Below are 461,373 nucleotides of genomic sequence, written 5' to 3' on the forward strand. Positions count from 1 at the left end.
ATTCGACATTTTTTTCAACAACGACTTCCAAGCCATCCCCTCACTCGCAAAAGCGGCGAGTTCTAATTTAGCATAATTCAAATTAAGAAGTCAACACCCTTTTATCAGCTTACAGGAGCAGTTGCCATTCAACTACGCCAGTTCGAATGTATGGATTCATCTATATATGATGTCGTGACTCACCACTTTGCCGTTTTCATCAAAGGTAAGCTCCAATAACGTAACCTTTACTCCTAGCCCAGCACTCCCCATGTCGTACAAGAATTGCCTTGAAGGTTCTGTCCTCTCTTCTGCTGGATCTCCAAGCAAGCTTATGACTTCATTATCCGTCAAACCTTTAAACGGGTACTGCCTTGTTAAGCTGTCCATCATAACATGTCTCTTCTCTGGTTCCTTCAGCCATGTATCTTGGTCAAATTGATTGCAGGAACAAAGTACAATTATTATTGAAATCGAAACGATTAATTTCTTCATTGCAGCATCCTCGGTTCATCAGAAATGATCGTTACTGCCTTCTCATATTCGTTGCCGTTTTTGAGAAAACCAATTGACGCCGTCCCGGCTATTGTGCGAAAAAATGCCGGAGCATAAAAGCTTCCGGCATTCCTCCTTATGAAGTTTTATTTGGCAAGCAAGTATCGCAACTCAATCTCGCTGTCCCCTTGAGGATCATCCATAACCGCTACTTCGCGAATATATGCTCGCTGCACCAGCTTCTGAACGACAAGCGACACATCTACATGCAGCTCCCTGATGTCGGGATGGACTTGCAGTTCAGAAATGCTCCACGGCTCTTCCCGATCCACCATGAGGTTCAACAGCAGGGCGCAGCATTCCTTCATTTTGCTCATGACGGAGAATTCACATGCGAGAAGCACAAGCTGTACACGCTGCTCCAGCGTCTCCGGGCTCGCGCTCAGCTCCTCGTACAGCTTGTAGATGCCGGGATGAACTCTGCGCAGCTGCTGCCATACGGTAAGCTCCGGATGAAGTCCTTCTTCAATGAGTACAATATGTGCCCAGTGATGAAGCGCGGTCAGAATATGACTGTATGCATCGAGCAGATTGCCATCAGCCAAATTTTGTTTGGCTTGCAAGTACGTCCTAAGAAACCCCGTAAACTCGATGAATCGCTTCTGCTCACGCATGGATTCAGGAAACAGCAGCAACCGTTCTCGAACGTTTGCCAAATACCCTTCGCGATCCAACACAATCTCCCCCCGAACTATCCATTCAATTATGTTCCGATTTGCACCGCTGGTCACGCACTGCTCCAGCATTTCCTTGTCAACCATGCGAATGGCAATACGTTCCTCACCCAGCTTGATATGCCTTGCAGCGGACGAAGTGCTGTTGTTTGTGATCACGAGCAGAACTAACCGATCCAATCCATCAATTAGCGGATTATAGGGGTACGGATTTTGGATGACAGATATAGATAATAAACCGGGCAGCTCCCGATAGGCGCCGATTAGGCGTTGATTGATATGCTCCACAGGACTCCTCCGTATAGCTAATTGCGGTAGACTAAGCTATAATAATAATCTGTAGTTTCATAGTTTTTCGACAGGCTGGTTGCTCATTCCTGCTTATCGGAATAGAATTTATGTCTCAATTTCGTATGACTATAGTCACGGGAAGGGTTTGAAGCATGAAAAAGATATTTTTTAAATCGGCAAAAATCAATGAATTCCGCCTTTGGGGGCTCGTATTTACACTCGTTGGCATGGGGATTATGATCCTTGGCACGGCAGGCATACTGTTATGGGGACAGGTAGGCAAAATATTTGCGGGGATCTTCATGGTGTTCGGCATGATCTCGCTCCTCATAAGCGTAGCCGTCTATTTCTGGGCAGGCATGATGTCTACAAGCGCAACCATGCTGCAATGTCCGGAGTGCGGACGTCAGACGAAGATGCTGGGCAAGACCGATCGCTGCATGTTCTGCCGCACCATGCTCACGCTTGATCCTGAGCAGGCGACGGAGTATCCTAAAGACAGCGAAGAGGTTAAAGCGTAACGAGCAAACGCAAAGCGAGCGCTGGCGTATAATGAGGAAGACCTGCGAAGCGGCGCTTCGCAGGTCTTTATTTTTAGGAATAAAGATTATGGCAGCTTCGTCAAGCCTTCATGAATAGTGCTCCATATGGAGCTTGTCTGGAACGAACGCGCCCATGTCGCCACGCCCGCCAAATCATATTTGCGAACAAGCTGAACTCTGGCTCGCATCGATACGTCGTCCTCCATCCAAATCCGCTTTAAAGCGCCGTCCTCTTGATACTCTACATAATGTTGTCCCGCTGCCTCATCGAATACAGGCGTCAGCTTCTTCTCGGCTATAATGGACTTGACGGCATCCATGCCAACCGCCTTCGAAGACACTTTAACAGCTCCGGAATCGTCCTTGCTTTCCGTCCATATTCTTGTATAAAGCGGCATGCTGAGCACCAGCTTATCTGACGGAACGTTGTCCTCATTCATAATTTTGGTAATAGCGTTCTCAACCCATGGCAGCGATGCGACAGAGCCCGCTTTGGGGCTGGAGGCCCAATGCTCGTCATACGCCATCACCATCATGTAATCCACCACCTTGCCAAGCGCTGCGCGATCCAGAAACGCGGACCACATCTCGCTAGTTGACTTCGGCGTCACGTCAATAGATACAACCAGGCCCTGCTCATGAAGCAGAGGTGTCATTTCCTTCACGAATTGCACCAAATTTTCTTTATCCTTGGTATACACATTCTCAAAGTCGATATTAATGCCCTGAAGCTTATAAATCTCGGCAAAAGCAATCAGCTGCTTAATCATCGCGAACCTGGATTCCACCGTTGACAGCGCTTCGGTCGTTCGATCCGGCTCGAAATCGTTGCTGAACAGCGCCCATACCTGATACCCTCTGTCATGCGCCCACTTCACATAAGCGGAATCCGCTTTCCCTCTAATCGTGCCTTTGCCATCCGCAAGCTCGAACCAAGTTGGACTGACTACGTTGACGCCCGGCATATCTCCAATTTTGGCAAAATCGGCCTTACGTTCGTAGACCGCCTCCCACGTCATGTTGATCTTGCTTCCCATGACCTTCCAGGGGATAAACGCATCCTCCTTCGCAAGCTGAGGAATTTGCTCGATAGAAGTCAGCTTCACGTCCCCTTTGTTCATATATCCGATATGACCGCTCTTCGTCTGGACCAGCAGCCAGCCATCAATTTCCTGCCAGATTCGAATCGACTCGTCAGCGGGCACCTTAAGGAGATAAGGCTCACGAATCGAAGGAGCCACCCTTACAGCCGCACCTTCCTCCTTGAGCGCTTGTCCAAGCTGTATGGCTTCGCCTTCAGTCAACAATGTGACAATTCCCGTCGATTCATTGTATTCGATCTGAAGCCCGAACAGCTCTTCAAGCGGAGCGGCCGGTATAAACACCGTATCCTCCACCACCTCGGCGGCGATGCTCAGCGTATAATCCGTCTCATTCATCAGTCCCGTCAAAGCGTCGGTCTTCAATCGAAGCACCCTGTCGCTGGTTGTCATCACTAGAGTGCCTGTCGACGCCTCATAATGGATCGGCTTGTCCTCACCCAGAAGCTCCTCCAGGAGCGGCAGCGGCAGCTTCACCTCGCCGTTGTCCAGCTGCGCCCCGTATGATACTTCCTCCCCCTGAACCATTATAGGATGCTGGAAGGAATAGCTGGGCTCCAGCCGTTCATTGCTGGGAATATAGGTCAAATATCCAAACCACCCAAAAGATGCTATAGTCGCTAACATAAAAATCATAATAAATATGGCCAGGCCGCCTCTTCGCCTTCTCTTGCGAGGCTGGCGCACAAGCTCGGTATTCATGGAATCACACTCCTGAGGGTCTGGAATATTTACTGGAATAATGAATAAAGGAGGAATTGCAGCGACAACTTACAACGGCAAATGGCAAACAAAAACGTGCTGTCTAGCGTATGATCGCTTTCGGCACGTTATGTGAATGGCTTATCCTATTAATAGACGAATTAATGGTTCAATGAGTTGCAGCTCGTACATAATCCGTATACTTCCATTCGGTGTCCCTGTACGGTAAAGCCCGTTTGTTCGGTTGCTGCCCGCTCCACCTCAAGCAGAGGCGGATAGCCAAAATCAACGATTCGTCCACAGCTCTTGCAGATCGCATGGTAATGATCCGATAAATCCGCATCAAAGCGGCTGGAATCATCGCCATAGGTGAGTTCACGCACTAAGCCCGCTTCAACGAACAATCGAAGATTGTTGTATATGGTCGCGACGCTCATGCTCGGATAATCTGGAGAGAGCGCCTTGTAAATCTCATCCGCGGTAGGGTGAGACTTCGATTCCATCAAGCAGCTTAGAATGGCGTGACGTTGCGGGGTCATCCGGACGCCATTCATCTTAAGCTGTTCAATTGCCGAATGTACGCTGACTGCCATTCCCCTCACGCCTTTCTTTATAGTTATTATAATCATTGTACGTGGTTGCTTGTAAATTTGTCAATGAAAGCGCCTATCAATTACAACTCCTGACCATGTATCGATATGCTGTTCGTCGCATTGATATGTATGCGATAGATGCCTTCTCCTATTGTGCCTCTTATCGTTTTGCGGTATTGCTCCAGCGGGAGATCCGTCGTAATCCCTCCAAAAGTTACCGATCCATACACGCTGTAATCGCCGATATAGGGAACCGTCAGCTTGATCTCGCCAACAGAGCTGTCCAGATCCCAGTTGCCTCCAACTTCGAGACTGGATACCTCGATGCTTCCGTTCAGCGTATCCGCTTTGACATCATTTGCTGCTCCCGAGATCACGATGCCTCCGTTTTTGGTTTCCGCATCCACAGCACCTTGTACTGCCTTCAGCTGGATATCGCCATTCAGGGTGCTGACGTATACATCGCCTTCCGATAGATACTCAGCGGCGATCGTCCCATTCTGGGTTACAAGGCTGCTGTCGCCCGCTATGGCTTCTGCTTCAATACTGCTGTTGACTCCGATGACGCTGACGGGACCATGAATGGAGGAGACATGGACCATTCCACTGGCGCTTCGGATTTCAATGCCATCGACAGCAACAACATCCTCAGCCGATATGGCGCCGTTTCCGCTCTCCAGCTCCACCTTCAAGGTTTGCAAAGCGGGCACGGCTTGCTCTTCTAATAGCTCTTCCGTCCCTGAATTGGAGTCTGCTTCATCTCCCTCAATCACACCGATCCCGTTCTCTTCCTCCGCCTGGCTCACGACTTCGTCAACCTCCGCTTCAGCTGAAGGCTCCTCAGAAGGAAGCTCTTCCTCGGAAGCCGGGGCAGGGGGCACCTCCAGCTGAGGCAATACGATCTCAAGATTCATTCGCGGTAGGCGATTGCCATTGGGGCCAAACGGCTGGCCGCTGGCTTCCAGCACAATGTTTTCCCCTGGCGTTATTCGAACAACAGACTGCTCCGCAATGGAGCTTGCGGCCTGCTCGTCCTCTGTATCGACCCAAACGGTCGTATGAAGCTCAATTTCGTCAACGAAGCCCGATCGAACGAGGATATCCCCATTGGGGTTCAATACCTTGATCGATTCCACTTCGCTTCCGAACGGAATTTTAGTAATATTTTGATGGAATTGAAATCCGGATTCCTCTCCAAGGTCCATCCTGCCGCTCAAATCGACGTTAAATTGATCCAGCCAGCGAACCGGAAAGTCTGCGTATTGCGTAACGGCATAAGCTGTTACCGTAATAGCCAGAGCTGCTGCGACCCCCGCTCCGTCCAGCCGAAGCTTGTCTCGTCTGCGGTTCAGCCAGCCTGCATAAGCAATAATTTCGACACCAAGCAGGATAAAGATGACTGGCCACCATTCCGAGAGAAGGACCAGATCATTTCGCCCCTTCGCCAAATCCCACACCAGCAACGCTCCTACCGTGAATATAACGACCGCTGCCGTCCATCTCCCCAGCTTGAACACCCACACCCCTCCTCTCCGAAGCGACATCGCAATACAAACGGCTGCAACCATGAGCAGCGGGCCTACACACCATTCTGCCAGCTCATTCATCCAGGGCAGCAGGAAAGCGGGAGGCTTGATCAGGAGCAGCATAGTCGCTCCGGCTGCGGCAAGCCCGACGCCCTCAGCCAGCTTTACAGCCTCCAAGGCCGCCGGGACTCTCTCGCTCTCCGCCTGCAGCACCTCATATACACTGATAAAATAAAACACAGGCAGCAGCAGCATCAGATATACAATGAGCAGCAGATGCCGACCGCCGTCCGAATCCGCGAGACGGAATATCGCCGTGCAATCCAGCAGCAGTCCGGCCAGCAGCAATAATCCTCTGCCATATTGGCCCATCCATACATGCCCCATCCCCGGCGCGAGGAAAGCGAAAACGACTGCAAGCAGTCGGCCCGCGCGTCCTGTTATTCGGAGCTTACCCACCGTATACCCTCCAGTTTCTTCAGTTCATCCATTACCGTCATCAAAGTTACACTTCTGTGCTGCGGCATCGTCACATACAGTACGAGCCTAGTCAAGGGAAGCCCTTCTCCGTCTGCGGGAGATAATGCCGAGCTCTCCACATCCTCCAGCATCATCTTCTTGATCGTAACCTTCCGCTCATTCAGGATTCCATTCAGCCGATTCATAACGAGGGATAAATCCATCGCGTGAATCTTGATCACTTGCTCCTTCTTCGCCTTAATATACCGCTTCTCCAGCTTGCTGAAGAGCCATAAGGTAAGCAGGGCCATCAATGTGACGCAGGTGGAGGCAAAATAAAATCCGGCCCCGACGGCCAGGCCAATCGCTGCGACAACCCATAACGAAGCGGCAGTCGTAAGCCCCGTAATGGACTTGCCAGTGAACAGAATCGTCCCCGCCCCCAGAAATCCGACGCCCGTTATAACGGCTGCAGCCAGACGTGCGGGGTCTACTCGAACATTAGGCTCCTCTACAAAATCGGCGAAGCCGTAGATCGACAGGAGCATCAACAAGCAGGCGCCCAGACATACCAGAATGTTCGTCCGAAAGCCCGCCGCATGATTAGATTGCTCCCGCTCGAAACCAATTAAGCCTCCCAGCACGAGCGCAAGCATAAGCCGGAACAGAATGTCCATCTCGCCAATCAGCCAAGGGTTTGCTGCCGAGCTTAACATCATATGCGATACGTCCTTTCTCAGGGAGTTGAGTTCAATATTTGTTCCACATCTTTATTCTATGCGGCAAGAGGCGCGATTCAGCTCTACGAGGTGAATCGCGCCTCACAAATGGCGGCTAATTATGATTGAAGTCGATCCACAAGCAGCTTATTAACAAGAGCCGGGTTCGCTTTGCCCTTCGTTTCCTTCATAATCTGACCCACAAGGAAGCCGATGGCCTTCTCATTGCCCGATTTGAAGTCCTCCACAGGCTGCGGGTTTCTGGCGATAACCGCATCCACGATGCCCAGAATCGCGCCTTCGTCGCTAATCTGGACCAGACCCTGCTCTTCCACGATTTGTTGCGGAAGCTTGCCGCTCTCCAGCATCGCTTTGAACACCGTTTTGGCAATCTTGCCGCTGATCGTCCCCTTCTCGAGCAGACCGATCATCTCGCCAAGCCCCTGACCTGTCATCTTGACGTCAGCCAAATCCAGCCCGTTCGTATTCAAATAGCCAAGCAGGTCCCCCATAATCCAGTTCGACACCGCTTTGGCGTCCTTCGTATAGTTCAGGCTGTCCTCGAAGAAATCGGCCAGCTTCTTGGACGAGGTAATAACCTCGGCGTCATAGGCCGGCAGTCCGAACTGCTCGGTATAACGCGCTTTGCGGGCGTCAGGCAGCTCCGGAATGGATTGGCGGACGCTCTCCTTCCATTCCTCGCTAATATGCAGACGAACAAGATCCGGGTCCGGGAAGTAGCGGTAATCATGCGCTTCCTCCTTGCCCCGCATGGAGAACGACTTGCCTACAGCGTCATCGTAACGGCGTGTCTCCTGCACAACCTCGCCGCCGCTGTCCAAAATTTCCGCTTGGCGGAACTGCTCGTACTCCAGGCCGCGTTGAACGCCGCGGAAGGAGTTCATGTTCTTCAGCTCGGCGCGAGTGCCGAATTTCTCTTGGCCCCAAGGGCGCAGACTGATGTTGGCGTCGCAGCGCAAGCTGCCCTCCTCCATCTTCACGTCAGACACTTCGCAGTAGAGCATGATCGCCTTCAGCTTTTCCAGATAGGCCTTCGCCTCCTCCGGCGTACGAATATCCGGCTCCGATACGATCTCGACAAGCGGTGTGCCGACGCGATTGAAGTCGACAAGGGAGGCGTAGCCGCCGTCCACGTGCGTCAGCTTGCCCGCGTCCTCCTCGAGATGAAGGCGGGTAATGCCAATTCGCTTCGTTACACCGTTCACCTCAATGTCGATCCAGCCATTCTCGCCGATAGGCTGATCATATTGCGAGATCTGATAGGCCTTCGGGGAATCGGGGTAAAAATAATTTTTTCGGTCAAACTTGCTAATATCAGCAATGGTGCAATTGAGCGCCATGGCCGCCTTCATGGCGTATTCCACAGCCTGGCGGTTCAGTACCGGAAGAACGCCGGGATGACCCAAGCAGACCGGGCATGTATGGGTATTGGGCGGCGCGCCAAAAGCTGTGGAGCAGCCGCAAAAAATCTTGCTGTTTGTATGAAGCTCCACATGCACTTCGAGGCCTACGACCGTCTCGTATTTGTTCGCAACAGACATCACTTATCGTTCCTTTCCTAAACGTGCTTCTAGAGCGCGATAGTTAAAGCTGCGGGCGCAGCTTATGATGCTCGGTATGGGCTTCGTATGCATGCGCGGCGCGCAGCACCGTCCGCTCATCGAACGCCTTGCCGATAATTTGCAGGCCGATCGGCAGACCGTCCGCCGTACCGCATGGCACGCTGATAGCCGGCACACCCGCCAAGCTTACAGGGATGGTGCATATATCATTCAGATACATAGTCAGCGGATCGCCGATCTGCTCCCCAATCTTGAAGGCAGGAGTCGGAGCGGTGGGACCGATAATCAGGTCATATTGGCCAAAGACGTTGTCGAAGTCCCCCTTAATCAGCGTGCGAACCTTCTGCGCCTTCAAATAATAAGCGTCGTAGTAGCCGGAGCTAAGCGCGTAAGTACCCAGCATGATGCGGCGCTTCACTTCGGGGCCAAAGCCTTGGCTCCGCGACTTGCGATACAGGTCAATCAGATTGTCCGGATTGTCCGCGCGCACGCCATAGCGAACGCCGTCGAAGCGCGCCAGGTTGGAGGATGCCTCCGACGATGCCAGCAGGTAATAGGTCGCGATTGCATAATCGGTATGCGGCAGGGATACCTCTTCCCATGTAGCGCCAAGAGCTTCGTACACCTGGAGCGCATTCATCACCGCTTCCTTCACGCGCGGATCGATTCCTTGACCAAGGTATTCCTTCGGCACGCCAATCCGCAGACCCTTCACATCGCCTGTAAGGGCGGATGTATAATCCGGAATGTCCACGTTGGCGGAGGTGGAGTCGCTTGCGTCATAGCCCGCGATGGCTTGCAGCACATATGCCGCGTCCTCCACGTTTTTGGTCAGCGGTCCGATCTGGTCCAGCGAAGAAGCGAACGCCACAAGACCGAATCGGGATACGAGACCGTAGGTCGGCTTCAATCCCACTATGCCGCAATACGCAGCCGGCTGGCGAATGGAGCCCCCCGTGTCAGAGCCCAGGGAGAAGTAGACCTGTCCAGCAGCAACGGATGCAGCAGAGCCGCCGCTTGAGCCGCCCGGCACGTAATCCGTGTTCCAAGGGTTCCGCGTCGGGTAGTAGCTGGAATTCTCATTGGAGCCGCCCATCGCGAACTCATCCATATTAAGCTTGCCAATCGTTACCGCATCCGCATGCTTCAGCTTGCGTGCAGCAGTAGCGCTGTAGATGGGATTATAGTTGCTCAGGAATTGGCTGGCGCACGTAGTCAGCAGGCCTTCCGTCACGATATTATCCTTGATCCCGGCAGGAAGGCCGAAGAGCAGGCCGCGTTCGCCTCCCTCTCCAAGACGCTTGTCCAGCGCATGGGCTTCCGTGCGGGCATTGTCTTCATTTAATGTAAGAAAAGCCTTGATAGCAGGCTCTGTTTCCTTAATTCTCGCGTAAGACGCGTCTACGAGCTCCGTTACGGACAGCTCTTTGTTGTTCAGCTTGTTATGTACTTCCTGCAGGCGTAAGTCGAACAGTGCCAACAGCAGCTCCTCCCTTCAAAATAAACCATTTGCGATTATTCAAGCACCGCAGGCACTTTAATTTGTCCGTCTTCCTCGTCCGGCGCGTTCAGCAGCACCTTCTCGATCGGCAGCGATTCCTTGCGCACATCGTCACGCATGACATTCGTAATCGGCAGCACATGGGAGGTTGGCTCCACCTGCTCAGTGTCCAGCTCGTTCAGCTTCTCCGCGTATTTCAATATGGCGTTAAGCTGCTCCGTGAACTGGGCTTTCTCCGCCTCGGACAACTCCAGCCGCGCGAGGTTCGCTACGTGCTCGACATCTTTCACCGTTATGCTCATCGGGATACTCTCCTTACGTAAAAAGTCATTCCTTGTATTATAGCGTACATGGGCTGCAATCAGCAACGAGTCGCCAAAGAGGGCGAGTGGCATAGAAAAAGACGGAGGGGATTATTGCATCCTCACTCCGTCCTGCCTTAAATCCACGCCTTCAGATTCACCTGGCGAATGAAGTCCTCGCGGCCAACCGGTTCCTTGGCGGTATGATCTGTGTCTTCTTCCTCGCTGTCGCCCTTCATAATTCGATGGAAGAGCTCTTCATTATGCGTAGCCAGCGCATAGTCGATTAACGCTTCGCGCTGGGCACACTCGGCTTCCAGTCTGATCAGCGTTTCCTCCAGCTCCACGTCCTCCTTGGGCACAAGGAAATTACGGTTCGACGACGGAACTCTTACAATATAATCGAACACATTGTCTGCGTTTTTGTCATACGCAATAATATAGCCATATTCGCCTATAGGAAGCTTCTGCTCATATAAGTCGGTCACGATAACGACCTTGGAACCAAGCTTAAGCATGATCTCAACCCCTATCTTATCCTCGCTGATTGCTCTGCTATTCTACTTATCCTACTAAAAATCGCTAGTCATGTCCAATAGGAGGCTTCATAGAGTCAAGCGGGATGAAGGGTTAAGGTTGAGAGCGCTCCCCTTATTGCGATTCGTTGCCGAGCTCCAGCAAGGCTTGCGGCAGCTTAAACTGTTTGTTATTGAGCAGAATCTGCGTGATATCCTCAAGCTGATCCTCCGACTGATTCTCCTTGATTACGGATATTTCCCTATTCAGCCTCTCCATCTGCAGATCCAGCCGATTGGCGGAATCGGAAGCTTCCTTGAGCTCAAGCAGCAGCGCAGAGGGTACGGACTGATTATATTTGTAAAAGATTTTATGCTCCAGACTGGCCCAGAAATCCATCGCAATCGTGCGGATCTGAATCTCGACGCATACATTCTCTCTGCCGCTCGACATCACAACAGGAACCTCTACAACGAGATGGAGGCTTCGATAACCATTCGGCTTCGGCTTCTCGATATAATCCTTCTCTTCTAGCACCTTCAGCGCGAACTGATTCTTCAGCATATCCCGAATCTGATAGATATCCGCGATAAAGGAGCATGTGATACGAAGTCCGGCAATGTCCTTAATATGATGCTTCATATCCTCCAGCGAGAATGGGATGCCCTTGCGGCTGATCTTGTTCATAATGCTCTCCAGCGTCTTCACTCTGGACTTTGTATGCTCAATGGGATTGTAGTCATGGAGAAATTGAAATTCTTCCTTCAAGATCTCGATTTTGGTCTCCAGCTCGTTTAATGCGAACTGGTACATCATCATAAATCGGGTAACTTCTGTCTTCAGCTTCTTGAATTGTTCGATTTGATTCATTGCGATTCTCCTTCTCCGGCATAAACCCCATGCCGACCTCTCTTCATCTTAGTATGAAAGAAGCGCAGAAAGCAAATCGGCCCAGCCGAAGGAGAAGCACGCCAACCTGAAGAGGCGTCCTTCAGCAAGGACGCCTCTTCACAATCCCATTTAACGATCAATCGGCTCCAGCACACCACGATTATCAGCTGAACGGATCTCTGCCTCCACGATGAGAAGAGACTCCGCTGCGCTCTCCGGCGTGCAGACAGAGACAGGCTTGCCGGCTGACAGAGCGTCAATGAAATAACAGATTTCGCGGTAGTAGCCCATATCCGGGGAAAGCTCTGCGGTGAAGCCAGGTCCATCATTCGGATTCACCTTTAGCTCGTTATTTTCGAATACCAGATTAGCGCCTTCAAAGTTCACGCGATACGACATAGCAAAGCCGAAGTCGCCCTGAAGCGTCCAGTCTGCTTGCGCGTTCAGCACCTTGCCGTCCGGGTACAGGTAGTTCGTGGACACGACATCGTAGGCACTGCCCGGAATGACATTGCGCGCCAGAGAGGATACGGCTTCCGGCTTGCCGAACAGCCAATTGATGACATCCGTATCATGAATATGCATATCCAGCATACAGCCTCCGCTGTGCTCCCCATTCAGGAACCAGCTTTGCGGGGAGGAGCTTCCACGGAAGAAGGAGCCCGATAGCACATTGCCGTAACGGCCATCGCTTACACACGCCTTCAAATATTCGTATGCTGGCCAGAAGCGCAGGCATTGCCCGATCATAAGCGTCTTGCCCGTTCTTTGAGCCGCGCTCGCCATACGCCACGCCTCATCCGATGTTCTGGCTATCGGCTTCTCGCAGAACACATGATAGCCTCGCTCCAGCAGCGACACTGTCAGATCCGCATGCAGAGTCGTTGGCAGCGTAATATCGATAATATCCAGCTCTTCATTGGCCAGCATTTCTTCAATATCAGCATACAGGCTGTACGGTGACAGATCGTACACTTGACGCTCCGTCGCAATGTTCCCCCACGCAGAGCCATGCTTCAGCTCCTCGATTCTGAGATCGCAGATGGCCGCAAGCTGAACGTCCGCTCCTTCTTCCATTAATCGCGCGTAATTATCGAAGTGCATCCGCCCCATGAAGCCAAATCCAATCAAACCTACCTTAAGCATAGATGTTCTCTCCCTTATGGTGTGATGAAGTGCAGACCTTAAGTGCCTGCTCTGCTTATTGGCCGCGGCCTAGAATAGCGTCCATAGCAGCCGAGGTATTATAAATAATCTGTTCGGTGTGATGCGTATAAGCCGGAATCATCTCCGCCGTCACATAACCGTTGTAACCGATCTCCCGCAAAGCCGTCATAACGGCTGGATAATCCACATCACCGGCTAGCAGGTCCACGAAGCCATGCAAGCCTCCCGCTTGGCGCCGGTAATCCTTGAAGTGAACCTTCTTGATGCGATGGCCGAGAATACGAATCCACTGCTCCGGATACCCGCTGTGCACCACGTTGCCTACGTCGAAATAAGAGCCCACATATTCCGAATTGTGCGCATCTACAAAGCCGCGCAGCTCCAGAGGGGACAACAGGAATTTATTCCATACGTTTTCGATGGCGATGGACACTTCAGCCTCCGCCGCAAATGGAACCAGCTTGGCAATCGCTTCTGATGCGCGCTCATATGCGGCATCGTAGGGGACAACCTCCGACCCTGGAATAAAATCGACGCCCACCGCGCCTGGTATGACGAGAATGGCATCCACGCCGAAGGCGGATGCAAGCTCCAACTGCTTCTTGCAGACGTCCATAGCCTTCTGGCGTATGGATGCGTCCGCGCTGGTCATCGAGTAGGACCAATACAGACCTGTCGCAAGACCGGCAATGTCCAAGCCGGCGTCGTCCAATTGCCGCTTAATGGCAAGCACCTCTCGGTCCGTTGCGTCCAGGCCCAGCTCGCCGCTCTCGTTCAGAGACAGCTCAATTCCGTCGAAGCCCGCCTTGCTGGCCAGCTCTATACATGCTTGAATACTGGAACCTTCCTTGAATGACCAAATGTTAATACCCTTCTTCATCATAAATCGCCCTCTCTCCTCAACTATATATGGAATACAAGTGTTCCGAATTTGGCGGGAATATGAAAGTTATTAGCCAGCGTCGGACTCCACGCCTGATATTCCCTCGCTCCAAGCCTGTCCTCGTCGATCCGGTAGAAGTTCATTCTCCACTTGGTCCCCTGCGCAGGAGCACTTTGAAATGTAGTGAACGGAATCACTAGGAGATACTGAAGCAGCCCTTCTTCGGTTCGATCAACGGACGTCTGCAAACAGGGAATATCCCACTGAAGATCGCTGCCTGTGATGGTATCAATCCCGTCGTTGCTGATTACGGCATCAAAGATGATGTTATACGGACTCACCTCCAGCTCAATATAGCTGCGTCCCTCTCCCGTCTCATCAATGAACACCTCAATGACATCTTGCTCGTAGAGCGGGTCATCTCTCTTCCTGTAATCCGACCGAATCCAAGTATCTTCGCACAGGTAGCGGATGAATAAGCCCTCTTCGCTCCAGCACGCCCGTACCTCCGTCTGCTCCTTTGGGCTTAAGCCCGTCATGTTGTTGCTCAGCCATACAGCGTCGCAGCTTTCCCAATCGATCTCATGCAGATGTGACGTCTGGATCCTCCTGCATACATATGCCGGCGTTTCATGCAGAGCCTCGTCGTTCAACAACATAATCCACTCCTCATTTATACAATTCCGTCTTTATCGTGCGGCAAGCTGATTATGTGTTAATATAAATGATAATAAATAGTTACGTATAATTCTTTAGCTGTAAAAGAGAATGTTTGCACAAATCCGTGATTTGGTTCAGACCAATCGCAGCGTCGGAGGTTCACAATTGATGGAAGCTTCCAGCAGTCCTTATCCCAAGCAGCGGCATGCGCCATTCAAGGAATGGTCGCCGAGCATTCATTACGCCCAGCAGCAGCGCATGCCGACAGGCGTGCTCCCGCAAAGGCAAATCTATGACTTCGAGCTGCTGTACGTCATTCATGGCGAAGCAGCCACTACGATGCTGGGGCAGCGCTATGAATTGTCAGCCGGTCAGCTCATCTTTCTACCCGCTGGCGTCCCCCATCAGAATGAAGCGGTTTCCACTCCGGACACACGCTTCCTTGGCATTCACTTCGACTTTTTTGATGAGCTGGATATTCAGACTGAGGCTGATATGATTGTGGATGATGCGCGGATAAACGAACAAAGCTTTGCATATGAGGCTTTGGCTGACGGGTTTGAGCCGCTGTCGGCGAATCCCGTGTACGCCCCTCCCCTTGCATGTGTACAGCTCATGGAGCAGCTCGTCCATGAGTTTACGATGCGTCCGCCTGGCTACGAGCTGGCGTGCAAGACGCTGATGCTCAGCATTCTGCTCCATTTATTGCGTCTCCAGCAGTCAAGATCGCGCTCCCTCGCTTCTCAGCATGACAGCAGATTGCTCAGGCTGGTCGAGGAAATGGAGCATTCCCCCGCTGAGGAATGGAGCAACAGGCTGGTTGCCGACCGTCTCGGGCTCAGCATGGATCATGCAGCCAAGCTGTTCAAGCAGCTCATCGGCCTGCCCCCCGGCGAGTTCGTTCATTCGCTTCGCCATCGCGAGGCCAGAAGGCTGCTCCGAGAGACCGAGCTTTCGATCGAGCAGATTGGGGATGCGGTCGGTTATGCCGGCATTCATTACTTCAGCCGGATGTTCCGCAAGCATGAAGGCATATCCGCAACCGAATATCGCAAGCTCTCAAGGGTGCTGTAACACGAGTCGAGTTGTTCACATGAATGGACCAACTAGCTCCTCACTCAGCGCAATAACCACACGTGCTGTGGCTACGCGCCATCTAACCTCTTCTTCGGCGCAACAACGATCTCTCGCTCGTGTGGCGTTCAAATAAGTAGTGCCGGACCTGGGAGTGAGGCAGATTAAACGAAATATCGTTCAAATGCTGGATCAAGTAACTGGATGTGTGTGGTTTTGAACGAAATGTCGTCTATAATGGTCGATCGAATATATATGCCAGAAACGTCTATTTATGCTGGGACGGTGCCGCTCCTTCAATCGATTCACATCGACATGGGCGAATACATACACTGCTTCTGACTTTAATTTTTATGGGCGGAAGGCAGGTCATGGACATGACAGGTTATGAAAGTGGTCACTCGGCTCCTACGATGGAATTCACGTACACAGCGGCCGACAATGTATTTTTCCGAAAGAATGCTCAGAACTACATCACCGAAGTATCCGTTAACCAATTGAATACGCTCCAGAGCATGTCGCTCCTGGACATATTCTTGAGCGCAGGCAACGTCATCGAGCCTCACTATCATCAGAATGCATCCGAGATGGTATATATGGTCTCTGGCGAAGTTGTCTTGTCTCTTCTGAATCCGTCTACGCAGGAGCTGCAGCATTTTACACTCAAGCCCGGACAAGTGGCGAATATCCCGCAGGGCTGGTGGCACTATGAGGTGGCCACAGCGGACAACACACATATGCTCGCCATCTTCGACGCTCCGGTCCCAGAAGTGATCTTCGGTTCGGATATTCTGAGGATGACGCCTCCAAGCGTGCTTGCGCATACGTATTGCCTGGACGAAGCTAAGGTGAAGGAGACACTTGCTCCGATTACAGAGACGGTTGTGATTGGGCCGCCCAACAGCTGCAGCAGCACAGGCGGTATGACAGTGCCATACAGCACTGGGGGCATGACCGTGCCGCACAGCACAGGCGGCTTATCAGTGCCGCATAGCACGGGCTACCATTCACATGGGTATATGAATCAGCCAAGAAGCTTCAACTGGCATGGTGAAGACGGTATGGCTGGCAGCGTTAATCCAAGCCACCCTCCGCTTCGGCCAATCGCATGCGAGCCTTATGCCGCACAGCTGGATCAGCCCTTCCATCCCATCCCGTTCCTGTACAGGAGATGGGTTTAGCAGAACCTGAAGAAAACGCTTGCCAATGGCTGTCGAACTGTGTAGAATCGACAAGGGCTATTTTTGGTCTACATCTCATTCGCACAAGGAGCAACCTACATGCAAAAGTCTATTGGCATCCATGAAAAACCTCCCCTGCTGGCGAGCCTGCTGCTCAGTCTGCAGCATCTGTTCGCCATGTTCGGCTCAACGGTGCTTGTCCCGAATATCTTCGGAATCGATCCCTCTATCTGCTTATTAATGAACGGAATCGGTACCTTGCTCTATATTCTGGTGACCAAAGGCCAAATCCCGGCCTATCTCGGCTCCAGCTTCGCCTTCCTCGGTCCCGGCGGCGCTGTTATTGCCAGCGAAGCGTCCGGCGGCGGCTATGCAGCGGCGCTCGGCGGCTTTATCGCGGCGGGCGTCATCTTCACGGTGCTTGCTTTTATTATTCAGAAAACAGGCACGAAGTGGCTCGATGTTGTGTTCCCTCCAGCCGCCATGGGCGCAATTGTAGCCATCATCGGGCTGGAGCTCGTACCGGTGGCCGCTCGTATGTCGGGCTTCATCCACGACCCCAATAGCGGAATTGACCCCGCTGTATGGACGATGGATAAGGATGTGGTGCTGCTCTCCACGTCAACCCTGGCGGTGACTGTGCTCGGCTCCGTTCTGTTCCGCGGCTTCCTGCGAATTATTCCTATCCTGTTCGGCATTCTGTTCGGTTATGTGCTGGCGGCTGCCATGGGTCTGACCGACTTCAGCAAGGTAGAGGCCGCGAAGCTGGCCCAACTGCCAACCTTCACCCTTCCGGAATTCCACTGGACGGCCATTATCGCCATCGCTCCAGCAGCGCTGGTGGTCATCGCCGAGCATATCGGCCATCTGATCGTAACGGGCAATATTGTTGGCAAGGATCTGTCCAAGGACCCTGGACTGCACCGCTCCATGCTGGGCAACGGCTTATCCACCATTCTGTCCGGGTTTGTCGGCTCTACGCCGAATACTACCTACGGTGAGAACATCGGCGTTCTTGCCATCACGAAGGTTTATTCCACTTTCGTTATAGGCGGCGCTGCGGTCATTGCCATTCTGCTCTCCTTCTCGGGCAAATTCTCAGCGCTGATCTCCGGCATTCCAGTACCCGTTATGGGAGGCGTATCCTTGCTGCTGTTCGGAGTTATCGCAGCATCCGGCCTGCGTATGCTGGTAGAATCGAAGGTCGATTATGGCCGGCCGACGAACTTGTTCCTGACAACGGTTGTGCTTGTGATTGGTCTCAGCGGCGTTAAGCTGACGATCGGCGATGTGTCCTTCAGCGGTATGGCGCTGGCGACCATTGTCGCGATTCTGCTCAGCCTGCTGTTCAAGCTGTTCGAGGTGCTGCGCATCTCCAATGATAACGAAGCAGCCGGTCATTAAGCTTAAATCCCCTATCGCCTCAGCTTCTTTTGGAGCTGAGGCGTTTTATTTTCCACAAATTAGAATCGATTCTAGATGCTATACGTATTACCTCCAAGTAGACGTAAATCAAGGAGGAATGATCCATGTCAGGTGGAGTTGGGATGTCCGGCTTCGGCATTATGGGAATATTCATGCTGTTGGTACTTTTTGCACTCTTTATTCTTAACATCATAACGAGCGTATGGGCGTATCAGGATGCCAAGCGAATGGGGAGAAGCAACGAATACGCGCTGTTGCTGCTTATTGGAACCTTGTTCTTCCCTGTGGCGGGCATTATCGTCTATTTGATCATTCGCCGCTTGTAAGGCGTTTCGGAATGAAAGGGACCGTGTAATGGAAAGCTAAGAGGAAGATTCCACCAACGAGAGGAGCTTACCCTTACATGGACAATCATTCGAAGCTGCTCGCCGACGGGCGAGTGAAGGACAAGGTAGCTGTTATTACCGGCGCAGGCTCCGGCATCGGCCGGGCCGCAGCGTTGAAGCTGGCTAAGCATGGCGCCAAGATCGTACTTCTGGATCTGATCGACGGACGAAGCGAGAAGGTAGAGGAAGCGATACGCGAGATGGGAGCTGAGGCTCTCTTCATCGATACGGATGTTGCTGATCCCGCCCGTGTCGAGAAAGCGATGCAGGAGGCTGCGGATCGATTCGGACGAATCGATATTTTATTCGCCAACGCAGGCGTAAATGGTACACTCGCGCCTATTGAGGAAATGAATCCTGAGGATTGGGATCAGACGCTCGGCATCAACCTGAAGGGCACCTTCCTCTCTGTCAAATACGTACTCCCGCATATGACCGCCTGGGGAGGAAGCATTATTATTACAAGCTCAATCAACGGGAACCGCAAGTTCAAAGGCTTCGGCATGTCGGCGTACAGCTCATCCAAGGCCGGTCAGGTCGCCTTCGCCAAGATGGCTGCGCTGGAGCTTGCGAGGCATCGGATACGGGTGAATGCCATCTGTCCCGGCGCCATAGAGACCAATATCGGACAGAATACGAATCGGACGCCGGAAGTCAGCGAGATTGTCATTCCTGTGGAATACCCGCAGGGCAATCAGCCGCTGGAGCGTGGACCTGGGCAGCCGGAGCAGGTCGCGGACCTGGTGCTGTTCTTGGCGTCGGAGGAATCCAGCCACATCTCGGGCACGGAGGTCTACATCGACGGCGTGGAATCCTTGCTGTAAAAAGCGAGCATATGATCCCCTTATCAGTTATAATGAACACAGAAGATAAGGTTAGACGGAATAACAAGGAGGGGATTGTATGAGCTCGCATCCAAAACGGAACGTTTTATCCGTCTCATGGTCCATGCTGAGACACGCGGAATGGGAGCTGCTGATCGGCGTAACGGAGTCAGGGCTTTATTGGATTGGCGCAAATGGAGAAAGCCTGGAGGACTGTCGCAACAGGCAGCCCTCCATGTTCGTGAACACGGAGTGGAAGCGGAACGACGAGATGGTGGCTCCTTATGCGGCTGAAATCGCGCAGTATTTGTCCGGCGAGCGCCGCGCGTTTACACTCCGGCATGACCTGCGCGGGACCTTGTTCCAGCAGGCCGTATGGAAAGCACTGCTGGATATCCCTTACGGGACCAGCGTCTCCTACTCTGATATTGCTCAAATGATCAGCAAGCCGTCAGCAGCGCGGGCAGTAGGTGCGGCGATTGGTGCCAACCCTGTCCTTATTACAGTGCCATGCCACCGTGTCGTCGGCAAGAACGGGACGCTTACAGGATACCGCGGCGGACTTGAGATGAAGACAAGATTGCTGGAGCTGGAGCATGAAGCTGTCGCTGCTCGATAAATATCCCAAGTCGCTGCTGAATCGCGTTTCCTGATGGCGCCGTTCGCCTCAGCGAGGAGGGCTTTCTTCCATAGAGCGCTGAATCCTATTGACTTGGGAAATCCCCCCTGTTATATTATGATTTATATTTTGAAATCAAGCTCAACAGCTTTGACCAAGGCTATAAGCTTCATGATCGGCGACCCAGAGAGGAAACTCCCGGCTGCAAGGTTTCCCGCACGAGTGAACGCTTCCCACCTTGCGAGCTGCAGCGGTGAACAGAAGTATCTGCTGCCGGCGCCGGCCGTTAATCCGTCTGAGGATCGCCTTCCTGAAGGCGGTCGAATTAGGGTGGTATCACGACGCATTCGTCCCTGACGAATGTGTCTTTTTGTATTTCTCCACTTGTATTCCCCACAGATCCTATACGTTGGATGGAGGTCATATTCAATGAAGCAATCTACTTTATTCGCCTCAACGTTGCGCGACGTGCCTGCGGATGCCGAGGCAGCAAGCCATCAGCTTATGCTGCGCGCAGGTTATATCCGGCAGTTGGCTGCCGGTATCTATACCTATCTCCCCCTTGGGTGGCGGGTGCTACGCAAGATCGAGACGATTGTGCGAGAAGAGATGGATCGGTCTGGCGGGCAGGAGCTTCTCATGCCCGCGATGCAGCCTGCCGAGCTATGGCAGGAGTCCGGAAGGTACCATGTATACGGCCCAGAGCTGATTCGGCTCAAGGATCGCCATAACCGCGAATTTGCTTTGGGTCCTACACATGAAGAGGTTGTCACGACTCTTGTCCGTAACGAGATCGGCTCATACCGCCGTCTGCCGGTTACTCTCTACCAGATTCAGACGAAATTTCGGGATGAGCGCCGTCCCCGCTTCGGTCTGCTGCGAGGGCGGGAATTCCTGATGAAGGATGCGTATTCATTTGATACAACCTGGGAAGGACTGGATCATTCCTACCGGAGCATGTATGATGCTTACAGCCGTATCTTCAAGAGGGTCGGTATGACGTTCCGGGCTGTTGAAGCTGATGCTGGAGCTATCGGTGGAGAAGGCGGCACGCATGAATTTATGGCTCTGGCTGACATTGGTGAGGATACCATTGTCTCCTGCTCATGCTGTAGTTATGCGGCTAATCTGGAGAAGGCCGCTGCTCGGTCTGCAGACGGCGTCATGAAGACCCCTGAGGCATTTCATCATGAAAGCGACTGTCAAAAAATCTATACACCGAACATAAGAAGCATAGACGAGCTATCCTCCTTTCTGGAGATGGATGCCAGCGCCATCATCAAGACGCTTGTCTATATCGTGGATGGCAAGCCAGTTGCCGTTCTGGTGAGAGGCGACCATGAAGTAAACGAAATCAAGCTGGCGAATACGCTTGGCGCACAACACGTGGAGCTGGCAGACAGCGATACGACGGAACGTGTGACAGGCGCTCCGGTCGGCTTTGCAGGTCCAATCGGACTTGCGATTCCCGTGTATGCAGATCAGGCGGTAGCCGATATGGCTGAAGGTGCAGCGGGAGCGAACGAAGCGGATTTCCACTACATACATGTCATGCCGGGAAGGCACTTCCAGCCGGCAATGATCGCCGATTTCCGAAATGCCGTGGAAGGCGATGCATGCGCACGGTGCGAGGAAGGCATGCTTCGGTTCCACCGCGGCATCGAGGTCGGCCATGTCTTCAAGCTGGGGACCAAATACAGCGAGGCGCTTGGCGCAAAATTTGTGGACCAGAACGGAAGAGAGCAGGCCATGATTATGGGCTGCTATGGTATCGGCGTCTCCCGGATTTTATCCGCTGTCGCGGAGCAAAGCCATGATAGCCGAGGCATCATCTGGCCAGCGGCGATTGCCCCTTATCAGGTCCACATCATCCCAGTCTCCGTTAAGGATGAGTCGCAGATGAAGCTGGCGGAGGAGCTGTATGGCCGGCTTACGGAGCACGGCATCGAGGTATTGCTCGATGATCGGGACGAGAGGCCTGGCGTCAAGTTCAACGACTCCGATCTGTTCGGCATCCCGTATAGGCTTGTGGTTGGCAAGCTCGCCGCAAACGCCGAGGTCGAATTCGTGGAGCGCCGGACGCTGGAGAAGCAGGTGCTCGGTGCCGATGCTGCCCTTGCACGAATCATTGCGTCACTGCGAGGACAGTAGTTTGTGCAAACAGCATTCTCTGAACAAACGATCCCCCAGGGCGCCGGCCCTGGGGGATCGTTTGCGTGTTATGCGCGAGCCTTCAAGCCCTAAGCGTCCAAGCTATTCGCTGCCGCACAGAACTGGGCCATCGCCTTCTCCAGCACGAAGCGAGGGCATGCCAGATTGACGCGAAGCCAGCCTTCGCCTTCCGTTCCGAAGGTGGAGCCCTCGTTGAAGGCGACCTTTGCCCCCTCGTACATCAGCTTCTTCAAGCCATTCTTGTCCAGCCCCAGCGCCCGGCAATCCAGCCAGAGCAGATAGGTTCCCTCCGGCTTCATCGGCTTCACTTGCGGCAGATGCTCCGCCAGATAATCAAGTGCGTAGTTCAGGTTGCCTTCTATATAGACCATCAGCTCATCCAGCCAGTCCTCGCATTCGTTGTAGGCGGTCACTACCGCTTCCTGTGCGAGGTGATGGGACATATGAATGCTGAGCGCCTTGATACGGCGGTCTAGCTTCGCCTTCATCTCACGGTTCGATACCACCATAAACGACGTGTGCAAGCCCGGCAGGTTAAATGTTTTGGTTGCGGCGAGGCAGGTAATGGTTCGATCTGCAAGCTCTGGCGACAGTGAAGCAAACGGCACATATTCATAGTCCGGATAGACAAGGTCGCAATGAATTTCATCCGATACGACCGTCATGCCGTACCGAAGGCACAGCGCCCCAAGCGCTTCCAGCTCCTCGCGGCTCCAGACGCGCCCGCCCGGATTGTGCGGGTTGCAGAACAGCAGCAGCTTCGCGCCCGCCTGGAACAGGCTCTCCAGATGCTCCATATCCATCTCGTAATGTCCATTCCGGATCAGGAGCGGATTCAGCGCCAGCTCCCTATCATTCATCCGCACAACATCGTAGAACGGATAATAGACTGGCGTCTGAATAACGACCTGGTCGCCAGGCGCCGTAAACTGCTCAACGGCCAGGCTAAGCGTCGTGACAACGCTGGGACTGTCCGAGATCCATTCCCGCTGCAGGCTCCAGCCATGCTTCCTGCCGAACCAGCTCATAATCGCGTCCGCATATTCGTCGGTCCGAATGGCGTAGCCATAAGCGCCCAGCTCTACGCGCTTGCGCAGCGCCTCCTGTACGGCCGGCGGGCAAGGAAAATCCATATCGGCGACCCATAGCGGCAGTATGTCCTCATTGCCGAACATCGGTCCCACCTGATCCCACTTGTAAGAGCGGGTATTCTTCCGGTTAATCAGCTCATCGAATTGGTAAGCCACAGTCAATCTCTCCCGTCATTGATGTGCGCTCTTGCATGAAAAGCGTTCGTTCCCCTTATCTTACCTATAACAGCCGGTGAAATCAAAGGAATCGTTGCCTATTGCTGCTATACATCATACTCCAGCTGCTTGGATGCCTTCTCAATCCAATCAAAGGAAGACACTACCGTCTCGGAATCATACGTATATTGACCGATGCGCAGCTGCAGCTCCGCAATATATGGGCTCGATTCCTCCCGTCTGTTGAACGCGGCCACATTCGATTTGATCCGCTCCGCCACTACAGCCGCTCCCTCTGCATTCGTGAACAGCAGAAGCCCCCATGTGGCTTGGTCGTTGTCCAGCATATAAAGCGCGTCATTGTCCCGGATGCTGGTCTGGCTAAGCTCGGACAGATCGGACAGCACCTCCGTCAGCTGCTCGCTGCTCATCAGCCGCCGCACCTCATTCCAATACCGCACCTGCATGACCAGCAGCGTGAGCGGAATTTGATACCGTGTGGACAGCGCCATGAAGACAGCCGCGTCCTTCTGGAAGATCATCGCGGTGCGCAGATGGGTCTCCTGGTCCATCGTGGCGAGCCGGCTGTTCGCCTGCTGGAGCGCCTCATTGTCCCTCTGCAGCCGTCTCGTCCCAAGCGAGAACAGCCATATCGCGGCCGTATAGAGCGGCGGCATGATCAACCAGAAATAAGCTTCAGACTCCACCGTGTCGCCGATGGCGATGATCCGATACAGCATATAGGTGCCATACCCGAACAGAAACAGCATGTTCAGAATGAGCCCTGTCGTAATATTGATGAAATAAGCGAGAATCGCAATCATAAACGCGGCGTTCAGGAGCACTATATTTTGCAAAAAATACGCTTGATCGCTCGACACAAACAGGATTCCCGCAAAACAAAGGACAACAAACAAGAGAAAGCCGCTGTCGGACAGGAGGCCACCCGCATGTCTACGCTTCACCGCTCCCACCCCGCTTCCTCCGATATTTGCGCGCCATAAGCAGAAGCGACAGCAGCACCAGCGCAATCACCAGTCCAGCCGAGACGAGGAACGGAACGGCGTCCGAGCGTGACAGCACGCTAGCCAGCGCTCGCTCCGGCGCAGCTTCAGCGGGGAGCTGGAAGCGGTAAGGACTCACAAGGCCGTCCCTGTCGGCAAGCACCGCATCGCCCCATACTTTCCCCCGCTCCTTCTCGGTCGCCAGCAGCAGAGACACTTGCCTGATCCGCTCATCGTCCGGACCTGTTACAGCAAGCAGCGCATGCCCAGCCTCATAGGGAGAAGGGAGGAGCTGAAGCGAGCCCAGCGCGGAGCCGTATTGGGCATCCAGGCTTCGCTTTTCGTTAGAATGGAAGTAGCGTCCCTCCCCGTCGTAGCGAAAGTGCAGCTTGTCATTATTTTGACGAATCAGCGCATTGTCCCGAAAGCTTCCGATGGCGATAATGTTCCGATCCTTCCAGCTGTCGGATGGCGAGTCGTCGTCCAGAAACTTGATCTCCCCCGAATTGCCCTCCGCATATTGGCCGAGAAGACTGAATATGTGACCGATGGAGGCATACAGCTCGGCCGTTCGCTCCCTCGGCAGCGCTACCGCGATTCGGTGGAACAAGCCATCACGCAGGAAGGGATACGGATAATGATTGAACAGGAGCTCCGTATTGTCCTTCGTATTCAGCTGCAGCATCGAGGTGCTGTCAATATAAACCCATGGCATTTCCTCCACCGGCGGCAAGCAATAATCGCCCTCAAGCTCCAGGTCGAAGGCGGCGGTCACCGCAAAATTGCCCCTTACATTCAGATTGGACGGTATAGGCAGCGTTAACGAATCGCCGTCTGCAAGCTCCTCGCTCAGCCGCTTGCTGCCGATCGGCTTGTTGCCTACCCGAATCGTCACCATGGAACGATCAAAGTCCAGATTGCGCGCATAGCGGAAATCCAGCCTTATTTTGCTTGCCTCCGCAAGGGTCCGATTGGCGGGCAGCGGGATATAATAGCTCCGCTCCTGATGACGCGCTCCTGTTATAAGCTCGCCATTCTCCGTCAGCGCCATGGCACGGTTCATGACAACCTGAGGCGTATCTACGGCTGTCTCTGCCGATACGACCGCCGTCCGCCGATCCAGCTGCTCCACAAGCTCCGGGTTGCCAAGCAGCCTGCCCGCCTTCACAAGCAGCTCGGGCTCCTCTCCCGTCACAACCAATACAAGCCTGCCGCTTTGCTCCATCAGCTGAAGCACCGCTTCCTTGCTCCAGTCCCGACTCTCCAGCTGTGAGCTTAGCTCCCCCGGCAGTTGCCCGCGCAAGGCGATAACCACACTCAGCGGCTTCGCGAGCCACTGGCCCTCCGACAGCTGCAGCAGCTCGACAGGCTTGTCCTTCAGCATAGCAGCCTTGGCCAAGCCCGCAATGGCGTAGGCTGCCGCCTCCAGCTCGGCAGGCTTGGCGGCATCCGGAACCACTACGGCGCTCTCCATCCCCGCCAGCGCTTCAAGACCGCCAAATCGCTTCGCGAAGCCTCGAATCGTGCCGTCAACCGGCTGCCTATCATAATCGATTCCGATCGAGGCTGTATGGTAAAACCGCAGCCAGTTGTCGCGATTTCCCTCATCCTCACATATCGCTTCTACTGGACGGGTGCGGATGTCTCCTTGCACCGTGAACAGGTTAGAGCCGGGCCGAAGCAGCTCGCGAGGGACCATCACCTCCAGCCGCTGCCGCGATTGTCCGTCCACAGCCGGCCGGAAGGAATGAAAGGGCGCTCCGTTCATCATCAACGTAACGCTGGAGCGGTCCCGCCTCGCCAGCTCTGTCACCGTATATTCCAGGCTGAGCGTTGCCTGTCTCACCCGCCAATAATCCGGAATGAGGAAGCTGCTCTGACTGGACGCATAAGGTCCGGCAAGCGACCAGTCCTCTTCCGACAGCATAATTGGAAGCTTATCGGCGCTCACTCGCTCCCCTGTCAGCGCAAGCAGCAGAACAGCTGCCGCCAGCCACAGGGCATATCTCCGCGCGCCCCGCATCATTGGACGATCCATGGCCAATCTCCTCTCTAATAACGTTCCGTTTTGTACCACTTGGCTTCCCGCTTGAACAGCGTGTCCTTCACGTATTGGTACAGCCCGCAGGCGGCGACCCCCATCCACAGCTGGCTGTAGGTCACATACATCAGCATAATGAGCCACAGGTTGGAGAGATTGAGCTCTCCCTTCTCCGTCGTCAGCGTAATAAACGTCCCGAGAATAAACAGCACGACAGCCAGCGTCCACAGCAGGCCGCTAAAGCCTGCGATTGTCGTGTGGACGTAGCCAAGCGCGTGCAGCACCAGCAAGCTGTCGGAAATGATCAGCGAGGTGAGCAGCAGAAAGTAGACCGCCAGCAAATAAACAATATCGAATCGCACAACGTTGGCACCGCGCTGGAAGATCATTGGAATGTTTTTGACAATGACATAAATGTTCCCCTTCGCCCATCTCGTCCGCTGCTTGAACCAGACCTTAACCGTCTGGGGCTCCTGCTCCCATGTGACGGATTTCGGCTGAAACTTGATGCGATAGCCCATCTGATAGATGCGGAAGCTGATCTCCGTATCCTCCGCCAGCGCCTTGACGTCCCAGCCTCCGATCCGGGTAACGATGCTTCGCCTCATGACGAAGTTGGTGCCCGGTATCGTGCACAGCTTGAACAGCTTCCATCTGCCAGCCTGCGCCATCCATTGGAAGGATAACGTCTCAATATTTATAAATCGGGTAAGCAGGCTGGCGTTCCGGTTGCGCGTGCGAAACTTGCCGATCACGGCGCCGAGTTTCTCGTCACGCATCAGGTCCGCGACCAGATATCGCAGCGCGGTGCGCTCAGGCGTATTGTCCGCGTCGTAGATCGCTATTAGCTCCCCCCGGCTTCTCTCGAAGCCGATATTAAGCGCGTTGGACTTGCCTTTGCCGCCGGTAACAGCGTCCGTATTCATAATGATCAAATTTCTGTAAGGATGCTTCGCTTGAAGGCTCCCCAGCAGCGCTGCGCTGTCATCCGAGGAATTGTCGTTAATGACGATAATTTCGTATCGATCCCGAGGATAATCCAGCGCCAGCAGCGATTCTACAGTCGGAATAATAACCTTGCCTTCATTATGAGCCGGCACCATGATGCTGACGAAGGGAGCATCGCCTTCCTTGCACGGCAGAGAGGGCTCCGGCATGACCTCTCCCTCCATGTAATAGACATACCCTGCGATGATGAGGGCAATGTTGACCAGCAGCAGGCTCCATATGCAGAAGACAGCCAGAACCATCAATATATCGGCAGTCGTCATCTCCCCATGCCCTCCTTGTCATTTCATGAATTTGCGCCGATACAGCTGTATGCCCAGTGTAAGAAATACCCCGAACAGAATCAGACTGAAGCCGATAATGGCCAAATAGATCGTATTCTGAGCGGAGAACCAGCGCTGAAGGCTCTTGCGCTCCGTTTCCTTATAAGCATAGTTCTCGCTCACCGGCTTGATTGTGTCATTCAGCCCTATGGGCTGGCCATTGATGGCCAGCACCCCATTCAGCGAATGCATGGCATGTCTCTCCGTTCGCGTCCAATGGGAGCCATTCTTGAAATCGTCGAATAGAAGCCAGCTGCGCTTCCATTGGTCGAGCGAAGCCTTCAGCTCCCTCTCGTTCTGCCAGATGCCCTGCACAATCGCGACATTCACCGGCAGCCGCCGGAATCCAGCATCGTCCCAATAGGGCGCCAGCTCGCTCCACTCCACACACAGCACGGAGCCGGGAAACGCTTCGTTGCTGCCCGGATGCTCCAGCGCATAAGCATCATGGTCACCCCTATAGAGAGCCGCCGATTCGAAAAAAAACATCCCATCCGCCAACTCATCCTCGTTCCTCAGATAGCGGCCAGCATCCACTCCAATGCCAAGCGGTACGATCCGGCTCTCCGCCAGCAGGTCGATGAAGCCCTCCATCCTCGTCTGAAGCGGGCTTGTCTCCATGCCCGCCGCCTCTGAGACGACGGGAGCCTCGGTGAAAATAGTGCCATTGCGGGCCTGCACGTACTTCAGCGTCTCCAGGTACCGTCGCATGGCGGGGTATTCGGTATTGGCGAATACGGGCCGCACGCTGAATATGAAGGGAATACCGGCCTCGTACAAGCCGTCCGCTCCCGCCAGCAGCAAGGCTTGTTCACTGAAGGGATAAATATCGTGGAACAGCAGATACAGCTTGCCTTGTCCGGCCCCTTCGGAGATGCCCAGCCAGCTCTGCAGCGTATAAGCCATAGCAAGCTCGGCTGCAGCGCCCTCGAAGAACGACGGCGTATAGGCGACCCCGCTGCGGCTGTCCAGCACGGCGAACGGCGCCGATACGCCGGAGCCCCGCCATTCCAGCTCACCGATGGCTTCTCCCTCTGCTGCCCCAATATAAGGTATGGGCTCTGCGCTGTCAGTCAGCGGAGCCTCCTTAAGCGGGCCAATGGTCAACCGCGCCTGCTCCGCCCCAGACATCGCCGTCTGCAGCTTGAGCTGCTGCGCAAAGCGCTCCGGCATGTGGTAGCCGGTATGGAGGTACAGCCCTTGATAGCCCATTAATTCACGCGCAACATTAGGCGGCACCCTCCCTTCCTCTCCAGCCCTGTTCGACATCACAATAACGCCATCGTAATCCGACAGCTCTCCTTCCCTTACGACAGCAGCCCGCTGCAGCTTGGAGCGCACGCCCAGAGACGCTAAGACGCGAAGCATCGCTTCGACATTCCCCTCCCACGGCGTGCCGGCTGCCATGCTGTCGAACAGCACCAGCACATATGGCGGTGGCAGCTCCGCTGCCTGGGCTGAAGCAGCCTGCGGCGCGAGCGGAAGCATGCTGGGCAGGACGATGGCTGCTGTCAAGGTCAGTAGGAATATTTTCGCCCATAGTGCCCCCCTCATCCTGCGCTCCTCCTGCTGAAGGCCCGTATCGCAAGGCTTCGGGTTCGGATCAGATCCGCAAGCCCAACAAACAGCACCAGATCGAACGACACCGTGAACAGGAACTCATGCTTCGCCAGATCGGCATCGCCAGCCCCGATCACTGAGACGGCCATGCTGGATAAGCCGATAAGCATCAGCATAAGGAGAATCGGGAGCTTCAGGGCGCTGCGGTAATCCTTGGCTCTGACAGCGGTCAGGAAGGAAGGCGTGTACAAGCCCAGCACAACGATCGCCCATATGACGATAAAGCCGAAGGTGTTAGGCAAGGCCCTGCTTTTGAACCAGCTGTACAGGGTGAAGAAGTGCGTATGCTCGCGAAACGCCCTTCCTTCCGACAGCTCGAAATTGCCCATCGCTTCCGGCCTGATAGTGAACGCGTGTCTGGCCGCCAGCCGCAGCATGTCCAGCGCTTCGGGCGGATGCGCGAGGTAATAGCGCAGGATGGAGAAGAAGCCGTATTGGCTGTAGAAGCCTTGTTCCAGCAGGGGTGAATTCACGTCGATTGTGGGATACCGCTCGTAGTAGAGCCCTCCTGCCAATATCGCGTATTGCTCGTCGATCCCGAAGAACGCCAGCGCCTCCTCCGGATTGCCGGAGGTCATCAGCGGCCCTCTTGTCATGGCATGATATTGGTTAATGTTCACGAATTCCTGAGGAATAAGGGCGTACACGCCGATTCCCGCTGCCAGCAGCAGCAACAGGGACGTAAGCGCGGTTATTCGGAACACCTTCGTCCGGCTTAGCAGCAGCAGGGCGATGCCCACAACGGCTGCGATCACCCCGACCGGAGCGTTCTGCTGCTTGGCCGTCGTTAACAGAAGCGCGCTTGCAACGAATAAAGCCAGCAGCGCGTAATCGTTGTACCTTCTCCGGTGAAGGAGCAGCCCCGATGCCGCCATGAAGACCGACATTATGAGAACGACGCTCTCCCCGTAGAACGAATGAAAGTATGCCGTATATCCGGTGTCGCCGAACTGCAGCACAGCCAGCAAAGCTATCATGTTGCCCCTCGCGCGAGGCATTTGCCAGGTGACGCTTTCGACCAGCAGATAGACGGCACCCATATACAGCGCCAAATAGAGCGCGCCCTGGAATCGAATATCGAACGTAGACGGAGAATAGAGCAGCGTGTTCAGCCAGACCGCCAAGCGAATAAACAGCGACTGCGAGGACAGAATGGCCGCCGCGTGTTCGTTGTAATGCTGCAGAATGCCGAATCCCTTCACGAAATAGCCAAAATATTGCCCGGCGTAATCCGGCGCGCTGAAATATAAGCCGTTCCCATACAGGATCCGGTAGAAATCCCCGTTGTCCGCCATCCCGATAAATGGCTTCACGAATAGCGCAGCCGAAGCGATTGCGGCCAATGCCATTGCGGCCAGCATTGCCGGTGTGACGCGGCGCGAGAGGCTGGCAGCAGCTTGCCTCGCAAGGCTCCAGGTGCCGGGACGGATGATCATGGTATCTCTCCTTCCTTCTGTCTTATCGATTCGCGGCATAAGCGAGCAGAGCCATCAGATTGTCGAATGAATAGGCCTGTCCCGTTGCGGGATCGCCGAATCCCCCATACAGGCGGCTTCCAGGGTCCTGGATTTGGAATGCCTCCATTCTCCGGATTGACGCTGTGTAGAGCTCCCCATCGCCAACCTCGTGCCCGATCAAGGCGGCAAGCGCATACAGCGCCGTTGAACGAACATCCGTTAAGGGCTCGCCTCTCCGGGTGTAGCGGCCGAACAGCGTATCCTCCTCCACCCGCGCCTTCACATACGCCACGCTCGCGGGCTTCTGCTGACCGATTTCGGCCAGCGACAGCACGGTCAGCAGCGACTCCACCGTCTGGATGCCTCCATCCGATTCATATTGTCCCGTGCCGTATCGGTATCGGGATTCGTACAGCGGGAACTCGTCGGATAGATACCCACGCTGTACGAGGTCCAGCATCCCGTCTCGAAGCTCCTTGTTCGCTTCCTTCACCTGGCGGAGCGTAAAGTGGTCGACGTAGCATAACGTAATAAAGTCGTTGGTCATCCCATAGTGCTCATCGTAAAAGTCATACAGGCGATGATCCTTGACATTGTGCATCAGGAGACGCCCTCCGAATTTATCGGCCTCGGCTCGATACGCCTTCTCCCCGAACACATCAGCAGCCTCGTATAAAGCGCGAATCAATCGAAGGTCGTCAACCGCGGCATTGACGCTGTATCTTTTATTTAGCTTTGGACTGTACCGGTAGCTGAATCCGCTCTTCTGGTTGAATACACGCCTGGCCAGATGCCACGCATGCTCGAACGCTTCCCGATCGCCGCTTTTGGCGTAATATCTCATCAGCAAGCCTGCGGATTCGCTCAGCACCTCATGTCCGGAAGCCAGCTCCGCCGTCTGGTCCGTATCCAGCCGATTTGTATAGACGCCATCCTCGCCTAGCTGCTGGGACAGCACATACTGCAGAAGCTTGGCTTCGGCATCCGAGGGTGGTGCCGCCTTATTCGACTGGCCGCTGCTCTCCGGCGGCGCGCAGCCTAATATCGCACATAGCAGCACCATGAGGACGGCTGCCTTCCATTTGGTTAACATACGCCACCTCCCGCCAAATGTTCTTAGTATAGCTAGTTGTCGCCAAAGTTACTTATGAATGCCCTTCCTATGCAAAAAATCCCTGGCGTTCAGCCATGCAGGCCAAACGCAAGGGATTTCTATGTCGTTAAAATCTTCCTCTATTCCGCCTGCGCCTTGGTCTCCTGGTCTTCCTTGTTAATGCCGAGCCTCTGAATAAGCGGCTTCAGCGTAAGTCCCTGCGCAATTAGCGAGAACAGGACGACGCTGAACGTCAGCACGAGCACATCGTCGCGTCCCTCGAAATTGAGCGGCAGGCTGAGCGCAAGCGCAATGGACAAGCTGCCTTTCAGCCCGCCCCAGTTCAGCAGAGCTTTCCACGAGCTCGGGAAGCCCTTGACCGGCTGAAGGCTCGCGAACGTCGCTATCGTACGGGCGATCAGCACAATGGCGATGGCCAGCGCGATCAGACCGAACTTGTCCGAGAAGTCGATATTGCGAATTTCCAGACCGATCATGAGGAAGATGAGAGAGTTGGCGATCAGCGTCACGACGTCCCAGAATGTAATGATGTTCAGCGAGGTTGTCTCCGACATGCCAATACGTTTGCCATAGCTGCCGAAGATGAGGCCGCTGACCACAACGGCGATTACGCCGGACACGTGGAAATGCTCCGCAATGAAATAGCTGCCGAAGAAGAGCAGCGCCGAAAATGCGATTTCCAGCGGATAATCGTCATAGATGCGAATAAGCTGCGAGAAAAGGTAGCCCATTATCGCGCCGACTGCAATGCCGCCCAGGCAAAACTTCAGGAACAGCAGGAAGCCCGCTCCAACACCGGCCCAGCCCATCTCGACGTACGTCAGCAGGTAGATGGAAGAGATCTGGAACAGCACCACCGCGATACCGTCATTGAATAAGGATTCCCCTTCAATAATGGTGACCATCTTCTTGGGCACGCCGAGCGATTTGAAGATGGAGATGACGCTGATGGGATCGGTTGCGCTCATAAGCGCCGCGAACGTAAAGGCGACCGCGAGCGGCAAACCGAGGAAATAGTAGGAGCCCGCGGCAATAAGCAGGAAGGATACAAGCGTGCCGATAAACGCCAGTCCCAGCACAGGCTTGCTCTGCTCCCGCAGATGGGAGAAGGGCAGCTTCAGCGTCGCGTCCCCCAGCAGGATCGGCAGAAACAACGAAATAATAATAGACTGGAATACATGGGATTGGGTAATATACGCCTCCGCTTGCTCCATGAACGGAATATGGAAGATGCCCAGCAATAGTCCCACCAGCACAAGCGCGACGGAGTAAGGCCAGTTAATTTTTTTGGAAATGGCAATAACCCCGACCGATACGGCCAGCAGAATAAGAATTTGAATAAATACTTCGTTAAAGTGATGCATGATTGCTCCTCCTAACGTAATAGTTGCCATCCATGATTATACAACAAAACCTTCTTCCTATACGCTTAAATTGTCAAATCGTTCCTGCACGCCAAAAACGGCTGCAGCCCAAACTTCTGGCTGCAGCCGTCCTATGCCGCGTCTAGCTTCGATTCATAACCACAAGCTTCAGCTCGGTCATATCCTCGATTGCATATTTGATCCCTTCCCGTCCAAGTCCGCTTTCCTTCACGCCGCCGTAAGGCATCTGATCGACACGGAAGGTCGGAATGTCATTAATCATCACTCCGCCGACATGCAGCTTCTCTGCCGCGTCCATGGCCGTCTTCAAGTCGCTTGTGTAGATGCCAGCCTGCAGGCCGAAAGAGGAATCGTTCACCTGCTCGATTGCCTCGTCGATGGAGGCAACCTTGTTCACAACAACAACCGGCGCGAAGGCTTCCTTACAGGAGACCTGCGCTTGGGAGGGCACATGCAGCAGCACGGTGGGCAGAACAACGCCGCCCTCCCGGGTCCCTCCGCAAGCGACCTCGGCGCCCAGCGCCTTCGCTTCCGCGATCCAATCCAATACACGCGTCGCTTCGCGCTCCGCAACCAGCGCGGAGACGTCCGTATCGGGATCAAGAGGATCGCCGACCTTCAGCTTGCCGACAGCAGCAACGAGCCGCTCGACGAAGACATCATACACCTTCTCCATCACATAGATGCGCTGCAAGGAAATGCAAACCTGGCCTTGATTGGAGAATGCCCCAACCGCGCATCGCGCCGACACGGCATCCAAATCCGCATTTGCGTCGATAATAACCGCTGCGTTCGAGCCCAGCTCCAGCGTCACGCGCTTAAGCCCCGCCATCGCGCGGATGCTCGCGCCGACACCGGCGCTCCCCGTAAAGGTAATGGCCCCGACACGCGGATCCCTTACGATGCTTTCGCCCAGCAGCTTGCCATCGCCGGTCAACACATTCAGCGCGCCATCCGGCAGTCCCGCTTCCGCGAACAAGTCCGCGATGAAGAAGGCGGAGAGCGGCGTCTGCGGCGCCGGCTTCAACACAACCGCATTGCCGGCAGCGAAGGCCGGACCAAGCTTGTGCGCAACGAGGTTCATGGGGAAATTAAATGGCGTAATCGCGCCGATCACGCCAATCGGCTCGCGCACCGTATAGCCGAAGCGCCCTTCGCCGCCGGGCGCGGCATCCAGCGCAAGCGTCTCCCCATGAATCCGCTTGGCTTCCTCTGCGGCGAACTGATAGGTCTGGATGGTCCGGTCTACCTCCGCATATGCGGCCTTCAATGGCTTGGCCGCCTCCAGCGCGATTAGCCGCGCCGCTTCCTCCCTGCGCTCGGAGAGCAGCTGAGCTGCCTTCCCCAGGATGGCTGAACGTCTATGGGAGGGCAGCTCCCGCATAACGGGCCGCGCCAGCCCAGCAGCCTCGATCGCCAGACTGACCTCCGCAGCCCCGCCATCAGCAATCTGGGCGATCGCTTCCTTGGAATAAGGCGCATACAGCGTCGTATAGCTTGCTGTCTCTACATGCCGGCCGCCAATCCATAGCGGTTTCTTCATGATCATTCCGTTTCCTCCTCCCTGTCAGATGGACGCCAATAGTTGCATGGCGTTGTTATAAGCAGCTAGACGCTTCGCTCCAGGGCTGCCAGCCCCAACGCCAGCGCGCCGCACAAGCCAGCATTGTCGCCTAGGGCCGGCGCCACGATATACTGATCCAGGCCGGTAATCAGCGGCGCCGCGCTGACATATTGGTTCAGGCTGCGGCTGACCTCGGCGCGGACCATCGGCAGCAGCTGCTTCTGATGCATGACGCCGCCGCCCATAATGACGCGCTTAGGAGACAGCAGCAGCACGGCTGTCGCTACAGCCTGGCCAAGATAATAGGCTTCCAGCTCCCAAGCGGGATGCTCCGCCGGCAGCTCGCTGCCCTTCACGCCCCAGCGCCGTTCAATCGCCGGTCCGGCCGCCAGGCCTTCCAGGCAGTCGCCGTGATAAGGGCAGCTCCCGGCATAGCCGTCATCGGGATGCCGTCTGGGCAGCATATGCCCTCCCTCCGGATGGACCAGCCCATGTACGAGCCTTCCTTCGGCATAGACGCCAATACCAATGCCCGTTCCCACGGTAAAATAAACACAGCTGTCCTGCCCCTTCGCCGCCCCCCAGGTCGCTTCCCCATAAGCGGCTGCATTCACGTCGGTATCCCAGCCCATCGGGACGGGAAACGCCCGTTTCAGCGTATCAAGGAATGGAAAGCCTGACCAGCCGGGCTTCGGCGTCGTTGTGACGCAGCCGTAGGAATCGCTCTCCGGATTCAGATCGATGGGCCCAAACGTACCGATGCCAATCGCTTGCACATCCTTGCCGGTGAAATAAGCCATCACCTGCTCCATCACCCGCTCCGGCTGCTCCGTCGGAAAGCTGACCCTGTCTTCTATAACGCCATTCTCATTGCCAACGCCGCACACAAACTTCGTGCCGCCGGCTTCAATTGCTCCAATTCTCATGCTTGGTGTCTCCTTGTTATTCATAGATCGATTTCATGGTCCACACATCGAGCGAGGATATCATCAGGCTGTGCCTGCCTTCCAGACGCAAGCCCAGTGCATCAAGACGGCTTGGATACACCCGAGTTGTCAAGCTCTTAAGCCCGTTCGCATAGGCTTCCACCATTGAACGGTCCACATATACGCGAAGCCTCAGCGGCTCGTCCTTAAGCTTTAGCTCGCCTTTCTGCACGCCGCGAGAACGTTCCTCCGCAGACAGCGTCGTCTTCTCCCGGTTCACGCCAAGCTCCTGGCGCGCGCGATCGTAGAAGATGAGCGTTTCCTCCTCACGCCCCGGCGATTGTCTGATCCACAGCCCTAGCGGCTCTTCATCCGCGACCTCGAATTCCACCAGAATTTCGAGCATATCTCCCGCGATCGAAGTCAACGCCTGATTAGCTTTCTCTAGGGTTACACTGCGGAGTGAACACAGCCGTTCTCCGCGCAGCGACTCCAGCTCCGCAATCGGCTCTATGCCTAGCCGGCCGTCTTGACGCAGGTAAATGCAGACGGGCAGGCCGGCGTTATGGGCCCAGCCGGAATCGTAATCCAGCTGAGGCGTCCTCTCGCCTTGCGCAATCGTGAAGATGATATTGCGGCCTGTCTTGGGGTCGACCATACCGCTCGGTCCGGTGAAATGGAAGTCGCCAACATCCATGTATTGCGGCTCCGCTTCATCCGGCACAAACCGAATACGCTTTCTGTCAAATCCACCGATCCAATAGAACACCTCGACATCGGCACCTGGACCAAGCGGACTAATTAAGAACACGTGCTTTTCCCGTCCGTCAGCACCGTATCCAAGCGGCAGCAGTACGGGCAGCTCCCACATGTTCCCCAGGTAGGGAAAAGCCTCCGGATCGCTGACATAGAACGGGCCGTGATAGGTCCAGTCCAGCATATTCTTTGATGTATACGCAAGTGCTGTTCCGCCCTGTCCCTCTGTTCCCGAGCCAATGAGAAGATACCACATCTCGCCTTCCTTCCAGACAAAGGGGTCACGGAAATCGCCGAACATCCCTTGCCCCTTCTCCTGTACGATTAGCGGTACGGGATGCTTCTCCCATATCGTCAGATCGCTGTCCCCGTCCTTCAGATAACGGCTTCGGGCCAGGCCGACACGCTGATTCGGCGTCGCGCTGTCATCCCCTGCCGTGAAGAAGAGGGCTGGAATGCCGTTCTCATCATAACAGGCGCTCCCCGACCATACGCCATCGGGATCGACGGCTTCCTTCTCAGGCGCAAGAGCGATGGGCATATCCCGCCAGTGCACCAGGTCATCGCTTACCCAGTGCCCCCAGTGGATCTGCGCCCAATAAGGGCCTTGCGGATTATGCTGATAGAAGAGATGATATTTGCCTTGGAAATAAATCGGCGCATGAGGCTCGTTCATCCAATGGACCGGAGGGCTCGCATGGTATTGCGGCCGGTGCCGGTCGCGTAGCAGCGGCGTTCGATCAAGCCCAATAACCTCAAGAGCGATAGCTGGAGCCGCGCCGCCATGAGGAGCTAAAGCTGCCTTACAAAGAGCAGCAATTTCAGCCACGCCAAGAGCGCGGCTGTATATGCGCACATCGTCCATCAAGCCATCGAACATATTATGGCGGAACGCCTCAGCCAGCACGGCCGCTTGATTATTTTTCCCAATCCATAGAGCCTCACGGCTTGTTGTCATGCCCTCCCCTTCAGGGAGTGCCAGCTCAGCCACCTGCGCTCCGTTCAGATAAAGCTTCATCGTCGCTTGCTCCGTGCTGAAGGTGGCCGCAACATGCGACCATTCTCCCTTCGCAAGCGGACGGTGCAGGCACCACAGCTCATGCCACTTGCCGCCCGCTCCTACTTGAAGCGACCAAGAGCCATGCCTGTACATGCCAAGCACATAGCCCTCAGCAGCTTCGCGATTGTGCTGGTTCACAATGGCAGACAACCGTTTCTCCGCGCCCCACTCATAAGATCGAGGCGCGACCCATGCCGCGATCGTAAAGGCTTCCTTCAGCTTAGGAGCCGTATCCGCTTCTCTCGTTATCCACGTGGAATACCCGTCGAACAATAGCGCGCCGCCTTGAATGCCCGGACGCCACTGCGGGTCGGCTTTCTCTGTAAATCTGCCCTGTAGCAGAGCATAGGCAATGGGATCGCTTATGCCGCTTACCGTATCCAAAGCCACTGCGCCTTGGCCTTCATTCAGCTGCCAATGTGCGGCGAGCCCACTATCTGTTATTGGCATCTTATTGTCATGCTCCATATTGAATATATCCCTCCCGTCGGATAACCGCCTAACCAGCCGCTCCCGTGGTCTGGGAGGTGTAGATGGATTGCAGTGGGTAGATCCGCAGCGATCGCAGCACCACATCACCGCCATCCGCGTAAAGGCTAATCCCCTTCTTCCCTTCTATCGGGAATATCTGATCCGTCATAACAAGTCCGCCATCTCCTGCGAATACTTCCAATGAAGAGCGGTCCAGCCACAGCTGCAGCTTTATTCGATGATCCTTCGCCGCCAGAGGAGCGGCATGCTTGCAGCCGAACTCAACGTGAAAATCCAATAGGCCGGAATGTGTGCGGTCAATGAACAATTCCTCTTCCGCCGCGTCATAGCCGACGCTCGTCCAGCTGCTACCCGAGCTCAGGCGAATGCCGAATTCAGAGGCTGTGCCCAGCTCGAATTCCACCTCAAGCTGAATCAGCCCATCTTCAGCTTCGTCCAGCTGGAGGTGCTGCGAATCAACCCTTTTGTCTATCCAGACACTTCCTGGCAGCCTGAGCCCCTCATAAGCCTCAACAACTTGCTGTACTAGGCGCGGGCCCTGCTCCTCCTGCCGCAGCGTCAGCTTTCGCGTCAGCGTCATGGCACCTCTCCAGCCTTCCGTCGGAATCTGATTCGCGTATTTCCAATTGTTCATCCAGCCGATGAACAATCGTTCCGACTCTACGCCTGGAGCGTCAGACCAGGTGACGCCTGCGTAATTGTCCCGTCCGTGATCCAGCCACAGCACCCTGTCCGCCGGATTGTCATTCGAGAACGCCCAGCCGTCGAATTCTCCGATAAAATATTGCGTGCGCGAGCCTTCCGGACAATTGGGATTGTCGCCTATACTAACGATCATAACCCACTTTGACGCGCTTGCGCCATCTTCAAGCGGCAGCTCGAACAGATCCGGGCATTCCCAGACGCCGTCATGGGACCCCTCGGCACTGCCAAATTCGCTTGCGAACGTCCATGCCTTCAGGTCGGGCGAGCGATAGAGGAACAGCCGGTCTCCCGCAGCCAGTACCATGATCCAGCTTTGCGACGGCTTATGCCACAATACCTTGGGGTCCCGGAAGTCGGGATATCTCTCGTCTGCTAGTACCGGGTTCCCATCGTAAGGAATCCACGTGCGGCCTTTATCTTTGCTGTAGGCGATGCTCTGGCGCTGCTTGGACAGATCGGAATTCGGAATCATCTCCGTCTGGGTATAGATGGCGACCAGTCCGGCTCCGCCGTCGAAGAAGCCTGACGTGTCATGCCAGTCCACAACTGCGCTGCCGGAGAAGATCATCCCGTTGTGATCGGGATATAAGGCGATAGGATAATGCTCCCAGTGAACAAGATCCCTGCTGATGGCATGGCCCCAGTGCATGGGTCCCCACACACTGCTGTCGGGATGATACTGGTAGAACAAATGATATTCCCCGTCGTAATAGACCATGCCGTTAGGATCGTTCAGCCAATTGGCGGGCGGGGTGAAATGAAGCTGCGGTCGCAGCGGATGATCAAGATTATGCTTCATCGGTTTCTCTCTCCTCTACTCCACTATCGATAGAATGGGCCGGGAGCATGAAGCCTTCCGGGAAGGCTTCATGCATCCGGCCGCAAGTTATGTTATTTCTGAGCTTCCTTGTAACGGTCAAGCGCTGTTTGATAAATGTCCATCAGCTTATCTAAGCCCATATCCTTCACCGTTTTTACATAGTCGTCCCACACCTTGTCAGTCATGCCATCTACGATAAATTTCGCGCGCTGCGTGTTGACATATTTAATCAGCTCAGGCTCGATTTGATTGATCTCATCCAGCTCCTCCGGCTCAAAGAAGATTGTCGGATAGTTCTCAGCCTCCATATAAGGCTCATAATACTTCTCGAGATCGGCTTTCCGCTGCTTCGCGCGCGGCTCCATATCGACAATCGTCTTGAAATGCTCAGCCGTAATGACGCCCGCGCCGTTCGGAGCGACCTTCTGGCGGAATTCGCCCATCGACACGCCTTCCTCAAGCGGCAGGTTCACAAGCTTGCCGCTTGCATCCTTTTCATAAATGATGCCGATTGGACCCCAATGAATCTGGGCCGCCATATAAGGCTCGTATTGCTGATCGATCCAGCGCATCGTAATTTCCGGATTATCGTTAGCGCTAGTGATGACAAACGCGTTCCGTCCGGGACCGCCGCCATTGCCTCTGCCAATTGTTTTCTGTCCCTCAGGACCCGTAAGAGGGGGAACAAGCGCATAATCCGCAGCGCGGTCCGTTCCGACAACCTCTTCAACCTCCCACCACACGTAGGAGCCGAGCGTCACCTCCGGCGTCTTGCCCTTGGCAAGATATTGAGGCGCATCCTGTGTGAACGATTCCGGATCAATCAGGCCTTGCTCATACCATTTCTCGTTAAAATAAGTCAGCGCCTCTTTGTACTCCGGCTGTGTCGCCGTAAATATGACCTTGCCGTCGCGGACGATCCGGTGCTCCAGATTGTCCGGCATGCCGAACGCTCCGAACAAGCCGGCGATGTCCATGCACCACTGCATATGCATGAAGCTGAGTGGAATTTCGTCAGCCTTTCCGTTGCCGTTCGGGTCCTTCGTCTTAAATGCGACAAGCGCTTCCGTATATTCGTCCAGCGTCTCCGGAAACTTCAGCCCCAGCTTATCCAGCCATGCCTTGTTAATCACATGGAAGAATGGATTCGTGCCGAGCTCATTCTCCTCCCAAGTCGGCAAGCCGTAGATATGGCCGTCCGGCGCCGTAATCGCCGCTCTAATGTCAGGACGCTCCTCCAGCAGCTGCTTCAGGTTCGGCGCATATTGCTCTATCAGATTCTCAAGCGGAATGATCGTGCCGTCTTCGCCATACGTGATTAACTCAAAATCGGAAAATTGCGAAGCATAGAAGGCATCAGGCAGATCGCCGCTTGCGAGCAGCAGGTTTTTTTTCTCGGCATAATCGGTATCCGGGATGTTGTTCCATTCAATGTGTACATTCGTATCAGCTTCGAGTCTTTTGAAGATTTCCATCTCATTGTATTCGGGAGCAAGCGCCGCCTTCGGCGAAACGATGGATAACGTCACTTTTTCGTTTACAATCGGAAGCCCTTCCTTGTTGAAGCTCGTGACGGCGTCTGCTTTGCCTTCCTTCGATTCCTGATTGCCGCCATTTCCGGTGCAAGCCGTTACCATCAGACTTGCGGCCAGAACAATACTGACTACCATTGACCCTGTCTTTTTCATTTCAGGTGATCCTCCCTTTTAGGTGCTATATCTTTGTTACATCTATCATCAACCGAGCCGTTCCGCGGTTTAACGAAACTCGGCGATAACCAAGCGAATGCCTCTAGCCTTTGATGGAGCCGATCATGACCCCTTTGACGAAATAACGTTGAAGGAATGGGTACAGCACCAATAACGGCAAGCTTGCGATAATAATGACGCCGTATTTGATCAGCTCCGTCACTCTGAGCTTCGCCGCATACGATTCCACGTCGATCATCATGCTGGAGTTCACCTGGTTCTGCACCAGAATATTGCGCAGCACAAGCTGCAGCGGGTACTTGGCTTCCTCATTCAAATAAATCATGGCGTCAAAAAATCCATTCCAGAAGCCTACCACATGGTAAAGCACCATAACGGCGATAATTGGCTTCGACAGAGGCAGCACCATGCCAAGGAAAAATCTTGTATTGGAGCAGCCGTCGATGAACGCGGCTTCTCGCATTTCGTCAGGGATTGTGCTCTGAAAGAACGTACGCACGATAATAATATTGAACACGCCCGCCGCGCCGGGCACGACCAGCGCCCAGATTGTATTAATCATGTTCAAGTCTTTAATCAGCAAGTAGGTAGGAATCAGTCCCCCGCCGAAAAACATCGTGAACATAAAAAACCACATAAACGCGTTGCGTCCAACAAGATCCTTCCTTGCCAGCGGGTACGCCGCCATAAGTGTTATGGTCACACTGATTGCCGTACCTACGATCGCATACAGCATGGAGTTGCCATAGCCGATCCATATGGACGAATCTGCGAATATCCGCGCGTATCCATCCAGGGTCAGCCCTTTTGGAACCAGCCATATTTCGCCGGAATAGATCATATTAGGGTCGCTGAATGACGCGATGAGAACAAAATAAAGTGGATATAAAATCAGCAGCATACCGATTGTCAGAAGCGTATAGTTGATGGCGTCGAACACAACATCGCCTTTTGATTTGCGTGCAAACCACGTATTCACAGCTATTCCTCCTACCACAAGCTCGTTTCCGTCAGCCGTTTGGCTATCCGGTTCACTGTTACTAGAAGCACAACATTGATGATCGCGTTGAACAGGCCGATCGCAGCGGAGAAGCTGTACTGGGCTTTCTGAATGCCGAGCTCATACACGTACGTCGGGATGATATTCGAGGCCGCGTAGTTCAAATCGCTTTGCATGAGATACGCTTTCTCGAAGCCAACGCTCATGATGCTGCCGACTGCCAGCACCATTAGAATAATAATTGTTGGCATAATGCTCGGTATATCGACGTGCTTGACCCGCTTCCACTTGCTCGCTCCATCCATAATCGCCGCCTCGTGAAGCTCTGGGTTGACGCCAGCCAGAGCAGCCAGATAGATAATGGTCGCGAACCCTGTCTCCTGCCAAATACCGGACAGCACATACAACGGACGAAACCAGCCTTCGTCAGCCATGAACAGAATCGGTTCCCCGCCAAAAAAAACGATGATATGGTTCACAATGCCGCTGTTCGGAGACAGGAATACGCCCAACATGCCCACAAGCACAACCGTAGAGATGAAATGCGGCGCGTAGATAACCGTCTGTACGAATTTTTTGTAACGCTTCGCCAGCATCTGGTTCAGCATAAGCGCTACAATAATCGGAATTGGAAAGCTGAAGATGAGCGAATAGACGCTTAATAGAATCGTATTTTGCATAATCGGCCAGAAATTGTACGCTTCGAAGAACCGGACAAAATGCTCGAAGCCCACCCACTCACTGCCCCAGATCCCTTTGCTTGCTCGGAAATCCTTAAACGCAATTTGAACGCCATACATGGGGTAATACTTAAACACTAGATAAATCAGCACCGCAGGCATTAGAAACAAATACAGCTCATAATTTTGTTTGATCTTAACCCAGGTGCGATTGCCGCGTCTGGATGCCGAGCTTTCTGCAGGCTCTGCTGTTCTCATTCTTTCATTCCACCTTCCACCCTCTTGCCCTTCTAATACGAAAACGTTTACGTCAATCGCAAAAATAAATCTGGACCTGCTTTTATGATTCCGTAAAATCAGATTTATTATGCAGAAAAACGTTTACGTAAACGTTTGTCTTGATTATAAGCGCTTTCACTTGTGGTCGTCAACCCTATTTTACAAATGAAATAGTTGTTGTTCAGCTTTCACATATTGTGAAGAAAAAATCCGCTCCCTATGCGGCAACGGACGGTTGCCCTGGGAGCGGATTTCAAGAAGACAATCAGCTGGATTGTCTGACTATAAGATGAGCTGTCAGTCTATGCTCCTGAAGCGGCGCGTCCTCATTGTCGATACGCTCCAGCATCACCTTGGCCGCCTTCACGCCAAGCTCGAAGGAAGGCTGCTCAATAACAGAGAGCGGCGGTGACGTAATACGCGTCCATTGAAATTCATCGTAAGCGACGACCGCGATTTGATCAGGCACGGCAATTTTTTTCTCTTGCAAATAAGACATCACACCCATAGCCATTACATTGTCCGCAACGAATATAGCCGTAGGCCCTTGTTTCATTAAGGTCTCCGCCATCTTGTAGCCGCTGTTCAACGACACTTCACCCATACAGACAAGCGCCTGATCCTTCTCTATGCCGGCTTCGGACAATGCTTCGAGATAACCTTCATAGCGCTCCTTGGTCGTCGTAAGCGTGTTCGGCCCGGATATATAAGCAATTCTTGTATGCCCCTTGCCAATCAGCGTCTTGACCGCTTCCAACGATACCATCTTATTGTCGACGACAACACTGTCTCTCTTGCAGTTGTTCGGTACCCGATCCAAATAAATAACGGGATAATCGCCAAACAATCGCTCATAATCGACTTCCATGCTCGAAGGCGCCATAATAAGCCCGTCGATCATCTGGGAGCCGAGCATTCGAATCTCATCCGCCTCGAAGCTCTCTTCCTCATGAGAATCGCTTAGGACAAGATGATACTGGTTGGCCTTCAAGACGCTTTGAATGCCTGCCGCGACCGACATGAAGAAGTAATTCGAGGTCTCCGAAGCCAGGATCGGTGCTAAAAATGCAATAACATGCGACTTCCGGCTTCTTAACGAACGCGCCACGGCATTGATTCGGAAGTTCAGATCATCCATTGCCTGATGCACCTTCCTCTTCGTCTCCTCGGACACGAAACGGGTGCCGTTGATGACATGTGACACAGTCGCCGTCGATACGTTAGCTTTTTTCGCAACATCTTTGATGCTTATATTTTTATTCCCGCTCATAGACTCACACCCATGCTTCGCATTCTTTTGTGCAAATCGTTCAGCTAAAGCGCGAATAAGCACGCGTAAACGTTTACACAGGTCTACTTTATGTGAATTGCGCAGGTTTGTCAATGACGATCGTCTAATTTCAGCAAATACGGCCTGGCTTTTCCTACGACTTCTTCCGATAAAACAATGGATGGTTGCCCGTCAGCTCCTTGAACACTCTTCCGAAATGCGTCACGCTGCCAAAGCCGACCCTTCTGGCAATCACATTCACCTTCAGCGATGTGCCCTCCAGCAGCTTCTTCGCCTCCTTAATCCGCACGCTGCTCACATATTCCGTGAAAGCAAAGCCCGTGGCCGCTTTGAAGGACCTGCTCAGATAATAGGGGCTGATATAGAACTTGTCGGCCAGAAGCGGGAGCGACAGCTCCTCCATATAATGGCCGTTAATATAACGGACAATCTCCGACATCTGGTCATGCATCCGGCTGGGAGAAGACGGCTGCTTCTCGGTCTCCTGCCGAGCCTGACGGCAGCAGGCGATCAGGAGCTGAACGGCTAGCGCTTGGGCGAACAGCTCGAAGCCCGGCTGTCGCTCCCGCATCTCCAGAAGCATCTGACGAGTGATGGTATCCATTGACAACCGGTCGCGCAAGGAGCCGTTCACGATTAAGTAATCACGTTCGAATAAGGGCTGGAGCGTTTCTCTATGGGTGCCGTCAGCCGAAAAATACCGTTCATGCAGGTTCACGATAAACCGCTCATGCTGCGGCTTCTCCGTATTGGTCGTCCGGTGCAGCACGTTCGGCGCGATGATGACGATGTCCCCTTCGCTGATCGTCAGCGTCCGGTCTTGAAGGAAAAACTCCCGCATGCCGGACATCAAATAATAAATCTCGAACGTATCGTGGAAATGGCTGACTGGCATATGGTGGCTAAGCGCCTTCCGATGGGATACAACGAAGGTTTCCGTATCATTGCGATAATTCAATTCTTCGATTTCGCTCCCCTCCCCTTCCCCATGTATACACTCCATTATAGCGCAAAATATAAGAAGAAATCATCAAAACAAGCAAAACAAGTACATTTTCCAATGATAGAATGTAGTTAAGATACAAGTTCAAAAAGAAGGGAAGATTGTTATGACAGCATCCACATCCGTAATGACGCCCATCGAATGGGCAACCAAAGCTTGCGAGGCGCTTATGGCTAAGTTCGAGCCGGAGCAGCTTCCTCCCGACCGATTCCATTATCACCAAGGCGTATTTCTGTCGGGCATGGAGAAAACGTGGCGGCAGACCGGCGAGCAGCGGCTGTATGACTACATGAAGCGTTGGGTGGACAGCCAGATTCTCCCCGACGGAAGCATCAAAAAGTTCAATCCAGACGAGCTTGACGACATTCAACCGGGCGTGCTGCTGTTCACGCTGTATGAGCAGACCGGCGACGAGCGTTACAAAAAAGCGCTGCATACCCTCGTACCCCTGCTGAAGTCGTGGCCAACCAACCCATCTCGGGGCTTCTGGCATAAGGGTCGTTACCCCAATCAAATGTGGCTGGACGGCCTGTACATGGCCGGTCCAATCGCTGTGCAGTTTGGCCAAACCTTCGGCGATAGCGAATACTTCGACATGATGACCTTCCAAGCCCTTCTCATGGAGAAGCATACCAAGGACCCTGTCACCGGCCTGCTGTACCACGGCTGGGACGAAACGAAGGAAGCGGCTTGGGCGGATCCCGAGACGGGACTGGCGCCAGAATTCTGGGGCCGCGCCATCGGCTGGTACCCTGTTGCCCTGCTGGAGATGTTCGAATACATGCCGGAGGATCATCCCGACAAGCCTAAGCTTATCGCCATCCTGCAGGATCTGCTCGTCGCGCTGATCAAATACCAGGATCCCGCCACTGGCCTCTGGTATCAGGTCATCGACAAGGGAGACCGTCCGGACAACTGGCTGGAGAACTCCTGCACAGCGCTGTTCGCGCATGCGATCGCCAAGGCCATCCGTTTCGGCTATCTGGACGAGAAATACCTTCAGTACGCCTGGAAAGGCTACCAAGGCGTCATCGACACGCTAACGTTCGACGACAACGGCAACGTTGTTATCGGCAAGATCTGCATCGGCACGGGCATCGGCGACTACGCCCATTATATTGCCCGCCCGACAAGCGAAAACGATCTGCACGGCGCCGGCGCGTTTATCCTGATGTGCGCGGAGATGAATCTGGCTGCGGCCGCGAAATGAGAAATCCTCTATCGAGGCCTTTCAAAGATGAGCGACCGCGTTTAGATGTAGGATTTATCGCCAAATAGAATTTCCGTTTTCGAATGCTCGAAAACTTATAGATTCTATTGTAGTAACATAAAAAAGCTGGGACCCTGCATGATGTGCGGGTCCCAGCTTTATTGTTAGGGCCTGATGAAGCCCCTCCGAGCCAACCAGCGCTCGCACAGCTCCGTCCAGCGAGCCGAGTCCGGCACTGTCTCGCCGAGGCCAATGCCATGCACGCCTTCCTCAAACACGTGCAGCTCGTGCGGAATACGATGGCGGGCCAGCGCCATGGCGAACAGCATGCTGTTCTCCGGCGGCACCGGAACGTCCTCGGCGGTATGCCAGAGGAAGGCAGGCGGAGTCGCCTCCGTAACCTGAAGCTCGTTCGACAGCAGCCGGATCATGTGCTCCTCCGGCTCTTGGCCTAGCTGCACCTCTCTGGAGCCAGCATGACCGTAAGGCTCCTGGAAGGAGATAACCGGGTAGCATAGAATCAGCGTGTCCGGGCGGCAGCTGTGACGCTCGATGGGATCTTCTGCGGAAGGCTCGCCGCTGTCGAATTGCGTGCCGACCGTCGACGCCAGATGTCCTCCGGCTGAGAAGCCGAGGATGCCGATGTGGTCGGGATCGATATTCCATTCATTCGCGTGATGTCTGGCGTAACGAATCGCCCGCTTCGCGTCCAGCCATGCGGCGGGATAAGCATACGGGTGGACGCGGTAACTCAGGACCGCGGCGGACACGCCGATTGAATTGAGCCACTCCGCGATAGGAGTCCCTTCATAGGAGGCGTGTCTGTGATACGCACCACCAGGGCACACAATAACAAGCCCCTTACGCTCGGAGCCGGGCAGCAGGAACAGCTCCAGCGTTGGGATGTCCCCTTCATTCGAGCCTAACGCCAGCGGCGCATCGCCTGGCCATAATCGTTTGATTGTTTCTGTCATTCTACCTGTACCTCCACGCCATCAGGCGCCTCATATGTAGTGCGAACGCTGCCATCCTGCATGCGTTCGTGACGGACGGAAATCGCCCCGTGCGGGGTCGGGTACGTCCCTTCGACCCACTCCAGATCATGCAGATTTGGCTTGATGCGGGCCTTGCGGAAGCCCGGTTCTGCTGGCGTAACGCCGAGCACGTATTCCGACAGCCAGGCCGTCGGACCAGACGCCCAGCCATGGCACAGGCTGTGGCGATATCCCTTATAGCAGTATCCGCCATAAGTGCCATGCACGTCAACCTTGCCAGGAGGCGTCAGCTCGTCTATGCGGGCCGCATTGTTCATCCACGAGATGTCGAAATCCTCCCAGAACGTCGTTGCTCCGAGCTCCAGCATACCGCCCCAATAGGAGCGAATGCTGTCCAGGCAGCCTCCGATATCGCCGGCCTCTGCTCTGGCGCGCAGCATATAATAGCCATAGAAGGTAGAATACCCCTTAGGCGCGTCTGGCGCGATAACTTCGCGATTCGCTTCGGCGGGGTCCAGAAGTCCTGCCAGCGCCTGCAGTGCAGCAGCTTGCTTGCTGTTCGCATGGTGGGGCACTTGGCCTCGCAGCCGCCGTTCGAGCGACTCGCACAGGCTTACACATTCTTCTTCGCCGAACAAGCGGGATAGCCTGGCGCCCGCCTGCATCGCAAGCACGAACAGCGCATGGACGCCAGCCGTCACGCCAGCTGGATTGGAGGACGCCGGCCAGTCGAGGAACGGCCGGAACACGTCAATCTGACCCTGGTCGTCCACCTTTTCCGCCAGCTCCCGCAGCAGCCCGGTTATATACTCCCGCTGCTCCAGCAGGTAGGCCTCGTTGCCATGCTGCATATACCAATCATGCTGAACGAGCAGCCACCAGATGGAATAGGTCGGCATGTCCATGAACATAGGCAGCGGCGAACGATCCTTTTTGAAATCCATACTCTCCGTCACAACTTCGCTCTCACCAAACACCGCGCTGATTGTCGCAACCTCGGGATGCATGTCGCCCGTCCACACCATCCGATCCCGCTTGATGCCGTCCCAGAGATAGTCCTGCATGTTCAGATGGACCGTATAAGCCCCCGTATCCCAGATACGGTTCAGGAGCGGATCACTGGAACGGAAGCTTCCTATATATTCGATATCCCGGTAGACGAACACAGCCTGCACGCTTTGAAGCTGAAGCGAGCCCTCATCCAGCAGATCGATTCGGGCGAACCGGAAGCCTGATGTGCCGAACTCGGTATAGCCCAGAAGCGCGACATCCACAACGCTGTCTCTCGCCGCATGATGATTCGTCGCGTTGCGCTCTCCGCCTAGCTCGCTCATCGCTTCCATGGCGGATTCGCCTAGCCGGATGCGCACGCGCGCCGTTCGGTTCGCAGGAAATTCCCCTTCAACAACCGCAATCCGAATGCCGCCATGCAGCTCCACTCCGAAATCCAGCAGAATGCCCGGCGCCTCACCATTATTTGTTAACACGCAGGCGTTCGGCGCTTCCTTGGTCACTTGTCCTCCATTCGAGCCGAGCAGCCCCTCCGGATTGCTGATTGTGGACGCGTTCCCGGATGCCGTCGTCCATACGATGCGGGTCGGTTCGATATAAGCTCTCACGCGCGGATCTACGGTGAATCCTCGTTCCTTAAGCGCTTTTATACTCATGCGACTCATCTCCTCTCTCAAGAAAAGCGGCAGCAATCAGTCGATGGCCACTGCCTTAAACTTACGATAAAGCAATCAACCCCGAACTCCTTCCGTTGCGGAAGGAAGAACGGGGTTCTGCTTATTTCAACACCAAGCGGGGATCACTCCATTTTGAACGATATTTCGTTCAAACCGCTGCTGCACATCTAGCTGTTGGGGTCAGTTGTTCGGTGCCTTCTCCATCATCTAAGATACATCGTTAACGGCATTAGATTCAGCTCACGAATACCCTGTACAACGAGCTCCGCAATACGAAGGCTGCCGTACTCCTGGAAATGCGTGTTATCCTGAACGCCGCTGGAATAGTTGAGCCACTCGCCCGGCTCTCCCCATAGGAGCAGCTTCTTCGTCTCCTCCGGCCCCAGCTCTTCGTACAGCCGCTTGCTCTTCTCGGCCAAATCGATCAGAGCGACGCCTTCCTCCTGTGCAAGCTCTCTTACCGCATCCAAATACGCGCCGTGCGTATCCTTCAGCTTACCGGCTTCATCGAAAAAGCGTCTCTGCACGGATGTGATCAATACAGGAGTCGCGTTGGCAGATCGGGCCGCATCGACATAACGCTTCAAATATTCCTTGTACGTCGTCTCCGGGTCCGTGAACCGTGCCTCGTCCGGCTTCTGGTCGTTATGCCCGAACTGGATGAACAGGAAGTCGCCTTCCTTGATCTCCTCCTTGATCGCGTCCAGCCGCCCCTCTCCAATAAAGCTCTTGGAGCTGCGGCCGCCGACCGCATGATTGGCAACTGCTACATCATGCTTGAAATAATACGGCAGCATCTGTCCCCAGCCGGACTGCGGGAAGATGCCGTCGCGCGGATCCGTCACCGTCGAATCACCGGCAAGAAACAGCGTAATCAGCTCAGGAGAATGGGCGATCCGCAGCGCGTTCAGGCGAGGCGCTAGACCGCCGAAGCTGAGCTTCAGCTTCCCGCCGCGCACGTTGACGGCGAATTTCTCCCACACGATCTGCCCCTGAATCGTTCGGCGATCCTTCAGTATAAGCCGTTCACCGTTCGTCTTCAGGGACGTGTGGGTTGGGGCGAGCTCATCGCTCAAGCTTAGGTCTACGATATAATTGCCGTCTGGCACATCCACGACGAACGTTGCGTCGAACGGGATGCAGAAATCCCCGACAAGCGGCTCGCCGCTTCGTCTAACCGCCGATACCTGCGAGCCTTTCACAAAGCCGTAGCCGCGTTCGGAATCATAGCTGTCAGCAGGCGTTACTTTGCGATAGCCTTCTCCTGCTACGCCTTCCGGGCCAAAGTCGAATTGGAATGTCATAGCGTGCGTTGTCCCCTCTCTAGCTAGAACTTCACCAGACCGTCTACGTTCACCGGAAGGCCTGTACGCATAGAGATGTTGCCCGCAATGCCAGTCAGAATCGACATAGCGCCGTCTACGTGGGAAGCTGCGCGCTTATAAGGGTCGTCAGCCGGCACGCCAAAAATATCGTTCAGCAGAATCGGGTCGCCGCCGCCATGGCCGCCAACGCCCTCTTCAATCTCCGCGTCATACGCCTCGCCGAACATCGGAATAACCTTGATGCTCTTGGACTGCAGCGCGCCCTCGTCTTCCTTCTTACCGCCGGAGTTCACGTACGATTGCTCGACGATTTTCATCTCAATACGGCCTTTGGAGCCGTTGATGTTCACCTGGAAGCCCTCCCACGGCATATAGCAGTTCAGGGAGTAGGTCATGATAGCTTTGTTTTTGTAACGAACGAGAACACCCATCGTATCCTCGATGGAGATGCCGTCGCCGAATACGCTTTGGTCGCGATAGTAGCCGTCCTCATGCTCCGCGTCCGCGTACATGCCCTTCAGATCAGCGCTTTTCTCCAGATCCAGCGCGAACGGATCGTTTTTGGCCGCTTCGCTGCCTCTCGTACGACTGTAAAACTCTGTTACGCTGCGCTTCTCCGCGTTCTCCTTGCCGTAGAACAGCAGTGAGCCTTGCGCGTATACCGACTGCGGCTGTGTACCCAGCCAGAAGTTGACGAGGTCAAAGTGATGCGTCGACTTGTGCACGAGCATACCGCCGCCGTTGCGCTTGTCCCGATGCCAGCGGCGGAAGTAGTCCGCGCCATGCTGGGTGTTCAGCAGCCATTCGAAATGAACAGAATGCACGTCGCCAATCGCGCCGCTCATGATCAGCTCGCGAACCTTCGTGTTGTGCGGGGCATAACGGTAGTTGAACGTGACGCGAACATTTTTGCCCGTGCGCTTGACCGCATCCAGAATTTCCTGGCATTTCTCCTCGTCGACCGTCATCGGCTTCTCGGTAATGACGTCGCAGCCCAGCTCCAGCGCCTTCACGATATACGTATGGTGCGTGCGGTCCACCGTCGTTACAATGATGGTGTCCGGCTTCTCGGCGCGGATCATCTCTTCGAACGCATGGGCTTTGTAGGTCGGAACAGCATGGTGGCTGTAGCGCTCCTCCAGCACCTTGTTCGCGTAGTCCATTCTTGTCTGGTTCGTATCGCAGAACGCGACCAGCTCGGAAGTATCGCGGTAGTCTCTTGCAAGGGAACCGTAGAAAAACTGAGCGCGGCCGCCGGTGCCGATTAATGCATACTTTTTCTTCATGGTGGGAGGTCTCCTTTTTTGAACATCATATATTTGATAACGTTTTCTTTTACTCTAACGTAATATTCGCTTATAATCGACTATAATACTTGCTCTTTTTTATGGAAAAGTCGCAAATCTTGCACACAGGGAGGCTGCATCCTTGGATAGAGTAGGCGTGTATTATAATGAAGCGGGCACCATTATGCTGGATCATACCATCCGGACGGGCAACTTCACGATGACGATCCAGCATGCTCACGACGAATACGAGCTGTATTACTTAATGTCGGGCCAAAGGGATTATTTCATACGGGATCGGACGTACAGAGTGGAGAAGGGGAGCTTTGTATTCGTAGAACGCGAGGAGTTGCACCGGACCATAGATACGGGGGTGGCGAATCATGAGAGGGTTGTCTTCAACTTCTCTCCTTCGCTTCTTGCGGGCTTTCCGCTGATCGGAAGCAATGGGGTTATTACTCTGCCGCTGCAGGAGCAGTATAAGGGCGAGGCGTTAATCGCTGAGCTGATCGAGGAGGCCAGGGGGCACGCCACCGGCAGAGACGTGATGATGGAATCGCTGCTTCGGCAGCTTCTGCTGCTGTTATTCCGAACCCAGGCCGAGCATGTTACGACGGAGGAGCAGCCATCGTCCGCTCACCGGGTCATCTCGGAGGTCGCTTCTTATATTGGCGACAATTATCACGAGTCTCTAAGGCTGAACGACGTGGCGAAGCGCTTCTACATCAGCCCCTACTACCTGAGCCGCAAGTTCAAACAGTGCACGGGCTTCGGCTATTCGGAATACGTCCAGCTGGTGCGGGTAAGGGAAGCCCAGCGGCTGCTAAGGGAAACGGATTTGAAAATGATCGAGGTAGCGGCGCGAATCGGCATCCAGCCGGTCGCGAACTTCTACAAGCTGTTCAAGTCGGCCAATGGCTGCTCCCCGCTGCAGTATAGGAAACGGCAGCGAGGGCAGCAGTGGGTTGAGGATTGAGCTGTAATTCGTAAAGCTTGGCTGAAAGATTCATCCATGCTTCCTATAGATGACTAGCTCTCTCTCGTAAACATATGCTGATCCTTTAATCGAATCAGAACCTTGCCGTAGCGCCCGCCTTCTCGAATGACAACCTTCCCGGAAGGATAGGCCTGCTCCAAGTAATCGGCAACTATCCCTCGATTCCGCTCATCTTCCGGAATGCGATGATGGCTGAGCCAAGTCATGGCTTCCTGCAAGGCTGCGGCGCTAGAGATTTCTTTGGTCTTCTCTTCCTTCGTAATGAGCGATTCATAGGAATATCCTTTGAGATAGAGCAGGTGAAGCAAATATCCCATTTCGGATAGGATGGTTTGGTAGGCTCGGCCTGTTACAAGAGGCCAGATTTCTTCAACTAAGCTGTGCTGTGAGGGAACGACAGGCATGCTGATATAACAATAATTCCGGGAGCATTGCAGCAGCTTCTCTACACTTGGCCAGTTGTATACGACCGGGCTCATGGACACAAATACGAGGTCGAAGGCCTTCTCCCATCCATGCTCAGCCACATCAATCTCTTCAAATGGCATTGGCACAATGTTGACCTGCTCCGCGAATGGCGAGGTGTTCTTCCGAAGAAGCTCTACCAGCGGCGGCGACGATTCCACAGCCGTTATTCGAGCTCCCCGCTCAGCGAATGGTACTGTGAACACGCCTGATGCGGCGCCTATATCGAGTATAGAAATATTTTGAAATTGAACCCCTTGTCCTTCCATCCAATTCATTATACGCTTGCTTCTCTGTCTTCCCTCTTCACTAAAGGATTGTTCATTGAATGCCTCGGCCTTAGGGTCAAAGGAACGCGCTAGATTAACGCCGAGCCTCTTCATACGCTCTAGCTTCAGATCCGTATCCTTTTTCCAAGCCGCTTCCCATAACTCAGCAGAGAAAAAATCGTTCATAAGCTCTCCTTTCATGATACCCCCTGCTCCTGCTCGGCAGCCTTTCCTTTTCCCAGGAAAAGTCCCAGAAGCAGCGCTGCAATGGCAGCAGCAACACCGAACCAGAAGGCTTGATGGATGCCAACGGCCAGGCCGTTAGTCATTTCGATGGGGGACGATGGATCGTTTACGTTGCTCAAATAACGCTTCTGCCCATTCGACATGATACTAATGTAAAGGGCAATCCCTACTGCGCCGGACACTTGCTGCAGTGTATTCAGAATCGCGGTCCCGTGAGGATGCAGATGGCGGGGCAGCTGATTAAGCCCGGCTGTCTGTACAGGCATCATCACTAAAGCAATGCCAATCATAAGGATGATATGTGACGCCATAAGAAATCCGGTCGACGTTGCGGCATCGAATCGGGTAAACAGCCACAACGAAATGACGGTTAGGGTCAACCCGGGAATAACCAAAACCCGTGGTCCAAATTGATCAAACAGCTTGCCAGAGATGGGCGCCATAAGTCCGTTCAGAATGCCGCCTGGCAGCAGCACCAACCCCGACTTGAAAGCCGTCATCAGCAGCACGCCCTGCATAAACAACGGAAGCATGATGGCGGACGAAAAAAAAGTCATCAGGAGCACAAACATCAGTACTGCTACAAGCGCAAATACGGGATAACGGAATACGCGTAAATCCATAACGGGGTTCTTCAGCAGCAATTGCCGCCAACTAAACAGAACCAGCGAAACGCCGCCCGCGGCGATCATCCAAATCACCAATGGCTCCGACCAGCCCCTTTCGCCAGCGCTGCTGAACCCATACACGATACCGCCGAAGCCGATGGTAGAGAGGAGAATAGACAAAATGTCCACTTTCGGCCTGGTTACTTCCGATACGTTCTTCAATACAGCGGCTCCAACGATAATGGAGAGCAGCGCAAAGGGCAATACCAGATAGAACAACCAGCGCCAGGAAAGTCCGTCAACAATCAAGCCCGATAAGGTAGGTCCGATTGCTGGCGCAAACATCACGACAAGCCCCAGCATCCCCATCGCACCCCCGCGTTTTTCTGGCGGATAGATGGTCATAATAATATTCATAATTAGAGGCAGCAGCACCCCTGTTCCAATCGCCTGAAAAATACGTCCTGCCAGCAGCACGCCAAATGCTGGCGAGATCGCTGAGATAAGCGTGCCTGCAAAAAACAGGCTCATGGCAGACAAAAACATTTGACGAGTGGTGAACCACTGCTGCAATACCGCCGTCACCGGCACTAACACCCCAACGACTAGCAAATAGGCCGTGGTTAGCCATTGAATCGTAGTCGCAGATGCATCAAAGGATGCCATTAATGCAGGGAAGGCATTGCCCATCAGCGTCTCATTCAAGGCGGCAACAAACATGCCTACGATCATTGCAACCATGATTGGACCACGCTTTAAGTTGGTTACATCCATTATAAATTCCCCCTCCAGGCCTCACTATTCAGCTCATTGTTTATAACCGCGGCAACTAACGCCCCATTGGAAGCTGCTGCTATGGCCTGGTGCAATCGCGATGCGACATCTCCGGCGCTATAGACGCCTGGAATGTTTGTTTTGCCAAATTCATCAACCTCAACCGATCCCATGTCCGTCATCTTGCAACCCAGCCCCTCCGCCAAGTTCGAGCCCGCAACAAGCTCTGGTCTGAAAAAGATGCCTCTGCACGCGACAGCCGTGCCGTCCTCCAGAACGACCTGGCGGACAATGCCGTCGTCGCTGGAGTCAATCTGCCTAATAGGAGACTCAAGCAACGGCACTCCATTGCTTCTGAGCTCCTCTCGCTGGCTCTCCGTTAGTTCATCGGGGCCATTGGTGCAGACCGTCAGACGCTTCGACCAGCCGGAGATGACCGGGGCAAAATGCATGAGCTCAGCGCCTCTATTAATAATAACAAGCGGCTGATCCCTTAGCTCCCAGCCATCGCAATACGGGCAGACAAAAGCGCTTTTCCCGTATACGTCCGCAAGTCCGGGGATATCGAGGGGGCGATCCTTCATGCCCACCGCCAATAATATTTTTTTGGCTAGAAGCTTCAGGCCATTCGTGGTTTCTATGGTGAACCTGCTATCGGCGCCTGTAATGGCCCCTGCTGCTTCTGCCAGGATGGATACAGAGGGATAAGCAGCAATCTCCTCCTTCGCTATTCGCCGAAACTCGCCAGGCGCTATTCCGTCCCGTGTAAGAAACCCGTGCATCTCTCCAGTCACAGCATTGCGGGGACGGCCCTCATCAAGCAAAACCACGTCTTTCCTTGCCCTTCCCAGCACCAAAGCCGCGTTCAGTCCAGCCGGTCCGCCGCCGATAATGACCACATCATACAATTGATTCTCCATGTTAAATTACCTCCATTACCGATCTTTAATATCCATAATTAAAGCGCAAGAAGTGTGTTACTTCTTGTTACCCCCATGGCTGCAACGCTTGAGCGCCTCATCCAGTACCGTCTGGATCGTATGCTCCCGTAAGTATTGGTGCAGCTGCTGCTCCGCGCCGTACATGATTTTCTCAACCAGGCAATCCTTCTTCTCCCCTGAACACCTCTGTTCCTCCGGTGCAGCTCCCTGCTCCGCTAACAGTTGATGCTGCTGCGAATTCGAATTGGAGCATTCGAATAACTGCTGCCTTCCTTCAATCACTTGAATCACATCTAGAAATGAAATCTCTCCCGCCGGCCTGGCTAGCTCATACCCGCCGTTCACGCCAGGTACGGCGCGTACAATGCCATCCTGTCTCAGCTTCGACATGATCTTGGACAAGTAGCTTTCGGACACACCAAGCGTCCCTGATAATTCCTTGATGCCAATATGATGGGAGCGCTCTGACAGTCCGAGATGAATTAAGGCGTGTAGAGCATAATCGGTGCTTTTGGAGAACTGCAACACCCCTCCCTCCCTTCATAAAACTTATTATGGATACAATATATCCATAATAGCAGATCCATTTTTACATTGCAACCATTCTTATTGAATTTATGGATGTCTCGTTGCAAACAAGCGTAAACGGCTGCGCCGTCCTTTGGCGGTGCAGCATACGTTTCGCGTTGAAATATAAGCTCAGTATAGAGAAAACTTATACTTTCTTATATTTTGAAAAAGGAGCCGCACCGCCATTCCATATCGGTATCAGCTCCTTGATCCCCTTAACGGGTTTCCCTATGAATCGTAACCTTCTTCAGACGCGGAGAATACTTCTTCATCTCCAGCCGGTGAGGCGTGGTGCGTTTGTTCTTGGTGGTCGTATAATTGCGGTCTCCACTTTCCGTGCAGGCCAATGTAATAATGACACGCATTCTGGACTCCTCCTTTCCTGTTCTTCCCCCGGTCGGGGAGCTGCATGTTTAGTGGAGCTGCTCCTCCAGTTGTACATCCGACTGATTCGGGAACTCGTCCTGGAACTCGCTCCAGTCCATAGCCATCTCCTCGTCCGTCAGCAAGCATTGGTCAAGCTCGCCGGTAATGGCCGGTCTGTCCATGTCAAGACCAATAAACACGAGCTTGTTGATTCGGTCGCCATATTGATCATCCCAATTGTCCGCAAGCGACGGCTCTTCCATAAGCAGCTGCTGACGCTCCTCCTCCGGAAGCGCTGCCGCCCACTTGCCAGCGGGTCCGAATTGAATGGATGGTCCTGCCTGGCTGAAGCTTTGGGCCATATCGCCGCGGGTTGCGAGCCATACGATGCCTTTGGCGCGGACAACCTCTTCCGGCCACTCGCTCATCCAATTCATCAGACGTTCCGGATGGAATGGCTTCACGCGCTCGTATACGAACGATGTAATGCCATATTCCTCCGTTTCCGGCGTATGGTGCTCCTTCTCCATCTCCTGCATCCATCCTGCCGAACGGCTTGCTTCATCGAAATTGAACAAGCCCGTATTCAGAATAGCGGAGGGACTGACTTGCCCCCGTTCGGCGCGAATCAGTCTGGCGCGCGGCTGCAGCGTTCGAAGCACCTTCTCCAGATCCTCCAGCTCACGCTCGCCGACCAGGTCGCATTTGTTCAGTATAAGCACATCGCAGAATTCGATCTGATCAATGAGCAGGTCCACCACATCGCGGGTGTCATCCTCCCCTACAGCCTGCTTGCGGTCCATAAGCGACTCGCCTGAGGCGAAATCTGCCCAGAAGCGATAGGCATCCACGACGGTGACCATACAATCAAGCCTGCAAAACTCGGTCAGATCAATGCCTTGCTCCTCATCGATATACGAGAAGGTCTGCGCAACCGGCACAGGCTCGCCTACGCCGGTGGATTCGATCAGAATATAATCGAAGCGTCCCTCCTTGGCCAGCCTCTCCACCTCGCGAAGCAAGTCCTCACGCAGCGTGCAGCAGATGCAGCCATTGGACATCTCGACCAGCTTCTCCTCCGTCCGCGACAGTCCTCCGCCGTTCTGGATCAGGTCTGCGTCGATGTTCACCTCGCTCAGGTCGTTGACGATCACCGCAACCTTGAGCCCCTCGCGGTTGTTAAGCACATGATTCAATATCGTGGTTTTGCCCGCGCCTAGATAACCGCTCAAGACTGTAACGGGCAGCTTTTTGTTTTCGTTCATTTCCCCACACCTCAACAGGCCAATCAGATTTCGCCTCTAACCGCCCCAAAATTGTAATCGTTACGATTACTAATTGTAATGATTACGATAGACAAAGTCAACTCATATCGACAGAGTCTCTTTGGTTCTCTTGCTCCTGCAACGCTCTGGCACAGCTCTCCATCAACAAGCAGAAGGAGCGATTGTGTCCGATGTAGAAGGAGGACAAGTCATACCGGTTGCGCCCCGGCTCATAGGAGACCTGCAGCCGATGTCTCATTCTCTCCATCGCAAGCTTAACAAAAGCATCCGCTTGGGGGGATGCGGGAAATGTTATGTAAGCATACAATGAATGATCAACGGGCTCATCCCGCAGACTCACTCCCGCGCAAGAATATTCCGTTGCGATCCCCAATTGGTTGAGTATTGTAAGCGCCGGCAGCAGCTCCGCATCCACATGGGTCCCGCTGAAGCATATGGTCCGCTTGGCTCGAATGACAGGCTTAGGAGTTGCGATCCACCTGCTCAGCTCTTTCTCCCTGTCTCGCCAACGCTGCTCTTCATGCTTGCTAATCACGATTTCCGATTCCTCGATCCCTTGTACGTAAGCCAATCCATCACGCTCCATTGCCATTAGAATGCCGGCAGAGGGTCCGCGAGTGAACGCCAATTGCCGCTCATCTCTTCGGGGGTCAGCAACGCTCCGTCCAACGATTGGCTGATGGCTTCCTTATCCAAGTCAATGCCAATCAATACAAGCTTGGTCACGCGGTCGCCCCATTCGTCGTCCCAATCAGGCGATTTGGGATAATTCTCTCCGAAATAAGCCTTTCTCTCATCCTCCGACAGAGACGCGACCCACAAGCCTGCCGGGGCAAGCTGCCGGGATACGCCCGCCTGACTGAAGGAGATCGCCGTGTTGTTGCGAGTTGCCAGCCACAATATCCCCTTGGAGCGGACCACCGCCTTCGGCCACTTCGCCATCCACTTCAGCAGTCGTTCCGGATGAAAAGGAATTTTGCGCGTGTAGACAAAAGAAGAGATGCCGTACTCCTCGGTTTCCGGTGTATGGTGCTCCTTCTGCAACTCCTGAATCCATCCGGCCGACTGGCTTGCCGCATCGAAGTCGAACAGGCCTGTATTCAGGATCTCCTTGGGATTAATGTTCCCCTGACTGGCCCTGATGAATTTCGCGCGCGGCTGAAGCCCCCTCAAGGCGGTTTCCAGCTTCACGAGCTCTTCCTCGCTGATCAGGTCGCACTTATTAATAATCAGCACATCGCAAAACTCTACCTGATCGGTAAGCAAATGCACAACATGTCTTGTATCCCCTTCGCCAGCCTCTTGATTCCGCTGGCTTAAAGATTCCGAAGAGTTGAAATCCTGCCAGAAGTTGAAAGCATCAACGACCGTCACCATACAGTCCAGCCGGGTCAGCTTGGACAAGTCGATATTTTGCTCCTCATCTACGTAAGTGAAGGTTTGGGCGACCGGAAGCGGCTCGCCAATCCCTGTCGATTCAATGAGGATGTAATCGAACCGCCCCTCCATCGCCAGACGCTCCACCTCCTGCAAGAGATCGTCTCTGAGCGTGCAGCAGATGCAGCCGTTGGACATCTCCACCAGCTTCTCTTCGTTCCGGCTTAAGCCGCCCCCCTCACGCACTAATTCCGCATCGATGTTCACTTCGCTCAGATCGTTGACGATAACGGCAACCTTAAGACCCTCGCGGTTGTTCAGAACATGATTCAGAATGGTCGTCTTCCCCGCGCCGAGATAGCCGCTCAGCACCGTCACCGGGATCCTGCGTTCTGCCTGCAGAGTGCTCATTCCATATTCCCCCTTCAAAATGCGTAATAATTACGATTAATACCGAAAGAAAAAGTGCCGAGCTTAAAAGCTCAACACATCTTGGGCTGATATTCGGCCAGCGCTTCGTCGATATGAGCCGTCCGGAGCACGCAATCCTCAATAATTGCCTTCCTCTTAGCCTTGAGGACGATCTGTTCCATATCCGCATAGCTGCAGCCCGCCAATCGCTCTGAAGCGATTTCCCTAACGCCATCTTCATGTTCGAATTCGCCAAGCAGCAACGAAATATATTGCTCTCTGCCCGCTTCATCGGGCAAGCTGTAAGACATCTTCGTATCGAAGCGACGCCAGATCGCATTGTCCAGCTCTGTCTCCAGATTGGTAGCCGCCATGAAGATGCTGTCGCCCTCGAATTCGTCGAGACATTGCAGCAGCGTATTGACAACCCGAGCCATTTCCTTGACTTCATCGTTGTTTTCCCGCGTTCTTGCAATAGCGTCGAATTCGTCCAGAAACAATACGCATGGCGATGCTTTTGCATACTCGAATATCTTGCGCACATTGCTCGCCGTTTCGCCAAGGTGACTGTGGATGATAGCATCCAGCCGAACAAGAATGAGCGGCAGCTCCAATCTGGAGGCCATATAGAATGCCGTTAGCGTCTTGCCCGTCCCTGGAGGGCCGAACATCACCACTTTATTCGGTATCGGCACGTCGTGCTGCTGGAATTTGTCCTTCATGGCCAGGATCGTAATAAACTCCTCAACGATCTGCCGGTTCTGAGGCGGCAATACGATCCGCTTTACTTTCTTCGTGCATTCCTTTGCCGCATAATAAGCGGCCATGTCTATGCCTTTGGCCCGCGGAAGCCGCGAGTTTGTTGCCGATTTAGCCATCTAACTTTCTCCCTTGATGTGAAAATTGCCCCATAGACTGGCTGACTAGTCATACCTAGCGCTTCCGATACTCAAGAAATCCAGAACAGTCCTTCCGCGTCGAGCTCCACCTGTTCCAGCTGCCGTTCGAAGTCAGGGTCCGGAACGATGGAAGAGACGGGCTGGAAGCTCCCGTCCTCCTGCTTCGCGTAGACGCGCCAGCTCCCAGACTCCAGTCGAAATTGCGCGATGTTGGCGCGGCTCCATTCCCGCTCAGGATAGGCTGGCCTTCTCTCGCATAAGGTTAACAAATCGCCGTCCCACTCGTACACCAGTCTGACGGAAGAACGCACGTTATGCGGAACCTTCAGTTCTATGTAGCCGTCCAAAATTTTCTCAAGCCTTCTGACTGTGAATAGGTCCATCATCCTTCACCTCGAACAATTACCAGCTAGACTTCTTGATACCAGGAATTTGGCCCTTATAGGCCAGCTCCCGGAACACGATACGAGACACCTTGAATTTGCTCAGGTAGCCATGCGGTCTGCCGGTTACTTGGCAGCGGTTATGCAGGCGAGTCGGCGATGCGTCCCTCGGCAGCTTCTTCAGACCCTCGTAATCCTTGTTTTCCTTCAATTGCTTTCTAATCTCGGCGTAACGGGCAACGGTAGCCTGACGCTTCATTTCTTTGACAACCTTCGATTTCTTAGCCATTAGGATATAGCTCCTCACATAATAGTAATTATTACGATTAATTATAAGCGCAAATTATCCACATTGCAAGTACTGAGCAAGCCGAACTTAGCCCGAATGTCAGTGTCCGGCTACAGCAACAAGATCGCATCAAGAAAGGAGGTATAGGTAAGGGCCCCGATACCGGACAGCACGATCAGACTTGGCGCTTAACAGGATAACTGGAATATTGGGGGGGGGCTTCCCGTCACCGTCACTATGTGGTAGCCCTCATTGCACCTTCAGCATGAAATGATATGCGACAATAAAAACCCACCATCGGCCCGGCAGCCTAGGGGTGGGTTTTTAGTTGCATTTGCTCACTCTTCAATTATCAATCCAGCGCGGTACGCCGTCGGGGACTCTCCCATTGTCTTGCGAAACATCTTGGAGAAGACGAGGGGATCGTCGTAGCCAACAGACCGGGCAATATCGCCAACCGCGAGCTTCGTCGAGACCAGCAAGTCGCAGGCCCGCCTCATCCGGTAAGCAATGAGATGCGCCTGAATACTGCTGCCCATCTCGTCGTGGAATAAGGCGTTCAGATAGCTCCTCTGCAAGCCAATGCTCCGCGCGATGTCTTCTACTGTAAGATGGCTTGCATAATTCGCTTCAATGAGATGAACGACTTGCGCAATGTAGCGCTCCCGCGATTGCGGCACGAGAATGGCGGGCACAGTCGATCCCGTCTCGATGATACCGGACAGCCACTCGTACAGCAGCCCTGTCAGCCTCATAACACGACCGGCCTTCATATAGCTTGTACTCTCCATTCGCTGGATTAAGCCTTCATAGAAGGCTGCATCTTCTGCGCGGAATACAGGCCGCTCGTTGGACAGCCCTGCCTGGCCAAGCAAAGTCGCCGCTTTGATGCCATCGAAGCCGATCCAGCAATAACGCCAGGGGCGCACCTCATCCGCCGCGTAGCGGGAAACGGTGCCGGGACTGATCAGGAAGCCTTGTCCCGGACCCAGATGATAGGCATTGCCCGCAATTTCGAAGTCGCCCTCCCCCTCCAGCACGCAATGAATTTTGTAATAATCCCTTACGCCGGGCCCAACGGTATGATTCGGCGGGCATTGCTCCATGCCGAATTGAACAAGATGAAGGTCAAGCTGATGCAGGTTAGGGGGCAGAAATTCGATCATCCTTCTCCTCTGGAAATCTCATCGATCAGCCGCAGCTCCTCGTCCGAGAACGCGAGATTGTCCAGCGTCCTGACGTTCTCCTCAATCTGGCTCACTTTGCTGGCGCCGATCAGAGCGGAGGATACGCCGCCTTCACGAAGCACCCAAGCAAGCGCCATCTGCGCCAAGCTTTGGCCCCGCTGCCGGGCAAGCTCGTTCAGCTTCTGCACAATTGCCAGCTTTGACTCTGTGATGCTGTCCTTGCTGAGGAAGCGGCTATGGCCGGCAGCCCGAGAATCAGCCGGAATGCCGTTCAAATATTTGTTCGTCAGGACACCCTGGGCAAGCGGCACAAATCCGATAATGCCGACGCCTTCCTCATTCATGGCGTTATGAAGGCCATCCTCAATCCATCGGTCCAGTATGGAGTAGCTGGCTTGATGAATGAGACACGGCGTGCCTAGTCGCTTCAGGATGGCAGCGGCCTCGCGGGCCTCCTTTTCCCTGTAGTTGGAGAGTCCCACATAGAGCGCTTTGCCTTGGCGAACGATAAGATCCAGAGCAGCCATCGTCTCTTCCAGCGGTGTGTTGGGATCTGGACGATGATGATAGAAGATATCCACATAATCGAGCTCCATCCGACGAAGACTCTGGTCGAGGCTGGCCACAAGATACTTCTTGGAGCCCCAATCGCCGTAAGGCCCCGGCCACATATCATATCCCGCTTTGGTAGAGATCAGCAGCTCATCCCGGTAAGGCGCCAGGTCCTTCTTCAATATTCGACCGAACGACTCCTCCGCCGAACCGTAAGGCGGTCCGTAGTTATTGGCCAGATCGAAGTGTGTAATACCCGCGTCAAAGGCCGCCCGTGCGATAGCCCGCCCGTTCTCGAACACATCCTGTCCGCCATAATTGTGCCACAGACCAAGCGATATGGCCGGAAGCTTGATGCCGCTTCTTCCGCAGCGATTATAGACCATTTGGTTATATCGGCTTTCGTCAGCTGTATATGGCATAATCTCAATCCCTCCGCAACGTTTAGTATCGTATTCCTACGATTTATTATGACAACACTCCGGCCAAATTCATATAGCAAGAAGCTCGAACGATATGGCGAAATGCTTGTTACCAAGCTCAGACCCTTCAAGCAATCAATCGATTCGTCTGAGAAACACTTGCAGCAGCCCTGCCAGCAGAATCGCATGGAGGATAAGCCCGCCGGCGAACCATCCGAAAGAAGCTGCAGGAAATCCGGACATCGATGCCAAGTAGCTCTGCGCCGGCCAATAGGAAGGGATCCATAGGCCAACATAAGTCCACGGCTCCGGGACAAAATAAGCGGCGACAGGTCCCAGGAACAAGATCCCGCTTGCCTTGGAGAGCGCCAATCCCTCGACTTTATTGGAGGCAAAAGCGGTAAGGAATAAAGCAAGCAAAGGCGCCTCCAGCATAAGCAGCACGATGCCGTAGCTGCTGTCCGCCCCTGCATCGGCAATTCCGGAAAACAGAATAAACAATCCGCACATGAGCAGCGTCAGCAAACTGGGCAAAAACAATCGATAACGAAAGTAGCCATTGCGCGCTAGCGGGGTCACTCCGAAATAAGCGATCATGTTCTCGTCCCGATCGTCCAGCATCAACAGACCGGCCATCGACCCCAGAAGCAGCGGGATCACCGTTAACAGAAAAGAAGCAATGAACGCGGCATACGCCGATAACTGAAACCCGTAACGTTGGTCCAGCCAATCGTCAAGCGGCGGAAATCCATATTTCACGATGAACAAGAGAACAAGCGGGCCGATCAGACTAGCCATCAGCATCGGGTCGGTAACCATGTTCCGAACATCGTTCATAAGAAGCATGCGGTACTTCTTCATCCAAACACGCCCCCATCCCCTAATATTTTACGACTGAAAGACCGCTTTGCCCATACGTAGACGCCGATGTTGCCGAGCAGCAAGATGCTGATTGCATATACGACCTCTCCCGCGGTTACGACCGAATAAGAGGAACGCAATAGAATCAGCGACCCCGATGTGGGGATAACGGCGTACGGGCTGGCTGGACCGATTCCGAAAAAGCCGATTAGAGGCACTATAAAGGGTATGGCGTACAATTGCGACAGCAGAATAAAGCCGTTAATGGATTCCGTCCGGACAACCACGCCGATCGATAACCATGTAATCATGCTTGAGGTCAGCACCACGCCAAGGGAGAACAACAGCGGATGATCCGGCATGCCTAGCGAGGACACATGAATCGCCCAGGCCGCCGACAAGGATAGAATCGATAAGGAAACCGCCTTTGCCGTCATATATTCCCGAAGCCTTAGCGGCGTAACGAACAAGCTCGCATGTATGCCCTGATCCTTCTCCAGCAGCACAATCCCTCCCGCCAATATCAAACCTACAGCACTGGGATCAGAAAAAGTCAGCAGAAGCGTGATCTTCTCCTTGTACCCGGCAGGTACGAAATGCAGCAGTAATCCGTATACCGCGCAGATGATGGCATAAACCCAGTAGAAGCCGTGACGAAGCTGGAACCGAATGTCGTATACAATGGTGAGGAATGTTCTTCTCATACCAAGGCTCTCCCCGTGACATCAATAAAAATCTGCTCAAGCGTCGATTCCCGGGAATGCATCGTCTCGATCGGATACTGACGAAGCAGCTGTAAGAATCGTTCGTTCTCTCCAATCCCGTCCATTGGGAATTCTTCGGCCAGCAGCCCGCCGCCTCCATCTCGATACTCTACGCAAATTCGTCTTGCGCCCAATCGAAGCTTCAGCTCTCTGGGAGAATCGATCAGCTTGATCTGACCATCCACGATGAACGCGACACGGTCGCAGAGTTCCTCTGCCGCCTGCATGTTATGCGTCGTAATAATGATGGTGGTGCCGGACGCCTTCTTCTCCAGAATCAGCTCCTTCATGATCTTGGCATTAACAGGGTCCAGACCCGACGTGGGTTCATCCAAGAATAATAGATCGGGACGGTGCATAATGGAACGGCAAAAATTCAGTCTCATCTTCATCCCCTTGGACAGCTCCGACACCTTCTGATGCGCCGCTCCTTCCAGACCTACTTTCGCCAGCAGCGACCTCGGTTCTTCTGTTGGTCCTGAGTAGAGCGATTGGAAAAGCTTCAAGTTTTCAAGCACCGTCAATTTGTGATAAAAGTTAGGAAACTCGAAGGCGACTCCGATTTTTTCATAATAATCTGAATTCACATCCCGGATTTCCTTACCCATTACCTTTGCTTCGCCTTCGTACTGCTTCAGGGAACCTATTAACAGCTTTTGCATGGTGCTCTTGCCAGCACCAGATGGGCCAAGGAAGCCGAACACTTCCCCTGCCTGGATAGAAAAGTCGAGTCCCCTCAGCGTTGGAGCAGCGGCTTGGGGATAGGCGAACCGAAGCTGTTTCACTTGAATCATCATGAATCTTCACTCCTTTGGCGTTAACGGCAATGGGCAGCCCGAAAAAAGACAAAAAGGAGCCTGCATTTGAGCAGGCTCCACCGGTCTTGCACGTTATTTTATTGAGATAAATCGAGTATAGCATATGACCTGCAAAGCAGGGAAGTGCCCCTATTGCTTCGCCAAGAATGCGTCAATCTGGCTTTGCAGCTCAGCTTGAATTTTATCCAAGCCTGCTGCTTTCAGCTGCTTGTTGAGATCGGCGATACCTTTATCCAGATCACTGATCAAGCCGTACTCCAGCGGAATCGCGTAGCGCAGCATGACGTTGCCGACATTGGCCACTTCAGACTTCACATTGCTGTTGTCGAAGACGAAGGTTTCGAGCGGATAGTGGTACACATTCGCTTCCCAGCTCTTCACGAGGTCAGACGCTTCCTGAGGGAACGCTTCGTTCGTCAGATTGAGCGGCGAGTTGAAGTTCCAGTTCGAGAAGCCCGTGAAGTTCTGCTGCTTGTCGGTCGCCGCGAATTTGTCTTCGCCAACTGGCGTATAGTGTACGCCGTTAATGCCATACATCATCAGGTCATGAAGCTCTTTGTCGTTCTGGATCAGATCGATGAACATAAGCGAACGCTCGATGTTTTTGGAGGTCGCATGAATGGACGTTCCGTTCTGAGTCGAGATCGCAACGGATTTTTTCTTGCCTTGGTTAATATCCGCAAGCTTAACCTCGTACGGAGAGTTTTCCATACGCATCAGAGCCATCAAAGCGCCAAGCGTGCCGCTGTTATGCGTAATGGAAGCCGTTTTGCCCGCTTTGAAGTCCGTTTGATGATCGTTTTTGCTGTTCAAGACGTTTTTCGACCAGGCGTTGTTGTCTGCCAGATCCTTGTAATAGACGAGCAGGTCCTTGAACTCCGGCGTTTCGTATACGTTGAATATTTTGCCCGCCGCATCCGTCAATTGAAAGGCAAACGGCATATCCAGGTCGAACATATTCCATTCGCTCTGCTGCTTGAGCAGGACGCGGTCGAGGTTATGGAACTTCCAGTCGCCCGTCTCCGGCGTAAATGGCACGACGCCTTTTTCGTTCGCGGCGATAGTCTTCAGATAAGTGGCATAAGACTCAGGGCTATTGATTTCAGGCAAATTATATTTCGTGCGCAGATCCTCGCGGTACAGGATCAGCTTCTCCACGGACTCCCCGCTATTCTGCGGAACCATGTACAGCTTGCCGTTCACCTTCGCTTGATCCCAGCTCACCTGCTGCATCTTCTCCCAGGTTAATGGCGCATAAGTGGACAGCAGCTCATCGGTCAGCTCCAGGAAGCCGCCCTTCAGCGCTTGGTCGTTGTAGCCAGCCCAGTTCGCGGAGTAGATCAGGTCGAAATCTTCATTCGCCGCCAGCTTCAGCGGATACTTCTGAGCCCAGTCGGACCAGTCGAGGAATTCGCCTTCCACAGTAGCGTTAATTTTTTCTTTGAGCTTTTTGTTTATTTCCGCGAATACCAGATCGTAATCAACCGGCTTCGGACCAAGGAAGATCATCTTCAATACCACTTCCTTCGAGGTGTCGATGCCGCCAGTCGATTCGGATGTCTCAGAAGCTCCTGCGGTCGGAGACTCGCTAGTCGAGGACTCCGTACCTTTGTTGCCGCCGCTGCAAGCCGCCAATACGAAAACCATCATCATCGCAAGAGCTAGCATACTTAATTTCCATTTGTTGAGCATGCCTTATTTCCCCCTATAATAATTAATGTATGATAATCCGAGGCGAGCCGGCTGCGTCTCCCTGCGGAGGAGCAGCGCGCTTATGCCTTGGGGTCATCCTTTTACAGCACCAATCGTGAGGCCTTTGACAAAATAACGTTGAACCAGCGGATAAGCGAGCAGAATGGGACCGGTCGCGACGACCGTCATCGCCATCTTCAAGCTTTCGGTCGGAACGGCTGTCGTCACAACGGCCCCCGCGCCCATCATTGCCTTGCGCATGCCGTCCATATTGCCCAGCATCTTGTACAGGTAATACTGGAGCGGCATCAGCTTCTCGTCCGAGACGAACAGCAGCGCATTATACCAGTCGTTCCAATACGCCAGCGCCAGGAACAAGCCAATCGTTGCAAGCGCCGGCTTGGAGAGCGGCAGAATAAGCTGGGCATAGATTCGGAAGTCGCCGGCGCCATCAATCTTGGCCGATTCGACGATCGCTTCCGGGATGCTGCTCAGGAACGACTTCATCACGATAATGTAGAAGACGTTCAAGAGCATCGGAATGATCAGCGCCAGCACGGTGTCCTTCATCTGCAGGTAATTCACGATAAGCAGATACCAAGGAACTAGCCCGCCGTTGAACAGCGTCGTGAAGAAAAAGAAAAACGAAAATTTGTTGCGCCACTTGAAGTCCTTGCGGGACAAGGCGTAAGCCGTCATCGAGGTCAGGAACAGCCCGAAGAACGTGCCCGCCGCCGTAACGCCTATCGTTACCAGATAAGCATTGACCATCTGGTCGGGATATTTGAACAATATCTTGAACGCTTCCACTGAGAAATCCAGCGGGATAAACTGATAGCCGTCCATAATGATCTTATCCTCGCTCGTCATGGAAGACGATACGATCAGCACGAAGGGCAGCAGGCAGAGCAGCGCCAGCATCGTAAGCGCGATATAGCCGATGACCGAAAAGATGGCGCGATCCGTCTGCTTCACTCCCGTAGCTTTCGAGAACGCTGTATCTACATTCATATCCTGTGTACTCATAATTCTACCTCCTGCTTAGAATAACGCTCGATCCCTGTCATACCGGCGAACGGCATAGTTGACGGCCATAATGGTAATGAAGCCAAGAACGGATTGGAATACCCCGGCAGCGGCCGACATTCCCATATCATTGGACATAATCAAGGAACGGAATACGAAGGTGTCGATAACATCCGTCGAAGAGAATAACATGCCGTTGTTGCCGACCATGTTGTAGAACATTCCGAAATCTCCACGGAAGATGTTGCCTACCGCCAGCAGCACCAGAATGATCACCGTCGGGAACAGATTCGGGATCGTCACCTTCATGATACGCTGGAAGATGTTCGCTCCGTCGATCTCCGCCGCCTCATACATCTCCGTATCGATGCTCGTGATAGCCGCCAGATACATGACCGTGCCATAGCCGAGGCTCTTCCAGGCGGATACCAGCACCAGCAGATAAGGCCAATAAGCCGGCGTATTGTAGATATCGACAGGCTCCATGCCCAGACCTCGCAGCAGCACGTTTACGGTGCCGATATCGTAGTTCAGCAAATTGTAGGCAATCGCCCCTACAACAACCCATGAGATAAAGTAAGGCAGGAACAACGCGGATTGAATGATCTTGCGGAACCATTTGCCGCCAACCTCAAACAGCAGAATCGCAGCAACAATCTGCAGGGCGTTATTAATAACAATGAACGCTATGTTGTAGAGCGCCGTATTCCGCGTCACCCGGTATGCGTCCCCGGAGTCGAAGAAGAAGCGGAAATTGTCGAATCCGTTCCACGGACTCCCGAATACGCCCCCGGCATAATCGTAATGCTTGAAAGCCAGCACGATGCCCCCCATGGGAATGTAGGCAAACAGGACGTAGAACAATACCGCCGGCAGCAGCATGATCAATAGAACCTTGTATTGCTTCAGATCTTTCCAGAATGCTTGTAATTTCATCTCTGTCCCCTCCATGAATCCTATTATACAAGCGGTTTCATTTCGGCATAATTCAGCGGTTCAACTAAACCTTATACTAAATCAACGATTCGACAAAAATACAAAAAAACCGCTCCTTGCCGTGGGAGGATGTGGACCCCATTGGCGTTAGGAACGGTTGTTGACTGCCGAGCCGTCAAGCTCTCAGATCTTGCGCTTCTTGCGATATTCGCTAGGCGACATGTTCATATAGTCCTTGAATTGCCGGTTGAAATAAATGATGTTTTTATAGCCGACCTGCGCCGCGATCTCGTACACCTTCTTGGTGGGATCCTCCAGCAGCTGGCAGGCCCGCTGCATCCTGAGCTCGTTCAGAAAGTCGCTGAACAGCCTGTTCGTCTCCAGCTTGAACAGCTGGCCCAAGTAATTCGGCGTAAAGCCGAAATGCGCGGCCACCTCGCCCAGCGTGATCTTGTGCTCCAGACGCTCCTTCACGTAATCGCTGATCTCGGCGATCAGCTTGCGCTTCTGTCTCTGCCGCTTCAGGTACAGCAGCTCGGACAGCTCGAAGAATCGCCGCCGCAGCCACGAGATAATATCCTGCACCGTCTCGAACTGAAACAGGACAAACGGCTGATGAGCGTCCCAGTTCAATATTTCGTACAGATGCTCGTTCATCTGGCGCAGATCCGCATGGAGCTTCGACGTGATCCGAATAATGAGATCGTAAATCTCGTTCTTCTGGATATCCCCCGTGAACAGCTGCATCAGACAATCGTCGATGACCGTCAGATTATACTCCAGCATTGCTTGCAGCATCCTATCGACGATTTCTTCGTGATTGGAGGCGATCTTCTCCTTAGGCTGCCACTCCGAAGCATCCTGAATGAGCCTGTTTTTGCCCACCAGCCACTTGATGCTAAGCGCCGCCTGCGCTTGCCGGTACGAATCATGCAGCTTGTCGAACGCATGGGTATACGTCCCCATTCCGATCGTTATCGAGAACGAGAAGGTGCGGTTGAACGCCTCAATCAGCTCCGAGAGCAGCGCGGAGAATGAGGCCTCCTGAACGGCCGCAAGCACGACGAAATGATGATCATGCGTCGACATGATCGTACCGGCATGCCGCTCCTGCAGATACTCGCGAATGAAGCGAGCCGCATTGTCCAGCCACAGGCGTCGGTCCTCCTCAGTCGAATGGCGATTCCTCCAGGCGAGATCGTCAATCTCGATAATCGCCACCGCCGTTCCAAGCTGCAGCATCGGTTCAATAAAGCCGTGAATATGCGGCTCTATGCCCACTGGCGCCGATTCGTTGAACCAGCGAAGCAGAAGCTCCTGGTTCACGAGCGACATCGTCTCCGTGATGGAGTGCGCCTGCCTTCTCTCCTGCTCGATCTTTCCGCACAAGCCTTGCAAAGTCTCCTCCAGCTCCCGATCCTCCACGGGCTTCAGCAGATAACCGTAAGCATTCAGCTCAATGGCCTTCTTGGCGTAGCCGAACTCTTCGTGACCGCTAATAAAGACGATGTGGACGCCGGGATTCAGCTCCTTGGCCCGCTGGGCGAACTCCATGCCGGACATGATGGGCATATTAATATCGGATAATAAAATATCGATTCGCTGCTGCTCCATCACCTTGAGCGCCGCAAAGCCGCTGGATGCCGTCTGAACGCTCGTGAAGCCTCGGAAGCCTGCCACCCGCCGTCTCAGCCATTCGAGATCGACCGCTTCATCATCCACCAGCAGCACGTTTACTTCATTAAGCATGATTTGGCCTGTCTCCTTCATCTTGGTGAATGGGCATGGGATCGACCGGCAGAACAAGCTGCACGGTCGTTCCTGCGCCGTAGTGGCTGCCGATTTGAATGCCGAAATCGCTGCCGTAGCTCAGCTTGACTCGCTCCTCTACGTTTCGCAGGCCATAACCGCCGCTCGGCGCCGCGCTGGCCCGCATCAGACGGAGCGTATCGGGCCGCATGCCGATGCCGTTATCGATGATGCTCAGCTCGATTCGATCGCCCGCGCGCCTGCCGACAACCCGGATCGCAATCGTCTCTCCGAACCAGGCATGCTTGAATATATTTTCGACAAAGGGCTGCAGAATGAGCTTGATGACCGTCACCTGCAGAATCGAAGGATCAATGTCGTAATAGACCTGGAACGTATTGGCATACTTGACCCGCTGAATGTCCAGATAGGTCCTGACCTGCTCCAGCTCCTTCTCAATGGTGATGTAGACCCGGCCGTCATTGAGCGTAAGCCTGTAAAACCTGGAAAGCCCGTGCACCATGCGGGTCACCTTCTCGACCTCCCCCATATTGGCCAGGCTGCCGATCGTGGACAGCGTATTGTACAGGAAGTGGGGGTTGATCTGAGCCTGCAGCACGTCCAGCTCCGCCTGCTTCTTCTGGATGCCCTGCTCATACACATCCCGGATCAGCGTCTGGATGCTTTCGGCCATCTGGTTGAAGGCATTGGCAATGTACACAAATTCATCATTGCCCTGGAACCCGATCCGCTTGTGGAAGTTGCCCTCCTGGAACGATTGAATGAGCGTCACGATCCGTTTCATCTTTTTGCCGGACAAGCGGGCGACGAGAAGCCCGATCACCGCCATCACCAGAAAGCTGATCAGACAGACGGCGCCAATCGCTTGCTGCAGACGGCTGGCGTCCTTGTTCAGATACCGATGGGGCACCCAGGTCTCGATGGCATAGTTGGAGCCTGCGATCGCTTCGCTAATAATCAGATATTCCCCTTCGCGCGTTTCCTCGCTCACGGTGCCCCGCTCGTACAGCTTGGCCCCGGTTGCTTGGTCCATCAGGCGAAGGGCAATGCCTTGGTCGATCGGGAAGGAATCGAAGCTTCCCAGCAGCTCGTCAAGCCTGGCGGTTACGCGAATGTAGCCGATGAGCGATTGATCGCCGTTCGAGGCGAACAGCTTGCGGACATACGAGATATGCTCGAGCTCGCGGTCTGTCTCGATTTGACGCCACATTTTATCCTGATTAAGGGTCTGCATGGCCCTGAGCCAATCCGTATGCGACACGCTGCGGTAAGACAATACATAATAATCGCTGCGGCCGATCGGCTCCGACATGTCGTCGCCCGGGATCTCCAGCATCTCCTCGTTCATCGCATATAACGTCAATCGCAGCTTGTTCCCGTACAGTTGTAGAGGAGCTTTCATATAAGGCACGATATCGTCCTTCATCTTCAGCATGATCTCCCGCATATCTCCGCTGAACTGGAGCGCGTTCTGGAAGGTCGTATTGAGGAACAGCATATCGGTCATGCGCGTAATTTCTTCCGTCTGGTACTCCATGTTGCTGCGCGTCTGCTGCAGGGCAGTCCGTATGTTCGTCTCCGCCATCTCCGTGCGGGACTGCACCAGCATCGTATACGCGATATAGCCGATCAGCAGATCAGTCAGCAGCACCAGGACAAGATACGGAATCATCGTCTTGTACGTGAAGGGCATGTATTTCCTGCTCGCCAGCCATTTCACCATCGTTGTCTCCTCTTACGATCGCAGTTTGGGTACATGCCCCATTGTATCAATTTTTATAAAATTCTACATCATCCGCGTTCATCCAATTGCCCGCGTTGGCGTCGGTCCAGAAGCCGAACTCAGCCTGGCCGTTTGTGACATTAATGTTCGGGATCGTAATTTGCGTCCATGTGCTCGTCGTCGGGATCGAGACATATTGCTCGGCACCGCCAAAGTTCTTGACGAACATTCGGGCTGTAATGAAGCCGCCGCCGCTTTTGACCCATGCCTTCATCGTATAGGTGCCGTTCGCCAGCCCCGTCTTGATCTGATACGTGCTCACCTGGTAAGCCGTGCTTCTCCAATGCGACAAGCGGAAGCTCCCCGTATAGCCGCCTGCCTCCGAATAGTTGGCCGTTGGATTATTGTTGGACCACGTAGACCAGCCGGATGGGTCCTGCGAAGCGGCTCCTCCCGTCTCGAAGCCAGGGTTCGTAACGAGATTGCTGCCTTGCTGGGAACCGGCTGCGAAGGCATCGAGCGCGGTCGTAAACTTTAACACTTTCGTAGAAACAACGCTAGTCGCACCCAGTGGATACTCATCCGGCAGAACGCTGGAATGAGCCGCCGGCTCCCAGTAGAACACACCCGTGCCTTTGCCGTTCGGAACGGCCTTCACCGCTTGAATCGTATCGTAGATGGTCCAGTACGAGTCGGTCGGATTGGTCTCAAGGCCGCCTACCTCGACCACCATCACTTCCTTGCTGTAGCGCGCGGCCATGTCGTTAAGATTCGTCGACAATGCGCCAGTCAGCTGCCAATACGCCTGTCCCTCCCAGTAGGGATAAAACGACATGCCGATCACATCGGTTTTGCCGCTGTTCGCGAAGAAATTATCGAACCACCATCTGAAGAGCGAATTATCAGTCCCGTGCGCGAGGTGGGAGATGACCTTCGAGGAGGGGCTTACGGCTTTGACCGCGTCGTAGCCCTTGTTCAGCAAGGCCGTCAGCTTGGCGAAGTTGTTGGTGCTTCCGCTAGGCAGCAATATGCCGGAATTCATCTCGTTGCCGACCTGCACCCAGTCCGGATATATATTGTTATTGGCCAGCGTAGTCATCACGTTGTACGTATGGGTGTAAACCGCATTCTGCAGCTGGGTATCGTTGTAGCTGTTCCATGCGGCCGGCTTGATCTGATGCCCTGGATCGGCAAATACGTCGCTGTAATGGAAGTCCACCATAATGCTCATGCCAAGCGCCTTGGCTCTTTGCGCTGCCGCAAGCACGCCGGCCGTATCGCTGTATCCCAGCATGGTCATCGTAACGCCGTCCTTCAGCCAATAATAATTGCTGGGCGGATTCACGAATACGCGGAGACGAACGGAATTAATGCCTTTATCCTTCATCAGCTGAAGCGGATCTGCCGCCTGATTGGCGCTGTTGACAAAGCTGACCCCTTCGTACTCCAGCTACTTGAGCCAGCCGATATCGGCGCCGTAAGCAAATGCCGGCGCTGCCGAAGCTGTGGGCGCAGGCCCAGCCAGATTGGACAGCACCGTAAATGTAAGCGCCATCATTAGCATGTAAAGCGTCATCTTTCGGATTGATTGTTGAATCATTATAATACCTCCCGCATGTTTGTTGTGGGTTTGGCCCCTTTCTATTGTAAAATTAGACGCGCGCCGCCAATATTGAGCTAAGCAACTAAAACTTATACGAATTCAACGAATCCGCCTCGCTGCCGCAACAATTAGCAATAGAAGCGGCAGCATCGTCTGAACCAACGTGCCGTAGAGGGGAAACACCTCTCTCAAAAAAAGGGACACGCTATGGAAGCCAGGCAGTCCCCAGACGCTCAATATAGCGATAAGCAAGCCGATAGGCAAGACGATTGGCTTATAATCGGACAGCTTGAGCCACTGTGCCGTGCCCAGTACGATGGCATAGTAGAACACCGATATTTTGACCAGATTGCTCATCACCCAGGTCGCCATAATAACGGATTCGAAATTCTCGATAAAGCCTGCGATGCTGATATAACGAAAGGCGTTCAAGACCGGGTACACCATCGAAGCCTCGTCTCCGCCATATAAACAGATGAGCACGAGATTGGTATAAGTGAGTATAGCCATAGTGACAAACACGGACAGGAAGCCCCATCGCCGGCCTTCGCCGGGCTTGATCAAGAACGGAAGCACAAAAGAAATAACAAAAAACTCGCTGAACCACGCCTGGGGAACATACGCCCCTTGGATAACAGGCGTAATCCCATGCTCCATAACGGGAAGCAGCTCCTTGGGATCCAAATCCGGATATAGCAGAACGCTGATCGCTACTGGAATGACAAAGGAGATCGCTGTAAAAATAAGCGCGCTCCTGGCAATGCTCTCTATCCCTCCCCGCACGTTGTAGGCCGCTACAAGAAGCATGGTCGAGATGACCACGATGAGAGGCGTGCGGGGCAGGAACGATTCCACAATAAATTCCGCGTATTCACGCACTACAATTCCGTCTACGAGCAAATAAAAGCTCAAAAACACGAGTCCGATGGTTTTTCCGCCAAACCGTCCTGCGATTTGCTGGCTGTACTGAATAACGGTCTGTCCAGGGTACAGCTTATGCAGCGCGCTGGCTATATACACCGTGGCGAAGCCAACAAGTGAAGCGATGAACGGAGACAGCCATGCGTCGATTCCCGCATATTGCGACGTTATCCCTGGAACGATAAGAACCGCCGTGGCAATAATCGTCACATATAGCATAACGGCCATCTGGAATGCTGATATTTTGCCATGTTCGATCACGATTATCGCCTGCCTTATTGGAGTTTGAGCCTGTTGGTCAGCGGCTTGAATATCTGTTCGATAAGTGCTGTGGGGCCCTGTATATTGGGCAAATCGAGCATGGCAAGCAGCCATCCCATCGTCAGTATGGCCATGAAGGCCGCCTTATCTCTGACGGGCTTGTCCTTCAGCCTTGGCCACTCGATAGCGATTATACATAGCACAATCAACGTTACGCCTGCAGCCTTTCCCCATCTCATCTGGCCATCACCTTCTCTTCCTGAACGCCGGCAGGTCCTGTAATCATGCCGGAGCGTCGAATAAAGACGGTAATATCCAGCGGCACCTCAACCTGGGGAAACTCGGCATCCCAGCGCTCCTTCATTTCCTTCCATTCCTTCGGGTACTTGCGGTGGAACGCCTCGCCAAAGCCGAATATATCCGCCTTCATCTCTTGCTGCACCTTCTGAAGCGCCAGCTCAATCCTGTCTCGAATAGCGGCCTTAACGGCTGCCTCCATGCTTGCAATCGCGCCTGGCTCCCCCGGATTCATATCGGTCCCATTCAATACCAGATCACCCTCCGAATCAATACGCATACGGATGCTATAGCGCCCCTCCTCTATAACAGGGATCAAGGTTGTCGACTGCCTGACGGGAAATATAGATACGAATCCCTCTGCTTGATCCGGCTCAACCGTAATGGTGGCTCTCTCCACTTCATCCCTGATCCACATCACGCCTCTGGTCGCCAGATCCGATAAGGTTCCAATCAGCTTGTCTCCCTTGAATACCGCCGAGCCCACAATATACGGGATGGATTGTAGCTTCTGCTCCCCTTCTCGCGGCGGCAAGATATCAATGAATGGCATAATGGCTGCCCCGGCGTCGGCTTTGACCATCATATTGAAATCCTTCACCGTCACTCTCATGCCCATCCCCAGATTGGAGATTTCATGAATGACCTCGCCTGAATTTCTTTCTAGCGGAGGAAGCAATTCCAGCACATCCGAAGCTCTTCCCTTGCTGACATACATGTAAGCCCGTTCTCTCGGCTGGGGATAACGAAGCAGGAAGTCCATCTCATCCCGAACCCCTTCCTCCGCAATACGTTTACTGTATATAAAAACCGAGCAATGTCCCCAAAATATTTTCCGCGGCAGCTTGATTTGGAGCTTGGAGGCGGCTTCAGCGATATTCCGGCCGACTCCGGATCTGACAAGGGTCATCGTGCCGGAGCCGGTGGAGCCGCCTCCGCTAGAGCTCCCGCCACCGCTTACCGCGCGCGGAATAAAAACTTGCACCGACAGCTCGATCTGCTCCCCTTCCTTCTGATCCACGCCAGCCGCGGTAACGATTGCGATATCATTAATTTCCGTACGATCCCAGCATCCGCTCAGCAGAGGAATCGTCACAACAAGCATGATGGCCATCTTGAGGAGTTTCACGCTTCCGCCGCTCCTTCTTCATTCTTTTTTTCGGGGCATAATCCGCATGGCTTGGCTCTACCTCCGCGCCTTCATCCTCCACCATGGCGCTCGAATCGCGATATCCTTCATATCGGCTTTCTTGAAGGGAGCGACCGGGGAGAGGTACGGAACGCCGAACGATCGCAGGTTGCACAAGTGAATAATGATTGTGGTTAGGCCGAGCATCACGCCCAGCAGACCTAACATGCCTGCAAGAATAATAATGGGAAAGCGAAGCAGGCGGAAGGAGACGCCCACTGCATAACGCGGGACCATAAAGGAAGCTATCCCCGTAATGGCGACAACGATGACCATCGGCGGAGATACGATTCCGGCCTGCACAGCAGCCTGTCCAATAACTAGCGCGCCAACGATGCTGACCGCCGGTCCAATCTGCTTGGGCAGCCTGACTCCCGCCTCGCGCAGCACCTCAAACGTAACCTCCATAATGAGCGCCTCCACCAGCGCCGGGAAGGGCACGGTTTCTCTAGTGGATGCCATTGTAACGAGCAGAGCGGTCGGCACCATTTCCTGATGATAGGTGAGGAGCGACACATATAAGGACGGCAGCAATAATGACAGCGTCGTGAATAGATACCTGAGCCAACGGATCGCGGTGCTGGCCCAGAAGCGCTGATAATAATCCTCTTGCGATTGAAGCAGGGAGAATAAGGTGGCAGGAACGATCAATACAAACGGGGTTCCTTCTGTAAGAATCGCTATGCGACCCTCCAGCAGGGCGGCGCAGGCAATATCCGGCCGTTCCGTCGATTGCACCTGCGGGAACGGCGAATACGGATTGTCCTCGATGAATTCCTCAATGTATTCGCTCTCTAGAATGGCGTCTATCGAAATACCTGACAAGCGGGTTCGGACATCCTCAACAAGCTTTTTGTCCGCGATCGACTCCATATAAGCAATAAGCACCTGTGTATCGGTATAATCGCCAATCGTCATCGCTTCCAGCTTCAATGCCGGACTCTTAATAATTCGCCGCAGCTGGGAGGTATTCACTTGCAAGGTTTCGGAGAAGGCTTCACGCGGACCCCGGACACCCGCTTCCGCCGACGGCTCATCGATGGAGCGCTTCTCCCATTTACACAGACCGAGGGCAATGCCTTGCGGCGCTCCTTCATACAGGAGCACTGGATTACCCGTAGAGACGGCTCCCGTACAGCCAGCCAGCGTTGTCACTATATCGACCTTGGATAGGGATAATCCATGGGCGAGCTGCTCGACGGAGCATTCCTCCTCATGCGATAACTGCATGAGAGGACCAAGCACATACTCATTCATTTCTCCCGTATTGCTCAGCCCTTGGATATAGACGATTACCGCCTTCGTTCTCCCGCCGATCAAGAAGGAACGAAAGATCACGTCATAGCTGTTGGCGTAGATCGACTGAAGCCGCGCGACATTCCGATCCAAGTCCGATGTAAGCGCCTCGTCCAACCCGGCATGGCCAGCATCCGTTTCGCTGCTCCGCCATTTCTGCTGCTTATGGCTCATCCGCTCGCGTCGAAACAATGGCATCGCCCTCCCGGAATAAACTTTACCTTATTATGTAATTCATTCTGGGAGGATATTCATGGCCAAGCTCTACTTGCGAAATTGAGAAGGCGTTACGCCCTTATAGTTTTTGAACAGCCTTGTAAAATAATTGGGGTTGTCGCAGCCGACTCGGCCCGCTACCTCGGTAATAGTCAAGGTACCGTCCAGCAGCAGTCGCTCCGCCTCGTTCATCCGGCACAGGTTGACATATTCGATAAATGTCCGTCCCGTCAGCTTCTTGAACATTTTGCAGAAGTGATGCGGGTTCAGATTGAGGCGCTTGGCTGCGTCCTCTATCGTGATTCGCTCCGCGAAGCGAGCTTCAACATATTGGATCAGCGACTTGAAGCGCTCCCGGTTCTCTATATAGCGGCTGCTAGCCCGCTCCGGCAATTGCTTCGGGAGGAACGTTCGGGCGAGCAGCGTAACCAGCATGTGCAGCTGCGATTTGATGACAAGCTGATAGGCCGGCTGCCCCGCCTTAAATTCAGCAATCGCCTGATCCAGAAGCCTGAAATGCTCTAAACAAGAAGGCTCGTGCACCAACGGCTTCACCGGAAACTGCACTCGTCCTTCCAGATAGGGGCTTACATACTTGGCATGAATGGCGTCATGCACCCAATCGTTGAACAGCGCCCCATTAAATACGATCGAGATAAAAGCGACAACCCCATCGCAGGTGCTGTAGCCAACATGCAGACCGCCCGCCGGCACAAGGAGCACGTCGCCTGGCTCGGCCTCATAAGGCTGGCTGTCGATATGAAAGATCGCGCTTCCCTGCCGCATGACGATGATTTCAAAATGCTCATGCCAGTGGAGGAACAAGATGGATTGTCCAATCTTGACTCCCTTGTGTCGGTTGAAAAAAAACATATAGGGATAACTTTTCTCCGACAGCCGAGTCGCTTCCCGCAGCTCCTTCGGGTACGTCATTCGTATTCAACTCCCACAATATCGTACTGGTATTGCACAAGATAAGGCGAGAAAGGCGTATGGGATCCCGCTATACTGAAGGGGATTAAGGATACTGTATACCAATATAGGAGTGATTCTCAAGATGACAGATCAATTGCGCATTGGAACCCTTATCGGCGGCGGCGATGCCGTTCGCGTCATTCCGCAAATCGCGCAGCACGGCTTTGAATCCTACAGCTTAACCTTCTGGCAGACGACAAGCCATATAGATCTTGTTGAAACGGCCAAGCGGGTACGCGAGCTGTCGGAGGAATATGGTTTTATCATCTCGACATTGGGCATCTTCGGCAATCCACTGACTGGAGCCGGCAATAATGCCGACACTATTGCAAGCTGGGAGCGTCTAATCGACCATGCACATCTGTTCGGCACGGATATCGTATCCGGATTCACGGGCAGATTGACAGGCGAATCCATTGACGCCTCCATTCCGCGGTATACGCAAGTATTCGGTGAGCTTGGGAGACGAGCCGCGGACAAAGGGGTCCGGATCGCCTTCGAGAACTGCGATATGGGCGGTACGTGGACTTCAGGGGATTGGAACATTGCCCACAATCCGACGGCATGGGAGATGATGTTCAATGCCATTCCTTCCGATAACATCGGCCTGCAATGGGAGCCCTGCCATCAGATGGTATCCTTGATGGATCCCATTCCGCAGCTGCGCAAGTGGTGCAACAAAGTATTCCACGTTCACGGCAAGGACGCAACAATCGCCTGGGATATCGTCAAGGAATATGGCATTCACGGTCCCAAGCCGTTCGTCTGGCATCGGACGCCGGGCTTCGGAGACACGAACTGGACTGACATCATTACGATATTGCGGCAAGCCAATTATCAAGGCACCATTGATATTGAAGGATGGCATGATCCTGTGTACTGCGGAGAGCTGGAAATGACAGGCCAGGTGCATGCCTTGCAATATTTGAAGCGCTGCCGTGGCGGCGATTTTATTCCCAATCCTGTATAAGCCAAGCGCAAATGAGAGGGGAGTTTATTAGTGACAGCCATATATAAAGTCGTGGTCGCCGGCTGCGGTGTCATGTCAAATCAATGGATTGATTATGCTATGGAGCGATCGGACACCGAGATTGTTGCACTCGTCGATATTAAAACGGAATTCGCCGAAGCTATGCGTGAGAAAAAAGGGTTGTCCTGCCCGGTCTTCACCGATGTTGAGCAAGCGATTACAAGCACCGGGGCCAACATCGTCTTCGATGTGACGATTCCATCCAGTCATTATCAGATCAGCCACACAGCGATGGCGAATGGCTGTCATGTGTTTGGTGAGAAGCCGCTTGCGGAATCCATGACGGAATGCAACAACATTATCCGAAACTCGGAGCTCACGGGCAAATCCCATGCCGTTATGCAAAATCGCCGCTTCGACCCGCGTATTCGCGCCCTTCGGGGGCTTATTGTCGACGGAACGATTGGCAAACCTGGCTTCGCAGGAGCAGACTTCTTCCTCGCTCCTCATTTCGGAGGGTTCCGCGATGCGATGGAAAGTCCGCTGTTAATCGATATGGCGATCCATACGTTCGATCAAGCTAGGCTGATTCTGGGCTCGAATCCGGTCTCCGTCTATTGCCAGGAATTTAATCCGCCGGGCTCCTGGTACAAAGGGAACGCCGCGGCCATCTGCATCTACGAGATGTCCGACGGCTCGATATTCAATTACCGCGGTTCTTGGTGTGCGGAAGGCGCGCCTACCACCTGGGAAGCGCAATGGAGAATTACAGGCGAGCATGGCACGGCCATTTGGGACGGCAAGAACGCCCCTTATGCAGAAATCGTGGCGCCTGGCGACCAGTCTGGCAAGTTCATGCGGGAATTCGTTCGCGTCGAGACAGACCTCAGCCTTTATGAAGGCGCGAGATCAGGCCATGTGGGATGCCTGGACGAGATGTTCCGCTCTCTCGAAGAGCAGCGCCCTGCGGAAACGGACTGCCGCGACAACCGCTTCAGCATGGCCATGGTGCTGGCCGCACTGGAGAGCGCGAGATTGAAGCAGAAGGTGGATATCGCTTCGTTTTTGAAATAGGGTGTAAGGGGAAGACCCTTGATGGATCAGAAGTACTGATTCATCAATATCGCCCAGGATACTCCCGTCTTCTATAAGCGGGGGAGGAATGGGCGTTCGGCGTTAGCCGGAATGATATTTGGTGTGTTCTTGTTCTCCCTACTATGCTAAAATTAGTATAGCGAGGAGGCGAACGTATGATCGTTACCGTGACGGCGAAAATCAAAATCAAACCGTCAGACAGTCAAATGATGGCCCTGCAACAAACGATGATCGCTTATCGTCAAGGCTGTAATTTTGTCTCTGCCCTTGTGTTTGAGACGAGCGAGCGCCGGCAGTCTGTCCTGCACCGAATGACGTATCGAACCCTGCGCAGCGCGATGGGCCTGCGTTCTCAAATGGCTCAGTCGGTATTGAAAACGGTACGGGCTAAATACAAGACCATCTTGAGCAGTGGGCATGCTTGGACTCTCGTACAATTTAAGAAGCCGGAATACGATCTCGTCTGGAGACGGGATTACTCGCTAAGCGCAAAGCTATTCTCCGTCAATACGCTGCAAGGCCGCATTAAGATCCCCTTCGAAGCCAAAGGAATGGAGACCTATTTCGACGGCACATGGACATTCGGTACAGCCAAGCTGGTATGCAAAAAACAGAAGTGGTTTTTGCATATTCCAGTGTCTAAGGAAATGGCCTCTCCTGAGCTTAAGGAGATTGAACACGTTGCAGGGATTGATCTGGGCATCAACTTTGTAGCTACGGTGTATGACACCGAGGGGAGAACGCTGTTTTTTCGGGGAAGGGGACTGAAACACAAACGAGCCAACTACCAACGATTGCGTTCCGAGCTGCAACGCAAACAAACGGCTTCGTCCCGCGGCAGGCTGAAGCAAATCGGAGAACGAGAAAACCGCTGGATGACCGATGTGAACCATCAGGTAAGTAAGGCACTCGTTACCCGATATGGGGCGAATACGCTGTTTGTGCTGGAGGATCTGACAGGGATCCGCCGCAGGGCGGAAAAGTCAAAGCTGAAGTATCGGTATGTGACGGTATCGTGGGCGTTCTATCAGCTGCGTCAGATGGTGACGTATAAGGCGAAGCTTGCAGGATCGATGGTGATAGCCGTGGATCCGAAGCACACTTCGCAAGCGTGTCCCCTATGCCGCCACACGGCCAAAGAAAACCGGGATAAACGCAGGCATCGCTTTCGTTGCCAGGCATGCGGATATGCAAGCAATGATGACCGGATCGGCGCCATGAATCTCTGTTTGAAGGGAAAAGAGTACCTTCTTGAAGGTGCAGGCTTAGCATGACTAGGCTTGCAGGGCAGCTGTCAATCTGCCCATTGGTAGGCGAAGGCTTACTCGAGGATGTAACACCACGTTCTTCGGAACGCCAAAAGATCGGAGTCGCAAGACGTTCGTACGATCGGGTCGTTACAAGCTCCCACTTCAAACGTTAGTTAAGTGGGGGTCATTGACCAAGGGTCTCAACATCTTCTAACTGATATAACCTGATTGCCTAAGCAGCTTTACATACTCATGTAACCTATCCTCATAGGCTTGACGATTCGGGAATGAGAAACCCCAATTATAGATGCCATTAAGTGAAAGAATGTTCTCTTCTAGCTCACCATCTTTAATAAAACAGCCTAAACCGATAGAGAAGTCATTATGTTTAAATATAATTTGTAATCGCTTCTCCTTATTCAAATACGACATACATCCACCTTTAAGCGAAAAGTCACTGGAAGTGCGGGAGAAGCCATCTTTGGCTAGAGTAGAATCGAGCTCAGCATATATTGGCTCTCGGGTAAACTCCTCATATTGTTCAGATTCAATATAATCAATTCCTGCCGAAAGAAAAGCATTTCGAATATATTCAAGCTGTTTAATAAATGTCTCTCTGTCATGGTAAAATAATATTTGGTGTTCTCCCTCTTTCAGATAAACGACTCGTTGAGGCTGGTATACGGATCGAACCGATGCTTCAATTCTATCATGATCTATGTCTACAAGTAGACCAACATGGAAACCATGTCGTTCAGTAAGAAAGGCGAAATCATTTGTGAAATAATGTCCGCTCGTTATACTGAAGCCCGCATTTGCTAGAGGTTTTCCGATAATTTGTGCGACTATAGCTTTATCACTTGACTTTGTATTTTTATTCCCAACAAATTGTATATCATACTGAGTTTTTTCTGCTTCAGACATATCTGTTAAATCAGCATAGGTAATCCAGGCCAGCAGCGTCAGCCCAAAAGCATTAAGAAATAGCTCAAATGGTTCGGAAGGATCCGTACAATCTGTCATATTCAATGCATCATCAATCATTTGGGCTTCCTCTGAATAAGCCTTTAATCGTTCTAGCTGTAATGTACGGTCGCTTTCGTCAATGATTTCGCCATCATTGGTCAGATATTTGACAACCTCGTGACCGTCTAAGTAGAGTGAATAAGCCCAACCATCGTCTTCACTAGCTCTTACAAATAACACGGGTACACCCAGAATTCGACTCAGTTCAGATGCGGCAAAAGGATATGCATTCTCATCCCTTAATGTAACTGCATTCCAACGAGTGTTTGCTTTAAATACGTATGCTTCTAGCATTAACTTCTTTATTTCCTTCGCTACCTTTTTTCCACTTTTTTCATTGATAGCCAGTGACGACGACAGACGACTCACTTATATGCCTCCTATATAATAAATAGCCTCTCGGTATTCGCCGAGGCAGATGGGACAAGGGTTTCCTCGTACCACCAAACTTACTCTCCTCCTACTTCGTAGGGGGATTTTTTCATATAATTCCTTTTTTCATTATGGGAAATATTCTAGGAATATTTGGTCATTTTCTTCGAAAAAGACTTGACAAATTCTCCATTTTTCCAAAATCGCGTTGTAAGGGTTTGTTTTTTAACCCATTAATCGCGATTGGAGGACTTCTCATGAAACCTATTTTTGTTCCGCATGCGGACTACCAAGGCTTTGTTCTTAAGCAACTTCGTACTCATGTTGGACCCGGTATCGTCATCATCAATAAGGACTGGCCGCTTCTTGCAAAACTATGGATGACTGATCTTTCCCCCATCACGACGTTTCTTCGAGACGCTTATTCTGATCGAGGCCCCGAACCTCGAGATCCAGCATCTATGTTTCGATCCTTTCTCTTGTTCCTCATGACCAACCCTGAAAAGGGATTAACCGAATGTGTGAATGTCTTGAAGCGGACACCTATCTATGCCATACTTTGCGGCTTCGACTTTGACGATCTTCCTGGCGTCGGGACCTTCTATGATTTCTTCAGGCGCCTCTGGCCTGCGGTAGACAAAAATCTGAAACCGATGAAGCAACCCAAACGCAAGAGTAAACCGAAGAAAGGGAAGAAAGGAGAGAAAGCACCTACGGCTACACCGGGTAGAGTGAAACGTCTCGTCACATGGATGATGCGTCATGCAGATAAGAGAACAGCCTTGCCTGCCGATCCCTTATTCGAATTCTTCCAGTCACAGATACTCAGCGTATCGGCGAATCTGGGATTGCTTGGTGATCTTTCAGCGCTCAGTGCTGCCGGTGATGGAACACCCATCGTCACCTCTGCCTATCCAAGAAGCAAATCCACTTGCGATTGTTATGCCAAAGGTATGATAGGTTGTAACCATCCTCGTATTTACTCCCAGCCCGATTGCGACTCGGGCTGGGACAGCGCCAGAGAGAAGTATTATAACGGATACCATCTCTACATGATGTCAGCAGCTGATAGTAAATACGACTTGCCTTTGTACCCTAGACTGCAGCCTGCTTCCCGGCATGACGCTGTCAGTCTAGTTATGAGTATGATGGAATGCAAGCAACGTTTCAACCTTGGCGTCATCGATAAGTTATTGCTTGATGCCGCTCATGATGCTGAGGCGATTTACATGCTTCTGGATCACCAAAACATCGAGCCATTCATCGATCTCAACAACCGTAGCAAGAAGAATACGGCGACGGAAAGCGACATTCAGATTGCTCCAACAGGTATTCCGATCTGTCCGAAAGGCAACGAAATGAAGCCAAACGGCTTTGACAAATCCCAGAATCGTCGCAAGTGGAGATGCTCTGTAGCCTGCGGGTGCTCCGATGCCAAATACGGGCGGACGTACCATACATACAGCAGCGATAATCTTCGCCTGTTCCCCAGAACCGCTCGTGGGTCGGAAAAGTGGAAGTTGATTTACAAACGCCGCACATCCATTGAGCGTTCCAACAAGCGGGAGAAGATCGATTACAAGCTCGAATCCGGTCGGCACCGCTCGACGATGATGTGGTACATACGCATCTACGCCATTATGATCTGTCAGCACATGGATGCCTGGTATGTGAGCCAGAAAGATGAATGGGACAAGCTGAAAGCTACCATTTGCCCTACAGTCGTTTAATTTTTTTAAAAATGCGATCCGCCTAAATTGGTGAGGTCTGTCTTTTTTTGAAAACTGGTTTTCATTATCCATATTTTCCAGAAACAAAACTCTTGTACTCCCGCTTTCTCCTTTTCAGCCAGGCTCTAATTCCGAGAGGCTATATAAAGAAACATAGTGTATATGAATACACTATGCTTCTTCGCTGCTGCGTAATCTATCCTTCTGCTAGTTATAAATTCTCCATCACAAGCAATAGTTCCTTGTTCTTCCATAAAAAATTATAGCAATTGCCGTGCGGTTAACCCCGGCACATTAATGCAGCCCGCGTACGTTTTGATCGTTAATCAATCGAGCTTTCTCCACGTCACTTAATTGCCGGGCTGCTCCCGCTGCTTTCAACTTGCCCTCTTCCACTGCCGGGTCCTGATCTCTGCCGGCCAGTGCCTGTGTCAGACGATTGCGCCAGCGGAGGGCAAGCTCCGTGTCAGTCTTCGCTCTGTTGCTCAGCTCGTCTGGATCCTCCGCTATATGAAACAACAGCTCCTCGCCATCCTCCTCGAACCAGATATACTTCCATAGCCCATCTGATATCATGAATGAACGTTGGCCTGCTATGCCGAATTCACCCAGAACATGTTCCCGGACACGGCCGGACGGATTCTTAACCAGCTGGTTCAGGCTGCGGCCATCCAGGCCTTCCGGGATCGGTACGCCGGCGATGCTCAGACAGGTAGGAAGAATGTCCTGCAAGCCCACCGGCGAATGATTCAGTCCAGGCAGCCAGTCTTCGCCCATCACCTTCCCAACATCTCCGCGGATCGGCGGGGTAATGATGAATGGAATCGTACAGGCGCCTTTTGTAAAGTTGGACTTGAACCACAGCCGATGATCCCCCATGTTGTCCCCGTGGTCGGAGGTGAAGATGAACCAGGTGTTGTCCAGCATCCCCTCTTCCCGCAACGTTCCGATGATCCGGTTCATCGCCCTATCGACATGTGTGATCATGGCATAGAAGGCGAGGCGGGCCAGCTCCGTCTGTCTCGGGGTCATGATATCGCCGCCGTATTGCGCCACATTCCTCTGGTGGTACAAGGAATGATCCTCCGCCCAATCCCCCATGACCGGTTTGGGGATCTCATCCCGTTCGTACAGGTACAGATCCTGCATCAACGGCGTGAGCGGAGGATGCGGCGCCGTAAAGGACGTCCAAAGAAACAGCGGCCGTGTCCAATCACGACGCTTGATCGCTTTGCACGATTCATGTGCCACCCACTCTGTGGGGTGCAGATGATCCGGCAGATGCCATGGTGCGATCGAACCATATTCATTGCTGGCGACGCCATGCGCAAACGCTTGTCCGGGATAGCCTTGCTCTGCCAGCCATTGCTCATAGTCGTCATAGCCGCGTATACGGCCCGAGCCTGCGCCGAACGGCCTTCCCTCCTCACACAGGAGCATGCTGTCAAAGCCATAATGACAACGTTCAGGGTAGAGGTGCATTTTACCGACCGCCCGTGTCTCGTACCCCGTATCCCGGAGCAACTGCGGCAGCGTCTGTGTCGTCGGCAATTCAAAGCCTTCACGGTAACTCGTGATTCCCAATGAATGCCCTTCCAGGCCGGTCATGATAGTGGCGCGTGCAGGAATGCACACCGGTGTTGTGGAATACGCCTGCGTAAATCGCACCCCGCGCCGCGCCAGAAAATCCATATGCGGGGTGCGAATGACAGGGTGTCCCGCGCACCCCAGCAGATCTCCACGCATCTGATCCGTTGTAATCAGTACAATATGAGGTTGATTCATGCTGCTTCACTCCCAGTTAAGGCGCTATAATTTCCCATTTCAAACTTTCCCAACTGCTATTCCAAGGTCTGACGATGACATTCGGATCACTGGCCGTGCTCCGCAATACGTATTCATTCGCATCATTGGGCTTGGGGATGATCTTATAATACGTCTTCCCGCCAGACGTCTCCACCGGGAGGATCTCAAACTTCTGGCTCTCCCAGGCGTTCCATGTCTTCTGGATGACATTCTCCATATCTCCTGTCCCCGCGACCCGAAGAGCCTGATTGGAAGCGCTCTGTGGAGTCAGCCTGTAATAGGTTTTGCCGCCGCTTTGTTCCGCTACGCTGATCTCCCACTTCTGTGAGCTGGCTCCTGTATACGCGCTGGTATTTACATTCGCGTCATCTGCAGTCCCGGTCGAATTCAACGCATATCCGCTGTTTTTATTGATGATTTGTTTGATCCCGGCAATGGTAGAGCTGATCGGGATCTGAATGCTGACCACGCTCGCTCGCGGGATCGTCACATCAAATGAGCTGGAAGCCGCTACTGTACTTGTACTGATGGAGACCGCATTCGGATTTTGAGGTGTGTTGGCGGTCAGATATCCTCCACTTCCACTCAGTACTCTGACCGTCGCATTGCCGGTAGGCGTTGCATTCTGCATTTGAATCGTGACCGGTACATCCGTTGTCCTGTCACTGTTGGTAAGCATGACGTAGGCATAATGATCGTCTTTGCTTGCCGCTGCCTGGATATACGTCAAGTTGGACCCGTTATAGATCGTTCTTGTCGGATTGCCGCTTACCGTGGAAGCGATCCTGTTCGGCCCGAAATAATTCGTGAACATCTGATACACTTTGGCCGATGCCGATTCGACAAAATCGGGATACTCGCCTATGATCGGATTGCCGCCAGGACCAACCAGATTATGCTTGGTGGCGGTTTCAAGTCCAATCTCACCCCAGTACATCAGACTTCTTGCGACGAAGACAGCACCGCCCATATTCTGCTGCGTATACGTAACTCCACCCAATGTGCGCAGATTAAAGATCCCATATTCCGAGACAAAAACATTCATTCGAGCCTGTCTTGCCGGATCGCCGGTAAACTTGCCACGCACATTGTTAATTTTGTTGTTCACTTCATTTCTGTTCGCATACGGCTGAGTCATATAAAAATCGTGAAGCTCTTCTACGGTTGCAGCTCCGCTGGCATTGCCATGCGTATAGGGATGCATGACCACACCATCATAATTGGTCGAAGTGCCGATGAGATTGATCGCCGTATTGGAGTACAAACAACTGTAGATTTGGATCGAAGGATCAACAGCCTTCATGGCAGCCACATACTGTTTGAAGCCATCTCGGGTAGAGGTATAGGTGACGGTGATCATTTGTCCGCTCGGAGGGATTTTCCCTTTTACCCCATCGCCGAAGGTGATCTTGCCTGTCTGGTAATCTATAGTATAATGCGCACTATTGGTACCGCTTCCATTAAAGTTGGCCACTTTGGTCCATGTTCCGCCGTTCACCTTTACCGTTTCAGTGCCGGCGTTTACAGGGGCGTATTTCGCGTATTTTTCCTGATTGGCCGAGCCATTACTTTCCGCAGCCGAATCTCTCCAATCGTCATAGAGGGCGGCCGTTTGGTCCGTGAATTTCACGGTGTCGCCGTTGACATACTTGTCTTCATAGCTCGTTTTACCTGTTTGCGATTGACCGTCAAGCCAATATTTTTGGTTGCTCAAATACATCTCGTTGCCGATTTCAAATACTTTAATGTTATATGGCAACGGGTGTCCGTTCGCAGCGCGTACTGCCGCCCAATCCGTACCGCCATTGGGATTGCTGCCGTTATTGGGTGCATTCAAATATTCGACCAGGTCGGCAGCATCGGCGGCGTTTCCGATGCCCATGCCGTACATGAAGGTCATCTTGCCGTCGTTATGCGTTTCTGCGAATCGGGCTGCCTCGTCTACACCAAAGTTCGTCGGAACGGGTGCTTGGTCTGCGCCGCCGCTTACGTTATTCGCACGGTTGCTGCCGATTGCCCTTTTCCACCAAAAGAGGTTGGCTACTGTACCGCCGGGATATCGAAACGCCGTCAAACCAGCGTTATTGTAAGCCGATTCAAATGCCGGATACGCCGTATGGTTGGCCACATCCCACATGCCTTGGCCATGGTCGTCGAATCTCTGATTGGAGCCGTAAATATCTCTGCTGATGCCGCCGGTGACCTGGGATGGATCAACAGTAATTACGGTGCTTTGCTCTGCGTTCACTTCGGAAGCGTCGTCTACCATGGTAAAAGCTGCGGTCATGCACAGCGTAAGCAGCAAGGCGATCATTTTTTTGGGTGTAACCCTCATAATGGACATTGAACATTCCTCCCTTTCGCGAATGTAATACCAAGCGGCCCCCTTATGCATGTATTTCAAATGTGTCTACACGGCGCTGGCCCGACTGGATCGCAGGGGCATCCCGGACGACAGGTACGGCCTCACCCGCTTCCTCCATCCTTCGCAGCAATCGCGCCTTCAGATGGTCTGCCGTCTTGCGATGGCTTACCATGCCGATGAGGTTGGTCAGCTCATAGGGATCGGAGAGAAGATCGTACAGGCAATACTCCTCGTACTCGTCCGAGCCCATATCTGCCCAGCCGTCCTTATGCGGGGCATGAACACTGTACTTCCATCGCTTGGTTCGGACGGCTCTCTCCACCTGGACTTCACTGATCTGGATGAATACTTCCTCCTGCCAGCCGGACGCCTGTCCTCGAATACAAGGCATCAACGATTGCCCTTGCATCGCATCCGGGACCTCGATCCCGCACGCATCCAATAAGGTGGGCGGCAAGTCGATCAGACTGACCAGATTCTCCATATGCCCGCCCCGCCAAAACCCGGGGCCTTGCACGGCAGTCGGTACACGGATGGAGCTGTCATGGCAAGAGCGTTTGTATTCGCCATTGCGCGTCTTGAAGTGATTGCCGTGATCGGATGTGAACAAGACGATCGTGTCTTGCTCCAGATCCATACTGATCAGAGCGTCCAGTATCCGGCCAAGCGCTTCATCCAGACGCTTCACCATGCCGTAATAACCTGCGAGGTGTTGGTATACACTGCCCCCCAAGGCTTGCAGATCCGGCGGCGTCCACCCTCCCCGATAGCGTTCTTCGTATCCTATAGGAGCCGGATAGTCGTCACGATGGTTCTGATGATGGGGCTCCAGATAGGAGACGAACAGGAAGAACGGTTGATCCTTATGGTCATGAATATAACGGATGGATGCATCGGTCATGGCGTCTACCCGATAACCTGGCAAGAACACCTCCTGATCGTCGTTGTCATACAGGATGGTGTTGTAGGCGTCAGATACGCTCTCCAGACAATTTGCACCCAGCCACGCCTCATAGCTGCCTCTGCGCTGCGCCGATACCGGTTCTTGGCCTGCCAAATGCCATTTGCCAATATATCCGGTATGGTACCCCGCTTTCTTGTAGTAGTGAGCTAAGGTAGGCGTGTCCTCCGGCAGCGCAATCCCGTTGCGATAACAGCCGGTCGTGGTGGCATACATGCCGGATTGCAGGCAGGAACGAGCCGGACCGCAGACGGGCTGGCAGCTAAAGGATTGTGCTAGAAATGTCCCGCGCGCCGCCATTCGGTCGAATACCGGGGTCAACCCCATCGGGTTGCCGTGGGCGCCAGTCGTGTCCCAGCGTTGTTGATCCGTGAAGAAGACGATAACATTGGGCTGCTTCATGGTTAACCTCCAAAATTTCCGACGAGAGCACCGGTTATTGCTGCGTGGCGCTCTCGTCGAAGTAGTTTAAACTATTGATTTTTATAAATGGTCGTCAGCTCTTCCAATATTTGTTCGATGCCCTCTTTCTTCACGTTCTTCACCAGCTCATCGTACGAATCGATCGGCGATTGACCCAAGATGATTTTGGTGATGGCTTCTCTCGACATTTTGTCGATATCGGCCATTTTCTTCGCTGCCAGCTCGCTGTTCGCGATCAGCTTTTCTGTATCCACATACATGCCATAGCCTTCGACTGCTTCGAGTGCGCCTTCCAGCACAGGTACCGGTACCGGCAGCTCATGCTCAAATACGCTGGTCAAGAGCAATCCGGGATTGTAGAGCTTCGACAGTTGATCATCCAGGAATACCAGTTCTCCGTTCTCTACCTTGTAGGTTACGCCTTCTTGGCCAAGGCTGGTCAGTCTTTGACCTTCTTCGCTGGCAAAGAAGCCTAGTACTTGTGCGGCGCGTTCTTTATCTTTGGTAGTGTTGCTTACATAATAGTCCAGTTTATATCCCATTTTGGCTCTGTAGTTGTTGTACTTCTCCCCCTGCACCGAAGGCAATACGGCAATATTGGCTTCCGGGAATTGCGCCGTAATCTTCGTATGGCGCGGCAGGATGAATTGCGGCTGGAATGAGAACACACCTGTTTTCCCTGTAATGAACTTATCCTCTACCGAAGCAGGCTTATCGAGCACCCATTCCGGATCCAGCACTTTCTCCGCATTTGCTTTGCTGAACCAGGCCAGCGCTTTCTTCATGCCCTCTATATCAAGCAGAGAGGATTTCACGGTGCCTTGCTCTTCATCTACATACAGCCCCAGCTTGGCTGGTTTGTTCTGCACGAACATCATCCAGAACGGGTCAGAGTTGTTGAAATCTTGATTCATCGTAAATCCGAATGTATTGTTCTTGTCGTCGCCGTCCGGGTCGTTCTGGGCAAATGCTTTCAACATCTCAAAGAGCTCATCCGGTGTGCTAGGTGTGCTCAAACCAAGCTTCTCCACCCAATCGGTACGATAATACAGCGTCAGCGGGGTGATGCCCGCTTTAGGCAAGGTGTAGATCTTGCCGTTCATCGTCGAATCGATGAACATCCCCGGGTCCAGTTGGCTGAACTCCGGATCATTCTGGACGTAATCATCCAGAGGCACGACGGCTCCATTCTGGATCGCCTGCGTCAGAAACTTCAGATCATTTGTAAAAAATATATCTGGCGCGTTACCGCCCGCAATCGCTACATTCAGCTTTTCCTGATACGTATTGCGGTCTGCGAATTCGAAGTTCAGGTTGACGTTAAACTCTTCCTTGACCCTTTGCGCGATCAAGTCAAAATTTTGTTTTACATATTGATCGGTTGTACCAAACACCATAAATCTCATATCAATCAATTCTTTGGTCTGCGCACCTGCTTCCGTTGTTGTATTCGTTGCCGATGGTGCGTTGGTTTCCTTTGTTCCTGTGTTTCCGCCAGTTCCACCGCTGCAAGCAACCGTGATCATCAGCATAGCGACGATGAGAAGTGATACAAATCCATTGCGTTTCATTTTTGACCTCTCCCTTTCATTTTGAACTTTTCTATTATATTCGCACGGCTCTTATTCTCAGGGTGCGATTATAACCTGTACTAACCTTTAACAGCGCCCAACAGTATGCCTTTTGTGAAGTGTTTCTGCAGGAAAGGATATACCAATAAGATTGGTACAATCGCATACACCGCTGTAGCCATCCTCATGTTTTTGCCCAGTTGAACCATATCCATCCCGCCGCCGTCCGCTCCTTGAATCAATAGCTCTCGCAGCAGGACTTGGAGCGTTTTCTTATTCTCGCTGGACAAGTACATAACCGAGTTAAAATAGTCATTCCAGTACTCGACGGCATAGAACAATACGATCGTCGCCACAATCGGAGCCGAGACGGGAAGGATGATTCGGAAGAAGATGCCAACATCGGAACAACCGTCGATCTTCGCGGACTCGGTCATTTCCTTTGGCAAATTCTCGAAGTATACCTTCATCAGGATTAGATTAAATGCGGCGACGACATGCGGGAATATGACGGACCACAGGCTGTCCAGCAGATTCAGGTTTTTCATTAATAGATACTGCGGCATGATCCCGGTCTTCAACACCATCGTCATCAGCACCAGAAAGGTCATCATTCTCATGAGCGGAACCTCGCGTTGGGCCAGGCCGTATGCCATAGCTGCAGTGACTACCACCGCCAGCGCGGAACCGATAATCGTAATAAACGATGAGTTCAGGAACGCTTGCTGGATGCTCCCGTGGTTCCATACTGCTGCATAGGCATCTAGTGTGAACTCCCGGGGAAACAAATGAATCACGCCGGTTTCAGAAGCGATATGCTCCGGTTCCAGAGAGAGGGTAACAACGTTCATGAACGGAAGGATCGTGATGGCAGATAATAAGATAAAGAATGAGATAATTAACGCATCCACGTACCGACTATCATACTTGTGCATGTTCCGGCCTCCTATAATACTGATGTACCGCGGACGTATTTCACAAGCCGATTGACCGCAAGCACAAGAATTAACGAGACGATACCATTAAATAATCCTGCCGCAGTCGCGAAGGAAAGCTCGCCCCGGTTAATCCCGATTTGATAGACATACGTTCCCAGCGTCTCCGATACATTCGATACGGAGGGATTGTACATAACAAACACTTGTTCAAAGATACGAAGAATCTTGCTGACCTTGAGCAGCAATACGACTAATATGGTAGGAATCAGAGAAGGCAGTGTAATATAGATCATACGTTGCAGCCGGTTCGCTCCATCCACTCTCGCCGCTTCATATTGGTCTGTGCTAATCCCGACAATAGCAGCAAGATAGATGATACTTTCCCACCCGGCGTTTTTCCAGATCTCGGAGACGACCAATACCCATCGGAACCACCTGGAGTCTGCCATAAAATAGATCGGATCCATACCAAATACCTGCAACAGCAAATTGACTACGCCGCCGTTTGGCGACAGCATCGTTACGAACAACCCGCCGATAATGACCCACGACAAGAAATGCGGAAGATAGATCAGTGTCTGTACCGTTCTTGCGAATAACCGATGTCTTAATTCATTTAACAAGATCGCGATGGCTATGGGAACCCAGAAGCCAAAGCCAATCTGCATCAGGCTGATAATAAAGGTGTTCTTAAGCGCCTGCAGGAAGTAGGCCGTTTGAAACAGTTCAATGAAATTTTGAAACCCGACCCAAGGGCTATTGTCCAACCCCCCAAACACGTTGAATTCCCGAAACGCGACTTGAATGTAATAGAACGGAATGTAGTCGAAAAGCAAAACTTGCAAGGTGCCGGGAAGGATCAGGAGATAAAGAAATTTGTTCATTTTAATTAAGGCCAACCACTTGCTCAACCTTTGTCGGAACCCTGGAGCCGAGTTTGCCTTCCTTTCCAAATTTGCCGGGTCTGTTGTCGAATGCATGGTTACGCTCCTTTGTGCTGTGTTGTGTTACGCGTTCTATATGCCTGACTATACCCACACATTTAAGCGCTTTCAACGCTCCTTTTTTAACAATGTATCGCATTTATTGCTGATCACACGGTGTTTATCGGGAGATTCGATACAGAAAAGACGCCTTCCGATAAAGGAAAGCGTCTCCTGGTCTTCTGCGATGGAACTATTCCATGGTCATCATCTGTCGGTAATCCATGGGGGTGACCATTTCATATTTCTTGAACATTCTGGAGAATTGCTTGTAGTTGTTGTACCCGACCTGCAACGCCACTTGCTCGATCGGCAGCGTTGTACTCGACAGCAGTTGCTTCGCCTGCTCCAGCTTGTACTCTGTCAGGTATTCCTTGAAGTTCTTGCCCAGCTCTTCCTTGAAGAGCTTGCTCAAGTAAGGGTACGACACGGACAACCGATCGGCGATCTCCGTCAAGCTCAGATCCTTCTGGTATTCGTTGCGGATCATATCGAGCGTCTGCTCAATGTAACTATTCATCACTGCAGGACTCTCATTTTCGTGCGCGATTTCCTCCAGCATGTGCGCGATCGAATCCGTCGCTTCGTCAATATCTCGGTATTCACTCTCCAAATGGAGAAATGCCCGGTTGAGCGGGTCGACCCACTTCGTTTTGGCTTGATTGGATTCATTTAAGTATTGGACAACAATCTGAATAATCTGCCGATAGAAGAAGGTGAACTCGATCTTGGAATGCAGATTATTTTTTAACATGGATTGTAACTCGCGCAGTATTTTTGCCGCCTGATCATACTTCTTCGCGTACAGACTCGCCTTGATGACCTGCGGATAATCGTGGCTCAGCTGTGCCTCCTGCTTGGCCCGGATCAGATCGCGTCCCATAATGACCGAGTTGGCGCCAAGGATGAACTTGTACTTCATAGCCCACTCCGCATCGTTATAGGACTGGTGTAGCCGATCAAGACCCGCGCAGGGCAGACCTGCTGAGATACAGATCTCCGTGCCGATCAGTTCTCTGACCGATACCAGAAACTCTGAGCAGCTATTTTTCAATTGCGCGAGCCATTCATCGGTGTCCTGCTCCTGGGGCATGATGCCGATCCCGATCAGCTTATCCGATTGTTCATAGAAGGCATCGAACGTCATCATCAGCTTCATCCGATCCATAAATAACGTGCGCAAGCTGCTCCTCATGGAATCGCCGGCATGCGTCTCGTCCTCCCAATCCATCACGGAACGGGCGCCAACTTGAAGGAGAATGACGATATATTGCCCTTGCAGGGGCAATTCGTAGGTTGCCGCCTGAGCACGGAGTTCCCCCGGTTCAAAGTGCTCGCCGGCAGCCAACCGGAATAAGAAATAGTGCTTCAACTTCGGTATACTGCGTTCCAATTGATGGGACATCTCGGTAATCTTGCGATTGATAATGCCAATCTCATCCGTACGTAGGAATAAATGCCTCTGCTGGCGCTCATTCAAGGCTTCACCCGACAGCATGCTCTTCAGACTGCGAATCGGATTATACAATCCTCTTGCCATCGACAGAGCCAGCACGACGGATACCGTAGTTAAGATGATGATCGCTATCATCATATTGCGGTAGATTGCCCCGGATTTGTGCTCCAGTTCGTCCGTCGGAACGGCCGCTACATATTTCCACCCATTGAGTCGTGAGCCGGTGAATGATACGATCCAGCTCTCGCCAGGCCAATCCTCTTTGACGATCGTTACGCCCTCCTGCTCGGATGAGAACAGCTCTCCCATCAGGGCTTCATTGCGAATCAGGATAGAGGGCGTTTGGCGATTCATAATCACTTCACCTGCCGAATTAACCATGAAGACAGAGCCCGAACGACGAATATACAGATCCTGTATTAAGGTTGTGAACTCATCGCTGGATAATTGAACGACAAAATATCCGGCCAGGCTTTGGGAGGAATTGAAAATGGCTTTAATAAATTGTAAAGGCGGGTGCGGCTCTTCAAATACGCCTTGCTTGCCCGGCTCAAGCCACAGCCCCTCCGGGTGCTGCTCCAGCTCTTGATAGAACTGCTCATGCCCTTCGAGCAGCGTCTCCTGATTAAACCCGTTCGAGGAGACGAGCATCTGATTCTCCAGACTATACATGTGAATACCAGAGATGTAAGGCGAGCCCTCCATGATCGACTCGAGCATGTTCATCAGGGTGTCGATCTTCTGTACTTCATCATAATCGTCAAGGTCATAGGAATTGGCGACAAAGTGTTGAAGCTGCTGGTTGCGATACAGTTGGTATGTAATGTTCTCCGTATGCCCCATGATCGTGTCTACTGCTTCTCTTGTCTGCCGCAGCACATCGAGGTTAGACTGCCCCACCTCATCCTCCAGGTTTTGTTTGGATATATTATAATTCAGCACTGTTGCGACGACCGTCGGAATAACCATAACGAGAAGAAGAGAAAGAAACAGCTTGACGAAGAGCCCCCACTTCTTGCGAAAGAAATATCCGTATTTCAAAAATGCGCCCCCTCATACCTTTGTCTCTATAAGAGTTTTTATTTGATCTAACAATCGTACTATAAAAAAAAACCTTTTGTGAAGCGCTTTCATCACCTCTTTTTTAATTTTATATCGCGTTATTTGCTATTATCTAGTCCCGTGAGTTCCAAGTAAATAAGGGGGCGTTGTATTAAAAAGGGGGGATTGAAAACGCTTACCGCGAAGATTATAGTTTGAAGGGATAACGATGCCTGTTGTTGCCAATTGACCAAAAAAGGAGCTTTCACCTAATGAATCGAACGTTTCATGAGCACTTGATCCGCAAGACAAGCTTTCTTGATGGGCTATGGGATTTCGTCACCGATCCGGAGTGTGTCGGTATGAACGAGAAATGGTATGCGGACTTTCCTGCACCCGAGCGGAAGCTGTATGTGCCTTCCTGCTGGAATAATGAAATGGGACTCTATGATTATCACGGCACAGCCTGGTACCGCACCCGGTTCGAGACGATGCATGACACGCACCTGCGGCTCATCTGCCATGCGATCATGCACCATGGCGATGTCTATTTGGACGGACAGCACCTGGGCAGCCACTTCGGCGGCTTCACGCCGTTCTCTATTCTCGTGCCGAGCGTCGCCAAAGGGGTCCACGAGCTGATCATCCGTGTCGACAGCACGGTCGATTGGCAGTCGCTGCCGACCGATATTGCCGATTGGTACTCCTATGGCGGCATCTTCCGTTCGGTGGAAGTACAGGAGCTTCCAGATGTTTTTATCGAGCACATGACAATTAACTACGAGCTGGACGGAGACGAAGCTGCACTGAATATCGACGTAAAGCTGTCCTCTCTCGCTGTCGAAAGAAAAGAAATTTCCTTGGCTGTGAAGTGGGAAGATACGGTGTTCGGGGAGGCACAGGTCACAATCGAGGCCGGAACTTCGGTATCCCTCCCGTTAGAGGGCAAGCTGCAAGAGATAAAACGATGGCATCTGGGCAAGCCGGAGCTGTACCATTTCTCTGCTTCGACCGGAGAAGACGATCTCATTGACCGCATCGGATTCCGTACAATCCAGACGAAGGACGGCAAGATTCTATTGAATGGCGAATCCATCTATCTGCAAGGGGTCAACCGCCACGAAGAGCATCCCGAATGGGGCTTTGCCGTTCCGCCGAAGCTGATGCTGAAGGATCTGCAAATTCTGAAAGACATGGGCTGCAATTGCGTCCGCGGCTCTCATTACCCGCAGAGTAAATATTGGCTTGACCTGCTCGACGAGAATGGCTTGGCCTTCTGGGAAGAGATTCCTATGTGGGGCTATTTCATGTCCCTCGACACGCTGGCCAGTCCCCTGTTCCGCGAACGCGGCGTGATCATGCTTCAAGAGATGATCGAGCGGGATTACCACCATCCCAGCATCCTGTTCTGGGGTGCCCATAACGAGATTGACACACGATCACAGGAGGCTTACGAAGTAACGGAACTGTTCACCTCCAAGATACGCGAGCTGGACGCTTCGCGTCTCGTCATCTATGCAACCACCTTCCCAACCGAGGATATCGTGTTGCCCTTCTTTGATGTGATCGGCATTAACAAATATTATGGATGGTACCAGGGAAGCGTAACGGGCTTCCGTGACATGCTGGATGAGTACTATAAGCACGCGGAATCGCTCGGAGCCGGAGACCGCCCTGTCATCATGAGCGAATTCGGAGCTGCCGGCATCTACGGCGACACGGGCTGGGAGCCTCGTCTGTTCAGCGAAGACTATCAGGCGGAAGTATTGACAGAGGCACTGAACATCTTCCGTAACGATCCTAAGATTGTAGGCACGTTAATCTGGCAGTTCGCCGATATCCGCGTCGATCTCCGCAGCGACCGCAACTATTTCCGCGACCGTGCCAGAAGCTTCAACAATAAAGGGCTCGTGAATGAATACCGCAAGCCCAAGCTGGCTTACCGCATCGTGCGTGACTTCTATCGAAGCTTCAGTTAGCATAGCAAAAGAATCAAGCATCCACGATAAAAGGAGGGGAATCTTTTGTTCCCCTCCTCCTTCGGCCCTTGGCTATGTTACTCAATTAATTTCCATATACATATACGGACCATATGCCTCGAGTATAGTTGTTAGGATCAACTGATCCGCACTCGCCAAATACAATCTGCACCTTACTCCCGACTGGAGCCCCTTCGATAAAGTCAGTGTAGTTCGCGCGATTTGCACTATTATCAAGCGGCATGGTAAAAGAATCTTCTATGCTAAAGCTCGAAGCATTTGTCGTTTTATAAATATGCTTGATTGCAGGATTGCCTGAATCACCTATGATGACTCGAAAATCATCCCATAAGGTTCCCATTCTTTCTAAATCTGATAAAGCGGCATTCGTTGTAGAAATCGTGGAGATGGTCCATCCCGTTCCATTCCAACTATAAAAATATGACTTTTTACTTCCATCACCCTTAATATTGTAATAACCAAATGCAATGACAGGGTTACCATTACCAATCCAATCGAATGTCCCTCCATAGACATTATGGGTATCCGCATAGGAACCGCCATTGTCACCAGGCGTTGATGAAAACACTCGCGTCTGAGTAAATTCCGAATAGTTGACAACACCGCCGAGTGATGAACCGCCAATGGAGCGCATGGTATTCGTGGCTATATCTAGGTAAGCAAAATGCAAATCCTTAGACTGCTTGTCATGCCCATGAGGTCCGCCTGACATTTTCCATGACATCAGAATACGATTCCGGTCCTTATCATATTTCACTTCATTCGCGTACACCTCATCAAATCGATTCGGGTCCTGCTTACCGGAATCAATAACCGTCACAGGCGAACTCCAGGTGCCTCCGTTATTTGTTGATTTAATATAGCGGAACGTTCTGTACGGGTAGGACACCTCATCATTTTTGGAATAAAATACATAAATATCATTTCCAGCTACAACAGGCATGGGATAGCCATTCTGATCTGTGCTTATGGTTTGCGTTGTCCATGTGCCCGCAATAGAGTTCGGATTTGGTGCTGTAACGACAAAGGCCTTGGTTGTATGCTGTGCATAATAGATTTGCAGCTTCCCGTTAGGCGCAATAATTAACACAGGGTAATTATGATAGTCCCACTTTCCGGTATAACTATTGTCTTTCACCTTCAGGGCAGCTTCCCAGCCTTGAGTAGCATGATTGTAGGCTCTGATATAAATATCCATGTCTGGTCCATTCCATGCTACATAAGTTTTATTTGACACAGGATCATACAAACCATTTCCCATTGCCCTTGGAGAACCAAAGCTGTGATTGGTTGCGATTTTTGTCAATCCAGCTGCCTGTGCCACCGTGCCTGTTAGCAGCAATACAGTGATGAGAATGCCTGCGATGCTGAAGATTCTAGCTTTGTTCATAATCGATACCTCCCAAAATGATTTTTGTAAGCGGTTACGTGATTAGTCTATTACAGTCGTTATATTTCAAACAGGGGCATATTTTATTACCCCTCACTGACCCAACCTAGATATGTTATAGTTTGATATTATGGGATGGGGGTAAATGATGATCTATGTAACCTTCGCTTTTGTAGCTTTTTCGATCTTGTTTATGTACCGCAATTGGCGGCATGTATCCACTCGTTTTTTCAGCGGCCTGATCCTGGGCTGGATTATCTCCATCACTTCTCTCTTAATATATCTAAGCAAATTCAATTACTATTATAATATTATTGCTTATACCTTTAACTTCCCACATTCCTTATGGAAATTTTTGTTGTACTGGGAAATTAATCATGATCTAATCATTCGTTTTTTGCACTTTGGCATTCTATTGTTCATCTATTCTCTTGTCTGCTTTTCCTTGCTCATATCTCGCGGCCAACATGCAAGGCGTTATAGGCTGCAGGTAACAGCGCTTGCCATTATTCCTGTGATGCAGCTTATTTATTACGATCCTTCCTTTCAAAAATGGCTGCAAACCTTGATCTTTATTCACTTCCATCAAAACTCATTTATTAAAAATGTGACTACAGGCATTGAATTTTTTTTCAAGACAGCTAATATTGTTTACGGGTTAATAGCCATTATTTTATTAGCAATAAATTATATAAAATTGCCTAAAATAAAAATCCTTAAAAATTATATGCTTTTTACGATTTCCTTCTTAATACCGATCACCATGATTCATTACATAACGTTTTCTTGGGCACCACAAACGCTAGTGAGAAGCACCATTCTCCATGGTTATTTCAATTACATCATGCCTGATGTAGAATCGTTAATTAAATTTTACCCTTACTTTCCCTATATCGTTTTGCTGTCATTCAGCATTATTATTTTATTGATATTCAAGTACAACGCATTAGAAAGCTATTATAAAAATCAAAACCAAACGATCCGCAAAACTATGGATACTGCATCCATGGGTATAAGAGCCTTCACACACTCTACTAAAAATCATTTACTCGCCATTCGTTCAGAAGCCGAGTACTTATTGGATAAACACAGAGATGATGAAGATAGTGCCTACAGTCTCAAGCTTATTCTAGACTCATGTAGTGTCAACCTGGAGAATATCGATAAAGCGGCAGACAAGCTAAGAAATATTCATCTAAATATGAAATCAACCTTGCTTTCCACACCCATTCGCAAGGCTTTATCCAGGGTCCCTTCCAATACGAACGTAGAGATCGATGTGCAGTTTTGCAAGGAAGTGCCGTTTATCTATGCCGATAATGAAATATTAAGCGAAGCGCTCTACAATATCATCGACAACAGTCTCCAGGCGGTCCGAGAGCAAGAGTTGGGATTCATTCGGGTCATTGTGGACCGACGGAATCAATGGGGCATCATCTCCATTCAAGATAGTGGCCCTGGCATTGATCAGGAAGACATCAATCAAGTGTTTTCTCCTTTCTTTACAACCAAATCCTCTATTCATAACTGGGGGATCGGCCTTTCCTTTACCCAAAAGGTCATTCATGCTCATGATGGAAAAATAGTGATGAACAGCGATAAAGGCGCAGGAACAAAAACTGAAATCTTGCTTCCTATTTTTTAACTGGCCAAAAACAACAAATGACTCCTGATTAGGGAGTCACTGTGGGGGATTAACCTTTCACGCCTGAAGAGGCGATGCCTTCAACAAAATGATCTTGTGCTGCAAAATAAACAATGATCGTCGGGATAATGGCACATACTGAGGCAGCCATTAATTTTCCATATTCTGTATTGTATAGAGAATGAAAGTTTTGCATGCCCAATTGAATGGTATAATTCATTTCTGAATTCAACATGATAAGTGGTCCTAGAAAATCATTCCAGGCAGAGATAAAGCTAAAGATGACTAAGCTTGCAATGGCTGGCCTTGCTAATGGGATAATAATGCGAGAATAGATGCCAAACTCACTAAGCCCATCGATCCTCGCTGCTTCGGACAACTCCTCCGGAATGGCTAGGAAAAACTGTCGGAATAGAAACACGCCAAATGGACTAAAGGCGCCTGTCAAAATTAAAGCCCAGTGCGAATCGATTAATCCTAATTCCTTCATTAACAAATATTGAGGAATCATCATGACCTGATAAGGAATCATCATCGTAGCGATATAGAGTAAAAACAGCTTATCTCTTTCAGGAAACCGCACTCTAGCTAACGCATAGGCAGCTAATGAGCTTGTCAGGACTTGAAGCACGACGACTGAAATCGTGATTTTCACTGTGTTCAGATAGTAGGTTAGAAATGGAACTTCCGTCCAAACCGCAACATAGTTTTTCCATTGGAACGTTTCAGGAATCCATTGGATAGGGAAACCGAAGATTTCACTATCCGGCTTAAAGGATGCGGACAACATCCACAGGAAAGGTACAACCATAGTTAATGAAACAAGGGATATCATCACGTACAGTATCGGTTTCTTAATATAATTTTTGAATGGCACGCTATAAGATGTTTGCATCGCTGCTTCACCGTCCTTTCTTTAGTTGTCGGCCCATTTTTTTTGCAATCTGAATTGCAGCAATGTAAAGATGAATATGATGGCAAACAAGACATAGGAAATAGCTGCGGCATATCCTAATTCAAACCGCTTGAATGCAACATCATAAATGGTATAGACCAACACATTGGTTGAGCGGCCTGGACCGCCAAGAGTCATAATGTAGATGAGATCAAAGGTCTTGAACGTATTAATCATAGAGATCACCACTGTAAAAAAGATGACTGGCGATAACGATGGAATCGTAATTTTGAAAAACTTCGTAACAGCTCCAGCACCATCGATATCAGCTGCTTCATAGAGGTGCTTTGGAATCCCTTGTAAACCGGCTAAATAAATAATCATATAATATCCTATGGTTTGCCAAATGCCCACGAGGGCAACGGCTGGCAAAGCCCATGTAGTCGAGGTCAGCCATCCGGGAGGATTCTCTATCCCAATGGAGTATAAGAAGCTATTGATCGGACCCTTGCTTGGATTGAACAGCAGCTGCCATACCACCGCTACAGCGATTGTCGCTGATATATACGGTAAAAAAACGGCCGTCCGAAACCATTTCACAGCTCTTATTCCTTTATTCAAGGCTACTGCAATAAGCAAAGACAAAAACAATTTAATCGGCACCGACAGCAGCGTAAACCAAATAGTATTCCAGAAAGAGATGTTAAAAGCATCATCAGAAAAGAGCCTTATATAATTATCAAATCCAATAAATTTAGGTGGATTAAATCCATTCCAGTCAACAAATCCAAGAAAAAAAGAAAAGATAACTGGAATCAAAATAAAAATCAGGTACCCCACTATATTCGGCAATAAAAAGGAATAGGCTATAAGCCGATTTCGTCTTACTGAACGTTTCTCACTTGACATGACTCCCACTCCTCCTGCTTGAGAAATAAAGATGCCTCTCGATTGATGGAGAGGCATCTTCTCTTTTTATTATTGACGATCTGCCCATTCCTTCTTAATGCGTTCAGTAATCTTCTTGATCGTTTCCTCAGAGGATTGTTCACTGACAAGATATAACTCGCCTTCTTGATCAAATATCGGGAATATCACCGAACGAATGCCTTTAATAATGGGATATTCCGGGTAGACCTTTGCTTCAAGGAAATAATTGAGATGCTCAGGTTTTTTGTCCGTGCTCGTCGCCAAGTAGATTTCCTTCACTTCATCATTAACATAGCCCGTCATATAACCCTTCGATGCAAAGACTTTAGCACCTGGCTCTGTTACCATGAATTGAATAAATGCGAAGGCTTCATCTTGGTGCTTGCTGCGCTGATTAATCATTAAGGATGTCGGAGTGCCAAAGCTTGTATTTGGTGTCACGCCTTCTGGATGCGGCAACGGCGCAACATCCCAATCAAAGCTGAGCGAGCCCTCTTCCTCTGCTTTTCTCAACTGCGCCACATGCCAGTCTCCAATAATATTCATTGCGATATTTCCTTTTTGGAATGCCGCATTGTAATGAGCGGAAGTGGATTTGGACTCAGCCCAGGACATGATGGAGCCATCTTCCTCTAATGCTTTTCTAAACTCAAGGGCCTTCTGGAATGGTGTCAGATCGGTATCAATTACAGTGTGTCCCTGCTGCACGGCCATCATTTGAATGGATTGAACCCAATGCTGAATGAAGGCGCCATATTGCTTGTTCTCACCTTCTCCGGAGGTCATGCTTTTAGCTAAGGCTCTAAATTCATCCCATGTCATATCAGCCGATGGATATGGAACATTGTTTTGATCGAATAGATTTTTATTATAGTAGAGCATCCAGACGGACTTTCTATACGGCAGTCCATAGCTTTTGCCATTAATCTTCATGCCTTCAAACAGCGGCCCATAACCCGCAATATCCACATTGTTAGATTTAATCTGTGCATCTAAATCCTGAAGAATGCCTGTATCAATATAATCCTCCAAGTTTCCGGCAAATACATCAATGTCCTCGCCGCTGATCAATTGAAGCTTGAGCTTTTCAATATATTGCTTAATAGGTATCGTTGCAAAATTCACCTTGATATGCGGATAAACCTTCTGGAATTCCTCATAGGCTAATTTGAAGGCTTCCTCGTCATCCGGCAGCACAGTAAAATTCAAAGTTACCTCTTCCTTAGGTTGTTCCGGAGTTGCCGTGGCATTATTTTTTTCTGCATTTCCTTTTGTGTTTCCGTTTGCATTTCCGCTTGTGTTTCCACAGCCTGTGACGACGATTGCAATAGCCAGCAGTAACACGAGTAATACTGTCGACATTTTTTTCATTGTTCAGATCCCCCTGTACATATATGGTTTGTTTCACAAACTAAATATAAACGATATACTCACACTGCCATAGGCGTAAATTTCTTTCCCCCTATATCCTCGCGACATACTTCGACACTCGTTGAGTAATCGCTTAAATCTTGTTATGCTTATCTTCATACGAGATAGCATCATGCATCGATGGGGGGGATAATTTATTCCCTATTCATGAATAATGGGGGAGATTAGCATTGAAAAAAATAAGCATCCTGGTTGTTGATGATATGGAGGCTCACCGCAGACGATTAGAACGTATCCTCAAGCAGGAACCTGATATGGAGTGTATTGGGGCTGCATCCAATGGTTATGAGGCTGTATCGTTAGCTACTCAAATAAATCCGGACATTATATTAATGGATATTGAAATGGAGCATCAGTCCGCCGGTATCCAAGCGGCCAAGCAAATTCATGAATCATTGCCGCATATCAAAATGATCATGCTCACTGTCCACAAGGATGACAATATCGTATTTGCTTCCTTTCAAAGCGGGATTGTTGATTACCTTACAAAAGATGCTTCGCCGTTCGAAATTACTGAAGCCGTTCGGGAGGCCTACAACGATGTATCCCCGATCCGACCAATCGTAGCAGATAAGATACGTAATGAATTCCAACGACTGAAAAAAACAGAACAAAGCTTGATGTATGTCCTTCAAATTATTTCAGATTTGACCAAAAGTGAGCTTCAAATCTTAAGCTTACTTTGCGAAGGAAAGACACGTCGAGAGATCGCAGAAATACGTTCCGTTGAACATGATACCATCAAAAAACAAATCAGCTCTCTGCTGAAAAAATTTAATGCAGAGAGTACCCGACAAATGGTGAATGGTATTAATGATTTGAAAATATTTGAGATTATAAAAAAGATAAAGTAATGCCCTTCATTTAACAGTAAAAAACCCTTGGTGCATCAGAACGCTGATGCACCGAGGGTTTTGTAATGTTTCACATTCCCAATCAAATCTTATAAGCCTTCATAGCCTTCCGAATTTCCTTCCAGCTAGGCCGCTTGCCGTACATGAGGACGCCTGTGCGGTAGATCTTGGCAGAGATATATACGGCTATATAGATCGCGACGAGCAGCAGACCGATGGAGATGGCAACCTCCCAGAACGGCACGTCGGTGAGGCCCAGGCGAAGCAGCATAACGAACGGCGAGAACAGCGGAATAAACGATGTGATCTTGACCAGCATGCTGTCCGGCGAGCTCAGGCTGAAGATGGAGATGTAGAAGCCTGCAAGCGAGATCAGCGTCATAGGCATGGTCGCCTGTCCCAGATCCTCCGTCCGGCTGACGATAGAGCCAACTGCCGCATACAGCGTCGCGAACAGGAAGAAGCCAGTGAAGAAGAACAGCAAGGCGTAGATCATAAGGCTCGGTTCTATCTTGCTGAGATCGATATCGAAGTTCATTAACGTTTCCTTGTTATGCGGCAGCGTAACGTTGACGTACAGCACGATAACATAGACCGCCACCTGGCTCAGCACAACGATGAACATACCGAATATTTTGCCGAACATCTGCTTGAGCGGGGATACGCTTGTAATAAGAATTTCCATAACACGCGAGCTCTTCTCAGCGGTTACTTCAGCCGCGATCAACTGTCCCGAGGTCATGATCGCCATGAACAGGAATATAATCATGACGTAGATGAAGCCCATATTGACGCCTTGCTCTGCAGGCGTTCTGCCCGTTGTGCCGTCCTCCGTCGCCGAGATTTGAACGGATTGAATGTTGATGGGCGTATTGAGCTGCATCATCTGCTCGGCCGTCAGACCGGCATCCTGCAGCACCGTTGTCATACGAATCGTTTGCAGCGCATTCTGCAGGGTGCTCGTCTGCGAGAACTCCATGAGCTTCTCCGACTTGTAGGTCATCTCAGGGAAACCATTGTCCGTCATAGCCCCGAAATCGAGGTAGCCCTTAATCTCTTTGTCGGTGAGCGCTTGCTTCAGCTGCGCTTCATTCGCAGCAGCATCGCCTTTGTCCTGGAATGGCACCAGTTGAACGCTGGCATCCTCCATTTGCTCGAAATAAGCCTTCAAGCTGTCTCCGGTTCCGGACCCTGCGGCCAGCTCCTCCCGCGACGACTGAATGTAGCCAACACTCGCCGCTTTGTCTCCGTCCTTGTCGAACTGCTTGATGATATACGGGATGTTGACCCCGATACACATAATGAGGGCGATAACCAAGGTTGTAATAAGAAACGCTTTGCCTTTGACCTTATTGCGAACCGTAAAGCCTACTACCGTCCAGAAACTATTCATGGCGCTCACCTACCGTTTTAATAAAGATTTCGTTCAGCGTTGGTTCCTTAATCTCGAATCTCGTAATCGTCGTCTGGGCCATGGCATGACGCAGAATGTCTCCGCCAACGGCTTCATTCTGAATGCCGATCTCGTACCCGTACTCCTGTGCCTTCACATTCGTTACACCCGTGATTTGCTGGAGTCCGGTCACCTCGCCCTCCGTTGCAAGGATAACCCGTTCTCTCGGGTATTGCTTCTTAAGCTCCTTAATATTGCCCTTCAGCACCGTATTCGATTTGTGCAGAATTGTAATGTTCCGGCACAGCTCCTCTACGTGCTCCATCCGGTGCGTCGAGAACAGAATGCTTGTGCCGGAATCGCGCAGCTCCTTGACCGTCGACTTCAACAGCTCAACATTAACGGGATCCAGCCCGCTGAACGCTTCGTCCAGTATGACGATGCTCGGTCTATGATTGACAGCCGCGATGAATTGGATCTTCTGCTGGTTGCCCTTCGACAGCTCCTCGACCTTCTTGTTGTAATACTCCGGCACCTCGAACCGCTCCAGCCAACGCTTCAGATTCTGATCGGCATCCTTCTTCGACATCCCGCGCAGCTGTGACAGATACAGAATCTGATCGCTTACGCGTACCTTCGGGTACAGCCCTCTCTCTTCTGGCAAATAACCCAGCTTGCTCAGCTGCTCATTGCTGTATGGCTTCCCGTTATACCGAATGGTGCCGCCATCCGGGAAGATCAGACCAAGCACCATACGCATCGTTGTTGTTTTGCCCGCGCCGTTTGCGCCAAGCAAGCCGTAGATTTCTCCTTCATTCACCTCGAAGCTGATTCCGTTCACCGCCGTTTTATCGGCGTATTGCTTGACTACATTTTCGACTATCAATGGTTTCATGTCGCGTTTCCCCTCACTATCGGAATTATCGTCTTCCTATGGATTCCTGCTGCAGCAGCGCGCTCATAATTTCATCGAGCTCCAGCGCCTGCCGGCTTACGATCTGGAGGCCGTTCGCCGCGCACCACGCTTCCGCCTCCAAAGCCTGGCCCGTTGTGATGCGGTATGTCGCGTTTCCCGCTGTCTCGACTCCACAGCTTCCGGGCATGCCGGCCGCCTGCTGTGCGGTTAATCCCTCTCCCGTGACATACATCGTGAACCAGCTGCTGAACAATTCATCCTTCTCATACGTGCCAAGTATTCTCCCCTGCGCCATAAATACGATATAGTCGGCTAATCGTTTCACTTCTTCCACGATATGGGAGGTCATCACAATCGTCCGGGTGCCCGGCTCCATATAACGATGAAGGATCTCAATCATGGACTTCCATGCAAGAGGATCAAGACCCGACGACGGTTCATCCAGCAAAAGCAGCTCAGGCGCATGAGACAACGCAATGGCCAGATCAAACTTCCGGCGCATCCCCTTCGACATTTTGCCAAGCACCATATTATCGTTCACCTGCAGCTTCATGAGAAGGTCCTGATAGCGATTAACGTCCCAGCCTGTGTACCAGAAGCTGTTGAATCTCGCTTTCTCATGCGCGCTCAGCTTATTGTCTTCATACAGCGCTTCCTCTGGCAGATAGCCGAGCTTTTGCTTGACCACATCATCATCGCCTTGCCCAACGGGATGGTCCAGCAAGGTCACCATACCTTCCGCCGGCTTCTCTAGATCCAGCGCCATGCGGAACAATGTGCTCTTCCCGCTGCCGTTCGGTCCTACAATCGCCGTGATATACCCTTTGGGAATATCAAGCGTAATCGGCCCCAGCTTGAAATTCGGCTTGCGCTGCACGATTCCGGAGAACCGGATTGCCGTCTCCTCTTCCCACGCTCCCATTACGAATCTCCTCCCGGCTTATAGTGATGGCGAATCGCCTCTTGGAACAGCTCCTGCAATTCCGCCTCCGTGCATTGCATCCGCTTGCCCGTTGATACCGCCTGCTCTAATGCATCAATAACCGCAGCATATTTGTGCCGGTCTCGCTCCTGCTCGCCAACCTTCGCTACGTAAGTGCCCGTTCCTTGCCTGGTCCGGAGCAAGCCCTCGTTCTCCAGGTCGCTGTATACCCGCTTGACGGTAATGACGCTGCATTTGACGGCTTGCGCCAGCTCTCGAATGGACGGCAGAAGCGCGCCTTCCTCCAGCTGGCCGCTGACAATCAGCGCCCGCAGCTGCACCTCAATCTGATGATAGAGCGGCTCTGCGCTTTGCTCGTTAATCTGTATAGGCAGCCGCATCGCTTCACCTGCTTTCGTCGTCAATTTAACTGGTATAGCTTCTCATCCGCAATCTCTTCTCCAGCACAGACCGACCAATACCTATAGCGGCTATCGCGGATATCATACCGATGATCGCTAGCCACCATCCACCATCTGCCGCCAGCCGGTAGCTTTGGACGAATAAACTGCTTTCCAGCAATAGTACGGTCACAATCATTCCGAACAAGAAGAGGAACGTGATGAGCATACAAAACCAGAAATAAAATTTACCGGAGTAGCCGATTTCCACGTAAACATATACGATACTTGCCATAATGGAATAGCCAATCCAGAAAATAGCGAACGGAATGAATGCGGCAATTTCGATCTCCGACGTCAACGATTGTCCCGCCAGGAAAAATATAATAAAGAACAGAATAAGGGCGGGAATTAAAATCATGAGCATTGTCAATATTCTTCCTAACACGATTTGATCCACCCGAATCGGCATCGTTCGCCAAGCCGCCAGCTTCTTTGTGTAGGTGTCCGTCTTCCAGTAATTTCCGAAGGTTTGTGTCGACATTAATCCCAGACAAGGAAGCAGCGACAAAGTGATGAAATCTATCGCCCAATAGACCATTCCAAGGTCTTCTCCTTCCATACCGTCGGCAAACATCGGCACAAGAAAGATACAGAGATAGCCGATAAAAATAAGGGTCAAGATATGCTTCCATCGCGTTCTTCTGAGTTCTTCCTTGGCGAGATACCAAGCGCCTTGCCATGTGGTCATTCCAGACCGCCTCCCTCTGCTAATCCTTCACCTATTGGTGACAGTCAAATCAGTGTGCATACTGTAATTGTTTGTATACTGTATATATCTATATACACAGTATATGCACAGCTGGCACCCCTGTCAACAGTCTAACCGATATTTTTCCAAAAAAATAAACCGCCCTCTTCCGAGAACGGTTACTCTCTATTCCAGTTATCCAAATATCGCTTCGAACAATGGCTTAGCGTCGGCTGGCGGATATAGCACATACAGAATCAGATATACCGCAACGCCGGTAATCGCCGTGAAAAACCAGATAATAGACGTGATCCGCCCCAGCTTGCGATGCTTCGCGAATCTCTTGCGATAGCCAAGCACGATTGTCGTGATGCCGAATACGGCGGCGACAGTAGCCATCACGATGTGGAACAGCAGAAAAGCAAGATAATAAGGCTTCAAGCCATCCGGCCCATTATACGGTGTACTGCCTATAAATATTGTTCTGGACGCATAGATGATAAAGAACAGCACAGCCGCAATCGCAGCGTACAGCATGACCTTCTGATGCTGCTCCAGCTTGCGCTGTATGGCAAGTCGCCAGCCGATCGCGACCAGAACGGCGCTAAGCACGATAAAGAAGGTGCTGACCGTTGGCATAATGATATTGATATCCATGTTAATCCTCTCCGATTAAGCAATTTCAGGATTCGGCAATTCGTCTTCGTGCTCTCGCTTGAACCATTGCTTGAAGATATAAGCGAGGATAATACCGTACATCAGCTCCTGGACCAGCTTCATCACAATGCCGCCAAGCTGCTGATCATCCACAATGCCAAGCTTGTTGAAGAACTCCGGTCCACCGAACTGCCCAATCAAGTAGTTGGTATCGCCGGGTATGCAATACCCCATGGCCGTCGCCCATACCTGCGGATCGTTATAAGTCGCGTACATGCCCGCATCCGAGAAGATGATCAGCGCGCAAGCAGGCGTCAGCAGCACGCCGTTAGCGAAGACGTAAGCCATACGCTTCACATCGGACAGCCTGTTCCATTCCGGTACAGGACAAGCAATTTGCCACCACATCATGAATGCTGTCAGGAACAATACCGCATAATATACCCGATGCACTGCAAAATTCGTCATCACGTAATCATGTACGATCGGTACATGATAGAGCGAGAACAGCATGTTAAACAACAGCAAGGTAATAACGGGATGCATAAGGAATCGGAGCTTCCGCCAGAAGGGTGCAGAGAACGCCGCGCGCCACAGAAATGCTGGAATGCCAAGCAGCACCATAGGCGGAACAATCAAATAAGAGATGGACATATTCACCATATGGAAGGTGAACATCAGATGGCCCAGCAGATTGAAGGGGCCGCCATGACAGAGATAGATGAAAGCGATCGCGCTGACAAACAGCGTTTTCTGCTTGACGGTCGCCGCGTTCTCTCCAGGAGCATGCTTCTCTCTCCAAGGACCAATCATATAATAATAGAGAATAACGACACCTATCATCGCGAATAGAAACATAGGGTTCCACAGCTCGGCGAAGGAGAAGTATTTGGTCAGTTCTAGCATCCGGGGAAGCTCCTTTCTTCAAGGGCAAAGCAGGTTTTACAAAAGAAGAGGGACCCAAGATCAGGGACCCTCCTCTCTTTAGTTATCAGTCTTACCACCAAACCCAATATTCAGCCATAATAACGGCGGTGAATACAACGAACACACCAGACAAAATGCCGATCAGCGCATAACGATGACCACGATCCTTCATATGCATCCAGAACGCCATCTGAACGAATACCTGCAGAACAGCCGTTCCAAGAAGAATGATGTAGATGAAGTCTTTGTTGATCTCGCCGCTAATGACCGTCGCGAAGGCGATGAACGTCAGCAGAATGGAGAAGATAAAAGCAATAATGTGTTTCTTTGGTCCTTCGACCTTATGACGCTTGGTGTTTTGCTCCGTGGCGTGATGATTGCCAGCCATGTCGTTAAACCACCTTTCCCATCAGGTAGACAACGGTGAAGATGAATACCCAAACAACGTCGATGAAATGCCAGTACATACCGGCTACATATACCTTTGGTGCCGTCACAACCGTCAGGCCTTTCTTGGCCAATTGGATGATCAGCAGCGTAATCCACAGAATACCGAACAATACGTGCGCGCCGTGGAAGCCGACCAACGTATAGAAGGAAGAGCTGAATGCGCTTGTTGTGAAGCCATGGCCTAAGTGCAAGTAATGAACGAACTCGTAAATCTCAAGAGCAAGGAAGCCTGCTCCTAGCACAACCGTAATGATAAGCCAATTAATGAGGCTTTTCACCTTGTGCTGGTGCATCGCCTGGATGGCGAACACACTCGTTAAGCTGGATGTCAACAGGATGGCTGTCGCATATGCGACCAGCTTCAGATCGAACAGCTCATTCGGAGCTGGACCATCCAGCACTTGATGGCGAAGGGCCAGGAACGCCGCGAACAGCGTTCCGAACAATACGGTCTCACCGCCAAGGAATAACCAGAAGCCTAATATCTTATTACGTCCCTCAAGGGTGGCCTTCTCCGGCTCATGAGGCAAATGTCCTTCTACATGCGTGTGCGCGCTCATGCTTTACCCCCCAGATCCCTCTTAATTTCATCTTCTTCGATATGGAAGCCATGATCGTCGATTACGGAACGAAGAAGCATACAGATCAATACCATTAGCAAGCCGACGATACCGATTGCATGGCCGACCGTCAGATCCGTTCCCAGGAAATGACCCCAGTCCGGCGCATACATAAAGCCGAAGCCTGCAATGAAGAAGCCAAGCCCCATGAAGAAAGGCAGAATCGATGGCGATGGCATATGAATCGGACCAAGCGGCTCAGCAGGCGTCATGCCGCTGTGGCCGTCCTGCTTTTCTTTCCAATAAGCGTCATAACCGCGAACAAGCGGCGTTTGCGCGAAGTTGTACTCTGGCGGAGGGGAAGGAATTGTCCACTCCAGCGTACGACCGTCTTCCCAAGGGTCAGCAGGCGCATTCTTCGGCTTCACCGAAGTGACTACTACGTTGATCAGGAAGATGATTGTTCCCAGACCCATCAACAAGGCGCCAATTGTACTGATCAGGTTCATTTCGTTAAAGCCAAGTCCGTCCAGGTACTGCCAGATCCTGCGCGGCATACCCATCAAGCCCAGGAAATGCTGTACGAAGAACGTCAGATGGAAGCCGATGAAGAAGGTCCAGAAGGTCAATTGAGCAAGGCCTTCGTTCAGAATGCGTCCGAACATCTTAGGCCACCAGTAGTGAACCCCCGAGAACAGGCCAAGCACCAAGCCGCCGACAATTACATAATGGAAGTGAGCGACGACAAAATAAGAATCATGATATTGGAAGTCCGCAGGCGCAGCTGCCAGCATAACGCCCGTCACGCCGCCCATTACGAACGTAGGAATAAAGCCTACGGCGAACAGGTTAGGGGATTTGAACGAAATGGAACCGCCCCACATCGTGAACAGCCAGTTGAAAATTTTGATACCGGTTGGTACAGCGATCAGCATCGTCGCAATGGAGAACAATGCGTTCGCAACCGGGCCAAGCCCCGTTGTGAACATGTGATGCGCCCAAACCATGAAGCCCAGGAAGCCAATCAGAATTGTCGCGAATACCATCGAGCTGTAGCCGAATAGGCGTTTGCGCGAGAATGTGCTGATAACCTCAGAGATAATGCCGAATGCCGGCAGGATAAGAATATAAACCTCAGGATGCCCGAAGATCCAGAAAATATGCTCCCACAGTACAGCGTTGCCGCCTGCGGATGGATCGAAGAAGTTCGCTTCGAACAAACGGTCGAACATAAGCGCCGCCAGACCAACCGTCAAGGCTGGGAAAGCGAACAGAATCAGAGCGGAAGTGATAAATGCGGACCATGTGAACATCGGCATACGCATGAACGTCATGCCCGGGGCCCTCATATTGATAATCGTGACAAGGAAGTTGATGCCGCCGATCAGTGTACCGATACCTGCGATCTGCAAGCCCAATACATAATAGTCCATGCCGTGATCATTGCTGTACGTCGAGCCGGCAAGCGGCGCGTATGCTGTCCAGCCTGCGTCAGGCACATCGCCTACAATCCAGCTAACGTTCAGCAGAATGCCGCCGAACAGAAAGGTCCAGAAGCCAAGCGAGTTGACGAATGGAAACGCAACGTCGCGCGCGCCGATCTGGAGCGGTATGACCGCATTCATCAAGGCGAAGATAACTGGCATCGCCGCCAAGAAGATCATCGTTGTTCCGTGCATCGTCAGGAGCTCGTTATATGTATCTGCTCCAACGAAGTCATTTTGCGGCTTCCACAGCTGAATCCGAATTAGAATAGCTTCCAATCCGCCAACCAGGAAGAAGAATCCACCCGCAATTAAATACAAAATGCCAATTTTCTTATGGTCAACCGTTGTCAGCCAGTCCATAATGCCGCTGTAACGTTTGACCGCATGCGCATGTGCATGAGCCAAGGTAGGTACCTCCTTCAATCACTGATGATCTTATTATTGTTCGAAGTCAAGCGTTAGCTCGGACAGATACTGCGCGATACCTTCAATCTCTTCATCGGTGAGATCGTACTGGTTGGACATCAGGTTGCCTGGCTTAACAGCTTCCGGGTCCTTGATCCACTTGTAGAGGTTGTTATATACGGTATCTTCATGCTCATATTGTTTATCATCAGCTTCCACATTAACGAGAATGCCGGCGACGCTCTCGCGGCTGCCGATACCCGTCAGGTTCGGGAATGCAGGACCACCGAAGGCTCCTACCGCATGGCAAGTCAGACATTTGCTTTCGAATACTTCTGCGATGGCAGGATCGCTAGGAAGCGCGACTGGCTCCTTGATTGCAGTTGCCCAGCGATCGAACGAAGCTGGATCAACGGATTTAACCTTGAAGTCCATCAGGCCGTGCGATGGTCCGCAAAGCTCGGCGCACTTACCCAAGTAAACGCCTTCTTTGGGCGCTGAGAAGTACATATAGTTCGTATTGCCGCCCGGGTTCGTATCAATCTTGCCCGCGAGCGATGGAATCCAGAAGGAATGAAGCACGTCAGCCGTCTTCGCTTCGATCCAGATCGTCTTGCCTGTTGGAATGACAAGCTCTTGAGCCGTCTTAATGCCCAGCTCCGGGTATTCGAACTCCCACCAGTACTGATGAGAAGTAACGATGACTTTAACAGCGTCGGGATCGTTGCTGTAGTCCTTGGCCAGGTTGAATACCGATTGTACCGTTGGCACACCAAGAATGATAAGCAGGATTATCGGGATAACGGTCCAAACAATCTCCAGCTTATGGCTGCCTTCCACTTGCTTCGGAATGGACTTGTCTCCTTTACGCCTGCGGAAACGGATAATTACATACAAACAAATTGCAAATACGACAACAATTACGAGTGACATGATAACAATCGCCGTCACCATGAGATCGAATTGCTCTTCCGCTACTGGTCCCTGGGGATTCAGCGTAGACAAGTCTTCCCGTCCGCAAGCGGCCAACACTAATGCCATTATGGCCATTAGGGGCGCAAGCCGTTTAAAATATTGCCACCGATTCATCATTAATCAACCCCACTTTTGACGTTTTCGCAGCTGCCTAAAGTCACGTGGCAAGCGGCTTCGCTGCGTTTCTACAGATGTTGTGACAACTCCTGCAACTTTAAAGCACTTTATTAAATATAAAGTTGGGAACCTTATTTGTCAATGTTCCACAGAGAGTTCACAAATTGTTCTCAAACCTGTCAAAATCGCATGTTTTAGCCGTTTTTCAGCCCTTTTTCTACTGTCAAAATACTCCGCGCACACCCCATGAAGGTTATCTCTCCCTTACATTGTGCACCAATCCCATGGTCGATTATGTATGGGTTCGGAAACGTATATTTCCCCCTCCGTAATGAACACTAAGGACATCATTTAATCATGAAATGGGGGTCTTGCGGCTATGATGAAACGAATGGCCTTTGTTGCTCTCTCCGCTGCTATGCTCAGCGTCCTCGCGGGCTGCAATTATGAACAGCTTGTCCAGCAAAGCGACTACGACTATGGAAGCCGGAAGCCCGGCGATCCCAAGACGGTTGGTCCTGTCGCTTACGGCAACGTCACGGGCAACGAGCACCATCACCAAAATGCCTTTTTTGAATATAGCTCCGCTCTTTCCAACAAGGTCACCTCGCTTAACGGCGTCGCCTCGGCTATCGTCATGCTTACGGACAAGAACGCTTATGCCGCCATTCTTCTTGACTGGACGGCAGTAGGCACGACTAGCTCAGGAGGCACCGAGGAGCAGAACAATACTGGCTCTAACGCCGGCGTATTCAACGCCGATACAGGCAGTCCTTATTCCGACGGCCGTCTCCTGGCGACGCCTTACAATTCCTTCTTCACGGTCAACGATCATCACAATCTGTCTCATGAGCTCAAGCAGACCATTGCAACCTTGATTCGCGAAAGCCTGCCTGCCGTTCAAGAGGTGCATATCTCGGCGAATATGGAGCTCAACAATTATTTTACGGAATTCGCCAAGGAAGCATGGGGCGGACGCTCTCTCACTCCATGGATCGGGAAGTTCAACGAAGTGGTGCAATATCACTTTGACGGCGGCAAGGTGATGCCCCTGCAGATTACGATGCCTGGACAGAATGTGCCCAACGAATATCAGATGCGCCGCTGACAAAAATTATCTCTTCCTATATATATACAGTTCAGAACGGCAGACTCCGGCTTTGCAGCACGCTGGAGTCTGCTATTGCCGCTGCAGGGCTAGTGCTCGCGTACCGAGGGTGAACGCTTCTCCGTCTGGATCGCCTCCGTCCCTTGGCGCAAATGAAATTGCGCGCTCCGATACAGCTTGCGGTCGCTTTCGTTCTGCGCCAGCCTCTCCAAGCGCCTCAGCTCCTCCTGCATCTGGTTGGTCAGCGTCATGACCTTGTCCTTGGCGTTCGACTTCTTCTCCATAGAGACATTGCGCCCGTCTATCGTTTGGAAGGAGACACTGCCGTCGCTGCCCAGCTGGGACAGGAATATCTCCTCCAGCCTAAGCTTATGCCGCTGAAGCTCATGCTCCAGCCACTTCTCGTCCTTGCCCGCCAGCTGAAGCTCATCATGAATCACCTGGCCGTCCATAACAATCGTATGAGGCGGTCCCTCATGCCCCATTCTCCAACCTAGCATGTCCGGGGTGATGGGCTGAAATTGCTTTTTGAGCTGTATATTCAGCTCTCCGCTGGATTCCATGACAGCAAACTCTACATCAGCTACCCGGTAGACATCCTTTTTGCGAAGCTGCTCCAGAAGCTCGTCCAGCGTTAATCTCTCCTTGTGCAGCTTATCCTTGAACAGCCTGCCATCGCGGATGAGGACTGTTCCCTTGCCATCGATGAAATTCCGCACCTTCTTGCTTTTCATCGTCCAATACTCGATGCCGACGGATACCACTACCCATACGGCCAGAGACACAATACCCAAATACCACATATTCTCCAAATCGAGCGAGACATACGCGGCAATGTTGCCGATCGATATACCTGTAATATATTCGAACATCGACAGCTCCGATATTTGCCGCTTGCCCAGCGCCTTGGTCAGCAGGAACAATATAACAACAGCGGCAAGCGTCCTCCATATAATCTGAAACATCTCCGGCATGCTCTCACCCTTTCCCTTACTAGCATGTCCCAAGAAAAGGGCAGACATGCAGGGCTTGCATTCGGACCACTAATATGATATGGTTATAAGAATGTTATATTTAACCCCCTAATATCCCCCAGTTAGATTCAAAGATTCCCTCTGATTTTGATTTCTTGACTGACCATTCCGAACTCATGTTTCACAAACGTATTCTGATTCACACTGGCGCGGTCATCGGAGCCGCAAGGATGGAAGAGAGGTAGGGCTTCCGTTGTTTTAGGATGTTTTGGGCACAAATCGCAGCTTAGCTTACATGTTGTTTGCAATTCATGCGGGGATTACACACTGGTCCATAGAGGACACAGTCCGGTTAAATATATAATAAGGGCTGCTCGTCCGCCAACGTCTCAGACGTTGACGGCTGGGCAGCCCTGTCCAATTTTATGATGAAATACGAACGGTGAACGGCACTACAAATGTCTCGCCGTTTCGCTTGAATTGCCCCCAGATTCGATACAGTCCAGGCTCTGGGAAGGCGGTCGCGAATCGGGCTACGGGTCCACGAGCCTGCTCATGAACGGGATGCACATGCAAATAATGCTCCAGATCCTCGTCGATCACAACCACATGGCCGATCGCTCCCAAATACGGCTCCAGATCGTTCAGCTCCGCTTTGGTGACGGCATCCCTCAGGGTGAAGGCAAGCTCGGTGTCCTCACCAGCCTTCATGCTCGACAGCTCCAGCTCCACCTCTACACCTTGCTCCTCCCGAAGAAGCTTCTCATCCGGCGACAACGGCTGCGATTGCTCATTCCCCTCAAGCTTGACAGTGGCCGCTGCTGTCATCTGAGCGTGTCCAGCGGGGATGAAATCCGCGAACAGCTTGTAGATCCCGCTGCTTGGCAGCGTCATCTGCTGTGTAAAGGTGTCGCCTGAGCCGCTTGCGCGAAGGGGATGAACGTGATAGAACTCGCTCAAATCGTCGCGAACGACAATAAGATGCATCTCCTTCTCATGTCCCAGCTCGAAGCTCTCGACCCGCTTGCCGCTTGCGTCGGTCACGCTCATATGAATGGCAACCTCTTCTCCTGGGGCGGGATTTGCCGGCTCGAAGCGCCAATCCATAACGATGCCGCTGTCCGCTTCATCGCCATGCTGGCTGTGAGCCCCGCCTGTCTCGTGCCCCGCATGCTCGTTCGGGGTGACGGACGGCTGCGCTTCCGTGACCGGCCCTTTGGTTGCAGCGGTTCCCCCGCCATGACCTTCATGTCCTTCATGCCCGCCGCTGCCGCCGCCGCACCCGCTTAATCCCATAGTGAGCAAGGAGGCGAGAAGCGCTGACATCAGCAAGCGTCTCTTGCTTCTATCCGACAACATCATAGCCCTGATCCTCAATCGCCGCTTTAATCGCGTCAAGCGTCAAGCTGGACTCGTCGTATTCGACCGCCACCTTCTTGCCCGCCAGATCAACCTTGCCACTCGCCCCGATCTGCTCCAGTGCCTTCTCAACTGCGCCCACGCAGTGACCGCAGCTCATGCCTTCTACCTTCAGAATTGTTCCTGCCATTCGTAATTGCCCCTCTCATTCCCTTGGATGTATTACTTCATTAGCTTGTTAATCGTATACAGCAGCTCGTCTACAACCTCGTCTTCGCCAGCTTGAATTCTCTCCATGACGCAGGTTTTCAGATGGCCCTCCAGCAGCAGCTTCGCCACCCCGTTAAGCGCCGATTGCGCGGCAGCGATCTGCGTCAGCACATCGTCGCAATAGGTGTCCTTCTCGATCATGCCTTTAATGCCGCGAATCTGACCTTCAATACGGTTAAGGCGTGAGGTCAAGCTGGATTTCATTCCATCGGAATGATGGCTCCTTCTGACGGTATCTTCTGTATGGCAGCAAGCCTCCGCACCCGACTCGCTCTCCGCTGTCTGTTGATTGTTCTGATCGTTTATTATCATTCTTATATACCTCCAAGGGGTATTAGCTATTGCAATACCGTCATCTTATCATACCCCTATTGGGTATGTAAAGCGCCATGAATAAGCAGCTTATCTCTATTCAAATGGGACTAGGACAATGGAATATTTTGTGATACGATCATTCCAGATCAGATCATGAGTAATACGATTCTCTTTCTCCACCCTAAGCCGCAAGCCCCGTTGACACTCCCGTAACACAAGGAAGCTATATTGGTTGTTGCATGTACAATTGGAGAGGAAGTGCTACTATTGGCGCAATTCATCAACTTTGCCCATCGGGGCGCAAGCGCTTATTGCCCGGAAAATACGATGGCCGCCTTCCGCAAGGCGCTTGAGCTTGGAGCAACTGGAATCGAAACCGATGTGCAGCGAACGGCGGACGGAAGGCTTGTTCTTATTCATGATGAATCGCTGGCCAGAACGACCGGCGACGAGCGTCTCGTTCAGCAAGTGAACGCGGAGGACCTGGCACAGCTTGATGCGGGAAGCTGGTTCGATCCTTCATTTGCCAATGAACGTGTACCTGCGCTGGAGGAGCTTCTAGAGCTAGGCCGACAACATCAGCTCGTTCTGAACTTGGAACTGAAGAACGGAATTGTACCCTACCCCGGCATGGAGGCGGAGGTCATCCGCGCGGTTCGCAGCTTCGACATGAGCCAGCAAGTGATTATATCAAGCTTCAATCATTATTCACTTGCGCTTTGCAAGGTGCTGGCGCCCGACATACGAACCGGCGTCCTCTATATGGAGGGTTTATATCAGCCTTGGAATTATGCGAATACCGTGGGCGCGGACTCGCTTCACGCGTTCAAATACGCGATATTGCCGGAATGGGTAGAGGAAGCGGCGGCACAAGGCATCGCTTATCATCCCTTTACGGTCAACGATGAGGCCGAGATGGAGAGACTGCTCTCCTATGGCGTTTCGGGGATCATTACGGATTATCCCGATCGCTTGCGTGAAGTCTTGAGCCGGAAGGGAGCAAGCGCGACGTGAACAGAACCTGGCTGCTTGGTCTGGGCTTCTTCAGTATTAGCATTACGTGGGCGTTGTACAACGCATTTGTCCCATTTTTCCTGGAGGATTATATCGCTAGTGTTGGTATGATTGCGTTCCTGATGACTCTCGACAATTATTTTGCTATATTCCTGCAGCCCCTCATCGGCAGAATCAGCGACCGCACGAACACCCGGTTCGGGAGGCGAATGCCCTTCCTGCTCATCGGCATGCCGCTGGCCGCCCTGTTCGGAGCGCTTATTCCTTGGCATAACGGACTGCTGCTGCTCATCTTGTTTATGGTGCTGATGAACCTGTCCATGAGCATCTATCGTTCACCAACGGTTGCGCTGATGCCTGACATTACGCAGCCCCACCAACGGACGCGAGCCAACGGCATTATCAACTTTATGGGCGGCGTTGGCTCCATTATTGCATTCGGCGCGGGTTCTATCCTGTACGACCAGCATAAGTCACTGCCATTCCTGACCTCATCCATTTTGACCATCGCCTGCTTAGCTATACTTCTTGTGGTCATTCGGGAGAAGCGGCATGCTATCTCGTACGCTCCGGCAGATGGCTACAAGCTGCGCTCCTTCCGCCGTGAGTGGACGAAGCCAACCCTCTTCTTATTGGCGGCCATCTTCTTCTGGTTTTTCTCCTATCAGGGCATCGAGGCTCTCTTCACCCTATACGGCAAAAACCATCTCGGCCTGAAGGAATCCGAAGCCTCCTTTTCGCTTGCTTTTTTCTCTCTCGCCTTTGTTGCAATGGCCATCCCAAGCGGACTGCTAGGGAATCGGTACGGCAAAAAGCCCGTCATTATGACCGGCATCATTGGTCTTATTCTAATCTTCTCAAGCATCACATTTATCGATACCCTGCTTGGCTTGCGCATTCTGCTGATCATCGGCGGCATCTTCTGGGCGCTTATCAACATTAACTCTTACCCGTTTATCGTGGCGCTGGGTCCAGAAAGCAGCATAGGAACAAGGACAGGCATCTATTACATCGCCTCGTCGCTTGCCGCCGTCGCCTCGCCGCCGTTAATGGGCATGCTGATTGACGGCTTTGATTATGCGATTCTATTCCCGGTTGCGGCGGGAGGCATGGTGCTGGCGCTGCTGTTCCTTCTTGGCGTGAAGGACAGAGGGGTATCGGTTCAGTCCAACGATCCTATGGCTGCCTCGCTGGATCCATAAAGGCAAGAAGGGCTGCGGCCCATCACCAGCAGGTGGGGGACCGCAGCCCATTCTGTTTTTAATGGATGCTACTTTTGCTGAAGTTGCCGCCCATGACGTCGGATACATGCTCAACAGCGATAAATGCCCTTTCGTCGATGGCATGCACTATGCTCTTCAGCTTGGCCAGCTCCAGACGGGATACGACGCAATAAATAACCTGCGTTTCATCTCCGGAATAGCCGCCCTTCGCCTGAAGCAGCGTTGTGCCTCGTCCCAGACGGTCCATAATCGCCTGCGATATTTCATCATACTCCTTGGAGATAATCGTCACCGACTTGGATTCCTCGAGACCTTCCACCACAATGTCGATCACCTTGATCGCGATATAATAGGTCACCATGGAATACATGGCGGATGACCACTCGAACACAAATCCCGCGATGAGGAAGATGATAACGTTGAACAGCATAATAATTTGGCCTACGGCCATACGAAGCTTTTTGGATATCAGAATGGATATGATCTCGATCCCGTCCAGCGCTCCGCCATAACGAATCACAAGCCCCACGCCCGCTCCCAGAATCATGCCGCCGAACAATACCGCCAGCAGCTTGTCGTCGGGAAACGCCTCTACATGGTGCAGCAGCGCCGTCGTAATCGACATAATCGTAATGCCGTACAAGGTGGATATAGCGAACGTCTTGCCAAGTTGCTTGTAGCCCAGCACAAGAAACGGCACGTTAAGAATAAATAAGTACACGCTGAGCGGCAGGGGCGTGAGCTCAGACAGCATGATAGAGATACCGGCGATGCCGCCGTCGATGATGCTGAACGGAACAAGAAACAGCTCCAGCGCAACACCCATCAGAATCGATCCGATCGTAATAAATATGGTCCGGATTGCGATTTCGGTAAAGGTTAGTTTTTTATGTTCTTTCAACTGAGCCAAGGATCGTGCTCCTCCCGCTTCCTAATCATTTTAGTCGATATAGCCAGCCAAGCCCTTCTCTGTCAAATAGTCCATCTCCAGCTCCAGAATGTGCTCCACCTCTGGCTCATGCAGACGGATATCCTTTTTGCTTAATATGTAATCCACCAAATCGTCGATGTCGATATCGACTTCCCCATTCTCGTCGGCCTTGGCTTTGCCGATGAACTCCTGCTCGTAGCGCAGCACCAGGCCAATTACGACTGGCTCCTGCTTGGATTCCTCCGCGATATAAGCTAGAAGCTCCTGCTCGTTAATCCCTTCACTCATTCCTCAACGGCCCCTTTCGTCTTGTCCATCCTTTTATTATACACGGAAGTGGCACGCGACAAAAACGTCACTTTTACGTGCTGCTGCCACCTGCAGCCTTATAGCATTAAAACAAGCTTAACCAAACTCATGAATCAGCGCTCCAGCCCTGTCTATGCATCTTTATCTCTGATAGCCACACATGGGGCTGCTCAGCCCTCTCTATGCTCGATAGCCACAAATCTAACTCCCTCTATCCAATAGCCACACGTCAGATCGTTGTTGAAGTAACTTCCTCTGTTTGGGCTGCGATAGCGATTCCTCATGTCGTTATGGTGCCGCAACAGCCCTCACTATGCCCAATAGCCACACGTCAGATCGTTGTTGAAGTAATTTCCTCTGTTTGGGCTGCGATAGCGATTCCTCATGTCGTTATAATGCCGCAACAGCCCTCTCTAGCCCCGATAGCCACACGTCAGATCGTTGTTGAAGTAATTTGCTGATTCTGGAGATAATCATCCATTCGCATATTCCATACTGCACGAATAGCACACAGTCGTCCATAGAATAACGCAGCTCCTCCAGATCATGTTGCAAATTTTTCAGAACCGCAACTGGTTTGGAATTACATAATAGGGGTCATGATTAAAATAACGCTGACAATAAAGTAGGGAAACCACTCTCATGGCTTCCCCCTTATCGAACCGTACGTGCCCTACTAAGGCATACGGCTCACCAACGTGTTTCAACATGTGATCAATAAGTTGCTAGTCGCTGGGCATATTGCATTTTACGAACGCGCTCGGGAGTGTAATACTCCTCGCCGCGTTCTTTTGCTTTTTGCACTTTACGTTGTTGTTTTGCTGCCTGACGCGTCTTCATGTAATCTAGGTAATCGTCAAGGGAGTAGCCATATTGCTCATGGAGGTACAGCCAGTGCGCAGGAATGAGTCCAATACGAGCAAAGAACTCGTTGTTCCACTTCGTTTTCATCGCATGTCCCTTCCTTTGACTTGGATGTTTGTGTATCATGGCGACTCGTAGCCTCTTCCTTATATACCCATCCACGTCTAGTAGGTTATTACGACATGCATTTACGAAGCAGCGGCTTTCTTGCCCGTACCTTCTGTTTTCCTCCATCGCTTTGAACAAGTTCAGAAAGTAATTCACCTTCCCACGTATGACGGGATTTACTCTCTCCAACCACTCCTTTTTGTTGAGGGTCAGCGTCTTCTTCGTTTTGGCTTTGATCTTCTGTTTGAAGTCCTTCCACGTGCTGTCCTTCGGCTTGGCTATGAAGTAGCGCTTTCCATCTTTCTTGCGTTCCCGCCAATGCTGGAATGTAAAGCCCAGAAAATCAAAATCGTCGTCATTGAAATTTACCGTTTTCGTTTTCTCTATGGCTACTTCGAGCCCTAGCTCTTGTAGCTTCGTTTGGGTAATTTCCGCGGCTCTCTTGATCTCCTCTTCTGTTTTGGCAAAAAGCAAGAAGTCATCTGCATAGCGCACGAATCGGATGCCATGCTCCTCTAGCTCCCAATCGAGCTCGTTTAGATACAGGTTGGCAAGTAGCGGCGATATCACGCCCCCCTGGGGGGTGCCAGAGTCTACCTCGTGGTATTTTCCTTCTTCCATGTACCCTGCCTTCAGCCATTTCCAGATCATGTCTAACACTGTTCCATCCGCTATATATTTCGTAAGCACTCGCATAAGACTCTTGTGCGAAATGTTATCGAAAAAGCCCTTGATATCGCAGTCGTAAATGTAATTGTGATCTGTCTCGACGTTCCATAGGATGATCTGTGCTACCTGTTTCGCCCCATAGTTGGGTCGGTATCCGCATGACCAACGATGGAAGATGAGTTCTTCACACTTTGGTTGAAGAACGTTGACAATGGCTTGTTGTACGATCCGATCTTCGATATTGGGTATACCTAGCGGTCGCAATTTCCCGTTCTTCTTGGGTATATACCGTCTGCGCACGGGAGATGGGACATACTCCTTCGCCCTCAGCTTGTTCAGGAGACTGGCAAGATTGTCCTCCAGTTTCCTCCCGTACGTTTCCAGTGTTACTCCGTCGATGCCTCCGGCTCCTTTATTTGCCTTGACTTGTTCCCACGCTTCATAAAGTCGCCTCTCGAACAAAATCTGCCCGTAGATGCTGTGCCACTTTAGCTTCAACTCTTGATTCATGTCTATCTCCCACCTTTCATTGCGCCCATTCCGTTCGTTCTTACCGCAGTATCGTTACGGTTGTTCGACGCTACATTCAAGTGTTCGTTCACGAGGTCGTTCCCCTTCCGTTCAGCAGACGTTTGGTCGCCTGCCTACTTCCGTACTATGAGAACGTCTGAATTCTCTGACATGAGTATCACTTCGGCGAAGCCTTATAGATACCCATCCTTTGCAGGGAGGACAGAGAACCTCACGGGGTCATCGTATCTTCCTTCTGAACATACCCAGCACCTTCACATGATAAGTCACTGTTGCTCGTCTGGCTCTTGGGGCAACAGTTTGCCGTGTAGCAGGCTTCCCGTTATTTACGCACAGTCGCCGACTTACCCCGCCGCTGCGTGCTTCACGCTTTCGCATTTGGGTCTGCTCATCCGCCTACGGGTCTCTCGACTATCCGCATCTCCTTCAGACAAGTACCTCGCGATTCCTGCCCTAGATTAGGCTTCTCAAGCTGTACCAGAACTCTTGAGGAAGGACTTACACCTTCGAGAAAAGTTTTCGTTCCAGGCTCTCGGCTCGTTTTTACTTTAGGTATCGTTACCGCCGCCTGTAATTGATCACTCATAGCGCATAAGCGCTAGTGATACGACTGCCCGTCGCACACAAGAAAGAGGCCCCTTCGGAAGCCTCTCTCAACAAGCTATAAACATCTTATGATTCCAGTAGCTTGCGAATATCGCCCTCAATCTTTGCTGGCTCATCCGTCGAGCCGTACCGCTTCACGACGTTACCGTTGCGGTCGACCAGAAACTTCGTAAAGTTCCACTTAATCGACTTGGAGCCCAGAACGCCGCGCGCCTCGTTCGTCAAGTGCTTGAACAGCGGATGAGCGTCGCTTCCGTTCACGTCGATCTTGGCGTGCAGCGGGAAGTTTACACCGAAATTCAACTCACAGGCCTGCGCAATTTCTTCATTGCTTTCCTTCTCCTGGTTGGCGAACTGCGAGCATGGGAAGCCTAGCACAGCGAAGCCTTGCTCCTCATATTGATCATGCAGCTTCTGCAGACCCTTGAACTGCGGCGCAAACCCGCAGCCGGTTGCTGTATTCACAATCAGCATAACTTTTCCTTTGTAAGGCTCCAGCGTCTGCTTCTCGCCTTTGATCGTTTTCACTTCATAATCGTATATGGACATCGTAAAAACCTCCTGTTCAATTTTCGATGATTTAATTAAATTGTATACAATTTAATTTGCAATGTCAATCCGTTAAATGTTCCAAGACGAATTAAGACGAATCAATGAATCAAGCTGACCTAACCACTCTTATCATCTCCGGGCAAAAAAGAAAGCCGGCTTCGCGAAATGCGTAGCCGACCATGCCTTCTCCACTATTTGGACCTTGCCGTGAGCGCACCCAGCAAGCCGATGGCCGCTCCCAGCAGCGCTCCTGCAGCTACTTCCGCAGGCTGATGGCCCAGCGATTCCTTCAGCTTTTCCTTGCGACGCTTATGGTAGATGCCGGGATGATGCCCGGCAAGCCGTTCCACGTCAGCATCCAGGTCATTCACCTGTATGGCGATCTCTCCCGCATGCCTGCGAATGTTCATCGCATCATACATCACAATAATTCCTAGCATAGAAGCAATAGCGAATGCCGGCGTGCGGATTCCATATTTGGTCGCTGTATAAGCGGCAAGCGCTGTAACGCCGCTGGAGTGTGAGCTGGGCATACCGCCAGAGCCGACGACCTTGCGCCAATCCCACTTCCCCGTTCTGGCATAATGCCATGGCAGCTTGAGCAGCTGCGCCGCCCCTACAGCCAGCAGTGCTGTTCCTAAACCCCGATTAGACATGAAGGTTCCCTCCCGCGTCGCATTGCGCGTTATCCTCCCCTTCAGCTTTCCCTGTACAGTGTCACGGCATGCGGGCAAGATTACGGAATTGAACGCCCCATTTAATAAATGGTGCGTCCATGTGTATCGGGTATGCCCGACTTTCGATAGAAATACGTATTAATGACATCACGCCACAGCTTCGCGTTATCCAACTGCTCAGCCGCCCGATCGGCTACATGACGGAAGCGTGCCTCATCAATCTGCCCCTCCAGAGCAAGCCAAGACGCAAGCTGCTCCTCGACCCGCCGGACACCTTCGAAATGTGTATCGTAAATATGCTGTATGACAGTTTTGCCGGAATGAAGCTTATGGGTATAAGGGACATGATGGAAGAACAGCAGCAGCTCATCCGGACATGTATCCAGGCTTTCGTAACGCGCGGCAACTTCTGGCGCATATTGGGCGGTATATCCCGTACCTGTCGCTTGCGTCCGATCAACACCGATTCCCAGGCAGTCGGCAAAATGATACGTTCCCCACTTCGAATATTCGTAGCCGTCTACGTCCGGTCCATAATGATAATGCGGCCGCACCATCCAGCCTACGCCGAGCGGCGAAGTATAATCCTCATATGTCCTCCAGGAAGCCATCAGCCATTCAACAATGACCTTTTCGGCTCGCGAGCCTTCCAGGCTGCCCGTTGGACGTACGCTGCCCGCGGCTCCGAAGGTCTGCCTCGTCCACTCCACCGCAATCTCCTCTGCGGACAGCTCAGGATTCCATATCAAGCGTCCATAGCCGTACAGATTGGACTGCGCCAGATGATGCCCTGTCCAATTGTCGTCGTCCCCGATATTCGATACCGCTGTTATGCCGCAATGGGAATAGGGATGTGTCCGGCCAGCCGCGATATCCTTCACAAACGTGCCTTCGCCCTTCAGCCGCGTATCGAAGTTCAGCACCTCCTTCCACTGCGGAACGAGGTAGCATACATGCCGTTGCTGGCCCGTATATTCCTGCGTCACCTGGAACTCCATCATTCCATTCGTTCTTGGCATGGCGCCGAATAACGGCGAAACAGGCTCCCGCACCTGGAAATCCATGGGACCATTCTTGATCTGCAGCACGACGTTATCTCTGAACCTCCCGTCCAGCGGCTTGAAATGGTCGTAGGCCGCCTTGGCCCGATCCGTCGATCGATCCCGCCAATCCTGATGGCAGTTGTATACGAAGCAGCGCCATAGCACAATACCGCCATACGGCAGTAGAGCGTCCGCCAGCACATTGGCGCCATCCGCATGATCGCGTCCATAGGTGAATGGACCGGGCCGATTCTCCGAATCCGCTTTCACAAGAAAACCACCGAAATCCGGAATATGTCGGTACACACATTCCGCGCGCTCCCTCCACCACGCCTGCACGCTTGCGTCAAGCGGGTCCGCCGTGTCCAATTGGCCGAGCTCCACAGGACCGGCAAAGTTTACGCTCAAATACAGCTTGATGCCGTAAGCTCGGAATATAGCTGCGATTCGGGCCACATCCGGGAGATAACGCTCTGTAATCAGCTTTGTCTCCTCCTGGTGCACGTTAACATTGTTAATCGCGATTCCATTGATTCCGACTGAAGCAAGCAGACGAGCATAATCTCTTATTCTAGGCGAATCCTTCAGCACGGCATTGTCCCTGTAAAAAATGGATTCTCCCGCATACCCTCGCTCAATTGAACCGTCCATATTGTCCCACTGATTGATCATTCTCAATCCGAAGCAAGGCCGCTCCACCACATTCAGGCCGCCTTCGCCGATTCCTTCCGTCTGCAGAAGGCGGAGGAAATGGAATACGCCATAGAGCAATCCCCGTTCAGACTTGCCCGCGATTGCGATATACGCTCGCTTTCCATCCTTCACCGTGCGGATGACGAACCCTTCAGCCGGCAGATCGTCGGTCTCTGCTTGCCCAGCGGCCCCCTCTATCACCGGGGAGCTGCCCATAACGCCAGCTGCTACAAACCTGCTGCGGCCGGCATCGCTTGTATGCTCCGGCTCCCGCTTCGTTAAGGCGGACAGCCCCGCCGCCAGCTCAAGCAAAGCGGTACGCTGCACGACACCGCCTTCGCCAGGATGGTAAACAATCGTATTCAGGCACTCCGCCCACTGCGCGGTGCCTTGCCCCGTCACCTTGCCGTCATATCCGAGCCAGGCCTTGTATCCTCTTGTACTCATGCCGCACCTCCGTGATCTTACATGCAAGCCAGTGGCTTAAATCTATATTTTAGACATCAGCCCTCAGCAGTTGAACCCCAGAAATTAAAGAAAATATACAACAAAGTTTAGTTTTATTCTTGTATACTTGTATGGTAGTATGTAAGTATAGACTTCAAGTAAGAAACAAAAATCGCCAAACAAAACGATATTCAGCAGACAAGGAGGAATCCCATTGTATTTCATGCGCCGCCAAGGGAACGTGTCAACCCGAGATACCGTGTACGCGGCACTGAGAGAGCAAATTTTGAGCATGGAGCTGCCTCCCGGCACACCGCTCTCGGAGAATGAGACCTCCCAGCAATTCCAGGTCAGCCGCACTCCAGTTAGGGAAAGCTTTATGAGGCTTGCGCAGGAGGGGCTTGTCCAGGTGCTGCCACAGCGCGGCACCTTTGTATCGCTCATCGACACGGCACTGGTAGAGGAAGCCCGTTTCATGCGGGAGCATCTGGAGACTGCCGTTATCGAGCTGGCTTGCAAGGGCTTTAGCGCGCAAGCGATGACTCAGCTGGAGACCAATCTGGCCAACCAGCAGGATACGATTCGGCAATTGGACGAAAGCGGCATGTTCGAGCTGGATGAGGAATTCCATCGTATTCTATTTGAAGGCTGCGGCAAAAGCCATACCTGGGGCGCTCTCTCTCAGCTGACCATTCATCTGAACCGAAGCCGCAGACTCCGACTTGCGGACGATCACAACTGGCGCAATCTATACGAGCAGCATCGTGACATGGCTGACGCCATTCGTGCGGGGAACGCGGAGGGAGCGCGGTCTATCATGAAGAAGCATCTGAGCTTGAACATTACGGATCAAGCCACGCTGAAGGAGAAGTACCCGCATTACTACATGGACTAAGGAGGAGCAATAACCATTATGAAGATGACATTCCGATGGTTTGGGGAAAACAATGATACCGTGCCGCTCCGCTACATAAAGCAAATTCCGGGCACAGAAGGCATCGTATGGTCGCTGCACGATGTGCCAGCGGGAGAAGAGTGGCCCATGGACAAAATTTTGGAGCTCAAAGCTCAAGCCGACGCCGCAGGACTTCACATTGACGTCGTGGAAAGCGTTAACGTGCATGAGGACATCAAGCTGGGCTTGCCGTCACGGGAGACGTATATCAACAACTATAAGCGCACAATCGAGAAGCTTGGCAAGGTGGGCGTCAAGGTTATCTGCTACAATTTTATGCCGATCTTCGATTGGCTCCGCACGGATCTGCACAAGGAGCTGGAGGACGGCTCCACCGCCCTCTTCTACGAGAGCAGCCGGATCGCAGACACGGATCCGTTCGAGCTCGTGAAAGGGATCAACGCCAACTCCGCCTTGACTATGCCCGGCTGGGAGCCTGAGCGCCTGCAGCACCTGACGAAGCTGTTCGAGGCTTATCAGGGCGTCACGGAAGAGCATCTATGGAGCAACCTGGAATATTTTCTACAGGAGATCATACCTGTCGCTGCGGAGAACGGCATCACTATGGCCATTCACCCGGATGATCCGCCGTGGTCCATCTTCGGACTCCCGCGCATCATGACATGCCAGGAGAACTTCCGACGCTTGTTGAGGCTGGTCGACCATCCCGCTAACGGCATCACGCTCTGCAGCGGCTCGCTTGGCGCCAATCCGGCCAATGATATCATCTCCATGATCCATGAGTTCGGGGACCGAATTCCATTCGCTCATATCCGCAACGTCCGCCGCTATGACAATGGCGACTTTATCGAGAGCTCCCATCGCACGCAGGACGGCTCCGTGGATATCGCTGGCATCGTGAAGGCTTACCATGATATCGGCTTCACAGGCTACGCGCGGCCGGATCACGGACGCCATATTTGGGACGAGCAATGCCGCCCTGGCTACGGCCTCTATGACCGCGCACTCGGGATCATGCATCTGTGGGGACTGTGGGACGGCTACGAATATGCCGCCAAGGGCAAAGGAGAGAGAGCATAATGAACAAGCAGCAGCCTATTCATGAAGCCATCAAGGGGAGGGTAGCGGTCGTGACGGGAGGTGCTGGCGTGCTCTGCCGCGCCATGGCGATCGAGCTTGCCCGCCAGGGTGCCAAGGTAGCCGTGCTGGGGCGAACCGCGGCCAAAAACCAGGCGGTAGCCGATGAGATCGCTGCTGCCGGAGGCATCGCGATCGGCGTCGCTTGCGACGTCACCGACGTGGACAGCACGCGTGACGCCGCGCGAATCGTGCTGGAGCAGCTTGGGCCATGTGACATCCTTATTAATGGCGCCGGCGGCAATCATCCAAGCGCCAATACGACGAACGAAACGTTTAAGCCGGAGGATCGCGCGCTGGAAGGCGTCACTAGCTTCTTTGATCTCAGCATTGCTGGCTTCCGCAACGTGCTGGATCTCAATTTTGTCGGCACGCTGATTCCGTCGCAAGTGTTTGCGGAGCAGATGCTGGACCAGACGAACCCCGTTATTATTAATATTTCGTCCATGAGCGCCCCGTCCCCGATGACGAAGGTGCCTGCTTATAGCGCGGCTAAAGCCGCCATTAACAATTTTACGCAGTGGCTTGCCGTCCATATGGCGGATGCCGGAATTCGCGTCAACGCAATCGCGCCAGGCTTCTTCCTGACAGAGCAGAACCACAAGCTGCTCATTCAAGAAGACGGCTCGCTGACGCCGCGCTCCAACAAAATCATCTCCCACACTCCGATGCGCCGCTTCGGCAAGCCGGAGGATCTGCTTGGCGTCCTTCTATGGCTGGTGGACGATACCACCTCCGGCTTTGTCACGGGAACCACAGTTCCGGTGGACGGCGGGTTTATGGCGTATGCCGGCGTCTAACCCGAAAGCCTCAATTTGATAGGCCCAGCTTAATGTGCGTGTTCAAAAGTCCAGTTTTCAGCACGATTGGGCAGTTGCCTGAATGGGGCGATATCGGCGATAACCGAGTTAACTAAGATGCCGCTGCGGGAGCCAGACTGGAGGAGCCTCTCTTTTTCTTTGCTGCTTCCTCCAGTCTCGCATTCTCCTGCAAGTCTTGCGGCAACGGTGCCCGCGAGACGTCTCATATAAGCCAATGCCAACTAACCGCTTCCCAGACGCCATAACGACTCCTCGTGTCGCTGTCGCACCAAAAAGCCGCTTCTCATCCACTATAGAGACACCTCGTGTCGCTGTCGCAACAAATTGCCGCTTCTCAGCCACTATAACCACACCTCGTGTCGTTGTTGCACCAATAAGCTGCTTCTCAGCCGCTATAACCACACCTCGTGTCGTTGTTGCACCAAAAAGCTGCTTCCCAGACGCTATAACCACACCTCGTGTCGTTGTTGCACCAAAAAGCTGCTTCTCAGCCACTATAACGACAGATGTAGGATTTATCGTCAAATACAATTTCCCTTTTTCGAATACTCGAAAACTTATAAATGATGCCAAGAAAGCCCTTCGCCTTATGCGCATGAACACGCATGAGATGAAGGGCTTTTCGCCATTCTAACGTAAGAAGGGAGGTGCATGACCATGTCTTCGTCCAAACGCCGCAGAGAGAACGCCTGGCACCAAAGGAAGCATACCCAGCGCCCTCACGGTAAGGTCAAGTCGCTGGAAGAGCTGAGCGCGGAAGCCGATCACTCCAAGTCTTAAGTCTCCCTTGCTGCAAGGCTGTCGCGGCTCGCTTGCGCGAGCGGGATCGCCTTGCGGTGGAAGCCGTCTCTGGCCGGAACTCCATATTCCGGCAGAGACGCTCCCTTTGAGTATGAATGGCTGTCGGCGCCGAATCCGTCATACGACGTCCATCTGGATCTCCTCATAAGCGGCGTCGAACGAGATGCGCAGCTCCTTGTTATCTACATACCATACATTGTCTTCCTCCATGAAGAAGGTGACGCCTTCTACTTGCTGACTTAACGCGGGCTTCCTCGGCACGTCCTTCGTAATACCGAGCGATAAGCCGGGATGGACGCTGCCGCAGCCGCCGAGTCGAACGAAGATGCGCAAGCTGTCGCCGTCGCTAAGCCCCATCTGCTCCTTGTACCACCGTGCCGCCGCCTGCTCTACCACTAGGTTCATCGCCGTCAGCTCCTTCTTGGGTTGTTGCTCCCATTATACCCCGAAGAACGCCCCCTTGGCGAAACAAAAAATTAATCTATAGCAGGCGCGCGGCGCAGCAGCGCAGCGGATCCCATCAGACAAGCGGCGACAAGCGCGGCTGTCAGTCCAATGGAGCACCATAACGGGGCGTCAGCCTTCATACTGCCGCTTGCGCTTTGTACCGCTTCATAAGCATACCCTGTCAGCGCGCCCGGACTGCAAGCCATATACTTCGGCAGCAGTCCTCCCAGCAGAGACAGCAGGATCGCTAGGCCCAGCGCCGAGCAGGCGGCCCCAGCCGCGCTGCGCAGCAGCGTGCTGAAGAGCAGCGTCGCGCTCAAGATGAAGCTGAACCAGAGTCCATATAACAAGTAGCTGATCAGGAAGGGGCCAAGCTCTACCTTATCGAACAACAGCCAGGTGTAATACCAGGCCGCTCCATAGCCGATCAGCAGCACCCCCCAGGTGAATAGCAGCATGCTCAGCCATTTGGAGACCATATACGCTGTGAACGATATCGGCTTCACAAGCACCAGCGAAGCTGCTCCGCTGGCACGTTCGGCAGACACGATGCCCATGTACGAAAGCGCGAGAATGAGCAGTCCCATCAGCCCGAATTGCGACAGCGTCTCGGCAAGCACCTGCTCCTCGCTTGGCATCGGGATTTCAATAATCGTGCCTTCCGGCATATTGCCCGCTTTCTCGATAATAAGGGGCATATAATAGCTCGACACCGGCTGCATGATGCCAAGCACCAGGAATACAAGCGGCACCCAGATCAGCTTGTAGCTCCGCAGAAGCTCCAGCCATTCCTTTCGGAGCAGCGTCATCAGCACACGGGTCTTCATACTCATACGCCCACCACCTTCATGAACAAATCCTCAAGCGAGGAATATCCGGCTTCGATGCGTACAAAATCAATCCCCTCCTGAGCCAGCTCCTGCAGAACAGCTTGCCTTGCCGCTGGCAAATCCTCAACGGTCAACTTTATTGTTACACCGTGTTGCTCAGCCTTACGGAAGAGCGGACGCCATGCCGAGTCGTTCGAGCCGAGCTTCTTCATGAAGCCCTCCGCCCATATACGCGGCTTATCCGCATCCTCCAGCTTCAGCTCAATGACGGGCTTCCGATGCGTGTGACGAATCTGCTCAAGCGAGCCTTGCAGAGCAACCTCTCCCTGTCGAATGATCACGATGTCCTCGCACAGCTCCTCTGCGTCAGGCAGAACATGCGTCGAGAACAGGATCGATGTTTCGCCCTTCAGCTCTTGCAGCAGGCCCATCACCTCGCGCCTCCCGACAGGGTCAAGCGCCGATACCGGCTCGTCCATTATTAGCAGCTTGGGCCGATGTACGAGTGCCTGAGCAAGACCAAGGCGCTGCTTCATGCCGCCGGAATAACCGCCGATCCGCCGTTTGGCCGCCTCCTTGAGCCCCACTCGCTCCAGCAGAGCGACCGCGCGCTGCTTCGCCTCTACCCTGCTCATGCCATATAGCTGGCCCGCATACTCCATGTACTCCATGCCTGTCATCCAATGATGGAAAGCTGGCGACTGAGGCAAATAGCCAAGCAGGCCTCTGGCATCCTCGCCAGGGCGAAGACCCTTGAATCGGATGGCCCCTTCGGTGGGCTTCAGCAGGCCCGCGATGATGCGGATCGTTGTTGTTTTCCCAGCCCCATTCGGCCCCAGCAGGGCGGTGCACCGCCCCTCCAGCACCTCGAAGCTGATACCTCGGACTGCAGCAGTAGCCCCGAAATGATGGATCAGCCCCTCCACCTGCAGCAGCTGAGTCATCCTCTCTGCCTCCTGCCGAACAAGAAGAAGGCGATTGGTCCTAATAGGTTGATGAAAATAATAATGAGAATCCATACAAGCTTCGGACCCCTCGTCTCCTCCGCCTTGATGCACTGAATGAGCGCTATGACCATCAGGATAAGCTGGATGATCAGCAGCGGCGCGATAATCGCCGCCAGCCTGCCAAGCTCTAATGTTTCATTCATTTGCGCGACCCCCTGTCGAATATTCGAAGTCTTACGATTAACCAATACAATACAAGCGGCAGCGGGAACTGCACTAATCCCCATATGCCCCAGAACCAAGGCATGCTTCCTCGTTTGCGAGCATCCAGGAACAGCCAGGTCGATTGTGTCAGCAGGATGGCCGCAAGCGCCAGCCAGAACCAGACCGATCCCATCAGCTGCTCTTCCATAGCGACTTCCTCCTCCTCCAGACCGTCATGCCGATAATCAGAAGCGCGCTTAATGCCGTTATGCCTTGAAGCACAACGAATAACGCCAAGCTTCTCTCCAGCAAGCCGAACACTGCAGCAAGCAGAATCGCCGCAACGAGCCAGAACAGGGCAAGCTCGCGCCACAGCCTTCTGTTCAGCTCCTTCTGGTAACGCCCAACAAGCAACGCTAACCCCGCAACATCATGCGGCGGGCTGTCGAATGCCTCATCGAAGCTTTGCAGGTCCGCCTTCAGCCGTGCGTCGAACCATTGCTGATCGTCGTCATGAGCGTCATTCCTCTTCATATGAGGCCAGCTCCTTCCTTAATAATTGGATCCCCGCATGAATTCTAGACTTCACCGTGCCAAGCGGTATATCCAGCATCTCCGCGATTTCTTCTTGGGAATAGCCGTAATAATATTTGAGCAGCACGGTCATTCGTTGTTGCTGATCCAGCTGCCCCAGCGCCTCAAGCGCAGCCGGCCATTCGTTCATCCGAACCAGCGATTCGTAACGCAGCTGGCGGAGCGCGCCTTCCTCCTGCACATATTTGCGCTCTCTCTGGCTGCGTCTGGCGCGGTCGATAACCAGCCTGGAGGCGATAGCGATCAGCCATGTCGAAAACTTCGACTTCGCCCTGTAGGTGCCGATTTTCTCAATAGCCTTCAACATCGTCTCCTGCGTTATATCCTCTGCCTTGCTCTTATCCATCGTCAGCTTCAGGACATACTGGTAGAGGAAGGCGTAATGCTGTCCAAGCAGCTCGGACAACGACTGGATGTCGCCTCTTATCGCTTGCCTGACTATTGTTGACTCATCGCGCACGGCGCAGCTCCTTTCACTCCCTGTTTCTGTCCTATGATGATTAGACGGCGAGGGGGCGGATTTCGTTCGATGCGAAAAAAAATAATGACCGCAATATCGCTGCAGTCATTATTTTCAGAGCTAGCCCTCTATTATTCATGCTTGCTTCGGCTGAACCAAGTCCAGATCGGTTGGAGATCGGACTGGGCCATGCCGGACACGCTGTAGCCGTAAGGGCTGCCCAGCACATTCACGGACAATGCGCCAATGCCTTTGCGGCGCTGGGCGTCGGACCGCTTCACCTGCATGGCGATAATACGCGGCCGGCGGACGTAATACGTGACGCGATGCAGCATGCGGCGGCGAATAGTAAGCTGGCTATCCTGCAGCAGCACCCCTGCCGCCCGATGGCAGCTGATGCGCCACCATATCGTAAGCGGCACGAGGACAAGCGACCAGGCGCCTATGGCGCCGAACAGCCAGATACATGCAGCACACAAGACAGCCGCGATCAGCAGCGGTACGCGAACGTAGTAGATCATCGCTCTGCGGGGCGATAAAGCCAGCTGCTCGGGGGCATGCGTTATCATACCGGGCACGAAGCTGTGCAGCAGCTCCTGAATATCGGAAATCTTGATAAAGGGATGCAGCATCAGCTGCTCGTTTTTGTCGGACGATTCTACCTGAAGATGGACTTCAGCATAGCCAAACGGCTGTCTGAGCCAGCTTTCGCCAACAATAACAGCTTGAACATTCCTGGGATCGAACAAGATGCTTTTCTTCTCAAGCAGGCCATAGGAGAGCATCATCTGATTACCTTCACGCCGCAGGGTAAATCCGCTGTACTTCAATATGTAGAGCAGAATAGACAACGCCCAAGCCATAACAATAACAAAGATCCCAGCTCCGGTAATCAGCAGAACGCTCGGCATGGCTCCAACGGACTCCTCTACCACATCCTTGAAGAAATGCTCCGGCAGCAGCAAATCCATGAAATCATCGGCGAAGGAGTACAAGCCTCCGATGAACGCTATAGCCAGTCCAAAGTTTAGCGACGTCGCAGCCGCCTGGAACAGCTTGCCCGGTCCAAGCTTCACCTCTTCGTCAGGCATCGTGATGCCTTGCTCCGCAGAGCTTACATTGACATGGCCATGCCGTCTCGACAGAGAGGAGGCAGGCGCTGACGCACCGGATCCAGCATTCATCACCTTGGCAGCCAGCTCTGCAGCCGGAGCTGCAGCTGCCTGCGACGCTTCAGCCGAAGCAGCCGCATTAGCGTTCAATGCATCTGTTTCCGCCGCAGTTTCCCCAATCTCACCCTTCTCCAGGCCGCTGCGGCGAAGCAAATGCTTGATCTCATTCGCTTCCTCCATTTTGAGCGTATGCAAAGTGCCGTCTGACTTCTTCCCGCCTCCCGGCGTCTCGATCTGCAGCTGCACGACGCGGAGCAAGCGCTGAATAAGAGGCTGCTCAATATTAACGGAATGGATGCGGGAGTAATAGATCGTCTTCTCCTCGCGGAACAATATGCCTGACCGTATCACAATACGGTCCTCCTCCAGCCAGAACCCGAATCTTCGCCAGGACAGGTAGCTCAGCAGCACAAAGAGCAGCAAGCCGCCGCCGGCCGCAGCGTAAGCATACCAAGCCATCTCGGACCAGTCCGGCCGTCTTAACAGGAAGATAACGATAATGGGAAGAAAACCCTTAATAATAGACAAAACATTAAACAATATGTAGGACGGATGGAGCGAGCGTCGTTCATTCTGCATCGTCTTCCACCTTGGCCAGCTGCCCGATGCGCCGCTTGAGCGCTTCCGCCTCATCTCGCTTCAGACCGGCAATCTTGTGTGTAGTCGCCGCAGTAACGACTGATACGGTCGCGAGGCTGAATTTCCTCATCAGCGGACCGCTTCCCAGCTCCACATGCTGCACACGCACCATAGGCACCAGCACGTTGGTGATGAAGATGACGCCGGACTCCATTTCCAGCTCCTCGTCGAACAATTCATATCGGAATCTTCGATATTTCACCGCGGGCACAAGCCAGGTGAAGAGGACCAGAGACAGCAGGAGCAAGCCCAGGCAGATCCACACCGGAATCCAAGTCCAATCCCTCCATGCCGCCATTATCGCATACGCCGCAATCAGCAGCAGGAATATGCCATTCATCATCAGTTCCGTGATCCGGTACACCTTCAAATAATCGCGATGCAGCCTTCTAGTCAGTTCCCTATCCACACTGATTTCCCCCTATCCCCTCCTATTACACCAATTTTAGATAAACACGTCAACTTACACCCTCCAATTAACCTACCACCAGCTCAGCGGTCCCTTTAATCTCCCATCTGATCGGCTCCATAACCGAGAATCTGCCCGGGTTGCTCAGGCTGATGATCATGACGACGCCCGGCCGCTTCAGCACGACCTCATAGTCATAAGCTTCATTCCGATAATAGAAGGGAAAGGACTGGTCGGAGTTAATAACATCAAATACTAAAATATCTACCCGATCGCGAAGAAAGGACTGGCCGTTCGGATGGCCGTCCTCGTCCAGCTGCAGGTTGCTGCGCAAATAAAGCGCGGCCGCGTCGGAGGCGGACGCCGCGTCGATTCTGACGACTCCGTCCGCCAATGCGGCCTTGTCCAGCTGCTGCGCGGCCGCATGAGCGGCACGATTCACGGCGCGCTTGCCCTGGAACAACGCTTTCATCGCCATTTCCTCCTCGATCTGCAGCGTATGCGCGAACAGCCACACCGTCATCATCGCTGCGATCAGCACCAGCTTATACAATCATCATGCCTCCTCGCTCCCCCGGCTATGGCACATATTCGCTCATCTTCATGCCATAAGCTCGCATGCGAGCTTCGGGATCAATTGGCGTCACCCCAATGAGGGAGTCGATCATAAACAAATTTTCATATGGGTAGCTGACCGTCAGCTCTATGCCAACTCCCCTTGCAACAGGCGCCGCAGGATTGGTGGCATTCACTCCTGTCGTTGTGGCATATCGGTATTGGATCGCTTCTCCCCGGAGGCCGAATGCTGCGAGACGGCGTCTGGACTGCTCTTCCATCGCGGCGCTAATATAGCCATAGGTGCCGCTAGCCCCAACCTCCAGCAAATAATCCACCTCCTGCTGAAGCACCGCTTGCCTTACAATGACCACATGCTTATAGATGGGGGAGAACATGACCCAGCAAAGCGTTGCGGCGAACAGCACGAACAATAGTATCTGCTTCAAGGGCTCATCCCCTTCACGTAATCGCTGATGGCGCTGCCCGTTCGGCCGATGCCGCTTTTCATGCCCCCTTCTCCATCGGCTGCCGCCGTATACACCAGAACAGCGGTAATAATGAGCAGCAGCGACGTCAATATCGCACGCATGTCTTCACCTCCGATTGAACGGCCTTAAGAGGCCAGCCCCCTGATTGCTCCAAGCACTCCGCAGCCTATGGAAGCAGCGCGTTGATCCGCGTGTTCGCGGCGTTGCCCTGCGATTCGATCTGGCTTCTGGTGCCTGTCCCGTTCTGCGCGATGATCGAATTGAACATCACAACCACAACGACAAGCAGCATAACTGTCATCAAAATATTGCGCATTCCCGTCACCTCCTTCGTTATAGTCTCCGTCTCGCCAAGCCGCTCAGCCCAGCGATTGAAACAGCTTCTGCCCCTCTTGCACCCAAGGGTATATAAAGACCTGGAACGTATACAGAATCGGAATGCCCGCAATGACAAACAGCATGTACGAGGTCGACTCCTTCCGGCTTTCCTTGGCAAGCTCCAGCTTGTCCTTGTAATCGGATATCCGCACTCGCAGCAATTCGTAATATTGACTGCTCTCATGCTGCCGGATCGCATCAATGGTCTCCACAAAGCTCATGCCATCCTCCGTTCCAATTCTCAGCTTGAACTCTCTGAGCGCGACAGCGGAATCGTGATACCATTCCGCCAGGAGCCTCTCCATGTCGCCCCTCATCACCTTCGTATACGGGATGCAGCGCATCAGCTTCGTATGAATGTTCAGAGTGGAGTCGGACAAATACAGGAGCTGGTTGCTAATGACATAGATTTCTTTGGTCAGCTGCAGCGACCTCAGCTTGCGCAAGGAGCGCAGCCACACCCGATCCAGCTTCAGCAGCACGGCCGCCAGCAGCGGGACTCCGCCCAGCAGCTGCATGGCGATCGACAGCAGCCGATCCTGCAGCAAATACGCGGACAAGCCGGCGACGGCCAAGCAGACCGCGATAGCCGCTCTTCGAGCGAGCGAATACCATGCCGCGTCCCCCGTGAAGCCGCAGCCCGCGAGCAGCAGCTCCCGCTCCTGATAAGCCGCTCCTTCTCTGTGTACGCCGAATAGGCGCAGCAGCCTGGCGGGCGCCTCCGTCTTGCGCCAGGCCAAGAAGGCCAGCCTCCTCCATCTCGCTTGGCGCTGCGGCAGCAGCCGGAGAAGGGCGTACAGCCCGATCGCGGCAAATACAAACTGCCCTAGAGCAGCTCCAACAGTTGTCGATACGGTGACCCATTGCAGCGTCGCCTTCGCCTCCCTTACATTTTTTTGCGGGATAGATACAATCCCATCAGGAACGAGCCGAAGATGAGCAGCAGCGCGTTCAGCAGCATGTCCCGGCCTTGGCTGTCCTGCAAGTAATAGTAATAAGCATGGGTTGGGTTGTAGCGGATATTAATGCCGATGAACAACGCAAGGAATAGAATCGGCGTAAAATTCGCGATACGAATCTCAAGCAGCCTATGTCTCTCCTGCTCATTCGCCCTCCGCGCCTTGCGCATATCCCCAAGCAGCTCCCGCAGGCTATCCGATACGGACACGCCCTCCGACAAGGAGATTCGCAGAATTTGGGCAAAATAATCAGCCCACACATGCCCCAGCGATCCCGCCATTATCCGCAGACTGGCCTCGTCATCGCCTCGCACGGATAAATTGCGGTACAGCTGCTCGAACACCGCCTGCATGGGACCCAGCAGCCGCTTCTCCTCTACGGTACGCTGCAGGGCGACCCGCACCTGTCTCTCGCCTGTCACGAGGTAGCATTGATAGAACAGCTCCACGGCGGGCAGGAAATCGATTTGGGCGCCCATACGGCGATGAACGAGCAGCCCCCTCAGCCAGACATAAGGACTCAAGCCGACGAGACACCCGAACAGCAGCGTTCCCTTCGCCGTCTGGAAGAACAAGCCCCCGGCCAATGTGCCGGCAAGCAGCAGCAGACCGGAGCCGCTCAAGAACATCTCCGCCTTCATTCGAAGCCGCAGCGTCTCCAGCAGCTCCCCGATATGAGCAGACAGGAGTCGATACGCCTTGCTCCTGTCTACGATCAGCTTACGCAGGCTGTAGGGGGATTGATAGGTAAGCCTTCCCCGCAGCCTTCGCCTCTCGGCGATTCCATGCACAAGGCCGTACATAACAATGTTCAGCAAAATAAACAAAAGCGCCAGTCCCGCCATCATGGAGACTTGATTCATTCCCCGTCCGCCTCCTTCCCGAGCCAGCTCATCGCACGTTCAGACGGGGGATGGGGATACGTCCATTCGTCCTTCTCGCCGTCGAACACCGCCCATTCCCGAACGCGAGCTTCGCCATCCTCCCATATGATTTCACCGATTCGGCTCACCACTCTGCGTCCCTGCCATACCTTCAGCTCTATGCCGAGCTCGGTTACGTACTGGGCGATCCTCTTCACCAGCCGCTCCGGGTTCATGCCCCTGCCATCCAGCATGCACATGTCGGCTATCGCCTCCGGCACATCCTCAAGCCGATTGGCGTGAACCGTCGTCATGCTGCCCGCATGCCCTCTTGTGCAGGCGCGCACATAGATGTTGGCGTCGTCATCCCTAATTTCTGCGTGTATGATGCGCTGGGGAGATTGCCTGAGCGCCAGCTTGAACGCCTGCGCGGCGCCGTGAGCCGCTTCCTCGTCAGAGGTTTCGTATTCCACGATGTTTTTGCCCGGAAAATCTCTGCCCAGCATCATCTCGAACCGTCCCTCGATCGTTACGACCCTCTCTTCATCCGGCAGCTCGGCAATAAGCGCCTTCATCAGATTGGTTTTGCCGGAATTAGTGGGACCAATAAACACGAGGTTGTACCGGCCGTGGAGAGCGGCGAGCAGCATGCGCCGCATCTTCTCGCTCAGGCTCCGGTATGGCGGATCGCACAGCGCCGCAAGCCCAAAGTGACGCACCGTATAGAAACGAATCGTAAGCGTGGGTCTGGCGGTGAAGCCGAAGCCGGTCATGGTCACGCGGGAGCCGTCCCGGAGCATCACCTCCGCCCAGCGCTTGCGCGGATTGATGCGGTCATTGTTGTAGAGCACCAGGTTTTGCTGGATGCGCTCCACATCGCGCACACTCCCGAATCGGTAAGGAGATAAGACTGCGCTTCCTGCTCGCACCTCGTAAATTCGGTCGCCCAGCACCTGAATTTCCTCCAGCCCCTCACGGCTCGCCAGCACAAGCTCCAGCACATTAAGCCCCACAACCTCAGCGAACAGCGCCTCGGCGAGACTGCCATAAGGATGCCTATAATCCGGCAGGCTCTGGATGCGAAGCCGGAACAGCCGATCCTCGATCACGGCCAGCACCTGCTCCCGCTCCTGCGGGAAGCCAAGCACGGCTCGATTCAAGGTCTCGCTGTACTGACGCCGCTCGTCTTCCGTCATGCCTCTCGGCGCGCTCAGGTGCGCGCGGATCTCGGCGGACAGCCTCTCGAAATCCTCGCTGCTATCGCGCGGCTCCTCGCCGCCAGCAGCCTTCAATCCCTTCTCGCCCTCCGTCCGGATACGGGACGCAAATTCCGCCAGCGAAAACCGGCTTTGACCTTGATTCACGTGGAGCTCACTCCATTCCGATAAGCTAACAGCTTACGATACCAAGGCTGTCCCCCCATGGGTGGAAACGCGATGCGGAGCCCATGGCGCTTCATCAGAACGGCAGCCGTCTTCTTCATCGCCGCTTTGCCGGCGGCATCCTCCGCCAGCCAAGCGCCGAAATCTCCTCGGTCGAACCCGCCCAGCATCGACTCCGTAAGACGGAATTCGCCAAGCGGCGAGCAGCCCAGCTCCTTGCAGATTTCATTCATGCCGTAGCCGCTCTTGGCCCATGGCGTCCGCATGACGATGCAGTCATATTGATGGGGCTGTATACCGAACAGCGCGGATACGCCGCCGATCCATTTCCCGCCATCCTCCTGGAAATGGGACAGCGCAGGCGTCGTTACAACAATTCGTGAATCTGAGCGCCGCATGCAGCATACAGTCGCGGCATTGTCCCAATACGCCCCCACATCCAGCACCACAAAATCGAAGGCCTTCTGCGCCGTATCCAGCAGATGCTGAATCTCCTCCGCGCCGACATACTCCGCGCCCTCCCGGTCCAGGTTGCCGAACAGCACCTTCAGATTGCTGAGCCCTGGAACGCCATAGCCTGCGCCGCGCAGGCGCTCCGCTGTAAGCGAGGCGGACCGCAGCTCCGGCTGCAGCTTATCCAGCGTCACCTCCGGCTCCTCCACCCCAAGGAACCTGTGCAGCTTGGCGCTCTTCAGATTCAGGCAAAGATAGCCGACAGCCATGCCGCTCAGCTCCGCAATCCGGAACGCGGCGGCAAACGCCGCCGAGGTTGTGCCGATATTCGGCGTCGTGCCAATAAATGCGGCCATTGGCGCGCTGCCTCTGTTCATGGCCTCTCAGCCTCCTCTCCCCCATATTGGGACTCGCTGCCGAACCGCCCGGCCGCATGCGAGCTGTAGGCGACAACCAGCTTAACGGCGCCGCCCTTGCACAGCCGGTCGATGGCAAGCCACTGCTCCTCTGATAGATTGAGGTTGATATACTCAATCATGGCGTTGGCGTCCCGTCTTGCGGTATACATGCCGTCCTTGTTGTTCTCCGCCATGGAGAGCAGATGAGATTGCTCCAGTCCGTCCACCTCTACGTTAGCGGAGCTCTTCACGGAGGCGACAACAACAGGCTGCGTGAACAGCCGCCGCGATTCATCGCCTTCACCGGACGCGTACAGCAATACTCGGTCCCCGGCGCGGATGCCGTTGGAGACGGATCTCACATAATCCTTCGGAATCTGGAACGTCGACTGTCCGCTGAGCGGCTGCAGCTGATGCTCGTTCAGCTTCCAGTCCCGGATCGCCTCGCCCCGGCCCAGCGGAATAGCCGTCTCCTTCCCGGCGGCGGCCTCCAGATCCGTCATCATATCGCGGCTGAACGCATCCGCAGGCATGCGAACCCATGCCAGATCGCTTGCAGACAGCTGCTCGCCCGCATCCACAAAGCGGTTCGGAGCCAGGACAGCCACCGTCTCCTGCTCGACAAGCTGCTGCCTCTGCAGCATATACAAACCATACACAAGCGACGCAGACAGAAGCGCCGCCGTCACACTCAGCCATTTGTTCCGGCCTCTTGCCATCCTCTTCCCCCTCCCAAAGCAACAAAAAAAAGAACGCCTGCCATCGCCGTCACCGGCAATTGCTTGCGTTCTTCGCATATCGTGCTTCTGTATTCTATTGTGTTAAGCTATGAATTTGAGCCTATAATAACAAATACTTCCTGTGTTTGTCTACACCCAATTTTGCAGGCGGGTATAGGGGGCTTATTAAAAGTCAATTAAGCCTACGCTAATAAGCAAGGCGTCGTCCACTTTGCGCATCGTTTCGTCGTCGAGATGCGTAATTTTGTCAGTCAAGCGCTGCTTGTCGATGGTGCGGATCTGCTCCAGAAGCACGACGGAGTCGCGATCGAATCCATGCGTCGCGGCATCCATCTCTACATGGGTGGGCAGCTTCGCCTTCTGAATCTGCGCGGTAATGGCGGCTACGATTACCGTTGGACTGAAGCGATTACCGATGTCGTTCTGTATAACGAGCACGGGGCGGACTCCACCCTGCTCCGAGCCGACGACTGGGGACAAATCGGCAAAAAACACATCTCCGCGTTTTACGATCAAGCTCTACACCCCGCTTACGAGTCGGCCTAACGTATGATCGGCTTCTTCCTCCGCTTGAAACGCTTCCGAGGCCATGTTCAGGTTGATTTTTGCCATCTCCATATATCCCCGCTGCATGGATTCACGGATTTGGCGCTTCTTGCGTTCCACCAGATACAGCTTCATGGCTTGCCGAATAAATTCGCTGCGATTGGAATTTTCCTTGGCGACGATGCCGTCGACCTCTTCCAGCAGCTGATCGGGCAAGCTGATCATGATCCTTTTCGTATTATGCAAATTAGCCACCAAACTGCACCCCCAAAACTTTTCCAAAACCCACATTAAACAGTATGACAAAATATAGCTCCGGCTATACTTCATCATATCTATGCCAGCCGTATATCAGTTATGCTATATGCAGAACATGCACCGAATGCAAAGTCACTTGCTTACTCTATTCGCCCTCCAAGCCTCATTTCCCTGCTCCGGCGGACAGATTCGTGCTTAGCAATTATTGCCAGCCAGTCTGCACGAGCGGATTGACGACCTTGATGATTCTCCCCGCTTCCATATAGACGCGAGGCACGCGAGCCGCAAGCATGCACGTCACCTCATAGTTGATCGTGCCCAGCTGATCCGCCACCTCTTCGGCCGTAATCTCCGCATCGCCTTGGCGGCCGATCAGCACGACCTCCTCGCCCGCCTCTACCGGCGAGCCGTCCGTCGCTTCCGTGACGCCATCCAGCGCAATCATGCATTGGTCCATACAGATGGTTCCACGGATTGGCGTCTTCACGCCGCGAATCAGGCCGTTCGCCTTGCCCGTCAGCATGCGGCTGTAGCCGTCCGCATACCCGATGGGCAGCGTGCCGATCGATTCATCCGCCGGAGTCACATAACGAGCGCCGTAGCTGATGCCCCAGCCGGCAGGCACCGTCTTCGTCCAGACGACCTGCGTCTTCAGCGACAGAATCGGTCGAAGCTCAATATTCGCCTTGATCACTTCCTGAGAAGGATACAAGCCGTACATGCCGATGCCGAGACGGACCATCCTGCCCGCCCATTCCGGCGTATCGATGCCGGCAGCGCTGTTGGCCGCGTGAATGATAGGAATCGACCATCCCCGCGCCTTCACCTCGTTCTCCAGCCGCTGGAAGCGCTCATATTGAAGCTTCGTGTAGCTCTTATCCCGCTCATCCGCCCTCGCGTAATGCGTGAACAGCCCCTCCACCTCAAGGCTGCTTGTCTGCAGACAGCGTGCAATGAAGGCGATCGTCTCGTCATGTCCCAGCACACCGAGACGTCCCATACCGGTATCCGCCTTCACATGCACCTTCAGCTTCAGCCCGTCTGAATGAGGCTGCAGCTTGGCAGCCGCCTCCAATATATCCTCGCGGAACAGGCTGATTGTAATCCTCTGCTCCCGCGCCAGCTCCAGCGCATGTCCAGGCACATAGCCCAGCACAAGAATAGGCGACTGAATGCCAGCTCTGCGCAGCTGGAGCGCCTCGTCGAGAAACGCGACCCCCAGGTAATCCACGCCGAAGCTCTCAGCCGCCTCCGCTATTTCTACCGCGCCGTGTCCGTACGCATTCGCCTTGACCGATGCCATCAGCAGGCAGCCCTCCGGCAGCAAGCCGCGCATCGCATGAAGATTATGGCGCAGCGCGTCCACGTTAATTTCGGCCCATGTAGGGCGATCAAATGCCTTCAAGCCCTCCACCTTCTCTCCACTCCCACAACCCTGACAGTCCGAGCAGCAAAACTCATAAACTCAATGTTAACCCCTGCCGCTGGGACTGTCAATGAATTGCGGACCGGATTCCGCTAGCAGCTATTGGAAGCCGGAGCTTGCTTCGGCGAACCTGGATTATTTGGCCATCTCGCCTTGTACCGACTGCGCGACCTTGATCATCTCGCTCTCCGGCAGATCGTTCGAAGTCAAGCGGAACAGATGGCCCTCATACGTCCATGTTAACGTCTTCAAGGTGTCGTCATCGCTCGACGTCAGCTCGCCCATGGTATGGCCCAGGCTCACCATCGTGCCCGGCACGAAGGAGGAGGCCATGTCCTTCGGCATCGTCTGAATCAGCGTATAGCTGTATGTGCCTGCATAGCGGGTAATCAAGCCCGGATTGCCGCCATACGTAATTTCTTGACTATCCTTCTCCGACACGCCGCCAGGATAATACGACGGTCCCATAGCGACAAATTCTGCCGACTCTTCGCCCTCGGCGTCCGTCGAGGCGTCCTCATCGGGATTAGCCACCTCTTCTTCCTCGGCGTTGTCCAGCTCCTCGCCTTCCTCTTGTGCCGCATCGTCGCCGGGAGCGGCCGCTTCATCGGACTGCTCCGGCGTGCCCATCGTCGGCTGATCCGCAGCGTCATCGGAAGGCTCAGCCCCATCCTCCGAAGCCGGCGGGGAAGACGCCATATTGGCCTGTGTCTCGAATACGCTCTTGTCGAACTTCTGGTCAAATGCAAATGTGTCGAATTTCACGTCCACCATGACAGAAGCGTTCGTATCGCTGACCTCGACCTGCACCGGCCTCAGCTCCTCCTTGTCGAGCCAGATCTTCTGGCGCGCCAGCGAGCCGTTATTGTAATTCGCCATGACGTCGAACACGTACGCGTCCTCTTCCACCGCAAATTGTCTGGAGCCGTCCACTAATATGCTTTGAATCAAGGTTTGATACAAATAGACCTGACCCTGATTCTGCGGCCAGTTGCTTTGGAAGCGGAACACCTTGTTCAGCTTGGGCGTAAGCACGAATACCCCTTCATCGTTGCGAAGCACAATTTGTGTAATATCCTTCTCTTCGTTCGTCAGCTTGATGCGGTAATAGCTTGGCTTCTGATAAGAAACCTCCACCCTGTACTCCAGCGGCTGCTGGCCGGTATGCAGCGTCATCGTGCCGCTGCCCTGATAGCTCTCCATGCTGTTGACTACCTTCTCCAAATCCTTCACCACGGACTCGGCGTCCTTTGTTGTACCGCAAGCGGATAATACGAGTGTGAAACACAGAATAACTGCCGCGGCCCATGTCATGCGACGCATGTTACCATCCCCTCTGCACCCTTAATTTTAACTGGCTGATAACATGTCTATGAGGGGACTTGGACATTTATGCGGACTGGCTGAGGCTTGGGCATGTTTAAAATAATAAGCCGGCGGCCAGCCTCTGCTCCCCCCTCCTCCGCCAAACGTCCGACCCCTTCCCCGCCTTAGGGCTAGCAGCAACAATAGACCGCGGACCGTTACCGCAGACGGTGGAGTGCTCTAGAATGTAGACATAAGCTTCAGTCGCATGAAAGGATGAGGGAAAATGAAAAAGCTGTTCAGGTCTCATAGTGATAACAAAGTCGCCGGCGTCTGCGGAGGAATAGCGGAATGGCTCGGCATCAGCTCCACAATCGTCAGGCTTTTGTTCGTCATCTCCGCGTTTTTCAGCTTCGGGGCGGTATTGCTGGTCTACTTCGCGGCGGCGGTGTTTGTGCCCAAGTCGCCCTACAACGAAGTGACCTTTACGAATATTCACTATTAAACGTCGAGAAGGCTTCCTGTTTAGCCTCGTGATGGAAATGAAATTGAGCGGTCTGAATGACTACTAAAAAGGAGACATGTGATATGGGAATTTTGCAGCGTGTAATGAATATGACAAGGGCCGCGGCCAATGAGATGCTGGACAAGATGGAGAATCCGGTGATGATGCTTAACCATTACTTACGAGACCTGGATGAGGAGATCGAGCGGACGGAGCGAACCCTGTTCCAGCAGCAAGCCCAGGAGCGCCTCCACTCTGCCAAGCTTGAGGAGCAGCATGCCCAGGCCTTGTATTATGAGCGCAAGGCGGAGGGGGCCGCGGCGGAGGGACGCGAAGCGGAAGCCCGCACTGCATTGGAGGCGAAGCTGCTGTATGAGGAGCAAGCGGAAGAAACGAGAAGGCATCGCGAGCACGCGAAGCAAGCTGCAACAGAGCTTCAGCTGAAGGCTGACTCGTTGAAGGAAGAGAAGACCCGCCTGCAGGGCAAGCGGACGGAGCTTATCGCGCGCGTGCAGAAGTCGGCAGCGCTGAACGGGAGCGCCGGTGCCGGCTATGGGTCCCCTCCTCAGCTGCATGGCAGCGCGGCGGTCAAAGGCTTCGAGCGTATCGAGCAGAAGGTGCTGGAATGGGAAGCGGCTCGCGAGCTGTCCAGAGCCTCCGCGCCGGGCGGCGGCACAGGTGGGCTTGACGCCAAGCAGGAGCAGCGCAGCGCGCTCGTGGAAGCCCAGCTTCAGCGCCTGCTGAACAAATCCGGGAGCTAGTCCCCTATATAGGCTGTTGAGTAAAGACCGCGCTGGCAGGAGTCAGCGCGGTCTTCCCTTATAGCGGGATGTAAATAAGGGCATCCTCTGGCGAGAAGCCCAATTATACGGTATGATGGCTCGGCAGTATATGCAGACTCATACGCTACTTATGGAAAGGAAAGACAGCTCAGCGCGTTATTGATAGCCAAGCAGGCGTGGACGATTATAGCCGGCTAGCTTGGCCTCAACATGGCGCGTCCCCCGCTCAAGCACGGTTGTGAAATTTGTCACAAATCAGACATTGTCTTTTTTAACCGGATGGCATATGATAAGAGTATCAAATGATTGTGAATGAAATCACAAAGTATCCGTGGTTGTGAAATTATTCACGATACAAGAACCGTTGGCTCCCCCATCGAAGCATTCGGTTCACTACCAAGGAGGAATTGCTTATGACAACTCGAATCGCGGTTATTGGCTGTACACATGCCGGCACTGCTGCTATTACAGAGATGGCGAGGCTATACCCGGACGCTCGAATTACCGTCTACGAACGGAATGATAATATTTCGTTCCTCTCGTGCGGCATCGCTCTCCATGTGAGCGGCGTTGTGCAGGACGCGCAAGGATTGTTCTACTCGTCGCCCGCGAAGCTGGAGGAGCTTGGGGTTACGACGCTCATGAAGCATGACGTGCTTGCTATTGATACGGATGCGAAGACGCTGACCGCCCGCAACCTCGTGACCGGCGAAGAGCTGACGCACGGCTATGACAAACTGATCGCAACAACAGGCTCGTGGCCGATTATTCCGAAGATGGACGGCATCGAACTGGACGGCATCGAGCTGTGCAAAAACTTTCATCACGCAAGGACGATTATCGAGCAAGCGAAGCAGGCAAAGCGCATTGCCGTCATCGGGGCCGGCTATATTGGGATCGAGCTGGTGGAGGCATTCGATATGCTGGGCAAGGACGTGACGCTTATCGATAATATGGACCGGATTCTGTACAAATATTTGGACGAGGAAATGACGCACGCGGCCGAGCAGGCCTTCAAGGACAGAGGCGTGAAGCTGGCGCTTGGACAGACCGTCACCTCGTTCCAGGGCAATGCTGAAGGCCGCGTCTCGAAGGTTGTAACGAATCACGGCGAATACGAAGCGGATCTGGTTATTCTATGCATCGGCTTCCGGCCCAACACGGAGCTTCTGAAGGGGCAGGTCGAAATGCTGCCGAACGGCGCCATTAAGGTGGACGAATATATGCGCACCAGCAAGCCTGACGTATTCGCCGCCGGAGACAGCTGTGCCGTGCATTATAATCCAACCGGTGAGCACGCCTATATCCCGCTTGCCACAAACGCTGTACGTATGGGCACGCTCGCCGCACGCAACCTCATGCTGCCGACGGTCAAATACAGAGGCACTCAAGGCACCTCGGGCATCAAAATCTATGACAGCAACATCGCTTCGACAGGGCTGACAGAGACGTCGGCGCTTGCTGCAGGCATGAATGTGAAAAAAGTCACAATATCGGACAGCTATCGCCCCGAATTTATGCCAACGCATGAGCCAGTGACGCTCAAGGTTGTGTACGACGCCGACACCGGCCGCATCCTAGGCGCGCAGGTCATGTCGAAGGTGGACTTGACGCAGTCGATTAACACGATGTCGGTCTGCATTCAGAATGGCATGACCATGGAGGAGCTTGGCTTCGTCGACTTCTTCTTCCAGCCGCATTACAACAAGCCGTGGAATGTGCTGAATCAGGCGGGGCTGAAGGCGGTGTAACGTTCTACTCTAATATGGTGAGAAAGGCTGCTCCAGCCGCAGATGCATCATGCGGATGGAGCAGCCCTCTATGCTTCACTAAACGGCGGCGCGGGAAGCGCTGCCCGCATTTGTTCTTGCTTGCCTGCCTGGATGACTACCAAGCGTTGACGCCCACCTTCTCCAGCGTTTCACTGATGAAGGCCGGCTCATCCTCTGGCGTGCGGGATGTAATCAGGTTCTGGTCGACAACGACCTTCTTGTCGATAAATCGTCCTCCCGCCTTCTCCATCTCGCTCGCAATGCCAGGATAGGAGGTAAGGGTGCGGCCTTCCAATATGCCGGCAGCCGCCAAAATTTGCGGACCATGGCAGATGGCCGCGATGGTGATAGAGGAAGCGTCGGCCTCCTGCACGAACTGCTGGACGCTTGGATGGTCCATCAGCTTGCTTGGAGAGCTGCCTCCCGGAATAATAATAGCGGCGTAGTCCTTGGGGTTAGCTTCGTCGATCCCCAGATGCGACGTATACGAAATGGTGCCTTGTTTGCCCGTCAGCTTCTCATCCGCCCGAAGACCGATGATGACTGTATCATGACCGTTTTTCACCATTTCATCAAACGGATTTTTCATCTCGGAATCCTCGAAGCCGTCAGCAAGCAGAAACGCAATTTTTTTCGCCTTTGTCATCATAATCACTCCTCTCATAATGGACGATGCATCATTACCTTACCCTGAACAAGAGAGGATGAAACGAATATAAGACTGTTGACAAGCGCTCCGGAGGGAACCCGATCTGTTGGAATAACGCAACCTTTGCCCGTCAGCAAGCGTTTAAGCTAGTAACTGTCCAACCATTAAAGGCATGGACCAAAGGAGCGCATCATGATACAAAAAACCAATCATCTCCAGAAGCTTGGGGCATTCCTGCTGGCTGGTGCCCTCACCGTTGCCGCTACGGCCTGCAGCCGCGGCCAAGAAGATAGGGTTGAAACGGCTGTTGCCACGGCGTCTGCAGAGCCGAGCATAACGCCAGAGCCTGTGCCAGCGGCAACACCGTTTGTTCAGCCTTCCGCTGAAGCTGAACCCTCCCCCTTGGCGAATGAGCCCACGGAGGGGCCGACAGCTTCGCCTGAGCCTGCGGCCACGCCAAGCGCCAAGCCCTCTTCTTCCCCGCCGACGGCCAGTGTGCCCTCAAGCTCAACGCCTTCGGTCCAGCCCACGAGCACGCCTGCTGAGAGCGTGATGCCAGCGACTGCCAAGCCAACGCCGACAGCTGTGGCGACGCCTGTCCTTACCCCGACGCCGCAGCCTGCGCCATCGGCTGCAGCTCCGCCTTCTGCTGCAGCCTCGCCGAGGCCAACGGCAACGGGGAAGCCAGGAACGTCAGCGACGCCTTCCCCGGTGCCTTCGCCTAGTCCAACCAGCGATCCCGTTGTCGGCGATATCGCCGCCAAGCTGGCGGACGAGCTGGAATTGCCTCCTATGAAGGCCGTCGAGAAGGATCAGATCCCTTCGTTCTACGAAGGCATCGAGACCGACAAGATGCTGGAGGAATACCTGTTCAAGCAATCCAAGATGATGCTGTCCGCCAGTGAATATTCCGTCATCAAGCTGCGGTCAGAAGATGATTACGCCGCTGCTGAAGCCGCCTTCCGGTTCCGCGCAGAGACCATTATGAAGAGCTTCGAGCATTATGTGGAGGATCAGTACGAGCTTGCGAGCCAATATCAGATCATCCGCAGCGGTCCCTATGTGCTGTTCTCCATCTCTGATCAGCAGGAACAAATGGCGAGCCTGTTTTATTCCTTTTTCATAGAAGACGGCAAGGCTTTGAAGTGATAACATCTGCTGGCGTAATCGCCATGGAACTGCGGGGTTGGCATGCCGGCGTACATGAGGTCATCGCCTCCATACGGCGTGCCGTCAGAGCCCTCCAGGCGGTATTGCTTGTCCGGCGCCAAGCCTTGCAGCTTAATCCGGCTTAGCCGCGCATGCGCCTCCTGCAGGACGGAGACGAATACGACGAACGCCTCGTCCTTCGCCTTCGACACGAACATCCACGCGGTCTCATTCCCCTCGAATGGGCTGAGCAGTCGATAGAAATCGCCGAACTGCACGAGGTGACGAATATTTTTGTACAGCTGGACCTGCTCCTTGACTATCTCGTTCTCCTCCGCTGTGAACTTGGTGAGGTCGAGCTCGTAGCCGAAGTTGCCGGACAACGCCACATTGCCTCTCGTTTCAAGCGAGGTGACCCGTCCCACCTGATGGTTAGGCACCGCAGACACATGGGCGCCCATGGAGCTGACGGGGTACACAATGCTTGTGCCGTATTGAATCTTCAGCCTGGAGACCGCGTCAGAATTGTCGCTCGTCCACGTCTGCGGCATGTAATACAGCATACCGGGATCGAAGCGGCCGCCTCCGCCCGAGCAGCTCTCGAACAGGACATGCGGGAACGCCGTCGTAATGCGCTCCAGCACGGAGTATAGCCCCAGCATATAGCGATGGGCCGTCTCACGCTGGCGCTCAGGGGGCAGCTTCGCGGAGCCGATCTCGGTCATGTTGCGGTTCATATCCCATTTCACATACGTGATTGGCGCGCTGGACAATATAGCGGAGATTGTGCTCACTATATGCTGCTGCACATCCTCACGCGACACATCCAGAATGAGCTGCTGGCGCGCCTGTGTCCGGCGCCGGCCTTCAACATGCAGGCACCAGTCGGGATGCGCCCGGTACAGCTCGCTGTCCGGAGAGATCATCTCCGGCTCGAACCAGAGGCCGAACGACAAGCCGAGCCTGTTGACGCGGGCGACCAAATCCTCGAGTCCGTTCGGCAGCTTGCGGCGGTCAACGAACCAATCTCCCAGCGACGTGCGGTCGTCGTCGCGCTTGCCGAACCAGCCGTCGTCCAGCACGAACAGCTCAATGCCAAGCTCGCTTCCGGCTTGTGCGATTGACTCGATTTTGTCCGCGTCAAAGTTAAAGTAGGTGGCCTCCCAGTTGTTGACCAGGATTGGCCGAGCCTGATCGCGGAACGTGCCGCGGCACAGCCGTGAGCGGTACAAATCATGATAGGTGCGGGACATGCCGCCGATGCCCTGGTCGGAGAATACGATAATCGCCTCCGGCGTCTGGAACGAATCGCCGGGCTCCAGCAGCCAGCTGAAATCAAACGGATTGATGCCGGCGAACAGGCGGGCGCTGTGGAACTGATCCACCTCGGTCCCGGCGGCAAAGCTGCCGCTGTATACCAGGCTGACGCCATACGCGCTGCCATGCTCCTCTGTCGCGCCTTCCGACAGCAGCGCGACAAACGGATTCTGCATATGGCTGCTGGAGCCTCTCCGGCTCTCCACTGATTGCATGCCCGGCACCAGACGGCGGCGGTGAATATAGCGCTCGCGCGCCCATGTGCCCGACAGCTGAAGCTGCTCGTACCGATCATCCGCCATATCCAGACTCATGCTGAGAGCGCGAAGCACCTTAAGCGGACCGCCGCCCGTATTGAGCAGGCGAGCGGATCTCGCGATTGCGTCGGAATCCCGGAATACCGTGTAGGAAAGCATCACCTGCAGCCCCGCATGCTCGTCCTTCAGCGTAATCTCCAGCGTCTCAGCCTCGTCGTCCTGCTCTGTGTAGACAGCAGGCAAGCCCTCCAGCGCCGGCTTGCCCGGCACGATGCGATGGGAAGCATAGAGCAGCTCCGTAACGGTGGAGCCGTCGGCCAGCTGCACCTGAAGCGCTGGCGTGCGGAAGTCCGAGCCGCCATAGGACGGGTATTCCTGCGGCAGCGTGTCCAGCGACAAGGCCAGCTCCTCCAGGTCCGGATTCGGCGAGAAGGAGGCTCTGCCCTGAAGCTCCAGCAGCCGCTCCAGCCCGTGTCCGCTTACCTTCCTCCCCCAATACAAATGTGCCAAGTAGCCTTGCTTGGTCACCTTCATCGCATAGCTCGTGTTCTTCGATTGCAGATGGAAGACGGAGCTCTCTTGCAAATATTGAATACCCATCATGATAAACCTCCCGATTTTGATTGCATTTGTATTAGGTTGATACCTTTCTCACACTGCTTTCCCTGACGATCAGCCTCGTGTTCACCTTGACGTGCATAGCCGCTTCTCGCCCCTCGATTCGCTCCAGCAGCAGCTGCGCCGCCGTTCTCCCCATCAGCTCCGTATGCGCGCGCACCGTCGTCAGCGGAGGGTGCAGATAAGCCGATATTTCGATATCGTCGAACCCGATGATCGCCATGTCCTCCGGGACGGCCAAGCCCTGCTCCTGCAGCGCCTTCAAAGCGCCAACCGCCATGGGGTCGCTGCCCATGAGAACAGCCGTAGGTCGCTCCTCCGCATGTATCAGCCGACGCATGCCGTCATAGCCGCCCGCAGGGGACCATGGGGCCTCGACGTCATATTCCGTTCGATACAACCCTCGATCAGCCATCAGCGCGCGGAACATGGACCGCCTCGGGTCTATGCCCTCCAGCGGGAGAAGTCCCGGTCGAAGCCGATGGATCATACCATCGCCACCTACAAAAGCGATGCGCTCATGCCCCTGCTCCAGCAGATGGGACAAAGCGTCTCTAACCGCTCCCTCGAAGTGAAGCGAGACGCAGTCGCATGCATCCGGCTCGTCCATGTTGTTGACGAACACCACACGTTCACTGCGGGAGTAGAGCCCCGCGACGTCCTCCGAAGCGATGGAGCCCACAACAATTAGACCATCCAGCTCGTGCAGCGGCGCCAGCTCGGCGCCGCCGCTTCCCCTCAGCACCTTCGTAATCGCAAGGCCCAGCTCATCGCAACGAAGCTCGATGCCTCTGCGAATAGCCGCGAAATAAGGATCGTCTCTTTCGTCCTCAAGAGATGACCACATGAAGAGGCCTACCTGCTTCCTGGACAGCTGCTCCTCCCGCTTCAGCTTCTTGAGTCTGGCCGGCTTGTAGCCAAGCTGCTCCGCAATTGCAAATATGCGAGTCCTTGTCTCTTCGCTGACGGACAGCGTTGCATCGTTATTAAGCACGCGCGATACGGTCGCGGGGGATACTCCCGCCTGCTGTGCGATGTCTTTGATCGTTGCCATAGACTGTCCTCGATTTCCTTCGATTTGTTTAGTTAATAATTTTACTGAACATAACCATCATAACAAATGGCTCTTTTGTTCACAATACATAAAATCGGGTAATAAGCAGGAGAGAAAACTTCCGCAAGCTGCAACCTTTCCACCCCGAGCCATCGTCTTAGTATAAGAACAAAGAACGAACAGGAGTGATCCCTATGAAGAAGCTGCTGACGCTGCTCTTCCTGTCCGCGGCCCTCGTATTATCGAGCTGCTCCGGCTCTACAGCCAATAATGAATCACCGTCAGAAGGGGAGTCGCCGTCGCCGTCTCCTGCTGCTACCCCTTCAGCGGACGGAGGCGCCGCCCAGCCAACGGCCTCTCCTCCAGCAGAGACCCCGACATCGGACGCCGAGGGCGATAAGGCCAGCCCAGACAAAGGGGCTGCCGAACCGGAGGATGGCGCGGCCGCCGTTATCGAGGCACTGAAGAGCAAGAACATAGAGGCGCTGAAGAAGCTTGTGCATCCCGAGCATGGCGTACGCTTCTCCCCCTATGCCCATATCGACAGCGAGAATGCTGTCCATTTCGAGGCGGGCAAGCTTCCTGACCTGGATGACCCCTCCGTCTTCACTTGGGGCGTATTCGATGGCTCCGGCGAGCCCATCAAGCTGACCTTCGGGAAATATTACGAGCGCTTCGTCTATGATCACGACTATGCGAACGCGGCAGAGATCGGGTGGGATACCCTAATCGGCAGCGGCAACACCACGCCGAACCTGAAGGAGCTGTATCCGGACAGCTACCTCGTTGACTACCATTTCCCAGGCTTTGACGAAAAATACGAAGGCATGGACTGGGCCAGCCTTATTCTTGTGCTGGAGCAGCATGAGGGCAGCTGGTACGTAAGCGCGATCGTCCACTCCGCATGGACGATCTAACATCAACGCAAAGAAGGCATGAAAGCATCGAATTAACCGATGCCTTCATGCCTTTTGGGCGTGCCTAAGTTGTGCTCAGGACTTAACAACGGGGTTCAGACACGCCATAGCTTACGTATGCTTCTCTCGCGAAGGGACAGGAGCCGCGTTCGCGTCAGGCTTTGCTTGCGGCGACTGCTGAGGCTTGGCATTGTTTGAAGAGCCGTTGTGCTGGTTATGCTCATGTCGAGCCTTCCACCTGCGATGCTCTTTGCCGCCATGCACCTTCATCAGCTCCTCGCGGAGCTGCTCCTCCGTCTTGCCGTCCGTCTGAATGCCATGCTTCCCGGCTATCTTCTGCAGATGCTCCAGCCGCTTGGCTTGATGCTCCGCCTTGAACGCTTCCCACTTCTCCTTGTTGGCCTCCTTGGCTACGGCAAGCTCGTCCTTGAGCTGCTGCGCCGACTTGCCTTCGGTCTCAATGCCGAAGTACTCCGCCATCGCCTGAAGCTTCTTCAGCCGGTACGCCTCGAAATCCTCCTTGGACATGTGGATACGGTGGCGTTCAGCTTCAGCCACTTCACCCTCGCCCTTAACGTTCAGCTCCTCAGTCGGCGCCGCAGCAGTTGGCGCTTGCCCGGCATAAGCCGGCGCCGCCTGCCAGATCGAAGCTCCCGCGATAACTGCAGCTACAGCGCACAGGATGGCTTTCCCGTATGTCTTCATTGGCTGACTCACCCCTCTATCGCAAAAGTATGCAGAGGGTCCTCGCGAAGAGAACCCCTCCTCTGGCATATTGTTCCCATGCATACATGGCCATAGACATCAATCAACAAATTACGACTTCGACATCAGCTCCCGCAGCCGATTGTCCAGCCATTCCTTGGAGAAGTGCTCGCCGATAAAAACAGCCACATCGCGAACCTCGCCCTGAGGCTCTATGCGTATAAAATCGGTTTCCCGATACGCGTATTGGAACAGATAGCGGCTGCCTGCAGAGGTATCGGAGAACGACACAATGCCTTTGGCTCTGTATATATTGTCCGGGAGTCCCCGGAGCAGCTCCTCGAACGCGACACTGTCCACCGGCTTGTCCAGATAGCGGGTTGCCGCCATGACATGCCGATGAGAGGCGTCATGGGAATCCTCAACGTATTCCACGTCCTCCTGGCGATCATCTGTCGCCCCTATGGGATGGGGGACGGGATGTGCTTCAGCATCCAGCCAGCTCCAATCCTCAAGCTCGCAACGAACCGTGGACACGATTCGCGCATGGGCGTTCCACTCCCTCAGCAGCTGCTGAACCTCTACAAGCTGCTCCGGCTCCAGCTTGTCTGATTTGTTGAGCAGCAGCAGCGTCCCGCAGCGAATCTGCTCCTTCATCAGCTTGAAGGTTCGCCCTTTGCCGTTCCTGCTGCGCTCCAGCAGCTCGGGGCCGTCCACAACCGTAATAATCTCCCGAAGCTCAATCGTCTTGTACATAGACGCGTCCGTTACGCCGTCCAGCGTCTCCAACGGATTGGCTGCTCCCGTCGACTCAATGCATATCGCATCCGGACGATGCTCCTTAATAAGCGCTCCAATCTCCACGCCAAGATCGCTGCGGATGGAGCAGCAGATACAGCCGCCCAGCATTTCCGCCATGGGCACCTCGCGGTCGACTAACTGGCCGTCCAGGTTCACCTCGCCAAGCTCATTCATAATAACGGCGGCCTTCAGGCCCCGGCTTCTCCACTCATTCAGCATGTTAGAGAGCAGCGTCGTCTTGCCGCTGCCCAGAAAGCCGGACAGCAAATAAATAGGCGTTACCGCTTCCCGTTCCATCGTATTCGTCACCCTCTCTTCCTGCACTTCCGTATCCATCATAATCACTTTTCCCCTATGCCAATCGCGCCCGCTTGGGCTTCCTGCACCCTCATCGCGACCTCCTCCGGCTCCGCCGCGCCTGCCAGCAGCTCCCGGAGACCGCGATTCAGCGCATTTGCTCCTTCAGTCGAGAGCAGCGCGTCGTATACGGGAGTCAGCCGCACGCTGTTCACCAGATCGTACACCTGCGCGAATATGGGGGATACCGTGCTCTTATCCAGCGGAATCTTGTAGCTGACCAGCTGATGGCTGGCCAGCGTTCGACGCTGGGCATCGGGACCCGACATCGCATAGATCAGCTTCATCGCCGCGTCCTGCTTCGCGCCGGTTTCCCTTACGCCAAGCGCCATACCGGTGCCAACCACGCCTGCGAGCGTATTAGGATCGCCTCTGCCTCCCGGCATCGTCGGAAGCACGGTCGCCCCCAGCTCACTTAGCACCTCTGCAGGCGCGTTAGCGGCCAGATTGGTCAGCGCCCAGCCGCCGTCGATCATCATGGCAGCTTCTCCATTCGCGAACCGCAGCTCCATCTCCACATTGTCTATCTCGTCGTAATCCTCCTGGAAAGCCTCCGCTTCGGCGAGCTCTCGCATATAAGACAACGCTTCTATAAACACAGGATCCGTGAAGCTTGCGCCCTCCTGCTTCACCGCCCGCAGGAACCAGTCCGTTCCCGTCACCCGGTCGGCTACCGAGCTGAAGATGCTGGACTGCGCCAGCCACTCCGCTTTGTTGCCTAGCATGATCGGCGTAATACCCAGCGCTTTGAAATGCTCAATTACATGCATAAGCTCATGCCATGTCGTTGGCACTTGCTGTCCATGCTCCTGGAACAGCCGTTGGTTGTAATAAAGAATAGAGGTCGGCGTCAGCCCCATCGGCGCTCCGTAGACGCCATCCTGCTCCGTGAACGCTTCCAGCGAGTTCGGCAAGAAGCCGTCTCGCCACTCCGGGTACTGATCCAGCAAGGGGTTAATGGGCTCGATGAGCTTCGCTTCGGCCAGGCTGGTCGTCATGGACCCGCTCCACAGCACAAAAACGTCGGGCACTTCTCCCTTCATCGCCACGGCCGTCAATCGGGAGCGATACTTGTCCGGCGTGAAGGCTCGCACAGTCAGCTCCACGTTGTCATTCTCGGTTCGAAACTGCTGCACGATGCTCTGCATCGTCTGCGACCGCAGATCAGTACCGCTAAAGTTATGCCATAACGTGAGCTCGATAACGTCCGCTTCCTGGTCCTCGCTTTGGTGATTCAAGCACGAACCTGTTACGGCAACAATAATCGACAGCAGCGCGATAAGCGACATGCCCCGTCTCATTCTGGCGCCCTCCCTCAACTCATTCTTACCAATCAGTATAGTGAAAAATGTCGAAATTGCACAGCGTTTGTCCCTTATTTATGGATGAAGCGTGCCATTAGCGTCTGACCCTGTAAACGTAAGAATCCCCTGGCGAGCATCGCCAGGGGATTTCTTCATGCCTATGGTTAACGGAAGGACATGCCTATCGGCTTCATTTGCTGCATCGTATACGGTTGGAGGATGTTAGTGGTATTAGTAGCAAATCGTGCGGATGATGATAACCAGAAGGATGAAGAGGACCAGGATGGCTCCAACGCTGTTGTAGCCGCCGCAAGCAGCTGCGCCAGCTACAGGGTAGTGGTGGTTTGCACCGCCAGAAACGTTTGCTGCGTAGTTCAATTGTTTCAGCTCCTTTTTGTTAAGGTACAGTATCCTATGTATATTTCACCAAAAGGTATAGGCAGATGGGAAAATTGTGCGTTTGCTCATTTTCGCCTCCAGCCCGCACCATACGAGCCCCGTCGCGGCTCATGGCCATGCCCTTGCAGGCCTTCATCCCCAAAACTAGGCGATAGCCGAAGTTTAATGTCCATAGGGGCATTTACCCAGTCACATTGAACCAGAGGCACATAACATACAGAGTACTCAAGACGTAAGGAGGTGCATGCAAATGTCCGGTTGCGTTGGTGGTGCTTACGGCTACAATAACGTTGGAGCGATTCTGGTTCTCTTTATCCTGTTGGTGATTATCGCTTGCAGCTTGTGCGGTTTCGGCGGCTTTGGCAAATGGTAGTGAACGTCTGATATGTATCCTCCATGCATGCAGACCTGTTCATCACTCTTCATCTAACTAGCGGAAGGCCCGCACTGGATTGCGGGCCTTCCCTTCCGTATGCCCGCAGACAAGCTCCGCTCCTACGCGTCGCCGCCAGACTCGCTTCTCCCTCCAGCCCCTTCCGTAATGACTCCTCAACCGCTGCTCTTGTTCAGCGAACATTCAGCACCCGCTCATGTCAGAATCAGCTTCGTCTAAGGATGCATTCAGATCGGGGGCCTACTATTATATCTATCCCACTAGAGAAGGTGAACAGGCCATGAAACGACACCAAACTACAATAACGATCGCCGCAGCCGTTATATTTCTCTTTACACTCAGCATCATCCTGTACAAGCTGGCCGACCGCTACCTTATCGAGCATGTCGAGGTTATCGTGACCGAGAAGGAAGCCTTGACCGGCGCAGCGCTTGAGGATGCCGTCCCTTCCGATTTGGACAAGCCTGAAGATTGGGACAGCGACAGCTTGACGACAGCCTCGACAGCCGTATGGGATGACTGGAGCTATCAAGACGAGCGTGTATCGATTGCCATCGAGCAGGTGCAGACGGGTTCTGGGGCTGACGCCATTACATATTTCGTCGCTGACGTCCTGCTGAAGGACAACGCCAGCCTGCGGACCGCCTTTGCCAAGGACTCGTTCGGGCGGAATATCATTGAGAACACATCCGCGATCGCCTCCCACAAGGATGCCATCTTCGCGATCAACGGCGACTACTACGGCTTCCGGGACAATGGCGTTATTATTCGGAACGGCACGCTGTATCGAGATGAGCCTGCGCGCGACGCGCTTGCTTTATTCACGGACGGCACTCTCGCCACCTACGACGAAGAAGAGGTTTCGTCCGAGGAGCTGCTGCGCAGCGGCGTTGCTCATACCTTTTCATTCGGACCGATTCTCGTCGCGGAGGGAGAGATCGCGGAGGATCTCGATCATGTCGTCATTGATACCAATTTCGGCAATCGTTCCATCGAAGACGCCAATCCACGTACCGGCATCGGCATGATCGAGCCGAATCATTATGTTTTTGTTGTGGTCGACGGTCGCAGCAAAGGCTACAGCCGCGGTATGACGCTAAGCGAATTTGCAGCCCTCTTCCAGGAGCTTGGCGCAACCGAAGCATACAATCTCGATGGCGGCGGCTCATCCACCATGTATTTCAACGGCAGGGTCGTGAACAACCCCGAAGGAAAAGGTGAAGAGCGCGGCGTCAGTGACATTATCTACATCAGCGCATAACACACAGCAGCAGAGGAGGACTGACTGACGCCATGATTTGTTTAATTCCATCCTACGAGCCGGATATCCGACTGATTACACTCATCCGACAGTTGAAGGAGGAGCTAGTCGCTCAGATCGTCATCGTCGACGACGGCAGCGGCCCGCTCTACCAGCAATTATTCCAGCAGGCGCGGCAAGAAGGCTGCATCGTTCTTACTCACGAAGCGAACCTGGGCAAAGGCCGTGCCCTTAAGACAGGCTTCGCCCATATTCGCGAGCTTGCAGACCCGCACGGCGTCGTCGTCTGCGCCGACAGCGACGGTCAGCACTTACCCGCGGACATCAGGCGTATTGCCGAGGCGGCAATCGCCCATCAAGGCCATATCGTCTTGGGCGGCAGGCGCTTCACCGGCGAAGTGCCGCTGCGCAGCAAGCTCGGCAATACGCTGACGCGCAAGGTGTACGCCTTGGCAACTGGGCTGCACCTCTACGATACGCAGACCGGTCTGCGCGGCTTCTCCTTCTCCATGCTGGAGCGTCTCTGCCGCATCACCGGCGAACGGTTCGAATACGAAATGAATATGCTCCTCGCCGCCTCGGAGGAAGGCTGGCCGCTGATGGAGCTCCCGATCGACACCGTCTATCTGGAGAACAATCAATCCTCCCATTTCCGACCGCTGACCGACTCGATTAAAATCTATCTGCCGTTCCTGAGATACAGCGCTTCGTCCGTGCTGGCCGCAGCCATCGACTTCGGCATGCTGTTTCTGCTTGCCTGGCTGACCGATCATTTGCTCATCGCTGTTGCCGGAGCGCGGCTGTGCAGCTCGATCTTCAATTACGCGGTGAACCGGCGGTTCGTGTTCCGCAAGAAGCATGGCGCGGCGATCGCAAGGTCGATGCCCAAATATTTTGCGCTGGTGCTGGTCATTCTACTGTTGAATTACGGGTTGATGGCCCTTGCGCACGAGGGACTCGACATGCCGCTGCTCGCATCAAAGCTGGTGACTGAAGCCGCCTTGTTCCTGTTCAGCTACTGGGCGCAGAGGAAGCTCGTCTATTAAGCAAAAAGGTCCTCCAAGCGCTCCGATCCCATCGGATACGCCGGAAGACCTTTGATGGCTGAACGCCCTTTGCTAAGTTAACCGCACGAGGCTGTAGTTCTTTTTGCCTTTGCGGATAATAATGAACCGGCCGTCGAACGCGTGCTCCGGCGTCACCTCGAAAGCAACATCGCTGACACGGTCGCCATTCATGGAGATCGCGCCGTTCGTAATGTCCTCGCGCGCCTGGCGCTTGGACGGCTCAATGCCTATATCGACCAGCCAGTCCACGATATTTTTGGTTTCTCTGGCCGCCTCGAACGTCGGCATCTCCTTGAAGCCCTGCTCGATTTCATCCGCCGTAAGCGACTTGATGTCACCGCTGAACAGCGCCGCCGTTATCTTTTTGGCTTGCTCCAGCATCGCCTCGCCATGGACGAAACGGGTCATTTCCTCCGCCAGTGCCTTCTGCGCCTCACGCTTATGCGGCTCCGTCTTCACCTTCTCCTCCAGCGCTTCGATCTGCTCCTTGCTCAGGAAGGTGAAGAACTTGAGGTATTTGACAACATCACGGTCATCTGTGTTCGCCCAGAACTGGTAGAACTCATATGGCGTCGTCTTGTTGGGATCAAGCCATACCGCGCCGCCCGCCGTCTTGCCGAATTTAGTGCCGTCCGCCTTCAGCATAAGCGGAATCGTCAAGCCGAACGCCTTGGCCTCCGAGCCTTCCTTCTTGCGGATCAGATCCAGCCCCGCCGTAATGTTGCCCCATTGATCGGAGCCGCCGATCTGCAACTGCACATCCTCTTCCTTGTACAGATGCAGGAAGTCCAGCGACTGCAGAATCTGGTACGAGAACTCTGTGAACGAGATGCCGCTCTCGAGACGGCTCGACACAACGTCCTTCGCCAGCATCGTGTTGATGCTGAAGTTTTTGCCGTAGTCGCGCAGGAATTCGATGACGTTAATCTTATGCGTCCAATCGTAATTGTTCACCATACGCAGATCGCCGCCGCCCTCCTCCTTGCGGTCGAACAGCTTCTTGAGCTGCGCCGTGAGCGCTTCAACATTGGCCTGAATCTGCTCCAGCGTCTGCAGGGAACGTTCCGAGGTGCGGCCGCTTGGGTCGCCGATCGTGCCTGTTGCCCCGCCAATCAGAATGACGGGACGATGTCCCGCAAGCTGGAATCGCTTCAGCATCATGAACGGAATCAGATGTCCGATATGCATGCTGTCGCCCGTAGGATCGACGCCGCAGTACAGCGAAACCTTCTTCTCCTTAACAAGCTCGCGCAGACCTTCCGCGTCGGTCTGCTGATTAATGGCGTCGCGCCATTCCAGTTCGTCGATAATGTTCATAGACATAAACTCCAGCCCCCTATTATTGTGGAAAAAAACAAAAAATCGCCCCTTGTCTATTGTAGACATAGGGACGATTGGATAACCGTGGTACCACCCAGATTGCACCCAAGGCTGATCACACCTCAGATACCGCTTCACAGCGCTTTATCGGTCGCTAACCGCTTGGCATTACCCAAGCACTCCGGAGTGTAATTCGCGGCATTGTGTGTGCTGGGTTGCATCAACCCCCAGCTTTCTACGTCAACAGTGACAACCCGCTACTGAATTCCTTCAACGCATTAGAATATACGATTACACAACAGTATAGGGAACGGCAGGGTGGATGTCAATGGAGGATTTCATATTGCCGATGCTTAGCTTTGAAAGTCATCTGAACGTCAGCTGAAGCTCCAAGTCCTCTCTTGGCGCAAGCACCTGAAGGCGGCCTTCCTTGATTGCGATACGGCGCTTCTCCACCAGCTCCGCCAACGCAGCGATGATCTGCTTCTCGCTCAAGCCAATAACACGGCCCAATCGGCCATAATGCAGAGTAACCGCCTCGCCATGATACAAATGCCACAGCATCTTTAATAGTTTCCGCGAACGCTCTGACAGCACGTCGGAACACCTCCACGATGATTATATTTTCCAAGCAACCTACGCCTATGAATGTGAAGTATCACCCAGCTGCTCAACTCAATAAACGAATGTATGTTCCTATTATACACCAAACACCTATTCGTATTTCAAGCAGGAAAATAAATAAGCTTCGTAGAAGCTCTCACTGTTCTTTAACCCATTTCCCCCACTTTCAAACATACTTTATGCAGCATTGTGAATGATTGGATACGTGATCACGACATCCGTGCTCTAAGCTTCAACAATTCGTGGATCAGGTAATCAAGCTGCCGATGCGCTTCCTCCAGCTGCTGGGTTTGCTGGCTTTGCCGATGCTCTCTGTTGTATTCGCTCTCCAGCAGCTCCAGCGCCAGCCCTGCCGAAACGGCGATGATGCCATCACCCAACGCGGCAAGCGAAGCTCCAATCAGTTCAAGCCTTGCGATTTCTATCTCTCGGAGCAACTTAAGGTTGTTCTCCATAGCCCTCCCCATCCTCGTCATCCATAATGCTACAAGGTATGCCAATGCTACCTAGGCAGTGAGCGAATGTTGGAGCAACGAAACAAGTCTGCCTGCATTAGAGCCAACGCGCACGCAACAAAGAGGCCTTGCAGCGTTCCATGAACGAATACAAAGCCTCTAGCTTATGACGACTAAAAAGTCACTTCCAACGCTTACCTCCCTTGCGCCTAACTCTTTTCCTACTTTTTCCTAATGCTTTGTTAACCATATCTCGCACACGTGTATCCTTTGTATGTTTGCTAACATCAGCTTTCGGCTTCTCCTGTAGCTCGATGGCAAGATACACGGTTATGACTGAACGGAACGTCGAACCGTCCTTAAACACAACAAATATATTCGTATTATCAAGGTGCTGCCGGTATTGATAGGGAGAAGGGTTGAAGGGAATTCTCAACAACCTGGCCACCAACCACTTTTCGGAAATGTTGCGCTGAACACACCGTATTCGGGCGTGATCGGTGAACCGGATTATCATCTAATCCCTCCAACTATAGTCTCGGAGTTTTCAGGACTATTTTACCACATGAATGAAAATAAAAGATCCACAACTTACAGAAATCATAATATTCATTGAGCTTATGCTGTTGACCGCAACCGTATCCATTCATTGCAGTATCGGGTATAATTATTAATTAGTACAGAGTCTATTTTGATAAAGGAGTGACTTTCCATGTCAATGGTACACAAACTCCATCCACATTTAGTAAAGAACATAAGGGAATTCTTATCTGAAAACAATATTTCCACAAAGAAGCTTGTCATAGATCTTGAAGCAGAAACCATCGAGGACTTTGATGATTACTCAGTAGATGACATTTTAAGTGTGGCTGGAATTCTAAAGCCCGGGGAAGCTCAAGAATTATTAGACCACATTCAGAAGTCACGGGAGGACTGGGGGAAGTGACCCACAACTACTCCGGTTATTTATTCGATTCGAACATCGTGATCGCTATACTAGACAACGATTATGCCGCCGTCAACTTAGTACGACAAGCCCAAGAAGAAAGACGGGAAATATACTTTTCGAAGACTTGTCTTGGCTCTTCCACTTTCGTATCTGGGATTCCCCAAGGCTGAGCACGACGGCGATGTCCTTGAGCAGCATCTTACCGCCGCTGTCCACCCTCATCTGCTTGGCAATTTTCCGATTTGGGCTCCGCTCTTTTGCCACTAAATACCATAAACACCGACTGTTGTATAATTACACTAAATCTACGAGGAAGGTAATTCATGAGTAAATATGATCGGCTTAATGATTATCTTAAAAATCAAATTGAAATCAAACTATCTTATTCCGAACTTCAACAAGTTATTGGTTACCCCCTTCCACCTTCGGCGCATACTGACCGAACATGGTGGGGGAATACCATGAATCCGACAAGAACTCAGGCGCACGCATGGCTCACCGCTGGATGGAAAGTAAAGGGTGTCGACCTCGGCAAGAGTGTAATATTTATTAGAAACGACGTAGATTCACGTTAATTCATCCCTCTGCAGTTCAATATCCAGCTCGATCAGCTTCCGTAAATCATCAACGCTCTGGACCTCAATAAGACCTTCTTGAAAATCCTTTACCCATCTAGCGATGGCCGCCTTGATAATACGTGGGTACTGTTCCTTGCTCTCCATGATGCCCTGTTTGATCCAGCTCATGCTTAAGTATCAACTCTTCATTCGAACGATTGTTCGAATTTTTCATTGCGAAACACCTCGCCATCCAGCATTATGGATATGAGATCGTGCGTTCGTATTTAAACCGTGGCCACGGCTGTACACGATCTCGGCCGAGGTGTTTCCGGTCGGGCTGGAGAGGCGTTAGCGCGCCTCTCCTTTTTATGTTGCTTCGGAGCACCGGATCAGAACCGGATCGATGCCCGTCGCGCTGACTTGAAGCGCTCTTTGATGATATCGCAGAAGATCGGATCGAGCTCCAGCAGCCGGCATTCCCTATCCGTCTGCTCGCAGGTCATGAGCGTAGAGCCCGCGCCGCCGAAAAAATCAACCACAACATCGCCACGCTTACTGCTGTTCCCAATCGGGATGGCCAGCAGTGGCAGTGGCTTCTGCGTAGGATGCACGTAAGCATTCACGTTGCCGCGTGATACTTCCCAGACAGTAGATGGCTCCAGTTCTTCCAATGGAAGCCCGTTGCACTACACTATTGATTGTTTACGATCGCCGTACCACACCGGCGCCTTCCCCTTCAAGTGTGCATAGATAACTGGCTCATACTGCCAGCGATACTGGCTCCAGCCGAAGGGAGCCGCATTCTTTACCCACACACACTGGCTACGCCCGTCGATGCCGGCTGCCACCATAGCGTCCTCAAACTCCCTCTGGCACTACGAAGGATGAAATACATAAATCGCCGCGGCGTGTTTCCGGCTCCTTAATTAATCTGCTCGAGCGCCCGACCGACGTCGAATTCATCCTCGACAACCGGATCGTCGACTTCAATATTGTGCGGCAGCGTGGCGATCAGTTCGCCGATCTCCTTAGTCTCGAATCCGCTCAGCTCCAGATCGGCGCTGCCGGCTTGCAGCTCCTCTAACAGTCTGGCCAACGCTTCCTCGTCCCAGCGACCGAAAACCTTGTTCAACGCAAGATTGAGCAAGCGCTCCTACTGTTCGTCAAGGTCAACTACGGAGACGGCTGCCTCGATGTCGCCGCCTGCCAGCAGGACCTTGTGCCGCTGATGCCCGCCGACCTCGTCTGACTCTCCCCGTCCCACGTCACCTTCGCCAAGAGAGCCTCCGCTACCACGAAAACAGGTAGTGTCGTTACGCCGTTCAACTTCATCCGTTCTGTTCAAACATCAATTAATTCAGTCATTATATAAATCTTTCACCACAATACCAACCGCTCCACCTACACACACATAAGTATTTGAAAATTTATTTGGTTCTTGTGCAACTAATATTGGTCTAGTCACATTATAATATTGCGGAAGTATTTGGAATAGGAGGGTAGTGTTTGAATAAATTCCGCAATATATTTAAAAATTCAAAATACGGAGGTTCTATATGAAAAAAAGTATTGCCGTTAAATTATTACTATCATTTTCTATTTTTGCCACAATCTATACAGCTTCTCAAGCTACAACTCCACAAGCAGAAGCTTACACAACTATTGGTGGTAAGTATGGTAGCAGTAATATTACATGGAACTTTCAAGGGTCAGGCTCCAATTATGCCGGTGCCTCGACTTTCGGCGTAAACGCGTGGAATAATGCTAACACCGATGTTACTCTTACACATACGAATGATGTGACAAAAGCAAATATAATCTTCAGACACAAGGATTATGGGAATATCGGTTGGAATGCACGATGTGCAAATAAACCAGTCCACACTTCTGGCACTTACACTAGATCCGATATTGATTTCAATGAACATACCATGGAAGCTATGACCATATCTCAACGCACTGGTGTTTCTGCACATGAACTTGGACATGCTTTTGGGTTAGATCATGTTACTGACAAAACTCAAGTAATGTGTACTTGGGGTAACGGAAGAACGGCTACTGCTCCTGGTTCTGACGACATAAAAGGCGTAAATGCTCTTTATTAAAATCTAGGGAGGGTAAAATATGTCAACTAAAAAAGTAAACACGAGAGCGCTTTATATTGGAATGGTGTTACTAATATTAATTGCTATGTCGTTCGTTTTTTTTGTAAATACCAACAAAGGCACAAGTCAATCATTACCTACCGTTGATATGCATTTCGATCTTGTTGAAAAGTTTGATTCAGTAGAAGAACTCTATGAGAAATCCAACATTATTGCTCAAGTGAAAGTAGGGAATACAAACACCATTGAATACGGTAACGTTGCTTTCACCTTATCTAACGTTGAGATTATCAAGGTCTTTAAAGGTGATTTAGACAAAAAAAGCACAATAAGTATTTTAGAGACCGGGGGCACACATGATGGATTGATATACAGAGCTGAAGGCAATGCTGTATTCACCAAATCAGACCAAGCAATAGTATACCTGGAGAAATACGAAGGGCCCATCGCGGATAATTCGTATGTCATCAAAGGAGTATATCAAGGTAAGTTTAAAGTTAATGGTGAGAAAATAACTCCCCCGAATGAAGTAGATGGCAATATTGAATCAGTAAAGTCGATTAAAGATCTCAAGCTACACCCATAAAATGGACTTGAGGATTGGTTAAATTACCAATCCTCATCTCAACAAAATTCTAACCAATTGCAACTTAATCAGGTTCACATGCGTCAAAAGAAAAAAGGAGGGATTTTACTTATGAGAAAAATATTTGTTGTTTTCTGTTTTTTTCTTTGTTTATTAATCGGGGCTTGCTCAACAAATAATACTAAACATAGTAGTAGCGGAGATTGGGCAAGTAATTTTGTCGTTTGGAATGGTTATATGTACAATACAACCGTTGAAAGTAGTGACGCCATTGAATTTGAATTAGGAATGGTTGAGGTATATTCCGATGATGAAGGAGTAAATTCTTCGAGAATATTCTCAAATAAGTATCCAGTTGGTACTAAACTTTACAAAATTCAAAATGTGTCAACTAATGATTCAATAGCAATCGAAGATGAAGGCAAATTTATCATAGCTAAGAATGCCGGAAAATATGAAGGCTAGATAAATGATTAAATAGCCCGATAGCATTTAGCCTAGCGGGCTATAACCTTAATTCTCCACGTTGACTGTACTTTTCTCTTCGTTCCATGTCACTTTTACTCCTAGTGCTTCAGCAATTTCGAGGATGGGTATGGTCGCAACTCCGTTTTTGAGAGTTCCTTTCTGATTCAGTAATTTGCCATTCACGCGGATATCGACCTGGTCGCTAACTGATACCGACTTAGTCTTAGCCTCTATACGTTTCTTAAACTCACGTCACCAATTCCATTTTCTTACATATCACATGAGCCGGGGGCAGATTTTACGGTACACGTCCGACGGAGACGTCGCCAATCGTAATGCCAGTGTAGCCGATCCACGCCCCAGCCACGCTCCTTCAGCATCTCAGCAACCAACGAGACAGCTCGGTTTAGAATGTTGGTATAATCGCCACTCTCGCAAAGTTCAATGCGAATCGACGTCCGGTTGCCGGACCCATTGATTCCGTCTCCGGTCGCCCATGAGGACTCGTTGAGCGTCAGGCATTGGATACTCTCGTGCTCGTCAACAACGATATGATAACTGGCTGTCGTCTTATTGCTCGGGTTCGTGAGCCATGACCTCTCGTTAGCTGCCGAGCTCGTCGGATTTCCAGTATTATGAATCGTGAACGTTGTCGCAACTAGTTTGTGCCCTGGACGTCGATTATTCGACGTGGTGGATGGGATATGATCCACAATTAATCTGGCAGTAGCTTGTCCGGATCGAACTGGATAGCGATCGCATGATGGGACGACACGCTCCTTATAAACCGTCCGCGACGTGGTACGTCCGTTTACGATTTGTTTTATCGATCTCCAGCGCATCGAGTGGAACGGGCAACGTTTTATCTCTTGGGCAGAGCAAGTTGGTCCCTACACATGCTGCGCCGCACAGGCCATTCTTAGCTTTCATAAAGTTGAACAGCAAGGCTACAGAAGCTGCATGGCCCTCCTGAAGCTTGCCGACAACCACGGAGTTAGCCGCTTGCGTCAGGGCGCTGTCTTACACGCCAAGACCAAACTTCCAAGGCATTAAAACCCTCCTGACGACAGGACAGGATCGGCTTCAAGATCCATCACAGACGGGACTTCACCAACTTCTTCTTCCGAAAGCCACGGCTTTGTCCGCAGCGCGGATTACTACGGGAGGGGCTGAACATGGTAAATCAACCGACTGTACGCAAACAGCATGAGATGCGCCTTTCCGCGATGGCAGAGTCGTTCCAAGCCCAATTGCTGGACCCCGGCTTTCAGGAACTGTCGTTTGAAGAGTGTTTCAGCATGCTAGTGGATCTGGAGTGGTCGAGACGTAAGAATAATCGGCTGACCACGTTAATTCGCAAGGCAGACTTCCAACAAACAAATGCCTGTATAGAAGACGTAGAATATCACGCCGATCACAAGCTGGATCGCACTCAAATCCTTCGTCTGGGAACGGGCGCCTACATTCATGACAAACTCAATATCATTATCATGGGCGCTTCGGGTGCAGGGAAAACCTATTTGGCTTGTGCTTTTGGAATCGCCGCCTGCCGCAACTTCCTCCCCGTGAAATATATCCGCCTGCCTGAGTTGCTAAATGAACTGGCGGTTGCAAGTTGCGAAGGGATCTTTCAACGCGTGATGAAGATGTACAAGAAAGTACCGTTACTGATCCTTGACGAATGGTTGCTCGTGTCCCTTAAGGAAGATGAGGCTCGGGACTTGCTTGAGATCGTTGAGGCGCGCCATCAAACCGGCTCCACAATCTTCTGCTCCCAGTTCGCTCCCGGCGGCTGGCATAGCAAAATCGGTGAAAGCACTCTTGCCGATGCCATTCTTGACCGCATTGTGCATTCCTCTTACACGATAACGATTGAAGGCACGGATTCCATGCGAAAACGCAAAGGACTAATAAATTAATTGCTCGGGAGCTACTTCCGCACAGGTGGCTCCCCCCCACCGGAGGGGTGGCTCATTTTCGCCGGTGGCCTGGCTCACTCATGACCAGAATAGCGGCTCTATTTCATCGAAATATTCAGATGGCCGAGGCTGGCGTGGATCTGGCGACTATCATGGCTAGAGTCGGTCTCGGTCACGATGATCCTAAGACCACACTGCAGATGTACACTCATGTAACCAAGAAGATGAAAAAAAAATGCGGTTCAAAAAGTAAAAAGCGCCTTCATAGATTTGCTGAAGGCTACTGCTTTGCAAGAAATGTGACTTTTTTGTGATTTTATATGAGAAACGGGACCCTTAGAGGTCCCGTTTCCCTTGGTATTACAGGGTTTTTAAGCCCTTTATTACATCATGCCGCCCATCTATTAGAAGCAATCGTTTTAATCCTTGCTCAACCGGATACCCCGTTCTTACCTGCTAATCCCCTTAATGCTTCCAAATCAATTTCGCCCATTTTCAAGTTCGAACGGATATTTCGTGATTTTTTTTGTGATTTTTTTATCCAGTGTGATTTTTTCAGTTCAGCATTTGTGCTAGCTCTATTTTGTCGATATCATCCTCAGGCACGTGATAGACTTCTCCTCCGCCATGTACCTCGAAAAACACCCTTCTTGTTTCTGGCTCTGTTCCAGATAACTTCAAAACACCTTGATGTTTACTACCATCGTAAAGAGTGACCAAGACGAGCTGATTTAAGTATTCTCTAGCGTTCATCTTTTCAACACACCTCCAAATATAATTTCGACGTACTTAAATATTTCCCTTTTTATAACGAAAGTTCCTTACACACTTTCAGCGAATTCATCAATAGTTCGAGTATGCCGGCATTTCGGAAAGTTAGAGCAGCCATAAAATTCACCGCGCTTTCCATTTCGTTTGACCAATAAATACCCACACTTCGGGCATTCGAGATCATCCGGTTCTTCATCAGCAGCAGCTACCGGCACTGCAGAGGTTGATACCTGATCATCCTTTGCAGTAGTCTTGCTTCCAGATGACTGACCCGGGTTAACCGCTAAGATCATCTCTATGAGCTGCTCTCTCTTGATTAGCCGCACACCATTAGACTTTGCTAGTGTGTAGGCTTGTTCGGTGTAATCTCTATTCGTCACAACCCATGCTTCAGAAGCTCCATAATGATTCATCGCTGTATGCGCTTCCTGCACAGCTTTCAATCCGACGTTCTTACTATAGCGTTTTGCCTGGACTACGATCTTTTGCCCACCTTTTTTAATAACCAGATCTGCGCCATAATCACCAGCCGCTTGAGTCACTTCCGTTTCATAACCGTGAGAGCGAAATAGATGCCCTAAGTACAGCTCAAATGTGCGTCCATCCATCTTGTCTATATCTGCTATTCCGGACCGTTTAAGACGTTCGGTATGCTTTTGGTTAACGATCATCACGATTGAAATATACGCTCCAAGTACACAGCCAGCCGCTATCGAGCCGCCTACGAAGGAGTTTGTTAGCTTGTACATTCCAAAAAACGCTCCCAGCATTAACATACCAGTCAAAGCTTGAGCAGGATCTACTTGTTCTTTCCGTCGTCTTCTCGCCATTTCCACAAATCCCCTCAGTTAATAATTACCACCTATTATAACTGATGATAGTCTATTGGGACTAGTCCTGCATAAAAATCCATAATTCTTTCGGATTACCCACTACCACATATCGCCAAAAAGCGAGAATTGTTGTAAGCTTATTGTATATTAAATGGAAGGAAGATTATATGCGTAAAGCCTTTTCACTTCTGCTATGTCTCACACTAATTCTAGTCGGGTGCGGAGTTGTAGTAGAAGATCTGCCAGCTAGTCAAACGGTAAGCCCCTCACCAACCGTAAGTACCGTTGCAACAACAACCGCAACTCCACCAACAAGTACTCCTACAGCAGCGACTGCAACTGATAAAGCTTCGAGCAATCCTGAAGTACAGACGGAGCATAACGAGTACGATTATGAACTCATCTTTCCGAGTGATAAATATCCGGAAACGGCTCTACATATCCTTGGTGCTATCGAGCAGGGGTATACCGATGTATGTACGATAGATCGAGACGGCGCTGAGCAAAACAGGAAGGAGTCACTCACCGGAATCGACACGAAAGATGGCTACGATCGAGACGAATGGCCGATGGCCATGTGTGAAGAAGGCGGGAAAGGAGCGAGTGTCGCATACATCGATTCGAGCGACAATCGTGGCGCAGGCAGTTGGGTAGGTAATCAACTGGAAGACTATCCGGACGGTGCAAAGATTCTATTCATCGTGGAAAAGCCTAAAAACCTATTTCCTGTTCATAATGTCACTGCGGAAACGACAGAGGCTCCTATAATTTCAAATGAGCCAGCAAAAGCCCCAACCGCTAAGCCAACTGCGAAACCTACAGTAAAACCTACAGCCGAGCCCACTACTATTCCCACTAGAGAACCAGTTGCAGATGTGTATTACAAGAATTGCACAGCTGTTCGCGCAGCCGGAGCTGACCCAATTTATGTAGGAGATCCCGGCTACGCCAAACACCTTGATCGGGATGGCGATGGTGTGGGCTGCGAAAAATAATTTAGGAGCTGATCATTTGAAAAAAACGATATTAATACTTTCTCTAATTACTGTAATTACATTACTTATATCTGCATGCTCAAATATTCCTGCTTTCGAAAATAATTCAAAACAAGTTAATATACCTGCTCGTTTTACTCTCGGCCTAGACGTTGAACAACTCTTTTCTCTTGCGAAGGATGACGGAATAAAGGTGGCGAAAAACGATGACGGTTCACTTACCTACAAAATGTCTGAAGAAAAGCATGAAGAACTTATGCAGACGATGGCTGAAATTCTACAAATTCAGATAGGTGATTATAAAGGTGGTTTGCACCCTCCAATAAAAGATGTTTTATATGATGATACTTACTTCGAATTTACATTTATCGTGAATAGAAACAATGTAATGGGAATAACTGATGAGCTAGAAACGGCGGAAATTGCCTATATGATTGCACTATATCATGCTTATAATGGCGTTGATCCCGAAGAGTTGAGTATCACTTTTAATTACCAAGATGAATCAACTGGAGAAATTTATAAATCCAACACATTCTCAGAGATTTAAATACAAAGCCCGCCGTCCTAATGGATAGCGGGCTTTGTTCTATTTATCATCATCTTTAGGGGGATTCTTTAGGCTCTCTTCAACTGTGTTTTTAAACACCTTCTCCAATATCCGATCAGATAAAGATTTTTCGATTTCCTTCTTTTTCAAAAACTTGTTCTTTGCCATATTCTCTGGAGGCAAGTTGAAAAAACCGTGATTTTTTTCTGAAGTTGTAAAAACTCTTGCTGCATTCATACCATCAACTCCTTCAGCTATTTAATTCAGTTTGGTAATATTGTTTCCTCTTTACCCAAATAAAACCGTCACTTTTTGAAATTACCGCAACATCAATTGGGCCGCCAACAGTTTCCGCTTGATTTGTCACTTTTCTTTTAATTGATGTAAGATTAACAAGAGCCTCTGCCATTGACGATAATTCCTCTTTAGGGAATGATGCTACTGTTTGGATGACAGGATTAATAAACTGCTTTCGTTTAAACTTTTTCAACTCATTTTCAAATTCATTGGACAATTCCCGCCCTTTGTCCTCAATTTTAGCCTTAGATTCTATATCGACATTTATGTCTAAAGTTTCAATAAAATCTGGGTAGACACTTACTGTCGCTTGTAAAAATCTTTGAATTTCATCTTCAATTTTAGGATCGATTCCAGATAAAAAAGAATGAACCATCTCTTGTTGAGCAAAGGGAACGATTTGAGCACTGTTGCGATCGTCGATTTTCGAATTTTCCAACAGCAATTGCTTTAACTTGCCATTAAATATACCGCCAATTCGATAACCCGATAACGTTGGGTAAATATCATCTTCACCGAATCCGGCGATTACAACTCCTGATTCGTTATCATCTAACGTATTCCTACAAACAAGCGATGCTGCAATTATAACGAGTGTATTAATTATATCTTCGTTCAATTCGAAGTTAACATTTTCCTCAAAAATTTCTTGAATAAATTCCCCATATTCCTCTTCGAACCAAGGGTAAAAAGTTTCATCGAATTCACCAGAATAATGAATTTCATTCAACTGATTCCAAGTGTCAACTAGACTCGCGTTCATAATTTTTCTGATTTCATCTTCATCAGGTTCATGTTGATAATTATTATGGATAAATTGATTGAGTTTCTTCAGAAACTTTTCTAGCCATTGGGAAAATATAAACCCAATTTGACCTTTCTCAGCTTCCTTTGATGTAAAGCGTTGCTCTTCAGTTAAATATCCAATGAAGCTATCGCAATAATCGGTGAATCGAGAAAAAGGGACATCGGGAAGTTTCTTTCTGAACATACTTATTACAGTTTCCCAAGGTACATTCATTAAATTTGCATTTCCGTAAATCATGATGCCAATCGAGTGCTTGTTGAGAGCAAAAAGTTTATCTGCAGAATTAAAGATTTTATTAGATCCCACTGTAACAGCAGAATCTGCAGCAAGCGCAACTCCAGATCGATTTAGAACAGCAATCTCAGCAGTCATGTAAAATACACCCTTTTGTCTTTTTATGCATAGATTCGACAAAAGGAAAGATTATCCTTCTTTGAGGGTGATAATAATTTCTAGATATTATATTCATAAACTAATTTAGGGTACTTAAAACACCAGGAAACTAGAAAAAGCCCGCTAACCAGTTACGGTCGGCGGGCTTTGTCGAGGTCAGGATAATTAGCCTTAGCGTTTTCCCCTTGACAGTATCACAGCATACTGCGCCCGCGTCAGGGGCTCGTCCGGGCGGATAGTGCCATCAGGGTACCCAGCAAGCACACCGTCCTTAATCGCTTCACGGAGCGCATCTTGTGCCCAATGTCCGGTTACATCATCGACGGGCTTGGTGGGTTGCTCCGGATCCGGCGTTACGATCGGTGGATTGAGTGCTGCGGAAATTCGTGCCTTAAAATCAATCCAGCCTGCCCAAGTGCCACCGTCGTACATCAGGCGCGGGCATATCTTACGATAGCCATCAGATGGTCGTGGCCAGTCCCAATGTCGGCGAAGTCGGTCCACGCCCCAATTCCGTTCTTTGAGCATCTTGACCGCTAAATCGACGGCTCGCTCAAGCGTCCTGGCGTAATTGCCACTCTCGCATATCTCGACGTGAATCGATGTTCGGTTGCCGGGCCCATTGGCGCCATCTCCAGCAGCCCAAGCGGACTCGTTCAGCGGGATGCACTCAATCGTCATCTTATCATCCAAGACGATGTTATAGCTCGCCGTCACGTCATTATTTGGATTGGTGAGCCAGTTGCGCTCGTTTCGGGCCGTACTGGTCGGGTTGCCCACATTATGAAATGTAATCGTCGTCGCCTCAAGCTTGTGACCTGGACGCCTGTTGTGCAGCGTGCTGGTCGGGATATGGTCGATGATGTAATCCGGCAGAAGCTTGTCCGGATCGAACTGAATACAGACCGCATGATGCGTCTCCCGATCGTCGTAATTGGCGCTCATATCCGCCACATGATACGTCCGTTTGCCGTTCGCCTTGTCGATCTCCAGCGCATCGAGCAGCAAGCGATTATTTGTAGCCAGCGTCGCAGATCCTCCGCCGTCCAGATTGACGGACTCCGGATACCCGAAATGCACCGCCATGATGCTCGCCTCTTTGGTCGTCAGTCCCTTGTCGTACGGGCCGCGGCCGTCAACGACGATTAGGCCGAGCGTGCCGTCAGGCTTGATCCCCGCGATCATGCGCGGGTTGTCACCAAGCACGTCCGACGGTGTTTTCTCAGCAGTTGGCGGCGGGTCGATTGCTTTGCCAGCCTTGGAGAGCGTCGGAACGCCGCACACAGCCATCTTTACGCTCACTGGACTTGAGAGTCGTCCGATGCCAAATTGTCCATTCTTGTAATACAGGTGTGGGCGGTCCTCCGTCTTGCCCGATACGTCCGGATATATTGCTTTGCCGTCCTGGTACGTCAGGCCGAGGAGTGCGCCGTTTGCGTCGTTGAAGTAACTGGCGTTGAAGCAGATCCAGTTGCCGCCATGCTGCTTGACCATGTCGGCCAGAATCTTAGAAACTGTCTTACCTTTACCCGTTACAAGTTCCACTCGTAGAACAGCTGCTGCCGGTACATCGACGGCACGAATATCTGTCCAACCCTCTGACTTGCTGTACTGGCCGCTGCGAGGATACGTCAGCGGCCCCTCTTCGACTTTTCCGGATCGGATCCGTATTCGCTTATGGGCGATCATCTGCATCAACCTCCGGCAGACCGGCCAATGACGTCAAAAAGCTCGAGACGGTAGCCAGTAGCACCGTGCCCCCAACAATGCGCCAGTCCACCTGATTAAATACCGTTGTTGCTCCAATTGATGCAATTGCCGTTTGTGCTGCGGTTTTAACCGCTCTTATGGTTGCAGCTTTAATCCAGGGCTTTGTCATTAAAATCATTCTCCCTTCGTCTCGACGCGATCAATGCGTCGGTGCGCTGATTTTGTGCTTTCCTCGACCCTCGTTACACGCTCAGACAATTGATCAAAGCGCTGTCCTTGAACCTTTTGCTCGACACGCACATCATCGATACCACGCTTGATGTATTCCATATTAGTCCGCAGTTCGGCGTCCTTTGTCGCGTCGGAAGCTGCATCATGCCTGCTGGATCTTGACTTACCGGCCCATCCAAGCCCAATCCCGCTTAACGTGCCTGCGACAGCGATCAAGGTAAAGATAGTCTCCATATCCACCGCAACACCTCCCCAATAAAATAACTCCGCTTGAGCGGAGCCTAAAGTGCATGCCAATTTAGTTTTAAATTGAATGATTCAGTTGTGCTGTTGTGATAATTGTAAAACGTCAGCTTAAGAGCAATAGCGCTGCCGTCCGTCGGGTCGGGCATGAGATCGGCATCATACAGCATCGTGTAAGACCGGCCCCAAACGCGCGGCGAAAGCACATGCACGCCGTATGGAGATGTGTTCCTTTGCCCACTCACGTGCCCCCTGACATTGTCTGCGTCGGTGTACGTCGCCCAGAGCGACCGCCCCTTGCCGTCCGCATTGTTTGCCGCCTTTCGACCTACCGTGAGCTGAGCCCCGTAATTGTAATTGTCGTAGCCACTGCCGTCATCCAACGTAAGTGATAGGTTTAAACTCCGCCGCCCCTTCCCCACCGGTACATAGTATGTTTGGTACGTTTTCGGTCCGCACGATACGGCCAATGATTGTGCTCCATAAGGCGTTCCGCCGAATGCAACATCGCTGCCGTCAGCTCGGACGGATCTTTCATCGCGGTATCTAATGTCATGGTAGATCCTCTCCTTAAACACTGGGTAGCCGTTTGCATCAACTTCTTTCAAGACTCGTATTGTACCGTCCGGATCCTCCCTGCCATAGCCCACGACCATAAAGCCTAATCGGACACCCCCAGCGGGTGGGTTTGGAGGATACGTTATCTCGCCGCCGGCTGTTCCCGCGCTGGCATACTGAACGACTCCAGATGAGTTAATATAGAGATAACGAAATTCCAACCCGTCAATGTCACCGGCGCCAGCACCGAGCGTTTGCGTGTTAAACCGCGTCTCGGGGATTAATTTGTATGAGCCATCAGGCATAACAACCTCGACAGCAGAAACTACTACATCTGCAACGGGTCTTGTCCAAAGAAATACCGATCCAGAGCTGAGGTAGTTGAACGATACTCCCGTCACACCTGTAAACGAGGTAGCCGTTTTCCCCGTGTAATTAAATTCCCAAATTAACCCTAAGGTTCCTGGAGAGAGCGAATCGTTGATGTAAGCCTTCCCTGACGCCGGGAAGTCAGCCGTTGAAGCAACATTTATTGTGGAGGATCCGCCTGTATATGCGGTTGTCAATAAAGTCTTAATGACATTGTGCGTTCGATTCTCAAGTCGAATAATTCCACCCGAATGGATCCCCTTACCGGCAATGGCGTCCAATCCCGTCTGCGTGATCGAACCCCAAGAATCCTCGAAGGCCTGTCGTAGTATGGCAAGTTTAGTCGAGAGATCCGCAAACTTGGCATTAACGTCTGCCCGTTCTGCAGGCGTGATACCTGAGTCAGAAATAGCCGCATCGATGGACGCAATCAGTGCTGTATACGACGCATCATAGTTGGTCTTTGCCGTCTGCAGCGCCGCCTTAAGCGTCGTATTGACCAAGTACAGGCTGTTGTAAATCTTGGCATACTCCGCGTCGACATCAGCTTTTTCTTTAGCGAGAGAAAGTTTGTGCTCGGCAATCGCCTTTTGCTCAGCCTCGCTAATTAAGCCGTCTGCAAATGATGTGTCGACGTACTCCTCAAAATCTTCTTGTGCCTGCGCCAGCTCCCCTTGCTGCTGCTCGAGCTCCGCCGTGCGGCGATCAACAATAGCCTGGTACTCCCGCTGTTTCCTCCGGTACTGCAGCAAATAATCCGAAATGTAGCGATCCCTGAAGTTACCCAGTACAAAATGTGGTCTCTGCCGGTTATCAAATGGGTAGCGCTCGTGTTCGTATACGCGGGCTGACAGGTTGTAGCCAAGCTTTTCATTAATGACAGTGACGTTATCCCCGACTCCGACGCCTTGTATCTTAAGTGTCTCGACTTCGTAACTTTCGCGCGGCAGCTCAGTTGCCGCCAAGTATTGTTGCATCGCCGTCAAGAGTTGAGCTTTATTGTCAATCTCCGGCCATGTCATCTTGCCCTCAAACGGTCGAGCTGGCTCGTAGTATGAGGAATCAATATACTTTTCCGTTCGCCCGGCAAGCCCTTCGATTGTGAGGCCATCCTTACCATAGCCAAACAAGCGAGTAATCCTATCATTGTCATGTACCGTGCGCCGAATGCTCTTTTCGTTCTTCCGATACCGGATAAGCTGTCCGGACTCGCCGCCCTTCCGATTCGTGAAGGTGACTGTGTAGTTATTAAAAGAGAGCTCCGCACTGAAAACCTCACGAAGCTCATGTAGCAGCGCCAGCTTATTGTTTTCACCCCATTCAAATATATCTTGAGGCAGGAAGCTCCCCGAGACTATGAATGAGAATGGTGTGCCTGTGAAGAGTTGCGTCAAGAGAGCCGCTGGTGTTTGTGCCGCAGCGAAGTCTATGAAATCATCATGATGCAACCGACCGAGATTAAAGAAAACATGGTGTGCCTCTACCTGCATGTATACCTTCGGCGAGTTCTGCTCCTCTGCTTTTCGGATCGTAAAGCGTTGTCCTTCTTCGATGCCAGATGGGAACCGAATTTCGTTCCCGAGCTCAAGCAGATTGTAGCGTTCTTCGTCGCCTCGCATCCTTGTGTAGCGGAATGATAGGAAGTATTCGCCGTTCAGGACTTCTCTCACACGCACGGAAGAAGCGGCCGGCAAATATGCCAACCGCCCCGATTCATCCCACAGTTCTAAGCAATTCGTCATTCAACCTCGCCGCCTTCAGGCTCGCTCACCGGCTCTTCCGGAGGAGTCATTTCCGTAAACAGAGCCGAACGGTAAGGTTCCGGTACAAACACGATCGGCAACCGCCCGGATTGTACCGCCGTTCGATACATGCCAAGAAACACCTCGTTAAGCATTCCCACCGCCTCCTTCCAGCGCCTCGACACGCGCCCGCAAATAATCAACCTCGGCCATCATAAACGTGAGCAGCATGACGGCCATCTCCGTATTATTTTGAAACACGCTCTTTTGAGGCTCCACCTTTATGCCTTTGCTCTCCAAATACTCGATAGCACTTTGCAGTTTCGGGTCCATACTAAGCCTCCTCCAGTGCAAGCAGCCGCGCCGTATGTTGTGCGAGTATCCAGTCCTGCACGCCGTCATGCGTTTTGATCGCTGCGATGTCTTGCACGTTTTGCGCAATAACACTTCCTTGTGTCGAGTCGTACGTTATGGTTGCGTCAACTGCGTTTGAAGTATAGGCGTACTTGTCCAGGACGATGTAGTCGACGTAATATTCGGCGTCTGGGTCAATACGTGCCGTAGCAGTTGTGTATCTCTCATTGCCGTAAGCATCCGACGTACCGAATAGCCATCCCGTGTTAATGTCCGACGTAATCGGCTCTCTATCCGATCCCTTATATATTGCAAGTATTTTATCAGCTCGGCGGAGCAGTGTACTGCCTGTTGCGGATATGCGGTTAATATAATACTGACCGCTGAATAGCGTCGGTGTAATGCGTTCTCGCACAACAACACCTTCCACCAGTTCGACCGCGTTACCGCCAGCATCCAACGAAAGACCGCCGAGATCGCCCTCTAATTGCTCGACAACAGGCGTTGCGAATACGTAATCGAGTGCAGCCCACGCGTCCCAGCCCGGCGCTTTATTCGCAGCGACGAATGCTTCCGTATTGGTCGTAGGAGCATTCCCTTCGATAATCGATACCCACGAGTTGTATACGGTGCCGTTGTTACCATTCGCCTTCCAACCGTTCATGAGCGCTTTTACAGCGTTGGTGTTCGGGTTCAGAGCGTCAGTCCATCCGCTATCCGCGTCCGATACCGTGACGTACAGTGTAGATCCGTTATACGTCTGCTGATCGCCTTTTGTCGGAGTCCCTCCGCTAATTACCAGCTCGTAAATTGCCCCGTTATACTTAGCGATTGACGCAGAATTTGCGATACCGCCCGCTAAGCTTAAGGCAAGCCGCTTGAATCCGGTGAAGTCCGCAGAATGTGTCCATCCGAGCGCGCCGTCTAACTTCACATCAGTCTTCCACCGCCTAAGCACCTGCCCCGTCGCGCTATCGTAACTGTCCGCAATCGTCCGGTCGACGTTGCTGGCGAGCTTGATTGGAACGTTAGTGTATTGGTCGACGCGAGGTTCGAACGGTGTTGCTACGGAGCCTAGTTCGAGTTGTGGGTTCGTGAATGTGAATGTCCCGACGCTAAGTGAACTCAACTCTACTTGCAATACGTAATATGTCGCATCGGTTGTAATAGTGTCTCCCGAGGTTGCCTGTTTGCTGTTTGAGAAAGCGGTCCTGTTAGAGTTATATAGCCGAGTCCACACCCTGCCATTTGCGTTAAATGTAATTTTGTAAGTAGTAGAAGGAAGCAATGGTATTTCAATTGTCGACTTTTGGTCTGCCGCTGTAGCCGTCAGCTTCAACTCATATGGCGCAAGAATTTCTGCGTTCGCATGTAGCGTCCATTGTGTAAACGGCGGCAACAGGTTCTTCCCCTTCTTCCGAACGCTCACGCCCTGAAGATGTTGCACTCCGTCCAGGTACGGCAGATAAGCGTCAATCGCATCGCCTGTTATCGTAGTACCGATGGCGGCGTAGTCTGCTGCGGAGACTTCGTAAAGGCGAACACCATCAAAATCGAGCATGCCACCGGCGCCACTACCGCATAGTCGGATACTATCTTCGGTACCGTCCGCAACGAACTTTACGTACAACGTAGCCCACGCCGAGCCGACGCCCACCGAGGACGTATAAGCTACAGTCGCCCCTTTATAGATACGAAGGTGCGTTCCATTAGGCGATGCGATGTTAGACTTAGTGCGGCAAATTGCAATATAGTTTTTACCGACTTCTGTTTTAATTACACGAGTTAGCCCATTACCACTATTTGCGGAAGTCCACCGTTGGAATCTCGTTCCGATCTCGGCACCTGTAGTCTCGAGCGTTGGCATAGTTACATCGGCTCCCGTCGCCGACCATCCGTTAGCGATACCGTCCGAATTCGAATCTGACTCGAAATTACCGTCCTTGCCAAGTATATTGACCAGCGTTCGTCCCTTAACCTGCACCGTCGCCCCACTCGCTTGGGACGTGTTAATGACGTTAGCCCCACGCTTGATCGTTACCTTCTGCTCCTGGGCAGCGAGCTGCTTAGCGTGGATCTCCTTGATCAGGATGTCGAGAGAAGCGCGGGCGACGTTATCCGCGCCAACACGGGCAGCCTGGATCTCGGCAGCGGATGGAGCAGGCCCGGCAATTATCGTGGTGAGGATGGTACGGAGCTCTGCGATTGCCGCTTGCACCGTAGATGCGGACATACCAGCTACGGCCGACAAAGTGATTGCGCTTGCTGCATGTGCAGCTATCGCCTGAATATGCTCATTAACCGCGGCTATACGCGCTTTCTGTTCAGCGCTAATTTGAGTCTGTAGTGATGCTAGATCAGAATCAGCACGGTCGAGGTTGCGGTTATGTTTGGCCAGGTTAGCCGTATCAAGTTCTGGACCAATGACTTCAAATCTGCTCATATGCGCGCTCCTTTCTTAGTAGAGGTATGTGTGACGGAAAATAAAAGAGACCGTCATGTTGAGCCCGGCCCCGGATATAGATATGTTGTTGTCACCTTCGACAAGGCGAGGGAAGGTACCGTTCACACCACTCAACGCGCTGGAGCCATTCTTTTGGATTGTCTGCTCGAGAGGCGCGCAATTAATCTCCAGCACGTCACCAGCAACCATATTCAAATTAAGCGTCAGCGTCTCGCCGGTCGTCGTGTTGGATACCGTGATGTTTGATCCTGCGCCGACAAGGCGAATGACTGGATATGTCTCGTGCGTACCGGCGTGGTAGAGCGTCCGCAGCGTAGGAGACGTGGTAACAGAGAAAGCCGGCGGCGTTTCGTACCTCAGTCCCATTCCATAGGAGTATCCCAGGCCGTACTCCAACTGCGTCATACTATCGGTTACGCTCTCACTGAACGGAAAGAACGCCTTAAACGGTAGCGTGAATTCACCTAGAGACGCGATCTTATCAATCGGGATCCGACCGTTATATTTGCACATCCAACGCTTGCCCGTCATCCGATCGAGGATGAGTGGTCTCACACCAGCTCGGGCATTGAACACCTTAGCCATCTGCTGCAGTGCGATCTGATAAGAAGCCTCGTCTTCAGTGATCAGCGATACCTCAAGCTCGATTAGCCGCGGGCCGTAGCGTGTCTCCACGTCTACAGTGCCGTCAAGCCCCTCCAGTTCTTCCTCCGTTTGGATCGTCTCCGGAAGCAAGGGAATATTCGCCCTGGTTAGCAACAAGCCGAGAGATGCAAAAGAGACACCGCCAAAAGTAGCCCCGCCGTTATCCATCCGCTCTCTCTCCCCTCGCTATCATCTGTCTCACAAGATGCTCCTGCTCACGGTAATAGCTCTCAATATCTGTGTCGTCCTCCAGATGCACATCGCCGCTATTTTCGATGAACGGTCCGTAATAATTATGCATTACGGTGCGTCCAGTGGACTGTCCAGATGCTGCAGCAACGAGACTATCTACCTGCTCCGGCGTCATCACCGTCTCTCCTCGCCGAAGAATCGCATTTATCTCATCAGGCATCAGCATCTCCGGAGATCGGAAATTCATTTCTCCCGCGACCCCGCCTACATGATAGATTGGCACTCCGTTTTTATACCAGCGTCCCTCTGCGCTGTTGTAATTCGCTCCCATGCTCGAACCAATTGCTTTATTTGCTTCTGAAAGCTGCTTCTTGCCGGCAGCGTCTGCTGAATGCCAGGCGGCACTATTGGCTTGCATCTGAGCGATTTTAGAAGCATCAATACCAGAAGAGCCTCCGCCGCCACTTGAAGGCGGAACGGCAATAGATGATTGATACGAGGAGAGCATCTGCTGCAGCGCGGCCATCTCTTGTTTGATCAATTCGTTTGTTTGTCTAAATGACTTCAATCGCTCATCATCGGCCAACTTGTACAAGGAAGTAAGGTCACCGGTCAGATCCTCTGTAGCCGTACGCAACTCATCATAGAACGTCTCGATGTCTTGCTTTTGGCGATCGAGCGCAGCAAGCTCTTGCTCTCGCGACTTGTCCAGATTGCGCTTCTGCTGCTCGACATCCATTTGCCGAAGCTTTTCTTGCAGCTCCAGAAAAGTCTTCTGCCCACGCTCGGATGTCGCGAATCGGTATTTCTCCATTTCGGCGACGAGCTCGTTTCGCTCTTTCAATCGTTCCGAATCGTCAATAGCTTCCGCTTGATCATCGTAAAAAGCTTCAATCGCCTTCCTTCGATCATCAAGAGCAGCCAGCTCTGCCCGCTTGGCCTTGTCGATCGCATCAAGTGCGGACTTGACCGCCTCCTTCGTCAGTGTCTCTTGCTCTCGCGCAGCCTCCTGCTGAGCCTTCTCCGTCTTCCGAATCAGCTCAACGCGGAGATTATACAGTTGGGTGTCCGCCTGCTTATAGTAATCGTTGTCCTTAGCGTACCGACTACGGACGCGAGTCCAGGCCTCCAACTTCATTTTGGAGATTACCTCCTCCGACTCGCCAGCTAGCACCATCCGGCGCTCCTCCTGCAGGATCCAATTCGACGAGTGTTCAAAACGTTCCCGCGCAGCCTGTTCCGTTTTCTTAGTTTCCTCTTCCCGGCGTTTCTCCTCGTCAGCGCCCATCTGTTTCTTAAGCTGGTGGATCCTGACTTCGAGTTCCATTCGGATGTCAGCGTTGTGCTGATACTTCTTCCGGAGCCGCTCGAGTGAATCGACTTCCTGCTGTTCGGTTAGGAAATCCATGTTCCGCTTGTACTCCAGTAGTTTCAAAGATTCCTGTAGAGCCTCGCGCTCGAGCTCGGCTTTTGTTTTAAGCTTAGTTCCGCTCTTCTTTTCCTCTTCTACTATTGGCAAACCATTCGAACCTTTGCCTCGATTATTGATATCAGAACCAGCGATTGCGCCTTCAATCTGTGCAATTGCCAGTGCATAAGCATCTGATGATTCCCGCGCCAACTCCGCTTCTTCATCAGCAAGCCGAGCCGACGTCCGGGCGGCCATACGAGCAGCTGGAGGCAAATTGTCAGGCGCTTTCTGCGCTTTCTTAGTAAACTCGTCCAGACTAGCGATGCGAGCGTCAATGATTGCTTTTTCAGCCTTCGCATTCTCAAGCATCACTTTTAAGTCGGCGGCAAGCAACTCAGCTTTCCTGCCATAGTATCGTTCTTCGGCGCCAATAGCATTGTCCAGGACCAGTATTCCATCCTCGTGGATTCTGTGAGAATCATCAATGTACTTATTGAGCTGAGGATATTCCTTCGCAAGTTTATTGACGACATCCTTCAACTCAGCAGACCTTTCAGCGCTTAATTTTTCAGCCGATGAGAGTTCATCATATTTCTCTCGAAGCTCCTTAGTGGCCTTGATTTTGGCGACTTTCGTCTGTAGTTCAGTACGCTCGGAACGGTTAAGCTCGAGCAATGCCGGAATGGATTGGCTGACAGCACTCGTCATGTCCTTAACCGCTTGCTCGGCTTCTTCCGCCGAGTAACCCATGCCTTTCAACTCTTTGTCTAACGACTTTATTGCGTCAGCTAAATCAAAAATGGCATGTGTGTTCTCAATGCTACCGCGTCCTTGTTCGGCGTCTTTCATGCGCTGTTCATACTCACGCATGATCGCATTACGCTTATTAAGGATTTCGTTCAGAGACTCAATCTTTGATTGCATCTCCTTTACTTCGGAGGCGTTACGGCTCAAAGGTGATTTTTCCAGAAGCTCATTGAAATTCTCTTGGGAAGTAGCCGCGGCGTCTGCAGCGGCGGCGTATGCTGTCACTCCAACTGTAAGAGCGCTAATCCCTAAAATAACCCACCCTATTGGGCCCATAACCGCATTAAGTGCCACGAAAGCTGCTATCAACGCACCAACAACTGCAGTGAGAGCAAGCACAGCCGCAACGGCAGCGATGAGTCCTGCGACCATTTCATTATTTTCTGATGTCCAAGTCGTGAATCCCTTAATCATTGGAGTCAGTAACTCCAAGATTCGCTCCAGAGCCGGAATGAACGCCTCGCCCAGTTCCACCCGTGCCTCCTGCAGCGTCGATTGGAAAGAAGCTTGCGTACCAGTAAAGCCGGTCATGGTATCGTCCGCATTGCCAGCGAAGATTGCCCCTTCCTCGAGCATGCCGTTAAATGCTGCCTGCACCTTTTGTGCTTCGGTCAGTTTAGCCGCCGTAGTCCCAATCGACTTGGCGTATCGGTCTTGCATCACGGAAAGGTTGGTCGTAATGCCTGCAGCATCAGTCAAGTTAGAGTTTCCAGACTTAACTCCCTCAGCTACTTGCTTGATCGCTTCTCCCCAAGATAGATGAGACTGCCGGTTGTATGCAGCAGCATCCGTTGTGGCTGTAATGATGCGTTCTGTCTCCTCGAGCGAAAGGTTCATCGTCAAGTACGTCTTAACGGTGTCTGCTAACAGAGCCTTGTTCAGCCCCCAGCGATCCGCAAGCTTGTCCGCCAATTCAACTGAAGCCTCCGTATCCACATTGAACTTGTTGGCCACAACCGACAGCCCCCGGTAGGAGCTCGCTAATTGATTTGCCTCGTTGGACAACGTCTGTACAGTGCTGACCAACTTAGCCAGCGCCGCGCCCGCACCCAGGCCCGCGATGCCTGCGGCAAGCGCCTGAACGCCTTGACCGGCTTTTCCGGCGGCATTGTCTGTGTCCTTTAAGCCCTCGTTCACTTTGTCAATGTCAGGGCGCCTGGCGCCCAATTGCTTCAATTCCTCTTCTAACTGCCCGACGCGGGTGTCAGCAGTTTGCGCCTGTTGAGACATTTCGGCCAAGGCTTGTTCCAAGGCCTCGATCTGCTTCTGCTCCGCTCCCATCTTCTGCAGTTCTGCAACGACGGCGGCGAAGCCCTGCTCCATCTTAGCAGGATCAATCTTCTTCAATTGCTGCTCGATCGCTTTCAAGTGGTTCGTATTGGCAGCAATCTTTGCCACAGCAGCATTCATTCCGTCAAACGACTTTGAGGTTCGTTTCCCTTCTTCTCCAAGATCCACGATACCCTTCTTCACGGCTTGGACTTCCTGCTTCATTTGTGCCGATTCAGCGGTAAGTCGGGCGCGGAGCTCACCAATTTGTACGGCCATATTCTCACCTGCCCATCATACGCGCACGGAGCGCTTCATATTGTTCCTGTGCCGATTTCGGCTGTGCCTGCGGCGGCTTCGGTAGCCGATCACGATGGCGCTGAAGGATCGCCTCCCGCGCTTGTGAGTCAGTCATGTGCGGGAATACGGAAACCTCAATGTTCTCGAGCACTTCCTTCGCACGCAGCTCCCCGCTCAACTCCAGCAACTGCGGTAAATCGATCCAGGAATATTCGTGCTCGATCTCGTACTGCGTTTTGCCGAGAGCGCTGCTGCAGCGCAGGACGAACTCATCCCAAGTTATCCTTTGGCATGTTCCATCCGCGCCAGAATGCTCTGTACGAACTGCTGCGCCATCGGCGGAATCAGGCCGCTTACGTTTCCCAGCGCTGTGTTGATGTCATTCTTCTCCCAAGTGAGCCGCAGGAATTCAGTACACTCAACCAAACTTGCTTGCTCGTCCAGGTACTCTATAGGCAAGTCACTCAGCAGGGAGGTTAACTCATAAATTTCATCTATGGTAACGTCAGCGGCCGCCACGATGAAGACCGCCCGATCACTTTCAGGGGTCAGGAAAAGCTTCACAAGATACTCACCTATGGTTCCAATGTGTTCGGTCAGCTTCTTCAGGCGCGCGCGGGTCAACTTTGGGATTTCGATTTGCTTACGGCCGAGCTGAACACGGTCTTTCTTCAAAAACGGAAACATGAATATTCCCCCTTATAAATTAAATAAAAAGGGAGCCGAAGCCCCCTACTATCAATCATTATGCTGTTGCCGTAATATCTCCCCAGGTGTAGAGCAGTCCCTTCGGTGTGGCTGCAAGACTTGGGTAAGCGATAGCCGAGATCGTCAGCCTGCGATTGTTGTCGAGTACATAAGCAGCATTCATGTCAAACTTGACACCAACCGATTCGATGTAAATGTATCGATCTGGATCTGTTACACCTTGTGGCATGATGACTGCGCGTTTGCGCGGAAGCTCTTTACCCGCTAGACCCGTCACTTGATACTTCACCTTCGTGGGTGTCGTCCCATCTACAATCTTTAAAGCATTCGGATTGTACCTAAGGACTTTTTCGAAATCCATATCCGGTGTTTCAAAGTTTATGGCACCAGTCGTTCCAGTTGCGATCGATTTCACTGGTGCAGTACCGGTCTGGTCCGTTGTTGGCTCGAAGTAAGTCGTTGTTGTTGTAAACGTAATGCCGCCTTGGGTCAAATCGATGGTTACCGCATCCACCTCCTCTTCACCATCCTCATCGATACCCCAAATAAAGATACCCGGTCCGGCATAAATTTTTTCTACATCACTCATTCATCCTGCTCCTCTCACTTGAAATACAAAATTGGTCGAATACATGGGCCTATCGTTATCGTCGAGTCCTAGCGGGATCGGATTGGATTGCACCGCCTGGCTCGACCAGATGTAGGCTGTACCAGCTGTGTAATTATTCTTCCTGTGCAAGAAATCGATCAGTCGCTTAGCCTGGGCTTCAGCTACCGCTTTGTGAGCCGGGTAAGTCTTATAAGACTTGCCTTTGACAATGACCTGAAACGTCGGGCTTTCCCGCGGGATGTAATCATGCGGCGAAAAGCCACCCGTGCTGAACACAAAAAACGCGGGTAGCTTTTCATCCGGAATATCAGCAGGTATGAAGCCCTCGTCTGGGAAAGTGTTAAAGCCCGAAAAGGCCAGAAAGCTAATCAAGTCCTCCGACAGCATGCTTCATCCCTCCAGTGCCTTCAATAATTCTTCAATTATCAGCTTCTCGTTCATCTTCAAAGCACGCTCAAGAAACTTCTTGCCAGGTCGTTCACCATTGTACGAACCCTTACTAGTCGTTTTTTCGCCTGGTTCAAAAACAACAAGCGTCCCTTTAGAGGTAACTCGGAAACCCTCGTGTTGCACAACGGCATAATGATCGACCTCAGGACTGGTTCCGACGTCTACATACATACGACCAATCATTTGCACTACTTCTCCAACAACCAGAGCAGCCTCGAGGTCTCCTTCATCAAGTGGAGCCAGTCTCTTTGCATCATGGATAACTTTATGAGCAAGCTTCACAATTGCTACCTCAAGACTCCGATCCAACTTATCAGCAAAACGATCAAACTCACTGACCATGACCTCAATGCCTTCGAGATCGAAGCTAAAGCCTCTTCCCCTTGCCATATACGATCACCTTCTTCACTTCATCGGTTCCGAGAAACTTCCGAATCTCATAATGTGCGACATCGATACGAAGCTCGGAACCGAGTTGATCGGTGTACAGAAAGTAATCATTGAAACCGAGCGAAACTACTCCTTCGATATGAACAGCATAAGCAATCTGCACTTCCTCGCCGCGGGCATTCCGAATTAAGCGTTGCTCCTCAACGACCTTAGCAGACCTGGTCGATTCGGTCGGTTGCAATGGCCGGCCCCAGTCATCGATGGCGGAATGAAAGTGGCGAACTATCGCAGGGTAGCCAAACAAACTCATATAAGCGCACCACCATACTGCAGTGATGCTGCGCTTACACTATTCTGTTCAGCCAATTCGTCTGCAGTCAGGCCGAGCAGCTCTCGTACTTCTGGCGCGACATCAGGTCGAGCACCATCCTTGTAAGTAACTGACTCGCCGCTGTCACTTACCGTCTTAACGTTGTGCTTCTGATACTTGAGCGCTGGATCCAAGGCCTGCAGCTCCCAAACCGATTGATAAGCGACAACTGCGACTACAAGCTCGGTCTCCGGGTACCAGTGGGCCAGCTTGCGTTCCGCCTGCTTAACAGCGACAGATTGCTTCTGTTCCCCGGCACGAAGCCACGCCTCCGAGTCAAGCATGTTGTCGATAATCCAATCATTTACCGTCTGCCTGTCCATCTGTATCATCCTTCACGACGGCTTTACTTTTACCTTTTACGGCAGCAGCCTCAGCAGCTTTGCGATCCGCTTCTTCCTTCTCGGCCAGAGCTTTAGTATTGGCTTCCGCTGTGAGCTGCTGCTGTTCAAACTCCTGCAGGCGGATGAGCTCGGCACGCATAGCTTCTACCTCGGCGTTTATAGGCGGTACGTCTGGCGGCTCAGATTCGGAAGCTACTGCAGCATGAATACTAATCAGCCGCTGCGCCTCAACATCCGGTAGCTCTACAGCTTGACCTGGCTTCTGCCACTGGCCAGCTACTTTGACGACTGCTGTCAATTTCACAAACAATGCAATCATCTCCTTTCAACAGAATAGAGCGCCCGAGGGGCGCTCATTAAATGACTGTAGCCGACATTACGCTGTCGGCGTATGGAAATACAGGGAACGCCAAGTTGACGCCAACCGTACGCAAGCGCAGAGGATGCTTACTGACCAGATCGCGGAACACATAAATGCCCATGTCGCCAGTCAATTCGGCTTCGATTCCGTCTACCATGGATTCCGTCGTCTCTGCCCACAGATAGTTACCGAGCGGACCGTCAGGCAGCATTACAAACCGATCTTGCGGCGCCATTCGGACTGTCGTAAATGCGAGTTTCCCACCCGTCAGCGCATCGTTTTCAGTGCGCGCCTGCGTGTCGTAAGCTACAATACGAGGTAAGCTGAGCGAGTCCGTAACGGAGTCCAATTGAGCTTTAGTGAGTTGCGGCGGGTTTGCGCTGCCAGACGGGTCTCCATGATAGGCAAGCCGAACCGACTTGTTTTGAAGCAACAGCGAGATGATTTTTTGAGTCGTGAAGGCGCGAGTCAGGCGCACGCCGCGGTCCGCTTGGTATTGGAACCATGTTTGAATATCAGTAAGCGGCGTCGAATTTACAAGATCATCCCACTTGTCCGTTCCCGTGAGAATCGGCTTCTGATCGTTGACGTAACCATAGTCGACGCTGATCTTCACGTTGCCTTCGGCATAAGTAATAGCTCCGATTGCAACAGCCTGCATTGCAATCCATTCGCGGCGGGCACGGATGGCATCCACAGCATACTTGCCGTCATTGAGCTGCTCACGAACAATCGATGCAATTTCTTGACGCCGCAGTCCACCGCTCTGATTAGCCATCAGCAGCAGACGGATCAGCTTCTCGTCCATCCAGCGGCCACGCTGAATTTTCGGGATCTCAACTTGCGTGCCGGATACACCTTCTCGCGAACCGTATGCCGTCTCAGTGCCGAGCTCAGCGATTTGTGCCATGACAGGCAGACGGGATGATGCTTTGATAACATCCACCGTCAGTTCGTCCGTCTGCTCTGGTGGGAAAAGCACGCTTTGCCAGTAATCATTCGGCACAGTGACGTTGCTCGTATACGTCAACAATTCCTCGCCAGACAGCGCTTCTTCGAGCATTAACAATTCTTCATCCATTGGTAGTCATTCCTTTCTCGGTTGGGAATTAGGCAAATACAATGTGTGGCATTTTCCCGCGTAACGTGGCGTCAACAGTCACTGGAATTCGAGCCGAAATAACCTTCGCCACTTCATAGGCTCCGACAACATGATCGCCATCCTTGACGTTGATGGTACGTTTGAGGATGACTGTCGGGTTTTCACTGCCGTCCTCACCTGCAGCATCATAAGGCACGTATTTGCCAGAGGCGGTAAGCTTAGCCATCGGCATGCCTTTCTTAATGATTTTATTGCCTTCACTATCAGCATCCACGGCAGCCGCATCAATCGTGATGCCATTCGTTACTTCCCGAACAACATCAAGCGATGCGAGAATTTCATAGTCCGAGTCGACCTCGAACCGGTTTCTCGGTTGCAATCGCATGTAATTTCACTCTCCTTATCGTTTCCATGGGTCATTGCCTGCCGACACCGTCGTTCCAGCGCCTTGTGCCAACTTCTTCATTCGTTCTAGGCGGTCTTTTTTGTCGCTACCTCCACCGCCACCAGGCAAGTTTGCGCCAAAGGCGCCTGCACCCGGTTTTTGCTTTCCCAGGTGTGGCTTCTTCTTCAGAAGCTCTTCAAGCGCTTCTTTCACGCCGGTCAAATTGCCTTTGTCATCTTCCTTGACCTTAGACAGATTGGCCAAGGCATGCGCGTCTTCCCAATCGGCGAATCCGAGTTCACTCGCGAAAACCTTAACCTCGGCCGCAAGAAGGCGTTTGAACGTCTTATCGTTTTGCTCCTTCTCGCGTTCTTTCAGGCGTTCGTCCAGCAGCTTCTCAACGTCTGCGGGGTCGATTCCCTTGCTGTCGTCACCCTTGCCCTTGGAGCCACCTTCCGGCTTCTTCAACGCTGCCTGCATAGCTTCGACCGAGTCATAGCCCAGTTCTTTAGCCAGTGCCTTTTGCGCAGCCTTCTCGGCACGAGGCAAGCGTTGACCCATCATTGCATCTACTTCGGCCTGGGTAAATGTCTTCTCCCCGCCACCGGCGCCACCGCCGTTACCACCATCTCCGCCGTCTCCACCGGAGCCGCCAGAGCCTCCGCCATCCCCTGCGAAAAGCTGAAGATTCAAGCGGAGTCGATATTGCCTTGCTATTGTCTCGTACATATTGACCTCCTGTTTTAAGTCCGGGTGGACTATCCTCGAGTAGCCTTTTAACGTCATGCCACGGTTTGGACAAAAGAAAAAGCCGCTCGCTCGAGCGACCTACTCCTTTATTACTTGCATTACATCATCCTTGCCACACTCCAGTAGACCAAGGGCCTCAAGGCTCGGTACATCACTCCATACCGTTTGAATCGTGTCATCAGTCAGTTTCACAACAACTACAAGGGATTTGATTCGACCATCCTCAGCAGCCTGAACCAAACTCATGGTGCACGTTAGTGGAGTTACCTTGCCTTGTCGCAAAGCGCGTCGTTCTCGAACTTCGTCCACGGGAACCTCCTTTTCTCAAAACAAAAACGCCCCCGCATATCGTGCGAAGACGCTTCAATAAGTGTATGTCTTGCCTTCAAAATTCACCGTTCTTTCTTTCAAATTCACCTGCATACGGCCGGTTGCAATTCGTGGGAGATGCCACCACCACCGCTGCGGCGGATGCTCGGAGAAGATAACATCCGGACTGCCGTAGGAGGAAAGGAACGTCCTGACCTCGGCGGAACGGCGGAGCAATTGCTCATCCAATTTCTCTACTTTCTGGCGAACTGCCGGCTCTAACGATGCCGTGTAGAGTGCATCCCTGCTCAGTAGCGATAATTGTAGCTCCGGCAGGCTCAACAATTCGCCCGTAGCAACATCCTCGTAATCTTCAATTTCAATTTGCACCCTCTTCCACCTCCTTCACAGTTCCGAGATACGTATATCCTTTGTCTACAGTCAGGTAGTTCCGATAATTAACCGGGGCATCGTGCGGAAATGACGTTTCCAGCTTACCGTCCTGGCCAACAATAGCAACCCATTTCTGACCGTCGCCGTAAACGAAATAATCTTGTTCAAATCCCTCAAGATGATATCGATAGACCTGGCTCTGGGGGCTGCGTACAAGCTCGCTAATCTTACCCTCATAGCGTTCAAGTGTCCAGCCCGTGGGGATCTGCTTGCGTTTGATTCGTTTAGCAAGGTGTGATTCCGCCAAAACAGGATTTTTCCATTCCGGTCCATTTTGTAACATGCTATCTCTCACAATTATAGCATTTTTCCCATAGGAACGGATCGCTTCAGCGTTCTTTGGTAAAATTCTTCTCTTGTTAATTACGTTCGTCTTACGGTAAAGTTCCTGCAAATCGGCGTAAGCCTGTCCGCTCTTTGTCTTAATGCTGGCAAACTGCCGGAGATCAGGCGTATCGTTCGGCAGTACTGCCTTATATCGCATCCATTGCTTCCGAGTCTCGTTCTTCCTGGACTTGTCACGCTGCATCTCGTTGTATCGCCGAATATTCGCTTCTGTCCTGTTGTCGGTAAATGGTCGATTCGACGTCGTAATCATGCGCTCGACCTCGTCCACCGGCGCGTACTCCTCAATCCAAGCTGATATGGAATGAACACAGTGCGAATGGTACGGCGGTCGCAACTCGAGCTTCGGGAAGCGCGGATCGTTGCCGCTTATCGAATAAACACGCCCCTGGTACTTCGCACAAAACTCGCAGGTAATGCCGACAAAATTGACGTAGACCAGGTCGAGCCCGTTCTGAACAACCATCTTCTCGATTCCAGTGACGTGCGCCTTCCGCTGATGGTAATGCACAACTCCGGCCATGTACTTGTCCGCAGGAATCTGCGCTCCGTTCTTCGCTACAATGCCGGTGATGCCTCGGTTGTTGATGTCGGCGACAGCTTGTTTCGTCGCCTCACGGCGGCTCATCCCCTCAGTCAGCGATCGCTCGTTTGCAGTGCGAACTGCATTCTCGATGCGGCGTTTGGCGTCCCTGCTCATGTTGTCAGATGCCTCGAGGATGGAATAGAACGCATCGTCCATAATTGACTGCGCAGCTGGCTGATGGATAAGCGGTCTCAACGTATCGTCTATGGCTTCTCTGGCTACTCCTACAGCGGTGATCTGTTGTACTGCAGCAGCTGCTCCCGCTCGGTATTCGTCACCAATCAGAGCCGCTGTCTGCTGTCCGGCTTGCGCCGTCAGCTCCGCAATGATCTCCTCGATCTGCCGCAGGAGCATTTCTTTACGCAGCCGGCCGATACTGCTATCCTCGAGCGACTGCACCAACTCGCGAAGCCGTTCATCTGCACGGACGTATAACGCGACAATCTGTTCCAGCGTCACCATGCTACACCGTCACGCGGGGCGGCTGTGCAAATGTCGGGTTAAGAGTTCCCGCGGCTGCCTGCTCGTCTTGAATTTTCTTGATTTCGTCTTCAATCGCCTTTTCGGACCAGTCCGGATGGATGCGCCGAACGGTCGTCTCAAGTGATTGCACACCAGCGGCATACTTCTCCATCTCCTCACGATCACGCTCCGACTCGGCCCGCGGAAGCATATCTCCCCATTCAACGACCGGATCCTTCACTTCCAGGTTCTGTCCCCCGAGAACATTCTCAAGGATGATGCACTTCCGGATTGCCGCTTTCAGTGCTGCGTCGAATTTGCTTTGAACAGCTTCTGCCTTGATAACCGACTGGATCCAGAGGTACAACAGCGCAACGCCGGAATCCCCTTTTGCTTCCTCCAGCCCGGCAGCCTGCAGCGACGTCTTGCTGACGGCAAGCATGTATCGAATTAACCTGGTCACATGATCGAAGGAGTGCTGTGTCTTAGCGTCCCAAGTGATGTACATTGGCACGGCACCGTTTTTCTCATCGTAGCTGACTACTTCTAAATCGGCGTTCCGGACGAAGCGCTGGCCGTAATGCTTCTGATTCTGCCCGGCTACTGTGTCCCAGAGCGCCCGCGGTATAGCCAATTTCGGTTTGCCATGCTTCTCGAAGACGATTGAGTCCCGCGTGATCGTCCAATTGATCTCCTCCTGCAGCACATCTACGTTACGGAGTGCGGATCGGCCGCGCGGACTACCGAGCGTTTCCTCGTTTGGAACGCTGCCGCAGAGCAATTCGTTCACACCAACCAATTCGACATCCTCGGGGACATCCACGCCGTGCTCCTCGCCATAGGCTTGGGCATCGACCTTCTCATTGACCGTATCGCTCTCCATTTTAAAGGCGAGCTGCTGCACATGCAGTCCAGTATCTGTTAACATCTGGCGTTCGACTCGCAAAAATCGTTTCTTGCTGCCTTCTTCGCCCCATTCCTCAATCCAAGCTATATCCGCGCCTTGCTCATCATCATGGGGAAGAAAGCGGTCGGCAAACAGCCATTCAAACCATACACGGCCACGCTCATTCCGGCGCACTCGATAGGCGATGGCACCGTCTACCTGCTGCTGGCTTACAGCCATCCATATCTTCTCGTTAACCTTCGACGCCGAGACAACAGCAGATACGAATTCAAGCTCTGAGCCCTGCTCAATATCCGCTGACACGTTGCCCAACGCACGGTTAATAAGATCCGCCGGCACCTCTGCGACCAAGCAAGAGAAGTTGGCCACGATGTAAGGATGGTTAGTCTGAATTGTCTCGTGTTTCTGCTCCCATTCCCGCAGGCTCTTCCGGTGCCACTTCATACGCTTATCAGCCCCGACCGACTTGGCGCGGGGAAAGATATCGGCATGATCGCCATCGTAGAGTGCGCGATAATACAGCATTGATGCAGTCTCTTTGTCGAAGGGTGGCGGCGGGAACTTCTTCTTCAGATAATTGATCGTCATGCGCATCTCCTTTCTACCAGCCGTTCGGACGCTGGTTGCTGTATTGTAACTCCGGCCGACGCAGCGGCTCTGCTGCATACCGCAATGCAGCCATAGCATCATCCATAAAGTTGACTGGTTCATCCAGATACAAGCCCGTCTTCTTGTCCTTACGCCATGACCACTGTTGGATTTCTTTAATCGTATTGAAGCAGTCCGGATGGATGTGAATCTTTCGCTGTTTCAGATAATCGATCTGCGCTTGAACGCTGCCAGGCTCCTTGACGACAGCGTTCGCGTTATAGCCTGCGTTTTGCCACATCTGGATCCGGTCCGGCTCCGCCGAGTCACAATACATGGACAGGTACTTGCTTAAGTTTTTACGATCGGCTAGCTCAATGATCTGGCCTGTGTCCATCTCGTGCACGTAGATTTCGTTGCAAATAAAAAACTCACCATCTTTAACACCGATGGTGAGAATCGCATTCGCATGGTTGAAGCCGAAGTCTTGCCCGATATGCATTGTGTCGAACATCTCGAAAGATGTATCGAAATCGTGAATGATGAAGTTCTTGAAGATCAGGCCACCGAGTTCTCCCCATTCGCCGAGACCATACACGGCGTATCCATCCGGATCCTCAAGTCGGCGCCGCTCCATCCGGCGATAATAAGCCGGGTCGATGAATCTATTCGTTCGGTACGTCGAATGATGGGCCAAAACATCCGGGCTCTCGTAATCAAAGTACTTTCGTTTAATCCAGTGCTGGGCCGAGACCGGATTGAATGTGAACGTAATCTGATAATACAGATTCGGATTCAGCAGGATGCCGCGAAGCCGATCATCGAGAATGTCGACGTCAGATTCCTGCAGCTCAGTCGCTTCCTCCACCCATATCCAGACAAGCTTACCGTGATTAAAAGTAATTGACTTCAACTTTTCTCGATCGTCTGCATGATTGACGCCGCGGAAGATGACTTCATTGCCGGTTACTCGGCTCCGGATTGACAGCGGCGAGCGAAGCACTTCCCAGTACTCATCGGCGCGCGTTCCATATATTCGGTTGATGGCGCCGACTAACTCCGCGTAGGTACTGTTTCTGTTCGTCTCGTTGACCTTCCGGACACACAACAGGTTGGCCCCGGCGTACTTCGGATCACCGAGCTTCAGGATGTAATCCTGAGCGATATTAACCGACTTCCCGGAGCCGGCGCTGCCACGGAGTACGCGGTAACGACGTTTCGTCCGGTTGACACGACGGAAGTGGCTATTGAACTGTACTTTAACAGCCGTGCTCATGACTCTTCGCCCTCGTTACCGTCATCACCATAGTCGACAACGATGTGCAGCGGCTCTTTGACATTATTGACCCCGAGCTTCCGGGCTTCACCGCGAAGCTTATCAACTCGAGCTTGCTGCTCAGGGCTTGAGATCTCATACAGTAGCTTGATCGCCTTAAGCTTCTGAGCCTGAACGCGAGTCAATCCTTCTTCGGTCTGGAGAATGCGCTCGACGGCGGATATGGTCTTCTCCTCAATCTCCGCCACCACCAATTCGTCGCGCGTACTGACTACCGTCTTCGTCTTTCCAGTACGTTCATCGTGAACCGGAATTGCTTCCTTGATCGTCCGAAGCTGCTGCAGTTCCCTCCGTTGTGTTTCTGTCAGGCCTTCCGTCAGGTTCTTGATGCGATGTAGCATTCGGCGCTCTCGAATAGATAGTAAGGCAATCGATTCGGCAGCAAGCGCAGCCGGATCCTTGTCGATCTCCCCCAGCAACTCCTGCTCATCTTCATCCAGTGTGTCGAACCAAATAGACTCATGCTCGCCGGTCGTGACCGCCTTCTTATTGCCGTGCGGCCCGCCGGGTCCGCCACGGTTGCCCTTGGCGTTCTGGTTGCCTCGAGGAGCGCCGCCCTTGTTGCCAACTGCGTTCTTGTTACCCTTCGGCGCTCCCTTTCGTTTGGTAACGTTACTATTGGATTCATTGGTAACGTTACTATTGAGATCGGCGGCCCATTTGTCCTGGCTCTTCCACTTTCGTATCTGGGTTTCCCCAAGGCTGAGTACGGCGGCGATGTCCTTAAGCAGCATCTTGCCACCGCTGCCCAGCCACATTTGCTTGGCAATGTCTCTATTCGGGCTGCGCTCCTTTGCCATTTACATACCACCACCCCCAAATATTTAATTTTGCACTTTAACTGACCGATATATATAGATAAATCTAAGGAGGCAAAACATGATTTATTCCAAAATAGAATCTATTGAAAATTATCTAGACTCGATAAAAAGAAAAAAACCTGACCATATACATTTCGTGAGATCAAACCTAACATATATCATACAATGTGCAATTAGAAACGGAGAAGATGTTGAGCAAGAATTGAGGGATATTAGAATTCACTATCAAGGCCAACTACCACTATATAATGCCATAGCAAATTATACAGCTATATTAGCAATTTTAATTTCTCTGATAATAGCGTTATTTAGTGTCATTCCGTCATCAGATGAAAATCCCTCATTATTCATTTTTGCTATTTCACTAATCATACTCATATTAATATTTATACTTCTCAAAACTATCGGACGAGCAAATAAAAAATTATCATCATTTACTATAATCATACAAGTTATTGACGAGTTATTAGAAACTCAAACTTACAAATGAGTTCACAGTTCATCCTTCTGCAGCTCAATATCCAGCTCAATCAGCTTCCGCAGATCATCAACTGTCTGAACCTCTATCCGACCTTCCTGAAAGTCCTTGACCCAACGGGCGATGGCCGCCTTGATGATCTTGCGGTACTGCTCCTTGCTCTCCAATATGCCTTGCGCGACATCAAGCTCATGTTGCAGAAGTAAATCATCATTCGAACACTCGTTCGAGTTTTTCATTGCGAAACACCTCGGCATCCAGTATGATGGATATGAGATCGTGCTTCGTATTTCAACCGTGGCCACGGCTGTGCACGATCTCGGCCGGGGTGTTCCTGGTCGGGCTGGAGAGGCGTTAGCGCGCCTCTCCTTTTATTTTGCTTCAGCGCGCCGGATGAGTATTGGCTCGATGCCGGTCGCCGTCCTGAATCGTTCCTTCATCACGTCGCAGAAGACTGGATCCAGCTCCAGAAGCCGGCATTCCCGGTCCATTTGCTCGCTGGTCATTAGCGTGGATCCGGAACCGCCGAAGAAGTCGACGACGACATCGCCACGCTGACTGCTATTGCCGATGGGAATGGCCAGCAAAGGCAACGGCTTTTGTGTAGGATGAACGTATGCATTCACGTTGCCGCGTGAAACTTCCCACACCGTGGACGGCTCCGGCTCCTCGGCAGGCAATCCAGAACGCCATACCGTTGATTGCTTTCGATCGCCATACCACGCAGGCGACTTGCCTCTCATGTGAGCATAGAAGACGGGCTCATGCTGCCATCGGTACTGCGACCAGCCAAAGGAGGCTGCATTCTTCACCCATACGCATTGCGAACGAACTTCAATGCCGGCTGCCTCCATAGCATCCTCGAACTCTCGCTGGTATGAAGACGGATGGAAGACATAGATCGCCGCCGTCGGAACCATGATTCCAGCATACCGCTGAAAAACGGCATTAAGAAAGCCCGCGAAATCCTCCGCGGGCATGTTGTCGTTCAATATGGAGCTGCGGCCGTCGGCGGCCAGGCGCTCAGAATCGCTCTCGACGGCCACGTTGTACGGTGGATCCGTTACAACCAACGCCGCCATGGCGGCATCCATCAGCAGCGCAACATCTGCTTCATTCGTAGCATCGCCGCACACCAACCTGTGCCGGCCGAGCTGCCAAACATCGCCGCGGCGCGTCTCGGGCTCCTTGATCTGCTCGAGCGCCCTGCCGACATCGAAGTCATCCTCTACAACCGGATCGTCGATTTCAATGTTATGCGGCAACGTGGCGATCAGCTCGCCAATCTCCTCCGCTTCGAATCCGCTCAGTTCCAAATCGACGCCGCCGGCTTGCAACTCTTCGAGCAGCCTGGCCAACGCTTCCTCGTCCCAGCGACCAGAAACTTTGTTCAACGCTAGGTTGAGAAGCCGCTCCTGCTGTTCGTCCAGGTCGACGACGGAGACGGCCGCTTCCACATCACCGCGAGCGCGCAGTATCTTGTAGCGCTGATGGCCGCCGACCATGTTCCCGGTCCGCTCGTTCCAGATGATGGGCTCCACGTACCCAAAGGTTTCGATGCTGCGCCGAAGCTTTTCGTACTCCGGATCGCCGGGTTGCAGATCGACGCGGGGATTATAGGCGGCCGGTCTAATTCGAGATAACGGAATCGTAATGATGTGCATAACAATCATCCTTTTCTACTAAATTATAAATTAGCATCGGTTCACCACAATAATCCTATAATATTTTTTTGAAAAAATTGATCAATAAGAACGTTAAATAAACCAAAACCAGATTTGACAAGGAAACAGCTATGAGACAACCATATTTAATAGAATCGTCCTCATGAAAATTTAGCATTTGAATGATATTGCACAGTAAGATGAAGAGCATCAACGATACTACAATTCTATATAACTCTTTTTTTATTAGCCCATTTAGTGTTCCAATAGCAGCTGCCGCAATAATTATCGCACCAAAACATACTCCAATGCTGAGGTTTGTTGTAGTTAAATCTCGGAAAAACTCCTGATATATTTCATTTTCCGCGTTTTTTTGATTCATTAATACAAATACACTCACCGGCAATGCGCAATAAACAATGGCTACCACTCCAAAAAGAAATTCAGTTTTCTTCCTCAAAAAAACCTCTCCTTATATTTCGATGTATTTCCAGTATCCGACATGTCCTGACACTGGTCAAGTGAGTGAACGAAATAGAAAGGGCAAAATAAAAAGCACCTAAAGGTGCTCTCATAGATAGCCAGCTAGTGGCCCAGATCCTTTCAACTTTAAATCCCATGTTCCGTCTGAATTGTATATTTGAGAAGATACTAGTACATCCCCTGAATACCTAGTTCCATCTAAACCTCGTCCAACAAACTTAGTAGCATCCATAGCCACCTGCGATGATTTAGCGGAGCTAACAAGTACTTCCCATACTTTAAGGTATCCAGACTGGTAAACGTGAACAACCGCGGAAGATACATCAAGATCGTTCCCGTCAAGTAGAACTGTATTCATTTGAATATTCATTTCATCGACTTCCCTTATCCATACAATAAAGATATTCACTTTATGGGGTAATTAGGTCTCTCATACGGTGTCGCCTGTGGCTGTCCTCAACACTGTAGCCGGGAATCGGCTCCGCGAAATGGTGCCGCGAGTATTGCCGATAGGCGAGCTTCCTTTTTGGGTTGAGTTGGTTTTTTAAGAAAGTATTTATATTTTGATATTATCACATACGTCGATTTCTAACAGGAATATTGAAATTCTTAACTATGATATCTGTTATTAACTTAACTGAATAAAAGGATCCCAAAGTCATAAGCCAAAAGAAAGTAAAGTAAAAAGAAGCCCCTATAGAAGATAGTATAATGGATGGTGAATTAGGCAACATAGAAATTAATATCGAAAGCATCACGACAATTAGTCCGTACTGTATCTGCGTTCTTAAACTTGTAAATATCTTTTTTTGAAAAGTGGGAAAAACTTCTTTCAGTCTGGCGAACGCGGGACTCTCTTGCAATGTTATTAATAAGGTTAAAAAAACGCCGTTTACACCTATAACAATCGAAGAGAAAGTGATTAAATTACTCATAGCAAATCTGATATTCTTTAATATCCCAAAGTAATACAAAACTCCGGTTATAATACCTAAACAAAGACATAAAAGAATTTTGCGTGTCTCCCAGAGCTTCTCCATCTTTTCAATAGTGCCATCTCTTTTCTCAACATAACGACTTTTGAGTTTCTTCCACATCTCATCACTCCCCTAGAATTGGAATCATCACCCTTCTAACGTCTCCTCTTCTATCGTTATACATTTCTAGAAACGATTGAAACAAATATTCATGTCCAACAGTACTACGAGGCTCAACATCAACTGGTACTCGATCTGTCATCCTAGGTTCGATAAGGTTAATAGTCTCAACCTCTGACTCTTCATTATATAATGCAGTCACCTCAACTTGAGGAACTCGATCTCCGGGATTTAATCCAACAAACGGTGCCAAAGCTCCTCTAATTGCGTCATTATTCAAAGATGCTGTTCTTTCAGATCTCCCAAGAGAGATTGTGATATCGATATTAACACCAGAGGCTTCAAGCAACATATCCCTTGCCTCACATAATAAATTATCTTCACCCAAAGCTGCATCCAGCATAAAATCGGAACCTTTGATGCGAATCTTTTTATAATAATCTGCATCCAACACTCGTTGAATCTTAGCGCGATCAATTAAGGGGGCAAGTTTGACTATTAAAGGATTCTCTTCATTTCTTCCTATTTGATTTAGATACCTAAAACGTAATTCAGTTAGAACAAGCTCTACCTGTTTGACAGTCAGCCCATAAAAGTTTGATTGCATAATTAATGCGCCAAGACTGATATCATATACAATGCTATTGAATTCACCAATATACTCATCTTGATCTAGCAATATGCTCTCTTTAATCTCTCCCATCTTCTTTTTTGATGGGATGTTTGTTTCTCTTAATTTTGATAATTGAAAGTGATACAACCTTCTTGTTTGATCAAATATATATGCATCTTTTTCTATTTCAGAATACTCATCGCCGATACTTACATTTGTGTTAAAATGCTCTTTATGTGCATCCAAATAATTAATAAACTGTTCCATATCCCAGTTTTCAGCTGCATAAACCTCATAGTCTTCATCAATTTCAGCGCGTACATGTTGAGCAGCATCAACCAATTGTACTTCAAAATAATTGAATCTTATATACTTCCTTGCCATTAACCTCTCTCCTTTTCATGGAATGAGTCTATTGTCCCACATCATAAAATGGAAATCCATAGGAATATCCGTCGGATTATGTCGAAAGACCTAATACCGCCCCTTTCGGAGCGGCAACGGAGGAGTGAGGCGGTCAACCTCGTATGGCACGCTATTAATATAACACGGAAAAACCGTCAGAAGACTGTCAACATGCAGTCATCTTACGGTCAGTTTCCGGTCAAAATTTCGCCTCGTCCTGCTCGAAGAACCCGAACAGCTTCAACGAATTTGCGATGCTCTTCTCCCCGTCCTTTATGTGCCGCCGGATTGTGCTCTCACTGGCGCCCTTCCGGAAGAAGAGGACTGTCTCCTTGAACGAGTAACCCTCCAGATATCTGAACCGGACCGCCTTCCCCACTTCCTCGTCTTGTATCAGTGCTGCGGCCCGTTGGAGCTGCCGCGTGTAGAATCGGTATTGCTCATATACCCAGCGCTGCTTCTCTGCCAAAATTGCAGCGTTCGCCGTCTTGTCGGCATGTAGGTCTTCCTGATCGATGCGGCGGGCAACCTCCCCGTCAACGGCCGTTTGCCGCATCTCATCCCCGTATTTTTCGAAGTCCGCCATCAACAACTTCATACTCTTATATTTACCGAGCAGGAATTTCGTGCGCTGGACCTCCGCGTCCGTCGTAGTCGGAAATAATTCTGTTTGCCATACCATCGCCATCCCTCCTCACCATCCCCCGATATGATATAATGATGGTGAGTTTAAAACCGTGAAGTCCCCCACGCCGCTGCCAGGCATACGTGGGGGATTGTTTTATTCGTCGAGGTACATATCTACTGCCATCTGTGCACAGTGCCGGAGCATAACCCCGACCCACTCTTCGATTTCAGCTTGCTGTTCTTCATTCAGGTTGTTTACGCATTCCGGCGGATTGTGCTCTTCAGTGTCGTAATGGTTCAAATCACCGCAATGCTCCACGATCTGCTCAACACCTGCCCGGTTAATGTGCAGGACCCGAATCGTCCTCGGCCCGGAAGCCTCCTTGCTGATGTATCCCTTAGCTGCCAGCTTGTCTAGTAGCGAATGCACTGTCGAACTGCTTTGGTAGCCCAGTGCTTCCGCCAGTTCCCGCGTCGTCGGTGAATATCCTTTTTGCTGAATGAATGCCTTAACGCATTCCAGAACCGCCGCCTGCTTCTTAGTTAATTCCTTCATGGGAGATCTCCATTCCAATTCCAGAGTCCCTGCTGCCCCTTGGCTGGAATCGGTCTCTCTAGTCGCTGCACGTCTTTCATTTGATACGCGTGGCGACCAAACGAATAATCTCCGAACGACCTCTCATTAGGCGACACGTCTCTCGTTGCTCCATCTGCTCCGTTGATCAGTACCGCAACTCCGCTGTTGTAGTCCTCTCCAACCGCCCAGCACTCAGCCAGGTCAGCTATGCCTACGATCGCGCCTGTCGGCAAGTTGTCCGCGGTGTATCCGTGCTTGGCCAACGTCGACTTAATCGGCTCACGCTCACAGGCTGCACGGTCGATCTTAAGCCCGGCATGAATCGCGATCTTCCCTCGATGATTTGTCCGTCGGCTCCTTGTCTCGTTCTCCTTTTCGCCGAGTGCAAGCAGCGTCGCCCACGGCTGCCAAACGGTTATCGCCTTCATTCCTTCTCCCCCAATCTCTTCTGGTTCATTTGCTTGAATGCTTGCTTGTAATAGTCCCGCGCGTTCTCCTCGGTTATTGACTGACGCAGAAACTCGCTGGAACATTGCGCTGTCATGATGAGCTGTTCCGTTTTCTCGCTCGGCGGGATATGGAAGAGAATGACTGCGCTGCGTCGTGCACCTCGTCCGGACGTCCATCATCATATTGAATCGTTATTTTTGCCATGGGTACCTCCCGATTCGCTTTATCGTCGTACTGCGTAAAAGCTACTCCAATTCTTCTCCGTTCCATTGCTCCGCTTTTACCGTTTTGCCATCCCCCAACCCTTCGGATTCTTGGCAGTCAGGGCATACGATTAAGTCGCTTGGATACCCTTTTGTGTAAAACTCAAACCCACAATCACAAGTCCATTGCTCAAGCAAAAATTGTCGCTTCATTCCTGCGTCCTCCTTCACAATATGAATCGATTCTTCAGAACAACCTTTGCTGCCCCCACTCCGCGGCTACCGGATTGATCCAAAGGACCTCTTCCCGCGATGCACCGCCTTCTGCTTTCGCAAGACGTGTTTCTCGCCGCCAATGCTTGAGTCGCTCGTCATATAGCGGATGCGCGTAACCAGACAGCAAGACCGGTCCGGGATGATCGTCAAGCAACTCCATGAGATCAACATGATCTTGGTTGCTCATTTCGTGCCGGTAGCTGGTCGTCGTACGCGTGTCATGCATATAAGGCGGATCCGCGTAGACCAACACATCCGGTCGTTTATATCGCTGTAGCAACTCTATTGCGGGCTGACATTCAATCTGTACACCTTTAAGCCTCTCCGCTACAGTGTGAATCTTGCTCGGAAACGACAGCCACTCTTTCCCGAGCAGTGGGCCATTACACTCGATCATGCTGCGCCATCCTGTACGATGAGCCGTCTTCCCCCCGCGGCCTTGCCAGAGACGGACGACTAGTCGTCGAGCTCTCTCCAAGTCGTCTACTACCGTCTCATAACTTTCGTAATACTCCTGCCTGGAGTGCGGCGTCCATCGAATCGCATTCGCGAGCTCTTCTGGACGCTCCCGAATGACCCGAAATAAGTTTACGATGTCTCCGTCGATATCGTTCACGGTCTCCAGCCGGCTGCGCTCCTTACTGAAGAGAACCGCACCGGAGCCAAAAAATGGCTCCAGATACGTCTGATGTGGTGGCATATGTGATATAATCCAGTCCGCTAAGCTCCACTTGCTACCGGGATAATGCAGGATGCGCGGGATGGTCATGACTCCTTCACCAACCGCTCCAACTGATCCGTTTTGATGTTCGTATATGTCACGATGTCGTTAACGGTCAATTCGCCGTTTCGGTATCCGTCCAGGAGCGCTTCAAGATGTCGACGCACCATCCCAGCACGGGATATCTCAAGTAATTTCATACGTGATCTCTCGTGATCCAAGTCATTCCCCCCTCAATGAACCAGCGCAGGCAACTCGTCCGCATGCGGCGCCACCCAAACCGGGTCCCAGCTCAGTGCGAATCCTATACCTGCCTCTGCTTCGGCAGCTGCCAACAGGATCACGTTACCCATCTGCTCCGCCGAATCGCGAGGCACGGCGTTACCGATGTACTCTCGTGCCTTCGCATCCGAGCACCCCTCGAGCTGAAATGGCCGTCCGTCCGGAAGGAACTGCGGGAAGCTCTGTAGCATGGCGAGCTCGAACGTTGTCAGTGGACGGTGCCAAGTGCCATCGAGAGCCCGGATGATCCAGACGCCTCGCTCGTCGTCCGCCGGTACCGGTCGCGGATCCGCCACGGCCGCAGTCCCGGCATGGACATCCGCGCTGCCGATTATGGTTTTACTCGGCTGCTCCCATTCTTGGACACCCATCGTTCCCGCCCGCGGCGCGCCGTTAACTCGCATATCCGCTATGAGTTGGGCACCGCTCTGAACGTCAGAGCATCCGGTTACGGTGGCGGCGGGCTCAGCGGCATCCTGAACCCGATATTTGCATGAATGCCGTCCAGCTTTGTCCGAAAGGCGCGGATCGCTGACGCTACCAGCTGCCTGCATGATGCGATTAGCACCACGGATAGTCTTAGACTTCTCGTGCCAATCCTGCACGCCGTAGCTATCAGGCATAAGCTTTGTATTAACTGATGGATCAGCGATGGCGATCGCGCCGCTCCCCAGCCGGGTACCGATAACGCACGGCGCAGGCTCGTCGGCCCGGACGATACGGTACTGCGCCGGATGGCGTCCCGAGCGCTCGGGCATTGTCGGATCGCTGATACACGGAGCGCCTTGGTGTGGACCGGCGGCTCCCGTCACGCAATCGGCCGCTTCATTGATTGACTGCACACGCAGAAGGTTTGTCTTACCGTCTCCGTTGATTTGCAGACGCGGATCTGCGACCGCCGTTACACCGTTGCTTCGTCCTGGGCCAGCCGTACCGGTTACCGCTCCGCATGGCGTCTCCCACCCGGCTACGCCATAAGCGCCTGCGCGGGGCTCATGCACAACTCGGAGATTCTGATAGTTCACTTTCTGTAGGTCACGCCAGTCCCCGCCGGCAGGGATCAGCGCGAGTCGCATCCATGTCTTCCACTGGAGCCGCGGCAACTTATGCAACGGACCGCCGGCCGCAATGTCTCCTGGAATAGGTAACGGTCCAATCACGTCGCCAATCGAACGCATGGGCTTCGGCACTGGATAATAGATCACGTTCGGGATCTGTTTCGGGTCTCTGGCCATCAGCAGAAAGCGAACGCGCCGCTGGCCGAGCCCTCCGATCTCCCCGAGATTGTGATCTGCTCGGATGCTCACCTCGTAACCGTACTTCTCCAGCAATTTCTCAATTCGCTTGAGCAGCGGCTTACCGCGGGAAGTGATCCGTGGCACATTTTCGAGTTGGATCACGGCCGGTATTGCCCCGCCGTACTCTTCGCATGCCTCCAAAGACAACTCCAAGCCACTCACGGTTAGGTAATTGAGAGCCTGGTACTTGTCGCTGGCTGACCGTTCCTGCGGCAAAAGTCCACTCAGCCCCTTGCATGGCGGGCTTAGAAAAAGAAAGAACGGTACCTGCTCCTTGAATGCCAGCCACACATCCCGTGGCGTTACCTCCTGCCAGTCCGCCGGGGGCTCGTGCCCATGCCAAGCCTCATACTGCCATCGCCGGAACAAATCCATCGTGACCGCCGTCTGCTCGCCGGTGATTAAATCATGGTTGAGATTGGCGACCGGGTCATTGTCAATCGAGCAAAGGAGTTTGAAACGATATAGATTACCGCCGAATTCCACCTGCGACTGGAGGAGACCCGCGGACTCGCCGCCGATCCCCCCAAACAGTACTGCTGCCGTTTTGAACTGAACGTTATCATTCACTAACATCAGGAAGCCTGCCTATTATCGTTCGGCATCATCAGCCCCACATGCCGCTCATTGTAATAAGCAAAGAACTCACGAACAAAGCTGGACACGTCTCTGCCTGGATGTAGCTCGGCCAAATCCGCCGTGATGAAGTTTACGGTCCGTTGCAGTAAGTCGAACAGTTCCGTCATCACTCGCTCACGGTCGATCTCGGCAGCTTCAACGTCATAGCTCAAAGCTTCAACCGCCTCATAGATGCGCGCACGCTCGACATTGGCAATGGCCACCGACAGAATCGGAATGCGAAGTGCGATGAAGCAGCCATCCTCCCTGACCGCCTGTTCGATGGTCTTTAGGAGCAGTAGTCGTTCCGAATCAGTCCGCTCGAGCTCCTCCTCCGTGCTTTCTAGCTTTTCAGCAAGCCTCTTGTACCGTGCCAAGTCCTCACCGCGCTTGTCAATTAAGGCGCTCACTTCTTCAGCACGCTTTTCCGCCTCAGCCTGCCAGCTTGCGCATGCCACCTGAAGCTCCGCCAATTCCTGCTCGCGCTCTGCCGCACGCTTTTCCATGTGCTCCAGTACGTCGGAGCCTGACGGTTTCCCCTGGCCCTGTTCGTTGAAGGCAATAATCCCCCGCACCTCAGCCTTCTGTTCGATCTGTTCCGCAACACGTTTGTCCACCTCCGACACCGGCTTATTCGGAGAAAGGAGTTCCAACTCCCGTTCCTCGGCATCAATTTCCCGAATGCCCCACTCCTTCAGCATCTCGTATCCCTTTGGACCCGACAAGCCCAGTGAACGAAGAGCTGAGCTCCTTTTCTCTCCGTTCAGCCTGCGCTGCAGGTACTGTTCCTTCGTTACGGTAATATCCGCTTTCGTTTCTAGCGCCATCCCAACCGCCTCCTCCTCGGTGATCTGCCAGTCCTTGAGTTGCTTAGCAAGCTCCCGCCGATCATTGTTAAAATGCTTTAAGACAATATCAGCACGGCTGCGCCCCTCCTGCACTGCCAGCAAATATTCATCTTTGGTCATCGTCCGCTCCCACTTCTTGATCAGCGGACCTTCCTTTTTCTCGCGGACACGACGGTCGTGCTCAGCTTGTTGGGCCGGTGTCATAATCCACGACTTGACTGGACTAAAACCATTCTCCCTTCTTCCCATCCCCAACACCTCCATCAGTCCCAGCAAACATAGCCAGCTCTCGCCGTATCCAGATGTTCCTCTTTAAACGGCTTGACCGTTAGTGCAACGCCCTCAAGTACAATTGTTTGCTGTTCCTTAATCGTCTTCAATTGCTCCACCATCTGCGTGGGCACGACCGTAAGGCCGTGCTCATGCAGCTTTCGTACATTTCGGCGGCCGATCGCTTGCTCAGCCCATTTAATCAATTGGCTCAAGCAGCTCCACCTCTTGACTCTTCAATTCGCTTCTTGTATTTGGTCCATGCCGAAGAGAGCTTTGTCGATGGGATACCGAGTGTTTTGGCGATATCCATCCAGGTCTCTCCTGATTTCTTCCGCTCGAGCAGCGTCGGGAAGTCGAATGGGATGTCTTCGAAGGATGGTTTCTCCGTGAGAATGATGGCTTCAACATCAAGTGGATCAGGAGATTCGGTCGATTCATTTTGCACTACGTTAATCTCCCGTCCTTCCATGATTGACTGTTCCCAATCCGAGAGATCGCCTTCGTCGGAGTGTTCTACTGGCTGCTCTTCGCTATCCTCCAGTTCGATATCTTCCTCGACCCGTTGCTCTAACTCATCATCATTCAAGTCTTCTTCGCCCACTCTATATGGCACATCTGGTTCATCATTATCGACCTTCGGCTGCTCTGCCTTTTCCTTACGCAACTCGTCCCACTTGGCTGCCAACGGTGCAACCCGGGAACGATATTCGTCAATCAATTCGACGATCTTTCCACTACTTAATCCGTATTCATTAGCGAGTCGCAAATACGTGTCGCCCTGATCAAGCCTCGCTACCCATGCATAGAACGGCCAGGGAAGGTCATCAAAAGACGGCGCCAGTAGAGCTAAGATGAATTCGTCCACTACCTCGCGGCTGATTTCTTCTGGGACATCAGCGATCGGATCCGACTTTCTAGCAACACCGAGATCCATCTCCAATTGCTCACCCTCCGACTGCACTTCCGAAACGACACCCTGTTCGTCAACCTGGTAACTCCGGATCGGCTTCTCTGTTCTGGTGTTAATCTGAACGTTGTACCGAACGATCTCAGAATCGATAGCGATAGCCACACGGCCATCCAGCATCTCCGATAACATGTCGATCTTGCCATGTAGAGCACCGTCCGAAACCTCCAGAACGATTTCTTTCACGCCTTTCGGCTTCAGGTTAATTTTTTTCAACAATGCCTTAAACTCTGTGTGCGACATATCCACTCACGCTCCCAATTGTCGAATGATAACCTCGATCCGAGGTTTAAAACTGTAACGCTTGCGGGCGTACGCATCGACGACCTGGCTGTCATCCACCCACATGACACCCTTCAGCGCGTCCTTTACGCCTTTCAGATAGTTATCAGCGTCGGGCTTGGACACGGGGTAAATCTCGCCGGCTTCCGCAGCTGCCGCCTTCTTCTTGCTGAAACTCTTAGGAATAGAGCGATAAGCAATAACCATAACAGCCAGTGGTCCGGCTAATAACGTTGGTGGTGTGTGTTCTGCAGCAGCGATCCGCACGTAGTCCTTGTAGTCCCTACTCTTTTTCGGATCATACATCCGTACAAATCCACCCTGCGTGGATGCACGCGGCCGTCCCTGCGAAACCGGTTCACCATAAACAGTGAACTTGATCATGAGTTTCTCCTCCTACGACGCCGACAAGGATGCAGCGTGTACACCTCTCCGATCACTTGGCCTTTATGCCATATCCGCTTCAGTCTGTATCTCATGCGCCTTTCTTCCCTCCTCCGTACATATCCGGTATTCGCTTGCCCGTATGCTCCTCCGGAAGCTCCGACGTAGTGCTGTAGGTCTGCTCCAGATTGACAAATTTGTTGAAATTCTTCATGAACACCAGCTCCACTGTGCCGACCGGGCCGTTTCGCTGTTTTGAGATTATGATCTCAATGATGTTCTTCTTGTCGGATTCCTTATCGTAATAGTCGTCCCGATAAAGGAAAGCCACGATGTCGGCATCCTGCTCAATGGCGCCCGACTCCCGCAGATCCGACATCATCGGCCGCTTGTCCTGTCGCTGTTCTACGCCGCGACTTAGCTGCGACAGTGCGATGACCGGTACCTCGAGCTCCCGGGCAATCTGCTTAAGCGTCCTGCTGATCTGCGAAACCTCTTCCTGCCGGTTCGTACCGCGACGGCCGCTGCCCTGAATAAGCTGCAGGTAATCAATCAGTATCATGCCGAGTCCAGTTTCCTTCTTCAGCCGGCGGCACTTGGCTCGAATCTCGTTCACTGTAATTCCTGGTGTATCATCGATGTGGATATCAGCGTCGGCCAGAGTGCTTATGGCCATCGCCATTCGTTCCCAGTCGTCATTCTCAAACCGACCAGTTCGCATGCGACTCGCATCGATCTTGCCTTCAGAGCAGATCATACGCTGCACGAGCTGCGCCGCGGACATCTCCAGAGAGAAGATTGCCACCGTCTCCTTCGCCTGTACGCCGACGTTTTGGGCAACATTTAACGCGAAAGCCGTCTTTCCGACGGAAGGACGCGCTGCAATGATGATCAAATCGTTCTTCTGAAATCCAGCCGTCATGCGGTCCAGATCGACAAAGCCTGACGAGATGCCGGTCACGCCCCGGTTGATGTCCTTGGTGTTATAGCGCTCCTCTGCTTCCTCCCAAACCTGCATGAGTACCTGTTTCATTGCGGCGAACTCTCGAGTCGGAACGGTCTGGTCGGAGAGCTTGGATACAGCCGTCTCAGCCATGGCGATAAAGCCTTTTACATCTTGCTCCTCACCAGCATTGCGCAGCAGGTTAATCGCAACATCCACCGCCTGTCGGCGAAGGAACATCTCATTCACCCGAGCAGCATAATGGGCGACGTTCGCTGCTGTTGGGACCGACTCAGCAAGCCGCGCCAAATAGCTTACACCACCGATTTTTCCGAGCTCCTCACTGTCCTGCAAACGGGCCGTCACTGTGATCAAATCAAGCGGCTGCTCCTCATCCCGTAGTTGCCGCATCGCTCGGAAAATACGCGCATGTCCCTGCTCGTGGAACTCACCACCTTGCAAAATATCGTCAACAACATCAAAAGTGGCTTGGTCGATTAAGATAGACCCGAGAACCGCATGCTCAGCCTGAATATCAACAGCCTTCTCGATTCCCATGGCTTGCAACAACGCGTCACGGTCAAACATTCCCTTCCCCCCTCAGGAGCCGACGCCCGCGCTCCCAGTAGTCCAGCGGTGGCGGTGTATCAGCGGCTCCCCAAACATCGAGATTGGCCAGATGTGTAGCAGCAGCTTCCTTGCTCCGTTGCGCGTCCATCTGGTCGCCGAGCCGGCCCCGAATATCGGCAATTGTCGGCGGAAACCGCTCGGTCAGGATATGTCTCTCAACATGGTCCCGTGCAGTCTCAAACGGGAAGTCTTGGAGATACTTCGCATGATGCTCCAGGCTCTGCGGACTTGAATCGAAACTCGGATAAGTGCGTTTGATAATGCCAAAAAGGTCAATGACCTGAAGCTTGTTCACGTCTCAACTCCTCCTCTCGTAGTCGTTCGAGCTCGTCCAGCTCGCGTTGCTGTTTGCTTTTGTAACCAGCAGATTGGTTGCCGGAGCCAAGGGCGACTGCTACGTGCGGCACCGCGGCAGTTATGGCTTTCGACTTCTCCCACTCGTCATAAATCCGTGGAACTATAAAATTAAAACTCCGGATCTCGTCTCTAGGATGGCGTGGCCTGTATTCATCGAAGGCGCGATCGATACAGGTCTTGATCAAAGGGGACGGCACCCCCGTTGCCACCAGTTGCTGAATTTCTTGAAAGTCGGAAGGACTTACAGCAAAGCCCTTTCCCCTTCGTCGAACAAAATGACTTTCGATCTCGTTGATGAGTCGACTTTGTTCATGCTCATCTACTACAACTACTACAAGATCTTTTGTAATATCTTTTAGATCGGACACTTTTGTCTGATCACTCGGCATCTGATCGGACATATTTGTCTGATCACTACACGAAAATTCACTGTGATCGGACATTTTTGTCTGATCACTTTTATCTGATCGGACATTTTTGTCCGGGGCATGATTCGGATATTTCTTCGAATTTTTGACAGATAAGATGAGCCCGCGGGGCGCCCTGGTCACCCGTATGTAATGGTGCTCTTCCAAGGAGCTGAGCCACCGGCTCACCGTTTTTTCACTCACGCCAAACTTCTCTGCCAACTCTGGCAGTTGTAACGGCTTGTTCCCGAGTACGATGCCCCAGACCGTCCCCTCCTTCTCCTTCTCTGCTGTTGTGGAGCTGATACACCATAGGAAAAGCCATATCGCGCTGCCTATTCGTTTGTAATGTTCTGGCTCCAGCAGACCGGAGTACATCGGAAAAGGATAGCTGTCTTGAGGCATCCGCTCATCCCCTAAATTGCAATAATCTTTTCAGTACCGACTTCTCGGTGGACTAAGTGCAGTTGCGTCGGCAGACTCTTGGCAACAAGCCAATTATCAGCGTTTAGGCCTGCCGCCTTGATTTGCGCTAACTGGCGCCGCGTTGGACGCTTGCCGTTCTTCATGAGTGACCTACGCTAAACATCCGAACATCCAGCATGCCGGCACGGCCATGTTGCATCAGCATCCCAGCCGTCACACCTTTGCCCATTTCTTCAATCGTTCTTGTCAGCACCTTAGGCATGTCCTCTGGTTGCGTGAGTTGTGCAACTTGGCCGCCGATAATACGAGCCACCGCCTCCAAATGCTCTTGCGCTGCATCTCCACCTTTAGCAATAGCTTCATCCATCCATCTGTTCATAACAGCTATCTTTTCTTTCAAATAGATCGCTCCCTCATGATTTTCTCTTTCCATTCTCGTGGCCAGTCAGACCCTTTGCACTTACTTGCCTCAATCTTGAAATGCCGACGACCCTGAACGAAGGAAACGAATTGCCTGCTCCGCTCCTCGTAATAGAAACCGTTTAGAACCGGTTCCCCCATGGCGATTATTCCAGAAGAATTCGGAGCAGGATCGTCCAGCATGAATAGGTCAATTTGCTCAGCTTGCATAACGGTTTGCCGTCCCGAATAACTTAGCATGCTTAGGCGACCACTTAGGGGGACCATATTTGGATAAGTAACCAAGGCGGTTTACCCAATCATCAACAGGCTGTTCGGCGTGCAGGGCCTTGAGAAGTTCCCATGTGCCAATGACATCGTTAAGCGCTCGATGAGCGCCTGGTAACTGGATGCCATATCGTTCCGTCATGTTAATCAATTTGTACGGATAGGGATGTCGTTCTCGAGAAATGGTCATGGTATCAATAAAATGATTGCTGAAGGTACGGCCACCAGCCCGCTGCATCCAGAAGTGCAGGAACCCCATGTCGAATACAGCATTGTGTGCGACTAGTAGACTGTCCTGGGCGAGATTTCGAAGTATCTTGAAAGCCAGATCCTCGCTGATTCCTCCCGCCAGTTCTTCCTGACTGATTCCAGTGATCTCGGTTATCTTTGGCGGCAGTTCGCCTTCGAACTGCACTAAAGATTGAAACTGGCTCACGATCTCGCCGTTAATACAGCGGATCGCGGCCACTTCAATAATCCGATCCTTCTCCGGATCGGTATCGGATGTTTCGAAATCAAAGACCGTTACGTTTTCGATCAGAGCGTTCTCCTCCTATCATCTTGCAACCATATAATTCGTTCTTTATAGCTTGCCGACTTCACTAACCATCCTGGATATCCAAGTGCAAAGTATTCTCTCGCTTCGCGTTTGAATGCTTTCGGATCAGAATGAAAGAGCGACCATATGCGCTCAGAAACGCCTGACCGGCATAAAGGAACTCCGAATTCATCGTAACGAGGCTCAAGCAACAAGAACCTCGACGCCGCCGTCCGCATTATCGAACCGAATAATCTGATCGAAAGCAGTTTGCGCATCCTCAATGTGCGTAATGACAAGCACTCTCTTAAACCGGCTTGCAACGGATTTAATAGATTCGAGGACAAGCGCGCGGTGCTCCGCGTCCTGGGAGCCCAGCCCCTCGTCAATCGTGAGCCACTCTACCTTGCTGCCGGCGCGCTGGGCTAGAAGCTCCGCAAGTGCGAATCGAATTGCGTAGTCGATGCGGAGTTGCTCACCGCCGCTGAATGTCTCGTAGGGGCGCTCCGCTGTCCAATCACCTATCATGATGTCGAGTGTCTCGGACACGCCGGCGCGGGACTTGAGTTCCCGCTGCGTCTCAAAGCGAACGTAATGCTTGCCCTTAGACATTTGTCCGAGGATCTCGTTGGCAATCCGTTCGAGCTGCGGCACAGCGTTTTCGATGATCAATGCCGGGATGCCATCGCGGCCAAATGCTTTGATCAACGTTTGGTACCTAGTCCAGCTCAGCGCCTTCGGTTCCATCTCGTCGGAGATTTGGTCACGCTCCTGCTGATCGGTCTCTAGTGCGGCCAGTACCGCCTTCATGCCCCCGATCTGCTCGGCCAAAGTTGCGAGCTCCTGCCGAAGGTGCTGCATTTGGGTGTTGGCTTGAGCAAGCTCCTGGTGTAGGCGGTCATAGTCCAATGTATCGAGTTCTAGCCCAGACCGCTCGACGGACATTTCGTCCCGCCTAGCCTGTTTAACAGCGATATCACGACCTATAGCAGCGATACGTTCCCCAGCGTAAACCGACATCTCCCGCGCCGCCGAAATCTGATCCTTGAGCCGGGCCCACCGCTCGAGGTCGGCCACCTTCGCTGACAGCTCCGATAGCGGCTCTAATGCAGACTCGAGCTCAATCATTTGTTGCTGGAGGGAGTCCCAACGTAGTCTCATAGCCTCCATCTGCTCCGTCTTCTCGACCTTCTGCTGCTCCAACTGCTGTAAGAGTTCATCTTTTCCGGCCAATTGAGAGTATGCGTTCGAGGCTTCACGCAACTCGTCCACACGCACCTTGCAGACGCGATGAACTGCGTAATCATATTCCAATGCCTGCTGCTCACCTTGCTTCGCGGTAATAGAAGTAATAAAGCTATCCACTCCCGTTCGATCCAACACAGCTAAGCGTTGTCGGAGGTCCGGCAGTTCCGCAACCGCTGCTGCTGCAGCCTGTTGGAACTTGCACGTCGGCAGACAACCGTTGTCCTGGATGTGCAACTCCTGCTGCTCTAACGTGGTAATTTTATCGGATAGACGCAGTTCTTCAAGCGCGAGGCGTGATTCTTCCTTGTCCTTTTTCCCGGACAGATCAGCAATTTCGGCAGCCAGCAGATTCCACTTGTCCGCTTTTTCCTCGTAATCACGAAGTTTTTGCATCTCTGTCTCATACTCAACAGCCTGCTGACGGAGTGTTCCCCTCCCTGCGAGCTGCTGCTGTAAAACTGTGATTCTCCCGATGATTCGGCGCAGATCGTCCTCCAGTTGATAAAAATCGGTTTGAGTGGTCGTTAGGTCGAATTGAAGCCGATCAAGCTCCGGCTTCCGGGCCTCCAGTGCTGCAAGCTTCTGCTTGAGCTGATCTAGTTCGGCGGACTTCGCCAGAATAGCAGCTTCGTTGGCCAGAATCTTATCGGCGCGCTCGAGGCGATCGGATTGAATGGTACGCTCGCCTTCCAAAGCGGCGATCTCCTCACGGATTGCAGTGATCTCTCGATCAATCTGTTGAATACGCGCCCGTTTACCGTCCAGCGTGGCAATCTGCGACTCGGCCAATTTCAAACACGCTTCTTCCTTCGCAATCAGTTCGAGCGTATCGGTGTGTCGGCCCTCGGCGTACCTCAATGTTTCAGCCTTCGCCGGGCGATCCGCAAGGCGCTCGTCCAATGTCAACAATTTGTCTTTTGCCTTCTCAATTTCGATGTTCATCGCTGCAGCCTTCTGGCGAGCACGCTCCTGCAACTCCGGATATACGTTCAGCCCGAGGATCTGCGAGAGGATCTCCTTACGCTTACCCGCCGTGGCTCCGGTGAAGGCGTTAGCTTGTCCCTGCAGGATCATAGAGCTGGCCGTAAACGTTTCGTCGTCCAGATTGAGCAGTGATTCGATAACAGCTTCGGTGTCGACGATCTTCTCCGCCGATCGGCTCTCCCATTGGTCGTTGATTCGTTGCTGCAGTTCCAGCGTCGACTTCCCTTTACCCTTTGTGCTGCGCGTCCGGATGGCACGATATGCGTCACCTTGATGCTCGAACCAAAACTCCACGGACATTTCTTGCGCGCCGCGGCGGACAAGATCGTCCAGGCTGACGCCGCTGATCACATCTCCGAAAAGCGCAAAGCGCGGTGCCAGTGTGAATGCAGACGACTTGCCGGCCCCGTTCCGTCCGGCGATCGCCGCCAAGGAGACAGCCGACAAATCAATGTCGGCATGTTCGATAGCTCGGAAATTGTGAATAATAAGGCGTAATGGGATCATACTTGAACCTCCAACAGTTCCGTCGTCATGGCTTGCAATTCGGAGATATCCACCGGCTCATACCCTTGATTCGAAGCCCATGCGGCCAGCGCCGACAGAGGACCAAGTTCCTCGGTAACCTCGGCGTCCCGGATCCGCTCTGATCGTTCGACCTCCGCGCGGATTTCAGCGACGAAGTAAGCACCGGCATCGTATAACGCCCGCTCAAGCGATCGCCGATCGAATCGCTTCTGTAATTCCTCCGAGCAGGCATATCGCACCCGAACGATTGCATCTTTAATTGAAGCAAAGTCGTCTACTTCACCGTCCAGCCAAGCAGTAATATCCATGTCGCACCAGTCGATCGTCTTAAAGCGGCGTGCTGGCGCCGCGATGAACGTTGATTTAAATCCAACGCCTGGGCCGTCTCCTAGCCACTCATGAATGTAGAAGCCCGGCGTCGTCCGCTCATCTCCGAAATTGTGCCGCTCAGGAGCACCGCTGTAAAAAACGTTGCTGCCCGCTTTCTGCGGGCGGTGGATGTGGCCGAGACAAACCAAGTCGAACATGCTTGCCGCCTCATCCGTTAGAATCGGCTCGTTTTGGAGCAGTGCGTCTTCGAATCCAGTGTCCGCAAGATCATAGGTCAGATGAGACATTAAGATGCGTGGCCCGTCCCAGCAGTGGCTTGTAAAGGATTTACATTCATCAGTAATGTGTTCAGTCATCTTCGCGTGAAACTCATGCGGTGGGAGCCCCGTGAACTCCGGAATCGTGGCAAAGTTGGATCGATTCATTCCTGGGAGGCAGCAGATTTTAATATCACCGAATGCTACCGAATCTGGTTCGGTAAACACCCTGACACCAGAAATCTGCATCTCGCGAATTAGATGGTAAGCACTGATTGCGTCATGGCTCGGTGTACCGCTAATCACGACGATTTCAATGCCGGAATTTGAGAGACGACGGAGCCAAGCCACGAACGCCTGAATCTCCGCCGTCGCCCGGTCGATGAAGACGCGGGCGTCCTTAAAGGCATCGCCGGCGAACAATACCAGCTCGCAACCTTCATCTACGATGCGATCGGCGACCCAACTCATCGACCGCGTGATGTCTTCGAAGCGCGCTGCCGGTGTAGGACCTGGATATCCAAATCCCCAATGACTATCTGCAATGTGTGCTATTTTCATCGCAGGTCCTCCGGTACATCGTCAAAATTGATGGTGTCGTCCTGACCTCCGCCGGCTTCAAGATAATCGCCGACCGTCTTCCAGTCAGTTTCCGTTGTAATATCGGAGATTACCTTCTTGATTGGTCTGCCGAGAACTTGGCTAGCTGCGTCAGCTAAACCATTCCAATCCAAGCCTTGTTGTTTCATGATGCCGAGCACTCGATTCTTTTGTGTAGAGCTTCCGCTTGCAGCTCGATTGCCTCCTTGCTGCTGGCTGCTTCCTTGATAGCGACCGCTGTTCGCGCTAGCTGCTCGGCCGCGCGATTGCTTGCGGTCTTCCGCTGGCACGTCCGCATATTCGTCCATTTCCGCTTCTTCTTGTGTGAAGATTCCACTGGAACGCGTACACTGAAGCGTCAATCCGACATAGGCTCTCTTGTAAGCCATCTTCAGCACCGTGTTCCACTGCGAAAACAGGTCCTCATTCGGGATACGGTAGGAGCGATAGGGGCCGTACGAACCCTCCTTTTCTTCAAACAGCAGATCCTCTTTATCTAAATATGACGGAACTTTATTTTCGCTAACCCAGCGGTACCGATACTTAGACTCAAACGTGCTACATTCCCCCACACCCTCGCCAATTACAACGCCGCTGGCGCGATGAACGAGCTGCAGCGTAAACTCGACCCGGTACCAGCCTGTTTCAAAATCCCGGTCTTCAATCTTGCTCTTAACAAGGGCAGCGAAACCATACAACTCACAAAGCTTTTCGGCTCCTGGCTTGTACAACGTTGCTTTTTGCGTGCCTGGAACAGTGCCGAAATCTTCATCCTTAACCATGATCTCCTTAAAAAAGACTTGCAGAAAATCATATTTTTGTTTCATATCCGTCAACCTTTTACGAAAATCAGCAACACTGCCAAACTCGAGATCGACTAGCGCCCCTCCCCCGGTGTTTCCACCGGAGGGTTGAGGCATTAACTGAAGCGGTGCCTCGGACAATTACGCCGCCCCCTTCAGCAGGTCGACGACCGCCCGCAGCGCTTTAAATTCGTCGCGGAGCCGGCCAAGACGAGTGACTGCATTCTTTAAGTTGAGTTCTGCTTCGTCCAGGTCACCGCGCTCGTTGACTGTCTTTTCTCTCGTCTGAGCTGCACGGATCTCGGCATTCTTGCCATCAATTGCGTTGGACAGCAGCAGCATATCTTCCTTAGCCTGCAGTGCAACCTTGGCTCCTAAAACATGCAAATTGGCTTCGAGGACCGCGTCTTCGGCAGATCCGATTTCCGCCGGCAGCGCCAGCAATCTGTCCACGATCTGTTGTTTATTCATAAGCTCCTCCTTGTCGCCCTCATTCCCGTATGCTAAAATGGGGGCATTCGATTGTTTGTGAGCCCGCCTGCCAGCGGGCTCTTACTCGTTCTCGCAGTCGTCACAAGTTCGAGGATGTCCGGGTTCTTCCATGTCATCCATGTACGAGCCACACACTTGACAGCACAATCCGTTCAAAATCATATCAGCAGCTTCTCCCATGGAATGCCTCCTTTCTTATGCATTGATGCGTAAACCGCATCTCCGAACACCGAACCGGGGGTGGGTTCGATGCCCGGAGATGGCCCCGAATCACGTTCGGGACTCTCTCTTCTTACGAATTTTGATAAACGTGCTCGGCTTCGCCTTCCGTCACCCTGTCCATCTCCTGATACATCGCCGATTCCAGCCGTTGAATCGCTTCGTCATCCAAACCCGCCTTACGCGCTGCGATAATCATGTATCCGATCGCTGCCCCGTTCGTCATTCTTAACACCTCCTTGCTCCACTGGAGGGTAATGCTCGTCCAGCACCATATTTAGCGTTTCATACGCCTCCCACATCGCAGCAGGATAGCGGCTCTTCCATTTTGCGAATTTCTCTAAATCCACGCCGCCACCCTCGGTGCAGCATTCATAGAAAGCGGAAATCCCTTCAGCAATTGTCGTCAATTCTCCAGGCTTGTCCGGATTAGGAATATAGGGCATTCAAGGTCCCCCTCAACTAATTTTTTGGTTACCGCTCGCAACCACTTGTCTGACAGCTTTATGTAGGCGCCGCAGTAGCTTGTCCGAAATTGCTTCAGGATTCCGACAATGCCGGCCAGTTTGGAGCGTGACCACGACGGCCTCCTCGGCGGTAAGCCCTTTACAACGTATACGCGCCACTGCCATGCATATGGCAGCTTGCTCCGCTGCCGAGTTGTTCCATCGAAATCGCATTGCCACTCACCTCTGCAATCGGCAGCCCATAGCGCGCCGCCATGATTTGATAGGTAGACGAATGAAATGATAATTTCCCCTCCGTGACGCGCTTTGCCAGTAGTCGGTACATGCCAGCAACCTGCGACGTCCGCATCCGATCTGCCTTCTCTTGCAAGGCGTTTATAATCATCTGGGCTTCCTGTCCGTCGAACGAAATTGAGAATTTACCATCCATATCGCAACTCTCCTTGCACTAATGTCGATCAGCCGTTAAAATGGACGACAAGAGACTCATTAGACGTGATCTCAACTTGGACGTCCGGCCTGCACGCCGGGCGTTTTTCATTTCAATTCGAGCGAACCTTCGCATATCACGGAGATACGCTTGCATTTCCACTTTTCTCGACGTATCGTAACGGTCAGGATGCTTGTTCATCCATTTCAGATTATGATCCGCGTTCCGTGCTGCCTTTCGTGCCTCTTTTACCAACTGTTCTCTCGACAAAACTCTCAACCTCCCATTCCAGTAACCTGCAGAACCGACTGAATCATTGATAGTCCATCTAATCCGTAAAGATAAGCGACTACAACTTCCCTGGCGTTTGTGACGTCTGCCCAACGAAAAAGCGTTTCAGCATGTACCGGTTTGTGATTTTTTTCATACTTCGAAATACAACTCCGTGATAAGTTAAGCAATTCTGCTAGTTTCTCTTGGCTATAACCCGCTCGTTCGCGGCAAGCATGTAAGACTGCTCCTAGCCCCATTTTCATCTACTGCCCTCCTTTCGTTCCACTTTGGAACAGACAGGGCGCGAAACGCAGCTGTATAATAATGGTGTCGGTTAATTCCTCGTTTGACCGCCTCGCACTTCCTCAATGCAATTCCTTCGCACCGGAGCCCCCCCCGGGCTCCCCTCAAATCCGCGCCAGTAAGAACATGTACTTTAGGTTACCGCGTGTGACATCATACAAAATCCAACCTTCACGCAGCAGCTCATTCGCCTTGTCTTCATCTGCTGTTTGAAACAGTTCTTTCACATCCCACGGATTGATTTCCAGTGCCCTCACCTCCCCTCATTAACCAGATAATTACGCGCCTAGGCGGGAAAACTTGTGGTCTGGTGCATTATCGTTCACCCAATCCGAATGTCGTTCCATCCATTGAATAAGTTGATGAGTAAGAATCCGCGGATGTCCAAGTTCTCGAACAACAGGAAAATCAGCTCTGTTCAGAAGTTCAGCTGCCTTCGTACTGCCGATATCGAGAAACTCCATTAGTTGACTCCGAGTCAGAACCGGTGGCAAACTCCGTGCGAACGAATGCTTTTCGATGGCTTTCGCTACAGATTCGTTAATCAAACGCTGGATCTGTTCGGTGTCAATCTCTACCTTGAACATATTGACCGCCTCCTTTCTTTCCAGTCGTCTTCTTTCTCTGTAAAATGGAAGTTATCGAAGCTTACCAAATTACATGAGGAAGGAGGTGTTGCATTTGGAATTAAAAGCTGCAGTTATTGAAGTGTGAGGCTTTGAATTCGCTGTCATCATCGTTCCGGAACATGTACTTGATAGCCCTAATCGAGAAGAACTCCGCCAGAGATTTAAACATTACTTTGATGAAGAATTAGAAATCAACTTCATGGTTGATCGAGTAGACAAACCGGCTTTTGATGGGAATACAGAAATCATTGCTTTGCTTGAAGCAAAGAATAGGGTCCAAATTAATGATCTTCCTTGGCTTCCTCTCCACACATAACGGCTTTGACAAAAGCGGCGTCTTCCTTAGTCATGTTTAAGGATCTACCTTTGGGCGCAGAAGCAAGAGTTTCATGAAATTTCTTGCGCCCTTCTTCCGTCCAAGGCTGGCCGTAACCAAGCCTCATATTCCCAGGACGATACAACAACCAGACATTGAAAGGACTCTCGAATGCAAACGGTACATAAATCGGAACCCAGCCTGCTTGTTGAAGCGTCTCTGCTTCCTTGGCCTCATCAGTCATAATCAACTCGCATGTTTCCTCAGAAAGTGCTATTCGTACATTACTCAACGCCTTACCTCCCTCATCCTGTGTTTAACTGCGAAGCTTGGAGATCCTTTACTTCTTTATCCACACTAACATTCCACATTTCGTGGAAGTTTTGGGCATAAAAAATCTCTGGGAGTTCTTCTAAAGCTTTCGCAATCTCTTCAAATTCACCAGACCGAATAGGTCGATTGCCCATTTCCTTCATGTTGTATGTCGAAACTGACATTTTCGCCCTTTTGGCGACCTCTGTCTGGCTTATCCGCTTTGTTTTGCGAACAACTCGAATTTTTTCGTGAAGTTCCATTCACCTTTTCACCTCCACGTTTTGTGGAACTTGTTTATAATATACATCCACGTATCGTGAAAGTCAACACTTAATTTTTCGTTTCGTGTAATATATTTTACATAGTGTGAAATTAAGCTATGATGTTAGTAATATTCTATTTTTAAGGGTAAGGGGATATTATGACTCTTGGCGCGCGGTTAAAAAAGGCACGAGAATTAAAGGGTTGGTCTCAACTCTACGTTTCCGAACGATCAAACATCTCTAACACAGCACTATCAAATTACGAAAGAAACTACAGAGAACCTGATGCAGAGACTTTGAATAAATTAGCCGATCTGTACGAAGTAAAGGTAGATTACCTATTAGGTCGCACCAATGATTCATCTCCTACTTCGCAAAAAAAAATGGAGCCAGATCATGATGGACCGATCTACATTGCTTATTTGGGCGGTCCACCTAAAGAATTGGATGAGGAAGAGGCTGCTCACTTGGAGCAAGAACTTGAGATGTTTCGAGCGTTCCGAGAGAAGCGGTTACGTGAAAGAAGAAAACAGAAGGAAGATTAACAAGTACCTCAGCCGATGGGGAAAATGAAGGGCGTAATGAATAATGCTTGTTTTCTTGCTCATTTGCATAATTATCGGAGTAGTGTTAGCGCTTGTTATCACATTTATTCGTTCTGTGATTGCTGTAGCATCACCGTCAATTGAATGTCCTGCTTGCGCCAGAAAAATAAAATTCATCGGAAACTCTGGGCATTGTTATAAATGTCGGTCCAAAATTTATAAACATTCAAATGGTACCTACATGACTAGACAATAATATTCTAACAGTAGGTTCAGCAACTTTCCCATCAGATGGGGATCGATAAGATTAAGATAGCCCCCAAAGCCAGCAATGGCTTTTATTTTTCACATATAATACGAACATATATTCTATAAAAGAGGTGATTTCATGAAATATCGTATCCAGGTCGAGCGTGGTCCCATGACCAAAATTATTATCTTCCGTCCAGACGAGGCTGATTTACTTGATGAACAGAAAACCTATTTTACTGAAATCTCGATGGGTTATCTCGGACAAGCTGACCCCTCATTCCTGCTAACAACTGCGGATCTGACTTATGATGGCCATCGTATAGCGGTTGACCTGACTAAGTACCAGGCGCGCACCGGCCTTACTTCACCGCCGTCATATCAAATCCCTGCAGACGAGTTTCGAGCCTTCTTGGAGCAGCAGAAACGAGAAAATGAAGTGGACTAATTGCTTCACATATATTTTTTGTCATTTTGTCGAACATATATTCTTATTTGGAGGGAAATAGATTGATTTTTGACATGACATTGTACAAGCCTACCGAGCTGGAGAAGTGGATTTGCCAAAAATATCATGACAACGGCATCAAGACGCCGGCTGACATGGACCTCGATTATATTGGTGAAATATTCAATACGTACATCACCTATAAGAGCGAAGGTGATGCAAGAGTGATATATGACGATTTCGTCGGCGGTCTCATTTTCCTGAATATCCATGACAGTGACGCTCAGCAGCGATTAAAGTTCTTCCATGAGCTTGGACACCCAGCTTTGCATGCTGGCAGTCAAGATAAATTGCCGAGCTTATTCGTCGAGTTACAAGAGGCTCAGGCAGGCGCATTCCAACAATACGCTGCCCTACCATACTTCATGTTGGCAGAAATTTCGCCTTGTCATACGTTTGACGAATACTTTACCCATCTGTCTGAGGCTTTCCGACTCCCCCGTAGCTTCGTTCAGCGACGGATCGACCAGGTAAAGCGACGGATTCTGCAAGGCCACCAGGACCGCAATGCGTACGCCAGGCGTGTTGGTGTGGCAGCACGGTACGGCTATACTGATGAGACGCTGCGCATACTCGGTCAGCTCCATCAGCAACTTAGTAAGCAAAGGGAGGCATTCAGCTAATGAACATGTCCTTATATTACGATCGAGAGTTTGAGAGTGGTCAATTGGTACCTGTATGGTTATTGCTTGATCATCTGTCATTCGACTGGAGCAAGCCTCTTTTCGTGCCCATTCAGGCGCCTTTTGAACGATTCGAAGTCGATCAATTCGACCCAGACACACTCGCATTAAGCGTTCCCGACCAAGTTTATATTCGGAACCCCTACGCTCCAAATGAAGTTGGGCTCAATATGCCTGCGCTAAGGACGCATGCCGAGACGTTTATGGGAATTCATTGCGACACTTCCGAGATCCGGATACTGCTGTTACGAATCGGTGATATCGAGGACGTGCTGCAATACAATATTTCAGAATATCTACAATGGTGAGTGAGGTGTAAAGCGATGGCATCTTTTACCCAGGTACCCGCCAAAAACAAACAAGGTTATAAGTGGGTATGCACGAAGGAGGGACCTCCTGATCCCGTTTCAGGCAAGCGTAATCAGATAGCTCGGAGAGCAGACACGAAGAAAGAAGCAGAGGCACGTGTCGATAAAGTGCTAAAGGCATTAAAAGAAGATGGTATAAACGAAAAGAAGAACAAAAACCTTCCTTTTATCCATGTTGCGGAGGAATGGCTGGAGACGTATAAGCGTACCAAAGTTAAAAAAAATACCATACGGTTACGTGGGAATTCAATTGCTACTCTGAATAAATACATTAAAAATTTGAATATCGATAAAATCACACCCAAGAAACATCAGAGCATTTTAAATGATCTGTTTGACAAAGGATATGCAAAGTCAACGATTGAAGGCGTCCATGTAACCGCGAATCTAATTTATAAGCATGCTATTAAGGAAAAGTATCGAAAGGACAATCCCGCCACAGGAGCTACAATTCCTGTTAAGCGAAGGACTGTTGAAGAGATCGAAGCGAATCCTATCGAAGAGAAATACTTAGAAAGTCATGAGTTGACAGAATTTCTGAACGCCGTACGGAAGTATGGACTTGATCAGGATAAGGAAATGTTTTACCTCTTGGCCTTCACAGGCATGCGGATCGGAGAAGCTCTCGCCTTGAAATGGACGGATATAAATTTCGAGACGCATCGTATTCGGGTGACGAAAACTATGTATAACGAGAATAATAATATGCGGGAGTTCGAACTTCAGCCTCCAAAAACAGATGCCTCCATCCGAGATTTTGATGTAGATGAAGACATTACTAATATGCTACAAAATCATTATAAAACGCAAACGAAGTTAAAGATGGCTACCCGGCACTTGCTGCCGGAATATTATGATAGCAATTTTGTATTTACCCACGATAATGGGTATCCGTTGGTCTATAAGCATATTGCCAACCGAATGGAACGAGTCATGCGAAAGACCAACATACACAAACACGCAACGTCTCATATTTTCCGCCATACACATGTCAGCATGATGGCCGAGGCTGGTGTGGATCTGGCGACTATCATGGCTAGAGTCGGTCACGATGATCCTAAGACCACACTGCAGATTTACACTCATGTAACCAAGAAGATGGAAAAAAATGCGACTCAAAAAGTAAAAATCGTCTTCGCAGATTTGCTGAAGGCTGCTGCTTTGCAAGAAATGTGATTTTTTTGTGATTTTATATGAGAAACGGGACCCTTAGAGGTCCCGTTTCCCTTGGTATTACAGGGTTTTTAAGCCCTTTATTACATCATGCCGCCCATACCGCCCATGCCGCCCATGTCAGGCATGCCGCCGCCAGCTGCGCCCTTCGGCTCAGGCTTGTCGGCAACAACCGCTTCGGTTGTCAGGAACATAGCCGCTACGGAAGCAGCGTTTTGCAGGGCGGAACGTGTTACTTTGGCAGGGTCAACGATACCCGCTTCGAACATGTTCACCCACTCGCCAGTAGCCGCGTTGTAGCCTACGCCTACTTGCTCGTTTTTCAGACGCTCAACGATAACGGAGCCTTCTTGGCCTGCGTTAGCCGCGATTGTGCGAATTGGCTCTTCCAGAGCACGAAGCACGATGTTGACGCCAGTGGCTTCGTCGCCTGCAGCGTTAACGGCTGCAACCGCTTTGTATACGTTAACCAGAGCTGTACCGCCGCCGGATACGATACCTTCTTCCACTGCTGCGCGAGTGGAGTTCAGCGCGTCCTCGATGCGAAGCTTGCGCTCTTTCAGCTCAGTCTCAGTAGCTGCGCCGACCTTGATAACCGCAACGCCGCCGGACAGCTTAGCCAGGCGCTCTTGTAGCTTCTCGCGATCGAAGTCGGAAGTTGTTTCTTCCAGCTGAGCGCGGATTTGGTTCACACGTGCAACGATGTCAGCGGAGTTGCCAGCGCCGTCAACGATAATCGTGTTTTCTTTGGTAATGCGGATTTGACGAGCGGAGCCCAGTTGGTCCACAGTTGCCGACTTCAGCTCAAGGCCGAGCTCTTCTGTGATCACTTGGCCGCCAGTCAGGGCAGCGATATCTTGCAGCATGGCTTTGCGGCGGTCGCCGAAGCCAGGAGCTTTAACCGCAACGCAAGTGAAGGTGCCGCGCAGCTTGTTCACGACCAGAGTCGCTTGCGCTTCGCCTTCTACGTCTTCTGCAATGATCAGAAGCTGCTTGCCGGATTGAACAACCTTCTCCAGAACAGGCAGAATTTCTTGGATGTTGGAGATCTTTTTATCCGTGATCAGGATGTAAGGGTTGTCGAGTACCGCTTCCATCTTGTCGGTGTCAGTAATCATGTAAGGGGAGATGTAGCCGCGGTCGAACTGCATGCCTTCAACCACTTCCAGCTCCGTGTTGAAGCCCTTGGACTCTTCCACTGTAATAACGCCGTCGTTGCCAACCTTCTCCATTGCTTCCGCGATCAGCTCGCCTACTTCCTCGTCTGCGGAGGAGATAGCCGCTACCTGTGCGATAGACTGTTTGCCTTCGATTGGCTTGGAGATTACCTTCAGCTCTTCAACAGCAGCTTTAACAGCTTTCTCGATGCCTTTGCGGATCACCATAGGGTTTGCGCCCGCTGTTACGTTTTTCAAGCCTTCGCGGATCATCGCTTGAGCAAGAACGGTTGCCGTAGTTGTACCGTCGCCCGCTACGTCGTTTGTTTTGGTCGCTACTTCTTTAACCAGCTGAGCGCCCATGTTCTCGAACGCGTCTTCCAGCTCGATTTCCTTCGCGATGGATACGCCGTCGTTTGTGATGAGCGGGCTGCCGAATTTTTTCTCCAGAACGACGTTGCGTCCTTTTGGTCCAAGAGTCACTTTTACCGCGTTCGCCAGAGCGTCAACGCCGCGAAGCATGGAACGGCGCGCTTCTTCGCTAAATTTAATTTCTTTCGCCATGTGTAATTACCTCCTAATAATTATATATTAAGTATGTGGTCGCTATTCTTAGCCAAAAATAGCGTGGATGTCGCTTTCCTTCATGATCAAATACTCTTTGCCTTCGTATTTGACTTCCGTACCCGCATATTTGGAGAACAGAACGCGGTCGCCTTCTTTTACTTCCAATGCTACGCGAACGCCGTCCTTCAGCGATCCGCTGCCAACAGCCACTACTTTGCCTTCTTGCGGCTTTTCCTTCGCCGTATCCGGCAGCACGATGCCGCTCGCAGTTGTTTCTTCCTTCGCGATTGGTTCGATCAATACGCGTTCACCCAAAGGTTTAATCATTGAAAATAGCCTCCTTCTAAATTTGTCGCTTCTTGTGATATTTCGTTAGCACTCGTAAGCGAGTAGTGCTAACAACCATTTTTATAATACTCAATCTCCGAATGGATTTCAAGTGCTTGAACTTATTTTTGCAGAGATTTTACACGAAACAAAGAAAACTGCCTCAAGGCGTCCTTGACCAACATTTTCGCCCTTGCTATCTTCTCGACGACGCCAAGCGTACCACTGAGGCTTCTAACGGACAAAAAATAACTTTACACCCTTCTAATCGGCCGTCCAAAGTTGTAATGGACATTTTCGAACGTTAGAACGACACTTGATAGAAAGTCGGTGCCTTTAGAACGGCTAAGCGTCCAATTTGACCGTTACATACTGGAAAACGCCAGATTGGAGCTCTAAGTACGTTTTATGTCCGTTACGTCTTGCGTATCTGTTTCTGAACTGAACCGGAACCCTCCTCACCCCGAAACTTTATAAATATAATGTGAGAAATCCTCTATCGAGGCCTGTCAGAGATGAGCGACCGCGTTTAGATGTAGGATTTATCGCCAAATAGAATTTCCGTTTTCGAATGCTCGAAAACGTATACGCTATTGCTGGTAAAAAAAGACGGCCTTACGGCCGTCTTCAGGCGCATCCTGTCCCCAGGCATTTCACCTGCGAAACAAAAGCAAAAGCGAAGCGCCCCTATTTCAGGGCGCCATCTGCTTCAATAGGAGCTCCGCTCCAAGCCAGGACGGAGGTCCACGGCGCAGCCGGACCGCTCCAGAAGCGGTGCGAGGCCGGGAGCCCCAGCGGCAGGAAGGCAGCCGCGCATAGATACAGGCTTCCGGTCGAAATATAGATTTCGCCTGCGCCGGGCTGATGCCCGGCAAGGCCGATCGTCAGCCAGCCGCCCTCTTGGAATGTTCCCGGCGCGTCGAGCGTTCGGCGGATGACGGCGGTTAAGGCGCAGCGCGCCTGCTCCGGCGTGACGCGGTCCGGCAGGTCGCCGCGAAGCGCGCTTTGGGCCAGGCTATGGAACGCCCCGCAGCGATAAGCCAGCGACCGGCCGATGGGCGGGAAGCTGCCGTCCGGCGCGACGAAGCGCTCCTGCACCTCGGCGTAGCGCCGGGCGCGCTTCAGAACATTCTGGCGAAGAGCGCTCCATTCGTCGTCCTCCCCATGCAGCGCCTCCAGCACGTCGACAAGCATGGGCTGAATGACGAAGCTGTTGTAATAATCCCAGTGGAACTCAGGACCGTCGCCATAGGCGCCGTCCCCCTTGTACCACTGCTCATGCTGCCGGATCGCGTAATCGACGCGCATCCGGTCCCAGTCAGCCTCACCCGCCTGATGCAGCGCCGCTTCGATCATCGCCGAGAACAGCAGCCAATTCGACACATGGGGCCGTCGGCTTCTGGTTGCCTTGAGGCTCGCCACAACCTGGCGCTTCACCCGCTCCTCCAGCTTCTCCCACAGCTCCACCGGCGCTCGGAGTATGGCCTGCGCGAGAAACGCGGCGTCCACAATGGGCTGTCCGCCATCCGAGAAATTCATATAGTCCGGCGAAGACGGATTCGTGCCCGCGTCTATAGCTTTACGAGACAGCTCTGCGTATCGGGCACGGAGCGCCTCTTCCTCGGCGTTCGCTGCGCCTTCGCCCAGCTCCAGCCATGGAGCCATTCCGCTGAGCAGCCTGCCAAGCGCCTCCAAATGCGCGTATTGAGCCCGATCGGCCTCCATGCCTGGCTTGGTCTCGATGGGCATGGCCATTCTCAGCCTCCCATCCGCCAGCGCCGACAGCACCGGCTCCGCCACCTGCTCCAGCTTACTCAGCCAATACGCCCTTCCTAACGCTTCTATCTCCTGTACTGCCGTATTAGCGAACGTTCCCCTCATTACAGCAGCCTCCCCTCTTCAAACCTACTTGTAATGCATCCATTTTTACTTTTTCTGAAAAGAAAACTGAAATGCCGCTTCCTCCCGACCGCCCACAGCTCCCTCCGCCAGAGGGACAAAGTCTAGCGTATACCAATGCCTTTCCTCACCGGCATGGTTCAGGTCGCTGCGCGTCGTGATGACAGGACGCCAAGCCTCCGGATGATAGGAAATATAGAGTCGGTGGCCGCCTTCAAGCATGAGGACGCCCTCCTCCACCCGCTTGGGCTCCAGCAAGGTGATGAATCGCTCCACGATTGGCTCGTCTTGCCGCAGGGCATCCAGGGGCGCTTCCGCCATTGTGAACCGGTCAACCAGCACCAGGCTGGGACCATCCGTCTTCCTCCACTGGAAGCTCCGCTCCAGCCCCAGCAAGCCCGCTCCCTTAGGGTAGGCTCCGCTCAGCTCCAGGCCAAGCTCATCCTCAACGTCCGAGAGCAGCACCTTCGTCACGACGGCTCGATGCTCCGCTCCTTCCTGCTGCAGCTGCCCTCTCACAATGGGAAGCGAATGGCCTTGCGAGCCATTGCACCAGAATGTATACCGCTCCGGGCCAAAATATTGCTTCGTATACATGCCGCTGCCGAGGTCCGCCAGGTACACTTCACCGTCCGCATGCAGCAGGAAGTGTCCGCAGTCGTTATGATTATGGGATTCGCCATTGTGCCCGCCCTTGGCAGCGAAGCTGTATACGCTGCCGTCTTCCGCTACATAGCGGGACATGAGCCACGCCGCATCAGTCATAAAATGAGCCTCCGTCGGCCATCCGACATGGGCCGACGTCTCTGTGTCGCCAGCCGCCTTCCGCAGCTCGCTCGCCTTGGCCAACAAAGCGCCGCGCGCTTCAGCCGCCCAGATGAGGTTCCTGACAGCTGGCGCCCACCGGCCGCAATGATCCGCGGCGAAGGGCGCTCTCAGCGCTGCCTCCGGCAAAGCGACCTCTGGAAACTCATCGCGGAGCCGCAGCGTGAGCCCCATAAATATGCCGCTGCGCTGAGGGGAATCCGAGAAGTTCACCACCATATCCCCGCATGAGAAGCATCGCTGCTGGAACAGGGCAATGCCCTTAACCTTCGGGATGGCGAAGCCGTCTATAGCCCCTCCCGTGGCTCGCTTCAACAAATCGGAGTAATACGCGTAATAGCCGAAGCCGTATTGCCAGTAGCCATACCCCTCCACACAGGCGCCGTCTTCGCCGTATCCCGCAAGGAAGCAAGCCATGGATACATGCACACGCTCCAATACGCGCACCAGTCTATCCGTATCCCTGATCCCGTACAGCGCCGCCGCCCCAATGGAGCCTGCGCACACAGAGGACCAATTGTTCTCCAGCCTCTCCCAAGGATAAGGCCCCTGCTCCAGAAACGGCTCGAACAATCGGCGCTCCATCTCCATCCCTATCTGCGCCCGCAGCTCAGCATCCAGCCTGTCGCCAAGCAAGGCGCTCAATTCAGCCAGCGCAAAGCCTGTCTCCGCCGCGAATAAGTCAATATTGCCGAAGCGTCCCCGCTTCTCGCCATAATGAGCGGGCAGGCACCATGTAAATTCATTGCAGATGGACCAAGCCGTGCGATGCAGCGAGTCCCGATACGCCTCTTCCTCCGGCCTCAGCCAGCTCATCACGCCAAAGGCGCAGAGCCGTTTTCTTCTGGCAAAATACACCTTCTCGTACGCCAGCCGGTCGCCGGTCTCCGCAAACATGCGGAACAGCTCATCGGTCAGCTCTGGCTCCGGTTCCCCAAGCATACGCGCGGCTTCCGCCTCGATCTCGCTGACCAATCCCGCCAACGAACGGTCCTCCAGCAGCCGGCTTGCCCATTCGTCAGGCCCTGACTCCCCTCCCAGCAGGCCGAAGCCGAGGCTGCGCGCCGCCAGAGCCGAAGACCATTCCCGAAGCTCCCAATCTCCCCATTCCATCATGCGTCCTCCCTTATCCTTTGCGCAGCTGGCCGCGGAATTCAACCGGCGTGACGCCGGCGAACGCCTTGAACAGCTTGATGAAGTAGCTCTGGTTGTCGTATCCCAGCAGCTCGCATATTTTGCCCACTGGCGTCGCGCTGCTCTCCAGCAGCTCCTTCGCGCGGTGCATCTTCATTCTGGTGACGTATTCGATAAACGTCTCGCCGGTTTCTTTTTTGAACAGTCTGCTGAAATAGCTCGGGTTCATAAACAGCTGCTCCGCCACCTCCTCCAGCGTTATTTTCCGATCCAGATGCTGTGTGACAAAATGGCATGCTTCCGCAATCTCCGAGCGCTTGCTGGACGTGCCTCCATACAAATCCGTTGCGATGATGGAGAGGCAATGGCCGATCATCCACTCCTTCAGCTCCGCCATCGTATCGAGCTCAAGCGCTTCGTTCGGAAGGACATCCGTATTGCCGCTGGTCCGGTAATCAAGGGCGGATTGAAGCTTCAGCCGCGTATCCAGCAGCATGCGGAGCACCCAGTCCTTGACCATGGCAGGGTCCGGTCGGTGCTGCTCGATATCATCCAGCCAGCTGTTAACCGTGACGCCGATCTCCGCCACCTTCTTCCCGATAATCAAGTCTCTCAGCCGCTCGCTTGATTTCTGGAAATCCCGGAACAAATCATAGGCGCCCGGCGACCTGCCCTCGGCGCGCGCTATCGAGCCGCTCGTCCGGTAAAACCGGGCGACCCGGTCCTGCTGAATATGCAGCAGAGCTGCCTTGATGCAGTTCGGCTCCGAGCAGCGCTCCCCAATCAGGAACGACATTCTCAGCTTCAGCGAATGGACCGCCGTCTGCAGGCTTCGCAGCAGCGCTCGCGTCTCATCGTACCCATTCACCTTCAGGCCGCCCTGGAATGCCGCGAGTATGACCGTCTCTTGGGCGCTGTATTGGAAGTGGACCGCCGACAGGCCGGACCCCTGTATCGCCTCCTCGACAACATTGTCCACTGCGAAGCGCAGCACCTCGTCGGATTGGAATCGAAGCTTGGCCGCGCGCAACTCGTCAATCATGCCGATAACGGGAATAATTGTCTCCCCTCCGCGAAGCGGCAGCCCGAAGCCCTCCAGCTCCGCCTTCCATTTCTCTATATCAAGTAGCGGCTGCTGTAACGTCGTCCGGATAAATTTCTCCTTCATAAGAGAACGGTTCCGATCGACCAGCCGCTCCATCCGCAGCTGCTTGGATTGCTGCTCCCGCTCCTGCTCCAGGCTGGCGATAAACTGCGTCAGCAGCGTCCGGATCTGAGCCGGCTCAAGCGTATCCTTCAGCAAATAATCCTGCACCTGCAGCTTCATCGCCTGCCTCGCATATTCGAACTCGGTGTGGCAGGACAGAATTGCCGCCCGAAGATTCGGCTTATGCTCCTTCATTCTCGAGACGAGCTCCAGTCCATCCATCTGCGGCATTCCGATGTCTGTAATCAGAATGTCGGGCATATCCAGCGCCGCCGCTTCCAGCGCTCTGGCACCGTTCTCATGCATACCAATCACCTGCAAGCCAAGCTTCTCCCAATCTATTGCGTAATGGATTAATTCCAGAACAGGATAATCGTCGTCCACAAGCATGACTTTATACATGCGGTTCACCAGCCTTAAGCTTTGGAATATGGATCGTTATGTTCGTCCCTTCATTCACGTTGCTAATAACCTCAATTCGGAAGGCTTCGCCGTACGTCATTCTCATGCGGTCGCAGACATTCACCAGTCCGATGCCGGACAGCCGACTGCTATGGTCGGACACCGGAGCCGGCTGTTCGCCGGGAGCCGCCAGCTTGGCGCGAAGGGCCGCGAGGCTGTCCGCCTCCATGCCCATGCCATCATCCTCGATGCGAATCCAGAACTCCTGAGCGGTAGCCCATGTCGCAATACGAATCGTACCCGCCCTCTGACTGAGCCCATGAATAAGCGCGTTCTCGATAATTGGCTGCAGGAAGAAGCGCGGCACAAGCACCATCAGCGTATCGGGCGATGGATCCAGCACCAGCTCCACCTTTTCCTTCTGCCGCATGTTCATCAGCTTCACATAGTCAGTTACAATCGACAGCTCCTCATGCAGCGGAATCGTATCGTTGCTCTGCGTAATCGTCATACGCAGCAGCTTGGATAGCGAAGCAATCATCTCCGAGCTGTCCAGATCGCCGCCCCGCATGACCTTCATCCGAATGGAATTGAGCACATTGAACAAAAAATGCGGATTGATCTGCGCCTGCAGCATGGCCAGCTCCGCCTTGCGCTTCCTCGACTGTGTCGTCGTCACCTCGGCGATCATCATTTTGACCCGGTCCAGCATCTGATCGAAGGACTGCCCCAAGTAACCGATTTCATCGCTGCCCCGAATGTTGGAGCGGATCTCAAGGTTGCCCCGCTGCACGGTTTCCGCCACCTTGCCGAGACGGACAAGCGGCTTCGTGAAGCTGTTCAGCAAGTAGAGGAGCAGCAAGAAGAACACAACAAATGATATAAGCTGTAGCATCGCCACACGGTTAAAAATCGAATTCAGCTTATACACCGCTTCCTTGTAAGGCGTAAGCGACACCAGCTCCCAGCCGGTCAGCGTCTGTCTGTACGACGTGAGGATGTAGCTTTCGTCGCCTACGCTCACGAGCTCCGAGCGAGCCTGGCTGCCGGCAGTATTCCGGTTGGAGAAGCTTTCGCCGATCCTCGTCTTGTCCGTGTGGGAGAGGATAAAGCCGCCGCGGTCGACCAGGAGCGTCTCTTGTCCTCCAGACAGCCGATTGAAGATGCCGCTGATCTGCTTCTCCATAATGGTGACAAACACATATCCATACGGCTTGACGCCTGCGCGCAAGGTGCGCCCCATTGTAATCTGATAGGGACTGGAGGAAGCCTCCGCCGGAAATACGGTCGGACTGGCGCCAATCCATAACGATTGCATATTTTTCAAAGCATCCATCTCTGGGAACCAGGGCTCCTCCTTCAGCTGGAGCGGATCGAATTCCGACAGGTTGTAATTCGTAAATCGAGTGCCGTCGGTAAGCAGAATGGTCACATAAGCAATATCGCCGTGAATCGTCATGTTGCCGATTTTGTTCATAATTTTACTCTGATCCAGGAAGCTTTCGTAGGCTGCGTCAGGTCCCTCATACGTTTTCCCTGCCGCAATCTCCTTCAATACAACCGTTATGGAGGAATCCATCTGCACACTGTTCGCGATATACAGCATATAATCGAACACGTTCATCACATAGCCGTCCACAAGCTGGAGCTTCTGGCGCGATTGCTCCATCGCTTCCTCCTTGACCGCCTCCTTGGTCAGCATATTGTACAGCGCAAGCGTAATAAACGCCGGCACCAGAATACAGACAACCGCCGTCACAATGAGACGGAAGCGGAACGATCTGGACCATAGCCATGGCCTCGTCGGGATGGGCATACGATTATCCTCCGTGTTCAACAATTGTAAAAAAGAGGCGCAGACGTTACGCTGCACCCCTTCTATCTTTTATTTCCTAGTATAGCCCATTATTTATTGGCATCAATAATTTTTTGAACGCGATCATTCAGGGCCGCAATTGTCTGGTCGATATCTTGCTGATCATAGATGAGCTTCTCGTATTCTTCGTTGATTACTTTGTATACTTCCGATTGGTAGGTCACCGGAGGAATGATTTTGGACGATTTGGCGTTCGACAGCGTATGAATCAGAGATGCCTTGTCGACCTTTTCCGGATTTTTGGTGCCGCCGAGAATAATGTCGATGATGCTTTCCATTTGCGACTGATCGACGCCGTTCCAGGCCGGAATGTTTTTACCCTGAGCGATTTGGCCTTCCGTCGTATACCAGCGGACGAATTGGTAGGCCGCTTCTTTATTTTTGGAGCTTTCGGCAACGGCTACATAATCCGTCGTCACCATCGTGTAGCCGCCCTCGTCGGAGGCATTATTTTTTGGAATCGGCGCGACAGCTACTTCAAAGTTTAGCGGGAATTGCTCCGTACCACCCAACTCCGTGTTCATCCAGCTGCCAATCATAATCATGCCGACCGCCTGGTTAAAGAATTGGTTCCGATAGTGCAGCTTCTGGGAGAGCATATCGGTGTAAGGCGTCGCGGACTGATCCGTTTTCTCCATTTGGAGGCGCAGCTCAAGCGTCTTGCGGAAGAGCGGGTTGTCGAAGTTCATGGAGCCGTCTTCCTTCAGGAATTCCGTATTGTCAGGCTGATTCGCCAGACCCAGCTTCATAAATTCCATCCAGCCGCCGTTTTGCGGACCGTGGAAATAAGTGCCGTATGTTTTGGAGGCGCCTTCGCCTTTAGTCAGCTGCTTCGCGTATGCGGTGAAGTCATCCCATGTCCAGTCTGTTGGAACCTCAAGACCGGCTTCCGTCAGCTTTGTTTTGTTCAAGAGCACGTACCAAGGGTTGAACTTGCCTGGAAGCGCGTATACCTTGCCGTTCAGCGTCGTGTTGACCTTGTAGTCCTCGGATACCTTGAAGCCTTCAGCCGAGATGAATTCATCCAGAGGCGCTACCATGCCAAGACCTACACGCTGCGCGTAGGAAGCCGGGTCGGAGAACATCAGCACGTCCATTGTTTCATTCGAGGATGCAGCCAGGTCGAGCTTCTGCAGCGCTTCCTGGGAATCGCCCTTCTCACTGAGCACATTGACGTTTACTTTAATATTGGGATTAGCCGCTTCGAATGCAGCGATTGTCTTGGACCAGTTGTACGTGGCCTCATTGCCGAACGTGTGAAGCTGAATCGTCACTTGCTCCTCTACCGCCTTGGGAGATTCCGTTGGCGCCGAGGATGCTCCTCCGCCGTTGCCTCCGCTGGAGCTGTTGTTGCCGCCATTATTGCCCGCGCAGCCTGTCAGCGCCATTACCGTTGATAATGCAAGCACGAAAACCGCTTTTTTCCCTTTAAACATGTGTAACCCTCCCTGAATGTATTTCTTATAGGCTATAGAAGAAGTCGAATTCATCGTCGCTTTTTGTTGAATCCGCTTTCTTGTACTCATTGTAGCAACCGCTCACATACACTCTATACCACAAATTTGACCACAAATGCGATTATTTTTACCACATGAAAATCCTTGAATATCTGAAAACTTCAGATATAAAGGATTTTCATTGGCGATAGAACCTACCCCTGAAGCGCGGTCGCCCATCCTCGAATGGCTTCGATCAGGTTCTATCACCACATGAACTTTCATTGGCGATAGAACCTACCCCTGAAGCGCGGTCGCTCATCCTCGAATGGCTTCGATCAGGTTCTATCACAACGTCCCCTACCCCTTCACTCCGCCAAGGGCGATGCCTTCGATGACGCTTTTCTGTCCAATAATGAACACGATGAGCAGCGGCAGAATCGCGGATACGGCTGCAGCCATCATAAGCGAATAAAATTCTCCGTTGATCGTCGTGAACTTCTGCATCGCCAGCTGGATGGTGTACAGCGCGTCAGTCCTAAGGAAAATCAGCGGATTCTGATAGTCGTTCCATGTCCAGATGAAGCGAAGAATCGCATAGGTGGCGATTGCAGGCCTGACGAGCGGGAATGCGATCCGCCAGAAAATGCGCCAGTGGCCGGCACCATCGATTTTGGCCGATTCAATAAATTCATTATGAATGCCCATAAAAAATTGTCTCAGCATGAACGTGCCCAGCACGCTGAAACTTCCCAACATAATAAGTCCTAGATGACTGTCGAATAATTGGATTTGGCGGTACAGCAGGAACTGCGGCACCAGAATAGCCTGCTGCGGAATCATGTAGGTCGCCAGCACGATTAGGAACAAATATTTGCCCGCCGCAAACTGGATTTTGGAGAAGCCGTAAGCCGCTAACGCAGATACCGTACAGGAAATGACCGTGGTCAGCACCGTCACCTTCACGGTGTTCCAATAATATTTGTAGAACGGGAACTTCCCTACCCATACTTCCTTGTAATTCTCAATCATATGCCATTGTGAGGGAATCCACTTGATGGGATAAGTGAACACCTCCGCCTCAATCTTGAACGATGCCGACAGCATCCAGAGAAACGGCATAAGGAACAGGACGCTTATGGCGAACATAATGGCCGTCAGAATGCCCTTGCGCACTTTCGCGGTTCTTGTCGTTGTGGTCATGCTCGTCTCCCCTTTCTAGTAATTCACCCATTTTTTCTGCCCGACCCACTGCAGCAGCGTAATCGCCAGCACGCAGAAGAACAAGACGACCGACATCGCGGAGGCTGGTCCGATCTTCAAATTGACGAATGCGGATTCGTACAGATTCCACACAATCATGTTCGTGGAATTCAGCGGTCCTCCTTTGGTCATAACGGCGATCAGGTCGAACACCTTGAAGGTCGATATAATGCCCGTAATGAGCAGGAAAAACGTCGTTGACGACAGCTGCGGGAACGTGATGCTTTTGAACTTTACCCATGTGCCTGCGCCATCGATCTCCGCCGCTTCGTACAGGTCCTTCGGAATCGACTGCAGGCCTGCAATATAGACGATCATATTGAAGCCGATGGCTGTCCAGATCGCAATCATCATAAGCGAAGGCAGCGCATACTTCGGATCGGCAATCCATTTCGGCGGATTCTCGATACCGAGCGACATCAGCGCCTGATTGACCGGACCGGCCGATGGGTGGAACAGCACCTGCCATACAATCGCTACGGCAACGATGCTGGAGATATACGGCATAAAGTATGCAACCTTGAAGAAGCTTTTCATATACACATATTTGTCGATCATAATCGCAAGGAACATCGAAATGGCGAGGTAGATCGGCACAGCCAGCAGGAAGGTTGCATTATTGCGCATAGACTTCAGAAACTTGTCGTCCTGGAACAATCTCTCGAAGTTATCAAAGCCAATAAATTTAATGTGCTGGATGCCCGTCACAAAATTCCAGTCGGCGAGCGATAAGAAGAAGATCGCGATAATCGGAATAAGCGTCAGCACCGTAACCCCGATCAGCATCGGTCCGATGAACAGGAAGCCCGCGATGGTTTCTTTTGTCTGCAATCGGCTCCCTCTGCGTTTGGGAGCTGCCGCCGGCTTGGCCCCCGTTGCCGTCTTTATGGTTTGCATCTGTTCCTCACCTCTTGTCGTTGTCTTATTTGTATTATAGGAAACAACCTTGTCGTTTCTTTAACGTAATTTTGATTGGCTATGCCGTTATTTTGACTTTCTTGGAGGCTCACAGTAATAATCCAGCGGTTCTCGGTCCAGCACAAAAAACCGCATCCCATCCTGACCTGGATCAACCATCTCCATCAGGATAAAATGCGGTAGAAGCATTCTCGTCTTCAACGTTGCGGGCGGCGCGGGCAGAGCTCCTTCATATCAGGTGCTCTTCGTGCGCAGTGGATGATCACGCAGCTCTACTCTTATAATAGCGCAGCCCTCCACTTACCAGAACAGCTCGCCGTGCTTCAGCAGGCGCGAGATGCCCTCCGCAAAAAAGTAATCGCCGTAAATGAGCGGCACATCGATATTTTTCCCTTCCGGATAATGGCTCGTGCCCTGCAGGATGAGACCTTCTTCCCCCACTTGATCCCATGACCCATACTTCATGTAGAGCGCATGCAGCATTCGCTCCCCCTCTTGCTGATACAGACCGCTTTCCGTCTCGTCCACAAACTCCGCGATCAGGAGCAGACCACAGGCTGCGCAAGCTCCCGCAGAAGAATCGCGATATTTCGTTATATCTTCAGGCAATCGGAAATCCCAATGAGGCACGCGGTCCTCGGGCAGATTCGCGATGAAGAAATGCGCCGCCCGCTTCGCCGCCTCCAGATAACGGGCTTCACGGGTATGCTTGTAGCTGAGCGCCATCCCATAGATCGCCCACGCGGTGCCGCGCGACCACGCGGAGTTGGGAGCATAGCCCTGCCCGCCGTTCACGCCAAGCCTTTCACCGGTGTCTGGATCGAAGATGACGATATGATTCACGGAGCCGTCCGGACGGATGAAATGCTCAACTACAGTGTCAGCATGCTCCATCGCCACATGTCTGAAGCGTGGATCTCCTGACGTCTGAGACGCCCAATACAGCAAGGAGAGGTTCATTGCACAGTCGATTATGGCCCAGCCTGCATTGTCCTCGTCAGGACGCCATGGATTCCATGCGCGAATATAGCGACCCTTCACGTTGTAGCGCCCCACCAGCAGATTGGCGGCCAGCATAGCGCGTCTTCTGGAGCCTTCGCCAGCTTCTCCGTCAAGCAGCTTGTGCCGCGCCACGCTCGTCAGCTGCCACATGAACCCCATATCATGATCCAGCTTGTCGTATGCGGCCATCACCTCATCCAGCTGCTGCTCGCAGCTCTCCGCATATGCTCTAAGTCTCTCGTCCCTCGTATCGCGATAGATCAACCACAGCAGACCCGGCCAGAAGCCTGCGGTCCACCAATAAGCGGGCTCCAGCACATATTCGCCATTAACGCTTGCATGAGGGAACCGCGCGCCGATCCGCTCGCTCGTCCGCGACACCTTGGTCACGATTTGGTTCCAAGCCTCTTGCGGCCAGTTGTCCATCATATCCAATCACCCCTATATCATTGTCGCTGCAACCATTAACATGATTCTGCTTCTCCTCTACTCAGTGTAACTCGTCTGCTCTCTGCGGAATAACAAATTTTTGACTTCCGATAACGCAATCTTTACTTCTGATCGCATAAAAAAACCGAATGCAACACCCCGCATCCGGTTTGACCTGTTATTCGTCTTTAAAACGTAAACCGTGCAGGATGAAATCGGTCATATCCTCAATCATCGTCTGCAAATCCGGCCTTTCCTCCTCCTGCAACACCTTCCAATATTCCTGGTCGCGGTGGAAGAGGAGGGTACCTGCTACGGACATGAAGGCAGCGTCCAACGAACGGTATCGGAACAATCCCTGCTTCCGCCCCTCCTCGATCCACTTGCGCAGGAGTCTCCACATGGGCATGACATGCTCTTGAATTTTGTGAATCCGCGGAGAATTCATAATAATCTCCTGCTGTATGATACTAATTAATTGCGGGTCCGCTTGACGAAAAGCAGTGACCTCGCTTATGACCAGCTTCACACCGACTAGCGGAGGCATACTCGCGTCTACGGTCGATAATCGATCATTGGGGAAAAAGACCTCGAACAACGCGCTGAACAAATTTTCTTTGCCGCCGAAATGGTAAGAGACAAGCGCTATATTTACACCCGCTTCCTCGCATATTTGGCGGATCGTAGTGCCGTCGAAGCCTTGCACGGCGAACAGCTTCTTTGCCGCCAGCAATATTTTCATCTTAATGTCCGTATCGCTCGTTACCTTCATGATTACCCTCCGCTTTCCTTCTGTCTGCCGCTTACTTCGATTGATGGCTGACTATGGCGACCTGAGGCTACCTAACCGCACCTCTCTTGAACATAACCGACACAGCGCTCAGAGCGATCGCGGCAAATCCGATGATCGCCAGCATACCGGCGTCGCCGCCGACGCCTGGTCCGCCGAACAAGATGTTCATATTGCCATCTACCGCGTAGGTCGCGGGTAGCGCGGCTCCGAGTCCTGTATAGAAATCGCTTAGCAGCTCCCGCGGCACGATCGCCCCGGAGGACACGAGCTGGACGGACAGCAGCATAATGTTGAACAGCATGCCCGCCATCCCGAACAGGTACAAGAACATTTGCGACACGAACATGAATACGAGCAGGAACAGCAGCTGGAAGCCCCATAAGTGCAGGAATCCTTGCTCCACTTGACCGCCAAGACTAACCAGCAGAGTCGATCCGACCAGCGACACGAGCGTTGCGGATACGACATTGATAAGACTGCGCGCCGCGAACCGGCTCCATTTGCCCGTGCTGGCCGCAATCACCATCGACGATTGCTCCAGGTTCATCCCCATAATCATTGCGCCTACGTAAGACGCGAGCACCATCATCATTGGCACCATCTGATTATTCATGCCTTCGACGACGTTTGTCGACTGTACGTTAGATACGACGCGCTCCGACAAGCTGGCCGATGCGGCCGCCGCCTGCTCCTCCGGCATATTCGCTGCTGCTAGCGTCTGCTGGACGCCCATTTTCACAGCCTGCCTGTTAACCTCAGCCGTTATTTGCGCGGCCGCCCCGCTCATAATGCTCTTGATCAGCGCTGGGTTCGACTCGTTAATATAATAGTCGATGCTCCCCGATCCCGCCGCATCTGCCACTTTCAGCGAGAAGTCCGCCGGGATATGGACAACCATTTGCAGCTTTCTTTCGTCTAGCTCGGTCCTCGCCGCTTCCAACAATTCGAATTCTATCATATCGAACGACAGATTATTCAACAAGTTACCCGCAATTGCACCACCCATAACCGTATCCTCATTGACAATCGCAATACGCAGCTGATCCGTCCGGTCCGTCACCCCGTCGTACCCCGTCATCCAGATAACGGAAAAAATAACTTGGAACATAAACGCGGTAATAATGCCGACCCACGTCGTCGGTCTCTTCATAAATGCTTGCAGCGTGCTTCTCATGCCTACATCTCTCCCTAAGCTATTTAAACAATCGTTTAAAACAACTGTTTAAATTATGCGTCAGCTCTCCCCTATTGTCAAGGCATCCTCTAATCTCAATGACAATTGTATATTTCAATCAGCTAATTGCTCTAACGTTATGTAGACTTGTTAACAATAATGCCTCAACTATTTGTCAGCAGAAATATATAAACAAAAAAATCTGCCTCTCGACAGATTTTTCAATTCCAGCTAGGCCAGCGTTCCCGCCGCTCTATTCATACGCCGTTGCCAGCTTGGCATCCTGCGCCAATTGCTTCTTGTATACAATATCCGACAGAAACAAGCTCAGCTCGTACAGTGCGACAAGCGGAATAATAACAAGCACGTCGGATATGAAATCCGGCGGCGTCACCATAACGCCAATCGCTGCGAGAATGAAATAAGACAGCTTGCGCATCTTGCGCAGCCGCTGCGGATTAATAATCCGTATAGCCGTCAGGAACATAATCGCCAGCGGAAGCTCGAACAGCAGCGATATGGGGATCAGGATGCTGAACAGAAACGTAAAGTATTGGACAATGCCGTACGTTTCCTCCAGGTTCAGCTGCTGCGCGATCGTGCGCGTAAAGCCGAACGCCAGCGGAAACACAACAAAATAGGAAAACGCCAAGCCCACTAAAAACATAATAAGCGCAAACGGCACGTATTTCAGCGTAGAGCGTTGCTCATTCGGCCGAAGAGCCGGCTTGACGAACGCCCATAGCTGATAAGCCGTAAACGGCAAAGTAATAACAAGCGCAATGACCAGCGCAATCTTCATGTACATGCCAATACCGTCCCAGAGCGAGAACGTATGCAGCGCCAGCGTATCCGCGGGCGGCTGGCTCATCAAGAAGTTGTACGCCGGCTTCGCCACGGATAATCCCAGCACCAGTCCAGCCGTCAGTACAATCAACACATAGATCAGACGTTTGCGCAGCTCGCCCAGATGCTCCAGAAGCGGCATCAAGCCCTCCTCCCCAAGCATCCCCTTGCCCCTCGCCGAGGACTGGTCCATCATTCCATTCGCCATTCCCGATTCATGCTCCTTCCACCAAGAGGTCATTCAGCAAGCTCGCCAAGCAAGAAAAAAGCGGGTCCGATTAATCCGGCAGCCGCTTATTTTCCTTCTCGCTATGTTCCGAGCGGGTCACTTCAATCCGACTTTTCTCGGAATCCTTCCGGTCCTCTTCGTCCATCATCTCGCGAGCTCCGGATTTGAATTCCCGCAATGTGCGGCCGAACGCGCGGCCAAGCTCTGGCAGCTTGTTCGGTCCGAACAGCAGCAGCGCCAGCAGCACAAGCAGGATAATGCCCGTTGCACCAATTCCACTCATAAGTAAGCCTCCATATCTTCTCAGTCGGGCCTAGCAGCCGAGGAAGCCGCCGTACCCTAATTCAATAATATCCTCTCGCGTTATTCGATCGCCCGCCAGAATTCTTGGCAGCAGGACGTCGAATGAAGTATAAGGATCATGCATCACGCAGCCAGGCAAGCCCATAATGGGCACCTCGCCCAGATAGCCCATAAGCAGCATGGAACCCGGCAGCATCGGCGTTCCGTAGCTGACGATCTCTGCGCCCGCCGCTCCAATCGCGCCAGGCGTACGATCATCCGGATCTACCGACATTCCGCCTGTTACCAATATCATATCATAGCCTTGGTCCAGCAAGTAGAGGATTTCCTTGACAATTGTTTGTCTATCGTCAGGCGCGAAGCGCTGCTCAGCGACCTCTGAGCCAAGCGCGGACAGCTTAGCTGCCACGGCCGGTCCAAATTTATCTTGAATCCTTCCCTTGAACACCTCGCTGCCAGTCGTCAGCAAGCCTGCCCGCATGCTCCGTAATGGGCGGACAGTAATCGGTGCCTTACCGTGCCGCTCGGTATATTGGGCGGCAATCGCCTCCGCCTGCTCTACCTTGGCGCGGGGCACAACAAGCGGAATCGCTCTCGTCGCAGCCAGAGCTGATCCAGCTTGAACAACCGTATGCGTCTTCACCGTCGCTAGAGCGATTTCGCCCAGACGGTTGATCGCTTCGACAACGCCCCGGTCGATCTGGGCAAGACCAAGTATCGGAGATTTAAGACTGACCTTCCCTTCATGGGGCTCCGACAGCATAAGCGAGGAATCTGCCAGCGATTGCGCCATCCGCTGAGCCGCGTCATCCTCGTGCAAATCCCCATCGCCAAGCTCCATAATGTAGATATGCTCCTTGCCGATATCCAGCAAATCCGGAATGTCGGCTTCTGTAATGAGATGCCCGCGCTTGAACAGTCTTCCCTTGAACTGTCCCGGTAGGATACGGGTCAGGTCATGCGCCAGCCTGAGTCCAATGGCCTCGTGCACCGGAACCTCCTTCAGGCTGGTGGACCCGCCTCCTCCTTGATTTCCATCTATTTCCGCATTCATCATCCGTTATGCTCCCCCAGTTGACCGGACAATATGCCAAGCGCATGAGGCAGCTGATCCATAATCGCCATCAAGCTTTCATGGACGCCCTTCGGGCTGCCTGGAAGGTTGACGATCAGTGAGCTGCCGCGAATGCCGCAGACGCCTCGGGACAGCATAGCTCGCCTGGTCTTCTGCAAGGCGCCCATTCTCATGGCTTCAGCCAAGCCCGGCACCTCACGGTCAATCACCTTCAGCGTCGCTTCAGGCGTAATATCCCTTGGAGCGAGCCCCGTACCGCCCGTCGTAAGCACAAGATCCGCTTGATAATATTCCGTCATCTCGATGATGGCCGCCATGATCTCGTCCTGCTCGTCAGGCACAATACGATAATCCACGATAACGCCGCCCAGCTCCTCCTCGACCAGCTCTCTGATAACCTGAGCGCTCGTATCCTCCCGTTCTCCTCGCGAGCCCTTGTCACTTGCCGTCAACATAGCAACCTTCCACTGCATATCCCATTCCTCCCGTCTCTATTTATGATTGTGGGTTGTCCAGCCGCTGATAATCCCCGCTCTTGCCGCCCGTCTTGGCCATAAGCTGGGTCGGACCGATGACCATGTCCTTCTGCAGAGCCTTGCACATATCGTATACGGTAAGCGCCGCCGCGGATACCGCCGTGAGCGCCTCCATTTCTACCCCTGTTTTGCCTTTTGTCCGAACAGTACCTTCTATGTAAAGCTCGTCCAGCCCGTTATCGCTGAACGCAATATTAATGCCTGTAAGCGCCAGCGGATGGCACATCGGAATCCAGTCTGACGTTTTTTTTGCTGCCATAACTCCTGCAACCTGAGCAACCGCAAGCACATCACCCTTGCCAATTGTGCCTGCCTTGATTCTCTCCAACGTTTCCCGATACATGCGTACCGTCGTTTGGGCGGTCGCCTCGCGGACGGTAATCTCCTTATCGGAGATATCCACCATTCTGGCCCGGCCCTGTTCATTGAAATGGGTTAGTTCCATTCCTGCCGCCCCCTTCTGATATGCTGCGCGAATCCATGAATGAATCCCGAAGATAGATCGCCTTCTCAGTCACAACGCCGTCCAAGCGAAGATCATGCCCTTCCATCGGTACACGTTCTACAAGCTGCGCCTCAAATCCTGCACCTATCCACCAAATCCTCACACCTTGCTCGGCAGCGCTGCGATTCGCAGCTTCGGCGTAACGGTCATAATAGCCCGCTCCGTATCCCATCCGGCCGCCCATACGATCAAAAGCGAGGCCAGGGACAACGACCAGCTCCGGCCATCTCGAGCCAGGAAGCTCCGTCATCCTGCTGGGGTCGGGCTCCATAATGCCGTACGCGCCGGACTTAAGCTGCTCCCATTCTGTGAAGGCATACAGCCCCATCGAATAATCAGCAGGCTTGCAGCGAGGCAGGATAACCTCCACTGACATCTGCCAGCACCTTTCTATGAAAGCTCGCAGGTCAAGCTCACTGCGGAAGGAAGAGTAGACCATGACAGTCCCAATGCCTTGCGCCTCCACCCATGCCGCTAGCCTTGCGCTGGCCTCGACGGAGGCTTGCTCTCGCCATTCGGCGCCTAGCGCGTCTCTCGTGCTCGCCCACTGCTTTCTAAGCGTTTTTTTGTCCGGCTGCTCCGATTCCCGTATCATCCCATGACATCCCTGTTCGTATCGTTATGTTTCTTGTAGTGTACCATTGTTATGCAAGTTTCGCCAATGCGGGCGCTAGTTTGTGGTAAACTAGAGGGGTGTATGCAATTAGTCCTGTTGTCATGATGAAGCGGAGGTTCCCAAAAAATGTTATTGCAAGTATCCCATATATCCAAGAGCTATGGCGTAAGCCCTATTCTGTCCCAAATCTCCATGCAGGTGCTGGAGAAGGAGAGGATTGGCCTTGTTGGCGTCAACGGCGCAGGCAAGTCCACTCTGCTCAAAATTATAGCCGGCGAGATTACCCCCGACTCCGGCGACATTCATAAGCCGAAGGACCTGAAGCTTGGGTATCTCGCGCAGAACAGCGGACTGCAATCCGATCGTTCTATTATAGAGGAGATGCGCGCGGTGTTCGCCCATCTTCTGCAGGCCGAGCAGGAGCTTCGCGAGCTGGAGATCCAGATTGCCGATCCTAACCTGCACGCCGACGAAAAAAAATATGCCGATATACTGGATCGTTACGCCAAACGCTCCGATTGGTTCAAGGAAAACGGCGGCTTCGAGATCAACACGCGTATTAACAGCGTGCTTCATGGCATGGGCTTCGGCAGCTTTGATCCCGCCACCCCGATATCCACATTAAGCGGAGGACAGAAGACGCGGCTTGCGCTGGCGCGCATCCTTCTACAGGCTCCGGACCTGCTAATGCTCGATGAGCCTACCAACTACCTGGACATCGAGACGTTAACCTGGCTGGAGAGCTACCTTCGCGGCTATCCCGGCGCGATTGTCGTCGTCTCTCATGATCGTTATTTCCTCGACGCGCTTGCCGACACCATTATTGAAATCGAGCGTCATCAGGCCAAACGGTATACGGGCAACTACAGCCGTTACCTGGAGCTCAAGGCGGCGGATTACGAAACGAATCTGAAGCATTACGAGAAGCAGCAGGAAGAGATTGAGAGAATGGAGCAGTTCATTCAGCGCAATATTGTCCGAGCTTCAACAACGAAGCGCGCTCAGAGCCGCCGCAAAGCGCTGGAGAAGATGGAGCGTGTGGACAAGCCTCTCGGCGACTTGAAGAAGGCTCATTTCTCATTCGAGATTGAACGAATGTCAGGCAAGGATGTGTTAACTGTCGAAGGGCTGTCCGTCGACTTCCCGGGACGGGAGAAGCCTCTATTCCGCAATGTGAGCATGAAGCTGACGAGAGGCGAGACGGTTGCTCTGATCGGACCTAATGGCATAGGCAAATCGACGCTGCTGAAGACGCTGGTGGGACAGCAGGAGGCAACAACTGGCATTATCCAATTCGGCGCGCATGTGAAGCTTGGCTATTACGATCAGGAGCATACGCGGCTCAATCCGCAGAACACCATTCTGGAGGAGCTGTGGAGCGAATATCCCCATCTGGAAGAAACGCGTATTCGTACCGTATTGGGGAACTTCCTGTTCAGCGGCGAAGACGTGCTGAAGCGGATCTCTTCCTTAAGCGGCGGCGAGAAGGCTCGCGTATCCTTGTCGAAGCTTATGCTTGCCGAAGCCAATCTGCTCATTCTGGATGAGCCGACCAACCATCTCGACTTATTCAGCAAGGAAGTGCTGGAGTCCGCCCTGCTGGATTATGAAGGCACCCTGTTATTCATTTCCCATGACCGATATTTCCTTAATAAGATGGCCGAGCGTATTGTCGAGCTGAGTCCAGATGGCATCACGCATTTCCTGGGAAATTATGACGAAATGTTGGACAAGAAACGCGAGCTGGAAGAGGAGGAGCAGGAAGCGAACGCCTCTCGCAACGCCGCCAAAAGACCGCCCGGAGCAGCAGCCGCCCCGGCGCCTACCTCCTATGAAGCCGAGAAGCAGGCTAAGCGAGAGGAACGGAATCGTCAGCGCAAGGCTGAGCAGCTGGAGGCTGAGATCGCAGCGCTGGAGGCGCAAATCTCCGAGCTAGAGGAAAGTCTTGCTGATCCCGAAGTGTTCGGCGATTATAAGAAGGTGCAGGAGCTTCAGGTTGAGATCGAAACCAAACGTTCAGCGCTGGCCCAGGCCTATGAGCAATGGGAGCAATATATGTAGACTCACAAAACGGCAGCCTCCTGGACTAGGTTCAGGAGGCTGCCGTTTTGCACTTTCTTTCTCTAATATTTCTCAAGGCTGATCAGCCCGAGCCGCTTCGCTTCCCGTATCGCTTCGGAACGGGAGCGTACGTTCAGCTTCTCAAAAATCTTGGTAAGCTGATACTCGACATTCCGTTGGCTAACATGCAGCAGGGTAGCAAGCTCCTTGTTGCTGATGCCTGTAGCTACCTCATTCAGAATGGCTATCTCCCTATCATTAATCGACACGTCCTCAATCGACAATTCCGCCCGGGAGATGGCTACTTCATTCCGTCGAAGCTGCTTCAGCAGAGAGATTGGAATGACCGCCTCGCCTCTAAGCGCGGAGCGTATGGCATTATGCAGCTGCTCGCGTGAAGCAGTCTTGGATATGAAGCCGGACACGCCCGATTCCACCAGCAGGTTAAAGTGTGTTCCAATCTCATAGCCGGAATAGATGATAACCTTGCATTCCGGATCATTCTGAATCAGCCGCTTGGTCAGCTCCAGTCCGCTAATGGCCGGCATATTCAAATCGCATAATATAATGTCGAATGTCTCGTTCTTGACATTGTCCATGGCTTCCAGCGCCGACAACGCAACCGTGACCTTCATTTCGTCATCCTGCTCAATCATCGTTCTTGTTCCTTCAACAACCGATGGATGATCATCAACTAATAAGATACGAATCACGCGATATTCCCCTCTCAGATAATCCGTTGGACATAATAAGCGGCATCAGGATAATCACCTCAAGGCCTTGATCCCGTTCGGAATAGAAGGAGATATCGCCTTCCAGACTCGCTACTCTCTCCTTGATTCCCGACAGCCCCATATGCTCGAACGACTCTGTCATTTGATTCAGCTCCATCCCTACACCATCATCCTTGTAGCGGAAATAGATGGTGCCTTCCCGAAGCTCCAGCTCTAACTGCACCACCTTGGCATTCGCATGCTTGTCGGCATTGCGGAGCAGCTCCTGGACAATCCGATAAATGGCGGTAATCTGCTCTTCATCCATGGTCTCCAGGAATGATGTCGAACGGAAACGAACGTCGAAGTTTACCCGCATCTGCATATGCTCGATAATGGATTCGACTGCCTCCACAACGCCCATCTCCTTCAACAACGGCGGCCGGAGCTCATTGCAGGTTTCCCGAATCTGATGAATGACATCCAGCAAGCCTTCCTTAATCTGCTCAAGCTCATCCCCCAGCTTGTCCGAAATGGGATGATCCATCATAACAGCCTCCAGCTTCCGGTACCAAATCAACTGATCCTGAAGAGCGGAATCATGCAAATCGGCAGCCAGCTTGCGCCTCTCGTTCTCCGATAAGCAGAAGAGCATCCGCAGCACCCAAGGCGAGGTCGTCTGCTCCTTGCGCACCTCTGATTCCAAATCTTCTATTAAACCCTCTATTAAATAGAGATTCTCAAAGACGACGCTTGAATAATTAGCCATCGTCTTCAGCCATCTCATCTCATCCGAATTGAAGCGTGTGTGGTTCGTCTTCATACCGATCCACAATATATGATAGCGGGAGCGCTGCTTCCCGATGACCATGCCCAGACCATATGGCAGATCAATCAATTCGCCCAGCTTCAGCGAGTTCACAATGCCAAGAAGGAAATCCGCGGTGATGCTCTCTTCATCGTTGGTCGAGCTGGGATAGACGGCTTGCTCCGATGGATCCACCACCAGGAAGGTAATACGATTGACCGGCAGAAGGGAGCTGATCTCTCCCTTGAGCACCGCTTCCAGATCAGACTGCTTCATAACTTTGGCGATGCTGCGGGAGAAGCGATCCAAGCTGTCCTGATAGCTGTACATGGCTTTGAATATTTTCGGTCGGAACCGATGGTCGATCTGCTCCTTGGCGTATAGAAACAAGGTCATGCCAATGAACAAAGCCAAGCCAAGCGGAAACCAGTTGGACCACAAGTCTTCATCCTTATTCATATCCAGCATGAACAACGCCGCTCCCGATACCAGAAAAGCCGGCAGTAAGGACAAGGCGGTATAATATTTGAATCTGGTTAATATAAAATCAATGTCGAACAGCTGGTTCGACGTGGATAGATAGAAATAGACAATGGGCAGAACAAACAAAAACAGCGCGGTGAAGGCCGCGGGCATGATCTGCTTCTGCCCAAGCAGGAGCGGCAGCAGATTCATGGTCGTGAACGGCGTAAACGCCACAAGATGCGAAACCAGCGTAATCGTGAACAACGACTTCAGCTTGCTGCGTCTGTGCTTGATGAACTTGTAGGCCAGCCAGTACATGCACAGGGCATTCCCGAGCAGGATAACCCCGCTATAAGCCATCTTAATGGATGAAAGCACTTCGAACTGGAATAGATCCGTCCAAATATACACAAGACTAATGAAGCTTACTGAGCCCGCAATAACAAATAACGCGCGCAGAAACGCCTTGCTTATAAATCGCTCATCAAATCGCTTCAAATATATATTCATGAAATGCATAAAGATAAGGGGAATGGCGGGCAGAACGGTATAAATAATGGACAGGCCCACCGGATCGCTGCGGTATGACGCCGCAGAGCTATAATAACCAAAACCGATTGACATAAAAAAAAGAATTAAAGTCCTGGCCGCTGGGTCATTCTTCCGTTTCGCGTATAGAAAGCCTGAGAACGCAAAAAAGATCAATAACGAAATGCCAGGTATATATAATTGAAGCAGCAGCTCGGTCGCTGTATGCTCATTCGTCCAGCCTTTGGGGAAACGGATCAGAGCGCTTGTGCCGTCCGCATGAACCACCAGCACATTGTCCGCATACTCTACCGAATGATATTTGTATACGTTGCCGTACAAATGCGCGGGCTCGCCATTCACTTCCACAATCCGGTCGCCCGGCCGAATACCCATTACCTTCCCTTGGCTCGCAGGCTCCACGGATTGCACAACGTAGCTTTCATCCGCTGCCTTCATGACCACAACGCCGATTGAAGGGATTCGTACGATAACTAACGTTAAATAAAACAAAAGAAAAGCAAAGGCTAAAACGAAGAGGATTGCATATATTTGGTTTGATCTGGCCGGTCTCATGCAATCCTCATCCTTTCAGGCTCTAGTCCCACATGTAGGAATACCCGTTTTCTTTGTTGTTCTTGTCCTTCTCTGCGAGCTCATCAAGAAGCGCATGCTGTTCCGCTGCCGTCATGCCGGCGAATTGAAGTTGTCCCGACATTGCAAGCGAAAACCTCTCTCTGCTGCCCGCTAACTGACGAATTGCTTCTTTCAACATTGTAACTCCTCCGCCTCTCTAAAATCCATAATAATATAGTACCTTTTTACTATATCAAGGAGGAAAAGAGTGGGGAACGCTAACGTATTTAGTATTTTCCGAAATGACTTTTGCGTGGTTTGCGGGATTTATAGCTCCATTTCACTTGCCACATAGCCTGCCGTTAACGCCAGCAGCCTGCTCTTCCAGCCTTCGTCCGCGTCCATCTCTTCGACAAGCTTCGCGAACCGATTATAGTGCATTCGACTCACAACCGCACCATAGAGGCTGGCGCCTGATTGCTGGCAAGCTTGAAGAAACAGCTCTCTCTTGTCCCTAAGATCAGCTTCCGTCAGCCGGCCCCCATAATAATCTCGAATCCAGACAGCCTGCTCATCGTCCCATTCCAGGAGATAGATCGAGACCAGCGTCCATTTGCGTTGGAGGAAGTCGCTTTTGTCGTCCCATCTCAGCATATCTCTGGCATCGTTGCTTAGCTGGGCCGCCATGCCGAGCTCCTTCGCATAATTCGCCACGCTCTCGTCCCAGCCGCGCCCCGCCAGCATGACGCCGGCCATGCAAGCCCAGACCATGAGTGAAGCCGATTTCCCTTCAATCATCTCGAGATAAGCCTCTTCCGTCCGAATATCGTTCTCGAGATCCAGCATCTGGCCATTCGCGGAACGAAGCAGCTGCCGGTTCGTCATAGCCGCCAGCCTTCCCCGCAGCTCGTCATTCGGGGCCGCATCAAGCAACACCTGCTGGGCAAGCGTAACAAGTGCTGTCGCGATATGTATCGAGCTCGCAAGCGGCACGTTCATCCAAGGCTTGTCTTTGGCGTCGCCATCCTCTAGATCGTCGAGAATGTCCGATGCCAGAATGAACAGCTCTACTCCCGCTGATGCCGCATCCATATCCGCTCCTTTGCCGCTGAACATGCCGTAATGAATGGCGGTCAATTGCCCGAACAGCATGTTGTCCTCCAGCTTGGACGCAAGAAAGAACAGCGCCGTGCGGCGCATCGGCTCGGCTGTAAACCAAGTCTCGATGCATTCGCTCATGCGCTGTCCTATTCTCGCCTTCCATTCCTTCCGATCCGACATAGGACTGCCTCCGATTCCAGCTATCTAGCTCCTATTATACTATGAGTGCCTGTCGGAAGCATCCTTCCTCTTGCGCTTCACCCACTCCCCCTCGCTTCGTTTGCTTAAGATTAGAGCAATCAGCTCCATTCTCTGCTGCACTAGACGCTTCTGTTTCTCAGAAGATGAATTGTCGAGCTGGCCAGGGTCTGGTGACTTAAATGCCAACACCTCCCGCTTCGCCGACGGCGAAATGCATATATACGGCCTCCAGCGTAAGTCCGCCTCCCGGAAGGCTGTCGATTAAACGGGCGGGGCTGTCGCATGCGGCCATTGCGCCTTGCCGGAGTACCAGGATCCGATCGCAGCAGTGCTGCATCAAGGACATATCATGCGACGCGATAATAATAGTCTTCCCCTCTGCGCGAAGCGCCTCCAGCATGGACCAGTACTCCCGCTTCGCCTGTGCGTCCAGTCCTGTTGTCGGCTCATCCAGGAAGATAAGCTTCGGATCATGCACGATGGCGATCGCCAGCAGAGCCAGCTGCTTCACGCCTCCCGGCAAGCTGCGAATCCACTTGTCCTCATACGGAAGCAGATCGAACCGCTCCATATGTGAATCGATGTCGAAGCTTCCGGAATAAGCGCTCTGAATGGTCTCCATCGCTTCCCTTACAGTCATTCGCTCGACAAAAGAGGAGCCATGTGCCAAAACGTTCATCTGCCGCCTCAGCTTGTCCGCCTCCAGCAGCGCATCCAGTCCAAGAATGCGCACATTCCCGACATCGGGCTGCAAATGGCACGACAGAAGCTCCAGCAGAGTGGATTTGCCTGCCCCGTTCTTCCCGATCATTCCGAACAACTCGCCTTGCCGCACCTGAAAGGATAGCTGCTTCACCGCATTATTCCCGTCGTATGCCTTGCCGATGCTGTCCACCTGAATAATTGCCGCTTTATCCATTCGGTCTTCCTCCGTTAGGGATGATTACTTTTAACGATAGCCGATCCCCACGTCTTTTTCACCGAAAACATCATTTGTAATTCACGCAAACAAGCTTGCGCTCCGAAAGCCAAATCTGTTATACACAGGCTTATCCACATCGGTGAATAAATTGTTTGTGAATTCTGTCGATATTTATAACGAATAGGAACGATTTATGTGGAGAAAAGCAAGCTATATCGCATCACCTCCTTATTCGCAATAAAGAACGTGGACAATTATTCACGTTATACACATTATCCACAATGTGCCTGTGAAAAAACTGTCCACGTTTCCATTTACGTTCTCTTTACTTTAAAGCTAATGTTAACGGGGGTTAGCGCGTTTTATCCACAGAACGCTGTTGATATGTGCGCAACCTTGTTCACAACCCCTATCGGAGTATGCGTCGGCTTTCCTTCGCCCCGCCTGCATGATCCTCCTCGCGGGCGCGGCCCGCTGTCATAATGGCTTGATTGCAGGCTGAAATATACGCTTGCGCGGATGCTAATATAACATCCTTATGAATGGAGGTGCCCCGGTAACGTTTTCCACTGTGGATAATACTGACAACCGCTTCGCCATATGCCCCTTCGCCTGTGGACAACGAATGCAGCTCCAGATCCTCGAATGCGATCTCCGCCGGAATCGCTTGGCTAATGGCCCCAATGACCGCCTCCACGGGTCCCTCGCCTATAGCCGTATAAGAATGGTCCGTCCCACGCTCGTTGTTCCGGATTGTCGTTGTCGCGCTTCTCGCACGCTGAGTGCCCGCATGCACTTGAAGATCAATTAGAGCGTAAGGATCGGGACGCGTTTGGGTCAGATCGCCCGCCATTTGGATCAGCTGATCATCCGTCACTATTTTTTGGCCGTCCGCCACCTCCTTGAAACGTCCATAAATCGATTTCAGCTGCTCCTCGGTCGTCTCAATGCCATATTCCTCTAGACGATGCTTGATCGCGTGGCTGCCGGAATGCTTGCCCAGAATAATCATGCTTCTGGATATGCCCATTGCGGCGGGATCCATAATTTCATAAGTGCTCCGGTTTTTCAGCAGACCATCCTGATGGATGCCGGATTCATGCTGGAAGGCGTTCCGACCTACGATCGGCTTGTTGTAGGCAATTGGAAAATTCATCGTTCGGCTTACGATGCGGGAGGTCTCGTATATTTCGCCGATTCGAATGCCCGTCTCCGCACCCAGCGCGTCCTTGCGGGTCTCAATCGCCATAACCAGCTCCTCCAGCGAGCAGTTGCCCGCCCTCTCTCCGATTCCGTTCACCGTCACCTCGATCTGCGTCGCTCCCGCCTCGATGGCCGCCAGGCTGTTGGCTACAGCCAAGCCCAAATCGTTGTGGCAGTGCGCGCTGTAACGCACCGTATCCCCGCCCCTTGCTTCCTTTCGGACCGAGCGGAATAAGCTCGCCATTTCATTCGGCATAGCGTAGCCCAGCGTATCGGGCAAATTAATAATGGTGGCTCCCTCGCTAATAACCGCCTCCACCAGCTCGATAACGAACTCCCGTCCCGAGCGCGAAGCATCCATTGCAGAAAATTCGATCTCATTCACGAATTGCTTGCCATAGGCGACCATCTCCCGGGCAATTTGAACGACCTCGTCCCGCGATTTGCGAAGCTGATGATTCAGATGAATATCCGAAGAGGAGATGAACAGATGCAGTCGTCGACGTGCGGCATCCTGCGTAGCCTGTACCGCAGCATCAATATCCGCTTTGACTGCTCTTGCGAACCCGGCAATCTCAACCTGCTGCAGCTCTCTTGCAATTTGCTGAACGGCCGCGAATTCGCCGGGGCTCGATACGGCGAAGCCCGGCTCAATGACGTCAATACCCAGCCTCGCAAGCTGGCGGGCGATGATGATTTTTTTCTCCGGCGCGATGGATGCACCTGGCGACTGCTCGCCGTCTCTCAAGGTCGTATCGAAAATTTGAATTTTTTGGGGTTGGCTCATGGTATGCTCCTCCTTCAACGTCTAAAACAAATAAAGCCTGCCGTCTCCGTAAAAGAGACGACAGGCTTGCCGTGGTACCACTCTCATTGGCTGCTGATCGACAGTTGCGCCAAAGGACGCCTAACGTCCCTCGGCCGCGATCTTGCAGCCCGCTTCCAGCTGGATATCGGCAGCCAACCGTATCGAAGTAGCGTCGGGCCGCCGGCGTCCCGGCCTGCCTTTCGTTCCTTCCATCCGCTCCCAGGCGAGATTCAAGCATTCGCTTCGACTGCGTCGCACCAACCCGCAGCTCTCTGTTCGGCGGCCTCTATGGAGGCTCGCCGAGTCCGGCTATCGCTTTACTGCTCCTGTTCCTCGCGTTTCCCTATTTACTTCAAACCAGACAACAAGAAAAGCCCGTCGTCTCCTTATGCAAGAGACGACAGGCTATAATGACCCGCGCGGTACCACCCTTGTTGACTCGCCTTCATCCGCAATCGAAGATGCCAGCGTGCCCACCTTAAGCACGGGACTGCCCAAGCGGCCTCATCCCATGCACCTCTTCACGGAGGTTAACCGTAGCCATGTACACAAGCCTGGCCTATTGCGCCACTCGGCTTCTCCACAGCTCCGCTCCCAGGCGAGCTTCAAACCAATCTTCGTCCGCGTTCCACCAGCCCGCGACTCTCTGAAAGACCCAATTGGCTTTACTATTCCTGTTCCCAGCGTTTCGTCGATATACGTTTCGAAGTATTGCTGCTTATTATAGGCCATCCATTATTGTCTGTCAATTCTGAATTCTATTCTAATTAGCCTAATTATCCAATCGCCAATCAGCATGGCACGGTGCCGCATGCGGTTACCGACCAGCTCTCAAGCGGCAGCGCGGGATCTGCCTTCATATCGAGCTCCGTCCATTGCGACCGCTTCAGCTTCAGATGGGCAGCTGCTCCGATCATGGCGGCATTATCCGTACATAGATTGCCCGGAGGAATGAGTAGCTCAATTCCCTCTTCGTCACACCGAGCCGCAAGCGCTGCTCGCAGGCCGCGATTAGCGGCGACACCGCCACAGAGAAGCAGCTGACGGGCATCGTATTCGCGAACCGCGCGGAGCGCTTTCACGACCAGCACGTCAATAACGGACTCCTGGAAGCCTCTTGCCAGCGCCGCCTCATCCAGCGGCAGACCTTTCATGCGCGTCTGATTAATGGCTGCCAGCACAGCCGATTTCAAGCCGCTGAAGCTGAAATCGTAGCTGCCTTGCTCCAGCCATGCTCTTGGAAGCTCCATTGCATGGCCCGCCTGAGAGGCAAGCTTGTCGATATGTGGTCCACCGGGATAAGGCAGCTTCAACGCCCGCGCTACCTTGTCATAAGCCTCGCCCACCGCGTCGTCGCGCGTACGGCCGACGACCTGGAATCGCCCTTCGCTCTCCAGCAGCACCAGCTCCGTATGGCCGCCGGAGACAACAAGCGCCATGCAAGGATAACGCAGCTCATGCACCAATGCATTCGCGTAGATATGACCCGCAATATGATGTGTGCCGATGAGCGGGATATCAAGAGCCATCGCCAGGCTTTTTGCCGCCACAATGCCAACCAGCAGCGCGCCAACAAGACCCGGTCCCTGTGTGACGGCGATGGCCGACAGCTCTCGCATGGAACAGCCCGCTTCACGAACGGCCTGCTCCATAATAAGCGTAATGGTCTCCACATGCTTGCGGGACGCAATCTCCGGTACGACGCCGCCGAAGCGGACATGAACGTCGATCTGGCTCGATACGACATTCGACAGAATCCTCTTGCCGCCTTGGATGACGGCTGCGGACGTCTCGTCGCAGCTTGTTTCGATGGCCAGAATTAAGGCATCGTCGAAGCTCCTCTCGTCTGCTGCCGTCGTGTGCGCCTGCGCCGTCTCTTTGTCGATCGTCATTCCTCTTCTCCCCCCTTCAAACCGGTTTGATCCAGCTCTGCCCACATGATCAGCGCGTCCTCCTGATTGTCGGAATAATATTGGGGACGTATGCCCGCCGGCTCGAAGCCATATTTCTGATATAGACGCTGAGCCGTCATGTTGGAGACTCGAACCTCCAGCGTCATACGAGCCGCGCCAAAAAAAACAGCCGTCCGCTGCAGCTGGTCCAGCAGCCTGTTCCCAAGCCCTTTCCCACGCATATCCGCGCGAATGGCAATATTCGTAATATGGGCTTCATCCATAATGACCCACATCCCTCCGTAGCCAAGGACACTTCCACTGTCCTCCATAACCAGGTAGCGCGCGAACATATTGTTCGTAAGCTCGTTCAGGAACGCGTCCTCCGTCCACGGGCTGGTGAAGGCTTCCTGCTCAATGGCCAATATAGCCGGAATGTCCTCCTTGGTCATCGTCCGATAAATGAGCTTATCCGTATCCATGCTCATTGCTGCTCACCGCCGGCTTGTCTGGCTTCAAGCTTCACTTCCGCTTCCGTCAGCTGCGTATAATTCGGAGCGAACGTATGAACGTTCTCCGTCAAACCGGCAGACAGCTGGCGCATGCCCAGCTGAGCCAGGAACCGCCCCTTGAGCACATGGGGCAGCACATGCACCGCGATGCCTGCCGCCTCTCCGGCAGTCTGCAGCTTCCCTGCCGCTTCGCCGTGCAGAGAGGGGTCCCCCGTCAGCCATATGACAGGGCGTTCCTCGCCCTGAAGCTCCTTCGCCTCACGGACAATATCGTCCACCCAATCCAGCATGATGCGTACGCCGTCTTCCCTGAATCGACACCAGCCTGCTCCTATGCTCCCCTTGAACGCAGCGCCGTAGACTTGACCTCTTCGCGCATCCATGACGGGAATGACCCAATGCGCGCCAGTCAGCTTATTGAACAGCTCGCCTTCCTTCGCGCCGATTCCTTCATGCAGCGCGCCGTAAGCGATCGCTTCCAGACTGGAGATGCCCACCAGCGGCTTCTCCCATACCCAGGCCAGCGTCTTGGCCGCCGTTACAGCTATGCGCATGCCCGTATACGAGCCGGGGCCGCTCCCTACAACAATCGCGTCCAGCTCATCTCTGCCGACACTCGCTTGCTTCAGCATCGCTTGCACATGTGTAATCACATGCACGGAATGATTGCGTTCCGCGATGGATTCGATCTCCGCCAGCACCTCGCCCCCTCGCAGCACCGCCGCAGACATCGCAGCCGTCGACGTATCGAGCGCAAGCACCGTTCCGTTATACCTCATTCTGTTCCGTCGCTCCCATCTTGTTCCATTCTCTGCACCAAGCAGCGTAAGGCTCGCCTACCCCCGTCAACCTAATGGCCCGCGCCTCGCCGCCCAGATGCTCGATATATAGCTCCAGCCGATTGGGAGGCAGCAATTCCTCGATGAGACTCGCCCATTCGACGAGGGTCACGCCTTCTCCGTAGAAGTAATCATCCAGCCCTAGATCATCGGCCTCCTCCGGCGACAGTCGATACACATCCATATGATAGAGAGGCAGCTTCTCGCCGCTATACTCCTTAATAATCGTGAAGGTCGGACTGTTCACAATGCCTTTGACGCCAATTGCGGCGGCGAACGCTTGCGAGAACGTCGTTTTCCCTGCGCCCAGATCGCCGTCCAGCGCGATGACGGCACCGGGGAAGGCTTTGGCCGCTACTCGGGCAGCCAGCCCTATCGTCTCTTGAAGCTCCTTCACTTCCCATACCGCCTGCGAGCTTGCTCCATGCTCCATCTTCTTCACCCGTTCATTTGTCAAAATGATTATAGCCCCGCTTCTCGACCGCCCTTCTCAGGGGCAAGCCAGCATTCGCACCGCGAGAGCCGCTCCGCTGCACCCTGATCAGCTGCACGTCCGGAGCGCCTTCCTCTACAAACCCGATTAGATAGAACGGCAGGCCTCGTTCATGGAACGCAGCCTGAATGGCTTCCGCTCGCGCACTGTCAACCGTTCCGACAAGAACATAGTCCTCGCCTCCGTACAACATCCAATCCAGCGGCTGAATACCGCTTCTGGCAGCATAAGCGGCAAGAGTACCGCTCACCGGCAGCAAGCGTTCCTCCAATACAATCCGCACGCCTGACGCCTCCGCCAGCTCCCACGCCTCGCTCGCCAGGCCGTCGCTGACATCGTTCAGGCTGCTGCATGCGCCTGAGTCCAGCAGCAGACGGCCGGCCAGCACCGAAGGCTTAGGCCGTCGATGAGCGGCCGCCAGCGCCTCCCAATCGGCAGCTCTGCCGTCCTCGCGCAGCAGCAGATGCAAGCCGGCTGCAGACATGCCGAGCGGGCCCGTTACGAATACCGCGTCGCCAGCTCGCGCGCCTGAGCGCCGAAGCTCCTTGCCCGTCTCCACCATCCCCGTAAGCGTCACGCTGATGACCATGTGGGTGGGCGCCGAGGTCGTATCGCCGCCTATGACTGCAACGCCATACCGCTCGGCACAGGCGTACAAGCCGTCGTACACACGCAGCATTCGCTCCGGATTATAGGATGCCGGCACACTGACCGATACAACGGCATGAAGCGGCACGCCGCCCATAGCCGCAATGTCGCTGACATTGGCGGCGAGCGCCTTGTACCCGACGTCCTCGTCGTTCATCGTTCCGGAAGCGAAGTGGACCGTTTCCACCATCGTGTCAACGGCAAGGAGCAGACTGCCTTCGCCATTCAATCCATAATCGGCGGGGGCAAGCCGCACAACTGCCGCGTCGTCTCCGATGCCGAGCGCCACTCCGCGCGACTGCTGCCATTCCCTAGATTGCCGATCGGCCGTCCAATGACGGATGCTTGCGAATTCGTCCAACGTTCCCTTCTCCTATCCTTGAAGCTATTTCTCCCATTTTACCTTAAACCTATCGACATTCAAAGCTTCCCGGACACAACAGACAAGCCTCCGCCGTCCCGTCAGCCGAGCGGGACGCAAGAGGCTTGGTTGCTGCGCGGCAGAAGCCGCTGCTATAGCTCTTTAATAATCGTGATGTGCATTTCATTTTTTAATTCAATCTCATAAGGCGTTTTTGGCGGCTTGCCGTCCGCCTCTGCGATGACGCGCACGCGTGGACGATGCACGGCGAGATCATTATTGTGCGAAACGACAACCTCCTGGCCCGTGCTCAGCAGCAGCGTAGTCGCGATTGGATACACCGATATATGCTTGCAGAACAGTCTAATCAAGTCCAGATCGAAATAGGTGCCGCCCGCCGCGAACAGAAACTCGACCGCCTCGCTGGTTGTATACCGCTTGCGATACGGCCTTGGCGATACCAACGCGTCATACGTGTCGGCGAGGCCGACAATCTGTCCATACATATGAATATCGTCCTTGCTAAGGCCGCGAGGATATCCCGAGCCATCGAAGCGCTCATGATGCTGCAGCGCGCAATGGGCGGATACAATGGATATGTCGTGATGCTTGCGCAATATATCGAAGCCCTCATTGGGATGCGTCAGCAGAAGCCGCCTCTCCTCCTCCGACAGAGGTCCCGTCTTGCTTAACAATGCCGGAGGCAGCTTGGTCATGCCAATATCGAAGAGCAGCGCGCCAATGCCAAGCTCTTCGAGCTGATTGCGGTTAAAGCCCTTCGCGATGCCCATAATGCCGGCCAGCACCGCAACGTTGAACGCGTGCTGGAATGAATACGCATCCATAGAATGGATGCTCGACAGGTTCACAAGCATATTCGGCCTCGTCGCCAGATCCTGCATAATGCTGCCGAATACCGCCCTGAAGTTCCGTCCCATATCCGGAGCGATCGTCTTGCCTTTAGCGATCTTCTCGTCCTTGAACGAGTTCATCGTCTTATAAATCATATTGACAGCCTGCGACCGCGTCTCGTCCCGAATCGTCTCCTCGGGAACGATGTCGGACGTGATGCCGTCCTCAATGTACAGCATATCGATGCCGAGACTGCGCAGGCGATTAATGTACCGGTCGTTTAATTCAATGCCTTCGCCAAGAAGCACGTTGCCATTCTCTTGGAAGACGGGTCTTGCAACCTTGTCTCCAGGCTTGACCATGTCCAGTTGAACTCTTCTCATCCGATTGCCCCCGCCTTTGAACCTTCCTGATCATCCCTGCGGTCGGTCAGGTATTTCTTATCTTAACAGACATCTGTCATTCTGACCATGTCGCTTTGCAAGAACATACAATAACCCCGATTCCTGTCTTCGAGCGCGAAGGGAATTCGGGGTCTGCAGTATGACATACGGCTTCGAACAAGCTAAGCGTGCTTTCGCTTGACGATACGGTTGCGCCCGCTGAACTTAGCCTCGTACAGGGCCGCGTCCGCTTGGGTCATCAGCTCGCGCAGGAAGGCCTTCGGGTTATCAAGCGCGCTGGCATTGAATTGCTCGATCGAGATGACCCCCATGCTGATGGTCACACTGACCGGTATGCCGTTCACGCCTGTCGAGACATGGTTCTTCTCAACCGCTTCCTTGACCCGTTCGGCGATGGCGTCCGCCTGCTCGCGATTCGTATGGGGGAGATATACGGTGAATTCCTCCCCGCCGAACCTGGCCAGCACATCGGTCAGCCTCAGGGCGCCCTTCACGGCCTCAACCGTGCTGCAGAGCACCTCATCGCCGACGATATGGCCATATCGGTCATTAATTTGCTTGAAGTAGTCCAGATCAAACAAGAAGATAGAGAACGGAATACCGTATTTAATATTATTGATAACCTCAGCTTCCATCTGCCCCAGCAGATAACGCCGGTTATAGCAGCCGGTGAGGCCATCCGTAATGGCCATATGCTCCAGCTTCTTGTTCGCCTGGTACAGCTCGTCCTGCATCATAAGCAGCTCGCGATTGCGCTCCTGCAGCAGCTCATTCTGCCTATTCGTCTCCTCGACAAGCATTCGGAGCTCCGTTACATCCTGAATCGTAAGAACACGGCCTACCACGCGCTTCTTCTGATTCAGAATAGGAGCCGACTGCACAATGACATGGCGAACTTGATTCATGTCCATCGACAGCTCCACCTCATGCCTCTCCAGAGGCTGAAAACGCTGCGCGTCAAAAAAATGCTGAAGCTGTCTCTTCGTCTCCCCCTTGAACTGGTTAATCATCGCATCCGCGCTGAAGGCATCCCCAATACGGGAGCGGATGAACGGCTTAATCACCTTGTTAAGCTCGATAATCATGCCATTCTCATCCATGACGATAATGCCCATCGACATGGTATTCATAATATCCTTCTGCACGATCTGAATAATGTCGAATACCTTGTTCCGGCTGATAGCGTGTACAATATAAATCGCGGTTACGGTCATGCCTACGGAAATAATAGGGATATACCGGGAAAGCCATTCAACAAATGCGACGTTGATGACAAAGTCCACAATGGCAAAAAACGAAAGCACAAAAACGCCGTTAAGCGCCGTACGAACCATCTTCCGCTGGCGGGCTGAATCATCCTTCCTGCCCAGCTTGTAGAGCAGGATGATAAGCGATACCGACAAATATAAAACAAGCTGACCGATCATCACCCAATAAAGCGAGCCATGCTGCAGCTGCTTTAGCGGCTCCAAAGCAGTATTAATGGACAGAAAACGCCCATCAGGATTCCATACGACGACTGCAACCGATACGAGCGCAGGCAGCGAGAAGAGGATAAGCCGACTCTTGCGAATGACGTAATATTGCCCCGTCAGGAACAGAATAAAAGCAAACCACCCGATGCCAAGCAACGACAGACCAATATACGATGCTGATAGGTAGAATAACCTATACTTGATTTCAAAAGCAGTCTGCGAGGCGAATTGGAACAGTGGCCATAGCATAAATACGACATGCAAAAAAATGTAAATGCGATGCAAGACCGTAACCGTGCTGGAGGCAAATACATACAAAAACAGGCCCAGCAGCACTAAAAACATACTAAAGTCGAGCCAAATCATCCATTCCAATTCGGTTCACCCATCCATTTGACAGCCATCTTCTTCCATTGTATCAAATGTTATTCCGATCGACAATTAGCTATTTTTGCAGATTATGAGATTGGCTCAGAGGCTTTGGGCAGACGCTCGGCAATCATCGACTCCAGTGCTGGTGACAGGCTTAGGAAATCTCTGAAACTTTCGTACTGCTTCCACTTGGAAGCCGGTAGTGCTTTTTGCCCGGACGCGACAGCTCGAATCAGCAGGTTTTTGGGCGTATGCTCCGGGTCCACAAACTCCAGCATCTGCACCTTGTACCCCAGAACCTCCAGCAGATTGCCCCTGATTGCGTCTGTCGCCAAAGCGGCGAAGCGCTCCTTCAGCAGCCCCTGCGTCAGCAGCGGAGCCATCACATCGTTCTCAATCTGCCGGAACGCCTCGTGCTGGCAGCACGGCACCGACATAATGACCGACGCCCCCCAGCCCACAGCCTTGGCAAGCGCGGCGTCCGTGGCTGTATCGCAGGCGTGGAGCGTTACCACCATGTCGGCCGACTGCTGTCCCTCGTATTGCCCGATATCGCCAACAAGGAAGCGGAGCTTATCATAGCCGAGCTTCCCCGCGAGCGCCGAGCAGAAAGCGATGACATCCTCCTTCAGATCCAATCCGACCACCGAGATGTCCCTGCCCTGCTCAACCGCCAGGAAGTGATATAGAGCAAACGTCAGATAGGATTTCCCGCAGCCGAAGTCGACAATCTTCAGCTCGCGATCCCTTGGGAGTGCGTCCAGCACATCGGATACCATCTCCAGGAATCGGTTGATCTGCCGATACTTGTCCTGCTTCTTCGCATGCACACGTCCCTCAGGCGTCATAATGCCCAGCTCGACGAGGAAGGGAGCGGGCTTTCCCTCCTCCAGGATACGATTTTTGGGACGATTATGCTCCAGAAGCGGCTCGCGAGCCTTGCCCGTGGCAGGCTGCTTGCGCATAGTCGCCTTACCCTTGCTGTTCAATAGTATTTGCACATCCCAATCCACAAGCTTCACCAGCGCCTGTCGGTAGGTAGACGCCAGCAGATCCAGCAGCCGCTCGGCAGCCTCGGCCTCCTCCAGATTAAGATGCGTCACCTTCTTTGCAAAATGTGATTCGAACTGGTATCGCAGCCCTTCCTTCAGCTTCACCGGGCGCACCACTGTCTTCGAGGGCTGCTCGCCCGACTTCGAGCGGAGTGAGCTCAGCGTCGCCTGAAGCAGCTTCCCGCTGCCCATCCACTCTACTAATTCCTTTTGCCATTGTTCCGTCATGCCTGCTATGGTCACTCCTTCGTTACGCTTCCCCACATCTTCTTCATCATTCATTTCAGCCGTACGGTCAGATCGAGCGTATGAAGGAAGCGAGCTCCTCCGCCAGCTGAGCGGAGCATTCCTGCATGCTCATGTGGCCGGCTTGTTCAAGCTCCACCTTCCTCGTATCCGCACCAGTTGCGGCGAACGTGCTGGATGCCGGGATGAGTCCATCCTGCGCGCCGGATACAAGCAGCACGGGCAGCTTCGACGCTTCAATGACGCTCCCCCGATGCGGCCTGGACTTCATTCCCCTCGCGGTCGCGATCGCTCCGTGCTTTGACGTCGCGTAGCCGATTTCCTTGCAGCGGGCAAGCTCCGGCCCCATATCGTCCAGCCGGTCCTGCGCGAACAGCTTCGGTATAAGACCGTCTACAAAGGCCCTCACGCCCTCGCTTTCGATTGCCTCAATCGCCTTGTCCCGGTTCGCCTTCGCCGCCTCTCCGTCAGGCAATGAAGTGGAATGAATGAGACCGAAGGCGGCGAGCTTCTCGGAATGCCGTTCAGCGAATGCAAGCGTGATATAGCCGCCAAGGGAGTGACCGAGCAGCACCGCGCGCCGAACCCCAATCGCGTTAAACAGGCCCGCCAGGTCCTCCGCGAACAGCTCCATCGTATACGTCTCTTCGTCCGGCGAGCTGCTGTCGCCATGCCCTCTGGCATCGGGCGCGATAATGCGGATAGACGCCGCAAGCTCGTCTACCACCTTCTCCCAATAAGCAGAGCTGCCGCAGTAGCCATGCAGCAGGACAAGAGCCGTATCCAAGCCATGCGACTCCTTGGAATCATAATAGGCTAGCCGAACGCCATTATCCAGCGTTACTTCCTCCTGGGCGAGCGTCGTGAAGATGTTAGAATCGTGATTTGCCATATGCTGTATCCCTCCGTTTCCATATATGTATCAACTTACCCCATTTGGGGCTTGTCCAACCAAGCTTCGTCTATAGCGGCCGCTGTCTGCTTCGCCATCTCCATCACCAGATGCAGCGAGGTGGTCTGAAGCATGCCGTATGCCTTGGGACCAAATAAATTAACGACGCCTCTGATGCTCACGTCGCCAACGGGAGGGAGCCGCCTGCCAATCGCCGAGCCCGGCAGCAGCGGCCCATGCGCCGCCACAAAGCCCCCTACAGAGGCAGCTTTGCCGAGGCACGCGTCAATCGCGACAATCGACCAGGCCTGCTCGCGCATCGCAGCGGCCTTCAGCACGGCCGCCTCCACTGCGTGGGCGTCGCATGGCTGCTCCAGCGTGCCGACGACATGCGGCCAGCCGCGCTCCTTCAGCAGCGATCCCACCAGTGGTCCATATGCGTCTCCCGTTGAGCGGTCGCTGCCGATGCATACAAAGAGCAGGCGTCCGGAATTCGGTACCGCCGCTCCAGAACGCATAAGGAACTGCGCGAGCTCCCCTTGGCCGTTAAGGGTGTGAAGCTCCTGGCTCTCCGTGACCCCTGTTTGTTTTTTTGAAGCTCGCTGTGCCATCCCCGTCATCCCTCTTCCTCACGCCGCCGATTATCTGTCTGTTTATTGTACCGGATTCCGATCCTCCCTTCAATTTGTGGCAACCCTCGCAGCCCGCATGGTACAATGGCAGGAACACAGCAACTGGCGAGAAAGGAGCAGAAAACCGAATGAATCTGGAGCACGCTAACCAAGAGAATGTGGAATTTATGATTGAAACGATTAAAACCAAGCTGCGGATGGCTTCCGGGGCGGCCATGCAGGCCTCCCATTTCAGCGTAGAGCAATACGAGGATATTAAGGATTTGTATGATGTGGTGGAGTCCAAGAACAAATTCAGCATCAGCGAAGTAGAAGCGCTCGTCTCCGAGCTTGGCAAGCTTAGAAAAAAATAAGTTTGAACAGAAGAACCGGGATCGACTTAACGATCCCGGTTCTTCTTGTCTATGGCCCGCTATAATGCTTTACAAGCGTGGCCTACTCTTCTGTTTCCTCTTCGCTTGCTGCAACTGGCTCAACCGCTTCGATGGACAGCTTGATAGAAATGTCCTTGCGCTCCCCCTTGAGGAAATGCGCCAGACGCTCCAGCTTATCCGCGAGCTCGGGACCGCTCAGCGTCGTATTCAGCTGATAGTCGAAGGAATCCGACGGTAGCTTGGAGCCGTAGGAGCTTCCGCCGCGCCATCCGCGATCCTCCATCATGCCGGGACGCTGCGCCAGCTGCTCCTGGGCCGGATAAAATTTATCCGACTTGTTCACGACGCGCTCATAAATCCGAAGCTTCTTCAGCAGCATGTAATATTGGGCGGAATGCTTGAAGTTCCAAGCCTCCCGAATATCCTTCAGCGTATAGTCCATCTTCCAGCGCTTCAGCTTCTCAACCTGCTCCTCCGTGCTAAGCTGCAAAAATTCATCAAGCGGCAGCATTTTCTCCGGCATTTCAACCCCTCCAATAGTGAAAATCAGTCGTTACTAATTAAATTATTATGCAAAATACACTATTTATTAAATAAAAAATACCATAATTTTTTCACGAATACAACAAAGAACCTCTCCGATTATCGGAAAGGCTCATCATTGGTGTTAAACCTGCGTCAATCCCGCGGATTGAAGGAAGGCTCGGAACGCTTGCGCGCCTTGCTCCGTTCGCTTGAACACGCCGGCATCCTTCAGGACATCCAGGAATTTGTCTCCCGTCTCAGCCCTCAATATGTCCAGCGCTTGCTCCGAGCTATGGGCGCTGCCATGCCGGCCTACAAGCTCTATTGCCCATTCCGCGTGCTTATGAAGCGGATGAGCGGCATCCTGAAGCGCATGGACGCTTTCTCCCGCTTCGCCGGTCAAGTAAGCCGACAGCTTCTCGAGCTCCTCTTTGAGACGGCCAGGGAGCACCGCGAGGCCCATCACCTCAATCAGGCCGATGTTCTCTTTCTTGATGTGGTGCAGATGCGCGTGCGGATGGAAGATGCCGTCGGGATGCTCCTCGCTGGTCCGGTTATTGCGCAGCACCAGATCCAGCTCATAGAGCCCGTTATCCCGCAATCGAGCAATCGGCGTAATCGTATTGTGAGGCACCCGCTGTCCGTCCGCCCCCACCGTATACGCCCGAACGTTTGCCGTCTCGTCGCTGTATTCCCGCCACAGATCGAGAATGCGGCATGCCGCCGCGTGCACATCCGACTTGGAGGAGCCGTTCAATCTCAGGACGGTCATAGGCCAGTCTACCATGCCGAACTGTACGCCCGGCAGCTTCTCGTCGCGGAACAGCGCGTCGATCGGCGCCTTCTCCATCGCGAAGACATGCCGCCCCGCCTGGAAGTGGTCGTGGCTGAGAATGGATCCGCCCACAATGGGCAGGTCGGCGTTAGAGCCAATAAAGTAATGCGGGAACTGCTCTACGAAATCCAGCAATCTCGCGAAGGAATCATGGGACACAACCATTGGCTCATGGGCCGCTTTAAACACAATGCTATGCTCATTGTAGTACACATATGGTGAATATTGGAAGAACCAGTCCTCACCACGCAGCTTCAGAGGAATAATGCGCAGGTTCTGACGGCCGGGATGATCCGCGCGGCCCGCGTAGCCGACATTATCCGCGCAGAGCAGGCACTTGGGATAATGGGCCTGCGGCAGCGTCTTGAGCAGCGCGATTTCCTTGGGATCCTTCTCCGGCTTGGACAAATTGATGGTCATCTCCAAGCTGCCATACGGCGTAGGATGAAGCCAGATTTGATTTTTGGCGATACGGTCCATACGAATGTAGTTGCAGTCTATGCTTAAGCGATACAGGGCATCTGTTGCGGCTGACACGCCCTCCCCTTGGGACTTGCGGCGGAAATCCGCAGCCGTCTCCGACGGTCTTGGCATCAGCAGGCCCATAATGCGCGCGTCCAGCAAATCCCGATATGTCAATGTATTATCGGGGATGAGTCCGATGGCGAAGCCGTAATCGAGGAGCGGCTCCAGCAGCGTAACGGCGCTGTCCAGCTCCTCCTCAGGGGCAGCCTGAGCGCCCGGCTCTGTGAAGCGGAACAAGTCAAGCAAAGCGTTCCGCCCCGCGGCGGCATCAAGCTCGTGCAGCAGACCGCGCTGCTTCCCGAACTGCACCAGTCTTTCGATATTCAGCAGCGCTTCTTCAGCGGAAGGCGCCGTCTGCTTATTCGTTGTAGTCATCTCTTGTTGCTCCTCTCACGGGATATCTGGCTGGGACTCCTTAGTCCTCGTAGCCGCTGGGATGCTCGACATGCCACGCCCATGCGCTTCTTATGATATCCTCCAGCTTGCTGCGGCTCGGCTTCCAGCCAAGCTCCTGGCGGGCGCGGTCCGAGGAGGCCACCAGCACCGCCGGGTCGCCTGAGCGGCGCGGCTCAATGACGGCAGGAATCTCCTTGCCCGTCACCGCGCGGGCGATCTCGATAACTTCCTTCACGGAAAAGCCTTGGCCATTGCCCAGGTTGTAGATGGAGCTGTCTGCCCCGCCGCGCAGACGGTCGACGGCCAGGACGTGAGCGTCTGCCAGATCGCTGACATGAATGTAGTCACGGATGCACGTGCCATCCGGCGTATTGTAGTCATCCCCGAAGATGGAGATATGCGGACGCTTGCCCAGTGCGGCTTCCAGCACGATAGGCACGAGATGCGTCTCCGGGCGATGATCCTCGCCGATGCGTCCGCTGGCGTGGGCGCCTGCGGCGTTGAAGTAGCGAAGCGAAATATATTTGATGCCGTGCGCGACGTCGAACCACTTCATCATTTGCTCCATGGCCAGCTTTGTCTCGCCATAAGCGTTCGTCGGCAGTGTTCGATCATATTCGTCAATCGGCACGTTCTCCGGCTCGCCGTAGGTTGCGGCAGTGGATGAGAACACGATCCGGTTCACGCCATGCTCGTTCATCTTCTCCAGCAGGCACAGCGTGCCGTATACATTGTTATGATAATATTTGCCAGGCAGCTTCATGCTTTCGCCGACCAGCGAATTGGCCGCGAAGTGAATGACCGCGTCGATGTTATTTTCGCGGAAGACCGTATCCATAAACTCGCCATCCCGCAGATCGCCGACATACAGCTTACCGCCCAGAAGAGCGTCCCGATGTCCCTGCTGCAAATTGTCGACTACTACGATCTCCTCGCCGCGCTCCAGCAGCGCGGCCGCCGTGTGTGAGCCGATATACCCTGCCCCTCCTGTTACCAATACCGCCATGTTGATTCTCCTCCCTATACTCCGAGATAAAATGTTATCAGCTTAACCGTTCTACGCCGTTGCCGATGCTGCATACATAGAAGTCCGCTTGCAGTCCTGTCGCTTCCGTATAATGGCGTCCCACTTCCTCCTTGAAGCGTTCAACGCTATCCTCATGGACCAGAGACACCGTGCAGCCGCCGAAGCCGGCGCCCGTCATGCGGGAGCCCAGCACACCCGGCACCCGGCGCGCCGCGTCGACCATAGCGTCGAGCTCGTCGCCTGTGACTTCGTACAAATCGCGCAAGGAATCATGGGACGCGTTCATCAGCGCTCCGAAGCTCTCCAGATCGTTGCTCTTCAGGGCCGTGATGGATTGCAGAACCCGATCGATTTCTTCCACGACATGCTCCGCGCGCTTGCGCACTGTCTCATCCTTAATCAGATGCTTGGACGCGTTGAATTGCTCCAGGCTCAGCTGGCCCAGCAGCTCCAGCTCCGGATGCTCCGCACGAAGCTCCTGCACTGCCCCCTCGCATTGCGCGCGGCGCTCATTGTACTTGGAGTCGACCAGCCCTCTGCGCTTGTTCGTGTTGCCGATGACCAGCTTGTAGCTGCCGGACTGGAAGGGCACGAGCTCATATTCCAGGGTGTCGCACATGAGCAGAATCGCGTGATCCTTCTTGCCGTTCGCTACCGCGAATTGGTCCATAATGCCGCATTTGACGCCGTTGAATTCATTCTCTGACTTCTGCGAGAGCAGTGCGATCTTCACCGTATCCGTCGGCAGCCCTTCCATATTCAGCAATGCGTACGCTGTTACAACCTCGATGGAGGCCGAGGAGGACAGGCCTGAGCCATTGGGAATTTCGCCATGGTACAGCAGATCATAGCCGCTGCCGAACACTACGCCTTGGCCCAGCAGCTCGTTCACGATGCCCTTGGGATAGTTCATCCAGTCATCCGCTTCATCGTAGACGATGGAATCGATAGACAGCAGCTTGGATGCCGGGAAGTTCGTGGTAGCCAAGCCCAGCCCCCTGTCCTCGCGCTTGCGGATAAGCAGCGTGGTGCCGAACGTCAGCGCTGCCGGGAATACATAACCTCCGTTGTAATCCGTATGCTCGCCAATCAGATTGACGCGGCCAGGCGCATGGAATACCGCAATGTCCGCCGCTCCTTCGCCATATTGCTGTACAAATCGTTCCTTTAATGCGGCAATGTTCGCCATATGCTATCACATTCCTTTGCTTGTTAGGATGTTATTCGTTATCTCTAGCATTAGTATAGTGGATTCCAACTATGAGCGAAATGGCGGTAAGTGTCGTCTATATGTACTTATGTGACTTCTGGCAGCGTTTCAAACATGCTATCATGTGGGTATGATGAATCAAATCGGTTTATTCACCGGTCTTGAAAGGGGAACAAATAAGCAGCATGCCGAATCCCATGGAATCCTACAGCGTTGTATCCAGCCAAGTAACCGCAGGACGGGCCAATCCCCGGCTGCACATCTTATTCTGCGGCGAAAGCCAGACGAAGCCGGGGCATCGGCTTGGTCCCAAGGTGTATGAGTTCCACCTCATGCATCTGGTACTGTCAGGCAAGGGCGCCTTCACGCTGGAGGGACAACGGCACGAGCTGGGGGCAGGCGACACCTTTCTCATCAAACCGGGGCAGCTGATTTCTTACGAATCGGATCCCGAGGACCCCTGGCAATATCGCTGGATCGCCTTCAGGGGCAGTGACGCTCCTCAGCTCGCTGAGCTGGGAGGGTTCTACGCCTCCGAGGGCCAGGTTGTTTCGCTTCAAGACCCCCGGAGAGCGGCCGTTCTCTATCGGCGCGTATTTGCCACCTTGAGGGGAGGCAGGGAAGCCGCCGCTCTGGAGGCAGCCGCTTACCTGCAGCTCCTGATGGCGGCCTACAGCGACGCTTCGGAGGGAGAGCGACGCTCCATCAGCGGCGCCGACCGCGTCGATGAGCAGCTTCATCGCCGTATCATCCATTATTTATCTTCTCAATATACGCACCCCGTATCCATTGAGAGTATGGCTGAGGCGCTGGGGTACAACAGAGCTTATCTGTCGAGAGCATTCAAGCAGAAGACGGGCTTGTCCCCCGTCTCCTTCCTCTTGAAGCTTCGCCTCGACCGGGCGAAGCTGCTGCTGCGCGAGCGTCCGGAGCTGACTGTGGAGCAAGTGGCCGCATCCGTAGGCTTGCAGGACGCCTTATATTTCTCCAAGCAATTCCGCAAGCAGCACGGCATGTCGCCAACGGCCTATCGCAGAGAAATGATTGGCGAGCAAAGTGAATTTTGATTTTTATGGCGGTGGACATACTAGCATAGGTGGGGTGAACATGATGAAGGAATTGCATACCGGCCAGCTATACTGGCCAACAACCATTCAGCAAGCTGCTTCTTATGGAGCTTTGAACGGTAATACCTCCGCCACAATCGCCGTATTGGGCGGCGGCATGTCCGGCGTTGCTTGCGCGTATACGTTCGCGGAGGCCGGCCTCGATACCGTGCTGATCGAACGCGGCACGATTGCGGCGGGCAGCACATCCGCCAATACAGGCCTGCTGCAATTCAGCAGCGACATGATGCTAAGCGAGCTGCAGGACCAGATTGGCAAGGAGCCTGCCAGACGCTTCTACAGAAGCAGCCTTCAGGCGCTTGAGCATATTGCCGAGCTCGCCAAGCGGCTGAAGACCGACGTTGAATTTCGCCCCAGGAGCAGCTTGTATTACGCGTCCTCGGAGCAGGAGCTTCCGGGCCTGAAGCTGGAATACGAAGCGCTGCGGGACTGCGGGTTCGATGTAGAATGGTGGGACGCCGACAAGCTGGAGCAGGAATTCCCATTCCGCAAGCCAGGAGCGATCGTCACGCATGGCGACGCGGAGATCAATCCGCTGAAGTTCGCGGTTGCGCTGTCGGAGGAAGCGGCGGCGCTCGGCCTTCGCATTTTCGAGGACACGGACATGGTCAACCACGAGCGGCTGGAGGGGAACAAGCATCGCCTCCATACCGCAAGCGGACATACGATCGACGTGGATTATGTGGTCTACGCGATCGGCTATGAGCCGGAGGAGCTGCGCGGGCGGCTTCGCCAGGCTGACCTGAACCGATCCTACGTCATTGTCACCGACCCTCAGGAGGAAGGGGAGCTGTGGCAGAACAGGATGATGATATGGGAGACTGCCCGGCCGTATTTGTATATGCGCGCCACATGCGACAACCGTATCATTGTCGGCGGGTTGGATGAGGAGAAGGAGCGGCCTGTTCATAATCGCAAGCATCAGGCTGACAGGAGCGAAGAGCTGCTGTCCAGCTTTAAGGCCCTGTTCCCGGATAGCAAGGCGAGGATTGAATTTACCTGGAACGCTACCTTCGGGGAATCGCTTGACGGCTTGCCGTTCGTAGGCGAAGACCCGTCCTGGCCCGGCGTTTATTATAATCTGGGCTACGGCGGCAACGGCACCGTATGCTCCGTTCTGGGCTCCCAGATTCTTCTGGATATGATCAAGAACGGGGCTCCGCATCCCCTGCCCTTCATCGGAATTAGAGATTTTGCCGAGCGCAGGTGAAGAAAAAGCTGATCCCACGCTTCCCCCTGCCGGGCGAATGCATGGGGTCAGCTTTTTGGCTTGCCGTTACAGGCAGTCTCCGGCAGTCTCAGACCGTCTCCGGCGTCTACCCGCCGTCTGCAATGCGCTGAGCGCCGCAGCGGCGGAAGGCTGCTTCCGCTATACCGAGCTTGGACAGATCGGGGCCGCCATCCTTATCCAGCAGCGACTTGCTTTCGCTTGTATCCACCACAAGGGCTATGGAGCCTTCACGGATCGCCTGCGAGCAAAGCTCCGTTTCCTTGGAGTCCAATCCCAGCGCGCGGAACGCGTCCTCATGATCATGGTGTGCTGTGAAAGCTAACGGGGCAGCAAATGCAAAGCCGCCGTTCAATCCCGCCCCGGCAGTGACATAGCCCGGCGCGCCATACGATCCGTTGTTCATCGCAGCCATCGGGAACCCATAGCCGGCTGAAGCCGCAAAGCCGATCGGTCCCGCTCCATCGGTATGCTGGTTGGTCTCATCAAGCTCCCTTATTTCGTCGGCATGAGCGTCCGTCTCCCGCTCGATTCGACGGGAGTGCTCCGAGTCCTTCGCCAATATTTTCATCTCGCTGGCAACAAAGCCCGCTTGCTCCAGCTCGGCTACCGCGTTAATCACCTGCTGCTCGTTTCTGAAAATACCTATTTTTTTGGCCATTGCCATTTTCGCCTCCCTGTATGATCACAGCGCTTGAAGTTGGTATGCCCAATTCGCCTGCCGCTCACTCGTTTGTCGATTTCAGGAAGGTTTTGACTAATCACGTCTATTCCCATTCAACAGGTTGTCTGTTACGTAAGGTTCGAGGTATGATGTGGAGTAGATATGGCAACAAACGGAAGGAGTTTCTGAAAGATGATACATCGGACGCTTCGATATCCCGGAGGCTGGGAATGGCACGTTGCGCTATATGACAGCTCGCGGCCGGCGGAGCAGAAGCCCCTGCCCAGCAGGAAATCCTCCACTAAGCCAGAAGACGTGGAAGCAGCGAGAACCATCAGCAGGCTAAGCACCCGTATGGAGGGAAACACGCCAGAGAACGAAGCGACGGATATGAAGCGGCGATTTCCGGAATGCGCGGACTGGATCGATGACAGCTTGCCCAGAAGAACGAATCATGTTTCGGTGGAGAACTTGCCCGAGCTTGGGGCCCTGCTAAGCGGTACGCTGATGATTCAGATAACGGACGACCAATCCGACATGGGACCCGTTCACTTCTGGCTTACCTCCAATAGACTCATCACGATGCATGAGGATTTGCGCGTCCCGCTGCGGCTGCAGTCTGGCGTTCATGCTCATAAATACGAGGAATGCAGCACGGCTCCGGAGGCATTCTTCATCATGCTTAGCGCGCTGCTGGAGACGTTCCACGAAGGCCTGGACGGATTCGAGACGAGGCTCAGCGAGCTGGAGGCTGCCGTGCGCGTGCACAATCGGACCGGGCTGCTGGAAGTCATAATCGAGCGAAGGTACGAGCTGCTGCATTGGAGCCACCTGTTCATCCCGATTCGAGAGCTTCATGTTGCGGCCAAGGAATGCTTCTCTGAGGAGCTCAGCAAGAAGGATGCCTTTGTCCGCATCACCCATAAGCTGGAGCGAATCGAAACGCTGCTTAAGCATTATGCGCTGGAGATCGATACGCTGATCGCAATGGACGATGCCGTATCGGGCTTTCGCGGCAATGACATTATGAAGACCTTGACGATCTTCACAGTGCTTTGCCTGCCCGCCTCCGTGCTTGGTGCTCTGATGGGCAGCAATTATGACAAGATCCCGTTCAAAACAGAGACATGGGGCTTTACGGCCTTGATTACCGTAACAGCCGTTCTTACCCTGATCATCTACGTATGGCTGTGGAAGAAGGGCTGGACCGGCGACTTGCTGAATCGTCAAGGGAATTCCTCTTCGGCAGCCCCTTCTACAATGAACAAAGCCGACAAGTCCGGCAAGCCCGAGCTTGGAAGCCGCTCTGCAAGGCATGGCAAACGCGCCAAAGACAACGGCCGCCTATCCGGCAATGCCGATTCGGATTCTTCGGATTCATCTATAGATCAGCCTCTTCTGCGCTCCCGCAGAAATCGCGCTTAACCGCTGCGGTTTCGAGGGAGCGTTTTTGTTTTGCCCCTCCGCAGGTACCTATTCCCGCCCCCTGACATACAATATGGCAACGATGCCGCATGGGAGGGGTTTGCGATGATGACGGACGACGTACGGCGGGCTCAAGTTCCAGGGCCCGATATAGGAACCGCTTTATTTTTGGCCGCGGTTTGCGGACAAACCTACGTTCAGTACAGCAACAAGGAAGACGGTTTATTCCTGGTGCCGAGATCCTATCGCTTGGTGGGCGAATTCACAGCCAGCGCCTACGACAATTCGCCGGAGCGGTTCGGCTTCCTGATCGAGTCCGATGTGTGCGCTGTGCTTGCTTTTCGCGGAACGGGCTCTGCGGTTGATTGGGTGTCGGATTTCATCGCGCAGCAGACCCTCTACCGGCCTGTAAGGAATGCGGGACAGACGCACAAAGGCTTTACCGACATCTATATGTCTGCAAGAAACCAAGTCCACACCTTATTGAACGAGGTATCGCCGGATAAGCCGCTATTTGTTACCGGGCACAGTCTGGGCGGCGCGCTTGGGACGCTGGCCGCGCTCGATATCGCGATAAACACCTCGTTTGCCGCGCCTGTCGTCTATACCTTCGGAGCCCCTCGCGTAGGCGACCCCACATTTGTGCAAGCCTATAATTATACGGTTCCGACGCATTGGCGATTCCAGAACGAATACGATATCGTGCCGCATCTTCCGCCCCTCGTCTACCAGTCTCCCCACACGAAGGGCACCTACTTCTATCTTCATGTCAAAGGCGAGGTGCAGCGATCGTTCAAGATGGGATCGGTGTCTGCCAATCATATTTTGCCCAGCTACTTCACGGATCTGGCCAAAGAAAAACCCGCAGACGCGGCAGCGATGTGTGCCGAGCCTCCGGGCTGGTGTCCTGAGCTGGATTAGCTTCATCTTCATTCATGCTGAGATCCCGTCCCTAAGCGGGAAGCACGTACAGCAGAATGGCAAAAAAATGGACAATAGATCCGCCTAATACAAACAGATGCCACACGGCATGATGGTACGGGAAGCTGCGCCACACGTAGAATATGGTGCCAACCGTATACAGAATGCCGCCTGTCACGAGCAGCTGCAGACCACCCGGAGCCAGATGCGTCACTAGCGGCTTCCAGGCAAAAACGATGATCCAGCCCATTGCGATGTACAGAATCGTGGATGTGAACAAATATTTGGACGCGAACATCGACTTGAAGATGACGCCGCAGACGGCGACACCCCATACAATGCCGAACAGCACCCAGCCCAGCGCACCCTGCACGATATGGAACAGAATGGGCGTATAGGTACCCGCGATAAACACATAAATAAAAGAGTGGTCGAGCGATTCGAATACACGCTTGGCCTTCCCGGCCGGAAAGCTGTGGACAAGCGTTGACGCCGAATACAGCAGCAGCATGGCCGAGCCGTATATGGCAAAGCTTACGACATGCATGGCGGTGCCCTTCAAGGAAGCGAACACCACTAGCAAGACAAGCGCCGCAATGCTAAGCAGCGCTCCAATGCCATGTGTCACTGCGTTGGCGATCTCCTCGCCCCTTGAGAATGAATGCGTATTAGCCAATTCCATCATCTCCTTCACAAGCCGCGGCTTCAGAAATACCCGTGCACGAGGCTTATTTCCAGTCTAATGGATTACAGCCACCCTTTCAACCATTCTCGAACTCGCGAAATGGTCTTGTCCAGATTGCATACCGCATCTGTGTCTACATAGGGTGCCGTGCTTCGGAAATAGTGGGCGTGACCGCCAACAGTCGGAATGCCCTCCACATAACCCGGCGCATATTTGAGGCGGTTCCATCGGGGGATTGAGCGGCCTGTTCGGCTCCAGCCTCCCCAGCTGCCAATCCGGCTTATGGGATCGTTCAGCTTGCCCCAGTTGTCAATGGAATGGAAGTAGCTGACTCGCTCCCTCATGACGGGGTCGATTGGCGTTCGCGGAGAGCCGACCTGGACAACGCGGAAATCGTCCATCACGCCTTCCTCGGCAAGCATCTTGGCAGCTTGATAAGCGGCCGCGCCGCCGCCGCTATGGCCAATAAGCAGCGCCTTCTCTCCCTTGACGGTGTCCTTGATCTGCTGCCATACCTGCTTGCCGCCGATTCGTCCTGCTCGCATTCGGTTGGATAGATCCGTCTTGACCTCCAGCACCTGCCTGAGCAGATTACGGCTTGCGTCGCCGTAGGGAAACAGCACATGAATTTGCGGTTCATGCCCTTCTGACCGCAGCTGCTCCTCCAGCCTTGCTTTGCAGGCGTTGAAGGAGCACGTTGTTGTTTTCACGCCGGCCAGCAAATAAACCTGTAATCGAGACGACTTCACTGCCATTGCGATTCCCTCCTGGTGTCATCTTCGCCGCCAACGCGGGCGGAAACGGTATCCTCATTATGCGGGGGTTCGGCGAAATTCATTCTCGGCATTCAGAAACAAAAAACGCCAACCCGTCATGACGGTCGGCGCTCCAGCGGTAACAAACCCATATGCTTTTATACACCCATCTTTTTGCGCTGATTGTTCACTTTTTTGGTATTCTGGCTCTTCAGCTCCTGGGTCCCGGTGGAAAAATGCTGTTGACCCGGCTTTCCATTGCCGCCATTCTTCTTCTGGGCGAGCAGCTGCTTCGCGCGCTCAGCTTGCGTGAGCGCCTTCTTCGGCTCAGCCGCTTCGTTCATTTCATTCGATGACATAGGTTCACCTCGCTTCATACTCCACATCATTCCTATTCTACTACAGTTATATAACGGGTAAAAGAGCCTTTCGACAGTCTTGCCTCATCCTGGACTGTAAACGCCGCTCCAGCAAGCTGTTCCAACATCGGCTCGGTGGAAACCACAACGGCCCGTCTAGCCATTCTGCGCAAGGCTTCCAGCATAAGCATGGCATCCTTCTCCAGCAATACAGAGCACAGGTTGTAGGGGAGGTCCAGAACAGCCCCCTCGTACAAGCCCTTCTCCTCGCGCATATCGCCAAGCCTTACAACATCAGGATAGCCGAAGGCGGCCAGATTCACACGCGCTCCTCTGGCAGCCAGCGGATTCATCTCTACGCCGCGAATGGTGAAGCCCATGGACAGCGCCTCGATCAGCACAGTGCCCATACCGCAGCAAGGATCAATCAGAGAAAAGGACGACGCCGGCAGAGCTTCTCCCGCTGCGATATTCACGATTGCTCTGGCCGCGCGCGTCGGCAAGGCGGTTGAATAATTTTGCGGCTTGCTCTGGTGCTTGAGCCACGGCTTGTCGCTTTCCGCGCAGGCTCCGAACAGCCAGCGTCCCCTGTAGGACAGCAATCCGAAGGCTTGCTGGGGGCTCCTCATATCCGCCAAGCCTTGAAGCCTGGAGCCCGCCAGCCGTTCCAGCTCACGCTGCTCCTCGTAGGGAAGCTTGTCCTCGCCATGGGTATACAGCACCTTAAACGATCGGCCGAAGAGCGATATATCGGGAAGCTTATCCAGCAGCTCCGGCAGTGTGTCCGCTTCCGCCCAAACATCCACTCTGCGCTTGAAGAAGGGACTCCGGTTGACATCCGGCAGCAGTGTCGGCTCTCCCTCCAGGAAGGCTATGCCGCCGCCAAGCTGAGCTCGGGGGCCCAGCATAGAGCGGAGCTCCAGCTCGCACAGCTCCGCTTCCTCCGTATGCCGCACGTAGGTATAGATTACCTTCATGCCTGCGTGTCGTCGTCTTCCTCTTTCTTATCGACTGGAGCTCCCGCAGATCCCCGTTTCAACGGATCATCGACGTAGGACGCCTCGAAGGTCTCCGCTTCGCTAGTCAGCTCCGCCACCCGCTTCTCCAACGACTTCACCGTGCGCTGCAGCCGGAATATACGAAGCATCCCGAACAAGCCCACCGTCAGCCCTCCGAGAAACGTCGATGCGAGAATGACGAGAATGAGCGGCGTCGACGTCTTCGCGAAGAGGAAGTTCACTTGCACCTGATCGACATTAATGACCGCGAATACAGCGATGACCAGCGCGAACGCAAAGGCGGAAATCAGCATGCCTTGACCTTTCATATTGGAAGCACCTCCCTTTTAGAATCCTCTTTCGTATTGTGCGGGTACGATATCACGGAATGTTCCACCGACAGACTCAATGGCGTGAATCGCCCAGTAGGGATCGCGAAGCAGACCTCTGGCAACCGCAACCATATCGGCCTTGCCCTCCGCCAGCACGCCAGCCGCTACAGCAGGCTCCTCCAGCATGCCGACGGCAATAACCGGAACCCCAAGCGCCGCCTTCACAGCCTCCGCCGCGTGTACCTGATACCCCGGTCCAACAACAGGCCTGCGTTCAGGACTTGGATCACCATCGCCCCCCGATGAAATATGGAAGACATCTACGCCTACTTCCTTATATGCGCGGCACAGCTCAATGCCTTCCGCGAGATCGTAACCGCCCTCTGAATATTCCAGGGCCGATATGCGGAACAAGAGGGGCATTCCGTCAGGCATGCGCTTCTTCACCTCACGGATCACCTCACGGCCGAACAACGTCCGATCCTGGCCGTATTCGTCCTCCCGCTTATTGGCGATGGCGGAATGGAACTGATGAATCAAATAACCGTGAGCGCCGTGCAGCTCGATCGTGTCGAAGCCCGCCTCTACCGCTCTTCTGGCCGCTTCTCCGAATTTCACCACCATCCCCTTCACTTCTTCCGTTGTGAGAGCGCGCGGCGTTTTGTATTTATCGTCGAATGCAATCGCAGAGGGCGCGACTGGCGTTGCCGCATCTTGGGCCTTGCGGCCCGCATGCGCGATTTGGATGCCGATTCTAGCGCCATGGCGATGAGCGGCATCCACGATCCTTTTCAAAGCCGGTATCTGCTCGTCTGACCATAAGCCTAGGCAGCGGTCGGTAATACGGCCGTCCGGCTCGACGTTAGTCATCTCCACAATAATTAAGCCAACCCCGCCGATCGCGCGGGACGTGTAATGGACGTAATGCCACTCGTTCGCGACTCCATCATGCTGGTCTACGCTATATTGGCACATGGGCGCCATGACGGTCCGGTTGCGGAGCTCCAGCGATCGGATCGTAATAGGTGAATGCAATTGTATAGTCAAGGTGTTTCCCTCCTCCATGTGCTTGACGGCATGCCGCCGTTGCTATGTGTCTTCCTGTAAATGTACCACACATAGGCCAATGTCACCACAGGGAAGGACGCTAACAAGTCAGCTTGCGGAACAAAAAAAGATCTCTAGCAAGTAGAGATCCAAGGTTATGCTGTGCGGAAGGAGCCTCCCGCAGCCGCTGCCGTCACCTCGCAGCCTGTATAATCGTGCAGCTTGCCGTGGTATATGAGCTCCAGGTGAGGCGTCGTCTGGAAGTCCCCCGGCGTAACCAGCAGCGGCGATTTGTCTACGAGACTCACGCCGCTTCTTTTGAATATAGTAGCGACGAACTGGGAGCAGAAGTAAGCGTATTCTCGTTCCCATTCGATATTTAATACTACACCCAGCATGCCTGCCAGATTGTATTTGTACAGATCGGAATATTGTTCAAAATGCTGAATCTGGGCGCGAATGCCGCTGTAGGCGGATTGGCTCACCTTGCAGCGATAGAGGGCGCACATGGATTCCTCAAAAAATTCCCCGCGAACATTCTCCCTGACGAAGCCGGCAAAAAACGGGTTGCTGGGATTTTTCCGACCGAAGCTGTACACCTCATTCAAATCCTCGTCAAACGCGATAGACGCGTGATTCAGCGGATCCTTCGTGAACGTTCGTATAATTTTGGTTAAGACAGTTCCGGTATCCGTCAGAAGAACATATATATCTTTATCTCTGTTCATGTCTACTCGACCTCCACATAGTAGAACTTCATCAGGTATTAACTTTAAGCCAGGATCAGAAAGAAATGAACCTGCTCAGGTAATAGACGACCCCTCGACCTTAGTCCAGTTATGCAAGCGCCCCATGAGAGAGAAATGTGAATATTTTTTGAACGTCCCTTAATTCTTCTTCATTCTAAAGGATTTTCTAGCTTTCCTCAACAGGCGAATCTCAAAAGTTTTCTTCTTGATTTGGCAATGATTTGAAAAACAATAACTCTGATCATGATATAGTAGAAGAGACGTATTGTCTACTATATTTCAATCCGGGTGGTGGCACTCTCGCATGTTATGGTATATCCCTTATAAGCCCCGTATACAGCGTGTCTTCCAGACCGCTGTCTCTCGAATGGGCCAATTCCCTTCCCCGCTGGACGGTCTTGCATTGGCGTACGCCGCCAAATTCGATCCTACCGCCGAGGAGGGCGGCAAGGATTACATCTGCTCGTTGCTCCCTTATTGGATGCAGGAAACCACAGGCATTACGGACAAGCAATGCGAGACACTGGCGCTTGCCAATATATATGGCATGCTCTACTTTTTTATTCAAGACGACGTGATGGACAGCGCAAAGCCCGGACAATGGAAGGGACAGCTGGCGCTGGCTAACCTGCTGCAGGTGGAGATGCACGCCGTTCTCCGCGGGCTCTTTCCCTCCGACAGCCCGTTCTGGCGCTATTACGAACAATACATAACGACATGGGCGGATTGTGTCATGAATGAAGCGGAGGCGAATTATTTCCTTAAGGACCCCATCCGGACAGCCGGAAAGGCTGGCCCTGTCAAAATATCCAGCACAGGCGCTTGCCTGCTGGCAGGCAAGGCGCACGCTATTCCAGTTGTGGAGGAGGCGGTAGATCTGGTCTTAATGACGCTTCAGATGCTGGATGACTGGGCCGATTGGCGCGAGGATCTAGCGGAGGGCAGCTATAACGGCCTGCTTGCCCACATCGCTTCATTAGCAGGTGTCCCGTCGTTCGCCTCCTTGACGGAGGAGAAGGTGGAGTCGCACATCTACGTGCTTGGCGCCTTGAACAGCTATGCGGAAGCAGCGCTCGCCAACCAGCAGCAGCTAACGGAGCTCCCGCAGTGCCCGCCTGCCCTCATGGACTACAACTCGTACATGACGGACTATATAACCGAGCTCGCAGCCAAGACAGAGTCCAACAAGCGCAGGGCGCTGGGCGGCGGGTTTGATTTGTTGTTCAAATAGACGTATCTGGCATGACTATTTGCACGTCCATCCATGCACAAATTGCGCCTACTAACTGCCCCTTCGCCTCAATAACCACACCTCGTGTCGCTGTCGTGCGCCGAAGGACCTCTTTTGCACCAACAACGACACCACGAATCGCTATTGCGCCTACTAACTGCCCCTTCGCCTCAATAACCACACCTCGTGTCGCTGTCGTGCGCCGAAGGACCTCTTTTGCACCAACAACGACACCTCGAATCGCTATCGCGCCAACTAACTGCCACTTCGCATCAATAACCACACCTCGTGTCGTTGCCGTGCGCCGAAGGACCTCTTTTGCACCAACAACGACACCTCGAATCGCTATTGCGCCCAATAACTGCCACTTCGCCGCGATAACCACACCTCATGTCGCTGTCGTGCGCCGAAGGACCTCTTTTGCACCAACAACGACACCACGAATCGCTATCGCACCAACAAACTGCCACTTCGCCTCAATAACCACACCTCGTGTCGCTGTCGTGCGCCGTAGGACCTCTTTTGAAGCATTCAACGCTTAAATGATCCATCCAACCAATTATTCCTTAATACCTATTCCTATAAGATGTAATAGTAAAATAGTAGTAGATTATGTCGAATTTTCATGGTAGAATCTATTTGGAAATCGTATACATATTCTAGGAGGATGATCGGCATGGCTAATCAGCAACAACTGCGTGAGCAAATCATTGAAAAAGCTTGGACAGACAGTGAGTTCAAGGCAAAACTGCTAGCCGATCCGAAGGGCGCCATCGAAGAAGCCTTCGGCGTAAAGGTGCCTGACGAAATTAACCTGAAGGTGCTGGAAGAGACAAATGATACGTTCTACCTCGTGCTGCCGCAAAAGCCGGCTGATGGTACCGATGATTCGGTCTGCATTCCAATGTGGGATTAAATTAACTATTATAAATAAATGCCAATACTAGGCGCTACTAGTGTTGGCATTTTCAAGTTTGATAGGAAAGGTAATGTAGGCTTGTGTCCCTATTCCTTTTTTACTTTTATATACGATTTGGCCATTCATAGCCTCAATGATTCTGAATGTAACCATTAGTCCCAGACCTGTACCTTTTGTTTTTTGAGAATAGTACGGTTCTCCCAATCTTGTTAGATCCTCATCATTCATACCTTCTCCGTTATCTTCAATACATAATACAATTTTATCATCTTCGTCTATTTTCTCTGCTCTAATATTAATTTGTCCGTTCTCTCCTAAAGCCTCCACACTATTTTTAACGATATTTATCAATGCTTGTTTGAGTTTTGAAGAATTTCCTTGCACTAATAAATTCTGTTGAACAGTTAATGTCAAACGGCCACCCTGCATAGTGACAAGGGGAAGTACTATTGCCTTAATTTGATGAAGCTCTTCAAATAAATCTAATCTTACATGATTCTCCAAACCAGGTTTCGCAAATGTGAGAAAATCAGTAATGATCTCAGATGCTCGATCAAGTTCTTCAGTTGCAAGATTCATAAAAGCCTTATCTTTATCGGAGTTAGACCTTTCTTTAATCAGTTGAAGAAACCCTCGAGTTACCTGAAGGGGATTTCTTACTTCATGGGCAACAGATGCCGCTAGCTGGCTAATCATTTCTATTTTCTCAGACCTTTGAAGCTCATTATTAAATACTTCAAGTTGCTTAGAGTATTTCATTAGCTGTTTATAATTTTCCGTAACTTTCCTGACTAAAATGACAACCAATGAAATAACAAAAACTATTACTCCAAATTTCCACAACATTAGCTCATATGTTCTTCCACTTACAAAGTACCATATAATTTCTCCGCAGGTTATACAAACAAAAATGCTAAAGCCACAAGTCAATACTATAGCTGACTCGTTCTTTTCCAAGCATGCTAGAATTAAGAACAAAACTAAGCCTATCAGACTGCCTAACGCTGTAATTGCAAATAAAATTGGACCAAATATTTGATAATAATGATGTATGGATTCTGAAAAAAATCCTAGCAACCACAGACTAAGGAATACGATGGCAACATACATTTGCGACTTTCTAAATATTTGGATAATGTTCTTAGGCCCTTTTCCAAATATCTTTTCAAAAAAATAAAACAATGATGGTAATAGTATAGACGATGCTACATCGAATGAATGATATACATAAAACCCGATTTGTGGGATATTAATATGCACAAATGAAGAATATGCCGTTTGCATAATACCGATCGTCAAAATAGACAGACTTAAAGAGTTCCATTCTGGAAAAAGAGATCGGTTCAAAAAAAGTGTACTTACTGCCATAAATATAGCAATTAACATTAATGAAGCGCCCAGCACGAGATCAAATACATTACTGCCAACATTTTTTTTATGAAGATATTCATACTCTCCTACGATAAAATCATCTTTTTGCCCTATACCCTCTGTATTTGATAGAAGCTTAATGAACACCAAACTGTTTGACTCATCTCTTTCAAGAGGCAACACAAGCTGGTTTCGTTCATACTCATAGCTCCGCTGAGAATCAAACACTTTTTGCCCGTCCACATACACCACAACATCTCTGGCAAAAAGATCCTCTGTATAAAAAGCCGGACGCATCTGCGTCAGCTCCGGCAGCTCCACCTTCAGCCATGCCGATTTCACGCCCTCGGGCAGCTCCGGGTACTCCCCGCCAGCTTGCACGGGAAACCAGCCCGCGTCGTCCGGCAAAGCGCTTACTTGCTCGATCGTCAGCTCTTCTCCCGGCTGCACCCACATCATCTGCCATTCGGTGATCAGCGTTTCCGGCGAACCTTCCGACCTAGCACTTGCTTCTTGAGGCCGCAGCAGCATAACTGCCAGCAGCATCGAGAGCATAATCCCTATACCAAAGCGTACTAATGCCCGGTTCATGTCAACACCTCAACCTCAGCTAATCTATACCTATTCAATCATCAGGCTATGATAAAATTCGACACAGTTCCACAAATTTCACTTAACCCTATTTTCCTCTATTTAACTATTCAGCGCAACAGCAGGAAGCAGGGTTTTGAAAAAATAAACCTGCGACCGCCGCACCCAATGATAAGGATGCGACATGTCGCAGGCTATTAATGAATCTATCTTAGACCAGCTTGCGTCTAATCCTTACCTTCCGCAGCAAGAAGAGATTGGCGGCAAGCAGGAGACCTGCAACGACGAGCAGCATGAGCACCTCTAGCCATAAGGCGAAGGAGGTTCCGGCATCGGCAATGATCTCCATCAGAATAATCGGAACGAGGGCAGCCACACAGATGATGGTCCCGACCCGCCAATCCTTCCCGTAATATCCGTTGCCAATCAGCCAACCGGCCAGGCAGTAGCCCACCGAGAGAATAAAATAATCCATGGAGCCCTCCAGCAGCGGAGGCTGCTTCAAGTCTCCCGTTCCTCCCGCCATTTGGTACAGCAGCTGTTCAATTGGGTAACCAACCGCCGTCAGCACGGTGCAGACGAAGGATAGACCGACGAACAGGAGCGCGCTGCCCCAAGCAAAGTGCTTTCTTGTGATGCCGAACGTTACGTAGGAGGCTAGTGATACCGGGGTCACTAATATACCGATGACAAGTAGAAAAATCTTGGGGGAATAGACACTTCCCTCCCATATTCCTCCGCCCCACATACTCTCATCCACCTCGCCAAGATGGCGAAGAAGTAAGTTAATGCCGACGTACACGATGACGAAGATAGACCAATACCAGATAAGCGTGACCCGATACCCGGACCACATGCTGCCGGCTACCTTCAGCGCGGGATGTTGCCCTGACTTATTCATGAAGCGCTCCCCCTCTTCTCGTTAGATGCACGAACAGATCCTGCAGGGGCACCGGGCCCAGCTCCAGCCCCTCCGCGCGCGCTCTGGTCACTCTCTCGGAGCTAAGCTCTCCGTATACAGTAATGGATTTGGTGCCGCCAAGCTTCTGCTCCCCAAGCACGTTCAGTCCAAGCTGGAACTCATCCACCTTGGCCGCCGGTCCTGTTACGGTTACGCCCCTTCCGCGAAGCAGTTCAGTCTCCTCGTGCAGCAGCAGCTTGCCACCATCCAGAATGAGCACTTCCTCGAACAAGCTGCTCACCTCTTCGATCAGATGCGTAGACAGAATGAATGTGCGCGGCTGCTCCATATAATCCTTCAGCAGCTCCTCGTAGAAGGCATACCTGGAGGGGGCGTCCATGCCAAGATACGCTTCGTCGAATATCGTTACCGGCGCTCTGCTGGCCAGACCGATCGTCACACCCAGCGCCGACTTCATCCCCCTGGACAGCGCGGAGATGCGCTTCTTCAACGGCAAGCCGAAAGATTCCAGGAGGCGAGCAGCGTAAGAGTCGTCCCAGTTCGGCCAGCAAACGGCAGCCAGCTTCAGCGCATCCTTCACGTGGTATCCATCTGCCAGATGAACACTCTCTTGGATCAAACAAACCTGGCTCGTCACCGCCGCATTCTCGAATGGCGCTTCGCCGCCAATCCTCACTTCTCCCTTCGATTGAGGCTGGAAGGAGGCCAGGACGGATAGCAGGCTTGTTTTGCCGGAGCCGTTGCGTCCCAGCAATCCGTATATTTTGCCTCCATCCAGGTGGAATGACACTTGGTCGACAGCCGTCATTGGGCCATAACGGACGGTTAGATCCTTCACTTCAATTGCCAGGGTCATGACCTCGACTCCCCTCTCTTCTCAATATGCTTCATCACTTCCGCGATGGGCACTCCTATGCGATCCGCTTCCTCCACCATAGGATTGACCACCTCCTCAAAAAACCGCTCCCGCCTTACTTGAAGGAGCTTATCTCTTGCGTCCGGGCTGACGAACATGCCGATCCCTCTCTTCTTGTATAGAATGCCTTCCTCCGTCAGAAGCTGGAAGCCCTTGGCCGCCGTCGCCGGATTAATCCGGTAGAATGCCGCATATTGATTGGTCGACATGACCTGCTCTTCCTCCTTCAGCACGCCGCTTACGATATCGTTTTTGATGCCATCCGCAATCTGCTGATAGATGGGGCTCCGTTCATCAAACATGACATCACCTCAATACTTATATGGTTCATTACTTATGTAACTAACCATATAACCTTTTCGTTGCCGCGTCAAGCCCAATTCCCTATGCTGACCCCTGCTTTCCATTCAACCAGCCTGTAGAAAAATACCCCGCATGGTGGGCTCCTCATCGAAACAATTATCGAGGTCGCCTCGTCTATTGATTACAAGCTCAAACAGCGTGCATCCACAATTGCGATATACACAACAAAAAGGAGGAACCCCCGTGAACAAAAAAGCTATGCTGGCCGCTTGCCTCACCTTGACGCTCTGCGTTGCGGCGACCCTGCAATGGGCCAAGCCTGCTGACACCGCCTCGGCGCAAGAAGGAATTAAGGTGGTCATCGAAGGGAAACCGCTTACCCTGTCTACTCCGGCGTTCATTGAGAACGGCTCTACCTTGGTTCCCGTCAGGGAAATCGCTGAGGCGTTAGGCGCTGAAGTGACCTACAAGGAGACGGACAAAGGGGCGCGGACCGTGCGCCTCACTCGCGGAGCTCGCGAGGCGCTGCTGACGATCGGCTCCACAACGATGGAAGCCGGCGGGAAGCGCGTAACGCTTAACGCGTATCCTCGAACCGTAAAGAGCATTACGATGGTACCGCTCAGAGCAATATCCGAATCGCTTGGCACGGTCGTTACATGGGATGGCATCCAACGAATCGTCTCCATCGATGAGCCGCTGCAGCTGCCCTCCATTGGCTCTGAGAAGAAGCTGGCAGAGCTGCTGCAGCATATGGCGGAGCAGCGGACATCTATGACACTCTTCGGCGCAGAAGACGGCGCAATCAGTGCCCCAACCTCCTCGGCTGTAGACAAGGCGGCGGCAGCGCCTGAAGCCGCCCCGGCTGCCTCGGACGACGGCGGTGCTGGCAGCGACTACTCGCGGACCAATGTGCAGGTGGATGGCGTGGACGAGGCGGACTGGGTGAAGACGGATGGGAATTACATCTATCAAATCAGCGGCTCGCGCGTCGTCATCGCGGATATAGCCGATCCGGCCAAGCCTCGCCTCACGGCGGAGTTAAGCTACTCCAGAGAGGAAGGCTTCCAGCCTCAGCAGCTCTACATCGACGATTCCAAGCTGCTAGTCATTGGCTCGAAGACACTGTACGACAACGCCTCCCATTCAGGAGGGACGGCAGAGCCTGCATCGCCATCTGAAGGCTCTGCGACTCGCAGCGGCTCAGGCGATTCGTCGGCCAGCAGCCCGGTAGATGACGCTGCCGTCAGCGGCAAGATGGCGATTATGCCAATCTATTCGCACAAAAGCATGGTTGTAGCTTATGTATATGAACTCGGCAGCGACGGCAAGCCAACGCTCACCCGCCAGCTTGAGCAAGAAGGCAGCTATCTGTCTTCTCGCAAAATCGGCAATGCCCTGTATCTGATTACGAACAAATACACCTATCACTACGGCATTTATGACATGCCGGCCACGAAGAGCGAGCAAGCCGCGGGCAAGCTGGCCGCCGCTTACGAGCCGAGCTTCCGGGACACCGCTGTCTCGGATGAGCTGCAGACCGTAAAGCTTAGCGACATCCGCTACTTCCCGGAGCCTGTAGACAATTCCATGATGCTGGTTGGCGCCGTTGACCTTGGCCAGCCGGAAGGAGCGCTGCAGGTATCCGCTTATTTCGGCGCTGGCGGCACAATCTACGCTTCACAGAGAAATCTGTACACCGCGCAGACGGTGTATGCCGAAGAAGACGGCAGCTACAAAGGAACCACCAAGCTGCATAAGTTCCGTCTCGACAACGGCAGCATCACATATATCAGCGAAGGCTCTGTGCCTGGCGCGCTGCTGAACCAATTTTCGATGGATGAGCATGAGGGCTACTTCCGCGTCGCATTGACCAAAGGCGATATGTGGGCTGCCGGCGAGGCCGGCTCCACGAACAACGTGTATGTGCTGAACGAGAAGCTGGAGACGGTCGGCAAGCTGGAGGGGCTGGCCCCTGGGGAGCGCATCTATTCGGTACGCTTCATGGGCGACCGCGCCTACATGGTAACCTTCCGCAATGTCGATCCGCTCTTCGTTATCGATCTTGCGAATCCGGCGAAGCCAGGGGTGCTGGGACAGCTCAAGATTCCGGGCTACAGCGATTACCTGCATCCATACGATGAGAATCATCTGATCGGCTTCGGCAAGGAAACGATCGAGCTGCCGTCCGGAGGCATGAGCCAGGACGACACAATTGCTTATACTCAAGGCATGAAGCTCGCATTATTCGACGTCACCGACGTGACGCAGCCGAAGGAGCTGTTCAAGGAAATCATTGGCGATCGCGGCACGCATTCCGAGCTTCTTTATGATCACAAGGCGCTGCTGTTCTCGAAGGACAAAGGACTGCTGGCTTTCCCTGTTGAGCTGTACGAGGTCAGCAGCAAGGCGCGGGAAGAGGCTGGCAGCTCCCCGGCTTACGGACAATTTACGTATCAAGGCGCTTATGTCTATGGCATCGACCTGAAGAAGGGCTTTCAGCTTCGCGGCCGCATCAGCCATCTTTCGGAATCAGAGCTGGCGCAAGCGGGGCACTACGGGTATGACTATACCAAGACGGTTCGACGGATACTGTATGCGGGAGACACGCTGTACACCCTGTCCGAGGCGATGCTGAAGGCGAATCGGATGGATAATCTGCAGGAGCAGGGCTCGCTTCCCTACCCGCACGATCCCGGCTACGGATATGGCCATGGCAAGGTTGGCGTTCCCATGCCGATTGATCCCATGCCGGCCGTAGAGCCGTAAGTAACAAGAAGAGTCGCTGCGATCCCGAATCGCGGCGGCTTCTTTGTTTTGCCATATTATAGGAGACCATTACTGTTATTTTCTGCTATAATGAGAGAAGCGCTATTCATATAACAGGATAAAGGATGATGGCCATGTCCGATCACAACAACCGCGATGATCTGGCGGAACGACGCCGCAATAAGCTCAAGGTGCTGCAGTTCGACAAGTCCAGCGGTATGATGTCAAGTCCCTGAATCGGTCGAATTGGTAATTTTCTTGGCTGTAACAGCTGGGAGTGCCGAAATATGGACGCATCAAACTAGACCCAGTTGAAAATCGAGTGTAATTCCAAAATTTAACTGGGAATTAAGCTAAGGACTTTGGCAAAGGAGGCGTTAATCCTTCGCAGGCGTCACCTTCCTTCGTGGCGTATAGAGTTGGCCGTTGCGTAGCAGCACATCGACCAGACGCACAAGTTTTCTTGCCGTTAAGACGAGGGCGCGTTTATGTTGGTGCTTAGGAACTTCTTTAAATTTCTTTCGGTAGTATTCACCAAATTCTTCATCGCGGTTTTTCACCGAGTTGGCAGCTTCAACCAGGTAATAGCGAAGGAATCGGTTGCCGGATTTAATGCGTTTCGTATCTTCTGCCTCGAATGCGCCAGATTGTTGTCTGCGCCATGTAAGTCCGGCATACTTGGCAACAGCGGCTTGATCACTGAAGCGTTCGATGTCGCCGAGCTCAGCTAGGATACCGGCAGCGTAGACGCGATCAATGCCGGGAACGGAACGCAGGCAAAGGGCTCCTGGAATGGTCTCTAGAATCTTCTCGATCGCCTTGTCCAAATCTTTCAGTTGAGCCTGGATGCTTCGAATGGCTTGGATCGATGTGCCGAGTACAAGGTCAATGGAGTCCTCAACCACCTTGGAGAGGCGGTAGGAAGCTCTGGCGGCCTTTTGTATGCAGGCAGCAACGTTCTCGGGATCTGGGAAGCGATTGCGCCCTTTGTCCCGTAAGTAGTCAGCCAGATCGCCAACCTCCTTCGTCGCGATGTCGTCTAGGCTATACTTCTCGGACAGCATCTCAAGGATGGCATGGCCGAATACAGAGCTCTCGACTTCGGTCGTAAAGGCGTTGCACTTGTAGAACAGGCTCTGTAAGAAGTATTGCTTCTCGCGCGTCAGGTTGTGGATCAAGTGAAATCGCATGCGCGTCAGGCGCTGGAGCGCGACATACTGCTCCTGCATGACGACGGTGGTCGTCAGTCGCCCGAAGCGAAGGCGATCGGCGATGACCCAAGCATCTAGCCTGTCGGTCTTGTCCAGATCGGGATAAGCATCTCGGAACTTGCTGACCAGCTTTGGATTAATCGTGAAGACCTTGGCGCCCCGCTCTCGGAGTGAAGCGTCCTGATGCAAGTACATGGCGGGATGCCAGCTGTACACCGAAGTAGACTCGAGACCAATATGGATCTCTGCGATTGCATGCTTGTCCGCCAGAGCAACGATGCGGTCTCTGAGGTACGAAGCGCCTTCGAGATTATTCTTGACGGTGAGTGTCTCTAACTTATCACCGTCCACATTCATGAAACACGTTTCCAGCTCTTTCGAGCTGACGTCAATACCGACAAAAAGCTTCATTTGGAATTCCTCCTTTCGATGAGGGATAACGGGAATAGACTCTCCGGGATGCCTCCGGCGCACGCGCAGATCAATCACCCTCGCCTATAAGAACACACTTCGGTCCATGAGCTGCCTTGGTTTGCTAATGCCAAGCATGGGGTGCCAAAGGGAACGGCCAGCGGGTCAGAAGCTCAGACGCGTACCGGAGAAACAGACTTAAAAATGTAGACACGCTACAGGAGGCAAAAGAATTTCCCCGATGGATCCCTATGATCCATTGTCCAGAGGCATGCCGGAAAGTCCAGTCCCTTATTCAAATTTCAAGGTGCGAATTTACTGGAAATTGAGAAGTTCGCCTCCAGCTCCCTCGGGAGCTGGAAAATGGCTCAAAACTAAGTTCTAAAAATACTATACGAGGATGGCAAGCAGTTGGTGGAAACCGAGAAGCCAAAGGAGACGTTCCAGGACGTCGGCGGGCTTGATGATGTGAAGAAGAAGATTCGTATGAACTTCATACTCCCGCTCAAGCAGCCTGAGCTGTTCGCTGCGTTCGGGAAGGAAGCGGGCGGCAGTGTGCTGCTGTACGGGCCTCCGGGCTGCGGGAAGACGTTCCTGGCAAGGGCGATCGCAGGCGAGATCGACGCCAACTTCCTGCATATTGAGCTGCAAGCTATCTTGGGCATGTATGTAGGCCAGAGCGAAAGCAATCTGCACGACCTGTTCGAGAAGGCTAGGGAGAACAAGCCCTGCGTCATCTTCATCGATGAGCTGGACGCGATGGGCGGCAGCCGGAACAATATGCGCCAGCACCATGATCGCATGCTCGTTAATCAGCTTCTGCTGGAGCTGGACGGTCTGCAATCCTTTAACGAAGGCGTATTTGTTATAGGCGCGACGAACACACCTTGGTACCTGGATTCTGCTCTGCGCAGACCTGGCCGGTTCAACCACCTGATCTTCGTGCCGCCGCCGGAGGAAGCGGAGCGCGAGACGATTCTGGGACTTAAGCTGGCGGGCAAGCCTGTGGATCGACTTGACCTGGGGCGGATCGCGAAGGAAACCAAACATTTCTCCGGCGCCGATCTTGAGCAGCTGGTCAAGGATGCCGTTGAAGGCGCGTTGGAGCGTACGCTGGAAACCGGCGATATTCAGCCGATCGACCAGGACGACCTGCGCAAATCCGCCAAAGGACGCAAAGCAACAACGCTGGAATGGTTCGCCACCGCCAAAAATTACGCCACCTTCAGCGACGTCAACAACGACTATCAGATCGTGCTGGAATATATGAAGAACAACGGATTGAAATAACCGATTCAACAACGAGATGAGGTTATCCCCATGGAGAGAGAAACAACGGATGTGCGATATGCCCGCATATCGCAGCTGATGCAGTGGAATAGGCACAAAGAAGCGATGGAGGAAGCGATGGCGCTTCTGCGGGAGGAGCCGGAGGATGCGAACGCGTACGCCGTGCTGGGTCAAATCTGTCTGCGATTGGACAAACGGGATGAAGCGCTGCATTGGTCGCAGGAATCGCTCCGGCGAGATCCCGAGAACTCACTCGCCTGGTTCGTCCGTACGGCTGCCTACTACGAAAGCGAGAACTGGAGAGCGCTGGACGAAGCGCTGGACAACGCGCAGCGGATCGATCCGTACGAGCCTCATTATTTTTTCTTGCGGGCCAACGCATGCAATCGCCGAACCAACTATACCGAGGCGAAGGAGATGCTGCACGCGGGTCTGAAGCTAAGCCCGCATAACGCCTTGTTCCTGGCTACCCTGAGCTACACGGAGGCCCTTCTCGGCAATATGGCGGAATCCAGGCATTACGCGAAGGAAGCACTTCGCCAGGACGTGGAGCATGATCACGTCTACCTGTATTTGGGGTGGGCGGCGGAATGGCGGAATGACTATGATGAGCAGCTGCTCATGCTAAAAAACGCGATTCGGCTCGATCCGGAGAACGAGCAGATTCGCGACGCGTATTTGGAAGCGCTGCAGAAGAGCTACAAGCTGTACCGCATTCTGCTTGCTCCGACGAACCTCTTAAAGCGAATGAAGCGCTGGCAAATAGTGCTGGCCTGGATCGTCGCAGTCCTGCTCTTCCGTCCGCTTATTTTTGTTTTTTTGATCGTATATGTCATGACGTATTGGGCGACCAAATGGCTCGTTCATATTAAGGTATTCGGCTGGTCCCGGAGGCGTTAGCCTGCAAGGAAGACTAGTAGCTGGGTCGGGGGTTTTGGAGCAATTAGACGTGCCAGGAACGTCTATTCCTGCTGGGTCGGGGGTTTTGGTGCAAATAGACGTGCCAAAAACGTCTATTCCTGCTGGGATGGGGGTTTTGGTGCAATTAGACGTGCCAAAAACGTCTATTCCTGCTGGGATGGGGGTTTTGGTGCAATTAGACGTGTCAGATACGTCTATTCCTGCCGGGACGGGAGGGTCGGAGCAAATAAGCTGCCGCTCATTTGAACCAGCCCTTCTCCTTGTAACGGGTGATCGCCTCGATCCGATTGCTGACGCCGAGCTTATCCAATATAACCGATATATAATTCCGAACAGTGCCCGTCGTTAGAAACAGCTCGTTCGCGATTTCCTTCGTGTTTTTGCCGTCGGCGACCAGTTCCAGCACTTCCGTCTCCCGTTCGGTCAGCGGATTGTCCCCGCCCCCGCCATACGCCTCATCCATCAGCTCGGAAGCGTAGATCCGCTTGCCGGACATGATGCTGCGGATGGAGCTGGCCAGCTCCTCGCTTGGACTGTCCTTCAGCAAATAACCGCTGACGCCGGCTTTGACCGCGCGCTCGAAGTAGCCGGAACGGGCAAACGTGGTCAGTATGATGACCTTGCATTTCCCTCTTATTTCCTCTGCCGCCTCCAGTCCGCTCTTGGCTGGCATCTCAATGTCCATAATGCAGACATCGGGCTTATGCTGCTCCACCAGGGCAATCGCTTCCTCGCCATTGGAAGCCCGTCCCACTACCCGCATATCCTCCTCCAGATCCAACAGCGAGGCCAGAGCGCCAAGCAGCATTCGCTGATCCTCCGCGATAACGATTGTAATCATACGCTTCGCTCCTCCTTCACCGGCTTCTTCACGACTCGGGGCACCGTCATCATAAGTGTCGTGCCGCTCTCCGACCTAATGTCCAGGCTGCCGTTCACAAATTCCAGCCGTTCCTTCATACCCCTCAGGCCATTGCCTCGATAGCTGCTGAACCTGCCGACATCCATGCCGACGCCGTCATCCCCGACCGTCACTCCGAATTCATTCGCCGTCGAGAAAAACCGGATGGTGCAGCTGCCCGCCTGGCTGTGCTTCACCACATTCGTTACAGCTTCCTTCAGACACATGCTCAGCACATTCTCCGTCAGCAGGTTCGTATCGATGAGGCCATAATCGCCATCCACATGCAGCTCGATACCGGCGGCGGCCAGAATCTGGCTTACGCGATGCATCTCCTCGTCGAGACGCGCGCCGCGCATCTGCGTCACCATCTCCCGCACTTCCTTCAGCGCCGTCCGCGCCGTCTGCTGGACGTCCCGGATTTCCAGCTGCGCTTTGGAGGGATCGGAGTGGACCAATTTGCCCGCCAAATCGCTTTTGAGACCGATCAGCGACAGCTTCTGGCCAAGCGTGTCATGCAAATCCCGAGCGATCCGCTGCCGCTCCTCCTGCTTGACGAGCTCCGCGATCCGCTTGTTCGCATCCTCCAGCTTCCCCTCCAGCTGACCCTGCTTCTTCTGGTTGTACGTATTAAACGGCAGCAGGATGACAACAATCAGGCTGATCAGAATAAAGGGAAATTGCTGGAAAAATAGCTGATTTTGTGTGACAAAGCCATAATTGACCGTGATAAACGTCGTCGTAATATGAATGGCATACAGCGTAATGAAGCCCGCCTTGTTCTGCACATTTCCGATAAAAAAAGCAAGAAATATACAGAAGTACACATAGCTGAACAGCAGCGTCATCGCGATGGAGATAATAATCTGCACGCCGGTCCAGAAATAGACTAGCCAGCCCTTGGACGCAAACGCCAGCCGATAGCAGGTAAAAAACAAAATAATCATCACAATGCCGGAGACAACCTCCGGCGTGGAGGAGGAGCGGAAGATGAAATAGAAGGGCAGAATACAAAATACGAGCCACACATATGGACTGAGTCCAGTCGCGCGGTTAAATATGTTGTACCATTTGTTCATGCTGCCGCTCATCCTCCTGCCGTCGCCGATTCCTCGGCCATTCGCTGCTTCTATTGTAGCATAAGGCCATGCTGCATGCCCTCGTCCCAGCAGGCTCTAGCCCTTACAGCGCGAGGCTTAGCTTGCTCTCCTGGGGTCTGCGGGAGCTGTGTTCCGCCGCTCTGCCGCAGGCTTGCGCAGACGGTCCCGAACCGTCCGGAAGCTGACGAAGCGCTTGCCCTCCTCGTCCCACAGCCTGAACTTCAACGACTCCAGGCTCTGCCAGATCGTAATCGTTGTCGCTTTGTGAAGCGGAGGAACGGCATCATGCGCCTGCTCCAAATAATAATTCGGCACCTTCGGGCTCAAGTGATGCACATGGTGGAAGCCGATGTTGCCGGTCAGCCATTGCAGAAGCTTCGGCAGCTTGTAATAAGAGCTTCCGTCCACCGCTGCCTGAACATAGCTCCACTCCTTGTCATGCTCGAAATACGAATCCTCGAACTGGTGCTGCACATAGAACAGCCATACGCCAAGAACGCCGGATATATAGAAGACGGGACCCTGCACCAGCAGGAACGCCTCCCAGCCGATCGCCCAGCACATGAAGGCATAGAAAGCAATAATCATCGCGTTCATATAATACGTGTTGATCTTCTCCTTGCGGCGCGCCCCCTTGCGATTGAACCGGTATTGCAGCGCAAATACAAAGATAGGCCCGATCCCGAACATAATGAGCGGATGGCGATAGAGACGGTAAGCCAGCTTCGTCGACCAGCTTGCCGACGCGTATTCGTCCACTGTCAGAATCCACAGGTCGCCGACGCCGCGCTTGTCGAGATTGCTGCTTGTCGCGTGATGAATCGCATGCGAGTTTTTCCACTGTTCATAAGGAACCAGCGTCAGAACGCCAGTCAAATTGCCGACGATGTCATTCGCCCGTTTGTTCTTGAAGAAGGAGCCATGACAGCAGTCATGAAAAATAATAAAGCTGCGAATGACAAAAAACGATGCGCCCACAGCAAACGCCAACGTCAGCCAATACGATACGGATAGACTATAATAAGCCGCCGCCCATAATACCGCCAGCGGCAGCAGCGTATTAATCATTTGCCTTATACTAACGGCGAGCGTCGAGCGCTCGTAGGGGGCTACGCTTTTTTTCAATTGCATCGTTTGATTAGGTTCGGTCATGCTGGTTCCTCCTTGGAAGTTTCCGTTTCCCGGCGCGGCGCATGAAAAACATGACACCTTCCTGCTTCGCACCTTATTATCTCCATTGTAAGAGATGGGGAGTCTCTCTCCCAGTCATAAACGTCAAGTCACCCATATGACAAATGTCATATAGGCGACTGGCTTACCGTGTTTTAGAACAAAGCGCCCGTGCTTCTGAGCCGGATATCGAAGGTCACGCTGATCCCCGCGTCCCCATAGACGTACTTCCAATCTGCAGCGTCCCAGAGGGTGTAGTGATCTTGCTTCAGCTTCTCCTGATCGACCTCCCTGCCCTCCGAGCCCCTCCGGAATGGATCAAATGGCGAAAAGTAAGGCACTCCCCTAAGCTCCAGCTTGCATAAGTCAATGACCCCCACTTAACTAACGTTTGAAGTGGAAGCTTGTAACGACCCGATCGTACGAACGTCTTGCGACTCCGATCTTTTGGCGTTCCGAAGAACGTGGTGTTACATCCTCGAGTAAGCCTTCGCCTACCAATGGGCAGATTGACAGCTGCCCTGCAAGCCTAGTCATGCTAAGCCTGCACCTTCAAGAAGGTACTCTCTTCCCTTCAGACAGAGATTCATGGCGCCGATCCGGTCGTCATTGCTTGTATATCTGCATGCCTGGCAACGAAAGCGATGCCTGCGTTTATCCGGTTTTCTTTCACCGTGTGGCGGCATAGGGGACACGCCTGCGAGGTGTGCTTCGGATCCACGGCTATCGCCATCGATCCTGCAAGCTTCGCCTTATACGTCACCATCTGACGCAGCTGATAGAACGCCCACGATACCGTCACATACCAATACTTCAGCTTTGACTTTTCCGCCCTGCGGCGGATCCCTGTCAAATCCTCCAGCACAAACAGCGTATTCGCCCCATATCGGGTAACGAGTGCCTTACTTACCTGATGGTTCACATCGGTCATCCAGCGGTTTTCTCGTTCTCCGATTTGCTTCAGCCTGCGGCGGGACGAAGCCGTTTGTTTGCGTTGCAGCTCGGAACGCAATCGTTGGTAGTTGGCTCGTTTGTGTTTGAGCTCCCTTCCTCGAAAAAACAGCGTTCTCCCCTCGGTGTCATACACCGTAGCTACAAAGTTGATGCCCAGATCAATCCCTGCAACGTGTTCAATCTCCTTAAGCTCAGGAGAGGCCATTTCCTTAGACACTGGAATATGCAAAAACCACTTCTGTTTTTTGCATACCAGCTTGGCTGTACCGAATGTCCATGTGCCGTCGAAATAGGTCTCCATTCCTTTGGCTTCGAAGGGAATCTTAATGCGGCCTTGCAGCGTATTGACGGAGAATAGCTTTGCGCTTAGCGAGTAATCCCGTCTCCAGACGAGATCGTATTCCGGCTTCTTAAATTGTACGCGTGTCCAAGCATGTCCGCTGCTCAAGATGGTCTTGTATTTAGCCCGTACCGTTTTCAATACCGACTGCGCCATTTGAGAACGCAGGCCCATCGCGCTGCGCAGGGTTCGATACGTCATTCGGTGCAGGGCAGACTGCCGGCGCTCGCTCGTCTCAAACACAAGGGCAGAGACAAAATTACAGCCTTGACGATAAGCGATCATCGTTTGTTGCAGGGCCATCATTTGACTGTCTGACGGTTTGATTTTGATTTTCGCCGTCACGGTAACGATCATATGTTCGCCTCCTCACTATACTAATTTTAGCATAGTAGGGAGAACAAGAACACACCAAATATCATTCCGGCTAATGCCGGACGCCCATTCCTCCCCCGCTTATAGAAGACGGGAGTATCCTGGGCGATATTGATGAATAAATATCCACATGAGCATGATCGACAGACCAAAAAATCCGAACAAAGCAGCAGCTATAATGGTCGAGAAGCCTAAGATGCGAAGGCTTGTGCCGAATTCGCTGAGCGGCGTTACGAAGGAGGAGATTGCCGTTAAGCCAATGATGACAATCATCGTATGCGATACGAGGTGGGCTTCCACGATAGCCGTACCGATGACAAGGCCGCCGACGATGCCGATGGTCTGCGCGACGGAGGAATGAAGGCGGATGGCCGCTTCCTTCAGCAATTCAAGAATAACCTGCATCGTAATAGCCTCGATAAGGGGAGGAAAGGACTTTCACGGAATACAACACACCGATCGGCAGCACCTCGGAGTGGAAGGAGACAATGGCGATATAGATGGCGGGCAGGCTGATCACCAGGACAAAGCTGATCATCCGTACGATGCGGCTGAAGGTGCCGATGATCCAGCGATTATTATAATCGTCCGGCGACTGGTAGAAGGAGAAGAAGGTAATGGGCAGCACCAGCGCTGACGGGTAGCCGTCCACCAGAATAGCCACTTTGGTCCCGGTCCATCGGCCCATCGTCAAGTAACGAACCTTCAGCTTGGGACTCCGAATCCGGCGGCGAATCTGCAAGATGTTCGTAGCGAGACCTTCTACGAAGCCATCATGCGGACATCGACTGACCTGCTCGCCCTTGGATTCGCTAATGGAACGTCCCTCCGAAAGCGCGGTCTGATTCAGATACACCTTGTCCGAATGATCCCAAAATATCGCGCAGCCTCCGTCCAGCAACAGCTTGTCCACATGGTCCGCATCTGCTGCAAGCTCCCCCTGAAGCGGTCCGAACACCTCCTCCACCCTCTTCCGCCCTGCCTCCGACCACGTTCGCGTCACCGTCTATCACCGCCCATGTATCATTAGATACTGCTAGTATGAACCATATGGTCTGGATTTATTTTCATCCGGAGAGTGGGCCATAAAGGATAGGGACCACCATGTATGGATACACGCCAATGGCAGGGAGGAAATCCTGCAAATCTACATCCATTTATACTCATGAAGGTGGAATAGGGTGAAATTGTTGCAAAAGTGCAGGAAAATGCCTCTTAATGGTCGGTAAGAGTTGTTTTGCAAATCAAATCATGTATAATCGCAGCAATTCCATCCGTCTAAGCAATAGAATATGAAAATAATGTATTTTTGCATCAAAATAAGTCCATAAAAGAAAGGCCGCCCCGGTCATCGTCGATGACTCTCGGAGCAGCCCATAGCATGCGGATTCTAAGTTATGACAGATGCCAGCTTAGCCGGCCTTGCCAGAAGTCTTGCCAGAAGTCTTGCCAGTCCTGCAGACTTAGATCGCCCAGTTGCCCTTGCGGAACACCGGAACCATCGTGCCGTCTGCCTTGATGCCGTCGATGTCCATCTCGGCAGAGCCGACCATGAAGTCGTTGTGCGTGATGCTGGCGTTCACGCCGTTCTCTTCCAGCTGCTCAGGCGTCATCGTTTTGCCGCCAACAATATTGAACGCGTAGCCGCTGCCGATCGCGAAGTGGTTCGATGCATTTTCGTCGAACAGCGTATTGAAGAACAGGATGCCGGATTGGGAGATTGGCGATTCGTGAGGCACCAGCGCCACCTCGCCCAAATAATGGGCGCCGTCGTCCACCTCGATCAGCTTGTTCAGGATTTCTTCGCCTTCCTCGGCTTCCGCCTTCACGATGCGTCCGTTCTCGAAGGTCAGCTTGAAGCGATCGATAATGTTCCCTCCGTAGCTCAGCGGCTTCGTGCTGGACACATAGCCGTTCACGCCCGTCTTCTTGTTGACCGTGAACACTTCCTCCGTTGGCATGTTCGCCATAAACGAAAAGCCCTTCTCGTTGGTGCTGCCCGCCGCCACCCATATATGCCGATCCGCCAGCTCGACGACGAGGTCCGTTCCCGGCGCTTTGTAGTGAAGGCTGTGGAAATGGTGGCCGTTCAATATTTCCGCTTTCTCATGCAGCGTATCATTATGCTTCACCCAAGCTTCAACGGGATTGTCGGTATGCAGGCGCACGGAATCGAAGATCGCCGCCCACAGCTTGTCGACAGCCTCCTCCTCGGAGACGTCCGGGAACACCTTCTTCGCCCATTCCGCGCCAGCGGCCGCCACGACCGTCCAGCTCACCTTGTCGGATTGAATCGCTCTGCGGAACTCCTTCAGCCCTTGGCCCGCCGCCTTCTGGAACGCGGAGATGCGCTCTGAAGGAATACCCTTCAGCAGGTCAGGACTTGATGCGGTGATGGAGATAAACGCCGCGCCCTTCTCAACGAAGGCACTGCGCTTCGCAGTCTCCCAGGCCGGGAAATCGCTGAACACATGATCCGCCGCTTTTTCGTATTTGAGGCGCGCCAGCTTGTCGTCCACCCACTCTACGTGCACATTCGCCGCTCCTGCTTCGTACGCCTTCTCGGCGATCGCTCTGACCAGAGGCGCAATCTCGATGGAAGCCCCGTTCACAAAAACCTCTTGCCCCTGCTGAATATTAACGCCCGTGCGGACGATCAGCTCGGCATATTTGGCGAAATACTGCTCCATGCTCTTACTCATATGTACAACAACTCCTTGTCATAAAATACATTACGCCGCTGTCATTCATTCGGCGCCCTTCCAGTATAACACCCGCATGGCTTCGATTTCATCCTCGATCAGGCCCCTCAGCTCCGGCGGACCAAGCGCCTCTATGCCCGAGCCGTAGCGGAGCAGAATGCCGCAGGCCGATTCCATCGTCTCGAACAGCACCTCCGCCTCCGCCCAGCCCTCTCGTTCACTCTGCGCAGCAACGGAAACAGACGATACATACCTTTCTCCCTCCAGCCTGCGAAGCAGCGCTGTTTGGACTCTTACCCGCGCCGGATAACGGGGCAGCCTCTTCTTGAAATCCGACAAGGAAGACTCCCAATACGCTGCCAGCTCGAAATCTCCCGGCGGCTCGAAGCGAGCCGGCAGCGCCTCGGCGTCCAGCATGCGGGAGATGCGGAACGTACGCGGCTCACCTTCCTCGTTCAACGCCACGACGTACCAGACGTTCCGCTTCACGACCAGCCCCAGCGGCCGGATGATCCGCGCTGCCCTCCCGCCTTCCTTATCGCTGTCATAGCACATGCGGACTGCTCTTTCCTCCCAGACGGCCTCCTGCAGAATGGGCAGCAGCGGCGGCTGCTCCCTCCCGTCCCCGGCGCGTCCCGCCCCCGACGAATGCCAGCTCGCGCCGTCGATATGCAGCTTGCGCCGGACCGCCTTGGCGCTTTCCCTGGCTGACTCATTGGCGCCTGCAAGCAGTTTCATGAGCGCAGCATCCAGCGCTTCCTGACGGCCCAGCTCCCGCAGCGGATGGTCCTGGCTGGAGACGAGCAAAGCCGCCAATTCGTCGGCGTGCAGCCCCGTCAACCCCGTCCGATAGCCCTCGGTCAGCTGCCAGCCGCCTTGCGCGCCCCGCTCCGAATAGACCGGAATGCCCGAAGCGCTGAGCTCGTCCATGTCCCGCAGAATCGTCCTCTCCGTTACCTCCAGCCGTTCGGCCAGCTGCTTCGATGTCAGCCTGCCCTCCGCTTGCAGCAGCAGCACAATAGATACCAGTCTTCCCGCCCGCATGGCTCTCCCTCCAAGCTTTCTTTTTCTTGCAGTATACCATTTATATATGACAGTGGTTGTCGTATTTGGAACACTATAATGGGAAAGAACAAGAGCAGCTGCTCACATGGTTGCAAGCTCAAAAAGTTCAAAAGCCAAGGAGATGATCGTATTGAATAGTAATCAAACTCAACCCTTGAAAGGCCGGGTCGCCGTTGTGGCGGGAGCGACGAGGGGCGCCGGAAGAGGCATCGCCGTCAGTCTGGGGGAGGCGGGCGCTACAGTATATTGCACAGGACGAAGTATTACCGGCACACGCTCGGACCTGAACCGGCCCGAGACCATTCAAGAGACAGCCGAGCTGGTTACAGCTGCGGGCGGCCAGGGCATTCCCGTGCAGGTCGACCATACATCGCCACAGCAGGTTGCCGCACTGTTCGAACGCGTGGGGATGGAGCAGCAGGGCCGTCTCGATATTCTCGTCAACAACATCTGGGGCGGCGAGAAGCTCATCGAGTGGGGCAAGATGTTCTGGGAGCATGACTTGCCCAGCGGTCTGCTTGTGCAGGAGAGAGCGGTCAAGGCGCATCTCATTACAGGTTATTATGGCATCCCGCTGATGGTCGCCAATCAATCAGGACTTCATATCGAGGTTACGGATGGCATCGACTACCGCTACCGGGGCAATCTCTTCTACAGTCTGGCCAAAATATCCCCCATCCATATCGCGCAGTCGCTCGCCGAGGAGCTTCGTCCGCACGGGGTGACAGCGCTGGCGGTAACGCCGGGCTTTCTTCGCTCCGAGGAAATGCTGGAGCACTTCGGCGTCACAGAGGCCAATTGGCGGGACGCCTTGCACAGCGGCAAAGACAATGCAGAGCACTTCGTCGCCCAGGCGGAGACGCCTCGCTTCGTAGGCCGAGGCATCGCGGCACTTGCGGCTGACCCTGCAAAGTTCGAGAAGACCGGCAAGGTGCTCCCGAGCTGGGAGCTGTCCGATGAATACGGCATTATCGACATCGACGGCCGCCAGCCTCATTGGGGCCGTTACGCCAAGGAGCATGGCTTCCTGTAAGCCAGAAGCCATATGCCCGCCGGACGATGCGGAACAGCGCCATTGCGAAAGCAGACAAGGCTGGCAACCTGCACATAGCCGAAGAAGAAGCGGGTCGCTCCTTAAGGAGCGACCCGCTTCTTCTTGCTGTCTGTCATCTATCATTGCGCTTAGCCAGCTTAACCAGCTTAGCCATTCACAACTTCTCCGCCGTTAATATGGAGCATCTGCCCCGTCATATAGCTGGAATCGTCGCACGCCAGATAGACATATGCCGCCGCCAGCTCATGCGGCTGTCCAGCGCGGCCCATCGGCGTGTCGGAGCCGAAGGTCGACACCGACTCCGGATCGAACGACGCCGGGATAAGCGGTGTCCAGATCGGTCCTGGCGCTACGCCGTTCACACGAATGCCGTCAGCCGCCAGATTGGTCGCTAGCGCGCGCGTGAACGACACGATTGCCCCTTTGGTGGAGGAGTAGTCGATCAGTGTTGGGTTGCCTCTATACGCCGTAATCGACGCTGTATTAATAATGGAGCTGCCCTTCTTCAGATGAGGCATAGCGGCGATGGTGAGATAGAAGACGCCGAATACGTTCGTACGGAACGTCTGCTCCAGCTGCTGCGGCGTGATGTCCTCCACCTTCTGCCGAACATGCTGCTCCGCCGCATTATTGACGACAATGTCGATACGCCCGAATTGCTCAATGGCGGCGCTGACTACCGCTTGGGCGAACGTATTCGTGCCGATATCTCCATTCATGAGGCTGCATTGGACGCCATACCTCTCGCAAGCCTCCTTCGTCTCCTTCGCATCGCTGTGCTCGTCCTTGTACACGATGAGCAGAGACGCGCCCTCCTTCGCGTACGCCACAGCTACCGCGCGGCCGATACCGCTGTCGCCGCCGGTAATAATGGCCGTCTTGCCGGCAAGCTTGCCGGCTGCTTTGTACTGCTCCGTCTCGAAGACGGGCAGCGGATTCATCTCCGATTCGATCCCGGGCTGCCTGCCCTGATTTTGCGGCGGGAACACTTTTTGCTTCTGTTGTGTTGCAGACATAGAATCATCCACTCCCTCGTTCTACGTAATGTGATAAAAGATCTCGTCCATCTCCTGCTTCAGCCGGTTCGTGATCCTCCTCTGCTCCTCCACGCTCAGCGTATCCTTCGTATAGCCGAACAAATAATTGTTCAGATCGAATTGCTTCAGCCGGCACTTCGTATGGAACAGATTCTCCTGATAGATGTTGACGTCAATCATGTCATACAGCTCAGCTTGCTCATCCGGTATGTAATTCTGGATGGAGTTGATCTCGTGGTCGATAAACAACTTATACCCGTTAATGTCGCGCGTGAATCCTCTCACCTTGTAATCAATCATCATAATATCCGTATTAAACGAATGGATCAGATAATTGAGCGCCTTCAGCGGCGATATTTCACCGCAGGTTGAGACGTCAATATCAGCGCGGAACGTGCTGATTCCCTCGTCGGGATGATATTCCGGATAGGTGTGCACCGTAATATGGCTTTTGTCCAGCGCAAGAACCACATTGGCGGGCAGGGGACCCGGCGACTCCTCGAACGATTCCAGCGGCACCTCCACAACCGGCCCCTCGGATACAAGCAGCGTTACGCTGGCGCCTTGCGGCACGTAATCCTGCTTGGCAACATTCAGCACATGTGCGCCGATCATCTCCGATACTTGGTTCAGAATGGACGTCAGCCGATCAGAGTTGTACTGCTCGTCGATGTACGCGATGTACGCCTCCCGCTCCTCCTTCGTCTTCGTATAACAAATATCGTACATGTTGAAGCTGAGCGACTTGGTCAGGTTGTTGAATCCGTGCAGCTGAATGCGCTGCTCATGCGTAAGCTTCACATTCCTCACTCCTTTTCCCTAGGTACTATTTCCTGTTACCCTTATCCTGATTCCGCCAAACGGGGAAAAAAATAAAGGAGCGCCCGGAAGCGCTCCTCTCGTCAAAATCATCTATATGATGGTGCTAGGCCGAATCGCTTGGTCCATGCGCTTAGCCCACAATTTTCCTGTATGTCTCCTCATCGCATATCATATACAGACGGGCGTTGCTCGGAATGTCTTCGCTCATCCTCCGATTGATGCCCATGTCGCTCCGATCCGCCAACAGGGTCGCGCCCTGCTCCAGCAAGCCGAAGAAGGCGTCGCCGTACGTCCGCCAGCTCGGAGACACCGGAACCTCGTAAATATCATCGCCATGCTGCCTGCTGAGCAGCTGCCTGAACACATCTGGATTGCCCACTCCCAGCGCGGAACGAACAGCTAGCCGGGAGATAGCGTCATGCGACAGTACAAATTCATTCACCTGCACGTGCCTGAAATTGCGAATATGCTTCTCCTGCATAATTTCGACCGTCGTATGTACGTTCGGCGCGATTCTCTCGATGCTGGAGACGATCAACAGGGATTTGCCGTCGACCAGGGAGGCTTCATCGATGCGCGAGTCCCCGAAGATAATCGCCGACTTTGCCCTGCTGATCATCGCCTTTGCCAGCACCTCGTCCTCCGAGGGATCGCCACTGATGAAGTGCACCTGGTCCAGCTGCTCCAGCGGATGACGATCGGATTCATCAATAATGACGATAGCCGTCTCGGGATGATGGGACAGGATTTCCTCGACGGCGGTTTGCGCTTTTTTGCCCCAATTTATAATGACAATATGATTCTCGCCCTGATAGTTCAACTTCCCCTCTCCTCTCATGCGCTTAATGATGGCGAACGTGTCAATGATCCTGCCGATAACAAGGCTCAGCAGCCCGATGCCGAAGATGTACAGAAATATCGTAAACACCTTGCCCGCGACCGTAACGGCATAATAATCGCCATACCCTACTGTCGCCATTGTTGTCAGCACCCAATACAGCGCGTTGAACCAGCTTCCGAACGTATCCGGCTCAAGCGCATACGCTACCGTGGCGCTGAAGAACACAAACACCACAATGCTAATGGCGATCGACCTTTTGCTAATATGGTACAGCTTCGCCGACAGCAGCCTTAGCAAATGCATAGTGACTCCCCCCTCTATTTGAATACATGTATGATTTGGCATTTCGGATCATACTATCGTAGATTCGTGAAACCATGTGCCGCCGTATGCGTATAAAATTTTATCTCAATGCCATTGGAGGGAATTACCGTGTCCTTGTTCAAAAGACTTCGCGATTTAACCCTGTCCAACGTTTATTCCATGATCGAAAAAGCGGAAGATCCTATCAAGCTGACCGACCAGTATATCCGCGACATGACAGAGGATCTGCAGGACGCCGAGAAGGCCGTCGCTTCCCAGATCGCTCTGGAGAAAAAATTCAAGAAGCTGTACGAGGAGCAGGAGGCGCTTCTGCAGAAGCGGACCGAGCAATCCCACATCGCCGTTCAAGAGGGCAATCTGGAGCTCGCACGCCGCGTCATCGAAGACAAGCAAGCTGTTGAAACCAAAATGATCGAATACAAAGAGGCTTATGCCGAGAACCAGCTGCTGGCGAACAATCTGCGCGCCAAGCTGGAGGAGATGCGCAAGCAGCTCACGGACATGAAGAACAAGCGCGACACTCTTGTCGCTCGTTATCAAGCCGCCAAGACGCAGACCGAAATCAACAAAGCCATGTCCAGCTTCGGCACAAGCTCCGCCTCGGCCGGCATGAAGCGTATGGAAGAGAAGATGCTGCAAGCCGAAGCGATGGCGGAAGCAAGCAACGATCTCGCCGCCTCCAAAGGCAAATCCATCGACGATGAATTCGCCAATCTGGGCAAGAACAGAGCCGTTGAAGACGAGCTCGCCGCCCTGATGAAGCAATACGAGAAGAAGTAGGCCGCTATGGGACTGTTTGGCCGCATCCGCGGCATTCTGAAACGCCCCGAGCCGCCAATCGCGGAACGCAGCGTATTCGAAGCCGGTCCCGGCGATGTGTGCGAGGTGTCGATGGTGACTTATCAGGTCACCGGACGCACCTCGAGCCAGCGCCGGAGAAACGCTCTGCTCACGCTGCAGGACGGCTCGGATTTTCGTTATCTGCTTGTCGAAGACCGTGAAGCCATCGCCTATTCGCTGTACAAATCCATCGACGGACGTCTGGACTCCTTCACGGAAGTGCCGATGACGCTGGAGCTCGACGGACGTGTCTTCCATATGGAGGAGCAATACGTCGATTGGATTACCACCGTCGGCAAGACGCCGTTCCCGCGTCCCGGGGAGCTGTCCGTCTGGCAGTACCAATCCGATGACCGCAAGCTCATGCGCATCGAATGGCTGGACGGACGATTTATGCTCTACGAGGGCGAGGATGTGCTGACCGCAGATGTCGAATTTCTATTCGGCGGCGGACGCACCGTACGCTAAACGCAAAGACTGTCTGGCCGGGAGCCTTGAGCATCCCGCCGGACAGTCTTTTTTTTTGCTGCCAATTCTATATGATCAGACTGCTGATGGCAAACGAAAAGCCGAGATACACCGAGAACAGCATGATGCCGACCGCAACATTGCCCTTCAGCAGCTGCTCCGATATTCTGAAGCTTGGCGTCATCAGCTCGAACAGCCAGTAGGCCGCGATCAGGCAGACATACCCAACCGCGAACCATAACATCATGAACCAAATGTTCGTATTCGTATACGCGGCAACGCCCAGAATAAGCGCCGTCGAGATGAATTTGCCGCCAAGCGCAAGGCCAACGGCTACATTTCCCTTCTTCAGCTCCTCCACGTCCTTGAATGGCGTCATCAGGCTGAACACGAACATTCCCAGCAATTGAAGCACAATAATCACAAGAACGCTAACGACCAAATTCAAGACAATCGTCAATTCGCCCACCCCCGAAATTTCGAATATACGGAATCATAATCCGCAAAGTCATGTACCTCTTCCATTCGAATATTGACCGTTTGCTTCTCCGACATCGTGTTGTACATCGCTTCGTCAATCGGCTGCTTAATCCGATTGCCTGTTGGAAGCTCCACGATGGCGAAGTTGCGCGTTTCACCCTTAAACTCAGTCTTATACACGCCAACAAGGTCAACCTCGGCTGTCAAATCCACCTTCAGCTTCTCCAGGTCCGCCTGCGCGTCCGACTCCTGCTTGAAGGTTTTCAGCGTCTGCCAAGCGGACAGCCGAACCTCATTGCGCTGATCGGCATGCGTGATCATCTCTGCATCCATGAATTGGAGAATGAACACCTTGTCGCCTGTCGCATAATTGTTATCGTTCGGCATCAGCGTATTGTCTGGCAGGATGGTCATATCGCTGCCGATCAGATCGCCGACGGTACCATCGATCACCCGATAATCCCAAGGCACCCTGACAACGTCGGGATTTGAGCTCGTGCTGGTCTCGAATACGGATTGCGTGCCATTGGAGCAGGCTGCCAGCGCAAAGGCCAGAAGCAAGCCAAGGGCTAAGGTTAGATATATTTTTGGTAGACGTGCAAGCATCTATCTCACTCCTATCGCGATAAAATGGCTGGCGTTCCCCGTAATAGGCCCGCCTCCTCGGCCAAGCATGCCGCAAGGCTTTCCGTTAATAACGAACATGCCGGTCAGCAGATGGAGCTCGCCCTCCGACGTGCCGATTCGGGCAAGCTCCGCCCGCTTCTGGTACATGGTCGGGAACAAGGCGCTGGTGTCGAACCCTTCCCGGTCCTCCAGCTCCAGTCCACCAGCAGCGTCGAACAGGCGAACGGAGCCGCCTTCGCGCCCGAACATCGACTTGGACACGAAGCTGCCTTCGAATACCGCTTTGTTGTAGGCAGGCAGCATATATTGGCTGATGATCGCTCTTTCGCTTTCGTCGAACAGCTGGCCCAGCTCATACAGACCCCATACAACAGCCAGCAAGCCCTTTGATTGAAGCAGGATGCTGTGCGGGCCGTTCCAGATGGCGAGCTCCCCTGTCTCGATGGAATAAGCAAGCGCATCCCCGCCTTCATCGACGGCCATCCACTCCTTCGGATAGAGCGCGAACATGCTCCGAATGGCGCGGCCTGTGCCATCCTTCAGCACGCCTTCATCCACATACAGCTCCAAGCAATCGACACAGCTGACGTCCAGGCCGCTGTGCTTGACCAGCGCCTCAATCGTGCCGGAATCCTCCAGATGCTCGCCGTAGTCGACGCAGGCCGCCGTATCCGGCCGTTCCATCGCCCAAGCCTCCGCTATTCTCTCTCTCATTGCGAGATTAGGAGAGTCGAGACCAAGCTGGGCGCACATCCATGGCGTTGCGATTGAAGCCTCCACATAGCCCGTTGGCGTATCCGCGTTCAGCTCCAGCAGCTTAATCGCTCCTTCGTTGCTGATAGCAAAATCGAAGCGGGCGTATCGGCTAATGAAGCCCTCCTCTGGCATTGGCAGCTCGTCAAGCATCGTCCAGAGCACCTCAGGAATGCCAATCAGTTCGTATAACGCATGATTGCCATGCACATACCGGGCTGCGCGGTCGAGTACCTTCCACAAGCCGGCAGACGCCTGCTCCAGCTCCTTATAGGTTTCGCTGCTCATGGTCACGGCCTGATCGATCCAATACCGCTCATCCCCGATATCCGCCCAAGTAAAGCCTATGCCGGCGAGCTCAGCTACACGGCTTGCGCGGTCGGGAGACGGCTCCGATATAACCTCGAATACGCCGCTCATCCGCCGAAACCGCTGCTACTCTTGCCGCTGGAGACACTGGAGCCGCTAGAGCTGCTAGAGCTGCTGGAGCTCTTCGAGCCGGAGCTGATGCTGCTTGAGGTGCCCCCTATGCCTCCAGGACTGGAGGAGGTGGAGCGCCGTGTCACCGAGCCAGTCGTCGTCGACGTCTTGGGTCTGACTGTGGAGCCGACGACAGATTTATTTTGAAACGTATCGCTTGTGTAGGAGGTTGGTCGATAAGGCGTAGACGACTTATAATAATAGGTTGGCCTCTTCTTATAATAGCTGGAGGACGAGTAGCTGGACCCCGAATTGAACAGCAAATGATAGAGCAGCAGATCATCCCAGCCGAAGCCGGTGCCGTAATGATGAACGACGTTGGACCCGCCCCCGGCGCCCCCTTCCTCCGAGCCCTCGCCCTCCGGCTGGTCGGTGGGCAATGGCTGAAGCATGGGAAGATTCCAATCGATATTAGGGTCAAAATAAGTCTTCACTTCATCCGATGACCAGGATACCAGCTTAGGCTCTTCCGCCGCAGCGCCTCCACTGTTGGCGGATACGCCTGTGCTAAGCACCGCGTTCGCCAGAAGCGCCACGCCCAGAGACGTGGACAGCACGCGAAGCGGCTTGCCGTCTGCGGTCAGCCAGCGAACTGGCTGCTCCTGTGTTTGTTGGTTATCGTCTTGCGTCAAGTTGCATTCTCCTCTCTGAAGCGTTGATTAGCCCTGCATGGGAACAAGCAGCAGCTCAAGTCTTCCATGATCAAGGTTCAGACGGCCTTCCACCGTCTCATATTCTTTATTCCCCACTACGATATAATTGACGTGCTCCAGCGCGGCCACCATATTCATCGACCATTCGCGTTCCTCGATTTGATTCAATTCGCCGGTTGGGCTTTTCACCATCAGTACCACCTTCAAGCCTTGCTCCATGATGCTTCCTTCCTCCCTGCCAGTAGACTGCTGAACACTTTTGATTATAACGTATTACGTCGCGAATGTGGCAGACGTTGCACATGAATGGGATTCATTGCTTTTTCCTTCCTCCGGATCAAGCGGTTCAACCCAGCCCTCTGGCGGTTATTGAGAGATAACGAAAGCCAACAAATCATGAGGTGAGCCTATGTCCTATAAACAAAAAAGAGGTTTCAAGTGGCTGGTCGCAGCTATCCTCGTTCTGCTGCTGCTCTATTTGCTCCGGCTTAACGGGCAATTATTATGGCCTCTGTGGAAAGCGATAAGCGCCGTATTCGTTCCGCTTGCGCTGACGGGCGTCTTCTATTACATGCTGCGTCCGCTCGTCGAAGCGCTTGTACGTCGAAGAACACCGCGCGGCTTCGCGGTGCTGCTAGTATTCTTATTCTCCGGCGGATTGCTGGCAGGTGTAATCCTTACAGCAGGACCGTTCATTCGCAATCAATTCACAGACTTTGCGGCTCAGGTGCCCGACATGATTAACTTCGCCGCGGAAACGCTTGAATCGCTGCGCGACGAGCATGAAGAGCTGTCCCCTCCTATCCAGGAGGCCATCCCTAACGTAAGCAATGAGCTGGCTTCGGAATGGAATCGTTATGCTGGTTTGTTTGCGAACAGCCTCATCCGACTTATTGAGTGGATCAGCAGCGCGCTGCTCATCCTCAGTCTCATTCCGTTCATCCTCTACTATGCGCTGAAGGATGGAGAGCAGCTGACTCCGAGGCTGGTTCAACTGGCGCCGAAACGTTACCAGCACGGCATGCCCGCTATGCTGGAGGAGCTGGATGACTCGCTTGCCTCCTATATTCGGGGCAAGCTGATTGTCTCGCTGCTAGTCGGCATCATGCTGCTGGCCTGCTATCTGATCATCGGCCTCGATTACGCGCTGGTGCTGGCCTTCATCGGCATGTTCGCCAATATTATCCCTTTCTTCGGCCCCGTTATCGGCGCCGTCCCAGCCATGCTCGTCGCTCTGTTCCAGGATCCGGTCAAAGCGCTGTATATTCTGGCCATTACCGTTATCGTGCAGCAGATCGAAGGCAACTTCATCTCCCCGCAGGTCATGGGCCGCACGCTGGATATTCACCCTGTAACCGTAATCGTGCTCATCCTCGCGGCGGGAAGCGTCTCCGGCTTGCTCGGCATCCTGCTGGTCGTCCCGGCTTACGCGGCGGCGAAGGTGATTTACCGCCATGTGTCGGCGATGCGGGAGGAGGAGCAAGCCGGCACGAGAACGCATAGGGCAGAAGGGGAGTGTTAGAGGCGCGCTTAGCGCGCCTCTCCAAAACCCCCGTCGCAGCTCGAATAGACGTTTCTGGCACTTCTATTTGCTCCGAAGCCCCCGCCTCAGGACATTTAGACGTTCCTAGCACGTCTATTTGCACCAAACTACCCGTCCCCGCACGAATAGACGTTTCTGGCACTTCTATTCGCTCCCAAACCCCCGCCCCAGCTCGTTTAGACGTTTCTGACACGTCTATTTGCTCCCAAACCCCCGTCACGGCTCATTTAGACGTTTCTGACACGTCTATTTGCTCCGAACCCCACGTTCAAAGTGGAGCAGCAACACACCGCGCGTGCCGGATTTGAACGATAAATCGTTCAAAGTGGTGCAGCATCACACTGCGAGTGCTGGAGTTGAACGATAAATCGTTCAACACGCCAGATTGGAGCTCTAAGTGTGTTTTATGTCCGTTACCTCTTGCGCCTCTGTACGCATCTGAACCGGAAACCCGCTTCACCCCGAAACTTTATCTACTCTATACTGTTGAAAAGAGGGCGCCCCGCCATTCCAACAAGCAGAATGGAGGACGCCCTCTTCTATTTAGTCAATTAAGCCCGACTTCGTCAGCACGTTGCTCAGCAATTGAGCCGTCTCGGCGCGAGACACCGAGCGGTTCGGCTTCAGGCTGCCGTCTTGGTAGCCGGAAGCGATGCCTGCATGAAGCGCGGATGCGATGGCTTGCTCCGCCCAGACAGGGATCGCCGCGCGATCCGGTGCAGCCTGCAGCAGCGTTGCCGCTTCAGCCTCAGCTGCTTCCGGCATGCCTGCCAGCTTCCAGGCGCGTCCCAGGATGACCAGCGCTTCAGCGCGCGTAATCAAGCCCTGCGGACGGAAGGTTCCGTCCTGATAGCCTGTAATGAGGCCGTAGCGCGCGGCTGCGGATACAGCTGGCTCATACCAGGCGTCAACGGACACATCCTTGAACGAAGCCGCTCCAGACAGGGATGGCAGTCCTAGCGCTCTTACAGCCATGGAAGCGAACTCCGCTCGCGTAATGCTGCCATTTGGATCAAAGCGCTGCTCGCTCTTGCCGTTAACGATCAGTCTGGATGCCATGCTCTCCACAACGCTCTTCGCCCAATGGCCATTCATATCGGAGAAGGAACGATTATGATAGACGATCGTGTACAAGCTGTTTGTCAAGCTGTTCATGTTAGCCCAATAACTTCCGTTCCGTTCGTAGACGACAGTCGGCACATGCTGCATCGTGCCATCCGACTCGACACGAACGCCTGTCGTGATTTGGTTCGAACGCTCCTGGTCACCCACCAGGATGGATCGGCCAACGTATTCCATCAGGCGCTCCGGTTTGAAGGAACGGCCTTCATAGCTGTATTCGACCGTGAAGTCCACTGGATCCGCAAGCAGCGTCAGACCGTTCTGCTCTGCCTGAAGCTTCGCCTTGTCCGCCGCCTCTTGGGAAGCAGGCATCATCTCGATTACAACCTTAATGTCCTCCAGCTTGGCAGCTTCGCCGAATTGACGACGCACGCTTTCGATATCCATTACAGCAGCGGATATCGTATACGCCGCACGATCCGTGCGAATGTCAAGCTTCAAGCGTTTGTTCTCCATCAGCTTGACCATGTCGCCCGTCAGCTCCTGCACCTTCGCGTAGGACCCGTTAGGGACCGATACGGAGACGGTGTCTCCCTGTGACATGGTGCCGACCAAGCCAACCAGTTCGGTACGACGGAATGCCACATTAACATAATTTTGTCCGTTTGCCGATGCAAGCTTTCCATCCGCAATTCGGAAGTTGCCGTTCACATCCACATTCATCGTATCATTGAGCACAGGCGCAGCCCGCAAAATTTTCACCGCGTAATGGCGCGACTGCAGACGATCCTCGGATTCTACCTGAATATCGACATAATTGCTTCCATAGGACGGAAGAGTTACCTCGAAGCTGCCGCCGCCTTGCAGCGACTTGCCGTTGGCCGTGACGATCGCCGACTCATCCTCCGCATAAGCGGTAATCGTAACTTGGCTTCCCATGTAGCTCTTATTCGTAATGGAATAGTTCAATCTCCACGGCGAGAAGGTAGTGGAGAGCTCCTGTCCCTTCACCTCAAGCTCGCTCAGGTTAGCCCCAAACTCAGGCTCTGACTGTCTAAGCACCCTGATGGCGTATGCCTTCGTATCGCCGTTCTCCGCAGTGACGGAGAGGCGAATTACATTAGTTCCCGCAGTGAGCGGAATGTTCATGCTGCCAGTGAATGGCTGCCCTGCTACGCTAATGGCTGCAGCTGCATCCGCCGCATTAGCCAAGATCACAACAGATTGCACGCCAGCTGGAACAGCGGCCTCATAGTCCGTAATGCCGCTCTCGAACGCAGAGGTAAGCTCATAACCAGCAATGGCCAGATTGCTTAGATCGGCGTTGCTGCTTGGCTCACGCGTGATCGTCACGACGTAAGTGCGGTCTTTTTGCCCATTTGGCGAAGTCACCTTCACCTCTAAGGCGTTCTCACCCACAACAAGCGGAATCGATGCGGATGCGAGGCCGTTAGGCACCGCAGCACCATTAACCGTAATGGTCGAGGCGCTGGCGTAAGCCGTGGCTGTAACCGTCGTGTATGCCGTTTCATTCGGAACAGTCAGCTCGTATGCCGTACGAAGCACATCAAAGCTCATATTCAGCTCGCCTGCATCGACGGACAGTCCATTCAACGCCGCAATGTCTGCAACATTTCTTGTTACTTGAATGGTATACGTCTTAAGGCTGTTGTCAGCGGCGCGGACCTGCACGCTTACGCTTGCGCCGTTCTGACCGATCTCAACGGCTCCAGAGCTGTTCTCATCCACAGCCATGCCATTGACCGTAACAGTCGAGCCTAGTCCAGCGGCGACAGCCCATACTTGAACATGGCTGGTAGCGGGATCAAGCAGCAACGAATATTGTGTTGTCTGAGGGTCGAAGGCTGGCGTCAGCTCACCCATATCAAAAGCCAGAGCCGACAGATCGGCAGCTTGCTCGATACCGGACGGTGGCGCTCCCGCATCCTTCAGCAGGTCCAGCTTGTAAGTTGTTTCATTGCCCACCTCATCCGCTGCCGTCATGACAACAGGCAGCAGGCCGTCAGCTGCAGCAATCGGCAGGTAGGCGCGGAACTCGCCCCGCTCATCCACCGGAATGAGCATACCGTTCGCCATCAGCTTAACGCCTGGCTCCGCGGCGCCGCTGAACACCACACGTTCCCCGCCGACCACCTGTCCGCTGACAGGCTGCTCGACATACAAGTGAGGTGCCGTACGATCCACGAACAGCTTGTGGAAATGCGAATAACGATCGCCGTCCTCAGTGACGGTCTCAATCAGAATTTCATAATCGCGTTCAGTCAGTCCCTCCAGCGAGAACGATGCGTCTGCGTCAACATCCGCGGTTTCAGTCCCATAAGACTGCCCGTTAACGAACAGCTCAGCCGAGATCGCCTGATCCGTCGAAACTCGCAGCGTCAGATCGGCTGCCGATGTCACCGTTAGAGGAAGCTGCTCGTCCGAGCCTGCTTCCGCATAATATGGCGTATACAGCTTATCGGATTTGGCGACATTGCCTGTATCCACCGTAACGGATACATCAGCAGGATTCGGCTCAGGAATAAATATCTCCACTACATCGGAAAGTCCGCTGTATGCCGCTCCCCCATCATGCTCTCGAATGGCCATAACTGCCAGTCGATAGGTCTCGCCCGCTTCCAGTGCGAAAGTGGCTTCCTGCTGATCGCCATTCAATGGCTCTATGTCGAATGCCGATCCGCTGTATAGCGGATTGTCCGCTTCATCGACCATCAGCACTCGGTAGTAAGTGACCTGCTCGGCGTTCTCATCTGTGAATTGGATGCGCGCCTCGCTGTTGCCGACTGCGACTGCCGTTAAATCCTGAACGGTTGGCAGCACCTCACTCGCCTCAACAGCTATCGGGGTGTCCGACAGACGGTACATCGGACCAAACGATTCGCTGTCTGCCAGCAGGACGAGCCAGTATTGTCCCGGCATATAACCATCCGGCAGCGTAATCTCGCCAATGCCGCTCGGTGGAAGCTGCTGGGCGACAATCTCACCCACACGCTCCTCCTCATTCGGTACGATCATCACGCTGACGTTCGTATCCGCCTTCGGATTCTCAACCTTCCACGTCAGCTTGTACGTGTTCATCTCTTCTGTCGCTTGCGCAGTAAAGCCCGTTATTGCCGGCGCAAGCGGAGCCTTGTACAGGTCCAGCGTGTACCAGCCGGCCGACTTGACTGTCCATAAGCCAATCGTATCAATATCTACCGCCACGTACAGCATCTGATCCTCTTCATTCCAGATCGCGTTGCGGTTCGCTGCTTCCTCAGACGCCACAATGGGGTACGCCACTCCATTCGGACGCTCGATAGACGTCCCTTCCATAGGACCAGAGATGGCGAATACATAACGTTCCTTTTCTTCCATGCTGAGGGTGATGACTCGTTCCTCGGAGGCATACACATCGCCCAAATCCTCCGCGCCGCCGTTCACAACATAGCCGTTAACGACGGGATAATGATTCGACTTCACCATCCACCAGCCATATTGGTCAACATCGATCAGGATCATCATGCTCTGTCGAGCTTCGTTGTAGTCGGCATTCCAGCCCGGCAGCTCCGAATTCGTCTGCAGCTCGTACAGCGTGCCATCTGGCCGGTACAGCTGAACATCCTCAGCCGTATGCTCGATTTCCAGCAAGGCTTGACCATTAAAGCTTCTATCCAGCTCGAACAGCGCTTCATGCTCCTCCGAGAGCACCCATGCCAGCGCCTCTTCCATCGTCTTGCCTGGTCTAATCTGGTATGCGCCTGCTGTCACATCCTCACCGGCCGCTGCCAGCCACATGCCCGCCAGAGCGGCGTCTGCCAGCACGTACAACGTTCCCGTTGACTCATCGCGGTAAGCATTCCAGCCTGGGTGTCCGTTGTCCAGCTGCAGCGTATACGGTCTGCCATCCGGCTGATAGAGAGTGGTATCCACGCCAGCGCCTTGGAGCTCCAGCATAACGAGGCTCGGTTCAGCCAGCTGAATGCCCGTGAAGCTCGTTTCCTCCGCCTGGGTCATTCCGTTCACCAGCTGCGTGAACGACAGCTCCGAATCGCGGTACAGCAAGTGCTGCTCACCGATTGCGACAGCTTCACTCGCTGTTACATGCCAAGCTCCAATCTGGTCAAACTCGACCTCCACCAACACGGTATTCTCGCTGTCAAGGTACACAGCATTGGCTTCCTTGCCATTGACGTCTGTGAAACGCACATCGTACGGAGTTCCGTCCGGCTTCCGCAGCGCAAGAGACGTATCCGCCCCAGTGCCTGTCAATACGAGCACTGAACGACGCTTCTCGTCGATCGGGAACGTATGCAGCACGTTTTGGCCATCGCTTGTCGCAGCAACCTGAGGAAGAACGCTTCGCGACCAGCTAACCGCCTCTTCCGCCAGCACATACCCGCGCTCCGATGCTTGCAGACCCGTCAGGTCAACTAAGCGGATGCCTGTCAGATGCTCCAGATTGCCTTCTTCGCTGCTTAGCAGCGTTGTTTGCACGGCGCCCAGCGCAGCCGCCGAGCTGGTTGAGCCCAGTAAAGCTGAAGGCTCATTGCCAAGCAGACGTTCTATCATTTCAGTCCCAATTCCGCTTGGGGCTAGAGCAAACCCGAACCATTTGCCAATTTTCTTGATTCCGCTGCTGACAGCCTTAACTGCTGTGCTGCCAACATTTTTCACCAGGTTAACTGCACCATTCACTACATTTTTCAGTGTTGCGGACAGATCCACCTTGAAATCTACATCGTTATTACTGAATTTATAGGTCGTAGTGAAGCCTACGCCGATAACCGACAAGCCGCCCTTGGCTATGTCCTTATTAACTCCCAGCTCTGCGGAAGACAGCTTCTGTCCGCCAACAACCGGAATGCTCTTCGGAATTTGTAATCTGCCCTTGGCATGGCCCGCCAGGTCTGAAGGGTGGAAATATTTGCCCATGACCTCGCCAACCAGAATATCCAGCAGGTTCACATTAGCCGTCACCTGGAAGCCAGGCTTCGTGTAGCCCTTGATTCCCGTTGGATTCACAACAACAAACAAATCCAGATCCGAGACATTAACCGTGTAGATCGCAAGCTTCCCGCTGGCGCCAAAATGATTAGCCGAAACCTCCGCATCCAGCGGATTTACGTTCACCATATTGTTGCCATTGAAGATTGGCGTCACCATATCGGACAAGCCGCCCAGCAGACGGAAGGTCAATGGCCCCGTCGTTTGATCCGCAAGATTGGCGATGCCTCCGCCCAATCTCGTAAATTGAGCGCCTGTGCTCGCAATTGGGATTTTGGTATGGACAGCGAACGAAATGGCATCCAGCTTGGACTTCTTAATGGCCAAGTCCATCTCGAAGCCGACCTTATACTTCCGAAGACCAGCCGTGGCGCCGAAGCTGTAGCGCGGCAGGCTCGTGTTAATGCCTACCCGCAACTCCGAGCTGTCGATCGGTCCCGTCTTAAATTCGGCGGCAAGCTTGAAGTCCGCATCCAGCTCCACACGGGAGCCGATAAAGTCCAGACCGTTCACAACGGCTTCACCGCCAATTCGTGTGCCGCCCTTCGTAAAGCCGACCTCAATGTCGCCTTTGACGCGAATGCCTTTATCAATAAATGAGATCGAATGTACATTGACCGGAGTCGAAAGTCCCAAATAATCGGATGATATGAAATTGTCTCGTAGAACAAATTCGAAGTCCTGGGGCGACAGCTCGAATTCGCCTTCATGCAAGGTGTAGGCTGTCAGCACAGACAGGCTTCCCTTGCCGTTCACATACAAGCGTCCATTGCCGCGAATAACATCGTATTCGCCCGTCTTGTCGACGGTCAAGGAAGAGCCCTTGAACAGCAAATTGCCGTTTAACGTCACCGCCTCGGCAGGATCACTGAGTCTGAAGATACCAGGCTCGCTGGCGTTTTCCTTGAATGGCCCGCGCAGCACAATTTGGCTAACTTGACCTGGCTTCGCATTCATATTGTCCGCCGTTACTTCGTTGTAGCTACGCGACCGATATACAGGATCGTCGGTTACCGTAAGTACGCCCGGCATATCGCCTTCCTCGAAGAAGGAATGCCGCAGCTTCAAGCCGTATTGTCCCAGCGCCAGATCATCCGGGAGCTTCAAGGAGATATGCGTGTCGCTGGCGAATACGACATCGGCTGCTCCAATTGGAAGAGTTGCCGATTCCCCAACAAGCTCGAAGTCGATGCCGTTCATCCGCTTACGAAGCTTGTTGAAGCCCGAGCCCACCACGGACAACGACTTCTTGTCATCGATGAATAGATGCGACGGGCCTGCAGAATTGTATTTTACATCCGTCGGGAGCATCGGCTCCTCGATAACAAAGCTGGAGCTTTGTCCATACGCCGTGCCTCTTGCATTGGTAGCGTAAGCACGCGTCTCATACGTATGGGGGTCGTAATCAACATTTTCCAAGAGATTCGGAATCGCAACCTGGAAGCTGCCGCCCTGCTCCAGAATAGACGGGCTTCCCTGCGATCTCAGCCACGTCTCAGAGCCAGTCTCCCGGTATTCGACGCCCCAATTCGTAATGGTCTCTCGTCCCGTACCGATAATCTGAACGCCTACAGTCGCTGAGAGACTGCTATAGGATGGGGTTACAGTCCCCGTGGCGACGCTTGGCGGCAAGGAGAAGATAATGTCCTTGTACACGCCATATTCCGTCGATACCCGGAAGGATGGCTCACCGCCATTGCCCCGGAAGTAGACCCGCGCCGATCCGTCGGCACCCGTCGTGAGGGTTGGAGCGCTGGACAAATCGCTTGTGTTATCATCGGGATCCACAAACGTAATACTGGACTCCTGGCTGATCGACAGCTGAATGCCCGGAGCAGGCTGTCCGCTCATATTGGTCAGCACAAGATCGGTATAGTACCCGTAGGTATCATTCAAAAAAGTCGAATATTCCAGCTTGGCTGGCGCTTCCGCGTAGCAACCGCAGCTGGCGTCGATGGGGTCATGCCGGTTCGTGAAATACCACTTGCGAATGTCGTGATTCTGATAGGCGCTTCCCGTCGCGGAGGTGAAGCCCGCGTATACCTCTTCCGCGCCCAGAACCGAGGTCAGATTAACGCCTGTTTTCGTCAGAAGCGGAGTAGACGGACGGGTGCTGTTATTGCTCACATACACCTTGACCGTCTGGGCCAAGCCATCGTAGTCAACCCAGGCATGGTAAGGTCCGCCTTGCTTGAAGTTATAGGAGGTTGCGTAATCCGTGCCGGCCGTCTTGCCGGAATGATTGACGCTGCCGTTAAAGTGAATGGCTACATGTCGGTCGTCGGGATCGCTGATAGGCGCTTCCGCGTTCCTGTAGGTATCGAATTCGATGCCTATGCTCTTGCCTATGCCCCCGTATCCGATGCCATTGCCTATGCTGCCGGCATCATTGGAGTTGGTCTGCAAGGTGAAAACCAGGCCGTCCGCTCCCGGAGGAATTTCTCCTTCGTTCAGCGTGCCTGGATCTGACAGCTGGAATTCAAAGTATGTACTGAACGACTTCTGATCCTGAAGCGATACACGCTCCCTGTTGAATACCGTCCCAAATCTGTTGCCTTGGGCTGGAGTGAGTCGCAGCGATGAGCCTTGAACTGAGGCTGAGCCGTTAAATTGAAGGCGTGAGGCCGCCTGCGTGAAATCATCATACAGAAAAGTTATGTACTTGGTTGGTGACGGCGCAGCCGACACAACCTCTGGCCGCCAGCCTCCCACAAACGCTGCCTGCGAGATGAGCAGCAGAGCCAGCAGCAGGGCCAGCTTGGACTTCATTCCTTTCTTCACCTTTTGCAATTCCTTCAAAGCCATGTCGTTAGTCCTCCCTATTTGCCGATGAAGCATGGGCATTTTCTCCTAATCGACATCATATGACAAGGACATTAGCAAAACCTGAACAAGACTAAGCTCCCCTGCTGCCTCGGGTAAACGATCTGTCGATTCCCTAGCTCCCGCTGCAAGGCAGAAGCAGATTACCGCACCTGCGCCACAAATAACATCCGCAGCGTCGACTCGTCGATCAGCGCCATCGCCTCCGACATTCTGGGATCAGCCATAACCCTGGCTTCGCACTGCTTGGCCGCTTCCCGGCTCGTCCACTCCGCTACTTCCACCCAGGTTCCGCTGTCCTCCTCGCGGAACACCTCCCGCTTCTTCAATGCGCTTTCCCCGCTCAGAAGCTCAGCCAGCAGATCAACGGCTTCCATGAACATTTCCTCGCTAACGCCTTCCTTTAACCGATACGACACCACTTCTACACAAGACTTCATCTGGCACAGCTCCTTCGATTGATAGTCTGACAACCTCACTATACCGCCGAATATAGTCAGAACCTGTCACCATTATGTGTTATGCTGAAAAAAAAGAGGTGGCGCACATGAACAAAACGCAGAGGCTTGTGGAGCTGCTGCTGACTATGAACTCACGGCAGAAATTGACGCTGAAGGAGCTGGCCGAGCGCTTCGGCGTGTCGAAGCGCACCGTGCTGCGCGACATGAACGAGCTAAGCGCCCTTGGCGTGCCGCTCTACGCGGAGCAAGGCGCCCATGGAGGCTACCGAATTCTGCGTGAAAGATCGCTGCCCGCCATTACCTTCACAGAGCAGGAGGCGGTGGCTCTCTTCTTCGTCGGCCAGTCGCTTGATTATTATCGCGCGCTCCCTATGGAGGCTGAATCGCAATCGGCGCTGGCGAAGTTCTACCATGTGCTGCCCGATGACGTCAAACAGCGAATTGAACAGCTTCAGCGCCGGCTGCTGTTCTGGGTGCCGGTCCAGCAGTGGGAAGCCCCTTTCCTCCCAGCCTTGCTGGAGGGAGCCGTCGAGCAAGCCATTCTGCGGGTGACATACGAGTCGGAGACAGGCCTTGCCGAGCGGGACATCCAGCCGGTGGGGCTGTATGCGATGAACGGCAAGTGGTATTGTCCATCCTACGATTTTGGCAGCGGCCAATACCGTCTATTCCGAGCGGATCGCATCAAGGAGGCGGCTGTCAGCCTCGATCAGTCAAGGAAACGGGATCACGAGAAGCTGCACATTACGGATTGGTTCCGGAACGAGCAGGAGAGAGAGGAAGGGCTGGAGTCTTACGACTTGCGCGTTCGGCTTACACGCCGCGGCGTGCTGCTGTGCTCCAACGACACTTGGCTGGGAAGCGGCTTACGGTTGAACGAGGACGGTACGGGGTCGATAAGCAGAAGAATGTCGCCCTCCTACATGAGCTGGGCTGCGTCCTTCTTCATCGGCTGCCAGGGGGACGCTGTGGTTGAGGAGCCTCAGGAGCTGCGCGCTATGCTTCGGAGTCGGCTGCGGGAAGCATTGGCGGAATATGAAGCATGAATACTCCGAATATCGCAAGGAAACATTACAGCACTGGAGGAGAGTATTCCCTTAGCTGCGCCGAGGAAGCGAGGCAGCAGCTTTGATAATGATTCAAGGCCGCAGCCCTGATCATCGAGCTGGCTGATGCTTTTTCTTTTTGCCCCGCAGGTGCATTATTAAACTCAGTAACAAGTAAATAGCCGCAGCCTCAAGCAGGAACCGAATCCAGTTAAATGAATAATGAAGGATGACAAGAGCATTTGTTGCCTCATCAGTGAAAGCTGCAGGCTTCGCAATCAACGTAATTCCTAGGGCGATAAATATTCCGTAATCAGCCGCCGCTGCTGCAATCAAGGCTATAATCAGGCGCAGCAATCGACACCGTGGTGAAATACAAATACCGCTTCTCCAGCTCCTGATTTTCAGGCAGCATTTCTTGAAAAACCTTAGCATTCATCATTTCCTCCGTCATGACCCCTTCGCGCCACAAAGATAATTGAGTTTCTGGGAATACGTACAAATGCCCTGACTCTGAATCGGGATTTCTATTGTACGGAGTGACTCCATCAAGCCTTGCAACCAGATCAACCGCCTTTGTACCAAACACATCTATGCCATCATACAGAATGGGAATATGGTCTATACCCGCATACGCTGGGTTTATGACCTCCAGAAAATTTACTTGTTGATCCTTATCATACTCTAACCGCACAAATAACTCTTCCAATATACTTTCATTGTAGGCTTGATTTGGTCTCTTCAGGTGAGCGTGCGTTTGGAACACAGCTTGCACCTCCCATTTTCTCATGCCTAGCTTGACTGGTCCGATTCCAACGTACGGTAAAAGGATTAGCGAGTCCATACGTGTTGCCTCCTGTTGTGCTTCATATGTAATCCGAGCGGTGCAGCAACAAAATTTTCCTGTAATAATACAATATTTTTTTACATCTGAATACTCAGACGAAGGAGTTGCTGCGATCATACATCATTTTAAGCTCGATCCCCACAAATACTCCGCCAGCAGGCTACAATCCTGTACATTTGCATCAATTAGACCTCTTTACTCCCTGACGAGCATAAATTGATGTAGATTTGCAGGATTAGCGTAAACGGATGCGCCGTCCTTTGGCGGAGCAGCATACGTTTCGCGTTGAAATATAAGCCCAGTATAGAGAAAATGCTATCTTGTATTTTAAGAAATTCTCTTTCGAGGACTGTCAGAGATGAGCGACCGCGTTTAGATGTAGGATTTATCGCCAAATAGAATCTCCATTTTATCGAATGCTCGAAAACTTATACGCTATTGTCGCAAAGAAAAGCCCGACCCTAAGGCCGGGCTCCTGAGCCTCTAGGGGCTCCTGAGGCTCCTGAGGCTCCTGAGGCTCCCGAGGCTCCCGAGGCTCCCAGGCCTCCCGGATCATCCCACAAGGCAAGCCGGCCGCTTCTGGAAGGAATGGCCATCGCCATGATCGTGCCTTCCATTGGCCTGCTCTGAATATGCAGATCTGAGCCGTACAGCTGCTTTAGACGTTTTCTAATATTGGGAATGCCGACGCCCACGCTGCCGTGAGACTGTCGGTACAGCACCTCCGCCAGCCTCTCCTCCGTCATGCCGACTCCGTCGTCCGCAACCTCGATATGCAGCGAATCCTCCACGCGCCGGGCGGCAACGCGGATCGTGCCTCCCTCTATTTTTTTGGTGACGCCATGCCTGATGGCATTCTCAATTACGGGCTGAAGCATCAGTGGAGGCAGCAGAAACTCGTCCACGCCCTCCTCCAAATCCCATTCTACCGAAATGCGGTCCTTGAACCGGGCTTTTTCGATCTCAATATACGCCTTCGCAAGCTCCAGCTCTTCTCTGAACGGCACCAGCCGATCCGTGTTCTTGAAGCCGAAGCTGCCTCGCAGAAACTCGATAAGATGATTCAGCACCTCGCGCGCCCGCCCCACATCCTTGTAGCTGAGCAGAATAATCGTATTGAACACGTTGTACAGGAAATGGGGCTTAATCTGCGCCTGCAGAAACGCAACCTCCATCTTCGTGATGTCGATCGAGGAGCGCTTCATCGCAAGCAAGCTTCGAATCCGGAATAACAGCTCCGTCAAGGAGAACGGCTTCCTCAGGAAATCATTGGCACCAATCGCAAACGCCGCTTGCATCTCCTCATCCTGAATCGAGTTCGTCAGCATGATGACCGGAAGCTCAACGGGCTCGTACAGCTTGCGGATTTCCCCGCAAAGCGCATAGCCTGTCATTCCCGGAAGCATAACATCGATCAGCGCGAGATCGACAGGCTGTATGCTCAGGCGCCGCAGCGCCTCCTCTCCGCTGTCGACAGCCACAACAAGATAACCCTCCGCCCTCAGCCGTTCAGCAAGCACCCTGGTGTTAATATCGGGATCGTCCACAATCAGGATAGTCGCACCGTCTGACATCCTCGTCGACGACAAGGGCTCCGCCACGGGGATCACAAGCTCCTGCTTAAGCATGGGATGAATGTCCCGCGTTGCCATACTGCGCGCAACCCCATCCGGTGCCGACGGCAGGCTGACGGTGAAGCAGGAACCTTCGCCAAGACTGGAGCTCACAGCAAGCTTGCCGCCCTGCAGCTCCGCAAGCTGCTTGGCTACGCTTAAACCCATGCCCGCTCCGCCGCTGGAGTCCGGAGCCGCATTGGCGGCCGCAGCCACTTGGCGGAAAGGCTCGAATATTTCCTGCAGCCGCTCCTCGGCAATCCCGGTTCCGGAATCCCGAACGGAGATATGAAGCATCGACTCGCCATAGCCATATCTCGCGTCGCAGCTAATGACTCCCTGAATCGTATAGCTGACCGCGTTGCTGATCAGATTGTACAGAATTTGCTGGAATCGATGCTCGTCAGCATAGACCAGAGGCAGATCGAACGGGACATCGTTCACAAGCTGGATATCCTTGTCTTTTACCATGAATTGGAATACATCCAGCACGACCTGGACCGAGGAACGCACGTCAAGCGCCACCGGCTTGATTCGAAGCTGTCCCTGCTTGAGCAGCGACAGGTCCATAATATCCTGCACGAGCCCGGACAGCCGCTTGGCGGCCTGATTGACGAGCAGCAGCCCTTCCTTGGCCCGATCTCCGTTCGAGGAGGCATTGGGATGCTCCTCCAGCAGCTTCTCCGTAATCGCCATAATGCCTTGAAGCGGAGTTTTGAACTCATGCGAGGTTTTGGCCAGAAATTCGTCCTTCAGACGATCGACCCGCGCCAGCTCCCGCGACAGACTGTCCGCCCGCAGATACGCTCTTGAGAACCTCTTCGCCAGCATCATAAACTGCATGAGAAAAAACACAAACGGAAACAAAAAGGGGATGGCGCTGATCTCCAGTCGTCCAAGCAAATTCAGATTAACGCCAATGCCGTGCAGAAGAAAGGCGATAGTCGATACGATCAAATATAACGCTTCATCTACTTGCTTGAAGCTGGCCATGACAAAGGTATACACGACATACAGCCACACGATCATGCTGTAGCCGAAGTGCACCCACTCCAGGTACGAGTTGACCGCCGTTGGAAGCAGGATAGACATAAGCGCTACTCCGCCGCCCGCCGCCAGGAGCGACATCACGACCCGCTTGGAGCAAGCCTCCGTTAAGGTGCGGTACACATACAACAGCAGAAAGGCGGACAGGAATGCTCCCGACACGCACTGCAAAATATTAAACAAGCGATACGACAGCTCCGGCAGCATGGAGGCAAGCACCTTCTCCCCATGCGTGGCGATAAATACCGTATTGAACATGCTGTGCAAGCCGAGGAACAGCAGAGCAAGCCCTTGGCGAGTATTCTGGGCATACACCGCAAAGCAGAACATTCCGCTGACAAAATAAATCATCACATACAGCCAATCGATCCGCAGCGCCTTCTCCCGATAAGCCGATATGGCGTCATCGGTGCCAAAATAGATGGGAAGGTAGATGCCTCCACCCTTACCCCAGCTGTAATTGGCAACTTCAACCGTAATGCGCACTTGCTCCGCCCCCGGTGCAAAATACCCCGTGTATGGCGTATTGGCAGCTACATACCCCTTGCCCTCTTGGGCTGGATTGCCGCTTTGGCCAACCAGCTTACCGTCTATATAGATCTTGTTGGACATCCGAATGTTGGACGTCTTGATGCCAAGCGCTTCATTCGCGCCGGCGGGCAGCAGAACAGTCAATTGGTATGTTCCGAGCCCAAGCGATTTCATGGGGCTGCCTGCAGCGTCGCTGTACAAGCTCCAGCTGGACGAAGGCACCTGCACGTGAAGCATTCCTCCACTCTCAGGAGCCATGTCCCCGTCTGAGATAAGCAGCTTGTCCGGCCAAAATTCCCATTCGCCAGCCAGCGGAATGACGCCTTCTCGGCTTAAGGACAGCTCCCGCAAATCCATCACGCCCTGCTGAGCCGTCACTTTCTCAGGTGGATTGAATGCCGGTAGCACGTTATACATGAGCATATACACAAGGTAAAACGTGGCAAAGCACAGGATAAATACCGTCCCCTTGCGCTTCATGACTCCATGCGGCTCGACATTTCTCCCACGAATCGGACCAGCTCCTCGCCCGGCGAAATCCCGTATTCCTGCTCCAGCCTGTCCGCGAGACGCTGATACACGCCAATAGCCTCAGCCCGCAAGCCTTGCCGCGCGTATGCGCTCATAAGCGCCAGCACATCCTGCTCTGAGTCGGGAGCGAGCTCAACGAGCTTGCAGAGACACTCCGACAGCCGATGCATGGCGCCTTCACTCTCATAATAGTCCCGCATACGCCGCAATGCGTTAATCGTCAGCCGTCGCAGCTGCTCACGCTTGGACAATATATCGATGTGGTCGAATGCAGGCAAATATTCCCCGGCATACAGCCCGTAAATGCGCTCGAACGCCCCGATATTGCCGGCATGAACGGCTTGGAGGGAATCAGCGACCAGCAGCTCCAGCTCCAGGCTGTCGCATGGCAGTCCGTCCAGGCTGAGCACGTATCCGTGATCTGTTTTCCTAAGCAGCTGGGGGTGACCTAGCTGCTTGAACATTTTGCGAACATAGGAAATGGTGGTGTACAGATGCACTTTCGCCTTCTCGGGATCCTCTCCCTGGAAAAGAAGCTCAATCAGCTGCTCCGTTCCGACAAGCCGCGCATGCTGGTGAATCATATAAGCGCACAGCTCTCTCGCCTTGCTCGTTCTCCATTTGATCCGCACGGAATCGGGGGAGAAAATCGCAAATTCGCCCATACATTGGATGCGGGCGGCTCCTTCGGCCTTCGGCTCTGCACGGACCTGAGTCTGGCTCGACCGCAGTCGATGCAGCGTCTTCTCCAGCCGCGACTTGACGGTTGGCTTCAGAATATAATCCATGGCGTGCAGCTCGAACGCTTCTACGGCGTATTCGCTGTACGCGGTGACGAACACCACATGAACATCCCGCTTCAGCTCTTTGACCCGCTCCGCCACGTTCATGCCGTACATGCCAGGCATATCAATATCGATAAAGACAACGTCGGGAAGCTCGTTCGCCTCTTCCCGGGCGCGCATTTCCTCCAGAAACGCAAATGGATTTGTATGGACAGAGGCAATCTCAACTCCACCAATGTCCATTAACAGCAGCTCCAGCATTTCATTAGCGCTTTCCTCATCGTCCAACAGCATCGCTCTCAACGCACAGTTCCCTCCCCCGCAGCTCCCATGACGGCAGCACTAACCTAAGGATGATTATAACGGCGAGTCAGATAAACGCACAACTGCTTGGCACGGGATCACTGGCAAGGGTACAATGGACAAAAAAAAGGAGTGAGGCTAGGTGGAATATCGGAAGCTGGGGAACAGCGGGCTCAAGGTGTCCGCGCTTGGTCTTGGAACCAACGCATTCGGAAAACGCGCGGACGCGCGAGCCTCGAAGGAAGTGATCCATTGCGCGATCGACGCAGGCATCACCTTTGTCGATACGGCGAATATCTATGCGGGTACGGAATCAGAGCGCATTATTGGGGAAGCGCTGGAGGGACGTCGCCATGAGGTCGTGCTTACGACCAAAGCGGGCTTGCCGAGAGGAACGGGACCGTACAGCCGCGGCTCGTCACGACGCCATCTGACTGCAGAGCTGGAGGCCAGCCTGAAGCGGCTGAAGACCGACTACGTGGATCTGTATCAGATCCATACCTTTGATCCGGAGACGCCGCTGGAGGAGACGCTTCGCACGCTTAACGACATGGTTCGCTCGGGCAAGGTTCGCTACATCGGCGCGTCCAACTACTACGCGTGGGAGCTGATGAAGGCGGTTGGCATCAGCGATCGGCTCGGACTGAACCGTTACGTGTCAATGCAGACGAGCTATTCGCTCGCCGACCGCACGCCGGAGCGGGAGCTGATCCCGATGTGCCTTGACCAAGGGCTCGGGATCATTCCTTACTTCCCGCTGGCTGGCGGCATCCTGACGGGCAAATACGCGTCGGCCCAGGCTGCGCCGTCCGGCTCGCGAGCGGATACCGATCCCGGCTTCAGGCGGTTCCTCGGCGAGGAGACGGTCGCCCTGTCCCAGGCGGTTAGCGGGCTTGCTGCCGAGCTTGGCACGACGGCCAGCGCACTGTCGCTCGCATGGCTGATGGACCAGCCAGCCGTATCGACTGTTATCGTCGGCGCAACACGCGCCGAGCAGGTGGAGGCGAACCTCGCCAGCCTTGAGCTGAAGCTGGAGGAGGAGGCGCTGGAGCGGCTGGAGAAGCTCAGCCGTCCATTCAGCCAAGGCGAGCCGTTTGCGATCTACCGGCTGGACTAGCCGCCCGCTGCCTCGTCCGCGGGGAATTTCAGTCCAATCTGTCCTCTCGCCTCGTCGATAATCTCCATCGTAATGAGAGACGCCTCATGCGAGTTCGTCGACGATTCCCGGAGGCCCTCTTTCAGCAGACCGATAAATTCTTCGACCTCGTAATACATGTTGTCTTCGATGGTTGGGCGGGACAGGTCCTCGCTCGCCCCGCCCCGAAGACGGAGCTCGACGCTTTCAGGCTCGCTGATCCGGTCAACGTACAGATTGCCGAGCTCCCCTTGTATTTCGTTCGGCACGAACGAATTTGTTATTTTGGAATGCATAAGCACCGCGTCCATACCCTCGTATCCCAATAGCAGGCTGCCCTCGCCGTCGACGCCGGATTCCAGCATATAAGCCTGCGCCTTCACGGAGGCCGGACGGCCGAACAGAACAACTGCCGGATAGATGCAATAGATGCCGATATCCATCAGCGAGCCGTTGGACAGCTCTGGCTTGAACGCGTTCAGCACCTGGCCGGCCTTGTAGGCATCATAGCGGGAGGAATACTGGCAATAGCTTGCAAAAAATCTCCGAACCGTCCCGATCCGCTCCAAATTGTCGCGAACCGCCCCGAAGCCAGGCATCAGCGTGGACTTCATCGCATGCATAAGCAGCGTATCCGTACGCTTCGCCGTCTCTATCATTTCCTTCATCTCCCGGGCATTGGAAGCCGCCGGCTTCTCGCACAGCACATGAATGCCATGATTCATTGCCGCAATCGCATGCGCAGCGTGATAGCTGGTAGGACTTGCAATATAGACTGCGTCGATGACTCCGCTCGCGAACATCGCGTCCAACTCCGTATAGCGGTGTGGAATGTCGTGCTTGGCGGCGAATTCCGCCGCTTTCTCCTCCGTCCTGGAATAGACGGCGGCAAGCTCGAATTGCTTATGGTGCTTCGCTCCTGCCAGGAAGCGCTCCGTGATCCAGTTGGTGCCAATAACGCCGAATCGAATATTTCTCATGATGTATAGCTCCTTATCGTCTTGAATAATGACAGCTCCCCTTGCAAATGGGAATCTTCTATATTATATTGGGCGAGAACATTAGGCGCGATAGATTTGGAGGTTGAGCTGTGGACACACTGATATTGCTAATGCCTGCCGGTATCATATGTATGGCGGTTCTCATTCTGTTCTGGTCGCAATCCAAGGCCAAGAAGGGCCTATGGTTCGGCGTCACTCTGCCGGAGGAAGCGCTCTCGGACGAGAGGCTTGCCGCGCTTGGCAAGGAGTACCGCAAGGCTTATGCTTGGTACGGATTCGCGTGGGTCGTCTCGCTGGTGCCTCTGCTGGCCCTAAGCGACTATTTTTCACTGGCTTACATCTATTTCTTCATCTGGCTGGCGGCGGTTTTATACACCTCCACAGTACCATTTAAACGGATACACTACAAGGCGGCCGCGCTGAAACGGGACAATGGGTGGTTCCCGCAGGGCAAGAGGTTCGTATCCGTGGAAAAGGATATAGCGTTTATGTCTGGGCTGAAGCCTTGGTCCCCATATTGGTATATCGTACCGGCCCTGATGTGCATCCCTCTTATTATCATATCCCTGCAGAACGGCAATTCGCTGCTGCGTCTTGCTGGCGCGGCTTCGCTGCTGATGACGGGCGTTACACTGCTGATCTCGCTTACCTTCACCCACGGCCGACAGCGTGCTTATAGCCGGAATGCCGCTCCGAATGCTGCCATTCAGCAGGCGGCAAGGCGATATTGGTCGATGTTCTGGCTGACGCTGGCCATCTTCGAGGTCATGAATGCCACGATCGCTTATAACGTGCTGTCAGGGGGCACCATGATTGGCCTCGGCATGTGGCTGGGCGGGATCGCTATGGTATCACTGGTTCCGCTGTTTGGCATTTATTTTGTTCATCAGCTGATCAAGGATCTGGAATATCGATATGGCGACACGGATGGGCATGGCTACGAAACGGATGATGACGAGCATTGGCGGCACGGCCTGTATTACCATAATCCGGAGGATGCTTCGGCTTGGGTGCCCAAGCGGATCGGCAGCGGCATGACCTTCAATCTCGCGACAAGGGCTGGCAGGACGCTGCATTACACCGTCTACGCGTTCATTGCAGTCATCGTCATTCCGCTTACGGTCATATTCGTGCGGGCGGACGTGTCGCCTCCGGCGCTTGTGATCGATGAAGAAGGTCTCATCACGATTGAAAGCTCCGAGTACCCCTATAGCTTCGAGGCTGAGGCCATTCAGGAGCTGACGCTCCAGGACAGCGTCCCGACCGGCTTCCGGACGAACGGGATGGCGACAGCCGCCTACGCGCGGGGCAATTTCAAGCTGAATGAGCTTGGCCCGGCCAAGCTGTATGTGTTCAAGCAGTCTCCTCCGTTCATCGTCATGAAGCTGGATGAGCTGTATGTGGTGTACAACGACGAGGACCCGGCGCGGACGCGTGAGCTGTATGAGGAGCTTGCAGACAAGACGGGACAATGACGAATAGGGCATTGCGAAGAGGGAGTTCCGACGGGCTGCAGTCGTTCAGCAGCCTGTCGGAACTCCCTTTTGCAGGTTGTATGATGCCATGGAGTAGCCTCCAGCTCAGTCGCCATCCTCGGAGTCGGTCAACAGATCGTGCAGCATTCGTTCGGAATGATTGAGGAATTGCTTGGTAATCACGTAATGCTCCGTCTCCTCCCAAGTTGTTGTCCGGACCCCATCCTCCGTCAGCTCATAGATGATAGAGTCCGGGTACGCCATCAGGATGGGGGAATGCGTAGCGATAATGAACTGGGAGTTGTCCTGGATGAGATCATGCATGCGCGCAAGCAGCGCCATCTGGCGCGACGGCGACAGCGCTGCCTCCGGCTCGTCCAGGATGTAGAGACCGTTCCCGCTGAAGCGGTGCAGGAACGCCGCCAGGAACGACTCCCCATGCGACTGCTGGTGAAGCGACTTGCCGCCGTAGGATTGAACCGCGTCAAGCTCGTCGATATTCGTCGCCAGATTGTAGTAGCTCTCCGCGCGGAAGAAGAACCCGTCCTTTGGCCGCCTCGGGCCCCTCACCGGCTTCAAATATTGATGGAGCTCCGAATGGGTCTCCTTCGTATGAAACGTGAAGTTGATCGTCCCGCCCTCCGCGTTGAACCCCAGCGCAACCGCCAGCGCCTCCATGAGCGTTGACTTGCCGGAGCCGTTCTCTCCGATCAGGTACGTCACCTTGGGATGGAAGCTCAGCTCGTCCAGCTCCCGCACCGCCTGCAGGCTGAACGGATACTGGCGAAAGGAAGGCACGCTCTCCCTCATCAACGCCACCTTGCGCAAATAACCGCTAGTTTCGTGTATCGACAACGCTCGGCCTCCTCATCTCGAATAGCAGCAGCGACACGTCGTGTAGTTACTGCTCGGCGCACCCAATGTGCGCTCGTAGCCACACCTCGTGTCGTTATCCAACCAATTAGCTGCTCGCAAGTTACTACAACGATCCCTCGTGTCGCTGTCGCGCACCGTGACGCCTCATTGGGAGCCATAGCCACACCTCGTGTCGTTATCCAACCAATTAGCTGCTCGCAAGTTACTACAACGATCACTCGTGTCGCTGTCGCGCGCCGTGACGCCTCATTGGGAGCCATAGCCACACCTCATGTCGTTATTCAACCAATTAGCTGCTCGCAAGTTACTACAACGATCACTCGTGTCGCTATCGCGCGCCGTGACGCCTCATTGAGAGCCATAGCCACACCTCATGTCGTTATTCAACCAATTAGCTGCTCGCAAGTTACTACAACGATCACTCGTGTCGCTGTCGCGCACCGTGACGCCTCATTGGGAGCCATAGCCACACCTCGTGTGGCTATCGCTGCCATCCGTCTGCTGCTCTCTCCGCTGCGCCTACTTCCCTGGCCACTTCTCCCCTTGCAGCTGCTTCCAGACCGTCTTGTTGCTATACTGCTTCTTCGAGCTGATATCCTCGCCGAACCAATCCGGGGCAACAAACGCGTTCGCTTCCTCCAGCGACCCAAACTCCACCTCCAGCACAATTAGCTGCACTTGATCGTAGATATCAATCTCGACGGTCCGTCCATTCCATTCCGCCGTTATCCTGTTTTTGGTCAGCGGCATAAAGCCGAAAGCCGCCGCTACCTGCGAGTAGATGCCCTCGGATATCGCATACTCCACTTCTTCGCGAACAAGCCCATTGCCTCGCTTGAACGTATGCGTGTAGCTTACTTCTCCAGTCGCCAGGTCCGCAATACGGCGAATACGCAGCTCCTCGTTGTCGTCCATAGCCAGATACGTCTGCTCGATTCTCTGCTCCAATCGGAGGACGAGCTCGCCCGCCCTAATGACAGCATCCGGATACTCCGGCAGCAAAAACTTTCTTTCAATCTCCAATCCCATACCCAACCACCACTCCTCATGTTTCGTCTGTTCCTCCAAGCTACCAAATTCAGATGGAGTATTCAACCTGTCCCGTGCAGAATGGACCAGTCCGGTCCCGAAGGAACCGTTAAAACCGAAACACCAACAACGACATTCCAGAGCTTTTTCCAATAGCACGCCAAGAAGGCTGTCCTCTGTTGGTCCTGTCGACCAGCTAGGACAGCCTTTTCTCATAACACAAGCCTGCTATCACGCGCCTTGAGCGAATTCCGGCGTGCGGGGAGCCTCGCCCTTGCGCCTGCGCGTCAACAAGAGGATCGCATAGGTTAGAAGAGTGCATTGAGCCAAGGTCAGAAGGAACTGCAAGGCGTCCTCCAGCATCGTCATCTCCGTCAGCTCCCACCCGAAAACGTGCCGGTTCGCCTGCATGAACAAGATATGGCTGACATACGTCACGATGCTGAACAAGCTGAGCGTTCGATGATGCGCCGTCGCGAATTCGCTGCGGATATGCAGCACACCGCGGAATAACAGCAGGGTCAATGGCAATATCGCAAAAACCAGCTTGTATTCCGTCGTCCACTCCGACACGCTGAGCAGCAGCACGATCTCGGCGGCTGCCAAAGCAAATGTAGGAATTATCCACCTCAGAGCCCGCATCGTCATCAATCGTTCCTCCAAACGGGCCGCAAGCGCGCCCGCACAGACGAATGTGAGACCAAACCCCACATGATTCGTCAGCGTGAGATCGATGAAATCCCATATTTCGAGTCGAATGCCCAGGAAGCCGTCCATCGCGCCGCTGAACATGAAGCGAAGACTGCCGGAGGAGAACTGGCATAACGAATATCCAGCCAGCACAAGCCCTATCGCCAGCCTGGTTCCCCCCTTCCTCAGGAGCCAATAGGCAGCCAGCATCCCCGACAGCAATGGAGGAAGAAACCACAGATGCACATAAGGCCCGCTTACGAATACCGCCACCAACCATATTTTGGCCTGCAGAATCATATTGCCCACCGTCAAGCCGCCCGAGATTAGACCGGGCACGATATGTTGAACCGTGAACAGCAAGCAGAAGATGCCGTAGAGCAATCCAATTCGCACAACGTATCTTCTTACATATTCGACTGGACGCTCAGCACGATTCCAGCCCTTGTATGCCAGAAAGCCAGCGATGACGTAGAAGCAGGGCACGACGACACGCAATGCGAGAGCGGCGAACGACATCAGCTGGCTCGGCGTCGTCTCGGTCATGTAGGAGAAATACATGGCATGGGCGAACAGAACAAGCAGCGCGCCGGCGAATTTAAATACCGTGATCCCTGGATAGAAGGTGCGCACTACGCATGTCTCCTTCTATCTCCAAGCTCCTGCAGCGCAAGCTCCTTCATCTCGGCCACGGATATTTTGCCTGTAGGCGAGAGCGGCAGCTGCGGCAGGAACAGGAAGGAGCGCGGCAGCTTAAAGGCTGACAACAATGGCGACAGCTCCGCCTTCAATCGTTCCGCCGTCAGCCCGCTTCCCCGCTTCGGCACGACGCAGGCGCATATTTCCTCGCCGTACATCCCGTCCGGAACGCCGATAACGAACGCCTCCTCCACTTCTCCATGCCGGAGGAGTACGGCTTCGATTTCGACGGGGGATATCTTTTCGCCGCCTCGTGAAATCATGCGATGCAACCGGCCCGCAATCGTCAGCTCGCGGTTTTCGTTCATCCAGCCAAGATCGCCCGATCGGTACCACCCGTCTTCGGTGAACGCCGGACGCTCCGCGTTTGCATTCGTATAACGCATAACCCGATTGCCACGGATATGGATCTCCCCTTGTCCGCCTGGCGGCAGCACGGCCCCGGATACGGGATCCACGACGCGGATCTCCACGCTGGACTCTACCTTGCCCGCAAGACTGTTGCTTTCCCTCATGAACTGTCCATATTCCATTATTCCACCCAGCAGATTCGACCGCTCGAACAGCCGGAACAGCATAGGGATCAGCACACCTCGCAAATGCTCCTTGCGGATACACGTCCCTGTTGACACAGCTCCCGCCTCCGATGAGCCATAGCTGACTGTAAAAAATTGCAAACGAAGCTCTCCTGTCACTTGCTCCAGAATCGCCGGAGTTACCGCAGCTGAAGTAAAAGCCACCCCCAGCAAGGAGGACAGATTATAGCGCGAACGCTCTGGCGCAGCCACCATTCTTTGCATCATGTACGGCGTGCCGACCATTATTTTGCAACGCTCCGACGCAATGACCGACAACGCTTCGATGGGATGAAAGCGGCTGAGCATGACCGTCGGCAGCTTGATCGGCTTCAAATTGGACAGCAGCGTTCCGAACCCTCCCATGTGGTACAGCGGCAGCAAATTCAGCATTTTGAACGCCTGCATGATGGGCGCGCTAAGCGCATCGGCGGCTCCGCCCATCCATCGCTTTGGCTGGTTGTCGCCTCGCGCGGGGACAAAAAAAGACGTGGTCGTGCGAAGCACCGCTTTTGGAGCGCCCAGTGTGCCGGAGGTGAAGAGCAGGACAAGAGGATCGCGGGACGATACGCTCGCGAGAACCGGGTTCAGCCGTTCCCGATCCGGCCGAGACAACAGCTCGGTATAAGCGCCGAAGCCCATTCGATCCATTGCGCTCCCTCCGATGACAAACAAGGAATGCGGCAGCCAATCCGCTCCAGCCAGAGCTGCTTGCTCATCAACAAGCTCACGCAGCAGAGTCGGATAATGCTGCCCATGGCCTTCAACCCCAATGATCAGCACCGATGCACGTGCTTCCCTCAGGCAGCCCGCAAGCTCGCTTTTCCTGGAATATGCGTTGATCGGCACGAGTACCGCGCCAAGACAAGCCGCTGCGTACATGGAAACGATGAGCTCCATGCGCCCTGTCATGAAGAAGGCAACCCTGTCGCCATGCCGAACTCCACGATTCGCCAAGCCCTGGGCGAGGCTCAGCGTTTCCCGCCAAACATCATGCCACGTGTATCTCTGATTCCATTCCGGGAACATGTAAGCCATGTGGCGGGAATAACGCCGCGCACGCTCCTGGAGCAAATACGGAACCGAATCCTCCTGCAGTTCATTTAACCATTCCATCCTCTAACCTCCGATAGCCTCGTTCAGGAGCCTGGACTATACTATTCATGCAGACACCTGCACCTTTGCCACTGTGATCAACCCTCTACATACCCCTTACTATATCACCATAGTTGTTCTTTATAAAGAACAATTTAACAAAAAGAAAGACGCCATAGATGGCGCCGCTCCTTCTACTCATATAGGACTCCCCCATAGTATTCCAGAATGTCGCGAATGAGCATAAACGCTTCTCCGTTCGTTATTGCCTTCTGATCTGTGACGGCTTGAAGGGTCTTCTCCTTCAGCCAACCGCGCTTCAGCAGCTCCGCCGTTGCCCTGTTCTGGTCGGTCTCCGCACCGGCCATGACGCATAATGCGCTAGCCGCCTGCTCCAGGCTGAAGCCGCTGGCGCCCCTGCTCGTGTTCACGGCTTGCGCCGGATTTCCCGCGAACAGATCCGGATGGACGAGAAACAGCCGCAGCATCAGATTTCGGTAGGACGCCGGAGTGACTTTGCGATCCAGCTCCCACCTGTTGTTGTCGTAGCCGCCGATTGTCATGTTCATGCTGACCGCTGCAAGCAGTCCCTTGTAAGCCAGGTGGCTGCTGTAAGCCGGTGCAGGAAAGTTGCGGTATTCAAGGTCTACCCCCGCCGCTTCCAGCCTGCGTCTGAGCTCCGCAATCGCTTCCTCGGAACGGGCTATCGAGCGAAAGCTCACACCGCGCTCAATAGCCAGCTTCGCCGCCGCACCCGCCGCTTGGCCTGTCGCCATGCCAAGCGGCACGACCCGCGCGCTGCCATGCGGCAAGGAGTCGAAGCTCGCCGAGCGCCCGACGACAAGCAGCCGATCTACTCCCAGGGGAACCAGCGTGCGGAACGGGACTCCGTATTGCTGCGGCGACAGCATAATCGCGCCGGTATCCTCGCGGTTCATGCGCTGAATATCTACGTCATAGGAGCCATACGCAATCGCATCCCAGAAATCCCGATTCTCCATGACGTCGGCTAGCTTCAGCCGGTATTCGCCCTGCATATGGCGGGATTCGCGGACGTACAGCTCCGGCGCGACACCAGCGTATTCCAGCTGCGAGAGCTCCTTGAAATGACGCTTCAAATATTTGACAATGCGCGGCGCTTCCTTTCTCCCGAGCTCCATGCCTTGCTCTCGCGATTTCGGATCAAGCGGATCAACGCCGAACAGCTGCATGGCGTTGACGAGAACGGTGCCATCGTTCTGGCGTCCGATGTTCAGTCCCCTAAGCGCAACTCGGCCCGGGTCGCTCGATTCGTAGAGCTTGGCATCCGGGAACCCCCAAGCGCTCATTTTGTCCATGCCGGTATCCTTTCGCTTGCCCAGCGACCTCCAGATATCGTCTGTCATTCCGCCCAGCTTGAATACCAGCGTTACAGCCATTCTGGCCTCGGGCTCGCCCAGATCCTCACGCCCAACCGTATACGGCACGCCTGCCATAGCCGCAATATCCGCATCCTGCGTGGCGTCAATGACGGCATGCGACTTTATCCGTCGTTCCCTGCCGGTTGGATCAACAATAGCTAAGCCCATGATATCCTTTCCGTCCATAAGCGGTCTCATCGACTGCGTCCCCAACAGCACATCAATCCCTGGCTCCTCCGACACCATACGGCTCAGCGTTGCCGCTGCCTTCTCTACATCAATCGACGTTCCTTCCAGTTGATCGTACCATTCCTGAAATATGCCCTTGTTCAAGAGCTCCAGGCTCCCCGCACCCTCTCCGGCTGCTGGAGCGAAATTCAAATCGAAGGAATTCAACCATCCCAGCGTAATGAGACCGCCCAGCCTATCCCGCCCTTTGCCGTCTACCAGCAGAACGTGCAGTCCGCTCCGGGCTGCTGACAATGCAGCGGCTACGCCTTCCGGATCAGAGCCGGCTACGATAACGTCATAATGCTTCATTGGGTTTAAGCCCGTTGATTCAACCATCGGCTGGCTGCTTGAATGGGCAATAGAAGGGAGCTCCTCCCGCCATCCCCATAAGGTTACGCTTGCCAGCATAACTCCTAGCGCCAATAGAGTGAATGACGTTTTCCATATGCGCGATGCTTTCAGACCCCGCACCTCCTCATCCCTTTTTCCTGAGGAATAGTATCTGACAATTACCCCATATTATCTTTAATTTTTATTGGAAATATTACACTTTCATCGGATCGCGGACGTCCTGCGCCGATAGTTGACCAAATTTTTCTACATCACGGCGCACGGCTGGTATATAATAGGGTCGTCCCAATCGGACGTTACCATGCGATAAGAATGAACGATAGGAGAATCCAAATGGACATCATTGAACTTCCTATGGCTTTAATCGACGAAGATAAGGACCAACCCCGATACCAGTTCGACGAAGAAGCGCTGCAGGAGCTGATGCGCAGCATCGAGGAGCTCGGACTGCTCTCCCCCATCAAAGTAAGAACAACGGGCGATGGACGTTACAAGATTATATACGGCAATCGCCGGTACAAAGCGACAGAGAGGCTCGGACGCGCGACAATTCCATGCATTGTCTCGACGGCGACGGACGAGATGGAGATCTATCTGGAGCAAATTGCGGAAAATTTGACGCGTGAAGGCTTCTCTCCCATTGAGGAGGCAGAAGCGTTCGACAAGCTGATGAACGATGCCCGGTTCCGAAGCTCCATCAAGTTTCTCTCAGCCAAGCTGGGCAAGCCGGAAGCCTATATCAAAAATAAGATGGAGCTGCTGAAATTCAGCAGCGCCGTCAAGAAGCTCATTGTCAGCGGCGTGGAGATCCGCAAGGACAGACTGACCGAGGATCAGCTGCTCCCGCTTAAGGATCTGCCTATGGAGCATCGCGACCCGCTTGCCCTCATCGCGGCCCGTGACGAGCTTCCCGTCAGCGACGTGAAGAAGATCGCCAAGCTGTTCAAGGACAAGACGATCTCGGACGGAACGAAGGAGAAGCTGCTGCTGAAGAGCGGTCCCGGTCTTATCGAGACATGGTCGATCTACGAGCAGAACCGCAAGGAGAAGGCGCGGAAGCAGGCGGAGAAGGAGGATGCTCCGGTCGTCGAGCCTGCTGCTCAGCCGTCCCCCTCCGCTAAGGCTGAGTCCGCGCAATCAGCCTCACGCGTTGCGGCTCCCGCCGCTTCATCCGACGGTTCATCCGCAGCAGAAGTATCCTCCCCCGGAGGCCTTGCAACGACGCCGAAGGGCAACGTCGCAGAGCTGCTCAAGCAGCTCCAGACCCAGCTCGCGCGTCAAGCGGATATCACGCAGACGATGATTCAGCTTGCCACCTCCTCCCACGATGGCGAATACACGCTGTTCCCTCACGAGATTGACGATGTCATCTCGCAGATGGAGGAGCAGCTGGCGAAGTGGAAATCACTTAAAGCATAGAGGCAAGGGCTGTAACTTTTCCCACATGCTGTGCGTTATTCATGTAGCAGTAGCGACACAAGGGGATGATAAAAAATGATTTTGGTAAGAATGAAGGGGCTTGTCGTAATAATGGTTATCCTCAGTATGCTATCCGCTTGCGCGAGCAGCACAAATGAAGCTCGAGATGCCACCGCCCACCTGTCGGCTGTCCAGAAGAGCGCGACTGCGACACCCGATGCGACTGTCCAGCCAGTAGCTTCGCCGCCTGCCCGATGGAACAGAAACGATTCATCCCTATCGGCTGATGGCAGCAAGCTGCTCTATAATCGTAAGGAGCGGAAGGAAGCTAACAACCAAGCTTTATGCGAATTATGGCTTATGGACCTGGACTCCGGACAGGAGATGAGCATTGTTCATCCTAATCAAAGCGGTTCGTGCCATACATTCGGATGGCTACACAATGTCATTTATGTGCAATGGAATGAATTCCCTTCTGCCGGATTAACCGATTTTTCGCTCTTTGACGGGAAGTCCGGTCAACTATTGGAATCAGGCTGGCTGTACCAGTACCTGGAGGAAAGCGGAGTGAGGATCGTTTTATTGCACTCGTCCCATAAGGACAAGAAGCACCAGGCATTAGGTGCCGACATCAGAATCGGAGCATTAACCTTAGATGGCGTATTTCATCTGTTATTTCAGCACAATGTGTATGAGGTTCAATTTCTCGATATTCAGTTGTCGCCTGCATGGGGTGCTATGACCGTCTTGTCTCATCAATGGCCCACCAACTCATCACGGCTTTGGATGGCACCAATTGATCTGGAGCAATGGACTACCGGAGAATGGGAGGCAGTAGATATCCAGCGTGAACCCGACAGCAGGACAATAACCTATGATCAGGATGGCTATGTCATACTCAGCGATGGCAGACGATATGCCCTTCCTTGGCTAGAATAGACTCTAAAGCCACTCAACAATAAGAGCCCGCATCGCTGCGGGCCCCTTCATGAATGATCAAGCTATTCGGTTTTTAGCACGTATTCCGCGATGTTCTTGCTATGGTCGCCGATCCGCTCCAGGTTGCTCAGAATATCCAGGTAGATCGCGCCGGAATTGCCTGTGCAGAGGCCTTGGTTCAGACGGTTAATATGCGCTTTGCGGAATTCCAGCTCCATACGGTCCAACTCCGCTTCGCCCTTCAGCACTTCCCCGGCAGCTTCGAGATCGCTGTGCTCCAGCGCATAAATCGCTCTCTCCACCGTGTGGTCGGCCATCTCCAGCATTTCCTTCAGATCCCGCGTCGCGTCGGCCGAATATTCGACCTTGTTCGTTACGCTGAACTCTGTCAGCTCAACGATATTTTCCGCGTGGTCGCCGATCCGTTCAATATCGTTAATCGTATGCAGCAAACCAGAGGCTTTCTCGGATTCTCCCTCCGTCAAGCCATTCTGATGAATCTTCACCATATAATCCGTAATCCGCCGCTCCAGCTCGTTCACCAGCTGCTCCTTCTGAAGCGCCTGGCTGGCCGATTTGGTCTCCCGCTTGAAGAAGAACGCCGTAGCGTCATTCAGCGTCTCGCGCGCGATGTTGCCCATCCGGATAATCTCGTGTTGAGCTTGTCCCAGCGCGATCGACGGTGTAGCAAGAAGACGCGAATCCAAAAATTTAGCGCCAAACTCCAGCTCCTGCTCCTTCTTCGGAACAATCTTCGTCACAATCCACGCCAGCACGCCTATGAACGGCAGGAACAGAATCGTGTTTGTTACGTTAAAAATGCCATGCGCGTAAGCGATCTGCATCCGAATGTTGGAATCCGCGCCGATCCAAGACACAAAATCGTACACCAGACCCAGCACCAGCATAAAAATAATGGTACCCAGCACGTTAAAAATAACGTGGACCAATGCCGCTCGTCTGGCAGCCACGCTCGCGCCGATCGAGGCCAGCACCGCTGTAATCGTTGTACCGATGTTGTCGCCGAACAAGACAGGCAATGATGCTCTGAGGCTGATCATGCCCTCATCGGCAATCGTCTGCAGAATACCGATTGTGGCGCTGGAGCTCTGCACGATCATCGTGAAGACCGTCCCCACAATAACGCCCAATATGGGACTATGCGATAAGTCCACGATAAAGTTCGTAAATTCAGGCAAGGTTCGCAGCGGCTTCAGCCCCCCGCCCATCGTGGACAGCCCCAGGAATAGAGTGCCGAAGCCGAAGATGACTTGTCCGATGTACTGAACTCTTTTTTTATTGATAAAAAAGAGCAGGAACGCGCCCACGCCAATGATAGGCAGCGCATATTCCTCAATCTTGATCCCTACGATAAAGGCGGTCATCGTTGTCCCGATATTCGCACCCAATATAACACCGATCCCTTGACGCAGCGTCATAAGGCCAGCATTAATGAGACCGATCGCCATAACTGTTGTGCCTGTTGAGGTTTGAATTAGAATCGTAACCACAATGCCGACCAGCACACCCAGGAGCGGGTTTGAGGTATACCTTGCCAGCAAGTCCCTCATCTTGTCACCTGCTGTCTTCTGCAGTCCGTCCGACATGTACTTGATGCCGAACAGGAATATGCCCAGGCCCCCGACAAACTTAAATAAAATATCCTGCCAGTCCACTCCGCAACCTCCCGTTTACTTCGCGATTTTTACAGTAACCCTTTCCATTATAGATCAGTTTGACGATTTTACAATTTATTAATATATGAATATTTTGCGACAATCCTTGACACCATATATTGGATAGTGGTAAGACATTACAAATTTTGTCGAAGGAGCCGATTGATGTCTATCCTAAATGATACTTTGCTCGTGCTTGGCCGTATCTATACCATCTACCCGCTTCTTCTAGTCGTCACCTTGTTTATGGGAAGAAGATCGATCGGGCAGCTTCCAATCTTCGACTTCCTGATCTTCCTCTCCCTCGGCTCGGTGATAGGCGCCGATATCGCAGATCCCAAGATTGAGCACCTGCATACCGCAATTGCTATTGCTGCCATCGGCGTTTTGCAGAAGCTGTTTTCTGTGTTATTGATCAAATCGCGCAAATTCGGCAAGCTGGTTACGTTCGAGCCTGCCATCGTTGTACATAAAGGCCAATTGCTGCGTGGTAAATTGAAAAAGCTGCAATACAGCGTCGACGATATATTACGATTGCTGAGGGAGCAGGGTATATTCGATCCTGCGGTTGTGGAAATTGCGGTTCTGGAAGGAAACGGGGAGCTGAGTGTGCTGAAGAAGGCCGAGAACCAGCACTCGACACCTGCTATATTGGGAATCCCGAACGCTGCTCTTGGCCTCGCTTATGCCGTCATTAAGGAAGGCAAAGCTCAGCGGCATACGCTGGAAGCGATGGGGGTGAGCGAGGAATGGCTGGAGCGCGAGCTGAAGGGGGAGGGACTAACGATGGAGGAGGTTTTTTTCGCTACGTTGAATGAGAGCAAGGTGTTGACCGTCAGCACGTACAGCGAGGCTTCTCCAGCACTGCCGGTATTTCGTTGAATGCGGGATTGTCCATTACGCCCATAAGTGTTCAAAAGGCAGCCGCTAAGGAGACACAATGTCCGCTACTGCCAATCCCAATCCTTGATCCGTCTCACCGACCCCCGAACGACAAGCGTCGGCGGGATATACATCCGCAGCATCTCCCTAGACGGCGCGCCCTTCAGCGAGAGCAGCATTTCCGCCGCCGCCTCGCACATACGCTCCTTCTCCACCCGCATCGTCGTCATGCCGAGTCCGCCGTTCTCCTCGTATTGCAGATCGTCGAAGCCGATAATTGATACCTCCTCCGGCACCCCCAGCCCCCGCGTCCGTAGCTCATTCGCAAGCAAATAAGCGATCCGGTCGTTCCCGCAGAAGAAAGCGGTCGGGTACGCCTCTAAGCCATTCAGAAAATGGGCTATTTCCCGCTCCGTGTTATAAAAACCCGCGGAATCCGTCAGCACAGCCCGTGCATTCACCGCAAGACCATGCTGCCGCATCGCGCTCCAATAGCCCAGCCAGCGCTCTTCATGGCTGGTTGTCAGGTTGGCGGAACCAATAAATCCGATCTCTCGATGTCCGGAACGAATAAGCGCAGCGACAGCTTCATAAGCGCCTTCAATATTGGCGGTGGCGACAACCGGACAAGGCAGCTCCCGATGGTAGGAGTCGATCATGACGAGGGGCACATCCCGCTCCCACACTATTCTTGCGTACTCTTTCTCTGCAATGCCGAACAACAAAATACCTATATAGTCGATCTCCTCGCAATGCCGGGGCAATTGAAGCCCCTTCTCCATCTCCACGGCGATGGGCACTATAACCGCGCTAAGCCCTCGCTTCCGAATGCTCTTCTCCAGCCCCCAGATCATGTCATGATAGAAGCGGAAATGATCGTTATCCTGATAGCCCATAATTCGCTCCGGCACAAGCACCAGCACATTACCGCCAACTGCCGCTTTCTCCGCGTAAGCCCCGTAGCCCAGTTCCCTGGCCGTCTGCAGAATCCGATACCTCATTTCTTCGCTGACGCCCCTTTTGTCCTGCAGGGCAAGCGATACGGCATTTTTCGAAATGTTCAGGCGGTCTGCGATATCCTGCATCGATACCTTTTTTTTGCGCGCCATCGTTCTTTTCAATCCCTTCGAAACATGGTAAACTTAACGCAACTTTACTTTACAAATAATAATTCTGTCAAGTTTGTCAAGTTGTAGATTGACCATCAGGAGGGAACCTAGTGAAATTTGCGTTAGGAATCGATATTGGCGGCACCAAAACCGCTATCGGTCTCGTTGACTCTGACGGGCGGATCATATCCAAAACCTCGCTTGTTACGGATCTTACGATTACACCGGAACAAATGGTAGGGCGTATGGCCGATGCCGCTATGGCGCTGCTGTCAGAGCAAGGCTTGAAGCCTGGCGACCTGCAAGGCATCGGCATCGGCGCTCCCGGTCCTCTGAACACGAAGCTGGGACAGATCGCCGAGCCTCCCAATCTTCGCAGCTGGTGGGGCTTTCCTGTCGTCGAGGCATTCCGGCAGCACTTCACGGCCCCAATCGTGCTGGAGAACGACGCTACAGCCGCAGCGCTTGCGGAGAAGTGGGTCGGCGCGGCGAAAGCTGCAGATCACTTCGTTTTCATTACGATCAGCACTGGCATTGGAGCCGGCATCTACAGCCATGGACGGCTTATGACCGGAGCAACCGGCAATGCTGGGGATATCGGGCATATGGTCGTCGACCCGGCCGGAGGCACCTGTGTCTGCGGACAACGGGGCTGCTTCGAATACATCGCTTCAGGCACGGCGATTGCTAGAGAAGCAAGCGAGCTGCTGGGTCGTCCAGTCACCTCCAAGGAAGCATTCGAGCTGGCCTTCTCGGGACAGCACCCCGACATGGAGCAGCTGGTGAGCCGAGTATTCGAATATGTAGGAGTCGGCTGCGTGACGCTTATTAACACCTTTGACCCAGAGCTGCTCGTTATTGGAGGCGGCGTCTCCCAGATCGGAGCGCCATTATTCGAGGCCGTCAGCAGTTATATTAGCCGCAACGCGCTGAACCCATCCGGGCGGAATACGCCCGTCCTGCCTGCCGCCCTTCACCAGGATGCCGGTCTGATCGGCGCGGCGGCCCTTGTTCATATCTCATATTAGAAGAGGAGTGTTAGCTTTTATGAATACGAATCAACCGATTTTTTTGCAGCCCGTGTTCCAGGAACGAATTTGGGGCGGAACCAAGCTTCAGGAGCTGTTCGGCTACTCCATCCCATCGGATAATACGGGAGAGTGCTGGGCAATCTCCGCGCATCCGAACGGCCAGAGCATCGTCAAGGACGGGCCTTACGCCGGCATGCCTTTAGGCACGCTTTGGTCCTCGCACCAGGAGCTGTTCCGTTCCAATGCCAAGGTGTTCCCTCTGCTCACGAAGCTGCTGGACGCTTCCGACGATTTGTCGGTTCAAGTGCATCCCGATGACAGCTATGCGGGCGAGCATGAGAACGGCGAGCTGGGCAAAACAGAATGCTGGTATATCGTGGACGCGGAGCCGGGCGCCGCGATCATCTATGGCCATGAAGCGGTCTCCAAGGACCAATTGCGGCAGATGATCGAGAACGGCGAGTGGGATGAGCTGCTTACGAAGGTACCGGTGAAGGCTGGCGACTTCTTCTATGTCCCGAGCGGCACAATCCATGCTCTGGGCAAGGGCATCGTTGTGCTGGAGACGCAGCAAAGCTCCGACACGACGTATCGGGTGTACGATTACGACCGCCGTGACAAGAATGGAAACCTGCGAGAGCTTCATCTCGAGAAAGCGATCGACGTCACAACGATCCCGCAGGCGTACGAGCCCGCCAAGTACTTCGCCGCAGAACGCGAAGGCATTGTCCAGACCACATTTGTCTCGAATTCGTTTTTCACCGTGGAGAAATGGGACATTTCCGGCAAAACAGAAATTCCGGCGAACAAAAAATATACGCTTGTCAGCGTCATTGAAGGCAGCGGCTACCTACGCGTGCTGGACAACGAATATAAGCTGAACAAAGGCGATCATCTGATCCTGCCGGTCGACTTCGGTCCGTACGAGCTGGACGGCCAGCTGAAGCTGATTATTTCGCGGGAGTAGCAAGCTGTAAGACGGAGCAAAAAGGCGTCCTCCAAGCCTCAGAGGACGCCTTTTTTTCATCGGTTGCGGATATCGAAGTCTGCCAGCTTAATTAGCCCCTGCTTCCCTCTATTGCCCTGCTCCGTTGTTACCTTTCCCTTCTCATCCGTAGTCGTTATGATATAATCTCCGGTCAGCAGGTTCTCATCCTCTTCCCTCTGCGACCCATCACCCGTAAAAGATTCGCCCTTCGTCGCTCCGATCAAATACCAATCACCGTCTTGATACCGGAATCGGTATTTGCTGTACCATCTCCAGTTGCTTCCGCCATAATGGCTGACGACAACTGAGCCTCGATCGATAGCCAGCGACTCCAAGGGATCACCCCATACGCCCCCTTCATCGGACTTCAGAATGACTTGGTCCGCCAAGATGGAGAGCGAGAATTCGCCGACCGACGATCCGAAGGCGATGAGCAAGGCGCGCGGAGGCGCCTCCTGCCCGCCTTTATCCTGCGCCTCAATAATCATAGCCGTATCCTGGATGCCATCCTTGTTCAGATCCCCCTGGGCGATGACCGGACCATCCTTATCCAACACTTCCCAACCTGAAGGGATGAGCGCGTAGACATCCTTAGCTTGATTCAGTGTCTCAGGTGCTTCAACCGCCTTCTCCACCTCTGCTGGCTGCGGCTCCGGGGAATGGGTCATAACTTCTTCAGCCTGCTTCGAAGGCGAGGGCGCCCCTTCGTTCGTATTGCGGCTGTCAGAGCTGGCGCCGCAGGCCGACAACAGACATACAATCATGATGAATGTGAAGATTGTTCGCATAGTGACTCCTGCCTTTATGTATTTTTGTCACAACAACAACTTGGAATAGCCATCCAATAATTTGTAATACAAATGAAATCTTTCATTCATCGCTCTTTAATGTAGGGAGCCTATAATAGAACTCGACCCCCTTTTTTATAATATAAACACTTTGGCCCGCTGCCCGTTGCAGCGGGTCCCTTTTTTTACCCTAACGGCGTAAGGGTATGCGGCACTTATCTGATTGGAAAAATATATTATTTGACTTGGTTCCGTTATATAGAGTTTGAAGCAGCCGCTAAGTATATTCCAATTCATAACAAAGGCTGCGAAGGAGTTAGTCCCACACAGCCTAAGCTAAGCTTTCAATGTGTTCGTCTCAGTTGTTCTAACTGCTCTGTTGAAAGTCCTGTCAGTTCTGCTACGATTGCTAAGTCCATTCCTTTAGATAACATGTTCTCGGCAACTTCCAATTTTCCTTTTAGATTACCGAAAGACTCCCCTTCTGCTCTTGCACCCTCTAGCATGGAAGCTTCATCATGCAGAGCTTTTTGTCTCATCTCGTACATGCGACGTGCTTCTGCATCTTGACTGAGATATTCCAATGCAGTCATCGCTTTACCCAAAGTTGGTTCATTCACTTTCAACACCTCCCAGTTAGTTGTATCCTCGCTTTTCAAGAACAGCAGCCAGTTAAGCAGACCGCCTTCATTCGGTATATTTTGTGAGTTTAGCTTGGAATGCTCCACCCTTCTAATTATTCCCCGCATGTCCAGTAAGTCAAGCTTTTCCCCGTTCTGCCTCGCAGTACGCGCTGCTTCCCGAGCTTCTTGCGGCAAACCCGAGGTCCTCCGCGCCTTCTCTTGCGGCTCGATCTGCCGCTGACGCCTGCTTCTGTGTTTTCGCTGCCCTGCTCGCTGCCCGAGGACTCGCCGCTCGTGACGGAATTCGTGCTCGGCGCGTATTCCTTAATATTGCCGAAAATAATGGTGCCTTGATTTTTGACGACGACAACCTTGCAGCACCATCCGAACATCCGCTTCACTTCCTCTCCCGCTTAAGCGCTCCAATCCGATCCCATACCATTCGTTACTATACCGTATGCTGAGGGATATGCGGACGAATTGGCGTTTCCAACGGGTACAGCCGCCTCTTTTGCCGCCTGGCGAGTGACATGGACTATCCAGCGGCTCGGCTCAGCTCAACCAGCACAATCTCTGGACGATTGAAGATCCGCTGCGGGAATGTGCTGTTGCCGAGTCCTCTGCTAATAATAAGCTGGGAGCTGCCAAGCTGGTGGAGGCCCTCGGAATACTCGGGCCAGAAGCCTTGCTCCGGGGCGTACACGCCGCCGACGAACGGGACGCGGAACTGGCCGCCATGTGCGTGACCCGACAGACTAAGGTCCATGCTGTAATCGGCGTATACCTGGAACAGCTCCGGCCGGTGGGACAGCAGGAGGGTAAACGCCTCCGAGTGTTCGATGCCTGCGAGGGCTTCCTCCAGATGAGCGGTTATTTTGTCAACGTCGCTGTCCTCCACCCGGTTGAAGATAGGATCGTCTACGCCGACCAGCCGAATGGCGCCTTCCCCCACAGGAAGGATGACATGCTCGTTCTGCAAAATATGAATACCCTCGATCCCCCGCAGACGCTCCTCCAGCTCAGGGTATCCCATCGTAGCAAATTCATGATTGCCACTGACGTAATACACAGGCGCGATTTCGGCGGCTCCCTTCATCATCCCAAGGCTTGCTTCCGCATCGAAGTGGCTGCTGTCCGTCAAGTCCCCTGTGACGACGATAAGATCCGGCGCCAGCTTCTCCACCTTCCGCAGCAACGGTCTCTGGTCGCGTCCGAACTCCTTGCTATGAAGATCCGACAGCTGCACGATCCTGTATCCTTCTGCCCCATTCGGCAGCTTAGGAGACGCGATCTTATAGGTTGTTACTCCAATCCAGTTATTCTCCGCGTATAAGAATACGAGCATAACCGCCGCCACGATAATCAAATATAGCCAACCCCGTCGTTTCTTCCTCTTCATCTCTCTCCCTCCCAGCGAGAAGGCCGGATATTATCCGTTTCTCAGCTTCTGAAGCGATAGGCTCCAGGACTGCCAATGCTTGCGTTCATCCGCTTGACGCCGCATTTCTTCCAGCAGGCCAGCAACGCCTTCAAGCTCCGGATGCTCGCGTTCCAGCTTCTCCAGCGCAGGAGCCGCATCAGCGGACAACGTGGACAAATAATACAAATCGATTTGGCCCGTTGCTTCGTAACGTTCGATATTGTTAAACGCGATCCGCGCGTCCAGATTGATATAGTTCATGATAACGTAAGCCGCTACGCCTAGCGCAACATATATTTTGGCCAAATAAAACCAACGGTACCAGATCCTCGCGATAGCCACTACCATCAATATGCCGAGGAAAATCATAAAGCCGTGCACCAGCAGTCTAAGCTGCGTATACCCGTAAGCCTCCTCGTACAGAGACATGCGGCTATAAGCGGATGCCAGCATGACAAGCGTACAGCCCATTAAGACGGTCAACAGAAGCTTGCGCAGACGCTCGAGGACCTGACTTCCTTGTTGGACAAAATGAAGCCCGACTAACAGCACGCAAATGTTGATCAGCGCAACAAACACAAGCTCAGCGAACCCTCTTCTCGCATATTCCGCATATGCGGTGCCCTCAGGCAGCAAGCCATCGGCCGCTCCGAACAGATACGTGAACTGAATAGCCGCGAACAAAACATATACAATATTGACGCTGATCAGCGCGGTTGCTGCTACGATGGGATCCAGCGCAGTGCTGGTTTGACCAGCTTGACCGGTTTGGCCGTCGCCTGCAGGTTGAGCTGGCTGAAGCGCAGACGCCGGCATACCTGCCGCTTCTTGCGTCAAGGCGCTGGCGCGACGTTCCCTTTTGAACATCAGCCCCCATACATAACAGAAGAGATAGATCGCTGTACAGGCCGCGAACAGGAAACGAAGGAAGTTGTTCTCCACTGAACCCCCTTCGAGCCATGTCGGAAGCCGGTTAAGCCAAGACAGGAAGATGCCATCTGCCGATGCAAGCAGCACAATGACAACAAGCAGAAGCGGCGCCGCGATCAGCAAGCCAAGACCCACTTTGCCCAGATTGCCCCGCGTTCTGCTGCCCTCATCCCCTACCCTCAGCCAGTCAGCCAATATGCCGAATGGCGCTCCCAGATGGGCCAAAGGCGTGATCAGCCATTGCTTGAGCAGCTCCCCCGCGAATTTGAGTCTGTACCATGGCTCGGAGCCTCCCCTGGTCAGCAGCATCGTCTGCCCGACGAGCAGGATGAGCAGCGCCCCGAGGTTTAGAATACGAAAGAGCTTATTGTCGAATATAGCAAATGAGAGCGCAAGGAGACCAATTGGGACAAATAACAGCCAGCCCGTCTTGGATTGACCCCGCCACCGGTCGAAGCCTCCTCGCCTTCCCTTCGTTACATAGAAGAAATAGATATACAGTAACAGCGTGAAGATCGGAACGGATATTCCAGGTACGCGGTTCACAAACAAATATTGGCCAATCGTACCAAGCAGGATCGCCATTCCCAACATCATGTCGTAACGCTTCTGCCAAGGCGCTGGATCTCTCATCAGCCACTACACTCCTTTGAACATTTCTCCCTTTTATTGTAACCTATAAAATGAGAACAAAAAGTGCAACTTTATTTCTCATAATTTCATATTTTGTTGATAACGTGATCGTGAACGGAGGAATTGACTCCAGCATTCGGGGAAACAAGCACTAATATCCCTCACCACATGACCGCAAGCCAAGCATAAAAGGTAAAGTTGGAAGAGTATAATTTTCAGTACGAAGTTCACTTCAGAACAGCGGGTCTCTGCGTATTCAAGAAATCATTCATGACCTACGTCCTCCTCTAGAGTAAAGGGCTGTACATTACAGCTCATCATCAAACCGTATGTAAGGTTTCCCCTCTCTTGCCCTTGGCTAATGGTTGGCAACAACCAGCCCCCATAGCGGCCTTCACCGCCTAGCTATGTACCATACGTGGCACACATATAAAAGCCTCACAGCCGAATTACTTGGCCATGAGGCTTTCTTACTTTCACTAATTACTTGTGTATCTAACCCAATCGTAGTAAGCGTATAAAGGAGTAGCACCGTTGTATGCCCCAAGCCAATCATCCACTCCGGTCCCATTCCATAGATTCATCATGATTTTCCCAGGAGTTTTAGGTATATTAGACGTTGCTGTGTGTTTCTTAACCCCATCTACATACCATGTAATAGACCCTGGTTGCCAGTCAAAAGCGTACGTATGGTAGCTCTGAGATGCATCAAAGCCTAATTCAATCACTTTTTCATGGCCGCCCACACCGTTGGTAAAATAATTGAACTGCACTTTCGTCGTATCCTTACCTAAAAATTCAATATCGATCTCATCCCACTGTGTGCCATCCGACGGACCCGTATACGTAAAGAAGGAGGATACAACTCCTGTGTTTTTGGCAGGCTTCATCCTTACCTCGTACAGTCCATAACCATACTTGTCCTTGGAGCGGTACTCCCCGCAATCAAATTTATCTTTAGAAGGACTTGTAATTGATAGTCTTAGTTTTCCATTGCTTGTAATAATTGCATTGTTGGCCCGCCAGGTACAATTAAACATGGAGCCGTTAGACCATCCATTTGACATCTCCCACTTCTGTGAATTATGGGAAGTCAGCGGTTCCCATAACGTAGTTGCACCAAAAACCGTACCAGCCAGTGAAGCCAGTAGAACTAGTGAAGAACAAAGAGCAACCAACCATTTTTTATTCATTTTGCTCACATCTCCAATCTGTTTTAATAATTTCCTTAATGTAACTGGGATATTTAATCCGTATTATAATTGTAACCCTGTCAATACACTGTCACTATAACAAATAAATAGCTTCTATGACGATTTTATAAGGATTGCAGCTCGGTATTCAGAAATGGTCATTCTGTTAAAAGCCTATCTTGGCACGATAATCCTGTGGTGTCATACCGAATTCGTCCTTGAACACTTTGATAAAATACTGTGAATTAGAATAACCGAGCTGTTCGGAAATCTCATACACCTTGGCCTCCGAGTCTTTGAGCTTCGCTAAAGCTCGCTCCATCTTGACTTTATGAATGTAATCACTAATGCTGCTCCCTGTAAGCTGTTTGAACAGTCTCGACACGTAAGAGGGATGTAGAGAGACATGATCAGCTGCGGTCTGAAGGCTGGCATCTGCATAGCTCCGATCTAAAAAGCTGCGGATTTCCTGAATCACCTTTTGCTGGTTGGTCTGCGTATCGATTTCAAGTTGGTCCTTTATAAGATCGGCAACCTCTTCTCCCCATCGGATCAGTTGCTCCATAGAGCGAAACGAAGATTTGTGCATTCGATCATACCCTACCAGATCTGATAACAGCATTTGATTTTTATGGGCAATGTAATGAAAGGAAGAGAGCAGCAGGCTTCGGATCTCTTCAAAATATTCTTCACTGCATCCGTTCCAGCTATCGTATTCCTGCCTAATACGCTCAAGTCGTTCCTTAAAGCCATCCCACTGCCCCGTCTCCAGCAGATGAGTGAGTGTCGGAGGCTCATATAGAATTCTTAAGGGCTGTACAATAGTCTGTTTCGGACTACCTCCCACGGATAGCAGATATCCTTGCCGGTTACCGACCTGTTGTTTCAGTGCATAAACGGCATCCTCATACATCTTCCGCACATCTTGAGTGAATAATCCCGGGAAAGATATGACAACCGAAATGCCCCCCTTTAAATATTCATTGACGTTGAAATATAATTGATCCGCCTTGTTGTTAAGCTGCTTCAGAACCTGTTCTTTACTCAGATCCCTGCCTTCTTCCTTGTACTTAAGGAGAAACACCAAATATTCGTAAGGGTCCCGGCACTGCCAAAGGACAAAGCTATCTCCAAAAATTTCTTCTGCGATATTAATGATAGCGTATTCGAATAACATCTGACTGTCAGTGCCGTAATTGGTAAAACGCTCTTCCAATCGAATCAGAATCAAATAAACGGAGTCTCGTTCCTGGATTGAAATGTTGTAGTTGATCATTTTTTTCGCCAACTCATCCACTTGAAACTTCTTCCCTTGAACCAACTCACTCAACAGCTTGTCCTTGAGCATTGGCAGGTGCTCTTTGAAGGCCAGCTTTGCACGCTCCAACGAAGCGACCATCGTCAGCTCTTCATGAATCTTTCGAACCGTAGAATCAAGTGTCATCCGCAGCTGTGTTTGATCTAACGGCTTGACCAGATATTCCAGCACCCCATTCTTGAGTGCTTCTACAGCATATTCAAAATCGGAGAAGCCTGTAAGCAGAATGCATTTGGTCTGGGGATGATTTTCTTTAACAAAACCAACTAATTCTAAGCCATTCATCCCCGGCATAGCGATATCGGTAATAAGGATATCAACAGGTTGCTCCTGTAGGATCTTTGTAGCTTGAAGCCCAGAATAGGCCTTATGCACCTTACCGATTCCAAACTCTGTCCACGGGAAAGCGACTTTCAAATCGTCTACTACATACTGTTCATCATCAACTAATAGAATCTGCAGCATACTTATCATCGCCTTTCTGAATCTGGATTCGGTAACTAGTTCCCTTTGAATGTGTTGATTCAATGATCAGACCTGAACCCTTCCCATAATATAAACGCAGGCGCTGGTGTACATTTCGGATTCCGGCACCCAAGGCTCCATCCTGTGGTATAACCTCTTCCATGTGTCGTTGAATAGCCACCTTTCTCTCTTCCGTCATGCCTTCCCCATTATCCGAAATAACAATTTGGAATCCATGCTTCATAGGTTCGGCTCTTAATGAAACAATACCTGGCTGTAATCCCGGCTCAATTCCATGCTTTACGCAGTTCTCCACCAATGGCTGGAGAATCATCCTTGGCACTCGCTCATCATATAAACTTTCTGGAATATGAATTTCAAAGGCGATTTCACGTTTACGTAGCTGAACAATGGATAGGAAATGCTTAACAAATGCAACCTCATCCAGCAAGGTAGAATCAACCAGCTCGATTTTATGTATGTAGCGGCAATAAGCTCCTAGGTGAAGCGTCATTGCAGTAACAGACTCGTAGTCCTTGACGCTGGTCTTGCTTTGAATATAATTCAAGCAATTAAACAAAAAGTGTGGATTGATCTGAGCCTGATATTGTCTTAGTTTGGCTTCTTTTACTTCAATTTCAATGAGGAGTACCTGTTCAATCAGTCTTTGGGTATTCTCAGCCATACGATTAAATGAATTCCCAAGCATTGAAAATTCGTTAGATTCCAGGCTTACGACGCGACTTGATAGATCACCGTTATCAAAGCGATTGATCGCGGTCCGAAGCGCACGTACAGGCTGCTGAACCTGCCTTCGAAGCAGCAGGCTATAGAAGATGACCCCGATCATTACAATCATAACAGCACAGAAAAAATACTGATTGTTGCGAAAGATCTGTTTAGTATATTGACTTCTCGAATGATAATCCAGAAAATAAAGATTGAGCTTGTCGGACTTTATGTAGGTGACCACGTAATCTGTTCCCTGATTTTTCAGCACAAAAGAGCCGCTTTGACCGATAATATTGTCTCCAATCGTTTGATATGAATCATCAGGGAGACCCTTCTTCTTATGGATAAATGTGTTTTTACCAACATCGTAAACCATTGAATTTCCAGAATTATACTGATCCATTATTTTGGTTATGTTCTCCAAAGATATTCTAACTTCAATCAGGAGTGGGCTGAAATGACTGCGCATAATATAGGAATAATAGCCTGATTCATGGTCCTCTATATGAAGAGTCCACTCATGACGCTTCGAATCTGGGAGCTTATATGTACTGAAGCTTAAGGAATTTACTGATGAGACCATCTCTTTTTCATTAGGATAATAAAGGATTACGGTATTGTTCCACGACGTTGTTGCTGAATTTAAAGCCAACTTATCCATTATGGCTGCCTTTATTTCGTACCTCGCATATTTATCACCTGATTTTAAGATATAAGGAAAACTCCTTACCATAGAGTCGTATGAAAGCGTCATCGTGTTTACAAGTACTTGGTCAAATTGTGTTGTAAGCTGAGCAGTTATGAAGCGCATATCATTCATTTTGTTCTTGTTAACTTCAGTCTGAATGACCTTAAGATTTAGACTATTTATGTACCAGAAAGCGATAACAAAAATCGCCACCATAAACAGAAGGAAATAAAAAAGTTTCTGAAATATGGACAATTTAGTTATCACGAATAATTCCCCCTAATGTTTGTAGTTGATCATAGAGCATTAAGGGCAGCCATAGCGGCTGCCCTTTCTTACCTTTTACTTTGGAACTTGGACCGATTGGTACCAAGCGTTTACTTCCTCGTTAATTTTTTCACCACCGCTAGACTTCCATTTTTCCACAAAGGCGTCAAATTCGTCAATAGAGGCTTTGCCGTATATAATTTTGTTCAGAACTTCCTTCTCCAGCTTGCCCAGCATATCACCACGGGACAATTGAGTCTCTGTTGGTGCACCTGTAAACATTTCCTGCATAACAGCGTCTTTCTGTTCAACGACAATCTTGGCTGCTTGAATCTGCTCAGGGAGACGTTCTGATAGAACCTTCTCATACTGGTTTGTTGGCTCGGCTCCATCTGCTAGCTTCGCCAAGGTATTCATCAATAAGTCCGGAATAATTGCTCCATCAAAGGTAAGCGTATAGCGAATTGCATCCACCCAACCGCCAGGAATTTTGTCGCTCTGCTGTTCTCTGTATACTTCACCGTTTGGACCCAAATCATAATCATAGCCTTTAGCAAATCCATTGCCAAAGATCTCTCCGTTCGGATTTGCCCAGTAATCAAATAAGTAGTTTTGGTATACAAAGAAAGCATCCTTATGTTTCATATCTTTGTTAATGAATACTGCGCCGCTGCTGATTGCTGTACCATGACGTCCAATTTTTCCATCAGGTCCAGCTGGAAGAGGATACGCCTTAAACTCTGCATCAGGAACGTTAGACTTCAAATCTGGAAGCGGCCAGCCTGTCATCCAGTATGGGCCCACAATAATACCGGATTTGCCTGCGGCGAAAGCCTCCGTAGCCTTAACTTCATCATAAAGTCCGGATTCAGCAGAAATATAACCTTTCTCCATCCATTCCTGCATTTTTAGAAGTGCAGGCTTCATCTCTGGCTGTACAGAGCCATATGCCAGTTTATTATCTTTTGTCTTGTTCCACTGGTTTGGCATGGCTCCGAACATACCAAAGATCCATCCGGAGTCAGACATCCATGTATTCAGATTATTTTTGAAGCCTACCGATAGAGCATTTGTGTCTTTTTTCCCATTCCCATCTGGATCCTGATTTGTAAAAGCGTCCATTACCGCCTCAAGCTCAGCTAAATTGGTTGGAGCCTTTAAATTTAGTTTTTTCAGCCAGTCTTCTCTAATGTACATGACAGGATCGTTGTTGTAGGCATTCTCCAAAATAGGGATGCCCATTCTTTTTCCATCTCTCATCAATGGATTCCACACTTCTGGGTGCTGCGCCATCGCACTCTTGTAGGAATCCGAGGCATACTTATCAAACAATTCGCCTGCATCCGTGAATTGTCCGCTATCAATGAGGTCCGCAATGAGAGCAGAGTTCCCACGATATACTACAATGTCAGGCATCTTTTCGCCGGCGGTCAACATGAGACGCAACTTGGTTTCATATGCATTGTTTTGTTCGGTGACGGTCCAAAGATATTTAATATCAATACCAAAGGTATCTTTTGCCCACTTGGTGTGCACATTATTTTCAATATTTTCCCCGTTTTTAAATTTCACGTTACTCTGAATCGGAAATACAGTAGTTATCGTTACCGGCTCTGTATACTTACCATTTTCAAAAGGAGCCGAATAGAAACTTTCTTCTCCAGTACTTACATCTTCAGGTTTTTTTTCGCTGTTTCCAGAGCAACCGACCAGGGCACTGGAAAGCATAACCATTGCAAGTAATGCCATTATCGTCGTTTTCATCTTTTTTGCCATTTTGCGAACCCCCTAATTAAACTTATACATTTAGAACGTGTAAATACAGGTGTAAAGAAATGTAGGATATCATTCAATTAATCTCATAGATCTAATGCCTCACCTCCTTTCAAAGTGCACTTACTTAAAACACATTATTCTTTTACAGCCCCGAGCACGATCCCCTTCACAAAGAACCGTTGCAGAAACGGATAAACAAGCAGGATAGGCGCCATACCAATAAAAATTTGAGCTGCTTTCACGGTTCTTTGCGAAATGTTCTCCAAATCCTCTGGGCGGACAGATACTTTACTAAAATCCTGCTGCACTATAACTGTCTGCAAGTATGAGGCCAGTGGATATTTCTCGTAATCGGTCATGAACAACAGACCATCAAACCATGAATTCCAGTGCCCGACTAGAGTAAATAGAGATAATGTAGCCAGAGCGGGTGTGGATATGGGAAGATATACACTGATAAGTGTCCGGAGATGACCTGCGCCATCAATCAAGGAAGCCTCTTCCATTTCTTTGGGGATCCCTCGAAAAAAATTAAGGAGCAGAATCATGTTCCATACGGAAACCGCACCAGGAAGAATCAGAACCCACATCGTGTTCAACAGATTTAGATTTCGGATCAACATATAGAAAGGAACTAAGCCTCCGCTGAACAGCATGGTGAATACAAAATACCAAATATAGATATTTCTTCGTTTAAAGCTGCTGTTTTCCTTGGACAATGGGTATGCCGCAAAGATAACGATTAGCATACCTACCGCGGTGCCTAAAATGGTACGTTGAACGGTAATCCAAATGGACCTTATAAAATTTTCATTCGCTATAGTCTTCACATACGCATCCCATGTGAAATCCACCGGCCACAGCTTGACCAGGTTTGCACTCGCTGCAGCCTTGCCACTGAATGATACAGCTAGAATATGGATCAACGGAATGATGCAAATCAGTGAAACTACAATTAATAAAACAACGTTAAACACTGCAAATGTCTTGTAGGATTTTGATTTATGATACACTCGTTTATGGCCTCCTCTCTAAAAAATGCGGTAATTCGCTAGTTTATAGGCCATCCGATAAGCGATTACGATCAAGACAAAGCTGACAATAGATTTAAAAAGACCCACAGCGGTTGAAAAACTGAATTTCCCTCCGATAATACCGTAACGGTAGACAAAGGTATCAATGATATCTCCTTTGTCATATACGAGAGCATTATACAAATTAAAGATTTGATCGAAGCCTCCATTTAGGATGTTACCAAGAGCAAGTGTTCCAACTACGATTGTGATAGGTAGCATTGAAGGAATCGTGATTGCCCAGGTCTGCTGCCATCTTCCAGCTCCGTCTACCTCTGCCGCCTCATATAGTGCAGGATTGATGCCAGCTAGTGCGGCGAGGAACACGATGGTATTGAATCCAAACTCCTTCCAAACATCACTTACTACCACGACAAAGCGAAACCAGTCTCCGTCTCCCAAAAAGAAGATTGGCTCTATACCGAAAACTCCTGCTAAGGTCTGGTTGACAAGACCTCCATTTTGAGCAAGCAAATCAATTAGGATTCCTCCGACAAGTACCCAAGACAAAAAATGAGGCATGTAAACGATGGTTTGAACTATTTTTTTGAAAAAGGCTTTCCTGATTTCATTTAAAAGGAGAGCAAATATAAATGGAACGACTAAATTTACAATCATCTTCAGTCCGGCGATAATAACCGTATTCCAAATGACCTGAACGTTCTCGGGAATGCTGAACAAAAATTCGAAATGCTCAAGACCAATCCATTCAGAACCCGTCATACCTAGTGCCGGCTTATAGTTTTGAAAAGCCATTACTAATCCGGCCATGGGGATGTACGAAAAAATGAACGTCAGAATCAACGCTGGAAAAAGCATCATATCGAGTACAATCGTCCTTCTCCATTTCGAGCCTTTCCGAGTTGAATCAGCCTGCATCGTACTGTTAGCACTTGCTCTTTCATGATTTAATAAATCTGTCTGTTGCATAAGCATATTTCCTTTCTGAACCAACCATAGTTAACCTTTCTTATACATTAATCTTAACGTTTCTGTAATTTCAGTTACACGATAATTTGAAAGCATTCATAACAAATTGTTGATATCACAGGTATTCAATTAAACCTTACAACGACATAAAAACGCCCCCACACTGATGAACCTGTTCTATCTCAAGTCCATCTATGTAGGAGCGTTTACGCAGTAAGAATTAGTTTAACTGCTCAAGCAGTGCTTTAATCTCCGGATCCATATTGAGGAGGTTATAAATAACCGTAAGTGCTTCTGAGCGCGAAGTGTCGGCTTTAGGAGCAAACCTGTCATCTACCTTCCCCTTTATGAGTCCGGACTCGGCAGCCTGTTTAATAACCTCTGATGCATAGGAATTCTGTAGGTCCGTAAAGACCTTAACTTCTGAAGCTCTCGGAAGATTATACAGATCTATGATTCGGGACAAGATGACCACCATTTCCTCACGGGTGATCGATTGATTAGGTCTAAAGCTGCCATCCTTATATCCCTCAATAATTCCAGCCGCTGCGAAATCAGCAATCGGAACGTTGGCCCAATGCCTATTCGTATCGTTAAAAACCACCTGCTGTGTCCCCGATATATCCATAAGTCTAGACAATATCATCACAAATTCAGCCCTGGTCACCGCCCGGTCTGGTTTGACTGTTCCATCAATATATCCATTAATTACGTCCAACTGGATGAATTTCTCTATCACATCCGCGGCCCAGTGATCCATAATGTGTTCAATTAGGAGAGATGTTCCTGAACCTTTGGCACGTTTAACCAGAGACTCAATCTTTGCAGCCACATTAGATACAACACCGATTTTAAAAATATTAAGTTCGGACGGTGTTGGTGTTGGTGTTGGTGTTGGTGTTGGTATTGGTGTTGGTGTTGGTGTTGGTGTTGGTGTTGGTATTGGTATTGGTATTGGTGTTGGTGCCACGAACGTCAGAATACCAAATTGAGATGTATTTTGCCACGAATCATTAGATGGATCGTTCCACTTGCTTGAAGTACGGACGCCCCCGCCCTGATCGTCATTAATCTGAATATCAAATCCGATAGACTGGTCTGCTTTTGGCACTATTGTACCCAACTGGATTTTCACTTCCATGTTATAGCCGTCGTCCGTATGAATCACAGCACTTTCTAGTCTGTCTGCGGAGGCTCCACCAGCAAAGGAAAGAACGTTATCGATATTTATACGGTACTGACTGTCATCTCCTTGATAATATCCGGTTCTCTGATGATTCTCATCCAAAAAAATTTCTACAGAATCCTGATACCAAGGTTCAGGCGCATCCACTTTAAGTAGGGAGTCCTTTACTTCCAAAAAGATCAACAGACTATCATCATTCCACATCGTCCACGCTTCTGCGGAAGCGCTTTTTGGCGCATTGGTTAAGTTGACCTGAATCCGCTCCACTTTCTCCCAGGTAGCTTCTTTTTTTCCGTCAATCACGAGCGCTCCATGAACAGCCTCTACGGATTTCGGCATGCTGGCCAAACGAATCATCCCATATCTACTGGTGTCGGTATCCTGTTGAAGAGTTCGGTCGTTCCAATAAATTTGCGTGGGTTGATATCCGCTGTCATCTGTAACTCGAACATCAAACCCAATCAGGCTGCCAGCTTCAGCCTGTATGGTGGTCCAAGGAATTACTGCTTCAACAGTATAACCGGCAGCGCTTGGTCTAACCACCGTCTGTACTTCCTCTGTTCGTTCGTTTGAACGCGGTATAACAACCTTACGAACAGCCGGCTCCAATGACCCGGACATTGCATTTTGCTCGTCAATAAACAACTCAACTTTGTCATCAGGATTGATTGTGCTATCCTGAACATCCACTTTGATATAAAGATGATTTAAATCCCAAAAGATCTGATGCGAAGCACTTAAATGATCCTTTACGGCCATCTCAGATTTCACGGCCTTTTTCCATAGTGGATCCTCAGCTCCTGTCTGATTCGGCGATCCAGACAGAGCTGTAGACAGTTGCCGAATCACGGGCAACCGGGACGGGTCTGCAAGACCCCAATAGGCATCTTTTGCTTGTAGTTTCTTATCGAACAGCAAGGCATGACGATTGTAGCTTTTCTCATCTTGTAGTCCCCAGATAGTCACAGAGGAAATATTATTCCTGTATTTCTTGTAGACCTCCATGAGCTCCATGTAACGGTGACCCTGCCGCGCCTCAATGTCTGCCGGCAGCGGCATATCTACACTGACTCCGGAATCTACATCCAGCTCCGTAATTTGGATATCTAGACCGAGCTCGGAATACTGCTTGATCGTCTTTTCAACTTCTTCAATAGAAGGGGAATATAGCAAATGGTGAGACTGCAGGCCGACCCCATCAATTAGATCTTTTTCCTTCAATGTCTTTAACAGCTTGTAGATGTGCTCTCTCTTGGACGGAACTTCAGTATAATAATCGTTATAGTACAGATTAGCATCCGGATCCGCCTTACGTGCAAATTCAAAGGCCTTTTCAATATAATCTGGTCCGATCAGTGTATACCAAGGTGTTATTCGCAGACCATTTTCATCCCCGCCATTGTCGGCTATGACTTCGTTCGCTACATCCCAAGCATCAATTTTACCCTTGTAGCGCTGCATAACCGTAGTAATATATTCTTCAAGTCTCTGCAGCAGTAGATCCCGGCTTGCAGGCTCGCCATTGGGGCCCGTAAACATCCACTCTGCTGCATCAATATGCCAAAGCAAGGCATGTCCTCTGATGTCCATTTCATTATCTTCCGCAAAATTCACATACTGATCCGCTACTTCAAAGTTATACTGCCCCTCTCCTAATGAGATAAATTTAGGCTTCATCTCATATGTGGCTGTGATACTGTTAAAGTGCTTTTTCAAAAGTTTTGCATATGAACCCTCCAACTGCCAGGTGTATGCAGCGGCTCCAATCTTGAAATCATCCGCATATACTTCTTTCAAAGACGGAATACCCTGTTCGATGGTGAGGGGGGCAGCAGGCTCAATAACTACATCATCCACATAAAATGCTAATGTGTCTATAGGCTCTGGTGTACGGTATGGCGTTTCAACATAAAGAAATAAATCGGATGGATAATTATTGTATCGGTAACTGCCTTCTAGCCGGTGCCACTTATCCCAGTTATCTTTAGTAATTGTTGTCTGGTCAGGCACCAGATAATTTTCTGTTTCATGCTTGTTATAAACCGTCAACTGGAGGGTTTGATTCTCCTGCGGTTCTTCCTTCAAACGAACATACATAGATATCTGGTAGTCTTTATTCGGTAGCAAGCGATCTTTCAAATCCAGCTTAGGACCATAATAGGTTCTTTGACGTCCCTCTACCAACATACTTGAATGACCGTTATTGTAGACATCATTAGTTACGCTTAAGGTCTCGTCACCAATACGCTTTACCCACCCTTGGAGAGTGCCGTCCTCAAAATCCGTGCTGATCCTTTCTACAGCTGAGTTCGCTTCCGCTCGGTCTATTAAGCCTTGTGGAGCTAGCATTGTAATCAGTATCATGATCACAAGGAATGCCGCCATGTTCGTTTTGCATTTGTACATTTGTATCCTCCTTAGAGATGCATTTTATTGTCTCACAATCGTACACAAAGCAGTTCGCTAGGAAGCGTTTTCAAGCGCGAGACAACTTAATCTTGATTATATCTACAGCCACTTCAAACCCAAATAACAAAAGCGTATACTGAATAACAAATTAATGTCCTTTGTCAGGCAGGCCTGTTTATTATCAAGAGCGTCATCATTCAATACCGGCCTAGGCACCTTGAAACTGTTGCACAAGGAATCTAATTACAAAAAAAAACCATCCCGCAGGATGGTCAATATGGAAGCCGACTGAACAGCCGGTTTATCTGTTTTGCGGGGGAAGCAGTACCTTATCAATGACATGAATAACGCCATTAGATGCCATAATATCCGCTTTCACCACATTTGCATCGTTCACCTTGACGGGGTTGGTGGAGATGATTACGTCACTGCCCTGCAGCGTCTTTACCTTCATGCCGTCCTTGAGATCTGTAGACAGAACCTTGCCAGGCGCCACATGGTACAGCAAAATGTCCTTCAAATCCTTGCGGGCAAGCAATTCCTCTGCTGTAATATTCAGTTGCTTCAGCAGGGTGGTAAACGCCTCGTCCGTTGGCGCAAACACAGTGAACGGTCCGCCCCCTTTTAAAGCGTCCACCAGGCCGGCTTGTTCCAGAGCTTTGGCGAGAATTGTGAATTGTCCGGCTGCGACGGCGGTATCAACGATGTCTTTTCGTTCTTCGGCATTCGCCATGCCCAGCGGGATCATGAGCAGGCACAGGGTCAGGAGCAGCGTCAGTGTTTTTTTCATTTCATATTTCCTCCTTCAAGATATAGGTACCTATGTACCTTTCGTTACGTATAAATCATGACCCAAGTTAAGGAACATTATGTATTTCTTCAAAGTACCATTTTACGAAAAAATCCAATCAAGTTAGTGTACAGGAACGGAGGGTTTGGATGAAAATACGAAGGCATCTGCTCCAGCTGAGAGAAGCGTATCCGCATGCCGAGGATAGCTCGTCGATCGAGGTGACGACCGCGGAGCTGGCGGACAAGCTGGGCTGCACACACCGCAATATGGTGCTCCTGCTGAAGCGAATGACGGAGGAGGGCTGGATTAGCTGGACGTCGAAGCGCGGACGCGGCAATCGCTCCCTGCTGACATTCCAGCTTCCGCTCGAGAAGCTGCTGCAGGAGGAGGCCGAGGAGCTGGCCATGCGCGGTGATCTGCAGGCCGCCTTCGAGCTGCTGCATACCAAGAGCGCCGGATCAGCGGCGCTAGCCCGCTTCCAGCAATGGCTCTCCGGCCAATTCGGCTTCCGGAGCATAGTGGAAGGCCAGCGTCGAACAGATACGCTGCGCTTCCCGCTTCCCGGCATCATCGGGAGCCTCGATCCGGCCCGCATTCACTATGCCGGGGAGTCGCATCTCGTGAGCCAGCTGTTCGATGGGCTTGTCCGTACCGACACTCGGGGCGGCAACGCGCTGCCTCATCTCGCGCATGCATGGGAGACGAACAGCGATCGGACAGAGTGGACCTTCTACCTGCGCAAAGGCGTCATGTTCCACCACGGCCGGGAGATGACCTCCGCAGACGTCCGATTTACGCTTCAGCGTCTCCAGCAGCTCGCACCCGGAGGGCTGTACAACTGGGTCTATCATGGCATTCAAGATATGCTGACACCGGACTCCACCACGATCCGCATCCGGCTTGCGCAGCGCAACGAGACGTTCCTCTCCTTCCTCTCCACCAACCGCGCATCCATCATACCGGAGGATATTTGCCAATCCGAAGGCGACGCCTTCGGTCAAGCACATGGCTCCGTTATCGGGACGGGGCCGTTTCGGCTCGGGAGCCGAGAGCAGGGCATATGGATGCTGGAGGCGTTTCCTTCTTATTTTCAAGAGAGAGCGTTTCTGGATCGGGTGGAGGTCTGGACGATGCCGGCTGGCAACACGGACAAGGATGGAGGACAGGGCGTGCTTCAACAGTTCCAGGTCATGCACAATGTGAAGCTGGAGAATACGTCGAATGGACATTTCCAGCAGGTGAGGCAATCGGGGACGACCTGCAAGTTCATAACGGTTAACGAGCTGAAGGAAGGGCCTCTGCGGAATGCCGCCATTCGCGCCGCGCTGGATCGCGGCATTCATCGGGGAGAGCTGCTCAGGCTGCTGTCGGGCGATGTAATCGAGGGAGCTTCCAGCTTCTGGTCAAGCGGCGAGCAGGGAAGCTGTACGGTGTCCCAATATGACAGCGCTGCGACAAGACAGGAGCTGGAGGAGGCCGGATATCAGGGAGAAACGCTGGTGCTGACTACGATCCCTCAATACGAGCGCGATGCCGCAATGATCAAGACGCTGCTGGAGCAAGCAGGTGTGACGGTATCCGTTAATTTGCTGCCTGCGGAGCAGTTCAAGGGCGCCGAGCGGATGTCCGCCGATCTGCTGCTGTTCGCCGTCATGCTGGACGAGCACCGTGAGCTGCGGCTAATCGACCTGTACAAAAGCATGATGCAGCATGCGGAGCCAGGAACACGCGCTTTAGTTGCGGAGGCGCTGGAGCGTATCCTCGCTGAGCCGGATGCAGCGGGCCGGACTCGTCTGTTCATCGGTATCGAAGGCTTGCTCGCCCCCCGCCATTCGCTTCTGTTCCTGTACCGCAAGCATTTGAAGACGGCATTCCACCCTTCCGTGCAGGGGATTTCGCTAGAGTCGCTGGGCTGGGTGCGGTTCCGGGATTTATGGTTTCGTTGAATGTTGCCTGTGAGAAAACAAATCGTTCTTGCAACACGTCGGTCGTTTTTGACGTATTAGTTATAGCTTCACCTTGCTCTACACGAGTACATCATTACTTTAGGAGGTCATCTTTATGGGATTTGGACACGATCCGTCCTTCGGACATAGTGGTTTTAACTTCATGTTCGACATCTTTCCTATTATATTTTTCCTCGTCTTCGCGCTTATTGTTGGAGGCATTATATTCAGCATCGTTAACCATATGCGCAATGCCCGCTCGCCCGAGGAGACTGCCTACGCAACAATTGTCGCCAAGCGCATGGACGTGCGCCATTACTCCAATCATAACAACAACGACATAGGACATTCCAGCTCCTCCTCTCGAACGTACTACTACATTACGCTTCAGTTCGACAACGGCGTCCGCAAGGAATTTCTCGACGTAAAAAACTTGTTCGGCCTTGTCGTGGAGGGCGACCGCGGCTTCGCAGCGACCAAAGGCGAATGGATCGTCGCCTTCGAGCGGCAGGCGGGTTAAGCAACAAGGCGGTACAAGTCATGAACCTCGTACCGCCTTGTTATATTCACTTGGGTACAACGACACCACGTGTCGGTATGCAACTAACTGCTCCTTCGCCGCAATAGCCACACCTCATGTCGCTGTCGAGCCCTGAAGAACCTCCTTTGCCCCTACAACGACACCACGTGTCGCTATTGCAGCAACTAACTGCCCCTTCGACGCAATAACCACACCTCATACTCCAGCTAACTGCTCTATCGTGGCCATAACGATCTGCCGTGTCGCTGTTGAAGGCAAAAACGTCTCAGTTACTGCAACAGCGACATGTCGTGTCGTTGTAGCTCCCACTAGCAGCTCTATCGTGACCATAACGATCTGACGTGTCGTTGTTGAAGGCAAAAGCGCCTCAGTTACTGCAACAGCGACATGCCGTGTCGTTATAACGCTAACTAGCTGCTCTTTCGTGACCATAACGATCTGTCGTGTCGTTGTTGAAGGCAAAAGCGCCTCAGTTACTGCAACAGCGACATGCCGTGTCGTTATAACGCCAACTAGCTGCTCTATCGTGACCATAACGATCTGTCGTGTCGTTGTTGAAGGCTAAATCTCCTCAGTTACTGCAACAGCGACATGCCGTGTCGTTATAACGCTAACTAGCTGCTCTTTCGTGACCATAACGATCTGTCGTGTCGTTGTTGAAGGCAAAAGCGCCTCAGTTACTGCAACAGCGACATGCCGTGTCGTTATAACGCCAACTAGCTGCTCTATCGTGACCATAACGATCTGTCGTGTCGTTGTTGAAGGCTAAATCTCCTCAGTTACTGCAATAACCACACCTCATGTCGCTGTCGAACGCTGTAGGACCTCTTTTGCCCCTACAACGACACCACGTATCGCTATCATACCAACTAACTGCCCCTTCGACGCAAACTACCTCAGCAGCTTCTCCATACACAAGCTGGACTCGCAGTCCACGTACTCCCCGAATCGGTCGATTTCGTAGAAGCCCATCTTCTTGTAGAAGTGGACGGATTCGAACTGGGGAGCTCCCGTCTCCAGGCGCATGACGGAGCAGCCCATCTCTTCCGCCTCCTGCTCAAGACGGCTGAATACTTGGCGCGCCACCCCTTGCCTGCGCATGGATGGCTCGACGTAGAACCGCTTCAGCTCCACCGTGGCCTCATCAAGCCTGCGAATGCCCCCGCAGCCGACCGGGACGCCGTCCCAATAGGCCACTACAAATGTCATCTCGCCAGTCTTCGGGTCTGACATATCGACGCCGAATATTTCGTCCTGCGGGTACAAATCCGACAGGTAGCCATCCAGCTTGCTGATTAAGCCTGCCAGGTCGCTGTCATTCGGGCCGACCGCTCGAAGCACCAAATGGTCGATTCCACTCACCCCTGATCCCCCTTCTTCCCGCTCATCGCCGACTGAAACCAATCCCAGCCAAAGCCTACATGCTCCGGCTTATGAGAGTCGGAGCCGTATACACAGGATACGCCAAGCCTTCCGCACTCCGCGAGGAACCATTCCGGCACATAGGGCTTGCCGCATGTCGCTACGCGCATGCCTGCCGTATTCACGTCGATGCCTACCGAGGACTTCGCGAGCAGCGGCAGAATCCCCTCCAGCCTGCGCCGGATTAAGGCCTCGTCGATCTCGGGCAGCTCCGTTCTGAACTTCTCGATCAGATTAATATGGCCAAGCCTTGTCCGCATCGGAAGCGTCGCCGCGAAGGCTATTGCCCCCTCCACATGATCGTAATATTCGTTCACAAGACGATCCATCGAGCCGTAGTAGGCCAGCAGATTCCTCTGGAAATCCTCAGGCATATAATCAATGCAGCGTATGCCTCCCGCCCCCGGCAAAAAATGCACCGAATATACAACATCCTCCAATTCGTGCTGCCATTCCTCCACCATTCGCTCCGTGAAATCAAGCTGGCCCGGCAAATAATCCAGCTCGAGGCCGATCGTAATGTCGATTTGTCCCTCGTATCGCCGCTTCATCTCCCGCACATAGCTCATATAAGCCGGCAGCTCCTCCGGAGGCATCGCCAGCTCGTCGAACAGCTTCTTGTCCGGCACCAAGCCTGCAGGCAGCGGAGGATGCTCACTTATCGTATAGCGTTCAAAGCCCAGCTCGATCGCTCGATCTATGTAAAGCTCCTGAGCGGCATCGCTGCCGTGATAACAAAACCTTGTATGCGTATGGCCATCCCATTTCAACAAATCCCTTCACTCTCCCGCCGAACCTTTTTTTATAGATTATCACTTGTCCGAGCTCGGGTAAATCAGGACGTTCTATAAACGTATTTCCCCGGAAATAGAGGATTTTCAATGCAACGTGTCGAATAAAGCGTTTGCGATGTTTTGGAATAGGTAGGAGGAAAGTCATGAAAAGCTTAAATGCGAGGGTGAAGCTGGTCCTTATTCCGGACGCAAATAGACCTGTTCGACATTACAATGTGCCGAAAGTCTTATTTGTTGCAACGCCCGCCCTCATCATTTTATTTGCCTTGTGCTCAGCCATCTTCATATTGCTCAACTCCAGTCACCTCCAGCAGGTGGAGCAGCTGCAGGAGCAGCTAACCCTCTCCGAAGCCAGCTACGAGACTTTGCTTCAGGCCAGAGAGGAGCAGATCGCCGGGCTGGAGTCCGATCTTGCTTCGTTATCCCGGCAGGCCGCCGAGGTAGAGAGCAAGATGACGGAGATTGCGGAGTTGGAGTCCCAGCTGAAGGAAATCGCCGGCATCGAGGAGACCGTCATTCCACTATCGGATGGCCAAGGCGGGGAGGAATTTGCACTAGCCTCCACAGATGCCGAGACAAGTCTCGTATCGGAGACCAAGGAGAGCTTTCTCCAGATGACGTCGATGATCGACGAGATGAAGCCCAGTCTGGAATCGACCAAAAAAGCCCTCATCGGCTACCAGCGCATATTGGATATGACGCCAAGCATTTGGCCGGCGGATTCCCGCCGGGTGACGTCGACCTTCGGTATACGAAGAGACCCGATTTCCGGCAGATCTGCCGTACATAACGGATTGGATCTCGGCGGCAACCGAGGCGATCCCATCTATGCGGCCGCTGATGGCATCGTTACGCTATCAGAGCGCGACTATCCCCATGGCAACAACATTCTGATCGATCATGGCCGTGGAATGGAGACCCGCTATCTGCATCTGAATAAACGTTTTGTCGAGGCAGGTGCCCGCGTGAAGAAAGGCCAGCTTATCGGCGAGCTTGGCAATACCGGCAGAAGTACAGGACCGCATCTTCATTACGAGGTCATCGTAAACGGAGATCATGTCGATCCTATGCCCTATATCAAAGAAGACAGGAAGGAACCGTGACCGCGCATGTTCAAGAATAAACCGACTACAAACAAAATAAACCCCGACGCTACGGATACGCTTATAGGCGAAGGCACCACTTTTGAAGGGAAATTAAAAACAGAGGCCAGCATTCGAATCGAAGGCACGATCATTGGCGACATTATGTCAAGCGGTGACGTCATTATTGGCGAGAACGGCAGCGCCACCTCCAACGTCATTGCCCGCGATCTCGTGTTAGCCGGTCAGCTGAACGGCGATGTCGAGGTGCGCGGCAAGCTTACGATCTGCGCGACTGGCGTGCTGAACGGCAACATTGCCACACAGGCACTCGTCATTGAGTCGGGCGGCGTCTTCAACGGCAGCAGCAAGATGCCGGTGGGCAAAGCTTCTGTTACGCCGGTAGAATCGCAGAAGGAGCTCAAGGCATCATCTTGAGCTCCCTGTCTATACCCTTCGCCTATCCGCGGTAATAGCCGATTCTCCGAAGATAACGCTCCAGCAATGCCAGGAAAGCCTCTATATCTCTGTATGTGATATCCCCGATATTTGCGATTCGGAACGTATTCATGCCGTTGAGCTTACCAGGGTAAATGGTAAACCCTTGGCTGTACATTTCATCATGCATGTCCCCGAAGCTGTACGAATCGCAGTCGGGCTCCAGGATGGATGTCACGATTCTGGAATGATGCTTCTCCTCCACCAGATGCTTTAACCCCAGCCGCTTAATCCCGCGAATCAACGCTTCCCATGACTGGGTGTACCTCGCGTATCGTTGCTGTACGCCTTCTTCCTTCAGCTCAACAAGCGCTTGCTTCAATGCGTAGAACGTCTGAACAGGGGGAGTAAAGCGCATTTGACCCGTCTCCGAAAAATGCTTGTGCTGAGCGTACAGGTCCAGATAGTAGCTCCTTGGCTTCCTCTCCTTCTTGCTCTCCAGCTTGCTGGTGTCCGCTATAACAAATGAAATGCCAGCCATGCCCTGCACATTTTTGTTGGAGCTTGCGGCCAAGTAGCTGATATTCATAGGCCCCATGTCAATAGGCAAGGCGGCATAGGAGCTCATCGCATCCACGATCATATCGATTCCGTGACGCCTGCACAGCTCCCCAATGGATGGAATATCATTGAGTAAACCCGTGGTTGTCTCATGATGAACAACGGCAAGATGCGTTATTTTTTGAGAGGATCGCTTCATCATAGCTTCGAGCTCGGACAGGTTGACCGGACTGTCGGAAGGACTTACAAATTCCATGACATGCAAGCCATAAACAGCCGCAATTTCGCACATTCGTTTCCCATACGCGCCGTTATTGATAATGATGACGACGTCCTCGCCGATAACAGAGCTTAGAATAGACTCTACCGCCGCCGTTCCGGAGCCGCCGAACAAGACGGTTGTGTATTGGGCAGGATCGCCGACCAACATAGTCAACTCCGTGGAGACGGACAACATGATGCCGCCGAAATCCTCCTCGCGGGGACAAATATCAGGGACAACCTGCGCGTATTTAACGGTATCGGTTGTTGTAGCGGGACCAGGATTGAGCAAAATCATTTTTTTCATGGCCCAACCATCCCCAGAAACTGCTGCAGACGCTCTTTGATTTCATGAGGCTTGATCTGAGGGCGCCCCAGCGACTCCTTATGGCCTTTGGACGTTCTCATATGAAGGAAAGTAAGACCTTTGGTCCGCTTCCATTCCTCAATAGCGGCTTGCAGCTCAGCCAGATGATGCACGTAAATGGATTTCACATAACCGCAGGAAGCAGCCACCTCTACAAATTCCACATTATGCGACACTGTGCCTTGTCCACCCGTCGAATCATGGGCGTTGTTGTCCAGCAAAATATGCAACATATTGATCGGACTATACGTCGCGTTGGTAGCCAAGCTTCCCATACGCATAAGCAGAGAGCCGTCGCCATCAATGACAACAACATCCTTGTTGCTTTGAACGAGCGACAATCCAAGTCCAAGAGAGCTCACACAGCCCATAGAGCCCACCATATACAGATTGCCAGGACTGTCCTCGATCTCATACAGCACCCGCCCTGTTATTCCTGTTGTGGCCAATTGAATGGTATGGGCGTCCTTCATCCCGTTAATGACCGTCAACGCTTCATAGCGGGACGGCATTTGATCCTCTTGGGACTTCAACGCTTTACATTGATTGGCTCTAGCGGGAAGCTCCTTCCTCATCAAAGCAACTGGAGCAAACGTCCCGTCCCGAACGACAAAGAAAAAGGGCTGATTCCGCCCGATCCAGCTGCTGGCCTCGCTCAGCTGCTTTATCGCTTCGTCCGTATCACTCGACAAGTATTGCCACTTGATCTCCATAAGCTCCAGCAGCTTTGTGGTTTGCCGGCCGATTAACTCATGCTGCGGCTCGTCCTGCTTCCCCGGCTCGCCCCGAAGGCTGACGAAGCCCAGCAGCGGAATTCGGAAGGGCTGATTCAACGATACAAGCGGCGACACGGCATTCGTTAGACCTGAATTTTGCATAAGAACAACCGATTTCTGCCCGCCGAGGAACGCCCCCGACGCAATGGCGACCGCGTCTCCTTCGTTCGCTGCCGCTACATATTGACATTCATTAATGGCATAATTGATAAAATGCTTTAAGCATGAGCACGGAACTCCGCTAAAAAATTCAAAGCCCAGGGCTTGCAATTGCTCACCCAGACGCCCCGTCTGAATCATGATGAATGACCTCCCTGTTCGGGGTCGGACGGCAAGTATTTCAGCTCCGCCTCTTGCAGCTCCTCTGCCCCCTGCAGCCTGAAAATTTCATCGACGGTCGCTACCTTGCTCTCCGCCTGCTTCAGACTTTGCTCCTCAAAAATTTGCTTCGAAATGCTCTGCATCGCGCCAAGCGATGCTCTTAAGTTGTGGTTCGCCCAGATGGCGACGCTGACTCCCAGCTCCTGAAACCGTTGTGTCGGAACTGCATAATATTTGGTTGGCACAATCACGACAGGGAGCCTTCCATTCCACTCCTTCAGGAACGCTTCAATCTCCGTGATGTCCGATCTCTTGCTGTGCATAAGAATCGCATCGGCGCCAGCCTTGCGGTATGCCTCCGAGCGTCGCAGCGCCTCCTCCAGCCCCCAGCCTGTAATAAAGGCTTCCACACGCGCGATGACGGAGAAGTCGTCATCCTGCTGAGCGTCCTTCATCGCCTTGATCTTGCCGGAGAACTCCTCGATATCGGCAAGCGGCTGTGCGCTTCCGTTAATGAAGGAATTTGTTTTGGGAAACAACTTGTCCTCAATACAAACGCCTGCAATTTGTCGCTGCTCCAGCTTCTTGACCAAGCGCCTTGCATTGTTGAAGTTCCCGTATCCCGTATCGCCATCAAGCAGGATGGGAATGGAGGTTGCGTCGCTCATAAATTCCAGAACGTCCAGCACCTGTGTCCAAGAGGCTTCATTGTTGTCCCTGACCCCCATGGATGCGGATATGGATAACCCGCTGGCCCAAATGCCTTTGAACCCTGCCTCCTCTACGATTTTAGCCGACAGGCCGTTGTGAGCCTCCATCAGAAACTCCAGGCTTTGCGATTGGATGATTTCCTTTAACAGCGATGTTTTTTTCACCGACAGTCTCCTTTCGTCCATAGATTCATAGATTCATAGACAACATCAATATATTCTTAATAACCGGAAACGTAAGGGCATTCCGCTTGATTTGTTCATTTTCCGTAGAATCGGGTAGGAGACTAAGCTGATTTCTAAGGCTTCGCGATATCGACCTATACCAAAACGAACAAGCTTTCATAGCTTGATGAGAAGAGGAGGTCATGTTATGTATGAGGTTTCAAATTCGATTGCCCGATGGGCTTCCAGAAGTCCGGAACGCCCTGCGGTGATCGATGAGCTTGCGGCGCTCTCGTACGCGGAATTACACGAACGCGCCAACCGCTGGGCGGGCGCTTTGCATGAGGCAGGCTTCCATTCGGGCGCTGGCATTATTGTGCTGCTGCCTAACCGGGTCGAATGTATCGAAGTAATGGTCGCATTGTTCCGGGCGGATGTGGTTCCATTCTTCCTGAACACTAATGTCGCCAAGCACAAGGCGGAGGATTTGCTGGGCTTGGCCGCTGCGACAGAGGCCAGATTGTTGATTACGACTCGGGACGTAGCGGATGAAATGGCGTTCAGTCAGGCTGAGGCTCCCTTCCAGATTTGGACTGTGGATGACCTCGACCTCTCCCGGCAAGCGATTGGGGAGATTCCCCCTCCCCGTCATGGAACCGATATGGTGTTATTTACATCAGGATCAACCGGGAGTCCCAAAGGCATTATTTTGTCCAAATCGGCATTTGATCTAGGGCTGCAGCCAAACGGTGAGTTTGTGGAGCCGAAGCAGCATCTGCTTGTTAAACCGCTTGCCTCTCGCGGGAGCATCAGCACGGCGTGCAACATCCTTCAAGAGGGCAATACCGTCGTCTTAAGCAGAGTAGCAACGCCTGACGCATGGATGAAGCTAATGGAGAATCATCACATCTCATTTGTGAAGCTTGGACCGAGCGAGCTTATAGGATGGCTGGAGCATCTGGAGCGTAACGGGAGAGGGCTTCCATCCTCCGTGCGCCACATCATGTCCAACGGAGAGCCTCTGACTCAAGCCTTGAAGGCCAGAATCGGGAAGCTGCTCCCTCACATCCGAGTAACCGATCTGTATGGCACAAGCGAGGTTGGGGCGATTACGATGATCGAGCAGAAGGAATGGGCCCTCAAGGACGGCTCCTGCGGCCGGCCAATCTTTTTTGTTTCCCTGAAGATTGTTGGCGAGCAGAATGAAGAATTGCCTCCCGGAGAAATCGGGGAAATATGGGTGAAGACCCGCTATCGAATGAAGGAGTATTATCAGAATGCCGGGGCGACCAACGAGACGATCCAAGGCGATTATGTCAAAACCGGCGATTTGGGTTTTCTCGATAAGCAAGGCTACTTGTATCTGCGCGGACGAAAGCAGGATGTCATCAGAAGAGGGGAGCATCGCATTTTCCCAGCCGAAGTGGAGGATGTGCTGCGCGAAGCGAACGGTGTAGAGGCCGCGGTAGTGATAGGCAGGAACAGCCCGGAGCACGGGCAGGAGCCGGTCGCCTATATTCTTATGCGCGATTCCAAGCTGCTCTCGACGGAGGGGGAAGCAGTGCTTAGGAATGACATCCTGGCCCATTGCGAGGAACGTCTGGCCAGCTATCAAATACCTGCAGAAATGTGGTTTGTCCAGGAAATTCCGCTTAATGCCGCTGGCAAAGCAGATCGACTCGCTTTAGCACAAGCAGCCGCAGCCCTGCAGCAGAAGGCTGAACAATCATAATTATCCATAAAGGGAGTGCTCACATGTCTGACAACCATCACGAATGGCTTCTCCAAGGACGACGCAAATTGGCCGGAGGGCAGTTCCAGGAAGCGAAGGAGCTGTTCGAGCAAGCGGTCGCGGAGCATCCTGACAGCGCGGAAGCGCATGCATGGCTGGCTGCTGCATACGGCCGTTTAATTGAAATCGGCACTATGCTGGAGAAAATGACGCTGCTGCCTGACCTGGAGAATGAAATTGCAGCAGCACTGGACCTTGACCCTGCGCTGCCATTCGCCAGACGCATGAATGGAGCAAGGCTGCTGAATGCGCCGGAAATGCTGGGAGGAGACCCCGCCGCGGCAGCCAAGGAGTTCACGTATTGCATCGATAATGGAATGGACGAGGCCGAAATCTGGGCATCTCTAGCGGAATGTTATCTGAAGCTGGGGGATCGGAGCAAGGCGTCTCAAGCGCTGCAAGAAGCGTTGAAGCGCGATCCGGAGGATTACAAGCTTAAGGACTTGTGGCAGCACTTAGCGGATGGCCATTAATCGTATCACACCCTCTTTAACAAACCTTTAAAAAACCATAACATTCCCTGCACAATTGTTGGATACACTGTTCCTAAACACGTCGATTCCCGTCCAGGAGGTTATCCAAACATGAACCTAGCCAAAAACATCGCGCTAACGCTGATTGCCGCCGCTACACTATATGGAGGACTGACCAATCCGCCTGCCCCCGTAACGGCGGAGGAGGAATATGCCCCGATTGAGCAGCTCGCCGAGCAGACGGGCGCAGAGCTTGCTTATCACGAAGAGAACGGCAGCATTGAAGTCCAGGCGAAGGGAGTTGCCTACTCCCTTCTTCCCTCCGAGGGAGGCATTCGAATGAACGGATCGCAATGCCGCGGAGACTTCTATATGAAGGACGGCATTCTCTACATGAATAAAGGGCAGGCCTTCGAGCTTATTGACTCCCCTGATCCCTGCTAAAATCCCCCCGTTATCTGGCATCCTTCCCATCCGCGCGAATATCCCGAAAAAAAACCATGACCGGAAGCTCCAGACATGGTTCGCAAATGAGTATATGTAATCATGTTTGAAAAGTTTCTAGAGCTGCTCCGCGTTCTTGAGCGCATGCTCCCAGCTGGGAAAATAAAACAGCGCGTTACGCATCAGCTCCGGGTCGCTCTGCTTCACTTGCTTCTTGCTCACCGAGCCACCGCCAGTCTGCAGCTGCTTGATTCTGCGGACAACCTCGTCCGCGCCTATCGTGGAATCCATAAGCCATCGCTCCTTTCCTAGATTGCGAGTGCTCTCCCATTAACCATTCTATCACTCCAGGAACGATCTATACCCTCATGTCAACAAAAATAACGTGTATTATAGACCCAGCAGTTCGATGACAAGACCCGCCGCTGCGCCAGCGATTACAATAACCCAAGGCGGAAGCTTCCAGAACACCAGCATAATAAATAGCAGCAGTACCGCAACGAAGTCTGCCGGTCCCACGACCGCATGCTTCCAGATGGGATCATACAGCGCCGCCAGCAGCAAGCCGACGACAGCCGCGTTTACGCCGGCCAGTATGCCCTGCGCGCCAGGAGAACGTCGGAGGAGCTGCCAGAACGGAAGCGCGCCCACCACCAGCAGAAACGCAGGCAGGAAAATGGCTGCCGTAGCTACCAATGCCCCTGTTAGCCCATCCATCGCCGCACCAAGGTAAGAGGCGAACGTAAACAAAGGACCAGGCACAGCCTGAGCGGCCCCATAGCCTGCAAGAAACTGCTCCTCTCCAATCCAGCCGGAGCTGACCGTCTCGTTCTCGAGCAGCGGCAGCACAACATGTCCCCCTCCGAATACAAGAGAGCCGGTCCGATAGAAGCTGTCGGCCATAGCAAGCAGCGGATCCAAGCCTCTGAGCCAAGGCAGCAGCAGAAGCAGAGCGGCGAACAGCGTCAGGCTGGCGATCGCCATTCCCTTGCCAATGCGCACCGGACTCGTCTCTGGTGTTATAGGAGACGCACTCTCCGTCTTCCGGTATAACCATACGCCTGCTAGTCCGCCTAACAAGATGACCGCTACCTGAGAATAAGCCGTCTGCCACAGCAGAACGCCCCCCGCCGCAACAACAGCGATTGTCATTCTTGCCCGATCTGGCGTCAGCTTCTGGCCCATGCCCCATACGGCATGCGCAACAACGGCTACCGCAGCAAGCTGAAGCCCATGCAGCCAGCCCGCTTGACTCACGTCCGATCCGCTTAGCAGCCACTGGAACAGCACAAGCAATATAACAGAAGGAAGTGTAAAGCCGAGGAAGGAAATGACGCCGCCCAGCAGTCCGCCCCGCACAATGCCAATCCCGATGCCAACCTGGCTGCTGGCGGGTCCAGGAAGGAACTGGCACAGTGCCACCAGATCCGCGTAGCTGCGCTCGTCCAGCCACTTCCTTCGCTTCACGTATTCATTATGAAAGTAGCCCAAATGCGCGGTAGGCCCGCCGAACGAGAGCAGACCGAGCTTGGTTGACACTCGCCATATTTCGAGCCATGTCTTGATGTTGCCATTCATTCTTACGACCCCCTATTTCTACATCCCTAAAGTAATTGTAAGCAATGAAGGGTTGTATGAAAAGTAAAGGATTCGTAAAATATTGCTGCTAGCGCAAGGTTAATGCTTCATGATGATCGCTCTTCACGACTCGTGGACGAAGGATTGCTTCCAGCAGCGCTCTTGCGCCGACGGCCGCAGCGACGAGGAAAAAGGCAAGCGCGGCAAGCGGCAGCGCCGTCCATTCTACAAGGCTTCTCCCCAGCAGCGTCTGCCAACCGATCGTTGCCAGCCCGCAGATGAAGGAAATACCGAAGATGTGGATCAGTGTCCTTGAGAAGGCTGACGGCAAGGTCGATCGAAGTGTCAGCCAGGCTACGAAGGGAAGCACCTGCACGGCATGGAAGCCAAGTCCATGGAACCAGATCAGGTTGCCCTCCGCGCCCATGAATCGTCCGCCGTTCACTGATAGGAGTACGCCGCCAGCGAACGACAGCATTACCGCGGCCATCCCGTAACGGATACTGAGCACAACCGCAGGCTGTTGATGATAGGAGCGCTTCCGGAAAAATTGTGCAGCGAAGAACAGGTAGAGCAGTACAAGCAGCAGCGCGTCGAAGGTGAAGCCTGTCGCCACAGCCGCGTCGAAGGCTGTGCCATTCTCCACGAATCTGGGGTTCACTCCTCGCATATGCTGCACTGTCTCAGCGAAATAAGCATAAAGAGAAAGCAAGATGTAGGACCAACGAAATACGGCACGCCCCCTTCTCCCCCATGCCGCCATCGGCGCGATCGCCGCCGTCGACAGCAGGAATACGCCTAACGCCGCGTTGAACGAGGCAGCCTTCGCCAATCCTTCCCCTGTAACGTGCTCCGTCCCGTACACCAGAGCTCCCACCCCGCATAACCATGCAAGCACCAGCCCCAGGATGCCCGTCCAGACCAGCGCCTTCTCGCCCTTGAACCATAACCCCGATTTACGCAATCTAACCACACCCATTTCCTGTAAAGTTATATATTCACTTTACAGGATGCTGCTGCTGCTCCGTTACAGGCTGAGGGATGAACCTCGCATCATGCTCTGGTCCTAAGAGGCAGACGCAGGCCCGCTGGACCAAAGTCCAGCGGGCCTGCGCCGCTTGCTGCCTGGCTTCAATTCCACAAGTCAGGATTGCCAGTGGATACGTAATCCGCGCCGCTGCCAAGCGCCTCCCTCACCTCTTCCTCATAGCGAATCAATCCGCCGACAATAAGCGGTCTGCTCATCTTCGACTTGAGCTCGCGGATGACACGCGGCATCAGCCCCGGCATCAGCTCCACCTCATCCGGCTTGCTGGAGGCAATCATTCGTATCCCCGTCTCGACCGCGGCGGAATCGATAGCGAATATACGCTGTATGCTGCGAATACCCGCCTGCCGCGCTGCAGCAACGGCCTGGCTTTTGGTCGTCACAATGCCATCAACCCCGAACATCCCAGCGATATAATGAATGCCTGAGGCGTCACGCCCGATGCCTTGCATCATCTCCATATGAACGTATACCTGCTTGTCCGCCTCGTGCAGCTGACGAACGATGTCGCCCAGCGTAGCAATATCACCCGTCATCAGATTAATCCGGGAGACAGGACTCCTGAGCGCCAGCTCAAGCTGCTCCTCATTCGTAATCGACGCGATGATGGGTTTGCTCTTCTCCTTGGTCACATGTCTTCCCCCTTCTCTATCTAGCCAGCCTACTTAATGCCTGAGTGGATAAAGCTGTTCATGAATTGACGTTGGAACAGCATAAAGCCGAGCAGCAGCGGCAGAATGACGATCATCGTCGCCGCCGTCACCTCGCTCCACTGCGCTCCCGTCTCGAATGATTGCGCGAATATCGCCAGTCCTACCGTGAGCGGCCGATTCTCAACGGAATTCGTAATAATAAGCGGCCACAGAAAGTTGTTCCAATGGTAGCTGACCGAGACCAGCCCGAAGGATACGAATGCAGGTCCTGACAATGGGATATAGATCCGCCAAAGCACTTGCCACAGATTGCAGCCCTCTATACGCGCCGCTTCGTCCAGCTCGAACGGAATGGTTTTGAACATCTGCCGGAGCAGGAATACGCCGAAAGCTGAAGCGAAATACGGAATCATAATGCCGAGCTTCGTATCCAGCAGAGACAGATCCCTGAGGATGGTATAGTTCGGAAAAATCAAAATGTCTGCCGGGATCATAATTTGTGCCAGGAACAATACGAATACGACGGATTTACCCCAAAATTCCACGCGCGCGAAGGCGAAGGCCGCCAGGGAGACGGTCAGAAACTGGATGGCGAATATGCCCGTTACAATAATCAGCGTATTGATATAGTAGGTGTTGAACGGTGCGGAGCTCCATACATGCGTGAAATGCGTCAGCGTGAAGTCAAACGACAAAGTCGACGACAGCGCCAGCCGTTTCGGACGGAAGGATGTCCATACCGTCCACACCAGCGGCACCAGCCAAACGGCGGCCAGTATATACATGAAGCCGAAGCTTATTTTCTTCATCATCATTCAGCCTTCTCCTAACGGTAGTGGATTCGGCGGTCTAAGCCGAAAAATTGAAGCGCAGCCAGCAGCAGGAGGAAGACGATCATAACCGTCGTCAGCGCGGAGGCCATGCCTTGATCCCAGAAGCTGAACGCCGTCTCGTAAATATAGAACAGCAAAAGGTTGCTGGCATTCTCCGGTCCGCCCTTCGTCATAATCCACAGATGGTCCACCATCTTGAACGAATTCGTCAAAGCAATGATAGAGACGAACAAGGTTGTTGGCATCAGCAGCGGGAATGTTATACGCCAGAAGACGCGCCAGGCGGGAACGCCATCCACCTTGGCGGACTCGTACAGCTCTTGGCTAATATTTTGCAGGCCGGCCAGGTAGAACACCATGAAGTAGCCCGCTTCCTTCCACAGAATCATAAGAATCATCGCCCACATGACGAGATCCGGCGTGCCAAGCCAATTCGGGCCTGTCAGGCCAAACGGCTCCAGGAATCGGCTGATCATTCCATAATCCGGCGTGTAGATGAACAGCCAGATGTTGCCAATCGCAATCATCGGCACGACTGTAGGATAAAAAAACGCTGTGCGAACGATGCCTCTTGCACGCATCACTTTGTTGGCGAAGATCGCCATCATCAGCGACAGCAGAATGCTGGTCGGCACGGTTCCAATAGCAAACCATGCATTGTTGGTGATCACTTTCCAGAACACGTCATCCTCTGCCATTCGGCTGTAATTGTCGAGCCCAATATAATAAGGCTGCGGGGTCCCGAGATCAGCCTGGTATAGGCTGAGCTTCAGCGACCCCGCAACCGGATAAAGGGTGAACAGCACGAGGAAGAGGAGCGAGGGGAGCAGGAGAAGCCACGCGAACGTATTGGTTCTCCATACTCTGCGCCAAGCTGCCGTTCCCACGATCGGTCATCTCCCTTCGCTTACTTGTTGAAAGGCTCCAGCGCCTTATCCGCTTCTTCCTGCACCTTCTTCAGAGCGGCAGGAACGTCGGATGAGCCTGTCAGGACGGACTGAATGGCGTCGCTGAACAATTTGGATACCTTGCCGTTGTTGTGCGTCGACAGCTCGGCGGATGCGTATTGCAGCTGATCGCGAGCGACAAGCGCTTCCGGGAAGCCTGCCGAATAGGTCTTCATACGCTCGGTCTCGTAGGCTGACATGCGAGGCGCTACATAGCCCGTGTCGATGCTCCATTGAGCAATGCGCTCGGAGTCCGTCATGAAGCGGATGAATTTCCAGGCTGCTTGCTTCTTCGCGTCGCTGAGGCCTTTGAAGAGGTAGAAGTTGCCGCCGCCAGTAGGCGTGCCGTATTGCTTGTTTTTCGGCAGCATCGCGACGCCGAAGTCAAAGCTGGCGTTATTTTTCACATTAGTCAAATTGCCTGTCGTATGGTACATCATGGCCGTCTTGCCTTCCAGGAAGTCGGATGGCACGGTGCCCCACTCGATTGTGCCTTCCGGCATCGCCTTGTGAACGGCAGCCAGGTCTCTCCAGAATTGCAGCGACTCTACGTTCTCAGGTGTATCGAAAAATACTTGCTTGCCGTCCTGCGTCATAATATTATCGCCCGTCTGCAGAGCGAAGGTCTGGAACATCCAATACAGGAAGCCTGTCGAAGGGATTTCAATCCCCCACTGACCGTCCTTGGTCAGCTTCTTGGCGTAATCAGCAAGCTCTTCCCATGTGCCCGGCGCCTTCTCCGGGTCAAGACCCGCCGCCTTGAACGCATCCTTGTTGTAGTACAGAACTATGGTGCTGCGCTGGAACGGAACAGACCATGTCTTGCCCTCTGTCACGCCATTCTCCATAAACGCAGGGTAGAAGTCCTTCATATATTCGTCACCGCCGTCTGCCGCAATCAGCTCGTCCAATGGCTCGATCGCGTCCATATCAAGCAGCGTGAACAACTCCGTCGACAGAAGCACAGCCAGATCCGGCGGCGTTCCGCCCTGAACGGCTGCCTGCGCCTTGACCATCGTATCCGCATAGCTGCCTGTGTAGATCGGCTTAACTGTAATGTTCGGATTCTCCGCCATAAAGTCCTGGGCCATTTTCTCAATGACCTCGGTAATGGGTCCGCCTACGGCAACGGGATAATAGAAGCTCAGCTCTACCTTCTCATTCTCAGCCTTGTCCCCTTCTTTGGTCGCCTCCGGCGTCTGCGAAGCCCCTTCATTCGTGCTGGCATTCGATGCCGCCTGATTATTGCCGCCGCCATTGCCGTTGCTTGAGCAGCCGACCACGATCATGGCGCAAGCACAGATCAAGAGTAGTGCTTTCATCATTGCTCGCATGGTTTGTAACTCTCCTTTATCTCGACTTTTTTTATAACATGGCGTCCTCTTCGACAGCAGGCTCCGCCTAAAGGCGAGCTGCAGAGACGAAAGCCATTGTTACCAGGAGCTTGCCGCGGACGGCATGGCAAATAAACCCTGACCGAAGCAATATGCGGTACTCACAGCACAATCTCATGACGGACCTGCAGGAGGATACCGCATATCTTTCTCCGACAATGGTTTTCTCCTGGTCTCGACCCGTCGATGGGATATGCCGATTCTGTTTAGTAAGCTTCCAGTGCTTGGGACAACTATATCGTTGGAATATTTGTACAATGTCAACGACGTGTTGAGTTGTTGTAAAAGATTGGAACTGATCCCGGCAAAACGATTGAATGACAGACGGTTATCGCCCATAATTGATGCAGGAACCATTCGAAGGAGGGGGAGCATGAATCAAGCCTATGAGAACGCGGGAGCAGGTGAAAGCGGCGTCTGCGGCTTCACCATTGAAGTGGCAGGAGAGGGCATGACGACAGCGGCGCCTGATCGGACCCGCATCACGCTTGGCGTTGTGACGGAGGGGAAGGACGTGATGACCGCGCAGAAGGAGAACGCCAGCCATATCGAAGCGATAATAACGGCGCTTATGGGGCTCGGTCTTGCCCGCGAAGCGATGATGACCAAGACGTATGCGGTGGAGCCGCAATACGATTATATCGACGGATCGCAGACGCTTCGCGGCTACAAAGCTGTACATCTGCTGGGCATCACGCTGGATAATGTCACGGATGCGGGAGCCGTTATCGATACGGCCGCTGCTCATGGCGCGAACCATATAACAGACATCGTCTTCCTGTCTTCGGAATCGGCCGCATACGAAGCAGCCGCGCTTCAGGAAGCGGTGCGAAGCGCGCAGGAGAAGGCCGCTGCTATAGCTGGAGCGCTGGGCGTCTCGCTGTCTGCCATTCCATGCAAGGTGCAGGAGGTCGGGCAGGAAGGCCAGCCCATTCGATTCAAGGCGGCTGCCCTCTCCATGGCAGAAGCGGGAACGTCAATCGAGCCTGGCCAATTGACGTTTAGAGCCGCAGTGCGAGTCTGGTACGTGTACGCCTGAGCTGCGTCTGCGCCTGATGCAGCTTGAACGCGTCCAGCTCGGAATAGTCGAACAGCCGTCCTTCATATACGGTCTCAAGCTTGACGTGCTCTCGGAAGTGCTGCGGTGTGACAAGCGCCGCCGGCCGGTCGTTCCACAAGCCGACCCCGCCCTTGCTCATCACCTCGGCCACGAACTGCGAGCAGAAGCGCGCTTCGTCGGAGCCCAGCTCTCTGCCGGCGACAACGCCAAGCAAGCCCATTAAGTTATACGAATAACGCTCCTTGTTCTTTCTGAAATAATCAATGGCGGCCATGATGCCTTCCTTCTGACGGGCTGTCACCTCCACTCGCAGCAGCTGGAAGGTCGTACCAGGGAAATAACGATATGTCCCATAATAGCAGTTGTTCAAAAAATCCGATTTTGATCACGAAGTGTGCCAAGAAGCCTACTCGACATCGAATATGACACGCAAGCGAAACTTCCGGTGCTCACGTAGCTTTCACTACGCTCCGCTCCTCAGTTTCTACTTTCGTGCCATCTTCTCGGTGCTGAAAACCAGACTTTTTGAACACGCACTAATAAATATCTTCTCTAACGAAGCCCGCGTTAAGCGGGTTTCTTGCTTCCTTCCGCCCGAAGCTGTACAGCTCGTTCAACTCCGGGTCCAGGGAGATGGAGGCATGATTGTAGGGCGCACCCGTAAAGCATTTGATCAATCGGGTGAATGCTGTGCCTGTATTTGTGAGCAATATATATACATAAGTCATGTCGTACACCTCTTCGCAATAGGAGTGAAAGCCTTGTTCCTGGCTTGCTCTCACTATAACAACGACGCCCTGAAGCGAATAGTACCAACTCCTAATAGTACCCCATGATTGCACATGCTATTTTAAAATAATATTAGCTATTGATTATATAATTAGATGCGCATATACTTAATATTGTTGAACGTCACCTTCAGATATACAGAAAGGAGCAGCAAGTGAATCCAATCGATGAAATCTCCGAATGTATGAAGCTTCTGTCCGATAAGACTCGCCTGACGATTCTGGCCTTGCTGAAGGAGCAGGACATGTGCGTATGCGATATTGTAGATGCTCTCGAGACGACGCAGCCTAACGCCAGTCAGCATCTTCGGAAGCTGAAGCTGGGCGGGCTCGTGAACGAAACGAGACGGAGCCAGTGGATTTATTATTCGCTGAACCGGGATGCCACTCCCTACTTGCCAACCGTGCTGGAGCAGCTGCCTTCCATGAAGGAACTGCTGGCTTCCCGCACTAACTTATCATGTGATTAAAAGGAGGAACCATGGTCGCGCTTGCTTCCGTTATTTTTGTGCTTACCTTGATTTTTGTTATTTGGCAGCCGCGAGGGCTTAGCATCGGCTGGTCGGCATCCGCCGGCGCTATTGTCGCCCTGCTATGCGGCGTCGTCACATTAACGGACGTATGGGATGTCACCCAGATCGTCTGGAATGCCACTTTGGCATTTGTTGGTATTATCCTTATTTCGTTAGTTCTTGATCAAATCGGATTTTTTGAGTGGTCGGCGCTTCATATGGCCCGATTCGCCCGCGGAGACGGCCGTTTAATGTTCGTGTACACCGTTCTGCTCGGTGCGGCGGTATCGGCATTTTTCGCTAATGACGGGGCTGCTCTCATCCTGACGCCTATTGTGCTGGCGATGGTCAGAGCGCTGAAGTTCGACGATCGGTTCATTCTGCCATTCGTTATAGCAAGCGGATTTATCGCGGATACAGCTTCTCTGCCGCTCATTGTCAGCAATCTCGTTAACATCGTGTCGGCGGATTTCTTCGACATTTCGTTCACAGAATACGCGAGCCGAATGATCGTTCCTACATTCTTCTCCATCGCTGCGAGCCTGCTGATGCTGTTCCTGTATTTCCGCAGGAGCATTCCGGCGCAATACGATATCCGGCAAGCCAAGGAGCCGCGCGGGGCAATTCGGGATATCCGCCTGTTCCGTATCTCCTGGGTCATGCTCGGCGTGCTACTGGTCGCTTATATGATGAGCGAGGTCGTACAGCTTCCTGTATCGATCATCATCGGAATCGCTGCTGTCATCTTCCTGCTCCTGGCCAGACGGAGCCCCGTGATTGAGACATGGCAGCTCGTGAAGGGCGCACCTTGGGCAGTTGTTATTTTCTCCATCGGCATGTATGTGGTCGTCTACGGCCTGCGCAATGTCGGCTTGACTGACGAACTCGGCAAGCTGTTCCAATGGACCGCCGATCAAGGCTTATTCGCGGCGACTGTAGGTGCCGGCTTTATCGCAGCGATCCTGTCCTCCGTCATGAACAACATGCCAACCGTCATGATTGATGCGTTGGCCATTCAGGGTACGTCGACGGATGGCATCATCCGGGAGTCGCTCATCTATGCGAACGTTGTCGGCTCAGACCTCGGACCCAAAATGACTCCCATCGGCTCGCTCGCGACGCTGCTCTGGCTTCATGTATTGGCACGCAAGGGCATCCGCATCAGCTGGGGCCAATACTTCAAAACAGGCATTGTGCTTACCGTGCCTACCCTGCTGATCACGCTTGTCGGGCTGTATGTATGGTTCCTGGCGATCGACAGGCTCAGCATCCCGATAGGGATTATGATGGCCGCGCTGGCGCTGCTTTTCGTTGGCTTTGTCCTGCTTATCGCACGCGCCGTTCGCTCGAGCAAACGCAATCAAACACAATAAATGAAATGAAGGAGAGAATGAGATGAACAATCCAAAACCGCTGGTTTACTTTCTTTGCACAGGCAATTCCTGCCGCAGTCAAATCGCCGATGGCTTCCTGCAGGCTCTTGGCGGAGAGCAATATGAGGTGAAAAGCGCTGGCCTGGAAGCACACGGCTTGAATCCGCGCGCCGTGGCAGCCATGCGTGAGGTCGGCATAGATATTTCGAACAACACCTCCGATGTCATCGATCCTGAGCTGCTGAATCGCGCCGATTATGTCATCACGCTATGCGGACACGCTGACGATCATTGCCCTGCCATCTCCAATGCAGACGTGGTCAAGTGGCATTGGGGATTCGAGGATCCCGCCAAGGCAACAGGAACCGAAGAGGAGATTACGGCCAAGTTCCGTGAGGTTCGGGACGCTATCAAAAACCGCATCAGCGAATTTGTTGCCACCGGCAAATAATAAAGCGACTAATCATCATATAACTAACGGGATCCGCTTGTACGGATCCCGTTTTTGCTGTAGAACATGGGGTCATTAGGAGGACGCAGACTCGTTGCCGGCACTGCAGCAAGAGCTGGCCAATACCTTCGCCTGTCTAATCGTAATTGGCAGTTTCCCCGATACCGAGCATACACCCGTCTCCGGCAGCTGCAGGCGTACGTCACGAGCCGCCGCCTCATCCCCGGCCAGTGCAGCAACGACACTGCGCACTTGCTCATAGCCCGTAGCAAGCAGGAAGGTCGGCGCTCGGCCATAGCTCTTGGAGCCTACAATATAGAAGCTGTGCTCCGGCTGGCGAAGCTCGGCTTCGCCATGCGGCCTCACCGTTCCGCAGCTATGCAGGTTGGGGTCAATAAGCTTCGCCAGCTGCGGCACCGACTCAATACTGGAATCCGCACTGTATCGCAGCTCACGCAAGAAAGCGAACTCCGGTCTTGCCCCAGTCGACGCGATTACAGCATCTATGCGATCAATGGCATATCCCTCACCCTGTTTCGTTCCCAGCAGCGTAAGCGCTGAGTCTTCATCACCCGCAATGGAATGAATGAGCACCGGCGCATGCACCCTCACATTGCCGTTGCGTACGAATTGCTCCGCTTGCATGCCCAGCGCTCCCCTTGCCGGCAAAGCGTCCTGAGCTCCTCCGCCAAAGACTTCCGACACGCGACTCTTCCGCAGAATCCAGTGGATCGTCGTCTCCGGCACACGCAATTTCAGCTCATGCAGCAATCCCAACGACTGAATTGCGGAGTGCCCGCTGCCGACAACTGCTACGTTCCTGCCCGCATAGCGCTCCCGATCCTTGCCCAAAATATCAGGTATGCCATACGCTATTCGGTCGTTGTGCCTCATCTCGCCATCCGCCGGTACGCCGCTCGCCCCAATGGGGTTCGGCGTCAGCCATGTTCCCGCAGCATCCAGCACGGTTGCTGCCTCTATTCGATCCGTTCGTCCCTCACGCTCATAGTTCACGACGAATGGAGCTCGTTCCCGGCCAGCAGTCTTCATCTTGTCAAAATGCTTGCGGTGGATGCTTGTAACCTTGCATCCCAGCAGGAGATGAGGTTTAATGGACGCCAACTCTGCCAGCGGCTCCAAATATTCCTGTACCAGCTCCGCTCCAGTAGGCATCCGCTCTGGATCGGGCTCATGCCACCCGGCTGCCAGCAGCAGCTCCCTCGCGGCGCTGTCGATATTGTAGGCCCATGGCGAGAACATCCGCACATGCTGCCAGCTTCGAACCGACCAGCCGACATCAGCTCCCTGCTCCAATACTAGGAATGGCAAGCTCCTGGCCGCCAGCTGAGCGGCGGCGGCGAGTCCCACTGGGCCTCCTCCAATGATGGCAACAGGCAATGTTGAGTTGTACAATTCAAACGCCTCCTAATCCTTATTTATTTGCATAATGCAAATATAGATGAAACGCGATGCCCCCCTTACTTGGGAGGCACGCAGCATGCTCCTGACTTCTTCATCGTTTCGTTAAATAATTGAATCGACCGGAGCAGCGTCTCCCGCTCGAATGCCGTCATGAGAGACAGGACGCCGTTCAGCTGATCGTTGACAGTCAGGTTGATGCTGTTCTCCATGCGCAAGCCTTCGGGCGTAAGCGCGAGTATGTTGATCCGGTTGTCGGAGGGATGAGGGGTCTTCCTGACCAAGCCCTTATCCACTAACGTCTTCACTTGCCGGCTGAACGTTGTAATATCGATCCCCAGCGCCCCCGCAATTTCCTGCATGGACGGCTTGTGCTGGCGGTTGATCTCATACAGGATATGACTCTGAACCAGGGACACCTCCTGCCCGCAGCAGCTGTCGCAGCATTGCTCGTTCAACAAGCCGAATTGGCGGGACAACATTTGAAATAAGTGACGTACATCCTCCATTCGCTTCACCTCCTGACATTGTTATATCATATATACTTGCAATGTGCAAATAAATAATCCGGCACATCAACGCAAAGACGCGGCCGGTATACCGGCCGCGCTTCAATCCATCTATTAATACATTTCCAATCCAACAAATATACCTTTGGCGAAATCCATCTTATTAACGGGAGACTCCGCGTTCCCCGCTTTGTCGACGCTGTAGTATTCCACAACCTTCGTTACGCCCACGGTCAGGGTGACAGGTCCCGTATAGGTCTGCCAAGCCCCCCCGTTAATACGGTAGAATGTCGTCTTCACACCGCTTCCGCCTTTGTTGTCTGTCGCTTTGAGCGAGAGGGAGAAGCCCTTGAGATAAGGCCAGCCCTTGGCATTAATGCCTATCAGCGGCAGAAGACGAAACTTGGTATTTGGCGCAATCCTGTCACTCGGAATAGGAGCCGGCGCTTCTGCACTGTACGACTTGGCTACTCTTGCGCTTTCTAATCGACCCATGCTCGTGATGGTCACATACAGCTGCCCTTCAGCGGCGCCAATCTGATCCACAAGGACAATTGCCGAGGTCTGGCCGGAAGCAACCGTTGCTGTTCCCAGCTTCTCTTCACCGTTCGCCGAACGGTATACCGTAATCATATCCCCGGCGGCAAGGCCTGCAACGGTAATCGTATCTGCGCTGCCGGCGCGATTGTTTACAATCGAAATGAGATTGGGCTGAGGACTATTGGAGACAGGCAACTCCGTCTTCATCTCGATGGTTGCTGTGACACCTGCTGATCGATTACCTCGCAGGTCCTCCATTCTGATCCGCGCCTCATAACTGCCGTCCGACAGTCCCGTATAGTCGTAAGCCTGAACTCCCTTGGCAATATACCGGGGCGCGCCCCACTCCTCGCCGACAGTCCGAAGCTCCAGCACAGCCCGATAGTAGTCGCCGTCTGATGGATCCCTCCAGGTCAGCCTTATTCCACCCTCTGTCGTTTCCCCGGTGAACGCAGCGGCTTCCCCCGGCGGCGTGTCATCCACTGGCGGACGATTGTCAATGGGCTGTCCGGAAGCCGTTACGCCATCCGATTCGCCCCCGTTCGCGTCGACAGTCACGAGGCGGATTTCGTACGCCTTATCCGCTTCCAGCCCTTCAATCCAGAGAGTGCCGCTTCCCTTCTCTACGATGGTCTCGGACCACCCAGGCTCGCCGGCCGCCCTCCAATAAGCCTTAATGCTCTTGAACAACGGCACGTCTTCCTCCTGCCAGGTCAGGCCTAGCCCGTCGTAGCCTTCGACAATGCGCACATGGCTGGCTGCCTCCGCCGGCTTGGACGGACCGCTCATGAATGTCGCTTCCCCTGAGAAGGCAGAGGACATCGGCACCTCCGCATAGCTGAACACATCCGCGTCGATATGAATCGCGATTTTGTCCCCATCCGCCAGCGGGTCCGTAATCTTCAGCACATAAATGCTGGCGAAGCTGCGTCCGTCCAAATCCGTTTCAGCGTCAGCGGGCTCTACGGTGAACGACAGCTCCGCACCGTCCTTCATCAGCATTATTTTGTCTGTGGTCACGGTTTCCGGAATCATATATTTGCTGAAATCAATCAGGAAGCCTCCCTCCGATGGATATACGCCTTGGACGTGTGGCGCCGCCAGGGATACCATCGGAATATTGACGTCGAAGTGAGGCGGCAGCACGACCAGCTCCGCGCTTTGCGCAGGCTCGTAGCCTTCCTTCCTGTATTGCACCTGCCATGTTCCCACCGGCACATCCCAGCCGTAGCGGCCGTCATTCCCTGTTACCTGTGGATTAATCTGTCCGTACCATTCAGCATCCCAATATTCGTATTTGCCGGTCTCGACATTCCTCTCCGTGACGGTAGCCGTCACACCGTCCAGCCGATTCGAAGGCACGGCCTCAAATACATAGCCGCTGGGATCGAATACCCAGCTAGGAAGGCCAATAAGCTCGCCCGGCACAATGGAATCATCCTTGGGATCCGGCTTCTCGGGCTTCTTCTCCTCATCGTCCGCCTTGCAATCCGGAGAGGCTAGCGCCGCCTTAATATCCGACTCCAGATTATTTTTCCATTCGTCAAACATCTGCTCCCACTGATATTCCAGAGCTTTCTCCAGCACGAAGCTTAATGCCGCAACTCCGAGGCCTGCGATGGTGCCCACTCCTGAATAAGCCATGCCAATGCCAACAACGGTAAGCGAATAGGTTAACACGAGATTGGTCCCTAAGTGGTCCATCATCTCTTCCGCTTCTCGAGCATGGTACTTAACGCGGTCCATCGGCATACAATCCGCAACTTCGACCTTATGAAGCAGCTTGTCGATTTCGTCGGCCGTATCCAAATATTCCATCGCGCTATCAATGACGTCGTATAAATCCGAGAGACCTTCCTTGTTTTTCTCAATATCCAAGTTGATCTTCGTAAATTTAGTTCCCGCCTTCGTCAAGTGCCCAAGTCCCATTAGCTGCGCTTGATCATTAGCCACGATGAATTCCAGGTGTAAACTCATGCCGCCATCCGCTGTAGGGTTCGCGCTGTAGCTCATGTTATAGACAGGCGGCTGACCCTTCTCAAGCGGCTCCGGCACAAAATGAGGCACTTCCTCTGCGCTCATATTCACCGTGCTTCGCGCGTCCGGATTGGATTTGGACGTCATAATTATAGTCGGTCCAACCTCCCGGGCAGCCGCGCTCGCTGCCGAAGAGGCCGGCGGAACAATATCCACCTTCCACTCCTGCAGTGTCTTAGGCAGCGCTTTAAGCTGCTCCGCCGCAATCTCCTCATTCGTCATGCCTGAAGGCTGGAATGAATCAGGCTTGGGGTCATACGTTACCGAGATTGGCTCGGCTGCAGCATTGATACTTGGCGGCTGCATAGCCAGGAACGTCTCCGTCTTGGCGTCATAGGTAGCGGGATATCCTTTTTTGCCACTATAGATGATGACATTCTCTACTTGTTCCGGCTCGTTGAATTTCAATTCAAACATAATCGGGAGACCAATGTTGATTGGCAGGTTAAGCCTGAGCTCCCCTTTCGTTATGTCGACAGGTCTTGATTTTTTGCCGCCTTGCGAGACAACCAGCTCCACAGGCTGGGCAAGCTCAGGATCGTGCTTGATCAGGAGCTCCTTGGAATGCATCTCCTCGCCATTATGAACAGCAATTGCCTTCAACGCGTGATAAGGATTCAGCTTAATGGACGGAATCGTAATCGCTGTCGCGTAATAACCGCCGGGGGAGGACATGGCTTCCCCGACCAGCTGCTCCTGATCGTAGATAAGGACACTGCTGCCTGCCGGAGCGCGGCCGGTCACTTCGAAGGTCAGCCGGGATATCCGTTCCGGCGCGGAGATCGTTACCTTGGCGACACGCAGCAGCGCGGTGCCGAGCGTTTCCACTTTGAGCGGCTCCTCATGTTCCCATGCAAATGCTATTTGCGCTTCCGCTCTCAGGTACTCCCCAACAGCTGAATCTGTCCGCAGCCGGTAGCTGAAGCTTCCCGTCTGGCCATTCGCAACGACACCTGCCTTAATGGCATAGACAGCCTCGCTGCGCTTCTCGGCATCGACCGGCAAGCCGTTCAGAATGACGCTGCCTTCAACCAGCGTTGTGCCGGACGGAACCATTAACCGCAATTCCGTATTGGACACGCTCTTGCCGGTGCTGTTCTTATAGCCGCCTCTTAATGTGAAGGTGCCGCCCGGGACCACTTCTCCGGCTCCCGCGGTCAAGAAGTTGCCTGAACCCGTGAACAAGCCGCCTTCCTTCACTTCTACATCGCCAAGCTCAACGAACTGCTCCTCCCCGACCTCAACCTCCTTGTACACGGTGGTCGGCTTAACACCGCTTGTTCGAGCCCTGCCCGCGAATTCGACCGCATACCGTCCAGCCTTCGGAACAGACAGCTTAAACTCGCCGGACACCTCGTTGTAGGTGCCGCTGCCGATCCGTTTGCCAGAGTCGTCAAGCTGCTGCACGCGAACGCTGACATTATAGAATCGGCTGCTGTCGAACACAACCTTGCCCTTGAGCGCGGAGGTCTCCTTAATCCGCAGCTCGACCGCTCCTTCGCGGCGTTCGTCCAGCTGTACCGAAGCGCAGCTGCTTTCTCGGCTGCCGCTCAGCTTGGACATGCAGACCTGCACTGTTTCTCCAGGGCTGGCTTCAATCAACAGTCTGTTCGTCGTTACCGTATAGCTGATGTAGCGATTATGTTCACCCGTCACCTTCAAAGAGTAGATTTGCAGCGCCGCTCGGTTAACCTGAACGGCCTCCCAGTCGGTGTCGATCAGCTTGCTGAATAGCAGCACATCTATATGACCGTTAGCTTTGCTGTACAAGGTTAAATTCTTCACTGCCGCAGCCGAGGAGGATATCTGCAGCCGCTCATACCCTCTGCTCCTCAAGAACGGAGCTTCCGTCCGATACGCTTCAATCGTCGAATCGCCGATTGGAGCCTTGAGCGAATACCTCCCGTCAGCGTCAGTGACAGCCTTTCTTGTAAAGTGAGGCTGCGTCACGATGACAGTTGCGCCGGCTGCCGGATGGCCTGCTTCATCCATCACCACGCCTTGCACCATGCCTTCCTCGTTGTCCACCGTAATACGGACCTGGGTGCGCTTCTCAAGCGTAAGCGTCTGCTTCTTAGGCACCTTGTACGGCGACCTGACGTTCGCCACAATATCGACAGAGTCCCCAACATATCCAAACGTAATAGAGGCGCGCCCTTCTGAATCCGTAGCCATCCCCGTCAACGTTTTCTTGGACCCTGGATCCTGAAGCTCAAGAGACGTGAAGGGCATTGGCGCGCCATCGGCATTCTCCACAACTACCTCAATAGCGGCCGGAATTTGGACGCTCATCGTATAAGCCGTGGATCTGCCTGACTGAATAACGATTGGAGCCACCCCGCTTTGAGCCAGCTTGACGCCGTCAGCCGCTAGCAGCCTCAGCCGGTAGTCACCGCTGGCTTGCAAGGGCAGCTGCAGCGATGGGCCCGTCACTGCCATAGAGCGGTTGCCCGATTTGCGAGTTTCGCTCCATCCTATTAACGTTGCGCCTTCAAGTGTATTCGGATTGTCCGCAACCAACGTAATCATCAGCCCTCCGCTGACCGATAACGGCAGCCTTGCAGCCTCGGCTTCAGCCACCTTGCCGCCCTTCTCTGCGGCAGCCTTCATCCCCTTCACCTGCTGAATGCCTTCGATCAGCGCGAATGCTCCCTGGTACACGCCAGCCGACGTCTCAACCAGCGCAACGCCGGCTGTTTTCTCCTCCGAGCCCGAGCCGTCTTCCTTCCAAGCCATATATTGGACTTGGACCTCCGCCCGCATGCCCGGTGCGCCTTCCAGCCGCAGAGCGATATCTGAGCCTAGCTCCGCCTCGCTTCCTGTCATAGCCGCCTTCCATGTAAAGGAGTCGATCACGGCATCTTCCTCAGGCGGCGCGTCGGAGCACACACCGCCTTGACAATAGATGTACGCCGCAGTAGGAAACCAGCCATACGAATCAAGCCGCGTTACATCCGTCGAGTGGTAGATCAGCTTGCTTGCGCGGGAATCGATATGCCAGCTCGCCATTTCCTCCCCTGGGTGAATAAAGCTGTCCGCGATAGACCCCGTCGCTATGTCCATCCAACTCAAGCCGTTGCCGCTTACATGCCAGCCGCTTGGCGGCGTCAGATCCTCGAACCGGAATACAACGTCCGATCCGTCCTGGCTGATGGCCGGCATACTGTAGCTATATTCAGCATCCGGTCGTATCAGCTCGGTTCGCTCACTCGTTCCAGCATCGTATAGATAAATGCTGCCTCCATTTGAGAATGCGATTCTCTGACCGTCTCTGGACATACTCACCTTGGAATCCGGCGCTGAGGGAGAGACGGCCTTCGTTGTTAAGGCACTCAGATCATAGGCGAACAAGCCCGTTACCGGCTCAGGTTCTGGTTCCGGTTCCGGTTCCGGTTCTGGCTCCTCTTCCTCCGATGCGCCCAGCCCCCATCCCTCAAGCGCATAGACCATATGCATTCCATCGGCCGATAACGTCATATAGGAGGTGTAATCGGCCCATGGCTGGGGCAGAGGCAGCTCTTCGCGCTGGCCCGTTGCAAGGTCATGACGAAAAAGCTTGTAGGGATCCTCATAATAGGCCGGCTGCTCCAAATAAACGATCAGCTGCCCGTCGTCCCTCGCGCCAATGAGATAAGAGCTCAGCGCTCCCTCCGTCAGCTTCTCCAGCTCCTGCGTCGTCCGATCATAACGGAAGATCTGCTCCGTATAATGATCGTCCTCCGATATCTCTGCGCTGAATAGGGTATAACGTCCGTCCTGGCTGAGCTGAATATGGTCGAACGAGCCTCCTTCCTCCAGCTGTACCTGATGCTTCGCGCCATCTTCTTCGTTCATGATATGAAGCACGTATTGCGGCCACTTCTCCTCCACATACGCCGTTGTTTTCCCATCTGGACTAATCGCCGTCTCGCGAATGACATCCATCTCGACTTCACTTACACGATAGATGTCATTGCGAGTCGTCGACGCCGTGATGGCAAGCGGCTTCGACCGGTTGCCCGCAGCGTCGATTCCGAATACCTGGTATTCGTATATCGTGCCGGGGCTTAACCCCTCATCCAAGTGATACAGCAATGCCGTCTCGCCTAAGAGCTCGCCATCCCGATAAACCTGATACGCGGTTGGCTGATTCGAGCCATACGGCGCATGCCAGCTCAGCTCGATTTGGGAGGTTGAAGGGGAGAACCACGATTTCTCACTTGGTCCGTCTGGCGCCTTCACATCGATAATCGTTTCTACCGGCAAAGAATGCTGACTTAACGTTCCGTCGCTATAACGCGCTATGGCCCGGAACGAATACGGCCCCTCGAAGGAAACCGTAATAGGTATACTGAACCGTCCCTGCTCGTCGACCTTCGTTGTGCCAGCCTGATAGCTGTCGGAATATCGAGTCAGCCATACCGTAATTTCAGCGCCTGGATATGACATGCCTTCAATGGTAACTGTCTTGCTGTTCCAATACGGCTTCAGCGGATTCAGTATGGGCGCGTCCATGACGCTGACATCCCCAGCCGTGTCCGCCACAGCTTCCTCTTTCCCGTTAATCCCCTCCTCTGCAGTCGTAAATTCCCCCTCCAGCTTCTCAGCGAGAGTCTCCAATGACTCCTCCAGCTCCTGAAGCTGCTGTGCCTCCGTCGTCTCTGCCCAAGCTTGCAGCGGAGCAGCAAGCAGCAGCACTGTCGCAAGCACGGAAGCAAGGAAACGCTTGCCGGATCGCCTTCGTCTGATCATTCCTTTCGCAATCACTCTTATCACCCTGCTTTTGATTTTTTTTGCCGATACCATTCATTCAGCACGACAATCTATTCCAAATGTTACCTGCAAACCCAGCCGACCAGATAGTCACCAAGGTCATGATCAGTCCCTATGACTGCGGTCACAATATTCGTCACAGCGCCTCTCCCCCATATCCCGACGCTCTCCCATGCTTTATAATGAATGCATCCCATTACCGCAGAAGGAAGAGGGTTGACGTTGTCCAAAATACGACTTGTTATCGCCGATGACCAAACGCTCATGAGAGACGGACTGCAGACCATTATTAATCTGGAAGACGACATGGAGGTCGTCGGGCTGGCCGACAACGGCGAGGCGGCCTTGCAGCTTGTGCGGGAGCTTCGTCCCGATCTGGTGCTCATGGACGTGCGCATGCCGATTATGGACGGCATTGAAGCGACTCGGCTCATCGTAACGGAGCTGCCCGAGACGCTTATTGTGGTGCTGACCACCTTCGCCGAGGATCAATATATCGTGGACAGTCTTGTGAACGGAGCGGCCGGCTTTCTGCTGAAGGATATGCCAGCCGACCGGATCGTGCAGTCCATCCGCGACGCTATGAACGGCCAGCTTATGATGTCCGGCGTTATCGCGGGCAAGCTTGCCGCCCGCATTACGGCGTTGTCGTCCCCGCCGGCCAAACGCAGTACAAGCGTCAAATTTAAGGAGGGGCACACCTTCACTGATCGGGAGAAGCAGATTATCCAGCTGCTGATTGAAGGCGAGACGAACAAGGAGATTGCGCAAACATTATTTATGAGCGAGGGCACGGTCAAAAATTATGTGAGCATCATTTATCACAAGATTGGGGTCAATGATCGGACAAAGGCCATTTTACACTTGAAGGATTTAATGGAGTAGGGCGATCGAAGGGACATAAGATTAGGTGACGAGAGGAAGACGCGAGGTGCCTGAACAGGGGAAAAGGTGGATGGCTTGCATCATGAGATATGGTTACAGGAAGAGCAAAAGGACCACAAAGCGCGAGCAGCCGTCCCGCATGGAGCTGACGCGGCTGAATCAGGAGCTGGAAGAGAAGCTGCGGCAGCGAACAGCGGAGCTGGAGGGGACGAGTCTTCGGCTTCAGGAGGCGATGCTGGAGACCTATGAGGCTCTCGACGAGGTTGCCATCTGGGAGGAGCGTAACCGCATCGCGCATGATATTCACGATATGCTCGGCCATCAGCTCGCAGGTGCGGCTGTTCAGCTCGAAGCCGCCAAGCGGCTGACTCATATCGACCCCGATTCAGCCAGAAGCAAGCTGGATGCCGCGCTGGAATCCGTTCGGAGAGGACTGGAGGATGTGCGAATCGCCGTCCGTATGATGAAAGAGCACTCGCCCAAGAAAGACTGGGCAGATGCCTTGCACGAGCTTATGGACGAGATGGAGCGAATGACCGGCGTCACGATAAACCGGTTGATTCACGGAGATATCCCCGTCTTGGACGCTTTTACCAAAAAATCAATCCACCACGCCTTGCAGGCAGGCTTGGCGAATGGCATGAAGCGCGGCGCCAGCAGGCGGTTCGACTTCTCTCTGCGAATGGAAGGCAATATGCTTCGATTCTCGCTGAAGCATGACGGCACCTCCCACACGACGATGCCTGACGGCGACAGCACCTTCTTGCACGCAATGAATGAGAAGATTCGACATCTGGGAGGCTCTGTCGAGCTGCTGCCGACAAGTCCGCTCGGAGGAGCCGAGCTGCGAATCGCCCTCCCGCTCAAGAATGAATGAAGGAATTGAAGGAATTGAAGGAATTGAAGGACGGAAAGATGAAAAGCCCTCAGTCGGAGTTGCGCGGGTGGCAATGCTCCAGTAGAGGGCTTTCCTTATGTGCTCGTTATTTGTATACCTTCATGCGCTCGTCCAGCGGCTTGAAGGTTTTGTCGCCTGGAGGCGCGGTCGGCTTGCCGAACGGCATCTGCGCGAGCAGCTTCCAGCTGGACGGAATATCCCACTCCGCCTTCACCTTGTCGTCAATCAGCGGATTGTAGTGCTGCAGAGAAGCTCCGAAGCCCTCAAGCTCCAGGGACGTCCAGATGACGTATTGAAGCATGCCGTTTGACTGATTCGCCCAGACAGGAAAGTTGTCCGCATAGCTGGGGAACTGCTGCTGCAGACCCGCCACAACCTCCTGATCCTCGAAAAACAGCACGGTACCATAACCCGCGGAGAAGGATTTCATCTTATCCTCGGTTGAAGCAAATTGATCCTCTGGCACAATCGCTTTCAGTGTTTCCGTTGTAATACTCCACAGCTTAGAATGCTTCTCGCCTAGCAGCACAACCACTCTGGCGCTTTGCGAGTTGAAGGACGAAGGCGTATGCTTCACAGCAAAGGATACAACCTCCTGAATCCGCTCATCGGATACAACCTGCTCCTTGCTGATGCTATAAATCGACCTTCTTGCTTCTACCGCCGCGTAAAATTCCTTTGTCGCTGACTCTTGCAATGAACTTGCATTTTCCATAATGGCTGCCTCCCGTCTATTGCATGTTGAACTCACTTATTATTGGTATACCCCGCTCCTGCTATTCTTAAGCGGGCGACAAGTTGTCTGGCAAGTTGTCGCCCGCACGGCAATGCTTAACGCAGAGCATCCCTCTGGACAGCCAGCTTCACCTGAATGCCGCTGCCGCTGGGGTCCTTCACCCATCGGATGGAGTCCTCGCGCCGCACCTCGCAGCCATACGCTTCCAAATTGCGCACTGTCTTGTCGAGCTCCTCCTCGCTAGGCAGCAGCACGGTGAAATATACAATGCCGGTACCATGGGCCGGCGCTGGCGGCGCGCCCGCTCCCGCCCAAATATTCATGCCGAGATGATGATGGTAGCGGCCCGCTCCAACAAACAGCGCTCCCATCTGACGCTTAAGATCAGCTTCGATGTCGAAGCCCAGCGCGTCGCAATAGAACCGCTTCGCCTGGCCAAGATCCGCTACATGCAAATGCACATGCCCGATCATAGTACCCTCCGGCATCCCCGCCCACGTCTCGCCATCCGCCTCCGCCAGTAAGCCGTGCCAATCGATTGGCTCCGATCGCATTTTGACAAAACCTTGCTCATTGTACTCCCATTCGCTTCTGGGGCGATCTCTGTAGATTTCGATGCCGTTAAGATCCGGATCGGACAGATACAGCGCCTCACTTACTCCGTGATCGGCCTGTCCCACCTGTATACCCTTGTCCAGCAGCCTGCGCAGCGCCAGCCCAAGCGCCTTCCGTGTGGGGAGAAGAATCGCGAAGTGGTATAAGCCGCTCACGGAACGTTCGGGAACGATATACGCGTTGGGCACTTCCTGGAGCACAAGCAGCACATCGCTCCCGTCCGCGGTCAACTCCGCCAATCCATCTTGCCTGCTCCGCACACGAAGTCCGATCACATCCTGATAGAAATCAAGCGATCGATCCAAATCGCTTACCTTCAGCCTTACTTCTCCCAGTCTTGTTGCCGGGTGCAACGAATAGGCTGTCATCTCACTCGCCTCGCTCACATCTCTCACCTCGCGCTTTATATTATTTACTTTAGTATGTTACTTACTATTTGTAATTAATAATAGTTTACCTTCTCCATTTAGTCAAGTCTTCGGAAGGAACCCAGACAAGCGTAAAACGGCTGCGCCGTCCTTTGGCGAATCAGCATACGTTTCACGTTGAAATAGAAGCCAAGTGTAGATGTGCACAAAAAAAGCAGAGAGCTTCAAAGGCCCCCTGCTCCTATCCTGCTTTAAACCTTCATTCGCTGCAGACGAAGCGCGTTCAGCACGACAGACACAGAGCTCAGCGCCATCGCAGCGCCTGCAACCCAAGGCGCCAGCAAGCCAATAGCCGCAATCGGTATGCCCAGCGTATTGTAGCCAAGTGCCCAGAAAAGGTTCTGCTTGATGTTCGCCATCGTCTTGCGGCTGAGCATAATCGCGTCCGCTATGCTGAGAAGATCGCCTCGCATAAGCGTGACATCCGCCGCCTCCATCGCAACATCCGTGCCTGTACCGATCGCCATACCCACGTCAGCTACAGCCAGCGCCGGGGCGTCGTTAATGCCGTCTCCGACCATCGCTACCTTGCGCCCTTCCGCCTGCAGCTTCTTCACTTCCTCCGCCTTGCCTTCCGGCAGCACCTCAGCCAGCACATGATCGATACCGGCTTGTCTTGCAATAGCTTTCGCCGTACGCTTATTGTCTCCCGTCAGCATTACGACATCTATGCCCATCGCTCGAAGACGGGCAACGGCTTGCGCCGAAGATGGCTTAATTGTATCCGCTACCGCTACAATGCCAGCATACTCGCCGTCGATGGCGATCAGCATTGCCGTCTTGCCCGCAAGCTCCAGCTCCGCCATATGCTCGTAAGCAGACTGGGCCGCAACACCGTTTTGCTCCATTAGCCGTCGAGTACCCGCCAGCACCTTGCGCCCGTCCACCGTTGCCCCAATGCCATAGCCCGGAAGCGATTCAAAGGCACTTGCCTCTCCAATGGCAGTTCCTCTCTCCGCTACGCCTGCCACAATCGCTTCCGCAAGGGGATGCTCGGAGCCCCTCTCCGCACCTCCAACCAGCTTCAGAAATTGCTGCTCGTTCCAAGCAGTCACAACATCCGTAAGGACCGGCTTGCCATTCGATACGGTTCCCGTCTTATCCAGCACGACGGTATCCACACGATGCGTGCCCTCCAGATGCTCGCCGCCCTTGAACAGCACGCCAAGCTCCGCTGCTCTTCCGGAGCCCGCCATGATAGAGGTTGGCGTCGCAAGCCCCAGTGTGCAAGGGCATGCGATAACGAGTATCGCGATGGCCTTCTCCAGCGACTCTCCGAATTGTCCGGGCGTAATGAAAAAATACCATACAGCAAACGCCGCAATCGCTACAACCACGACGATGGGCACGAATATGCCGGAAATCACATCTGCTATACGCTGAATAGGCGCCTTGGAGCCTTGGGCGTCCTCCACAACCTTAATGATCTGCGCTAGTGCCGTTTCCTTGCCCACCTTGGTCGCTTTTATGCGCAGCAGTCCGTTTTTGTTCAAGGTGGCGCCGATTACGCTGTCTCCCGTCCCTTTGCCAACGGGCAGGCTTTCCCCCGTCAGCATGGATTCATCCACTGCGGATTGCCCATCAAGCACCACGCCGTCCACGGGAATCTTCTCGCCAGGCTTCACGAGGAGCACGTCTCCGGGCAGCACATCCTCAATCGGCATCCTTATCTCTTCGCCGTCACGCACGACAATAGCTGTCTTAGCCTGCAGGCTCATCAAGGATTGGATCGCTTGGGATGTGCGGCCCTTGGCCAACGCTTCGAACAGCTTGCCTAATACGACAAGTGTAATAAGCACGGCGCTCGTCTCAAAATAAAGCGACGGTCCGTGATGCGCGGACGCCCCATCCAGCGACCACTCCAGCGTCAGATACAGGCTGTAGAAGTAGGCGGCCGAGGTGCCCAGCGAGACCAGCACATCCATGTTCGCGCTGCCGTTGCGAAGCGCTTTGTACGCGCCTCGATAGAAGGGCGCGCCCACGATGAATTGAACGGGCGTTGCCAGGATAAGCTGAAGCCATGGATTCATCAGCCATGCCGGCATGGGAATCCATGATGTGAAGCTGAAGTGGCCTGCCATGCTCCACAATAGCGGCAATGACAGCACGGCAGACAGCAGAATCATCCGCTTGTGGCGCCTGATCTCTTGCAGCTTGGACGCCTCCGAGCGCCCCTCCTCCAGCTTGAGCGCTGCCTCGTAGCCTAGCTGCTGCACCTTGCTCTGCATAGCGTCCACATCGATTTCTGCCGACCGATAGCTCACGCTGGCCGTCTCCATCGCAAAGTTTACGCTAGCCTGCGTAACGCCCGGCAGCCGATTTAACCCTTTTTCAATCCGGTTGGCGCATGCCGCACAGGTCATGCCCGTTATATCAAACGTCACTTGCTCACTCCGTTGCCCTTGCTCTTGAAGCCGCTCTTGTGCCATCGTTCATTTCTCCTTTTGGGCGTGCCCACTGAGCTGCTATCGCTATTCAGGCACGTGTATTCATGAACCCAGTATACCCCACCCCCCTATATTTAGTCAATATACCCTCATACCGTATATTTAATTGCGCAGAAATTGAAGTGTCTTTCGACACCCCACCTATACGTGAATTCGGCTAAATACAATATCTTGAATAACCTACACATATTTTGGAAATTATTAAGATGATGTAGAAAACTGTCGAATTTATGAGGTGGTTTCATTTGGAAATCTTCAGATATTTGCGTAAACAAAGAAAACTACAATCGCAAATCGTTCCATTTGAAGCTATGGAAGGGGATCCTCCTAAAGAATCGCCTCAACTCAGCAACAATCTGGCTGAGAATTTGGATTATCTGAAGCAAAACATTCCTAACAGTCCGGATTTGATGTTCCGCACGCTTCGATTAGGAGAGGATCGTCAAGAAGAGGCAGTCTTGGTCTATAATGACGGAATGGTCGATAAGAACTCACTAAACAACAACGTGATTCGACCTTTAATTGAAACGGGAAGTTTAGACATTCTACAATGCGTCTCGATAGCAAATATTAAGCTGTCTTCATCGTGGGATGAAATCGAGGATAGATTATATCGCGGATTTACCCTACTGATAGTGGATCGTTCCAGCATGGCCTATTTATTCGAGACACAAGGCTGGCCTCAACGCGCGATTGAAGAGCCTCAGTCGGAGACCTCCATTAATGGGGCTCACCAAGGCTTTAGTGAAATAGCGACTCAGAATATCGCATTAATCAGAAGGCACTTACCGAACAAGCAGCTTCAGATGTCAAAAGTGAATGTAGGAATTCGCGGCAAAACAGAAATATCCGTTCTGTATCTTGCAGACGTTTGCCATCCATCCTTCATTCATGAGTTTCTAGAACGCATTCGTAGGATCGAAATCGATTCTATTATTAACACAGGTGAGCTCGCTGAATGCATTGAGGATCATCCCTACAGTCCTTTGCCCCAATTTCAATTAACCGAGCGTCCGGATAACGTGGCTTCGCATTTGCTGCAGGGCCGAATCGCGGCAGTTGTAGATTGCTCGCCAAATGTATTGATAAGTCCTATGACTTTTTTTTCCTACTTCCAGACACTGGATGATTACAGTTCGAGATGGTATGTCTCATCCTTTATACGGTTACTCCGGTTCATTGGATTTCTTATTTCCATTCTCCTGCCTGCCCTCTATATCTCGGCGCTATCCTTCCATTATGAGCTGATCCCATTGGAAATGATCATCACGATTGGAGAATCCAGATACAAGGTGGCTTTCCCGCCATTACTTGAGGCATTGATGATGGAGTTGGCACTGGAGATGATTCGAGAAGCAGGTATTAGGCTTCCAGCTCCTATAGGTCAGACAGTTGGGATTGTAGGTGGTATTGTCATTGGGCAAGCTGCGGTTGAAGCCGGCATTGTAAGTAATATTATGGTGATAGTCGTGTCATTAACCGCTATCGCTTCATTCATCATTCCGAGCAAGGAAATGGGCGCCGCCATACGGTTAATTCAGTTTCCCATGATGTTGATGGCTGCCATGTTCGGTATGATCGGTATCTCCATTGGAATTATGAGCTTGATTGGCTATATGGTATCCATGAAATCACTTGGCACACCATACATGACCCCACTTGCCCCCTTTCGCCTGTGGGACTGGAGGGATCTGCTAATCCGATTGCCCATCTGGCGAATGGATTTCAGACCCCAATCCAACAAACCGATGCAGAAGAGAAGGCAAGGCAACATTCGACATAAGGAGGATAACTAGTGCAAACCTCTATACAGAACAAACCTATCACACGCTTCCAATTCATTGTGTTCATTCATTTAACTCAAGTTGGCATTGGTATTCTCACTTTGCCAAGCGTATTGCATGAGTCAGCCGGAACAGACGGATGGATCTCGATCATCGCAGGCGGATTGATGTCCATCTTGCTTAGCATCTTAATCATACTGTCTGTTCGTTCTACTAATTATAATAACTTTCAAGAGTTATTAATAAATACCTTTGGCAGCTGGATTGGAAAATTCGTTATGCTGCTCTGGTCAGGTTACGCATGCCTGGCTGCCATGACCGTCATATTACAGGCTGTTTTCATCATAAATACTTGGATCCTCCCCCATACACCTCCATATGTCATACTTTGCTTGTTTACCGTTCCTTTATATATCATTATACGGAATTCCATTCAAGACCTCGCAAGATATGGCGAAGCCGTCTTTTTCCTATGTGCGTGGATGCCCTTAATCAGCATTCCACTCGTCGATAAATTGCAGTGGATACATCTTCTGCCGATTGCCAAGGAAGGTTGGTCGCCAATCATTTATGCTGTCCAGACGACAGCACTATCCTTTCTGGGTTTCGAACTGATTTATTTCTTTTACCCCAACTTAGAGGATAAAACGAAGGCAATTTCTGCTGTAGTTATTGCAAATTTGATGTCGATGCTTTTATTTCTGTTCGTGGCACTCCTTTGCTTTATGTACTTTAGCCCTGACGAAATCGAATCCCATCTATGGCCTACGCTGCAGCTTTTAAAAACAATCGAACTGCCTTTTATTGAACGCTTTGAAATTATTTTTTTGTCGCTCTATCTATTCATTCTATCCATGACAGGACTTCCGTACTTCTACTTTTTCCTGCAAGGATTATCTTCCGTGTTCTCGATAACGGATCATAAGCGATTGCTCAAATGGTTTATTACAGTAATGCTGCTTGCCGGTCTATTCTTTCATACAACTTATGAACAAGTATTCCATTTAAGCCGCTGGTGGAATACTGCCGGCATTTATTATTCGTTCGGATTCCCAATATTGCTGTTCCTGTTGAGGCTTATATGGAGGAGAGGTCACGTGGAATGATGCGCGCAATTCTGTTTACCATCTTGATTGTTTTTTGTATAACCTCTTCTGGCTGCATGGATCAATTGGATATCGAGGAAGAAACCTTAACCTTATTATTAGCATTCGGTATGAATGATGAACAGAAGTTAACCGTACTGCAGACAAACCCCATATTCGATAAGGAGATCAAGAGCAAGACTCAAGCCTTAATGGTGAAAAGCGACTCTATCCGCGACTCCAAAATCAAGCTAAATACGTTCACGAACGGAAAGATTGTCGGAGGGAAGATTCAAGTAGTAGTGATGGAAAAGGACGTGGTGATGCGGCAGAATCCACTTCCCCTAATGGACGTCTTGTATCGTGATCCCAAAAATTCTCTTAATGCGGCAGTCATCGTTTTGGACTCCTCCATTGAAAATTTGAAGGATATAGTCAACCGCCCCGATCGACCGCGGATCTCTGTTTATTTGAAAGAGCTTGTAGAGACAAACCAAGAAACAAATCGCACGGTCGAAACAACATTGAGGTCTTTCTATTATCAGATGCTCGAGAAGGGAAAAACTCCCTCGTTAACGGAAGTGAAAATCGTGAGAGACGATATGATAGGTATAGCCGGAATTGCATTGTTGAATGAATCAGGAATTTATAAAACGAAATTGTCGGAAAATGAAAGCGTATATTTATTGCTCCTGCAGGACGAAGCGATGCTTCCGGCACCTATATCAATACCGATTCCAATGAAACTTCCAGAAAGCAATGCGGGCAAAGATAAACTCAGCTTTGATATCATGAAGATAAAGCATACTATTAAACCGGAATACTACTCTGGGCGCTTCCACTTCACGATTCAGCTTGATATGACGATCAGCTTAACTGAGAAAATGTTTCTATTAAACGTCCAAAGCCAACTTCCTGCATTAGAGAAAATAATCGCTCAAAAAATAAAAAACGATATTGAGCGAGTGGTTCAAAAAATTCAGAAGCATCGAATTGACCCGATTGGATTAGGAATATATGCCAGGGCCTACTCTTATCCACAATGGAAGGAAGTAAAAGACAATTGGGGCGAAGAACTGGCTCGTGCTGATATAGAAATCGAAACCAAGGTGAAAGTAAGAAGCTTCGGCGTTATTAAGTAAATAGGTAACCTACTGCTTGGGCACGGGTTGGCCTGAGAGGCGCGTCGCCCGAATCAGCCCCCGCGCCGCGCCGGGCGCCAGCCGGGCCAGGAGCGGCAGTACATGGGAGAGCAGCGGCATCTCCAGCAGCGTCTGGGCGATCCGGCCGGAGCGAAGCGGGCCGCTGAACTCCGCCGTAATGGCCGCGCTGTAATCGCGCTCCCACTGCGCTAGGGTCAGCTCGCCCTGCAAGTACCGCTCGGTGTACGAGACGCACAGCTCGGCCGATCGAAGCCCCATGGACATTCCGTCTCCGCACAGCGGCGGGATACGGCATATCGCGTCTCCGACGAGCGGCATCCCCTTCCATGGCAATGGCCGATAGCTGATGCGCACCGGCGATACGGCGGCCGAGCTCCCCATAATCGGCATGGAGCCGGACATTCTGTCGGCCAGCCTGGGGCTGCGGCCGATCGCCTCCTCCAGCATCGCCGGCACATTCTTATGAAGCGCTGGAATATCGTCAGGGTCCAGCAGAGCGGCAACGTTTATTTTGCCGGCCTCAATCGCGTTCAGCCCGATATATCCCCCCCGGAAAAAATACAGCTCCACGCCTTCGGAACGGCCGCGATTTCCCTTCTCCCTCGTTACACCGCTGTCCTCCGTCTCTCTTCCGAAGCGATAATGCATCTTGACGCCCAAGGCGGAGGCGCCCTTCCGCTCTCGCTTGCTTCTGCCGGCTCCCTCCTCCGCCTCTTCCTGCCAATCGCCGAGCGACACGCCAGCGCCGCCCCACGCTCCAATCACCGCGCGGACAAGCAGCTCCTCGCTAGCCTTCCCGCTTCGCACCTGGACCGCGTAATAATCGCCCCGTCTCGTGACCGAGGTTACGATCGCTCCGTCCCGGAAGTCCGCGCCCGCCGACTTCGCCGCTAGCTGCAGCCTCTCGTCCAGCAGCCAGCGGCTGACACCAAGCGCGGTGCCAGGCAGCGGCAAGTCGAGCACACCACCGCTTCGCAGATGGATGGCTGTCCGCGACATCCGGCTTGGCCCCAAGCCAAGCACATCCTTCAGCAGGCCAAGCCGAGCCAGCGTACCCTGCGCTTCGGGCGACAGAAACTCACCGCATACCTTATGACGGGGGAACTTATGCCGATCCAGCAGCATCACCGTTCTCCCCCGCTCCGCCAGCAGCTTGGCCGCCGCGCAGCCCGCAATGCCTGCGCCCAGCACCACGACATCATAGACTCTGTTCAATGCAGCTCCTCCTCCGCCTCGCCATGATCGCTCGGCCGTTCGCTTTTGGATACCATAACCGCGTATCGGAACAGCGGCCGCCATGAATAGTCCAGACCCTCGAGGCCCGGATGCTGCCGCAGCTTCTCCCAATCCTCTGCGCGGAATCCCTTGGCCACGGACAACGGGCCGTCATGCCGTATGTATGGATTACGCGACACCAGCCGGGCAGCCAGCCATACTGCCGACCACGGCAGCCAGTGGCGGTGAATGTCGTTAAGCGCGACGCCGAGACGGGACACGCGAAGCATCTGCTGGACGGCCTTCTTCAGCTCTGCGCCTTCAAAATGATGAATAAATTGTGTTCCCGTCACGATATCCGCAGAGTCCGCCTCCAATTCGAACAGATCAGCCTGCCGAATCTGGACTCGCGATTCCTTCCAGTAATAGAGGGCTGCCTCCTTGGCCGCCTCCTCCGTCTTGTCCACCAAGGTTACATGCAGCTGCACGCCTTCCTCCAGCGCCCACCGCAGCAGCCTCCTGTTCACATCTCCCGATCCGGACCCCACATCCAAGATAGACAGGGTCCTTGGGCAGCCAGCCTCGCGCCATAGCCGTCGCACCCCGTAAAGCGTAGGCGCCGCCGCGCCGAACAGCCGGTTCAGCCTGCGCAGATGGACAAGCGCTTCCCGAAGCTTGGGGCCTCCCTTCGTTAAGTCGTCCATCAGCTCGGGACGAGAGTCTCGCGCCTGCAGCGCTCTAGGCATGAGCTTCTTCCGCCAGCGTGAACGACGAGTTCGCATGGCCATGGGCAGGCGGGGCATAAGCGATCCGGAGCATCTCCGCCGTAACGCCGGGGCCGAACGCAAGCGCAACGCCTTCCCGCACAGGCGCGCGGCTCGCCTCCAGCTCGCGCTTCATCTCCGCCAGCACGAACAGAATGGTAGCAGACGACATGTTGCCGTAATTCCGCAGAATAGAACGGCTGGCGGAGGTCTGCTCCTCTGTCAGACCGAACAGCTCCTGCAGAATATCGACAATGCCTCTGCCGCCGGGATGAATCGCCCATAAATCCGGCTTCGCGGCACCCTCCAAGAGACGCTCCACCTGAGCTGGAACATGCTCGCCAATTAACCGCGGTATAGAGGTCGACAGATACAGGTCAAAGCCATGGTCGCCGATCTCCCATACCATCTCTCCTTCGCTGCCTTCCAGCAGAACCGTTCGCTCCTCGCCAAGCAGGAAGCAGCTATTGTCCCTGCCACGGCTCTCTGCCGCTCCCACCACGCAGGCGGACGCGCCATCCCCGAAGAAGGAGGCGCCGTAGAGCGCTTCGCGACCGCCGGAGGGCTGGATGTGAAGCGTACACAGCTCCACACAGACGATTAACACACGCGCCTGCGGCTGGGCGGACACCATTCCCTTGGCCAAGGCGATCGCCTTTAGCCCCGCCGCGCAGCCGAGGAAGGTGAGCGGGTACCTCGCAGCCGTCTCACGGAGGCCAAGCTCCCGAATAAGCACAGCGTCCAAGCCAGGCAGGAATTGTCCCGTGCAGCTTACGGTTATCAGATGTGTGACGCTCTCGGCCTCCGTGCCGCCGTCTGCAAGCGCTGCGCGCGCGGCTTCAACTGCAAGAGGGACGCATGCCTGCTTGTACACCGCCATCCGTTCGCCAGTCGTCGGCACCAGGCCGCCGCCCAGCTCCGGTCCCTTGAAATAGCGGCAGTCGTCCGCCTCTTCCAGCAAATTCGGCTCGCACGTATATCGGCTGTCCACCCCGCACTGCTTGAAGATTCGCTTCGCCCAGCGGCTGGAGTCCGTATGGCCCGCCCCGGCCAGTGCCTCCACCAGCCTGCGCGACGTATCCTCCTGATCCATTCGATATGGAGGAACCGCTGTTCCTATTCCCCAGATTGCCGCAATCTCCCGTCCTGTGTTCATTGGCATCCCTCTTCCCCTGTTATCTAGGCCCCAGCTGCCTAGCTTGCGCCTGGTCAGACAAGCCTCTAATCAGGATCATTGTATTCAGGACGCTTCCAAAATATGAATGCTGCTCCTACCGCGAGTCCGCCAGGATGAGGTCTATCTGCCGCGCAGTATCCGCCAGCGTCTCCCGCACGTCGCGGCCAGCAATAAAGATGTCCTCCATCGCCGCGGCATACAGCAGCTCAATCGCGTTCCATTCCGGAATCGACGGCCGGTAGAACGCGTCAGATATCCCTTCCATATAAGGCATCAGATATGCGCTATTGGCGGCTTGGCCCGCTTCGAACGCCTTCGTATTGGCGGGGATGAGCCCCGCCTCCATCAGCTTCAGCTGGGTCGCCTCCGACGTCATCCAGCCCATGAACGTCCACGCCTCCTGCTTGTTGCGGGCACCTCTTGTCATAACCAAGCTCTCCCCGCCGATTATGGAGCCGTAATCGCCGTCGCTCGGGAACGGCGTCGGCACGGTGCGCTGCAGAAGATCGGCCTCCACGCTAACGCTGTTCAGCAGAATGCTGTAATACCAGGGTCCATCGTCAATCATCAGAATTCGGTTCGACGTGTAAACCTCCTTCCACAGATCGGCGCTGCCTTCCAGCATCCAGGGATTGATGACGCCCTGCTGGAACAGCCGGCGCAGCTCCTCCATTGCTTGGACGCTCTCCGCGCTGTCGAGATAACCCGCCGCGCGGGTGAAGCCGGCATCCGCAAGCCTTCCCCCCAGCGCCATAAAATACGGAAGGCTATGCCACAGCTCAATGCCGGACATGCCAATGATATAGCTATGCTGCTCGGCAAGCCCCGCCAGCTCTGCGAAGGACGCCGGCGGCTCCGCGAGGCCCAGCTCCTCCAGCAAGGCGGCGTTATAGATCGCGGCTTTGGTCGTCACATTCAAGGGCACTCCATATACGCGGCCATGGAATCGGTTCGTCTCCAGCATCCGTCCCCCAAGCTGTGAGGCTACCTCCCCGTAATCGGCGAAATCGTCGAGGGGCTGCAGCAGCCCCCGCTGCGCGAACACCGGCACCCACGTATAATCCATCCGAATAATATCGGGCGTCTTGCCCGCCGACGCGCGCGCCTGAAGCGCGGCATGATATTCCTGGTTATGCGTCTGCCTGACGGATTCCACGACGATGCCGGGATGCTCCGACTCGAAGGCGGGGATTACCTCCCGCTCGAACACCAAAGTCTCCTCGTCACTGTACGTATGCCAGACGACGATACGCTTCTCCCGCTCCTCCCCCAGCCGCGGCACAGAGCTGGAATCGTCGATGATAGAATCGCTCATGCAGCCGGCGAGCCCCGCGACAACAGCCGCCATAGAGACAAGCCTTATGAGCAGTCGGAGCGGATTACGCCTCATCATGCTTCTCCCCCCTCAGCTCCCTGTAGTCGACGGGCGAATGCCCCGTCATTTTTTTGAACAGCTTGCTGAAATATTTGACATCGCCAAAGCCCGACTGCTCCGCTACCTCGTACACCTTCAGCTCTGAGCGAGACAGGAGCCGCTTCGCATGCTGCACGCGCAGCTTGATAACGTAATCGATGAAATTTTCACCCGTAACCTTCTTGAACAGGATGGAAAAATAATTTTTGCTCACATGCACATAGTCCGCCACCTGTTGAAGCGTCAGCGGCTCCGTGTAATGTGCGCGGATATAATCCAGCGCCTTGTCGACGGGATGGGCGGTGCCCGGCGCGTCGAACCCGCGTCCATCGCCTGATCCCGCCTTGCGCAGCTCTGTCACGATGGCCAGCAGCGTGTCGCACAGCTCACCCAGCGTGCCCGTCTTGAACAGCCGGTCGAACGACTCCACCAACGTATAGGGGTCTAGCTGCCGCTTGAACAGAACCGACAACACCCGGCTCGCCTCCTCCTTGAGCCGCAGTGGCGGACAGCCGCCCGATGACCAGTCCTCGCGCCATTCGGCGAGTGCGGCGGCCAGCTTCCGTTCGCCTTCATCGGTCTGCTCCCTGTACAGCTCCGGCAGCTTGAGGCCATCCCGCTTGTCGCCGCCGGGCGCTTCCCAGGCATACATGCCGCAGCCTTCGAAGAAGCCGCGGTCCGCAGCGTCCCGGCCTTGCAGGAACACCTCGCGGATCCCGCCGGCCCCGCGTCCCGCCGCATAGCCGATCGAGACGCCGATTGCGCCCTCCGCCTCCAGACTCGCCGCAAGCGCGCGTAGCCTGCTGCCGCTGGCGTCCGATTCCCAAGCAGCGCCTTGCGGCGGCTTCGGCATGAGGAGGAACAGCTCATTCTCCCCTGTCTGCAGAGCTATCGCTTCCGGCTCATGCAGGTAGAGCTGCTCCATCAGTCCCTCCAGCAGCACCGCCTTGTGCAGGTATCCTTCCCGCTCCTCGATGGCGTACAGCTTGCTGAGCTGAATGACGAGTCCAAGATAATCGCCGCCCAGCCATCCCGGGCAAGCCTCCTCCGGCAGAGCGCCGCTCTTGTGCAGCAGATGCTGCTTCAGCTCCCCCTCGCAGCGTCTGCGCGCCAGCGCCAGCTCATCAGCTCCCGAGCGCCGCCCGCTTGCGGAGGCCTCCTCCTCCAGCAGCTCCTTGCATCGCCGCAAGGTCTGCAGCAGCTCCTCGGGCTCCAGCGTATGCTTGAGAATATAATCCGCAACGCCCAGCTTGAGCCCTTCCCGAACATATTCGAAGTCGTTATAGCTGCTGATGAACACGACCTTCGTCCGAGGGTGCCGGGCAAGCGTCTGCTGTGCCAGCGCCAGACCGTCCAGCACCGGCATCTTAATATCCGTAATCAGAATATCCACCGGCTCCTCTTCCAGCAGCCGCAGCGCTTCCGCCCCATTCGCGCAGCTGGCGACGACGGTTATGCCCTCCCTCGCCCAGTCCACAGAGGCTTGAATGCCGAACCGAATGATCGGTTCATCGTCTACGATCATCGCTGTCCACATGCCGCTGCCCCTCCTGTCTCGGCTTTTTTTGAGGAATGAGCACAAGCTTCGCCACGGTGCCGCCTTCCTCACGCGACTTCATCGTTACCCGAGAGCCATGGTCAAAATACAATCGGGCGCACTCATGCACATGCTGCAGCCCGATGCCCGTATGTCCCTCGCGAACGGCCTTCTCCATGGAAGCCATGAGGTCCTCCTTCTCGGGAAGAAGTCCAATCCCGTTATCCGTAACGGTAATGACGACGGCTTCTCCTTCGCTGACGGCATGAATCTCGATCTCGCCGTCCGTTCCCTTGGGCACAATGCCATGAAAAATCGCATTTTCAACAAGCGGCTGAACCAGCATGCGCGGCACCGGCAGAGATGCTGCCGTCTCATCGAGCCTAACCTGCAGATGGAATCGCAGATGGTACCTCATTTCGAGGATTACCAAATATTTGGCGATAATGTCCAGCTCCTCCGCAAGTGTCACGAAGCTGCCCTTCCTGCCCATATTGGCCTCCAGCAGTCTCGTTAGAGCAGATATACCGTCGTATGCCTTCTCGGCTTCGCCGTATTTGATCAGCCAGCGGATGGTGCCCAGCGTGTTGAACAGAAAATGGGGGTTAATGCGATGCACGGCCGCCCGCAGCTCCGCCTCCTGCTTCAGCTTCTGCTCCTCCGTCACCTGCTCCATCAGCAGATTGATGTCGCCGATCATCCTGTTGAATTGATGGCTCATCAGCCCGAATTCATCGTTCGTCTTCACATCCGTCCGCACCGTCAGGTCGCCCTTCTGCACCAGCTTCATGCCCCGGGTTAGCTGCTTGACCGGCTTCGTGACCCGGCTGGCAATAACAAGGCCTGCCGCGATGCCCAGCAGCGTAAAGATGCCGAACGACATCAATATATTGCGATGCAGCGCGCTCAGCTTATCTGTTATTTCGTGAACAGGCACCGTGCCAACGAGCCGCCAGCCGTTGCTAAGCGGCTGCTGCACGCCGTAATAAGGCACATCCCCCAGCAGAAATTCGAACTCTATGCGGGGATCGTTCCCTATATGGGAGAGCAGCTCCTTGTTCGACACCATGCCCCCGATGCTCGCCTCATCCGCCGATATCATCAGGCGCCCTTCGCTGTTCACAACGAAGAAGGCGCCCGTCTCCCCCAGCTTCATTTCCTTAATCTTGTCGATCAGCTTGCGGCCATTCAAGTTAACCAGAATATAGCCTACCGTCTCCCCGCTGCTGTAGTCCTTGATCGCTCTGCCGATCGGCAGCACCATCTCCGTATTATCACCGCCGCTGCTCAGCCTGTCCGCCGCAATCCCGCTCCAGACCAGTCCACCCTCCAGCTCTCTCGCCTTCTCGGCCCAGGGCTGATTGCCAAGGTCGTATCTGGCCAGCTTTACTCGGGAGAAGGTGCCGCTCCCCCAGCCTGTCGCGTTGTCCTTCAACACATACACAATATTAACGAAGGAGCTGGAGTAGACGACATTGTTCAGGAAGCTCTTCATATACTCCTCGTTCTCTCGCCACAAAGCGGGATCGCCCCCCTCGGAGGGCTGATTGGCCAGCACATGCTGAATGCGGGAGTCGATATAGATCATGTCCGATACGTCGCTGCCCGCGTTGAATATAAAGGATAGAGAGTCCGCGCCCTGCTTGGCGATCTGAACCGACGCCTCCCGCACATTCTGCTTCACCGTAGCGTTCGAGACGACGTAGAAGGAGAAGCTGGTGAACAAGGCAGGGATCAGAATAACAAACACAAAAGCCGCAATCATCCGCGTTGTAAAAGACATTCGTATTCGCTTGCGCCATCGTTCCACCACTTGCTCTCTCCTCCTTCCTCTCTGGAATTCTTCCAGTATACAACGATTCTGGCGCTGCTTTAATATTCCAATACAAGCATACCCCAATATTTGAGCTTAGGCAGCGTCATGGTCACCCGTCCATCCTGCTGCGTGAAGGAAAGCGGCAGGGCGGAGCCGCCGTAGTGATCCGGCGATGCCGTCCACACCCTCTTCACTTTACTATCCGCCTTAAGCGTCACCTTGGCTTCTATAATTTCCGCAGGCTCAGCCTGGTTGGCCTTATTGTCCTGCCACTCCAGAGTCGTCGCGTCCGTGAAGTTAATGAGATGAAGCACGGTTCTACCTTGCGCCTCCTTCGCGAACATCCATACCTTGCCTCGCTCCGGCTGCTCCGACAGCTCCAGCCCTTCGCCCGCCGCCTCATCAAGCGCCTTCTCCGTTACGCCGTCTCGAAGCAGATTCTGGTAAGCGGTCAGGAAGTCGTAATAGGATACGAGCGTAGCCTCCAGCTCCTCCGTCATTCTCAGATTACGGTTTGGAAAATATTCCTTCGCCAGCATACTCTCGCCAAGCTCAAGATGGGAGCCGCCGGAAGCGAAGATGACGGCATCCGTCAGCAGGACGCCCGGCGTGTTGAACTCGCCGGAAGAGCTGGCGTGGTCATAGTTCATATAGGCGGCGAACACGGTGTTCAGCCTGCCTTGGCTATAGCGGTAATTCTGATCCGCAATGTCCTTCAAGCTGCGATAGCCTGGATGGCCATCCCATACCTCCGTGTACAGAAACTTAACCGGCGCTTTGGCGATGTGCGCCTGGCCGAACTGAGCCACCGCGTTCATCACGTAATCGACGTCAAGCTCCCTCTTCGCCGCGTGGAGGAATGATTCATACGTTTGCGGCAGATTGACCTTATCGGCGTTCGCATCATACAGCACGCCCCGGTCGCCAAGCTGATCGACATGCCAGCCGTCGAAGGGCAGATGCTTGAACACCTCCTTCTCCTCCGCAAGCAGATAGCTCTGCCACTCGGCATTCGCGGGGTTCACGAGCATAATATCGCTTGCCCAGCCGTCCGGCAGCGGGTGCCGATCCTGATTCGTCAGCAGCGGATCCTTGAACAGCCCCCATTCCCGCTTCACCCCATCCTGCTCCGCGTCGTCAAAAGCGCCGAACAGCAGATTGTAGTTCATAGCCTTCATATTTTTGCCCTGGGCCAAATCAATGTACGCCTTCACAGTGTCGTACGAGACAAGCCGATTTGCGATCTCCGGCCACTGCGACGCCGGCTCCCCTGCATCCAGCTTAAGCGGCTTGTGATGCTTCCACTGCCAGTCGTAGAATTGGATGCCGTTGATCCGGTATCGGTTCAACCGCTCTATAATCGACTCCTGCTCCGAAGCCTCCATCGCCATAAAGTCGGCCAGATAGCCGTAGCGCGGGAACCTCCCCCAATCGGAGGAGACGTCCACCGCAATGTTGGCGTGATCAACAATCACACCCCCTTGCTTGGCGTAAATTTCCGTCATATAGCCCTGGAAGTCCGCGGCTGGCGGCTTCCATTCCCAGTCCAGCGTGGCTGAGCCGTCCCATGCCAGCGTCGTCTCCTCCAGCGTCTCGTCGAGATGCCTGTAGCGCACAACCAGATCGCCGCCCTGTGCAGAATCCAGCATGGTCAGCGTATAGCGGACCGGCTCGCCGGGGCTGTATCTCGCCTTGTCGGTTGTGATATACGCGATGAGTCCGGCATCGCCCGCCGCGCGGGGATCAACCCCCGCGCCGCCGCCGAAGCAGCCGCCCAGCAGCGCCGGAACGAGCAGCAAGCCTATGAAGAAGGCTGCTGCCCGGGTTGGATGTATTTTCAAAGCAGCTGTCACCCCTTCACTCCGCCCTCATTGAAGCCGGATTGCACAAATTTCTTCTGGAACGTCACGTACAGCAGCATGACCGGCAGCAACGCAATGATAGACGCCGCGAACACTTGGCCGTAGTTGGTGGAATATTTGTCGTTGAACATCATAATGGCGATTGGCAGCGTGCGCAGCGCTTCGCTCTTGATAATGGTGAGAGCCAGGAAGTACTCCTCCCATGTCCCCTGAAAAATAAAAATGGCCAGCGTGCCGAGCGCAGGAAGCGATTGCGGCAGATAGATGTTCCAGAAGATGCGCCAGCTCCCGCCGCCATCGATCAGGACGGACTCCTCCAGCTCCTTCGGAATGCTCTCGAAGAAGCCTCGCAGGAAGAAGACGTTGCCGATCACACCGCCTGCGATATAGATCAGCCACAAGCCGCTGAACGTGTTCACAAGCCCCATGTCCTTGATAATGACGAACTGCGGGATGATGTTGATAACGCCGGGAATGAACATCGTCAGCAGGAAAATGCGGAATACAAGCTCCTTGCCCGGGAATGTGAATCGAGCGAAGCCATACGCCGTCAGCGCGCCGAGAAACAACGAGCCGACCATCGCCACTGATGTGACAATGACGCTGTTCATGAAGTAGCCGAAGAAGTTGTTTTTGTTCCATACCGTCACGTAGTTGGTGAAGTTCATCTTGACCGAGAACACCTGATCCGGCTTCGGCAGCGTGTTGGTGCCCAGGAAGAACGTCGTCAGGACCATGTAGACGAACGGGAAGACGAACAGAAGAGCGCCCGCAATAATAATCGTGTAGACGATCGTTTTGTTCAAAATTGATGTGTACATGTGCGCTCCTCCTTAGAACATTTTTTGTCTTCCGATTTTTTTCATCTGCGTATAGGTGATGGCGAATACGAGCATGCCCATCATAACGCCCATGGCCGACGCCGGCCCAAACTTCAGATTCTGGAACGCCTCGATGTAGATTAAGCTCGGAATGACGTGCGTCTGGTTCATCGGACCGCCTTGCGTAATGAAATAGACCTGCGGGAAAAATCCGAACGCGCCGTTAATCAGGTTAATCACGATGAACAGCGTGATGGGCTTCAAGAGCGGAATGGTGATGCGCCAGAACTTCTGGCCGGCATTCGCGCCGTCGATGTCGGCGGACTCGTACAAGTCCTTCGGCACACCCTGCAGCGCGGCGAGATAGATCACAACGCCCCAGCCGACCGTCTTCCAGATATGGAACAGCCAGATCATCACCATGGCCGACCAATAATGGCTCCGCCAGGAGATGGGCTCGGACAGGATGCCAAGCTTGGCGTGGAGAACGTAATTGATGAAGCCGCCGTCGCCGTCGGCGAACAAATATTTGAACAAGAGCGCGATAATGATCCATGATGTGACGATCGGCAGGTAATAGATCGTGCGGAACGCAATCTTGTATTTGACGAATTTGGCGTTGATCAGCACCGCGAAGAAGATCGCGAGAAACCAGTTGACCGGCACGGTGGCCGCCACGTTCAGGAACGTGTTGCGCAGAGCGATCAGGAACCGTCCGTTGGGGTCCTGGAACACTTTGGTGTAGTTGTCGAAGCCGACCCAAGGATTCGCCGCATTGGGCATAATGCTGTAGTCCTGGAAGCTGATCATAATATTGCGAATCATGGGATAGATGACAAATACGGCGATGCCGATGAAGCCTACCGCCACGTAAGGCAGCACAGCCATCCATTGCCGCAGTCCCAGCTTGAAGCTGCTCTTGCGCTTGCTCGCCGCGAGCGCTTGGTTCGTCTCCGGTGTGAATAAGGGGGCAGACATTCGCTCAGGCACCTCCTTTCTGTAGGTGAAGAAGCATAAGGGAGGAAGGGCGACTTACCCCGTTTGCGCGAATTTCGCGCGTCCGGCGATGCCGCCCTCCCCTGTCACGCGTTATTTTAGAATCGCTTCGATCTGCTTCACCGCTTCGTCCAATGATGCCTTCGGCTCTTGCTCGCCGCGAATCGCCTTCTCGAACGCCAGGTTGAAGATCGATTCCACCTCTCCCCATTGAGGAATCGGGGTGCGAGGCAAGGCCGTCTCCAGCTGCTCGACATACGTGTCGATGAACGGAATATTCATGGAGGACATGGCTTTGGCTGCCACTGTGTTCGTAGGAATGAGTCCCGTCTCCGCCATCATCTTCTGCGGCTCCTCAGTCAGCATCCACTTCGCGAACACCCACGCTTCCTCCGGATGCTTGGAGTTGGCGAACATCACCAGGTTCTCGCCGCCAATGACAGAGCGGCTGCCGCCATCGCCCGCCGGCATCACCGCTCGCACCGTCTGCTCCAGCGGCTTGAAGCCGGTCGCCTCCTGCTCCGCAAGCTTAATGCTGTAGAACCAAGGGCCGTCGTCGCTCATCAGGTAGTCGCCGCTAATGATGCCGTCCCAGGTACCGGGCTCGCCGCCCAGCATAGCCGGCAGGACAAGTCCTTCGTTGGTCCAATCCACGAGCTTCTGGAGCGCCTTCACGCTGGCATCGCTGTTCAGATACCCGTCAACCTTCGTATAATCCTCATTGGTAATAGAGCCTCCGAGGCTCCAGAACCATGGTCCGATCCCCCAGGCATGAACGCCGGATACGCCAATGCCGAATTTGCCCCTGGCCTTCAGCGTTCTCGCCGCCGCTTCCAGCTCCTCCATTGTTTTTGGCGCCTCGCTTAAGCCAGCCTCCTGCAGCGTCGCCTTATTGTAGATGGCGACCTTTGTATTCGTATTAACCGGTACGCCGTAGTAGCCGCCATTGTAGAAATTAGTCGCCATAGGCGATTCAAATACGCTTGCTCGCAGCTCGTCGAAGCCGTCCAGCTTGCTCACGTCCATCAGCGCGTTCTGTGCCGCGAACTCCGGCACCCATACGATGTCCATGCGCATCAGATCGAGCGCCGCGTCGCCCGCCACCCCGGCGATGACCTGCTGCTTCAGCCCTTCATACGGCATACGCGTCAGCTTAAGCTCGATGCTGGGGTACGCCTTCTCGAACGCCGGCTTAATCTTGTCTGTCAGCACAGCCTCTTCCGCGTCGCTGTAGGTGTGCCAATATTCAATCGTCACTTTCTGTACGGAGCCTCCGCCGTCTCCGCTGCTGCCGCCGCTTCCGCTATTGCCTCCGTTCGAGCTGCCGCCGCCCGAGCCTCCATTGCCTCCCGCGCAAGCCGCCATGACGAGTACCATCGCGAGCGCCATAACGGCCAGCGCCGCCCTTCTCATTTGGTTCATGCTCTATTGCTCCCCTCTCGCTCTCATGTGTGCTGCCTCTTGATTATCTCCTCTGGAGCCGATTTCGGTAACCGCTTACATTCACAAGGTCGTGTCGTATATTACGAGTTGCGAGGCCTGCGGGGGCTCGTCTTGGTGTGCGATATTACGATGGGGTGTATGATTATGCAATAAAAGCTCCGCCCTGCCGTTCAAGACGGCTGGAGCGGAGCTTGGCTTCTGACAGTAAGTTGAAAACTGGTGTAGCGCTTGGCTTCTGACAGCTAGTTGACGACTGGAATGGAGCTGGGCTTCTGACAGCTAGTTAACGGCGGAAGCCTTAGGCTTGCCGATCGGCTCCAGCGGCGCGACCCGTCCGGCTAACGATGACGCGCCGACTGTTGGAGCTGCCCAGTGCACGCCGTTGCCAATCACCTTCAGCACCTCCGGCTGATGGTAGATGGGGAAAGTCTCATGGCCCGGACGGAAGTAGAACAGCTTGCCCTTGCCGCGGCGATAGCAGCAGCCGCTGCGGAACACCTCGCCGCCCTCGAACCAGGAGATGAAGACCAGCTCATCCGGAGCTGGTATTTCAAAGCGCTCGCCATACATCTCCTCCTTCGGAATTTCGAAGTAGTCGCCCAGTCCTTCCGCGATGGGATGGCCGTGCTCAATCACCCAGACGCGCTCCCGCTCGCCGTCGTCGCGCCACTTCAGCGTGCCCGTCTTGGTGCCGAGCAGCCGTTCGAACACCTTCGACGCGTGACCGGAATGCAGCACAATCAGCCCCATGCCGTCCAGCACGCGATCCCGCACCTTCTCGGCAATATCGTCGCGGACCTCGCCATGCGCGATATGTCCCCACCAGAGAAGCACATCTGTGGAGTCCAGCACCTCGTCGGTCAAGCCGTGCTCCGGTTCATCCAGCGTGGCCGTCCTGACCTCCATGCCCTCCAGTGTTCCCAGATAGCTGGCAATGGCTTGATGAATGCCCTCCGGGTAGATGCTTGCTACTTGGGCATTCTGTTTTTCATGGCGAAATTCGTTCCAAACCGTTACTCTGATATTCATATTGTGGTTCCCTCCATATGAATATTGTGCTTCTGCCCTGCAGTCGGCTCCAAAGCTGACATCCAGCGTCCCTGCTCGACAGACTCGATAATCGCGTCCAGCGTGCGCTGATTGATATAGCCGTCCTCAATCGATGCGTCCAGCCCATCCCCGCGTCCCAGCAGCAGGTTGAAAAAAGACTGCATCTGCTCCGCCTTGCACGCCTCCGGAATGTCTACAGCGCGGAACCCGCCTTCCTCTTCGGCCAAGTTCACCTGCAGCGTGTCCGTCTCCTCCAGGCTGTAGATGAGCGAGCCCAGCGAGCCGTAAATTTCAATCGTCTGGAAGTTGCCGCGGCCATGTGCGAAGCGTGAGATTTGCATGGTAGATGAGACACCCCCCTCCATCCTCGCCAGCACATGGCAGAAGTCGTCCACGTCGACCTCGCCTCTGCCCTCGCCGCTCAGCAGCTCACGTTCCCGGATAATCGTGTCCGCATGCGCAATAACGCTGTCCGTTTCTCCAATCAGGAAGCGGTGAAGATCCAGAATATGCGAGCCGAGATCGCCAAGCGCCCCCGAGCCGGACAGCTCCTTGCTGAAGCGCCATACAAGCGGAAGATTCTCGTTAATGGCCCAGCTCTGCAGGTATTGACTGTATACGTGATGAATGCGACCCAGCTTGCCCTCCCGGATCAGCTCCCTGGCATAACGAGCAGCGGCCTTGTACCGATACGAGAAGCACACCATATGCGGAATCGGCGCTTTCCTCAGCTCGTCTCGCAGTACGATAGCCTCTCTCGTATGGAGCGCGATGGGCTTCTCCAGCGCGAATGGCTTGCCATGCTTGATGGCGTCGAATGCCACCTGGAAATGATTGAAGTTCGGCGTGCCGATCATCACCGCGTCTACCTCGCTATCCTGCAGCAGGTCCTCATGTCGCACGTACCGGCGTTCCTGGGGTATGCCCAACAGCTCGCCTCGATCTGCAAGCGCTGTCACATTCACGTCGCAAATCGCCCATAGCTCTGCGTCAGGACTTTCCTGTATGCCCCAAATGTGATAATTTGCGATGCCGCCCAGTCCAATGACGCCGATTCTTAGCTTCTTCATAAACACCATCCATCCCTGATTGATGAAGTTTGAACGTTCACCATCAGTATAGAGTGTGTTAGAATAATCGAAAATGCGAAAAGATGACCCTTTTTGTATAATACCGACTTTTTAGGACGAAGGATGTGCTTGCCCATGTTAAAAATGAACGTGGAGCTGGTTCCAAGAATCGTGCTCATGGGGTATGTGGAATATAAAACGCCGTGGCTTCATTTCTTCCGCAACACGGACGAGCATATCCTGTACATTGTCAAAAGCGGGGAGCTGCATCTGCGGGAGAACGGCGTGGATTATGTGCTGCGTCGCGGCGATTCGCTGCTTCTGGAGCCTGGTCTTGATCATGAAGGCACTCGCAAGTCATTATGTGATTATTATTACTTTCATTTCCGCCATCCCGATATGGTCGCAGCTCCTCTGCTGGATCCGGTAGAAATCGCCAAGGATGTGCTGCTTGAGGCCAGCGCCGATGGGGTGGAAGCCAGCCATTATTACTTTCCGAAGCACCATACGATTTTTGACAAAAACGGCTTTCATCAGACGCTTCACGCCATGAACGAGCTGCTGGTGCTCTACCGCCGCAAGCATTACAATCGGGGACTCACCGCTCTGCGGTTGTCGGAGCTGCTCATCGAGCTGTCGCGCGATTATCTGCTGCATATGCTCCAGCACGAAGGAGGCCGGGGCTCCAAGGCCGTCGCCAAGGTTCATGCGCTGCTCGCCTACATCCACACACATTATACGGAGAAAATTAGCAGCAGCCTGATCGAGCGGGAATTCGAGTCGAATTACGACTATTTGAACCGCATCTTCAAGGATATGACGGGGTACACGATTACGAGGTACGTGAACAAAATCCGCATTCAACACGCGCAGGAGCTGATTCGGGCGACGCATATGAGCTTCGGGGAAATCGGATATTTGACGGGCCTGAACGACCCCTATTATTTCAGCAAGGTGTTCAAGCAGTTCACGGGTCTATCACCGGGGCAATATTACAAGCAGGTGAGGGAGCTAGAGTAGAAGGCTCCTGTCGCGGGCGCGTCAGCGCGGGGCTATCGAGGTGCGAGAGTGAGGCGTAATAGCCACACGAGGGATCGTTGTAGTAACTTTGGTGCGGCTAAATGGTGGGATAACGACACGACGTGTGGCTATGGCTGCCATTGAGGCTTCACAACGCGCAATAGCCACACGAGAGATCGCTATCATGACTTTGGTGCAGCTAATTGGTTGGATAACGACACGACGTGTGGCTATAGCCCCCATTGAGGCCCTATAGCGTGCGATAGCCACACTCCATATCGCAACAGCAAGAAGGAGGGCGGCGCATGGGATGCGCCGCCCTCCTGTAACCTATAGCTTACTTGGCTTGATCCGCCAGGAAATCGATCATGGAACGTGCCGTCACCATGCCCGCCGAAGCAGGCTGGCCGAATGCTTGCCCCTCTTCTCTGCGGCGGAATTCCACCTCCACCGGCTGTCCGGGGATGACGTCGAAGAAATTATCGGAGAAGCGTCCCTCCTCCTCCGCCTGCAGCCAAACCGCCTTCGCGAGCGTATCGGCTGCAATCAGGAAGCGCGAGCCGTCGCTGCCCGGAACCTCAGTAATCTTGAGGCTTGACGGAGCAAGCAACAGGTTCTTCGGGGGCGCAAAATAATACTCACTGCGGCAAGCCGCAGCTCCCTCCTGTGCCAGCTCGGCGACTAGCACGACGTTGCCCGCCTCGCAGCCGGCCAGCCATGCCTGCTCCTTCCCGGCATAGACGAGCGTGGAGCGTCCTCCCTCCACTTTGACAGCCGTCTCCTTCTTGCGCAGCAATTCGCCGTTGAATGCGTGTAAGCCCAAGCGTAGCAGGCCCTCCTGCGCCTGCGGCCGGTCGGTAACGGCATAGACGCGAAGCTCTCCATCATCTGTACGCTCGAATGACAGCAGCAGCTCAGCAAAGCTTTTTTTCGCAAAATATTGCATCGCCTTCCACTTGCCGTAATAATCCATGCCCGCCCAGGACGCCACAGGCCAGCAATCGTTCATCTGCCAGTACAGGGAGCCCATACAATACGGCATCCGTCTGCGGTGCGCTTCGATTGCCATCTTCATCGCCTCACCCTGCTGCACCTGGCTCATGTACAGGAAGGAAGCAAAGTCCTTGGGCTCGCTGAAATACATATCCATATATTCTTTGATTAACCGGTTGCCGTTGCCATTCTTCTGATGCGCTAGCATGACCTTGGATTCAAGCTCCATATCGCTCTCATCTGCAAAAGTACGCACCGAGTCGTACTCCGGGAAGGACTGGAAGCCGTATTCGCTCATGAAGCGGCCGACCTTCTTGTTGTAATTGTCGAATGGCTCCACCGCATGCCACACGCCCCAGTAGTGAATGTCCCCTTCTGTGGACAGCGGATGGGCATGCTGCCCGATATCGCCCGTGAGGTCGATCATTGGCGATGACGGCCAGTAGTCCATACCAGGATGGTGCGATGCAACGGCCTCCGCCAAAATCTCGTGGAACAGCCTTTCGTAGCCCGCCCAGATGGCTTCGCGCTGCTCTGCGGTGTACCCTTTTTTCCAGCCCCAGCCGCCCTCTTCGTCATATTGCTGCCAAGCCGAGTCGATTTCGTTGTTGCCGCACCATAATGCGATGGATGCGTAATTGCGCAGCCGCTTCACGTTCTGCTCCGCTTCCCGCTTCACGTTCTCGAGGAACGCTTCATCCCAAGGATACATGCTGCAGGCGAACATGAAGTCCTGCCAGACGAGGATGCCGTATTCATCGCACAGCTCATAGAACGCAGACTGCTCATAGATGCCACCGCCCCATACGCGCAGCATGTTCATGCCGGACTCTGCGGCGGATGCGATCTCATGCCGGTATCGCTCCTTCGTCACTTCGGTAACAAAGCTGTCGTTCGGAATATGGTTGGCGCCTTTGGCGAAGATCGGGACCCCATTCAGCTCAAAATGGAAGGTTGCCCCCGCTTCGTCCTTCTCGCGAACGAGCCGGATGGAGCGCAGGCCCGTCCGAACGGACTTGCTGGCAGCAGCTTGCTCGGAACCGGCAGGAATATATGCCGCACTGAACGTATACAAATGCTGCTCGCCTTGCCCCAGACTCCACCATAGCTTCGGTCTGGAGATCACAGCGGGGACAGCTACGTTGTTTATGCCCGGCTTCAAGCTGACATTAGCCGTCCATTGCTCCATTCCATTCGTCACTTGCACCAAGCCTTCGGCTGCCAGCTCGCTTTCAAGCTCCAGCTCAAAGCTTAAGACTGCCTCCTCGGCGGTTACCTGCTGCTGCCGCACGAACAGGTCGTTCATCCGAACGTCGGACCAGGCCATAATATACGCATCACGCCAGATGCCGCTCGTCACAAAGCGCGGTCCCCAGTCCCAGCCGTAATGATATGGCGCTTTTCGCGCGAACACGCTAACCTTGTCCTCGCCTAGACCGCCAAGCTCAGACTGGTCGTTCGACGCAGGCAGATTGTATCCCAGCTTCTGGAGCTTCGGAAGATCCTCCTTAATAGGAGAGCGGAAGCGAATATGCAGCTCGTTCCCCGAAGCTTGGACATGCTTCCTGATATCCGCCCGCCAGATGCGAAACATGTTGTCCGTCGAGAGGATCGGTTGACCGTTCAAGGTGACATCCGCATAAGTGTCCAAGCCTTCGAATACAACCTCGATCCGTCCCTTGCTTAGAACGTCCTCTGTTAGATCAAAGGTTGTTTGGTATTCCCAGTCGAGCTTATCAATCCATTGCAAATCATGCTCGTTCGTCTTCTCGAAGGGCGGCTTGATTTGGCCATTCCGATGCAGATCGGTATGCACGCAGCCGGGAACGACTGCCGGAAGCCATTGCTCCTCTGTGCTGGCCTTGAATATCCATCGGGTCAGCGGGATGCCCGTTATGGGAGCTTGCTCTTGTCCATGTGATTGTGCAGGTTTCATGCTCTTATCTCCTCCGTCTCATCCTTCAGGCCGTTCAGTCACTAACAAATTACATAACAAATCATAAAATAACATAACGTTTAGGTCAATTATTATTTGTTATTTTCTAAATTACAGCCTGTTTTGTTAGTTAATTTGTTAGGTTTCAAAGACTGCCAGACGGTTGAAGAGGCTGTGGCTTGGCGGCGCTTGCACCTTGCGAGCCCGTCCATGCAGCAATTAACCCTATGCAACGAGTTAGGCTATGCCACTAGTTAAGCTATACCACGAGTCAGGCCGTGCCACGAGTCAGGCTATGCCGCGAGTTAAACACGCTTAACGCAAACAAGCCAAAGCAGCGGACCTTCCACTCCCTTGGCTTGTTCAGATTTAGATGCAAAACGTGCAGTTAATTTACCTTAACCCCCCCGTAAATCCATTGCTAAATGCAGAACATACAGCTAATATCACAGATTCCAGGGTAATGGGCGGTTTAAGCCACGTCCACCCGTTCGATGTTGCGGAAGCTGAGATACGTGAGCAGAACGCCAAGCGTACCCAGCGACAATGGAATGGCGACGATGGAGCTTAGGCTGAAGCCCATATTATTGGAGCAGACAATCATCACGATGAAGATAGAGCTCGTGACCGTAGCTATAACCGACTTCCTCCGCATGCCAATGGCCAGCGGAAGCAGGCTCATGCCGGATGCCGCGATGGCATGGGTCAGCACATAAGCGACATGCTGATAGAGAATCTTCGCCGTCAAGATGTCGTCCACATAGCCGGTTGACAGGTTCACCGTTACGAACAAGGTGCCGATCGCCAGATTAGCCAGGATGATATTCGTGAAGGTCCATACGAAGACAACAATCAGCTTGGAGAAGATCAGCTTCTTGCGGCTGACCGGATACGTGAACAGCAGAGCCATCGTTTTATTACGGAACTCGCCGATAATCAGGCGCGAGATCAGTGCCGACGCATAGATGATGAACGTTGCGCGAACCATGGTATCAATAAGCCGCAGCATCTCGGCATAGCCCTGGAACACCTCTTCTTCCTGACTCGATCCCTCAGTCATGTAGATCATAAGAAGGAAGCCCGCGAGAATGCCGTAAGCGAGCAGCGCACCCCACAAGTAGCCTTTCAAGTTGCCTTTCTTAAGCTCCAGCTTGATCAAATGCCGCATGGCCGCCACCTCCGCGAGTCAATTCCAGGAAATAATCCTCCAAGGTATGGTGGCGCCGCATAATGGATTCCACCGGAACATCATTCATAATAAGACCTTTGGACAGCGCCTCCGGCGTCACGTCCGCGTCGTATACGCGCAGCAGCAGACCATCCAGCACCTTGTAATGCTTGATCCCCAGCTTCTCTTCCAGCACAATCGTTGCACGCCTCACATCAGACGTCTTAATCTCTACGTAATCCGTATTCGATCGCCTGATGCTCTCCAGGGAAACCTCCTGCAGCAGTCTCCCGTTGTTGATGATGCCAATCGTATCCGCCACCTGCTCCACCTCGGCCAGCAGATGGCTGGAGATAAGCAAAGTGGTGCCGAGCTCATCACGCAGTCTGCGGAAGAGCACGCGCATCTCCTGTATGCCTTCCGGATCCAGTCCGTTAATGGGTTCATCCAGCAGCAGCAGCTCCGGCCTCGTCATGATAGCTCTCGCAATACCAAGCCGCTGCCGCATGCCAAGCGAGAACTGCTTCACCGGCTTGCCCTCTATGCCAACGAGCTGAACAAGCCGGAGCGCCTCCCGCGCCGCTCCTTTGCGATAGCAGCCCATATATTCGCCATGAAGCTCCAGGTTCTGCTCGGCCGTCAGCTTCTCGTAGAAGACCGGCGCTTCGATCATGTGGCCGATTTGCTTCATCGGCTCTATGGCCCCGGTCAGCAGCCTTTTACCAAACAGCTCAATCTCGCCGCCCGTCGGCTTCACCAGGTTCAGAAGCATCTTCATCAAGGTCGACTTGCCGGCACCGTTTGGGCCAAGAAAGCCGTAGATTTCGCCCTGTCTGACCGTCATTGTCACATTCGATACGACGTCCTGCTTGCCGTAGCTTTTGCTCAGCAGCCGCGTCCGTAACACATCCGTCATCTCTTCACTCTCCCGCTTGATTTGGTTACAGCTTTATTCTAATGCGGGCAGCTCTCATCTTTCTTTCGCAAATCTTACTTATTCCTTACTTCCTGAACTCAGCCGCAGCGCGCAGCTGAACGAAGAAGCTCGTACGGACATAAGGCACGCTCTGCAGCCTGATACTGCCTCCAATACGCTCCGCCAGCCTCTTGGTTATCGTTAAACCGAGTCCGCTTCCCTGCACATTGCGATTACGTGAATCCTGGAGCGTATACAGGCGCTCGAAGATTCGCGTCTGCTCCTGCAGCGGAATGCCTGGACCACGATCCGCGATCTCCATGACAACATGCTCGCCAGCCCGCTTAATGGAGAGGCCCAAATAGCGGCCCGATCGGCCATAACGGAGCGCATTGGACAAGAGATTATCCATCATGCGTGAGACCGCCTCCTCATTGGCATAAGCGAGCACCGGCTCCTCCGGAATAACGACGTCGACCTCATATTCATCGCCCGCCAGCAGGTCGTAATAATCCAGTATGCGCCTCCTTGCCAGCTCCCCAATATCCAGCTCGGTCAGCGGCAGCTCAGAGTCGTCCGCCTCCAGCTTCGCCAGATCGAAGAACTCATTCATCAGCCGGAGCACCTCAAGCGTCTTGCGATGCACTTGGCCCAGCAGGCGGCTTCTCTCCTCGGATGCCATATGGGGATCGCTCTCCAGCAGCTCGGCATAGCCCAGTACGACCGTAAGCGGCGTCTTAAGGTCATGGGAGACGTTGGACAGCATCTTGCGCATAGCGCGCTCCGTCTTCGTGTAGTCCGTGGCCGACTGGCCGGCGATGTCCAGCCACCGGTTTACCGACTCAAGCAGCTCCCTGAGCGTCTGCTCTTCCGTTATTAGCTGCACGCTCCCTGTCATTCGAGCGGGCTGTTCCGCAAGCTCGTTCAGTCTGTCGGCCATATAGGCCAGGTGACGCCGCATCTCCCGAAGCCTGCTCCGCTCCCGAACGTACAATATACCAAAAAAAAGAATCAGCATGATGCCTGCGAGGACCATATTATGCCTCCCCCAGTCTGTAGCCGATTCCCCAAAGCGTGCGTATGTAGCGGGGATTAGAGGGATCGTCCTCGATCTTCTCCCGCAGCCTTCTCATATGTACATTAATAACGTTCTCATCCCCGTAATAGCTCTCATTCCACACAAGCTGATACAGCATCGCCTTGGTGTAGACTCTTGTCGGATGCTGAAGGAACAGCTTCAGAATGTGAAACTCCTTGGCTGTCAGCTTCAACGTCTCCCCCTTCTTTGTCACGCAGAAATTATCCGGATCGAGGCTAAGCTCACCGACCGTAAGCAGCTTGGACGGAGCCTGGGCAGCCTCTTGCCCCGATCCCGTATCCGCGTACTGCGTCGCCCTGCGAATCGACGCGCTTACGCGCGCCGACAGCTCAAGCAGGGAGAAAGGCTTCGCGATATAGTCGTCCGCTCCAAAGCGAAGTCCAAGCGCCTTGTCCACCTCGCCGTCCTTGGCTGAGAGAATAAGGATCGGGATAGTGCTGTAATTCCTGATGGCCTGCAGGATGTCGAGACCGTTCGCGTTCGGCAGCATCAGATCGAGCAGCACCAGATCGAAGCTGCCCTCCTGGAACACCCGGATCGCGCCCGCCCCATCGCTGACCGTCGTGATGCGGTAGCCCTCCTTGGCCAAATACCCTTCGACCATCTCGCTGATTGAAGCATCGTCTTCAATAAGAAGCAAGCTGTGGACCATGAACGCCCTCCTTCACTACCTTTTTCTGAATACTAGCAGCAGAAGCGTGATGAGCGTAAATCCGGTAAACGCAAGAAACGGAATGGTAATAAAGCCAAGCCAGTTGATATACATGCCGCTGCATGGAACGCCCTGCGAGCAGAGCTTGATCGATGCAAAGCCCGGAACTTTTTGCTCCATATAATGGAAGGCAGAGACGAGCATACCCAGTACGGAGAGCGGCAGCACATATTTGCGAATGGCATGCTCGTCATAGAAGGCCGCGATTCCCAGAATAATACTCAGCGGATACATGAGAATACGCTGATACCAGCACAGCGAGCAAGGAATAAACCCTTTAATCTCGCTAAAATAAAGACTGCCCAGCGTCGCGATTACCGCGACCAGCCAAGCGAAATACAGCACGTTGCGCTGCATAAACGCCATGCCTGCCGCCTCCTATTCCAGCTCTTGCGCGATAGCCGCGCGAATGGATTCCAAATCAAACGGGTTTTCGATTTGAACGTCGTTTATCATAATGGTTGGCGTAAAGCGCACGTTGAATTGATTCACCAATGTCGTATCCAGATTAACCAGGCTGCTTGCTTCTTCGGCCGCCATGGTCTCCTTCAGTTGGGCCTCGTCAAGCTCCGGCACCAAAGCCTTCGCCGTCTCCAGCACCAGCTCCTCCGTCAGCCATGCGCCGTCATGCCCCGTCGGCTGCGCGTCGAACAGCGCCTTGTGGAAATCCCAGAATTGGTCCGGATACAGCTTCAGGACCGCTTCGCTTGCCAGGGCGCCAATTCGGGATTCCTCGCCATGGAACAGCGTGTTAATGTATGAGAAGGTAGCCAGGCCGGAATCTACATACTCCGCCTTCAGAAGCGGCCATACCGTCTCGCCCCAGGTTTTGCAGGATGGACATTTGTAATCGCCGAACTCCACGATCGACACCTTTGCTTCCGCCTCGCCCATTACGGGCTGGGCCACTGTCGAAGGCGCGCTTTCGAAGCTTTTGTTTCCTTCATTTTTGCCCGATTGCTGATTAATAACGAATAAACCTACAGCTACAATAATGATAATCGCTGTATAGATAACAAAATATCGGGAGCCGCCCTTGCGAGCTCTTGAGTTGGATGCCATGTCGCCTACCACCTTATTCGTTAGATTAATGTTGCTTGCTCTTCACAAAGATAGCATATAACAAGCCTGTCCTCTATAGGCAGGTTTGAAAAAAACGCACAATTTTCAAAACATGCAAGTCCAGGCATGATAACAAAAAGCAGCGACAAGTCCGACTGAGCATGCGCTCGTCCCGGATTGTCGCTGCTTCTGAATACAGGGACTGCGTTGCTGCTACGAGCGTAGTTCCAGCGCCTTCCGTTCAAGCAGCCGCCTGATCAGCACGATGAGGAACAGCAGCGGAATATAGCCGAAGACAATACTCATTCCACAGCTGGAGACTAGGCGGTACAGCATCTGGCTTCCAGTGGGGCTTTGGAACGCCAAGGTGATCGCGAATATGAGGATCGCGGACAGACTGACGCCGAATCGCCTGGGCAGTCCGGTCGAACGCTTCAAGATACGCGCCCCGCTCCAGAGCGGAACGCTGCATACCGGCAGTATAACGAAAAACCAGGTAAATATATACACATAGTCAAACCGTTCTACAATGGTCAACTTAATTACCTTAGATAACATCAGGGTCGGCCATACGACGTTAGCCAGCTGATTCAAGTTGAGGAATGCAAACGTAACGAGGAGAATGATCAAATAGATGACTGTCGTATGCGCCGTGGCGATATGAGCCCATTTCTGCGTTCTGGCGTTGTTTTTGATAAATGGATAATACACCAGCAGGAACTCCACCCCGAGAAATAGAAATACCGCCTGACCCGAAGACGCCCAATATTCTGGCAAGCTATGATTGAACATCGGCAGGAAATTGTCCCATTGCGCGAAGTGCAGAGGATGGCGCAGGCTGGGAAGCAAGAGAGTCGGCACAACAACAGCGAATAGAGCTGTACCGACTACAACCCGAAAGCCTCCAACCGCTATGTAAGCGCAGACTGCGAGTACGATGAGCTCCGTCACCCATTGCCTCCCTTCGGGGAAGATCCACACGGTTATGACTTCCGCATAGGCCCGAAGCTGGGAGGCGACGGCCAGCAGACAGTAGAGATAGAAGCCAAGCGTCAGCGCCATGCCAACATAACGTCCGAACAGCTGGCTATGGATGGACACCAGATCTCCTTCCTTGGCATATCGCAATATCGGGTACAGCATCGCAATGACCAGATGGAACGCCAGAGCGGTGAAGAGCAGCGAGACCCAGCTGTCCGTCCCTGCCCCGTCCGCCAGCTTGCTCTGAAAGCTGAGCACGCCAACGCCAGTCTGGGTTGCATGCATAACGAACCACAACAAATAAGGCGATACGGTTACATGCTTTCCCACACTGCCGCTCATCGCTCCAAGCCTCCTTCCTCTACTTCTTTATTCCCCTACCCCCGATTCCTTCAGCTTGACATTCACCTTGACCGCAAGCTTCAGCTCAGGATACGTATCGGCGTAGAACGTCTCCTCCTGCCACTCCCTATGCCGAGAGCGCATGAAGTCTCCGATGCCGACGGGATCGACGCCAGTTGTCTGGAATTTCCTGAGCAACACATATAATCTCTGCTCCAGCTGCGCTTCGGTAACGCGCTCCACCTGATCATAGCTCCGCTCCTCGTCCCGCTCGTTGGGATCCAGCTGCTCCTTCAACAAGCCGGTTATCGTCGAATGAACAACAACCCCCTCCGAAGCTCCGTCTTGACCGCGCGCCAGCTCCAGCCGCGTCTTGCCGGACAGGATGGATAAGACCGCAGGCACGTCACTGCGTTGGCCTTCCCCTTGAATTTCGACGTACGCTCTCCGATAGGAGGGCTGCAGCATTTTGAACGACACGGCATCCTTATTGCCAAGCACAAGCTTGAGCTTATCGTCGCGATAAATCGCTATGCCTTTCACTTCCAGACTCTCATTGCGATCCAAACCGAGATACGGCATAAAGGCGTCGCGTCCCGGACCGTAATAATCGAATAGAAATCGATGCAGGCTTGTCTCAGGCAGATTGCCTTCCTTGACATTCTGCTCGATCAGCTTATGCGGGAGCATCCGCCCCCCCTTCTTCTCCAGCCCTTTCATGAGCCGCTCAGCCGGGAGATCAGAGACGGCAACGTTCATCAGGCTGCTGATCAGCGGGTCTCTGCAGATGGAGTGAATGAACGCTATAATACCCTCTTCAGCAAGCTCGCGGCTGAATAACAGCATATGCAGCTTGCCCAGACGAAGCGGCTTCGGCTCGTGCATCTGCATCTGACGTATGAGCTGAGTCGTCTGCCCTGCTCCTTGCGTCAGCATCAGCTTCTCCTTGGGATCATATTCGGAATAGATTGCCGTTCCCAGATACTGATCGCCTTGCTTGTCCAGCCCAAGCGCATTCACCATGCTGATGCGATCCACAACGTAAGGCTGATTGCAGCCCGCTGCCAGCACCGCCATCACAAGTAGAGCTATGAAGATCCAGCCTATCCGATTATTCATCGGCAGGCCCGTCCTTGGGAGCGGAAGGCGCATACCGTCTCTGCTGCTTCGGCCGAAGAAAGATACTGCTCTTTGTGGTGTATTGATACGAGGAGCGAATAACGCTGTCGGCAAAGTTGCCCCTCCGGAAAGGGTAGATCGGCACAAGATACGGCATGCCAAGCGACTTCAGCCTCAGAAGATGCCCCATGAGCAGCAGCAGACCCGCCGCAATGCCAAGCCCTCCCCATAACCCCGCAAGCAGGATAAACGGGAAGCGGAGGAGGCGAATCGTGTTGGCCATCTTGAATATCGGGGTCGTAAAGGATGCAAGCGCAGCCAGCGCTACAATAATGAGCAGTATGTTGCTGGTTAGAGCAGCCTGCACCGACGCCTCCCCGATCACGATACCGCCGACGATGCCCAGCGTCTGGCCAATCTTCGTCGGCAGCCGGGCTCCCGCTTCGCGAAGCAGCTCGATCGTCAGCTCGAGGAATATAACCTCGACAAGCGGCTTGAATGGCACGTGGATTCTGGACTCAATAAGCGGCACAAGAATGCTGTCCGGAATAACCTCGAAGTGAAAGGTTAATACCGCGACATAGACGGGAGTAGCAAATATGGACAAGAACACGCATATAATCCGGATCAGCCGGAAGAAGGAACCTAGAATCCACGGCAAATAATAATCCTCCGGCGAAATAAAAAAATCAAGAATGTTGGAGGGTCCCGTCACCGCATAAGGAGACCCGCTTGCAAAAATCGCCACCTGGCCGGAAACAATAGCATAGGTGACCCTGTCGATCCGCTCCGTGGACAAGAACAACGGAAACGGCGTGTTGGAGTGGTCCGATATAATCTGATCGAGCTGGGAGCTGTCGAATACAACCTCGAAGTTTATATCGTTCAATCTCTGCTTGACGGTGCGAATGAGCTCCTCGTTCGTGACATCATTCATATAGACGATCGCGACCTTTGTCTTCGACAGCGAACCGATTGTCAGCTCCTCCACGGTGAGCTTGGACACGGGCATTTGCGACCTTAGCAGATGGATATTCACATCAAGGCTCTCCACGAAGCCTTTTTTGGGACCTACAACGCTGAATTCGTTTTCGGTATCATTGTTCATGCGCAAGCCAAGCTGATCGTTCTGAACGTTCACCAGCAGGAGCGGCTCCTCCGCCTTCTCAAGCCTGACCAATACGGAGCCTTCCGTCAGCTTCGCGTCGATAATCTCCGGGTCGCTTGTAAGACGGACCTCCAGAAAGGGCAGGCTGGCCCTCAGCCTGCGGGCATCCCCTGTCTCTTCATGCCTCTGGAGTGCGGGAAGCAGAAACTCCGTAATTTTGGCGTCATCCGTCATGGAACGATAATAATAGAGCCGCAGCGCATCTGGATTCTCCAGCGGAGACAATTGGCAGAAGTCCTGCGACTTCGCCGACAGCTTCAACACATCCTCGATACTCCTGCTCTTTGGCTTCGCCTCCGCCTGATCCAAGCTCACTTCCGTCCCACCTCTCAGCAACTCCTCTTATTGGGAGTAATGTGCTGAATTAGGGCCAAATTTATTCGTAATTATTGGAAAAGAGCCCTCCCAGCCAGCATGAAGAGGGGCGCCAATCTGGCGCCCCGTCTATCCTAGCTTATGATATTTAAGCCCCCTCAATCGGGCTCTGGCACTCGCGTAAGGATGGCGATACCGATGATGAACAGAACGACCAGACTGAACACGCCCATACTGGAGCTGCCTGTCAGCTGAGCGGTCAAGGCGACAAGCAGCGGACCAAGTACGGAAGCAAATTTGTCGAAAATATTATAAAACCCGAAAAACTGGTTCGCATGCTCCTTCGGCACCAGCCGCGCGAAGTATGAGCGGCTCAGCGCCTGAATGCCGCCCTGCGAGGTAGCCACCAGCATCGCAAGGACCCAGAAATCAAAGGCGGATTTCATGAAATAGGCGTATACGCAGACGACGATATAGACGCATATGCCAACGTACAGCATTTTTTTGCCCGAGAAGCGTTCAGCCAGCCGGCCGTACAGCATCGCGAACGGAGCGGCTACAACCTGCGTCACGAATAGGATGATCAGAAGGTCAGTGGAGGCGATCCCGAGATCGGTTCCGTAAGCAGTCGACATCGTAATAATTGTCCCGACGCCGTCGATATAGAAGAAATACGCCAGCAGAAACAGGAAGATCGTACGATGGCCTCTAATTTTTTTGACCGTATCCAAGAGCCGTCTGAAGCTGTTCGCAATGACCGCCCGTTCTCGCTGGATGTAATGCACCTGGCGCACATGACGGAGCATCGGCAGCGTGAATACCCCCCACCACACGGCCGTGAGGAAAAAGGCGATCTGGCTCGCCGTTGTAACGGTGATAGGCAGCAGCTCCTGGCTGGCAAGCATAATAATCGCAATACTGATGATAAAGGGAATGGTGCTCCCGATATACCCAAGCGCGAAGCCGCGCGCCGATACCTTGTTCATCCTATCGTTGTCCGTCACGTCCACAAGGAAGGCGTCGTAGAACACATTGGAGCCTGCCGAGCCGATCGCGATCAGCATATAGCAGACAAGCAGCAGCTCCCAGCTGCTATTGGGGATAAAGGTGAGCAGCGCCGTAGCGACAACGCCAAGGAGGCTGAAGATTGCAAAAAACGTTTTTTTGAACCCTTGGTAATCGGCAATGGTGCCGAGAATGGGCCCCAGGAGAGCCAATATAAATGTCGAAATCGCAATCGCATAGCCCAGATAAGCCGTTGAATCTGCAGCGCTGACCCCAGCGCCCTCGGCTGCCGCTTTGTAGTAGAGCGGGAACACCGCCGTGGAAATAATAATCGAATAAGCGGAATGCCCCCAGTCGTACCACATCCAGCTTTTTTCTGCCCGCGAAAAGGATTTCATCAGCTTGGCCTCCTGCATGAACCGAATACTATTATTTTATAGGAAATGAAGACGACATGGCGCCAAGAACAGAAATTTAACAATTGGATCGCCAGCACACACAAAAAACGCAGAGCCGGGTTTACGCCCGTTCTGCGTTTCTTGTTCAATCAGCTATGGAAATCCAGTCCATTGTACACCGGCTTCACGTAGCCCGTACGGACAACGAAGTCGCCGAAGTGCTCGTTCTGCTGGCGTTCCGCCGCATAATGCTTAATGATCGGAGTCAGCGTATCGAGAATTTCTTCCTCGCCGATGTTCTCGCGATACAGCTTGCTCAGACGGTCGCCGGAGAAGCCGGCGCCCATATACATATTGTATTTGCCAGGCGATTTGCCGATGAAGGAGATTTCGCCAAGCGCCGGACGGCCGCAGCCGTTCGGACAGCCCGTCATCCGAATGTTGATGTCCTTGTCGCGGAGGCCAACCTCCTCAAGCACAGGCTCCAGCTTGTCGACCAGCGATGGCAGATAACGCTCCGCCTCCGCCATGGCAAGACCACACGTCGGAAGCGCTACACAGGAGATTGAGCTGAGGCGCAATGCGGACAGATGCGTGCCGTCGGTAATCCCGTATTTCTCGAAAATTTCAACGACCTTCTTCTTCACAGGCGTTGTCATATTCGCGATCATCAGGTTCTGGTTCGACGTCAGACGGAAATCTCCAGTGTGAATTTTGGCCACTTCCCGAATAGCCGTCTTCAGCAAATATCCATCCTTATCCTCGATCCGTCCGCTGTTCACGTACAACGTCAGGTTCCAGCGGCCGTTTTTGTTCTTGGTCCAGCCGTAACGGTCGCCCGTGTTCTCGAAGTGGAATGCGCGCGCAGGCTCAAGCTCCCAACCGAGGCGGTCCTGCAGCTCGTCAACAAACCACTCCAGACCGTGGCGGTCGATTGTATACTTCATACGAGCGTATTTGCGCACGGAGCGGTTGCCGTAATCACGCTGGATGGTAATAATTTTCTCCGACGTCTCCAGCACTTGCTCCGGCTTGATGAAGCCGATGACGCGAGCAAGCTGCGGGTACGTATTGGTATCGCCATGCGTCATACCCATGCCGCCGCCGACCATCACGTTGAAGCCAACCAGCTTGCCCTGCTCGACGATAGCGATAAAGCCAAGATCCTGGGAATACAGGTCCACATCGTTGGACGGCGGAACCGCGATGCCAATCTTGAACTTACGCGGCAGATACACTGGACCGTAGATCGGCTCGACAGGGTCTACGCCTTCTGCCGCGTTCACGATCTCCGAGCTGTCGACAACCTTCTCGCCATCCAGCCAGATCTCATGATAAGCCGGCGTGCGAGGCGCCAGATGCTTCGTAATTTCGTCCGCCCAATGGATAACCTGGGCATGCACCTCGGATTCATGCGGGTTCGGGTTGCACATCACGTTACGGTTCACGTCGCCGCAAGCCGCAAGCGTCGTCAGAAGCGATTCGTTAATGGTCTTAATCGTTTCCTTCAGGTTCCACTTGAGAATGCCGTGAAGCTGGAAGGCCTGCCTTGTCGTGACACGAATGCTGCCGCTGCCGTATTTGTCTGCCAGCTCATCGACGACCAGCCACTGTGCCGGCGTCGATACGCCGCCCGGCGCGACGATGCGAAGCATGAATTGGTAGGAGGGCTCCAGCTTCTGCTTCTGGCGCTCGTTGCGCACGTCGCGATCGTCCTGCATGTAGCTGCCATGGAACTTCATGAGGCGGTTGTCCAGCTCCGACATGCCGCCCGTAATCCGATTCTGCAGCGTCTCCACAAGAGAGCCGCGCAGGTAATTACTTTCAATCTTCAAATGTTCAACGTCGCTCGGCGGTCCGCCGACCGGCTCTACTTTATGTCCCTTCGCCATTGTTGCTATGGGCTCCTTTCCTGTTCGCAATGCTATAACTTTTTTGCACTAAAAGATTCGATGTCGAACTGGCATACTTCGTGATCTATGTTGAACTACCTTTAATAAACGTCGCGTTGGTAGCGTTGCTGGGCTTGCAGGTCGGCCAAATAGGACTTGGCAGCCTCAGCGTCCATGCCGCCCTCTTGCTGGATAATGGTCAGCAAGGCGTTATGAACGTCATGCGCCATATGCTTCTCGTCGCCGCACACATAGACGTGAGCGCCTTCCTGCAGCCAGGCGTACAGCTCCTTGGCTTGCTCCAGCATACGATGCTGAACATATACCTTCTCCTTGGAATCGCGCGAGAACGCGACATCCAGCTTCGTAAGAACGCCGTCCTTCAGCATGCGCTGCCAGTCGGTCTGGTACAGGAAATCTGTGACGAAGTGGCGATCGCCGTAGAACAGCCACGTCTTGCCCTCCAGGCCCAGCTCCTCTCTCTCTTCCATGAACGCGCGGAACGGTGCTACGCCCGTGCCCGGTCCCACCATAATGATTGGAGTCTCCGGATTGGCCGGCATCTTGAAATTCGGGTTCTGCTGAATGAAGATAGGCAGTGTTGCGCCCTCTTCCAGACGCTCAGACACCTGCACGGAGCAGACGCCGCCGCGAGCTCTGCCATGAGCTTCGTATTCAACCTTGCGAATCGTCAAATGCACCTCGTCCGGATGCGCTTTGCCGCTGCTGGCGATGGAATACAGTCTTGGCGGGATTTTGCGCAGAATGGATACAAGCTCTGCACCACTCAGCTTCCATGGACCGAAATCCTGAAGCAGATCCAGCAAATCTCTGCCATTAGTGTAAGCCTTCAGCTCTTCCTTGTTGTCCGGCTTCACGAGCTCAGCCAGCTTGACGTTCTGCGAGAACGGTACAGCCTTCTCCAGAAGCGGCTTCGTCAGCACCGTAACCTCGAACTGGCGCAGCAGGGCGGAGCGAAGCGTGCCTTCCTCCCCGTCCTTGCCCGGCACAACAACCTCCGAAGGGGACGCGCCAAGCACTGCAATAATCTGGTCGACAAGCGCAGGATCATTCTCCGGATAGACGCCGACGCAGTCGCCCGGCTCATACGTCAGACCGGAGCCTTCCAGCGACAGCTCCAGATGGCGAGTCTCGCGATCAGAGCCCCTGCCGTTCAGGTTAATCGTTCCGATGACTTCCGCCTGGAACGGGTTCGAGCGGGAATAGACGGATTCGCCGGCAGGTGCCGAAGCCTCAACCGCAGCGCCAGCAGGTGCCGCAGAAGCCGCAGCTCCCGTCACGGAGGCGTTAACCGCCGCAATGACGCTGCTCAGCCATTCCGAAGCCGGGGATTCGAAGTCCACGTCGCAATCCACGCGGTCTACGATCCGCTCCGCGCCCAGCTCAGCCAGGCGTTTGTCGAAATCTTGGCCTGTTTTGCAGAAGAACTCGTAAGAGGTATCGCCCAGCGCAAGCACGGAATACTTCAGCCCGTCCAGCTTAGGCGCGCGTTTGGAATGCAGAAACTCATAGAAGGTCAGCGCGTTATCCGGCGGGTCGCCTTCGCCGTGCGTGCTTGCCACGATGAACAAATGCGCGGTTTTCTTCAGGCCGTTCGTCTTGTACGCGTTCATCGCGGACAGCGTCACCTCGAAGCCCTGATCCTTCAATTTATCAGCCAGTCTGCCAGCGAGGCGCTGGGAGTTGCCCGTCTGCGAGCCGAACAGAATCGTCGCTTCGCGCGGAGCCGCAGGCACAGTCGGCGCCGCAGGTGTAACCGCTTGCTCTAATACTGGCGCCGCGATTGCAGCCGCTGTCTCGGATGAAGCCGCACCCGACCGGTAAAAGGTTAAAAATCCGCCAAGCCATTGAATTTGCATGTCCGTCAGAGTCGGCAGCAGCTGGTTAAGCAGCTCGGCCTGTGCTTCTGTAAACGGACTGTTCGTCACTTTCAGTTGCAACTACATCCACCTCGCATCAAATCTCGTTCATTTTCAATTCCAAGTGTATCACTTTGGTTTTTATTCTGCTCTAAAACTACCACAGTCCGACTTGCATGGTCAATGAAATACGTCGTTTTCTGTCTATAAGAAGTTTTGAATCCACCACTGAGCTTTCCTTATGGAGATTCATTCTCATTTAGCACCTCTGAATAAAATCTGCTTGCCAAATACTTCATGCACATGCTATGATACTGTTTGTGTCTTCGAGACACGCCTTATAGCGCGGAGCCGTGGTGTAGAGGCCTAACATGCCTGCCTGTCACGCAGGAGACCGCGGGTTCGAATCCCGTCGGCTCCGCCATTTGCCAATCATTGCTCTGGAGAGAGCAACTCCATATATGGAAGAGAGAGCGCCTGCTGGCCGCTCTTTTTTTGCATTCCGGGAAAGGAGCGGTTACATGATGAAGAGACGCGGAAGATTTGCGCCTACGCCGTCTGGAGAACTGCATATTGGGAATGCGCTCAGCGCGCTTGCCTCCTGGCTGCAGATTCGTCAGGCGAACGGGGAGTTCGCGCTCCGGATTGAGGATATCGACAAGCCAAGATCGCGGCCCGAGTTCGCCGCGCAGGGGGTGGACGACCTGCTCTGGCTCGGCATTGATTGGGATGAAGGGCCGGACAAGGGCGGCCGGTTCGCTCCATACGTGCAGAGCGAGCGCGAGGAACGGTACCACGCTGCGCTTGAGCAGCTGCGTGCTGCGGGCAAGGTATATCCCTGCTATTGCAGCAGGAGCGAGCTTGCCTCCATCGCCAGCGCGCCGCATGGCCTCTCCTCAGAGGGCGCCGCTTATCCCGGCTTGTGCAGGCATCTAACCGCTGAGGAGCAGTTCCAGAAGGAAGCGAAGAAGACGCCCGCTATCCGCTTCATCATGCCCCACGAGCCGATCGCGTTCCAAGACGGCGTTGCCGGATGGGTGCAATATGACGGAGATGCGCTCGGGGACTTTGTCGTCAAACGCGCCGACGAGATGTTCAGCTACCAGCTTGCCGTAACCGTCGACGATTCAGCTATGGGCATCACAGATGTGCTGCGGGGGGCGGACCTGCTGGACTCGACGCCGCGCCAGCTTGCGCTGTACGAAGCGCTGGGCCAACAGCCTCCGTCTTTCGCGCATATCCCGTTAGTCGTCGATGAGAGCGGAGAGCGGCTCTCGAAGCGGGACAAGTCCTTGACGCTCGCTTCGCTTAGGCAAGCAGGCGTCAAGCCTGAACGGCTGACTGGCGCCTTGGCGCACATGGCCGGGTGGACGGAGCGGCTGGAGCCCGCTACCGCAAGGGAGCTGATTAAGGCTTACCACCCGCCTCGAATACCAGGGAGTGGAATCGTATTGACTGAACGCATCCTGCAATGGCTGCTGAATAAGTAGAACCAAGGTGAAACGGCTGTCGCCGTCCTTGGCGGCGCCGCATGAGTAACCGCCGGGGCTTGGAGCCAGCACGGCGGTTTTTTTTGTGAGTAGACAGGGCAGAGCGCCTACCCTTGCATGATTTTAATGTAGAGCTTACGTGTGCGCGGTCCATCAAATTCACAAAAGTAGATCCCCTGCCAAGTGCCCAGTACCGGCTTCCCGTCATGGATCAGCACCGTCTGGCTGGTGCCGGTCTGAATCGCTTTGAGATGGGCGGCCGTGTTCCCTTCCGCATGCCGATCCTTCGGATGCTCCCAAGGATATAGCTCATCAAGCCTGCGCAGCACATCCCGGACAACATCCGGATCGGCGTTTTCGTTAATAGCGATGCCTGCCGTTGTATGCGGGCAATATACGATAGCGAAGCCTTCCTTCACCCCGCTTTCCCGGATGGCTTCGCGAACCTGGGCCGTCACCTCCACCATCTGGTCACGCTGCCTGGTCGACAGTGTATACATTTTTATATTTGCGCTCATGACAGCGCCTCCCATCTCGTCCACAGCTCAGGTGGATTCAGCTCGTAAACATCCTTGTCCCGGAACATAAATTGGTGCATGATCAATGACCCCCACTTAACTAACGTTTGAAGTGGGGGCTTGTAACAACCAAGGTCGTACGAACGTCTTGCGACTCCGATCTTTTGGCGTTCCGAAGAACGTGGTGTTACATCCTCTAGTAAGCCTTCGCCTACCGATGGGCAGATTGACAGCTGCCCTGCAAGCCTAGTCATGCTAAGCCTGCACCTTCAAGAAGGTACTCTCTTCCCTTCAGACAGAGATTCATGGCGCCGATCCGGTCATCATTGCTTGTATATCTGCATGCCTGGCAACGAAAGCGATGCCTGCGTTTATCCCGGTTTTCTTTCACCGTGTGGCGGCATAGGGGACACGCCTGCGAGGTGTGCTTCGGATCCACGGCTATCGCCATCGCTCCTGCAAGCTTCGCCTTATACGTCACCATCTGACGCAGCTGATAGAAAGCCCACGATACCGTCACATACCGATACTTCAGCTTTGCCTTTTCCGCCCTGCGGCGGATCCCTGTCAAATCCTCCAGCACAAACAGCGTATTCGCCCCATATCGGGTAACGAGTGCCTTACTGACCTGATGGTTCACATCGGTCATCCAACGGTTTTCTCGTTCTCCGATTTGCTTCAGCCTGCGGCGGGACGAAGCCGTTTGTTTGCGTTGCAGCTCGGAACGCAATCGTTGGTAGTTGGCTCGTTTGTGTTTCAGTCCCCTTCCTCGAAAAAACAGCGTTCTCCCCTCGGTGTCATACACCGTAGCTACAAAGTTGATGCCCAGATCAATCCCTGCAACGTGTTCAATCTCCTTAAGCTCAGGAGAGGCCATTTCCTTAGACACTGGAATATGCAAAAACCACTTCTGTTTTTTGCATACCAGCTTGGCTGTACCGAATGTCCATGTGCCGTCGAAATAGGTCTCCATTCCTTTGGCTTCGAAGGGAATCTTAATGCGGCCTTGCAGCGTATTGACGGAGAATAGCTTTGCGCTTAGCGAGTAATCCCGTCTCCAGACGAGATCGTATTCCGGCTTCTTAAATTGTACGCGTGTCCAAGCATGTCCGCTGCTCAAGATGGTCTTGTATTTAGCCCGTACCGTTTTCAATACCGACTGAGCCATTTGAGAGCGCAGGCCCATCGTGCTGCGCAGGGTTCGATACGTCATTCGGTGCAGGGCAGACTGCCGGCGCTCGCTCGTCTCAAACACAAGGGCAGAGACAAAATTACAGCCTTGACGATAAGCGATCATCGTTTGTTGCAGGGCCATCATTTGACTGTCTGACGGTTTGATTTTGATTTTCGCCGTCACGGTAACGATCATACGTTCGCCTCCTCGCTATGCTAATTTTAGCATAGTAGGGAGAACAAGAACACACCAAATATCATTCCGGCTAACGCCGAACGCCCATTCCTTCCCCGCTTATAGAAGACGGGAGTATCCTGGGCGATATTGATGAACTCTCTCCGCAACGTCGCAAAATCATCGTGGTACTCCTTGATAAAAGCGTTGATCTCCTTCTCCTCGTACAACCGCCCCTTCTCCAGCTTCGACACGAGATGCTCAAGTGCAATCAGTTTTTTCTTCAGCTGGCTTGGCACGCTCTTCAGCTTCCCCTCGGCTGTGAAGAAATTGCGGAGAACAGCAGCGCGCAGCGCTTCGTTCTTCTCCTCCATTGTATCTCCGCCTCCATTCGCCTTGCGGTAGATAAGCTCCGCCGTGGCAGTCGCGTTTTGTTGATTGAACACTCCCGCCACCTAAGAGGTGGAGGATTCTTGGGTTGCTGCTCCTCACGGAGCAAAGTCGTAGCGATATTTTTTTGAAATATCGTACACCAAGCGATCCCTGTGGTTCCCACAGTTCCTATTTTGTTCGTTACTGGGCCATGGCCTTTATGTTTTGTGCCGCATTCCAATCTCGGTCATGTGGCGTTTGGCAAGATACACATGTCCATCCCCGCACGCTCAAATCCCTCACTTCTGCTTGCTTGTACCCACAGACGTGACAGGTTTGGCTCGTTGGCGCAAATACCGGTGTTTCCTTGATCGTTCGGCCATACCACTTGGCTTTGTAATGCAGTTGCCGGCTCATTTCGCCCCAGGATGCATCTGCTATGTGTTTGGCAAGGTGTCGTTGTTTCATCATGTTTGCAATACGCAAGTCCTCGAGACAGATCGTTTGGTTTTCACGTATCCATTTCGTAGTCTGCTTATGCATCGCGTCTAATCGGCTATTTCGAATTTTTTCATGGATGAGGGCGACTTTTCTTTTCGCTTTAGACCAGTTACTTCCGCCTTGTTTCCTTCTGGCAAGGATGCGCTGCCATTTCGTGAGCAGCCGTTCATATCGCAATGTATATCTTGGATTATCCATTGCAGGACCTTCCGAAGGCACGGCAAGATACTTGATACCCACGTCAATGCCAAGTATGCTGTCCGTTAAAGGAAGAGGCTGGATGTCAACCTCGCATACCAACGATACAAACCATTTGCCGCTTGGGGCTAGTCGTACGGTAGCGGATAGGATCCGGCCTTCGATCTCTCTTGACTTGGCATAGGGTACCCAGCCGAGCTTGGGAAGCTGCAGACGGTTTCCCTTCACGGCAATGTTCCCGTTTGTATATCGCGTCGTATAGCTTTGTACGGGATGCTTGCGACTCTTGAAGCGAGGTCGTTCATTTTGCTTGTTGAAGTGGCGCTGATATCCGTCAGCCAAGTTTCGCACAGCTGACTGCAGGGCAATGCTATCCACTTCTTTCAACCAAGACCACTCGCGCTTCATGTCAGGAAGCTGCGTTGCACAGGTGTTGTAGGACAAACCTTTGCCTGTAGCTTGATAGGTCTGACTCCATTTTGCTAGGAGGTGGTTGAACACAAAGCGGCAGCAACCCAACGTTTTGCGCAGTTGCATGATTTGTACATGACTAGGATAGATCCGAAATTTGAAGGCTTTATGCTGGAGCATCGTCTGATTCGTCACCTCGCTGCAAAAGAGATGAATGTTAACTAATTCCAATTATAGCACAAATGTTCGTGTCTATCCATGAGCAAAATTCCCGATTCACCCCCTGCCTACACTCTCACTTCGTGAGTAAGGTAGCTTAGAGGCAGGGGTATTCTCGATGTCTATGATAAAGTAGTGGTTCAGTCGAAAATAAATCGTATTCTTCTCCCGCCGCTCGTTAATAAGGCTGGCTTCCCGCAGCTTCGCTGCATGGTGCGTGATTGTGGCCGGAGTCACACTCAACCTCTCAGCGAGCTCCCCTCCGTTCAGCTCTCCCTCCGCCAGCAGGATCAGCATGCGAATTCGCGTCGGATCGGCCAAAGCTTTGTGGTAGGCGACCACTTTATCCAGTTGCATCCAGCATTCACCTCAGCTCAAATGTAATTTAATAAGTATCTAATTAGATATTCATTAAATAAGATGAAAAAGGAATGGCTTTGTTTTGTCAATTGAGCAATTGCACATGCGGAGTATATGCAGCTAATGATATAGTGGGCATGGGGAGGGATGTGTATGAAAGCATTATTGCAGGAGCTTCAAATAGAAGGAATGACGAACGATGAGCTTATCTCAGCTTGCTTCGAGCCTATGCTGCTCACTTAAAAAAAAAGGAGTCATCCGGTCAAAGCTTCGGTGACGGCAGCTTTCTGACGTTCAGCAAAGGGCAGCAGGCGTTATTCGGGTTCTGGGCATATCGGACACACGCTGAGCAATCAGCGAATGATTTCACATGGTGGACGGCATTTTTTATGGCCCATCCGGAACGCTGGTCAAGCGTAAAAAACGGACTTCATTTGTTCAGAGATACAGATACGCTTGACTTGCTGATTGAAATGGAGGGTGAGTTGATCAAGCGAGGTCACCCGCTGCCGCTGGTTGGCTTCGATCTCTCATTTGACGATCTGCAGAAGGATGCCCAGCTACGGGACATCACTTTGCAATTGCACAGCAAGCTGTTAGCCTCATTACCGAAAAATACGGGGCTGATTGGCACCTACATACGAAGTCACACCGCTGAGTTTATTGCATGAACACTCGCGACATTTCGGCACCTCAAATGTGCAGCGGGATCGTTGTCGCGCCGTTAGTCCACCCGGTCCGGAGACAGCTCGAAGTAAGCCAGCCGGATTCCCGGAGCAACCTCCCTCTCGCAGCTCTGCACGAAGTTAAAGCTGCGATAGAGCAGCTTGGCCGGCTCGTTCAGCGCTCCCGTGCTGACAGTCACCTTCATCCCCGCCCCTGCTTCGTCCACCGCATAAGCTAGCAGCCGCTTCGCAATCCCTCTTCGGAAATAATCCGGATGGACGACCATCCTGCAGATGTTAAGCGCTCCATCAGCCACCTCGTATGACACGAAGCCGACAAGCGTTTTCGATAGGCTGCAGCCCATAAAGGTTTCTTCGCTGCTCTGAATGTCCTCCACCGTATCTCGCAATGGCGGTATATCGCTGGCTCCGATCAGCTTGGCCTCCACCCGATAAAGCGGGCAGCTGAATGTTTAATATTTGCTCCGCAACGTCCCTGTCCGCGTTATGTAATCGACGTATCATCCATGTTCACCCGACCTTTTACTTATGAGTATACCTCAGCTACGCAAGAGCTGCTCGCCTCCATGGAGAAGGCGTCCTCCTCGGCCAAGGCGTCCTCCTCGGCCAAGGTATAAACACAAGACCCGAACCAAGCTCCTCATGGAGAGTGGTACGGGTCTTGTGTCATTTCATTCGCCTCATTGGAACCGATATATCCAGAACTGCTCCACGCCGAATCGGTCCTCCAGCTCCTTCGCAGTAAGCTCCTTGCTGCCTACCAGCTCAGGCGCCTGGAATTGCGTCCGGTGCGCTCGGATTGAAGCAAGCTTCTGTGTCATGTAATCACGGACGTCCACCAGCACCTCGGCCTGGCCAATCGCTTCCTCGTGATTGCGGGAGAATGCTATACAATACACGGGCGGCCTATCCTTCTCCGGCAGCTTAGAGACTGATCGAACGACCGCTGCTCCGCAAGCGTCATGGTCGGGATGCACGCTGTAGCCCGGGTAGAAGGTATACACGCGATGAGGTCGAAGCTCCGCAAGCAATTCACCAATCTTCTCGTCCAGCAGCTGAGGATCCTCGAACTCAATCGTTTTGTCGTGAAAGCCCAGCAGCCGCAAGTCTTGAATGCCTATCGCTTCGCAGGACGCCTCCAGCTCAAGCTTGCGGATATGCTTGAGCGACTCCCTGTTAGCGAACGGCGGAATGCCCATATTCCTGCCCATCTCTCCCAGCGTCAGACAAGCATAAGTCACTAGCGCTCCGCTGCTGATTTCCTTTGCCAGCGTGCCGGACAAGCCGAAGGCTTCATCGTCAGGATGCGGCAATATGACCAATATATGTGTTCCCATCGTATCCTCCCACTCCCCTTTCATCAGAACGGCTCCGGACTGAGCTGCAGCGACACGACAAGCTTGCCTTGGCTGTCATGACCCGCAAGCAGCAACCGGCGGTCATCCGTTTCGTCATAGTGGGTCAAGCCTTCGGAATACACCCAGCCCTGCTCCATTTTCAAACCGACCCGATAAGGGCCAGCTCCAGAAATCATGCCCCGCGAATAACGGATGCGCGTGTTCGTGATAAAGGTGGACGCCGGATGCTTCGTGCTGTCAAAGTGTGCAGCGTATGCTCCCGTCGTCAATTCCAGATGGATATATAAGTCCTGATTGTGCAGACGGTCTAATCTCTCTTGTATAGTAGCGGCGCTGATTGGCAGCATCCCTCATCCCTCCGTTTCTACTCTTGATTCTGGATCTTACACCTCATTCTTAATGGCCGATGTCCAGCCCCAGAAGAATGCGTCGCGATCCCATGCCGCTTTGCCGCCGTGCAGCTTCTTGAACGCTTTCTTCACTTCCTTGTCGATGGAGGCGTGTCCCTTCTCATTCACATAGATGAAATGCTCTCCGAATTGACGCTTAATATGTTCGACCGCATCGGCCTGATACAAGATTCCGGCATCCCGCATCTCTGCGAACATCCATGCCGCCACCTCTTCCGCCGTATGGCTCATGCCATCACGTTCCTTCACGATTTGCCATCCTCTCTCAGCATGCCATATATTCCAGGTTTCATACCGAACACGCCAGTAGCCGCCCTCTATAGAGGGCGGCTACCTAAGCCTCTTTAAAGTATCGGCCTTACGACGGACAGCCACTCCTCCGCGATTAGAGCATGGCCGGCCGCGGTCGGATGTACGCCATCCCACAGCCAATAAGCGGCATCCGTACGAGTCGCCGCGCGATCGAACGCCTCCTGAAGCGGTACGTGCTGCGTCCCGAACTCGCGGCTGAGGCCAAGCACAATCTCGCGATACGAAGACAGCTTTGCGGCCCACTCCGGCCAATTGTCTGCCGTTGCGCCCGTCTGCAGAATAAACGGCTCACACAGCACAAGCTTGGCGTTTGGCAGCACTTCCTTGGTCTCCTGCAGCAGGTGGCGATAAGCCCGCTCGAACCGGTCCGTGGCGCCGCTCGGCAGTCGGTTCATTATACGCCAAGCGTCATTGACCCCAATGAGTATGCTGATCAGGTCGGGCTTCAAGCTGATCGCGTCCTCATTCCATCTCGCGTACAGATCCGACACTCGATCTCCGCTGACTCCGCGATTAATGAATTGCGGGCGCTTCTCCGCATGGATGTGGGCCAGCCTGCTCGCAATCAAATAGGGATAGCTGTGTCCCAATATATGATTGGGATCGTCATTCCGACCTCTTCCTCCATCGGTGATGGAGTCGCCTTGAAACAATACAGTCAAGCTCACATGCGTCTCTCCTCTGCCAAGTACTAATGGGCTATAAACCGTGCTAACTCATTCTTACCCTTTGACAGCACCTGCTGTCAAGCCGCTGACAATATATTTCTGAGCAAATAGGTACAGCACAAGCACCGGCAGCGAGGTCAGCACCAGGTTGGCAAAGATCAGATTCCAATCCCTGCTGTATTTTCCGTAGAAGTTATAGACGGACAACGGCATCGTCCAGGTAGAGCTGTCTGTCAGAAAATAAAGCGGAATCGTAATGTCGTTCCACACCGACATGAACACCATGATCGCTACCGTCGCGTTAACCGGTACAATCAGCGGTGTAATGATTCGAATGAAGACGGAGAAGAGCGAAGCGCCTTCCAGGAAGGCCACCTCGTCCAGCGCCTTCGGAATCGACTTGATGAAGCCGCTGTACAGAAACATGCTGAACGCCGTATTCAGCGCCGCATAGATGAAGATAACGCTCGTTACGCTTCCGTAGAAGCCCATCCACTGTACGACCCGAATGGTGGTAATGGTCGACATGGGAGCGATGAGCCCCATGAAGAAGAACAGGTACAGGAAGCTGGACAGCTTGCTCTCCCGGCGAGCCAGAATGAACGCCGCACCGGAGGACGTCACGATGTTCAGAATGGAAGACAAGCCTGTAATCAGTACGCCGTTCAGGAACGCTCTGCCGAGACCGCCCTCCTCGAACACCTTGGCATAGTTGGAGAACTGCCAAGTCTCAGGCAGCTTGATCTTGAATTGCGACACCTCGACGCTCGTCATGAACGAGCCCAGAATCATAAGCAGCAGCGGAATAATGATGATTAGGGAAGCTGCTAGCAGCAATATCTCTACAATATAATTCCTGATGGCCATTCTCATCTTCAAGCTCATTATTCCGTCACCTCCTTGCGTCTCATGAAGATTAGAAGCGGAATCGAAATCAGGGTAACGATCAGGAACAGCAGCGTATTTACCGCCGTGCCAAGACCCCAATTGCCTTCGCCGAACGCCCGCAGAATGATTGTGCCGACAACCTGTGACGCATTGCCCGGTCCGCCGCCCGTCAGGACGTACACCTCGGAGAATACCTTGAGACCGCCGATCAACGTGAGCATCAGGTTAATATTAATCGCCGGCAGCAGAAGCGGAAGCGTAATGCTGGTGAAGCTCCTCCAAGCACCGGCACCATCGATCGTCGCCGCTTCGTAATATTCCTTGGAGATGGATTGCAGGCCGGCCAGATAGATAGCCATCTGGAAGCCGGTATGCTGCCAGATCGATACAGCCGCAATGGTAAAAATAACGATGGCAGGGTCCGTCAGCCAAGCCTGACTGACCGTCCCGAGTCCGATGGCCTCGAACATGCGGTTCACCATGCCTTCTGTACGAAGCATCGGCGTGAAGATAATGCTGATGACAAGCACACTTAGAATCGAAGGCGAATAAAAAATCGCACGCAGGATGTTGCGGGTTTTGAGCCGCATATTCAAAGCCACCGCAAGCGCGATGCCCAGTATGTTTTTGCCCAGTACCGTAACAATGGCGAAAATAAGTGTATTCTTCATCGCCAGCAGCAAAGTCTCGTCGGAGAAGATCGTCTTGAAGTTGTCCCAGCCGGTGAACGTTATTGTATCTCTGTCCAGTCGCCAGTCGGTGAACGAATAATACAAGCCAATGACGGCCGGCACGACAAAGAACAAGGAGTAGATTAAAAGTGCGGGCCATACCAAATAATAACCGTACATGCTTTTAGCTCGTTTCATTCTCTCACATCCTATCCCGCTTACTTTATTGTGTGTATAGAGCGGCAGCGGCGGCCGCGTGCTATGATTAGAATCCTTCTACGCCTTTATCCTTCATCAGTGCAGCAAACTTGTCATTCCAAGCTGTAAGAACATCCTTCGGCGACTTCGCGCCAGTGAACTGATCTTGCAGGCTGCGGTACAGCTCACTGCGATCGACCAGCATATAAGCGTCCGTCGTAAGCGTTGTTTTCTGCGGCGTGATGTAGTTATCCACGATTTCCTGCTTGTAGCCAGGCAGCTCAGGCGTTGTCACGTCGTTGAAGATGGACACGTATTTCTGCTCGTCCACGATCTTCTGCGCAACCTCCTTCTTAGCGATAAATTCTAGGAATTTCTTCGCTTCAGCCATATGCTTCGCTTTCTTCGGAATGAAGAGCTGTCCGCCAAGCGGGCTTGCGCCGAGCAAAGCGTCATCGGACGATGGAATCGCGAACAGGCCGATGTTCATGGATGGATCTTGGTTCGTAATGTCTTGAATCAGCCAGTCGCCCATAAACATCATGGCCACTTCCTTGTTCAGGAATTTACCAGCCGCCATATCGTAGCTGTCGCTCAGAATATCGGCGTTCGTGTAGCCTTTTTCGTAGATTTCATATTGCTGGGCCAGGAATGTTTCGAATGCGGGAACGTCTGTCCATTGCTTCTTGTTGGAGTTAAGATCTTGGAACAATGTCGGATCGTTTTTCGCCGCATAATCCGCAAATGCTGCCGCTGGCCAGATATTCGCCGCCCATGCGTCCTTGAACGGCATGAACACCGGTGTAATACCCGCCGCCTTGATGGCTTCGCAGACAGCCAGGAACTCTTCATACGTTGTTGGAATGTCGAGGCCCAGCTCCTGGAACATATCCTTGTTGTACACAACGCCCTGCATGCCTGTATCCTGGCTCACATGGAAGCTGTATACGTGGCCGTAGGCGGACAGCACTTCCTTGTTCAGCAAGCGGCTTACCCAAGGCTCATTGTCGAGAATTTCGAAGTTGCGCTCCAGATTAAGGTCTGTCGTCGCGCTGGCCAGGTTGTATTGCACAATATCCGGCGTTTCGTCAACCGCCAGCTTCGTCTGCAGAACCGTTGTTGTCTGCTCGGCTGGAAGCAGCTGCAGATTCACTTTAATATTCGTCTCCGCTTCGAACTCATCCAGAAGCGATTGCGCCACAAACGCCGAATCCTGCGAGCTTTTGGAGATCGCAAGCTCAATCGTTACCTTTTCCCCTTTGCCGCCACCGTCGCCGGATGCCGCATTTTCGTTATTGCCGTTTGCTCCGCAAGCGGTCAGTGACAAGGCCACCATTGCCGCCACAACGCCCATCGTCCATTGCTTTGTTTTCTTTTTCATTCTGTCTTCCCCCTCTATTGGAATGTGCCTTCATGTTGGATGCGCTAACAATTCTGATTATAGATCCCGGACCCCTTGAGGTACATGTTTGCTATTTACGCTTTCTGTGTAATATTCTGAACCGCTTGTGAGACTGTTGCGAGAATGGTACAGTAGGGGCAATACGAATCGGAGGGATCCTATTGGCATTTCCAAGCTACATGCGAGGTCGCGCCGTTTTTCAGGCCAGCTTACAGACGAAGCTTCTACTGACATTTGTTATCCTTCTGGTCATTGTGCTCAGCTGCTTTCTTGCGTATGTCAATTGGATCGTCATCAAGCCGCTGAAGATCAGCAACGAAAACGAAATGCTGGTCACGACTGCAACCGCCAGCAATCAGCTCGATGAATACATCAATAACCAGATACAGCTGTCTCACCGTATTTTGTCCAATCAACAAATATTTCAAATCCTGAACAATGCGAAGCCCTGGCATACAACAGAAGGCTTGAGGCAGAGCCGGGCACTGCGGGATATGATGTTCGAAGCGATCGGACCCACTATGAATATTCGAGACATGATTATATTCAATTTGGAGGGCCAAGCTATCTCCGCATTTATTGGACATAACGACAACCCCTCCTCGCTTGCTGCGGAATGGAAGGAGGAGCTCGCTACGGGAATCACCGGAAGCGGCGGCTACATGCTTGCTCCACATTCCTCAGGAGGCATGGCGTTCACTCGGGCGATCAGCAATCAGAACGGACAAATATTCGGCTATTTATCCATTATGCTGGACGAGTCTTATTTGAGCATGCCTGCCGAGGATATGCTGGCCGGGGATCTCTATATCGTGAATAAAGCCGGGGAAATTGTCGTCAGCTCGCCGCATGTGCAAATCGACAACGGATTGCCTTCGCTGCGTTCAGTCGGACCGTCCAGCGGGTTGTATATAAATGACGCCGAGGACTATGTCGCCTATCATCAGTCATCCGTTACAGGCTGGACAACCTATCTTGTTACGCCTAAACGGGCGGTGCTGGGACCGGTGAATTCCGTCAAATATTTGTCCATCACGCTTATTACCGCGCTTATGATTTTTTCCTTTATTTACATTTATCTATCGTCCAAAAAATTTCTGCTGCCGATCCGCAAGCTTCGTCACCAAATATCCCGCATCCAGTACAGCAATCTGAATGTGCGGGTCGACAACAACGCTCACAATAACGAGCTGATCGCGCTGAATGATTCGTTCCAGGAGCTGCTCGTTCGGCTGCAGCAATCCATAGAACGAGAGAAGCTGGCGCTGCATGAGGAAGTGAAGGCGCGCGGCTCTGCGCTTCAAGCGCAGATTGCGCCGCATTTTATCCATAACTCACTGTATCTGATCAGTATCGCCGCACAGGAGGGCAAGAACGAGGTTGTCTCCGCGATGTGCAAGCATCTGTCGGACAGCCTCCGCTATATCGTCTCCTCCCCCTATCAGCACGTCTCGCTGTCTGAGGAGCTGGAACATACGCGGAACTACCTCTCGCTTGTACAGCATAACTACGAGGATGATCTGCAATGGATCATCGAAGCGGACGAATCGGCGCAGTTCATTCAGCTGCCGCGGCTTGTCATTCAGCCCTTCGTCGAAAATTGTATCGAGCATGCCTTTGCGGATATCGATCCCCCTTGGCGCCTTGCCATTCGCGTGAAGCTATATAACGGCATCTGGGCTATTGAGATTGTCGATAATGGCAGCGGCATAGAGGAGGATCGGCTTGCGGAAATCATGGATAACATCACCGGCTCCGAGGCTCGGGAGCATGAGCTTCATATTCACTCCTCCGGGCTGGGCAATATGGGAGTCGTCAATACCGTAAACCGACTGAAGCTGATGTACCGGAACAGGTTGTTTTTCAACCTCTTCAACAACGGCGGCCAAGAACGCGGGGTCACAGTCCAGATTATTGGATCTCTGACAAGAGATTTTTATTAGGGAAGGGACATTAGGGGAGGGAGTCAGATGTATAGCGTCATTATCGCCGAGGACAGCAAGCCGATCCTTCGCAACATCAAGATGCTGCTGGAATCGTCCGGTCTGCCTATTCAAGTGACCGCCACAGCGTCGAACGGAGAGGAAGCGCTGGCGCATATTCGGCAGCAGCCCGTTGATATTCTCATAACGGATATCCGGATGCCGAAGCTGGACGGATTAGCTCTTATCGAGCTCGCCAAAAGTCTGTGCCCCAACCTCAAAGTGGTGCTGATCAGCAGCTACAGCGATTTCGAATACACACGCAAGGCTATTCATTTGCAGGTATTCGACTATCTGCTGAAGCCGGTCGAACGCCAGGCGCTGACAGAGGTCATGGAGCGGATCCTCGGGCAGCTTCAAGAAACGCGGGAGGATCGCCTTGACGTGCTCCGAGGCATCGTCGATTCCGAATACTTGTCCACTATAAGAGCCGAAGACGATTTTTTTGAAAATAAACCGAAATCCGCCCTATTCATCGGCAAGCAGCCCTTCACTGCGGCTAAATCGTCTTGGAACGTACAAGATCTGCAGCATACCCTATCTATGGCCTGCTCCCCTCATTCCTGTTGGGTGCTGCCGCTGGAGCAATCGGAGCGTGTGCTTGTGGTTGGACAGGGCCGTCTAGTGGAGCATTACGAGAGCGCGATAGATTGGATGAGCACCGTCGCAAGCGCGCTTAAGGCCAAGGGCATAACTGCCTCTATCGCCGGCAGCCTGCAAACCTTCGAGCTCAGCCAGCTGAAGCAAATCTTCGAGAAGCTCCAGCAGGGCTGGCAGGAGGAGCTTCGCGTCAGCTCGCCCATTCTGTTGGATATACAATTTCCATCCCGTCATCAACAGGAGGAGGATCGTATCATATGGTCCTTCGCGGACATGATTCAGCAGCGGCAGAAGGAGCAGTTCCAGTTGAAGCTTACGGAGCTGCTGCGCAGGTGGCGGAGCGACAACGTATTATTATCTAAGCTGGAGGAGCTGCTGCAGGTCATTTCGGAGACCTTCGCCAAGGCCGACGCTGACCATGAATGGATGGAGCGCGCTGCATTGGAGGCGGAAGCGTTGGACCTGCTGAAGCTGGATAGCTATGATGAATTTAGCGAAGCACTTCTGGAGTGGGCCGACACGCAATTTGATCTCCTGCTGTCGCGAATCCGCAAAAGCGCCGAGGAATTATTCCTGCAAATCGATAGCCATATGCAGCTCCACAAATATGCCCAGCTATCCATGACGGAGCTCGCCCAGAAATTCCATGTCAGCCCCTCTTATATTAGCCGAATCATTAAACGCTTCACGAACAGCACCTTCGTCCATCATTACATGGAGATGAAGATCGATGAAGCCTGCAAGCTCATGCGCGACAAGCCGGAGATGAAGATTCGGGAGCTGTCGGATGCTCTCTCCTTCACCGACCAGCATTATTTCTCGCGCGTATTCAAGGAGTATACCGGGCTTAGCCCCACAGAATTCAAAGAGAAGCACAAGGAGGAGGCGCAGGAGGAATAAGGGGCCCTCTG

The 461,373-nt window shown here is 53.0% G+C and carries 434 protein-coding genes, 1 tRNA gene, 4 pseudogenes and 1 other annotated feature; of the genes and pseudogenes, 94 read left to right on the top strand and 345 right to left on the bottom strand.

Annotation, left to right across the window (positions count from 1 at the left end; translation table 11 throughout):
* Nucleotides 1–156: 156 nt before the first annotated feature.
* Together AB1S56_RS18645 and AB1S56_RS18650 are read right to left on the bottom strand one after the other, a co-directional pair.
* A complete protein-coding gene (locus tag AB1S56_RS18645; protein WP_340871269.1) occupies nt 157–474 on the bottom strand; it encodes a hypothetical protein in 318 nt (105 codons plus the stop codon).
* Nucleotides 475–620: 146 nt separating this feature from the next.
* Nucleotides 621–1,496, bottom strand: coding sequence for a nucleotidyltransferase-like protein (locus AB1S56_RS18650; RefSeq protein ID WP_340871268.1), 876 nt, complete (start codon nt 1,494–1,496; stop codon nt 621–623).
* Between the two features lie 155 nt (nt 1,497–1,651).
* On the opposite strand from AB1S56_RS18650, the gene AB1S56_RS18655 reads away from it, so the two are divergent.
* Nucleotides 1,652–2,020 carry a YgzB family protein gene (locus AB1S56_RS18655; protein WP_340871267.1) on the top strand — a complete coding sequence of 123 codons (369 nt, stop codon included), beginning with the start codon at nt 1,652–1,654 and terminating at the stop codon, nt 2,018–2,020.
* 86 nt (nt 2,021–2,106) lie between these two features.
* Here the strand turns inward: AB1S56_RS18655 and AB1S56_RS18660 are convergent, their stop codons facing one another.
* The 12 genes from AB1S56_RS18660 to AB1S56_RS18715 all read right to left on the bottom strand — a co-directional run bounded on the left by AB1S56_RS18660 (nt 2,107) and on the right by AB1S56_RS18715 (nt 14,642).
* A complete protein-coding gene (locus AB1S56_RS18660) occupies nt 2,107–3,843 on the bottom strand; it encodes a glycosyl hydrolase family 18 protein (RefSeq protein WP_340871265.1) in 1,737 nt (578 codons plus the stop codon).
* 161 nt (nt 3,844–4,004) lie between these two features.
* Nucleotides 4,005–4,436 carry a Fur family transcriptional regulator gene (locus AB1S56_RS18665; protein ID WP_340871264.1) on the bottom strand — a complete coding sequence of 144 codons (432 nt, stop codon included), beginning with the start codon at nt 4,434–4,436 and terminating at the stop codon, nt 4,005–4,007.
* An 80-nt stretch (nt 4,437–4,516) separates the two neighbouring features.
* On the bottom strand, nt 4,517–6,421 hold the full coding sequence (locus AB1S56_RS18670; RefSeq protein WP_340871263.1) for a DUF4097 family beta strand repeat-containing protein: 1,905 nt from the start codon (nt 6,419–6,421) through the stop codon (nt 4,517–4,519).
* A complete protein-coding gene (locus AB1S56_RS18675) occupies nt 6,403–7,137 on the bottom strand; it encodes an MgtC/SapB family protein (protein WP_340871277.1) in 735 nt (244 codons plus the stop codon). Before AB1S56_RS18675 ends, AB1S56_RS18670 begins: the two co-directional genes overlap by 19 nt.
* A 122-nt stretch (nt 7,138–7,259) precedes the next feature.
* Nucleotides 7,260–8,702 carry an Asp-tRNA(Asn)/Glu-tRNA(Gln) amidotransferase subunit GatB gene (gene gatB, locus AB1S56_RS18680; RefSeq protein WP_340871262.1) on the bottom strand — a complete coding sequence of 481 codons (1,443 nt, stop codon included), beginning with the start codon at nt 8,700–8,702 and terminating at the stop codon, nt 7,260–7,262.
* Between the two features lie 43 nt (nt 8,703–8,745).
* Nucleotides 8,746–10,203: an Asp-tRNA(Asn)/Glu-tRNA(Gln) amidotransferase subunit GatA gene (gatA, locus tag AB1S56_RS18685; RefSeq protein ID WP_340871261.1), complete on the bottom strand. Its 1,458-nt coding sequence runs from the start codon at nt 10,201–10,203 to the stop codon at nt 8,746–8,748.
* 35 nt (nt 10,204–10,238) lie between these two features.
* On the bottom strand, nt 10,239–10,526 hold the full coding sequence (gatC, locus tag AB1S56_RS18690) for an Asp-tRNA(Asn)/Glu-tRNA(Gln) amidotransferase subunit GatC (protein ID WP_340871258.1): 288 nt from the start codon (nt 10,524–10,526) through the stop codon (nt 10,239–10,241).
* 137 nt (nt 10,527–10,663) lie between these two features.
* Entirely contained in the window at nt 10,664–11,044 is a 381-nt protein-coding gene (locus AB1S56_RS18695) for an ATPase (RefSeq protein WP_340871257.1), read from the bottom strand.
* 133 nt (nt 11,045–11,177) lie between these two features.
* Nucleotides 11,178–11,912 (bottom strand): GTP pyrophosphokinase family protein, encoded by a 735-nt coding sequence (locus AB1S56_RS18700; protein WP_340871256.1) that lies wholly within the window; start codon nt 11,910–11,912, stop codon nt 11,178–11,180.
* A 150-nt stretch (nt 11,913–12,062) separates the two neighbouring features.
* A complete protein-coding gene (locus tag AB1S56_RS18705) occupies nt 12,063–13,079 on the bottom strand; it encodes a Gfo/Idh/MocA family oxidoreductase (RefSeq protein WP_340871255.1) in 1,017 nt (338 codons plus the stop codon).
* Between the two features lie 55 nt (nt 13,080–13,134).
* Entirely contained in the window at nt 13,135–13,980 is an 846-nt protein-coding gene (locus tag AB1S56_RS18710) for a sugar phosphate isomerase/epimerase family protein (protein ID WP_340871276.1), read from the bottom strand.
* Nucleotides 13,981–14,003: 23 nt separating this feature from the next.
* Nucleotides 14,004–14,642, bottom strand: a complete 639-nt coding sequence (locus AB1S56_RS18715; RefSeq protein ID WP_340871254.1) for a carbohydrate-binding family 9-like protein — start codon at nt 14,640–14,642, stop codon at nt 14,004–14,006.
* Between the two features lie 169 nt (nt 14,643–14,811).
* Between AB1S56_RS18715 and AB1S56_RS18720 the strand changes: the two genes are divergently transcribed.
* The 7 genes from AB1S56_RS18720 (at nt 14,812) to AB1S56_RS18750 (ending at nt 22,303) form a co-directional block, all read left to right on the top strand.
* Nucleotides 14,812–15,717 carry an AraC family transcriptional regulator gene (locus tag AB1S56_RS18720; RefSeq protein WP_340871253.1) on the top strand — a complete coding sequence of 302 codons (906 nt, stop codon included), beginning with the start codon at nt 14,812–14,814 and terminating at the stop codon, nt 15,715–15,717.
* 377 nt (nt 15,718–16,094) lie between these two features.
* The gene (locus AB1S56_RS18725; protein ID WP_340871251.1) at nt 16,095–16,898 is read left to right on the top strand and encodes a cupin domain-containing protein; all 804 of its coding nucleotides are present in this window, start codon (nt 16,095–16,097) and stop codon (nt 16,896–16,898) included.
* A gap of 99 nt (nt 16,899–16,997) precedes the next feature.
* Nucleotides 16,998–18,302, top strand: coding sequence for a uracil permease (gene uraA, locus AB1S56_RS18730; RefSeq protein WP_340871249.1), 1,305 nt, complete (start codon nt 16,998–17,000; stop codon nt 18,300–18,302).
* 125 nt (nt 18,303–18,427) lie between these two features.
* Entirely contained in the window at nt 18,428–18,649 is a 222-nt protein-coding gene (locus AB1S56_RS18735) for a PLDc N-terminal domain-containing protein (RefSeq protein ID WP_340871248.1), read from the top strand.
* A gap of 77 nt (nt 18,650–18,726) precedes the next feature.
* A complete protein-coding gene (locus AB1S56_RS18740; protein ID WP_340871246.1) occupies nt 18,727–19,533 on the top strand; it encodes an SDR family NAD(P)-dependent oxidoreductase in 807 nt (268 codons plus the stop codon).
* Nucleotides 19,534–19,612: 79 nt separating this feature from the next.
* Nucleotides 19,613–20,152 (top strand): methylated-DNA--[protein]-cysteine S-methyltransferase, encoded by a 540-nt coding sequence (locus tag AB1S56_RS18745; protein WP_340871245.1) that lies wholly within the window; start codon nt 19,613–19,615, stop codon nt 20,150–20,152.
* Nucleotides 20,153–20,581: 429 nt separating this feature from the next.
* Nucleotides 20,582–22,303, top strand: coding sequence for a proline--tRNA ligase (locus AB1S56_RS18750; RefSeq protein ID WP_340871244.1), 1,722 nt, complete (start codon nt 20,582–20,584; stop codon nt 22,301–22,303).
* 89 nt (nt 22,304–22,392) lie between these two features.
* On the opposite strand, the gene AB1S56_RS18755 is transcribed toward AB1S56_RS18750, so the two are convergent.
* From AB1S56_RS18755 to AB1S56_RS18835, 17 genes are all read right to left on the bottom strand, one after another.
* Nucleotides 22,393–23,571, bottom strand: coding sequence for a MalY/PatB family protein (locus AB1S56_RS18755; protein WP_340871242.1), 1,179 nt, complete (start codon nt 23,569–23,571; stop codon nt 22,393–22,395).
* A gap of 107 nt (nt 23,572–23,678) precedes the next feature.
* Nucleotides 23,679–24,545 carry a diguanylate cyclase gene (locus AB1S56_RS18760; protein ID WP_340871241.1) on the bottom strand — a complete coding sequence of 289 codons (867 nt, stop codon included), beginning with the start codon at nt 24,543–24,545 and terminating at the stop codon, nt 23,679–23,681.
* Nucleotides 24,526–26,613 (bottom strand): cellulose biosynthesis cyclic di-GMP-binding regulatory protein BcsB, encoded by a 2,088-nt coding sequence (locus AB1S56_RS18765; RefSeq protein ID WP_340871240.1) that lies wholly within the window; start codon nt 26,611–26,613, stop codon nt 24,526–24,528. Before AB1S56_RS18765 ends, AB1S56_RS18760 begins: the two co-directional genes overlap by 20 nt.
* A gap of 14 nt (nt 26,614–26,627) precedes the next feature.
* On the bottom strand, nt 26,628–27,887 hold the full coding sequence (locus AB1S56_RS18770; RefSeq protein WP_340871239.1) for a glycosyltransferase: 1,260 nt from the start codon (nt 27,885–27,887) through the stop codon (nt 26,628–26,630).
* Nucleotides 27,888–27,905: 18 nt separating this feature from the next.
* On the bottom strand, nt 27,906–29,501 hold the full coding sequence (locus AB1S56_RS18775; protein ID WP_340871238.1) for a hypothetical protein: 1,596 nt from the start codon (nt 29,499–29,501) through the stop codon (nt 27,906–27,908).
* On the bottom strand, nt 29,498–31,003 hold the full coding sequence (locus AB1S56_RS18780) for a hypothetical protein (RefSeq protein ID WP_340871236.1): 1,506 nt from the start codon (nt 31,001–31,003) through the stop codon (nt 29,498–29,500). Before AB1S56_RS18780 ends, AB1S56_RS18775 begins: the two co-directional genes overlap by 4 nt.
* A 22-nt stretch (nt 31,004–31,025) precedes the next feature.
* Nucleotides 31,026–32,117 carry a hypothetical protein gene (locus tag AB1S56_RS18785; protein ID WP_340871234.1) on the bottom strand — a complete coding sequence of 364 codons (1,092 nt, stop codon included), beginning with the start codon at nt 32,115–32,117 and terminating at the stop codon, nt 31,026–31,028.
* A 140-nt stretch (nt 32,118–32,257) separates the two neighbouring features.
* The gene (locus tag AB1S56_RS18790; protein ID WP_340871233.1) at nt 32,258–33,502 is read right to left on the bottom strand and encodes a sodium:proton antiporter; all 1,245 of its coding nucleotides are present in this window, start codon (nt 33,500–33,502) and stop codon (nt 32,258–32,260) included.
* A 142-nt stretch (nt 33,503–33,644) separates the two neighbouring features.
* Nucleotides 33,645–35,066, bottom strand: a complete 1,422-nt coding sequence (locus tag AB1S56_RS18795) for an aldehyde dehydrogenase family protein (protein ID WP_340871275.1) — start codon at nt 35,064–35,066, stop codon at nt 33,645–33,647.
* Between the two features lie 65 nt (nt 35,067–35,131).
* Nucleotides 35,132–36,013, bottom strand: a complete 882-nt coding sequence (locus AB1S56_RS18800) for an ROK family protein (RefSeq protein WP_340871232.1) — start codon at nt 36,011–36,013, stop codon at nt 35,132–35,134.
* 16 nt (nt 36,014–36,029) lie between these two features.
* On the bottom strand, nt 36,030–38,297 hold the full coding sequence (locus tag AB1S56_RS18805; RefSeq protein WP_340871230.1) for a GH32 C-terminal domain-containing protein: 2,268 nt from the start codon (nt 38,295–38,297) through the stop codon (nt 36,030–36,032).
* 31 nt (nt 38,298–38,328) lie between these two features.
* Nucleotides 38,329–39,825, bottom strand: coding sequence for a glycoside hydrolase family 32 protein (locus tag AB1S56_RS18810; RefSeq protein ID WP_340871229.1), 1,497 nt, complete (start codon nt 39,823–39,825; stop codon nt 38,329–38,331).
* A 92-nt stretch (nt 39,826–39,917) separates the two neighbouring features.
* Nucleotides 39,918–41,534: an ABC transporter substrate-binding protein gene (locus AB1S56_RS18815; protein ID WP_340871228.1), complete on the bottom strand. Its 1,617-nt coding sequence runs from the start codon at nt 41,532–41,534 to the stop codon at nt 39,918–39,920.
* 103 nt (nt 41,535–41,637) lie between these two features.
* On the bottom strand, nt 41,638–42,534 hold the full coding sequence (locus tag AB1S56_RS18820; protein ID WP_340871227.1) for a carbohydrate ABC transporter permease: 897 nt from the start codon (nt 42,532–42,534) through the stop codon (nt 41,638–41,640).
* Between the two features lie 11 nt (nt 42,535–42,545).
* Complete coding sequence (locus AB1S56_RS18825) at nt 42,546–43,493, bottom strand: ABC transporter permease subunit (protein WP_340871226.1); 948 nt, start codon at nt 43,491–43,493, stop codon at nt 42,546–42,548.
* A 286-nt stretch (nt 43,494–43,779) separates the two neighbouring features.
* On the bottom strand, nt 43,780–44,784 hold the full coding sequence (locus AB1S56_RS18830) for a LacI family DNA-binding transcriptional regulator (protein WP_340871225.1): 1,005 nt from the start codon (nt 44,782–44,784) through the stop codon (nt 43,780–43,782).
* Nucleotides 44,785–44,938: 154 nt separating this feature from the next.
* Nucleotides 44,939–45,763 carry a helix-turn-helix domain-containing protein gene (locus AB1S56_RS18835; protein WP_340871224.1) on the bottom strand — a complete coding sequence of 275 codons (825 nt, stop codon included), beginning with the start codon at nt 45,761–45,763 and terminating at the stop codon, nt 44,939–44,941.
* 151 nt (nt 45,764–45,914) lie between these two features.
* Here AB1S56_RS18835 and AB1S56_RS18840 point away from each other — a divergent pair, with 151 nt between their 5' ends.
* Complete coding sequence (locus AB1S56_RS18840; protein ID WP_340871223.1) at nt 45,915–47,018, top strand: glycoside hydrolase family 88 protein; 1,104 nt, start codon at nt 45,915–45,917, stop codon at nt 47,016–47,018.
* A 164-nt stretch (nt 47,019–47,182) separates the two neighbouring features.
* Here the strand turns inward: AB1S56_RS18840 and AB1S56_RS18845 are convergent, their stop codons facing one another.
* From AB1S56_RS18845 to AB1S56_RS18860, 4 genes are all read right to left on the bottom strand, one after another.
* Nucleotides 47,183–47,992: an alpha/beta hydrolase gene (locus AB1S56_RS18845; protein ID WP_340871222.1), complete on the bottom strand. Its 810-nt coding sequence runs from the start codon at nt 47,990–47,992 to the stop codon at nt 47,183–47,185.
* Nucleotides 47,989–49,680: an alpha-L-rhamnosidase C-terminal domain-containing protein gene (locus tag AB1S56_RS18850; protein WP_340871221.1), complete on the bottom strand. Its 1,692-nt coding sequence runs from the start codon at nt 49,678–49,680 to the stop codon at nt 47,989–47,991. The genes AB1S56_RS18845 and AB1S56_RS18850 overlap by 4 nt, the downstream gene beginning before the upstream one ends.
* 224 nt (nt 49,681–49,904) lie before the next feature.
* Nucleotides 49,905–51,005, bottom strand: a complete 1,101-nt coding sequence (locus tag AB1S56_RS18855; protein ID WP_340871220.1) for a GDSL-type esterase/lipase family protein — start codon at nt 51,003–51,005, stop codon at nt 49,905–49,907.
* 23 nt (nt 51,006–51,028) lie between these two features.
* Entirely contained in the window at nt 51,029–52,312 is a 1,284-nt protein-coding gene (locus AB1S56_RS18860) for a Gfo/Idh/MocA family oxidoreductase (RefSeq protein ID WP_340871219.1), read from the bottom strand.
* 142 nt (nt 52,313–52,454) lie between these two features.
* Between AB1S56_RS18860 and AB1S56_RS18865 the strand changes: the two genes are divergently transcribed.
* Entirely contained in the window at nt 52,455–53,288 is an 834-nt protein-coding gene (locus AB1S56_RS18865) for an AraC family transcriptional regulator (RefSeq protein ID WP_340871218.1), read from the top strand.
* Nucleotides 53,289–53,341: 53 nt separating this feature from the next.
* On the opposite strand, the gene AB1S56_RS18870 is transcribed toward AB1S56_RS18865, so the two are convergent.
* From AB1S56_RS18870 to AB1S56_RS19005, 28 genes are all read right to left on the bottom strand, one after another.
* Nucleotides 53,342–54,229 carry a class I SAM-dependent methyltransferase gene (locus tag AB1S56_RS18870; protein WP_340871274.1) on the bottom strand — a complete coding sequence of 296 codons (888 nt, stop codon included), beginning with the start codon at nt 54,227–54,229 and terminating at the stop codon, nt 53,342–53,344.
* An 11-nt stretch (nt 54,230–54,240) separates the two neighbouring features.
* Entirely contained in the window at nt 54,241–55,671 is a 1,431-nt protein-coding gene (locus AB1S56_RS18875) for an MDR family MFS transporter (RefSeq protein ID WP_340871217.1), read from the bottom strand.
* The gene (locus tag AB1S56_RS18880; protein ID WP_340871216.1) at nt 55,671–56,591 is read right to left on the bottom strand and encodes an NAD(P)/FAD-dependent oxidoreductase; all 921 of its coding nucleotides are present in this window, start codon (nt 56,589–56,591) and stop codon (nt 55,671–55,673) included. The genes AB1S56_RS18875 and AB1S56_RS18880 overlap by 1 nt, the downstream gene beginning before the upstream one ends.
* A gap of 57 nt (nt 56,592–56,648) precedes the next feature.
* A complete protein-coding gene (locus tag AB1S56_RS18885) occupies nt 56,649–57,137 on the bottom strand; it encodes an Rrf2 family transcriptional regulator (protein ID WP_340871215.1) in 489 nt (162 codons plus the stop codon).
* A 260-nt stretch (nt 57,138–57,397) separates the two neighbouring features.
* The gene (rpmG, locus tag AB1S56_RS18890) at nt 57,398–57,547 is read right to left on the bottom strand and encodes a 50S ribosomal protein L33 (RefSeq protein ID WP_340871214.1); all 150 of its coding nucleotides are present in this window, start codon (nt 57,545–57,547) and stop codon (nt 57,398–57,400) included.
* Nucleotides 57,548–57,595: 48 nt separating this feature from the next.
* On the bottom strand, nt 57,596–58,813 hold the full coding sequence (locus AB1S56_RS18895) for a GTP-binding protein (RefSeq protein WP_340871213.1): 1,218 nt from the start codon (nt 58,811–58,813) through the stop codon (nt 57,596–57,598).
* A 97-nt stretch (nt 58,814–58,910) separates the two neighbouring features.
* The gene (locus tag AB1S56_RS18900) at nt 58,911–59,405 is read right to left on the bottom strand and encodes a hypothetical protein (RefSeq protein ID WP_340871212.1); all 495 of its coding nucleotides are present in this window, start codon (nt 59,403–59,405) and stop codon (nt 58,911–58,913) included.
* A gap of 20 nt (nt 59,406–59,425) precedes the next feature.
* Nucleotides 59,426–60,622: a GTP-binding protein gene (locus tag AB1S56_RS18905; RefSeq protein ID WP_340871211.1), complete on the bottom strand. Its 1,197-nt coding sequence runs from the start codon at nt 60,620–60,622 to the stop codon at nt 59,426–59,428.
* A 71-nt stretch (nt 60,623–60,693) separates the two neighbouring features.
* On the bottom strand, nt 60,694–61,500 hold the full coding sequence (locus tag AB1S56_RS18910) for an ATP-binding protein (protein WP_340871210.1): 807 nt from the start codon (nt 61,498–61,500) through the stop codon (nt 60,694–60,696).
* A gap of 71 nt (nt 61,501–61,571) precedes the next feature.
* Nucleotides 61,572–61,907, bottom strand: a complete 336-nt coding sequence (locus AB1S56_RS18915) for a DUF3024 domain-containing protein (protein ID WP_340871209.1) — start codon at nt 61,905–61,907, stop codon at nt 61,572–61,574.
* A 16-nt stretch (nt 61,908–61,923) separates the two neighbouring features.
* Nucleotides 61,924–62,193, bottom strand: a complete 270-nt coding sequence (gene rpsN, locus AB1S56_RS18920) for a 30S ribosomal protein S14 (RefSeq protein ID WP_340871208.1) — start codon at nt 62,191–62,193, stop codon at nt 61,924–61,926.
* A gap of 338 nt (nt 62,194–62,531) precedes the next feature.
* A complete protein-coding gene (locus tag AB1S56_RS18925) occupies nt 62,532–63,359 on the bottom strand; it encodes an AraC family transcriptional regulator (protein ID WP_340871207.1) in 828 nt (275 codons plus the stop codon).
* On the bottom strand, nt 63,356–64,354 hold the full coding sequence (gene mgrA, locus AB1S56_RS18930) for an L-glyceraldehyde 3-phosphate reductase (protein WP_340871205.1): 999 nt from the start codon (nt 64,352–64,354) through the stop codon (nt 63,356–63,358). Before mgrA ends, AB1S56_RS18925 begins: the two co-directional genes overlap by 4 nt.
* Nucleotides 64,355–64,489: 135 nt before the next feature.
* Nucleotides 64,490–65,215: a hypothetical protein gene (locus tag AB1S56_RS18935; protein WP_340871203.1), complete on the bottom strand. Its 726-nt coding sequence runs from the start codon at nt 65,213–65,215 to the stop codon at nt 64,490–64,492.
* Entirely contained in the window at nt 65,212–65,919 is a 708-nt protein-coding gene (locus AB1S56_RS18940; RefSeq protein WP_340871202.1) for an ABC transporter permease, read from the bottom strand. The genes AB1S56_RS18935 and AB1S56_RS18940 overlap by 4 nt, the downstream gene beginning before the upstream one ends.
* On the bottom strand, nt 65,916–66,773 hold the full coding sequence (locus tag AB1S56_RS18945) for an ABC transporter ATP-binding protein (protein WP_340871273.1): 858 nt from the start codon (nt 66,771–66,773) through the stop codon (nt 65,916–65,918). The genes AB1S56_RS18940 and AB1S56_RS18945 overlap by 4 nt, the downstream gene beginning before the upstream one ends.
* A gap of 153 nt (nt 66,774–66,926) precedes the next feature.
* Nucleotides 66,927–68,489, bottom strand: a complete 1,563-nt coding sequence (locus AB1S56_RS18950; RefSeq protein ID WP_340871201.1) for an ABC transporter substrate-binding protein — start codon at nt 68,487–68,489, stop codon at nt 66,927–66,929.
* Between the two features lie 93 nt (nt 68,490–68,582).
* A complete protein-coding gene (locus tag AB1S56_RS18955; RefSeq protein WP_340871272.1) occupies nt 68,583–69,500 on the bottom strand; it encodes a carbohydrate ABC transporter permease in 918 nt (305 codons plus the stop codon).
* Nucleotides 69,501–69,530: 30 nt separating this feature from the next.
* Nucleotides 69,531–70,451 (bottom strand): ABC transporter permease subunit, encoded by a 921-nt coding sequence (locus AB1S56_RS18960; protein WP_340871200.1) that lies wholly within the window; start codon nt 70,449–70,451, stop codon nt 69,531–69,533.
* Between the two features lie 183 nt (nt 70,452–70,634).
* A complete protein-coding gene (locus AB1S56_RS18965; protein WP_340871199.1) occupies nt 70,635–72,200 on the bottom strand; it encodes a response regulator in 1,566 nt (521 codons plus the stop codon).
* Complete coding sequence (locus AB1S56_RS18970) at nt 72,193–73,944, bottom strand: sensor histidine kinase (RefSeq protein WP_340871198.1); 1,752 nt, start codon at nt 73,942–73,944, stop codon at nt 72,193–72,195. The genes AB1S56_RS18965 and AB1S56_RS18970 overlap by 8 nt, the downstream gene beginning before the upstream one ends.
* Before the next feature lie 46 nt (nt 73,945–73,990).
* Nucleotides 73,991–75,394 carry a glycosyl hydrolase 53 family protein gene (locus AB1S56_RS18975; RefSeq protein ID WP_340871270.1) on the bottom strand — a complete coding sequence of 468 codons (1,404 nt, stop codon included), beginning with the start codon at nt 75,392–75,394 and terminating at the stop codon, nt 73,991–73,993.
* Entirely contained in the window at nt 75,395–75,544 is a 150-nt protein-coding gene (locus AB1S56_RS18980) for a hypothetical protein (protein ID WP_340871196.1), read from the bottom strand.
* A 102-nt stretch (nt 75,545–75,646) separates the two neighbouring features.
* Nucleotides 75,647–76,729, bottom strand: coding sequence for an endospore germination permease (locus AB1S56_RS18985; protein WP_340871195.1), 1,083 nt, complete (start codon nt 76,727–76,729; stop codon nt 75,647–75,649).
* A 14-nt stretch (nt 76,730–76,743) separates the two neighbouring features.
* Nucleotides 76,744–76,968: a hypothetical protein gene (locus AB1S56_RS18990; protein ID WP_340871194.1), complete on the bottom strand. Its 225-nt coding sequence runs from the start codon at nt 76,966–76,968 to the stop codon at nt 76,744–76,746.
* The gene (locus tag AB1S56_RS18995; protein WP_340871192.1) at nt 76,965–78,155 is read right to left on the bottom strand and encodes a Ger(x)C family spore germination protein; all 1,191 of its coding nucleotides are present in this window, start codon (nt 78,153–78,155) and stop codon (nt 76,965–76,967) included. Before AB1S56_RS18995 ends, AB1S56_RS18990 begins: the two co-directional genes overlap by 4 nt.
* Nucleotides 78,156–78,212: 57 nt before the next feature.
* Nucleotides 78,213–79,703 carry a spore germination protein gene (locus tag AB1S56_RS19000; RefSeq protein WP_367903374.1) on the bottom strand — a complete coding sequence of 497 codons (1,491 nt, stop codon included), beginning with the start codon at nt 79,701–79,703 and terminating at the stop codon, nt 78,213–78,215.
* A 72-nt stretch (nt 79,704–79,775) separates the two neighbouring features.
* The gene (locus tag AB1S56_RS19005; RefSeq protein ID WP_340871189.1) at nt 79,776–80,660 is read right to left on the bottom strand and encodes an AraC family transcriptional regulator; all 885 of its coding nucleotides are present in this window, start codon (nt 80,658–80,660) and stop codon (nt 79,776–79,778) included.
* Nucleotides 80,661–80,784: 124 nt separating this feature from the next.
* Between AB1S56_RS19005 and AB1S56_RS19010 the strand changes: the two genes are divergently transcribed.
* The 3 genes from AB1S56_RS19010 (at nt 80,785) to AB1S56_RS19020 (ending at nt 84,041) form a co-directional block, all read left to right on the top strand.
* A complete protein-coding gene (locus tag AB1S56_RS19010) occupies nt 80,785–81,672 on the top strand; it encodes a sugar phosphate isomerase/epimerase (RefSeq protein ID WP_340871188.1) in 888 nt (295 codons plus the stop codon).
* 30 nt (nt 81,673–81,702) lie between these two features.
* Nucleotides 81,703–82,746, top strand: coding sequence for a Gfo/Idh/MocA family oxidoreductase (locus tag AB1S56_RS19015; RefSeq protein ID WP_340871187.1), 1,044 nt, complete (start codon nt 81,703–81,705; stop codon nt 82,744–82,746).
* Nucleotides 82,747–82,922: 176 nt separating this feature from the next.
* Complete coding sequence (locus AB1S56_RS19020) at nt 82,923–84,041, top strand: RNA-guided endonuclease InsQ/TnpB family protein (protein ID WP_367903375.1); 1,119 nt, start codon at nt 82,923–82,925, stop codon at nt 84,039–84,041.
* A gap of 186 nt (nt 84,042–84,227) precedes the next feature.
* Here AB1S56_RS19020 and AB1S56_RS19025 read toward each other — a convergent pair whose 3' ends face one another.
* The gene (locus AB1S56_RS19025; protein ID WP_340873820.1) at nt 84,228–85,412 is read right to left on the bottom strand and encodes a hypothetical protein; all 1,185 of its coding nucleotides are present in this window, start codon (nt 85,410–85,412) and stop codon (nt 84,228–84,230) included.
* A 260-nt stretch (nt 85,413–85,672) separates the two neighbouring features.
* Here AB1S56_RS19025 and AB1S56_RS19030 point away from each other — a divergent pair, with 260 nt between their 5' ends.
* Entirely contained in the window at nt 85,673–87,145 is a 1,473-nt protein-coding gene (locus tag AB1S56_RS19030) for a transposase (RefSeq protein WP_367903376.1), read from the top strand.
* Between the two features lie 294 nt (nt 87,146–87,439).
* Here AB1S56_RS19030 and AB1S56_RS19035 read toward each other — a convergent pair whose 3' ends face one another.
* From AB1S56_RS19035 to AB1S56_RS19065, 7 genes are all read right to left on the bottom strand, one after another.
* Nucleotides 87,440–88,930: a sulfatase-like hydrolase/transferase gene (locus AB1S56_RS19035; protein ID WP_340873051.1), complete on the bottom strand. Its 1,491-nt coding sequence runs from the start codon at nt 88,928–88,930 to the stop codon at nt 87,440–87,442.
* Nucleotides 88,931–88,946: 16 nt separating this feature from the next.
* Entirely contained in the window at nt 88,947–91,295 is a 2,349-nt protein-coding gene (locus AB1S56_RS19040) for an RICIN domain-containing protein (protein ID WP_340873053.1), read from the bottom strand.
* A 43-nt stretch (nt 91,296–91,338) separates the two neighbouring features.
* A complete protein-coding gene (locus tag AB1S56_RS19045; RefSeq protein ID WP_340873054.1) occupies nt 91,339–92,679 on the bottom strand; it encodes a sulfatase-like hydrolase/transferase in 1,341 nt (446 codons plus the stop codon).
* Between the two features lie 71 nt (nt 92,680–92,750).
* Nucleotides 92,751–94,271 (bottom strand): extracellular solute-binding protein, encoded by a 1,521-nt coding sequence (locus AB1S56_RS19050; protein ID WP_340873056.1) that lies wholly within the window; start codon nt 94,269–94,271, stop codon nt 92,751–92,753.
* Nucleotides 94,272–94,351: 80 nt separating this feature from the next.
* Complete coding sequence (locus AB1S56_RS19055; RefSeq protein ID WP_340873058.1) at nt 94,352–95,206, bottom strand: carbohydrate ABC transporter permease; 855 nt, start codon at nt 95,204–95,206, stop codon at nt 94,352–94,354.
* An 11-nt stretch (nt 95,207–95,217) separates the two neighbouring features.
* Entirely contained in the window at nt 95,218–96,120 is a 903-nt protein-coding gene (locus tag AB1S56_RS19060; RefSeq protein WP_340873059.1) for an ABC transporter permease subunit, read from the bottom strand.
* Nucleotides 96,121–96,385: 265 nt separating this feature from the next.
* Complete coding sequence (locus AB1S56_RS19065) at nt 96,386–98,689, bottom strand: helix-turn-helix domain-containing protein (protein ID WP_340873060.1); 2,304 nt, start codon at nt 98,687–98,689, stop codon at nt 96,386–96,388.
* A 272-nt stretch (nt 98,690–98,961) separates the two neighbouring features.
* Between AB1S56_RS19065 and AB1S56_RS19070 the strand changes: the two genes are divergently transcribed.
* A complete protein-coding gene (locus tag AB1S56_RS19070; RefSeq protein WP_340873062.1) occupies nt 98,962–100,668 on the top strand; it encodes a glycoside hydrolase family 2 TIM barrel-domain containing protein in 1,707 nt (568 codons plus the stop codon).
* 85 nt (nt 100,669–100,753) lie between these two features.
* Here AB1S56_RS19070 and AB1S56_RS19075 read toward each other — a convergent pair whose 3' ends face one another.
* Nucleotides 100,754–102,079: a BNR-4 repeat-containing protein gene (locus tag AB1S56_RS19075; protein ID WP_340873064.1), complete on the bottom strand. Its 1,326-nt coding sequence runs from the start codon at nt 102,077–102,079 to the stop codon at nt 100,754–100,756.
* A gap of 145 nt (nt 102,080–102,224) precedes the next feature.
* On the opposite strand from AB1S56_RS19075, the gene AB1S56_RS19080 reads away from it, so the two are divergent.
* The gene (locus AB1S56_RS19080; RefSeq protein WP_340873065.1) at nt 102,225–103,724 is read left to right on the top strand and encodes a HAMP domain-containing sensor histidine kinase; all 1,500 of its coding nucleotides are present in this window, start codon (nt 102,225–102,227) and stop codon (nt 103,722–103,724) included.
* 49 nt (nt 103,725–103,773) lie between these two features.
* Here the strand turns inward: AB1S56_RS19080 and AB1S56_RS19085 are convergent, their stop codons facing one another.
* The 3 genes from AB1S56_RS19085 to AB1S56_RS19095 all read right to left on the bottom strand — a co-directional run bounded on the left by AB1S56_RS19085 (nt 103,774) and on the right by AB1S56_RS19095 (nt 106,920).
* Nucleotides 103,774–104,619 carry a carbohydrate ABC transporter permease gene (locus tag AB1S56_RS19085; RefSeq protein WP_340873067.1) on the bottom strand — a complete coding sequence of 282 codons (846 nt, stop codon included), beginning with the start codon at nt 104,617–104,619 and terminating at the stop codon, nt 103,774–103,776.
* A 21-nt stretch (nt 104,620–104,640) separates the two neighbouring features.
* On the bottom strand, nt 104,641–105,528 hold the full coding sequence (locus AB1S56_RS19090) for a sugar ABC transporter permease (RefSeq protein WP_340873068.1): 888 nt from the start codon (nt 105,526–105,528) through the stop codon (nt 104,641–104,643).
* Between the two features lie 69 nt (nt 105,529–105,597).
* On the bottom strand, nt 105,598–106,920 hold the full coding sequence (locus tag AB1S56_RS19095; protein ID WP_340873069.1) for a sugar ABC transporter substrate-binding protein: 1,323 nt from the start codon (nt 106,918–106,920) through the stop codon (nt 105,598–105,600).
* Nucleotides 106,921–107,150: 230 nt separating this feature from the next.
* Between AB1S56_RS19095 and AB1S56_RS19100 the strand changes: the two genes are divergently transcribed.
* Nucleotides 107,151–107,834, top strand: a complete 684-nt coding sequence (locus AB1S56_RS19100; RefSeq protein ID WP_340873072.1) for a response regulator transcription factor — start codon at nt 107,151–107,153, stop codon at nt 107,832–107,834.
* Nucleotides 107,835–107,916: 82 nt separating this feature from the next.
* Here the strand turns inward: AB1S56_RS19100 and AB1S56_RS19105 are convergent, their stop codons facing one another.
* The 11 genes from AB1S56_RS19105 to coxB form a co-directional block, all read right to left on the bottom strand.
* Nucleotides 107,917–109,227 (bottom strand): ABC transporter permease, encoded by a 1,311-nt coding sequence (locus AB1S56_RS19105; protein ID WP_340873074.1) that lies wholly within the window; start codon nt 109,225–109,227, stop codon nt 107,917–107,919.
* Nucleotides 109,220–110,122: an ATP-binding cassette domain-containing protein gene (locus tag AB1S56_RS19110; protein ID WP_340873075.1), complete on the bottom strand. Its 903-nt coding sequence runs from the start codon at nt 110,120–110,122 to the stop codon at nt 109,220–109,222. The genes AB1S56_RS19105 and AB1S56_RS19110 overlap by 8 nt, the downstream gene beginning before the upstream one ends.
* A gap of 25 nt (nt 110,123–110,147) precedes the next feature.
* Nucleotides 110,148–111,065 carry an ATP-binding cassette domain-containing protein gene (locus AB1S56_RS19115; protein WP_340873077.1) on the bottom strand — a complete coding sequence of 306 codons (918 nt, stop codon included), beginning with the start codon at nt 111,063–111,065 and terminating at the stop codon, nt 110,148–110,150.
* Nucleotides 111,065–111,466 (bottom strand): GntR family transcriptional regulator, encoded by a 402-nt coding sequence (locus AB1S56_RS19120; RefSeq protein ID WP_340873079.1) that lies wholly within the window; start codon nt 111,464–111,466, stop codon nt 111,065–111,067. The genes AB1S56_RS19115 and AB1S56_RS19120 overlap by 1 nt, the downstream gene beginning before the upstream one ends.
* A 25-nt stretch (nt 111,467–111,491) precedes the next feature.
* The gene (locus AB1S56_RS19125; RefSeq protein WP_340873080.1) at nt 111,492–112,217 is read right to left on the bottom strand and encodes a hypothetical protein; all 726 of its coding nucleotides are present in this window, start codon (nt 112,215–112,217) and stop codon (nt 111,492–111,494) included.
* A gap of 195 nt (nt 112,218–112,412) precedes the next feature.
* Nucleotides 112,413–112,874 carry a DUF420 domain-containing protein gene (locus AB1S56_RS19130; protein WP_340873082.1) on the bottom strand — a complete coding sequence of 154 codons (462 nt, stop codon included), beginning with the start codon at nt 112,872–112,874 and terminating at the stop codon, nt 112,413–112,415.
* A gap of 15 nt (nt 112,875–112,889) precedes the next feature.
* The gene (gene ctaG / locus AB1S56_RS19135) at nt 112,890–113,780 is read right to left on the bottom strand and encodes a cytochrome c oxidase assembly factor CtaG (RefSeq protein ID WP_340873083.1); all 891 of its coding nucleotides are present in this window, start codon (nt 113,778–113,780) and stop codon (nt 112,890–112,892) included.
* 91 nt (nt 113,781–113,871) lie between these two features.
* Nucleotides 113,872–114,189 (bottom strand): cytochrome C oxidase subunit IV family protein, encoded by a 318-nt coding sequence (locus AB1S56_RS19140; RefSeq protein WP_340873084.1) that lies wholly within the window; start codon nt 114,187–114,189, stop codon nt 113,872–113,874.
* Between the two features lie 4 nt (nt 114,190–114,193).
* Nucleotides 114,194–114,811: a cytochrome (ubi)quinol oxidase subunit III gene (locus AB1S56_RS19145; RefSeq protein ID WP_340873085.1), complete on the bottom strand. Its 618-nt coding sequence runs from the start codon at nt 114,809–114,811 to the stop codon at nt 114,194–114,196.
* The gene (gene ctaD, locus AB1S56_RS19150; protein WP_340873099.1) at nt 114,808–116,658 is read right to left on the bottom strand and encodes a cytochrome c oxidase subunit I; all 1,851 of its coding nucleotides are present in this window, start codon (nt 116,656–116,658) and stop codon (nt 114,808–114,810) included. Before ctaD ends, AB1S56_RS19145 begins: the two co-directional genes overlap by 4 nt.
* Nucleotides 116,659–116,736: 78 nt before the next feature.
* On the bottom strand, nt 116,737–117,795 hold the full coding sequence (gene coxB, locus AB1S56_RS19155) for a cytochrome c oxidase subunit II (RefSeq protein WP_340873086.1): 1,059 nt from the start codon (nt 117,793–117,795) through the stop codon (nt 116,737–116,739).
* Between the two features lie 379 nt (nt 117,796–118,174).
* On the opposite strand from coxB, the gene AB1S56_RS19160 reads away from it, so the two are divergent.
* Entirely contained in the window at nt 118,175–118,903 is a 729-nt protein-coding gene (locus AB1S56_RS19160; RefSeq protein ID WP_340873088.1) for a hypothetical protein, read from the top strand.
* Between the two features lie 89 nt (nt 118,904–118,992).
* Here the strand turns inward: AB1S56_RS19160 and AB1S56_RS19165 are convergent, their stop codons facing one another.
* The 4 genes from AB1S56_RS19165 to AB1S56_RS19180 form a co-directional block, all read right to left on the bottom strand.
* Nucleotides 118,993–119,868: a DUF421 domain-containing protein gene (locus tag AB1S56_RS19165; protein ID WP_340873089.1), complete on the bottom strand. Its 876-nt coding sequence runs from the start codon at nt 119,866–119,868 to the stop codon at nt 118,993–118,995.
* A 432-nt stretch (nt 119,869–120,300) separates the two neighbouring features.
* Nucleotides 120,301–121,239: a hypothetical protein gene (locus AB1S56_RS19170; RefSeq protein ID WP_340873090.1), complete on the bottom strand. Its 939-nt coding sequence runs from the start codon at nt 121,237–121,239 to the stop codon at nt 120,301–120,303.
* Complete coding sequence (locus tag AB1S56_RS19175) at nt 121,223–121,426, bottom strand: cation transporter (RefSeq protein WP_340873092.1); 204 nt, start codon at nt 121,424–121,426, stop codon at nt 121,223–121,225. The genes AB1S56_RS19170 and AB1S56_RS19175 overlap by 17 nt, the downstream gene beginning before the upstream one ends.
* Nucleotides 121,427–121,458: 32 nt before the next feature.
* Nucleotides 121,459–121,818 carry a metal-sensitive transcriptional regulator gene (locus AB1S56_RS19180; protein ID WP_340873094.1) on the bottom strand — a complete coding sequence of 120 codons (360 nt, stop codon included), beginning with the start codon at nt 121,816–121,818 and terminating at the stop codon, nt 121,459–121,461.
* A 270-nt stretch (nt 121,819–122,088) separates the two neighbouring features.
* Between AB1S56_RS19180 and AB1S56_RS19185 the strand changes: the two genes are divergently transcribed.
* Entirely contained in the window at nt 122,089–122,835 is a 747-nt protein-coding gene (locus AB1S56_RS19185) for a glycerophosphodiester phosphodiesterase (RefSeq protein ID WP_340873095.1), read from the top strand.
* Nucleotides 122,832–124,037 (top strand): SLC45 family MFS transporter, encoded by a 1,206-nt coding sequence (locus AB1S56_RS19190; RefSeq protein ID WP_340873096.1) that lies wholly within the window; start codon nt 122,832–122,834, stop codon nt 124,035–124,037. The genes AB1S56_RS19185 and AB1S56_RS19190 overlap by 4 nt, the downstream gene beginning before the upstream one ends.
* Nucleotides 124,038–124,095: 58 nt before the next feature.
* Here the strand turns inward: AB1S56_RS19190 and AB1S56_RS19195 are convergent, their stop codons facing one another.
* The 6 genes from AB1S56_RS19195 to AB1S56_RS19220 all read right to left on the bottom strand — a co-directional run bounded on the left by AB1S56_RS19195 (nt 124,096) and on the right by AB1S56_RS19220 (nt 131,488).
* Nucleotides 124,096–124,968 (bottom strand): YitT family protein, encoded by an 873-nt coding sequence (locus AB1S56_RS19195; protein ID WP_340873097.1) that lies wholly within the window; start codon nt 124,966–124,968, stop codon nt 124,096–124,098.
* Between the two features lie 30 nt (nt 124,969–124,998).
* Nucleotides 124,999–125,277 carry a hypothetical protein gene (locus tag AB1S56_RS19200; protein ID WP_340873098.1) on the bottom strand — a complete coding sequence of 93 codons (279 nt, stop codon included), beginning with the start codon at nt 125,275–125,277 and terminating at the stop codon, nt 124,999–125,001.
* 735 nt (nt 125,278–126,012) lie between these two features.
* Complete coding sequence (gene ltrA / locus AB1S56_RS19205; RefSeq protein ID WP_367903377.1) at nt 126,013–127,449, bottom strand: group II intron reverse transcriptase/maturase; 1,437 nt, start codon at nt 127,447–127,449, stop codon at nt 126,013–126,015.
* A 693-nt stretch (nt 127,450–128,142) separates the two neighbouring features.
* Nucleotides 128,143–128,625 carry a glutathione peroxidase gene (locus tag AB1S56_RS19210; protein WP_340869152.1) on the bottom strand — a complete coding sequence of 161 codons (483 nt, stop codon included), beginning with the start codon at nt 128,623–128,625 and terminating at the stop codon, nt 128,143–128,145.
* Between the two features lie 194 nt (nt 128,626–128,819).
* The gene (locus AB1S56_RS19215; RefSeq protein WP_340869151.1) at nt 128,820–129,284 is read right to left on the bottom strand and encodes a divergent PAP2 family protein; all 465 of its coding nucleotides are present in this window, start codon (nt 129,282–129,284) and stop codon (nt 128,820–128,822) included.
* A gap of 101 nt (nt 129,285–129,385) precedes the next feature.
* A complete protein-coding gene (locus tag AB1S56_RS19220) occupies nt 129,386–131,488 on the bottom strand; it encodes an alpha-glucuronidase family glycosyl hydrolase (protein ID WP_340869149.1) in 2,103 nt (700 codons plus the stop codon).
* A gap of 223 nt (nt 131,489–131,711) precedes the next feature.
* Here AB1S56_RS19220 and AB1S56_RS19225 point away from each other — a divergent pair, with 223 nt between their 5' ends.
* The 4 genes from AB1S56_RS19225 to AB1S56_RS19240 all read left to right on the top strand — a co-directional run bounded on the left by AB1S56_RS19225 (nt 131,712) and on the right by AB1S56_RS19240 (nt 135,142).
* Nucleotides 131,712–132,383, top strand: coding sequence for a GntR family transcriptional regulator (locus AB1S56_RS19225; RefSeq protein WP_340869169.1), 672 nt, complete (start codon nt 131,712–131,714; stop codon nt 132,381–132,383).
* Between the two features lie 18 nt (nt 132,384–132,401).
* On the top strand, nt 132,402–133,484 hold the full coding sequence (gene uxuA, locus AB1S56_RS19230) for a mannonate dehydratase (RefSeq protein WP_340869148.1): 1,083 nt from the start codon (nt 132,402–132,404) through the stop codon (nt 133,482–133,484).
* Nucleotides 133,484–134,341, top strand: a complete 858-nt coding sequence (locus AB1S56_RS19235) for an SDR family oxidoreductase (RefSeq protein WP_340869147.1) — start codon at nt 133,484–133,486, stop codon at nt 134,339–134,341. The genes uxuA and AB1S56_RS19235 overlap by 1 nt, the downstream gene beginning before the upstream one ends.
* Before the next feature lie 678 nt (nt 134,342–135,019).
* Entirely contained in the window at nt 135,020–135,142 is a 123-nt protein-coding gene (locus AB1S56_RS19240) for a DUF6254 family protein (protein WP_340869146.1), read from the top strand.
* Nucleotides 135,143–135,280: 138 nt separating this feature from the next.
* Here AB1S56_RS19240 and AB1S56_RS19245 read toward each other — a convergent pair whose 3' ends face one another.
* From AB1S56_RS19245 to AB1S56_RS19350, 22 genes are all read right to left on the bottom strand, one after another.
* Nucleotides 135,281–135,568: a HesB/YadR/YfhF family protein gene (locus tag AB1S56_RS19245; RefSeq protein ID WP_340869145.1), complete on the bottom strand. Its 288-nt coding sequence runs from the start codon at nt 135,566–135,568 to the stop codon at nt 135,281–135,283.
* A gap of 71 nt (nt 135,569–135,639) precedes the next feature.
* Nucleotides 135,640–136,443: an ABC transporter permease subunit gene (locus AB1S56_RS19250; protein WP_340869144.1), complete on the bottom strand. Its 804-nt coding sequence runs from the start codon at nt 136,441–136,443 to the stop codon at nt 135,640–135,642.
* Nucleotides 136,440–137,384: an ABC transporter ATP-binding protein gene (locus tag AB1S56_RS19255; RefSeq protein WP_340869142.1), complete on the bottom strand. Its 945-nt coding sequence runs from the start codon at nt 137,382–137,384 to the stop codon at nt 136,440–136,442. The genes AB1S56_RS19250 and AB1S56_RS19255 overlap by 4 nt, the downstream gene beginning before the upstream one ends.
* Complete coding sequence (locus AB1S56_RS19260; protein WP_340869140.1) at nt 137,381–137,590, bottom strand: PLDc N-terminal domain-containing protein; 210 nt, start codon at nt 137,588–137,590, stop codon at nt 137,381–137,383. Before AB1S56_RS19260 ends, AB1S56_RS19255 begins: the two co-directional genes overlap by 4 nt.
* Nucleotides 137,587–137,799 (bottom strand): sigmaY antisigma factor component, encoded by a 213-nt coding sequence (locus AB1S56_RS19265; RefSeq protein WP_340869138.1) that lies wholly within the window; start codon nt 137,797–137,799, stop codon nt 137,587–137,589. The genes AB1S56_RS19260 and AB1S56_RS19265 overlap by 4 nt, the downstream gene beginning before the upstream one ends.
* Nucleotides 137,784–138,125: a YxlC family protein gene (locus AB1S56_RS19270; RefSeq protein WP_340869137.1), complete on the bottom strand. Its 342-nt coding sequence runs from the start codon at nt 138,123–138,125 to the stop codon at nt 137,784–137,786. Before AB1S56_RS19270 ends, AB1S56_RS19265 begins: the two co-directional genes overlap by 16 nt.
* Entirely contained in the window at nt 138,112–138,645 is a 534-nt protein-coding gene (gene sigY, locus AB1S56_RS19275) for an RNA polymerase sigma factor SigY (RefSeq protein ID WP_340869136.1), read from the bottom strand. Before sigY ends, AB1S56_RS19270 begins: the two co-directional genes overlap by 14 nt.
* Before the next feature lie 131 nt (nt 138,646–138,776).
* On the bottom strand, nt 138,777–140,396 hold the full coding sequence (locus tag AB1S56_RS19280) for a PH domain-containing protein (protein WP_340869133.1): 1,620 nt from the start codon (nt 140,394–140,396) through the stop codon (nt 138,777–138,779).
* Entirely contained in the window at nt 140,386–140,865 is a 480-nt protein-coding gene (locus AB1S56_RS19285) for a PH domain-containing protein (RefSeq protein ID WP_340869132.1), read from the bottom strand. Before AB1S56_RS19285 ends, AB1S56_RS19280 begins: the two co-directional genes overlap by 11 nt.
* A gap of 67 nt (nt 140,866–140,932) precedes the next feature.
* Nucleotides 140,933–141,418: a hypothetical protein gene (locus AB1S56_RS19290; RefSeq protein WP_340869131.1), complete on the bottom strand. Its 486-nt coding sequence runs from the start codon at nt 141,416–141,418 to the stop codon at nt 140,933–140,935.
* A gap of 25 nt (nt 141,419–141,443) precedes the next feature.
* Nucleotides 141,444–141,869, bottom strand: a complete 426-nt coding sequence (locus AB1S56_RS19295) for a hypothetical protein (RefSeq protein WP_340869130.1) — start codon at nt 141,867–141,869, stop codon at nt 141,444–141,446.
* Nucleotides 141,866–142,012: a hypothetical protein gene (locus AB1S56_RS19300; protein WP_340869129.1), complete on the bottom strand. Its 147-nt coding sequence runs from the start codon at nt 142,010–142,012 to the stop codon at nt 141,866–141,868. The genes AB1S56_RS19295 and AB1S56_RS19300 overlap by 4 nt, the downstream gene beginning before the upstream one ends.
* A 65-nt stretch (nt 142,013–142,077) precedes the next feature.
* The gene (locus AB1S56_RS19305) at nt 142,078–142,227 is read right to left on the bottom strand and encodes a hypothetical protein (protein ID WP_340869128.1); all 150 of its coding nucleotides are present in this window, start codon (nt 142,225–142,227) and stop codon (nt 142,078–142,080) included.
* Nucleotides 142,228–142,270: 43 nt separating this feature from the next.
* Entirely contained in the window at nt 142,271–143,029 is a 759-nt protein-coding gene (locus AB1S56_RS19310) for a hypothetical protein (protein WP_340869127.1), read from the bottom strand.
* Between the two features lie 146 nt (nt 143,030–143,175).
* Nucleotides 143,176–144,111 carry a hypothetical protein gene (locus tag AB1S56_RS19315; RefSeq protein ID WP_340869126.1) on the bottom strand — a complete coding sequence of 312 codons (936 nt, stop codon included), beginning with the start codon at nt 144,109–144,111 and terminating at the stop codon, nt 143,176–143,178.
* Nucleotides 144,108–145,475, bottom strand: a complete 1,368-nt coding sequence (locus AB1S56_RS19320) for an ATPase, T2SS/T4P/T4SS family (RefSeq protein WP_340869125.1) — start codon at nt 145,473–145,475, stop codon at nt 144,108–144,110. The genes AB1S56_RS19315 and AB1S56_RS19320 overlap by 4 nt, the downstream gene beginning before the upstream one ends.
* Entirely contained in the window at nt 145,472–146,323 is an 852-nt protein-coding gene (locus tag AB1S56_RS19325) for a hypothetical protein (RefSeq protein WP_340869124.1), read from the bottom strand. Before AB1S56_RS19325 ends, AB1S56_RS19320 begins: the two co-directional genes overlap by 4 nt.
* A complete protein-coding gene (locus AB1S56_RS19330; RefSeq protein ID WP_340869122.1) occupies nt 146,320–147,063 on the bottom strand; it encodes an SAF domain-containing protein in 744 nt (247 codons plus the stop codon). Before AB1S56_RS19330 ends, AB1S56_RS19325 begins: the two co-directional genes overlap by 4 nt.
* Nucleotides 147,064–147,249: 186 nt before the next feature.
* The gene (locus AB1S56_RS19335; protein ID WP_087569551.1) at nt 147,250–147,600 is read right to left on the bottom strand and encodes a type II toxin-antitoxin system PemK/MazF family toxin; all 351 of its coding nucleotides are present in this window, start codon (nt 147,598–147,600) and stop codon (nt 147,250–147,252) included.
* A gap of 3 nt (nt 147,601–147,603) precedes the next feature.
* The gene (locus AB1S56_RS19340) at nt 147,604–147,885 is read right to left on the bottom strand and encodes a CopG family ribbon-helix-helix protein (protein WP_257443558.1); all 282 of its coding nucleotides are present in this window, start codon (nt 147,883–147,885) and stop codon (nt 147,604–147,606) included.
* Between the two features lie 205 nt (nt 147,886–148,090).
* Nucleotides 148,091–149,293 carry an alanine racemase gene (gene alr, locus AB1S56_RS19345; protein WP_340869168.1) on the bottom strand — a complete coding sequence of 401 codons (1,203 nt, stop codon included), beginning with the start codon at nt 149,291–149,293 and terminating at the stop codon, nt 148,091–148,093.
* A 156-nt stretch (nt 149,294–149,449) separates the two neighbouring features.
* Nucleotides 149,450–150,637 (bottom strand): DUF4367 domain-containing protein, encoded by a 1,188-nt coding sequence (locus AB1S56_RS19350; RefSeq protein WP_340869114.1) that lies wholly within the window; start codon nt 150,635–150,637, stop codon nt 149,450–149,452.
* A 268-nt stretch (nt 150,638–150,905) separates the two neighbouring features.
* Between AB1S56_RS19350 and AB1S56_RS19355 the strand changes: the two genes are divergently transcribed.
* The 3 genes from AB1S56_RS19355 (at nt 150,906) to AB1S56_RS19365 (ending at nt 153,657) form a co-directional block, all read left to right on the top strand.
* Entirely contained in the window at nt 150,906–151,124 is a 219-nt protein-coding gene (locus tag AB1S56_RS19355) for a PspC domain-containing protein (protein WP_340869112.1), read from the top strand.
* Nucleotides 151,125–151,207: 83 nt separating this feature from the next.
* Nucleotides 151,208–151,885, top strand: coding sequence for a PspA/IM30 family protein (locus AB1S56_RS19360; protein ID WP_340869110.1), 678 nt, complete (start codon nt 151,208–151,210; stop codon nt 151,883–151,885).
* A 434-nt stretch (nt 151,886–152,319) separates the two neighbouring features.
* Nucleotides 152,320–153,657, top strand: a complete 1,338-nt coding sequence (locus AB1S56_RS19365) for an FAD-dependent oxidoreductase (protein WP_340869108.1) — start codon at nt 152,320–152,322, stop codon at nt 153,655–153,657.
* Nucleotides 153,658–153,793: 136 nt separating this feature from the next.
* On the opposite strand, the gene AB1S56_RS19370 is transcribed toward AB1S56_RS19365, so the two are convergent.
* Nucleotides 153,794–154,327 (bottom strand): type 1 glutamine amidotransferase domain-containing protein, encoded by a 534-nt coding sequence (locus tag AB1S56_RS19370; RefSeq protein WP_340869107.1) that lies wholly within the window; start codon nt 154,325–154,327, stop codon nt 153,794–153,796.
* A gap of 192 nt (nt 154,328–154,519) precedes the next feature.
* Here AB1S56_RS19370 and AB1S56_RS19375 point away from each other — a divergent pair, with 192 nt between their 5' ends.
* Complete coding sequence (locus tag AB1S56_RS19375; RefSeq protein ID WP_340869105.1) at nt 154,520–155,476, top strand: DUF4358 domain-containing protein; 957 nt, start codon at nt 154,520–154,522, stop codon at nt 155,474–155,476.
* Here the strand turns inward: AB1S56_RS19375 and AB1S56_RS19380 are convergent.
* The gene (locus AB1S56_RS19380) at nt 155,437–157,650 is read right to left on the bottom strand and encodes an alpha-galactosidase (RefSeq protein ID WP_340869166.1); all 2,214 of its coding nucleotides are present in this window, start codon (nt 157,648–157,650) and stop codon (nt 155,437–155,439) included. The two genes, AB1S56_RS19375 and AB1S56_RS19380, sit on opposite strands and share 40 nt — an antisense overlap.
* Nucleotides 157,651–157,684: 34 nt before the next feature.
* Entirely contained in the window at nt 157,685–158,722 is a 1,038-nt protein-coding gene (locus AB1S56_RS19385; RefSeq protein WP_340869104.1) for a LacI family DNA-binding transcriptional regulator, read from the bottom strand.
* A 194-nt stretch (nt 158,723–158,916) separates the two neighbouring features.
* Between AB1S56_RS19385 and AB1S56_RS19390 the strand changes: the two genes are divergently transcribed.
* The gene (locus AB1S56_RS19390; protein WP_340869103.1) at nt 158,917–159,639 is read left to right on the top strand and encodes a hypothetical protein; all 723 of its coding nucleotides are present in this window, start codon (nt 158,917–158,919) and stop codon (nt 159,637–159,639) included.
* 111 nt (nt 159,640–159,750) lie between these two features.
* On the opposite strand, the gene AB1S56_RS19395 is transcribed toward AB1S56_RS19390, so the two are convergent.
* The 4 genes from AB1S56_RS19395 to AB1S56_RS19410 all read right to left on the bottom strand — a co-directional run bounded on the left by AB1S56_RS19395 (nt 159,751) and on the right by AB1S56_RS19410 (nt 163,184).
* Complete coding sequence (locus tag AB1S56_RS19395) at nt 159,751–160,344, bottom strand: hypothetical protein (RefSeq protein WP_340869101.1); 594 nt, start codon at nt 160,342–160,344, stop codon at nt 159,751–159,753.
* A gap of 111 nt (nt 160,345–160,455) precedes the next feature.
* Entirely contained in the window at nt 160,456–161,484 is a 1,029-nt protein-coding gene (locus AB1S56_RS19400; protein WP_340869100.1) for a GTP-binding protein, read from the bottom strand.
* A 2-nt stretch (nt 161,485–161,486) separates the two neighbouring features.
* A complete protein-coding gene (locus AB1S56_RS19405) occupies nt 161,487–162,803 on the bottom strand; it encodes an extracellular solute-binding protein (RefSeq protein ID WP_340869098.1) in 1,317 nt (438 codons plus the stop codon).
* A 234-nt stretch (nt 162,804–163,037) separates the two neighbouring features.
* Entirely contained in the window at nt 163,038–163,184 is a 147-nt protein-coding gene (locus tag AB1S56_RS19410) for a YjcZ family sporulation protein (protein ID WP_340869096.1), read from the bottom strand.
* Between the two features lie 271 nt (nt 163,185–163,455).
* Here AB1S56_RS19410 and AB1S56_RS19415 point away from each other — a divergent pair, with 271 nt between their 5' ends.
* From AB1S56_RS19415 to AB1S56_RS19425, 3 genes are all read left to right on the top strand, one after another.
* The gene (locus AB1S56_RS19415) at nt 163,456–163,578 is read left to right on the top strand and encodes a YjcZ family sporulation protein (RefSeq protein WP_340869094.1); all 123 of its coding nucleotides are present in this window, start codon (nt 163,456–163,458) and stop codon (nt 163,576–163,578) included.
* Between the two features lie 301 nt (nt 163,579–163,879).
* Entirely contained in the window at nt 163,880–164,860 is a 981-nt protein-coding gene (locus AB1S56_RS19420) for a phosphodiester glycosidase family protein (RefSeq protein WP_340869092.1), read from the top strand.
* A 32-nt stretch (nt 164,861–164,892) separates the two neighbouring features.
* Nucleotides 164,893–165,906, top strand: coding sequence for a bifunctional glycosyltransferase family 2/GtrA family protein (locus AB1S56_RS19425; protein ID WP_340869091.1), 1,014 nt, complete (start codon nt 164,893–164,895; stop codon nt 165,904–165,906).
* A gap of 72 nt (nt 165,907–165,978) precedes the next feature.
* Here AB1S56_RS19425 and tyrS read toward each other — a convergent pair whose 3' ends face one another.
* From tyrS to AB1S56_RS19440, 3 genes are all read right to left on the bottom strand, one after another.
* Nucleotides 165,979–167,244: a tyrosine--tRNA ligase gene (gene tyrS, locus AB1S56_RS19430; protein ID WP_340869164.1), complete on the bottom strand. Its 1,266-nt coding sequence runs from the start codon at nt 167,242–167,244 to the stop codon at nt 165,979–165,981.
* Nucleotides 167,245–167,613: 369 nt separating this feature from the next.
* Nucleotides 167,614–167,844, bottom strand: coding sequence for a hypothetical protein (locus AB1S56_RS19435; protein ID WP_340869090.1), 231 nt, complete (start codon nt 167,842–167,844; stop codon nt 167,614–167,616).
* A 236-nt stretch (nt 167,845–168,080) separates the two neighbouring features.
* The gene (locus AB1S56_RS19440; RefSeq protein WP_340869088.1) at nt 168,081–168,326 is read right to left on the bottom strand and encodes a translation initiation factor 2; all 246 of its coding nucleotides are present in this window, start codon (nt 168,324–168,326) and stop codon (nt 168,081–168,083) included.
* Nucleotides 168,327–169,038: 712 nt separating this feature from the next.
* Here AB1S56_RS19440 and AB1S56_RS19445 point away from each other — a divergent pair.
* On the top strand, nt 169,039–169,272 hold the full coding sequence (locus tag AB1S56_RS19445; protein ID WP_340869087.1) for a hypothetical protein: 234 nt from the start codon (nt 169,039–169,041) through the stop codon (nt 169,270–169,272).
* 72 nt (nt 169,273–169,344) lie between these two features.
* Here the strand turns inward: AB1S56_RS19445 and AB1S56_RS19450 are convergent, their stop codons facing one another.
* A complete protein-coding gene (locus AB1S56_RS19450; RefSeq protein ID WP_340869086.1) occupies nt 169,345–169,539 on the bottom strand; it encodes a phage terminase small subunit-related protein in 195 nt (64 codons plus the stop codon).
* A 59-nt stretch (nt 169,540–169,598) separates the two neighbouring features.
* On the opposite strand from AB1S56_RS19450, the gene AB1S56_RS19455 reads away from it, so the two are divergent.
* A complete protein-coding gene (locus AB1S56_RS19455) occupies nt 169,599–169,850 on the top strand; it encodes a hypothetical protein (protein ID WP_340869085.1) in 252 nt (83 codons plus the stop codon).
* Here the strand turns inward: AB1S56_RS19455 and AB1S56_RS19460 are convergent.
* The 3 genes from AB1S56_RS19460 to AB1S56_RS19470 form a co-directional block, all read right to left on the bottom strand.
* Entirely contained in the window at nt 169,842–170,021 is a 180-nt protein-coding gene (locus AB1S56_RS19460) for a hypothetical protein (protein ID WP_340869084.1), read from the bottom strand. The genes AB1S56_RS19455 and AB1S56_RS19460 overlap by 9 nt on opposite strands.
* A 203-nt stretch (nt 170,022–170,224) precedes the next feature.
* Entirely contained in the window at nt 170,225–170,458 is a 234-nt protein-coding gene (locus AB1S56_RS19465; RefSeq protein ID WP_340869083.1) for a DNA methyltransferase, read from the bottom strand.
* A gap of 299 nt (nt 170,459–170,757) precedes the next feature.
* A complete protein-coding gene (locus AB1S56_RS19470) occupies nt 170,758–170,931 on the bottom strand; it encodes a hypothetical protein (protein ID WP_340869081.1) in 174 nt (57 codons plus the stop codon).
* Between the two features lie 460 nt (nt 170,932–171,391).
* Here AB1S56_RS19470 and AB1S56_RS19475 point away from each other — a divergent pair, with 460 nt between their 5' ends.
* The 3 genes from AB1S56_RS19475 to AB1S56_RS19485 all read left to right on the top strand — a co-directional run bounded on the left by AB1S56_RS19475 (nt 171,392) and on the right by AB1S56_RS19485 (nt 172,991).
* A complete protein-coding gene (locus tag AB1S56_RS19475) occupies nt 171,392–171,940 on the top strand; it encodes a matrixin family metalloprotease (RefSeq protein ID WP_340869080.1) in 549 nt (182 codons plus the stop codon).
* Nucleotides 171,941–171,959: 19 nt separating this feature from the next.
* Complete coding sequence (locus tag AB1S56_RS19480) at nt 171,960–172,526, top strand: hypothetical protein (protein ID WP_340869078.1); 567 nt, start codon at nt 171,960–171,962, stop codon at nt 172,524–172,526.
* Between the two features lie 111 nt (nt 172,527–172,637).
* Nucleotides 172,638–172,991 (top strand): hypothetical protein, encoded by a 354-nt coding sequence (locus AB1S56_RS19485; protein WP_340869077.1) that lies wholly within the window; start codon nt 172,638–172,640, stop codon nt 172,989–172,991.
* A gap of 48 nt (nt 172,992–173,039) precedes the next feature.
* Here AB1S56_RS19485 and AB1S56_RS19490 read toward each other — a convergent pair whose 3' ends face one another.
* Together AB1S56_RS19490 and AB1S56_RS19495 are read right to left on the bottom strand one after the other, a co-directional pair.
* Nucleotides 173,040–173,177: a stalk domain-containing protein gene (locus AB1S56_RS19490; RefSeq protein WP_367903378.1), complete on the bottom strand. Its 138-nt coding sequence runs from the start codon at nt 173,175–173,177 to the stop codon at nt 173,040–173,042.
* 86 nt (nt 173,178–173,263) lie between these two features.
* Nucleotides 173,264–173,836 carry an N-acetylmuramoyl-L-alanine amidase gene (locus tag AB1S56_RS19495; protein ID WP_340869076.1) on the bottom strand — a complete coding sequence of 191 codons (573 nt, stop codon included), beginning with the start codon at nt 173,834–173,836 and terminating at the stop codon, nt 173,264–173,266.
* 333 nt (nt 173,837–174,169) lie between these two features.
* On the opposite strand from AB1S56_RS19495, the gene istB reads away from it, so the two are divergent.
* Nucleotides 174,170–174,913 (top strand): IS21-like element helper ATPase IstB, encoded by a 744-nt coding sequence (gene istB / locus AB1S56_RS19500; RefSeq protein WP_340869075.1) that lies wholly within the window; start codon nt 174,170–174,172, stop codon nt 174,911–174,913.
* Nucleotides 174,914–174,993: 80 nt separating this feature from the next.
* On the top strand, nt 174,994–175,227 hold the full coding sequence (locus AB1S56_RS19505) for a hypothetical protein (RefSeq protein WP_340869074.1): 234 nt from the start codon (nt 174,994–174,996) through the stop codon (nt 175,225–175,227).
* Nucleotides 175,228–175,468: 241 nt separating this feature from the next.
* On the opposite strand, the gene AB1S56_RS19510 is transcribed toward AB1S56_RS19505, so the two are convergent.
* Both AB1S56_RS19510 and AB1S56_RS19515 read right to left on the bottom strand, forming a co-directional pair.
* On the bottom strand, nt 175,469–175,666 hold the full coding sequence (locus tag AB1S56_RS19510) for a hypothetical protein (RefSeq protein ID WP_340869073.1): 198 nt from the start codon (nt 175,664–175,666) through the stop codon (nt 175,469–175,471).
* A 68-nt stretch (nt 175,667–175,734) separates the two neighbouring features.
* A complete protein-coding gene (locus AB1S56_RS19515) occupies nt 175,735–176,514 on the bottom strand; it encodes a restriction endonuclease (protein ID WP_340869072.1) in 780 nt (259 codons plus the stop codon).
* A gap of 383 nt (nt 176,515–176,897) precedes the next feature.
* Here AB1S56_RS19515 and AB1S56_RS19520 point away from each other — a divergent pair.
* The 3 genes and pseudogenes from AB1S56_RS19520 to AB1S56_RS19530 all read left to right on the top strand — a co-directional run.
* Nucleotides 176,898–177,221: pseudogene (locus tag AB1S56_RS19520) on the top strand (NucA/NucB deoxyribonuclease domain-containing protein); the annotation flags it as partial.
* Nucleotides 177,222–177,392: 171 nt separating this feature from the next.
* The gene (locus tag AB1S56_RS19525) at nt 177,393–177,512 is read left to right on the top strand and encodes an excalibur calcium-binding domain-containing protein (protein WP_367903472.1); all 120 of its coding nucleotides are present in this window, start codon (nt 177,393–177,395) and stop codon (nt 177,510–177,512) included.
* A 16-nt stretch (nt 177,513–177,528) separates the two neighbouring features.
* Nucleotides 177,529–178,062 carry a hypothetical protein gene (locus AB1S56_RS19530; RefSeq protein ID WP_340869070.1) on the top strand — a complete coding sequence of 178 codons (534 nt, stop codon included), beginning with the start codon at nt 177,529–177,531 and terminating at the stop codon, nt 178,060–178,062.
* Between the two features lie 39 nt (nt 178,063–178,101).
* Here AB1S56_RS19530 and AB1S56_RS19535 read toward each other — a convergent pair whose 3' ends face one another.
* The 26 genes from AB1S56_RS19535 to AB1S56_RS19660 form a co-directional block, all read right to left on the bottom strand.
* The gene (locus AB1S56_RS19535) at nt 178,102–178,299 is read right to left on the bottom strand and encodes a hypothetical protein (protein ID WP_340869068.1); all 198 of its coding nucleotides are present in this window, start codon (nt 178,297–178,299) and stop codon (nt 178,102–178,104) included.
* Between the two features lie 13 nt (nt 178,300–178,312).
* A complete protein-coding gene (locus tag AB1S56_RS19540) occupies nt 178,313–179,539 on the bottom strand; it encodes a hypothetical protein (protein WP_340869066.1) in 1,227 nt (408 codons plus the stop codon).
* Between the two features lie 192 nt (nt 179,540–179,731).
* On the bottom strand, nt 179,732–181,249 hold the full coding sequence (locus AB1S56_RS19545) for a phosphodiester glycosidase family protein (protein WP_340869064.1): 1,518 nt from the start codon (nt 181,247–181,249) through the stop codon (nt 179,732–179,734).
* A complete protein-coding gene (locus tag AB1S56_RS19550; RefSeq protein ID WP_340869062.1) occupies nt 181,236–181,439 on the bottom strand; it encodes a holin in 204 nt (67 codons plus the stop codon). Before AB1S56_RS19550 ends, AB1S56_RS19545 begins: the two co-directional genes overlap by 14 nt.
* A gap of 5 nt (nt 181,440–181,444) precedes the next feature.
* A complete protein-coding gene (locus tag AB1S56_RS19555) occupies nt 181,445–181,735 on the bottom strand; it encodes a hypothetical protein (protein WP_340869160.1) in 291 nt (96 codons plus the stop codon).
* A gap of 47 nt (nt 181,736–181,782) precedes the next feature.
* The gene (locus tag AB1S56_RS19560) at nt 181,783–184,413 is read right to left on the bottom strand and encodes a phage tail spike protein (RefSeq protein ID WP_340869060.1); all 2,631 of its coding nucleotides are present in this window, start codon (nt 184,411–184,413) and stop codon (nt 181,783–181,785) included.
* Nucleotides 184,410–184,568, bottom strand: coding sequence for a hypothetical protein (locus AB1S56_RS19565; RefSeq protein WP_340869059.1), 159 nt, complete (start codon nt 184,566–184,568; stop codon nt 184,410–184,412). The genes AB1S56_RS19560 and AB1S56_RS19565 overlap by 4 nt, the downstream gene beginning before the upstream one ends.
* Nucleotides 184,561–184,746 (bottom strand): hypothetical protein, encoded by a 186-nt coding sequence (locus tag AB1S56_RS19570; RefSeq protein WP_340869057.1) that lies wholly within the window; start codon nt 184,744–184,746, stop codon nt 184,561–184,563. Before AB1S56_RS19570 ends, AB1S56_RS19565 begins: the two co-directional genes overlap by 8 nt.
* A gap of 1 nt (nt 184,747) precedes the next feature.
* Nucleotides 184,748–187,210, bottom strand: coding sequence for a hypothetical protein (locus tag AB1S56_RS19575; protein ID WP_340869055.1), 2,463 nt, complete (start codon nt 187,208–187,210; stop codon nt 184,748–184,750).
* Between the two features lie 15 nt (nt 187,211–187,225).
* Nucleotides 187,226–188,044 carry a phage tail domain-containing protein gene (locus tag AB1S56_RS19580; protein ID WP_340869053.1) on the bottom strand — a complete coding sequence of 273 codons (819 nt, stop codon included), beginning with the start codon at nt 188,042–188,044 and terminating at the stop codon, nt 187,226–187,228.
* The gene (locus AB1S56_RS19585) at nt 188,037–191,759 is read right to left on the bottom strand and encodes a phage tail tape measure protein (RefSeq protein ID WP_340869051.1); all 3,723 of its coding nucleotides are present in this window, start codon (nt 191,757–191,759) and stop codon (nt 188,037–188,039) included. Before AB1S56_RS19585 ends, AB1S56_RS19580 begins: the two co-directional genes overlap by 8 nt.
* A 375-nt stretch (nt 191,760–192,134) precedes the next feature.
* The gene (locus AB1S56_RS19590) at nt 192,135–192,542 is read right to left on the bottom strand and encodes a hypothetical protein (RefSeq protein ID WP_340869050.1); all 408 of its coding nucleotides are present in this window, start codon (nt 192,540–192,542) and stop codon (nt 192,135–192,137) included.
* A 58-nt stretch (nt 192,543–192,600) separates the two neighbouring features.
* Complete coding sequence (locus tag AB1S56_RS19595) at nt 192,601–193,152, bottom strand: hypothetical protein (protein ID WP_340869049.1); 552 nt, start codon at nt 193,150–193,152, stop codon at nt 192,601–192,603.
* Nucleotides 193,153–193,560, bottom strand: a complete 408-nt coding sequence (locus AB1S56_RS19600) for a minor capsid protein (protein WP_340869048.1) — start codon at nt 193,558–193,560, stop codon at nt 193,153–193,155.
* A 3-nt stretch (nt 193,561–193,563) separates the two neighbouring features.
* Nucleotides 193,564–194,013: an HK97 gp10 family phage protein gene (locus AB1S56_RS19605; protein ID WP_340869047.1), complete on the bottom strand. Its 450-nt coding sequence runs from the start codon at nt 194,011–194,013 to the stop codon at nt 193,564–193,566.
* A complete protein-coding gene (locus AB1S56_RS19610; protein ID WP_340869046.1) occupies nt 193,991–194,323 on the bottom strand; it encodes a hypothetical protein in 333 nt (110 codons plus the stop codon). Before AB1S56_RS19610 ends, AB1S56_RS19605 begins: the two co-directional genes overlap by 23 nt.
* Nucleotides 194,320–194,706: a hypothetical protein gene (locus tag AB1S56_RS19615; RefSeq protein WP_340869045.1), complete on the bottom strand. Its 387-nt coding sequence runs from the start codon at nt 194,704–194,706 to the stop codon at nt 194,320–194,322. Before AB1S56_RS19615 ends, AB1S56_RS19610 begins: the two co-directional genes overlap by 4 nt.
* Entirely contained in the window at nt 194,684–195,037 is a 354-nt protein-coding gene (locus tag AB1S56_RS19620; protein ID WP_340869044.1) for a hypothetical protein, read from the bottom strand. The genes AB1S56_RS19615 and AB1S56_RS19620 overlap by 23 nt, the downstream gene beginning before the upstream one ends.
* 46 nt (nt 195,038–195,083) lie before the next feature.
* Nucleotides 195,084–196,151: a major capsid protein gene (locus AB1S56_RS19625; RefSeq protein WP_367903473.1), complete on the bottom strand. Its 1,068-nt coding sequence runs from the start codon at nt 196,149–196,151 to the stop codon at nt 195,084–195,086.
* Between the two features lie 46 nt (nt 196,152–196,197).
* Nucleotides 196,198–196,575, bottom strand: coding sequence for a head decoration protein (locus AB1S56_RS19630; RefSeq protein ID WP_340869041.1), 378 nt, complete (start codon nt 196,573–196,575; stop codon nt 196,198–196,200).
* 15 nt (nt 196,576–196,590) lie between these two features.
* Entirely contained in the window at nt 196,591–197,304 is a 714-nt protein-coding gene (locus AB1S56_RS19635) for a scaffolding protein (RefSeq protein ID WP_340869039.1), read from the bottom strand.
* A gap of 384 nt (nt 197,305–197,688) precedes the next feature.
* Nucleotides 197,689–198,024, bottom strand: coding sequence for a hypothetical protein (locus tag AB1S56_RS19640; protein ID WP_340869037.1), 336 nt, complete (start codon nt 198,022–198,024; stop codon nt 197,689–197,691).
* A complete protein-coding gene (locus AB1S56_RS19645; RefSeq protein ID WP_340869036.1) occupies nt 198,014–199,480 on the bottom strand; it encodes a phage minor capsid protein in 1,467 nt (488 codons plus the stop codon). Before AB1S56_RS19645 ends, AB1S56_RS19640 begins: the two co-directional genes overlap by 11 nt.
* A 1-nt stretch (nt 199,481) precedes the next feature.
* Entirely contained in the window at nt 199,482–200,912 is a 1,431-nt protein-coding gene (locus AB1S56_RS19650; protein WP_340869035.1) for a hypothetical protein, read from the bottom strand.
* Nucleotides 200,913–200,988: 76 nt separating this feature from the next.
* Nucleotides 200,989–202,251 carry a PBSX family phage terminase large subunit gene (locus tag AB1S56_RS19655; protein ID WP_340869034.1) on the bottom strand — a complete coding sequence of 421 codons (1,263 nt, stop codon included), beginning with the start codon at nt 202,249–202,251 and terminating at the stop codon, nt 200,989–200,991.
* Nucleotides 202,248–203,111 (bottom strand): phage terminase small subunit-related protein, encoded by an 864-nt coding sequence (locus AB1S56_RS19660; protein WP_340869032.1) that lies wholly within the window; start codon nt 203,109–203,111, stop codon nt 202,248–202,250. Before AB1S56_RS19660 ends, AB1S56_RS19655 begins: the two co-directional genes overlap by 4 nt.
* A gap of 79 nt (nt 203,112–203,190) precedes the next feature.
* Between AB1S56_RS19660 and AB1S56_RS19665 the strand changes: the two genes are divergently transcribed.
* On the top strand, nt 203,191–203,622 hold the full coding sequence (locus tag AB1S56_RS19665) for a hypothetical protein (protein WP_340869031.1): 432 nt from the start codon (nt 203,191–203,193) through the stop codon (nt 203,620–203,622).
* A gap of 2 nt (nt 203,623–203,624) precedes the next feature.
* Here the strand turns inward: AB1S56_RS19665 and AB1S56_RS19670 are convergent, their stop codons facing one another.
* From AB1S56_RS19670 to AB1S56_RS19820, 31 genes are all read right to left on the bottom strand, one after another.
* Nucleotides 203,625–203,849, bottom strand: a complete 225-nt coding sequence (locus AB1S56_RS19670) for a hypothetical protein (protein WP_340869030.1) — start codon at nt 203,847–203,849, stop codon at nt 203,625–203,627.
* A gap of 132 nt (nt 203,850–203,981) precedes the next feature.
* Nucleotides 203,982–205,274 carry a site-specific DNA-methyltransferase gene (locus tag AB1S56_RS19675; protein WP_340869028.1) on the bottom strand — a complete coding sequence of 431 codons (1,293 nt, stop codon included), beginning with the start codon at nt 205,272–205,274 and terminating at the stop codon, nt 203,982–203,984.
* Nucleotides 205,275–205,329: 55 nt separating this feature from the next.
* Nucleotides 205,330–205,734 carry a hypothetical protein gene (locus tag AB1S56_RS19680; RefSeq protein WP_340869027.1) on the bottom strand — a complete coding sequence of 135 codons (405 nt, stop codon included), beginning with the start codon at nt 205,732–205,734 and terminating at the stop codon, nt 205,330–205,332.
* Between the two features lie 111 nt (nt 205,735–205,845).
* Nucleotides 205,846–206,127 carry a hypothetical protein gene (locus tag AB1S56_RS19685; RefSeq protein WP_340869025.1) on the bottom strand — a complete coding sequence of 94 codons (282 nt, stop codon included), beginning with the start codon at nt 206,125–206,127 and terminating at the stop codon, nt 205,846–205,848.
* 731 nt (nt 206,128–206,858) lie between these two features.
* On the bottom strand, nt 206,859–207,851 hold the full coding sequence (locus tag AB1S56_RS19690; protein WP_340869024.1) for a DUF6731 family protein: 993 nt from the start codon (nt 207,849–207,851) through the stop codon (nt 206,859–206,861).
* A gap of 220 nt (nt 207,852–208,071) precedes the next feature.
* Entirely contained in the window at nt 208,072–208,554 is a 483-nt protein-coding gene (locus AB1S56_RS19695; RefSeq protein WP_340869023.1) for a hypothetical protein, read from the bottom strand.
* A gap of 99 nt (nt 208,555–208,653) precedes the next feature.
* Nucleotides 208,654–209,055, bottom strand: a complete 402-nt coding sequence (locus AB1S56_RS19700; RefSeq protein ID WP_340869022.1) for a MarR family transcriptional regulator — start codon at nt 209,053–209,055, stop codon at nt 208,654–208,656.
* A complete protein-coding gene (locus tag AB1S56_RS19705; protein WP_340869021.1) occupies nt 209,052–209,504 on the bottom strand; it encodes an ASCH domain-containing protein in 453 nt (150 codons plus the stop codon). Before AB1S56_RS19705 ends, AB1S56_RS19700 begins: the two co-directional genes overlap by 4 nt.
* A gap of 267 nt (nt 209,505–209,771) precedes the next feature.
* Complete coding sequence (locus AB1S56_RS19710) at nt 209,772–209,942, bottom strand: hypothetical protein (protein ID WP_340869020.1); 171 nt, start codon at nt 209,940–209,942, stop codon at nt 209,772–209,774.
* A 34-nt stretch (nt 209,943–209,976) separates the two neighbouring features.
* On the bottom strand, nt 209,977–210,774 hold the full coding sequence (locus tag AB1S56_RS19715; protein ID WP_340869019.1) for a DNA adenine methylase: 798 nt from the start codon (nt 210,772–210,774) through the stop codon (nt 209,977–209,979).
* Nucleotides 210,771–210,926 carry a hypothetical protein gene (locus AB1S56_RS19720; RefSeq protein WP_367903379.1) on the bottom strand — a complete coding sequence of 52 codons (156 nt, stop codon included), beginning with the start codon at nt 210,924–210,926 and terminating at the stop codon, nt 210,771–210,773. Before AB1S56_RS19720 ends, AB1S56_RS19715 begins: the two co-directional genes overlap by 4 nt.
* A 33-nt stretch (nt 210,927–210,959) precedes the next feature.
* Nucleotides 210,960–212,882: a DNA cytosine methyltransferase gene (locus AB1S56_RS19725; protein WP_340869018.1), complete on the bottom strand. Its 1,923-nt coding sequence runs from the start codon at nt 212,880–212,882 to the stop codon at nt 210,960–210,962.
* On the bottom strand, nt 212,882–214,021 hold the full coding sequence (locus tag AB1S56_RS19730; RefSeq protein WP_340869017.1) for a hypothetical protein: 1,140 nt from the start codon (nt 214,019–214,021) through the stop codon (nt 212,882–212,884). Before AB1S56_RS19730 ends, AB1S56_RS19725 begins: the two co-directional genes overlap by 1 nt.
* Nucleotides 214,022–214,035: 14 nt before the next feature.
* The gene (locus AB1S56_RS19735; protein WP_340869016.1) at nt 214,036–214,257 is read right to left on the bottom strand and encodes a hypothetical protein; all 222 of its coding nucleotides are present in this window, start codon (nt 214,255–214,257) and stop codon (nt 214,036–214,038) included.
* The gene (locus AB1S56_RS19740) at nt 214,254–215,255 is read right to left on the bottom strand and encodes a hypothetical protein (protein ID WP_340869015.1); all 1,002 of its coding nucleotides are present in this window, start codon (nt 215,253–215,255) and stop codon (nt 214,254–214,256) included. Before AB1S56_RS19740 ends, AB1S56_RS19735 begins: the two co-directional genes overlap by 4 nt.
* Nucleotides 215,256–215,261: 6 nt before the next feature.
* Nucleotides 215,262–215,678, bottom strand: a complete 417-nt coding sequence (locus tag AB1S56_RS19745; RefSeq protein ID WP_340869014.1) for a RusA family crossover junction endodeoxyribonuclease — start codon at nt 215,676–215,678, stop codon at nt 215,262–215,264.
* A 91-nt stretch (nt 215,679–215,769) separates the two neighbouring features.
* Nucleotides 215,770–217,209: a replicative DNA helicase gene (dnaB, locus tag AB1S56_RS19750; protein WP_340869013.1), complete on the bottom strand. Its 1,440-nt coding sequence runs from the start codon at nt 217,207–217,209 to the stop codon at nt 215,770–215,772.
* The gene (locus AB1S56_RS19755) at nt 217,202–217,546 is read right to left on the bottom strand and encodes a hypothetical protein (protein WP_340869012.1); all 345 of its coding nucleotides are present in this window, start codon (nt 217,544–217,546) and stop codon (nt 217,202–217,204) included. Before AB1S56_RS19755 ends, dnaB begins: the two co-directional genes overlap by 8 nt.
* Nucleotides 217,524–218,420: a winged helix-turn-helix domain-containing protein gene (locus AB1S56_RS19760; RefSeq protein WP_340869011.1), complete on the bottom strand. Its 897-nt coding sequence runs from the start codon at nt 218,418–218,420 to the stop codon at nt 217,524–217,526. The genes AB1S56_RS19755 and AB1S56_RS19760 overlap by 23 nt, the downstream gene beginning before the upstream one ends.
* A gap of 160 nt (nt 218,421–218,580) precedes the next feature.
* The gene (locus AB1S56_RS19765; protein ID WP_340869010.1) at nt 218,581–218,841 is read right to left on the bottom strand and encodes a hypothetical protein; all 261 of its coding nucleotides are present in this window, start codon (nt 218,839–218,841) and stop codon (nt 218,581–218,583) included.
* A gap of 219 nt (nt 218,842–219,060) precedes the next feature.
* A complete protein-coding gene (locus tag AB1S56_RS19770; protein WP_367903474.1) occupies nt 219,061–219,669 on the bottom strand; it encodes a PolC-type DNA polymerase III in 609 nt (202 codons plus the stop codon).
* 201 nt (nt 219,670–219,870) lie between these two features.
* Nucleotides 219,871–222,405 carry an SMC family ATPase gene (locus AB1S56_RS19775; protein ID WP_340869009.1) on the bottom strand — a complete coding sequence of 845 codons (2,535 nt, stop codon included), beginning with the start codon at nt 222,403–222,405 and terminating at the stop codon, nt 219,871–219,873.
* Nucleotides 222,402–223,574, bottom strand: a complete 1,173-nt coding sequence (locus tag AB1S56_RS19780; protein WP_340869008.1) for a metallophosphoesterase — start codon at nt 223,572–223,574, stop codon at nt 222,402–222,404. Before AB1S56_RS19780 ends, AB1S56_RS19775 begins: the two co-directional genes overlap by 4 nt.
* Nucleotides 223,571–224,557, bottom strand: coding sequence for a hypothetical protein (locus AB1S56_RS19785; protein WP_340869007.1), 987 nt, complete (start codon nt 224,555–224,557; stop codon nt 223,571–223,573). The genes AB1S56_RS19780 and AB1S56_RS19785 overlap by 4 nt, the downstream gene beginning before the upstream one ends.
* Nucleotides 224,558–224,887, bottom strand: a complete 330-nt coding sequence (locus AB1S56_RS19790; protein ID WP_340869005.1) for a hypothetical protein — start codon at nt 224,885–224,887, stop codon at nt 224,558–224,560.
* A 313-nt stretch (nt 224,888–225,200) separates the two neighbouring features.
* Nucleotides 225,201–225,353, bottom strand: coding sequence for a hypothetical protein (locus tag AB1S56_RS19795; protein ID WP_340869003.1), 153 nt, complete (start codon nt 225,351–225,353; stop codon nt 225,201–225,203).
* A gap of 380 nt (nt 225,354–225,733) precedes the next feature.
* Nucleotides 225,734–226,024 (bottom strand): hypothetical protein, encoded by a 291-nt coding sequence (locus AB1S56_RS19800; protein WP_340869002.1) that lies wholly within the window; start codon nt 226,022–226,024, stop codon nt 225,734–225,736.
* 275 nt (nt 226,025–226,299) lie between these two features.
* Nucleotides 226,300–226,560 (bottom strand): helix-turn-helix transcriptional regulator, encoded by a 261-nt coding sequence (locus AB1S56_RS19805; protein ID WP_340869001.1) that lies wholly within the window; start codon nt 226,558–226,560, stop codon nt 226,300–226,302.
* A gap of 318 nt (nt 226,561–226,878) precedes the next feature.
* Nucleotides 226,879–227,187 carry a DNA-binding protein gene (locus AB1S56_RS19810; protein ID WP_340868997.1) on the bottom strand — a complete coding sequence of 103 codons (309 nt, stop codon included), beginning with the start codon at nt 227,185–227,187 and terminating at the stop codon, nt 226,879–226,881.
* 323 nt (nt 227,188–227,510) lie between these two features.
* Nucleotides 227,511–227,837, bottom strand: coding sequence for a hypothetical protein (locus tag AB1S56_RS19815; protein WP_340868995.1), 327 nt, complete (start codon nt 227,835–227,837; stop codon nt 227,511–227,513).
* A 13-nt stretch (nt 227,838–227,850) separates the two neighbouring features.
* Nucleotides 227,851–228,120: a helix-turn-helix transcriptional regulator gene (locus AB1S56_RS19820; RefSeq protein ID WP_340868994.1), complete on the bottom strand. Its 270-nt coding sequence runs from the start codon at nt 228,118–228,120 to the stop codon at nt 227,851–227,853.
* 161 nt (nt 228,121–228,281) lie between these two features.
* On the opposite strand from AB1S56_RS19820, the gene AB1S56_RS19825 reads away from it, so the two are divergent.
* From AB1S56_RS19825 to AB1S56_RS19850, 6 genes are all read left to right on the top strand, one after another.
* Nucleotides 228,282–228,668: a helix-turn-helix transcriptional regulator gene (locus AB1S56_RS19825; protein ID WP_340868993.1), complete on the top strand. Its 387-nt coding sequence runs from the start codon at nt 228,282–228,284 to the stop codon at nt 228,666–228,668.
* 43 nt (nt 228,669–228,711) lie between these two features.
* Complete coding sequence (locus AB1S56_RS19830; protein WP_367903380.1) at nt 228,712–228,924, top strand: DUF2614 family zinc ribbon-containing protein; 213 nt, start codon at nt 228,712–228,714, stop codon at nt 228,922–228,924.
* Nucleotides 228,925–229,056: 132 nt separating this feature from the next.
* Nucleotides 229,057–229,365 carry a hypothetical protein gene (locus AB1S56_RS19835; protein WP_340868991.1) on the top strand — a complete coding sequence of 103 codons (309 nt, stop codon included), beginning with the start codon at nt 229,057–229,059 and terminating at the stop codon, nt 229,363–229,365.
* A 62-nt stretch (nt 229,366–229,427) separates the two neighbouring features.
* On the top strand, nt 229,428–230,048 hold the full coding sequence (locus AB1S56_RS19840; protein ID WP_340868989.1) for an ImmA/IrrE family metallo-endopeptidase: 621 nt from the start codon (nt 229,428–229,430) through the stop codon (nt 230,046–230,048).
* The gene (locus AB1S56_RS19845; protein ID WP_340868987.1) at nt 230,048–230,416 is read left to right on the top strand and encodes a hypothetical protein; all 369 of its coding nucleotides are present in this window, start codon (nt 230,048–230,050) and stop codon (nt 230,414–230,416) included. Before AB1S56_RS19840 ends, AB1S56_RS19845 begins: the two co-directional genes overlap by 1 nt.
* A gap of 15 nt (nt 230,417–230,431) precedes the next feature.
* A complete protein-coding gene (locus AB1S56_RS19850) occupies nt 230,432–231,652 on the top strand; it encodes a tyrosine-type recombinase/integrase (RefSeq protein ID WP_340868985.1) in 1,221 nt (406 codons plus the stop codon).
* Nucleotides 231,653–231,732: 80 nt separating this feature from the next.
* Here the strand turns inward: AB1S56_RS19850 and groL are convergent, their stop codons facing one another.
* The 18 genes from groL to AB1S56_RS19940 all read right to left on the bottom strand — a co-directional run bounded on the left by groL (nt 231,733) and on the right by AB1S56_RS19940 (nt 252,147).
* On the bottom strand, nt 231,733–233,370 hold the full coding sequence (gene groL, locus AB1S56_RS19855) for a chaperonin GroEL (RefSeq protein ID WP_340868983.1): 1,638 nt from the start codon (nt 233,368–233,370) through the stop codon (nt 231,733–231,735).
* Between the two features lie 48 nt (nt 233,371–233,418).
* Nucleotides 233,419–233,700, bottom strand: a complete 282-nt coding sequence (groES, locus tag AB1S56_RS19860; RefSeq protein WP_340868982.1) for a co-chaperone GroES — start codon at nt 233,698–233,700, stop codon at nt 233,419–233,421.
* 687 nt (nt 233,701–234,387) lie between these two features.
* The gene (locus tag AB1S56_RS19865; protein ID WP_340868981.1) at nt 234,388–235,581 is read right to left on the bottom strand and encodes a DUF2264 domain-containing protein; all 1,194 of its coding nucleotides are present in this window, start codon (nt 235,579–235,581) and stop codon (nt 234,388–234,390) included.
* 45 nt (nt 235,582–235,626) lie between these two features.
* Nucleotides 235,627–237,540, bottom strand: a complete 1,914-nt coding sequence (locus AB1S56_RS19870; RefSeq protein ID WP_340868979.1) for a heparinase II/III family protein — start codon at nt 237,538–237,540, stop codon at nt 235,627–235,629.
* 10 nt (nt 237,541–237,550) lie between these two features.
* Nucleotides 237,551–239,167 carry a helix-turn-helix domain-containing protein gene (locus tag AB1S56_RS19875; protein ID WP_340868978.1) on the bottom strand — a complete coding sequence of 539 codons (1,617 nt, stop codon included), beginning with the start codon at nt 239,165–239,167 and terminating at the stop codon, nt 237,551–237,553.
* The gene (locus tag AB1S56_RS19880; protein WP_340868977.1) at nt 239,160–240,983 is read right to left on the bottom strand and encodes a histidine kinase; all 1,824 of its coding nucleotides are present in this window, start codon (nt 240,981–240,983) and stop codon (nt 239,160–239,162) included. Before AB1S56_RS19880 ends, AB1S56_RS19875 begins: the two co-directional genes overlap by 8 nt.
* Before the next feature lie 89 nt (nt 240,984–241,072).
* The gene (locus AB1S56_RS19885; RefSeq protein WP_340868975.1) at nt 241,073–242,479 is read right to left on the bottom strand and encodes an extracellular solute-binding protein; all 1,407 of its coding nucleotides are present in this window, start codon (nt 242,477–242,479) and stop codon (nt 241,073–241,075) included.
* Nucleotides 242,480–242,839: 360 nt separating this feature from the next.
* Nucleotides 242,840–243,682, bottom strand: a complete 843-nt coding sequence (locus AB1S56_RS19890; protein WP_340868974.1) for a carbohydrate ABC transporter permease — start codon at nt 243,680–243,682, stop codon at nt 242,840–242,842.
* Between the two features lie 15 nt (nt 243,683–243,697).
* Complete coding sequence (locus AB1S56_RS19895; protein ID WP_340868973.1) at nt 243,698–244,639, bottom strand: sugar ABC transporter permease; 942 nt, start codon at nt 244,637–244,639, stop codon at nt 243,698–243,700.
* Nucleotides 244,640–244,960: 321 nt separating this feature from the next.
* A complete protein-coding gene (locus AB1S56_RS19900; protein WP_340869157.1) occupies nt 244,961–246,088 on the bottom strand; it encodes a glycosyl hydrolase in 1,128 nt (375 codons plus the stop codon).
* Between the two features lie 181 nt (nt 246,089–246,269).
* Complete coding sequence (locus AB1S56_RS19905; RefSeq protein WP_340868972.1) at nt 246,270–246,863, bottom strand: TetR/AcrR family transcriptional regulator; 594 nt, start codon at nt 246,861–246,863, stop codon at nt 246,270–246,272.
* A gap of 67 nt (nt 246,864–246,930) precedes the next feature.
* Nucleotides 246,931–248,058 carry an ABC transporter permease gene (locus AB1S56_RS19910; protein WP_340868970.1) on the bottom strand — a complete coding sequence of 376 codons (1,128 nt, stop codon included), beginning with the start codon at nt 248,056–248,058 and terminating at the stop codon, nt 246,931–246,933.
* Between the two features lie 253 nt (nt 248,059–248,311).
* Nucleotides 248,312–249,067: a twin-arginine translocase subunit TatC gene (gene tatC, locus AB1S56_RS19915; protein ID WP_340869156.1), complete on the bottom strand. Its 756-nt coding sequence runs from the start codon at nt 249,065–249,067 to the stop codon at nt 248,312–248,314.
* Between the two features lie 115 nt (nt 249,068–249,182).
* A complete protein-coding gene (locus AB1S56_RS19920; protein WP_340868969.1) occupies nt 249,183–249,416 on the bottom strand; it encodes a twin-arginine translocase TatA/TatE family subunit in 234 nt (77 codons plus the stop codon).
* A 30-nt stretch (nt 249,417–249,446) separates the two neighbouring features.
* Nucleotides 249,447–250,493, bottom strand: a complete 1,047-nt coding sequence (locus AB1S56_RS19925; RefSeq protein WP_340868968.1) for a molybdopterin-binding protein — start codon at nt 250,491–250,493, stop codon at nt 249,447–249,449.
* Nucleotides 250,490–250,984 carry a MogA/MoaB family molybdenum cofactor biosynthesis protein gene (locus tag AB1S56_RS19930; protein ID WP_340868967.1) on the bottom strand — a complete coding sequence of 165 codons (495 nt, stop codon included), beginning with the start codon at nt 250,982–250,984 and terminating at the stop codon, nt 250,490–250,492. The genes AB1S56_RS19925 and AB1S56_RS19930 overlap by 4 nt, the downstream gene beginning before the upstream one ends.
* A 22-nt stretch (nt 250,985–251,006) precedes the next feature.
* Entirely contained in the window at nt 251,007–251,492 is a 486-nt protein-coding gene (gene moaC, locus AB1S56_RS19935; RefSeq protein ID WP_340868966.1) for a cyclic pyranopterin monophosphate synthase MoaC, read from the bottom strand.
* Complete coding sequence (locus tag AB1S56_RS19940) at nt 251,470–252,147, bottom strand: 5-formyltetrahydrofolate cyclo-ligase (RefSeq protein WP_340868965.1); 678 nt, start codon at nt 252,145–252,147, stop codon at nt 251,470–251,472. The genes moaC and AB1S56_RS19940 overlap by 23 nt, the downstream gene beginning before the upstream one ends.
* A gap of 147 nt (nt 252,148–252,294) precedes the next feature.
* Here AB1S56_RS19940 and AB1S56_RS19945 point away from each other — a divergent pair, with 147 nt between their 5' ends.
* On the top strand, nt 252,295–254,229 hold the full coding sequence (locus AB1S56_RS19945) for an ABC-F family ATP-binding cassette domain-containing protein (RefSeq protein ID WP_340868964.1): 1,935 nt from the start codon (nt 252,295–252,297) through the stop codon (nt 254,227–254,229).
* 62 nt (nt 254,230–254,291) lie between these two features.
* Here the strand turns inward: AB1S56_RS19945 and AB1S56_RS19950 are convergent, their stop codons facing one another.
* From AB1S56_RS19950 to yyaC, 16 genes are all read right to left on the bottom strand, one after another.
* Nucleotides 254,292–254,942 (bottom strand): response regulator transcription factor, encoded by a 651-nt coding sequence (locus AB1S56_RS19950; RefSeq protein WP_340868963.1) that lies wholly within the window; start codon nt 254,940–254,942, stop codon nt 254,292–254,294.
* A complete protein-coding gene (locus AB1S56_RS19955; RefSeq protein WP_340868962.1) occupies nt 254,920–257,202 on the bottom strand; it encodes an ATP-binding protein in 2,283 nt (760 codons plus the stop codon). Before AB1S56_RS19955 ends, AB1S56_RS19950 begins: the two co-directional genes overlap by 23 nt.
* Before the next feature lie 139 nt (nt 257,203–257,341).
* A complete protein-coding gene (gene comX / locus AB1S56_RS19960) occupies nt 257,342–257,518 on the bottom strand; it encodes a competence pheromone ComX (protein ID WP_340868961.1) in 177 nt (58 codons plus the stop codon).
* A gap of 128 nt (nt 257,519–257,646) precedes the next feature.
* Nucleotides 257,647–258,600 carry a polyprenyl synthetase family protein gene (locus tag AB1S56_RS19965; protein WP_340868959.1) on the bottom strand — a complete coding sequence of 318 codons (954 nt, stop codon included), beginning with the start codon at nt 258,598–258,600 and terminating at the stop codon, nt 257,647–257,649.
* A 196-nt stretch (nt 258,601–258,796) separates the two neighbouring features.
* A complete protein-coding gene (locus AB1S56_RS19970) occupies nt 258,797–259,540 on the bottom strand; it encodes an ABC transporter ATP-binding protein (protein WP_340868957.1) in 744 nt (247 codons plus the stop codon).
* A 412-nt stretch (nt 259,541–259,952) separates the two neighbouring features.
* On the bottom strand, nt 259,953–261,533 hold the full coding sequence (locus AB1S56_RS19975; protein WP_340868956.1) for a 2-isopropylmalate synthase: 1,581 nt from the start codon (nt 261,531–261,533) through the stop codon (nt 259,953–259,955).
* A 50-nt stretch (nt 261,534–261,583) separates the two neighbouring features.
* Nucleotides 261,584–261,897 (bottom strand) — a binding site (T-box leader).
* 448 nt (nt 261,898–262,345) lie between these two features.
* Nucleotides 262,346–263,446: a tRNA (adenosine(37)-N6)-threonylcarbamoyltransferase complex transferase subunit TsaD gene (gene tsaD / locus AB1S56_RS19980; protein WP_340868954.1), complete on the bottom strand. Its 1,101-nt coding sequence runs from the start codon at nt 263,444–263,446 to the stop codon at nt 262,346–262,348.
* Nucleotides 263,443–263,928 carry a ribosomal protein S18-alanine N-acetyltransferase gene (gene rimI / locus AB1S56_RS19985; protein WP_340869155.1) on the bottom strand — a complete coding sequence of 162 codons (486 nt, stop codon included), beginning with the start codon at nt 263,926–263,928 and terminating at the stop codon, nt 263,443–263,445. The genes tsaD and rimI overlap by 4 nt, the downstream gene beginning before the upstream one ends.
* Nucleotides 263,929–263,930: 2 nt before the next feature.
* On the bottom strand, nt 263,931–264,737 hold the full coding sequence (tsaB, locus tag AB1S56_RS19990) for a tRNA (adenosine(37)-N6)-threonylcarbamoyltransferase complex dimerization subunit type 1 TsaB (protein WP_340868952.1): 807 nt from the start codon (nt 264,735–264,737) through the stop codon (nt 263,931–263,933).
* A complete protein-coding gene (gene tsaE / locus AB1S56_RS19995) occupies nt 264,727–265,230 on the bottom strand; it encodes a tRNA (adenosine(37)-N6)-threonylcarbamoyltransferase complex ATPase subunit type 1 TsaE (protein WP_340869154.1) in 504 nt (167 codons plus the stop codon). The genes tsaB and tsaE overlap by 11 nt, the downstream gene beginning before the upstream one ends.
* Nucleotides 265,231–265,243: 13 nt before the next feature.
* Complete coding sequence (gene thiL / locus AB1S56_RS20000) at nt 265,244–266,299, bottom strand: thiamine-phosphate kinase (RefSeq protein ID WP_340868950.1); 1,056 nt, start codon at nt 266,297–266,299, stop codon at nt 265,244–265,246.
* A gap of 152 nt (nt 266,300–266,451) precedes the next feature.
* Entirely contained in the window at nt 266,452–267,534 is a 1,083-nt protein-coding gene (locus AB1S56_RS20005; RefSeq protein WP_340868948.1) for an HD domain-containing phosphohydrolase, read from the bottom strand.
* Between the two features lie 182 nt (nt 267,535–267,716).
* A complete protein-coding gene (locus tag AB1S56_RS20010; protein ID WP_340869153.1) occupies nt 267,717–269,396 on the bottom strand; it encodes a diguanylate cyclase in 1,680 nt (559 codons plus the stop codon).
* A 92-nt stretch (nt 269,397–269,488) separates the two neighbouring features.
* On the bottom strand, nt 269,489–270,682 hold the full coding sequence (locus tag AB1S56_RS20015; protein ID WP_340868947.1) for an SAM-dependent methyltransferase: 1,194 nt from the start codon (nt 270,680–270,682) through the stop codon (nt 269,489–269,491).
* A 67-nt stretch (nt 270,683–270,749) separates the two neighbouring features.
* Complete coding sequence (locus tag AB1S56_RS20020; RefSeq protein WP_340868945.1) at nt 270,750–271,592, bottom strand: alpha/beta hydrolase; 843 nt, start codon at nt 271,590–271,592, stop codon at nt 270,750–270,752.
* Between the two features lie 35 nt (nt 271,593–271,627).
* On the bottom strand, nt 271,628–272,203 hold the full coding sequence (gene yyaC, locus AB1S56_RS20025; RefSeq protein WP_340868944.1) for a spore protease YyaC: 576 nt from the start codon (nt 272,201–272,203) through the stop codon (nt 271,628–271,630).
* 149 nt (nt 272,204–272,352) lie between these two features.
* On the opposite strand from yyaC, the gene AB1S56_RS20030 reads away from it, so the two are divergent.
* Nucleotides 272,353–272,577: a DUF1128 domain-containing protein gene (locus AB1S56_RS20030; protein WP_340868943.1), complete on the top strand. Its 225-nt coding sequence runs from the start codon at nt 272,353–272,355 to the stop codon at nt 272,575–272,577.
* 82 nt (nt 272,578–272,659) lie between these two features.
* Here the strand turns inward: AB1S56_RS20030 and AB1S56_RS20035 are convergent, their stop codons facing one another.
* From AB1S56_RS20035 to AB1S56_RS20050, 4 genes are all read right to left on the bottom strand, one after another.
* Complete coding sequence (locus tag AB1S56_RS20035) at nt 272,660–273,121, bottom strand: hypothetical protein (protein WP_340868941.1); 462 nt, start codon at nt 273,119–273,121, stop codon at nt 272,660–272,662.
* Between the two features lie 144 nt (nt 273,122–273,265).
* Nucleotides 273,266–274,858: a UDP-glucose--hexose-1-phosphate uridylyltransferase gene (locus AB1S56_RS20040; RefSeq protein WP_340868940.1), complete on the bottom strand. Its 1,593-nt coding sequence runs from the start codon at nt 274,856–274,858 to the stop codon at nt 273,266–273,268.
* 40 nt (nt 274,859–274,898) lie between these two features.
* Nucleotides 274,899–275,885 carry a UDP-glucose 4-epimerase GalE gene (galE, locus tag AB1S56_RS20045; protein ID WP_340868939.1) on the bottom strand — a complete coding sequence of 329 codons (987 nt, stop codon included), beginning with the start codon at nt 275,883–275,885 and terminating at the stop codon, nt 274,899–274,901.
* A gap of 37 nt (nt 275,886–275,922) precedes the next feature.
* A complete protein-coding gene (locus AB1S56_RS20050; protein WP_340868938.1) occupies nt 275,923–277,095 on the bottom strand; it encodes a galactokinase in 1,173 nt (390 codons plus the stop codon).
* 206 nt (nt 277,096–277,301) lie between these two features.
* Here AB1S56_RS20050 and AB1S56_RS20055 point away from each other — a divergent pair, with 206 nt between their 5' ends.
* The gene (locus AB1S56_RS20055; protein WP_340868936.1) at nt 277,302–278,183 is read left to right on the top strand and encodes an AraC family transcriptional regulator; all 882 of its coding nucleotides are present in this window, start codon (nt 277,302–277,304) and stop codon (nt 278,181–278,183) included.
* A gap of 40 nt (nt 278,184–278,223) precedes the next feature.
* A complete protein-coding gene (locus AB1S56_RS20060) occupies nt 278,224–279,453 on the top strand; it encodes an FAD-dependent oxidoreductase (RefSeq protein ID WP_340868935.1) in 1,230 nt (409 codons plus the stop codon).
* A 106-nt stretch (nt 279,454–279,559) separates the two neighbouring features.
* Here the strand turns inward: AB1S56_RS20060 and AB1S56_RS20065 are convergent, their stop codons facing one another.
* The gene (locus AB1S56_RS20065) at nt 279,560–280,132 is read right to left on the bottom strand and encodes a general stress protein (protein WP_340868933.1); all 573 of its coding nucleotides are present in this window, start codon (nt 280,130–280,132) and stop codon (nt 279,560–279,562) included.
* Between the two features lie 195 nt (nt 280,133–280,327).
* Here AB1S56_RS20065 and AB1S56_RS20070 point away from each other — a divergent pair, with 195 nt between their 5' ends.
* Together AB1S56_RS20070 and AB1S56_RS20075 are read left to right on the top strand one after the other, a co-directional pair.
* Entirely contained in the window at nt 280,328–281,560 is a 1,233-nt protein-coding gene (locus tag AB1S56_RS20070) for a magnesium transporter CorA family protein (protein WP_340868932.1), read from the top strand.
* A 105-nt stretch (nt 281,561–281,665) separates the two neighbouring features.
* Nucleotides 281,666–282,481, top strand: coding sequence for a lipase family protein (locus tag AB1S56_RS20075; protein ID WP_340868931.1), 816 nt, complete (start codon nt 281,666–281,668; stop codon nt 282,479–282,481).
* Nucleotides 282,482–282,512: 31 nt separating this feature from the next.
* Here the strand turns inward: AB1S56_RS20075 and AB1S56_RS20080 are convergent, their stop codons facing one another.
* The 7 genes from AB1S56_RS20080 to AB1S56_RS20110 form a co-directional block, all read right to left on the bottom strand.
* Nucleotides 282,513–283,157 carry a hemolysin III family protein gene (locus tag AB1S56_RS20080; protein WP_340868929.1) on the bottom strand — a complete coding sequence of 215 codons (645 nt, stop codon included), beginning with the start codon at nt 283,155–283,157 and terminating at the stop codon, nt 282,513–282,515.
* A gap of 71 nt (nt 283,158–283,228) precedes the next feature.
* Entirely contained in the window at nt 283,229–283,921 is a 693-nt protein-coding gene (locus AB1S56_RS20085) for a hypothetical protein (RefSeq protein ID WP_340868927.1), read from the bottom strand.
* Nucleotides 283,922–284,079: 158 nt separating this feature from the next.
* A complete protein-coding gene (locus AB1S56_RS20090; RefSeq protein WP_340868926.1) occupies nt 284,080–284,280 on the bottom strand; it encodes a hypothetical protein in 201 nt (66 codons plus the stop codon).
* 32 nt (nt 284,281–284,312) lie between these two features.
* Nucleotides 284,313–285,257, bottom strand: coding sequence for an RNA methyltransferase (locus AB1S56_RS20095; protein ID WP_340868924.1), 945 nt, complete (start codon nt 285,255–285,257; stop codon nt 284,313–284,315).
* On the bottom strand, nt 285,254–285,607 hold the full coding sequence (locus AB1S56_RS20100) for a lipopolysaccharide assembly protein LapA domain-containing protein (protein WP_340868922.1): 354 nt from the start codon (nt 285,605–285,607) through the stop codon (nt 285,254–285,256). The genes AB1S56_RS20095 and AB1S56_RS20100 overlap by 4 nt, the downstream gene beginning before the upstream one ends.
* Before the next feature lie 18 nt (nt 285,608–285,625).
* Nucleotides 285,626–286,657 (bottom strand): NADH:flavin oxidoreductase/NADH oxidase, encoded by a 1,032-nt coding sequence (locus AB1S56_RS20105; RefSeq protein ID WP_340868921.1) that lies wholly within the window; start codon nt 286,655–286,657, stop codon nt 285,626–285,628.
* Between the two features lie 155 nt (nt 286,658–286,812).
* Complete coding sequence (locus AB1S56_RS20110; RefSeq protein ID WP_340868920.1) at nt 286,813–287,385, bottom strand: hypothetical protein; 573 nt, start codon at nt 287,383–287,385, stop codon at nt 286,813–286,815.
* A gap of 325 nt (nt 287,386–287,710) precedes the next feature.
* Between AB1S56_RS20110 and AB1S56_RS20115 the strand changes: the two genes are divergently transcribed.
* Together AB1S56_RS20115 and AB1S56_RS20120 are read left to right on the top strand one after the other, a co-directional pair.
* A complete protein-coding gene (locus tag AB1S56_RS20115; RefSeq protein WP_340868918.1) occupies nt 287,711–288,637 on the top strand; it encodes a hypothetical protein in 927 nt (308 codons plus the stop codon).
* Nucleotides 288,638–289,313: 676 nt separating this feature from the next.
* Complete coding sequence (locus tag AB1S56_RS20120) at nt 289,314–289,553, top strand: NHLP leader peptide family RiPP precursor (protein WP_340868915.1); 240 nt, start codon at nt 289,314–289,316, stop codon at nt 289,551–289,553.
* 27 nt (nt 289,554–289,580) lie between these two features.
* On the opposite strand, the gene AB1S56_RS20125 is transcribed toward AB1S56_RS20120, so the two are convergent.
* The 4 genes from AB1S56_RS20125 to AB1S56_RS20140 form a co-directional block, all read right to left on the bottom strand.
* Nucleotides 289,581–291,518: an MFS domain-containing histidine kinase gene (locus tag AB1S56_RS20125; RefSeq protein WP_340868913.1), complete on the bottom strand. Its 1,938-nt coding sequence runs from the start codon at nt 291,516–291,518 to the stop codon at nt 289,581–289,583.
* A gap of 211 nt (nt 291,519–291,729) precedes the next feature.
* Nucleotides 291,730–292,419, bottom strand: coding sequence for a hypothetical protein (locus AB1S56_RS20130; RefSeq protein ID WP_340868911.1), 690 nt, complete (start codon nt 292,417–292,419; stop codon nt 291,730–291,732).
* Nucleotides 292,412–293,296 (bottom strand): ABC transporter ATP-binding protein, encoded by an 885-nt coding sequence (locus AB1S56_RS20135; protein WP_340868910.1) that lies wholly within the window; start codon nt 293,294–293,296, stop codon nt 292,412–292,414. Before AB1S56_RS20135 ends, AB1S56_RS20130 begins: the two co-directional genes overlap by 8 nt.
* Nucleotides 293,293–293,658: a GntR family transcriptional regulator gene (locus AB1S56_RS20140; protein ID WP_340868909.1), complete on the bottom strand. Its 366-nt coding sequence runs from the start codon at nt 293,656–293,658 to the stop codon at nt 293,293–293,295. Before AB1S56_RS20140 ends, AB1S56_RS20135 begins: the two co-directional genes overlap by 4 nt.
* A 244-nt stretch (nt 293,659–293,902) precedes the next feature.
* Between AB1S56_RS20140 and AB1S56_RS20145 the strand changes: the two genes are divergently transcribed.
* On the top strand, nt 293,903–296,428 hold the full coding sequence (locus tag AB1S56_RS20145; RefSeq protein WP_340868907.1) for a beta-propeller domain-containing protein: 2,526 nt from the start codon (nt 293,903–293,905) through the stop codon (nt 296,426–296,428).
* A 377-nt stretch (nt 296,429–296,805) separates the two neighbouring features.
* On the opposite strand, the gene AB1S56_RS20150 is transcribed toward AB1S56_RS20145, so the two are convergent.
* A complete protein-coding gene (locus AB1S56_RS20150) occupies nt 296,806–298,050 on the bottom strand; it encodes an IS110 family transposase (RefSeq protein ID WP_340873803.1) in 1,245 nt (414 codons plus the stop codon).
* Between the two features lie 387 nt (nt 298,051–298,437).
* Here AB1S56_RS20150 and AB1S56_RS20155 point away from each other — a divergent pair, with 387 nt between their 5' ends.
* Both AB1S56_RS20155 and AB1S56_RS20160 read left to right on the top strand, forming a co-directional pair.
* Nucleotides 298,438–299,340 carry a 26S protease regulatory subunit gene (locus AB1S56_RS20155; RefSeq protein WP_367903475.1) on the top strand — a complete coding sequence of 301 codons (903 nt, stop codon included), beginning with the start codon at nt 298,438–298,440 and terminating at the stop codon, nt 299,338–299,340.
* A gap of 30 nt (nt 299,341–299,370) precedes the next feature.
* Nucleotides 299,371–300,240 carry a tetratricopeptide repeat protein gene (locus tag AB1S56_RS20160; protein ID WP_340873751.1) on the top strand — a complete coding sequence of 290 codons (870 nt, stop codon included), beginning with the start codon at nt 299,371–299,373 and terminating at the stop codon, nt 300,238–300,240.
* A gap of 259 nt (nt 300,241–300,499) precedes the next feature.
* On the opposite strand, the gene AB1S56_RS20165 is transcribed toward AB1S56_RS20160, so the two are convergent.
* The 9 genes and pseudogenes from AB1S56_RS20165 to AB1S56_RS20205 form a co-directional block, all read right to left on the bottom strand.
* Nucleotides 300,500–301,102, bottom strand: a complete 603-nt coding sequence (locus AB1S56_RS20165) for a response regulator transcription factor (protein WP_340873750.1) — start codon at nt 301,100–301,102, stop codon at nt 300,500–300,502.
* Complete coding sequence (locus AB1S56_RS20170) at nt 301,099–302,241, bottom strand: sensor histidine kinase (RefSeq protein ID WP_340873749.1); 1,143 nt, start codon at nt 302,239–302,241, stop codon at nt 301,099–301,101. The genes AB1S56_RS20165 and AB1S56_RS20170 overlap by 4 nt, the downstream gene beginning before the upstream one ends.
* A 117-nt stretch (nt 302,242–302,358) precedes the next feature.
* Complete coding sequence (locus tag AB1S56_RS20175) at nt 302,359–303,414, bottom strand: fatty acid desaturase (RefSeq protein ID WP_340873748.1); 1,056 nt, start codon at nt 303,412–303,414, stop codon at nt 302,359–302,361.
* A gap of 173 nt (nt 303,415–303,587) precedes the next feature.
* Entirely contained in the window at nt 303,588–303,773 is a 186-nt protein-coding gene (locus AB1S56_RS20180) for a hypothetical protein (RefSeq protein ID WP_340873746.1), read from the bottom strand.
* Between the two features lie 192 nt (nt 303,774–303,965).
* Nucleotides 303,966–305,083: pseudogene (locus tag AB1S56_RS20185) on the bottom strand (RNA-guided endonuclease InsQ/TnpB family protein).
* 99 nt (nt 305,084–305,182) lie between these two features.
* Complete coding sequence (locus AB1S56_RS20190) at nt 305,183–305,506, bottom strand: spore germination protein (RefSeq protein ID WP_340869947.1); 324 nt, start codon at nt 305,504–305,506, stop codon at nt 305,183–305,185.
* Entirely contained in the window at nt 305,490–306,104 is a 615-nt protein-coding gene (locus AB1S56_RS20195; RefSeq protein WP_340869945.1) for a spore germination protein, read from the bottom strand. The genes AB1S56_RS20190 and AB1S56_RS20195 overlap by 17 nt, the downstream gene beginning before the upstream one ends.
* Nucleotides 306,105–306,564: 460 nt before the next feature.
* Nucleotides 306,565–307,803, bottom strand: a complete 1,239-nt coding sequence (locus AB1S56_RS20200; RefSeq protein ID WP_340869944.1) for an aminopeptidase — start codon at nt 307,801–307,803, stop codon at nt 306,565–306,567.
* 45 nt (nt 307,804–307,848) lie between these two features.
* Entirely contained in the window at nt 307,849–308,847 is a 999-nt protein-coding gene (locus AB1S56_RS20205) for a YafY family protein (protein ID WP_340869943.1), read from the bottom strand.
* Between the two features lie 142 nt (nt 308,848–308,989).
* Between AB1S56_RS20205 and AB1S56_RS20210 the strand changes: the two genes are divergently transcribed.
* The gene (locus AB1S56_RS20210) at nt 308,990–309,901 is read left to right on the top strand and encodes an SDR family oxidoreductase (protein WP_340869954.1); all 912 of its coding nucleotides are present in this window, start codon (nt 308,990–308,992) and stop codon (nt 309,899–309,901) included.
* 167 nt (nt 309,902–310,068) lie between these two features.
* Here the strand turns inward: AB1S56_RS20210 and AB1S56_RS20215 are convergent, their stop codons facing one another.
* The 3 genes from AB1S56_RS20215 to AB1S56_RS20225 form a co-directional block, all read right to left on the bottom strand.
* On the bottom strand, nt 310,069–310,938 hold the full coding sequence (locus AB1S56_RS20215) for an SDR family oxidoreductase (protein WP_340869942.1): 870 nt from the start codon (nt 310,936–310,938) through the stop codon (nt 310,069–310,071).
* Nucleotides 310,939–310,959: 21 nt separating this feature from the next.
* Nucleotides 310,960–311,760: an adenosylmethionine decarboxylase gene (gene speD, locus AB1S56_RS20220; protein ID WP_340869941.1), complete on the bottom strand. Its 801-nt coding sequence runs from the start codon at nt 311,758–311,760 to the stop codon at nt 310,960–310,962.
* Between the two features lie 151 nt (nt 311,761–311,911).
* Entirely contained in the window at nt 311,912–312,925 is a 1,014-nt protein-coding gene (locus tag AB1S56_RS20225; protein ID WP_340869940.1) for an ion channel, read from the bottom strand.
* A gap of 129 nt (nt 312,926–313,054) precedes the next feature.
* Here AB1S56_RS20225 and AB1S56_RS20230 point away from each other — a divergent pair, with 129 nt between their 5' ends.
* A complete protein-coding gene (locus AB1S56_RS20230) occupies nt 313,055–313,726 on the top strand; it encodes a PspA/IM30 family protein (RefSeq protein WP_340869939.1) in 672 nt (223 codons plus the stop codon).
* A gap of 6 nt (nt 313,727–313,732) precedes the next feature.
* On the top strand, nt 313,733–314,254 hold the full coding sequence (locus AB1S56_RS20235) for a DUF4178 domain-containing protein (protein WP_340869938.1): 522 nt from the start codon (nt 313,733–313,735) through the stop codon (nt 314,252–314,254).
* Between the two features lie 67 nt (nt 314,255–314,321).
* On the opposite strand, the gene AB1S56_RS20240 is transcribed toward AB1S56_RS20235, so the two are convergent.
* The 5 genes from AB1S56_RS20240 to AB1S56_RS20260 are packed head-to-tail and all read right to left on the bottom strand — an operon-like array spanning nt 314,322 to nt 317,466.
* Entirely contained in the window at nt 314,322–314,714 is a 393-nt protein-coding gene (locus AB1S56_RS20240) for a DUF350 domain-containing protein (RefSeq protein WP_340869937.1), read from the bottom strand.
* Nucleotides 314,711–315,340, bottom strand: coding sequence for a signal peptide protein (locus AB1S56_RS20245; RefSeq protein WP_340869935.1), 630 nt, complete (start codon nt 315,338–315,340; stop codon nt 314,711–314,713). Before AB1S56_RS20245 ends, AB1S56_RS20240 begins: the two co-directional genes overlap by 4 nt.
* The gene (locus AB1S56_RS20250; RefSeq protein WP_340869934.1) at nt 315,341–316,534 is read right to left on the bottom strand and encodes a glutathionylspermidine synthase family protein; all 1,194 of its coding nucleotides are present in this window, start codon (nt 316,532–316,534) and stop codon (nt 315,341–315,343) included. It lies immediately after the preceding gene.
* The gene (locus AB1S56_RS20255; protein ID WP_340869932.1) at nt 316,531–317,226 is read right to left on the bottom strand and encodes a hypothetical protein; all 696 of its coding nucleotides are present in this window, start codon (nt 317,224–317,226) and stop codon (nt 316,531–316,533) included. Before AB1S56_RS20255 ends, AB1S56_RS20250 begins: the two co-directional genes overlap by 4 nt.
* 27 nt (nt 317,227–317,253) lie before the next feature.
* On the bottom strand, nt 317,254–317,466 hold the full coding sequence (locus tag AB1S56_RS20260) for a hypothetical protein (protein ID WP_340869931.1): 213 nt from the start codon (nt 317,464–317,466) through the stop codon (nt 317,254–317,256).
* 190 nt (nt 317,467–317,656) lie between these two features.
* Here AB1S56_RS20260 and AB1S56_RS20265 point away from each other — a divergent pair, with 190 nt between their 5' ends.
* Nucleotides 317,657–318,769, top strand: a complete 1,113-nt coding sequence (locus AB1S56_RS20265) for an AI-2E family transporter (protein ID WP_340869929.1) — start codon at nt 317,657–317,659, stop codon at nt 318,767–318,769.
* A 564-nt stretch (nt 318,770–319,333) separates the two neighbouring features.
* Here AB1S56_RS20265 and AB1S56_RS20270 read toward each other — a convergent pair.
* Both AB1S56_RS20270 and AB1S56_RS20275 read right to left on the bottom strand, forming a co-directional pair.
* Nucleotides 319,334–327,664 carry a cadherin-like beta sandwich domain-containing protein gene (locus tag AB1S56_RS20270; protein ID WP_340869928.1) on the bottom strand — a complete coding sequence of 2,777 codons (8,331 nt, stop codon included), beginning with the start codon at nt 327,662–327,664 and terminating at the stop codon, nt 319,334–319,336.
* Nucleotides 327,665–327,825: 161 nt separating this feature from the next.
* Nucleotides 327,826–328,122, bottom strand: a complete 297-nt coding sequence (locus AB1S56_RS20275; protein WP_340869927.1) for a hypothetical protein — start codon at nt 328,120–328,122, stop codon at nt 327,826–327,828.
* Nucleotides 328,123–328,229: 107 nt separating this feature from the next.
* On the opposite strand from AB1S56_RS20275, the gene AB1S56_RS20280 reads away from it, so the two are divergent.
* Entirely contained in the window at nt 328,230–329,189 is a 960-nt protein-coding gene (locus AB1S56_RS20280; protein WP_340869926.1) for a YafY family protein, read from the top strand.
* A gap of 313 nt (nt 329,190–329,502) precedes the next feature.
* Here the strand turns inward: AB1S56_RS20280 and AB1S56_RS20285 are convergent, their stop codons facing one another.
* The 3 genes from AB1S56_RS20285 to AB1S56_RS20295 form a co-directional block, all read right to left on the bottom strand.
* The gene (locus AB1S56_RS20285; RefSeq protein ID WP_340869924.1) at nt 329,503–330,033 is read right to left on the bottom strand and encodes a hypothetical protein; all 531 of its coding nucleotides are present in this window, start codon (nt 330,031–330,033) and stop codon (nt 329,503–329,505) included.
* A 464-nt stretch (nt 330,034–330,497) separates the two neighbouring features.
* Nucleotides 330,498–333,644 carry an ATP-binding protein gene (locus AB1S56_RS20290; protein ID WP_340869922.1) on the bottom strand — a complete coding sequence of 1,049 codons (3,147 nt, stop codon included), beginning with the start codon at nt 333,642–333,644 and terminating at the stop codon, nt 330,498–330,500.
* Between the two features lie 59 nt (nt 333,645–333,703).
* Complete coding sequence (locus AB1S56_RS20295) at nt 333,704–334,837, bottom strand: response regulator (protein ID WP_340869953.1); 1,134 nt, start codon at nt 334,835–334,837, stop codon at nt 333,704–333,706.
* A gap of 151 nt (nt 334,838–334,988) precedes the next feature.
* On the opposite strand from AB1S56_RS20295, the gene AB1S56_RS20300 reads away from it, so the two are divergent.
* Nucleotides 334,989–335,963, top strand: a complete 975-nt coding sequence (locus AB1S56_RS20300; RefSeq protein WP_340869921.1) for an aldo/keto reductase — start codon at nt 334,989–334,991, stop codon at nt 335,961–335,963.
* Here the strand turns inward: AB1S56_RS20300 and AB1S56_RS20305 are convergent.
* Nucleotides 335,960–336,961, bottom strand: a complete 1,002-nt coding sequence (locus AB1S56_RS20305) for a Gfo/Idh/MocA family oxidoreductase (protein WP_340869920.1) — start codon at nt 336,959–336,961, stop codon at nt 335,960–335,962. The genes AB1S56_RS20300 and AB1S56_RS20305 overlap by 4 nt on opposite strands.
* A gap of 110 nt (nt 336,962–337,071) precedes the next feature.
* Here AB1S56_RS20305 and AB1S56_RS20310 point away from each other — a divergent pair, with 110 nt between their 5' ends.
* Entirely contained in the window at nt 337,072–338,457 is a 1,386-nt protein-coding gene (locus AB1S56_RS20310) for a DUF5808 domain-containing protein (RefSeq protein WP_340869919.1), read from the top strand.
* 105 nt (nt 338,458–338,562) lie between these two features.
* Here AB1S56_RS20310 and AB1S56_RS20315 read toward each other — a convergent pair whose 3' ends face one another.
* From AB1S56_RS20315 to AB1S56_RS20335, 5 genes are all read right to left on the bottom strand, one after another.
* A complete protein-coding gene (locus AB1S56_RS20315; RefSeq protein WP_340869918.1) occupies nt 338,563–339,312 on the bottom strand; it encodes an AAA family ATPase in 750 nt (249 codons plus the stop codon).
* Nucleotides 339,313–339,852: 540 nt separating this feature from the next.
* Nucleotides 339,853–340,362 carry a CYTH domain-containing protein gene (locus tag AB1S56_RS20320; RefSeq protein ID WP_340869916.1) on the bottom strand — a complete coding sequence of 170 codons (510 nt, stop codon included), beginning with the start codon at nt 340,360–340,362 and terminating at the stop codon, nt 339,853–339,855.
* 231 nt (nt 340,363–340,593) lie between these two features.
* Complete coding sequence (locus AB1S56_RS20325; RefSeq protein WP_340869914.1) at nt 340,594–341,685, bottom strand: acyltransferase; 1,092 nt, start codon at nt 341,683–341,685, stop codon at nt 340,594–340,596.
* A complete protein-coding gene (locus AB1S56_RS20330; RefSeq protein ID WP_340869912.1) occupies nt 341,685–343,442 on the bottom strand; it encodes a class I adenylate-forming enzyme family protein in 1,758 nt (585 codons plus the stop codon). The genes AB1S56_RS20325 and AB1S56_RS20330 overlap by 1 nt, the downstream gene beginning before the upstream one ends.
* 173 nt (nt 343,443–343,615) lie before the next feature.
* On the bottom strand, nt 343,616–345,460 hold the full coding sequence (locus tag AB1S56_RS20335) for an FAD-dependent oxidoreductase (RefSeq protein ID WP_340869910.1): 1,845 nt from the start codon (nt 345,458–345,460) through the stop codon (nt 343,616–343,618).
* 276 nt (nt 345,461–345,736) lie between these two features.
* Here AB1S56_RS20335 and AB1S56_RS20340 point away from each other — a divergent pair, with 276 nt between their 5' ends.
* Both AB1S56_RS20340 and AB1S56_RS20345 read left to right on the top strand, forming a co-directional pair.
* Complete coding sequence (locus tag AB1S56_RS20340; protein WP_340869909.1) at nt 345,737–346,822, top strand: ParB/RepB/Spo0J family partition protein; 1,086 nt, start codon at nt 345,737–345,739, stop codon at nt 346,820–346,822.
* 75 nt (nt 346,823–346,897) lie between these two features.
* Nucleotides 346,898–347,761 (top strand): hypothetical protein, encoded by an 864-nt coding sequence (locus AB1S56_RS20345; protein ID WP_340869908.1) that lies wholly within the window; start codon nt 346,898–346,900, stop codon nt 347,759–347,761.
* A 62-nt stretch (nt 347,762–347,823) separates the two neighbouring features.
* Here the strand turns inward: AB1S56_RS20345 and AB1S56_RS20350 are convergent, their stop codons facing one another.
* Nucleotides 347,824–349,437: a Na/Pi cotransporter family protein gene (locus tag AB1S56_RS20350; RefSeq protein WP_340869907.1), complete on the bottom strand. Its 1,614-nt coding sequence runs from the start codon at nt 349,435–349,437 to the stop codon at nt 347,824–347,826.
* Between the two features lie 165 nt (nt 349,438–349,602).
* On the opposite strand from AB1S56_RS20350, the gene AB1S56_RS20355 reads away from it, so the two are divergent.
* On the top strand, nt 349,603–350,319 hold the full coding sequence (locus AB1S56_RS20355; RefSeq protein ID WP_340869906.1) for a DUF421 domain-containing protein: 717 nt from the start codon (nt 349,603–349,605) through the stop codon (nt 350,317–350,319).
* 65 nt (nt 350,320–350,384) lie between these two features.
* Here the strand turns inward: AB1S56_RS20355 and AB1S56_RS20360 are convergent, their stop codons facing one another.
* Nucleotides 350,385–351,428 carry a LacI family DNA-binding transcriptional regulator gene (locus AB1S56_RS20360; RefSeq protein WP_340869905.1) on the bottom strand — a complete coding sequence of 348 codons (1,044 nt, stop codon included), beginning with the start codon at nt 351,426–351,428 and terminating at the stop codon, nt 350,385–350,387.
* A gap of 110 nt (nt 351,429–351,538) precedes the next feature.
* Between AB1S56_RS20360 and AB1S56_RS20365 the strand changes: the two genes are divergently transcribed.
* Together AB1S56_RS20365 and manA are read left to right on the top strand one after the other, a co-directional pair.
* Nucleotides 351,539–352,456 (top strand): ROK family protein, encoded by a 918-nt coding sequence (locus tag AB1S56_RS20365; protein WP_340869904.1) that lies wholly within the window; start codon nt 351,539–351,541, stop codon nt 352,454–352,456.
* Between the two features lie 19 nt (nt 352,457–352,475).
* Nucleotides 352,476–353,426, top strand: coding sequence for a mannose-6-phosphate isomerase, class I (manA, locus tag AB1S56_RS20370; RefSeq protein ID WP_340869903.1), 951 nt, complete (start codon nt 352,476–352,478; stop codon nt 353,424–353,426).
* Between the two features lie 56 nt (nt 353,427–353,482).
* On the opposite strand, the gene AB1S56_RS20375 is transcribed toward manA, so the two are convergent.
* From AB1S56_RS20375 to AB1S56_RS20435, 13 genes are all read right to left on the bottom strand, one after another.
* Nucleotides 353,483–354,235, bottom strand: a complete 753-nt coding sequence (locus AB1S56_RS20375; protein WP_340869902.1) for a hypothetical protein — start codon at nt 354,233–354,235, stop codon at nt 353,483–353,485.
* A 344-nt stretch (nt 354,236–354,579) separates the two neighbouring features.
* Nucleotides 354,580–354,963, bottom strand: a complete 384-nt coding sequence (locus tag AB1S56_RS20380; protein ID WP_340869901.1) for an Rpn family recombination-promoting nuclease/putative transposase — start codon at nt 354,961–354,963, stop codon at nt 354,580–354,582.
* A gap of 8 nt (nt 354,964–354,971) precedes the next feature.
* Nucleotides 354,972–355,250: a hypothetical protein gene (locus AB1S56_RS20385; protein ID WP_340869900.1), complete on the bottom strand. Its 279-nt coding sequence runs from the start codon at nt 355,248–355,250 to the stop codon at nt 354,972–354,974.
* A 143-nt stretch (nt 355,251–355,393) separates the two neighbouring features.
* Nucleotides 355,394–356,257: a metallophosphoesterase gene (locus AB1S56_RS20390; protein ID WP_340869897.1), complete on the bottom strand. Its 864-nt coding sequence runs from the start codon at nt 356,255–356,257 to the stop codon at nt 355,394–355,396.
* Between the two features lie 30 nt (nt 356,258–356,287).
* On the bottom strand, nt 356,288–357,841 hold the full coding sequence (locus AB1S56_RS20395; RefSeq protein WP_340869896.1) for a DUF4173 domain-containing protein: 1,554 nt from the start codon (nt 357,839–357,841) through the stop codon (nt 356,288–356,290).
* Nucleotides 357,842–358,320: 479 nt separating this feature from the next.
* Nucleotides 358,321–359,034 (bottom strand): glycoside hydrolase family 16 protein, encoded by a 714-nt coding sequence (locus AB1S56_RS20400; protein WP_340869894.1) that lies wholly within the window; start codon nt 359,032–359,034, stop codon nt 358,321–358,323.
* Nucleotides 359,035–359,200: 166 nt separating this feature from the next.
* Complete coding sequence (locus AB1S56_RS20405) at nt 359,201–360,817, bottom strand: response regulator (RefSeq protein WP_340869893.1); 1,617 nt, start codon at nt 360,815–360,817, stop codon at nt 359,201–359,203.
* Nucleotides 360,795–362,504, bottom strand: a complete 1,710-nt coding sequence (locus AB1S56_RS20410) for a histidine kinase (RefSeq protein WP_340869891.1) — start codon at nt 362,502–362,504, stop codon at nt 360,795–360,797. The genes AB1S56_RS20405 and AB1S56_RS20410 overlap by 23 nt, the downstream gene beginning before the upstream one ends.
* Nucleotides 362,505–362,579: 75 nt before the next feature.
* The gene (locus AB1S56_RS20415; RefSeq protein WP_340869889.1) at nt 362,580–364,280 is read right to left on the bottom strand and encodes an extracellular solute-binding protein; all 1,701 of its coding nucleotides are present in this window, start codon (nt 364,278–364,280) and stop codon (nt 362,580–362,582) included.
* A 134-nt stretch (nt 364,281–364,414) separates the two neighbouring features.
* On the bottom strand, nt 364,415–365,293 hold the full coding sequence (locus AB1S56_RS20420; RefSeq protein WP_340869888.1) for a carbohydrate ABC transporter permease: 879 nt from the start codon (nt 365,291–365,293) through the stop codon (nt 364,415–364,417).
* Nucleotides 365,294–365,311: 18 nt separating this feature from the next.
* Nucleotides 365,312–366,232, bottom strand: coding sequence for an ABC transporter permease subunit (locus AB1S56_RS20425; RefSeq protein ID WP_340869952.1), 921 nt, complete (start codon nt 366,230–366,232; stop codon nt 365,312–365,314).
* Between the two features lie 271 nt (nt 366,233–366,503).
* A complete protein-coding gene (locus AB1S56_RS20430) occupies nt 366,504–369,875 on the bottom strand; it encodes an endo-1,4-beta-xylanase (protein ID WP_340869887.1) in 3,372 nt (1,123 codons plus the stop codon).
* Nucleotides 369,876–370,179: 304 nt separating this feature from the next.
* On the bottom strand, nt 370,180–370,668 hold the full coding sequence (locus AB1S56_RS20435; protein ID WP_340869886.1) for a fasciclin domain-containing protein: 489 nt from the start codon (nt 370,666–370,668) through the stop codon (nt 370,180–370,182).
* A 149-nt stretch (nt 370,669–370,817) separates the two neighbouring features.
* Here AB1S56_RS20435 and AB1S56_RS20440 point away from each other — a divergent pair, with 149 nt between their 5' ends.
* Nucleotides 370,818–372,617, top strand: a complete 1,800-nt coding sequence (locus tag AB1S56_RS20440) for an ABC transporter substrate-binding protein (protein WP_340869884.1) — start codon at nt 370,818–370,820, stop codon at nt 372,615–372,617.
* Nucleotides 372,618–372,732: 115 nt separating this feature from the next.
* Nucleotides 372,733–373,137, top strand: a complete 405-nt coding sequence (locus tag AB1S56_RS20445; RefSeq protein WP_340869882.1) for a DUF2500 domain-containing protein — start codon at nt 372,733–372,735, stop codon at nt 373,135–373,137.
* 912 nt (nt 373,138–374,049) lie between these two features.
* On the opposite strand, the gene AB1S56_RS20450 is transcribed toward AB1S56_RS20445, so the two are convergent.
* Complete coding sequence (locus AB1S56_RS20450; RefSeq protein ID WP_340869881.1) at nt 374,050–374,520, bottom strand: GNAT family N-acetyltransferase; 471 nt, start codon at nt 374,518–374,520, stop codon at nt 374,050–374,052.
* Complete coding sequence (hisJ, locus tag AB1S56_RS20455; protein ID WP_340869880.1) at nt 374,517–375,353, bottom strand: histidinol-phosphatase HisJ; 837 nt, start codon at nt 375,351–375,353, stop codon at nt 374,517–374,519. Before hisJ ends, AB1S56_RS20450 begins: the two co-directional genes overlap by 4 nt.
* 164 nt (nt 375,354–375,517) lie before the next feature.
* Between hisJ and AB1S56_RS20460 the strand changes: the two genes are divergently transcribed.
* A complete protein-coding gene (locus AB1S56_RS20460) occupies nt 375,518–376,477 on the top strand; it encodes a peptidoglycan DD-metalloendopeptidase family protein (RefSeq protein ID WP_340869879.1) in 960 nt (319 codons plus the stop codon).
* A gap of 6 nt (nt 376,478–376,483) precedes the next feature.
* Nucleotides 376,484–376,894: a polymer-forming cytoskeletal protein gene (locus tag AB1S56_RS20465; protein ID WP_340869878.1), complete on the top strand. Its 411-nt coding sequence runs from the start codon at nt 376,484–376,486 to the stop codon at nt 376,892–376,894.
* 22 nt (nt 376,895–376,916) lie between these two features.
* Here the strand turns inward: AB1S56_RS20465 and AB1S56_RS20470 are convergent, their stop codons facing one another.
* From AB1S56_RS20470 to aepX, 3 genes are read right to left on the bottom strand one after another with little or no spacing between them, the layout of a single operon-like run.
* Nucleotides 376,917–378,023 (bottom strand): 2-aminoethylphosphonate aminotransferase, encoded by a 1,107-nt coding sequence (locus AB1S56_RS20470; protein WP_340869876.1) that lies wholly within the window; start codon nt 378,021–378,023, stop codon nt 376,917–376,919.
* Nucleotides 378,020–379,159, bottom strand: a complete 1,140-nt coding sequence (aepY, locus tag AB1S56_RS20475; RefSeq protein WP_340869874.1) for a phosphonopyruvate decarboxylase — start codon at nt 379,157–379,159, stop codon at nt 378,020–378,022. Before aepY ends, AB1S56_RS20470 begins: the two co-directional genes overlap by 4 nt.
* Entirely contained in the window at nt 379,156–380,055 is a 900-nt protein-coding gene (aepX, locus tag AB1S56_RS20480) for a phosphoenolpyruvate mutase (RefSeq protein ID WP_340869872.1), read from the bottom strand. Before aepX ends, aepY begins: the two co-directional genes overlap by 4 nt.
* A gap of 208 nt (nt 380,056–380,263) precedes the next feature.
* Between aepX and AB1S56_RS20485 the strand changes: the two genes are divergently transcribed.
* The 3 genes from AB1S56_RS20485 (at nt 380,264) to AB1S56_RS20495 (ending at nt 382,764) form a co-directional block, all read left to right on the top strand.
* Nucleotides 380,264–381,787 (top strand): class I adenylate-forming enzyme family protein, encoded by a 1,524-nt coding sequence (locus AB1S56_RS20485; RefSeq protein WP_340869871.1) that lies wholly within the window; start codon nt 380,264–380,266, stop codon nt 381,785–381,787.
* A 23-nt stretch (nt 381,788–381,810) separates the two neighbouring features.
* Nucleotides 381,811–382,320: a tetratricopeptide repeat protein gene (locus AB1S56_RS20490; RefSeq protein ID WP_340869870.1), complete on the top strand. Its 510-nt coding sequence runs from the start codon at nt 381,811–381,813 to the stop codon at nt 382,318–382,320.
* 111 nt (nt 382,321–382,431) lie between these two features.
* Nucleotides 382,432–382,764: a hypothetical protein gene (locus AB1S56_RS20495; protein WP_340869869.1), complete on the top strand. Its 333-nt coding sequence runs from the start codon at nt 382,432–382,434 to the stop codon at nt 382,762–382,764.
* Nucleotides 382,765–382,881: 117 nt separating this feature from the next.
* Here AB1S56_RS20495 and AB1S56_RS20500 read toward each other — a convergent pair whose 3' ends face one another.
* The 7 genes from AB1S56_RS20500 to AB1S56_RS20530 form a co-directional block, all read right to left on the bottom strand.
* Complete coding sequence (locus AB1S56_RS20500) at nt 382,882–383,055, bottom strand: hypothetical protein (RefSeq protein ID WP_340869868.1); 174 nt, start codon at nt 383,053–383,055, stop codon at nt 382,882–382,884.
* Between the two features lie 99 nt (nt 383,056–383,154).
* Nucleotides 383,155–384,342 carry a chromate transporter gene (locus tag AB1S56_RS20505; RefSeq protein WP_340869867.1) on the bottom strand — a complete coding sequence of 396 codons (1,188 nt, stop codon included), beginning with the start codon at nt 384,340–384,342 and terminating at the stop codon, nt 383,155–383,157.
* Between the two features lie 88 nt (nt 384,343–384,430).
* Nucleotides 384,431–385,306, bottom strand: coding sequence for a hypothetical protein (locus tag AB1S56_RS20510; RefSeq protein ID WP_340869866.1), 876 nt, complete (start codon nt 385,304–385,306; stop codon nt 384,431–384,433).
* A 167-nt stretch (nt 385,307–385,473) separates the two neighbouring features.
* A complete protein-coding gene (locus AB1S56_RS20515) occupies nt 385,474–386,022 on the bottom strand; it encodes a glycerol-3-phosphate responsive antiterminator (protein ID WP_340869864.1) in 549 nt (182 codons plus the stop codon).
* A gap of 29 nt (nt 386,023–386,051) precedes the next feature.
* On the bottom strand, nt 386,052–386,855 hold the full coding sequence (locus AB1S56_RS20520) for a carbohydrate ABC transporter permease (protein WP_340869951.1): 804 nt from the start codon (nt 386,853–386,855) through the stop codon (nt 386,052–386,054).
* Between the two features lie 14 nt (nt 386,856–386,869).
* Entirely contained in the window at nt 386,870–387,763 is an 894-nt protein-coding gene (locus tag AB1S56_RS20525; protein WP_340869863.1) for a sugar ABC transporter permease, read from the bottom strand.
* A 20-nt stretch (nt 387,764–387,783) separates the two neighbouring features.
* Entirely contained in the window at nt 387,784–389,157 is a 1,374-nt protein-coding gene (locus tag AB1S56_RS20530) for an ABC transporter substrate-binding protein (protein WP_340869862.1), read from the bottom strand.
* A gap of 433 nt (nt 389,158–389,590) precedes the next feature.
* Between AB1S56_RS20530 and AB1S56_RS20535 the strand changes: the two genes are divergently transcribed.
* The gene (locus tag AB1S56_RS20535; RefSeq protein ID WP_340869860.1) at nt 389,591–390,256 is read left to right on the top strand and encodes an SIMPL domain-containing protein; all 666 of its coding nucleotides are present in this window, start codon (nt 389,591–389,593) and stop codon (nt 390,254–390,256) included.
* Here the strand turns inward: AB1S56_RS20535 and AB1S56_RS20540 are convergent.
* The gene (locus tag AB1S56_RS20540; RefSeq protein WP_340869859.1) at nt 390,219–390,647 is read right to left on the bottom strand and encodes a hypothetical protein; all 429 of its coding nucleotides are present in this window, start codon (nt 390,645–390,647) and stop codon (nt 390,219–390,221) included. The genes AB1S56_RS20535 and AB1S56_RS20540 overlap by 38 nt on opposite strands.
* A 172-nt stretch (nt 390,648–390,819) precedes the next feature.
* Nucleotides 390,820–391,005, bottom strand: a pseudogene (locus AB1S56_RS20545) (hypothetical protein); the annotation flags it as partial.
* A gap of 215 nt (nt 391,006–391,220) precedes the next feature.
* Between AB1S56_RS20545 and AB1S56_RS20550 the strand changes: the two are divergent.
* From AB1S56_RS20550 to arsC, 3 genes are read left to right on the top strand one after another with little or no spacing between them, the layout of a single operon-like run.
* The gene (locus AB1S56_RS20550; protein ID WP_340869858.1) at nt 391,221–391,535 is read left to right on the top strand and encodes a metalloregulator ArsR/SmtB family transcription factor; all 315 of its coding nucleotides are present in this window, start codon (nt 391,221–391,223) and stop codon (nt 391,533–391,535) included.
* An 11-nt stretch (nt 391,536–391,546) separates the two neighbouring features.
* Nucleotides 391,547–392,950, top strand: a complete 1,404-nt coding sequence (locus AB1S56_RS20555) for an arsenic transporter (RefSeq protein ID WP_340869856.1) — start codon at nt 391,547–391,549, stop codon at nt 392,948–392,950.
* Nucleotides 392,951–392,972: 22 nt separating this feature from the next.
* A complete protein-coding gene (arsC, locus tag AB1S56_RS20560; RefSeq protein ID WP_340869854.1) occupies nt 392,973–393,401 on the top strand; it encodes an arsenate reductase (thioredoxin) in 429 nt (142 codons plus the stop codon).
* A 75-nt stretch (nt 393,402–393,476) separates the two neighbouring features.
* Here arsC and AB1S56_RS20565 read toward each other — a convergent pair whose 3' ends face one another.
* The 3 genes from AB1S56_RS20565 to AB1S56_RS20575 all read right to left on the bottom strand — a co-directional run bounded on the left by AB1S56_RS20565 (nt 393,477) and on the right by AB1S56_RS20575 (nt 402,652).
* Nucleotides 393,477–394,814, bottom strand: a complete 1,338-nt coding sequence (locus tag AB1S56_RS20565; RefSeq protein WP_340869853.1) for an FAD-dependent oxidoreductase — start codon at nt 394,812–394,814, stop codon at nt 393,477–393,479.
* Between the two features lie 65 nt (nt 394,815–394,879).
* On the bottom strand, nt 394,880–395,329 hold the full coding sequence (locus AB1S56_RS20570; protein ID WP_340869851.1) for a MarR family winged helix-turn-helix transcriptional regulator: 450 nt from the start codon (nt 395,327–395,329) through the stop codon (nt 394,880–394,882).
* Between the two features lie 114 nt (nt 395,330–395,443).
* Nucleotides 395,444–402,652 (bottom strand): carboxypeptidase regulatory-like domain-containing protein, encoded by a 7,209-nt coding sequence (locus tag AB1S56_RS20575; protein ID WP_340869849.1) that lies wholly within the window; start codon nt 402,650–402,652, stop codon nt 395,444–395,446.
* 228 nt (nt 402,653–402,880) lie between these two features.
* Here AB1S56_RS20575 and AB1S56_RS20580 point away from each other — a divergent pair, with 228 nt between their 5' ends.
* Nucleotides 402,881–403,543 (top strand): response regulator transcription factor, encoded by a 663-nt coding sequence (locus AB1S56_RS20580; RefSeq protein ID WP_340869848.1) that lies wholly within the window; start codon nt 402,881–402,883, stop codon nt 403,541–403,543.
* Nucleotides 403,544–403,625: 82 nt separating this feature from the next.
* On the top strand, nt 403,626–404,420 hold the full coding sequence (locus AB1S56_RS20585) for a histidine kinase (RefSeq protein ID WP_340869846.1): 795 nt from the start codon (nt 403,626–403,628) through the stop codon (nt 404,418–404,420).
* A 106-nt stretch (nt 404,421–404,526) separates the two neighbouring features.
* On the opposite strand, the gene AB1S56_RS20590 is transcribed toward AB1S56_RS20585, so the two are convergent.
* From AB1S56_RS20590 to AB1S56_RS20600, 3 genes are all read right to left on the bottom strand, one after another.
* Nucleotides 404,527–405,156 (bottom strand): nitroreductase family protein, encoded by a 630-nt coding sequence (locus AB1S56_RS20590; protein ID WP_340869844.1) that lies wholly within the window; start codon nt 405,154–405,156, stop codon nt 404,527–404,529.
* Nucleotides 405,157–405,272: 116 nt separating this feature from the next.
* Nucleotides 405,273–406,160, bottom strand: a complete 888-nt coding sequence (locus tag AB1S56_RS20595) for a VOC family protein (RefSeq protein WP_340869950.1) — start codon at nt 406,158–406,160, stop codon at nt 405,273–405,275.
* A 251-nt stretch (nt 406,161–406,411) separates the two neighbouring features.
* Nucleotides 406,412–408,649: a heavy metal translocating P-type ATPase gene (locus AB1S56_RS20600; RefSeq protein ID WP_340869843.1), complete on the bottom strand. Its 2,238-nt coding sequence runs from the start codon at nt 408,647–408,649 to the stop codon at nt 406,412–406,414.
* A gap of 263 nt (nt 408,650–408,912) precedes the next feature.
* Here AB1S56_RS20600 and AB1S56_RS20605 point away from each other — a divergent pair, with 263 nt between their 5' ends.
* From AB1S56_RS20605 to AB1S56_RS20615, 3 genes are read left to right on the top strand one after another with little or no spacing between them, the layout of a single operon-like run.
* Nucleotides 408,913–410,463: a spore germination protein gene (locus tag AB1S56_RS20605; RefSeq protein ID WP_340869841.1), complete on the top strand. Its 1,551-nt coding sequence runs from the start codon at nt 408,913–408,915 to the stop codon at nt 410,461–410,463.
* The gene (locus AB1S56_RS20610) at nt 410,463–411,557 is read left to right on the top strand and encodes an endospore germination permease (RefSeq protein ID WP_340869839.1); all 1,095 of its coding nucleotides are present in this window, start codon (nt 410,463–410,465) and stop codon (nt 411,555–411,557) included. Before AB1S56_RS20605 ends, AB1S56_RS20610 begins: the two co-directional genes overlap by 1 nt.
* Nucleotides 411,554–412,678, top strand: coding sequence for a Ger(x)C family spore germination protein (locus tag AB1S56_RS20615; RefSeq protein WP_340869837.1), 1,125 nt, complete (start codon nt 411,554–411,556; stop codon nt 412,676–412,678). The genes AB1S56_RS20610 and AB1S56_RS20615 overlap by 4 nt, the downstream gene beginning before the upstream one ends.
* Before the next feature lie 9 nt (nt 412,679–412,687).
* Here the strand turns inward: AB1S56_RS20615 and AB1S56_RS20620 are convergent, their stop codons facing one another.
* The 12 genes from AB1S56_RS20620 to AB1S56_RS20675 all read right to left on the bottom strand — a co-directional run bounded on the left by AB1S56_RS20620 (nt 412,688) and on the right by AB1S56_RS20675 (nt 427,864).
* Nucleotides 412,688–413,914 carry an FAD-dependent oxidoreductase gene (locus AB1S56_RS20620; RefSeq protein ID WP_340869835.1) on the bottom strand — a complete coding sequence of 409 codons (1,227 nt, stop codon included), beginning with the start codon at nt 413,912–413,914 and terminating at the stop codon, nt 412,688–412,690.
* Complete coding sequence (locus AB1S56_RS20625) at nt 413,911–414,660, bottom strand: methyltransferase domain-containing protein (RefSeq protein WP_340869834.1); 750 nt, start codon at nt 414,658–414,660, stop codon at nt 413,911–413,913. Before AB1S56_RS20625 ends, AB1S56_RS20620 begins: the two co-directional genes overlap by 4 nt.
* Nucleotides 414,653–415,834, bottom strand: coding sequence for a type III polyketide synthase (locus AB1S56_RS20630; RefSeq protein WP_340869833.1), 1,182 nt, complete (start codon nt 415,832–415,834; stop codon nt 414,653–414,655). The genes AB1S56_RS20625 and AB1S56_RS20630 overlap by 8 nt, the downstream gene beginning before the upstream one ends.
* Before the next feature lie 115 nt (nt 415,835–415,949).
* A complete protein-coding gene (locus AB1S56_RS20635; protein ID WP_340869832.1) occupies nt 415,950–417,248 on the bottom strand; it encodes an extracellular solute-binding protein in 1,299 nt (432 codons plus the stop codon).
* Nucleotides 417,235–418,806, bottom strand: coding sequence for a response regulator (locus AB1S56_RS20640; protein WP_340869831.1), 1,572 nt, complete (start codon nt 418,804–418,806; stop codon nt 417,235–417,237). The genes AB1S56_RS20635 and AB1S56_RS20640 overlap by 14 nt, the downstream gene beginning before the upstream one ends.
* On the bottom strand, nt 418,778–420,619 hold the full coding sequence (locus AB1S56_RS20645) for a sensor histidine kinase (RefSeq protein ID WP_340869829.1): 1,842 nt from the start codon (nt 420,617–420,619) through the stop codon (nt 418,778–418,780). The genes AB1S56_RS20640 and AB1S56_RS20645 overlap by 29 nt, the downstream gene beginning before the upstream one ends.
* Nucleotides 420,620–420,678: 59 nt before the next feature.
* Nucleotides 420,679–422,463, bottom strand: a complete 1,785-nt coding sequence (locus tag AB1S56_RS20650; protein WP_340869828.1) for a glycoside hydrolase family 66 protein — start codon at nt 422,461–422,463, stop codon at nt 420,679–420,681.
* 8 nt (nt 422,464–422,471) lie between these two features.
* Complete coding sequence (locus AB1S56_RS20655; RefSeq protein WP_340869827.1) at nt 422,472–423,305, bottom strand: carbohydrate ABC transporter permease; 834 nt, start codon at nt 423,303–423,305, stop codon at nt 422,472–422,474.
* Nucleotides 423,306–423,317: 12 nt separating this feature from the next.
* Nucleotides 423,318–424,283, bottom strand: coding sequence for a sugar ABC transporter permease (locus AB1S56_RS20660; protein ID WP_340869825.1), 966 nt, complete (start codon nt 424,281–424,283; stop codon nt 423,318–423,320).
* Nucleotides 424,284–424,394: 111 nt separating this feature from the next.
* The gene (locus tag AB1S56_RS20665; protein ID WP_340869824.1) at nt 424,395–425,723 is read right to left on the bottom strand and encodes an extracellular solute-binding protein; all 1,329 of its coding nucleotides are present in this window, start codon (nt 425,721–425,723) and stop codon (nt 424,395–424,397) included.
* Between the two features lie 300 nt (nt 425,724–426,023).
* The gene (locus tag AB1S56_RS20670) at nt 426,024–426,773 is read right to left on the bottom strand and encodes a ThuA domain-containing protein (protein WP_340869823.1); all 750 of its coding nucleotides are present in this window, start codon (nt 426,771–426,773) and stop codon (nt 426,024–426,026) included.
* Nucleotides 426,770–427,864, bottom strand: coding sequence for a Gfo/Idh/MocA family oxidoreductase (locus AB1S56_RS20675; protein WP_340869822.1), 1,095 nt, complete (start codon nt 427,862–427,864; stop codon nt 426,770–426,772). The genes AB1S56_RS20670 and AB1S56_RS20675 overlap by 4 nt, the downstream gene beginning before the upstream one ends.
* Nucleotides 427,865–427,999: 135 nt before the next feature.
* Here AB1S56_RS20675 and AB1S56_RS20680 point away from each other — a divergent pair, with 135 nt between their 5' ends.
* Nucleotides 428,000–428,884: an AraC family transcriptional regulator gene (locus AB1S56_RS20680; protein ID WP_340869821.1), complete on the top strand. Its 885-nt coding sequence runs from the start codon at nt 428,000–428,002 to the stop codon at nt 428,882–428,884.
* A 337-nt stretch (nt 428,885–429,221) separates the two neighbouring features.
* Here the strand turns inward: AB1S56_RS20680 and AB1S56_RS20685 are convergent, their stop codons facing one another.
* From AB1S56_RS20685 to AB1S56_RS20745, 13 genes are all read right to left on the bottom strand, one after another.
* The gene (locus tag AB1S56_RS20685; RefSeq protein WP_340869820.1) at nt 429,222–431,813 is read right to left on the bottom strand and encodes a glycoside hydrolase family 2 protein; all 2,592 of its coding nucleotides are present in this window, start codon (nt 431,811–431,813) and stop codon (nt 429,222–429,224) included.
* 472 nt (nt 431,814–432,285) lie between these two features.
* Nucleotides 432,286–432,981 (bottom strand): ABC transporter permease, encoded by a 696-nt coding sequence (locus AB1S56_RS20690; RefSeq protein WP_340869819.1) that lies wholly within the window; start codon nt 432,979–432,981, stop codon nt 432,286–432,288.
* A complete protein-coding gene (locus AB1S56_RS20695) occupies nt 432,953–433,897 on the bottom strand; it encodes an ATP-binding cassette domain-containing protein (RefSeq protein WP_340869818.1) in 945 nt (314 codons plus the stop codon). The genes AB1S56_RS20690 and AB1S56_RS20695 overlap by 29 nt, the downstream gene beginning before the upstream one ends.
* An 85-nt stretch (nt 433,898–433,982) precedes the next feature.
* On the bottom strand, nt 433,983–434,933 hold the full coding sequence (locus AB1S56_RS20700) for a sensor histidine kinase (protein ID WP_340869817.1): 951 nt from the start codon (nt 434,931–434,933) through the stop codon (nt 433,983–433,985).
* 1 nt (nt 434,934) lies between these two features.
* Entirely contained in the window at nt 434,935–435,648 is a 714-nt protein-coding gene (locus AB1S56_RS20705) for a response regulator transcription factor (RefSeq protein ID WP_340869816.1), read from the bottom strand.
* 15 nt (nt 435,649–435,663) lie between these two features.
* Complete coding sequence (locus AB1S56_RS20710) at nt 435,664–436,074, bottom strand: disulfide oxidoreductase (RefSeq protein WP_340869815.1); 411 nt, start codon at nt 436,072–436,074, stop codon at nt 435,664–435,666.
* 12 nt (nt 436,075–436,086) lie between these two features.
* A complete protein-coding gene (locus tag AB1S56_RS20715) occupies nt 436,087–436,770 on the bottom strand; it encodes a thioredoxin domain-containing protein (RefSeq protein ID WP_340869813.1) in 684 nt (227 codons plus the stop codon).
* 213 nt (nt 436,771–436,983) lie between these two features.
* Complete coding sequence (locus tag AB1S56_RS20720) at nt 436,984–438,093, bottom strand: GerAB/ArcD/ProY family transporter (protein ID WP_340869812.1); 1,110 nt, start codon at nt 438,091–438,093, stop codon at nt 436,984–436,986.
* Between the two features lie 27 nt (nt 438,094–438,120).
* Nucleotides 438,121–439,212 carry a Ger(x)C family spore germination protein gene (locus AB1S56_RS20725; RefSeq protein WP_340869811.1) on the bottom strand — a complete coding sequence of 364 codons (1,092 nt, stop codon included), beginning with the start codon at nt 439,210–439,212 and terminating at the stop codon, nt 438,121–438,123.
* Nucleotides 439,205–440,695 (bottom strand): spore germination protein, encoded by a 1,491-nt coding sequence (locus tag AB1S56_RS20730; RefSeq protein WP_340869810.1) that lies wholly within the window; start codon nt 440,693–440,695, stop codon nt 439,205–439,207. The genes AB1S56_RS20725 and AB1S56_RS20730 overlap by 8 nt, the downstream gene beginning before the upstream one ends.
* Before the next feature lie 158 nt (nt 440,696–440,853).
* The gene (locus AB1S56_RS20735; protein WP_340869948.1) at nt 440,854–442,101 is read right to left on the bottom strand and encodes an MFS transporter; all 1,248 of its coding nucleotides are present in this window, start codon (nt 442,099–442,101) and stop codon (nt 440,854–440,856) included.
* A 146-nt stretch (nt 442,102–442,247) separates the two neighbouring features.
* Nucleotides 442,248–443,990, bottom strand: a complete 1,743-nt coding sequence (gene cysI, locus AB1S56_RS20740) for an assimilatory sulfite reductase (NADPH) hemoprotein subunit (RefSeq protein WP_340869809.1) — start codon at nt 443,988–443,990, stop codon at nt 442,248–442,250.
* Nucleotides 443,991–444,091: 101 nt separating this feature from the next.
* Nucleotides 444,092–445,951, bottom strand: a complete 1,860-nt coding sequence (locus tag AB1S56_RS20745) for an assimilatory sulfite reductase (NADPH) flavoprotein subunit (RefSeq protein WP_340869806.1) — start codon at nt 445,949–445,951, stop codon at nt 444,092–444,094.
* Nucleotides 445,952–446,217: 266 nt separating this feature from the next.
* On the opposite strand from AB1S56_RS20745, the gene AB1S56_RS20750 reads away from it, so the two are divergent.
* Both AB1S56_RS20750 and gluQRS read left to right on the top strand, forming a co-directional pair.
* Nucleotides 446,218–446,294: transfer RNA gene (locus tag AB1S56_RS20750), tRNA-Asp, on the top strand.
* A gap of 97 nt (nt 446,295–446,391) precedes the next feature.
* On the top strand, nt 446,392–447,360 hold the full coding sequence (gene gluQRS, locus AB1S56_RS20755) for a tRNA glutamyl-Q(34) synthetase GluQRS (RefSeq protein ID WP_340869805.1): 969 nt from the start codon (nt 446,392–446,394) through the stop codon (nt 447,358–447,360).
* Nucleotides 447,361–447,467: 107 nt separating this feature from the next.
* Here the strand turns inward: gluQRS and AB1S56_RS20760 are convergent, their stop codons facing one another.
* The 5 genes and pseudogenes from AB1S56_RS20760 to AB1S56_RS20780 form a co-directional block, all read right to left on the bottom strand.
* Complete coding sequence (locus AB1S56_RS20760; protein WP_340869803.1) at nt 447,468–447,878, bottom strand: secondary thiamine-phosphate synthase enzyme YjbQ; 411 nt, start codon at nt 447,876–447,878, stop codon at nt 447,468–447,470.
* Nucleotides 447,879–448,128: 250 nt separating this feature from the next.
* Entirely contained in the window at nt 448,129–449,247 is a 1,119-nt protein-coding gene (locus tag AB1S56_RS20765; RefSeq protein WP_367903381.1) for an RNA-guided endonuclease InsQ/TnpB family protein, read from the bottom strand.
* 26 nt (nt 449,248–449,273) lie between these two features.
* Nucleotides 449,274–449,672: a DUF2087 domain-containing protein gene (locus AB1S56_RS20770; RefSeq protein WP_367903382.1), complete on the bottom strand. Its 399-nt coding sequence runs from the start codon at nt 449,670–449,672 to the stop codon at nt 449,274–449,276.
* Between the two features lie 127 nt (nt 449,673–449,799).
* Entirely contained in the window at nt 449,800–450,888 is a 1,089-nt protein-coding gene (tnpB, locus tag AB1S56_RS20775; protein WP_367903383.1) for an IS200/IS605 family element RNA-guided endonuclease TnpB, read from the bottom strand.
* A 165-nt stretch (nt 450,889–451,053) separates the two neighbouring features.
* Nucleotides 451,054–451,284: pseudogene (locus AB1S56_RS20780) on the bottom strand (ArsR/SmtB family transcription factor); the annotation flags it as partial.
* 218 nt (nt 451,285–451,502) lie between these two features.
* Here AB1S56_RS20780 and AB1S56_RS20785 point away from each other — a divergent pair.
* Nucleotides 451,503–451,958 carry a hypothetical protein gene (locus AB1S56_RS20785; protein ID WP_340873683.1) on the top strand — a complete coding sequence of 152 codons (456 nt, stop codon included), beginning with the start codon at nt 451,503–451,505 and terminating at the stop codon, nt 451,956–451,958.
* A 53-nt stretch (nt 451,959–452,011) separates the two neighbouring features.
* Here the strand turns inward: AB1S56_RS20785 and AB1S56_RS20790 are convergent, their stop codons facing one another.
* From AB1S56_RS20790 to AB1S56_RS20825, 8 genes are all read right to left on the bottom strand, one after another.
* On the bottom strand, nt 452,012–452,401 hold the full coding sequence (locus AB1S56_RS20790; RefSeq protein WP_340873684.1) for a GNAT family N-acetyltransferase: 390 nt from the start codon (nt 452,399–452,401) through the stop codon (nt 452,012–452,014).
* Between the two features lie 252 nt (nt 452,402–452,653).
* The gene (gene bshB2, locus AB1S56_RS20795) at nt 452,654–453,310 is read right to left on the bottom strand and encodes a bacillithiol biosynthesis deacetylase BshB2 (RefSeq protein WP_340873694.1); all 657 of its coding nucleotides are present in this window, start codon (nt 453,308–453,310) and stop codon (nt 452,654–452,656) included.
* A gap of 23 nt (nt 453,311–453,333) precedes the next feature.
* Nucleotides 453,334–453,678, bottom strand: coding sequence for a YojF family protein (locus AB1S56_RS20800; RefSeq protein WP_340873686.1), 345 nt, complete (start codon nt 453,676–453,678; stop codon nt 453,334–453,336).
* Nucleotides 453,679–453,714: 36 nt separating this feature from the next.
* The gene (locus AB1S56_RS20805; RefSeq protein WP_340873695.1) at nt 453,715–453,972 is read right to left on the bottom strand and encodes a hypothetical protein; all 258 of its coding nucleotides are present in this window, start codon (nt 453,970–453,972) and stop codon (nt 453,715–453,717) included.
* Nucleotides 453,973–454,085: 113 nt separating this feature from the next.
* Nucleotides 454,086–454,715, bottom strand: coding sequence for an SGNH/GDSL hydrolase family protein (locus AB1S56_RS20810; protein ID WP_340873697.1), 630 nt, complete (start codon nt 454,713–454,715; stop codon nt 454,086–454,088).
* Nucleotides 454,716–454,775: 60 nt separating this feature from the next.
* Entirely contained in the window at nt 454,776–455,606 is an 831-nt protein-coding gene (locus AB1S56_RS20815; RefSeq protein WP_340873688.1) for a carbohydrate ABC transporter permease, read from the bottom strand.
* Nucleotides 455,606–456,478, bottom strand: coding sequence for a sugar ABC transporter permease (locus AB1S56_RS20820; RefSeq protein ID WP_340873689.1), 873 nt, complete (start codon nt 456,476–456,478; stop codon nt 455,606–455,608). The genes AB1S56_RS20815 and AB1S56_RS20820 overlap by 1 nt, the downstream gene beginning before the upstream one ends.
* Before the next feature lie 67 nt (nt 456,479–456,545).
* Nucleotides 456,546–457,859: an ABC transporter substrate-binding protein gene (locus AB1S56_RS20825; protein WP_340873691.1), complete on the bottom strand. Its 1,314-nt coding sequence runs from the start codon at nt 457,857–457,859 to the stop codon at nt 456,546–456,548.
* A 182-nt stretch (nt 457,860–458,041) separates the two neighbouring features.
* Between AB1S56_RS20825 and AB1S56_RS20830 the strand changes: the two genes are divergently transcribed.
* On the top strand, nt 458,042–459,823 hold the full coding sequence (locus AB1S56_RS20830) for a histidine kinase (RefSeq protein WP_340873692.1): 1,782 nt from the start codon (nt 458,042–458,044) through the stop codon (nt 459,821–459,823).
* A 27-nt stretch (nt 459,824–459,850) separates the two neighbouring features.
* Nucleotides 459,851–461,362 (top strand): response regulator, encoded by a 1,512-nt coding sequence (locus AB1S56_RS20835; protein ID WP_340873693.1) that lies wholly within the window; start codon nt 459,851–459,853, stop codon nt 461,360–461,362.
* The last annotated feature ends 11 nt before the right edge of the window (nt 461,363–461,373 follow it).

Source organism: Paenibacillus sp. PL2-23, from assembly GCF_040834005.1.
GTDB lineage: Bacteria > Bacillota > Bacilli > Paenibacillales > Paenibacillaceae > Pristimantibacillus.

Coding starts and splice junctions, on each gene's coding strand:
- AB1S56_RS19245 (WP_340869145.1), bottom strand. CDS start 135,568: ATGAACCTAGTGGTAGAGCAGGCGGCGGCACGGTGGTACAAGGAGCAG.
- tyrS (WP_340869164.1), bottom strand. CDS start 167,244: ATGAACATTATCGACGAACTGGAATGGCGCGACGCCATTAATCAGCAG.
- AB1S56_RS19420 (WP_340869092.1), top strand. CDS start 163,880: ATGAAACGACACCAAACTACAATAACGATCGCCGCAGCCGTTATATTT.
- AB1S56_RS19730 (WP_340869017.1), bottom strand. CDS start 214,021: ATGGGAAGAAGGGAGAATGGTTTTAGTCCAGTCAAGTCGTGGATTATG.
- AB1S56_RS20120 (WP_340868915.1), top strand. CDS start 289,314: ATGGCTAATCAGCAACAACTGCGTGAGCAAATCATTGAAAAAGCTTGG.
- AB1S56_RS20225 (WP_340869940.1), bottom strand. CDS start 312,925: ATGCATTTGCTAAGGCTGCTGTCGGCGAAGCTGTACCATATTAGCAAA.
- AB1S56_RS20345 (WP_340869908.1), top strand. CDS start 346,898: ATGATTTTGGTAAGAATGAAGGGGCTTGTCGTAATAATGGTTATCCTC.
- AB1S56_RS20340 (WP_340869909.1), top strand. CDS start 345,737: ATGGACATCATTGAACTTCCTATGGCTTTAATCGACGAAGATAAGGAC.
- AB1S56_RS20205 (WP_340869943.1), bottom strand. CDS start 308,847: ATGCGGGCGGGAAGACTGGTATCTATTGTGCTGCTGCTGCAAGCGGAG.
- AB1S56_RS18805 (WP_340871230.1), bottom strand. CDS start 38,297: ATGGAGCATGACAATAAGATGCCAATAACAGATAGTGGGCTCGCCGCA.
- AB1S56_RS19545 (WP_340869064.1), bottom strand. CDS start 181,249: ATGATCGCCCATAAGCGAATACGGATCCGATCCGGAAAAGTCGAAGAG.
- AB1S56_RS19110 (WP_340873075.1), bottom strand. CDS start 110,122: ATGAAACCATTGATAGTCGAAAATGTAGTCAAGCAATACGCCGATAAA.
- AB1S56_RS18740 (WP_340871246.1), top strand. CDS start 18,727: ATGGACAATCATTCGAAGCTGCTCGCCGACGGGCGAGTGAAGGACAAG.
- AB1S56_RS19300 (WP_340869129.1), bottom strand. CDS start 142,012: ATGCGTGCGATATTGACGTCGCTGCTGCTCATTATTACCGCTGTTCTG.
- AB1S56_RS19590 (WP_340869050.1), bottom strand. CDS start 192,542: ATGTTTCCGTTTTTGAAGAAAGACCGTGTTCAGCTCGGCCGTAAGCAA.
- AB1S56_RS19105 (WP_340873074.1), bottom strand. CDS start 109,227: ATGAATAGTTTCTGGACGGTAGTAGGCTTTACGGTTCGCAATAAGGTC.
- AB1S56_RS19940 (WP_340868965.1), bottom strand. CDS start 252,147: ATGATACGGGAATCGGAGCAGCCGGACAAAAAAACGCTTAGAAAGCAG.
- AB1S56_RS18955 (WP_340871272.1), bottom strand. CDS start 69,500: ATGAATGTAGATACAGCGTTCTCGAAAGCTACGGGAGTGAAGCAGACG.
- AB1S56_RS18770 (WP_340871239.1), bottom strand. CDS start 27,887: ATGACGACTGCCGATATATTGATGGTTCTGGCTGTCTTCTGCATATGG.
- AB1S56_RS20095 (WP_340868924.1), bottom strand. CDS start 285,257: ATGAAGGTAATCTATACCTACGTGCGGCATACGGAGGAAGCGGAGCTG.
- AB1S56_RS20470 (WP_340869876.1), bottom strand. CDS start 378,023: ATGAAAAAAATGATTTTGCTCAATCCTGGTCCCGCTACAACAACCGAT.
- AB1S56_RS19035 (WP_340873051.1), bottom strand. CDS start 88,930: ATGAATCAACCTCATATTGTACTGATTACAACGGATCAGATGCGTGGA.
- AB1S56_RS19235 (WP_340869147.1), top strand. CDS start 133,484: ATGAACAAGCAGCAGCCTATTCATGAAGCCATCAAGGGGAGGGTAGCG.
- AB1S56_RS19895 (WP_340868973.1), bottom strand. CDS start 244,639: ATGCAAACCATAAAGACGGCAACGGGGGCCAAGCCGGCGGCAGCTCCC.
- AB1S56_RS20175 (WP_340873748.1), bottom strand. CDS start 303,414: ATGACCGAACCTAATCAAACGATGCAATTGAAAAAAAGCGTAGCCCCC.
- AB1S56_RS20495 (WP_340869869.1), top strand. CDS start 382,432: ATGAACCTAGCCAAAAACATCGCGCTAACGCTGATTGCCGCCGCTACA.
- AB1S56_RS20070 (WP_340868932.1), top strand. CDS start 280,328: ATGATACATCGGACGCTTCGATATCCCGGAGGCTGGGAATGGCACGTT.
- AB1S56_RS19575 (WP_340869055.1), bottom strand. CDS start 187,210: ATGAGCAGATTTGAAGTCATTGGTCCAGAACTTGATACGGCTAACCTG.
- AB1S56_RS20035 (WP_340868941.1), bottom strand. CDS start 273,121: ATGCCGGAGAAAATGCTGCCGCTTGATGAATTTTTGCAGCTTAGCACG.
- AB1S56_RS18935 (WP_340871203.1), bottom strand. CDS start 65,215: ATGAAGAAGTACCGCATGCTTCTTATGAACGATGTTCGGAACATGGTT.
- AB1S56_RS20800 (WP_340873686.1), bottom strand. CDS start 453,678: ATGCTGCCAATCAGCGCCGCTACTATACAAGAGAGATTAGACCGTCTG.
- AB1S56_RS19535 (WP_340869068.1), bottom strand. CDS start 178,299: ATGAATGCAGCAAGAGTTTTTACAACTTCAGAAAAAAATCACGGTTTT.
- AB1S56_RS19740 (WP_340869015.1), bottom strand. CDS start 215,255: ATGTCGCACACAGAGTTTAAGGCATTGTTGAAAAAAATTAACCTGAAG.
- AB1S56_RS18795 (WP_340871275.1), bottom strand. CDS start 35,066: ATGAAGAAACCGCTATGGATTGGCGGCCGGCATGTAGAGACAGCAAGC.
- AB1S56_RS18775 (WP_340871238.1), bottom strand. CDS start 29,501: ATGAGGGGGGCACTATGGGCGAAAATATTCCTACTGACCTTGACAGCA.
- AB1S56_RS20390 (WP_340869897.1), bottom strand. CDS start 356,257: ATGAAGAGGAAGAAACGACGGGGTTGGCTATATTTGATTATCGTGGCG.
- AB1S56_RS19920 (WP_340868969.1), bottom strand. CDS start 249,416: ATGAGTGGAATTGGTGCAACGGGCATTATCCTGCTTGTGCTGCTGGCG.
- AB1S56_RS18850 (WP_340871221.1), bottom strand. CDS start 49,680: ATGAGTATAAAAGCGCTTAAGGAACGAGGATTCACCGTAGATCCGCGC.
- AB1S56_RS19125 (WP_340873080.1), bottom strand. CDS start 112,217: ATGACCACATGGCAAGGCGCTTGGTATCTCGCCAAGGAAGAACTCAGA.
- AB1S56_RS19505 (WP_340869074.1), top strand. CDS start 174,994: ATGACCAGAATAGCGGCTCTATTTCATCGAAATATTCAGATGGCCGAG.
- AB1S56_RS19260 (WP_340869140.1), bottom strand. CDS start 137,590: ATGAATGAAACATTAGAGCTTGGCAGGCTGGCGGCGATTATCGCGCCG.
- AB1S56_RS19795 (WP_340869003.1), bottom strand. CDS start 225,353: ATGACGAACGGGGCAGCGATCGGATACATGATTATCGCAGCGCGTAAG.
- AB1S56_RS19760 (WP_340869011.1), bottom strand. CDS start 218,420: ATGCCTCAAGACAGCTATCCTTTTCCGATGTACTCCGGTCTGCTGGAG.
- AB1S56_RS19565 (WP_340869059.1), bottom strand. CDS start 184,568: ATGCTTAACGAGGTGTTTCTTGGCATGTATCGAACGGCGGTACAATCC.
- AB1S56_RS19510 (WP_340869073.1), bottom strand. CDS start 175,666: ATGAACGCTAGAGAATACTTAAATCAGCTCGTCTTGGTCACTCTTTAC.
- AB1S56_RS19225 (WP_340869169.1), top strand. CDS start 131,712: ATGCGCCGCCAAGGGAACGTGTCAACCCGAGATACCGTGTACGCGGCA.
- AB1S56_RS19130 (WP_340873082.1), bottom strand. CDS start 112,874: ATGGATATCAATATCATTATGCCAACGGTCAGCACCTTCTTTATCGTG.
- AB1S56_RS20660 (WP_340869825.1), bottom strand. CDS start 424,283: ATGTCTGCCCCCTTATTCACACCGGAGACGAACCAAGCGCTCGCGGCG.
- AB1S56_RS19425 (WP_340869091.1), top strand. CDS start 164,893: ATGATTTGTTTAATTCCATCCTACGAGCCGGATATCCGACTGATTACA.
- gatB (WP_340871262.1), bottom strand. CDS start 8,702: ATGTCTGTTGCGAACAAATACGAGACGGTCGTAGGCCTCGAAGTGCAT.
- AB1S56_RS19880 (WP_340868977.1), bottom strand. CDS start 240,983: ATGCCCATCCCGACGAGGCCATGGCTATGGTCCAGATCGTTCCGCTTC.
- AB1S56_RS20115 (WP_340868918.1), top strand. CDS start 287,711: ATGTTATGGTATATCCCTTATAAGCCCCGTATACAGCGTGTCTTCCAG.
- gluQRS (WP_340869805.1), top strand. CDS start 446,392: ATGATGAAGAGACGCGGAAGATTTGCGCCTACGCCGTCTGGAGAACTG.
- AB1S56_RS20570 (WP_340869851.1), bottom strand. CDS start 395,329: ATGGAGGATGTACGTCACTTATTTCAAATGTTGTCCCGCCAATTCGGC.
- AB1S56_RS19030 (WP_367903376.1), top strand. CDS start 85,673: ATGAAACCTATTTTTGTTCCGCATGCGGACTACCAAGGCTTTGTTCTT.
- AB1S56_RS19400 (WP_340869100.1), bottom strand. CDS start 161,484: ATGATGGATACGGAAGTGCAGGAAGAGAGGGTGACGAATACGATGGAA.
- AB1S56_RS19475 (WP_340869080.1), top strand. CDS start 171,392: ATGAAAAAAAGTATTGCCGTTAAATTATTACTATCATTTTCTATTTTT.
- yyaC (WP_340868944.1), bottom strand. CDS start 272,203: ATGGCACAGCGAGCTTCAAAAAAACAAACAGGGGTCACGGAGAGCCAG.
- AB1S56_RS19355 (WP_340869112.1), top strand. CDS start 150,906: ATGAAAAAGCTGTTCAGGTCTCATAGTGATAACAAAGTCGCCGGCGTC.
- AB1S56_RS19605 (WP_340869047.1), bottom strand. CDS start 194,013: ATGGCAAGGGGAAGAGGCTTTAGCTTCGATCTCGAAGGCATTGAGGTC.
- AB1S56_RS19445 (WP_340869087.1), top strand. CDS start 169,039: ATGTCAATGGTACACAAACTCCATCCACATTTAGTAAAGAACATAAGG.
- AB1S56_RS19020 (WP_367903375.1), top strand. CDS start 82,923: ATGATCGTTACCGTGACGGCGAAAATCAAAATCAAACCGTCAGACAGT.
- AB1S56_RS18665 (WP_340871264.1), bottom strand. CDS start 4,436: ATGGCAGTCAGCGTACATTCGGCAATTGAACAGCTTAAGATGAATGGC.
- rimI (WP_340869155.1), bottom strand. CDS start 263,928: ATGGATACGGATAAGCTCATTTATCGGACGATGACCAAGGAGGACATT.
- AB1S56_RS19910 (WP_340868970.1), bottom strand. CDS start 248,058: ATGAGAAGCACGCTGCAAGCATTTATGAAGAGACCGACGACGTGGGTC.
- AB1S56_RS20150 (WP_340873803.1), bottom strand. CDS start 298,050: ATGAAGCTTTTTGTCGGTATTGACGTCAGCTCGAAAGAGCTGGAAACG.
- AB1S56_RS19925 (WP_340868968.1), bottom strand. CDS start 250,493: ATGATGAATGCGGAAATAGATGGAAATCAAGGAGGAGGCGGGTCCACC.
- AB1S56_RS20015 (WP_340868947.1), bottom strand. CDS start 270,682: ATGACGGAACAATGGCAAAAGGAATTAGTAGAGTGGATGGGCAGCGGG.
- AB1S56_RS18960 (WP_340871200.1), bottom strand. CDS start 70,451: ATGAAATTACAAGCATTCTGGAAAGATCTGAAGCAATACAAGGTTCTA.
- AB1S56_RS19890 (WP_340868974.1), bottom strand. CDS start 243,682: ATGACCACAACGACAAGAACCGCGAAAGTGCGCAAGGGCATTCTGACG.
- AB1S56_RS20215 (WP_340869942.1), bottom strand. CDS start 310,938: ATGTCTGCAACACAACAGAAGCAAAAAGTGTTCCCGCCGCAAAATCAG.
- AB1S56_RS18910 (WP_340871210.1), bottom strand. CDS start 61,500: ATGGCTAAATCGGCAACAAACTCGCGGCTTCCGCGGGCCAAAGGCATA.
- AB1S56_RS19175 (WP_340873092.1), bottom strand. CDS start 121,426: ATGGCAGGAACAATTCTGAAGGTAGAAGGCATGAGCTGCGGTCACTGC.
- AB1S56_RS19685 (WP_340869025.1), bottom strand. CDS start 206,127: ATGAATATTCAAATGAATACAGTTCTACTTGACGGGAACGATCTTGAT.
- AB1S56_RS20355 (WP_340869906.1), top strand. CDS start 349,603: ATGTCTATCCTAAATGATACTTTGCTCGTGCTTGGCCGTATCTATACC.
- AB1S56_RS19215 (WP_340869151.1), bottom strand. CDS start 129,284: ATGTCTAATCGGGGTTTAGGAACAGCACTGCTGGCTGTAGGGGCGGCG.
- AB1S56_RS19210 (WP_340869152.1), bottom strand. CDS start 128,625: ATGTCCATATACGATTATGAAGTGAAAACGATCAAAGGCGAGAAGCAG.
- AB1S56_RS20490 (WP_340869870.1), top strand. CDS start 381,811: ATGTCTGACAACCATCACGAATGGCTTCTCCAAGGACGACGCAAATTG.
- AB1S56_RS18815 (WP_340871228.1), bottom strand. CDS start 41,534: ATGAAAAAGACAGGGTCAATGGTAGTCAGTATTGTTCTGGCCGCAAGT.
- AB1S56_RS20725 (WP_340869811.1), bottom strand. CDS start 439,212: ATGAATAATCGGATAGGCTGGATCTTCATAGCTCTACTTGTGATGGCG.
- AB1S56_RS19045 (WP_340873054.1), bottom strand. CDS start 92,679: ATGAAGCAGCCCAATGTTATCGTCTTCTTCACGGATCAACAACGCTGG.
- AB1S56_RS20760 (WP_340869803.1), bottom strand. CDS start 447,878: ATGAGCGCAAATATAAAAATGTATACACTGTCGACCAGGCAGCGTGAC.
- AB1S56_RS18700 (WP_340871256.1), bottom strand. CDS start 11,912: ATGAATCAAATCGAACAATTCAAGAAGCTGAAGACAGAAGTTACCCGA.
- AB1S56_RS20505 (WP_340869867.1), bottom strand. CDS start 384,342: ATGAATGGCAACATCAAGACATGGCTCGAAATATGGCGAGTGTCAACC.
- AB1S56_RS20640 (WP_340869831.1), bottom strand. CDS start 418,806: ATGTGGACAGCGATGATCGTAGACGATGAACCGATCATTCGGTTCGGC.
- AB1S56_RS20210 (WP_340869954.1), top strand. CDS start 308,990: ATGATCGTATTGAATAGTAATCAAACTCAACCCTTGAAAGGCCGGGTC.
- AB1S56_RS19170 (WP_340873090.1), bottom strand. CDS start 121,239: ATGATGTTGTCGGATAGAAGCAAGAGACGCTTGCTGATGTCAGCGCTT.
- AB1S56_RS20235 (WP_340869938.1), top strand. CDS start 313,733: ATGGGACTGTTTGGCCGCATCCGCGGCATTCTGAAACGCCCCGAGCCG.
- AB1S56_RS19265 (WP_340869138.1), bottom strand. CDS start 137,799: ATGGAAGAGCAGCTGATGGGATCGGTCTGGTTCTGGCTGGCGCTTGCG.
- AB1S56_RS20465 (WP_340869878.1), top strand. CDS start 376,484: ATGTTCAAGAATAAACCGACTACAAACAAAATAAACCCCGACGCTACG.
- AB1S56_RS19350 (WP_340869114.1), bottom strand. CDS start 150,637: ATGCGTCGCATGACATGGGCCGCGGCAGTTATTCTGTGTTTCACACTC.
- galE (WP_340868939.1), bottom strand. CDS start 275,885: ATGGCGGTATTGGTAACAGGAGGGGCAGGGTATATCGGCTCACACACG.
- AB1S56_RS19055 (WP_340873058.1), bottom strand. CDS start 95,206: ATGCACAAGTATGATAGTCGGTACGTGGATGCGTTAATTATCTCATTC.
- moaC (WP_340868966.1), bottom strand. CDS start 251,492: ATGGAACTAACCCATTTCAATGAACAGGGCCGGGCCAGAATGGTGGAT.
- AB1S56_RS18840 (WP_340871223.1), top strand. CDS start 45,915: ATGACAGCATCCACATCCGTAATGACGCCCATCGAATGGGCAACCAAA.
- AB1S56_RS20055 (WP_340868936.1), top strand. CDS start 277,302: ATGCCGAATCCCATGGAATCCTACAGCGTTGTATCCAGCCAAGTAACC.
- ltrA (WP_367903377.1), bottom strand. CDS start 127,449: ATGAATCAAGAGTTGAAGCTAAAGTGGCACAGCATCTACGGGCAGATT.
- AB1S56_RS19050 (WP_340873056.1), bottom strand. CDS start 94,271: ATGAAACGCAATGGATTTGTATCACTTCTCATCGTCGCTATGCTGATG.
- AB1S56_RS19005 (WP_340871189.1), bottom strand. CDS start 80,660: ATGACGTACCCGAAGGAGCTGCGGGAAGCGACTCGGCTGTCGGAGAAA.
- tsaB (WP_340868952.1), bottom strand. CDS start 264,737: ATGAGGTATAACGGAACGGTGCTTGCGCTCGATACGTCGACGGCTGCG.
- AB1S56_RS18785 (WP_340871234.1), bottom strand. CDS start 32,117: ATGTTAACCAAATGGAAGGCAGCCGTCCTCATGGTGCTGCTATGTGCG.
- AB1S56_RS19800 (WP_340869002.1), bottom strand. CDS start 226,024: ATGGATGGTAAATTCTCAATTTCGTTCGACGGACAGGAAGCCCAGATG.
- AB1S56_RS19220 (WP_340869149.1), bottom strand. CDS start 131,488: ATGAGTACAAGAGGATACAAGGCCTGGCTCGGATATGACGGCAAGGTG.
- AB1S56_RS18880 (WP_340871216.1), bottom strand. CDS start 56,591: ATGGAGAATCAATTGTATGATGTGGTCATTATCGGCGGCGGACCGGCT.
- AB1S56_RS19200 (WP_340873098.1), bottom strand. CDS start 125,277: ATGAGTGAAGGGATTAACGAGCAGGAGCTTCTAGCTTATATCGCGGAG.
- AB1S56_RS19080 (WP_340873065.1), top strand. CDS start 102,225: ATGATGATCTATGTAACCTTCGCTTTTGTAGCTTTTTCGATCTTGTTT.
- AB1S56_RS19625 (WP_367903473.1), bottom strand. CDS start 196,151: ATGCTCGAAGAAGCGCTGTCTGGCGAGGAATTGTTGACGTATACGAGC.
- AB1S56_RS19440 (WP_340869088.1), bottom strand. CDS start 168,326: ATGGAGAACAACCTTAAGTTGCTCCGAGAGATAGAAATCGCAAGGCTT.
- istB (WP_340869075.1), top strand. CDS start 174,170: ATGGTAAATCAACCGACTGTACGCAAACAGCATGAGATGCGCCTTTCC.
- AB1S56_RS20655 (WP_340869827.1), bottom strand. CDS start 423,305: ATGTACACATCAATTTTGAACAAAACGATCGTCTACACGATTATTATT.
- tnpB (WP_367903383.1), bottom strand. CDS start 450,888: ATGCTCCAGCATAAAGCCTTCAAATTTCGGATCTATCCTAGTCATGTA.
- AB1S56_RS19965 (WP_340868959.1), bottom strand. CDS start 258,600: ATGTCGGATCGGAAGGAATGGAAGGCGAGAATAGGACAGCGCATGAGC.
- AB1S56_RS19660 (WP_340869032.1), bottom strand. CDS start 203,111: ATGGCAAAGGAGCGCAGCCCGAATAGAGACATTGCCAAGCAAATGTGG.
- AB1S56_RS18855 (WP_340871220.1), bottom strand. CDS start 51,005: ATGACATTCCAATTCGACTTTGGCCCGGAAGGCGTAGCAGGAGAAGGC.
- AB1S56_RS20700 (WP_340869817.1), bottom strand. CDS start 434,933: ATGGTCCTCGCAGGCATCATGCTGATTCTTTTTTTTGGTATATTGTAC.
- AB1S56_RS19515 (WP_340869072.1), bottom strand. CDS start 176,514: ATGGCGAGAAGACGACGGAAAGAACAAGTAGATCCTGCTCAAGCTTTG.
- AB1S56_RS20445 (WP_340869882.1), top strand. CDS start 372,733: ATGGGATTTGGACACGATCCGTCCTTCGGACATAGTGGTTTTAACTTC.
- AB1S56_RS19240 (WP_340869146.1), top strand. CDS start 135,020: ATGTCTTCGTCCAAACGCCGCAGAGAGAACGCCTGGCACCAAAGGAAG.
- AB1S56_RS20685 (WP_340869820.1), bottom strand. CDS start 431,813: ATGAAACCTGCACAATCACATGGACAAGAGCAAGCTCCCATAACGGGC.
- AB1S56_RS18765 (WP_340871240.1), bottom strand. CDS start 26,613: ATGGATCGTCCAATGATGCGGGGCGCGCGGAGATATGCCCTGTGGCTG.
- AB1S56_RS19075 (WP_340873064.1), bottom strand. CDS start 102,079: ATGAACAAAGCTAGAATCTTCAGCATCGCAGGCATTCTCATCACTGTA.
- AB1S56_RS19930 (WP_340868967.1), bottom strand. CDS start 250,984: ATGCAGTGGAAGGTTGCTATGTTGACGGCAAGTGACAAGGGCTCGCGA.
- AB1S56_RS20595 (WP_340869950.1), bottom strand. CDS start 406,160: ATGACAGCCTATTCGTTGCACCCGGCAACAAGACTGGGAGAAGTAAGG.
- AB1S56_RS19725 (WP_340869018.1), bottom strand. CDS start 212,882: ATGTTAGTGAATGATAACGTTCAGTTCAAAACGGCAGCAGTACTGTTT.
- AB1S56_RS19330 (WP_340869122.1), bottom strand. CDS start 147,063: ATGGCAAGAGGCCGGAACAAATGGCTGAGTGTGACGGCGGCGCTTCTG.
- AB1S56_RS19830 (WP_367903380.1), top strand. CDS start 228,712: ATGCTTGTTTTCTTGCTCATTTGCATAATTATCGGAGTAGTGTTAGCG.
- groL (WP_340868983.1), bottom strand. CDS start 233,370: ATGGCGAAAGAAATTAAATTTAGCGAAGAAGCGCGCCGTTCCATGCTT.
- AB1S56_RS18895 (WP_340871213.1), bottom strand. CDS start 58,813: ATGAACGAAAACAAAAAGCTGCCCGTTACAGTCTTGAGCGGTTATCTA.
- AB1S56_RS19305 (WP_340869128.1), bottom strand. CDS start 142,227: ATGCGCAATATTTTGATGACAGTTATGCTGCTTGTCGTTGTGGTTGTG.
- AB1S56_RS20440 (WP_340869884.1), top strand. CDS start 370,818: ATGAAAATACGAAGGCATCTGCTCCAGCTGAGAGAAGCGTATCCGCAT.
- AB1S56_RS20675 (WP_340869822.1), bottom strand. CDS start 427,864: ATGAAGAAGCTAAGAATCGGCGTCATTGGACTGGGCGGCATCGCAAAT.
- AB1S56_RS19790 (WP_340869005.1), bottom strand. CDS start 224,887: ATGAATAAACAACAGATCGTGGACAGATTGCTGGCGCTGCCGGCGGAA.
- AB1S56_RS19580 (WP_340869053.1), bottom strand. CDS start 188,044: ATGGATAACGGCGGGGCTACTTTTGGCGGTGTCTCTTTTGCATCTCTC.
- AB1S56_RS18945 (WP_340871273.1), bottom strand. CDS start 66,773: ATGATTCAAGTGAAACAGCTTCGGTTCGCCTATCCCCAAGCCGCTGCT.
- AB1S56_RS20200 (WP_340869944.1), bottom strand. CDS start 307,803: ATGAGTAAGAGCATGGAGCAGTATTTCGCCAAATATGCCGAGCTGATC.
- AB1S56_RS20160 (WP_340873751.1), top strand. CDS start 299,371: ATGGAGAGAGAAACAACGGATGTGCGATATGCCCGCATATCGCAGCTG.
- AB1S56_RS18845 (WP_340871222.1), bottom strand. CDS start 47,992: ATGACAGAAACAATCAAACGATTATGGCCAGGCGATGCGCCGCTGGCG.
- AB1S56_RS18705 (WP_340871255.1), bottom strand. CDS start 13,079: ATGCTTAAGGTAGGTTTGATTGGATTTGGCTTCATGGGGCGGATGCAC.
- AB1S56_RS19460 (WP_340869084.1), bottom strand. CDS start 170,021: ATGAGCTGGATCAAACAGGGCATCATGGAGAGCAAGGAACAGTACCCA.
- AB1S56_RS20030 (WP_340868943.1), top strand. CDS start 272,353: ATGAATCTGGAGCACGCTAACCAAGAGAATGTGGAATTTATGATTGAA.
- AB1S56_RS19875 (WP_340868978.1), bottom strand. CDS start 239,167: ATGTATAAAGTCATGCTTGTGGACGACGATTATCCTGTTCTGGAATTA.
- coxB (WP_340873086.1), bottom strand. CDS start 117,795: ATGATGAATCGGTGGCAATATTTTAAACGGCTTGCGCCCCTAATGGCC.
- AB1S56_RS19570 (WP_340869057.1), bottom strand. CDS start 184,746: ATGGACCCGAAACTGCAAAGTGCTATCGAGTATTTGGAGAGCAAAGGC.
- AB1S56_RS18810 (WP_340871229.1), bottom strand. CDS start 39,825: ATGAAGCATAATCTTGATCATCCGCTGCGACCGCAGCTTCATTTCACC.
- comX (WP_340868961.1), bottom strand. CDS start 257,518: ATGTTGAAAGAAGCAATTCGTCAGTTAGCGGGCAGCAGAGAGAGGTTT.
- AB1S56_RS19820 (WP_340868994.1), bottom strand. CDS start 228,120: ATGGAACTTCACGAAAAAATTCGAGTTGTTCGCAAAACAAAGCGGATA.
- AB1S56_RS19550 (WP_340869062.1), bottom strand. CDS start 181,439: ATGACAAAGCCCTGGATTAAAGCTGCAACCATAAGAGCGGTTAAAACC.
- AB1S56_RS19145 (WP_340873085.1), bottom strand. CDS start 114,811: ATGAGCGCGCACACGCATGTAGAAGGACATTTGCCTCATGAGCCGGAG.
- AB1S56_RS20435 (WP_340869886.1), bottom strand. CDS start 370,668: ATGAAAAAAACACTGACGCTGCTCCTGACCCTGTGCCTGCTCATGATC.
- AB1S56_RS19695 (WP_340869023.1), bottom strand. CDS start 208,554: ATGGTATGGCAAACAGAATTATTTCCGACTACGACGGACGCGGAGGTC.
- AB1S56_RS19280 (WP_340869133.1), bottom strand. CDS start 140,396: ATGCAGAATGAACGACGCTCGCTCCATCCGTCCTACATATTGTTTAAT.
- AB1S56_RS20825 (WP_340873691.1), bottom strand. CDS start 457,859: ATGAAAAAGAAAACAAAGCAATGGACGATGGGCGTTGTGGCGGCAATG.
- AB1S56_RS19905 (WP_340868972.1), bottom strand. CDS start 246,863: ATGAAGGTAACGAGCGATACGGACATTAAGATGAAAATATTGCTGGCG.
- AB1S56_RS20170 (WP_340873749.1), bottom strand. CDS start 302,241: ATGAACAAATGGTACAACATATTTAACCGCGCGACTGGACTCAGTCCA.
- AB1S56_RS18980 (WP_340871196.1), bottom strand. CDS start 75,544: ATGATTCAACAATCAATCCGAAAGATGACGCTTTACATGCTAATGATG.
- AB1S56_RS18970 (WP_340871198.1), bottom strand. CDS start 73,944: ATGGTGAAATGGCTGGCGAGCAGGAAATACATGCCCTTCACGTACAAG.
- AB1S56_RS18660 (WP_340871265.1), bottom strand. CDS start 3,843: ATGAATACCGAGCTTGTGCGCCAGCCTCGCAAGAGAAGGCGAAGAGGC.
- AB1S56_RS19540 (WP_340869066.1), bottom strand. CDS start 179,539: ATGACTGCTGAGATTGCTGTTCTAAATCGATCTGGAGTTGCGCTTGCT.
- AB1S56_RS19775 (WP_340869009.1), bottom strand. CDS start 222,405: ATGATCCCATTACGCCTTATTATTCACAATTTCCGAGCTATCGAACAT.
- AB1S56_RS20405 (WP_340869893.1), bottom strand. CDS start 360,817: ATGCTGCAGATTCTATTAGTTGATGATGAACAGTATGTAGTAGACGAT.
- AB1S56_RS20335 (WP_340869910.1), bottom strand. CDS start 345,460: ATGCTGGCAAGCGTAACCTTATGGGGATGGCGGGAGGAGCTCCCTTCT.
- AB1S56_RS20715 (WP_340869813.1), bottom strand. CDS start 436,770: ATGGCATCCAACTCAAGAGCTCGCAAGGGCGGCTCCCGATATTTTGTT.
- AB1S56_RS20190 (WP_340869947.1), bottom strand. CDS start 305,506: ATGCAGGTTATTCTTGAATTGCTGAAGGAAGCGGCCATCCGCCTTCAT.
- tatC (WP_340869156.1), bottom strand. CDS start 249,067: ATGCTTGGGGAGGAGGGCTTGATGCCGCTTCTGGAGCATCTGGGCGAG.
- AB1S56_RS19385 (WP_340869104.1), bottom strand. CDS start 158,722: ATGGCAACGATCAAAGACATCGCACAGCAGGCGGGAGTATCCCCCGCG.
- AB1S56_RS20085 (WP_340868927.1), bottom strand. CDS start 283,921: ATGGCAGTGAAGTCGTCTCGATTACAGGTTTATTTGCTGGCCGGCGTG.
- AB1S56_RS20290 (WP_340869922.1), bottom strand. CDS start 333,644: ATGTATAACGTGCTACCGGCATTCAATCCACCTGAGAAAGTGACGGCT.
- AB1S56_RS19250 (WP_340869144.1), bottom strand. CDS start 136,443: ATGAGTATGAAGACCCGTGTGCTGATGACGCTGCTCCGAAAGGAATGG.
- AB1S56_RS18710 (WP_340871276.1), bottom strand. CDS start 13,980: ATGAAGAAGGGTATTAACATTTGGTCATTCAAGGAAGGTTCCAGTATT.
- AB1S56_RS18870 (WP_340871274.1), bottom strand. CDS start 54,229: ATGAACGATTTTTTCTCTGCTGAGTTATGGGAAGCGGCTTGGAAAAAG.
- bshB2 (WP_340873694.1), bottom strand. CDS start 453,310: ATGGGAACACATATATTGGTCATATTGCCGCATCCTGACGATGAAGCC.
- uraA (WP_340871249.1), top strand. CDS start 16,998: ATGCAAAAGTCTATTGGCATCCATGAAAAACCTCCCCTGCTGGCGAGC.
- AB1S56_RS19610 (WP_340869046.1), bottom strand. CDS start 194,323: ATGAGTTTGTTTGGCTACCCTGCGATAGTTCGCCACTTTCATTCCGCC.
- AB1S56_RS19715 (WP_340869019.1), bottom strand. CDS start 210,774: ATGACCATCCCGCGCATCCTGCATTATCCCGGTAGCAAGTGGAGCTTA.
- AB1S56_RS20535 (WP_340869860.1), top strand. CDS start 389,591: ATGAATCAAGCCTATGAGAACGCGGGAGCAGGTGAAAGCGGCGTCTGC.
- AB1S56_RS19040 (WP_340873053.1), bottom strand. CDS start 91,295: ATGTCCATTATGAGGGTTACACCCAAAAAAATGATCGCCTTGCTGCTT.
- AB1S56_RS19165 (WP_340873089.1), bottom strand. CDS start 119,868: ATGTTTCAGATTATATGGAGGACGCTTGCCGCTGTTGTTATATTGTTC.
- AB1S56_RS19885 (WP_340868975.1), bottom strand. CDS start 242,479: ATGTTTAAAGGGAAAAAAGCGGTTTTCGTGCTTGCATTATCAACGGTA.
- AB1S56_RS18940 (WP_340871202.1), bottom strand. CDS start 65,919: ATGAGAAGAACATTCCTCACCATTGTATACGACATTCGGTTCCAGCTT.
- AB1S56_RS20330 (WP_340869912.1), bottom strand. CDS start 343,442: ATGGAATGGTTAAATGAACTGCAGGAGGATTCGGTTCCGTATTTGCTC.
- AB1S56_RS18675 (WP_340871277.1), bottom strand. CDS start 7,137: ATGTTAAGCTCGGCAGCAAACCCTTGGCTGATTGGCGAGATGGACATT.
- AB1S56_RS18825 (WP_340871226.1), bottom strand. CDS start 43,493: ATGAGAACAGCAGAGCCTGCAGAAAGCTCGGCATCCAGACGCGGCAAT.
- AB1S56_RS19095 (WP_340873069.1), bottom strand. CDS start 106,920: ATGAAAAAAATGTCGACAGTATTACTCGTGTTACTGCTGGCTATTGCA.
- AB1S56_RS19665 (WP_340869031.1), top strand. CDS start 203,191: ATGATTTATTCCAAAATAGAATCTATTGAAAATTATCTAGACTCGATA.
- AB1S56_RS19655 (WP_340869034.1), bottom strand. CDS start 202,251: ATGAGCACGGCTGTTAAAGTACAGTTCAATAGCCACTTCCGTCGTGTC.
- AB1S56_RS18830 (WP_340871225.1), bottom strand. CDS start 44,784: ATGAGCGGGAATAAAAATATAAGCATCAAAGATGTTGCGAAAAAAGCT.
- uxuA (WP_340869148.1), top strand. CDS start 132,402: ATGAAGATGACATTCCGATGGTTTGGGGAAAACAATGATACCGTGCCG.
- ctaD (WP_340873099.1), bottom strand. CDS start 116,658: ATGGACTGGCTGACAACGGTTGACCATAAGAAAATTGGCATTTTGTAT.
- tsaE (WP_340869154.1), bottom strand. CDS start 265,230: ATGGAGCATGGAGCAAGCTCGCAGGCGGTATGGGAAGTGAAGGAGCTT.
- AB1S56_RS20305 (WP_340869920.1), bottom strand. CDS start 336,961: ATGAGAAATATTCGATTCGGCGTTATTGGCACCAACTGGATCACGGAG.
- AB1S56_RS18655 (WP_340871267.1), top strand. CDS start 1,652: ATGAAAAAGATATTTTTTAAATCGGCAAAAATCAATGAATTCCGCCTT.
- AB1S56_RS19670 (WP_340869030.1), bottom strand. CDS start 203,849: ATGAAAAACTCGAACGAGTGTTCGAATGATGATTTACTTCTGCAACAT.
- AB1S56_RS20010 (WP_340869153.1), bottom strand. CDS start 269,396: ATGATTTGGCTCGACTTTAGTATGTTTTTAGTGCTGCTGGGCCTGTTT.
- cysI (WP_340869809.1), bottom strand. CDS start 443,990: ATGGCGAAGGGACATAAAGTAGAGCCGGTCGGCGGACCGCCGAGCGAC.
- AB1S56_RS20670 (WP_340869823.1), bottom strand. CDS start 426,773: ATGAATATCAGAGTAACGGTTTGGAACGAATTTCGCCATGAAAAACAG.
- AB1S56_RS20385 (WP_340869900.1), bottom strand. CDS start 355,250: ATGTTCGGATGGTGCTGCAAGGTTGTCGTCGTCAAAAATCAAGGCACC.
- AB1S56_RS20600 (WP_340869843.1), bottom strand. CDS start 408,649: ATGGCACAAGAGCGGCTTCAAGAGCAAGGGCAACGGAGTGAGCAAGTG.
- AB1S56_RS18780 (WP_340871236.1), bottom strand. CDS start 31,003: ATGATCATCCGTCCCGGCACCTGGAGCCTTGCGAGGCAAGCTGCTGCC.
- AB1S56_RS19900 (WP_340869157.1), bottom strand. CDS start 246,088: ATGGACAACTGGCCGCAAGAGGCTTGGAACCAAATCGTGACCAAGGTG.
- AB1S56_RS19120 (WP_340873079.1), bottom strand. CDS start 111,466: ATGCGGCTGCCTATACAGATTAACGAGCAAAGCGCAGAGCCGCTCTAT.
- AB1S56_RS19325 (WP_340869124.1), bottom strand. CDS start 146,323: ATGAACAGAGGCAGCGCGCCAATGGCCGCATTTATTGGCACGACGCCG.
- AB1S56_RS20265 (WP_340869929.1), top strand. CDS start 317,657: ATGTCCTATAAACAAAAAAGAGGTTTCAAGTGGCTGGTCGCAGCTATC.
- AB1S56_RS18950 (WP_340871201.1), bottom strand. CDS start 68,489: ATGCTCAACAAATGGAAATTAAGTATGCTAGCTCTTGCGATGATGATG.
- AB1S56_RS19370 (WP_340869107.1), bottom strand. CDS start 154,327: ATGATGACAAAGGCGAAAAAAATTGCGTTTCTGCTTGCTGACGGCTTC.
- aepY (WP_340869874.1), bottom strand. CDS start 379,159: ATGATTCAGACGGGGCGTCTGGGTGAGCAATTGCAAGCCCTGGGCTTT.
- AB1S56_RS19975 (WP_340868956.1), bottom strand. CDS start 261,533: ATGAGCCAACCCCAAAAAATTCAAATTTTCGATACGACCTTGAGAGAC.
- AB1S56_RS19870 (WP_340868979.1), bottom strand. CDS start 237,540: ATGATGGAATGGGGAGATTGGGAGCTTCGGGAATGGTCTTCGGCTCTG.
- AB1S56_RS19480 (WP_340869078.1), top strand. CDS start 171,960: ATGTCAACTAAAAAAGTAAACACGAGAGCGCTTTATATTGGAATGGTG.
- AB1S56_RS19270 (WP_340869137.1), bottom strand. CDS start 138,125: ATGAAGAGGAATGACGCTCATGACGACGATCAGCAATGGTTCGACGCA.
- AB1S56_RS20460 (WP_340869879.1), top strand. CDS start 375,518: ATGAAAAGCTTAAATGCGAGGGTGAAGCTGGTCCTTATTCCGGACGCA.
- AB1S56_RS18750 (WP_340871244.1), top strand. CDS start 20,582: ATGAAGCAATCTACTTTATTCGCCTCAACGTTGCGCGACGTGCCTGCG.
- rpmG (WP_340871214.1), bottom strand. CDS start 57,547: ATGCGTGTCATTATTACATTGGCCTGCACGGAAAGTGGAGACCGCAAT.
- AB1S56_RS19495 (WP_340869076.1), bottom strand. CDS start 173,836: ATGCGCTGGAGATCGATAAAACAAATCGTAAACGGACGTACCACGTCG.
- AB1S56_RS20815 (WP_340873688.1), bottom strand. CDS start 455,606: ATGAGCTTGAAGATGAGAATGGCCATCAGGAATTATATTGTAGAGATA.
- AB1S56_RS19405 (WP_340869098.1), bottom strand. CDS start 162,803: ATGAGACGGGGCATGTCGCTTATCGCGCTGCTGTCGATTATTGTTGCC.
- AB1S56_RS20835 (WP_340873693.1), top strand. CDS start 459,851: ATGTATAGCGTCATTATCGCCGAGGACAGCAAGCCGATCCTTCGCAAC.
- AB1S56_RS20500 (WP_340869868.1), bottom strand. CDS start 383,055: ATGGATTCCACGATAGGCGCGGACGAGGTTGTCCGCAGAATCAAGCAG.
- AB1S56_RS19365 (WP_340869108.1), top strand. CDS start 152,320: ATGACAACTCGAATCGCGGTTATTGGCTGTACACATGCCGGCACTGCT.
- AB1S56_RS18790 (WP_340871233.1), bottom strand. CDS start 33,502: ATGCATCACTTTAACGAAGTATTTATTCAAATTCTTATTCTGCTGGCC.
- AB1S56_RS19805 (WP_340869001.1), bottom strand. CDS start 226,560: ATGAAAATGGGGCTAGGAGCAGTCTTACATGCTTGCCGCGAACGAGCG.
- AB1S56_RS19455 (WP_340869085.1), top strand. CDS start 169,599: ATGAGTAAATATGATCGGCTTAATGATTATCTTAAAAATCAAATTGAA.
- AB1S56_RS20415 (WP_340869889.1), bottom strand. CDS start 364,280: ATGGCAAAAAAGATGAAAACGACGATAATGGCATTACTTGCAATGGTT.
- AB1S56_RS20690 (WP_340869819.1), bottom strand. CDS start 432,981: ATGCGGCATTTGATCAAGCTGGAGCTTAAGAAAGGCAACTTGAAAGGC.
- gatC (WP_340871258.1), bottom strand. CDS start 10,526: ATGAGCATAACGGTGAAAGATGTCGAGCACGTAGCGAACCTCGCGCGG.
- AB1S56_RS20615 (WP_340869837.1), top strand. CDS start 411,554: ATGATGCGCGCAATTCTGTTTACCATCTTGATTGTTTTTTGTATAACC.
- AB1S56_RS19115 (WP_340873077.1), bottom strand. CDS start 111,065: ATGGGAGCGTGGGAAGAGGAGACGGCAATCCGGTTCTCCGGAATCGTG.
- AB1S56_RS20585 (WP_340869846.1), top strand. CDS start 403,626: ATGAGATATGGTTACAGGAAGAGCAAAAGGACCACAAAGCGCGAGCAG.
- AB1S56_RS19140 (WP_340873084.1), bottom strand. CDS start 114,189: ATGGCTGGCAATCATCACGCCACGGAGCAAAACACCAAGCGTCATAAG.
- AB1S56_RS19160 (WP_340873088.1), top strand. CDS start 118,175: ATGATGAAACGAATGGCCTTTGTTGCTCTCTCCGCTGCTATGCTCAGC.
- AB1S56_RS19375 (WP_340869105.1), top strand. CDS start 154,520: ATGATACAAAAAACCAATCATCTCCAGAAGCTTGGGGCATTCCTGCTG.
- AB1S56_RS18925 (WP_340871207.1), bottom strand. CDS start 63,359: ATGATCGAATTTCTGCCCCCTAACCTGCATCAGCTTGACCTTCATCTT.
- AB1S56_RS19395 (WP_340869101.1), bottom strand. CDS start 160,344: ATGAAGACATACGGGAAAGCCATCCTGTGCGCTGTAGCTGCAGTTATC.
- AB1S56_RS19085 (WP_340873067.1), bottom strand. CDS start 104,619: ATGCAAACATCTTATAGCGTGCCATTCAAAAATTATATTAAGAAACCG.
- AB1S56_RS19485 (WP_340869077.1), top strand. CDS start 172,638: ATGAGAAAAATATTTGTTGTTTTCTGTTTTTTTCTTTGTTTATTAATC.
- AB1S56_RS20375 (WP_340869902.1), bottom strand. CDS start 354,235: ATGCGAACAATCTTCACATTCATCATGATTGTATGTCTGTTGTCGGCC.
- AB1S56_RS19415 (WP_340869094.1), top strand. CDS start 163,456: ATGTCCGGTTGCGTTGGTGGTGCTTACGGCTACAATAACGTTGGAGCG.
- mgrA (WP_340871205.1), bottom strand. CDS start 64,354: ATGCCATATACAGCTGACGAAAGCCGATATAACCAAATGGTCTATAAT.
- AB1S56_RS20625 (WP_340869834.1), bottom strand. CDS start 414,660: ATGCCTAGAGCGCTGCAGGCGCGAGACTCTCGTCCCGAGCTGATGGAC.
- AB1S56_RS18860 (WP_340871219.1), bottom strand. CDS start 52,312: ATGAAGAAAAAGTATGCATTAATCGGCACCGGCGGCCGCGCTCAGTTT.
- AB1S56_RS19710 (WP_340869020.1), bottom strand. CDS start 209,942: ATGAAGCGACAATTTTTGCTTGAGCAATGGACTTGTGATTGTGGGTTT.
- AB1S56_RS19650 (WP_340869035.1), bottom strand. CDS start 200,912: ATGCTGTATTATCGCGCACTCTACGATGGCGATCATGCCGATATCTTT.
- AB1S56_RS18725 (WP_340871251.1), top strand. CDS start 16,095: ATGACAGGTTATGAAAGTGGTCACTCGGCTCCTACGATGGAATTCACG.
- AB1S56_RS19845 (WP_340868987.1), top strand. CDS start 230,048: ATGAACATGTCCTTATATTACGATCGAGAGTTTGAGAGTGGTCAATTG.
- AB1S56_RS20245 (WP_340869935.1), bottom strand. CDS start 315,340: ATGCTTGCACGTCTACCAAAAATATATCTAACCTTAGCCCTTGGCTTG.
- AB1S56_RS20485 (WP_340869871.1), top strand. CDS start 380,264: ATGTATGAGGTTTCAAATTCGATTGCCCGATGGGCTTCCAGAAGTCCG.
- AB1S56_RS19595 (WP_340869049.1), bottom strand. CDS start 193,152: ATGAGTGATGTAGAAAAAATTTATGCCGGACCGGGTATCTTTATTTGG.
- AB1S56_RS19690 (WP_340869024.1), bottom strand. CDS start 207,851: ATGGCAAGGAAGTATATAAGATTCAATTATTTTGAAGTACAATTGGTT.
- AB1S56_RS19560 (WP_340869060.1), bottom strand. CDS start 184,413: ATGACGAATTGCTTAGAACTGTGGGATGAATCGGGGCGGTTGGCATAT.
- AB1S56_RS19615 (WP_340869045.1), bottom strand. CDS start 194,706: ATGGACAGGCAGACGGTAAATGATTGGATTATCGACAACATGCTTGAC.
- AB1S56_RS20705 (WP_340869816.1), bottom strand. CDS start 435,648: ATGGTCCACAGCTTGCTTCTTATTGAAGACGATGCTTCAATCAGCGAG.
- AB1S56_RS20680 (WP_340869821.1), top strand. CDS start 428,000: ATGTTAAAAATGAACGTGGAGCTGGTTCCAAGAATCGTGCTCATGGGG.
- AB1S56_RS19700 (WP_340869022.1), bottom strand. CDS start 209,055: ATGAAGGAATTAACTAAGAAGCAGGCGGCGGTTCTGGAATGCGTTAAG.
- AB1S56_RS19390 (WP_340869103.1), top strand. CDS start 158,917: ATGAAGAAGCTGCTGACGCTGCTCTTCCTGTCCGCGGCCCTCGTATTA.
- AB1S56_RS20395 (WP_340869896.1), bottom strand. CDS start 357,841: ATGAGAGATCCAGCGCCTTGGCAGAAGCGTTACGACATGATGTTGGGA.
- AB1S56_RS18745 (WP_340871245.1), top strand. CDS start 19,613: ATGAGCTCGCATCCAAAACGGAACGTTTTATCCGTCTCATGGTCCATG.
- AB1S56_RS19630 (WP_340869041.1), bottom strand. CDS start 196,575: ATGCGATTGCAACCGAGAAACCGGTTCGAGGTCGACTCGGACTATGAA.
- AB1S56_RS19825 (WP_340868993.1), top strand. CDS start 228,282: ATGACTCTTGGCGCGCGGTTAAAAAAGGCACGAGAATTAAAGGGTTGG.
- AB1S56_RS20710 (WP_340869815.1), bottom strand. CDS start 436,074: ATGGCGTTTATGCAGCGCAACGTGCTGTATTTCGCTTGGCTGGTCGCG.
- AB1S56_RS18905 (WP_340871211.1), bottom strand. CDS start 60,622: ATGAGCACTCTGCAGGCAGAACGCAGGATCCCGGTGACGGTGCTGAGC.
- AB1S56_RS19945 (WP_340868964.1), top strand. CDS start 252,295: ATGTTATTGCAAGTATCCCATATATCCAAGAGCTATGGCGTAAGCCCT.
- AB1S56_RS20005 (WP_340868948.1), bottom strand. CDS start 267,534: ATGAGAAGAGTTCAACTGGACATGGTCAAGCCTGGAGACAAGGTTGCA.
- rpsN (WP_340871208.1), bottom strand. CDS start 62,193: ATGGCTAAGAAATCGAAGGTTGTCAAAGAAATGAAGCGTCAGGCTACC.
- AB1S56_RS19645 (WP_340869036.1), bottom strand. CDS start 199,480: ATGGTGACGCTGGAACAGATTGTCGCGTTATACGTCCGTGCAGATGAA.
- AB1S56_RS20400 (WP_340869894.1), bottom strand. CDS start 359,034: ATGAATAAAAAATGGTTGGTTGCTCTTTGTTCTTCACTAGTTCTACTG.
- AB1S56_RS20665 (WP_340869824.1), bottom strand. CDS start 425,723: ATGAACCAAATGAGAAGGGCGGCGCTGGCCGTTATGGCGCTCGCGATG.
- AB1S56_RS19360 (WP_340869110.1), top strand. CDS start 151,208: ATGGGAATTTTGCAGCGTGTAATGAATATGACAAGGGCCGCGGCCAAT.
- AB1S56_RS19955 (WP_340868962.1), bottom strand. CDS start 257,202: ATGAAGGCAGCGGATGAAAGCTACGTTGTGCAATCCGTGGAGCCTGCG.
- arsC (WP_340869854.1), top strand. CDS start 392,973: ATGAACAATCCAAAACCGCTGGTTTACTTTCTTTGCACAGGCAATTCC.
- AB1S56_RS20295 (WP_340869953.1), bottom strand. CDS start 334,837: ATGCTGTTGGACGATGAGGAAAGCGCTAATGAAATGCTGGAGCTGCTG.
- AB1S56_RS20270 (WP_340869928.1), bottom strand. CDS start 327,664: ATGGCTTTGAAGGAATTGCAAAAGGTGAAGAAAGGAATGAAGTCCAAG.
- AB1S56_RS18720 (WP_340871253.1), top strand. CDS start 14,812: ATGGAAGCTTCCAGCAGTCCTTATCCCAAGCAGCGGCATGCGCCATTC.
- AB1S56_RS20530 (WP_340869862.1), bottom strand. CDS start 389,157: ATGCGAGCAATGATGAAAGCACTACTCTTGATCTGTGCTTGCGCCATG.
- tsaD (WP_340868954.1), bottom strand. CDS start 263,446: ATGACGATCGACAAAGAGACGGCGCAGGCGCACACGACGGCAGCAGAC.
- AB1S56_RS20320 (WP_340869916.1), bottom strand. CDS start 340,362: ATGGGATTGGAGATTGAAAGAAAGTTTTTGCTGCCGGAGTATCCGGAT.
- AB1S56_RS19745 (WP_340869014.1), bottom strand. CDS start 215,678: ATGATCAAGTTCACTGTTTATGGTGAACCGGTTTCGCAGGGACGGCCG.
- AB1S56_RS20125 (WP_340868913.1), bottom strand. CDS start 291,518: ATGAACCGGGCATTAGTACGCTTTGGTATAGGGATTATGCTCTCGATG.
- AB1S56_RS19600 (WP_340869048.1), bottom strand. CDS start 193,560: ATGCTGTCGGAGGACTTGATTAGCTTTCTGGCCTTTTCGGGCTTTAAC.
- AB1S56_RS20635 (WP_340869832.1), bottom strand. CDS start 417,248: ATGATGAGGCGTAATCCGCTCCGACTGCTCATAAGGCTTGTCTCTATG.
- AB1S56_RS19090 (WP_340873068.1), bottom strand. CDS start 105,528: ATGTCAAGTGAGAAACGTTCAGTAAGACGAAATCGGCTTATAGCCTAT.
- AB1S56_RS18800 (WP_340871232.1), bottom strand. CDS start 36,013: ATGAGAATTGGAGCAATTGAAGCCGGCGGCACGAAGTTTGTGTGCGGC.
- AB1S56_RS20260 (WP_340869931.1), bottom strand. CDS start 317,466: ATGGAGCAAGGCTTGAAGGTGGTACTGATGGTGAAAAGCCCAACCGGC.
- AB1S56_RS19780 (WP_340869008.1), bottom strand. CDS start 223,574: ATGAAAATAGCACACATTGCAGATAGTCATTGGGGATTTGGATATCCA.
- AB1S56_RS20555 (WP_340869856.1), top strand. CDS start 391,547: ATGGTCGCGCTTGCTTCCGTTATTTTTGTGCTTACCTTGATTTTTGTT.
- AB1S56_RS19720 (WP_367903379.1), bottom strand. CDS start 210,926: ATGAAATTACTTGAGATATCCCGTGCTGGGATGGTGCGTCGACATCTT.
- AB1S56_RS20020 (WP_340868945.1), bottom strand. CDS start 271,592: ATGGCAAATCACGATTCTAACATCTTCACGACGCTCGCCCAGGAGGAA.
- AB1S56_RS20630 (WP_340869833.1), bottom strand. CDS start 415,834: ATGAACACAGGACGGGAGATTGCGGCAATCTGGGGAATAGGAACAGCG.
- AB1S56_RS19705 (WP_340869021.1), bottom strand. CDS start 209,504: ATGAAGGCGATAACCGTTTGGCAGCCGTGGGCGACGCTGCTTGCACTC.
- AB1S56_RS19010 (WP_340871188.1), top strand. CDS start 80,785: ATGACAGATCAATTGCGCATTGGAACCCTTATCGGCGGCGGCGATGCC.
- AB1S56_RS18735 (WP_340871248.1), top strand. CDS start 18,428: ATGTCAGGTGGAGTTGGGATGTCCGGCTTCGGCATTATGGGAATATTC.
- AB1S56_RS20065 (WP_340868933.1), bottom strand. CDS start 280,132: ATGGCCAAAAAAATAGGTATTTTCAGAAACGAGCAGCAGGTGATTAAC.
- AB1S56_RS20360 (WP_340869905.1), bottom strand. CDS start 351,428: ATGGCGCGCAAAAAAAAGGTATCGATGCAGGATATCGCAGACCGCCTG.
- AB1S56_RS20090 (WP_340868926.1), bottom strand. CDS start 284,280: ATGTCATCGAATGAAATGAACGAAGCGGCTGAGCCGAAGAAGGCGCTC.
- AB1S56_RS19970 (WP_340868957.1), bottom strand. CDS start 259,540: ATGGATAAAGCGGCAATTATTCAGGTGGACAGCATCGGCAAGGCATAC.
- AB1S56_RS18990 (WP_340871194.1), bottom strand. CDS start 76,968: ATGAGATGGGGAAAGGCTGCAGGCGTAACGTTGATTGTGCTATGTATA.
- AB1S56_RS19070 (WP_340873062.1), top strand. CDS start 98,962: ATGAATCGAACGTTTCATGAGCACTTGATCCGCAAGACAAGCTTTCTT.
- AB1S56_RS20275 (WP_340869927.1), bottom strand. CDS start 328,122: ATGAAGTCTTGTGTAGAAGTGGTGTCGTATCGGTTAAAGGAAGGCGTT.
- AB1S56_RS19675 (WP_340869028.1), bottom strand. CDS start 205,274: ATGCACATCATTACGATTCCGTTATCTCGAATTAGACCGGCCGCCTAT.
- AB1S56_RS20110 (WP_340868920.1), bottom strand. CDS start 287,385: ATGAACAGAGATAAAGATATATATGTTCTTCTGACGGATACCGGAACT.
- AB1S56_RS20130 (WP_340868911.1), bottom strand. CDS start 292,419: ATGAATAAGTCAGGGCAACATCCCGCGCTGAAGGTAGCCGGCAGCATG.
- AB1S56_RS20720 (WP_340869812.1), bottom strand. CDS start 438,093: ATGAGCGGCAGTGTGGGAAAGCATGTAACCGTATCGCCTTATTTGTTG.
- AB1S56_RS20590 (WP_340869844.1), bottom strand. CDS start 405,156: ATGGAAAATGCAAGTTCATTGCAAGAGTCAGCGACAAAGGAATTTTAC.
- AB1S56_RS18915 (WP_340871209.1), bottom strand. CDS start 61,907: ATGATGGACCTATTCACAGTCAGAAGGCTTGAGAAAATTTTGGACGGC.
- AB1S56_RS19835 (WP_340868991.1), top strand. CDS start 229,057: ATGAAATATCGTATCCAGGTCGAGCGTGGTCCCATGACCAAAATTATT.
- AB1S56_RS18695 (WP_340871257.1), bottom strand. CDS start 11,044: ATGCTTAAGCTTGGTTCCAAGGTCGTTATCGTGACCGACTTATATGAG.
- AB1S56_RS20135 (WP_340868910.1), bottom strand. CDS start 293,296: ATGACCCTGGCAATTGAAGTGAAGGATCTAACCGTCCGTTATGGCCCA.
- AB1S56_RS19180 (WP_340873094.1), bottom strand. CDS start 121,818: ATGATAATAAACGATCAGAACAATCAACAGACAGCGGAGAGCGAGTCG.
- AB1S56_RS20820 (WP_340873689.1), bottom strand. CDS start 456,478: ATGAAACGAGCTAAAAGCATGTACGGTTATTATTTGGTATGGCCCGCA.
- AB1S56_RS20075 (WP_340868931.1), top strand. CDS start 281,666: ATGATGACGGACGACGTACGGCGGGCTCAAGTTCCAGGGCCCGATATA.
- AB1S56_RS19850 (WP_340868985.1), top strand. CDS start 230,432: ATGGCATCTTTTACCCAGGTACCCGCCAAAAACAAACAAGGTTATAAG.
- AB1S56_RS20765 (WP_367903381.1), bottom strand. CDS start 449,247: ATGATCGTTACCGTGACGGCGAAAATCAAAATCAAACCGTCAGACAGT.
- AB1S56_RS18965 (WP_340871199.1), bottom strand. CDS start 72,200: ATGCTTAATGAAGTAAACGTGCTGCTGGTGGATGATGAAGCGGTCGAT.
- AB1S56_RS20280 (WP_340869926.1), top strand. CDS start 328,230: ATGAACAAAACGCAGAGGCTTGTGGAGCTGCTGCTGACTATGAACTCA.
- AB1S56_RS19865 (WP_340868981.1), bottom strand. CDS start 235,581: ATGAGGGGAACGTTCGCTAATACGGCAGTACAGGAGATAGAAGCGTTA.
- manA (WP_340869903.1), top strand. CDS start 352,476: ATGAATACGAATCAACCGATTTTTTTGCAGCCCGTGTTCCAGGAACGA.
- AB1S56_RS20060 (WP_340868935.1), top strand. CDS start 278,224: ATGATGAAGGAATTGCATACCGGCCAGCTATACTGGCCAACAACCATT.
- AB1S56_RS20805 (WP_340873695.1), bottom strand. CDS start 453,972: ATGAGCCATACGGCGGAAGAGGTGGCGGCATGGATGTTCGCAGAGATG.
- AB1S56_RS20695 (WP_340869818.1), bottom strand. CDS start 433,897: ATGACGGATGTGTTACGGACGCGGCTGCTGAGCAAAAGCTACGGCAAG.
- AB1S56_RS20040 (WP_340868940.1), bottom strand. CDS start 274,858: ATGACTACAACGAATAAGCAGACGGCGCCTTCCGCTGAAGAAGCGCTG.
- AB1S56_RS20250 (WP_340869934.1), bottom strand. CDS start 316,534: ATGAGCGGCGTATTCGAGGTTATATCGGAGCCGTCTCCCGACCGCGCA.
- AB1S56_RS18875 (WP_340871217.1), bottom strand. CDS start 55,671: ATGGATGTAACCAACTTAAAGCGTGGTCCAATCATGGTTGCAATGATC.
- AB1S56_RS20100 (WP_340868922.1), bottom strand. CDS start 285,607: ATGAAAGGTCAAGGCATGCTGATTTCCGCCTTTGCGTTCGCGCTGGTC.
- AB1S56_RS20140 (WP_340868909.1), bottom strand. CDS start 293,658: ATGTTTGATGAACGGAGCCCCATCTATCAGCAGATTGCGGATGGCATC.
- AB1S56_RS20285 (WP_340869924.1), bottom strand. CDS start 330,033: ATGGACTCGCTAATCCTTTTACCGTACGTTGGAATCGGACCAGTCAAG.
- AB1S56_RS20050 (WP_340868938.1), bottom strand. CDS start 277,095: ATGGCGAACATTGCCGCATTAAAGGAACGATTTGTACAGCAATATGGC.
- AB1S56_RS19555 (WP_340869160.1), bottom strand. CDS start 181,735: ATGGAGACTATCTTTACCTTGATCGCTGTCGCAGGCACGTTAAGCGGG.
- AB1S56_RS19315 (WP_340869126.1), bottom strand. CDS start 144,111: ATGAATCAAGTCTCCATGATGGCGGGACTGGCGCTTTTGTTTATTTTG.
- dnaB (WP_340869013.1), bottom strand. CDS start 217,209: ATGTTTGACCGTGACGCGTTGTTGCAAGCCATGGGAATCGAGAAGGCT.
- AB1S56_RS19380 (WP_340869166.1), bottom strand. CDS start 157,650: ATGGGTATTCAATATTTGCAAGAGAGCTCCGTCTTCCATCTGCAATCG.
- AB1S56_RS20430 (WP_340869887.1), bottom strand. CDS start 369,875: ATGTACAAATGCAAAACGAACATGGCGGCATTCCTTGTGATCATGATA.
- AB1S56_RS20425 (WP_340869952.1), bottom strand. CDS start 366,232: ATGCAGGCTGATTCAACTCGGAAAGGCTCGAAATGGAGAAGGACGATT.
- groES (WP_340868982.1), bottom strand. CDS start 233,700: ATGATTAAACCTTTGGGTGAACGCGTATTGATCGAACCAATCGCGAAG.
- AB1S56_RS18645 (WP_340871269.1), bottom strand. CDS start 474: ATGAAGAAATTAATCGTTTCGATTTCAATAATAATTGTACTTTGTTCC.
- AB1S56_RS19255 (WP_340869142.1), bottom strand. CDS start 137,384: ATGACTCAGCTGCTGCAGGTGGAGGGGCTGATCCATCATTTCGGGGCT.
- AB1S56_RS20165 (WP_340873750.1), bottom strand. CDS start 301,102: ATGATTACAATCGTTATCGCGGAGGATCAGCGAATGCTGCTTGGCGCT.
- ctaG (WP_340873083.1), bottom strand. CDS start 113,780: ATGCTAGAACTGACCAAATACTTCTCCTTCGCCGAGCTGTGGAACCCT.
- AB1S56_RS19810 (WP_340868997.1), bottom strand. CDS start 227,187: ATGTTCAAGGTAGAGATTGACACCGAACAGATCCAGCGTTTGATTAAC.
- AB1S56_RS20520 (WP_340869951.1), bottom strand. CDS start 386,855: ATGATGAAGAAAATAAGCTTCGGCTTCATGTATATACTGGCCGCCGTT.
- AB1S56_RS19635 (WP_340869039.1), bottom strand. CDS start 197,304: ATGTACGAGACAATAGCAAGGCAATATCGACTCCGCTTGAATCTTCAG.
- AB1S56_RS18715 (WP_340871254.1), bottom strand. CDS start 14,642: ATGTTGTTGAACGACGAGGCTCTGCATGAAACGCCGGCATATGTATGC.